Here is a 387990-nt window from a genome sequence, read left to right as displayed (position 1 = left end):
GTCATCGCACGCGGCACCTCCGACCAGCTCAAGGCCCAGACGGGCGGTGAGCGCGTCGAGGTCGTCGTGCACGAGCCGGCCGTGGCCGTACGGGGTGGCGGTGCGTTCAGGGGCTGACGGCGAGGAAGAGGTACGCCGCCAGCAGGACCATGTGCACGCCGCCCTGGAGCAGCGTGGCGCGGCCGGGGACGATGGTGAGGGCGCCGACGACCACGGTCAGTGCGAGCAGCACCATGTGGACCGGTTCGAGTCCGAGCACCAGGGGCCCCGAGAGCCAGACCGTGGCGAGCGCGATGGCCGGGATGGTCAGGCCGATGCTGGCGATGGCGGAGCCGTAGGCAAGGTTGAGGCTGGTCTGCACGCGGTCGCGGCGGGCCGCGCGGACGGCGGCCAGGGTTTCGGGGGCCAGGACGAGCAGGGCGATGATCACACCGACCACGGCGTAGGGCAGGCCGAGGTCGGCGACCCCGCGCTCGATGGTGGGGGAAACGGCCTTGGCGTTGCCCACGACCGCGACGAGCGCGACGAGCAGCAGCCCGAGGCTGATCAGGGCGGCGCGCGCGGTGGGCGGTTCGGCGTGCTCGTCCTCCTCGCCGGCCGCGGCCGCGGCGGCGGCCTGCGCGGCCTCCTTGCGGATCCGCTTCGTGTCGACGGGCAGGAAGTAGTCGCGGTGACGGACCGTCTGAACGGCGACGAACAGCCCGTAGAGGGCGAGCGAGGCGGTGGCGGCAAAGGCGAGCTGGGCCGTGGAGAACTCGGGGCCGGGCTTGGAGGTGGTGAAGGTGGGGAGCACCAGGCTGAGTACGGCGAGCGTGGCGACGGTGGCCAGGGCCGCGCCCGAGCCCTCGGCGTTGAATACGGCGACGCGGTTGCGCAGGGCGCCGACGAGCAGGGACAGGCCGACGATGCCGTTGCACGTGATCATGACGGCGGCGAAGACGGTGTCGCGGGCGAGGGAGGCCGTCTTGTCGCCGCCGTCGGCCAGCAGGGTGACGATGAGGGCCACTTCGATGACGGTGACCGCGACGGCGAGCACCAGCGAGCCGAAGGGTTCGCCGACCCGGTGCGCGACGACCTCGGCGTGGTGGACGGCCGCCAGCACGGCGCCGGCCAGGCAGAGGGCCACCAGCGCCACGGCGAGCGTGGGCAGGTCGCGTCCCCAGCTGAAGACGAGCGCGACTAGCGCCACCACGGGGACCACGACGGTCCAGTCGGTCAGGGGGGATCTGTGCGTTGCCGTACTCATATCAGCCAACTTGCCAGATGTGTGCCGCCTGTGCGGAGCAACAGCCGTCTTCAGGCCCCTGACGTGGCACTTCTCACGAAACTCCGGGCGTGGCGGACGGATGCCGGGGGGCCGGCGCCGCACGGCCGGCCCCCCGGCACGATCCCCCGGCGCCGCCCCCGGCACGACGCGCACCGGGGGCCGCCCGGCGCTCACATCGCGCGCTCGTGGCCCTCCCAGTACGGCTCGCGCAGCCGGCGCTTGTACAGCTTGCCGTTGGGGTCGCGCGGCATCGTCTCGATGAAGTCCACGGTCTTGGGCCGCTTGTACCCGGCCAGTTGCCGCTCGCAGTGGTTCAGGATCTCCGCGGCCAGGGCATCGCTCGCGGCGAAGCCCTCGGCCGGTTCGATGACCGCCTTGACCTCCTCGCCCCAGGAGGGGTGCGGGATGCCGAAGGCGGCGGCGTCCGCGACCGCCGGATGGGTGAGCAGCGCCGATTCGATCTCGGCCGGGTAGATGTTCACACCACCCGAGATGATCATGTCGATCTTCCGGTCGCGGAGGAAGAGGTAACCCTCCTCGTCCATCAGGCCGAGGTCTCCGACGGTGAAGAAGTCGCCGATGCGGTTCTTCTTCGTCTTGCCCTCGTCCTTGTGGTAACTGAAGCCGCCGGTGTTCATCTTGATGTAGACGGTGCCGAGTTCACCGGCGGGCAGCCGTTCGCCGTCGTCGTCGAAGATGGCGAGCTCGCTGATCGGCCAGGCCTTGCCGACGGTTCCCGGCTTCTTCAGCCAGTCCTCGGCCGTGGCGAAGGCGCCGCCGCCCTCGCTCGCCGCGTAGTACTCCTCCACGCACCGGCCCCACCAGTCGATCATCGCCCGCTTGACGTGGTCGGGGCAGGGCGCGGCGCCGTGGATGGCGTGCCGCATGGAGGAGACGTCGTACGCGTCCTTCGTCTCCTGCGGGAGCGCGAGGAGCCGGTGGAACTGGGTGGGGACCATGTGGGTGTGGGTGCAGGCGTGACCGTCGATCAGGCGCAGCATCTCCTCGGGGGTCCACTTGTCCATCAGGACGAGCGGGTGCCCGATGTGCAGGGCCGCGGCCGCGAACTGCAGGACGGCCGTGTGGTAGAGCGGCGAGCACACGAGGTGGACGTTGTCGTCGAAGGCGCGGATGCCGAAGATGCCGAGGAAGCCGCCGAGGTACGTCTCCTCCGGGAGCTTGCCGGGCAGCGGGCGGCGGATGCCGCGGGGCCGGCCGGTGGTGCCGGAGGTGTAGTTCATGACCCAGCCGAGCGTGCGGTCGGCGGGGGCTGTCTCCGGCTGCCCGTCGAGGAGTTCGCCGTACGAGCGGAAGCCCGCGACCGCTCCGACCGCGTACCGGTGGCTCGCGGGCAGGCCCGCCTCGTCCGCCGCGGCGGTGGCGGCGTCGCCGAAGCGTTCGTGGGCGACGAGGACCTTGGCTCCGGAGTCGGAGACGATCCAGGCGATCTCGGGGCCGACGAGGTGGTGGTTGACCGGGACGAGGTAGAACCCGGCCTGGGAGGCGGCCAGGTAGGCGGTGAGGAACTCGACGCTGTTGGGGAGGACGACGGCGAAGACGTCGCCGCGCTCCAGGCCGGCGGCGCGCAGGCCGTGCACGAGGCGGTTGACGTCGGCGTGCAGCCGTGCGGCGGACCAGGTCTCGCCCTCGGGGGTGACCAGGACGGTGCGCTCCGGGTCGGCGGTCGCCTGCGCCCAGAAGCCGTTGGGGGGTGTGTCGGTCATCTTGTCCACTCCTCGGAGCCTCAGGCCCGGCCGGCGATGCGGGTGATGCGGTCGATGGCGCGCTCGAAGCCGCCGGTGAGCTCGTCGAAGACGGCCTGGACGCTGCGTTCGCTGTTCATCCGGCCGACGATCTGCCCGACGGGGGTGCCCAGCAGCGGCTGGATCTCGTACTTCTGGATGCGGGACACGGCCTCGGCGACGAGGAGTCCCTGCAGGGGCATCGGCAGGGCTCCGGGGCCCTCCGGGTCGTCCCAGGCGTCGGTCCACTCGGTGCGCAGCTGCCGGGCGGGCTTGCCGGTCAGCGCGCGGGAGCGGACGGTGTCCCCGGAACCGGCGGCGAGCAGCTTCTCGGTGAGGGCGCGGGAGTGCATGTCGGCCTCGGTGGTGGTCAGCCAGAGGGAGCCGAGCCAGGCGCCCTGGGCGCCGAGGGCCAGTCCGGCGGCGATCTGCTCGCCGCTGCCGATGCCGCCGGCGGCGAGGACCGGGAGCGGGGCGACGGCCTCGACCACCTCGGGCACCAGGACCATGGTGGCGATGTCTCCGGTGTGTCCGCCGGCCTCGTAGCCCTGGGCGACGACGATGTCGATGCCGGCCTCGGCGTGCCGGCGGGCGTGCTTGGCGCTGCCGGCGAGGGCGGCGACGAGGACGCCGTGGTCGTGGGCGCGCGCGATGACGTCGGCGGGCGGGGAACCCAGCGCGTTCGCCAGGAGTTTGATGGGGTAGTCGAAGGCGACGTCGAGCTGGTTCCGGGCGACCTGCTCCATCCAGCCGGTGATGCGCCAGCCGGAGGCCTCTCCCTCGGGGAGTTCGGGTACGTGGTGTTTGGCGAGGGTGTCGCGGACGTAGTCGCGGTGCGCGGCCGGGATCATCGCCTCGATGTCGGCCTCGCTGACGCCGTCGACTGCCTTCTTCGCGGGCATGACCACGTCGAGCCCGTAGGGCTTGCCGTCGGTGTGCTCCTGCATCCAGTCGAGGTCGCGCTTCAGGTCGTCGGGGGCGGTGTAGCGGACCGCCCCGAGCACCCCGAAGCCGCCCGCGCGGGTGATGGCAGCGGCCACCGCCGGGAAGGGCGTGAAGCCGAAGATGGCGTGCTCGATTCCCAGTTTTCTGCTCAGCTCCGTCTCCATGGGCGGCAGGATGCCGCAGCCCGGCCGCCGAGGGAAGAGGTTTTCTGATGCAGCGTCAGATTCTTTGCCGGCCGGTCGCCGCGGGGCCCGCGTCGTGAGCGGGCAGATACTCGGGAGGGCACGACGGTGGACGGGAGGACCGGTCATGAAGACACGACGGGCAGCCGGGGACGACGGTGACGCGCAGAACCCCGGGACGGCCGGCCCGACGGCGCCGGAGGGAGGCGGCAGCGGGTCCGGCGGCTTCGGGTCCGGGGCGGACGGCGCCGGCTTCCGGTCCGGGGTGGATGGCGCCGGCTTCGGGTCCGGGGCGGATGGTGCCGGCGTCGGGGCCGGGCCCAGGGCGGACGGCGCCGGCGTCGGCGCCGGGCCCAGGGCGGATGGCGCCGACGCCGCGGCCCGGCCCGGGGTGGATGGCGCGGCCGGAAGCGGGTCCGGGCCGGACGGGGCCGCCGGAAGCGGGCGCGGGCTGTCCCGGCGGCGGCTCGGGGCGCGGCTGCTCGCGCTGGGCGGTGTGCTCGTGCTCCAGGCCGCGCTGCCCGGGTCCGCGGGGTCCGCGGGCGCCTCCGGGGGGCCGGCCGAGCGGCGCGCGCTCCAGGGACTGCGGCTGCGGTACGGGTCCGCCCGCCAGGCCGGGCTGCTCGAGAAGCACCTCGAAGGGGTGGCGGACGAGGCCCGGCGCTTCCTCGGCCCCTCCCCCGAACACCCTTACTACGCCGGGGCCGTGGTCCTCGCCGGCCGGGGCCGCACCGTGGCGCTGCACCGGGCGATGGGCGACGCCGTCCGGTACGCCGACTACGACGGCCGCACCGACCGGGTCCGGGAGTTCCCGGCCGCCCAGCGGATCGCGATGACCGAGGACACGGTCTTCGACCTGGCCTCCCTCTCGAAGCTGTTCACCTCCCTGCTGGCCGTGCAGCAGATGGAGCGCGGGCGCCTCGAACTGGAGGCGCCGGTCAGCCGGTACCTGCCCGAGTTCACGGGCGGGGGCAAGGAGTCGGTCACCGTGCGCCAGCTCCTGACGCACACCTCGGGGCTCCGCTCCTGGGCCCCCTTCTACCAGGAGCCCACCAAGGCGGGGCGATTGAGGCTGCTGTGGTCGGTGCGGCCCCAGGAGACCCCGGGGACGGTCTACCGCTACTCCGACCTCAACCTCATCGCCCTGCAACTGCTCCTGGAACGGATCACCGGTCACACCCTGGACCTCCTGCTCCAGGACGAGATCACCGCTCCGCTCGGGATGCACCGCACGCGGTACAACCCGCCGCTCTCCTGGCGCCGGGTCACGGCCGCCACCGAGGTGCAGCGCCCGCCCTGGTCCGGGCTGGACCGCGGGCTCGTCTGGGGCGAGGTCCACGACGAGAACGCGTACGCGCTGGGCGGAGTCGCCGGCCACGCCGGGGTCTTCGGCACCGCCTGGGACCTGGCGATCCTCGCCCGCACCCTCCTCGACGGCGGGGTCTACGCCGGCAGGCGCATCCTGCGCCCCGCCTCCGTCGAGCTCCTCTTCACCGACTACAACACCGCCTTCCCCGGCGACGACCACGGGCTGGGCTTCGAGCTCTACCAGCACTGGTACATGGGCGCCATGGCCACCCCGCACTCCGCCGGCCACACCGGTTTCACCGGTACCTCCCTGGTCCTGGACCCCTCCACGGACTCCTTCCTGATCCTGCTGGGCAACTCCGTGCACCCCGTGCGCACCTGGCGCGCCGGCAGCGCCCCCCGCGTCGCCACCGGCAACCGCTTCGCCCGTGCGGTCCCCGTCCGCACGAAGCACGGCGACCCGGCCTGGTACTCCGGCATGGAGACCGGCGGTTCGGGCACCCTGACCCTCCCGCCGCTCACCCCCACGACCGGCGCCGCCCGGCTGCGCTGCGCGCTGTGGTGGGACACCGTGCCCGGCGCCGGAGCGGTGCACCTGGAGGCCTCCGCCGACGGGCAGACCTGGGAGCCGCTCCCCTTCAGCACCGTACGCACCACCGGCGGCGGCGCCGAACAGTGGCCGCGGGGTTCCGTCTCGGGCTGGTCGGGCCGCATCTGGCACCGCCTCGAAGCCCCGCTCACCGCCTGGGCCGGCCGCGAGGTCCGCCTGCGTTTCCGCCACACCGCGCAGGGCCGATACGTGGGCCGCGGGGCCTACGTCGACGTCCTGCGCGTGTCGGAGCCGGCCCACCTCCTCTTCGCGGAGGACCGCCCGGCGGACGCGGCCCGCATCGAGGCGACGGGCTGGTCCCGCTCGGCGGACTGAAGGCGGCACGCACCACGGGGCCGGGCATGGCACGATGCCGGGCATCCACCGGGCGGCAAGGGTTCGGGCTTCCGGAACGGGGCACACGCCCTTGAGCGTCAGGGCCGTGCCCGTGTCTGTGCCCGTGCCCGTGCCCGTGCCCTGAGGCGTCGACAATCGTTGTTGTGGTTCGTTGACCGTTCAACACGAAGGCAGGCGAGTCCTTATGACCGACATCGACTGGGACAACCCGATCGACCCCAAGCCCGGCTGGACCCTGGATCACGTCAAGCTCTACGTCGGTTCGGGCGGGACCGAGGGGCAGTTCTGGAACAACACCCAGACCCTGCTGCTCACCACCATCGGCCGCAAGTCCGGGAAGCCGGTGCGGACCCCGCTCATCTACGGCGAGGACGACGGGCGCTACCTCATCGTCGCCTCCAAGGGCGGCGACCCCGCGGACCCGCTCTGGTACCGGAACCTCAGCGAGCACCCCGAGGTCCGGGTGCAGGTCGGCCCCAGGATCATGCAGGGCACCGCGCGGACGGCGACGTCCGAGGAACGTGCCGCGTTCTGGCCGCTGATGGTGAAGCACTGGCCCTCGTACGACGAGTACCAGACCAAGACCAGCCGGGAGATCCCGATCGTCGTCATCGATCCCGTTTCCTGAGCGCCCCGGCGCGTCAGTGCCCCAGCACCGCCATCGCCGCGTTGTGGCCCGGGACCCCGCTGACGCCGCCGCCGCGGACCGCCCCCGCGCCGCACAGCAGTACGTTGCGGTGGGCGGTCTCCACGCCCCAGCGGCCGCCGCCCTCCCCGGAGCCGGAGTACGGCCACGACAGGTCCCGGTGGAAGATGTGCCCGCCGGGCAGGCGCAGTTCGCGTTCCAGGTCGAGCGGGGTCTTGGCCTCGATGCACGGGCGGCCGTCGGCGTCGAAGGCCAGGCAGTCGGTGAGCGGTTCGGCCAGGTGGGCGTCGAGCTGGGCGAGGGTCGCCGCGAGGAGCACCTCGCGCGCCCCCTGGTTGTCCTTTTCGAACAGCCTCGCCGGGGTGTGCAGTCCGAAGAGGGTCAGGGTCTGATAGCCCTGCTCCGCCAGCTCGGGCCCGAGGATCGTCGGATCCGTCAGCGAGTGGCAGTAGATCTCCGAGGGCGGTACGGAGGGCAGTTCGCCGGCGGCGGCCTCCGCGTGGGCCCGCGCGAGCTGTTCGTACCCCTCCGCGATGTGGAAGGTGCCCCCGAAGGCCTCGCGCGGGTCCACGGAGGTGTCCCGCAGCCGGGGCAGGCGGCGCAGCAGCATGTTGACCTTGAGCTGGGCCCCTTCGGGGGCCGGCCGGGCCGGTTCCTCCCCCAGGAGTTCGGCCAGTGCCCGCGGCGAGGCGTTGACGAGCACCACCCGGCCGGCGACCCGGCCCTCCCCCGCCGCCGTACGGAAGGTCACCTCGGCCGGGGCGGTCGTGCCGTCCGTGTCGATGCGCAGCGCCTCGTGCCCGGTGGCGATCTCCGCCCCGGCCGCCAGGGCTGATGCGGCGAGGGCGTCGGTGAGCGCGCCCATGCCGCCGACCGGTACGTCCCAGTCGCCGGTGCCGCCGCCGATGACGTGGTAGAGGAAGCAGCGGTTCTGGGCCAGGCCCGGGTCGTGGGCGTCGGCGAAGGTGCCGATCAGCGCGTCGGTGAGGACGACCCCGCGCACCAGGTCGTCGGTGAACTCCCGCTCGACGGTCCGGCCGATCGGCTCCTCGAACAGCATCCGCCAGGCCGTCTCGTCGTCGAGCCGCGCCCGCAGCTCCGTACGCGTGGGCAGTGGCTCGGTCAGGGTCGGGAAGAGGCGTTCGGCGGCCCGCCCGGTGGTCCCGTAGAAGGCGCGCCAGTTCTCGTACTCCCGCTCCGAGCCGGTCAGCCGCGCGAAGGACTCCCGGGTGCGCGCCTCGCCGCCGCCGACGAGCAGTCCGCCGGGGCGGCCGGCGCGCTCGACGGGGGTGTACGAGGAGACGGAGCGCTTGCGGACCTCGAAGCTCAGCCCCAGCTCGCGCACGATCTTCGCCGGGAGCAGCGAGACGAGGTAGGAGTAGCGGGAGAGCCGGGCGTCGACGCCCGGGAAGGGCCGGGTGGACACGGCGGCCCCGCCGGTGCGGCCGAGCCGTTCCAGGACCAGGACCGAGCGGCCGGCCCGGGCCAGGTAGGCGGCGGCGACGAGGCCGTTGTGGCCCCCGCCCACGATCACCGCGTCGTACACGTCGTGCCCGAAGCCCCGCGAGGTCGTCATGGCTCTTGGTAACACACCTGGCCGAGCCGCTCCAGACAGTGTGCCTCGTCGGCGTGGGCGGCGACCGTGTCCGGGTGGCCGTCGCCCAGCGACCGTTCGCGGATGCCGGACAGGTCCCGGTAGACCGGCAGCGCCTGGTCCCAGCGGCCCAGCCGGCCCAGTCCCACGGCGAGTTCGCGGCGGCTGACCAGCGTGTCGGGGTGTTCGGGGCCGAGCGTGCGGGCCCGCGCGGCGGCCACCTCGCGGGCTTCCGCCACCGCTTCCTCCCAGCGCTCCAGGCGCCCGAGGTTGACGCCGAGGACGTGCCGGGCGCGCAGCGTCTCCGGGTCGGCCGCCCCGTAGGCGCGGGTGCGGTCGCGGACCAGGTCCCGGAACAGCTCCAGGGCCTCGGCCGAACGCCCGGTCCGGCCCAGTGCGATCCCGGCCTCGTACCGCGCGGCCAGCGTGTCGGGGTGGTCGCGGCCGAGCACCCGCTCCCGTACGGCCGCGATGTGCCGGAAGGCCTCCAGGGCCTCCTCCCAGCGGTCCAGGCGGCCCAGCGCGTACGCCACCTCGTACCGGGTCAGCAGCGTGTCCGCGTGCTCCGCGCCCAGGACGGCCGCCCGGTCGGCGGCCACCTCGGCGGCGGCCGCGTGGGCCTCGTTGAAGCGGCCGAGCGCGCCCAGCGCGCAGGCCAGGTTGTGCCGGCAGCGCAGGGTGTCGGGGTGGATCCGGCCCACGGTGCGCTCCCGGGCGGTCAGCACCGCGCGGTAGCCCTCGTACGCCTCCTGGTGGCGGCCGAGCAGGCCCGTCTCGTACGCCGCCTCCTGGCGCGCGGCCAGGGTGTCCGGGTGGTCGGGCCCGAGCACCCGGGCGCGGCCTTCGGCGACGGCCGCGTACCCGGCGAGGGCCTCCTCGGTGCGGCCGGCCCGGCTGAGGGCGAAGGCCCGCGTGTGGCCGGCGTCGAGCGCGGCCGGGCCCGTGAGGGCGGTGCCGGGGCCGTGCGGGAGTCCGTAGGCGGCGGTGAGCCGCGGGTCCTCGGCCGGGCGCGGGCGTACGACGGTGGGCGCGGGTCCGGGCCCGGCGCCGGCGCCCTTCACGGCCGGGGTGGCGGTGCCGGCGGAGGCAGAAGCAGGACCGGCACCGGAGTCCGCCCCGGCGGACGTCCGCTGCTCCCCGCTCCGGCGCGCGGCGGTCCAGGAGCCGGTGAGGACGGCCCACTCCCCGCTCGCGGGGCGGGCCTCGAGGCCCGCCCGGCGCCCGGCGGTCATCCCGTCGGCCCACGCCGGCAGCGGCGGGTGCGCCCCGGTCGCGGCGCCCGGGCCCAGCCGGGCCTCGACGAGCTGCCGGTGCAGGTGGCGGGCGTCGCCCGGCCGGTCCTCGGGGCATTTGGCGAGCAGGTCGAGGACGAGGCGCTCGAAGGAGGGCGGCAGCTCGGGCCGGTGCTCGCGCGGCGGCACGGGTGCGGTGTCGCGGTGGCCGACCAGCACGGACCAGGAGTCGCCGAGGTCGAAGGGCGGGGCTCCGGTGGCGATCTCGTACAGGACGCAGCCGAGGGAGTAGAGGTCGCTGCGGTGGTCCACCTCGCCGCCGGCGATCTGCTCGGGCGACATGTAGTGCGGGGTGCCCATGGCCATGCCGCCGCCCGTGAGCTTGGCGGTGAAGCCGATGTCGGCGGCGAGCCGGGCGATGCCGAAGTCGCAGATCTTCACCGTGCCGTCGGTGAGCCGCATGATGTTGGCGGGCTTCAGGTCGCGGTGGACGACGCCCTGCTCGTGGGTGTAGCCGAGGGCGGCCGCCATCTGCTCGGCGATGTCGACCACCACGTCCACGGGGAGCGGGCGCGCGTCGTTGTCCTCCAGGAGCTGGCTGAGATTGCGGCCTTCGAGGAGTTCCATGACGAGGTAGAGGGGGCCGCCGGCGGCGCTGTCGTCGCCGAAGTCGTGGACGACGGTGACGCCGCGGTGCTGGAGGGAGGCGGCGACGCGGGCCTCGCGGCGGAAGCGCTCGCGCAGCACCTGGGTGAAGTGGGTGTCCTGTTCGGGCCCGATGGGCTTGAGGCATTTGACGGCGACCTGCCGGCCCAGCGACTCGTCGCGGGCCCGCCACACCTCGCCCATGCCGCCGCGGCCGATCAGATCGAGCGACCGGTACCGGCCGTGGATCAGTCTGGACTCCGCCATGTCTTGAAGTCGCCCCCGTGTGTCGTGCTACGCCCTCCCCGGCCGGTCCAGTATGGCCGCTGATGTACGCAGTGTGTACGGCGCGGGGCGGCTCCCGGGGCCCATGCGGCGCATCGCTTTCAAGATGTGACCTGGAGGCAGCTGCCAGCGCAGACCTGCGGGAATGCTGCGCAGCAGGGTACCGGTGAGACGCAGGCGGCGGGTAACGCTGCGCGGGGCCGGTGCGGGGCGGCCGTACAGCTGGTGCGCCCAGCCGGGGAGGGAGCCGTAGGCGAGGGCGGCGAGCGGGCGCCACACAAGGTTTCGGCCAGGGACGAGGAGGGGGTGGATGGGAGGGGCGCACAGGAAGGCGTCGACGGCCCGCGCGTCGGGGCCGGCGGCGAGTTCGGGGCGGATCCGCTCGAAGTAGGCGGCGAGCGACGCGGTGTCCCCCGGTACCCCGGACGGGTCCAGGCCGACGAGCCGTGCGTTGACGCGGTTCTCGGCCACGTAGCGGTCCGCCTGCGCGGGGGTGAGCGGGACCCCGGAGCGGCGCAGGACGTGGAGGAAGCTGTCGATCTGGGCGCAGTGGATCCAGAGCAGCAGCTCGGGCTCGTCCACGCGGAAGCGTGTCCCGGTGGCCGGATCGGTCGCCGACAGCATGGTGTGGATCTTGCGGACGCGGGCGCCGGCCCGCTCGGCGGCCTCGGTGGTGCCGTAGGTGAGGGTCCCGACGAAGTCGGCGGTGCGCAGCAGGCGTCCCCAGGCGTCGCCCCCGCCGTGCTCCCCGCTGAAGGCGGAGCTGTTCTCCATGACTCCGCGGACCGCGCGCGGGTGCAGGGCCTGGAGGTACAGGGCGCGGACCCCGGCGATCCACATGACCGGGTCCCCGTGGCACTGCCAGGTCACGGAGCCGGGGCCGTAGAGCCCCGGATCGGGGCCCGCGCTCTCGTCCATGTCCGGTCCCTCCCCGGTCGGCTCTTGCGGCCCGGTCAGCTCTGCCGGCCCTGGCGGCCGGCCCTTCCAGCATTCCACCGAACGACCCCTCGCACGCCCGCGCCCGCCTCTAGGCTTTCCCCCGGCGGACCGCACCCGCCTCCCCTCGGGACGCGGAGGCACGGTCATGCGTACGGGACAGCTCCAAGGGCAGGTCGCGGTCGTCACGGGCGGTTCGGCCGGCATCGGTCTGGCGACGGCCCGCCGCTTCGTGGCGGAGGGTGCCCGGGTCTTCGTCACCGGCCGCCGGCCGGAGGAGCTCGCCGCGGCGGTCCGCGAGCTGGGCCCGGGCGCCGTGGCCGTCCGCGGTGACGCCTCCCGCGTCGCGGACCTGGACCGGCTCTACGAGGCGGTCGCCGCCGCGGGCTGCGGGGCGATCGACGTGCTGGTCGTGAACGCGGGCGGCGGCCCGCCCGGCGGCTTCGCCGAGTTCACCGAGGAGCAGTTCGACGCCACCTCGGACCTCAACTTCCGGGGTGCCTTCTTCACCGTCCAGCGGGCCCTGCCGCTGCTGCGCGACGGCGCCTCGGTGATCCTGCTGGGCTCGGCCGCCGGCTCCTCGGCGTCCGAGCGGTACGGGGTGTACGCCGCCACGAAGGCGGCCGTACGGTCCCTCGCGCGCAGCCTGGCCCTGGAGCTGGCGGGGCGCGCGATCCGGGTCAACACCCTCAGCCCGGGCCCGATCGACACCCCGGCGCTGGCCGGCGCCCCGGCGCACGTACGCGCACGGGCGACCGACGGAGTTCCGCTCGGCCGGGCCGGGCGTCCCGAGGAGGTGGCCTCGGCGGCCCTGTTCCTCGCCTCGCGGGAAAGCAGTTTCATCACCGGCATCGAACTCTTCGTGGACGGCGGGGCGGGCCAGGTCTGAGTCCCCGCGGCAGGCCCGCCCGGCGGCCCGGCGGCGGCCCGTCAGCCGGCCGCCGGGGTGAACTCCACGGCCAGGGATTTCGGCCCGCGGGTGAAGACGCCCTCGGCGGCCGGGTCGTATCCCGGGGCGGGCCGCAGGCCCGGCATCGCGTCGAGGAGCTGGTTGGAGGCGATCTCGACCTCGGCCCTGGCCAGCAGCGCCCCGACGCAGAAGTGACGTCCGAGCGCGAACGCCAGGTGGTCCGCGGCCGCGGAGAAGGCGGTGGTCGCCGTCAGGTCGCCGCGGAACAGGTCGAAGCTGTCGGGGTCCTTGTAGCGGGCGGGGTCGCGGTTGGCCGCGCCGATGAGGCAGGTGACGGTGGACCCGGCCGGGATGGTCCCGCCGCTCATGGTCACGTCGACGGCGGTCTGCCGCATGATCATGTGGACGGGCGGGGTGTGGCGCAGGGTTTCCGCGAAGGCCCGGTCGAGCAGTCCGCGGTCGCGGCGTACGGCGGCGAGCTGGCCGGGGTGGGCCAGGAGGTTCGCGAAGAGGCCGGCGATGGCCTTGTCCGTGGTTTCGGCGCCCGCCGTGAGGAGGAGGCTGCAGAAGGCCTTGATGTCCTCGTCGCTCATGCTCACGCCGTCGACCTCGGCGGTGCAGAGCGCGGACAGCAGGTCGTCTCCGAGGTGTTCGCGCCGGTTCCTGATGACCGGCAGCATGTACGCGGCGAACTCGGCCTGGGCGCGGGCCCCTTCGGCCGCCGTGTGCGGATCTCCGGAGAGGTTGCCGGTGAACGCGACGAAGGCCCGGTACCAGCCGCCGAGGGCTTCCTGGCCGGACCGGTCCAGTCCGAACATGTCGGCGATGACCGAGATCGGGAAGCGGGAGGCGAATCCGCTCACCAGGTCGACCGACCCCGAGTCGGCGAAGGCGGCGATCAGTTCACGGGCGTTGCGCTCGATGATCGGTACGACCTGGTCCCGGAGCGCGTTGCCGCGGAAGGCCGGGGCGACCAGGGCGCGGCGCGCGGCGTGTTCACGGCCGCTCAACTGGAGCAGGGTCTTGCCGTGCACGGGCTCGGCCTGCCACGCGTAGTTGTCCGTGGTGAAGAGCGACTCCTTGTCCTTGAAGGCCCGCGAGACGTCCTCGTAGCGCGAGACGAGCCAGCTCCGCGTCCCCTCGTGCCAGAAGAGCGGCGCCTGTTCCCGCAGGGTCCGGTAGACGGGGTAGGGATTCTCGGCGAACTCCGGCGAGAGGATGTCCGGGATGTGGTGCGCGGCGGTCATGGAGTTCCCCCATCGGCTCGGCCTGTCGGCTGTCCTGAGGTGCCCGGTCCCCGTCGGTGCGCGGACCGGTCGTGCTGCCACAACGCTCTGTGCGTACGCCTTCCAGCAAACCGCATGCCGTCCCCCGGCGCCAGGCCACCGAACGGCCGGGAGCCGGGGCGGTGTTGGCCGCCCCGGCTCCCGTTCGCACGGACCCCTCCGCCGTCCCCCGCCCCCCTACGGACGCGCGGCCGGCCGGGCCGGTCGCTCGAAGCGGCGTACGAAGCGGGCGCGGCAGCCGGGACACTCCTGCGTCACCACGTCCACCGTGCCGGCGCAGCAGTCCTGCGCGCGCACCCGGTCGGTGATCCACGGGCCCCGCGCCCCGCACCCGGAGCACACGGACGCGGCGAGGTCCGCCTCCCGGCTCACCGCCTCCCGCCCGCGCCCGCGCCCGCGCCGGCGCCCACGCCCGCGAGCCCCGCCAGGGCCGGCAGCACGAGCCACAGCTGCTCCTGCGCGACCGGGGAGGTCACCAGGACGACGCCCAGCACCAGAACGGCCAGGAAGGCCACGCTCAGGCGCCTCAGATCGATCTTCAGTTCCATCAGCACGGTCCGTCTCCTCTGTTCCGCGTCCGCCGACTCCACGGCCTGCTTGGAGTGTGCGAGCGGCTCCGCCCGCCGGGCAATGGCGGCGGGCCTTCACCGACAAACCGCACCAATGCCGCCGGCCGACTGGTGAACTTCCGTGACGACGACGGACAATGACGGTCCCTCAGTCACGTTGTGCGTCATTCCCGGGAGTTGACACCATGACCGACCGGCCGAAGCACCCGGAGCAGCTCGCCTTCGCCGCCGAACTGCGCGAGCTGCGCCGCGGCGCTCCCAGGAAGCCGACGGAGGAGGCGCTGGCCCGTGCGGTCGGGTGCGCCCGGAGCACGGTGTCCGCCTTCCTCAACGGTCACCGCTTCCCCTCGTGGGAGCACGCCTCGCGGCTGGTCACGGCGTGCGGCGGCACACCGGACGGCTGGCACGAACGCTGGCTGGAGGCCTCGCGCGCGATCGAGGAGCGCAGGAACGCCCCGGCCGCGGGGCCGGGCCGGGCGCCGGAGTCCTCGCTCCTGGCCCCGGACGCGGTGGGCGGCGCCGCCCTGCTGGCCGCGCACTGGTACCGGGACAACCGGGAGTTCTACGAGGCGGCGCGCGCCTGCGTGCTCAAGGCCCGGTCGGAGATCCGCGTGACGTACACGCGCCGCTATCCGCCCACCCAGTACACGACCCCGGCCTCGGCGGCGTACTTCCGGGCGGTCCTGGACTGGGCGGAGGCGAGCAGCGAGGACGAGCGGAGCGTGCGGCGGATCATCGGCATGCCGGAGCACGACGGGATCGCGGATCCGGACATGCTCGACTGGGCCCGCGGACATCACGAGGCCAGCCGGCACATCCTCAACTACGAGGCGAACGTACTGCGCTGGCCGGCCGCCGCCGACGGCCTGAACATGGCGCTCATCGACGACAGCGTCGTCTTCCTGGCCTTCTCGGGCGGCCCGCGCCAGCGCCTGAACGGTTTCCGGGTGGAGGATCCCGTCTTCATGAACTACTTCTCGGCCTACTTCGACCAGCTCTGGGCCGCCCTCCCCACGCTCTCCGCCTACCTCGCCCCCGGCCCGGGCTGACGCCGCGGCCCGCGCCCGCCGTCACAGCAGGGCGGTGGCCGACCAGGCCGCCACGGCGGCCGCGAGGAGGAGCACCGCGTTGAGGGCGATCCGCCGGTCCCCGCGGCGCAGGTGGACCGCGGTCGCGCCGATCTGCAGGACGACGAAGCCGGTCGCCGCGGCCAGGGCGAGCCAGGGGGCGGTACCGGTCAGCGGAGGCAGGACCAGCCCGATCGCTCCGAGGACCTCGATCGCCCCGATGGCCCGGACGGCCGGCATCGGAGTGCTGTCCACCCAGGCCATCATCGGCAGGAGCCGCTCACGGCTGCGGACCACTTTCACACCGCCCCCGTAGAGGTAGAACAGGGCGAGCAGGCCGGCCACGATCCAGTACGCGTTCTTCATGCGTCGAGTCCACCGCCCGGGACACCTGGCTGTCCAAGACCCTTTCGGCGGCCTCGATACCGTACGGGTATCGTGGGGGCATGGAGCTGCGCACGCTGCGCTATTTCGTGGCGGTCGCCGAGGACCTCCACTTCGGCCGGGCCGCCGCCCGGCTCCACATGACCCAGCCGCCCCTGAGCCGGGCGATCAAGCGGCTGGAGACCGAGCTCGGCGCCGTGCTGTTCGACCGGTCGTCCGCCGGCGTCTCCCTCACCCCCGCGGGGGCGGTGCTGCTCGACGAGGCCCGCGCCCTGCTCGGCCAGGCCGACCGGGTGCGCGTGCGCGTGGCCACGGCGGCCGGGGCCACGACCCTGACCGTCGGACTCCTCGGCGACAGCACGGACCCGGCCGCGGCCCGGCTGGCCGACGACTACCGCCGGCGCCACCCGCGGGTCGAGGTGCGCATCCGCGAGACCGGCCTCACCGACCCCACCTGCGGGCTGCGCCTCGGGCTGGTGGACGTGGCCCTGACCCGCGCGCCCTTCGACGGGACGGGCCTGTCCGTGCACACGGTGCGCGCCGACCCGGTCGGCGCGCTGCTGCGCTCCGACGACCCCCTGGCCCGCTGCGGCAGCCTTTCCCTGGCCGACCTGGCGGACCGCCGCTGGTTCCGGTTCCCGGAGGGCACCGACGCGGCCTGGCAGACCTACTGGAACGGCGGTGAGCCCCGCGGGGGTCCGGTGGTGCGTGCCGTCCAGGAGTGCCGGCAGGCGGTGCTCTGGAACGGCACGGTCGGCATGACGATCCTGGCCCACGAGCCCGGAGAAGGCCTCACCGTGGTACCGCTGACCGACATGCCGCCGAGCCGCGTGGTGGTCGCGTGGAACGAAGCCGACACCAATCCCCTGATCCGCTCCTTCGTCCGCACCGCGGCCACCGCCTACCGCGGCTGACCGGCTCGGCGCACCCGTCGTCTCAGCGGCGCACCCGCGGCATGCCGAGGCCGATCCACGAGATGATCTCGCGCTGGATCTCGTTGTTGCCGCCGCCGAAGGTGAAGATGACCGCGCTGCGGTAGCCGCGCTCCAGTTCGCCGTGCAGGACCGCGCCCGCGGAGCCGTCCTTGAGGGAGCCGGCCGCGCCGACGACCTCCATCAGCCAGGCGTACGCGTCCCGGCGGGCCTCGGAGCCGTAGACCTTGACGGCGGAGGCGTCCTGCGGGGTGAGGTTGCCGTCCTGGACGGCGTTGACCATCTGCCAGTTGAGCAGCTTCATCGCGTCGAGGCGGGCGTGGGTGCGGGCGAGCCGGCCGCGGACCCAGGAGAGGTCGATGACCCGGCGGCCGTCGGCCAGTTTGGTCTCGGCGGCCCAGCGCTGGACGTCGTGCAGGGCGCGGATGGCCATGGTGCCGTGGGCGGCGAGGGTGACGCGCTCGTGGTTGAGCTGGTTGGTGATCAGGCGCCAGCCCTTGTTCTCCTGGCCGACGCGGCGGTTCGCCGGGACGCGGATGTTCTCGTAGTAGCTGGCGGTGGTGTCGTGCGAGGCCAGGGTGTTGATCAGGGTGCAGGAGTACCCGGGGTCGGAGGTCGGCACCAGGAGCATCGTGATGCCCTTGTGGGCGGGGGCGTCCGGGTCGGTGCGGACGGCGAGCCAGACCCAGTCGGCGGTGTCGCCGTTGGTGGTCCAGATCTTCTGGCCGTCGACCACGTAGGTGCCGGTCTCCTCGTCGCCCTCGCGGACGGCCCTGCACGTGAGGGCGGCGAGGTCGGTGCCGGCGTCGGGCTCGCTGTAGCCGATGGCGAAGTCGATCTCGCCGGAGAGGATGCGCGGCAGGAAGTACGCCTTCTGCTCGTCGGTGCCGAACTGCATGATGGTCGGTCCGACGGTGTTGAGCGCCATCAGCGGCAGCGGTACGACGGCCTGCGCGGCCTCGTCGAAGAAGATGAACTGGTCCATGGGCGACATGCCGCGCCCGCCGTACTCCTTGGGCCAGCCGACCCCGAGCCAGCCGTCGGCGCCCAGCCGGCGGATGGTCTCCCGGTAGAAGCGCTTCTGCTCGGCGGGGTCCTCGTACCGGGCGTAGACGTCCGCGGGGATCAGCTCGGCGAAGTAGGCGCGCAGCTCGGTGCGCAACCGCTGCTGCTCAGGCGTGTATTCGAGGTGCACGGCCCCTCCGGGTCTCTCGTGGTCCAAGGTCGCGCGGACGGCCGCCGCCGCCGCGGGGGCAGACTAGAACCTGTTCCAAGAATGCGGAAGAGTCAGCGGGCGGTCGGCGCACGCGGTCAGCGGACCACCACCCCGTTTCCTTCCCGCCCGGGCCGGATCAGGACCTTGATGTGCTCCTGCGGCCTCCGCAGGGAGGCGAAGGCCGCGTCCAGTCCGCCGAAGCCCGCTTCCCCCGTGACCAGGGACCCGGGGTCGATGCGGCCGTCGGCGAGCCGGGCGAGGGTGGCACCGAACTCCTCGGGCGGGTAGGTCAGGCACATGCGGAGGGTGACGTCCTTGTAGATGCCGACCACCGGCCGGATCACGTCCTCGGTCATCACCCCGCCGATCTGCAGGATCTCGGTGCCGCGCGGGACGGTGTGCAGGAGCTGGTTCAGCATGCCGGGCACGCCCACGCAGTTCACGACCACGGTGGGGCGCGGGCGGGCTCCGGCGAGCTCCGCGCAGAGCCGTACGGGATCCTGCGCGGCCGGGTCCACCACCGCGTGCGCGCCGAGCCGGCGGGCGGCCGCCCGCCGCAGCGCCGACGGGTCCGAGGCCACCACGGGGCCGGCGCCGCGCTCCAGCAGCGCGGCGACGGCTCCGAGGCCGACCGGGCCGCAGCCGACGACCACGGCCGGGGTGTCCTTCCCCGCCGCGCTGCGCGCGATGTTGCCGAAGCCCACGGCCAGCGGCTCGGTGAGGGCGGCGAGCCCGAGGTCCAGGGACGGCGGGACGGGCAGCAGCGCCTGCGCCTGTACGACGATCCGTTCGCCGAATCCGCCGGGGAAGGCATTGCTGTAGCCCACGGTCCGCACGACCCCGCCCGGGTCGACCGCCCAGGGCAGGCCGACGACCCCGGTGCCCGGTTCGGGACCGGTCGCGCCGGGCCCGTAGCCGAGGACCCGGCCGGAGAACTCGTGGCCCATCACCAGCGGCCGGTCCGGGTCGAAGAGGAAGCTCGTGGTTCCGCTGTCCCGGGAGGCCCGGAGGAACTCCTCGGTGTGCGCGACGGCGCTCAGGTCGGAGCCGCAGATCCCGCAGGCTTCGGTCTCGACGAGTGCCTGCCCGGGACCGGGCACCGGATCCGGGTGCTGCCGTACGCGGAAGAGGCCGTCCTCGAGCACCGCGGCCCTCAACGGACCTCTCCCTTGCGGGCGATGGCGTCCATCGTGGCGCGGCGCATGGTTCCGATGAAGCGTTCGCTGTTGCGCCCGGCCCATTCCAGGCTGGCCCGGCGTGCTTCGGTGTGGCCGGTGAGCCGGGGGACGACCCGCTCGGCGAAGAGCTCCAGGCTGCGCAGGGCGGCCGCGGGTTCGGCGAGGTCGAGCCGGAGGATGAGGAAGGTCCCGAAGCCGCCGGTCTTCTCGGCGAGTTGCTCGATGCGCCGCACGGCGTCCTCGGGGGCGCCGATGACGGCCCGGCCGAAGGTGGGCAGCCCTTCGGTGGTCCACCGCTCGACGGCGCCGGCCGGGGTGGCGCAGCCGTCCGGGCGGCTGCCGCTCAGCCGCTCGATGTAGTCCACGATGTCCGGGGTGCCGTACTCGGCTTCGCGCAGGGCCTGTTCGCGGGTCTCGGCGAGGTGCACCGGGGTGACCAGCCGCCAGGTGGAGCGGTCGGCGGGCCGGCCGGCCTCGCCGCGGGCGCGCTCGTGGGCGGCCCAGTTGGCGTCGAGCGCCGCGTACCCGGCGGGGTCGGCGGCGGCGAGCGAGAGCATGCCGACCCCGTGGCGTCCCGCGAGCACCGCCCCGGTCGGCGACACGGCGGAGGCGACCGCGACCTCCAGTTCCCGGCCCCGGTAGGGGCCGAGCTGCAGCCGGGCCTCCTCCAGCGTGAACCAGTCGGTGGCGGCCGTGACCGTCTCCCCGCGCAGCAGCCGCACGATCGCGTCGAGCGAGTCGGCCATCATGGCGCGGGAGTCGAGCGGGTCGACGCCCATCATGAAGGCGTCGGAGGGAAGCTGCCCCGGCCCGACGCCGAGCATGGCGCGGCCGCGGGACTGCTGGTCGAGCTGACAGATCCGGTCGGCGAGGATCAACGGCTGGTGGTACGGCAGGGAGTTGACCCCGGTTCCGAGCATGATGCGGCCGGTGCGTTCGGCGGCCGCGGCGAGGAACACCTCGGGCGAGGCGATGATCTCGTACCCGGCGGAGTGGTGTTCGCCGGCCCACAGCTCCTCGTAACCGAGCCGGTCGAGGTCGGCGGCGAGGTCGAGGTCCCGGCGCAGCTGGAGCGCGGGGTCACCGTCGGGACGGTGGTAGGGGGCGAGGAACACACCGAAGCGGTGCGGCAGATACGGCTGAGGTAGATGCGGCTGCTGCGGATACGGCTGCGGCGGATACGGCTGCTCCTGCGGCATGTGCGGTGGCCTTCCCTCGGCGGCGCCTGCTCTGTTCCGGCGTCCGACGAAACACCGCCCGGGCGGCGGCTTCAATGCCGCCGCGGCCTTCCTCCCACTGAGTGGGAGGAATCCAGCGGGCCGCCGCTCAGCTGTAGACGAAGACGTAGTCGAAGTACACGAGGTCGCGGATGCCGTCGAAGCGGAAGGTGCCCGACGGGATCACGCCCAGGCCCTCCTCCAGGGCGACCTTGTCGTAGGTCACGCTCTGTTTCCAGGCCGCGCTGGAGGGGACGAAAGGTTTCAGCGGGGCGGGGAGCCCCGCCAGGGGCCCCTCCTCGAAGTGGTGGGCGGGATCGCGCATGATGCGGTTCGCCGTACCCTCCTTCAGACGGGCCACCCCGACCAGCCGCATCCGCGTGTCCGGGCTCGGGACGGACCGGCCGGTGCCGGACTCGTCGATGCCGTAGCCCAGCCAGTGCGCTGTGGACACGTCCCCCAGAGCGGTCCAGAACCGCCGGTTGAGCGGGGCCACATCGGTGCGGACCTTCTCGCCCTTCTCCTCCTCGGGCCACATCGTGTAGCCGAGCCCCGCCGCGCCGAGGAGCAGCGGGGCCCCCAGTCCCAGAAGAAGCCTCCGTCTGCTGCCGAGGCCCCGCTCTGCACCCATTCCAGTCCCCCCAGTACCCGTTCCGGTCAGTTCAGGGCGCTGATCATAGCGGCGGCCGTCGCCGTCATCGCCTCCCGTGCGGCGGTCAAATACGGGCGGGGATCCGCGGGGGTCAGATGGGTGCGGATCGCCTCGGTCATCGCCACGTTGAGGGCGGTGCCGATGTTGACCTTGCGGATGCCGCCGGCGACGGCCGCGGCGAGTTCCGCGTCCGGCAGACCGGAGGAACCGTGCAGGACCAGCGGGACGTCGACCGTCTTGGCGAGCCGGCCGAGCAGTACGTGGTCCAGGGCGGCGGTCCGGCTGGTCATGGCGTGGCTGCTGCCGATGGCGACGGCCAGCGCGTCCACTCCGGAGTCGGCGACGAAGCGGCGTGCCTCGTCCGGGTCGGTACGGGCGCCGGGTGCGTGCGGGTCCAGGGGCGCGGCGCCGTTCTTGCCGCCGACCTCGCCCAGTTCGGCTTCGATCCAGAGCCCGTTGACGTGCGCCCAGTCTGCGGCGGAGCGGGTGGCCTCCAGGTTCTCGGCGTAGGAGAGGTGCGCGGCGTCGTACATGACCGAGCTGAATCCGGCGTCCACGGCCTGCCGCAGCAGTTCGGAGCTCTTGACGTGGTCCAGGTGCAGTCCGACGGGGACCCCGGCGGCCTCGGCCACGGCGACGGCCGCCCGGCTGATCGGCAGCAGCGCCCCGCCCCGGAACTTGACGGCGTTCTCGCTGAGCTGGAGGACCACGGGCAGCCCGGCGGCTTCGGCGCCCGCGACGACCGCTTCGGCGTGCTCCAGCGTGATGATGTTGAAGGCGGCGACGGCGCGGCCGTGGGCGGCGGCCTCCAGGACGAGTCCGCCCGCGGGGACGAGGCTCATCGGACCGCCTCCTCGCCCGCCGTGAGGATCACGGACCGGGTCAGATGGCGCGGGGCGTCCGGGTCCAGCCCCTGGTGGGCGGCGACGGCGACGGCCAGGCGGTGCACGCGGACCAGCTCGGCGAGCGGGTCGAGGTGCCCGGCGACCCACTGGGCTCCGGTCCCCCGGACCTGTTCGGCGAGCCCTTCGGGCGCGTCCCCGAGCGACCAGGTGGCGGTGCCGGGCCCCGAGACGCTGATGGGGCCGTGCCGGTACTCCATGGCCGGGTAGGACTCGGACCAGGCCAGGGCGGCTTCGCGCATCTTCAGCGCGGCCTCGTTGGCGAGTCCGACGCTCCAGCCCCGCCCGAGGAAGGTGAACTGGCCCCGGGTCTCCAGCTCCGCCGGGAGCGGCTCGGCCAGTGCGGCGCGCGCGTCGGCGACGACGGACGGGCTGTGCAGGCCCACGTGGGCGCGCAGCAGGGTGAGGGCGGTGGTGGCGAAGCGGGTCTGCACGACGGACTGCTCGTCGGCGAAGTCCAGGACGACGAGCGCGTCGGCGAGGGTGATGACGGGGGTGGCGGGGTCCCCGATGATCGCGGTGGTGGGCACGCCGGCGTCCCGCAGCCCGGCGAGCAGGTCGAGGACCTCGGTGGTGGTCCCGGACCGGGTCAGCGCGACGACCCGGTCGTAGCGGCGGTGGCGGGGGAACTCCGAGGCGGGGAAGGCCTCGGTCTCGCCCTGCCCGGCCTCTTCGCGCAACACGGCGGCGGCCTGGGCCATGTAGTACGAGGTCCCGCAGCCGACGATCGCGGTACGCTCCCCCGGCCGTGGCAGCACCGCCCGGTGTTCCGGGGCCAGTTCGGCGGCCCGCTCCCAGCATGCGGGCTGCGTGCCCAGCTCGTACGCGACATGGCTCATGGCGGCTCCCTAGCGCAGTGCGTGCACTCGTGTGTGCGTGTTCCTGCAAGATACTGGGCCCTTTCGCGCAACTTCAAGCATCTCAGGGATGATCCCCTGCGTTAATCTCGACGTGTAGGCCAAGAGGGAGCGCCGAAGCGAACGCCGACGCGAGGATCGAAGACAAGAGCGGAAGGGCGGCCGATGACCCGCAAGGAACGCTGGCAGACACTGCTGGACCTGCTGGTGGAGCGGGGCGAGCTGGAAGTGGAACCCGCCGCCGAAGCCCTCGGCGTGTCCGCCGCCACCATCCGGCGCGACCTCGACCAGCTCGCCGAACAGCAGCTGCTGGTCCGCACGCGCGGCGGAGCGGTCCTGCACGGGGTCAGTTACGAACTCCCGCTGCGCTACCGCACCTCGCGCCGGGCCGCCGAGAAGGGCCGCATCAGCGAGACCGTCGCGGCGCTGATCGTCCCGGGCGAGGTGATCGGCCTGACCGGCGGGACCACGACCACCGAGGTGGCGCGCGCGCTGGCCGCCCGGCCCGACCTCGCCACCGGCTCACCCGCCCTGACCGTGGTCACCAACGCGCTGAACATCGCCGGAGAGCTGGTCATCAGACCGCAGTTCAAGATCGTGCTGACCGGCGGCGTGGCCCGGCCCCAGTCCTACGAGCTCACCGGCCCCCTCGCCATGGAAGTCCTCGGGCAGCTCTCGGTGGACACCGCCGTCGTCGGCGTGGACGCCTTCGATCCGGCCGACGGGGCCGCCACCCGCCACGAGGACGAGGCGGCCATGAACCGGCTGCTCTGCGAGCGCGCCCGCCGCGTGGTGATCGCGGCCGACTCCAGCAAGCTGGGCGTCCGCGCCTTCGCCCGGATCGTCGCGACCGACGCGGTGGACGTCCTGGTGACGGACACCGGCCTGTCCCCGTCGGTGGCCGAGGCCTTCGAGGCGGCGGGCGTGGAGGTCATCCGCGCCTAGTGTTGTGACCGGAAAGGTTCACCGGGTCACAGCACTAGGCCGTCTCTTTCGGATCTTGTCGGCTGAGCCCGCGGCGTCCGGTGCCGTGCCTGGGCCTGCTGCCGGGGCGTTCGCTTACCGGGCGTACGTGGCCGCCTCGGCAGTGCGGCCAGGCGCGGTGCCGGGCGTCGCGGGCCCGGCAAGATCAGTGCGCCGGGAGCCGGTCCGCCTCGCGGGCCAGGGCCGACAGGACCGGGGCGATCAGCGGGTGCGTCTCGGCGCCGCGCCGGGTGGCGGCGAAGACCCGGCGGGTCGCCGCCGGGCCGGACACCGGGCGGACCCGGACCTCCTTGAGCTCCATGCCGCGCAGCGCCGATCGGGGCACCAGCGCGACCCCGGCGCCCGCACCGACCAGTGCGACCACGGCGCGGAAGTCGTCGGAGGAGTGCACCAGCCGGGGCTGGAATCCGGCGAGTTCGCAGGCGAGCTGCATCACGTCGTGGCAGGGGTTCCCGGGGTACTGGCCCACCCAGTCGGCGTCCGAGAGGCCGGACAGCGGCACCTCGGGCAGATCGCCGAGGGGGTGGCCGGCGGGCAGTACCGCGTCGAAGGGTTCCGCGTACAGCGGGAGCACGGACAGCCGGCCGTCGTCGGCGCCGGGGGCGCCGCGGTACTCCACGGCCAGGGCCACGTCCGCCTCTCCGTCGAGCAGCAGCGGCAGGCTCTGGTCGCCCTCGGCGTCGCGCACGCGCAGCCGGATCCCCGGGTGGTCGACGGCGAGCCGGGCGATGGCCGGGGCCAGCACCTCGGCGATGCCGGTGGCGAAGGCCGCCACGGTGACGGCGCCCGCGGACCCTCCCGCGTAGGCGGCGAGTTCGGCCTCGGCCCGCTCCAGCTGCGCGAGCACCTCGTGGGCGTGCCCGAGCAGGATCTCGCCGGCCGGGGTGAGGCGTACGCCCCGGCCGCTGCGGGTCAGCAGGGCGTGCCCGGTCTCCTGCTCCAGCGCCGCGAGCTGCTGGGAGACGGCCGAGGGGGTGAGGTAGAGCGCTGCGGCCGCGGCGGTCACCGTACGGTGGTCCGCGACGGCCCGCAGGATGCGCAGCCTCCGGGGGTCGATCACGCTGCCATTCTCGCAGGCCGCGGAGGCCGGCCGGGCCGACCGATCGGGGCAGGCGCCGGCCCGTACCGGAGCCCGGACGCCGGAGGCCGCGGGCCCGGGCAGCGCCTCCTGCCCGCCCTTCCGCCGTTCCCCGGGTCTCCGCCCCTGACCCCGCTCCTCAAGCGCCGCAGGGGCTGGATTTCCCTGACCCCGGCCGTCAGGTGCCGTCGGGCGCCGGCCGAATCCAGCCCCGCGGCCCGGGCTCAGGACTCGGCGCCCGCCAGGGACGCCCGCGCGTCGATGAACGCCGCGATCGCGCGTTCCACGTCGGCCGTCGAGTGCGCAGCCGAGAGCTGGACGCGGATCCGCGCCGCGCCCATCGGCACCACCGGGTAGGAGAAGCCGATCACGTAGACCCCGCGCTCCAGCAGGAGTTCCGCCATCTTCGCCGCCTCCGCCGCGTCGCCGATCATCACGGGCGCGATGGCGTGGTCGCCGGGCAGGATCTCGAAGCCGGCCTCGGTCATCTTCGTGCGGAAGAGCGCGGTGTTGGCGGCGAGCCGCTCGCGCAGGTCGTCCGCCGACTCCAGCAGGTCGAGGACCTTGAGGGAGGCCGCCGCGATGACCGGGGCGAGGGAGTTGGAGAAGAGGTACGGGCGCGAGCGCTGGCGCAGCAGCTCGACGATCTCGGCGCGCGCCGCGACGTAGCCGCCGGAGGCTCCGCCCAGCGCCTTGCCGAGGGTGCCCGTGATGATGTCGACACGGTCCATGACCCCGTGCAGTTCGGGGGTGCCGCGGCCGCCGGGGCCGACGAAGCCGACGGCGTGCGAGTCGTCGACCATGACCATGGCGTCGTAGCGCTCCGCGAGGTCGCAGATCTCGGCGAGCGGGGCGACGTAGCCGTCCATCGAGAACACGCCGTCGGTGACGACGAGCCGGCGCCGGGCGTCCTGCGACTCCTTGAGGCGGGTCTCCAGCTCGGCGAGGTCGCGGTTGGCGTAGCGCAGGCGGCGGGCCTTGGAGAGGCGGATGCCGTCGATGATCGAGGCGTGGTTGAGGGCGTCGGAGATCACCGCGTCCTCGGGGCCGAGGAGGGTCTCGAAGACTCCGCCGTTGGCGTCGAAGCAGGAGGAGTAGAGGATCGTGTCCTCCTGGCCGAGGAAGGCGGAGAGCCGCGCCTCCAGCTCCTTGTGCACCTCCTGCGTACCGCAGATGAAGCGTACGGAGGCCATTCCGTAGCCCCAGCGGTCCAGGGCCTCCTTCGCCGCGGTGACCACCTCGGGGTGGTCCGCGAGACCGAGGTAGTTGTTGGCGCAGAAGTTGAGGACCTCGCCCGCGGCGCCGCCCGAGGTCACGGCGACGGCGGCGTTCTGCGGGGTGCCGATGACGCGCTCGGGCTTGTGCAGACCCGCGGCGCGGATCTCGTCGAGGGTGGTACGGAGGTCCGCGCGGACGGTCTCGAACATGTGCGGTGCTCTCTTTCTCCTGGTGCGGCGGAAGGAGGGGGGCCGGGCCCCGCGGAGGGGGGAGGGTGATGCGGGGCCCGGCCGGAGGGAAATGGTCTGTGGGGGCGCGTGGTCCTGCCCGGTGGGCTACGCCTGCGTCCAGTCCAGGATGATCTTGCCGCTGCGGGCGGTCGCCGCCTCGTCGAACGCGGCCTCGAAGTCCCCGTAGGCGTACCGGCCGGTGATGACGGGGCTGAGGTCGAGCCCGCCCTCAAGCAGCACGGTCATCGCGTACCAGGTCTCGAACATCTCGCGGCCGTAGATGCCCTTGATCGTGATCATCGAGGTGACGACCTTGGCCCAGTCGACGGCGAACTCCTGCGCCGGCAGGCCCAGCATGGCGATCTTGCCGCCGTGCGTCATGTTGTCGATCATGTCGCGCATGGCCTCGCCACGGCCGGACATCTCCAGGCCGACGTCGAAGCCCTCGCGCAGGCCGAGCCGGGCCTGCGCGTCGGCGATGGTCGCGTCCGAGACGTCGAGGGCGAGGGTGGCACCGGCCTTGCGGGCGATCTCCAGGCGCTCCGGGCTGACATCGGTGATGACCACGTTGCGCGCTCCCGCGTGCTTGGCCACGGCCGCCGCCATGATGCCGATCGGGCCCGCACCGGTGATCAGTACGTCCTCGCCGACCAGCGGGAAGGAGAGCGCCGTGTGCACGGCGTTGCCGAACGGGTCGAAGATCGCCGCGACGTCGAGGTCCACCTTGGTCCGGTGCACCCACACGTTCTGCGCGGGCAGCACCACGTACTCGGCGAAGGCGCCGTCGCGCCCGACGCCGAGCCCGATCGTGCTGCGGCACAGGTGGCGGCGGCCGGCCAGGCAGTTGCGGCACTTTCCGCACACCAGGTGGCCCTCGCCGCTGACCAGCGCGCCGACCTCGATGTCGGAGGACACGTCCGCGCCGAGCGCGGCGACCTCTCCGACGAACTCGTGACCGAGCACGAGCGGAGTCCTGACGGCGCCCTGGGCCCAGCCGTCCCAGGAGCGGATGTGCAGGTCGGTCCCGCAGATGCCGGTGCGCAGCACCTTGATCAGCACGTCGCCGGGGCCGTACTCGGGCTCGGGGACGTCCATGAGCCACAGTCCGGGTTCGGCCTTGTGCTTGACGAGTGCCTTCATGGGGTGGCTCCAGGCATGCGGAAGGAAGCGCTACGGGGCGTGCGGGCCGGGCAGCGTTCGGACGGCACCAATCTGCCGACCTGCGGGTGATCAGTCCATCGAGGATTTCTTAAGCGGGTCCACAGCGCAGCTTCACGCCTATGCTCCTGGGGTGACGGGCAGGGGCCGGGGAGTGGGCCGGGCCGGGTTTGGGGAGGTGAGGGGCGTGCCGAGTCTGCGCAGCAGGGCGCTTTCGGCCGCGCTGATCGCGGCGGGACGGCGAAGACGGTTCGCCAGCGCCGAGGCGGTTCGTACCCGGGTGGCGGAATCGATGCGGCGCCCGGCGTCGCACCTTCCCCCGCGTTCGCTGGGCCGGGTGGCGGAGGTCTCGCGGACCTTCGTCGGGGCCTGGCCGGTGTACGAGGTCTCGCCGCTCGGCGTGGAACCGGCCGCCCGGGTGCTGTACGTGCACGGCGGTGGGTACATCAACGAACTGGAGCGGGCGCACTGGTCGCTGATCCGGACCCTGGTCACGCAGGCGCAGGCCCGGGTGGTCGTACCGGCGTACATCCTGGCCCCGCGCGGAACCGCCGACCGGACCGTCCCGGTCGCCGCCGACCTGCTCAGCGGTCTGATCGCGAGCGGCGGCGCCGGCGGCACGGTGCTCCTCGGGGATTCGGCGGGCGGCGGGCTGGCGCTGGCCGCGGCGCAGCGGCTGCGCGACCGCAACGGGGCGCAGCCCTCGCGGATCGTGCTGGTCTCGCCCTGGCTGGACGTGTCCATGAGCCACCCCGACCAGGCGGCCCTCGAGGCGGGCGACCCGATGCTGGCCCGTCCCGGGCTTCGGGAGGCCGGGCGGCTGTACGCGGGCAACCTGGCGGCCGACGATCCCCGGGTGAGCCCGCTGCACGGGTCGTTCGCGGGGCTGGCCCCGCTGACGGTGTTCACGGGCACCCGCGACGTCCTGACAACCGACAGCCGCGAACTGGTGCACCGGGCGCGGGCGGCCGGCGCCGACGTGGAGTTCATCGAGGAGCCGGGGCTGCCGCACGCCTATCCGCTGATGCCGTTGCCCGAGGGCAGGGCGGCCCGCGACCGGATCGTCGAGCTGGTCCGCGCGGCGGCGGCGGAGTCCTGAGCCACCGGCGGGGGGCCGGTTCGGCCCCGGCATCGGCTCAGGCCACGCAGTTCATCAGGGAGCCGACGGGGGCCGTGCGGTAGCGGGCCCAGTAGCTCTCGTCGCGGGTCTCGCACGCGGGCGGGGTCCGGGTCGGCTGCCAGGTCACGGTGGCGAAGCCGGCGTCGGCGGCGGCCTCCGCGAAGTCCGCGTGCGCCCACTCCCGGCATTCGAACGGGACCGGCGGGTCGGTCTCCAGCCGGGCCCGCAGCAGCGGGGCGTCCCCGCCGGGAGAGCGTTCGACGACGCTGATCCCGTACGGCTCCCAGTCCGCGTAGGGAAAGGCGCCCGGGTTGGGCACGATGGCGAGCAGCCGCCCGCCGGGGCGCAGGTTGGCGCGGACGGCGCGGAACATGGCGTGCAGGGCCGTCCGGTCGTGGGCCTGGTTGAAGAGGTACACGGCGGTGGCCAGGTCGAACGGTCCCAGGGCCGGAAGGCCGGCCGCCGCGTCCGCGACGACGTACTCGACGGGGTGCGCGAGGTCCGCGCCGGTCTCCCGGGCCCGGCGGATGCGCTCGGGGCAGCTGTCGACGCCCACCGTGCGGCGGGCCCCGCCGGACGCCAGCAGCCGGGTGGTGGTGCCGTGCCCGCAGGCCATGTCGAGGGTGTCGAGGCCGCGGACGCCGCCGAGGGCGTCCAGGGCCGTGCTCAGGGTGAAGGCGTCGGCGACCGAGAAGGCCGGCGGGGGCGTTGACGTGTCGTACTGCTGTCGCATGCCCGCAAGCCTGCCCGGCCGCGGCCCCGTCCGACGGGCCCCCACCCCGGACCTCCCCCGGACGGGGGATGCGTTCGGATCAGTCCGTACGGCTTACGGGGCGCACGGGGCCAGGTCGTCTAGCGGCTGTCGTCCCCGGTGTTGGCGATCATCCTGCGCAGCACCTTGAGCGCGACCACGTACTCCTCGTCGCCGATGCCCTCGTGGACCGTGGCGCGCAACTCGGTCACCAGCGCGCGCAGCCGCACCCTGGCGGCCTCCCCGGCCTCCGTGAGGCTGAGGCGCTGCTCGCCGTCGGTCCGGAGCCAGCCGCGGTGGATCAGCTGGTCGACGACGCGGGCGATCTCGTGCGGACCGTCGGCGAGGGGCGTCAGCTGGACGGCCACCTCCTCGCGGCTCGGCGCCGCGGGGCCGCCGTTCACCCTGTTGAGCACCCAGTACTGCGGCTGCGTGACGTCGATCCGGGCCATGGCGTCACGCAGGTGCCGGGTGACCGCCTCGTGGGCGAGGCCGCTCCAGTAGCCGATGGGCTGGGTGGCCAGCATCTCGTCGGTGGCGGCGGGGTCGGCGGGCGCCTGGTCGGTGGTCTTGCCGGTGAGTGGTGTCATGATCACGACGCTAGCTCCCCCCGGCACCCTCGCGGCCGTCGGGCCGCACCCGCCCTCCGCGAGCGGGTGCCTCCGGGTGTCTCAGCGTGCGGGGGCCCCGGGAGGTGGCGGGCGTACGGGGGTCAGGGCGACCAGGACCGGCCGCCGGGCGACGGTGGAGCCGTCGGGGCAGGTCGTGCAGCCCCGGGAGGCGAAGAAGCAGCCCGAGCAGTCCGCGGCGCCGATCTCCTCGCGGCGCAGCCGGCCCTTGCGGACCCAGTACGCGGCGAGGTCGGCCGCCTCTGCGCGGTCGATGCCCAGCCGGTCGGCGATCTGCGCGAGCCCCTCGCCGGGGGCCGCCTCCTCGAAGGCGCGCAGGAGGCGGCGCAGCATGCCGGGCCCGGAGCCGCCGGTGGCCCCCGGCCCCGCCGCCGCCGCGCTCCTGCCGGTCCCATCGATCCCACCGGCCCCGCTCACCACATCGGCCCTGCTCACCACACCAGCCTCGCGATCTGGAAGACGCCGACGGCCAGCAGCCAGGCCGCCGCCAGTTGGATGCCGAAGCCGATGACGGTCAGCCGGGTGCCGATCTCGGCCCGCTGCGCGGCCAGGGTGGCGAAGCAGGGGGTGTAGGCGAGGATGAAGACCAGGAAGGCGAGCGCGGCCGCCCGCTGGTGGCCGCCGGAGGATTCCTCGAAGGTGGCGTGCAGGCTCGCGGTGAGCCGGGGATCGCCGTCCTCCTCGGCCGAGTAGGTCTGGGCGAGGGTGGAGATCACCCCTTCCTTGGCGATCAGGCCGGTGCCGAGCGCCGCCGTCGCGTGCCAGTCGCCGAAGCCGGCCGGGGCGACGAGGGGCGCCGTGGCGCGGGTGACCGCACCGAACACGCTCCGTTCGACGTCGACCTTGCCGAAGCCTCCGTGGCCGGCCGCGGCGGGGATCGCCATGAGGAGCCAGACGCCGGCCGCGGTCGCGACGATGATCCCGCCGGCGGTGCGCAGGAAGGCGGCGAGCTTCTGCCCGACCTGCGCGCCGGTGACGCGCAGGGTGGGCAGCCGGTACGGGGGCAGCTCCAGGACGAGCGGTTCCTCCTTCATGTCCCGGAACAGCAGGGGGCGCAGGATCAGGCCCATGCCGACGACCAGGAGCACGGAGGCGACGTAGAGGAAGAAGACGACGGTGCCGGAGTTCGAGCCGAAGAAGACGCCCGCGATCATCACGTAGACGGCGAGGCGGGCGGTGCAGCTCATGTACGGGATGAGCAGGCCGACGAGCAGCCGGTGCGAGCGGCGGTTGAGGATCCGGGTGCCGGCGAGGGCGGGGACGTTGCAGCCGAAGCCGACGACGAGCGGCAGGAAGGCGCGGCCGGGCAGCCTCAGCGTGCGCATGAGGCGGTCGGCGACGAACGCGGCGCGGGCGAAGTAGCCGGAGTCCTCCAGCAGGGCCAGCAGCAGGAACATGATGATCATCAGCGGGACGAAGGTGAGCAGCTGGCCCACACCGTTGATCAGGCCGTCGACCAGCAGTCCGGTCAGCCAGCCGGGTGCGTGGACGGCTTCCAGGAGCCGGTCGGCTCCGCCGCTGACGGGCCCGGAGACGAAGTCGCCGAGGCCGTCCTGGAGGGGTTTGGCCAGGACGGTGGTGGCCTCGAAGACGCCCCACATGACGGCGAGGAAGAACGGGATGCCGAAACCCCGGGACAGCAGCAGCCGGTCCACCCGGTCGGTGAGGGTGGGCCGGGCGGCGGCCGGGCGGGGCGCCGCGCGCTCGATGACGGCGTGCGCCCAGGCGTAGCGGGCCTCGGCGACGAGGAGTTCGGCGTCCGTGTCGGCTCCGGCTCCGGCTCCGGCTCCGGTCCCGGCGGAGCCCGCCCTCGCCGCCGCCGCGAGGCGGTCCGCCGCCGCCCCGGCCCGGGCGGCCAGCGCCGCCGGGACCGCGGGCGGCTCCTCGCCGCAGAGCAGGCCGGCGGCCAGCCAGCGCGGAGGGTGCGGGGTCAGCCCGCAGGCCGCCGCGGCCAGCTCCGCCAGCTCGGCCGCCACGGGCGAGCCGGCCGCCCAGGCGGAGGTCCGCCCGGGGAGCGCCGCTCCCGCGTCCAGGGCCTCCCACACCGCGTCCGCGAGCAGGTCCAGCCCGGTCCCGGAGCGTCCTTCCACCCGTACGACGGGCAGCGCGAGCTCGCGGGCCAGCGCATCCGGGCCGGGGGCCGCGCCGCGCCGGGCGGCGACGTCGGTCATGGTGAGGGCGACCACGACGGGGATGTCGGTGTCGAGGATCTGCGAGAGCAGGTACAGGTTGCGGGCCGGGTTGGCGGCGTCGAGGGCGAAGACGACCGCGTCGGGCCGCTCGCCCGCCGGCGCGGTCAGCACGTCGCGCACCAGTGCCTCGTCCGGGGAGTCGGGCAGCAGGCTGTAGGAGCCGGGCAGGTCGGCGACGCGCAGCGGGCGGCCGCCCGCGGTGCGCCAGTCGCCCTGGGCCACGGAGACGGTCTTGCCCGGCCAGTTGCCGACGCGCTGATGGGCGCCGGTGAGGGCGTTGAAGAGGGTGGACTTGCCGACGTTGGGATTGCCGACGAGGGCGACGAACGGCAGCCCGGTCCGCCGCTCCGCCGTGGCGGTGCCACCCGCCCCGGCCCCGGGGGCGTGACAGCTCATCCGGCGCACCTCAGCCGGCCGGCGGTACGGGTGTCCAGCGCGACCCGGGTGTCCCCGAGCCCGACGAGCAGGCCACCGGTGGCGCCCCGGGCGATCACGGTGACGTCCGCGCCCGGCACGAATCCGAACTCCAGGAGCCGGCGCCTGCTGCCCCGCGCCCGACCGGGATCGTCTGTCCGAGCGGGATCGATCCCCGTGATGCGTACGGTCGTCCCTGGACGGCTGTCATTGAGCGACGGCACCGGACCTCCTTGTTCGAATCCACTTAGGTAAACCTAAGCAGTTCGGGGAGCACCGGAACCCGGGCAAAGTCCCTGATCGGCAGGGACTTTCAGCCCACCGGTCCCGCCCGCCCTTCAGCCGATCGGCCGAGCGGCGAGAGTCCGTCCTCCGGCAAGGCCTCCGCGCTCGCCGGATTCAGGGCGACGGGTCCCCGCCGTGGGGGCCGGACTCAACGGACTTGATCCGCAAGCCCCGTTCGGTTCTGAGCGGCCGTGCCGTGGAGCTGGTCCCCACCAGTCCGGGCCGGGTCACGGAGCGGTGATTGCGCCGCACCCGATTCAGCAGGTCGTTCTTCCTCTGGTCATGTGCCACGAGAGCGATCACCAGCCGACGCTCACCCGGCAACGCCGATATCCGTCCGATCACCGGAGGCGAGGGCGGAAAGGGGCGTCCGCGGGGTGTGCGGAAGCAGCGGCCCGAGCGCATTCTGGAGGGGTGACGGCCAGACCGGACACTGGCGGCCCCGTCACCGACGCCACGGCCCAGGTGCTCGCGCGGGCCGCTCTCGATGCCGTGGGGGCCGCCGGCGGGTACGCGGGCGGCGTCTACCTGCGCTCCGGCACGGAGGGGCTCCTGCTGATGGCGGCCGTGACCGGGCTGCCGGGTCCGCTGTTCCGGCCCTGGTGGCGGATGCACGTGAACCGCCCCTACCCCGTCGCCGAGGCCTACCGGTCCGGCCAGTCCGTGCACCTGCCCGACGCTGAATCGGCGATGCGGCGCTTCCCCCAGCTGATGGCCGGGCTGCCGTTCCCCTTCGGCTCGCTGTACGAGCCCGTGACCCGCGGCCGCGAGCGCTACGGCGTCCTCTTCGTACTGCGCCCCGCGACCCCCGGGATCCCGGTCGGCCCCGGCGACCGGAAGCGGCTGCGCGCGGTGGCCACCCGGCTGGCCGGGGAGCTGGCCACGCTCGCCGCGGGCGGCGACACGGTGACCTGGGAGGGCGACCCGGTGTGCCTCCCCGGTCCGGGCCCGGCGGTCGTCCCGGCGGCCGACGCGGGGCGTAGCAGCGTGGTCGACGCGGGGCGCGGCAGGACGGGCGACACGGGGCGCGGCAGGGCGGGCCACCCGGCGGGCAGCACGACCGGCGACCCGACCGGCGACCCGGCGGGCGGCCCCGCGGGCGGCGCCGCCGGCGGTGCCCGAGCCGCCGTGGACCGGTTGGACCTGGCCGTCCTGTCCGTGGACCGGCAGGGCGTGATCGACTTCACCAACTCCCGCGCCCGCTCCACCGCCACGACCCTGCTCGGTTCCGACGGGGCGGAACTCTCCGGCCGGATGCTGTGGGAGGCACTGCCCTGGCTCGGACACCCCGCCTACGAGGACCACTTCCGGGCCGCGTTCCTCTCCCCCGCTCCGGTGCACTTCCAAGCCGCCCCGCGCGGAGCCGAATCCTCCCCGCACTGGCTGTCGGTGGGTCTGCATCCCTCGGTCGACGGGGTCACCGTCACCATCGCCCGGACCGAACCACCCACGTACGCACCGGAGTCGCTGATGCGGCCCGGCGCGGGGGTCGGTTCGCCGGGCCTGGGTTCGCCCGCCGACCGGGCTTCGGCCCTGTACCGGCCGGTGGCCCTGGCGATCGCGCTGACCGAGGCGGTGACGGCCCGCCAGGTGTCGATGGTGGTCACCGACGAGCTGCTCCCGGCCTTCGGCGGGCGGCAGTTGGCGATCTACCTGCTGGGCGAGGGGCATCTGCACCTGGCCTGGGAGACCGGCTTCCCCCAGGGCTTCCTCGACGGGTTCGACGGGGTCGCGCTGGACGTCCGCCTGCCCGGCGTCGAGACCCTCACCTCGGGCCGGCCGATGTTCTTCGAGTCGATGCAGCACCTGGCCGCCGCCTACCCGGGGATCGCGCTCGACTCCGATGTCGGCGCCCGGGCCTTCCTCCCCCTGATCGCCTCCGGCCGGCCCGTCGGCTCGTGCATCCTCGGCTTCGACGCCCCGCGCGGGTTCAGCCCGGAGGAGCGTACGGTCCTCACCGCGCTCGCCGGGCTGATCGCGCAGGCGCTGGAGCGGGCCCGGCGCTACGACAGCGAGGCCGCGCTGGCCCGCGGACTGCAGGCGGCCCTGCTCCCGCACCGGCTGCCGGTGCACGAGAACGTGGTCACGGTGGGGCGGTACCTGCCCGGCACCGCCGGGATGGACGTCGGCGGCGACTGGTACGACGTCATCGAGACGGGCGGCGGGAAGCTCGCCCTGGTCATCGGCGACGTCCAGGGCCACGGGGTGGCCGCCGCGGCCACGATGGGCCAACTGCGCAGCGCCGTACGGGCCTTCGCGCTCAGCGGCAACGAGCCGGAGCAGGTGGTGCGCGGCACGAACGAGCTGCTCATCGACCTCGATCCGGGCCAGTTCGCGAGCTGTTGCTACGTCCTGCTCGACCCGGCGTCCGGACTCGCCCTCGCCGTGCGGGCCGGGCACCCCCAGCCGCTGTTGCGGCATCCGGGCGGCCGGACGGAGGTACTGGACCTGCCGGGCGGGATGGTGCTCGGCATCGACGCCGAAGCGGTGTATCCGGTGACCCGGCTGCGGATCGAGCCGGGGGCGGTGCTCGCCCTCTACACCGACGGGCTGGTCGAGTCCCCCGGTGCGGACATCGACGTGGGGGTGGAGCGGCTGCGCGCCGCGCTGGCGGACGGCGGCCCCGCGCCGCTGACCGAGACGGCGGACCGGCTGGTCGCCGAGGCGGGGCACTCCGCGGACCGGCCGGACGACATCGCCCTGCTGCTGGCGTCGCGCACGTCCGCCCCGGAGGTGACCGCCCCGGACCGGGCGGACCCGTAGGGTGCGGGCGACCACTGCACCGCCCGCACCCGGCCTGCCGGCCTGTCTGCCTATCTGCCTGCCTATCTGTCTGTCTGCCTGTCTGCCTGTCTGCCTGCCGCCGCTACCGCTTGGCGTACGCGCGGGCGTAGGAATCGCCCGCGATCAGGGCGTCGGCGACCATCTCCGGGGTCACCGGGAACGGCATGTTGTGCGTGGTCTCGCCCTCCGCGGTGGCCGCACGCCCGATGGCGAGGAGTTCCTCGCGGTCCGGGTCGCCGAGGCCGATCTCCGCGAGGGTGGTCGGCAGGCCGACGGCGCGGCTGAAGCGCAGGTAGGTGTCGAGCTCGTCGGTCGGGGCGCCCTCCAGGACCAGCTGGGCGAGGGTGCCGATGTTGACCTTCTCGCCGTGCATCATGCCGTGCACCTTGTGCGAGACGGTCAGCCCGTTGTGGATGCCGTGCGCGGCGGCGAGCCCGCAGGATTCGAAACCGAGGCCGGAGAGCAGGGTGTTGGCCTCCGTGACCTTCTCCAGCGCCGGAGTGACCACGTGCGCCTCGGCGGCCAGCCGGGCCTGGGGGCCGTACTCCATCAGGGTCTCCCAGCACAGCCGGGCGAGCGCCAGGGAGGCCTCGGTGGCGAGACCGCCGGCCATGGCGACCCGGTTGGCGGCCACGCAGACCCGGGCTTCGTACCAGGTGGCGAGGGCGTCGCCCATGCCGGAGACGATGAAGCGGCTGGGCGCGCCCGCGACGAGCGCGGTGTCGACGAGCACCAGGTTGGGGTTGCGCTGGAAGAAGGAGTAGCGCTCGAAGGCACCGGACTCGGTGTAGATCACGGCGAGCGCGCTGGTCGGGGCGTCGGTGGAGGCCACCGTGGGCGCGGAGACGACGGCGATGTCGCCGAGCGCGTGTCCGACCGCCTTGGCCGTGTCGATGGCGGTGCCGCCGCCGATGCCGATGACGACGTCCGCGCCGGCGGCGCGGGCGGCCGCGGAGACGCGGTCGATCTCCTTCTGGGTGCAGAGCCCGCCGAAGACCTCCTTGGTCAGCCCGACCCCGGCGGCGGAGAGGGATTCCGTGACGGCCGTGTCCACGAAGCCCCAGACGCCCTTGTCCGCGAGGACCACGGCGTTCGTCCCGAGGCGTGCGGTGTGCTCGCCCAGGTCGTTCATCGCCCCGGCGCCCTGCACGTACTTCGGCGGGCTGATCATCATGCGCGTACCGACGGTCTTCACGTGAATCCTCCTCATTGCGAATTCAATTCCGCTTGCCCTTTCATCCCTATCATGGATTTCTGTGACACTCCGAGATATGCACGGTCCCCTTGCGGACGGGCCCTTTCGCGCCCGGATCCGGGACCAAGGACCCGAGCTGTTCCGCAGGTTTCCCAGGGTAAAGTTCCAGCCAAGTGCCCCGGAAGCGGCGGCGGATCGGCGGCGGCTGCGCAGGAATACCGTCCCGCATTTCCCCTTTCCGCTCCGGCCCCGTATGCCACGTTCCCGTTCCGCGTTCCCGTTCCGCGTTCCCCTTTCCAGGAAAGAGGCCCCCGTGAAGAAGCTCATCAATTCCCCCGAAAGCGTCGTCGCCGACGCACTGCGCGGAATGGCCGCCGCTCACCCGGGGCTCCGCGTCGAGGCGGAGAAGGGCATCGTCACGCGGGCCGCCGGAGCGGCCGGGGAGCCGGACGTAGAGCCGGAGGCGAAGCAGGCCGGAAAGCAGGCCGGGAAGGTCGCGCTGCTCTCGGGCGGCGGCAGCGGGCACGAGCCGCTGCACGCGGGGTTCGTGGGACGCGGCATGCTGGCGGCGGCCGTGGCCGGCCCGGTGTTCACCTCCCCGGTGCCGGACAACATCGCGGCCGCCACCTGCGCGGTCGACGCGGGTGCGGGCGTCCTGCACATCGTCAAGAACTACACGGGCGACATCCTCAACTTCACGATGGCGGCGGAGGACTGCGAGGACGAGGGCGTCAAGGTCGAGCAGGTCGTCGTGGACGACGACGTGGCCGTCGCCCGTACGGAGCACGGACCGGGCCGCCGCGGCACCGGCGCCACCCTGTTCGTGGAGAAGATCGCGGGCGCTCTGGCCGAGGAGGGCGCTCCGCTCGCCGAGGTGGCCGCGGTCGCCCGCAAGGTCAACGCGAACTCCCGCAGCTACGGCGTCGCCCTGACCTCCTGCACCACCCCGGCCAAGGGCAGCCCCAACTTCACGCTCGGCGAGGACGAGATCGAGCTGGGCATCGGCATCCACGGAGAGCCCGGCCGCGAACGCCGGAAGCTCATGACCGCCGCCGAGACCGCCGAGGCGATGCTCGACGCCGTCCTCGACGACCTCCCGGAGGCGGCCGGCGCCCCCGTCATCCTCCTCGTCAATGGCCTGGGCGCAACCCCGCCCGTGGAGCTGTACATCATGCGCGCCGAGGTCGAACGGGTGCTCGGCGCACGCGGGATCACCGTGGCCCGGTCCCTGGTCGGCAACTACGTCACCAGTCTGGACATGGCCGGCTGCACCCTCACCCTGTGCCGCGCCGACGAGGAGCTGCTGCGCCTGTGGGACGCGCCGGTGAACACCCCGTCCCTGCGCTGGGGCTGCTGACCCCACCCGCCGCACCCGCCCCTCCCGACCCCCTCCAGGAGCCCTTCCCCATGACCGCCACACCCGCCACCCCGACGCCCGCCACGACGCCCACCCCGAATCCCGCCGCGAATCCCGCCGCGGCCCCGGCCGCCGGGTCCCCCGCGCTGGACACCGCGTACTTCCGCCGCTGGATCGCCGAGACCAACCGGCTCGTACGGCGGGACAGCGCGCGCCTCACCGAACTCGACGCGGTCATCGGCGACGGGGACCACGGGGCCAATCTCGTACGGGGCTTCGGCGCCGTCGGCGCGGCCGTGGCCGAGCAGCGGCCCACCACGCCGGGCGCGCTGCTGACGCTGGCCGGGACCACCCTGACGAACACCGTCGGCGGCGCCTCCGGCCCGCTGTTCGGCACGGCGCTGCGCCGCACGGGCAAGGTGCTCGGCGACACCGCGGCGCCGACCGTGGCGGAGCTGGGGGCCGCGCTCGGCGCCGGGCTCACGTCGGTGCAGAAGCTGGGCGGCGCCGAGCCCGGCGACGCCACCCTGGTGGACGCGCTGGCTCCCGCGGTGACGGCGCTGGCCGAAGCCGGCGGGGCGGGGCGGCCGCTGCGCGAGGCCCTGGACGAGGCCGTACGGGCGGCCCGCGCGGGCGCCGACGCCACCGAACCGCTCGAAGCCCGCAAGGGCCGGGCCAGTTACCTCGGCGAGCGCAGCATCGGCCACCAGGACGCCGGGGCCAACTCCGTGGCCCTGCTGATGGAGGCACTGCGCACCGCGGTGGACGCACCCGAGGCCGAACTCGTCCCCGTGGAGCCGGCCGTGGCCGAGGCTCCGGAGCGGGAGCAGGCGCCGAAGACCCGTACCGGCCGCGTCGGCATCGTGCTCGTCTCGCACAGCAAGGCGGTCGCGGAGTCCGTGGCCGCGCTGTCGGGCGCCCTGCTGGGATCGGTCGAGCCGGCTCCGCTCGCGGTGGCGGGCGGCACCCCCGACGGCGGCATCGGCACCAGCGCGGAACTGATCACGGCCGCCGCCCGGTCGGTGGACGAGGGCGTGGGCGTCGCGGTGCTGTGCGACATGGGCAGCGCGGTGCTGACGGTGAACGCCCTGCTCGGCGAGGAGCCCTCGCCGCTGCCCGGGGGCGCGCGGATCGTGGACGCGCCGTTCCTGGAGGGCGCCGTGGCCATCACGCTGACCTCGGCGATCGGCGGCGACATCGATGCCGTCCTTGCCGCCGCGGAGGACGCGCGGGCCTACCGCAAGCGCTGACCCGGACGCTTCACCCCCGGTGCGCCCTGGCCGGCGCGGAGCGGGCGGAGGCCGGATGTCTCCGAGCCGGCGGCGGCCGCCGGGGGACGCTGCCGCCGGGGGACGCTGCCGCCAGGGGACGCTGCCGACGGGTGCTGTCGGTGGGGCTTGGTAGAACTGTCGTCGGACGACACGCACGGCACGGGCCACCGCCCACCACACCGTCAGGAGCAGCGCACATGACCATGGGGAACCACCTGAGCGAGCTGGGCGGCCTGCCGGTCTTCGACTTCCCGGAACCGAAGGACACCCGCGCGCTGCCCGGGGCCGGGTCCGTGGCCTGGCGGATCTCGGTGGACACCTACGACGCCGAGGAGGAATGGCCGCAGGCCTTCGCCCGGTTCACCGCGGCCGTGGACACCCGGCAGGTGCGCGCCCTGATCGTGGGCGGCTGGTCCGAGGCCTACGAGACCTCCAGCGCCGGGATCGTCGAGGCGCTCGCCGCGGCCGCCGGGGAATTCCCCGCGCTGCGGTCGCTGTTCATCGGCGACATCACGTCCGAGGAGTGCGAGATCTCCTGGATCACCCAGTCCGACGTCGGCCCGCTGCTGCATGCCTACCCGGCGCTGGAGGAGTTCGGCGTGCGCGGCGGATCGAGCCTGGTCTTCCCGCCCGTGAAGCACGACGCGCTGCGCGTGCTGCGCATCGAGACCGGCGGGCTGCCGCGCGAGGTGGTGCTGGGGGTCGCGGCCAGCGAACTGCCCGCCCTCACCGAGCTCGACCTGTGGCTGGGCACGGCCGACTACGGCGGTGACGCGGAGGTCGGCGACCTGGAGGCCTTCCTGAGCGGCGAGCGGCTGCCCGCCCTGCGCAGGCTCGCGCTGCGCAACAGCAGGCTCCAGAACGACATCGCGGCGGCGCTGGCCACCGCTCCGGTCGTGGAGCGGCTGGAGGTCCTCGACCTCTCCATGGGCGTCCTGGACGACGAGGGCGCCGAAGCCCTGCTGGCCGGCCGGCCGCTCACCCATCTCGGCAAGCTCGACCTGCACCACCACTACATCAGTGAGCCGCTCCGGGAACGGCTCCGTGCCGCCCTGGTCCCGCACGGCGTGGAGGTGGACCTCGGCCACGTCCAGACCCCGGACGTCCACGCGCACGGCGTGGACCTCTACATCGCGGTGGCGGAGTGACGCGTACGGCTCCCGCCGTCTCCTTCGCCGTCGTCGGCAATCCGGACAACCGCCGGACCGCCCTCTTCCAGCAGGCCGTGCGCGCCGCCGGGCTGCCCGCGGCCCGGGTGGTGCCGTGGCGGGAGGTGCTGGAGGGCCGGGCCGTCTTCCGGTCCGGGGAGAGCGTACGGATCGATTCGCCCGGCGAGGACCCTGAAGTGGAGCGGCTGTTGCGCGGGGTCGCCGACGCCACCCGGGTCGAGGGCACCGGGCGCTGGTACCGGCGGTTCACCGAGGCCGTGGGCGTGGTGCGCGAGGGGGTGCGGGCGGCCGGCGGCCGGCTGCTGAGCGATCCCGACGACCTGCCCGTGCTGTTCGACAAGCGGCTGTGCCACGGCCGGCTGGCGGCCGCGGGGGTTGCGGTACCGGCCTCCCCGACCTCGGGTCCGGACGCGGTCCGCACGCCGGTGCGCGGCTGGGAGGAGGTCCGGGCCGTGCTCGCGCGCCCGGGCTTCCGCAGGGCGTTCGTGAAGCTCGCCCACGGTTCCTCGGCCTCCGGGGTGCTCGCGGTGGAGACGGGCTCGGGCGGCCGGATCCGCGCCACCACCTCCGTGGAGCGGGCCCCTTCGGGGGCGCTGTACAACTCGCTGCGCCTGCGGCGGTACGAGGACGAGCGGGTGATCGGCGCGATCGTCGACGCCCTGGCCCCCGACGGCCTGCACATCGAGCGGTGGCTGCCGAAGGCCTCGCAGGACGGCCGCCCGGCCGATCTGCGGGTGGTGGTCATCGGCGGCCGGGCCACCCATGCCGTGGTCCGCACGGCGGCGGGTCCGCTCACGAACCTGCACCTCGGCGGTGCCCGCGGCGATCTCGAGGCGGCCGTGGCCGCCGTGACCGCGGCGGGCGGCCGCTGGGAGGCGGACGCGCTCGGAGTCTGCGAGCGGGCGGCGGCAGCCTTCCCGCGCACGCTGTGCGCCGGGGTCGATCTGCTGCCCGCCCTCGGCTGGCGGAGCTTCGCCGTGGCCGAGGTCAACGCCTTCGGGGACCTGCTGCCCCGGCTGACGGGACTTCCCGGCTCCCCGGCCGAGGGCCAGGACACCTATGCGGCCCAAGTGGCCGCCGTACGACAGGAACTGCATGCTCACGCCCCCGCCTGCCCCTGACCCCGGGCACGGACCCGTGCGGGACACCGCGCCCGAGCCCGACATGAACGAGGTCGTCGGCCGTGACGACCTGCTGCTCGTCACCCTCGACACGCTGCGCCACGACGTGGCCGCGCGGCTGGCCGCCGAGGGGCGGATCCCGAACCTGGCCGCGCACCTGCCCGGCGGGGCCTGGGAGCGGCGGCACGCGCCGGGGAGTTTCACCTACGCCTCCCACCAGGCCATGTTCGCCGGCTTCCTGCCCACCCCCGACGGGCCGGGCCCGCATCCGCGGCTGTTCGCCGCCCGTTTCCCGGGCAGTGAGTCCACCGCCGGGCGCACCTGGGTGTTCGACACCCCGGACCTGGTGTCGGGGCTGGCCGGGGCGGGCTACCGGACCGTGTGCGTGGGCGGCGTCGGCTTCTTCAACAAGGCGGCCGCGCTGGGCTCCGTACTGCCCGGGATGTTCCAGGAGTCGCACTGGGAACCGGAGTTCGGGGTGACGTCGCCGGTCTCGTTCGAGGCCCAGGTGTCGCGTGCCGAGCGGGTCGTGGCCGCACTGCCGTACGACCGGCGGCTGTTCCTCTTCCTGAACGTGTCGGCCATGCACCAGCCCAACTGGTTCCACTCCCCCGGGGCGACGGCGGCGGACGGGGACTCGTGGGAGACGCACGCGGCCGCGCTGGAGTACGTCGACCGGCACATCGGGCGGCTCTTCGACGCGATGCGTTCGCGGCGCCGCTGCTTCGCGATCGTCTGCTCCGACCACGGGACCACGTACGGGGACGACGGGTACACGGGTCACCGGCTCGCCCACGAGGCCGTCTGGACGGTCCCGTACGCACAGTTCCACCTGAACCACGAGGAGCCCGGCCCCCGATGAACTTCACGACCGCGTACGAGAGTTACGTGTACGCCTACCCGCACAAGACGGCGTACCGGCCTCTGCCCGAGCGGCCGGAGCTGCGCGGGCTGTGGGCGGAGCAGCCCAAGGACGCGCTCTCGCTCTACCTCCACGTTCCCTTCTGCGAGGTGCGCTGCGGATTCTGCAACCTCTTCACCCGCATCGGCGCCCCCGAGGGGCTGACCACGGCCTATCTCGACGCGCTGGAGCGGCAGGCGAGGGCGGTCCGGGGCGCGCTGGGCGACGAGGAGCCCGTACGGTTCGCGGCGGCCGCCTTCGGCGGCGGGACGCCGACCTTCCTGACGGCCTCCGAGCTGGAGCGGCTCTGCGACATCGCGGAGAAGGCCGCGGGCGCCGACCTGCGGGCGGTGCCGCTGTCGGTGGAGGCCTCGCCGGCCACGGCGACGGCGGACCGGCTCGCGGTCCTGGCCGACCGGGGCACGACCCGGCTCAGCCTGGGCGTGCAGAGCTTCGTGCCCGCCGAGGCGCGCTCCGCGGTGCGGCCGCAGAAGCGGGCGGACGTGGAGGCGGCCCTGGGGCGTGTCCGCGACGCGGCGATACCGGTGCTCAACATCGACCTGATCTACGGGATGGACGGGCAGACGGAGGAGAGCTGGCGGTACTCCCTGGACGCGGCCCTCGCCTGGCAGCCGGAGGAGCTGTACCTCTATCCGCTGTACGTGCGCCCCCTGACGGGCCTGGGGCGCCGCCCGGCCGAGTCCTCGTCCGCCGGGTGGGACGAGCAGCGGCTGCGGCTGTACCGGGCCGGGCGGGAGCATCTGCTGGCCGCCGGGTACGAGCAGGTGTCCATGCGGATGTTCCGCCGGGCGGACGCGCCCGCGGAGGGCGCCGGGACCGCCCGGACCACCCAGACCGCCCCGACCACCGAGACCGCCCGGACCGCCCCGACCGCCCGGACCGCCCGGACCGCCCGGACCGCCGAGGATTACGCCTGCCAGACCGACGGCATGATCGGCCTGGGCTGCGGAGCCCGCTCCTACACGGCGGACCTGCACTACTCCTTCGACTACGCGGTCGGCATGAGCGAGATCCGCGGCATCATCGACGACTACGTGAGCCGCTCCGAGGAGGACTTCGCGCGGGCCGGGCACGGCCGGTGGATCGACGCGGACGAGGCCCGGCGCCGGCACCTGCTGCAGTCCCTGCTCCAGGCGCGCGGGATGCCGGTGGGCGAGTACCGGGAGCGGTTCGGGAGCGGTCCGTGGGAGGACTTCCCGGCCGAGCTGGCGGCCTTCGCGGAGCGCGGCTGGCTCACGGACGACGCGGAGCTGCTGCGGCTGACACCGGAGGGGCTGGCGCACTCGGACGCGGCGGGCCCGGCCCTGTTCTCGGCGGACGTACGGGCCTCGATGGCCGCGTACGAGCGCAAGTGACGGGGGCGGAGCGGCCGGCGCAGGGGCCGCCGATGGACCTGACCGTGCTCTACCGGGGGCCGCTGTCCTCCTGCGACTACGACTGTCCCTACTGCCCGTTCGCCAAGCGCCGGGACAGCCGGGAGCTGCTGACCGCCGACCGGGCCGCACTGGAACGGTTCACCGGCTGGGCCGCCGGGAACACCGGCGACCGGCTGTCCGTCCTGTTCACCCCGTGGGGCGAGGGCCTGGTCCGCTCCTGGTACCGGCGCGCGCTGGTGGAGCTGTCGCACCTGCCGCACGTGCGCCGCGTCGCGATCCAGACCAACCTGAGCGGGCGCACCGGCTGGACCGCCGGGGCCGATCCCGACACGCTCGCGCTGTGGTGCACGTACCACCCGGGGCAGACCCCGTACGACCGCTTCCTGGGCAAGTGCCGGGAACTGGCCGCCGCCGGGGTGCGGTTCAGCGTGGGCGTGGTCGGGCTGCCCGAGCACCTCGCGGAGGCCCGCCGGCTGCGCGCCGCGCTGCCGTCCGAGGTGTACCTGTGGATCAACGCGGCGGAGGGGCACACCTACACCGATCCGGAGGCCGCCGAGTGGACCGGCCTGGACCCGCTCTTCCCGTTCAGCCGCCATCCGCACCGCTCGGCGGGCCTGCCGTGCCGCACGGGGGCCTCGGTGATCTCGGTGGACGGCGCGGGCACGGTCCGGCGCTGCCATTTCGTCAAGGCGGAGCTGGGCAACCTCTACGACGGCTCGTACCGGGCCGCGCTGCGCCCGCGCGCCTGCCCCCTGGCGGTCTGCGACTGCCACATCGGCTACGTCCACCTGGAGACGCTCCCGCTGTACGACGTCTTCGCGGGCGGAGTCCTGGAGCGGATCCCGGCGGCTGCCGGGGGTGCGACGGTGTGACACGGAAGCACGGCGGGTGGGCAAAGCGGAGGGAAATTTACCCGCGGTCACGTGCGGTTATCGCACACCGTGATCGCGCAGCGTTTACACGGCCTTAACGCCCCGCGCGGCGGCCGGCCCGCCCCCGGACGACGAAATCCGCAGGTGAACAGCTCTTGACCTGCGGATCTCGCGGAGATTCCATTCGGCCCGGGAGCCACCGAACCAGATCTGCCCACCACCGCCCCGGAGGCGATACCGCTCCCGCGCTCACTCACCGCATCTGCCGATCGGAACACCGCACCGATGTCTGACACGATCAGCGCCCCCCAGGCCCTCTCCCCCGCCACCGGTCCCGTGCCCCAGAAGCTCAAGCGTTCCATCGGCGTCGTCGGCGGAACCCTGCTCACCCTCTCGTGCGTGACGCCCGCCTCGACCCTCTTCGTCGTGGTCCCGGACCTCTTCTCCAGCCTCGGCACCTGGACCGCGCTCACCATCGCGATCGGCTCCCTGCTTTGCATCGGGGTCGCGTTCTGCTACTCGGAGCTGGGCACCCTCATCCCCAGCGCCGGCGGCGAGTACGCGATGGTGTCGACCCTGTCCGGCCGGCTCGCCGGCTGGCTGGTCTTCGTCCTGTCCCTGCTGGTCGTGATGATCGTGCCGCCCGTGATCGCCATGGGCACCGCCGACTACCTGGCCCCCCTCGTCGACATACCGGCCCCGGCCGCCGGCGCCGGCGTGATGCTGCTGGCCACCCTCGCCGGTCTCCTCGACCTGCGGGCCAACGCCTGGATCACCGGCATCTTCCTCGTCCTGGAGGTCGTGGCGGCCGGGCTCGTCGCGGTCCTCGGCTTCGCCCACAGCGAGCGGGGAGCCGGCGCCCTCGTGCACGGCACCGTGGCCGCGGAGGGCGGCGGCACGTCCACCGTCACCGCGATGATGGTCGTCTCCGGGCTCGCCATCGCGCTCTTCGTCACCCAGGGCTTCTCGACGGCCGTCTACCTCTCGGAGGAGCTGGAGAACCCGCGCCGCAACGTCCCGCGGACCGTGCTGGCCACCCTCGCCATCTCCGCCGCCGTCATCCTGGTCCCGGTCGTCGCCATCACCCTGGGCGCCCCCGACCTGGAGGCCCTGACCTCGGGCGACATCGGCACCATGGTGACCGCCTGGTCCAACTCGGCCGTCGGCACCTTCGTCAGCCTCTGCGTGGCCCTCGCCATCGTCAACGCCGGCATCGTCATGGTCATCCAGAACTCCCGGGTGCTGTTCGCCTCCGCCCGCGACAAGGCGTGGCCCGCCCCGGTCAACTCCGCCCTCTCGCGCCTCGGCCGGTTCGGCTCCCCGTGGGTGGCCACCCTGCTCGTCGGGCTCCCCGGCGCGGCGATGTGCTTCGTCAACCTGGACACCCTCTACGGGGTCACCGGCGTCTCGGTGACCGGCATGTACCTGCTGGTCGCCGTGGCCGCCCTGGCCAGCCGCCGCGGGGCGCACCGCGAGAGCGCCGCCTGGCGGATGCCGCTGTGGCCGGCCGTCCCGGTCGTGCTGATCCTGGTGTTCGTGTACATCCTCACCCAGCAGGAGATCAAGTACCTGCTGTGGACCGGCGGGATCACCGCCGTCGCCACCCTGTACTGGGCGCTCTACCTGCGTCCGCGCAAGGACACCCGCTGGCTGGTCAGCATCCCGGTGGACGAGGAGAACCCTGCCCCGGCCGCGGCCTCGGCCCCTGCTCCTGCCGCCACCGTGTAGCGGCCGTCCGGCAGAGGTGAGGTGAGGTGCGGGGCCACGGGTTCACTTCCCGTGGCCCCGCACCTCTTTCCTTCCGTACGGCTTCTGCCGGTCACGCCCCCACGCTGATCACGACCTTGCCGAAGGGCGCGTCCTCGGCGTAGCCGCGGTAGGCCTCGCGGGCGTCCTCGAAGGGGAGCACCCGGTCGATCACGGGGCGCAGCCCGTGGGTCGCGACGGCCCGGTTCATCGACTCGAACTGGGTCCGGCTGCCGACGAACACCCGCCGGATCGTCGCGAGGCTAGAGGCGTACGCGGCGTGCGAGATCCCTATCCCGGACTTCGTGGCACTGGCGGTGATCAGCAGGGCGATCTGCCCGTGGAGCGAACTGGCGCGCACCGACTGCTCGATGGTGTCCGGACCGCCCGTCTCCACGACCAGGTCGGCGCCGCCGTCGGTCAACTCCCGCACGGCGGATCCCCACTCGGGTGTGCTCACGTAGTTCACGACCGCGTCCGAGCCCAGCGCCTTGAGCCGGTCGGCCTTCGCCCCGCTCGACGTGGTCGAGACGACCCGGCAGCCGAGCAGTTTGGCGAACTGCACGGCGAAGAGGGCGACCGGGCCGGTGCCGAGGGTCAGCACGCTCCGCCCCGGCAGGGGCGCTCCGCCCTCCCCGCCGGTGAGCGCGTTCCAGGCGGTGACCGCGGCGCACGGCAGGGTCGCGGCTTCTTCCCAGGTCAGGTGGGACGGGACGCGGACCGCCCACTCCTCGTCGAGCAGGGCGTACTCCGCGAGCATCCCGTCGAGGGTGCAGCCGGGCTGGTCGACCAGGTCCGGGGTGATCCTGCCGTCCCGCCAGCGCGGGAAATAGGTGCACGAGACGCGGTCGCCGACCGCGAAGCGGGTCACCGCCGCCCCGACCGCGACCACCTCGCCCGCGCCGTCGCTCAGCGGGACCACCCCGGGTGCGGCGGGCAGCGGGTAGCGCTCGCGCAGGATCAGGAGGTCGCGCTTGTTGAGGGAGGCCGCCCGGACGCGGACCACGATCCCGGTCGGCCCGGGCGGCGCCGGGCGGGGGCCGCCGTGGTCCCGCAGGACAATGCCCTCGGTCGTGCCGAACGCTTCGAGGTGGTACGCGCGCATCTTCGCCTCCAGGGGGATCCGTGTCCGATGACGCCGATGCTCCGGCGCCGGGACACGCGCGGCAATTCCCTCCGGGGAATCGAGGGCTCCGCCCGGGCGGCGGCTAGAAAGGGGGGCATGGCCACCCGCACCGGCGACTCCGCCGCCCCGTCCACCGTGTCTCCGTTCGCCCGGGAGATGCGGCGGCGCCGGTCCCTGCGGCGGATGAGCCAGCTGGAGCTGGCCACCCTCGCCGGAACCACGCAGCGCCACCTGAGCTTCATCGAGAGCGGTCGGTCGGTGCCCGGACGGGCGATGGTGGTCCGGCTCGCGGAATCCCTGGGACTGACCCTGCGAGAGCGCAACTCCCTTCTGCTCAGCGCCGGTTACGCACCCCTGTACGCGGAGTCGGCGCGGGACGCCGAGACCATCGGGCCGGCCATGGAGGCTCTGCGGTCGATCCTGACCGGGCACCTCCCGTACCCGGCGGTGGTGGCCGGTCCCCGGGGCGAACTCGTCCTGGCCAACGCGGCGTTCGACGTACTGACGGAAGGCGCGGCCGCGCACCTGCTGGCTCCGCCCGTGAACGTGCTGAGGCTCGCCCTGCATCCGGAGGGCATGGGGCCGCGGGTGGTGAACCTGGCGGCCTGGGGCCGGCACATCACGGAGAGCCTGCGCGCCCGGGCCTCGGCGCACCCCGATCCGGACCTGGAGGCGCTGGCGGCGGAGCTGGACGGCTATCTGCCGGCCGCCGCCCCGGGCCCGGACCCGCGCTCCGGGGCGCGCTCGGCCGACGGCTCCGGCTCCGTCCCGGCCGAGCACCTCGGATTGGCCGTGCCGCTGCGGCTGCGGACCTCCGCGGGGGAGCTCCGGCTGCTGACCACGCTGACCTCGTTCTCGACCGCCGTCGACGTGACCCTGGCCGAGCTGCACCTGGAGGCCTTCCTGCCCGCCGACGCGGCCAGTGCCGCGCTGCTGCGACGCCGGGAGGACGCCAGGACGGGGACCGGCCCCCGGCACTGAGCGCGGCAGCGCCGTACCGGCGTACCGGGGTACCGGCGGCGCCGCCCTGCCGCCGCGCCACCGTGTCGCCCTGCCGCCGCGCCAACGTCTCGCCGTCCCGCCGTCCCGCCGTCCCGCATGGTGGAACGGGTGGCTCGCCCGCGCCGCCACTTCGTCTATGCTCCGCGCCATGGCCGTCACCCAGCGCCTCCTGTCGCGCTCCTGTTGTCCCCGCTGACGCCTGCCTGCCCCGGACCGCCCGCCCGCCGCATCCCGCCCCGGCCCCGACGTCCCCGTCGCTCCCGGCGCGCCCCGCGGCCCCACGGTCCCGCCGCATCCCCCGCGTCCCCCGCACCCTCCGCATGCCCCGCATGCCCCGCACCGCCGTGCATCCCTTTCGCCCTTCCCGAAGGAGCCCGCCCGCCATGAGCAGCAGCCCCGCCCTCCTCGATGTCAGCCAGGCCCACACCCGCCGCACCGAGTTCCGGATCGTCGATGTCCGCACCCCCGGCGAGTACGCCTCCGGCCACCTCCCCGGCGCGGTGAACATCCCCCTCGACCGGATCGGCCGCTCCCTGCCCGAGCTGCGCGAGGCCGCGCAGGAGCGGGAGCTGCTGCTGGTGTGCGCCTCGGGGACCCGCTCGCAGAACGCGGCGCGGACCCTGGCCGGGCACGGCATCGCGGCCACCAGCCTCACCGGCGGCACCGCCTCCTGGTCGGCCCACGGGCATCCGCTCGATTACCCCGCCGAGGGGCCCCGCCGGGTCTGGGCCATGGAGCGCCAGGTCCGGCTGACCGCGGGCGCGGTCGTCCTCCTCGGCCTGCTCCTCGGCCTGCTCGTGCACCCGGCCTTCGAGCTGCTCAGCGCCGGGATCGCCGCCGGGCTGGTCTTCTCCGCCCTCACCGACACGTGCGGCATGGCCGTGGTGCTCGGCCGGCTGCCCTTCAACCGCCGCCGGTAGCCTGCCCGATCCCCTCCGTGCCCGGAATCCGGGACGATTCCGTCCACGATCCGGACTCCGCTTGTCGATACCGCCCGTTCACCGACAGGATGCACCCCATGGCCCCCGTACTCACCTCGCGTCGTCACGTAGATCTGCTGCGTGTGTCGACCATGCTCTGTCGGGCTGCCACCTCCCGTACGCACGGCTGTTGATCTCACCGGTCCGCCGCATCTGACTCCGTACGGATGAGTCCGCGCCTCCCGGCGCACCCCTCAGCACGTCCTTCACCGCGCCGCTCGCGACAGCCGCTGCCCTGACCGCAGGGCGGATCCCGGCCGCGCCTCCGGTCGCGCGGACTCCCGCCTTCCTGCCCGCACGTCCCCGTACACGTGTCACCGCCGTCCCGCCGTCCGCTCCTCGCCCGGCGGTGCGCGTGTCACGCTGCTCCGACGAGGTTTCGCCATGCCCGAGAATCCGCTCCTGCTGCACTGGTTCCTGCCCACCGGCGGGGACGGCCGCGACCCCGGTGGGGTCACCGCCGTCCAGGGACGCAGCCGCACGGCCACCCGCCGGCCCGCGGACGTTCCGTACCTCGCCCAGGTCGCCCGCGCCGCCGAACAGGCCGGATTTCATTCGCTGCTGACCCCGGTCGGGCTCGGCTGCGTCGATCCGTGGATCCTGACGGCCGCGCTCGCGCAGCACACCACCCGGATCGGCTTCCTGGTGGCGTTCCGCGCGGGGTTCGCGAGCCCGACACTGATCGCCCAGCAGGCCGACGCCTTCCGCCGGTTCGCCGGCGGCCGGCTCGGGCTGAACGTGGTGACGGGCGGCGATCCCGCCGAACAGCGCGCCTACGGGGACGGTTTGGCGCACGACGACCGCTACGCCCGCACCGACGAGGTGATGGCCGTGCTGCGGGACCTGCTGGACGGGAAGTCCGTGGACCACGCGGGCGTCCATGTGACCATCGAGGGCGCCCGGCTCACCGATCCGGAACTGCGCCACCCCGTCCCGCTGTACTTCGGCGGGGCCTCGCCCGCCGCCGAGGAGGTGGCCGCCCGCCGGGCCGACGTACAACTGCTGTGGGGCGAGCCGCCGTCGGCCATAGCCGCGCGGATCGAGCGGCTGCGCGAGCGGGCCCGGGCCGCGGGCCGTACGGTCCGGTTCGGGCTGCGGCTGCACGTCATCAGCCGGGACTCCGCGGCCGAGGCCTGGGCGGAGGCCGACCGGATCCTCGCCGGCCTGGATCCGGCCGCGGTCCGGGCGAGCCAGGAGCGGTTCGCCGCCATGGACTCCACCGGGCAGGCCCGGATGGCGGCCCTGCACGGCGGGATCGCGGACGCGGAACGCCTGACGGTGGCGCCGAACCTGTGGGCGGGGATCGGGCTGGTCCGCGAGGGCGCGGGGACGGCCCTGGTCGGCTCGCACGACGAGGTCGCGGCGCGGCTGGCGGAGTACCGGGCCCTGGGCGTCGACGAGTTCATCCTGTCGGGCTATCCGCACCTCGAAGAGGCCTACCGGGTGGGCGAAGAGGTCGCCCCGCGCCTGCGCGCCCTGACCGGGGCGGCGGCCGCGTGAGCGCGCTCACCACCGAGGCCCCCGGCCGAACCGCCGCGCCCGAAGCTCCGTCGGACACCCCGCCCCGGCGGTCGCGCGCCCGGCTCCGGGAGGCGCTGCGCTGGACCGCGCTGCGCCTCCTCGCCCTGGCCGTGCTGCTCGCCGCCTGGCAGGCGGCGGTGGCGGCCGAGCTCTGGCCGCGGGTGCTCGTCCCCTCGCCCGGTGAGGTGTGGCGCCAGTTCCTGCTGGCGTCCACCACGCACGACGGGGTCCGCGGCTACGGCGGCCACCTGCTGATCGAACACCTCGGGGTGAGCCTGGGCCGCATCGGCACCGGTTCGGCGTACGCCGTGCTGGTGGGGGTGCCCCTGGGGCTGCTGATCGGTACCGTCCGGCCGCTGGCGGTGGTGCTGGAGCCGGCCGTGACCTTCCTGCGCACCCTGCCGCCGCTCGCGTACCTCTCGCTGCTCGTCATCTGGTTCGGCATCGACGAGGCGCCGAAGATCTGGCTGCTGGTGATCGCCGCCCTGCCGCCGATCGCCGCGGCCACGGCCGCTGCCGTACGCACCGTTCCCGAGGAACTCGTCGAAGCCGCACGGGCGTTGGGCTCCGGTCCGACGTCCCTGCTGCTGTCGGTGCGGCTGCCCGCCGCACTGCCGGAGATCCTGACCGGCATCCGGATCGCCGTCGGGGTCGCGTACACCTCCGTCGTGGCGGCGGAGACCATCAACGGCGTACCCGGCATCGGCGGCATGATCCGCGACGCCCAGCGCTACAACCTGACGGCCCTGGTGATCGCCGGCATCCTCGCCATCGGACTGTCCGGGATCGTGCTGGACGCCGCGCTGCGGGCAGTCGAGCGGTTCGCCGTCCCCTGGCGCGGCCGCGGCTGACGCCCGCCCCGCCCGCGCTGCCCACCCCTCCCACTCAACGCCTTCCCGCTCAACACCCCTCTTCACTCCTGGAGTTCCGTCATGCCCAGAAACGCCGTGTCCCGCCGCGCCCTGCTGCTGGCCGCCGCCGTCGCCCTGACCGCATCCACCAGCGTCGCCTGCGGGGCGGACGGGGGCGGTTCGGCGGCCAAGCCGGGGCGGACCACCGTACGGATCGCCTACCAGGCGATCCCCAACGCCGACCTGATCGTGAAGAACCAGCGGCTGCTGGAGAAGGCCCTGCCCGAAGCCGACGTGAAGTGGGTGAAGTTCGAGTCCGGCGGCGACGTCAACACGGCTGTGATCGCCGGATCGGTGGACCTGGGCCTGGCCGGTTCGAGCCCCGTCACCAAGGGTCTGTCGGCCCCGCTGAACATCCCGTACAAGGTGGTGTGGATCCACGACCTGATCGGCGACAACGAGGCGCTGGTCGCCAAGCCGGGCATCGGCTCCGTCAAGGAGCTGGCCGGGAAGAAGGTGGCCACGCCCTTCGGCTCCACCTCCCACTACTCGCTGCTCGCCGCGCTGAAGGCCGCGGGCGTCGACGCGTCGGCCGTGCAGACCATCGACCTCCAGCCGCAGGACGCCCTCGCCGCCTGGAAGCGCGGGGACATCGACGCGGCGTACGTGTGGACGCCGACCCTGAGCGAGCTGACCAAGGACGGGAAGGTGCTCATCACGAGCCGGCAGCTCGCCGAGCAGGGCAAGCCCACCGCCGACCTGGGCGTGGTGACGGACAAGTTCGCGGCCGCGCACCCGGAGGTGGTCACGGCCTGGATCAAGGCGCAGGACCAGGCCGTCGGGCAGGCCCGTACGGCCCCCGACCAGGCGGCGAAGTCCATCGGGGCGGAGCTCGGGCTGACGCCCGAGGAGGCCGGGCGCCAGCTCTCGGAGCTGGTGCTGCTGAGCGCGAAGGAGCAGACCGGCCCCGACTACCTCGGCGCGCCCGGCGCCCCCGGGAAGCTGGTGGCGACCCTGCACGACGCGGCGGTCTTCCTGAAGGAGCAGAAGAAGGTGGATGCCGTTCCGGACGAGGCCGCCTTCGGCAAGGCCCTCGCGGTGGAGGAGCTCGGCCGTGCCGCGCACTGAACCGGCGCCCGGCACCGCCGGGGCCGGAGCGGTGGACGGGGGTCTCGCCGTGGACCTCTCCGGGGTGTCGGTCCGCTACGGACCGGCGAAGCAGCCGGTGACGGTGCTCGACGCGGTGGACCTACGGGTCCGCGCAGGCGAGTTCGTCGTCCTCGTCGGCCCCTCCGGCTGCGGCAAGACCACCCTGCTGCGGGTCGTCGCCGGTTTCGCCCGCCCGGCCTCGGGGACCGCCCTGGTCCGGGGCTCCGCTCCGCGCCCCGGGCGGGGTGCGGGGGTGGTGTTCCAGCAGCCGAGGCTCTTCCCGTGGCGCACCGTCGGCGGGAACCTGGGCTTCGCGCTGGCCCGCCACGGGGTGCCGCGCTCCCAGCGGCCGGTCCGGATCGCGGAGTTGCTGGACCGGGTGGGTCTGCCCGGTATGGCGGGGCGGCGCACCTGGGAGCTGTCCGGCGGCCAGCAGCAGCGGGTGGCGCTGGCCCGCGCCCTGGCGGCGGAGCCCGAACTGCTGCTGATGGACGAGCCGTTCGCCGCTCTGGACGCGCTGACCCGGGAGCGGCTCCAGGAGGAGGTCCGCTCCCTGGCCGGACGGCTCGGCACGACGGTGCTGTTCGTGACGCATTCGGTGGAGGAGGCGGTGCTGCTGGGATCCCGCGTCCTGGTGATGGCCGCGGGGCCCGGCCGGGTGGTCGAGGACCTGGCGGTGCCGCTCCCCCGCGACCCGGCCACGGACGTCGCGGGCTTGCGGGCCTCCCCCGAGTTCGCCCGGCTGCGCGGCCGGCTGGCCCGGGCGCTGCGCCAGGACTGACCGGCGGCCCGCACCCGGGGGCCGTTCACAGCTGGCCGGCCGCCAGGCTGCTCCCGCCCAGGGTGAGCGCGGTGTTCACCAGGCCGACGTGGCTGAACGCCTGCGGGAAGTTGCCGAGTTGGCGTCCGGAGACGGGGTCGTACTCCTCGGCGAGGAGTCCGACGTCGTTGCGTACGGACAGCAGCCGCTCGAAGAGTTCCCGCGCCTCCTTCTCCCGCCCGGTCAGGTACAGGGCGTCGGCCAGCCAGAACGAGCAGGCGAGGAAGGCTCCTTCGTCGCCGGGCAGGCCGTCGACCGAGAGTCCCTCGGTGCTGTAGCGGCGGACCAGGCCGCTGCGGCCCAGCTCCTCGCGCACCGCGTCGACCGTGCCGATGACCCGGGGGTCGTCGGGCGGCAGGAAGCCGACGCGGGGGATGAGGAGGGTGGCCGCGTCCAGCTCGCGCGAGCCGTAGTACTGGGTGAAGGTGCCGCGCTCCGCGTCGTAGGCGTTCTCGCACACGTCCTGGTGCACCTCGTCCCTTATGGCGCGCCAGCGGTTCACGTCGCCGTGCAGCCTGGGGTTGAGTTCCAGGGTGCGCACGGCCCGGTCGGCGGCGACCCACGCCATGACCTTGGAGTGGGTGAAGTGGCGGCGCGGGCCGCGCACTTCCCACAGGCCCTCGTCGGGGCGGCGCCAGTTCTGCTCCAGGAAGTCGAGGAGCGCGAGCTGGATCTTCCAGGAGTGCCACTCGGCGGGCAGGCCGGAGGAGCGGGCCACGTAGAGGGAGTCGAGCACCTCTCCGTACACGTCGAGCTGGAGCTGGTCGACGGCCGCGTTGCCGACCCGGACGGGCGCGGAGCCCGCGTACCCCTTCAGCCAGGGCAGCTCGCTCTCCGGGATGCGGCGCTCGCCGCCGATCCCGTACATGATCTGCAGGTCGGCCGGGTCGCCCGCGACGGCCCGCAGCAGCCACTCCCGCCAGGCGCGGGCCTCGTCGAGGTAGCCGGTGGCCAGCAGGGAGCCGAGGGTGAGGGTGGAGTCGCGGAGCCAGCAGTAGCGGTAGTCCCAGTTGCGGACGCCGCCGAGCTCCTCCGGCAGGGAGGTGGTCGCGGCGGCGGCGATCCCGCCGGTCGGGGCGTAGGTGAGGGCCTTGAGGGTGATCAGGGAGCGGACCACGGCATCGCGGTAGGGGCCCTCGTACGTGCACTGGCCGCTCCATTCCCGCCAGTCGGCGAGGCTCTGCTCCAGGGCGGCGTACGGATCCAGGAGCTCGGGGCGCGGTTCGTGCGAGGGGTGCCAGGTGAGCACGAAGGCGACGCGTTCGCCGGCGGCGACGGTGAACTCGGAGCGGGTGGACATGTCCTCGCCCCACGTGTGCACGGGGGGTTCGCTGCGCAGCCACGCGGCGTCGGGCCCGGCGACGGCGACCCGGTCGCCCTCGCGGTTGCCGCCGCGCCGGACCCAGGGCACGACGTGCCCGTAGTCGAAGCGCAGGCGCAGGGTGCTGCTCACGGTCGATTCACCGGTGAGGCCTTCGACGATCCGCATCACGTCGGGCGCGGTGTCGCGCTGCGGCATGAAGTCGATGACCTTGAACGAGGCGCCGTCCTCGGTCTCCCAGAAGGATTCCAGGACGAGCGTGCCGTCGAGATAGGCGCGGCGGGCGCAGCGCGCGGAATCGGGGGCGGCGGCCGGGGCGATGCGCCAGTGGCCGTTCTCCTGGTCCCCGAGGAGGGCGGCGAAGCAGGCGGCCGAGTCGAAGCGCGGCAGGCACAGCCAGTCGATGGACCCGTCGCGGCCGACCAGCCCACTGGTCATCAGGTCGCCGATGAGTGCGTAGTCTTCGATGGGTTGTGTCATTTAGGGCACTTTCCCCCGACCGCCCGCACTCAATCGGCCCGTACGGGTCCCCGCGCGGCGCCGCCCCCGCGACGGATCAGTTCCGTACGAGGAGCAGCACGCCCGCGGTCACGACACCGAGGCCGACCGCGAGCGCGCCGTGGGCGAGGCGGTGGCCGCGCAGGACGGGCAGGAAGCGGTCGACGGCGTACCGGCCGGGGCCGGTGAGCGCGAGGGCGGCGGCGCCGGCGGTGAGCAGGAGCTCGTACTCGATGCCCTGCGGGGCGAAGAAGGAGCCGGTGCCCTTCACGGCGATCGCGTTGATCATGGTGCCGACCAGGGCGGCGCCCGCCAGCGGCGTGAGCAGCCCGAGGACGAGGCCGAGTCCGCCGAGCGTCTCGGTCAGGCCGGCGAGGGCGGCCATGGCGTCGCCCGCCGGGTATCCGCTGGCGGTGAAGAACTGGCCGGTGCCGCTGATGCCGCCGCCGCCGAACCAGCCGAAGAGCTTCTGGACGCCGTGGCCGGCCATGGTCAGACCGAGGACCACGCGCAGCAGGAGCAGGCCGGCGTCGTGGGCGGGGGTGGACAGCGCCGCGGCGGGACGGTCCGCGAGGGGCGCGGACGGTTCGCCGGCGCGCGGCTTCGGCGGGGTGGTGACGGAGGGGCTGCTCATGGGGGGTCCTTCCGGTCGGGCGGCACGAGAGGTGTTGTTCAAATTGGAACGACTCGCTCGACCCTAGCCGCATCCGGCGCTGATTCAAATTGGAACGTCACGTGTAGCCTGGTTCCATGGCTGAGACGAAATGGCTGGACGACCGCGAAATGCGTGCCTGGCAGGGGTTCCTGGCCGCTTCCGCCCTGGTCGGCCGCCGCCTCGATCAGCAGCTCAAGGACGACTCCGGACTCTCCCACCCGCAGTACGAGATCCTCGTGCGGCTCGCCAGGGCCCCGGAGGGCGAACTGCGCATGACGGAGCTGGCCAACGGGCTCGTCAACTCCAAGAGCGGCCTGACCTATCAGGTCACCCAGATGGAGAAGGCGGGCCTGGTCCGCCGCCGCACCTGCCCGTCCGACGTCCGGGGGGTCTACGCCGTCCTCACCGAGGCGGGCCGCGCCCGATTGTCGGAGGCCGCACCGGGGCATGTGACGACCGTGAGAGAAATCCTGGTGGACGTGCTCACCCCCGAACAGCTCGACGCCCTCGCGGAGGGGCTCGGCGAAGTCAGCCGCAGGCTCCGGGTCCAGGGCGCCTGATGGACTCGACGACCGTCTGGCTCGTCGTCGCGGCCGTAGTGGCGGCCGGCCTGGCGGTCACCGCGGCCGTGCTCCTCGTACGGGTCTTCGCGGCCCGCAGGCTCCTGCGCGACGCGGGCATCCCGCTGCGCGACAAGGCCCTGTTCTGGGTCGCCGTGGCGTACACGATCTCCCCCGTGGACCTGATCCCGGATCCGGTCTACCTGGACGACATCGGGGTCCTGCTCCTGGCCCTGCGCTCCCTCCACGCGGCGGCCTCGGCTGCCCGCCCGCCCAAGGAACTCGACGCGGCCTAGGCCGGGCGTCCGCTGGCCGCCGGTTCAGCTGACCCCGCGCGGGCGGAACTGGACGCTGATGCGGGGGCCGACCGGGCGGGCCGTCTTGGGGACGGCGTGTTCCATCGTGCGCTGGCATGAGCCGCCCATCACCACCAGGTCGCCGTGGCCGAGGGGAAGGCGCAGCAGGGTGGGGCCGCCGTCGCGGGGGCGCAGCACGAGGTCGCGGGGGTCGCCCACCGAGAGGATGGCGACCATCGTGTCCTCGGTGGCGGAGCGGCCGGTGCGGTCCCCGTGCCAGGCGACGCTGTCGCGGCCGTCGCGGTAGAGGCACAGGCCCGCCGTGACGAAGGGTTCGCCCAGCTCGGGGGCGTAGTGGCGGCTCAGCTCGGCCCGCGCCTCGGTGAGGGTGGGATGCGGGAGCCCGTCCCGCTCCCCGTAGTGGGCCAGCAGGCGCGGCACCGCCACCTCCCGGTCGTACATCTGCCGCCGCTCGGCATGCCACGGGACGTCCGCCGCGAGCCGTTCGAACAGGGCGTCGGCGCCCGTCAGCCAGCCCGGCAGGTGGTCCACCCAGGCGCCGGCGCCCAGCCGCGTGCGCCGGGCGCCCGCGAGCGGGCCGAGCCGGATCTCGTCGCCCTGGTCGAAGAGCGAGCCCTGGAGTGCGTGCATGGGTCCAGGATAACGCGGGATTCGAACAGATGCGCGAGTGATGCGCGCTCGCTCACTTCCGCTTACGAATCGGCCCGGGAGAGCGGGGCTCAGGCCCCAAAACAAGGGCCGTTCACCGCCCCCACAAGGCATTCGATGGTCGTTTCCTGGAAGAGGTCGGAGTGAGAGACCGGGCACCGACCCCCGTGGCACCGCAGCAACTGCGGACGAGAAGTCCATCACCGGTCGTGAGGAACACGCGATGAGCGCAATCGACGCATTCACCTCCCACACCACCGCCCACACCACCGCCCACACCGTTCCCGAGGTCCTCCACGAGTCCTACGCCTTCACCTGCCTCGACTGCGGTTTCGGCTGGGAGAAGCAGTACGACGTCCAGCACTACATCGACGGCACCGGCGTCCAGCGCACGCTCTGCACGGTGGACGGCGACCGCGTCCCCTCCCCGCTGACCCGCTCCGAGTGCGCCGGGTGCGGCAGCCACGTCATCCGCATCCTGCGGGCCGGCACGGTCTCGCACGCCCACATGGCGCTGACCAGCGGGGCCCGCCCGATGGAGATCCCCTCCTTCCTCTCCCTGCTGCACGGAGGCAAGTGACCGTCATGAGCACCGACACCGTCCCCACCGTCCCCGCAACACCCGCGGCCCTCACCGGGGCCGCCGGCGCGCCCGCCGGCGCGCCCGCCGGACCGGCCACCGGTGGCGCCACCGGATCCTCCACCGGGCCGGCCGAGCCCGGAGCCCCGGAGGAACCCGAGGATGTCGAGCCCCCGGCCTCATGGCCGGACGGGCTCACCACCGCCGAGGCACACCGCCTCCTGCAGGAGCACGGTCCGAACGAGATCGCCGAGGAGCACAAGAACCCCCTGCGGGAGTTCCTCGGCTACTTCTGGGCCCCCATCCCCTGGATGATCGAGACCGCGCTGATCCTCTCGATCGTCGTCCAGCACTGGGTCGACGTGGCCATCATCGGCGTCCTGCTCGTCGTCAACGGCGTCGTCGCCTTCATGGAGGAGCACGAGGCCGCCAACGCCATCGCCGCCCTCAAGCAGCGCCTCGCCACCGAGGCCCGCGTCCTGCGCGACGGGGTCTGGCGCACGGAGGCCGTCCGCGAACTGGTTCCGGGCGACATCGTCCGGGTCCGGCTCGGGGACGTCGTCCCGGCCGACGTACGGGCACTGGGCGCCGGCACCCTCGAAGTCGACCAGGCCGCCCTCACGGGCGAATCCCTGCCCGTCGAGCGCGGCCGCGGCGAGACCCTCTACTCCGGCTCGGTCATCGTCCGCGGTGAGACCGACGCCGTCGTCGAGGGCACCGGCGCGAACAGCTTCTTCGGAAGGACCACCGCCCTCGTCGGCGAGGCCGGCACGGTCAGCCACCTCCAGCAGGCCGTCCTGAAGATCGGCAACTACCTCATCCTGCTGGCCGTCGCCCTGGTCACGCTGACCATCTGCGTCTCGGTGGCCCGCGGCAACCCGGTGCTCTCCGTCCTGGAGTTCGCGCTCGTCGTCGTCATCGCCTCCGTACCCGTCGCCCTGCCCGCCGTCATGTCCGTGACGCTCGCCGTCGGCGCCCGCAACCTCGCCAAGCGCGGAGCGGTCGTCTCGAACCTGCCCGCCGTCGAGGAACTGGGCAGCATAGACATCCTGTGCTCCGACAAGACCGGCACCCTCACCGAGAACCGCCTCGCGATCCTTGACCCCTGGGTCCCGGAGGGCGTCGACCAGGACGATCTGCTCGGCTCCGCCGCGCTGGCCTCCCGCGCCGAGAACGGCGACCCCATCGACCGGATCGTCATCTCCACCGCCACCGACCGGCTGACCGACTCCGACACCGGCTGGGCGCACGGCCTGCCCGTCACCGACTTCGTCCCCTTCGACCCGGTCAGCAAGCGCACCGAGGCCACCGTCGGCTTCGGCCCCGGTCCCGGCCCGGCCCCGGGCTCGTACCACGTGAGCAAGGGCGCGCCCCAGGTCATCGCCCGCCTCTGCGACGGGGACCCGGCCGCCGCGCACGTCGCCGGGATCGCCGACTCCTTCGCCGCCCGCGGCTTCCGCTCCCTGGGCGTGGCCCGTACCGACGAGTCGGGCGCCTGGCGCCTGCTCGGCATCCTGCCGCTGGCCGACCCGCCGCGCGAGGACACCGCGGACACCGTGGCCGCCGCGAACGAGCTGGGCGTCTCGGTGAAGATGGTCACCGGCGACCAGGTCGCCATCAGCCGGGAGCTGGCCCGTCAGATCGGGATGGGCGACAACATCCTCAACACCCACGCCCTGGACGACAGCCGTCCGGAGGTGGAGCTCGCCGAACTCGTCGAGATGTCGGACGGCTTCGCGCAGGTCTTCCCCGAGCACAAGTACCGCATCGTCAAGATGCTCCAGGAGCGCGGCCACATCGTCGGCATGACCGGTGACGGGGTCAACGACGCCCCGGCCCTCAAGCAGGCCGACGCCGGGATCGCCGTGGCCGACGCCACGGACGCCGCCCGGGCCGCCGCCGACGTGGTGCTGCTGACCCCCGGCCTGTCGGTCATCTCCCACGCGATCGGCCAGGCCCGGGAGATCATCCAGCGGATGGTCAACTACGCCACCTACCGCATCACGGAGACCATCCGGGTGCTCGGCCTGATCACCCTGACGATCGTCGCCTACAACTTCTTCCCGGTCACCGCGATGATGATCGTCCTGCTCGCCCTGCTGAACGACGGCGCCATCCTGACGATCGCCTACGACAAGGTCCGCGGCTCGCACAAGCCCGTCACGTGGGACATGCGCAGCGTGCTGACCGTGGCCACCGTGCTGGGTGTGGTCGGCGTCGCCGAAACCTTCCTGCTCTTCGTCCTGGGCCGGGACGTCTTCCACCTGGGCGACGGCCTGATCCACTCCCTCGTCTACCTCAGCCTGTCGGTCTCCGGTCAGCTGACCATCTTCGTGACCCGTACCCGCGGCCGGTTCTGGACCTCCCCCGCCCCGGCCAAGCCCCTGGTCGTCGCGGTCGCCGTCGCCCAGACCATCGCCACCCTGGTCACCGTGTTCGGCGTCGGAATGACCCCGCTCGGCTGGGGCTGGGCGGCCGGCGTCTGGGCCTACGCGATTCTCTGCTTCCTCCTGGAGGACCAGCTCAAGCTCGCCGCCCACTGGTTCCTGGACCGCCGCCCCGGCGTCCGGTCCGCCGCCCACTGACACGGACTTCGCCCCGCGCGCGTCCCGCCCGGACCGGTTCCGGGCGGGACGCGCACCGTGTCGCACGCCGGGCCGGGCTCCCTGCCGATGGCAGGGTGCTCGTACACGATCCGACCGCGTATCAGCAGGTGAGGAGGGAGAGGGCCATGAAGTGGAGCGCACCCGCCCGGACGGCGCCACGCCGGCGGGACCCCGCTTCCTGGGCGGCTGCCTCCTGGGGGCCCGCCGGCCGGGGGCCCGCCGGCTGGGGGCCCGTCGCCTGGGACCGGGCCGCCGCCGTGACGTGCCTGCTGATCACCGTCCCCTTCGAGGTGTACGCCGAGGTCGCGCACCAGTCCTGGGCCAGCCACCCCCTGCTGCGCTGGCTGGGGATCCTCGTCTCCTGCGCCGCACTGCTGTGGCGCAGGACCCGCTTCCCGCTCGCCGCCCTCGTGGTCCTGGCCGCGACCGCCCTCAGCGCGAAGTTCATCGCCCTCTTCTTCCTCGCCTACGCCGCCGGCCGCCACCAGCGCACCGTCTGCGCGTACGCGTTCGGGGTGGCCGCCACCGCCGAGCTGATCATGCTCAGCGCACTGGGCTCCGGCCCGCCCCTGGTCGACGAGAACTCCCCCTCCAGTCTGGCCCTGCTGGCTTCCACCGTGGCCCTGACGAGCGTGGTGGGTCTGACCCGCAGCCGCCACCTGGCGGAGCGGGCCCACCTCCAGGAGGTGGCCCGGGAGCGGGCGGCCGAGGCGGTCAACGCCGAACGGCGCAGGCTCGTACGGGAGTTCCACGATCTCCTGGGCCATGACGTGGCCCTGCTGAACATCCTGGTCGAATCGCTACGGAGCTCCGTGGGCGGCCGGGACCCCGCGGCCGACGGGCTGCTCGACGCGGCGCAGCGGCAGTGCGGGGCCGCCTCGGACCATTTGCGCGGCATGACCGCCGTGCTCCGGCTGCGCGAGCTGGACACGAAGGCGCCGGACGGCGCCGCCGGACTCGACGCCCTGAGCCGCTCGCTCGACAGCGTCAGGGCGGCGGGGGTCGACGTACGGCTCTCGGACGGGTTCGCCGAGTACTTCGGGCGGCTGCCCGCGGCCCACCGGGAGGCCGCCCGCCGGGTGGTCACCGAGGGGCTGACCAACATCCTGCGGTACGCGCCCGGTTCGGCCGTGCGGCTGTCGCTGCGGGCGGACCCGGCGGGCTGGACCCTCGACGTCCGCAACGGGCCGCCGGGAGCGCCCGTACGGTCACTGGCGCCGGGCACCGGCCTCGGTCAGGCCGGGCTCCGCGGCCGGCTGGAGTCGCTGGGCGGCGGGCTCGAAGCGGGGCCTGCCGCCGGGCCCGCCGACCCGGATGCCGGAGCCGATTCCGGTGCCGGCGAGGCCCTCGGGGGCGGCGGATACCTGCTGCGCGCCCACGCCCCCTACCCCTCCGAAGGAGCAGAGCAGTGATCCGTATCGTGATCACCGATGACGAGGACGTCATCCGCGCGGGACTGCGCACCATCCTCGCCGTCCCTGACGAGATCGAGGTCGTGGGCGAGGCGAGCTCGGGCTCCGAGGCCCTGGAGGCCGTCGCGGCGCACTCCCCCGACGTGGTCCTCCTCGACCTGGCCATGCCGGACGGCCCGGACGGCGCCGAGACCGCCCGGCTGCTCCGCGAGGAGCACCCCGGCCTCGGCATCCTCATCCTGACGACCATCGCCGACGAGGAACAGGTGGCCCGGGTCTGGCGGGCGGGCGCCGACGGCTACCTGCTGAAGACCGCCTCGGGCGCGGACATGCGGGAGGCGGTGCACAGTGCGGCCGGACACCGCGCCGTGCTCAGCCCCGCCGTGATCTCCACCGTGATGAGCCGGTTCGCCACCCACCACCATCCGGCGCCGACGCCCGAGGTCCTGGCGCGCCTGCGCGATCTCTCAAGGGGCGAGCTGCGCTGTGTGATCGCCCTCGCCGACGGGCTCGGCAACCGGGAGATCGCCGAACGCCTCGGCCTCGCGGAGGGCACGGTCAAGACCCATCTCTCCCGTGCCCTGCACAAGTGCGGCCTCGCCAACCGCACACAGCTCGCCCTCCTCGCCAACGACCAGCGCGAGCTGCTGACCGGCCTCCTGCACTGACCGGCCGCCCGCCCGGCCCGTCCTCCTACTTCAGGTAGGGGCCGGAGGCGCCCACCTTGCCGGGGGCGGCGTTGCCGCCGCCCAGGTCGAGGACGTAGACCCGCAGGTTCCCCTTTCCGGGGGCCGGGACGGACAGGGTGCCGCCGGTGACGGTCCGCACGTCGCCGGTGACGGCGTCCTTGTACGTGCCGTTGGGTACGCCGGTGTACGTGGCGGCCCCGGTGACGGTCACCAGGGCGAAGCTGTCGACTCCGGTGGCGGTGTCGGTGTAGCGGCGCTTGAAGGCCATGCCGCCCGAGACTCCCTCGGTGGAGTACTGGCCCATCTGGAGCGCGGGCACGGCGCGGCGGATCTCGTTCAGCCGCTGGAGGTGCTTGACCAGCGGGGATTCCAGGGTGGCGGCGACGGGGCCGGTCGCGGTGGCGACCTTGGAGAAGCCGGAGGCGGTGACCGTACCCGCGATCTTGTCCCCGTAGTAGGCGCGGCCGGTGCCGGCGAGCGGGCAGGTCGGGCCGCAGTCGATCTGCTTGCCGGCCTGGAACTCGGTCTCGGAGCCGTAGTACAGGGTCGGGATGCCGCGGAAGGTCCACATCAGGGCCATGTTCTCGGCCCAGGCGTCGGTGCCGCCGGCGTAGCGGGTGGAGGACTTTCCGGGTCCGAAGTCGTGGCTGTCGACGTAGACGACGTTGTAGGTGGCGTCGTTGTAGCTGTCGTCGGAGTCCTTGCCGTTCTGGAAGGCGTTGTTCGCGTCACCGAAGTTCATGTGCATGCGCATGTCGATGACGTTCATGCCGGAGAACTTGCTGTGGTCGGGGGCGTGGTAGAGGTTGCCGCTCAAGAAGGCGTTGGTGCTGGTCGGCTGCTTCGCCGGGTCGTTGTCGGTCGTGTACTGCTGGACGGCGGCGGTGGCGTCGTCCGCGCTGTACGTCGCCGATTCCTTCCAGGTGTAGTACTGGGCGGACTGGTTGGCCGAGCCGCGGTTCCACTTGTCGTTGACGAAGGAGCCGACCTCGCCGAACACGTAGAAGTCCTGGGCCTTCCGGTCGCCGAACTGCTGGGCCACGCGCTGCTGGATGGCGGGCAGGAAGCGGCGGTTCCAGGTGACGCGGGGGATGTGCACGGCCGTGTCCACGCGGAAGCCGTCGACACCCATGTCGATGTACTTGTTGTACGCGCCGATGAGGTAGTTCTGGACGGTCGCGTTCTCGGTGTTGAAGTCGGCGAGGTCCTCGTGGATCCAGCAGGAACGGGCGTCCTCGCCCTCCCAGTTGCCGATCCAGCACTGGTGGAACAGGGCTTTGGGGAACATCCCGGACGTGGGGTTCGGCCATTGGCAGTTGTAGATGGTGTAGCCCTCGGCGCTCTTGTACTGCGTGGCCACGCCCCAGTTGACGCAGGTGTTCCCGGACGGCTCGGCGGTCGACCACAAGTCGCCGTTGTAGTACGACTTTCCGCTCTTGGGGTCCACGGTGAGGCCGTCGTACTCGAAGCCGGCCTGCTTCTCGTCGTAGTACCAGGACCACTGCGCGTCGCGCACGCCGTAGACGGTGGGGGTGAACAGGCCCTTGGCGCCCCAGCGGGAACTGTGGTTGTAGACCACGTCCTGGTAGATCTTGACGCCCTTGGCGTGGGCGGCGTTGATGAGGTCCTGGTAGGAGGCGCCCGCCGATTCCAGGCGGGGGTCGACCTTGTAGAAGTCGTAGCCGTGATAGCCGTGGTAGTCGTAGTCGGAGCGGTTCAGCACGACCGGGGTGATCCAGATCGCGGAGAAGCCGAGGGCTTTGACGTAGTCCAGTTTCTCGACCAGACCCTTGAAGTCCCCGCGGAACATGGGGTCGTTGTTGGCGGCGTTCCCGGACTTCACGTCCTGGCTGCCGCCCCGGTTGTTGGCGCTGTCACCGTCGTTGAAGCGGGCGGTGAGCACGAAGTAGATGGGGTCCTTGCGCGGGTCCCCGCCCAGCGGCGCGGATCCGGCCGGGGCCGGGGGCCGGGTGCCGGTGGTGGTGACGGCCGCGGCGGAGGCGGCGGAGAGGTTCCCCGCGGCGTCCACCGCCTTGACGGTGTAGGTGTAGGCGGTGCGCTCCTCCAGTCCGGATTCGGTGAGGACCGTGGAGGTGACGGACGTGAGGGACGTGCCCTTGGTGCCGCCCGAGCGAGTGACCTGGTATCCGGTCACTCCCCGGTCGTCCGTGGCGGCGTCCCAGGTCACGACGGTGGACACGTCGGTGGCGGCGGCCCGCAGTCCGCCCGGCGGCGTGGGCGCGGTGGTGTCGGGGACGGCGGCGGCGCACGGGTCGGCGGCGTTCGCGGTGACCTTGGTGTCCTTCACCGTGGACAGGCCCGTGCCGAGGGCGTAGTTCCTGCCGTTGTTGTTGTCCCAGGTGCCGTTGCCGTTGTTGAAGGTGGCGGCGAGACCGGCGGCCGAGCCGAGCGGCACCGTCTTCTTCACCCAGCCCGTGCAGGCCGGGTCCATGCCGGTGCCGGGGACGGTGGTCCAGGAGCCGCCGGTCGGGGCCCAGTGGAGGTTGACGGTGGGCCAGCCGACGGTCGTCGTCGCGTAGTAGACGGTGGCGCTGGCGCCGCTTCCCGTACCACCACCGCCGCCGGCACCGCCGCCCGGGTCCGTGGCACAGGGATCGCTGTGCGCCACGACCCCGTCCTTGACGGTGATGACCCCGGTGCCGAGGGCGTAGTTCTTGCCCCCGTTGTTGTCCCAGGTGCCCTGGCCGTTGTTGAAGGTCGCCTGGAGGCCGGCGGCCGCGCCGAGACTGACCGTCTTCTTCACCCAGTCGGTGCAGGCGGCTTCCATCCCGGTGCCCGGCACGCTCGTCCAGCTGCCGCCGTCGGGTGCCCAATGCAGGTTGTAGGCAGTCCAGTTGCGGGTCTTGGTGTAGTAGAAGACCGTCGCCGTACCGTCGCCCCCCGCCGCGGCGGCAGCGGGGGCCGCCCCGGCGAGCGAGCCCCCGGCGACCGGCAGCCCGGCAGCCAGCCCTCCCAGCAGGGCCAGGGCCAGGGTCGGCGCCAGGGCGGCGGCCCGCCCTCCGGGATGTGAGCGCATGCGTGATCTCAAGGTCTGCTCCTCGAAGCGGGGCCCAACAGCCCTGCGGCTCCGCGGCATTGAAAACTTGCCGCAAGGTTTTGCGGGGAGGTTATCCATCCGTCACCAGCACGTGAACCCCTTGTGAACCGGAAATCTGGCCACCGGACGGATCCGGGCATCCCACATGAACCCTTTACGGGGAGAACTGACGCAATGACTTGCAGAAATTTTCGCCAGCGAGGAGCGGACGAGAACCCGCACAGCGGCGATGATTCGACCGATAAGCCGACCTGAGCGGCGCGCGGATCCCCGCGGCAACGGAGCGACCACGGACGCAGCCGACCCGGCGGACAACAACCCCGCGCGCCGGCGGAACGGCGCCCTGTAGCCCGGCGGGACGGCCCCGGGCAGCCCGGCGGGCCAATGGGCCGGGCAGATCCATGGACCGGTGGGCCCGGCAGCCCGGTTGCCCTGGCAGGCCGGCGGGCCAATGGGCCCCGTGGGCCAGCGGGTCGGCAGGCCCGCGGGGCAATGAGGCCGGTAGGAGCGGCGGCTCGGTCGCCTCGGCTGGACGATCGGCAGGCTCGGCTGGAGCCTCCGGGAGCGACGGACCGGCCCGCGGCCTCCGGGGCTGGCGGAACCGTCGGACCAGCCGGGGCATCCGGGAGTCCGGGTCCCGGGCTGCGGGCTCCGGGGCGGCGTGGACCCCGGGGGCGGCGTGAACCCCCGGGGCGTCATCGGCGGCTGCGCGGCAGCGGTGCTAGCGGCCGCCTCGGAGGTTTTCGATTTCTCGGCGTTCGCGCTTCGTCGGGCGGCCCGCGCCGCGGTCGCGGATGCCTACCACCGCCGCCTCCACCGGGGTCGGCGGCGGGGGGCTGTTGTCGGTCAGGCATTCCGCGGCGGCCGGGGCGCCGACCCGCTTGGAGACGGGGCGACGCACCACCACGATGCGCTCCCGCCCCGCGTGGAAGAGGCGTACCTCGTCCCCGGCCCGTACCGGCTGCGCCGGCTTCGCGCGCTCCCCGTTGACCCGGACGTGCCCCGCCCGGCACGCCGTGGCGGCGATCGCGCGCGTCTTCGTCAGCCGGACCGACCAGATCCACACGTCGACCCGCGCCGACCCCGATTCCGTCCCCGCACCTGCGGTTCCCTGTTCAGCCATGCCCCGACTTTAGCGAGGCGATCCGGCCCTCCGGGCCCGCGGAAGCGGAACGAGGTTTGGCGGATCCGACAATTCCGATGGCATCTACCATGGACATCATCCCAATGGAATTGCAAATGCCGGACAAGTGCCCCTACCTTGTCGCACATGCAGTCCTACACCATCGGTCAGGCGGCCCGTCTTCTGGGCGTCAGCCCGGACACCGCACGCCGCTGGGCCGACGCCGGCCGTGTCGCGACCCATCGCGACGAGGGCGGGCGCCGGCTGATCGACGGCCGCGCCCTGGCCGCCTTCTCCATCGAGGTGGCACAGGGGGCCCACACCGAGGACGGCGAGACCTACACCTCGGCGCGCAACGCCTTCCCGGGCATCGTCACCGCCGTCAAGCTCGGCGACGTGGCCGCCCAGGTCGAGATCCAGGCCGGTCCCCACCGCCTGGTCTCCCTGCTGACCCGGGAGGCGGTCGACGAGCTCGGCCTGCAGGTCGGCATGCGGGCCACCGCCCGCGTGAAGTCGACCAGCGTGCACATCGACCGCGCCTGACCCCCGCCCAGTCCTCACCCGTAGTACCGCTCAGCACGACGCGTCCCCACCCGCTCCGCCCGTCACCGGCGCGGGTCACCACCGCGCGGATCCGGCACCAGGCCGCCCGCCGACCCGACCGAGGAGCACCAGCTCATGTCCACGTTCCTGCCCCTGAACCGCCGCACTGCCGCGCTCACCCTCTCCGCCGCCCTGCTCGTTCCGGCGCTCGCCGCCTGCGGCAGCAGCGACGACAAGAAGGACACGGCCGGCTCCTCCCCGAGCGCCTCCGCGTCCGCCGCGCCCAAGGCCGCGAACCTGACGGTCCTGGCCGCCGCCTCCCTCACCGACGTCTTCAAGACCGCCGGCGCGGCGTACGAGAAGGCGCACCCGGGCACCAAGGTCACCTTCTCCTTCGCCGGTTCGCAGGAGCTCGCCGCGCAGGTCAAGCAGGGTGCCCCGGCCGACGCCCTGGTCACCGCCGACACCAAGACCATGACGGGCCTGCTGGGCCAGACCAACGACCCGGCGATCATCGCCAAGAACCGTCTGGTCATCGCCACCGGCAAGGGCAACCCGTTCAAGGTCGCCGGCCTCAAGGACCTCGCCGACACCAAGCTCAAGGTCGTGCTGGCCGCGCCCGAGGTCCCGGTCGGCCGCTACAGCAAGCAGATCCTCGACGCGCAGAAGATCGAGGTGAAGCCGGTCTCCCAGGAGCCCAACGTCCGCGCCGTGCTGAGCAAGGTCGAGCTGGGCGAGGCCGACGCCGGTCTGGTCTACAAGACCGACACCCTCAAGTCCGGTGACAAGGTCGCCGTCGTGGAGATCCCGGACGCCGAGAACGCCGTGGCCTCGTACCCGGCCGCCTCGCTCAAGGGTTCCAAGAACCCCGAGGCCGCGGCCGCGTTCGTGGCCTGGCTGACCACCCCCGAGGCCCAGAAGATCCTCCAGGACGCGGGCTTCCAGAAGCCGTAACCGTCCGCCGGGTCCGGCGAACGGCAGGGGGACCGCCCGGTCCGGGGGGACGGGCGGTCCCTCTGCGTTTGCCGCTCCGGCACTACGCTTCACACGCGGCCCGGGCGTCCCACCTCCCCGGCGGCGTCCCGACACCCCCGGCCAGGAACCCACATGAGCAGACTCCGTAACCGCCGCGCCCGGCCCCCCGTGGCTCTGGCGCTCCCCGCGCTGCTCGCCGTGGCGTTCCTGCTGATGCCGCTCGTCGGCATCCTCAGCCGCACCCAGTGGCGCGAGCTCGGCACGCACCTCACCAGCCCCGGTGTGGTCGAGGCGCTCCGGCTGTCGCTGATCGTGTCCCTGTGGGCCCTCGGCCTGTCCCTGTTCTTCGGGGTGCCGCTGGCCTGGCTGCTGGCCCGCGTCGAGTTCAAGGGCAAGGCGCTGGTGCGCTCGCTGGTCCTGCTCCCCATGGTCCTGCCGCCCACCGTCGGCGGTGTGGCCCTGCTGCTCGGCTTCGGCCGGCGCGGGCTGCTCGGGCCCTGGCTGGAGGGCACCTTCGGCATCACGCTGCCCTTCCACACCTCCGGCGCGGTCATCGCGGCCACCTTCGTGGCGATGCCCTTCCTCGTGATCAGCCTGGAGGGCGCGCTCGGCGGGCTCAAGCCGAGCTACGAGGAGACCGCCGCCTCCCTGGGTTCCACACCGCTGCGCGTCTTCTTCACCGTGACGCTGCCGATGGTGGCCCCGGGGCTGATCGCCGGAGCCGCGCTGACCTGGGCCCGGGCGCTCGGCGAGTTCGGTGCCACCATCACCTTCGCGGGCAACCTCCCGGGCACCACCCAGACCCTGCCGCTCCAGGTCTACCTGCTCCTCCAGGACCAGCCCGAGGCCGCCACCTCCGTCTCCCTGCTCCTCCTCGCCATCGCGATGGCCGTACTCGTCGCCCTGCGCGGGAGGTGGACGGGAACCCCCGCCGCCCGCAAGGACCCCGGTCCGTCGCCGGTGGACTCCGAGGAGCCGGCCGGCCCCGCACCCGTGGTCCCCGTACCGCCCGGGGCGCCGGCCTCCCCCGGGACGCCGGCCGACGGCGGGGTCCCGGGGGAGGCCGGGACGCCGACCGACGGCGGGCACTGGCCGCTGCACGCCACCGTCACCGGTTTCAACGAGCTCACCCTCGACGCGGAACCCGGCACCACCATCGCCGTCGTCGGCGAGAACGGCGCCGGCAAGACCACCCTGCTGCGCGCCCTGCTCGGCCTGACCCCCCGCGCCCACGCCGAACTCCGCCTCGGCGACGCCGAGGTGACCGCCCTGCCCCCGCACCGCCGCCAGGTCGCCTGGGTCCCCCAGGACGGAGCGCTGTTCCCGCACTTGAGCGCGCTCGCGAACACCTCGTACGGGCTGCGCGCCCGCAAGGTGCCCCGGGCCGCCGCCCGGGCGGAGGCGCAGGCCTGGCTGGACCGGCTCGGCGTCGGCCACCTCGCCCACCGCAAGCCCGCCCAGCTCTCCGGCGGCCAGGCCCAGCGCGTCGCCCTGGCCCGCGCCCTCGCCGCCCGGCCCCGCCTGCTGCTCCTCGACGAGCCGCTCGCCGCCCTCGACCAGACCACCCGCGCCCACGTACGCCACACCCTGCGCCGCCACCTGGCCGGCTTCGGCGGAGTCTGCCTCATCGTCACCCACGACCCCGTCGAGGCGGTGTCCCTGGCCGACCGGGTCCTCGTGCTCTCCGACGGCCGGACCCTCCAGGACGCCCCGCCCTCCGAGGTCACCCGTCACCCCCGCTCCCCGTGGGTGGCCCGGATGCTCGGCCGCAACGCCTGGCCCGGCACGGCCTCGGCCGACGGACTGGAACTCGCCGCCGGGGGGCGCCTGGTGGTGGCCGAGGCGCTGCCCGAGGGGGCGCAGGCGCTCGCGATCATCGCCCCCGAGGCGGTGTCCGTGCACCGGGACCGCCCGGGCGGCAGCCCCCGTAACGTATGGCCCGGCACCGTACGGGAGATCACCTCGGTCGGCAGCCGGCTGCGCGTACTCGTCGGCTCGGACCAGGCACCCGACCTGGTCGCGGAGATCACCCCCGAGGCCGCCGCCGAACTGGGCATCGTCGACGGCGCCGCGGTGTGGACCAGCGTGAAGGCGACCGAGGTCACCCTCGTCCGGCTCTGAGGCTACGGGGCTCCGAAGTCTCCGGGGCTCCGGGGAGGGGCGCGGGGCCGCCGTACGCGCAGGCGCGCGGACTCCTGACGGCCCGGGCGGGCCGATCAGGCCGGCTGGTGTTCCGCGCAGTCCACGCGCAGGTCCGGGTCGCCGATCGGGGCGTCCAGCAGGGCGCAGTGGTGCGGGCGCCGGGAATCCTCGTGCGCGTCCCGCTCGAAGAAGCGGCACGTGGTGCAGGTCCGCGCGACGGACAGGATTCCGGTGTCGGCGAGGTGGCCGACCAGGTCGAGGACCAGGCGCAGCGCGCGGCCCTTGTCCTCGGTGGGCAAGGTCGCCAGGTGCGAGGTGACGGGGTCGGGCCAGTGGGCGAGGGTGGCGGCCGCCGCGAGGCCCGCCTCGGTCGGTGCCATCACATGGCCGCGCTTGTCGCCCGCGACGGGCTGCTTCTCGACGAGGCCCTTGCGGCGCAGGGCGGACAGCGCCTCGCTGACGGTGGCGGCGGACAGGTCGAACTCGGCGGCGAGCGTGCCGACCCGGCGGCGCTCGGGAGGCTCCACCCCCAGCCGCAGCAGGAGTTGGACCTGGATGGGGCTGAGCCCGTGGGCGGTGGCCTGGGTCCAGATCAGCGTGCGCAGTGCGTGGCCGGCGCGCTCGAGGGCCGAGGCGAGGCGCCGGTCCAGGCCGGACCCGTCCTCCGGGGCGTCGGGCAGTTCCCGCGCCGCGAGGTCGGCCGGCAGCGGCGCCGGGGAGGCGGCGCCGGCCGGCGCATCTGGATGCGTCGGCGCATCGGCGTGAGCCGGGGAAACGTGGGCCGGGGAGAGGGTGCGGGCCGGGGAGACGGCCGGACCGGTGGCTGGACCGGGAGCAGGGTCGGGGCTCGGCACGGGTGGTGACACCTCCTGGCAGTTCCTTCGGACTCCTGACGATACCTCTTGTGCGACCCATGGGGCACAGCTATGTTCAAGGAGTTCGTAGGAGTCCTAACGACCCTCGCAGACAACGGAACCGGAGACACCCATGCCTTCTCGTCTGACCACCGTCGATCCCGCCCACGCCGAGCCCGCGGCCAAGGGCCTGCTGGACAAGGTCGAGCGTGCGCTCGGCGTGACGCCGAACATGATGCGGGCGATGGCGGCCTCGCCGGCCGTCCTGGACGGCTACCTGTCCTTCGGCGGCGCGCTGTCCAAGGGCCTGCTGCCCGGCTCGCTCCGCGAGCAGATCGCCCTCGTGTCCGCGGCCGAGAACTCGTGCGAGTACTGCTACGCGGCCCACCACGTGCTCGGCGCCCGCGCCGGCGTCTCCGCCGAGGACCTCGCCGTGGGCGGCCACGCACACGCCTCGGACCCCAAGGCCGCGGCCGCTCTGCTCTTCGCCCGCACCGTCCTGCGCACCAGGGGCTTCGTCGACGACGCCGACATCGAGGCGGTGCGCGCCGCGGGCTACGGCGACGGGGAGATCGGCGAGATCATCGGCGCCGTCGCCCTGAACGTCTTCACGAACTACTTCAACTCCGTGGCCCGCACCGAGGTCGACTTCCCGGCCGTCGACCTCCCGGTCACCGTCTGAGCCGTGCCTGACTGACCGTACGGGCCGGGCGACCGGGCGACCGGGCGGACCGCCCGGTCCGTACGGACCGGGCGGGCTCGGCCGCCCGGTCCGTACGCGCTCAGCCGCCCACGTACGCCGCCAGGTGCTCGCCGGTGAGGGTGGCGCGGCCCTCGACCAGAGCGGCGGGGGTGCCCTCGAAGACGATGCGGCCGCCGTCGTGACCGGCGCCGGGACCGAGGTCGATGATCCAGTCGGCGTGCGCCATGACCGCCTGGTGGTGTTCGACCACGATCACCGACTTTCCGGAGTCGACGAGGCGGTCGAGCAGGCCGAGGAGCTGCTCGACGTCGGCGAGGTGCAGGCCCGCGGTCGGCTCGTCGAGTACGTACACCCCGCCCTTCTCCGCCATGTGCGTGGCCAGCTTGAGCCGCTGCCGCTCGCCTCCGGAGAGGGTGGTCAGCGGCTGCCCGAGGCTGAGGTAGCCGAGCCCGACGTCCGCCAGCCGCTCCAGGATCCTGTGCGCGGCCGGGGTGCGGGCCTCGCCCTCGCCGAAGAACTCCGCGGCCTCCGTGACCGGCATCGCGAGGACCTCGCTGATGTCGCGGCCGCCGAGGTGGTGTTCCAGGACCGAGGCGTGGAAGCGCTTGCCCTCGCACTCCTCGCAGACGGTGGAGACGCCGGCCATCATCGCCAGGTCGGTGTAGACGACCCCCGCGCCGTTGCAACCGGGGCAGGCGCCCTCGGAGTTGGCGCTGAACAGGGCCGGCTTGACCCCGTTGGCCTTGGCGAAGGCCTTGCGGATCGGGTCGAGCAGACCGGTGTACGTGGCCGGGTTGCTGCGCCGGGAACCGCGGATCGCGCCCTGGTCCACCGAGATGACGCCCTCGCTCGCCGGGATCGAGCCGTGCACGAGCGAGCTCTTGCCGGAGCCGGCGACGCCCGTGACGACGACGAGCACGCCGAGCGGCACGTCCACGTCGACGCCCCGCAGGTTGTGCGTCTTCGCGCCGCGGATCTCCAGCGTTCCGCTGGGCTCGCGCAGCGTCTCCTTGAGGCTCGCGCGGTCGCCGAAGTGCCGGCCCGTGATGGTGTCCCCCGCGCGCAGCCCCTCGACGGTGCCCTCGAAGCAGATGGTGCCGCCCCCTTGGCCCGCGCCGGGTCCGAGATCGACGACGTGGTCGGCGATCGCGATCGTCTCCGGCTTGTGCTCCACGACGAGCACCGTGTTGCCCTTGTCGCGCAGCCGCAGCAGGAGGCGGTTCATCTGCTGGATGTCGTGGGGGTGCAGGCCGACGGTGGGCTCGTCGAACACGTAGGTGACATCGGTGAGCGAGGAGCCGAGGTGGCGGATCATCTTGACGCGCTGGGCCTCGCCGCCCGACAGGGTGCCCGAGGGCCGGTCCAGGGACAGGTAGCCCAGCCCGATCTCCACGAAGGAGTCCAGGGTCTGGCGCAGTGTGGCCAGGAGCGGGGCCACCGAGGGCTCGTCGAGGTCGCGGACCCACTTGGCCAGGTCGCTGATCTGCATCGCGCAGGCGTCGGCGATGCTGATCTTCTTGATCTTCGAGGAGCGGGCCCCGGCGCTGAGCCGGGTGCCCTCGCAGTCGGGACAGACGGTGAAGGTCACCGCGCGCTTCACGAACGCCCGGATGTGCGGCTGCAGCGATTCGACGTCCTTGGAGAGCATCGACTTCTGGAGCTTGGGGATGATGCCCTCGTAGGTGAGGTTGATCCCCTCGACCTTGATCTTGGTCGGCTCCTTGTGGAGCAGGTCGCTCAGCTCGCGCTTGGTGTACTTGCGGATCGGCTTGTCCATGTCGAAGAAGCCGGAGCCGCTGAAGATGCGGCCGTACCAGCCCTCCATCGTGTAGCCCGGGATGGTGAGGGCGCCCTCGCCGAGGGACTTGGTGTCGTCGTACAGCGCGGTGAGGTCGATGTCGTTGACCGAGCCGCGGCCCTCGCAGCGCGGGCACATGCCGCCGGTGATGCTGAAGGTGCGCTTCTCCTTCACGGTCTGCCCGCCGCGCTCCATCGTGACCGCGCCGGCCCCGCTGATCGAGGCCACGTTGAAGGAGAAGGCCTTGGGCGAGCCGATGTGCGGCTTTCCGAGCCGGCTGAAGAGGATGCGCAGCATCGCGTTCGCGTCGGTGGCGGTGCCCACCGTCGAGCGGGGGTCGGATCCCATCCGCTGCTGGTCGACGGTGATCACGGTGGTCAGCCCGTCGAGCACGTCCACCTCGGGCCGGGCCAGGGTGGGCATGAAGCCCTGGACGAAGGCGCTGTAGGTCTCGTTGATCAGCCGCTGCGACTCGGCGGCGATGGTGTCGAACACCAGGGAGCTCTTGCCCGAGCCGGACACGCCGGTGAAGACCGTGAGCCGGCGCTTGGGGATCTCGACGCTGACGTCCTTGAGGTTGTTCACCCGCGCGCCGTGCACGCGGATCAGGTCGTGGACGTCGGCGGCGTGCGGCTCGGGTGACTGCGTGCCCGTCCTCGCTACCTTGCTCATCGTGTCTCCATACTCGTGGGCTGACGACTGTCGGGCTGACACCGCTCCGTCGGGCCGGCGCCGCCCGCCCGGTCGCGGCAACGCCCGCCCGTCTACCCGGTCCTGTCTACCCGATCGGCGGTGTCGTCCGGGGGCGGCGCCAGGTAAGACGTGCGGCGGATCTCAGCGCGTACGGGGCTGGTGGAACCGGAGCATGTTGCCGGCCGGGTCGCGGAAGGCGCAGTCCCGTACCCCGTAGGGCTGGTCGATGGGCTCCTGGAGCACCTCGCCGCCGGCGGCCCGGATGCGCTCGAACGTGGCGTCGCAGTCGTCGGTACGGAAGATGACGCCGCGCAGCAGGCCCTTGGCCAGCAGCTCCGCCATGGCCTCCCGGTCGGCGGAGGAGGCGTTCGGGCTCGCGACGGGCGGTTCGAGGACGATGTCCACATCGGGCTGCGCGGGCGACCCGAGGGTCACCCAGCGCATCCCGTCGAAGCCGACGTCGCCCCGGACCTCCAGCCCGAGGACGTCCCGGTAGAAGGGGAGCGCGGCGTCGTGGTCGTCGACGGCGATGAAGCACTGCGAAAGGTTGATGTCCATGTGTTTCACGCTACGGGCGGGTCCCGGCCGGATGCTTCTCCGTTCCTGACCACCTTCCCCGGCCGCCCGGTTCACCTCCGGCCGGCCGGCAGCACGGAGAGCCAGTCGCCCGCCGCGAAGGCGTCGGCACCGATCACGGTGCGGCCGGAGCGCGGGGCGGCGACGCTGAGCACGCCCTCCGCGCGGCCGGCCGCGAAACGCGGAGCGCCGACCGTGACGACCGCGGCCCGCTTGCCGGTGGCCCGGCGGAACTCCGCCAGCAGGCGCAGCCGCAGGGCCGCCTCCTTGCGGTCGACGGCCTGCGGCGCGTACGGCTCTACGACGGCCAGCGCGCCGGTACCCGGCTCCCGGGAGGCCGCCGCGAGGGCGGCACGCAGCGCCGTGATCCGCTCCAGCCCGCCCCCGGCGAGGGTGGGGCGCGTCGACCCGAGCGGCAGGAAGCGCACGCCCCGGTGCACGAAGGCCGGCCGCCCGGCCCCGGTCAGCACGAAGTCAACGCCCCGGCTCTGCCCGGCCGGGCGGCCACCGCCCGGATCGACCGCGAACCGCCAGGGCCGGGAGTCCACCCGGGCCGCCGTGGCGACGATCGCATCGGGAACGCCATCGGCACGCACCACCCCGACCGACGGCGCCCGCGCCACCAGAGTGTCCACCACCAGCCGCGGCACGGCGGCGCTCCCGACGCCCACCCGAGCCGCCCCACGGGCCGAAGCCTCGACCGATCCGGGAGCTTCGGCCCGGCCCGCGGCGGGGGCGGCGGCTGAGGCGGAGGCCGGGGCCGGGGCCAAGGCGGAGACCGGAGCCAGGACCGAGGCGGGGGCCGTGGCCGGGGCAGAGGCCGAGGCCAGGGCCGAGGCAGTGGCCAGGGCCGAGGCTGGTGCCAACGCAAAGGCGGAGGCCGGAGCCAAGGCGGAGGCCAGGGCCGGGGCCGAGGCGGAGGCCGAGGCCGGGGCCGAGGCGGAGACGGAGGCCGAGGCCGGGGCCGAGGCGGAGGCCGAGGCCGGGGCCGAGGCGGAGGCCGTGGCCGGGGCCGAGGCGGAGGCCGTGGCCGGGGCCGAGGCGGAGGCCGTGGCCGGGGCCGAGGCGGAGGCCGTGGCCGGGGCGGAGGCGGTGGCCGGGGCGGAGGCCGTGGCCGGGGCGGAGGCCGAGGCAGGGATCGGAGCCCGACCCGCGGCGGGAGCCGAGGCCGGGACGGAGGACGCGGCCGGGGCCAAGGCGGAGACCGGAGCCAGGACCGAGGCGGGGGCCGTGGCCGAGGCCCGGGCGGAGGCCGGAGCCCGAACCCCGGCGGGAGCCGGGGCGGAGGTCGAGGCCGGGGCCGGGGCCGGCGCCAGGGCGGTGGCCAGCGCCGAGGCCGAGGCCAAAGCAGGGACCGGTGCGAGGGTTGATGGCGAGATCGGGGCCAGGGCCGCGTCCGGCTTCGGGCCCTTGGCCGGGCTCTTGCCCGGGCCCTTGGCCCGAGCGGCGGCCTTGGAGCGGGCCTTGGCGCGGGTGGGGGCGGGGGTGGTGGCCGAGAGCCGGGTCACGGTGAAGGGGCGCTCCGCCATCGCCGGGAGCGGCAGGCTGATCTGGCGCCAGCCGGTCCAGTCCACCGCGGGCCCGCGCAGGACCGCGGCGGCCCCGTCGCCGTCGGTGAGTTCCACCGCGGGCCGGGCCCCGGAGCCGTCGCCGTTCACCCAGAGGGAGAGCGACCGGGCCAGTTCGGGGACCCGGAGGGGACGGGGCGGGGTCGCGGCGGCGCTCCCGCCTCCGGCGGGCGGTGCGAGGGCGATCCCCCGGCCGGGGTGTCCCTGCCCGGGCTCGGCGCCGGGTCCGGTCCAGCGGGCGGCATCCTCCAGATCCGCGAGCGGCACGTCCGACAGGCCGACCCCGAGGGCCACTTCGGCCGGGGCCAGGGCCGCGGGGGCACCGGAGGTACGCGAGGCGGGCGAGGCGGGTGCTGCATCTGCTGCGCCGGTTGAGTCCGGTGCACCCGATGAGCCCGCCGCAAGCCCTGCGTCGGCTGGGCCCGCCGCGCCTGCTGCGCGCATCGCGCCCACCGCTCCCACGGACCTCCCGGCCGGCCCGGCCCCCCGGACCGTGGCCCGCAGGCGGCCCGTCGCGTGCGGGACTCGGGCGGTCACCGTGAAGCCGCCGCGGCCGTCGTCGGTCACCCGCCACCGGGAGCGGTCGAAGTCGAGGTCCACGTCACGGGGTTCGATCACGGCGGCGGCGCCCTGTGCGTCGTAGCCGGTGAGGACGAAGCGGGCGGACTCGCCCTCCTCCGCGAGCCCGATGCGGTCGGGAACGGCCCGGATGCGGGTCGGGGTACCGAGGACGTCGAGGCGGAGCGAGCCGCTCGCGGTGCCGAGGCGGGCCCGCGCCTCCAGCGGGCCGGGGCCCGACGCGCGCAGGGCCCCGCCGGGGTCGATCCGGCCCCGGCCCTGCGGGAGGGTCCACCCCGGTGGCTTCCCCTGCGCGGGCACCGGGCCCAGGTGCGCGTCGTACGGCGTGGCCCTGAGGGTGCGGGTCAGGCCGGGGAAGGCGCGCGCGGCGCCGCCGACGGGTTCGATCCGGTAGCCGGTGGCGCGCCCGTCGCCGGCCGGGGCCGTCAGGGCCAGGCCGTTGGGGACCGGGCGCTCGCGGCCGTCGGACGGGGAGTTCTCCACGGTCAGGGCCGCCTGCCCGGTGAGCGCGGCGAGGAGCGTCGACGAGCCGCCGCCGTCCAGGTTGAGGGCCTCGTGGGCGCCGAGCCGGTGCATCAGCCGGCCGAGCGCCGTCAAGGTCATGCCTCCGCTGTAGCGCTGGCGGCCGTCGACGGTGACCAGGCGGGCCCGCCGGCCGTCGCGGGAGAAGCCGACGGCGGTGCGCGGCGCGGCCGCGTTGTTGGGTTCGCCGTCGTGGTTCTGCGGGACCCCGGCCACCACGAGCGCCTCCCGGCCGCCGACCGCGTTCGCCGGGAGCGGCCCGCCCCCGGCGGCCACCGGCCGGGCCGTCACGGCGACCGCGTCCCCGGGGCGCAGGGCGGCGAGTTCCGGCGCGGCCGCGCCCGCCGCGACCAGCACCGTGGTTCCGGGCACGGGACGCTCCCGGCGCGCGGGTCCCCGTACCGCCGCGCGCACGGCCGTGACCCGGCCGGCGCGCAGTTCCACCGCCGGTCCGGTCGCGGGGAGCGCGTCAGCCGGCCAGTCGGCGGTGTAGGCGGCGAAGCCGTCGGCGGGAGGGCGCGCGGTGTTGAAACCGGCGAGCGGGCGGACCGCCCCGCCGGGCAGGGTGACGCTCCCGTCGAGGGCCAGGCGCAGCACCCGGCCCGCCCCGTCGGCGCCGAAGCCGACGGCCGGGCCGGCGTCGGCCGAGGCCGCGTGCAGCAGCCGTCCGGCGCCGATGCCGGGGCCGAGCGGGGCGCCCGTACCCCGGATGTCGAAGAAGTCCCCGTTCACCGCGGCGACCACGCGGCGGCCCGGCCCGGCGGGGTGGCGGGCCGCGGAGTCGGAGACGGGGGCGAGGCCCCGGCCGCCGAGGTACTCCGCACGCACGCCGGAGCCCGTACCCGCCAGCTGCACGTCGAGTTCGTCGATGCGCAGCCACCGGTCGGCTTCGAGCCGGTCGTACGACTCCAGCCGTACTCCGGGGGCGATCTGCCGGGCGGTGCGGGCCGTCTCGATTCCCTCCGCCTCCGCTTCCTCCCCGTTCGCGTTCGCGTTCGCGTTCCCGGATGCGTGGGCCGGAGGGGGTGCCGGGGCCACGAGCAGCACGGTGAGGAGGGCCGGCAGGAGGACGGGCCACAGCGGGCGCAGGGGTCTCAGGGGACTCAGGGGACGCGGGTGATGCGGGTGGCGGAGGGGGGGACATCCAGGCAGGATCGGCCAGCACCGTGCATATGAGCAGATGAACACAGGGCGAGTCCGTGACTGTCAGCCATTCGCCCGCACCGGCCCGCCCCGGTCCCGGGAACCCGCCCGGGCGACGACCCAAGTCATTCAATGGTGCGGTCTGAAATCTTGGCCCCCGCCACGTCTTCGACCCGGGGGTACGAGTTCATGTCTGTCAGCGCGACCGGCTCACCGCAGCCCGTCGACGAGCCGTCGCCGGAGCCGACCCCGCGGGCCCCCGCCCTGCTGCGCCCGTCCGGAGGGCTCGCAACGGCCACGAGTGTCCTGCTCGCACTCTGCGGCCTGTACGCCGTGCTCCTGGCCGGGACCGGCGTGTACCTCGGCGCGGCCCTGCGCGCCGGGAGCTACCCGGATGCGGGCACCGCGGACGGCGGGACCCTGCCGGACACCGTGCTGGCTCTCACGGGCTTCATCGAGATTCCGCTGCTGGTCAGCACGGCGGCGATGTTCGTCACCTGGTTCCACCGGGTCCACCACAATGCCCTGATCCTCGACCGGGAGGCGGTCACCCGGTCCGCGGCCTGGGCCGTCGGCGGCTGGTTCGTACCCTTCGCCTTCCTGCGCATCCCGTACAAGACGGCGAAGGAGATCTGGGCCGCCAGCCGGCTGCGCGGGCCGGACGACGCCGTCCGGCCCGTCTCGACGGCGCCCGTCACCCGGTGGTGGCTGGTGTGGATCACCGCGCTGTTCGCCAACCGCGTCTTCGACACCCTCCACGGCCGCGCCGACGACGCGGACGGACTCGCCATCGCCGCGACGGCCGCCGCCGTGTACGGCGTGGTGCTGCTCGCCGCGTCCGTCCTCGCGATCCGCTTCGTGCGCACGCTGACGGCGATGCAGACCGCCAAGGGCACGCAGGGCGGTCCGTACGCCGCCGAGTAGCCCGCGAAACCTGTGCGGCCACTCCCCTCCCACCCCCACTCGGTGGTCCCGCGCCTACTCGGCGCCGGGCTCCCGGGGCGGGAGGAGGGGCTCCTGGGCGACGGGATCCTGGATGCCGAGATCCTGGGCGGCAGGGCCCTTGCCGGCGGCATCCTGGAGCGCGGGATCAGGCACCTCGGCGGGGGCATGGACGGCGAACTCGCACCACACGCACTTCCCGCCGCCCCGCGGCTCCACGCCCCAGGCGTCCGCGAGCCGGTCCACCAGCATCAGGCCGCGCCCCGACACCGCCCAGTCGTCGGCCTCCCGCGGCCGCGGCAGGGCGCTGCTGGTGTCCTCCACCTCGATCCGGATCCGGCCCTCCGGGGTCAGCCGCATGCTGACGCCGCCGACTCCGTCCGTGTGCACCAGCGCGTTGGTCATCAGCTCGTCCGCCGCCAGCTCGATCTCGTCGGCCTGGTCCCAGGCCCCCCAGGCCGCGGCGGCAGCCCGGATCAGGTGGCGGGCCATCGCCGGGGCGTCCGGGTCCCCCGGGGTGAGGCGGTGCCGCAGCGGGCCGCCGCCGCGCGGGAGCGGGGTGCCGCGCCGGCGCAGCAGGAGCAGGGCCATGTCGTCCCCGCCGCCGGAGTCCCCGACCAGGTCGCACAGCACGTCGGCGAGTTCCTCCACGTCCGCCGGCCCGTCCCGGACGGCCTCCATGAGCTCGCGCACACCCGTGTCGGGATCCGCGCCGGGCCGTTCGGTCAGGCCGTCCGTGCACAGCAGCAGGGTGTCGCCGGGGTGGAGTTCGAGACTGGTGACGGGATACCCCGTACCGGCGGCGGACCCCGTGCCGACGGCGACGGACACACCCGGATCACCGGAGCCGCCCGCACCCGCTTCGCCACCGGCAGCGGCTCTGCCACCGGCACCGGCTTTGCCAGGGGCGTCCGGCTCCCGCACCCGCAGCCCCAGCGGCAGCCCGCCCGCCACCTGCACCCGGTGGCAGCTGCCGTCGCCGCGCCGCACCACGGGGTCGAGGTGCCCGGCGCGGACCAGTTGGGCCATACCGCTGGTGAGGTCTATGTCGGCGTACGTGCAGGTGGCGAAGCGTTCCGTCTCCAGGTCCCGCAGGAAGGCCGAGGCCCGCGCCATGGCCGCGCCGGGGGTGTGGCCCTCGGCGATGTACGCGCGCAGCGCGATGCGCAGCTGGCCCATGACGGCGGCGGCGTCCGTGTCGTGGCCCTCCACGTCGCCGATCATCACGCCGACGCGGCCCTCGCCCAGCGGGACCACGTCGTACCAGTCGCCGCCGATGTCCCGCCCCATGCGGGCGGCCCGGTACCGCACGGCGATCACCGCGCCCGCCACGTCCGGGATGCGGCGCGGCAGCATGGCCTTCTGGAGGCCCTCGGCGAGGTCGTGCTCCTGCTCGAAGAGGATGGCCCGCTGGAGGCTCTGCGCGATGCCGCTGCCGAGCGCCATCAGCACGTTGCGCTCCTCGGCGTTGAAGTCGCCCTCCCGCGTGTAGAGGAGTCCGAGCGCGCCGACGGGCCGGCCCTGGGCGATCAGCGGCAGGTAGACCCCGCTGCGGACGGCCAGCGGCTCGATGTACGGCCACAGCTCCGGGTAGCGGTGCTGGAACTCCTCGCGGGAGGCGAGGTACACCGGCCGCAGCGTCCGTACCGCCTCGCTCAGGGGCAGGGGTGCGTCGATCCGCGTGTACTCGGTCTCCGGTACGTACGCCCCGAGCTGGCCTTCCGCGACCAGGTGGATCCGGCCGCCGTCGACCACGCCGAGCATGACGCTGACCGCGCCGAGGTGGCCGAGGGCCTCGGGGTCCTTGAGGACGTCGGTGACGTCGTTGACGGTGCGGGCGTGCGCGAGGATCGCCGTGGTGCGCTCGATGACCCCCGTCATGCGGCGCCGGCCCTCGTCGCGCTCACCGGCCGCGCCGGGCTCGCCGGGGTCGTGGACGGCGTCGCGGAGGATCCCGATGATCCGGTACGGACGTCCGCGCGGGTCCCGCAGGATGCGGCCCTGGACATGGGTCCAGCCCGGGGCCCCCAGCCGGTCGCGGCTGCGCACGTAGGCCCCGTAGTGACTGCGGCCGGCCTTCAGCGCCTGCGCGATGCGCGCGTCGAGCCGGGCCTCCTCGCCGGGGGCGAGGCGTGCCCGCAGGCCGGCGGGGGTGCCGGTGAACTCCTCGGGGCGCAGGTCGAGGACCTCGAGGGCGGTGGTGTCCAGGAACATCTGCCCGCTGTCGAGGTCCCAGTCGAAGGTGCCCATGTGGTTGAGCGCGAGGCTCGTGTCCGTCCGGGCAGGCCAGTCGACCTGGGGGGTCACTCCCCTTTCGGCCACACCTTCAGGGTCTCACTCCTGGACGGTCCGCGCCGGTCCGCGCCGGTCCGCGGGCACGGGGGCCGGGCGGCGCCTGACCGGGCGGTAGGGGGCGCCGGGCGGTAGGAGGCCGCGGGCAGATTGACCCGGCGGGCGGGCGGGCGGTACGGGGAGGCGCGCGGGTTCGCGGTGCGCGCAGGTCGGATCCGGCGTGTCGGCCCGACCCCGCGGCCCCTCATGCGCTAGCGGCCCCCGGAACGTCGAGAAAAGGGACGAAAAAGGACCAAAGACCCGGCCTGTCGCGACTTTCGCCTAATAGGCGACTTGTACGATTTCGCGAAGATCGATCCGTTCATGATCATCTTCATTGGCGTCAGCAACCCTTCAGCGCAGGGTCATTGACGCCCACGGCTGTGTGGGGTGTGGCTTGTCGCAAGCGCCGAAGAGGACCGGAGAACCGGCCGGCATACCGGAGGGAGGGGCGGAAGGAGCGGCGAACAGCACGCCGGAAGGGGCCCGGACCCCCGAACGGATATCCGCCCCGCTCACCGACTCCGCGCCCCTCGCCGCCGGCACCCCCGACGACAACAGCTCCGACCCCGAACCGCCCCCCGCCTCAGCCACGCCCTCGGGCTCCGAGTCGACCCCCGAGTCCAGCTCGGGCTCCGGCCCGGGCTCCGGGTCCGGCCTCAGCTCGGCCTCCGGGCCCGGCCCCCGGTTCGGCTCGGCCTTCGGCGCCGGCGCCAGCTCCAGCTCCAGCTCCAGCTCCAGGGACCGTGCCGGGCGCGGGAGTCTGGTCGTGCGTCCGTACCGGGATCCGCTCGTTCTCGGCCCCCTCTTCCGCGACGAGGAGCCGGCCGGCCCTGGCGGTCTCGGCGGATCGGGAGGTCTCGGCGTGCCTGACGGCCCTGGCGGTTCGAGGGGCCCGGGAGGGTTGGGGGTCCCTGACGGCCTTGGCGGAGCCGGCCGGTCAGGGGGCCATCGCGGCCAGGGCGAAGCCGGCGGACCGGGAGGACCGGGAGGACCGGGAGGACCGGGGGGACCGGCACTCCATGGCGGCCTTGGCCGATGCGGCGGGCCGGGAGACGCGGGCGGCCCGGGGAGGGCGGGGGTGCCGCGGCGGACCGAAGACGGGGCGGACGGGGTGGAGAGGCTTTCGCGGGGACTCGGCCGTGCGGCCATACCCCGGCCCGCTTCTCCGGTCAGCGCCGCAGCGCCGGCCCGTCCCCGGACCCTGCCCGCCGTTCTCGACCCCGAGCTCACCGAGCACCCCGCGCGGGCCTGTTCCGGCTGGTGGGCGCTGCTCGGCGCCGCGCTCGCCGCGGGTGGCGGCGCCGCCCTCGCCCGGTTCGGGGAGGTCCGGGCCGCATCCTCCCCCGCCGAGGCCTGGCCGCTGGCCGCCGTCGTGTGCTGCGCGCTCCTCGTGCTCGCCGCGCTCTGCGGGCTGCGCCGCGGCCGCGCCGGCCAGGCCTGGTCGCTGACCCTGTTCGGCCGCTACCGCGGCACGATCCGGCGTACCGGCCTCATCTGGTCCAGCCCCGTGCCCCGGCACACCCGCGTCGACGTGCGGCTGCGCCACTGGCGCAGCGAGCCGCTCAGCGTCGTCGACTCCGAGGGCACCGCGCTGCGGTGCGTGGTCCTCGTCGTCTGGCGGGTCAGGGACACCGCCCGCGCGCTCCTGGCCGTCGACGACCACACCGCGTACCTGAGCGGACAGGTGGAGTCCTCGACCGCCCGGGTGCTCTCCCGGTTGCCCGCCGACTCCTTCGGCCCGGAGCCGGACGGCCCGGACGCCCAGGGCGGACCGGGCACCCTGCGCGACACCGAGGCGGTCGGCGACGAACTGACCCGGCTCCTCGCCGCCGAGTGCAAGGCGGTCGGCGTCGAGGTCTTCTCCGCCCGGCCGCTGCACGTCGAGTACGCCCCCGAGGTCGCCGCGGCGATGCAACGCCGCCGGGTCGCCTCGATCGACGCCCGGCACCGGGACTCCGTCCTCACCTCCGTGCTCGACGCCGTCGACGACACCGTGCACCGGATGTCGGACCGCGGGCTCGTGAGCCTGGACGACTACGAACGCAAGGCCCTGGTCAAGGACTTGACCGTGGCCTTCTACACGGCGCGCGGCCCTGCCGCCGACGCCCGCTGAAAACACCCCCGATGGATAAGGAACCCTGCATGCGCACGCCCGAGTTCACCGAAGAGATACCCGACAGCTGTGACTGCACCGGCTGCGCGCGCGGCGCGACGGCCATGACGGCCGCCGCGGCCCGCCGCCGTCGCTGCACCCTGCGCGGCGCCGTGGTCGCGGCCGTCGGCGCCACGATGCTGATGGGCACCGGGGTGGGCACCGCGTCCGCCGAGCCCGCACCGTCCCACGCCGGCTGGGACGGCTCGAAGTACTGGTACAAGGACGCGACCGGCTGGTGGCGCTGGACCCAGCACTACAGCAAGTACCTGGCGAACAGCGGCCGTTCCTCCGCCGGCGCCTCGTCCTCGTCCTCTTCCTCGTCCTCTTCCTCGTCATCCTCCGTACGCACCACCGAGCCGACCTTCCGCGGCCGCGCGGGCTGGGACGCCACGGACCGCGTGTACTGGTACAAGGACGCCACCGGCTGGTGGCGCTGGACCCAGCACAAGGACAAGTACCTGCGCTTCGCCGGCGGCTCAGGATCCGGATCCGGATCCGGATCCGGATCCGGCTCTTCCTCGGGTTCGTCCGGCTCCTCGGGCTCCTCCGGCACCCCCGTCCGCCAGGGCACGGAAGGCGCCATCTCCTTCGCCGGCAGCCATCTCGGCGACCCGTACGTCTGGGGTGGCAACGGCCCCCGCGGCTGGGACTGCTCCGGCCTGGTCCAGGCCGCGTACCGCTCCGCGGGGATCACCCTCCCCCGCGTGGCCTCCGACCAGTACCGGGCCACCACCCCGATCTCCCGCTCCGACCTGCGCCGCGGAGACCTGGTCTTCTGGACCTCGAACGGCAGCATCTCGGGCATCCACCACGTCGCCGTCTACCTCGGCGGCGGCAAGTACATCGAGGCCCCCCGCCCGGGCAAGCAGGTACGCGTCTCCAGTTTCAGCGCGTACAACCCGAACATGTACGGGCGCGTCCGCTAGCAATCGCTTCCGTACGACGGCAGCACCAGACCTCCCCGAGGGCCGGCGGCCCTCGGGGAGGTCCTCGTGTGCGGGCGGGTCCTACTGGTTGCCGTTACCCCCGTCCTGGCCTGCGTCCGAACCCTGGTCGGTATCGGTTCCGGGCCCGATCGGTGACGGCGGCGGCGGGGGCGCGATCAGCGAGGTGGCCGGAGCGGGTTCCGGGGCCGGCGGGGGCGTCGGCGCAGGCGGCGGAGGCGGCGGAGGCGGGGGCGGCGGGGGCTCAACCGGCTGCGTCACCACCGGCGGGGGCGTCGGCTTGGGCGGCGGGGGCGGCTCGGGCCGCGCCGAGGTCACCGGGGGCGGCGGCGCCGAGGAGACCTTCGGCGGGGGCGTCGGCTTCGGTTCCGCCGAACTGCGCGAGGGCGACGGCGCCACCGCGCTCTTCGAGGGCGACGGGGAGGGCGACACGGACGGTGACTTCGACGGGGACGTCAAAGGGGATGCCGAAGGTGACGTCGAAGGGGACTTGGAGGGGGATTCCGACGCCGACTTCGACGGTGAGGCTGACTCCGAAGGCGTCACCGTCGGGGACGTGGACGGGGACGTGGACGGGGATGTGGACGGGGATGTGGACGGTGACGCGGACTCCGAAGCCGACTTGGAGGTCGACGCCGAGGCCGAATCCGACGGCGACACCGACGGGGAGACCGACGGGGACTCCGAAGCCGACTTGGACGCGGACTCGGACGGAGAGCCGGTCGGCGACACGGTCGGGGACGGCGAGGTCGACGTCGGCGACGGGGAAGTACCCGTCGGCGAAGGCGAGGTGGAGGTCGGCGACGGCGAAGTACCCGTCGGGGACGGAGAAGTGAGGGTCGGCGAAGGCGACGTGAACGTCGGGGACGGCGAAGTGAACGTCGGCGACGGCGGGTGGGTCGTGAAGATCGGGGTCGGGATCACCGGCGGCGGGATCGGCCGGTCGTGGCGGCCGTGGTGGTCGCCCCGGTCGCGCTCGAACCAGCGGCTGTCGTGGTAGTCGTAGATCACGAACTTGTTCACGACGGTCACGGACGGCGCGATGACCACGACCTGCGAGGGCTGGTACGAGGTCCAGGGCTGCCCGAACCGCTTCGGGTTGGCCTTCAGGGCCACCGGCGCCCCGAGCGGGTTCCCGCAGGCGCACCGCACCCGCGGCACCCCCCGGTCGTCCACGAGCACGGCGGTCCCGGCCTGGAGCACGGACTGGTAGGTGGTGGAGCGGCCGTCCACGTAGCCGTGGTTGGTGACCCGGGTGTCCACCCGGAGCTGGACCGGGGTCAGGGAGCGCAGGTACCCGGGCACGGCCGTCGGCGCGATGCCGAGCGACGAGGCGAAGGCGGCGTTCTTGGAGGGCTCCGCCGAGAGCACCCTGATCTGCTTCTCCACGTCACAGGCGGGCACCGACGGCGTGCCCCCGTACAGCTCGGGCGAGGCGCCGCTGACGCTGCGGGTGACCGTGGTCGGCGCGGCCGACGGAGGCTTCGACGCGGGCTTCGATTCGGGCGTGGTCCCCGGCTTCGTCTCCGGCTTCTTCTCCGGTGTCGACGGTCTCGACGGTGTCGAGGGCGGCGGGGGCTGCGGAGGCGGTGGGCTCTCGGGGGGCGGCGTCGCCTGCTTGGCGGCGGTGGACTCGGTGAAGGGGTCGGGTCCCGAGGCCGCCGCGGGCTGCAGGAAGACCTCGTTGCCCGCGGAGGTGGTGGTGCCCCCGTTGCCGCTGGGCCTGGTCAGGACGACGGCCAGGGTCACCGCGGCGGCGAGGGCGACGATCGTGGTGGCGAGCCGGGGAACGGAACGCCACCAGGGCTTGTGCGGGGGCTCGGGGGGCCCGGGGGGCACCCCGCTCCCGGATCCTCCGGGAGGGGCCGGCGGCGGCGGTGGCGGGGGCCCCTCCCGGCCCCCGGAGAGGGGCCCGGAGGGCGGGCCCGTGGGGCGCCCGGACGAAGACGACGGCGGCTGCGAGGGCGGCTGTGACGGCTGTGTCGGCCACGGCGGCTGCTGGCCGGAGGGTTGAGTGGTCACGGGCTCTTCTTCCCAGGCGGAGGGGGGTTCCGGTCCCCCTGTGGACGTTCCGCTGCGGACCCTTCCGGGGCCCTTCGTACGGACCCTTCCGAGGCCCCTTCACGGGGACCCTTCCGGGGCCCTTCGTGCGGACCCTTCCGGTCCCGTCGTGGGGACCTTTCTGATGTCCTTTCGTGGGGACCCCTCGGTCCCTTCGCGGGGACCCCACGGTCCCTTCGCGGGAACCCCACGGTCCCTTCGCGGGAACCCCACGGTCCCTTCGTGGGGACCCCTCGGCCCCTTCGCGGGGACCCCTCGGTCCCTTCCTACGGACCCTTCGTGCCCTTCGTGCGGTGCTCCGTGGACGTTCCGTTATGGAACTTCCGCGGGTCATCAGCGGAAATCTCCGGATTTCATGCACTCCTGGCGACCATTGTGTGCGCCGTCCGGGTGGTGCCCGCAAGCGGAGCTGCCTACGGTTGCAGGGTGAGCCCTACTGCGGCACCGGTCGCGCGAGCCTGGCGCGACGCCCTCGTAGCGGTCCTCGCGGGCTTCGCGGTGATGGCCGCCGTGGCCGTCGCGGGGCTCGCCCTCGCCGGCGCCGGTGATCTGCCCGGCGGCGCGTTCCCGCACGTGGTGGCCGCCGTCGTACTGATGGCCGCGGGCGGCTCCGTCGACGTGACGGGCGGGGCCGGGTTCCTGGCGGATGCCGACGCGACCCTGTCCCTGCTTCCCCTCTCCGTGAGCCTGGCCGGCGCGCTGACCGCTGGCTGGCTCTTCCTGCGCCCCCTGCACAACCGTGCGGTGGCCGGGGCCCGCGAACTCCTCGGCCGCGCCGTCCCCTTGGTGCTCCTGTGGCTGGTGGCGCTGACCGGTGTCGCCCTCCTCTCCCGCCAGAACTTCGCCATCTCCACCGGCGATTCGGTCCTCGGTGACATCGGCGACGCCCTCGACGCCGGCCCGACGGTGGGCTTCGAGGCCGCGATCCCCGCCAGTCTCGGCTTCGGACTGCTGTGGATCCTGGGCCTGTTGCTGGTCTCCCTGCTGGTGTCCCGGCGCGCGCCGCTCCCGGCGGGGCTGGTCCGCTTCCACGCGGCGGTGCGCCCGGCGGCGTTCGCCGTGGTCGCGCTGCTCCTCGCGTACGTCGTGATCGGGATCGGCGCCGGCCTGGTGGTGGCGGGCACCCGCGGGCACGCGGACCGCACCCTGGCGGTGATCCTGCTGGGCCTGCCCAATCTGGTCTGGCCCGCCCTGACCCTCGGCTTCGGAGGGGCCTGGGAGGGCAGGGCCGAGGGGCCGTTCGGGCTGCCCGTACCGAAGGTCCTGGACGAGGTGCTGCGCGCCACCGGCCAGGGCTCCGCCCCGGACCTCTCCACCATCGACGTGGCCTCGCTCGCGCAGCGGGACTCCCGGGCGTGGTGGCTCGTGGCGCTGGCCGTCGTCCTGCTGCTCGGCGCCGGCGCGCTGGCCGCCGCCCGCTCGCCGGCGCACGTCCGCCCGTGGCAGCACGCGCTCCACCTGGCCGTGGCCCTCGCCCTGGGCACCCTGGTGGTGTGCCTGCTGGCCCGGATCCAGGCCCAGTTCGGCCTCTCCCTGCTGGGCATCGGCGATGCGAGCGGCCTCGGTGGCGAGGTGGAGCTCCGCCCGCTGCTCTGGCGTACGGTCGGGCTCGCCTTCCTCGCCGGCGCGGTGGCGGGCTTCCTCGGCTCCCTGCTCCCCCGGCGCCGCCGGAACGAGCCCGCCGGCCGGGCCCCCGCCGCGGACCGCCGCGACCCCGCCACCCCCGCCCCTCCCGCCCCTCCCGCCGTTGCGCCGTTCGAGTGAACAGTCGCAAATCGGCTCATCGGGGGATCGTTTCCGCATGACACGCTCGTCTCCGTGAACATGACCAAAGGCCTGTTCCGGCCCCTTCACGCCGCCGGCCTGATCGCCCTCTCCGCGCTCGCCCTGACCCTCTCCACGGCCCTCCCCACCCAGGCCACCGGCCCCGGCGCCCGCCACCTCTCCGGCGACACCGGCCGCAAGGACGCCTCCGCCGAGGCGGTGTCCGTCAGCAGCGTGTTCTGTCCGCGCGGGACCTCCGTACAGTCCGGCGGGTACTCCACCACGCACTGGGACCACGGCCGCGACGGCACGCTCCGGCACAAGGTCCTGGCCTCCCACCCCGTCGTCGACGAGGACGGCCGCAGGGGCTGGTACGCCTCCGCCGCACACGCCGAGGTCACGGCCCACGTGGTGTGCGCGCCCTCCCCCACAGCCGACTGAACCGTCTCTTCCGGATCTTGTCGGCCGCGAGAGACTGCCTGGGCGGTCCGGCCGAGGAACGCCCACCTCGTCCCGCACGCCCGAGACGGCCTAGAACACCGGCAGCGCCCACCGCGGCGGTGGCGGTGGCGGTCCGTCGGGGGCCGACGGGGTGGTGGGCGGGCGGACGAAGACCGCCACGCCGGGGCCCCCGCCCTCCCCCGCACCCGCCCGGCGCAGGGCCCCCGTGAACTCCAGGCAGCTTCCCCACCGGTCCTCGGGCGCCTTCGAGAGGGCTCGGGCCAGCACCTCGTCCACCCCCGGCGGGAGGCCCGAACGCCGCGAGGAGACCGCCGGCGGCGGATCGTACTGGTGGGCCCAGAGCAGCGCCATGTCGTCGTCGCGCTCGAACGGCGGGCCGCCGGCCAGGGTTTCGTAGACCACGCACGCGAGGCTGTAGACGTCGCACCGGCCGTCGACCGGCTTCCCGGCGATCTGCTCGGGCGCCACGTAGTCCAGGGTCCCGACGAACTGCCCGACGCTCGTGAACCCGGTCAGCGACAGCGACTTCTTCGTCAGCCCGAAGTCCGTGAGGTAGACGTGCTCGGGATGGTCGCTGTCCGTACCGCCCGCGACCAGGATGTTGCCGGGCTTCACGTCCCGGTGCACCAGGTCGTGGGCGTGCGCCGCGTCCAGGGCGGAGGCGACCTGGCCGGCGATCCGGGCCGCCGCGTCCACCGGCAGCGGGCCCGTCCGGTCCAGCATGGCCCGCAGGTCCTGGCCGGCCACGTAGCGCATGGCGATGTACAGCAGCCCGTCGGTCTCCCCCGCCTCGAAGACGGGCACGATGTGCGGGTGGTCGATGGCCGCCGCCACCTTCGACTCGTGCGCGAACCGCTGCCGGAAGACGTCGTTGCGCGCCAGTTCCGGCGCGAGCAGTTTCAGCGCGACCGTGCGGTCCAGCCGTACGTCGTGCGCGCGGTAGACGACCGCCATCCCCCCGCGCCCGATCTCGGCCTCCACCACGTATCCGGCGATCCGGCGCCCCCGGAGGTCGGACTCCCGTCCCCGGAACGGCTCCGCGGCCGGACCGGAGCCCATCAGTGCGCCTCGGTCCCGGGCAGCTCCACGATCTTGGTGGGCTCGTGCGGAGCATCCGCACCGTGAGGAACGGGCGGAACGGGCGCGGCATCTCGTACGTCGCCGGCGCCCTCGGTGTCGGCTTCGTGCGGCGGCGTCTGCGGCGCGGGCGGGGCACCGGGTCCCGCGACGACCGCGTAGGTGGCCAGGCGGCTCCCGTCCCCGTACATCCACCGTCCCGCCGTCTCGTCGTAGAGCCACACGGACTCCCCGTCGACGACGACGCCGACGCGCAGTCCCCGCAGGGACCGCCGGAAGGATTCGGGGTCGAGCCGTCCGGCCGCGAGGTCGCCGACGGCCCGCCGGTAGCGTTCCAGTTCCTCGGCGCACCGGGTGAGCAGCGGCTGCGGGTCCTCGACGCGCGTCAGCGGCCGCCCGCCGGTCGGCGGGGGCTGCGGGACGGCGAGGAGCAGGCGTCCGTCCACCCAGGCGGACCATCCGTTGGCGCACAGGATCTCCCCCCATTCCCCGCGCCGGGACAGCAGCCGTACGGGGAGGAAGGCGTCGAGCGGGACCGTGGGGCGCGACAGGTCCGGGGTCTCCCATGCGGGGAGCCCGTCCTGCGGAACGATGTGGGTGGGCCGGAAGTCCGCGGCTTGGCCGGGGCTGGTCATCGCGGCTACTTCCGCATGATGGCCGGCTCGTGGCGGCGCAGCACCCGGCCCACCAGGACGGCGAACACCACGGACAGTGCGAGGAGCATCGCCACCTCCGTGAGCCACAGCCGGGGCTTGTGGTCGAACATCGGGTCCTGCGTGATCTTGCCGGGGACGATGGCGCCGAGGTCGATGGTGGCCGCCATCGCGCCCATGGCCCAGCGGGCCGGCACGAACCAGGCGAACTGTTCGATGACGGGGACCCCGGTGAGTTTCAGCAGGGAGCCGCAGAAGACGACCTGCACGATGGTGAGCAGGACCAGCAGTGGCATGGTGACCTCTTCCTTGGTCACCAGGGCGGAGATCAGCAGTCCGAGCACCATGGCGGTGACGGACAGCAGGGCGACGACGAGGGTGATCTCGACCAGTGGGGGCATGAAGAGGCCCTTGCCGCCGGGGGCGTTCATCTTGACCCCGGCGAGGCCGACGAGGGTGAGGACCACGGCCTGGCCGATGGTGATGGCGCCGAGGACCACCACCTTGGACATCAGGTAGGCCGACCGGGAGAGCCCCACGGCGCGTTCGCGCTGGTAGATGACGCGTTCCTTGACCAGTTCGCGCACCGCGTTGGCCGCTCCGGTCAGGACCCCGCCCACGCACAGGATGAACAGGGCGTTGAGGGCGGTCTCCGCGGTGAGTTCGCTGCCGGCCAGGGCCCGGGCCATGGCGCCCATGACGAACGGCAGGGCGACCATGATGATCAGGAAGGTGCGGTCGGCGCCGAGGACGGCGGAGTACCGGCGGATCAGGGTGGAGAGCTGGGAACCCCAGCTCTGCGCCTTGGGCGGTGGCTTCGGCGGGATGCCGACGGCCCATGCGCCGGCCCCCTCGGCCGGGACCCGGCCGGCGACGTCTACGTAGCGGCGGTACAGCGGTGAGGCCCGGTGCTGCCCGGCCCAGTCGCGCTCGCGCTCGTTCTCGAAGGCTTCGAAGGCCTCGGGCCACTGGTCGAAGCCGAAGAAGCCGAGTGCCTCGTCCGGCGGCCCGTAGTACGCGATGCGGCCGCCGGGGGCGAGGACCAGGAGGCGGTCGCAGACGCTGAGGTTGAGCACGCTGTGGGTGACGACGATGACGGTGCGGCCGTCGTCGGCGAGGCCGCGCAGCATGTTCATCACCGAGCGGTCCATGCCCGGGTCGAGCCCGGAGGTCGGTTCGTCCAGGAAGAGCAGGGAGGGTTTCGTCAGCAGTTCCAGGGCGACGGAGACGCGTTTGCGCTGGCCGCCGGAGAGGCTGTGGATGGGCTGGTCGGCGCGCTGTTCGAGGCCGAGTTCGCCGATCACCTCGTCGACGCGGGCCTCGCGTTCGGCTTTGGCGGTGTCCTGCGGGAAGCGCAGCTCGGCGGCGTAGACGAGGGCGCGGCGCACGGTGAGCTGGGCGTGCAGGATGTCGTCCTGCGGGACGAGGCCGATGCGGCTGCGCAGTTCGGCGTAGTCCCGGTAGAGGTCGCGTCCGTCGTAGAAGACGGTGCCGTGGTCGGCGGGGCGCAGACCGGTCAGCGCGCCGAGCAGGGTGGACTTGCCGGCGCCGCTGGGGCCCACCACCGCGAGCAGGGAGGTGGCGCCGACGGGGAAGGAGACGTGGTCGAGGAGGGTCTTGCGGCCGTTGTCGACGGCCACGCCGAGGTCCTGGACGTCCAGGGAGACCTCGCCGGTGTCCACGTACTCCTGCAGCTGGTCGCCGACCAGGCAGAAGGCGGAGTGGCCGATGCCGACGATGTCGCCCTCGGCGATGGCGGCGGCGCCGGTGAGGCGGGCCCCGTTGAGGTAGGTGCCGTTGTGGCTGCCGAGGTCCGCGATCTCGTACCCGCCACCGGGGCGGGCGCGCAGTTCGGCGTGGTGGCGGGAGACGACGAGATCGTCGATGACGAGGTCGCTGTCGGGGGCGCGGCCGATGCGGACGGCGGCCCGGTCGGCCAGCGCGCGGACCGAGGCCGGACGCCGGAAGGTGCTGGTCATGTCCGGGCGGGAGACCGAAGAGGGCCGGGAGGTGGCGGCGGGCTCGGCGAAGCGGACGCGCGGTCCGTCGGCGGCGCTGCCGAAGCGCAGCTCGCTGCCGACGCCGACCGCCCACTCGCGGACGCGGTGGCCGTCGACCCAGGTGCCGTTGGTGCTGTCCTCGTCCTCCAGGGTCCAGTGGTCGCCGTCGGGGCGCAGGATCGCGTGGTGCCAGGAGACGCGGGCGTCGTCGAGGCAGATTTCGCAGAGGGGGTCCCGGCCGACGTGGTACGTCCGGCGCGGGCTCATCGCGGTGGAGCCCCTGTCCGTTTCCAGGAGGAGCTCTGGCGCGGTCGGCACACCGGGGCGCTGGGCCATGGGGCGATTTTCCCACGATCCGGAGGACCCGGCATAACCGCAGGTCAGGCAGGCGTTATGGGTAATGACAACGGTCCCCGTTGCAGCCTTTGCCCATCGCCGCGAGGTGCGCTTGACTTCAGGCGAAGCGGAACGCGCCAGCGAATCGCCACGACTCACGGGGGACACCATGAGCGCGCACGATCACGCGCCGCACGACCACGGCACCGCCGGCCTCGCGGGTCACGAAGACGAAGACCCCGCGGGCCCCGGGGGCCACGGCCACGGTCCGGGTCAGGATCCCGGCCACGGCCACGGCCACGGCCACTCGGGTCACAGTCACGGGGTCGCCGCCGACGCGGACCGGCGCTGGCTCGGCATCGCCCTCGGACTGATCGCGGGCTTCATGGCCGTCGAGGTGGTCATCGGCGTCCTGGCGCACTCGCTGGCCCTGATCTCCGACGCGGCGCACATGCTGACGGACGCCGTCTCGATCGTCCTCGCGCTGATCGCGATGCGGCTGGCCGCCCGCCCGGCCCGCGGTGGTTTCACGTACGGCCTCAAGCGGGCGGAGATACTCTCCGCGCAGGCCAACGGCCTCACCCTGCTGCTGCTCGCGGTCTGGCTGGCGTACGAGGCCGTACGGCGGCTGCTCGATCCGCCGCCCGTGGAGGGCGGGCTGGTGCTGGTGACGGCGCTGGCGGGCATCGTCGTCAACATCGTGGCGGCCTGGTGCATCTCGAAGGCGAACCGCACCTCGCTGGCCGTGGAGGGCGCCTACCAGCACATCCTCAACGACCTGTTCGCCTTCATCGGCACCGCCGTCGCCGGTCTGATCGTGCTCACCACCGGTTTCCGGCAGGCCGACTCGATCGCCTCGCTCGTCGTGGTCGTCCTGATGGTCAAGGCGGGGTACGGGCTCGTCCGCGAGTCCGGCCGGATCCTGCTGGAGGCCGCTCCGGCCCATGTGGACCCGGACACGGTCGGCGACCGCCTGGTCGGGCAGCCTCCGGTCACCGAGGTCCACGACCTGCACATCTGGACCATCACCTCCGGGCAGGCCGCCCTGTCCGCGCACGTGCTGGTGGCCCCGGAGGGCGACTGCCACGCCGTGCGCCGGGACCTGGAGGCACTGCTGGCGAAGGAGTACGGGATCACGCACACCACCCTCCAGGTGGACCACGCCCAGGACTCCTTCCTCACCGTGGGCCGCCACGGCGAGGACCGGACGGACGGCACGCACTGCGCGGACGCCCACGGACCGGTCCACCGCCAGGGCCCGCACGACCACTGAGCCGCGGTCCGGGCCGCCGTCCGCGCGGCCGCCTGAGCCGCGCCCCGACGGGGTAGGGATGGGGCCATGACCGCGAAGCGCAGCGCCGGACTGCTCCTGTTCCGCCCCCGCCCCGGAGCCGGGGTGGAGATCCTGCTCGGCCACATGGGCGGCCCGCTCTGGGAGCGCCGCGACGCGGGCGCCTGGGCGATCCCGAAGGGCGAGTACGGCCCCGAGGAGGCCCCGCTGGACGCGGCCCGCCGGGAGTTCGAGGAGGAGATCGGGCTGCCGCCGCCGGAGGGTCCCTACCTTCCGCTGGGCGAGGTGCGGATGACCAGCGGGAAGCTGGTGACCATCTGGGCGGTACGGGCGGACCTGGATCCGGCCCTCGCGGTGCATGGCACCTTCACCATGGAGTGGCCGCCGAAATCGGGGCGGATCGAGGAGTTCCCCGAGCTGGACCGGGTGGAGTGGTTCGCTCCCCAGGTGGCCAGAAACAAGCTGGTGGTGTCTCAGATCCCGTTCCTGGAAAGGCTGTTGGGCCTCCTGGACAACCAGGGTTGACCTGACCTTTACTTGCCAACAAACCCCACCTGCATGGACATTGCACGTATGACGAACGTCGTGCTGGTGGGAACCCTGGACACCAAGGGTGTGGAGTACGGCTGGCTGCGCGAGAGGCTGCTGCGCGCCGGCGTCGAAGTGATCACGGTCGACACAGGAATCATGAACGAGCCCCGGGTGCCCGCCGACATACCGCGCGAAGCGGTGGCGCGGGCCGCGGGAACGGAACTGTCCGCGCTGCGCGCGGCCGCCGACCGGGGTGCGGCCGTGACCGCCATGGCCCGGGGAGCGGAAGCGACCCTCGTGCGCCTGCACGCCGAGGGCCGGCTGCACGGGGTGCTCGCGATCGGCGGCAGCGGCGGAACCTCCATCGCCGCGCGGGCGATGCGCGCCCTGCCGCTCGGCGTCCCGAAGGTGATGGTCTCCTCGATGGCGTCCGGGGACGTGGCCCCGTACGTCGGATCCGCGGACATCACCATGATGTACAGCGTCGTGGACATCGCGGGGATCAACAGCATCTCCGCGCCGGTCCTGGCCAACGCCGTCGCGGCCGTCGCCGGGATGGCCGGGGCCTACGAGCGCTCCGCCCTGGAACTGCGCCGGCCGGCCCGGCTGGGCTCCGGGCCCCGGCCGCTGATCGCGGCGAGCATGGCGGGCGTGACCACGACCGGCGTGGACGCGGCCCGGGAACGGCTGACCGAACTGGGCTACGAGGTCCTCGTCTTCCACGTCAGCGGCACCGGCGGCCGGACCCTGGAGACCCTGGCCGGCCAGGGGATCTTCGCGGGCGTCCTCGACCTCACGCTCAGCGAGCTCGCCGACGACCTGTGCGGCGGCATCCTGACCGCCGGGCCCGACCGGCTCAGCGCCGCCGGGCGGGCCGGGATCCCGCAGGTGGTGAGCCTGGGGGCGCTGGACATGGTGAAGTTCGGCCCGATGGAGAGCCTGCCCGAACGGGTCCGCTACCGCCGGGTCCGCGTCCACAACCCCTCGATCACGGTGATCCGTACGACCGAGGCCGAGTGCGCCGAACTCGGCCGCCGGGTCGCCGCCAAACTCCGTACGGCCACCGGGCCCACGGCCGTCTGCGTCCCCCTGCGCGGACTGTCCACGCTCGGCGCCCCCGGCGGGCCCTACCACGACCCCGGCGCCGACGGGGCGCTGTTCTCGGCACTGCGCGAGGGGCTGCGGGGCAGCGCCGCCCGGGTCTACGACTACGACACCCACATCAACGATCCGGACTTCGGACGGGCGGCGGCCGACCGGCTGCACTCCATGATCGGAGCGCGGGCCGCCGCGGCCTGACCTCCGCCGCGCGGGTGCCCCCGACGGGGAACCGGCCGTGGCGGAAATGTGTCCCAGGTGATGGCCGGTCCTCGGAACGACCGGCTCCGGGGCGCGGTCACGCCACGGCAAGGGGGAAGGCATGAACGGCGTGTGGTCGGTTCCCGGTTACTCGGAGGTCCGCGAGCTCGGTTCGGGCGCCAGCGGCCGCGTCGTCCTCGCGGTCCACGAGGGCACGGGCACGGCCGTCGCGGTGAAGTACCTGAACGACCGGATGCTCGAAAACCCCGTCTTCGTACGGGAGTTCCGGGCGGAGGCCCAGCTCCTCGGCGCCCTGCGCTCCCCCTACGTGGTCGGGCTGTACGAGTACGTGGAGGCGCCCGGCGGCGCCGCGATCGTGATGGAGCTCGTGGACGGCATCCCGCTGAACGCCCTCCTCAAGCAGTGCGGACGGACCGGACCGGAGGCGGCGCTGGTGCTGCTGAAGGGCTCCCTGCTGGGGCTGGCCGACGCGCACCGGTCCGGCGTGGTCCACCGGGACTACAAACCGGCCAACGTCCTGGTCGCGGCCAACGGGACCTCCAAGCTGGTGGACTTCGGGATCGCCACCCCCCTGGGCACGACGCCCGGGGCGGCGGGCACCCCCGCGTACATGGCGCCGGAGCAGTGGCAGGGCCGGCCCGCGTCGCCCGAGGCCGACGTGTACGCGGCCACGGCGACCTTCTTCGAATGCCTGACCGGCCGCAAGCCGTACGACGGGCAGAACTTCGCGGAGCTCGCGGTCCAGCACGTCGAGGCTCCGGTCCCGGAGACCGAGGCACCCGAGCCGGTGCGCCCGCTGATCCGGCGGGGGCTGGCGAAGGCTCCCGAACAACGGCCCGAGAACGCGGAGGCGTTCGTCGCGGAACTGGAGGCCGTGGCCCTGGCGGCGTACGGGCCCCAGTGGGAGCAGCGCGGACAGCGCAAGCTCGCCGCGCTGGCGGCCCTGCTGCCCCTGCTGTTCCCCTCCGCGGGCGCCCCGGCGCAGGGCACCACCGCCCTGGCCACCACGGTCCTGCCGGAGCCGCCCCCGCGCTGGGCCCCGGGCGGGCGCGGGCTGCTCGCGGCGGGAGCGGCGCTCGCGCTCGGGCTGGTGGCCGTACTGGGCTACCAGGCGGTGGGCTCGGAGCAGGGCGGCGTACGGGCCCTCAACGCGTTCGCGACCTCGCGCGCCTCCGCGCCCGGCCCGGGCGGCCCGACGCCGGGACCGAGCCCGTCCGTGACGCCGGCCCCGACGCCGTCCGCGTCGCCGACGACGTCCGCATCGCCGTCGGCGACCCCGACCCCGAGCTACACGATGCCGACGGCCACACCCACGCCGACACCGACACCGACCTGGACGGCGCCCAAGACCCCGACACCGACGCCGACCCCCACGCCGACCCCCACCCCTACCCCGACCGTCAAGATCTCCGCGGTCACCGTCACCTCCTTCCGGCAGACGGCGCCGGGCACCACCGCGGCCGCCTTCTCCGTCGACAGCGACGGTGCGGGCCCGTACACCCTGGTCGTCGAGTGGTTCACCGGCGACGACAAGGGCGCCCTGACCGTCGCCGACGGTCGCCAGAGCGTCGAGTTCGCCGCCGGGAGCCCCGGCACGACGACCCTCACGCACACCTTCGCGCAGGCCGCCGGCTGCTACTGGAGCGTCCGCGCCACCACCAAGCCGGCCGCCGCCAACCAGAGTTCCGTACAGAGCGTCTACATCCGGGGGTGCAAGCCGGCATGAGCGATCCCCACGCCCCGCAGGGCGACGACGACTACAGCGCCACCGTGCTCGGCAGCCACTGGATCACCGGACCGTACGCGGGCCCGGACCGGACGGCGCGGCCCGAAGACACCGCGCGGTGCGACGACACGGAGCGGCTCGACCGCACCGAACGGCTCCCCCACCCCGGTGCACCCGAACGGACCGGCCCCACCGCACGGTTCGAGGTACCGGCCGGGGCCGTGCCGGACCGGGTCGAGGGCTCGGTCCTGCGCTTCGGACCGGGCGTGACGGCCGCGCTGCCCGCACCGTTCCCCCTCCACCCCGCCCCGGCCCCCCGCCGGCGGAGCGAGTGGCGGCGCTACACCCTGGCCGCCGTGGTCCTGACCGGGGTCCTCGTCTACCTGGGCTGGCAGCGCTACGGCCCGGCCCTGGAGGTCGGGGACGTGGTGGTGTCCACCGCAGCCGCCGACGCCAAGGGTCCCGGCTGCGACGGGACCGCCGATGTGGTGGCCGTCGTACGGACCAACGGGCGCCCGGGGGTGCTCACGTACCGCTGGCTGCGCAGTGACGGCACGCACTCGGAGCAGCTCAGCGAGCGGGTGCCGAGCGGCCGGAAGGAGGCCCGGCTGCACCTGCTGTGGACCTTCCAGGGCGCGGGCACCTATCCCGCGAAGGCCGAACTCCAGCTCGTCTCCCCCGTACGGCGGACGGCCGCGGCGGAGTTCACGTACCGCTGCCGCCCCTAGGCCGGTGTCGTGCCGGGCCCCCGGTCCTCCTTTCGGCCAACGCCCCGGCCCCGCCGGCCCGTCCTTACGGCCGGGGGGATCGGGGCCGTGCGGCCGAGGCGCGGACACCCCCGTCGCTGGTTGACTCGAATGTGTTGGCGAGGGCATCAGGGATGCGGCCCTCACGGCACCCTTGCTGCCACGTTCCAGCCGGCGACACACCCCAACGGAACGTGGCCGTCCCGCACGGATGCCAAGTCCGCGCGGGAGGCCCGCAGCCGCTTTGGGGAGTGGCTGCGGGCCATTTCTGCCTTCCCGTCCGTGGCGGGCGGGCAGCTCGGGCGGCTCCCTTCCGGGCGCCTCCCCGTCAGAAGCGGGCGTGCGCGGTGATGTCCGCCGCGAACTCGCCCGTCATCGCCGGGGTCACCGTAGGCCGGCACTGCGCCACCGCCGCCAGGTAGTCCTCCGTGCTCGCGCCCAGCTGCGCGGCCGCCGCGCCGCGCGCGCCCACCGCCTCCAGGTCCCGCTCGAAGGACACCTGCGCCGCGATCCGTGCCGCGTGCTCGATGTCGGCCGGGGTGAACAGCTCGCTCGCCGCGACCAGCGCCGTCACGTCCACATCGGGACGGCCCGCCGTGTACCGGGCCCAGATCGCGGCGCGCGCCCCCGCGTCCGGGGTGCCGATCGGGATCAGGTAGTCGAAGCGGCCGGGGCGCAGGAAGGCCGGGTCGAGGGAGCGGATGGAGTTGGTCGCGCAGACCAGCAGCCGTTCGTCGCCCTCGCGGAAGCCGGGTATCAGTTTGAGCAGCTCGTTGGTCACCCCGTGGATCCCTCCGGGCTGCGCGGGCTCGGTGCGCACGGGCGCGATCTCCTCGACCTCGTCGATGAAGACGAGCACCCGTTCCAGCTCGGCGATGCGGGCGAACGCGTCGCGCAGCGCCGCCGCGAGGTTGCCCTCGCCGGCGAGGCGGGACGGCAGCAGTTCCACGAAGGGCCAGCCCAGCCGTGAGGCGATGGCCCGGGCGAAGGTGGTCTTTCCGGTGCCGGGCGGGCCGAAGAGGGTGATGGCGCGCGGCGGCCGCACCCCGTGCGCGGCGGCCCGTTCGGGCTCCGCGAGCGGCAGCACCACGCGCCGCTCGATCAGGTCCTTCTCCGTCTCCATGCCGGCGACCTTGGCCCACAGGTCGTTCGGCAGGAAGCGGCCGCCGAGGTCGTCGAGGAGGCCCGCGGCCGGGCCGTGCAGCGGCTCGGTCTTCTCGAAGTAGGCGACGGCGGGCTGGCGGGTGTAGCCGGCGTTGAGCAGGCCTTCGCCGAGCAGGTCCTCCTCGGGCAGGACGTACGCGATGCGCCCGACGCGGGCGGCGATGAGCCTGCGCTCCAGCTCCACGAGCAGGGCGCTGGCCAGGCCGCGGCCGCGCCAGCCGGCGGCGATGGCGATCCGCATGACCCAGGCGCGTTCGCCGGTGACGCAGGCGAGGGCGGCGCCGATGGGGACGCCCTGGTGGACGGCGACCACGCAGGGCTGCCGGTCGGTGAGGGCGCTGATGCACTCGGCGAGTGAGAAGACCGACTCCTGGCCGAGTTCGGCCGTGGTGTCGATCAGATGGACAACGGCCGCGAGATCGCTCTCGCGGTAGTCGTGGATCAGCCAGTTCACCGGGTACCGCCCCTCGTTCGTGCTCCTGCGTGCCTGCTGCGCACCGTGCCTGCGGCGAGGCTAGGGGCGGACGGGCCGCTTGATCACGCTCCGTCGTGCACAACACCCGGTCCGGGAACCCTCCGTATCGTCCATAGACTGGTGTTTTCCACCCGAACGGCTGCCCGAGGATCGTCGCGCTTTCATGAGTTCCCACATATCCACCGGCACCGGCGCCGGTGCCGGTGCCGGTGCCGGTGTCCGCCGACCGTCCCTCGTGTGGCTGGTTCCGGTCCTCTGGACCCTGGCGCTCGGAGGGTGGGGGCTCTCCCGGCAGCACAGCGTGTGGCGGGACGAGGCGGCGACCTGGCAGGTGGCGGAGCGCTCCCCCGGCGAGATCTGGCACCTCCTCGGGAACGTGGACGCGGTCCACGGCCTGTACTACCTGCTGATGCACGCGCTCTTCGCGGTGTTCGGGGCGAGCACGGCCACCCTGCGGCTGCCCTCGGTGCTGGCGGTGGCGGTCGCCGCCGGCTGTGTGGCGCTGATCGGGCGCCGGCTGGCGGGCCCGTGGGCGGGTCTGGCCGGCGGGCTGGCCCTCGGGCTGCTGCCGGCCGTGCAGTTCCAGCTCCAGGAGGGCCGGTCGTACGCGCTGATCGCGGGCGGCGCCGGACTGTCGACGCTGCTCCTGGTCTCGCGGGTCGCGGCCGCCGCCTCGGCCGGTCCCGCGCGCCGCACCTGGCCGCGCTGGACGGCGTACGGGGCCCTCGTGCTGGTCTGCGCCCTGCTGAACTGGTTCTCCCTGCTGATCCTGCCCGCCCACGCGGTGACCCTGTGGTGGGCCCGGGCCGGGCGGCGTGTCGTGGCGCCCTGGCTGCTCGCCTCGGCGGCGGCCGTGGCGGGGGCGCTGCCGCTGATCCTGTTCAGCCGGACCCAGTCCGGGCAGGTCTCCTGGATACCGCCGCTGACCTGGCACATGCTGATCGGGCCCGGCGTCCTGCTGGCGGTCGGCGCCCTGGCCGCGTGGGCCGACCTCCGGGGCGGGCCGCGCACCGGGCTCCCGTCCCGGCTGACGGCGGCCTCGGTCGGACTGCCGCTGCTGGCGGTCCCCCTGCTGGGGCTGGCCGCAGCCTCCCTGGTCCAGCCGCTGTTCCTGGACCGGTACGTGCTGTTCTCCATGCTGGGGCTGGCCCTGCTGATCGGTGCGGCGCTGGGCGCGGCCGTACGGGCCCTCGCGCCCCGGTACCCGAGGGCGTCGGGCCTGCTCGTGCCGACCGTGGTCGCGGTCTCGGCGGTGGCGCTGCTGCCCGTGGCGCTGGCCGACCGGTCCGCGGCGAGCCGGGTGGACGACGTGCTGGCGGTGGCCGGGGAGGTGTCCGCGCTGAAGCGCGACGGCGACGCGGTGCTCTTCGTCCCGGCGGCCCGGCGGGACACCGCGCTGGTCTCGCCCGGGGCGTTCGCCGGGCTGAAGGACGTCGCCCTGGTCCGGAGCCCCGCGGAGTCGGGGACCCTCAAGGGCGAGGAGGCCTCCCCGGCACGGATCTCGGCGGCCCTGCGGGAGCAGCGGCGGGTCCTCCTGGTGACGGACTCGGGGAAGAAGGCGAAGCCTTCCGGCTCCCCGGCGGACCGGGCGAAGGCGGCCGTCCTGCGGGCGGAGTTCACCGTGGTGGAGGACCGGCAGGTCCGCGGCCGCCGGGTGACGGTGTACGAGCGGCGCGGCTGAGGGGCTTGCTCACGCGCCCCGCCCCCGCCCCCGCCCCGCCCTCAGCCGTCCACCGGCTTGCGGTCCACCGGGGTGGGGACCTCGGGACCTCGACGGGGCCGCCGCCCCGGCGGCGGGGGCCGGACCACGGTGCGGGCACCGCGTCGATGCGGTGGGCCAGGGCGTGGGCGACCGCCTCGTAGTTGACGCGCCGGCCGCGGAAGTGCGGCCAGGCCCGCTCCGGGTCGTGGTCCATGGTCACCCCGCGCTCGCGGCCAACGGGCGGCGCCCATCCGGTCGGCGGCCGTGCCGGTGCGCGCCGGTGATGCGCGCCGGTGACTCGCAGCCGACGCGCGCGCCGCCGATTCACAGCGGATTCACATGGACTTCCCCGTTCTGATCACAGGTTGCCCGGCAAGGCTCGGATGCATGATCCAGCGCCTTCGCCCCCGACCGGACCGCCGCTCCCGCGCCCGTGCCCGTGGCGGGCGCGCCGCCCGGGTCCTGCTCGCCCTCACCGCCACGGCGGCCCTGCTCGGCGTCGACGTCCCCGGCGCGCCGGCCGATCCGCCGCTCGGCGTCACGGTCACGGCCCCGGCCGACGCCACGGCCGGGCGGGTCGGCGCGCTCTTCGCGGGCGGCCTCGGCGACGGCCACCACTGCACGGCCTCCGTGGTGCGCAGCCAGGACCGGGACGTGATCGTCACCGCCGCGCACTGTCTGGGCGCCGGCGCGGACGGCGTGGACGGCACCACCTTCGCCCCGGGCTACCGCGAGGGCAGGGCCCCGTACGGCCTGTGGAAGCTGACCGGCGTGTACCTGGGCCCGGGCTGGACGGACGGCCAGGACCCCGACGAGGACATCGCCTTCGCGACGGTGGCCCCGCTGGAGGGCCGGCGGATCGAGGACGTGGTCGGGGGCTTCCCGGTCGTGGCGCAGCAGCCGGCCGACGTCACGGTGTCCGTGGTGGGGTACCCGAGCAGTGACGAGTCCCCGCTGTACTGCTCCAACGCCACGACCCTGTTCTCCGGGACCCAGCGCCGCATCGAGTGCCCGGACCTCAGCGGCGGCACCAGTGGCAGCCCGTGGCTCGTCGGCGGGGCCCTTGCCGGGGTCCTCGGGGGCTACGAGGGCGGCGGGACCGTGCCGGAGGTCTCGTACAGCGCGGTCATGGGCGACCAGGCGGTGGAGCTCTACCGCGAGGCGTCCGACAACGGCTGAGCCGGGGCCGCGAACCAAGTCGGCTCGTCCCGCAGGGCCTGGCGGATCCGGTCCACGGCGAAGGACTCCAGCGGTTCCGGCAGCGCGTCCGGTGCGAACCAGGCCACCTCCAGCGACTCGTTGTCGTTGACCCGCGCCTGGCCGCCCGTGGCCCGGCAGCGGAAGGTGATGTCCTGGAACTGGCAGACGTCCCCGTTCGGATAGGTGATCGGCGGGAGCATCTGCACCAGCACCACCCGGTCCGGTACGCACCGCACGGCCGTCTCCTCGTACACCTCGCGCACCGCCGTGTCGGCCGGCTGCTCCCCCGGCTCCGCGATCCCGCCGACGACCGACCAGCGTCCGGTGTCGGCGCGCCGGCCCAGCAGGACCCGCCCCTCGTCGTCGACGACGACGGCGGTCACCCCGGGCAGCAGCAGCAACTGGTGACCGGCGGTGGCGCGCAGGGTGCGGATGAAGTCAGGTGTGGTCATCCCCCGACCTTACGAGGCCCTGCGGCTTCCGCGGCCCGGCGGCCCTACGAGGCCCTGCGCATCCGGCGTACGAGGGTCCAGCCGAGGCCGCCCGCGGCCACGGCCAGCAGGAGGTACTCGGCGAGCGGGCCGAAGCGGGTGGCCGGGGTCTGCGTGGAGCGCAGCGGGATCTTCGCGACCAGGGCGTCGGCGGTGAACATCTTCGTCTGCTGGACGATCTCGCCGTCGGGGCGGATCACGGCGCTGACCCCGCTGGTGACGGGCACCAGGACGGTCCGGCTGTGCTCCACGGCCCGCACCCGGTCCATGGCGAGCTGCTGGTAGGTCATCTCGGTGCGGCCGAAGGTGGCGTTGTTGCTGGGCACCGCGATGACCTGGGCTCCGGCCCGGACGGTGGAGCGGACGGCGTCGTCGAAGGCGGCCTCGTAGCAGGTGACCATGCCGACCCCGCTGCCCGCCATGTCGAAGACCCCGGGCTCCTTGCCGGGGCCGAAGTCGCGCCGCACCCGGTCCACGTCGGAGCTGAAGAGGCGGACGAAGGAGCGCATCGGGATGCGCTCGCCGAAGGGCTGGATCTTGCGCTTGTCGTAGGTGTCGACGGGGCCCTTGACCGGGTCCCACAGGATCATCGTGTTGCGCAGCGGCCCGGTCTCCGGGGCCAGTACGGAACCGATGGCGACGGGCACGCCGATGGTCTTGACCGCGTTGTCGATGACGGCGTAGGCGTCGGGCTCGGCGTACGGGTCGATGTCGGAGGAGTTCTCCGGCCAGACGACGAGGTCGGGCTTCGGGACCTTGCCGAGCTTGACGTCCTCGGCGAGCTGGATGGTGCGGTTGGCGTGGTTGTCCAGGACCTGGCGGCGCTGGGCGTTGAAGTCGAATCCGGCGCGGGGCACGTTGCCCTGGATGACGGCGGCCGTCACCGTGCCGTCCTCGGCGGTGTCGGAGACCAGCGGCCGGGCGGCCAGCGCCCCGGCGAGCGGGGCGGCCACGGCGGTGGCGGCGAGCAGCGCGGCGGTGGCCCGGCGGGTGCCGGCGCCGACGCGCACGACCTCGTACAGCCCGAATCCGCACAGGGCCACGGCGAAGGAGAGCAGCGGGGTGCCGCCGAGCGCGGCGAGCGGCAGGAAGACCCCGTCGGGCTGGCCGAAGGCGAGCTTGCCCCAGGAGAAGCCGCCGAAGGGGGCGCGGGCGCGCAGTGCCTCGCCGGCGATCCAGACGGCGGCGCCCCACAGCGGCCAGCCGGGGAGCCGGCTGACGAGGGCGACGGCGAGGGTGGTGAGGCCGATCAGCAGGGATTCGAGGGTGACCAGGGCCAGCCACGGCACCGGGCCGACGCCCTCGCCGGTCCAGACGAGCAGCGGCAGCAGGAATCCGAGCCCGTGCAGCACGCCGAGGCCGAACCCGGCCCGCGCGCGGCGCCCGTACAGGCATCCGCCGAGCAGGGCGAGGGCGAGGGGGGCGAGCCACCACAGGGGGCGGGGCGGGAAGCTGAGATAGAGGAGCACTCCGGAGAGGACGGCGAGCGCGGGCCGCGCGAACCGGCCGGCCAGGCGGCGCAGGGGGGAACCCTCCACGACGGCCTCCCGCGCCGGTACCGGCCCGGGCCCGGGCCCCTGGTCGTTCCCGGTCTCGTTCCCGGCTTCGTTCCCGGCCGCGCGGGTCGCACTGCTGCTCATCTGGCGGAGTGTACGTCCCCGGCCTGCGCCGGCGGCGGAGTCAGTGGGCCAGAGCACGCAGATGGGCGCGGATCACGAGGACCGCGTTCTGCGCGTCGTCGACCGTGACGGTGAAGAGTTTGCCGTCGCCGAGGCGCAGCTCCAGCCCCTCGCCGCGCCGGACGATGACGGCGGTGCCGCGCTCGGGGCGCCAGCGGTAGCCCCAGCCGCCCCACTGCTGCGGGGTGATCCGGGGCAGGTACTCGGCGGTCTCCACGTCCGTGAGCCGGATCCTGCGGCGGGGCAGCCCGATGTGTCCGCAGCGCACCTCGACGGCCTCGGCGTCGACGGTGACGGCGGCGTGCACGAAGGCGAGGGTTCCGAAGAGGACGAGCAGGCCCGCGGCGAGACAGCCGATCACCGCCATGAGCAGCGCGACGACACCGGCGTCCCAGGCGTAGTCGACGGCGAGCTCGATCCCGAGCGCGAGAAAGGCCGCACCGGCTGCGGCGAGCAGCCACTGCACACGGTTGGAGGCCCGGCCCGTCCAGAGCGGCCCCGGGGGGTGACCCGTCATGTGTAGCAGCGTACTCACGTTCCGCAGGGACGCCACTGTCCCTCACCCGGCAGGAGGCCGACGAGGGCGTCCCGCAGGGCCGGACGGCGGGTCGTCACGAACCGGTGCAGCGTCCGGGAGCCGAACGCCACGCGCTGGGCACTGCGCCGGCGTTCTCCCTCGTACGCGCGCAGGGCGGCGGGCACCGCACCGGGCCCGTGCGCGGCGACGGCCCGGGACAGGGCCTCGGCGTCGAGGAGCGCGGTGCAGGCGCCCTGGCCCAGGTTCGGGGTCATCGCGTGGGCGGCGTCCCCGACCAGCGCCACGGGGCAGATGGGGCCGGAGAGGCCGGTGGATGCGGCGAGGCCGGTGGATTCCGTGGGCCCGGTGGGGCCGTCCACGCGGGTGAAGGCGGGAAGGGCGGGATACAGGTGGCGCATCGGGTAGCGGATCCACGTCAGCGGGTCGGTCTCGGCCAGCACGCGCGGGATCGGCTCGTGCCAGTCGGCGAAGGCGGCCCGCAGCCCGTCGGCGGTGGTGGCTCCGGGGACGACGGCGTACCAGTTGGTGCGGCCCGGCTCGACCGGGGTCATGCCGAAGAACGTGCCGTCGCCCCAGGTCTCGCCGTAGAGCCCGGTCTCGAATCCGGCGATGCCGATCCAGGCCGCGGTGGGGAGCTCGCGCGGGCCGCTGCCCGTCCCGAAGCGGGCGGCGCGGACGACGCTGTTGATCCCGTCCGCACCGACGAGGAGGTCGGCGCCGGCGTACGGGTCGGCGCCGGGCGCGGCCGGAGCCGTGTAGGCCTGGCCGTAGGCGACGGGCGCGCCACCCAGCCGGCCGAGCTCGGCGAGCAGCGCGTCGATCAGGTGGGGGCGGGCGATGAGCAGTTCGGGGCGTCCCGTCCTGCGCTCGATCCGCTCCAGCGGGAGCGCGGCGAGGACCCGCCCGTCGGGACGCCGGATCCGCGCCTCGCGGTACGGGACGGCGCGCGCCCGCAGCGCCTCGCCGAGGCCGAGCCGGTCGAGGGCGGTCTGCGCGGTGGGATGGATCCCGAAGGCGGTCCCGTACCGCGCCGGCGCGGCGCGCCGCTCCAGGACGGTCACCTCCCAGCCGGCGCGGCGCAGTCCGACGGCGGTGGCGAGACCGCCGACCCCGGCACCGACGACCACGGCCCGCCCGGCCTGCCGCACCGCACGTTCCCCACGCACCCCACGCTCCCCTCCCGCAGCGTCCGATCCGCTCCTGACCACGACCCACCTCCACGTCGCACGCCCACTCACCAACACGCCACTTAACCACCACACCCGCGGTACCACACCCGTGGTACCACGGGTGTGGTTAAGCTGGCAAGGTGAACCATGAACGCAGGGACCTGCTGCGTGACGCCGCCGCGGCCGTGCTCGCGGACGCCGGCGGGCGCGGACTGACGCACCGGGCCGTGGACGCCGCGGCCGGCGTGCCCCTCGGCACGGCCAAGAACTACTTCCCCACCCGGGACGCGCTCCTGCAGGCGGTCGCGGAAGGCTGCGTGGAGCAGTACCGCGCGCTCGCCGCCCGCCTCGCGGGCGCGGGCCCCGGACCCGCCGACCCGGCGGGGCTCGCCGCCCTGCTCGCCGGACTGCTGCGCGACGTGGCCGGGGCGGGCCGCCCCCGCATGGCGGCGTACCTGGAACTCCAGAGCGAGGCCACCCGACGCCCGTGGCTCGCCGCGCTGCTCGACCCGATCGCGGCCTCGGACTTCGCGATGTACGGGCACCTGCTGCGGACGGCCGGGCTTCCGGCCGGTCCGGAGCACGCCCGCACCCTCACCCTTGCGCTGCACGGAGCCCTCCCGCCCCTCCTGTCCGGGACTCCCGGCACGCTGGCCGCCGCCGGACTGGACGACCTGGACTCCTTCGCCCGCGACCTGCTGGACTCCCTGGGCCCCGCACCTCAGGAGGGGACCCCGTGACCGCCCACACCGACCGTGCCGACCGTGCCGACCGTGCCGTCGGAGCCGTGGTCGGCTCCGCGGCGGGGGACGCGCTCGGCGCGCCCTACGAGTTCGGCCCCGCGGGGCAGTTGAGCGCCCGTGGCCAGGAGATGCGCGGGGGCGGCGGCTGGGACCCGGGCGAGGCCACCGACGACACGCAGATGGCCGTGCTGGTCGGCGAATCCCTGCTGGAGTGCGGCGGGCTCGAACTCCCGGACGTCTTCAGCCGGTTCAGGCGCTGGGCGGCGGGGGACCCCAAGGACATCGGACTGCAGACCGAGATCGTGCTGACGAGCGGCGACCCCTGGGAAGTGGCCGCCGCGCTGCACTTCCAGGTCAACGGGCGGGCGGCCGGGAACGGTTCCCTGATGCGCGCCTCGACCTCCGCGGTGTACTTCGCCCCCTCCGGACGGGACGCGACCATGTCCGCCGCCCGCCGGATCGCCGCGCTCACCCACGGGGACCGGGCCGCGTGGGAGGGCACGGCCGTCCTGCACGAGCTCGTACGCGTGGCCCTGGACGGCGGCGACCCGCTCGCCGCGCTCCCCGCCACGCTGGAGCGGGTGCATCCGGACCACCGCGAGCGGTACGCCCGGGTGCTGGCCCCCGACTGGCATCCGGACCTGGCCACCGAGTTCAACGGGGCGGTGTGGCCCTGCCTGGGCTCGGCGGTGTGGGCCCTGCGCACCACGACCGGCTTCGCGGAGGCCGTACGGGCCGCCGTGGACCTGGGCGGCGACACCGACACGGTGGCGGCGGTGACCGGCACCCTGGCGGGGGCCCGGTACGGCGCGGCGGCGGTCCCGGAGTCCTGGACGGCCCCCTTGCACGTACCCGTGCCGGGTTACGGCGGCCATCGGCTGGACGCCGCCGCTCTACGGGACCTGGCCCGTCGCCTGGACGCGGCCGGGGCGGCCTCCGCCGCCGGGGAGGCGTAGCCCCCGGGCGGCGGAGGGCGGCCCTCAGGCTCCCGTGGTGGAGCCCGGGCGGATGACCATCAGGACGGTCACGGTGGCCCACAGCAGGTTGAAGACCCCGGTGAACATGGCGAGGCGCGCGGCGGACCGGGCGGCGGGACCGGGTCCCTGCTCCGGTCCCTGCCCATGCCCCTGTCCATGACCCTGCTCCTGCTCCTGCTCCTGCTCCTGCCCCCGCTCCTGTAGTGCGCTGAGGGCGGCGTCCTGGCCCGGGAGGATCAGCAGGGCGAGGATCGCGGCCGCCGCGGTGGTCAGCACGATCGAGGCGATCAGCCATCCGCTGCCGAGGACTCCGAGGCTGCTCGCCGTGACGAACCCGAGGACGGGAACGGCGGTGCCGACGGCCGCGTAGACACGGCAGACGCGGTGCAGCATCCGCAGGTTCGGGAGGGCGTCACCCCCACCCGAAGCGCCACCGGCCGGGCCGGTGGCGCGGCGCAGCGCCGCGGGGAACATGCTCGCGGCGACGGTGACCGGCCCGATGGCCAGTACGGCGGCGAGGACGTGCAGGGAGAGGAAGAGCTTCGTCACGGGCGCGGCTCCGCGTCCGTCCGGACCCCGGCGGCACGGCGCCGGCCGGTGACCTTGGACGCCGGCAGGCGGCCGGCCTTCGAGGTACCGGCCAGGGAGTCGCCGGTCACCGTCACGGCGAAGGCCAGGTTCAGCCGCATCGGCCTGGTGACGGCCTGCTTCCAGGTGAGCCGGTCACCGTCGCCGTCGGCCTCGCTGTCGGCTCCGAGGGCGAGGACGAGGTCGGTGAGGGGGACCTCCTCCCCCGCCCCGTGGGCGATCCCGGTCAGGACGCCGTCCCGGCGCAGGAGTTCGACCACGGCGCCGATCCGGCCGATGGGGGTGGAGACGGTCAGGTCCCAGGTTCCTTCAACGGACATGGTGCGGTTCTTTCTTCGAGGTGCGGGGCGGGTACGGGGCAGCGGTCAGAGAGCGACCGGGGCCGGGCCCCGGTCGCGCCAGACGGTGCCGCGGCGTTCATGGGCGAACAGTTCCTCCACGGCCTGCGCGATCCTCGGGCCCACCTCGCGTTCCAGCAGGTACAGGCCCAGGTCGAGCCCGGAGGTGACACCGGCGCCGGTGACGAGGTCGCCGTCGTCGACGACGCGGGCCCGTACGGCGTGGACGCCGGTGGCGTCGAGCATGTCCAGGCCCAGGTGGTGGGTGGTGGCGTGGCGGCCCTCCAGCAGGCCGGCCATGGCCAGGACGAGCGAGCCTCCGCACACCGCGGCGACCGTCGTCCCCGGGTTGGCCATCGCCTCCCCCAGCAGCGCGGGCAGTTCGGTGGTCAGGGTGCGTCCGATCAGGACGGGGATGAACTCGTCCTGCCTCCACTCCCCCTGGCCGGCTTCGGCGTCCGGGACCTCGCCGGGTTCCCCGACACGGCCCGAGGCTCCGGGAACCAGGACCAGGCCCGCGCGGCCGGGATCCAGGGTGCCCGTGGCGCGCAGCACCAGGCCCCCGGTGCCGCTGACCACCTCGCGTGGTCCTTCGGCGGAGACGAGTTCCACGCTCACCGCGCCGCCGGATGCGGTGCCTCCGGCGTGGAGCACCTCGTAGGGGGCGATGACGTCGAGGGGATCGAAGCCGTCGAACAGGACGATCTGGGCGTGCATGAAGGGTTCCTCCGTGTGCGGCGGTCCGGTCCGTACCGGGCTCGCCCTCGACGCTAGGGGTCCGGCCGCTCCCGTCCCAGTGGCATTAATGACACCTTCCAACGGGATATCGCCGCCCTCCAGAACCCCTCCAGACCCCCTCCAGATGTCCTCCGACCTGCACGAGGAGGCAAACCAGGGAGCACACGCCCCTCCACCTGGTTCAGCGGGCAGGTATGTTCCTGCCATGCACACCGTCGCCGTCCTCGCCCTGGACCGGGTGATCCCCTTCGATCTGTCCACCCCGATCGAGGTCTTCACCCGTACCCGCCTGCCGGACGGCCGCCCGGGCTATCGGATCCGGGTGTGCGCGGAGCGGCCCGAGGTCGACGCGGGGTCCTTCGCCCTGCGCGCGCCGTGGGGGCTGGAGGGGCTCCGGGACGCTGACACGGTCATCGTGCCCGGTACCGACGTCCCCACGGCCCCGCTCGCTCCCGCCGTCCGGAACGCGCTGCTGGCGGCGGCCGCGCGGGGCACCCGTATCGCCTCCATCTGCTCGGGGACCTTTCCGCTGGCCGCGACCGGGCTCCTCAACGGCCTGCGGGCGACGACCCATTGGATGGCGGCCGACCTGCTCGCCGCCACGTATCCGGACATCGAGGTGGACCCGGACGTCCTGTACGTCGACAACGGCCGGATCCTCACCTCGGCCGGCGCCGCCGCGGGCCTGGACCTGTGCCTGCACATGATCCGCAGGGACTACGGCTCCGCGGTCGCCGCCGACGCGGCCCGCCTGTCCGTCATGCCCCTGGAACGGGAGGGCGGGCAGGCGCAGTTCATCGTGCACGGCCACGCGCCCACCCCCAGGGGTTCCGTGCTGGAACCCCTGCTCTCCTGGCTGCAGGAGAACCTGGCCCGTGACCTCACGCTCGCCGACATCGCCGCCCGCGCCGGGACCAGTACGCGCACCCTGATCCGCCGCTTCCGCGAACAGACCGGGACCACCCCGCTCCAGTGGCTGCACCGCGCCCGCATCCGTCAGGCGCAGCACCTCCTGGAGACCACGGAGCACTCCGTCGAACGCATCGGCGCCCAGGTCGGCTTCGGCTCGCCCACGGCCTTCCGCGACCGCTTCAAACGCACCACCGGGGTCAGCCCCCACGCGTACCGCCGCGCGTTCAGCTGACCTCTGCGAGCCCTCGGAGGTCAGCCCGTGACGGATCCGCCGACGGCTTCGCCGACACCCGCGCCCCGGCCGGCCAGCAGACGGCCTTCGGCGTACCCGAGGGCGGGGTCCGGCAGGGCGCCGGGGCGGCCGCTGAGCAGGACGCTCAGGCTGCCGGTGGCCGGCAGGCCGGGCTCGGGGCGGGCCCCGAGCCGGCGCAGGGCCTGGACGGCGACGGGCTCGGCGGAGCCGTGGAAGACGTACGCGCCGCCGCCGGTGCGGCGGTCGAGCGCGGCCCGGATGGGGGCCTCGACCAGCTCGTAGTGGGTGCACCCGAGCACGACGTCGGTGACGTCGGCCGGGGTCAGTGCGGCGGCCGCGGCGACGGCCCGTACGACGGCGGCCTCGTCGCCGGCCTCGACGGCGTCGGCCAGCCCCGGGCAGGGCACCTCGGTGACGCGCGCCCCGTCGGCGAAGTCGCGGATCAGGCCGCGCTGGTAGGGGCTGCCCGTGGTGGCGGGGGTGGCCCAGATGGCCACGCGCCCTCCGGCGGCCGCGGCGGGCTTGATCGCCGGTACGGTCCCGATGACCGGGATGGCGGGCTCCAGCGCGGCGCGCAGCGCGGGCAGGGCGTGCACGGAGGCGGTGTTGCAGGCGACGATCAGCGCGTCCGGCCGGTGCGCGGCGGCGGCCCGCGCGACGTCGAGGGCCCGGCCGGTGAGGTCCTGCGGGGTCCTCGGACCCCAGGGCATCCCGTCGGGGTCGCAGGACAGCACCAGATCCGCGTCCGGGCGCAGCCGCCGCATCGCGGCGGACGCCGCGAGCAGGCCGATACCGGAGTCCATGAGGGCGATCTTCACTTGGTCACCTTAATCGATCCTCCCACCCGCCCCGGGGCGACAGGACCGCCACCCCGGAGCCCGCTCGCGGCGCGGGCCGCCGAAACGGCGGTGTCCCGCACCCCGCGCGGCAGCGCTCGCGGCACACTGCCGGGATGGGTTACCTCCTCGTCGCCGCGTGCGCCTCGCTCGCCGTCTGGCTCTGGCTCACCCTCGGCCAAGGCATGTTCTGGCGGACCGATACGCGCCTGCCTCCCCGGCACGCCCCCGCCCGCTGGCCGTCCGTCGCGATCGTGGTCCCGGCCCGGGACGAGGCCGAGGTGCTGCCGTACAGCCTGCCCTCGCTCCTCGCGCAGGAGTATCCCGGCGAGGCCGAGGTCATCCTGGTCGACGACGGCAGTACGGACGGCACGGGCGAGCTCGCCCGGCGGCTGGCCGACGCGCACGCCGGGCTGCCCCTGACGGTCCTCTCCCCCGGCGAGCCCGGCGCCGGCTGGACCGGCAAGCTCTGGGCCCTCCGGCACGGCATCGCGCACGCACGCTCCGGCACCCGCCCGGGCAGGGATTCCGCACCCGGCGCGGATCCCGGCTCGGCCCCCAGCCCGGGTCCCGGCCCAGGCTCCAGCCCCGGTCCCGGCGCGGGTCCCGGCCCCGACTACCTGCTCCTCACCGACGCCGACATCGCCCATGCCCCCGACAGCCTGCGCGAGCTCGTCGCCGCCGCGACCTCGGCCGATCTCGACCTGGTCTCGCAGATGGCCCGGCTGCGGGCCGTCAGCGTCTGGGAGCGGCTGATCGTTCCGGCCTTCGTGTACTTCTTCGCCCAGCTCTACCCCTTCCGCTGGATCAACCGCCCCGGCGCCCGCACCGCGGCCGCCGCCGGAGGGTGCGTCCTGCTGCGCACCGAGGCGGCCGTGCGGGCCGGGATCCCGGAGTCGATCCGGCAGGCCGTCATCGACGACGTCTCGCTCGCCCGTGCGGTCCAGCGCAGCGGCGGGCGGATCTGGCTCGGCCTCGCGGAGCGGGTGGACAGCGTGCGCCCGTACACCTCCCTCACGGACCTGTGGCGGATGGTCTCGCGCAGCGCCTACGCCCAACTGCGCCACCAGCCCCTGCTCCTGGCCGGGACGGTGGCCGGGCTGGTCCTGGTCTACCTCGTGCCGCCGGCCGCGCTCCTCGCCGGTCTCGCCGCCGGCCGGCCCGCCGTGGCCTGGGCCGGCGGCCTGGCCTGGCTGCTGATGGCCGGAACGTACCTGCCGATGCTGCGCCACTACCGCCAGCCGGCGGCCCTCGCGCCGCTCCTCCCGGTCACCGCGCTGCTCTACCTCCTGATGACCGTCGACTCGGCCGTGCAGCACTACCGCGGACGCGGAGCGGCATGGAAGGGCCGAACCTATGCCCGCCCAGACGAGGCCTGAAACCGGACTCCCCCCTTCGACTTCACGTCCTCCGAGGTCACGGGGTTGTGACGCCACGTCAGCACGAGGCCGGCGGCACAGTCGTGCACAACCCAACCGGTGAGTACGAGTAGCAGCAAGACGGGGCGGAAGTGGCCAAATCGTGCACGTGAACAAGAAGTGAAAGCTGTGGCCCTGACCTGCGAATATGCAGGTCAGGGCGGTGTTGACGACACCTCGCTATGGACCCCGTGAAGTCGTGGGCTTAACTTAGGTCCATGACCTCCCCCCGCTCCACTTATGGCGGCGGTTACTACTCCGCGCCCTCCTTCCCGGACACCCCTATCTACGACTCCCTCGTCGCCGAACGCGGGACCCCGCAGATCGCCCCGATCCGCGTCCCCGCCGCCTACGACTCCCCGAGTGCCGGCTACTCGAGCGGTGGATACCTCCCGGCCCTCGCGTCCGCGCTCCCCGCCCTCCCGGCAGCGCTGCCGCCCGCCCGCCCGCAGCAACAGCAGCAGGCCCCGGCGTACGGGTACCCGTACCAGCAGCAGGCCGCGCCCCAGCAGATGCCGCACATGCAACAGATGCAGCAGATGCCCCCCATGCCGCAGCCCATGTCGATGCCGATGCCGCTCCAGCAGGCCCCGGTGCCGTACGTGCCGCAGCAGCCGCAGCCGTTCGCGGCCCGCACGGGTTACGTTCCGCAGCCCCAGCCGCAGCAGCCCCGGCCGGTCGCCACGGGCACCGGGTACGAGGCGATGCGCCCGGCCGCGCCGCGTCCGATGCAGGCTCAGCCCGCGCCCGTCCCGGCCGCCTCGTTCGAGGACCCGTACGGGCGTCCGTACCAGCCGCAGGGACGCGGTTACTGATCGCGCTGCCGGGCCGGCCTCCCGCGACGAGGTCGCCGCGGAGTCCGTGAGGTCGGCTGGCAGTATTCCCCCATGGTGAAACTGCGTGTCCAGGCGCTCCACGTCCATCCCGTCAAGTCGGTGGCGGGGACGGCACCCGACGAGGTGGCCGTGGAGCCCTGGGGTCTGTCCGGTGACCGCCGGTGGGCGGTGGTGGACGGGGAGGGCGCGGTCATCACCCAACGCCAGCAGCCGAGGCTGGCCTTGGCACGGGCCCGCCCGCTGGGGGGCGGCGGGTTCGAGGTCTCGGCACCGGGCATGGCGGATCTGGCGGTGGAGGTCCCGGGACGGGGTCCGCTGGAGCCGGTGATGCTCTTCGGCAAGAAGATCGAGACCGTGGTGGCCGCGCGGGCCGCCGCCGACTGGTTCACCGCGTACCTGGGCGTACCGGCCCGTCTGGTGCACCTGGACGACCCGGCCGTCCGCCGGCCGGTCGATCCCCAGTACGCACGGCCCGGCGAGACCGTGAGCCTCGCCGACGGCTATCCGCTGCTGATCACCACCCTCGCCTCGCTGGACGCCCTCAACGCGCTGATCGCCCGGGGGAACCATCCGGGCGAGGGTCCGCTCCCGATGAACCGGTTCCGCCCGAACGTGGTGGTGTCCGGGGCCGAGGCGTGGGCCGAGGACGGCTGGGAGCGCCTCGCGATCGGCGACGCCGTCTTCCGCGGGGCGCGCGAGTGCGGGCGGTGCATCGTGACGACCACCGACCAGACGACGGCGCTCCGCGGCAAGGAACCCCTCCAGACCCTGGCCAGGCACCGGCGGATCGGGAAGTCACTGGCCTTCGGGCGGCTGCTGGTGCCGGTGCGGCTGGGAACGCTGCGGGTCGGCGACGAGGTGCGCGTCCTGGCGTGAGGACGGCAGGGCGGGGGCGTGGCGGGGGGCGTGAGGGCCTGAGGGCGTCCGCAGCGGGGGCGGAGGGCCGGTGGGACCACCCGGACCGACACCTTCGAGGGGCTCTCGCGCCACCCTGGAACCAACCGCCACTGCCTGCCCGTTGGACCATGCGGGACGTGAGCACCGGATCGGGTGACACACGTCTCGCGCGTCCCGGAATGCGGGTGGCCAAGGGATGCGGGAGGCTGGGACGGCAGGCAGGCGCAGACTGGCACAAGTAGGGGGAGCCGGACCGTGCGGACAGCTATGGGAGTGTGGCGTTGGCGGCGCAATCCGCTGCGCCGCCAGACGGATCTATTCGAGGCCTGGGTGGCCTTCGCGGCGCTGGTGTGCGTCCTGTTGGTGGCTCCGGCCATCGGCTGCGCGGCGGGCCTGCGGGTGGACGGCACGCTGCAGCGGGCCGTGCGGGAGCAGCACGAGGCGCGCCATCTCGTACCGGCGGTGGTGGTCCGGCCGACGCCGGATCCGCTCCTCGGCGCGTCCACCGACCCGGCGGCGCAGCGCCAGACCCCGCAGCGTACGCAGATCGTCGCCTCGTGGACGGCGCCCGACGGCAGCAACCACCAGGGCACGGTGCCGGCCGCGGAGGAACCGCCGCATGCCGGCGACCGGTTCCGGATATGGACCGACGCCCACGGCCGGCTCGTCGGGCAGCCCCTGGACCCCTCCTCGGCCAGTTTCCACGCGGGTGTGGCCGGGCTCGCCGCGGCCCTGGGCATCGCCGCGCTCGTGGAGACGCTTCGCCGTCTGGTCGTACGTAGGCTCATGCATCGGCGGTACATCCGGCTGGACCGCGCGTGGGCCGCGGCGGGACCGGACTGGGGCCGGGCGGACGCGGGCAGCTGACCTGGCAACTCACCGGCCCCGCGCGCGCTACGGTGGAGCGCCGGAGCGGCTGCTCCGGCCAGCGGCCGGACACGACCAGCAGGCCGGACACACGGAACACGAGGGTGGGGGCACGACAGCACCATGGCTCAGGGCACGGTCCAGGTGACGCACGGCGGTTCCTCGCGGTGGCGTCGCCGCTCCGGTGATTATCCGACGCTGACCGCCGCGCTGGCCGTGGCGGGCGACGGCGACGTCCTGTCCATCGCGCCCGGCACCTACCGGGAGAATCTGGTGCTGCACCACGCCGTGACCCTGCGCGGGCCCGAGGGCTCGCCGGGTTCGGTGCGGATCGCGCCGCTCGACGGGGTCGCGCTGACCGTCCGCGCCTCGGCCGTCATCCAGGACCTCCACCTGGAGGGCCAGGACCCCACGGCGCCCGCGCTCCTCATCGAGGACGGCTCCCCCGAGCTGACCGACCTGCGGGTGAGCACCCGCTCCGCGGCCGGCATCGAGGTCCGCGGGAGCGGTGCGCGGCCGCTGGTGCGGCGCTGCACGGTGGAGAACTCCGCCGGAAGCGGCATCGCCGTCCTGGACGGCGGCGGCGGGGTGTTCGCGGACTGCGAGGTCGTGGCCGCCGGCCAGACCGGCGTCTCCGTGCGCGGCGGTGGCCGCCCCCGGCTGGAGCGCTGCCGGATCCACCACGCCACGGGCGCCGGCATCGCCGTGACCGGCGACGGTTCGGGCCTGGAGGCACTGGGCTGCGAGGTCTACGAGATCAAGGGCGCGGGCGTGCAGATCGCCGCCCGGGCCACGGCCGTGCTCACCGACTGCGCGGTCCACCGCACCACGGCCGACGGGGTCACCCTCGACACGGACGCCGTCCTCACGCTCGCCGGCTGCGACATCCACGACATCCCCGAGAACGCGGTGGACCTGCGCTCGCGCTCCGTCCTGACCCTCAGCCGCACCACCGTCCGCCGCTTCGGCCGCAACGGCCTGTCGGTGTGGGATCCGGGCACCCGCGTCGTCGCCGACTCCTGCGAGATCCACGACAGCACCGGCGACTACCCCGCCGTCTGGATCAGCGACGGGGCCGGGGTCTCGCTGGACTCCTGCCGGGTTCACGACGTACCGGACGCACTGTTCGTCCTGGACCGCGGTTCCCGGGTGGACGTCGTGGACAGCGACATCTCCCAGGTGCGCAACACCGCCGTCTCGGTGAGCGACGGGGCGACGGCCCAGCTGGACGACTGCCGGATCCGGGAGGCCGCCACGGGCGCCTGGTTCCGCGACCACGGCAGCGGCGGCACCCTCGCCAACTGCACCATCGACTCCGTCCAGACCGGGGTGATCGTCACCAAGGGCGCGGACCCGACCCTGGAGCGGTGCACGGTCAGCTCCCCCGCCGAAGCCGGCTTCTACGTGTCCGCGGGCGGGCGGGGCACCTTCACGGCGTGCCGGGTCACGGGCAGCGCCGGCTTCGGTTTCCACGTCATCGACGGCTGCCGCACCTCCCTGCACCGCTGCCACACCGAGCGCTGCGCGCGCGGGGGCTACGAGTTCGCCGAGGACGGCCCCGTCGCCGAGGACTGCACGAGCGACGAGTCCGGACCGCGCCTCGCGGCCCGGTCCGCCTCCGGCGCGGGCGCCGGGCCGGGTGCGGGTCCGGCGGCGGGAGCGGCATCGGCCGGGGAGCGTACGGGGATCCGTACGGTATCGGCCGCGCCGGGCCCCGTAGCGGCGGCCACGGCCGAGCGGGTACCGGCCCAGCGGCCGGCCGACGAGACGGACCCCGCCGCGGCCGGGCAGAGAGCGGCCCGCGGTTCGGTCGAGGTCCTGGGGCACCTGGACGCGCTCGTGGGTCTGGACAGCGTCAAGCGCGAGGTCCGCGCGCTCACCGACATGATCGAGGTGGGCCGGCGCCGCCAGCTGGCGGGGCTCAAGGCCGCCTCGGTCCGCCGCCACCTGGTCTTCACCGGCTCCCCCGGCACCGGCAAGACCACCGTGGCCCGGCTGTACGGGGAGATCCTGGCCTCCCTCGGCGTGCTGGAGCGCGGCCACCTGGTGGAGGTGTCCCGGGTCGACCTGGTCGGCGAGCACATCGGGTCCACCGCGATCCGCACCCAGGAGGCCTTCGACCGGGCGCGCGGCGGGGTGCTGTTCATCGACGAGGCGTACGCGCTGGCGCCCGAGGACTCGGGCCGCGACTTCGGACGCGAGGCGATCGACACGCTGGTGAAGCTGATGGAGGACCACCGGGACGCGGTGGTGGTGATCGTCGCCGGGTACACGGCGGAGATGGACCGCTTCCTGACGGTGAACCCGGGGGTGGCCTCCCGGTTCTCCAGGACCATCACCTTCGGGGACTACGGGCCCGGCGAGCTGTTGCGGATCGTGGAGCAGCAGGCCGAGGAGCACGAGTACCTGCTGGGGGAGAAGACCTCCGAGGCACTGCTGACGTACTTCACCGACCTGCCCAAGGGACCCGCCTTCGGCAACGGCCGTACGGCCCGCCAGACCTTCGAGTCCATGGTCGAGCGGCACGCGGGACGGGTGGCGCAGCTGTCGGAACCGAGCAAGGACGACCTCACCCTGCTCTACCCGGCGGACCTTCCGGAGCTCTGACCGGACGCCCGCGACTCCCACGGCCCCCGCGAGCGGACAACTGACGGACCGGCAGCTAGGGTGACAGCCCGCCGGATGCCACCGGTCGTCCGCCGAACCGAGGGAGTTCCCCATGGCCCGCCGACTGCGTCCCGTAGGGCTGGACTTCATAGAGGTGGCCCCCGCCCGCCTGGTCTTCGCCGGCCGGACCACCGCCGCCCCCGAGGACGTGTACCGGGCGCTGGCCGAGGAGCTGGAGGGCTGGCCGAGCTGGTTCCGGGCCGTCACCCTGGCCCGGCCCACCCACGGCGGCGCCGGGCGCGAGATCAGGTTGGCGGGCGGGCTCCGGTTCCAGGAGACGATCATGGCCGCGGATCCCGAGCGGCGCTACGCGTACCGGGTCGACGAGACCAACGCCCCCGGCCTGCGGGCCCTGCTGGAGGAGTGGCGCCTGGCACCCTCCGGCTCCGGCACCCACGTCCAGTGGACCTTCGCCGCGGACGGCCCGGCCGCCGTCCGCTTCGCGCTCACCGCGGCCCGGCCCGCACTCGGGCACTCGTTCCGCTCGGCGGTCCGCGCGCTGGACCTGCGGCTGGCGGAGCGGCGGCGCGGGGCGGGTCAGTAGGAGCGTTCCTGCCGGGAGGTGCCGTCGGGGCGGATGCCGTCACACCGAGGAGGATCAGGTCCGCCTCCTGCCCGGAGGGCTCGTCCCCACCCGGGTACGGATACTCCGGCCCGGGCTCCGCCGGTCACCGCCGGCGCCGGTCTGCTCGCGGACGTTGCGGTGCCCCTCCGGGAACACCGCCTGCACCGACCGCACTTCGTCGGAGGTTCCGCAGCGGTTCCCCCCGAGGCTGCGCCGTGGTCACGGTCCGCCCAGGGTAAGCAGTCCGCGCAGCCGTGCCTACGGGTTCACCGCCGGGCGGGTCACGGTTCAGACCGCGGGGTGCCGCACCGCCAGGTCGCCGTAGCCGCCCGCCGACCAGACCCGGGTGCGGAACTCCTGCAAGGTCATGGCCCGTTCGCCGGTGAAGTGGACCGTGCCGCAGCGGCCGCAGTACCAGCCCCCGGCCCAGAGCTGGTCCGCGGCTGCCCGGCCCGGTCCGGTCCGGCGGCGCCAGGCCCGTACGGCCCGCCCCGACAGTGCGAACAGGACGGGGGCCAGGAGCAGCGAGGCCGCCGAGATCCAGCCCAGGTACGTCGTGGGGTCCTCGACTCCGAAGGGGAGGTCGCCGTCGCCCCCGTAGAACCGTGGGGTCGGCTCGCCCTCGAACCAGTTGCCCGCCATCCCGCCCCAGACGAACGCGCCGATCGCCACCAGGACGAGCACCGCCCCGAGGCAGCCCATGGCCCTGTCGCCCGGCTCGTCCGGGGCGATCGCGAGGGCCTTGGCCAGGGCCGAGTTCTCCTCGCGGGTCGTGACGTTGTCGCCGTCGCCGCCCTTGCTCTCCACGCTCAGCTTGGCCTTGGCCCGCAGGTACGCGGCGGACACGCCGAGCACCTGGTCCTCCCGGCCGCACCGGGGGCAGGCCAACGAGCCGTCGCCGCGCCCGCCTTGGCCCCGTACGCCGGTACCCCCCGTACCGTCCGCGGCGCCCCTGCCGCCGTCCTCCGTACCGCCGCCCGTACCGCCGTCCGTGAACTCCGCCATGGCTCCCCACCCCGCGCCGCGCGCCGCCCCGCCCCAAGTCAGCACAGCGTAGCCAGCCGCCCCCGCACCGGCCAGGGCAAACGATTCAGCCGGTGGGCTCGGTCCACACGCCGGTCGCCAGCATGGTGTCGAGCGTCCGCGCGTACGGGGTGATGTCGAGGCCCTGCTGGGCCAGCCACGCGTCGGAGTAGTACTTGTCGAGGTAGCGCTCGCCCCCGTCGCAGAGCAGGGTCACGACGCTGCCCGTGCGGCCCTCGGCCACCATCTCCGAGATGATCTTCAGCGCGCTCCACACCCCGGTGCCGGTGGAGCCGCCCGCCTTGCGGCCGATCACCCGCTCCAGCGCCCGGCACGCCGCGACGCTCGCGGCGTCCGGGACCCGCATCATCCGGTCGATGGCCCCGGGGACGAAGCTCGGCTCCATCCGCGGCCGGCCGATGCCCTCGATGCGCGAGCCGCAATCGCTCGTCGCGTGCGGGTCGCCCTGCGTCCAGCCGTCGAAGAAACAGGAGTTCTCCGGGTCCGGGACGCAGATGCGGGTGTCGTGCTGCATGTAGTGCACGTAGCGGGCGATCGTCGCGGAGGTGCCGCCGGTGCCGGCCGTGGCCACGATCCAGGTGGGCTCGGGGTAACGCTCCAGCCGCAGCTGCTGGTACATCGATTCGGCGATGTTGTTGTTCCCGCGCCAGTCCGTGGCCCGCTCCGCGTACGTGAACTGGTCCATGTAGTGGCCGCCGGTACGGGCGGCGAGCTCCGCCGACTCCTCGTACATCTTCATCGAGTCGTCGACGAAGTGGCATGCGCCGCCGTGGAACTCGATGAGCCGGCACTTCTCGGGGCTCGTCGTCTTCGGCATGACGGCGATGAACGGAACCCCGATCAGCTTGGCGAAGTACGCCTCGGAGACCGCGGTGGACCCGGACGAGGCCTCGATGACGGGGCGGCCGGGGCGGATCCAGCCGTTGCAGAGGGCGTAGAGGAACAGGGAGCGGGCGAGGCGGTGCTTGAGGGAGCCCGTGGGGTGGGTGGACTCGTCCTTGAGGTACAGGTCGATGCCCCAGGCCTCGGGGAGCGGGAAGCGCAGCAGGTGGGTGTCGGCGGAGCGGTTCGCGTCCGCCTGCACCTTGCGGACGGCCTCCTTCAGCCACGCGCGGTAGTCCGCGTCGCTGTGGTCGACGTCCATGGTCGTGGCGGTCGTACCGGTGGTGGTGCTCATGCGCCGTGCTCCTTCGTACTTCCCGATGTCCCGAGTGTGCGCCGGGCGTTTGCGCGCACCGCCCGCTTTCGAAATGTACCCCGCCCACCTGCACAAACGGTCACTTTGGGTATCCATGCGCATCGCTTTTGCTCGCGTTCGGTTGCACAGCGGGCCACAGTGGGTGACCCTGGGGAGGCGTCACCGAGGGTGCAGCACCCGTAACACTGATGTCGGGGAGTCGCAGCCGTGATCAGTCATTCCCGCAGGCACTGCGTCGTCGAACTGCAGGCCCTGCCCTTGCGGATCGGCCAGATCCGCCGAATCGTTTCGGCGCAACTGCGCCACTGGCAGCTCGATCCGCTCATAGACCGGGCTGCGCTCGGCGTGACGGAGCTGCTCAGCAACGTCCACCGTCATGCGCAGCCGGACAAGACCTGCACGGTCGAGATCGAACTGCGCCTCGGCCGGCTGACCGTCTCCGTCTACGACAGCGACCCCCGCCTCCCGCAGCTCAGGGACTCCGCGGCCGCGGCCAACCGCCCCGCGGGCGGCCGGCCGGTCGACGCCCTGGAGACCTCCGGCCGCGGGCTCGCGCTCGTGGAGGCGCTCAGCGAGGCGTGGGGTGCCCGGCAGCAGGACGACTGCCCGGGCAAGGTGGTGTGGTTCTCCCTGCGCGCCGCCCCCGGCCCGGCCGCACCGGAACTCCAGCCGGTGCTCCTCGCCGAGAAGCCGGCGCACCGGCCCGGCAAGAACGCCGTACGGGAACCCGCGCCGGCCCCGCCCGTCGCCGCACCCCCCGAGCCGGTCTCCGCCGGCCTGTCGGTGTCCGCCTCGGCCGGTGCCCGGCCCGGGTAGCCTCCGGCCGCCGAAGCCGCCCGGGGCCGCCGCGGCAGCGCTCAGGCCGCCGCGCCCAGGGTCCCGAGCGGGTCGTCCAGCACCGGCTGCCACGCCAGCTCGGCGGCTCCGACCAGGCTGTTGTGGTCGAGGGTGCAGGGCAGGATCGGCACGCCGCCGCTGCGCCCCCACAGGCTGCGGTCGGCGACCACCGCGCGCAGCCGCTCGGGGTCGGCGTACAGCAGCTCGCGGTGGAGTCCGCCGAGGATGATCCGGTCCGGGTTCAAGATGTTGACCAGGCCTGCCAGGCCCAGGCCGAGCCTGTCGATGAGCTCCTCCGTGGCGGCCCGTACCCCCGGGTCCGCGGACTCCTCGCGCAGCAGGTCGCGGGCCTGCTGGAGCAGGGACACCTCCGGGCCCGGGGTGCGCCCGGCGGCGGTGAGGAAGGCCAGCGGGTCGGCCTCCACGTCGAGGCAGCCACGGCTGCCGCAGTGGCAGGCCCGCCCCTCGGGGTTCACCGTGAGGTGGCCGACCTCCAGGGCCAGGCCCGAACTCCCGCTGTGCAGACGGCCGTCCAGGACGAGCGCCCCGCCGACCCCGCGGTGTCCGGTGGCCACGCACAGCAGGTGCTGGGCGCTGCGGCCGGCGCCGTGGCGGTGCTCGGCGAGCGCGGCGAGGTTCACGTCGTTCCCGGTCAGCGCCGGGCCGTCGATCCCGGCCTGCTTCACGCAGTCGGCGAAGATCGCCCGGACGGGGGACCCGGCGGGCCAGGCCAGGTGCAGCGGGTTCAGCGCGGTGCCCTCCGGCTCCGCGACCGCCGAGGGCACCGCGAGGCCCGCGCCGATGCAGCGCCGGCCGGTCTGCGCGAGCAGCGCGGCCCCGGCTTCGACGACGGCTCCGAGCACCTGCGCGGGGTCGGCCGACACCGGGACCCGGCCGGGAGCCGTGGCGACGATCCGGCCGCCGAGGCCGACCAGGGCGGCCCGGAACCCGTCCGAGTGCACCTGTGCGGCCAGGGCCACCGGGCCGTTCTCGTCCACGGAGAGCCGGTGCGAGGGGCGGCCCTGGGTGCCGCCGGCGCCGCCGGGGCGGGAGTCCACGCGGATCAGCCCGAGCGCCTCCAGCTCGGCGGCGACGGCGCCGGCGGTGGCGCGGGTAACGCCGAGCTCGGCCGTCAGGACCGCGCGGGTCGGGGCCCGGCCAGTGTGGACGAGCTCCAGCGCCGGGCCGAGCGCGCCGCGGCCCCGCTCCAGCTTGGTCCGCGCGGAGCCGGCTGCGGCCGCTGCTGCTGTCGCTGTCGCTGTCGCCGCGGCCTTGGCGGCCGTGCCGGTGGTGGCGGCCGTACCGGTGGTGCCGGTCCCCGTAGTCCCATCCGTCCCCGTGGTCCCGTCCGTCTCTGCGGTCCCGTCCGTCTCTGCGGTCCCGTCCGTCCCAGCGGACACCGTGGTCACATCCCCCACCCGCCGCGGGGCCCCGTTGCCGTTCATGACAGCGATCCTCGCATGATCGGAGCGCCGAGGACGCCGCCCGCTACCCGAGCCCGCCGACCCGGAGCGTGATGTTCAGCCGCCCGGTCAGCCCGAGGTCCGGCGGAGCGGTGCCGGGCAGGACTTTCGGCACCCCGTGAAAGGCCCGTCGGACGGGTCCGCCGAAGACGAACAGATCCCCGCTGCGCAGCTCAACGTCCCGATACGGACGCCCGCGCGAGGCGGTGTTGCCGAAGCGGAAGAGGCAGGAATCACCCAGGCTCAGCGAGACCACCGGGGCTTCGGAGCGCTCCTCGGCGTCCCGGTGCATGCCCATGCGGGAGTCGCCCTCGTAGAAGTTCACCAGCGCGATGTCGTACGCGAGGCCCGGATCCGGAGCCTGCCCGTACGCGTCGGCCACGGCACTGCGGCCCAGCAGCGCGAGCCAGTCGGGCATCGCCTTGACCGGAGCGCCGTCACCGTCGACGGCGGTGGGCGCGTATCCGTACGGGTACCAGTGCAGCCCCAGGCACACCTGCCGGGCGCTCATCGTTCCCCCGCCCGGGGTGCGCACCGTACGCAGCCCGGCCGGCGGCCGGGCCCATCCCCGGCAGGCCTCCACCAACTCCCGCTGCCGCCCGGGCCCCAGCCAGTCGGGCACGTGCACGGCGCCGGGCACGATCTCCGTGCGCTCGCGCGGAAAGAGCTCGCCGTCCGGATGTTGTTCCATGGCCTCCATGACCTCCATCATCCTTCGTTGTGCGGGCCCGCGGGCTGCTGGGAGACTCCCGCCATGGAGATCATCAGCTATGTGAAGACCGTGGCCCGCGAGGGCGAGCAACTCTCGGACACCGCCGAACGGGCCGGTACGGACGCCCTGGTGCCCACCTGTCCGCAGTGGCGGGTCGCCGATCTGCTCCGCCACACCGGCTCGGTGCACCGCTGGGCCACCGGGTACGTGGCGCAGGGCCTGACCGAGCGCGCGCCGTTCCCGGAAGCGCCGGAGCTGGTGGGCGCGGAACTGCTGGCCTGGTTCCGCGAAGGCCACGCGACGCTGGTGCGGACCCTGACGGGGAGCTCCGCCGACGCGCACAGCTGGACCTTCCTGCCGACCGCGGCGCCCTCGCCGCTGGCCTTCTGGGCACGCCGCCAGGCGCACGAGACCACCGTGCACCGGATGGACGCGGAGGCCGCGCTGGGCGTGCCCTTCGGCGCGGTGGACCCCGCCTTCGCGGAGGACGGGGTGGACGAGCTGCTGACCGGGTTCCACGCGCGGCCGCAGAGCCGGGTACGGACGGCGGAGCCGCGGGTGATGCGGGTCCGGGCCTCCGATACGGGCGCGGTGTGGACCGTACACCTGTCCCAGGAGCCCGCGCGGACGGTACGCGGGGACGGCGACGGGGCGGAGGCCGACTGCACGCTGACGGGCGAGGCCTCCTGGCTGTACGCGGCGCTGTGGAACCGGCGGCCGCTCACCGGCCCGGGTGTGACGGGCGACGCGGAACTGGCCCGGCTCTGGATGGACACGGCCGGAATCTGACCCCCGGGCGGCGAAACCGCATGGCCGGCGCACCGGCTGCGCCGGCCCCCCTTGTGCCGGTGCGGCCCGCGCGGAGAGACTTGCGCGCATGGACCGACGCAGTCAGGCCGACCGGGACGCGGTCACCATCGAGATCGGGTACGCCTTCGTCACCGGTTGTTTCGCGGCCGGAGTCGTCTTCGCGGCGCTGTACGGCCCCGTCCTCGCCTTCGACCTGTCCCCGGCCACCGGGCGGATCCTGGCGACGGTGGGCGGTGTCCTGGCGGCGACGGTGTTCCTGCTCCGGATCACCCATGTCCTGTGGCGCTTCGCCCGGCGCCCGCAGAACGACGGAGCGGACCGGGGTGGACGTGCGCGGTAGTGAGCGAGAGGCCCAGGGCGAAGTGGCCGGTCCCCGGGCGGACGAACCGCGCCAGGACGGCGCCGTAGGAGCAGCCCGGCTTCGGGTCTCGCTCCTGGTGCTGTACACGCCGCGGTTGGAGGAATGCCGCCGGTTCTACGCGGACCTGGGCCTGGCCTTCACCGCGGAGCGGCACGGCCGCGGACCGGAGCACTACGCCGCCGTCCTCCCGGACGGCATGGTCCTGGAGCTCTGTCCCGCCCGCGAGGACCGTCTCACCGGCGCCCTGCGGCTGGGGCTGGCCGTGGACACCCGCGCCGTGCGCCCGCGGATGGCCCCGGGGCGCCATCTGCTCGTGGATCCCGACGGCCGCACCGTCGAGGTCACCGCCGTCGGGCGGGCGGAGTCCGGCTCAGCCGAGGGTTGAGGCGTACGAGGTCTGGGCGCGGTACTTCCAAGCGGGCTGGGCGTCCCAGGGGTTGGGCATCTGCGCGCTGGTGGCGTACGCGTAGCCCGCGCCGCGCTCGAAGGCCGTACGGAGCGTCGCGCGCATCGCGGGGGCATCCGGGACATCGTGCACGAGGTGCCAGAACGCGGTGCCGCTCGGGTCGAGTTCGGCGCCGGAGCGGTAGCCGGTGAGGGCGTTGAAGACGTTGCCGCCGAGCCAGCCGGCGCCCGTGTAGGCGGCGTAGGAGTCCTCGAAGGTGACGAAGACGTCGGCGGTGCGGCGGCCGGGCTCCAGGAAGCAGTCGGCGATGGCCGTCCCGGGGTTGTTGACGACCAGGTCCGGCGCGCCGGGGGCGACGGCCTCCATGGTGTCCTGCACGTAGCGGCGCAGCTCCGCGTAGTGGTCACGGGTGGCGTTGGCCGGGCCGCAGTCGCGGCTGACCACGTCGAAGAAGATGCCGTCCACGTGGAGGCGGCCGTCGGACGTCTTCAGGTAGTTGTCCACGGAGGCCTTCACGGCGGCGGTGTCGCGGTTGCCGTGGTCGGTGTGGACGTAGCCGAGCACCTTGGTCTTCTCGCCGGTGGCGGTGGTGCCGGTGCGCAGGACGTCGGCGCGGGCCCGCCAGGGGGCGTCGAACGGGGAGTCGCCGTTGCCCGGGTTGAGGACCACCACCGAGGCGGCCGGGCTGGTGGCGGTGAGATCGGCGAGCATCGGGTCGTTGGCCCAGACGTAGGCCGGGACGGCTGTTTCCAGGCCCCGTACGCCGGGCGCCCGGGGCGTCGGTCTCACCTCGGGGGCCGGAGCCGGGGCCAGGGCCGGGGTACGGTCGCGGGCTGGGGCGCGGCCGGGTTCCGAGCTCGCCGACGCGGTGACGGCCGGCGCCGGCGCGGCGAGTAAGAGGGTGGCCAGGACGGCGTACAAGGCCTTCGCGGCGCGGGTCATGACTGCTCCTCGGGGCGACGGCGGAGGCGGCGCCGGGGCGAAGGGCCGGGCGCCGGGGACGGCGACCGGGACAGGACCCCGGCCCGAGGAACACTAGACGGGCCGCGGGGCGCGGTTGGGCCGATTCCCCGGCTTCAGTACGAGGAACAGACAAGCGAACTTTCCCCGCCCCGCGCCCCGCCCCGGGCCTGGTACCCCGCCGGGTACGGCCCTTCGCGGCCCTCCGCAACCCCGTACCGGCCCTCCGCAACCCTGTTGGGCCCTGTACGGCGCCCCTATACGGCGGGCAGCCCGACCCCGTGCGCCAACTGCCCGGCGGCGTGCGCGAAGAAGGCGTCCCGGTCCTCGACGACCCGGTTGAACTGGCCGAACAGCTCGAAGGAGATCAGTCCGACGAGCTGCGCCCAGGCGGCGACCAGGGCCGCGGCGGCCTCGGGGGGCAGCCCTTCGGCGAAGTCCGCGGCCATGCGGGCGGCTTCGGGGCGCAGCTCGGCGGGGAGCGGCGGGAGGGCGATGCCGCGGCCCTCGTAGGCGGCGCGGACGATGCCGATGAGGGTGTTGCCCACGCGGGAGGCGGGGCCGACGGTGTCGAGCGGGGCGGTGTAGCCGGGGACGGGCGAGCCGTAGATGAGGGCGTACTCGTGCGGGTGCTCCAGCGCCCAGCCGCGGACGGACGCGCAGACGGCGGCCCAGCGGGCGCGGGGGGCGTCGCCGGCGGCGAGCGCGCGGGTGTCGGCGGCTTCGGCGGCGGAGCCGACGCTGTTGTAGGCGTCGACGATGAGGGCGGTGAGCAGCTCGTCGCGGCTGGGGAAGTAGCGGTAGAGGGCGGAGGAGACCATGCCCAGCTCGCGGGCGACGGCGCGCAGCGAGAGTTTGGCGGCGCCCTCCGCCGCGAGTGCGCGGCGCGCCTCGTCCTTGATGGCGGCGGTGACTTCGATGCGGGCTCGTTCCCTCGCCCCTCGCACGGTGCTCATGGGCCTCAGTGTGCCACGCGGCCAGAGCACCGCCCACCAACGAGAGCAGCGATTCATTTCGAGAGCACTGCTCTTGTTTCGGAGCGCCGATCCAGGCACACTGCTCTCAAGCGAGAGCAGTGCTCTCCCAACCGCCTCGGAGGCCCTCATGAACGCGCCCAAGCCGTACTACGTCGAGGCCGGCTCGCTCGGCACCCGCTTCAACGCCCTCGTCGGCAAGCTCGCCCGCTGGGGCATGAGCCTGGCCGGCACGGCGGAGCTTTCGGTGCGCGGCCGCACCTCGGGCCGGATGCAGCGGATCCCCGTGAACCCGTACCTCCAGGACGGCACCCGCTACCTGGTCTCCGCCCGCGGCCACTCCCAGTGGGTCCGCAACATGCGCGCCGCCGGCGGCGGCGAGCTGCGCCTGGGCCGCACCGTGCAGACCTTCACCGTCACCGAGCTCACCGACCCGGCCGAGCAGGCCGTGGTGCTGCGCGGCTACCTGAAGAAGTGGGGCTGGGAGGTCAACCGCTTCTTCGACGGAGTCACGGCCACATCCTCCGAGCCCGAACTCCGAGCGGCCGCCCCCGACCACCCGGTCTTCCGCATCACCCTCACCCCCTGACCCACCCGCCCACGGCACCCCTCACGGCACCGTTCCACGCCCCCACCCCACCCGGCTCCGACCGACCCGCGCGCCCAGCCCACCCGCCCCTCGCCCCTCGCCCCTCGCCCCTCGCCCCAGCCCCAGCCCCAGCCCCAGCCCCAGCCCCAGCCCCGAAAACGCGGCGGCGGCCTCGCCGGTACGCCCGGCAAGACCGCCACACTTCGCACCTCGGTGCCCGCGCCCGCTCCCCACCGGGAGCGGCGGCTCCAGTCCGGGGGACGTGCCCCGGGCCCGCCGCTGAGCTCAGCCCTTGGCCCCGCCCTTGGCTCCGTCCTGCTCCTGCTCCCCCGCCCCGGCGGCCGGCCCCGTACCGGAAGCGGCCCCGGTCCCGGCCTCGGTCCCGGCCCCGCCCCGGCTCCGTGCCTGTCGTGCGTCCAGCACGTGCAGGGCCTTGCGCGCCAGCGGGTACGTACGCACCATCTCCGCCAGCGTCAGCGACCCCCGCGCGATCCGCGCGAAGGCCATCCAGGCCGGCCGGAAGCCGGTGATCGCCGCGTGCAGCAGGCCCGGCTTGGCCTCGAAGAGTTCCAGCATCCGCTTGCCGACGCCCATCTCCACGCCCAGCCCCGCCTTCACCGCGAAGGCGTAGTTGAGGGCCTGGCGGCGCGCGTCCACCGCGTCCTGGGCCTCGGAGATCTTCACGGCCCACTCCCCGGCGAGCCGCCCCGAGCGCAGCGCGAAGGAGATGCCCTCCCGGGTCCACGGCTCCAGCAGCCCCGCCGCGTCGCCCGCGACCAGGACCCGACCGCGCGAAAGCGGCGATCCGGGCTTCCGGCAGCGGGTCAAGTGCCCGGAGGAGACCGCCGGTTCGAAGCCCGACAGGCCCAGCCGGGCGATGAAGTCGTCCAGGTACCGCTTGGTCGCGGCCCCCTCGCCCTTCGCCGAGATGACCCCGACGGTGAGGGTGTCGCCCTTGGGGAAGACCCAGCCGTAGCTGCCGGGCAGCGGACCCCAGTCGATGAGGACCCGGCCCTTCCAGTCCGCGGCGACCGTCTCCGGGACGGGGATCTCCGCTTCCAGGCCGAGGTCGACCTGGTCCATCTCGACGCCGACGTGCGCGCCGATCCGGCTCGCGCTGCCGTCCGCGCCGACCACGGCCCGCGCCAGCACCGTCTCGCCGTCACCGAGGACCACCGCGACGGTCCGCCGGTCCGGCACGGACGCCCCGTGCTGTTCCACCCGCACGACCGCCGTACCCGTACGGACCGTGGCGCCCGCCTTCTCCGCCTCGGCGACCAGCGCCGCGTCGAACTCGGGCCGGTTGATCAGCCCGAACAACATCTGCTTCGAGCGCCGGGTCCGGGCGAACTTCCCGTCCAGCGAGAAGGTGACCGCGTGGACGCGATCCTTGAAGGGCAGCACGAAACCCGGCGGGAGCGCATCGCGCGAGGGGCCGATGATGCCTCCGCCGCAGGTCTTGTACCGGGGCAGTTCCGCTTTCTCCAACAGCAGAACGCGCCGCCCCGCCGCGGCCGCCGCGTGCGCGGCCGAGGATCCGGCCGGCCCGGCCCCGACCACGACCACGTCCCACACCTCGCCGGTCTCCCCGGCCGTCTGCGCGTCCGCCTCCTGAGCGGTCTGTCCTGCCGCCGCGTCGCGTACGTCGCCGCTGTCGCTCTCGTCGCTGCTCACGATGTGCTGCTGCTCCTGATCCTGCGGTTCATGCCGTTGCTCCGATGCCGGTGAAATCCTACGGCGCGAGATCGACTGCCCCGTTGTGCGAGGATCGGAAGAGTCCTTTGCCGTAGCCCGCATACGCACATCCCGCGCATGCGGGACGCGTACACGTAACCCGTACACGTACACGTACACGTACACCAACGTCGCACCCAAGAGGAGCGTGCCCATGCCGTCTCAGTCGATCGCCGAGACCGTCGCCTCGCTGATGCCCCGCGCCAAGCAGGAGCTGTCCGAGCTGGTGGCCTTCCAGTCGGTGGCGGACTGGGCCCAGTTCCCGCAGAGCGAGAGCCAGGCGGCCGCGAACTGGGTGGCCGACGCCCTGCGCGCCGAGGGCTTCCAGGACGTGGCACTGCTCGACACCCCCGACGGCACCCAGTCGGTGTACGGGTTCCTGCCCGGCCCGGCGGACGCGCCGACCGTCCTGCTGTACGCGCACTACGACGTGCAGCCCCCGCTGGACGACGCGGCCTGGGTCTCCCCCGCCTTCGAGCTGACCGAGCGCAACGGCCGCTGGTACGGCCGCGGCACCGCCGACTGCAAGGGCGGGTTCATCCTGCACCTGCTCGCGCTGCGCGCCCTGAAGGCCAACGGCGGGGTCCCGGTGAACGTGAAGGTGATCGTCGAGGGCTCCGAGGAGCAGGGCACCGGCGGCCTCCAGCAGTACGCGACGGCGCACCCCGAACTGCTGGCCGCCGACGCCGTCGTGATCGGAGACGCGGGCAACTTCCGTACGGGCCTGCCCACGGTCACCGCGACCCTGCGCGGCATGTGCCTCCTCAAGGTCAAGATCGACACCCTGGGCGGCAACCTGCACTCCGGCATGTTCGGCGGGGCCGCCCCCGACGCGATGGCCGCGCTGATCCAGCTCCTGGCCTCGCTGCGCGCGCCCGACGGTTCGACCACGGTGGACGGGCTGGCCTCGGACGCGGTATGGGAGGGGCTCCAGTACCCGGAGGCGGACTTCCGCTCCGACGCGAAGGTGCTCGACGGGGTCGAGCTGATCGGCGAGGGCACGATCGCGGACCGCCTGTGGTCCCGGCCGGCCGTCACGGTGCTCGCCATCGACTCCCCGCCGCTGGTCGGCGCCACCCCCTCGGTGCACGCGAGCGCGGGCGCGCTGGTGAGCCTGCGGGTGCCGCCGGGCGTGGACACGGCCGAGGCGATCAAGCTGCTGGAGGCGCACCTGGTGGCGCACACCCCGTGGAAGGCCCACCTGGAGATCGAACTCGTCGGCCAGGGGCAGCCGTTCCAGGCGGACACGGACAGCCCCGCCTACGCCTCGATGGCGCAGGCCATGAAGGCGGCGTACCCGGGCCAGGAGATGCAGATCAGCGGCATGGGCGGCTCCATCCCCCTGTGCAACACCCTGACCGAGCTGTACCCGGACGCGGAGATGCTGCTCATCGGCCTCAGCGAGCCGGAGGCGCAGATCCACGCGGTGAACGAGAGCGTCTCCCCGGAGGAACTGGAGCGCCTGTCGGTCACCGAGGCGCTGTTCCTCCTCAACTACGCGGAGTCCAAGCGCGTCTGACGGCGGCTCGGAAGGCTCCCCGATCACTCAGCTACGGGCGAACCACGCCGGCGGCGCAACCTGCGCCGCAGGCGTGGTTCGTCCCCGTACGTTCGGCTGATGGAACTCGATCTCGTAGAAGTCGTCCCCGACCGCCTCCACATGCTCCGTTTCCCCATCGGCCAGGCCTATCTCTGGCGCGACGGTGAGGCCCTGACCCTGATCGACGCGGGCCACGCCGGTTCGGCGGACGCGATCGAAGGGGCGATACGTTCCCTCGGGCTGCTGCCGGAGCGGCTGGAGCGGATCGTCCTGACCCACTGCCACCGCGACCACGTCGGTGCGGCGGGTGAACTCGCCGCCCGCTGGGGCGCGGAGGTACTGGCGCACGGGCTCGACGCGCCGGTGATCCGCGGCGAGGCACCGGTCCCGGAGCCGGTGCTGCTGGACTGGGAACTCCCGCTGTACGCACACGGCCTGACGGTCCCGCAGGCCCCGCCGACCCGGGTGGACCGGGAGCTGGAGAACGGCGAGGTGCTCCCCTTCGGCGACGGCGCGGTCGTCGTCCACGCGCCGGGCCACACCCCGGGCAGCATCGGCGTCCATCTCCCGGCGCACGGGGTGCTGTTCACGGGCGACTGCGTCGCCGGTGTGGTCCAGGTGATGCTCGGCGTCTTCAACGTGGACCGCACCCGGGCCGTCGAGTCGATGCTCCGACTCGCCGCACTGGCCCCCTCGGTGGCCTGCTTCGGCCACGGCGACCCCCTGACCTCGGACACCGCCGCCACCCTCCACGCCGCGGCGGAGGCGGCGGCGAAGGCGGAGGAGGCCGAAGCGGCGGCGGCGGCGAAGGCGGAGGAGGCGGAAGCGGCGGCGGAGACCGGCGGCGCGGCCGACCCTTCGCCGGCCTCGACGGCCTGATCCCGGTGCCGGGGGCCGGGGCGACGCGCTCCGGCCCCCGGGCCCACATCCCCGGCCCCCTCAATGCCCGCCTACGGAACCGCCCGCCCCGCCTCCAGGTAGGCCGCCCGCCCCCGTTCGCGGGCCCGCAGGGCCCACCGGAGCCGCTCGTAGCGCACCTGCGGCAGCAGGTCCGCGGCTTCCTCCTCCGTCACGAACCGCCAGGCCCGCAGTTCCGGCCCGGGCAGCCGCAGCCGCCCGGCCTGCGCCGCCGTCAGCCGGCCCCCGTCGAACAGCAGCCGCAGGCCGCCGTAGCCCGCGGGGGGCCCGGGCGGCTCCCAGTCCACGACGAGGAGCTCCGGCAGGCGTTCCAGTACGAGCCCGAGTTCCTCCTCGACCTCCCGTACCCCCGCGCACGCCGGGGCCTCCCCGGCCTCGACGACCCCGCCGGGGAACTCCCAGCCCGGCTTGTACGTCGGATCCACCAGCAGCACCCGGTCCGCGTCGTCGAAGAGCAGGACCCCGGCCGCGACCGTCTCGCGCGTGGGCCGCGGGGTCTGCACGATGTCGCAGACCCGGGCCGCGTCGCTGCGTACGGCCTCGGCGATCCGCTCGGCCGTCTCCCGTACGGTCAGGGCCCCGTTGTCGATGACGTGCGCGTCGGCCGCGAGCCAGCCCAGCGCGTGCTGGTAGACCGGTATGTGGTCGTAGGCCCACTGCCGCACCCGCAGGTCCACGTCCGCGGCCTCACCGGGCTCCTCCCGGGTCGCGATCCGCTCGCGAAGGATCGTTTCCTCCGGGGCGAGCAGCACGTGCCGCACCGCGATCCTGCGGGCCGCGAGCCCGCCGAAGATCTCGTCCCGGTACTCCTGGCGCAGCAGCGTCATCGGGACCACCAGCACCCCGCCCAGCTCCGCCAGCATCGCCGCCGCGGTGTCCACGACGAGCTGCCGCCAGCTCGGCAGGTCCTGGTAGTCGGTCACCTCCGCGAGGCGTTTGCGCGGCAGCAGCACGCGCAGCGCGTCACCGATGAACTCCGGGTCGAACAAGGTGCTCTCCGGCAGGAGGCCGGTCAGCTCGCGCGCTGTGCTGCTCTTGCCGGCGCCGAACGTGCCGTTGATCCAGACAATCACGTCTACCCCTCTCCCGATGCCCCCAGTGGCTTGCCCGCACCACCCTGCCACGGAAACCCCGGCGCTCCGCCGAGTGCTTATCCTCAAGGTCAGGGCCTGTCCGCAGCGCCGGGCCCGCACCACCACAGCGCCCGCCCTTCCGGAGGTCCGACACCGTGCCGCAGACCCGCCGCCCGCCCGAGCCCCGCTACGGCAACCGGCCGACCATGAAGGACGTGGCGGCCCGGGCCGGCGTGGGCCTCAAAACGGTGTCGCGCGTGGTCAACGGGGAGCCGGGGGTCACCCCGGACACCGAGCAGCGGGTCCAGGAGGCCATCGACGCGCTCGGTTTCCGCCGCAACGACAGCGCGCGCGTGCTCCGCAAGGGCCGCACGGCGACCGTGGGCCTGGTCCTGGAGGACCTGTCCGACCCCTTCTACGGGCCGCTCAACCGGGCCGTGGAAGAGGTGGCCCGCGCGCACGGCGCCCTGCTGATCAACGGCTCCAGCGCCGAGGATCCGGACCGCGAGCGGGAATTGGCGCTCGCGCTGTGCGCCCGCCGGGTGGACGGCCTCATCGTGATCGCGGCCGGGGACGACCACCGCTACCTGGAGCCGGAGATCCGGGCCGGGGTGGCCACGGTCTTCGTCGACCGTCCGGCGGGCAGGATCGACGCGGACGTCGTCCTGTCCGACAGCTTCGGCGGTGCCCGCGAGGGCGTCAGCCACCTGATCGCGGGCGGCCACCGCCGGATCGGCTTCATCGGCGACCAGCCCCACATCCACACGGCGACCGAGCGGCTGCGCGGCTACCGCGCGGCCATGGCGGACGCGGGCCTGCCGGTCGAGGACTCCTGGATCTCCCTGGGCACGACGGCCCCGGAGCGGGTCGCGGCCGCCGCCCGGTCGATGCTGTCCGGCCCGGAGCCGGTCACGGCCCTGTTCGCCGGCAACAACCGCGTGACGGTCACGGCCGTACGCGTCCTCGTGTCCCTCCCCCACCCGGTGGCCCTGGTCGGCTTCGACGACTTCGAACTCGCCGACCTGCTGAACCCCGGCATCACGGTCATCGCCCAGGACGCCGCGGCCCTGGGCCGCGTGGCCACGGACCGCCTCTTCCAGCGCCTGGCGGGCGCCGACCTCCCCCCGGCCCGCATCGAACTCCCCACCCGCCTCATCCCCCGCGGTTCGGGCGAGCTCCCGCCGGCCGTCTGACGCCGACCCTCACGGCTCCGGGTCCCCGGCCGCCCTGACGTCCCCCTCCGCCCGGACGGCCCCCTCCGCCCTGACGTCCCCCTCCGCCCTGACGTCCCCGCCCGCCCGGACGTCCCCGGCCAGCCGGTCGCCGAGCGGGCTGCGCCGGTAGAGGACCTGCCGGCCGTCGCGCGCCCTGCTCAGCAGGCCCGCGGCGTGCAGCACCCGCAGGTGCTGGGAGACGGCGCTCGGGGTGACCCGAAAGCGGCGGGCGATCTCCACCGTGGCCAGCGGTTCGTCGAGCAGGGCGAGGAGCCGGGCGCGGGGAGCGCCGATGAGCGCCACGAGCGCGGGTTCGTCCGCGGTGGGCGGCGGGGTCCACAGGGTCGCCACCCCCCGGCTCGGGTAAGCGAGCGTGGGCGGTTCCTCGGGGCTGACGGGGGGCGCCGGCTTGTGGACGAAGACGGACGGGACGAGGAGCAGCCCCCGCCCGGACGCCACGACGCGGTGGCTGCTGATCATCGCGCCGATGTGCAGGACGCCGTCGTTCCAGCGCAGGTTCGGGTGCATGTCGGCGAACAGCCGGCGCGCGCCTCCCACCGCCAACTGCCGTGCGCGGTAGGTCATGTCGGCTTCCAGCAAGAGCCGCATGCGGGGCCACGCCGGCCGGACGGCGATCTCCCAGTAGCCGCGGAGCAGGTCGCAGATGGCGTCGCGGAGTACCGCGACCGCCGCGTCGTCGGCGCGATCCGCCGCGCTCAGCGGGCCGGGGAGCGGGTCCGGGGCGTGCGCGGCCAGCAGGTCGCGGCGGACCAGGCCGGGGGAGGTGGCCCGGACGGCGGCGAGTTCCGCCTCGAAGTCCGGGGCGAACCTCGCGGGCCGCGGGGTCAGGAAGTCGGGCAGCGTGCGGCGTTGGGCGACCAGGGACATCAGCAGGGCCGTGTCGAGCGCGCCGAGCCGGCCGAGCACGCTCCTGCGCCACGGGAGGTGCACCGCCGACAGGCCCGGCTCGCGCAGCACGCGCAGGCTGAGCACGGTCTCGCCGAGCGGGGAGAGGGCGAAGCGGGTGTCGGCGAGGTCCTCGACACCGAGTTCGAAGCTGATCATTAAGCAATACGCTACATCGGTTTGCGGCGCGCCCGGGGTGCCGTGGACTTCCGTCCATGACACGAACGGCGGGCCGGCAGGCCGAGATGAGCCGCAGGACGGTGCTGACCCTGGCATCGGTCTGTGCGGTGGCGGTGGGCACCCTCTACTTCCCGCAGGCGATCAGCCCGTTGATCGCCGCCGGGCTGGGCACCTCCCCCGATGCGGCGTCCCTGGTGGTGACCGCCACCCAGATCGGGTACACGGCCGGGCTCTTCCTGCTGGTGCCGCTCGGCGACCGGTTCCCCCACCGCCCGCTCCTGGTCACCCTGCTCGTCCTCACCGGGCTGGGTCTGCTCGCCGCGGGCTGCGCCCCCGGCCTCGGGTTCCTCGTCGCCGCCGGAATGTTCACCGGGATCACCACGGTGGCCGCGCAGATCATCGTCCCGCTGGCGGCCGGGCTGGTGGCCGCGGACCGCCGCGGGGCGGTGCTGGGCACCCTGCTGAGCGGGTCGATCGGCGGGATGCTGCTGGCCCGTACCTTCGGCGCGACGCTCGGCGAATGGCTGGGATGGAGGGCCCCGTATCTGGTGGCCGCCGTTCTCCTCCTGCTGCTCGCGGCCGTCCTGGCCGGGTCGGTACCGCGCACGCCGCGGCCCGCCCGCCGTCCGTACGGGGCGCTGCTCGCCGACTCCCTGCGCCTGCTGCGCGGCGAGTCGCGGCTGCGCCGCTCCTGCCTCTACCAGGGAGCCGTCTTCGGTGGGTTCTCGGCCGTCTGGACCTGCGCGGCGCTCCTCCTCACTGGTCCGGCGTACGGTCTGGGGCCGCAGGCCGTGGGGCTGCTCGCGCTGGTCGGCGGGGCCACCATGTTCTGCACTCCGCTCGCCGGGCGCCTGGTGGACCGGTGGGGCCCCGATCCGGTGAACCTGGTCTGTCTGCTCGCGGTCCTCGTGGCGGCGGCGGTCCTCGCGGCGGGAGTCCGGGGCGGCGCGCCGGGTCTGGTCGCCCTGACGGTCGGCACGCTGGTGCTGGACATCGCGATGCAGTCCGGCATGATCGCGAACCAGGCGCGGGTGCTCGCCGTACGGGCCGACGCGCGCAGCCGCCTCAACACCGCCTACATGACCTGCGCCTACCTGGGCGGGAGCGCCGGGTCCTGGCTCGGTGTGCGCGTCTACGGCCGGGCCGGCTGGCAGGGTGTGTGCGTGCTCGTGGCCGCTCTCGCCGCCGTGGCTCTGGCGCACCATCTGACGGCAGGACGCGGGGTGGCCCGGCCGGGGTCCGCCCGGCCGGGCCACGTCGTCACTGCCGGACGGCTCAGGCGGTGGCCGTCAGCGTCGCCGAGCGGCGCGGGATGGCGAAGGCGTCGAGTTCCGCGCGGGTCAGGCCGGTCAGGGCGGTGACCTCGTCGGCGCCGACGGCGCCGCAGTCCAGGCCGCGGACCAGGTAGCCGGCCAGGGCCTTCGCGGTGGCGGGCTCGTCCATGACGTCGCCCTCGATCTTGGCGACGTACGCCTTCAGACGCGCGGCGGCGGTCTCCAGGCCCTCGCGGTAGAAGACGAAGACGGCCGCGTAGCGGGTCGGGAGGTGCGCCGGGTGCATGTCCCAGCCCTGGTAGTAGGCACGGGCCAGGGCGCGGCGGGTGAGGCCGTAGTGGAGCTTCCAGGCCTCGTGGACGTGCTCGGTGGTGCCGATCGGCAGGACGTTGGTCGAGCCGTCGGAGACGCGTACCCCGGTGCCGGCGGCCGCGACCTGCATGATCGCCTTGGCGTGGTCGGCGGCGGGGTGGTCGCTCGACTGGTAGGCGGCGGAGACGCCGACGCAGGCGCTGTAGTCGAAGGTGCCGTAGTGCAGGCCGGTGGCGCGGCCCTTGGAGGCCTCGATCATGCGGGCGACCGCGGCGGTGCCGTCGGAGGCCAGGATGGACTGGCTGGTCTCGATCTGGATCTCGAAGCCGATCCGGCCCGGGCGCAGGCCGCGGGCGGTCTCGAAGGCCTCCAGCAGCTGCACGAAGGCCGTGACCTGCTCGGGGTACGTGACCTTGGGCAGGGTCAGGACGAGGCCCTCGGGCAGGCCGCCGTGGGCGAGCAGGCCCGAGAGGAAGATGTCGGTGGTCCGGATGCCGCGGTCGCGGACGTTGGACTCCATGCACTTCATCCGGATGCCCATGTACGGGGCGTTCGTGCCGTTGGAGAAGGCTTCGGCGACGAGGCGGGCGGCGCGGGCCGCGGCCTGGTCCTCCTCCTCGTCGGAGCGGACGCCGAAGCCGTCCTCGAAGTCGACGCGCAGGTCCTCGATGGGCTCGGAGGCGAGCTTGGCGCGGACGCGGTCGTAGACCGGTACGGCCAGCTCGTCGGAGATGCCGAGTACCTTGGCGAAGGTGGCGGCGTCGGGGGCGTGCTCGTCCAGGGCCGCGAGGGCCTGGTCGCCCCAGGAGCGGATGGTGCCCGCGTCGAAGACGTCACCGGGCACGTAGACCGTGTGGATGGGCTGGCGGGTGCCGGGGTCGCCCGGGTAGTGGCGCGCGAGTTCCGCGTCCACCGGCTTGAGGGAAGCGCTGATGCCCTCGCTGACCGCGCCTGCGAGGCTCGTCGCCACCTTCTCCTGCTGACCCATCGTGCACTCTCCTCTTTTCCGCTTCACGGAATCTTAGATCCGCATTACAGAATTTAGTCACGGGGTTCCGCTCAGTCAATGGTCCCTCCGCCGTCCTGGACAAACGACTCGGGGCCGTGCGGTGAGAAACACCACACGGCCCCGGAGACCACTTACCCGCAGGTCAGCGCCTGCAGCAGGATTTCAGCCCTCGTTCTAGCCCTTGCGGGCCTTGATCTCGTCGGTCAGCTGGGGGACGACCGCGAAGAGGTCGCCGACCACGCCGTAGTCGACGAGGTCGAAGATCGGGGCCTCGGCGTCCTTGTTGATCGCGACGATCGTCTTGGACGTCTGCATGCCGGCGCGGTGCTGGATCGCGCCCGAGATGCCGGAGGCGATGTACAGCTGCGGGGAGACCGACTTGCCGGTCTGGCCGACCTGGTTGGAGTGCGGGTACCAGCCGGCGTCCACGGCGGCGCGCGAGGCGCCGACGGCCGCACCGAGGGAGTCCGCGAGGGCCTCGATGATGTGGAAGTTCTCGGCGCCGTTGACGCCGCGGCCGCCGGAGACCACGATCGCGGCCTCGGTCAGCTCGGGGCGGCCGGTCGACTCGCGCGGGGTGCGCGAGGTGACCTTGGTGCCGGTGGCCAGGGCGCCGAAGGTGACGGCGAGCGCCTCGACGGTGCCGGCGGCCGGGGCGGCCTCGACCGGGGCCGAGTTCGGCTTCACGGTGATGACCGGGGTGCCCTTGGAGACGCGGGACTTGGTGCTGAAGGACGCGGCGAACGCGGCCTGCGTCGCGACCGGACCCTCGTCACCCGCCTCCAGGTCGGTGGCGTCGGTGATGATGCCGGAGCCGATGCGGACGGCCAGGCGGGCGCCGATCTCCTTGTTCTCCGCGGAGGAGGGGAGCAGCACGGCGGCCGGGGAAACGGCCTGGTACGCGGCCTGGAGCGCGTCCACCTTCGGAACGACGAGGTAGTCGGCGAACTCCGGGGCGTCGGCGGTGAGGACCTTGACGGCGCCGTGCTCGGCGAGCACGGCGGCGGTGGCCTCGGCACCGGCGCCGAGGGCGACGGCGACGGGCTCGCCGATGCGGCGGGCCAGGGTCAGCAGTTCAAGGGTGGGCTTGCGGACGGCGCCGTCGACGTGGTCGACGTAGACGAGGACTTCAGCCATGGGGATGCTCCTGCGAATGCGAAGTAGTCAGGGGGTGTCGAGAGGGGCCGGAGCTCTTAGATGAACTTCTGCCCGGCCAGGAACTCGGCCAGCGACTTGCCGCCCTCGCCCTCGTCCTTGACGATCGTGCCGGCGGTGCGGGCCGGACGCTGGGTCGCGGAGTCGACCGCGGTCCAGGAGCCCTCGAGGCCGACCTCGTCGGACTCGATCTCCAGCTCCTCCAGGTCCCAGGACTCCACCGGCTTCTTCTTGGCGGCCATGATGCCCTTGAAGGACGGGTAGCGGGCCTCGCCCGACTGGTCCGTCACCGAGACGAGCGCCGGGAGGGAGGCCTGCAGCTGCTCGCTCGCGGTGTCGCCGTCGCGGCGGCCGGTCACGACACCGTCCTCGACCTTGACCTCGGAGAGCAGGGTGACCTGCGGGACGCCCAGGCGCTCGGCCAGGATCGCCGGGAGGACACCCATGGTGCCGTCGGTCGACGCCATGCCGGTGATGACCAGGTCGTAACCGGCCTTCTCGATCGCCTTGGCGAGCACCAGCGAGGTGGCCATGACGTCGCTGCCGTGCAGGTCGTCGTCCTCGACGTGGACGGCCTTGTCGGCACCCATCGACAGCGCCTTGCGCAGCGCGTCCTTCGCGTCCTCGGGGCCCACCGTCAGGACGGTGATCTCCGCGTCGTCGGCCTCGTCGGCGATCTGCAGCGCCTGCTCGACGGCGTACTCGTCGAGCTCCGACAGCAGGCCGTCGACGTCGTCACGGTTGACGGTCAGGTCTTCGGTGAACTGCCGGTCGCCAGTGGCGTCGGGCACGTACTTCACACAGACAACGATCCTCAGGCTCACGCCGGCTCTCCTACCGCATCGACATTTCTGGTACCGCCTTGTTCAGGCAGCATAGGCGCCATCTCGGGCCGTTCCCGCCGGGGCGGCCCGCGCCCCGTTCGGGAATGTTACTCGTCAGTACACAGCGGGTGCCGCCAGGTTGCAAGGCCGGTGAACTGTGATCTGGCCAACGCCGGTGAACCTGCCCCAGCAGGGACGATTCAGTCCCTCAGCGCGTTGAAGCGCCCCTGGTGGTACAGCAGCGGACGGCCCTCTCCGGCGGGATCCCCCACCGGGTCGCCCGCCGGGTCCCCGGCGACCGCCTCCGCGATGATCACCCGGTGCTCGCCGGCCGGGACGCGCGCCACGATCCGGCACACCAGCCAGGCCAGGACGCCGCCCAGGACCGGAACCCCGTGCGGGCCGGACGCCCAGTCGGTGGCGGGTCCGAAGCGGTCGGCCCCGTTGCGGGCGAACAGGCCCGCCAGCTCCTCCTGGTGCTCGCCGAGTATGTGGACACCGAGGTACTCGGAGTCCCGTATCGCGGGCCAGCTGGAGGACCCGGTGCCGATCGTGAACGACAGGAGCGGGGGGTCGGCCGAGACCGAGTTGAGCGAGGTCGCGGTGAAACCCGCCGGCCGGCCACCGTTCTCGGCGGTGATCACGGCGACGCCCGCGGCGTGCCGCCGGAACACCGAGCGCAACAGCGCGGGCGAGCCGGGCAGGCCCGCGCCGGCCCGTGGGGACGGAGCCGTCGGAGCCGTCGGAGCCGTCATCAGGAGGTGCCCCGTCCGTAAAGCAGGAGTTCATACCGCATATCGCAAGCCTGGCGATCTCCCGTGTACACAGTCAAGCCTCAACGGGCAGATGTAGGGCGCGTCACGCTGCGTGCGGACGCGCGTACCGGCTCACCGGACGCCCCCGGCACGCGAACCGGCGCGTTGCGTGCCCGCGTCATACGGCGGCGCCCAGGGCGGCGATCACGTCCGCCTTGCGCGGCATCCCGGCGGCCCGGCGCACGATCCGGCCGGCCGCGTCCAGGACCAGTACGGTCGGGGTCTTCTCGATGCCCAGGGCCCGTACGAGGTCCAGGTTCTTCTCGGCGTCGATCTCGATGTGCCGGACACCCCCGACCATGGCCGCCACCTCGTCCAGGATCCGCCGGGTGGCCCGGCAGGGCTGGCAGAAGGCGCTGGAGAACTGCACGAGCGTGGCCCGCTCCCCCGGCTCGGCGCCCAGTTCGGCGAGGCCCAGCCGGCCCGCGCCGCCGCCCGCGCCGGCTTCCGCTCCGCCGTCCGCACCGGCCTGCGCACCGGCGTCCTCGCCCGCGTCTTGCTCACCTGCGCGCACCCGCGCTCCCGTCTCCGCCTTCACCCGGCCCGTACGGGCGCTCGTCCATCATCCCGGTACGGTCGTACGCTGATCGGAGCGCCCCGCGGACCCGCCGCATTCCCGGCGTGACGAGAATCTCGCCGGGCACGGGCGTCTGGGCTGGCCAGCGGCTCCCGTATGGGGCACCATCCCCATGGCCGCGTACCTACGCTGCCGTAACTTCCGGCCGGGAGCACCTCCAGGCAGAAAGCGGGGTCTCCCCACCATGGCTGAGCTCGTCTACCCCCCGGTTATCGGTGCCGCGCACACCCTCTTCCGTGCGCTCGACGTCCGCATCGACATGAAGGGCACCGAGAACATCCCGCGCAAGGGCGGCGCCGTTCTGGTGTCGAACCACATCGGCTACCTCGACTTCATCTTCGCCGGACTGACCGCGCGCCCCCAGAAGCGGCTCGTCCGCTTCATGGCGAAGGAATCGGTGTTCCGGCACAAGGTGTCCGGTCCGCTGATGCGCGCGATGAAGCACATCCCCGTGGACCGCGCCCAGGGCGAGACGGCCTACCAGCACGCGCTCGACTCGCTGCGCTCCGGCGAGATCATCGGCGTGTTCCCGGAGGCGACCATCTCGCAGTCCTTCACGCTGAAGAGCTTCAAGTCCGGTGCGGCGCGCATGGCCCAGGAGGCCGGTGTCCCGCTGATCCCGGTGGCCCTGTGGGGTACGCAGCGGATGTGGACCAAGGGCCGCCCCAAGGACCTCAAGCGCAGCCACATCCCGGTGACGATGCGCGTGGGCGAACCGCTGGAGGCTCCCACCGACCAGTACGCCGGCGCGATCACCCGCCGGCTGCGCGAGCGGGTGCAGGAACTGCTGGACGCCGCCCAGGCCGCCTACCCGGCCAAGCCCAGGGGCACCGAGGACTCCTGGTGGCTGCCGGCCCACCTCGGCGGCACCGCGCCCACCCCGGCGCAGGTCAAGGAAGCCGGCTGAGCCCTTCGTACGGATCGCGGCCCCACCCGGACGGGTGAGGCCGCGATGTCGCCGCGCGGTGCGTCAGTTCGGGTTCTCCGCGCGGGAGTTCGGGTTCTCCGCGCGGGTCAGCGCGTCGCGCCCTTGGATGCGCGAGGTCTCCGCCATGTGCAGGGCCGTCCTGGGCCCGTACGAAGTCCAGTGGGGCCCGGACAGCGGTGTCAGACAGAAAGCCTCCCTACTGACGGAAAACCGCGATCCTTTCGCCCTACACCCGTATGGCGTAGCCTCGCAGCCTCTGCCACGCCCTCAGCCGAAAGGGGCCGGAATGCCGGGGCTCGGACGGTACTTGGCCGCCGCGCTGGCGGCGCGCTTCGCCTCCGAGGGCATGGGCATGGCCGTCGTGCTGCTCGCTCTCCAGCGCACCGGGAGCGCCGCCCACGGCGCGTTCGTCCTGACGGCCTGGCTGGCCCCGCACGTGCTCGCGGCTCCGCTCGCGGGCGCCGCCGCGGCCAGGTCGCGCCGGCCCCGCCTCTTCCACGTGGGCGCCCTGGCGGGATTCACCACGGCCGTGGCGGCGCTGGCGCTGCTGCTCGGGCGGGCCCCGACGCCGGTGGTGCTCGCGGTGGCGGTGCTCGGCGGTTCCTGCGGGCCGATGGTGACGGGCGGGCTGTCGAGCCTGGTGGCGGGGCTGATCCCGCCCGGGCCCGCGCGGGACCGGGCGTACGGCTGGGACGCGTCGACCTACAACGGCGCGGCCGTGACCGCCCCGGCGGCCGTCAGCCTCGTCGCGGCCTTCGGTTCGGCCGGGCCCGCGATGGCACTCCTGGCCGCGTCCGGCGCGCTGGCGGCGGCACTGGCGGCGACCCTTCCGTACGGCGGCCCGCACGGCAGCCAGGGGCCGGGCCCCGGCGCGCCCCGGGTCGGGATGGGCGCCGGACTGGCCGCCCTGTGGCGGATCCCTCAGCTGCGGGCCATCACCTCGGCCACGACCCTGGCCTTCCTGGGTCTCGGGGCGCTCACCGTCACCTCGGTCCTCCTGGCCACCTCGCTCGGCAGCCCGGGCGGCGGCGGGGTGCTGATGACCGCCTTCGCCCTGGGCGCCCTGACCGGCTCCCTGACGCTGGGCCGGATCACGGCCGTCGCCCCGGGCCGGCTCGCCCGCTGGGCGATGGCGGCGACCGGGGTGGCGCTGACGGTGGCCGCGTTCACCCCGTCCGTCCCGCTCACGGCGGTGGCGTTCGCCGCGGCCGGGGTGTGCGACGGGCCGCTGCTGACGGCCACCCTGCGGATCCGCTCGGAGTACGCGCCCGACGGGACGCGGACCCAGGTGTTCACCCTCGGCGCCGGGCTGAAGGTGACGGCCGCCTCGACGGGCGCCGCCCTCGTGGGGCTCGCCGCCGATGTCCGGCCCGGGTTCCTGGTGCTCGCGATCGCCGCCCTGCAATTGGCCGCCGCCCTGGTGCACACCGTGGTGACGGCGCGCGGCCGCGTACGGGAGACGGCCGGGGACGCCTCCCCCGCGGCTACAGCGCCGTCGGCAGGTTCCGCCACAACTGCGGCCGGTCCGCGGCCTCCTGGAGCGCCTTGAGCGGGGCCGGGTGCGCGGCCGCGTACAGACCCGGGTAGTCGATCTCGCCGAGTTCCGGGCGTACGGGGAAGGCGAGTTGCTCGCGGTCGAGGGTGAACTGGGCGTCCACGCCCGGCTTGTTGCCCCGCGGGTCCACCCGGGACCAGTTCTCGCTGCCGGGCAGGCGCAGTGCCACGAGGCCGTGGAGGGCGAGGTGGGATCCGTCGTCGTCGCCCAGCAGCTGGTAGCAGAGGCCGGCCGGGATGCCCCGGGCGCGCAGCAGCGCGGTCAGGGCGTGGGCCTTGGCGTAGCAGATCCCGTTGCGCGTCTCCAGGACGTCGGAGGCGCGCCACGCGACGCGGTCGTCGCCGGAGTCGGCGGAGTGCGGGATGGTGTCACGGACGAACTCGAAGGCCGCTTTGGCGTATGAATATGCATCGCCGGTGGCGGTCCACAGGGCGTCGGCGGTCTCTTCGACCAGTGGATGGCCGTGATCGACCACGTCGTCGGCGGCCAGATAGGCGGCAAGGTCAGTATGCTCCTGGATCAATTCCATGATCCAGGAGCATACTCATGCAACACTCTGCATGCCTATAGATTTATGGGAGGGGATCGCGGCGCTAGCGCGCCAGCTCTTCCTTGAGGGCCTGGAGGAAGCCGTCCACGTCCTCCTCCCGGGTGTCGTAGCTGCACATCCACCGGACGTCGCCCGCGATCTCGTCCCAGAAGTAGAAGCGGTAGCGCTCCTGCAGCCGACGCGAGACCTCGTGCGGGAGCCGCGCGAACACGGCGTTCGCCTGCACCGGGTAGAGGATCTCCACGCCGTCGGTCTCGCGCACCCCGGCCGCCAGCCGCTGCGCCATCGCGTTGGCGTGGCGGGCGTTGCGCAGCCACAGGTCCTTCGCGAGGAGCGCTTCGAGCTGGACCGACACGAAACGCATCTTGGAGGCGAGCTGCATCGACATCTTGCGGATGTGCTTCATCTGCCGGACGGAGTCCGGGTTCAGCACGACGACGGCCTCTCCGGCCATCATCCCGTTCTTGGTGCCGCCGTAGGACAGCACGTCCACGCCGACCGCGTTGGTGAAGCTGCGCATCGGCACGTCGAGGGAGGCCGCGGCGTTGGCTATCCGGGCGCCGTCGAGGTGGACCTTCATGCCCTTGGCGTGCGCGTGCTCGCAGATGGCACGGATCTCGTCCACCGTGTACACCGTGCCGAGCTCGGTGTTCTGGGTGATCGAGACGACCTGCGGCATCGCCCGGTGCTCGTCCTCCCAGCCCCAGGCCTGCCGGTCGATGAGCTCGGGGGTGAGCTTGCCGTCCGGCGTGGGGACGGTGAGCAGCTTGAGGCCGGCCATCCGCTCGGGCGCACCGCCCTCGTCGACGTTGATGTGCGCCGACTCCGCGCAGATCACCGCGCCCCAGCGGTCGGTGAGCGCCTGGAGGGCGGTCACGTTGGCGCCGGTGCCGTTGAAGACCGGGTAGGCCTCGGCGTGCGCCCCGAAGTGGCCGCGGAAGATCTGCTGGAGGTTCTCGGTGTACTGGTCGTCGCCGTAGGAGACCTGGTGGCCGCCGTTGGCGAGCGCGATGGCCGCGAGGATCTCCGGGTGGATGCCGGCGTAGTTGTCGCTCGCGAAACCGCGCACCGCCGGGTCGTGGTGCCGGCGGGCGTCGGTCTGCGCGGCGGACTTGCGTATCGCGGTCTTCACGGCGCCGGCCTTCGCGGCACCGGTCTTCACGGTTGGGGGGTGAGCCACAGGCGCTGTCCGTTCACATCGGTGGCGGGCCGCTCCCAGACGCCGGCGATGGCCTCGGCCAGCTCCTTGACGTCGGTGAAGCCCGCGAACTTCGCAGTGGGTCGCTCGGCGCGCATCGCGTCGTGCACCAATGCCTTGATCACCAGGATCGCAGCAGCGGCGCCCGGACCGTCCTCGCCGCCCGCCTTGCGGAAGGAGTCCGCCATCGCGAGCGTCCAGGCCTCGGCCGCCGCCTTGCCCGCGTTGTACGCGGCGTTGTTGGCGACCGGCTTGTGCGCGCCGGACTGGCTGACCAGGACGTAGCGTCCGCGGTCGCTGCGCAGCAGCCCGTCGTGGAAGGCGAGGGAGGTGTGCTGGACCGTGCGGATGAGGAGCTTCTCCAGGAAGGCCCAGTCCGCGAGGTCGACGTCGGTGAAGGTCTTGCTGCCGCGCCAGCCGCCGACGAGGTGGACCAGGCCGTCGATCCGGCCGAACTCCTTCTCGGTCTGCTCGGCCCAGGTCTTGGTGGCGTCCAGGTCGAGCAGGTCGACGGTGTCACCGGTGATGGTGGCGCCGCCGTGGGCGTAGCGCGCGGCGTCCACCGCCTCGGCGAGCCGGGCCGCGTCGGCGTCGGAGGCGACGACCACGGCTCCCGCCTCGGCGAGGCGCATCAGGGTGGCGCGGCCCGCGGGCCCGCCGGCCCCCGCGACCGCCACTACCGCCCCGTGGAGCTTTCCGTTCCCGTTACCGGAGCCGTTCATCTGTGCAGCCTCCTGTGGGCGAGCGCTCACGCGGCGACCCGCGCGGCGGTCTCGCGGTCCGCGGCGTTCCCTGCCGTGATGCCCTTGGTCGAGGCGATCACGCCCTTGAGCTTCTTGGCCAGGGCCTCATAGAACATGCTCAGCGGAAACTCGTCCGGAAGCACGTCGTCCACGAGCTTGCGCGGCGGCTGCGTCAGGTCCAGGGCGTCGGGGCCCTTGGCCCACTTGGATCCCGGGTGGGGGGCGAGGTACTCGGCGACCAGGTCGTACGCCTTGAACCAGTGGACCAGCTTCGGGCGGTCGATGCCGGCCCGGTAGAGGTCCTCGATCTCGGCGCACAGCTGGTTGGTGACCTGCGGGGCGCGCATCCAGTCGATCTTCAGCTTGTTGTCCGTCCAGCGCACGACGTCGTGCTTGTGGAGGTACGCGAAGAGGAGCTGGCCGCCGAGGCCGTCGTAGTTGCGGTTGCGGTCGCCGGACACCGGGAAGCGGAACATCCGGTCGAAGAGGACGGCGTACTGCACGTCGCGGCCGTGCTCGTTGCCCTCGGACTCCAGTTTCACGGCCTCCTTGAAGGCGGTGAGGTCGCAGCGCAGCTCCTCCAGGCCGTACATCCAGAACGGCTGGCGCTGCTTGATCATGAAGGGGTCGAACGGCAGGTCGCCGTGGCTGTGGGTGCGGTCGTGGACCATGTCCCACAGGACGAAGGCCTTCTCGCAGCGCTCCTGGTCCTCGACCATCCGGGCGATGTCCTCGGGCAGCTCGATGCCCAGGATGTCCACGGCGGCCTCGGTGACCTTGCGGTAGCGGGCGGCCTCGCGGTCGCAGAAGATGCCGCCCCAGGTGAAGCGCTCGGGGGCCTCGCGCACCGCGATGGTCTCCGGGAAGAGCACGGCGGAGTGCGTGTCGTAGCCCGGGGTGAAGTCCTCGAAGGTGATGCCGAGGAAGAGAGGGTTGTCGTACCGGGTGCGCTCCAGCTCGGAGAGCCACTCGGGCCACACCATCTTCAGCACGACGGCCTCGAGGTTGCGGTCCGGGTTGCCGTTCTGCGTGTACATCGGGAAGACCACGAGGTGCTGGAGCCCGTCGGCGCGCTCGGCGGCCGGGGCGAAGGCCAGCAGGGAGTCGAGGAAGTCCGGCACGCCGAAGCCGCCGTCGGCCCACTTGCGCAGGTCGCCGATGAGCGCACGGTGGTACGGGGCCGCGTGCGGGAGCAGCGGCGACAGCGCCTCGACGCCCTCGATCACGCGCTCGACCGCGGTCTGGACGGTGCCGCGGGCGTGCTCGCCCTCGGCCTCGAAGTCGATGGAGCCGTCGGCCGACTGCCAGGGCCGGATCTCCTCCACGGCGGCCTTGAGCCCGGGCCACGCCGGGTGGTCGACCACCCGTACACCGGCGGTTATCACGGCACCGCCGGTACCCGGCACAAGAGTTTCCGTCATGTCACTTCCTCCACAGGAGAACCTCACGTCGGCACAGCGTAAGGGGGTGAGGCTCTTCCGCTCAAGAGGAGATCCGGGAAATTATCCTGCGTCACCCCCAGTTTCACCGGAAGTCTTCCCGTTCTTATGTGTGGAGCCGATGACTTCGCCCAGTCGCGCCAAGGCCTGACCGGCTTCGGGCAGTACGCCGGCCAGCGCGAGGAATCCGTGGAACATCCCCGGGTGGGAGTCAAGGGCCGAACGGACTCCGGCGCCGAGCAGCCGGTGGTGGTACGCCTCCCCCTCGTCCCGCAGCGGATCGCAGCCGGCGACCACCACGTACGCGGGCGGCAGCCCGCGCGGGTCCGCGGCGAGCGGTGAGGCCAGCGGATGGCGGCCGTCGCCGCCGGGGCCGAGGTACTGCTCCCAGAACCAGCGCAGGTGCGCGGCGGTCAGGAAATACCCCTCTGCGTTGCTCCGGTAGGACCCGGTGTCCCGGGCGGCGTCCAGGGACGGATAGATCAGCACCTGGAGCGCGACGGCCGGTCCCCCGCGGTCGCGCGCCAGCAGGCAGGAGGCGGCGGCGAGGTTCCCGCCCGCGCTGTCGCCGGCCACGACCAGGGCGTCCGGGTCCCCGCCGAGCTCGTCGAGGTGCGCGGCGGCCCAGCACAGGGCGGCGTACGCGTCGTGCACGGCGGCGGGGAAGCGGGCCTCGGGCGCCCGCCGGTAGTCCACGGAGACCAGGACGGCGCCGGAGGCCCGGCACAGCGCCCGCGCGGTGGCGTCGTAGAGGTCGAGGTCGCCCAGGACCCAGCCGCCGCCGTGGCAGAACACCACGGTCGGGCGGGGCCCCGGCCAGAGGGCCGGGTCCGGGTAGTAGACGCGTACCGGGACCGGCGGCGCTCCGGCCGGCCCGGGGACCTCCCGGTCCTCCACGGCCCCCACGACGGCCGGCCGGGCCGTCGCGGGCACGGCGGCGAGGATCCGGCGTGCCTCGCCGGCGTCGGTGACGCGCCCGCCGAGATCGGGAAAGAGCGAGGCGAGCGCGTCGGCGTAGGGGCGGGCGGCGGGATCGAGCCGGTCGGGGCCGGCGGGCCCGGCGGGGCCAGCGGGCCCGGCGGGGCCGGCAGTCGCATCCGTCACGGTGGCCCCCCCTACGCCCGCTGGTTCGCGAAGTGCGGAATGACCTTCTCGCCCCACTGCCGCAGGGTCTCCAGACAGGCCTCCTGCGGCACGGTGCCCATCTGGATCAGGCACATGATCTCGTCGGCCCCCGCCTCCCGCAGCCGCTCCACGTACGCGATCGCCTCGTCCGCGCCGCCGTAGGCGTGGTCCGCGTTGAAGGTGGCCGTCGCGGTCGGCCGTACCGGGATGTCCTGCTCGTGCAGCCGGGCCACCACCTGCTCGGCCGCCCTGCGCATCTCCGCCCCCTCGTCGGCGCCCGCGACCACCGCCTCGTCCGGCACCCCCGCGCCGCCGTACCAGTGGCCGATCGACTGCGCGAAGAACCGCTGCCCCCGGATCCCGATCCGCCGCGCCTCCTCGGGGTCGTCGAGCACGATGGTCGGGCAGAGCACCGAGAAGTGGTCGTTGACGGCCGTCGAGACGAACCGGCCGCCGTCCCGGCCGGCGATCGCGGCGTCGTAGACGGAGCGCATCCCGGCTATGGACTCCGGCCCGGCGAAGCCCATGACCAGCGCCCCCACGCCCAGCTCCGCGGCCTGCACCAGGGTCTCGGCCCGGCTGCACGCGAGGAACAGCGGCGGATGGGGCCGCTGGCTCGGCCGGGGCAGGATCGGGTGCGGATCGATGTCGATGAGCTCCCCGTGGTACTCCAGCTCCTCCTCCTGCCAGGCCTTCCCGATGATCCGCAGGGCCTCCTCCACCTCCGCGGTGGTGCGCTCCTTGTCCACCCCGCACAGCGAGGTCTCCTGCACGGTGCCGCCCCGCCCGGCCCCGAGGTCGACCCGGCCGCCGGACAGCAGGTCGAGCATCGCGGCGCGCTCGGCGACCCGGACGGGGTGGTTGAAGGCGAAGGGCATGCACACGACGCCGTGCCCGATGCGTATGGTGTTGGTCCGGGCCGCCACCCAGGTCAGGAAGATCTCGGGAGCGGACATATGGGCGTACCACTTCAGGGAGTGGTGCTCCACGGCCCAGATCCGGTCGAACCCCATCCGCTCGGCGAGCACGGCCTGCTCGACGCAGTCCCGGATGACCTGATGCTCCCGTTCCACGGTCGGGTCGGCGAGCTGAGCTTCGAAGATCACGGAGAATTTCACGGTGCCTCCAGGGTTGCGTCCCGTACCCGGTCTCACTTCTATTCGAAATATGACTAGTAGTCAGACGTCGAAGAAGCAAGAGCTTCCACCGACCGCGTGGGCGGTTCTCGGCCTGCTCTCCTTCCCCGGGGAGCGGACCGGCTACGAGCTGAAGAAGTGGGCGGACTCCTCACTGCGCTTCTTCTACTGGTCGCCGGCCATCAGCCAGATCTACGCCGAACTGCGCCGCCTGGAGGAGCTCGGCTACGCGGCCTCCGTGCGCTCGGGTCCCGAGGAGGCGCGGGCCAAGCGCCGCTACGGCATCACCCCCGCCGGGCGCGAGGCGCTGGCCGGCTGGGCCTCCGACGTCGCCGAGGCGGGCCCCCCGGTGCTCAAGCACGGGCTGCTGCTGCGGGTCTGGCTCGGGCACCTGGCCGAGCCGGAGCGGCTGCGCGCGATGGTGACGGAGCATCTGGAGCGCACCACCGAGGAGTTGGCCTCCGTACGGGAGGCCATGGCGCACGCGGCCACCGAGCCCGACTGGGCGTTCCCGGTCCTTGCCCTGCGCTGGAGCGAGCGCCAGCACCTGGCCGAACTGGAGCTGACGCGGGCCCTGCTGGCGGACCTGGAGGGCCTGGCGGACCCGCGCGCGCAGCAACGTCAAGCCGGCGGGGACGCGCCCACCCCCGGGTGACCGCGCGGGCCGCGCCGGGGGCTCTCCAGCCCTCGGCGGGCCCGTCGGGAAGCGGCCGGACGGCGTTGCGGAGGCCCCGCAAAGGCGGTTTCATCGCACGCGGGGCGCACTAGCATGCGCCTCACATCGCGCGCGGCCGGTCGGGACACCGCTGCCGCGCGGGGAGCCGCCGTCGACGGAAGGATGAGAACCTTGACTTTCCTCACCATCGGGCACCGCGGGGTCATGGGTGTCGAACCGGAGAACACGCTGCGCTCGTTCGTCCGCGCGGAACGTTCCGGCATGGACGTCGTCGCGCTGGACGTGCGGCTCAGCAAGGACGGCGCCCTCGTCGTCCTGCACGACGCCGAGGTCGACCGGACCACCGACGGTTCGGGAGCCGTGGCCGATCTGACGCTGGCCGAACTGCGCGGGCTGGACGCCGGGGAGGGCGAGCACGTCCCGGTCCTGGACGAGGTCCTCGACGCGGTCCGCGCCCCGCTCCGGGTCCAGGTCCACGACCTCGCCGCCGTCGCGGTCTTCGCGCAGCTGCTGCTGCGCCGCGATCTGACCGGGCGGGTGGAAGTGGCCTCCTTCCGCGACGAGGTGATCCTGGAGGCGGCCCGGCTGGTGCCGGGCGTACGGACCGTGCTCTACGCGAACCAGACCCCGGCGGACGCCGCGGAGGTCGTCGCCCGGGCCGCGCTGGCGGGCGCGGAGACGGTGGCGCTGAACATCGGCCACCTCACCCTGCACACCGTGGAGGCGGCGCACGAGGCCGGACTGCGCGTGACGGGCTGGACGGTCAACACGCTGGAGCGGCTGCGCCTCGCACGGGCCCTCGAACTCGACGGCGTGCTCACCGACTTCCCGGAGATCCGCTCCACGGGCCGCTTCACCGCCTGAGGACCGCACGGACCGCGCGGCGCGCGTGCGGCGGTCGGCGTACGGCGGTCGGCGGTCGGCGGTCGGCGGTCGGCGGTCGGCGGTCGGCGGTCGGCGGTCGGCCCACGGACGGCCCGTGGGCCCCGCCCCCGCGACTACAGCGTCTTGACCAGCAGTTCGAAGGCCAGGTCGTCGCGGAGCGGAACGCCGAACCGCTCGTCCCCGTAGGGGAAGGGGCTCATCTCGCCGGTGCGCTCGTAACCGCGGCGCACGTAGAAGGCGATGAGCTCCTCCCGTACGTTGATCACGGTCATCCGCATCTCCTTGGCCGCCCACTGCTCGCGGGCGCGGCGCTCGGCCTCCAGCATGACCGCCTTGCCCAGTCCGCCGCCCTGCTGCCCGGGGCGGACCGCGAACATGCCGAAGTAGACGTGGTCACCGCGGTGTTCGAGGTGGCAGCAGGCGACGATCCCGCCGTCGCGCTCCACCACGAGGAGCATGCCGTCGGGGTGCGCGACGATCCGTGCCACGTCCTCGGCGTCGGTCCGCTGCCCGTCCAGGAAGTCCGCCTCGGTGGTCCAGCCGCCACGGCTCGAATCGCCCCGGTACGCCGATTCCACGAGCGCCACGAGCGCCGGGACGTCCGCCTCCACGGCGCTGCGGTAGGTCAAGGCCTGGGGGGCGGCGCTCGGCATCGAGGGCTCCGTTCTGCGCGAGGTCACGCGAGGTCATGCGAGGTGCGTCTTCCGGTGGTCCCACAGAGCCTAACCGCGCCCGGCGTGATGGCCGTGTGAAGGGGGCATCTCTTCCGGTGAAGCCGACGAACCGGGAGGTTCCGCCGTGCACGGTCCCGCCACGTCCCTCTCCACCGCCGTCTGCGCCTGGCTCCTCGTCCTGCTCTGCGCGGCGAGCGGGGCGTACTGTCTGCGGCGCGCGGGCAGAGCCGGCGGCGGAGCGGCGGCCGGGGAGGCGGCGATGGGGTTCGGCATGGCCCTCATGGCGGTGCCGCTGCGGCTGGGCGGCGGCTGGCAGGCGCCCGTACTGGGCGCGGTCTTCTGCGGGGCGGCGCTGCACGCCCTGTGGCTGCTGCGCGGGGGCCCGCACCACGCGCACCATCTGGTGGGCTCGCTGACCATGGTCTACATGGTGCTGGCCGCCGGGACGGGCGCGGGCGCGGCACCGGGGTCCGCCGGCCACGCCCACGGGCAGGGCGCCGGACTGCCGCTGCTCACCGGCCTGCTGCTCCTCTACTACGCCGGCTACGTGGTGCTGGGCGGAGCCCGGCTGGTCACCGTCGGCGGCACGGGCACGGGCACGGGCACCGGCACGGCGCGTGCCGCGGACGGCACCGGGGCCCCCGCCGGGCCGGCCGAGGTGATCCGCGCCTGCCGACTGGCCATGGGGATGGGCATGTTGGCGATGCTGAGCACGATGTGAGGCCGGCGGGCGCGGAGGCCAAACGTGTCCTGCGTCACCCTTGGCCCGGACCATACCCGCAGGTAGTCGCACGCTCCTAGGCTGAGGCCCATGATGGTCCCCGCCGTTCTCCTGCTGCTCGGCGCCCTGACCGCGGTGCTCGCGCCCCGTCTGCTGGCCCGGGCCGAGTGGCCCGACCACGAGCCCGTCGTGGCCCTGTGGGCGTGGCAGTGCGTGGTGGGCGCCGTGCTCCTGTGCTTCGGCCTGTCGATGCTGCTGAGCGCGGCCGCCGCCTGGCAGGCCGTCCGGGGCCGGCTGTTCGCCGCGGCCCCGCACGGCGTGGTCGACGCCTACGCGCTCGACGCCGCGGGCGGGCTCTGGGCCGCGGGCACCGCCGTCGCCCTGGCGGTCGGCGGGCTGTGGACCGGGGCGATGCTGGCCCGGGAGATCCTGCGGGCCCGCGCCCGGCGGCGTGCGCAGGGCGCGGAACTGCTGCTGCGCGCTCCGCTGATGCCCGGGGAGGAGGCCGCCGGGGGGCGGCTCGTGGTCCTGGAGGGGCAGCGGCCCGACAGCTGGTGGCTGCCGGGTCCGGTCCCGCAGCTGGTGGTCACGACGGCGGCGCTGGGCCGGCTCAAGGGGAGCCAGCTGGACGCCGTACTGGCCCACGAGCAGGGGCACGCGGCGGCCCGGCACGACTGGCTCCTGCACTGCTCGCGGGCGCTGTCCGGCGGGTTCCCGCAGGTCCCGGTCTTCGCCGCGTTCGAGGCGCAGATGCACCGGCTGGTGGAGCTGGCGGCCGACGACGTGGCCTCGCGCCGGTACGGACGCCTGACCACGGCCCTGGCCCTGATCGGCCTGAACGAGGACCGCGGGGTCTTCGGCCCGTCCCCCGCCCCGCACGCACACGTCCCCCACCGGGTCCGCCGCCTGCTGGCGGCCGCCCCCCGCCTGTCGGCCGTGCGCCGGATGCGGCTGACGGCCCTGGCGACGCTGGCTCCGGCGGTTCCCCTGCTGGTGGCCTTCGGACCGGGACTCAGCACGCTGGCCTGAGCGCGTCCCGCACGGCCCCGCGGAGCGCACGCACCGCATGCGCCGCATGCGCCGCGCGGCGCGGCGGCCGGACCGCGGTCCGGTACGGGCACCCGTGCAAGGATCGCCGTATGCGGAACGATCACGCACCGTGGCGGAACCCGCTGGTGTGCACGCTGTGGGGCGCGGTTCTCGTCGCCTCGGTCGTCCTGACGGTGCTGGTGGCCGTCGGCTGGGGTCCGCTGATGTCCCTCGACGGCCGGATCGCGCGGGGTCTGCACTCCTACGCCGTCTCCCACCCCGGGGTCACCCGGCTGGTGCGGGTGCTCAGCGACTGGGTCTGGGACCCGTGGACCATGCGGGTCCTGGCGGGTGCGGCCTGCCTGTGGCTGTGGTGGCGGGGCAGGGGCCGGTGCGCGCTGCGGATCGCGCTGGCCACCCTCGCGGCCGCGGTGGTGAGTCAGGGACTGAAGCTCTTGGTGGGGCGGGAGCGGCCTGTTTGGCCGGATCCGGTCGTCACCGCGGACTACGCCGCCTATCCGTCGGGGCACGCCCTGACGGCGACGGTGGTCTGCGGTCTGCTCGTGTGGCTGGTCGTGCGCGGACCGGGGCGGCCGGCCGCGCAGCCGTCGCCGCGTCCGCGCGCGGTGCCCCGCCCGGCCGTGTCGCTGGTCGTCGCCCTGGCCGCGGTCTCGGTCCTCGGGGTCGGCTTCACCCGGATCTACCTCGGCGTCCACTGGTTCTCGGACGTTGTGGCGGGCTGGCTGCTGGGCGCGGTGCTCGTGGTGCTCGCCGTCTCGGACGGTGCCTGCTCTGGGCGATCCCCCGTGTCGCCCAGAGCCGGCGGTCCGGCGCGCTGAGTATACTGGCCGCGAGCCAGTCAACGCAGGAGCAAGCATGTCCCCGCGCAGCGCATCGGTCAATGAAGAATTGCGCAGGCGTTCCCGGGAGCGGCTGCTGCAGGCCACGGTCGAACTCGTCGCGGAACGCGGCTACGAAGCCACCACCCTCGGCGACATCGCCGACCGGGCGGGGGCCGCCCGCGGCCTGGTGTCGTACTACTTCCCGGGCAAGCGCCAGCTCCTGCAGTCCGCCGTGCACCGGCTGATGCACCTCACGCTGGAAGCGGCGCTGGAGCGCGAGCCGCGGCCGGCCGGACCCGGGGACGGCCCGGAGCGCCTCGCCCGGGCCATCGACGCGATCCTCGGGCTGGCCATGGACCGGCCCCGGCTGATGCGGACCCACATGGCGGGGATCCTGCAGGCGGAGGGTTTCGTCCAGTGCGCCGAACAGCAGCGGCTGGCGGAGCTGCTGCGGGACACCGTGGTGCGGTACGGGTCGGCGGACGTGGACATCGACTATCCGCTGCTGCGCGCCCTGTTGATGGGCGCGGTGGTGGCGGTGCTGCTGCCGGGGGCGCCGATGCCGGCGGCCCGGCTGCGGGCCGAGCTGTTCCAGCGGTACGGGCTCGACTGGGAGCTGGGTGTCCCGCCGGACGGTGGACCGCCCGGCGGAACCTTTCCCTCACCGCGTCAGCGGTAGTGGGGGTGCGTCAGCGGTGGTCGGCTCGCGTCAGTGGTACTCGGGCTGGGTCTGCACGTTGAGCCGGTCCAGCCGCACCCACTTGGCGCTGTCGGTGCGCCAGTCGTCGAGCCGCAGCACGTCGAGGCCCTTGACGATGTCGTTCGAGTAGATGTGACCGTTGTAGTAGTACGCGGACCAGGAACCGCCGAGACCGAGCTTGTCGGTGGTCAGCGGGCCGCGCTCGAAGTAGGCGATCTCCTTCGGGCGGGTGGAGTCGGTGAACTCCCAGACGGAGATGCCGCCCTGGTACCAGGCCTGGACCATGATGTCGCGGCCGCCGCCGACCGGCACGAGCGAGCCGTTGTGGGCCACGCAGTTCTCGGTGTCGGCCTGCGGGCGCGGGATCTTGAAGTAGCTCTTGAAGACGAGCTTGCGCTGGTCGCCGCGGCCCGTGATCTCGTAGATGCCGTCGGCTCCCCGGTTGGGGCCGGTGGCCTCGTTGCAGGTGGCGCCGCCACCGCCGCCCAGCTCGTCGGTGAACACCACCTTGTTCGCGCGCTCGTTGAAGGTGGCCGAGTGCCAGAAGGCGAAGTTCACGTTGTCCTGGACGCGGTCGATGACGCGCGGCGCCTCGGGCTTGCTGATGTCGAAGAGGATGCCGTCACCCATGCAGGCGCCCGCGGCGAGGTCCTTCGAGGGCAGCACGGTGATGTCGTGGCAGCCGGTGGTCTTGGAGACGCCCGGGTTGGTGGGCGCGCCCGGGTTGCCCCCGTCGGGGAAGAGGACCGGGAAGGCCACGACCGCGGCCTGGGTCGGCTGCTTCCTGGGGACCTTCACGATCGAGATGCCGTCGTGCGGCGGCTGGCAGTCGGGGAACGCCTCGCTCGGGTTGTACGAGGAGACGTAGAGGTAGTCGTCACGGCCGCCCGGCACCAGGGTGTGGGTGTGGGAACCGCAGGGGGTCTCGACGGACTTGATGTACTTCGGGTTCTTCTTGTCCTTGATGTCGAAGATCTTGATGCCCTCCCACGAGGACTTCTCCGTGGCGGGCTGCGAGACGCTGTTGCAGGAGTCGTCGCTGCGCGAGGAGTCGGTGGACAGGAAGAGCAGGTCCCCGTCGACCGAGATGTCGTTCTGCCCGCCGGGGCAGAGCACTTCGGTGACCTTCTTCGGCGCCCTGGGGTTGCCGATGTCATAGATCACGAAGCCGTTGTAGTTGCCCGCGTAGGCGTACTTGCCCTGGAACGTCATGTCGGAATTGATCTGGTTCACATCGGTGCTCGGGATGTTGGCCAGGGGTTTGATGTTGCGGCTGTGGACGATCTCGTCCTGGCCGGGTATCTCACCGGGTGCCAGTTCCCGTCCCGCGCCCGCCGCGGTGGCGGCGCTCTGCGGCGCACCCGCGCCCGGGATCAGGTCTCCCGGGTCCGGGGTGGCGGCCGCGGGTCCGGCCGCCAGTAACGAGGTGAGGAGTCCGGCCGCAGCCACGGCCACTCCCAGGGATGTGCGCCGCGCTCTGCTGGTGTGCATCGAGGTCACTGTGCCCTCCCAAAGGTCCGGTCGGTTCCGCCCGTGGTGGGAACGGAACGCGGACCCCGGCAGTATGGTCCTTTGCATGGACATGGCGAAAGTCTCACTCGGGCGAATCGTCGGAGCGGCCCTGACCCTCGGGCTCCTGCTCCCCCTCACCGGCTGCACCGACGGCGGCGCCCCGGACACCGCGGGCGGGGGCAAGCCGGCGGTGATCGCCCCGGGCAGACCCGGCGAGAAGGCCCGCACCCTCTCCCCCGAACAGGCGGCGAAGGAACTTCCCGACGACAGCCCCAACGCGGCGGACCGAGCGTACGTGCGGAACATGATCGAGCACCACGGGCAGGCGCTGACCATGAGCGCGCTGGCCCCCGACCGGGCCTCGGCCGACGGGGTCAAACGGCTCGCCGAGCGGATCGCGGCCGCGCAGAAGCCCGAGATCGGCGCGATGGAGGGATGGACGGCCCGCAACCCGGCGCCGAGCGCCGCCGCCGGGGGCCACGACCACGCGGCGATGCCCGGAATGGCCACCGAGCAGCAGCTGAAGGAGCTGGCCGGGGCCAGGGGGCCGGACTTCGACCGGCTCTTCCTCACCCTGATGACGGCCCACCACGAGGGCGCCCTGAAGATGACCGGCGAGGTCCTGGCCGCGGGCAACAACGCCGCCGTGGAGGAGATGGCCAACGAGGTGGCGGCCACCCAGAGCGCCGAGATCCACCGGATGCGCGCGATGGGCTGACGGCCCCGGCACCCGGTGTCATGCTGGGAGCACCTGCGGGAGGAGCTCCGCCGTGCTTCGTATCGCCGTCGTCGGATCGGGCCCCAGCGGGGTCTACGCCGCGCAGACACTCGTACAGCAGCGTGAGGTGCCGGGGATCCGCGTCGACGTGCTCGACCGGCTGCCGGCTCCGTACGGACTCGTGCGCTACGGGGTGGCCCCCGACCACGAGAAGATCAAGTCCCTCCAGGGCAGCCTGCGCACCGTGCTGGAGGACGAGCGGATCCGTTTCCTCGGGAACGTCGAGGTCGGCGGGGACGCCCTGCCCACCGCCCGGCTGCTGGAGCTGTACCACGCGGTGGTCTACTGCGTCGGCGCGGCACGGGACCGGATGCTCGGCATCCCCGGCGAGGACCTCGCCGGGGTGCATTCCGCCACGGCCTTCGTCTCCTGGTACAGCGGCCATCCGGACGCCGCGGCCGAGGCGTTCGGGCTGCCCGGGGTGGACGCGGCGATCGTGGTCGGCGCCGGGAACGTGGCGGTCGACGTGACGCGGATCCTGGCCCGGGGCGTTCCGGAGCTGGCCCCCACCGACATGCCGCAGCCGGCCCTGGGCGCGCTCGGCGCCAGCGGGGTGCGCACGGTCCACATGGTGGCCCGGCGCGGGCCCTCCCAGGGCAAGTTCACCACCAAGGAGCTGCGCGAGCTGGGCACGCTGCCGGGCGTGGACACCGTGGCCGACCGGGCGGAACTGGCCCTCGACCCGGCGTACGCGGACCCGGCCGCGGCCCTGCCCGCGGTCAACCGGCGCAACGTGGAGGTGCTGCGCGGCTGGGCGGCGGCTCCCGCGAGCGGCGGGGACCGGCGGATCGCGCTGCGGTTCTTCCTGCGCCCGGTGGAGGTGCTCGGCGGCCCGGACGGCCGGGTCACCGGGATGCGCTTCGAGCGGACGGCCCCCGACGGCCTGGGCGGGGTCACGGGCACGGGGGTCTACGAGGACGTCCCGGCGCAGCTGGTCCTGCGTTCGGTGGGGTACCAGGGCGTGCCGCTGGACGGGCTGCCCTTCGACGAGCGGCGCGGTACGGTCCCGCACGCGGCGGGCCGGGTGCTCCGCGAGGGCCGGGCCTCCGTCGGCGAGTACGTGGCGGGCTGGATCAAGCGCGGCCCGACCGGGGTCATCGGCACCAACCGGCCCTGCGCGAAGGAGACGGCCTCCTCCCTGCTCCAGGACGCGGGGGCGCTGGCCCGGCGCGACCGGGAGCGGGACCCGCTGGAGGCCCTGCGCGCGGCGGGGCTGCGGCCGGTCCGGTGGCCGGGGTGGCTGGCGATCGAGACGGCGGAGGCGGAACTGGGGCGCTCCCTGGGCCGGCGCTCCGTCAAGATCCCGGACTGGGCGGGACTGCTGGCGGCGGCGGGCGGCACGGACTGACCCGCCGGGGGGGCCGGGATCTAGGGGTCCGAGTCCGGAGCTCCGGGGCCCGGGAACCCACGTCAGCCGGCGTCGCGCGCCTGCTCGGCGGCGGCCGCCGCGAGGACCCCGTCCAGGAGCCCGGGGAACAGTTCCGCCAGCTCCGCGCGGCGCAGCCCGTTCATCTTGGCCGTGCCGCGGTAGCACTGGCGCACGACACCGCTCTCGCGCAGGACCCGGAAGTGGTGCGTGGTCGTGGACTTGGTGACCGGGAGCTCGAAGTACGAGCAGGCCAGCTCGGCTTCCGTGGCCGCGAGATCGCGGACGATGGAGAGCCGGACCGGGTCGGAGAGGGCGTGCAGGACCCCTTCGAGCCGGATCTCGGTGGCCTCGGGGTGGGCGAGGACACGGGCCGCGTCACGTTCCGTCATGTCCGTACTCCACTCGCTGGGTGATGCCTGGTCTGCGCCTCCATCGTACGAGAGTCATCGTAGGAGCGGAGCCGAACGGCGGGTGCGGTGCGGGACCCCCGTCCCCGCACCGCGCCGGTTCACCAGGAGCGGTGGTACTGCTCGGGCGTACGGATCCCCGCGCCGAGCTCGACGGCCGCGCGGCGGGCCCAGAACGGGTCGCGCAGCAGCTCCCGGCCCAGCAGGACGGCGTCCGCCTCGCCGTTGGCCAGGATCTTCTCGGCCTGCTCCGGCTCGGTGATCAGGCCCACGGCGGCGACCGGGAGGGTGGTCTCGGCCTTGACCCGGGCCGCGAAGGGCACCTGGTAGCCGGGGCCGACGGGGATCGTCACTCCGGGGGCGAGGCCGCCGGTGGAGACGTCGAGGAGGTCCACTCCGTGCTCCTGGAGCAGCCCGGCCAGCCGGACGGTCTCGTCGGCTGTCCAGCCGTCCTCCTCCAGCCAGTCGGTGGCGGAGATGCGGAAGAACAGCGGCAGCTCCTCGGGCCACACCGCCCGTACGGCGTCGGTGACTTCGAGGGCGAGACGGGCGCGGTTCTCGAAGGATCCGCCGTACTCATCGGTGCGCTTGTTGCTGTGCGGGGAGAGGAACTCGCCGATCAGGTAGCCGTGGGCGCCGTGGATCTCGACGACCTGGTAGCCGGCGTCGAGGGAGCGCCGGGCCGCGGCCGCGAACTGCCGCACCACGTCCTGGATCTCACTGACCGTCAGCTCGTGCGGGACCTGGTGGTCCGGGGAGAACGGCACGGGGCTCGGGGCGCTGGGCAGCCAGCCGTGCGCCTCGGGGCCGACGGGCCGACCGCCCTTCCAGGTGCGGTCGGTGGAGGCCTTGCGGCCGGCATGGGCGAGCTGGATGCCGGGGACCGCGCCCTGGCTCTTGACGAAGGAGACGATCCGGCGCAGCGCCTCGACCTGGGTGTCGTTCCAGATGCCGAGGTCGTACGGGGAGATCCGCCCCTCGGGGGAGACGGCCGTGGCCTCCTGGACGATCAGGCCGGTGCCGCCGGTGGCGCGGGCCGCGTAGTGCGCGAAGTGCCAGTCGTTGGCCGCGCCCGCGTCCGGGCCGGAGGGCTCGGCGCTGTACTGGCACATCGCGGCCATCCACACCCGGTTCGGGACGGTGACCGAGCGGATGGTCCACGGCTGGAACAGCGCGGTGAAGGATGCGGGGGCAGCACTCATGAAGGTCTCCAGAGACGACTGGAAGCGCACCGGTAATCGGCGCCGCTAAGTACGAGATTCACCGTACTACGAAATCTCTCGTAGTACGAGACTCTTCGTATGACCGGGGTGACAGAGACGGGCGTCGGTGACGGAGACGGGCGTCGGGGACGGGCGTCAGGGACAGCCCTCACGCGCGGCGCCCTGCCGCTGTCAGTGGCCGGGTGCAGACTGGCGGAAAGCTGCCGTGCAGGACAAAGACGTCCGGAGGTGTCGGCCATGACCGACGTGCTACTGCTCGCGGGAACCCGCAAGGGACTGTTCATCGGCCGCCGGGGCGCCGGCGGCACGTGGGAGTTCGGTGAGCCGCACTTCAACGCCCAGGCGGTCTCCGCCGTCGCCATCGACCGGCGCGGCGGCGCGCCCCGGCTCCTGGTCGCCGGGGACAGCACCCACTGGGGGCCGTCCGTCTTCACCTCCGACGACCTGGGCGCGACCTGGCAGGAGCCCGCCGCGGCCGCCGTGAAGTTCCCCGAGGACACCGGAGCCTCCCTGGAACGGGTCTGGCAGCTCCATCCGGCCGGCCCCGAGGCCCCCGGCGTGGTCTACGCGGGGACCGAACCGGCGGCGCTGTTCCGCTCGGCCGACCGCGGCGTGTCCTTCGAGCTGGTCCGCCCCCTGTGGGAGCATCCGACCCGGGACAGGTGGGTCCCGGGCGGCGGCGGCGAGGGCCTGCACACGGTGATCACCGATCCCGGCGACCCGGACCTGGTCACGGTCGCGGTCTCCACGGCCGGGGTGTTCCGGACCACGGACGGCGGGGCGAGCTGGGCCCCGTCCAACCACGGGGTCTCGGCGGTGTTCCTGCCCGATCCGGATCCCGAGTTCGGCCAATGCGTGCACAAGATCGCCCAGGACGCCGGGGACACCGACCGGCTGTACCTGCAGAACCACTGGGGCGTCTACCGCAGCGACGACGCCGGGGCCCGCTGGACGGACATCGGCTCCGGCCTGCCCTCCGACTTCGGCTTCGCGGTGGCCGCCCACCCGCACCGGCCGGGCACCGCCTACGTCTTCCCGCTCAACGCCGACATCGACCGCGTCCCGGCGGAGCACCGCTGCCGGGTCTTCCGGACCCGGGACGCCGGCGCGACCTGGGAACCCCTGACGAAGGGCCTGCCGGACGGGGAGCACTACGGCACGGTGCTGCGCGACGCCCTGTGCACGGACGACGCGGACCCGGCCGGGATCTACTTCGGCAACCGCAACGGCGAGCTGTACGCCAGCCACGACGACGGGGACAGCTGGCAGCTGCTGGCCGAGCACCTCCCCGACGTCCTGTGCGTACGGGCCGCCGTGCTGAACGGCTAGGCCGTCTCCGGAAGAGACGGCCAAGGCCGGCCGGCGGCCCGTACGCACCTCCGGCCTCAGCCGGTGAGCCCCCGGGCCTGCTGCACGGCCTGCGCCAGGTCCCGTACGGCCGGGTCCTCGGTGCTCCCGGCCAGCCGGTCCGCGTGCCCGGCCAGGCTCCCCAGCGGCAGGGCGCCCGGCACGCGCTCCCAGCCGCCGTCGCGCTCCCGCAGGGCGGAGGCGAAGTAGGCGGCCACCGCGGTGACCTGGAACCGCGGGGACGCCGCGCTCCACACGTCGCCGGACAGGGCCGCCGCCTCGATCGTGCCGGACTCCTCGTGCGGGGCGCGGGTGCGCGGGTCCAGCCAGCGCACCGTCGCCGTCGCCAGGTGTCCGCCGGCGCCGGGGCGCAGCCGGACCGCGTAGAGGGCGGTCACCGAGTGGCCGGAGCCGACCTCTCCCCCGTCGACCTTGTCGTTCCTGAAGTCGCCGTCGGCGACGCGGCGGTCGTCGTAGCCGATCAGCCGGAACTTCTCGACGGTCTGCGGATCGAAGGCGACCTGCGCCTTCGCGTCACGGGCCCGCAGCTGCACCTGTGCCGGGAGGTCCTCGCAGAACACCTTGCGGGCGCCCTCCGCGTCGGAGACGTAGGTGGTGTGCCCGTCGCCCCGGTCGGCGAGCTGTTCCATGAAGGCGTCGTTGTACTCGCTGCCCACGCCCACGCCGAACAGGGTGATCCCGTGCCGGGTCCGGGCTTCGCCGATCCGGTTCAGGATGGTGTCGGCGGAGGTGGCGCCGTTGTTGGCCAGGGCGTCGGAGAGCAGGACGACCCGGTTGGTGGCCCCGGGGCGCAGCGACTCGACGGCGACCTCGTACCCGCGGGTGACCCCGGCCTCCACGTTGGTCGAGTCGGCGGTGCGCAGTGCGGAGATCACCTCGTGGATGCGGTCGCGGTTGCCTTCGACGCGGGTCATCGGCAGCCGGGTCTCGGCCTTGCCGCTGAAGGTGACGACGGCGACGGAGTCGTCCTCGCGCAGCCGGTCGGTCATCAGGCCCATGGAGCTGCGGACGAGGTCGAGGCGGCCCGGCTCGGCCATGGATCCGGAGATGTCCACGACGAAGGTGAGCGCCGCGGGCGGCCGGGCCTCGGCGCCGTCCGCCCCGCCGCTGCCGACCCGGGTGGCGAGGCCGACGCGGACCAGTGACCAGTTCTGCTCGGTGGTGCGGGCTCCGTCCACGGTGACGGAGAAGCCGTCGCCGTCGGGCTGCGGATAGTCCTGCCGGAAGCTGTTGACGAACTCCTCGGGGCGCACGGTGGCGGGGTCGGGGAGCTTGCCGTCCGCGAGGGTGCGGCGGGCGTACCCGTAGCTGGCGGTGTCCACGTCGAGCGCGAAGGTGGAGAGGTAGTCGGCGGGCGGTCCGGTGGGGAGCCGCCCGTCGCTCTCCCCTTCGGTGGCGTCCGTACCGGGGCGGCTGGCGGACGGCCGCGGCCGGGCGTCGCCGCCCTTCCACTCCCCGTCGGCACTGCGGTTCGAGCCGCCGCTCCCGCATCCGGCCAGCAGGAGGCCGCCGGCGAGGACCGCGGCGGTCAGTCTGCCGGGGGTTCTCCACCGGGCCGGGCGGCCCCTGCGGGGTGCGCCGGAGGCGGCGGACGTGCGGGTCGTGCCGGGTGGGCGGTCCTCGTGGGTCTCCATACGGTCTCCCTCGAACGTCATCGGTGTTGAATGGGACGTCCGGGACGAGGAGTTGGAGCAATCGAACCTGTTGCGAACAGATATCGAAGCGACAACGGGCGCCGGGCCCTCCGGCCGCGTGGCGATCAGTTCCCGGCCGCGTCGCGATCAGTTCCCGGCCGCGTCGCGATCAGTTCCCGGCCGCGTGGGGATGAGTTCCCGGCCGCGTGGCGATGAGTTTTCGGGCGCCGGAAGGTCTATCCCTTGACGGACACATCCGACGGCAGCCGACTCACCGGGAGCACGCCATGGGCCTCATCCACATCGAGCTGTTCGCGACCCTCGACCTCGTCGGGCAGGCGCCCGGCGGACCCGACGAGGACCCGGTGGGGTTCCCGTTCGGCGGCTGGCAGGCACCCCTGCTGGACGAGGTCACCGGGGCGCAGATCGCGGCCGCGTACGAGGGCACGGACGCCCTGCTGCTCGGCCGGCGGACGTACGACATCTTCGCCGCCTACTGGCCCCACCAGAAGGGCGGCGAGGACGGCGACATCGCCACGCTCTTCAACGGCGTCCCGAAGTACGTGGCCTCCCGCGGCCGGCCCGACCTCTCGTGGGCCGGGTCCACCCTGCTCGGCCCGGACCTCGCCGGCGCGGTGCGCGAGATCCGTGACCGGCACGAGCACATCAAGGTCGTCGGGAGCCTGAACCTCGTCCAGACGCTCCTGCGCGAGAAGCTCTTCGACCGGCTCGACCTCTGGGTGCACCCCCTCGTGCTCGGCGTCGGCAAGAAGGTGTTCGACGACGGCTCCGTGCCCACCAGCCTCACGCTCCTCGCGCCCCCGGCCACCGGCACCAAGGGCACCGTGTTCCTGCGGTACGGGCTCGCCGGCGGCACTCCCGCGACGGGCGACATGAGCGCTCCCGGCCGCGGCGTCGCAGAGGACGCCTGAGGGTGGCACCGGGCGGCGGACTGGGCCAGTAGAGTGATCGACCGTGGCAGCACGACCGTTGAACGAGATCGTCGAGCCGGGCTGGGCCCGGGCTCTGGAGCCGGTGGCGGCGCAGATCGCCGCGATGGGCGACTTCCTGCGCGCGGAGATCGCGGCGGGCAGAACCTACGTACCGGCGGGGGCGAACGTGCTGCGCGCGTTCCAACAGCCCTTCGACCAGGTGAAGGTGCTGATCGTCGGGCAGGATCCGTACCCGACGCCGGGGCACGCGATCGGCCTCTCCTTCTCGGTGGCCCCCGAAGTCAGCCCGTGGCCGCCGAGCCTCGACAACATCTTCCGCGAACTGCACGCCGATCTCGGTACGGGCAAGCCGCGGAACGGGGATCTGACCCCGTGGACCCGGCAGGGCGTCCTGCTGCTGAACCGCTCGCTCACCACCGCCCCGCGCAAGCCCAACGCCCATCGCGGCAAGGGCTGGGAGGCGGTGACCGAGCAGGCCATCCGCGCGCTCGCGGCCCGCGGCACGCCCCTGGTGTCGGTGCTGTGGGGGCGCGAGGCGCGCAACCTGCGGCCGCTGCTGGGCGATCTGCCGGCCGTGGAGTCGGTGCACCCGTCCCCGATGTCAGCGGACAACGGGTTCTTCGGGTCGAGGCCGTTCAGCAAGGTCAATGACCTGCTGGTCCGCCAGGGAGCGCAGCCCGTGGACTGGCGGCTTCCCGCCACGGGCTGACGGGAACCGTCACCGGCCGGGTGACCGGAGAGGCGAACGGTATCTGACATTCCCCGGATAAATACGGACAGATGCCGCCGGAGAAGGCCCTGCCCGAACACCCGGTTTCGATAAACCAGTAGCATGCGGCGCCATGAGCTCCCCCACTGGGCCCGCAAATGGCCTGCCCGTACGAATGCCGCGACCCCGCCAGACCGGACGGCACCGCCGGCCCGAGCCCGCGGTGGCGCCCGAGGGCGCGCCCGCGCTGGTGCTCGCCGTGCCCGGTGCCCCCTCTGCCTCCTCGCGGGGGATCGCGGAAGAGATCATCAGCATCGGCCGCTCCGAGCTGCCCGGCCTGGACGCCCGGGTCGGTTTCCTCGACGGTGACGACGCCACCGAGTTCCCGTCCCTGTCGGGCGTGCTGGACACCGTCGCCCAGGACCGCGCCGCGCGCGCGGAGGCCGCCCGCGCCGCCGGGCAGGAGGTGCCCGCGCCGACCGGTCCGGACGCCGTGGTCGTGCCCCTGCTGGCCGGCCCCGACGGGGATCTGCTGCGCCGCATGCGCCAGGCCCTGATGGACTCCTCGGCCGCCGCCGAGCTCGCCGACCCGCTGGGTCCGCACCCGCTGCTCGCCGAGGGGCTGCACGTACGGCTGTCCGAGGCCGGGCTCGCCCGCGCCGACCGGGCCAGGCTCTTCAGCGTGACCACGGCCGCCGACGGCATCGTGCTGGCCACCACCGGCGGCGAGGAGGCCGTGCAGGCCGCGGGCATCACCGGCATGCTGCTGGCCGCCCGCCTCGCGGTGCCGGTGATGGCTGCCGCGCTGGACGAGGAGGGTTCGGTGGCCGCCATCGCCGACCAGCTCCGCCGCGAGGGTTCGACGCAGCTCGCGCTGGCCCCGTACCTGGTCGGCCCGGAGGCCGCCGAGGGACTCCTCGACACCGCCTGCAAGGAGGCCGGCTGCAGCGCCGCCGAGGTGCTCGGCGCGTACCCCGCGCTCGGCAAGCTGGCCGTCGCGCAGTACTCCGCCGCCCTCGGGATCCCCCAGGGCGCCGCCGCCCACTGACCTCCCCCGGCTCATGCCGTACGTACGAGGGCCCGCGCCCCGGACCGTTCCGAATCGAACGAGCCGGGGCGCGGGCCCTCGTACGTACGGCGCTCCGGCGCGGGCCGGTGACGTGTGCGGTCAGCCGAGGACCACGCACGTGGCGGCGGGCACGGCCACCGCGCCGGCCCGGCGCGGCTCGCCGGTCAGCTGGTCCACGTCGAACCAGGTGACGTCGCCGGAGCGCTCGTTGGCCGCGTACAGCCGGCGCCCCGAGGGGTCGGCGGCGAGGTCGCGCGGCCACCTGCCCCCGCACGGCACGGCGCCTGTGAGCAGCGGCTTCTCCGCCCCTCCGGCCAGGGAGAGGGTGACGATCGTGTCGGCTCCGCGGACGGCCGCCCAGACGAAACGGCCGTCGGCCGAGGCCACGATGGCCGAAGGGTAGGCCGCGGGGGCCCCTGGAGCGCCCGTTGAGGCGACCGGAACCTCGCCGACCGGTTCCAGTGCGCCCGACTCCCCGTTCCAGCGGCAGACGGTCAGCTGCGGCTCCAGCTCGTGCAGGACGTAGACCACCTCGCCGGAGGGGTGGAACGCGAGGTGCCGGGGGCCGGTGCCCGCGCGCAGCGCGGTCTCGGTGTGGAGGACCGGGGCGCCGGTGGCGGGGTCGAGCGCGCAGACCCGTACCGAGTCGGTGCCGAGGTCGACGCTGAGCACCCAGTGGCCGCCGGGGGCGGGCAGCACCTGGTGGGCGTGCGGGCCCCGCTGCCGGCCGGAGTCGGGGCCCGAGCCCTGGTGGGCCAGGACGGCGGCGGGGCCGCCGATCGAGCCGTCGGCGGCGAGCGGGAGGCTGCTGACGCTGCCGGAGGTGTAGTGGGCGGTCAGCAGCCGGCGCCCGGCCACGCTGAGATGGGTGGGGCCGGAGCCGCCGACGCGGACGGCCGGGCCGAGGGGGACGAGTCCCCCGGCGGTGGTCCGGAAGGCCGCCGCGGCACCCTCTTCGACCTCGCTCACGGTGTACAGCACGCCGGTGGCGCGGTCGTGGGCGAGGTACGAGGGGTCCGCGACGGCGTCCGTGGCCGAGAGCGGGGTCAGCGCTCCGGTGGCCGGATCCACGGCCGCGGTGGTGACACCGCGGCCGCCCCCCGAGGTGAACGAGCCGATCCAGGCCAGGTGTCCGCCGCTGCCGGCCGTACGGTCCGTACGTCCCGCACCACTGTCCGCGTCGCCCACGGGAGACCCCTCTCCGCCGTTCCGGATCCTCCCCCAGCCAACGCTGGGAGGTACCCCCTGGGAGCGACGGTAGCAGAAGGTCTAGACCAAATCCCGTCCCTGGGCCCGTTCCTGGGCGCCGGAGTGGTGGACGTAGGCGGTCGAGCTCGGCCGGTCCTCGTAGGTGCGGTGGAAGACCGGGGTCGCCGAGCCGGAGATGGGCGGCACGATCCAGGACCAGTCCGCGCCCACGTCACGGCCCTTGCGCTCCTCCTTCTCCAGGTGGGTCAGGAAGCGCCGGGACTCCGTGTGGTGGTCGGCGATGGTGACCTCGGCCCGGTCGAAGGAGTGCAGCACCGCCCGGTTGAGCTCGACGAGGGCGCGGTCCTTCCACAGGGAACGGTCGCTGGCGGTGTCGAGGCCCATGCGGCGGGCGACCGCGGGCAGCAGGTTGTAGCGGTCGGTGTCGGCGAGGTTGCGGGCGCCGATCTCCGTGCCCATGTACCAGCCGTTGAAGGGGGCCGCCGGGTAGTGGATGCCGCCGATCTCCAGGCACATGTTGGAGATCGCGGGTACGGCGTGCCAGCGCAGGCCCCAGTCCGACCAGCCGTCACCGCCGGCCGCTCCGTCGGGGTGCTCGATGGGCACCTCCAGGACGGCGTCCGGGGGGACGTCGAACCAGCGGGGTTTGTCGTCGACCCCCTGCACGACCAGCGGAAGGAGGTCGAAGGGGGTGCCGGGGCCGCGGGACCAGCCCAGGGCGAGCAGGGCGCTCGTGAGCTCGGCGTTGCGGGCGTCGCCGACGGTTATGGAGTGGTGGTCGCCGTAGCCGGCGTACCGGACCAGCTGCTCGCTCCAGATGACCGGTCCGGGGCGGTCCGGGGTGTCGGGCGCGAAGACCGTGATGGTGGGCCGGACCCGGCCGCGGTTGGTGGCCTCGCGCAGGTGCTCGAAGCATTCCTCGGCGATCCCGTCGGCGTCGGCGACCCCGCGGCGGTCGCGGACGCGCAGCGAGTTCCAGTAGAGCCTGCCTATGCAGCGGTTGCTGTTGCGCCACGCGACGCGGGCGCCGTGCTCCAGCTCCTCGGAAGTGTGCCGGTACGTGCCCGTCTCGGCGAGCTCGTCCCGTACGGCCGCGAGACGCTCGCGCGGATCGCCCCCGCCCGCACTGGCGGCGTGCTCCCTGTGGAACAGCCGGATGAACTCCTCGGCCGCTTCCCACACCTCGGCGGTGCTGGAACGCTGTTGAAGTATTTCCATTCCGGGCGGTTACCCCCTGTCCGATCCGACCAGGTCCACCCCGCGCGCCGTGAACGGGCGCCATGCCGGATGAATGCGCAATGAACCATCACCCGTTGTACACGCCGCAGGTCAGCGGCGTACGGAAGGCGCGCCCGGAACACTCCTCCGTGTGATCTTCATCGATCGGCCTGCGAACGGGACTTGGGGAGACGTACCATCCGCGGCAACGTCGCCCGCCGGCCGTCCCGTTGGCCGTCCGGTCGCGGCGAACCGCTCAGATGCGCGCCTCGTCGTGGATCACGCGGACCGCGGCGGTGGCGGCCACCACCGCGGAGCGGGCGGAGCCCAGCGCCTCGCGGGCCGCGTCCAGGCCGCCCTCACGGGAGAGCAGGGCCGCGGCGTCACCGGCGCAGTCGATCAAGTGCAGTGCCGCCCGGGCGAGTTGCCCGTCGGATCCGTAGGCCTCGTCCACGGCCTTGCGCGCCCGGGCCAGCAGGTCCAGGGCCTCGGTCAGGGCCGCCTGCGCGGTACCCCGCTCGGACTCACTGTCTCGTTCCACCGTCGCCACTCCCGCCACCGGTCATGTGGGCCATTGCGCGATCACCAGGCAGGAAGGATCCTGCCGTTCCCCTTCCCCGCGGCCAACGGGGCCGGGGCATCCTGATCTTGCATTGCCGGAACAGGAAGACGGAACGGGAGAGGGGTCCGGATGAACACCGACAGCGCACGGCCCGACGGGGAGGCCTGCACCTCGATCTGCGGTGACTGCGCGGACGGTTACCGCAGGGCATTACGGGAGGGCGGCCTCTCGGGGACCGTCCCGGACTGCCTGATCGCCTTCGGGCTGCTGCGCACACCGGAAGGCTCCGCCGACCACCTCCCGGTACCGCCCTCGGTCGCCGCGATCGCCCTCGCGCGGCCCATCAAGCGGGCCATCCAGGAGCAGCGGGCCGCGCTCGACACCCTGATCGCCTCCCTCTCCCCGATGGACGCCGTCTACCGGCACGAACGTCAGCGCCACAAGGCCCACGTGCAGCCGCTGATCGGCCGCGAGGTCATCGACACCGCCGTCCGGGGAGCCCTGGAGGCCTGCGCGCAGGAGCTGCTCAGCGCGCATCCCGAGGGCGGCCGCCCCTCCGGCGCCCTCGCCGGCGCGCTGCCGCGCGATCTGGCCCTGGCCGGCCGGGGAGTCCGCCAGCGCACGGTCTACGGGCACACGGTGCGCGCGCACGCTCCGACGCTCGCCCACATGGAGCGGATCACCCAGGAGGGCGCCGAGGTACTGACCTCGGGCGAGGGGTTCGAGCGGCTGATCGTGTGCGACCGGTCGGCCGCCTTCATCGCGGTGCTCGCCCGGAGCGGGCAGGAGGCGTACGCCCTGGAGATCCGCGAACCCGGCCTGATCCAGTACCTCGTGCAGACCTTCGAAGGCGTCTGGGAACGGGCGGTGCCCGTCGAGTTCGAGCCGACGGGACACCGCCCTCCCCGGCTCACCGACGACATCCAGCGGGCCATCCTCGAACTCATGGTGCGGGGCCACACGGACGAGGCCATTTCCCAGCGCCTCGGCCTGAGCACCCGCACCATCGGCGCACACATCAAACGCGCGGCGACCCGGTTCGCGAGCCGCAGCAGGGCCGAGCTCGGTTTCAGCCTCGCCAAGGCCGGGGTCCTCGACTCCGGCCGGGACGTGCCCGGTCCGCCGGGGTCAGGCACCCACCAGCGGGGCGCGTGACGCGGTGCGCAGGGGCCCGTCGAGCTGCGCGAGGAGCCGTTCCAGACCGTGCAGGTGCGCCAGCGCGGGCTCCGCGGCGGGCTTCGCCGGATTCGCCGCCTGCGCGGCCGGGCCGCGCCCCGCCTGCGGTGCGCGTTCCGCCTCCGGCGCCGCGTCCGGCGTCAGCAGCGCCTCCACGGCGGCCTCCACGCGCCAGCACGCCGCCGCGAGCCGGGCGTCGTGGCTCGCGTCCGGGTCCGCCGCCACCGCGACCAGCCCGCGGACCTCCACGGCGCACTCGTCGAGCAGCGCGAGCACCCGGCGGGCCCGGGCCTTGCGGCCGCGGTAGGGGCTCATCGGGTGCACGAGCGGAGCCAGCGAGAGCCGTACCCGGCCCAGGAACAGCTCCAGTTCCGCGGCGTGCGGCGCGGGGTCGGCGACCGGTGAGCCGGCGAGCCGGGCCGCGGCCTCGGCCGTGCAGGTGCGCACGCAGCGCAGGGCGCGCTGGATCCACATGTCGTTGGTCGCGTGGGTGGTCACCGGGAGCACCAGGATCACGGCGAGCCCGGCGCACACCGCGCCGACGGCCGTCTGCTCCAGGCGCAGCACGAGCAGACCGGGATCGAGCACGCCCAGCAGCCCGTAGAGCAGGCCGGCCATCACGGTGACGGCCAGCATCATCCAGCTGTAGGACACGGCGGCGGTGTAGAAGATCCCGAAGACGCAGAGCGCCACGAGGACGGCCGTGGGCGCCGGCGCCCCGTCCAGCGGGATCGCGATCAGCAGGCCCACGCCGATCCCGAACACCGTGCCGAGGACCCGGCGGAAGCCGCGCACCAGGGTCTCGCCGCGCGAGGCGGTGTTGACGAAGATCCACCAGGCGGTACCGACCGCCCAGTACCAGCGGTCCTGCGACAGGGTCTGGCCGATGCCCAGCGCGACCGCGCAGGCGGCGGTGGCCTGGAAGGCCTGGCGGGTGGTCGGCCGGGCCAGGCCGGTCCCCGGCGCCGCGGGCGGTACGGCGGCGGGCGGTACGCGGCGCTCGATCGGCCACAGCACGAACCGCACGGCGGCGGCCGACAGGAGGGCCAGTCCCACGGCCGCGAAGAGCTCGGGCAACTGGGCGGGCCGGGCGTGCAGGAACTGCGTGACGAAGAAGTTCATGAAGGCGAAGATCCCGAGGGCGTGGCCGCGCACCCCCCACCGGCGGGCGTAGACGCCGGCGAACACCACGGCGACGAAGGCAGCGTCGCGGGCGAGCGGTACGCCGTGCAGGGTGGTGGCCAGGGCCAGTACGGGGAAACCGGCGGCCGGCAGCAGGGCGGTGGTCACCCGCTGGGCGCGCACGGTGGCGTCCGTCACCGTGAAGAGGGCGAGCAGGGCCGCCAGTCCCCCGGTGATCGACGCGACGAGCGAGAGCCCGCAGAGCTCGGCCACGGCCACCGCGAGCGCGACGCCGATGACGGCCCGCGACGCGTTCCTGAGTCTTGCCCGCCCCGGATCCGGAGCCACGAACATCCTCTTCACGGCGGTGTGCCGCCCCCCTTGCGATGGAGCACGCCGGGCCCGCTGCCGCCCGGGGGTGGTGGGCGGTTCACGGGCACGGCGAAGGCGCCACGGTCCGGAGCGGCCTCGTTGCCGTCCGGCGCTGCGTGGCGCCGTAGATACATGGATAGGACACAGATAAGCATCCGCAGGGGCAATGGCTCAACTCGGACCGCGATGAATGGGCCATTGGTACGGGCCAGAGCGGCGATCTTCGGCCATGGACGGACCAACGGACCCGCGCGGCGGCTCAGTCCCCGTGGGCGTGCTCCGTCGGGACGCACAGGACCGGGACCGGGGAGAGGTGCAGGAGTTTGTGCGGGGTGGATCCGAGCAGGGCGCCGCGGATCGGGCTGTCGCCCCAGCTCCCCACGATGATCACCCGGGCGTGGTGCTGTTCGGCGGCGGCGAGCAGTGCCTGGGCCGGCTTCTCGTCGGCCACCACGACCGTGGACGGCACTCCCGCCTCGTCGGCGGCCTCCACGGCCCGCGAGAGCGCGCTGCGGCCTGCCTCCCGTACGGCCTCCCGGTGCGCGCGGTACTCCTCGCCGGTGGGGCCGGGGGCGGCGGCACCGTAGACGAGGACGAGCGGCTCGCCGAAGGCGGCGGCCACCTCCAGGGCCACGCGCAGGGCGCGCTCGGCGCCGGGCGACTCGTCGTACCCGAGGACGACGGACATCGGGGCTCCTCTCCTGCAGGGGTTCGGCCGATCAGGGATTCGGCCGATCAGGGATTCGGCCGTTCAGGGGCTCGGCAGATCGGCGCTTCGGCCGTTCAGCGCTTCCTGACCGCGTGCACGAGGGCCGGGTCGGCGACGCCGCGCCGCTCCTGCCAGAAGCGGCCGTCCCTGATCCGCCAGAAGCACATGACGAGCACGCCGGTGACGGCGATGCCGATCCCGATGACCAGCGGCGGGCCGAGGCCGAACCAGGAGACTCCGCTGGCGGAGTTCTCCGGGTTGGACATGTCGCCGACCGACTGCACGAGCAGCCAGGCCAGCAGGCCGGCGCCGACCACGGGGCCGAGGCCGATCAGCAGGAAGTTGTGCACGCTCTCCAGCAGGTGGCGCCGGTAGTAGACGGCGCAGGCCAGGCCCGTGAGCGCGTAGTAGAAGGAGATCAGCAGGGACAGGGCGGTCAGGGAGTCCAGGAGGGCGTTCTCGCTGATCTGGTTGACGGCGAGGTACCAGACGATGGCGATGCCGGCGACCCACCAGGTGCTCACGTCCGGGGTCCGGAACCGGGGGTGGATGTGCGCGAGGTGCGGCGGCAGGGCGTGCCGGCGGGCCATGGACAGGGCGGTGCGGGAGGCGGGGATGATCGTGGTCTGGGTGGAGGCGAGGGCGGAGGTGCAGACGGCGAGCAGGACCATCCAGTCCCAGCCGCCCATGACCTCGTGGGCGAGGACGGCGAAGACGGCCTCCTCCTCGCCGGCGTTCTCGGCGAGGAAGCTCGTCCCGGCGTAGCCGACGACCGCGAAGCCGACGGACAGGTACGTGACCAGCAGGACGACGGTGGACCAGATGCCGGCCTTGCCGGGTGCGGTGGCCGAGTTCTCGACCTCCTCGGTGAGGTTGACCGCCGACTCCCAGCCCCAGTAGATGAACACGCCGAGCAGCAGTCCGCCGGTGAGGGCGGCGCCGCCGGCGCCGAAGGGGTTGAGCCACTCGATCGCGGGTCTGGTGCCGTCGAGGCTGCTGGTGCCGGCGTAGACGCGGTACAGGGCGACCACGGCGAAGACCAGCAGGAAGAAGACCTGGGCGAGGATCAGGACGTCCTGGAGCCGGGCCGACATCTCGGTGCCGATGACGCAGACGGCGGTCATGGCCAGGATCACGACGACGGTCAGGGTCTGGCGCAGTGCCTCGTTCGCCGCCCAGCCGTCGAGTCCCGCGGCGAGCAGGCCGAAATGGACGGCCACGTCGGCGAGCGAGCCGATGACGAGGACTCCGGTCATCGCGATGGCCCAGCCGCCGAGCCAGCCCGCCCAGGGGCCCATGGCGCGCGTCACCCAGGAGAAGGTGGTCCCGCAGTCCTGGTCGACCTTGTTGAGGTAGTAGAAGGCGGCGGCGATCAGCAGCATCGGGACGAAGGAGGCCAGCATGACGCCGGGGGCGTAGATGCCGGCGAGCGCGACGATCGGCCCGATGACCGCGGCCAGGGAGTAGGCGGGCGAGGTCGAGTTCAGGCCGATGACCAGCGCGTCGAGGAAGCCGATCGCGTTGGCCTTGAGCCCGGGTTCCTCCTCGGCCGCCGCGGCGTCCGGGGCCGTGCTCGTCCCCGGTTCCCGGTCCGGTGCCGGTGCCGGGGGCTCAGGGGGATCGCCGTCCGAGCCATCGTGGGCCATGTACGCATCGTCACGCAGACGGCGGCCGCGCGCGAGGCGGGGCGGCGGGCGCCGGGGGCGGGGACTGCCGGCTACTGCGGCGGGCGTTCCGGTTCGGGGACGGCCGTTCCCGGCGTCGGTGCGCCCGGGGTGGGCGTTCCCGGGGGCCGCACGCCCCAGGGACGCGAGTTCCAGCTCGCGATGACCGGCAGGCCGTGCTCCGTGGACAGCGCGCTGAAGGTGCCCGTCCGGAGCATGAAGAGCCGTCCCGCCTCGGGGGGCAGGCCGAGGTAGCGCGCGGTCAGCACCCGCAGCAGGTGCCCGTGGGCGACCAGGACGACATTGCCCCGGTCCTCGCCCAGTACCCCGGCCACCCGGGCCAGTACCCGGTCCGCGCGGGCGCCGACCTGGGCGGCGTTCTCGCCGGGGTGCTCCGCGTCCCCGGGCGGCACCCCGTCGGTCCACAGGGACCAGGACGGGCGCTCGCGCTGGATCTCGGCGGTGGTGACGCCCTCGTAGCCCCCGTAGTCCCACTCGTACAGGTCGGGGTCCGTGACGCCCCCGCTCAGGCCGGCGAGCTCGGCCGTGGCGGCGGCCCGCCGGAGCGGGCTGGTCAGCACCAGGGCCGGATGCTTGTCCCGGAAGTACGGGAAGAGCGAGATGGCCTCCTCTACCCCGTGCGGGGTCAGCGGGACGTCGGTGCGCCCCGTGTGCCGTCCCGTCGCGCTCCAGGCGGTCTCGCCGTGCCTCACCAGCAGCAGATCGCTCACCCTTCGGACCCTAGTGCCTGCGGCATGTCAGCGCCGGACGAGCGGGCCCGATCTGTCAGTGTCGGGGCTCATGAGCCCCGGTTCCTCCCGTACGACGCGGCCTCCGCTGACCCTCCTGCTGCTGGTGCTGACCGCGGTGACCGGGCTGACCGAGGCGGTCAGCCTGCTGGCGCTCGGGCCCGTGTTCACGGCGATGCAGACGGGCAACGTGCTGTTCCTGGCCTTCGGCGCGGCCCACGCGGGCCCGGTGCCCTCGCTGGCGCCCGCCGTCTCGCTGTCCGCGTTCGCCCTGGGTGCGGTGTGCGGGGCCCGGCTGGAGGCCTTCGTGGAGGGGCGGGGCCGGCGCTGGTTCGTGACCGGGCTGTCGGCCGAGGCGGTGCTGGTCCTGGCAGCCGCTGCCGCCGGATGGGGGCTGGCGCCCCGCTTCGGGGCTCCCGGTGCCCGGCAGCTGCTGGTCTCGGCGGCCCTGTCGCTGGCGATGGGGATCCGGAACGTGACGAGCCTGCGGGTGAACCTGGCCGGGGTGCCGACCACCCTGGTGACCCGCTCGCTGGCCTCCTTCCTCGGTGGCTCGGTCATCGGGCAGGACCGGGCCTTCGGGTACGGGACCGTGGCCTGGGTGCGCCGGGCGTGGTCGGTCGGCGCGATGTTCGCGGGCGGACTGGCCGGGGCGCTGCTCGTACGGACCGGCTGGCCGGTGGGATGGCTGCTGCTGCCAGCCGCCGTACTGATCCTGGCGGTGGCGCTGGTCTACCTGACCCAGCCGCTGATGCACCCCGGCGGGGAGCCATCCGGCTAAGCCCTCCACTGCGGTACGAAACCGATGCGGAAACGGTGCAAGTTGGCCAGGAGTGTCGTCCCCGCGAGGCTCGGGGCATGGACGAGCAGGACGACACCCGGCTGGCGGCGGGTTTCACGGCGGGCGAAGAGGACAGCGTGGCGGCGGTGTACCGGCGCTGGCGGCCGCTGGTGCACGCCCTCGCGCGGCGCTCGCTCGGCGACGAGCGGGAGGCCGAGGACGTGACCCAGCAGGTCTTCCTCGCCGCGTGGCGGGGCCGCGGCGGGTACCGGCCCGGACCGGGCGGTCTCGGGGCCTGGCTGACCGGCATCACCCGGCACAAGGTGGCCGACGCCTTGGAGGCCCGCACCCGGCGGGCCCGGGTGGTGCAGGCCGCCGCACGCGTCTGCGCACAGGCCCGGCCGGAGCCCGAACCGGGACCCGAGCGGGCCGTGGAACGGATCGTGATGCTCGGCGAGCTGGCCCGGCTGCCCCGGGCGCAGCAGCGGGTGCTGCGGCTGGCCTTCTACGCGGACCTGACGCAGTCGCAGATCGCGGACCTCACCGGGCTCCCGCTGGGCACCGTCAAGAGCCACATGCGGCGGGCGCTGCACGTCCTGCGGCAGTCCCTGGAACGCTCCCTGGAGCATTCCCTGGAGCGCGGGGTGCCACAACCGATTCGATGACCGCCACCCCCGAGCGCAGTCCGAACAGCCGCTCGGAGCGGGCTGGTTGGGATCCCGATCCGGCGCCCCAGCCGGGTCCGGCGAGCAGTAGTGCCGAGTGGCCTCGGGCGCCGCGCGGTCCCCACTCGATGCCCGCCACCGCCCTGGCCAGCGCGGCGTCCGCGGTCGTACGGGACTGCGCCCACAGGACGACGGCCCGCGGACCCGTCCGCCGGACGGCCTCGCACAGGGCGTCGGCGGGCAGAGCCGCGCCGAACATCCGTACCGGAAGGCCGCGTTCGCCGAGGGCGGCGGCCAGCGCCTCCATCGGGAGGCTGTGCAGCTCCCCGGGGGTGCAGGCCAGCAGGACGGGCGGGGCCGGGAGCGGCTCCGGGGCGGGGCGGATCCGGTGCAGGGCCGCGGAGACGTACCAGGACAGCAGGTGCTCGACCTCGACGTAACGCTCCCCCGCCGAAGCCCACTTGCGGCCCACCGCGTGCAGGGTCGGCGCGATGACCTCCTCCCAGGCGGTGACCGGGCCCAGCTCCGCGAGCACGGACGCCAGCAGGTCCTCCACGGCCGGCGCGTCCAGTCGTACGGCCGCCCGCGCGAGCCCCCTGCACTCCGGGCGGACGTCCCCGAGGCGCAGCGCCCGCGGGCCGCCGGGCGTCGCGGCGGCGGGAGCCTCGGCGGGCACCTCGGCGGGCGCCTCCGCCGGAGGGGTGTCCCGGGCGGCGCCGCGGGCCACCCGGGCCGCCTCGGACGGGGGTGCGCCCTGGGCGGTGAGGCGGCACATCAGCTCCAGCCGGGCGATGTCCGCGGGGGTCCAGAGCCGGTGCCGGCCCGCTTCGCGGCGGTCCGGGCCGATGGCGTAGCGACGCTCCCAGGAGCGCAGCGTGGTCGGCGAGACCCCGAGGCGGCGGGCGACGGCCCCGGTGCCGAGGCCGACGGGCGGGGCCTGCGGCTGGGGCTGGTCCTGCTGCTGGCCCTGCTGCTGGCCCTGCTGCTGGCCCTCGGGCTGGCCCTCGGGCTGGCCCTCGGGCTGGCCCTCGGGCTGGTCCTGGGCCTGGGCCTGGTCCTGCGGCTGGTGCCGGTCCTGCGGTCGCGGGGGTTCGGGCTCCACCTCTCCACCGTACGGCGAGGCGGACCGCCGGGCGCTCACCCCGGCCCCGCGCGCCCCGCGGAGCGCGGCTCGGGCCCGTCCGCGGAATCCGGCCCCGCCTCGCGGCCCCTGCGGAAGCGGTCGAGCCCGTCGGCGAGGCCGACCACCGGGTCGGGATAGTCGTAGGCGGCCCGTTCCAGGCCGGTGAGCCGCCAGGGCTCGTGCACGCGGGGGGCGGGGAGTCCGGCCAGTTCGGGGACCCAGCGGTGGACGTAGCCGCCGTCCGGGTCGTAACGCAGGCCCTGGCGCACCGGGTTGAGGACCCGGTTGGGGCGGGTGTCGGTGCCCGTGCCCGCCGCCCACTGCCAGTTGAGCTGGTTGTTGGCGAGGTCCCCGTCGACGAGGAGCTCCATGAAGTGGCGGGCTCCCACGCGCCAGTCGACGTACAGGGTCTTGGTGAGGAAGCTCGCCACGAGCAGCCGGCCTCGGTTGTGCATCCAGCCCTCGTGGGCCAGTTGGCGCATCGCCGCGTCCACGACCGGGTAGCCGGTGCGGCCCTCCTTCCAGGCCCGGATCTCCTGCTCGGCGGCGGGCCCGGTGCGCCAGTGGTCGCCGCGGTCCCGGTAGTCCGCGGCGGCGGCCGCGGGCCGGGCGGCGAGCACCTGGTGGTGGAAGTCGCGCCAGCACAACTGCCGTACGAAGGCCTCCGCGCCGGGGCCGCCGGCCGCGTTGGACCGGTGGACGGCCTCGGTGGGCGAGAGCGTGCCGAAGTGCAGGTGGGGGGAGAGCCGGGAGGTGGCGTCGCCGGCCAGGTCGTCGTGGATCTCGGAGTAGCGGTCGATGCCCGAGCGCAGCCACTTGGCCAGCAGCCGGCGCGCCTCGGGCTCGCCGCCGGTGGCGAGCCCCGGGGAGGTGCCGGTGACGGCGGCGCGCTCGGGCAGCGGATCGGAGCGGATCGCGTCGGGCACCGCGACGGCGCGCGGCGCGGGCGCGGCGGCCCGCAGGGGGTGGTCCGCCCAGCGGCGGTGGTACGGGGTGAAGACGGCGAAGTGGTCGGAGCCGGCTCCGGTGGGGGTGACCGCCCCCGGGGCGACCGCGGTGATCACCGCGTCGTGGACGTGGAACCGCCGCCCCTCGGCCTCGAGGGCCTCGCGCAGCCGCTCCTCACGGGCATGGGCGTAGGCGCTGACCCCGGCCGCCATGTGCACCTCGTCGGCGTCGGCCTCCCGTACGACCTCCATCGTCGCGGCGACCGGATCGCCGGACCGTACGACGAGCCGGCCGCCGCGGGAGCGGAGCCCGGCGTCGAGGCCGGCGAGGCAGTCGGCGAGGAAGGCGAGCCGGTTGGGCGGGGCGGGGACCGCCGGGTCGCGCACGAAGAGCGGCACCACTTGGGCGGAGGAGGAGAGGGCGGCCCGCAGCGGCGGATGGTCGTGCAGCCGGAGGTCGGAGGTGTAGAGGACCACCGCGACGTTCATGGGGTTCGCTCCGCGTGGGGAAGGTGGGTACGGGCTGTCGTGAGGTACTTCCGCCCCGGCCCCCCTTCCGGATGCGGTGGGCACCGCGGCGCGCTCCTCAGCCCCCGGCCGGCCGGGGCGTGCGCAGGGAGGCGTCCAGGAGGGTCATGAGCCGCGCCGTACGGCTCTTGCCTGTCGGGGCCGTCGGATACCTGTTCAGGACGTCGATCAGGACGGGTGTGGCGCGCCCGCGCGCCTCCTCGATCAGCCGCAGCCCGACGGCGGGATCGTCGTCCGCGTCCAGTTCGCCGACGCGTGCCGCGCTCGCGGCGGCCCTCAGGATGTGTTCCACCTGGGTGGCTTTCGCGATCGGGTGGAGGTAGGCCGCCGCCGCGGCGTCTCCCGCGGCGCGCGCGGCGAGCCGTGCGGCCTCCGTGGGCGCTTCCTTCGCCGCCCGGTGGGCGTCCAGGGAGGTGACGCGCTGAAGGTTGCTCCTCCTGGCGCCGCTGACGAACTCCCCCGCGGCGTCGACGGCCGCACGGGGCCGGGGATCGCCGGGCACGGCTTCCTCGAACACGTGGAGAACCTCCTCGGCGCTCTCCAGGACGTAGCGCGCGACGACGCGCAGTTCGTCCATGGTCAGTTCGAAGTCCCCGGATCCGTTCGTCACGGCCGCGATTCTTCCATCGCACGGCCGCCCGTGGTCCGGGGACGGGACCGGCGGGCCGCCTGCACGGGGCTACGGCGTGTCCCCGTCGGCGGCGTCCGTACGCTCCGCCGCGCGGGCGATGTTGCGTGCCATGCCGCCGAAGACGACGGCGTGGAACGGCGACACGCTCCACCAGTACAGGTGCCCGAGCAGGCCGTGCGGATGGAACAGCGCCCGCTGGCGGTAGCAGGAGCCGACCCCGCCGGGGCCCGGCGGATCGGCGTGCAGTTCCAGCCAGGCCAGCCCCGGGAGCCGCATCTCGGCGCGCAGCCGCAGCAGCCGGCCCGGTTCGATCTCCTCCACCCGCCAGAAGTCCAGGGAGTCCCCCACCCGCAGCCGCGCCGCGTCCCGCCGGCCGCGGCGGATGCCGACTCCGCCGACGAGCCGGTCCAGCCAGCCCCGTACGGCCCAGGCCAGCGGGAAGGAGTACCAGCCGTTCTCCCCGCCGATGCCCTCCACCACCCGCCACAGCGCCCCGGGCGGGGCCTCGACGGCCAGCTCCCGGCTGTCGGTGTAGAGGCTGCCGCCGGCCCAGTCCGGGTCGGTGGGCAGCGGGTCGCTCGGCGCGCCCGGGAGGGAGGCGGAGGACCAGCGGGTGGTCACCCGGGCCTCGCGGATCCGCATCAGGGCGAGTTCGAGGGCCTCGTCGAAGCCGATGGGCGCGCCCGGCGGGTCCGGGACGTGGGCGGCGATGTCGTGCTCCGCGCACACCACCTCGTGCCGCAGGGATTCGGCGAGCGGCCGGGCCAGCGCCCTCGGCACGGGGGTGACCAGGCCGATCCAGTGGCTGGACAGCCTCGGGGTGAGCATCGGGACCCGCAGGATGAGGCGGGCGGGGAGCTGCGCGACGACGGCGTAGCGGCGCATCATCTCCTCGTACGTGAGCACGTCGGGCCCGCCGATGTCGAAGGCCCGGTTCACCTCGGGCGGCATGCCTGCGCTGCCGACCAGGTAGCGCAGCACGTCGCGGACGGCGATCGGCTGGCAGCGGGTGCCGACCCAGCTGGGGGTGACCATGACGGGCAGGCGTTCGGTCAGGTAGCGCAGCATCTCGAAGGACGCGGACCCGGATCCGATGACCACGGCGGCGCGCAGCACGGTGGCCGGGACGGCGCCGGCGAGGAAGATCTCCCCGACCTCGGCGCGCGAGCGCAGGTGCGGCGAGAGGGCGCGCTGCGGGATGTCCGAGGGGGTCAGGCCGCCGAGGTAGACGATCCGCCCGACCCCGGCGGCACGGGCCGCGTCCGCGAACGCCCGGGCGGCGTCCCGGTCGCGCTGTTCGAAGCCGGATCCGGTGCCGAGGGAGTGCACGAGGTAGTAGGCGACGTCGATGCCGGCCATCGCACCGTCGAGGGACGCGGGGTCCGTGACGTCTCCCCGGACGATCTCGGCGTCCCCGGCCCAGGGATGGTCGCGCAGCTTTTCCGGGGTGCGGGCCAGGCAGCGGACCCGGTGCCCGGCTTTCAGGAGTTCGGGTACCAGGCGTCCGCCGATGTATCCGGTCGCCCCGGTGACCAGGCAGTTCTTGCCCGTCATGGTTGTCTCCGCTCCTCGCGCGCTGTCCTTCGGTACCTCTGACCCCTGCCTCCGATTCCGCGCGGCACGCCGGATCGGATGCGGGATTCCCCCGTTCGGCACATCCAAGACCCCCCTCGGCTCCGAAGAGGGGGTGACGGGGCGCTCCGGCGACGGGGCGCTCCGGATGACGAGGTGCTCCGGATGTGGGGCGACGGGGTGACGAGGAGGAACACGATGACCGAGCGAGGGGCGCCACGCCCGCGTACAGCCGTGATCGGCGGGGGCGTGTCGGGGCTGACGGCGGCGTACGTCCTGGCGCGCTCGCACGAGGTGACCCTCTACGAGGCGGACGACCGGCTCGGCGGGCACGCGCACACCCACGAGGTCAAGGGGCCGGACGGGACGGTGCGGGCGGTGGATTCGGGGTTCATCGTCCACAACGACCGCACCTACCCGCACCTGCTGCGGCTCTTCGGGGAGCTGGGGGTGGCCACCCGGCCGACGACGATGAGCCTGTCGGTCCACTGCGAGGGCTGCGGGCTGGAGTACGCGGGTGCGCGCGGGCCGCGCGGGCTCTTCGCCCGGCCCCGGTCGGCCCTGAACCCTCAGTACCTGCGGATGCTGGCCCGGGTCCCGGAGTTCCACCGGCGGGCCAGGAGGCTGCTGGCCACCGGCACCGCCCCGGCCGCCGACGGCGGCGGCGGTACGGACCGGGGCGGCGACCGTACGGGCCGGGGCGGCGAGATCACGCTGGCCGAGTTCCTGCGGGAGGGCGGCTTCGGTGACTACTTCACCGCCCACTTCGCGATCCCGCTGGTCGCCTCGGTGTGGTCCTGCCCGCCGGACACGGCGCTCGGGTACCCGGCCCGGTACCTGTTCCGGTTCCTGGAGCACCACGGACTCCTCTCGGTGGGCGGCTCCCCGGCCTGGCGTACGGTCGAGGGCGGCTCGGCGCGCTACGTGGAGCTGCTCCGCGAGCAGTTGGACGCCGTGTACACGGCCACGCCCGTACGGTCCCTCGCCCGCACCCCGCAGGGCGTGGCGGTCACCACCGCCGGCGGGGCCACCGCGCTCTACGACGCGGTGGTCGTCGCCGTCCACGCCGACCAGGCGCTGCGCCTGCTGGCCGATCCGACGGACGCGGAACGCGCCGCGCTCGGCGCCTTCCGCTACTCCCGCAACCGGACCGTGCTGCACACCGACGCCTCGGTGCTGCCGCGCACGCCCGGCGCCCGGGGCTGCTGGAACTACCGGCTGTCGGGGTGCCGGCCCACCGACGCGCACGTGCGGGTCAGCTACGACATGAACCGGCTCCAGGGGCTGGACGGGCCGGAGCCGTACGTGGTCACGCTGAACGCGGGCGGGGCCGTACGGCCGGAGGCGGTTCTGGCCGAGATGGATTACGAACACCCCGTCTACACCACGGAGTCGGTGGCGGCCCAGCGGCTCCTGCCGGCCCTGTCGGGGCCGGTGACGGCCTTCGCCGGGGCCTACCACGGGTGGGGGTTCCACGAGGACGGCTGCCGCTCGGGCGTGGAGGCAGCCGCCGCCCTGGGGGTGTCGTGGTGACCCCCAGGCCGACGAAACTGCGCGCGGCGAAGGCCCGCCCCGGCGAGGTCCGTCCCGCGGACGCCCGCCCCGCCAGGGCCCGCCCCGCCGAGGCCCGCCCGGCCGAGCCCTGCCTCTACCGGGCCGACATCCGGCACGTCCGGTCGGGCGGGAGCCGCTACCGGCTGCGGCACCGTACGTACCTGTGGCTGGTGGACCTCGACCGGCTGCCGCGCCTCCCCCGGCCGCTGCGGCCGCTCGCCCGGTTCGAGGCGCGTGACCACTTCGGCGGCGGCGCCGCCTCGATCCGGGCCGGCCTGGACGCCTTCCTGGCGGCGCGCGGCGCCTCGCTCCCGCCGGGTTCGCGGGTGCTGATGCTCGCGCACGCCCGGGTGTTCGGCCACGTCTTCAACCCGCTGACCGTGTACTGGTGCCGCGGGCCGGACGGCTCCCTGCGCCACGTGGTGGCCGAGGTGCACAACACGTACGGCGAACGGCACTGCTACCTGCTCCCGCCGGAGACCGCCCGCGGCGCCCGCAGCGACCACGGCGACCGGGGCGACCTCGACGTGTCCCCGGTCCCCAAGGAGTTCTACGTCTCCCCCTTCCTCGCGGTGGAAGGGGCCTACCGCATGCAGCTGCCCGAACCGGGCGAACACCTGACCCTGACCGTCCGGCTGGCCGGCGGGACGGACGGGGCCCGGCTGACCGCCACCGTCCGCGGCGAACGCCGCCCCGCCGGCGCCCTCGGACTGCTGCGCGCCGCGCTGCGCCGGCCCTGGTCCACGGCCGCCGTCAGCGCCGGCATCCGTTTCCACGGCGTCCGGCTGTGGCTGCGCGGTCAGCCCGTCCGGCCGCGCCCCATACACGTACCCCAGGAGGGTCTGAAGTGAGCACGTCGACCACCAGCACCACCACCGCCGCCGCCCCGGCCGTGCCGCCCTGTTCCCGGGCCAGGGCCGCCGTCGGACGGCTGCTGATCCGCCGGGCCCTGGACCGGCTGCCGCTCCAGGTCCGGATGGGCCCCGACGGAACCCTCGGGCGGGGCGGCCCCGCGATGGCGGTGTACGACCCGGACGCCTTCGAGCGCCGGATCGCGGCCGAGGGACTGATCGGCTTCGGCGAGTCCTACCTTGCCGGGGAGTGGGACGCGCGCGACCCGGTCGCCGTCCTGACGGTGCTGGCCCGGCACGTGACGGGCCTGGTCCCGGCCCCCCTCCAGCGGCTGCGCGGCCTGTGGGCCTCCCGGCACCCGGCCTCGGACCGCAACACCCCGGACGGCTCGCGGACGAACATCCAGCGCCACTACGACCTGTCGAACGAGCTCTTCGCCGAGTTCCTCGATCAGACGATGACCTACTCCTCGGCGGTGTTCCGCACCCTGCCCGCCGGCCCGGAGGAGCTCACCGAGGCCCAGTACCGCAAGATCGACATGCTGCTGGACCTGGCGGGGACCGGTCCCGGCACCCGGCTGCTGGAGATCGGCACGGGCTGGGGCGAGCTGGCCGTACGGGCCGCCCGGCGCGGTGCGCACGTGGTCACCCTGACCCTGTCGCGGGAGCAGCGCGAGCTTGCGCTGCGCCGGATCGCGGCCGCCGGGCTGTCCGACCGCGTCGAGGTGCGGCTGTGCGACTACCGGGAGGCCGAGGGGAGCTACGACGCCATCGTGAGCGTCGAGATGATCGAGGCGGTCGGTGCCGAGTACTGGCCGGTGTACTTCGCCACGCTGGACCGGCTGCTGGCGCCCGGCGGGCGGGTCGCGCTCCAGGCGATCACCATGCCGCACAAGCGGATGCTCGCCACCCGGGACACGTACACCTGGATCCACAAGTACATCTTCCCCGGCGGCATGCTGCCGTCGGTGCGGGCGGTGGAGGAGGTGGCGCGCGCGCACTCCGGGCTGCGCGTGACCCGCTCCGAGGCCTACGGGGCGCACTACGCGCAGACGCTGAGGCTGTGGCGGGAACGGTTCGCCGAGCGGGCCGACCGGGTGGCGGAGCTGGGCTTCGACGCGACGTTCCGGCGGATGTGGACCTTCTACCTGGCCTACTGCGAGGCCGGTTTCGCCTCCGGCTACCTCGACGTGCACCAGTTCCTGCTGACCCGCACGGCCCCGGAGGGGCTCGCGGCGGGCGGGGGTCCGCGGTGAACTGGGGCGCCTTCGGGCTGGGCCTGGCCGTCTCGGCGGGGGCGGCCCTCGCCGTCATGCTGGCCGCCTTCGCCATCGGGGTCCGGCTGCGCAGGCACCGCGGGGTGGACGTGGCCTGGGGCCTGGGCTTCGTCGGCGTCGCGGTGGCCACGTACGCGACGTCGGGCGGCCGGCACCCGCTTCCGGCGCTCCTGGCAGTGCTGTGGGGCCTGCGGCTGGCGGGGCACATCGCGTGGCGGGGCCGGGGGCACGGCGAGGACCCGCGCTACGAGCGGATGCTCTCCCGGGCACCGGGCAACCCGACCTGGTACGCGCTGCGCACGGTCTACCTGCTCCAGGCGGGCCTGGTCTGGCTGGTCTCGCTGCCCGTGCAGGCGGCGGCGTACGCGACCGGGCGCCCCGGGGCCCTGGCCGTGGCGGGCACGGCGCTGTGGCTCTGCGGGCTGCTCTTCGAGGGGGTCGGCGACCACCAGCTGGCCCGTTTCAAGGCCGATCCCGCGAACCGGGGGCGGATCATGGACCGGGGCCTGTGGTCCTGGACCCGGCACCCGAACTACTTCGGCGACTTCTGCGTGTGGTGGGGGCTGTCGCTGACCGCCTGGACCTCGGGCGCGGCGGTGGCGGTGTCGGTGGTCTCCCCGCTGGTGATGTCGTACCTGCTGATCGGCGGCAGCGGCAAGCGGCTGCTGGAGCGGCACATGGCGGACCGCCCCGGGTACGCCGAGTACCGGGCCCGGACCAGCGGATTCCTGCCCCTGCCGCCGCACCGGCCGCGGCGCCACCGCAGGTCAGAGCGTGTTTGATCGCTTCTGATCCCGTACGTACCCATATCGGGCCGCGTTGGTACAGTCGCGGCATGGCGGTGGACGAGCTCGACACACGCATCCTGCGCCTGCTGATCGAGCAGCCGCGCACCAGCGTCCGGGAGTACGCCCGGATCCTCGGCGTCGCGCGCGGCACGCTCCAGGCCCGGCTCGACCGGCTGGAGCGCACCGGGGTGATCACCGGGACCGGGCCCGTGCTCTCCCCCGCCGCCCTCGGGCATCCCGTCCTGGCCTTCGTGCACATCGAGGTCACCCAGGGCCACCTGGATGAGGTCGGCGACGCGCTGGCCTCCGTACCGGAGATCATCGAGGCCTTCTCCATCACCGGCGGCGGGGACCTGCTGACCCGGGTGGCCGCGCGGGACAACGCGCATCTGGAGGACGTCATCCAGCGGCTGATCCGGCTGCCCGGCGTGGTGCGCACCCGTACCGAGGTGGCGCTGCGCGAGCGGGTGGCGCACCGGCTCCTCCCCCTGGTCGAGTCCGTGGGACGGGCAGCACGGAATCCCTAAAAATACTGACAAGATGGACGGGACAGGAGCAGGACAGACACCGGCACGACCGGCACCGGCAGGACGGGCACAGCGGATGATCTCCGTCATATTCGATCTCGACGGCACTCTCGTGGACAGCGAGCCGAACTACTACGAGTCCGGGCGGCTCACCCTGGAGCGCCACGGGGTCCCCGATTTCACCTGGGAGCAGCACTCCCGGTACATCGGCATCGGCACCCTGGAAACCCTGGAGATCCTCCGGGACGAGTACGGCATCACGACCCCGGTGGAGCAGTTGCTCGCCGAGCAGAACGCCGCCTACCTGGAGCTCGCGCGGACCCGCACCGAGGCCTACCCGGAGATGCGCGCGTTCGTGCGGCGGCTGCACTCCGAAGGCGTCCCGATGGCGGTGGCCTCGGGTTCCTCGCGCGAGGCGATCGACGCGGTGCTGGAGGGCACCGGGCTGGACGCCCTGCTGACCACGGTGGTCTCCGCCGAGGAGGTCGCGCAGGGCAAGCCCGCCCCGGACGTGTTCCTGGAGGCGGCGCGCCGGCTGGGCGCGGACCCCGCCGACTGCGTGGTCGTCGAGGACGCGGCGCCGGGCGCCCTGGCCGCGCACGCGGCGGGCATGCGGTGCGTGGCGATCCCCTACGTGGCGGCCACGGCCGACGACCCGGCCTTCGCGGCGGCCGGGCTGCTCTTCCCCTCCGGGCAGGCGGAGTTCAGCGCGGACAGCGCCTACAGCTGGCTCACCGCGGCTCAGGCGGCCTGAGCCGCGGGGGCGCGCTGAGCGCACAGGAACCACGGAACCCCGGATTCGCCGCATTCCTGCCGCGGCCCCGGGGTTCCGGGGTTCCGGCGCGCTCTGGCGTCCTGGGGGCGGCGCTGTCACCATGCCGGGGTGACCGCCACCCTGACGCCCGCGGGCTCCGAGCGCGGACCGCGCCGCTGGCCCCTGCTGGGGAACCTCCCCGCCTTCGCCCGCGATCCGCTGGCCTTCTTCGAGTCGCTGCGCGACGAGTACGGGGACTGGGTGCCCTGGGCTCTCGGCCCGCAGCGCAACGTCCTGGTCTCGCTGCCGGAGCACGCCGGTGAACTGCTCGGCGCCGTGGAGTCCACCTTCAGCCCGACCGAACTGGGCTGGGCCTTCCGGCAGTTGCTGGGCAACGGGGTGGTCGTGGCCACCGGCGAGGACTGGCGGCGCAAGCGGGCACTGGTGCAGCCCTCGGTGCGGCCGCGCCAAGTCCGCGCGTACGCCGGCACGATGGTGGAGTGCGCCGACGCGCTGGTCTCCGCCTGGAGCGACGGCGCGCGGATCGACGTGCACCGGGAGATGGCCGGACTCACCCAGCGCATCGCGGTGCGCACCCTGTTCGGGAGCGACGCGGCCGGCCGGGAGGCGCCGATCAGCGCGGCCATGGCCACCGCGCAGCGCGAACTCGGCGCCGAGTTCCGGGGCGTGACGATGTTCCTGCCACCCTGGGTGCGGACTCCGGGCCGGCGCAGGATGCGGGCGGCCGTGGACGTCCTCGACCGCGAGATCGAGCACGTCATACGGGAGCACGAGGCGGCCTCGGCGGCCGGCGAGGAGCGGGACGACCTCCTGAGCAGGCTGCTCTCCGCCCGCGACGAGAACGGCGGCCCCCTGTCGCGCACGGAGCTGCGGGACGAGTCGATCACCCTGTACATCGGCGGCCACGAGACCACCTCGACCACCCTGACCTGGGCCTGGCAACTGCTCTCCGGGGCACCGGAGGCCCGGGAGCGGCTGACGGAGGAGCTGGACCGGGTGCTCGGCGGCCGGCTGCCGACGTACGAGGACTACGCGCGGCTGCCCTGGACCCAGCAGGTGGTCAAGGAAGCGCTGCGGATCTATCCGCCGATCTGGCTGATCTCCGCGGTCGCCGGGGAAGGCGCCACGCTCGGCGGCCGTCCGGTCCCGGCCGGCCTGTCGGTGTGGATCAGCCCGTGGGCGATGCACCGGGACGAGCGCTGGTTCCCGGAGCCGGAGGCCTTCCGTCCCGAGCGCTGGTCCGCCGAAGGGACCGACGCCCACCGGATCCCGGAACACGCCTGGTTCCCCTTCGGCGGCGGCCCGCGCGCCTGCCTGGGCGCCCGCTTCGCCCTGGTCGAGGCCGCCCTGGTGCTGGCGGTCGTGGCCCAGCGCTTCCACCTGGACAGCGGCCCGACCCGGGCGAGGGTTCTCCCGGGCCTCACCCTCCAGCCCAGGGACCCGGTCCTGGCCACCCTGCGCGCACACCGCCCCTGACGCTTCACGGAACGACGCAGGGTCACCGCGTCCCGACGGGAGAGACCGGAATCCCAAGGGCCGAGACGCCATTGACCCGGGGCGGGCGAATGGCTAAGTTTCGCCGCATGTTGCGTCCCGTCATGCTCACCACGCGCGGTCACATCGACCTGCTGCGGGTGGCCTCCGCCGCGTGTTGCCGCGGCTGCTGACGCCCTTCTCCTGTGGCACGAGCGCGCTCCCCTTTCGCACACCCTGAGCCGCTGATCCACTGAGTCGCCGATCCCGCGATCCGCCGACCCGGTGATCCCGCGAACCGCCGATCCGCGGATCCCGCAGGCACCGGTCCGCCGCGGCCGGGCTCCAGCGGCTCCGGTTCCCCGCACCCCGCAGCCCCCGAACTCCGCCTCCGCACACGGCGGGTGGGGCCGACGGGCGTGGAGGCCGACGGGCGTGCGCTCCCTCCTGCCCCGCACCTGCCCCGCATCTCCCCCGCCTCCCTCTCCCCTTCCGTGGAGCACCCATGACTCTCACCAGCCATGCTCGACCGGACATATCCGTAAAGAGAGCATCCGTGCACTCGGTCGGCGCGGCCCCGGTACTCGTGCCCGTCGTACCCGCCTCCGCGAAACGGCGCTCCCCGCCCCGCTGGGCGCGGCGCACCATCGGACCGCTCCTGCTGCTCGCCGCATGGCAACTGGCCAGCAGTCTCGGCTGGTTGCCGGCCGAAACCCTCGCTCCGCCCTCGACCATCGCCCGCGCCGCGGCCGACCTGATCGGGGACGGCACCCTGCCCGCCGCGATGGGGGTGTCGCTCCAGCGCGTGGCGGTCGGACTCGTCCTGGGCGGGACCATCGGCACGGTACTGGCTCTGCTGTCCGGGCTCTCGCGGCTGGGCGAGGACCTGATCGACGCGAGCGTGCAGATGCTGCGCACGGTGCCCTGGGTGGGGCTCATCCCGCTGTTCATCATCTGGATGGGCATCGGGGAGGCGCCCAAGGTGGCGCTGATCGCCCTCGGTACCGCCTTCCACCTCTACCTGAACGTCTACGCCGGGATCCGCGGGGTGGACGAGCAACTGATCGAAGCGGGCGGGGCGCTGGGGCTCGGCCGCTGGGGTCTGGTCCGGCACGTGGTGCTGCCGGGCGCACTGCCCGGCTTCATGACCGGGCTGCGGTACTCCCTCGCCACCGGCTGGCTGGCCCTGGTGTTCGGGGAGTCCATCAACGCCGACGCCGGGATCGGGTTCCTGATGAACCAGGCCCGCGAGTTCTTCCGCACGGACGTCATCGTCGTCTGCCTCGTCGTCTACGCCTTCCTCGGCCTCACCGCCGACCTCATCGTCCGCGCTCTCGAAAGGCTGCTGCTGCAATGGCGACCGACCTTCACCGGCCAGTGACCGCTGCCGCCGCCACCACCGTCACGGCGGAGCCGGCGGACGTGACAGACCCGGCCGACCCGGGCGGCGCCGCCGTACGGGTCCGGGGGCTGACCCGGTCCTTCGACGGCCGGGCCGTCATCGACGGACTCGATCTGACCTTGCGGCCGGGGCAGTTCACCGTGCTCCTGGGCCGCAGCGGCTGCGGGAAGTCCACGCTGCTGCGGGTGCTCGCCGGTCTGGACCGGGAGATCGAGGGCGAGGTCCTGGTGCCCGAGCGCCGGGCGGTGGCCTTCCAGGCTCCCCGGCTGATGCCCTGGAAGCGGGTCTGGCGCAATGTACTGCTCGGCCTGCCCGGGCGTCCCGAACGGGGGCGCGCGGAACGGGCGCTGGCCGAGGTCGGGCTGGAACACCGCACCGACGCCTGGCCGAAGACCCTGTCCGGCGGCGAGGCGCAGCGCGCCTCACTGGCCCGCGCCCTGGTCCGCGAGCCCGATCTGCTGCTGCTGGACGAGCCGTTCGGCGCGCTCGACGCGCTGACCCGGATCAACGCCCAGCGGCTGGTCGCCGAGTTGTGGCAGCGGCGCGGCTGCGCGGTGCTGCTGGTCACGCACGACGTCGACGAGGCGGTGCTGCTGGCCGACCGCGTGCTCGTCATGGACGAGGGCCGCATCGCCCACGACACCGAAGTGCCGCTGGAGCGGCCGCGCTCGGTCGGCGACCCCGGCTTCGCCGTGCTGCGCGCCCGGCTACTGGCCGAGCTCGGCGTCGGCTGAACCCGGCGTCGGCCGAGCTCCGGCCGACCCCCCTTGCTCCCCTGCCCTGGTTCCCGTACGAGAGATCGAAGAGAAGCGACATGAGACGTCACACCCTGCCCCTGCTCGCCGCCCTGCTCCCGCTGTCGCTGGTCCTGACCGCCTGCGGCGGCGATTCGGCCGCCGACACCGGTTCCGGCGCGAAGGACGGCGCCAAGAGCGGCGCCAAGGTCACCCTCAACGTGGGTGACCAGAAGGGCGGTTACGAGTCGCTGCTGCGGGCCGCCGGTGAACTGGAGAAGATCGACTACGAGATCAAGTGGTCCACCTTCACCTCCGGTCCCCCGCTGCTGGAGGCCGTCAACGCCAAGGCCGTCGACATCGGCGGCGTCGGCAACACCCCGCCCGTCTTCGCCGCCGCGGCCAAGTCGAAGATCACGGTGGTGGGCGCCTCCCACGGCTCCTCCGCCGGCGAGGCGATCCTCGTCCCCAAGGGCTCCGCCCTCCGGACCCCCGCCGAGCTGCGCGGCAAGAAGATCGCGGTGGCGCAGGGCAGTTCGGCCCACTTCCAGCTGATCGCGAGCCTCCAGCAGGCCGGCCTGACCCCGTCCGACGTGCAGATCACCCTGCTCCAGCCCGCCGACGCGCTGGCCGCCTTCAACAGCGGCAAGGTCGACGCGTGGGCGGTGTGGGACCCGTACACCTCCCAGGTGCTGCGCACCGGCGCCCGCATCCTGACCAGCGGCGAGGGGGTCGTCAACGGGCTCTCCTTCCAGGTGGCGGCGCCCGGCGCGCTGGCGGACGAAGGCAAGGGGAAGGCCATCGGGGACTTCCTCCAGCGCCTCCAGCGGGCCCAGGACTGGGTGTTCAAGCACCCGGAGGAGTGGGCCAAGGTCTGGTCGAAGGAGACCGGGCTGCCGTACGAGGTGGCCTTCGACGCGGTGAAGCGGAGCAACGGCACCCGGGTACCGGTCGCCGTGGACGATGCGGCCGTGGCCTCCGAGCAGAAGATCGCCGACACCTTCACCGAGCTGAAGCTGATCCCCGGCAAGGTCGTCTTCAAGGATTTCGTGGACCCCCGCTTCAACGAGAACCTGCCGCCCTCCACCACCCCCGCGCGCACGTACGGGAAGGACTCCTGATGACGGTACGACTGCACTGGTTCCTGCCGACCGGCGGCGACGGCCGCACCCTGGTCGACCGGCACGCCTACGCCAACAACCACGCCGCCGCCGGGGTGCGCGAGCCCGACATCGAGTACCTCGCCCAGATCGCGAAGGCGGCCGAGCGGCTCGGCTTCGAGGCGGTGCTCACTCCGACCGGCACCTGGTGCGAGGACGCCTGGCTGACGACGGTGGCGCTCGCGCAGCACACCGAGCGGCTGAAGTTCCTCGTGGCCTTCCGGCCCGGGGTGATCTCGCCGACGCTGGCCGCGCAGATGGCGGCGACGTACCAGCGGATCACGCGCGGCCGGCTGCTGCTCAACGTGGTGACGGGCGGTGACTCGGCGGAGCAGCGGCGGTTCGGCGACCACCTCGGCCACGATCTGCGCTACGCGCGCACGGCCGAGTTCCTGTCGGTCGTACGCGGCGTCTGGGGCGGGCAGCCCTTCGACTTCCACGGCGAGCACTACCGGATCGACGGCGGGCTGACCGCGGTGCCGCCGGACCCGCTGCCGGAGATCTTCTTCGGCGGGTCCTCGGCCGCGGCGGGTCCGGTGGCCGCCGAGCACGCGGACGTGTACCTGACGTGGGGCGAGCGGCCGCAGGAGGTGAAGGAGAAGATCGACTGGATCCGTTCGCTGGCCGAGGAGCGGGGCCGGACGGTGAAGTTCGGCATCCGGCTGCACACCATCTCCCGGGACTCGGCGAAGGAGGCCTGGGCGGCGGCGGACCGGCTGCTCGGCGACCTGGACGACGCGTCCATCGCGGCGGCCCAGGAGGCGCTGGGCGCGAGCGAGTCGGTCGGTCAGCAGCGGATGCTCGCCCTGCACGGCGGCTCGCGCGACAAGCTGGAGATCTCCCCGAACCTGTGGGCCGGGGTCGGCCTGGTGCGCGGGGGCGCCGGTACGGCGCTGGTCGGGAGCCACGGGGACGTGGCGGACCGGATCGAGGAGTACCACGCGCTCGGGATCGAGAATTTCGTGCTGTCGGGCTATCCGCACCTGGAGGAGGCGTACTGGTTCGGCGAGGGGGTGACTCCGGAGCTCGCGGCGCGCGGTCTGCTCGCGCGCTGAGGCGGGGTCCGGGGTCCGGGGCCCGAGCCCGGGAAGATCTCGGCGCCGCCCCCAGTTGGTAGAACCGTGAACGAATTCGCGGTGCAGAACGTGGACGTGACGGACCTGGTGGACGTGGTGGTCGTGGGCGCGGGGCAGGCGGGCCTGTCCAGCGCCTACCACCTGGCGCGGGCCGGCATCGGCCACGTGGTCCTGGACCACGCACCGCGCCCGGGCGGCGCATGGCAGTTCCGCTGGCCCTCGCTCACCTACGGCAAGGTCCACGGCATGCACGCGCTGCCCGGGATGGAACTCACCGGCGCCGATCCCCTGCGGCCGTCTTCTGAGGTGATAGCGGAGTACTTCGCGGCCTACGAGGACCGCTTCGGCCTGCGCGTGCGCCGGCCGGTGGACGTGACCGCCGTACGCGACGGGGCGGACGGCCGGCTGCTGGTGGAATCCCGGGCCGGTACCTGGTCGGCGCGGGCACTGATCAATGCCACCGGGACCTGGGACCGGCCGTTCTGGCCGCGCTACCCGGGGCAGGAACTCTTCCGCGGCCGTCAGCTGCACACGGCGAACTACCCGGGCCCGTCGGAGTTCGCCGGAGCCCGGGTCGTCGTCGTGGGCGGCGGCACCTCGGCGGTGCAGCACCTGCTGGAGATCGCCGAGGTGGCGGCGGAGACCACCTGGGTCACCCGGCGGCCGCCGGTGTTCCGCGACGGAAGCTTCGGCGAGGCACAGGGCCGCGCGGCCGTGGCCCTGGTGGAGGACCGCGTACGGCAGGGCCTGCCGCCCCGCAGCGTGGTCAGCGTCACCGGGCTGCCGCTGAACGAGGCCGTCCGGGCCGGGCTGGACTCCGGCGTCCTGGACCGCCGCCCGATGTTCGACCACCTCACGAGGACGGGGGCCGCTTGGCAGGACGGCAGCCGGGTGGAGGCGGACGTGATCCTGTGGGCCACCGGCTTCCGCCCCGCCATCGACCACCTGGCCCCGCTGCGCCTGCGCGAGCCGGGCGGCGGCATCCGCCTCGACGGCACCCGCGCGGTCCGCGACGAGCGGATCCACCTGGTCGGCTACGGCCCCTCGGCCTCCACCATCGGCGCCAACCGCGCCGGCGGCGCCGCAGCCCGCGAAATCCGCCGCCTGCTCACCCGCACCGGCGCCCCGGTCCGCTGAGGCTGGCGGACTCAGGCCTGCGCCCCGGCCGCGTCAGGTCGTGTGTGAAGCCCCTCGGAGGCGGTTGAACTCGGCCACGTGGCGCTTGTGCTCCTCGTACGTCGACGAGAAGCGGGTGTCGCCCTGTTTCACGGTGACGAAGAAGAGCCAGTTCCCGGGGGTCGGGGCCACCGCGGCGGCCATGGCCTGCAGGCCGGGGCTGTCGATCGGGGTGGGCGGCAGGCCCTGGCGTTCGTACGTGTTGAAGGGGCTGTCGATCTTCGTCTCGCTCAGCTTGGTGTCCACCGTGGAGCGGTTCAGCGCGTAGTTGATGGTGGAGTCCATCTGGAGCGGCATCGACTTCGCCAGCCGGTTGTGCACCACCCGGGCCACCTTGCCCATGTCCCCGCGGGTCTCGGCCTCCGCCTCGATGATGCTTGCGAGGGTGGCCGTCTGGTACGGGGTCATTCCGTGGGCCTTGCCGCCGTCGGCGACGGCCTTGGTGGCGAGGCTCTTGTTGGCCGTCTCGACCATGTACGTGAGCAGCGAGGCCGGGGTGGACTGCGAGGTCACCGGGTACGTGGCCGGGAAGAGGTAGCCCTCCGGGTTGCCCTTCGCCTCGGCGGGCAGTGGCAGGGCGGTCGCGGCGACCGCGGCCTTGGTGGAGCCGGGCGGGAGCTTCAGTTCTCGGTCGATGGCGGCGTAGACCTGGGGGGCCCGCCAGCCCTCGGGGATCAGCAGCCGGCGTGGTTTCTCGGGCGCCTGCTCCCCGGGAATCAGGGGGATCAGGAGAGCTGCCCCGAGTCCCAGGACGGTTCCGAGGAAGAGCGCCAGCCTGCCCCGGCGGGTGAGCCGGGAACGGCGCGGTGACGGCGGCCGGTTCTCATGAGGCATGCGGGCACGCTAACCCGCGAACCATCAGATTCCCGACATCCGACCCGTGTGCCGGTCATACGATCACACGTTCACCGGGGTCGGTTCGGTGCCCCGCAGGGTGTCCGGCTTGAAGGTCCCGGGCTTGAGCAGGCCCGCCGTGCGGATCTCGGAACCGAGCGCCCCGGACAGGAGCCCTCCGGAGGACGGGCTCTGTGGCTTGAGCGCGGTCTCCCGGTCGCGGCGGACCAGGGCGGCGTACCGGCCGTCAGCCTCCAGCAGCTCCTCATGGGTGCCGCGCTCCGCTATCCGGCCCCCGTCGAGGACGACGATCTGGTCGGCGTCACGGACGGTGGAGAGGCGGTGGGCGATGGTGATGGTGGTGCGGCCCTGGGAGAGGTTGTCGATGGCCCGCTGCACGGCGTGCTCCGTACGGGTGTCCAGCGCGCTGGTGGCCTCGTCGAGGATCAGGACCGGCGGGTCGCGCAGGATGGTGCGCGCGATGGCCAGGCGCTGCTTCTCCCCGCCGGAGAACCGGTAGCCGCGCTCGCCGACCAGGGTGTCGTAGCCGTCGGGCAGGGACTCGATGTGCTCATGGATCTGGGCCGCGCGGGCCGCCTCCGCTATCTCCTCGTCGGTGGCGTCCGGCTTGGCGAAGCGCAGGTTGTCGGCGACGGAGGCGTGGAAGAGGTAGGTCTCCTGGGAGACCACGCCTATGGAGCGGGCCAGGGAGTCGAAGTCGAGGTCGCGCACGTCCACGCCGTCGAGGGCGACCCGGCCGCGGGTGACGTCGTAGAGCCGGGGCACGAGATAGCTCAGCGTGCTCTTGCCGGATCCGGTCGGTCCGACCACCGCGAGGGAACCGCCGGCCGGGACCGTGATGTCGATGCCCGTGAGGGTGGGGCCGCTCTTGGTGTCGTAGGCGAAGTGGACGTCCTCCAGGCGGACCTCGCCCTTGGCGCGGTCGAGGCGGACGGGTTCCTCGCGCTCGGTGATGTCCACCGGCAGGTCGAGGTACTCGAAGATGCGGGCGAAGAGCGCCAGGGAGGTCTGGATCTGGACGCCGGTCGACAGCAGGCTCACGGCGGGCCGGAACAGGCCCTGCTGGAGGGTGACGAAGGCGACGAGGGTGCCGACCGAGAGCGAGGGGGCTCCGGTCTGCAGGGCTATGCCGGCCGCCCAGTAGATGAGCGCGGGCATGGCGGCCATGACGATGCCGATGGTGGACATCCGCCAGCGCCCGGCCATGCTGGAGCGCACTTCCAGGTCGACGAGCTTCTCGGACTCCTCCGCGAAGGACGTGGTGAGCGAATCGGCGCGGCCCATGGTGCGGCCGAGCAGGATGCCGCTGACCGACAGGGACTCGGTGACCGTCGCGGCCATCGCGGCCATCTGCTTCTGGCGCTGCGCGGTGATCTTCTTGCGCTCGCCGCCGACGCGGCGGCTGATCCACACGAAGACGGGCAGCAGCGCGAGCGAGACGAGCGTGAGCCGCCAGTCGAGCGCGAGCATCGCCACGACGGAGGCGATGACTGCCGTGGCGTTCGAGACGAGGGAGGTCGCCGTGGAGGTGACCGTGGCCTGCATGCCGCCGATGTCATTGGCGATGCGGGACTGCACCTCGCCGGTGCGCGTGCGGGTGAAGAAGGCCAGCGGCATCCGCTGGAGCTGGGCGTAGACGGCGGTGCGCAGATCGTGCATGACGCGCTGGCCGACGGTGGTGGATATCAGGGTCTGGAGCACGCCGAAGATGCTGGTGACCACGGCCGTCGCGATCATGCCGAGGGCGAGCAGGCTCAGCAGCCCGGTCCGGCCCTGCGGGATCGCGACGTCGAGGACCTCCTTCAGCAGGAAGGGGGTGGCCACACCGACCAGCGAGGAGGCCGCGACCAGGACGCCGACGACGGCGAGGCGGGCGCGGTAGGGCCGGAAGAGGCCGAGGATGCGGCGCAGCTCGCGCGGCCGCTCGTCCGGGGCGGGACCGCTGGGGTCCAGGGATTCCTTCGAGGGTTCCCACTCGGGTTCTTTGGGGCGCATGGGCCTCCTTCATGACAGGTGACGAGACTCGAATGAGCATAGCTCATTGTTACCTATACTCACAATGAATCTGGTCCTGATATCGTTCCCATTATGAGGACCGCAGCATGAGCACCGCTTCCGAGACCGACAGCAGCCAGGGCGCCGGCACCGACGGCACCGACACCACCGACGGCGTGCTCGCCGAGCAGCTGCTCCGCCTGACCCGGCGGCTCCACCGCATCCAGAAGCGCCATCTGGAGCCGCTCGGCATCACCCCGGCCCAGTCCCGGCTGCTGCGGACCGTCGCCCACCTCTCCGCGGTGCGGCCGCCCCGGATGGCGGACCTCGCCGCCCGCCTGGAGGTGGTGCCCCGCGCCGTGACCACGCTGGTCGACGGCCTGGAGAGCGCCGACTGCGTCCGCCGCGTGCCCGACCCGGAGAACCGCCGTGTCATAAGGATCGAGCTCACCGACACCGGCCGCGCCACGCTGCGGCGCCTGCGCAACGCGCGAACCGGCGCCGCAGAAGAGATCCTGGCTCCATTGACCGCCGATCAGCGCGAGGTGCTCGGCGGTCTGCTGAACGCTCTGGCGGACGCTCCGGCGGAGCACGGCTGCTGACGGGCGACGGTCCGGCCGGGACCGGGCCGGGACTGCGCCGAACGAGTGAGAGCGACTGAGCGGGACCGACCGACACGGCGCGAGTTGAGGGGCTGCAGATGCCACTGCTGGAACCGAAGCCGGGGGCCCTGCGCCCGCGCACCATCAGCGGTCCCGCCCCCGACCGGGTGCCGGACCGCGGCGCGGCGGGCACTCCCGAGCCGCTGCGGAGCGAGCTGTGCGAACTGCTGGGCGCCGGCAAGGTGCTCTCGGGCGTCTCCGACCTGGTCCGCTACGCCTCGGACGCCTCCCCGTACCGGTTCCTGCCCCAGGTCGTCGTGATCGCCGAGGACATCGACGACGTCTCCGCCGTCCTGTCCTACGCCCACGGCAAACAGCGCGAGGTGGTCTTCCGCGCCGCCGGGACCTCGCTCAACGGCCAGGCCCAGGGCGAGGACATCCTCGTCGACGTCCGCCGCCACTGGGCCGGGGTCGAGGTGCTGGAGGAGGGCCTGCGGGCCCGGATCCAGCCCGGCACCACCGTCGTGCGCGCCAATGCCGCGCTCGCCCGGCACGGCCGCGTCCTCGGACCGGACCCGGCCAGTGCCATCGCCTGCACCCTCGGCGGAGTCGTCGCGAACAACGCCTCGGGCATGACGGCGGGCACCACGAGGAACTCGTACCGCACCCTGTCCTCCCTCACCTTCGTCCTGCCGAGCGGCACCGTCGTGGACACCGCCGATCCGCTTGCCGACGAGGAGCTGGCGCACGCCGAGCCCGCCCTGTGCCACGGCCTGATGGAGATCAAGAAGGAGATCGAGGCCGATCCGGAGCTCGTCGCCCGCATCCGGGCCAAGTACGAGATCAAGAACACCACCGGCTACCGCCTCGACGCCTACCTCGACGGCGCCACCCCGGTGGAGATCCTGCGCGGGCTGATGGTCGGCTCCGAGGGCACGCTCGGCTTCATCGCCGAGGTCGTCTTCGACACCCTGCCGCTGGACCGCGAGCTCACCAGCGCGCTGCTCTTCTTCCCCTCACTGCCCGCCGCGGCCGCCGCCGTACCGCTCTTCAACGAGGCGGGGGCACTGGCCGTCGAGCTGATGGACGGCAACACCCTGCGCGCCTCGGTGAGCGTCGCGGGCGTCCCCGCCGACTGGGCCGCCCTGCCCAAGGACACCACCGCGCTGCTGGTGGAGTTCCGGGCCCCCGACGAGGCCGGCCGCGCGGAGTACGAGCGGCGGGCGGCCGAGGTGCTGGCCGGGCTGGACCTGGTGGCCCCGGTGGCCTCGGTCACCAACGCCTTCACCCGCGACGCCGGGACCATCTCCGGCTACTGGAAGGCCCGCAAGGCCTTCGTCACCGCCGTCGGCGGTGCCCGCGCCTCCGGCACCACCCTGATCACCGAGGACTTCGCGGTCCCCCCGTCCCGGCTGGCCGAGGCCTGCGAGGCCCTCCTCGCCCTCCAGGCGGAGCACGGCTTCGACGCCGCCGTCGCAGGCCACGCCGCCCACGGCAACCTGCACTTCCTGCTCGCCTTCGACGCCGGCCGGCCCGCGGACGTGGAGCGGTACGCCGCCTTCATGGACGCCTTCTGCCGGCTCACCGTCGAGCGCTTCGACGGCTCCCTGAAGGCCGAGCACTCCACCGGCCGCAACATGGCCCCGTTCCTGGAACTGGAGTGGGGGCCCCGGGCCACCGAGATGATGTGGCGCACCAAGCGGGTCATCGACCCGGACCTGGTGCTCGCCCCGCGGATCCTCCTGGACCGCGACCCGAAGGCGCACCTGCGCGGCCTCAAGACGATCCCGCAGGTGGAGGCCGTAGCCGATCCCTGCATCGAGTGCGGGTTCTGCGAACCGACCTGCCCCAGCGAGGACCTGACGACCACCCCGCGCCAGCGGATCGTGCTGCGCCGGGAGATGATGCGCCAGCAGCCCGGCTCCCCCGTGCTCGACGGACTGCTCGACGCCTACGGGTACGACGCCGTGGACACCTGCGCCGGCGACTCCACCTGCAAGCTCGCCTGCCCCGTGGGCATCGACACCGGCGCCCTGATGAAGGACTTCCGACACCGCCGGCACAGCCCGCGCGAGGAACGCGCGGCCGAGCTCGCCGCCCTGCGGTTCGGCGCCGTCGAAGGGGCCGCCCGGCTGGCCGTGGCCGCCGCCGACAAGATCACCGGCGCCGTCGGGGACGGAGTCCTGCGGGCCGTGACGGGGGCCGCGCGCAGGGCCGTACGGCCCGACCTGGTTCCGCAGTGGCTTCCTCAGGTCCCGGGTCCGGCGGCCCGCACACTGCCCGCCACCCGGCGCCCGGGCGCCGCCGCGGTCTACTACCCGGCCTGCGTGAACCGGATCTTCGGCGGCCCCGACGGCGCGTCCGGGCCGTCCCTGCCCGAGGCCGTGGTGGCGGTGTCGGAACGGGCGGGCAAGCCGGTCTGGATCCCCGGCGACGTCAGGGGAACCTGCTGCGCGACGATCTGGCACTCCAAGGGGTACGACGCCGGCAATCGCGTGATGGCCAACCGGATCGTGGAGGCCGCCTGGGGATGGACGGCCGGCGGGCGGCTGCCGCTCGTGGTCGACGCGTCCTCCTGCACCCTGGGCATCGCCCACGAGGTGGTCCCGTACCTGACGGACGACAACCGCGCGCTCCACGCCGAGCTGCGGATCGTCGACTCCATCGTCTGGGCCGCCGAGGAGCTGCTCCCCCACCTGGAGATCCGGCGCACGGTGGGCTCGGCGGTGCTCCACCCCACCTGTTCGATGCGGCACCTGGACAACGAGGCACAGCTGCGGGCGGTCGCCGAGGCCTGCGCGGACGAGGTGGTCGTCCCGTACGACGCGGGATGCTGCGCCTTCGCGGGCGACCGCGGCATGCTGCACCCGGAGCTGACGGAGTCGGCGACGGCGCGGGAGGCCGCCGAGGTGACGGCGCGGGAGTTCGACGCGCACCTGTCGGCGAACCGGATGTGCGAGGTGGGCATGGACCGGGCCACGGGCCGCAGCTACTACTCGGCGCTGCTGGAACTGGAGCGCGCCACCCGGCCCTAGGTCGTCCCCTTCGGATCTTGCCGGATCAGACCACGGTCACCCGGTGCTGCACCACCGCGTCGAACAGGTAGCCCTGCGTGTTGTGGGCCGTGGTCGCCGGCTGGGTGCGGCCGGTGGCGTCGGTGGCCCGCGCGAGGAGCGCGGCCGGACCGGTGGCCCGCGGGGTCCACGGCAGTGACCAGCGCACCCAGCTGCCGCGGCGCGGAGCGTCGTGCAGCCGGGCCCGGTGCCAGCGGGCCCCGCCGTCGGTGCTGACCTCCACCCGGTGCACGGGCGCCGCGCCCGACCACGAGCGCCCGGTCAGCAGCCGCGTCCGGTGGACGGGCACGCTCGCGCCGTGTTCCAGCTCGAAGGCGCTCTTGAGGGTCTGGCGGGTCAGCGGGACACTGCCCTCCGGCGGCTGGCCGGGCCCGAACAGCCGGTACAGGTCGGTGTTCCACGGCGTGTAGAGCGGCTGTGCGCTCACCTCGATGTCCCCGACCCACTTGATCGAGGAGATCCCGATCCAGTCCGGTACGACGACGCGGACGGGACCGCCGTGGTCGGGCGGCAGCGGCTCGCCGTTCATCTCGTACGCGAGGATCACGTCGTCGAGGGCCTTGGAGACGGGGAGCGGGCGCCGCACCCGCCCCAGGTTCACCCCGTTGGTGACGACCTCGTCGTCCAGTCCGCGGGGCAGTACGTCCACGGCCCCGCGGGTCAGCCCCGCCCGCCTCAGGACGTCGGACAGCCGGGCGCCGCGCCAGTGGGCCACGCCGATCGCGCCGAGGGTCCACGCGGTCCCGGTCACCTGCTGCCCCTGCTGGGTGGTGTAGAAGCTGCGGCCGTTGCCCGCGCACTCGATGAACAGGGTCCGCTCGACCGCCGGCAGCGAGCGCAGCCGGTCGTAGGAGAACTCGACCGGGCCGCCGGTCAGGGCGTCGCCCCACACCGTGAGCCGCCAGTCCTGCGCGTCGAGGCGCGGGGTGACGGTGTGGTTGCGTACGAAGAACCGGTCGACGGGGGTCAGCGGGCCGGTGCCGCGCAGGGCGGCGAAGTTCGTCTCCGCGTTGGTGCCCCGGAGGGTGAACAGCTCGGGCGGCAGCGGCTTCACGGTTCCGGGCGCCGCGGCGGCGGTCGTCGTGGCGGCCGCGGTCGTCGCGCCACCGGTGGCGGCCGCGGCGGTCGTGGTGGCGCCCAGGCCCAGGGAGCCGGCCGCGGTCCCCGCGGCGAACAGCTTCAGCAGGTCGCGGCGGTCCACCCCGGAGGAGCGGGCGCGGCCGCGCGCCCACTGCCGCAGGCGCGCACGGTCGTACTGGCTCTCGTCCGACAGGTCGAGGGGCATGGCGGGACACTCCTTGGTCGTGATTCCCGACGGACCGTAGGAGCCCGGCCCCACCTGCGGGAACCTCCTCGCCCGGATGGCCACGAACCTGCAACACGGCTGCAATGGCATCCGGTTCACAGCGCCGGGCGCATCAGGAGCCACAGCCCTCACGGGCGACCGCCCCCGGGCCGCAGCACCGCCCGCGGAAAGCCGTGGCCAACGGAAAATCGATTGCCCCGGGCCGGTCCGGAACGCGAACCTTGCACGGTTTGGAACACTCGACCAGTCATGGGGCGTCATGCAGATCAGCGATCTTCCGTATCCGGACCCAGGGGTACCCGATGCTCGCTCCGGCCCCCGCTTCCTCTGGTGGCTGGGGCGGGGCCAACTCGGCGGACAGGCCAGAAGCCTGGGCTGGGGGCTGCTCCACTTCGGCGGCGTCGCGGGGCTGCCGTACACCGTGGGCCTGGGCATCGACGCCGTCGTGGACGGCGACGGCGGCCGGCTGCTGTGGGTCGGCGGTCTGATCGCGCTGCTCGGCGTCGCGATCTCGCTCGGCGACGCGATGCTGCACCGCACGGCCGTCACCAACTGGATCACGGCCGCCGCGCGGGTCCAGCAGCTGCTCGCCCGCAAGACCGCCGAGCTGGGCTCCGCCCTGACGCGGCGGGTCGCGGCGGGCGAGGTGGTGGCCGTGTCCACGGGTGACGTGGAGAAGATCGGCTGGTTCGTCGAGGCGGTCTCCCGCTTCCTGGCCGCCGCCCTGACCCTGGTCATCGGCTGCGTCGTCCTGCTCTTCTACGCGCCCACGATCGGCGTGGTCGTGGCCATCGGCATGCCGGTGCTCGCCCTGGCCGTCCTGCCGCTGCTGCCGCGCGCCACCCGGCGCGCCGACGTCCAGCGGGAGAAGGCGGGCAAGGCCACCGAGCTGGCCTCGGACACCGTGGCGGGGCTGCGGGTCCTGCGCGGCATCGGAGGCGAGGAGCTGTTCCTGGGCCGCTACCGCGAGGCCTCGCAGCAGGTCCGCGAGGCGGCCGTGCACAGTGCCCGGATGTGGGCGCTGATCTCCGCGATCCAGGTGCTCCTGCCGGGTGCGCTGCTGGTCACGGTGGTCTGGTACGGATCCTCGCTCGTCCTGGACGGCCGGCTGGACGTCGGCGAACTCGTCGCCGCCTTCAGCGCGGTGGCGACCATGCTCTACCCGCTGCGGCACTTCGAGGAGATCGCGATGGCGTACTCCTTCTCCCGCCCCTCCGCCAAGCGGGCCGCCCGGGTGCTCTCGCTGACCCGGACCGCCGCCATGGCCCAGGACGGCGGGGACGCGGAGGCCGGTCCGCAGCCGCCCGCGGTCACGGAGCCGGCCGCGGAGCGGGCTGCGGAGCCGGTCCTCGACGCCGAGGCCGTGCGGGCCCCGGCCTCCGGCGCCGACCTGTACGACCCGGAGACCGGGCTGCTGGTCCCGGCGGGCCGGCTCACCGCCGTGGTGTGCGGGGACCCCGACCTGGCGGGCCGGCTCGCCGAGCGCCTGGGCGGGCACCCGATGGACGCCGCGACCGGGCCCTCCGTCCTGCTGGGCGGGGTCGCGCTGGACGAGCTCCCTCTCGGCACCGCGCGCGAGCTGGTCCTGGTACAGGACAAGGATCCGGTCCTGCTGTCCGGGACGCTGCGCGAGCTGTTCGACGTACCGGCGTCCGGAGCGGTCGCACCGGCGGCGGCGCTCGCGGCGGCCCAGTGCGCGGACGTACTGGACGCCCTGCTGCAGTCCGCCCCGGACGGGGTGGACGACCCGATGGACGCCAGGATCACCGAGCGCGGCCGCTCGCTGTCCGGCGGGCAGCGCCAGCGGCTGGCGCTGGCGCGGTCCCTGGTGACGGACCCGGAGGTGCTGGTGCTGGACGAGCCGACCTCGGCGGTCGACTCGCACACCGAGGCGCGGATCGCGGACGGCGTCTCGGCGCTGCGCTCCGGCCGGACGACGGTGGTACTGGCGTCCTCGCCGCTGCTGCTGGACCGCGCCGACCGGGTCGTCCTGATCCACGAGGGCAAGGCGGCGGCGAGCGGCACGCACCGCGAGCTGCTGCACGGCGACCGCCGCTACCGGGCGGTCGTCACCCGCGAGACCGAGGAAGAACAGCGGGCCGAGGAAGACCCGCGGGCCGAGGGAGACCAGCGGGTCGAGGAAGACCAGCGGCTCCCGCGGCTGGAATCCGTACTGACAGAGATCGAGGAATCCGCATGATCGGCGTGGCGCCGCCGGACTATGATCCGGCCGCCCCGGAAACGGCCGCGACCCTGCCCGTGGGCAGCTCCGCGACGGTACGGGGCTACGTGCGCGGCCTGTTCAGCCGCCACCGGCGGGCCTTCCTGGTCCTGGTGGGGGTCAACACGGTCGCCGTGATCGCCTCCATGGTCGGCCCGTATCTGCTGGGCCAGGTCGTGGACCGGCTCTCGGAGGGGGCCCGCGAACTCCATCTGGGCCGGGTGGGGCTGCTGTTCGCCCTGGCTCTCGGCATCCAGACCGTGTTCGTGCGGCTCGTGCGGCTGCGCGGGGCGATGCTCGGCGAGGAGATGCTGGCCGATCTGCGCGAGGACTTCCTCGTGCGGTCGGTGGGACTGCCGCCGGGCGTGCTGGAGCGCGCGGGCACCGGTGACCTGCTGTCGCGGATCACCACGGACATCGACCGGCTGGCCAACGCGATGCGCGAGGCCGTGCCGCAGCTGGCCATCGGCGTGGTGTGGGCCGGGCTCCTCTACGGGGCGCTCGCGGTGACCGCGCCGCCGCTGGCGCTCGCCGCGCTGGTGGCGCTGCCGGTGCTGGTGATCGGCTGCCGCTGGTACTTCAAGCGGGCGCCGCGGGCCTACCGGTCCGAGGCGGCGGGGTACGCGGCGGTCGCGGCCGTGCTCACCGAGACGGTGGACGCGGGCCGCACCGTCGAGGCGCACCGCCTCGGCGGACGCCGGATCGAGCTGTCGGAGCGGCGGATCAAGGAGTGGACGGCGTGGGAGCGGTACACGCTGTTCCTGCGGACGGTCCTCTTCCCCGTCGTCAACGTCACCTACGTGACGATCCTCGGCTCGGTGCTGATGGTCGGCGGGTACTGCGTGATCCAGGGCTGGATGTCGGTGGGGCAGCTGACCACGGGGGCCCTGCTCGCGCAGATGATGGTGGATCCGATCGGCCTGATCCTGCGCTGGTACGACGAGCTGCAGATCGCGCAGGTCTCGCTGGCCCGGCTGGTGGGCGTGCGGGAGATCGAGCCCGACGCGGGCGATGCGGGCGTCTCCCCGGACGGCCGGGACGTCCGGGCGGACCGGGTGCACTTCGGGTACCGCGAGGGCGTCGACGTACTGCACCAGGTGTCGATGTCGGTGCCGCCGGGCACCCGGATGGCGCTGGTCGGTCCCTCGGGCGCGGGCAAGTCCACGCTGGGCCGGCTCCTGGCGGGCATCTACGCGCCGCGGACCGGTGAGATCACCCTCGGCGGGGCGCGGCTGGCGCAGATGCCGGCGGAGCGGGTGCGCGAGCACGTGGCCCTGGTCAACCAGGAGCACCACGTGTTCGTCGGCTCCCTGCGGGACAACCTGCGCCTGGCCCGTACGGAGGCGGGCGACGCCGAGCTGTGGGCGGCGCTCGGCGCGGTCGACGCGGAGGACTGGGCGCGGGCGCTGGACGCCGGTCTGGACACCGAGGTCGGCTCGGGCGCCTCGGCGCTGACCCCGGCTCAGGCGCAGCAGATCGCGCTGGCCCGGCTGGTGCTGGCCGATCCGCACACGCTGGTGCTGGACGAGGCCACCTCGCTGCTGGACCCGCGCGCGGCCCGGCATCTGGAGCGCTCGCTGGCCCGGGTGCTGGACGGCCGGACCGTGATCGCGATCGCGCACCGGCTGCACACCGCGCACGACGCGGACGTGATCGCGGTGGTCGAGGGCGGCCGCATCACCGAGCTCGGCTCGCACGACGCCCTGGTCGAGGCGGACGGCGCGTACGCCGCCCTGTGGCGCTCCTGGCACGGCTGACCGGGCCGACCGGACCCCGCCTGCCCTGGATCCTCGCCCACGAGGTCCAGGGCAGGCTCCTGTGCGGACCTATCCGACGCGGACCCCGTCTGGGATGCTGAAGGCCGGGCTGAACGGGGGGCGGACGGTGTTCACAGAACCCATGGCGCGAGCCGTTGTGGAACCAGCGGTGGCCGAGCTGGTGCGGAGGTACCCGCGCGGCAGGCCGTTCTCCACCACGGTCTCCCTCGGCGGGGACGACTTCAGCATGTGCGCCCACGTGCGGGCCCAGTGGGCGGCGCCCGGGCAGGTGAGGATCGCACTGGCCTGCTGGGTCGTCAATAAGGACACCGCGCGCTATCTGGGTGGCAGCCCGCCGGCCGTGGAGGAGATGCGTCTGCCGCCGGAAGGCACGGCGCAGTGGGACGAGGAACTGACCGGCCGGGTGATCGGCCACCTCGCAGCGCGGATGAAGGCCCTTTCCGCCGCCGTGCCGACCGGCGACGACCACCTCACCATCACGGTGCCCCTCGTCCTGACGTAGTCCGGGGAGCGGAGGGGAGCGGAGCGGGATCGGCCGACGGCCCGGCGAACAGGCCCGCCCGTCAGAAGAAGCCGAGGGCCGAGGCCGCGCCTGCTCCGCCGAGGAGCATGAAGACGGGCATCAGGACCTTGAGCTCCACCCAGCTGCCGGCGCGGAAGCGCATCATCTTCGGCGGGCCGATGGGGTACCAGCGCTTGCCCGCGATGGGCAGGGGCCACAGGATCGGGCAGCCGGAGACGGTCAGGGCGTCGCCGATGTCGTGGACCAGGGCGCCGAGCACGATGGGGATGCCGAGCCACAGGTATTCCTGGCCGGGAGCGGTGAAGAGCCAGTCGGATCCGTTGCCGGGCTGGTCGAGCACGCCGGCCAGTATCCAGGCGCTGGTCGCGCCGAGCAGCCAGACCAGGACGTCGCTGGACATGCGGGCGGCCCGCCACAGCAGGCCTTCGACGGCCAGGACCAGGTGGACGAAGAGGAGCGCGAGGACGCCCCACCGGTCCGTGGTGACGGCGAGCGCGGAGGAGCCCGCGCCGATCAGGACGGCCCAGACCCACGTGTGGGTCAGCGTGCGGTGGCCCCCGGTGCGGCGGGCGTCGCGCGGGGCCCGGGTGGCCTTGTAGACCCCGTAGGAGATCTTGTCGACCACCTCGCACAGGCCCCGGGAGAGCGGGCCGAAGGCGCGGGAGATCGTCGCCGACTTGTGGTCCAGGTCGGGGGCGAGGGCGGCTCCGGCACAGATGAGCGCGCCGACGACGAGGACGGGCCACGGCATCGGGTGCCCCCATGCGGCCGCCGCCGCGCCCACCCCCAGCCAGGCCGCTGCCCCGGACAGTGAGTGCGCCGGACCCATCATGGTCGTTCCCCGCCCCGGTGGTGTGCTGGTCGGGCCCTGGTGACGGTGTCGTTCGGGCCGCATCGACGGCACAGCGTACCGCCGATGATCTTCCTTCCGTCCTCCGGTTCCCTCATCCGGGGGTAAGCCAGGCAAGATGGGGGGTGTGACCCTCATTGATCAGCTCCCGCCGAACGCCGACCCCGACGCCCTCTTCGAGGCTTTCTCCTCGTGGGCGGAGGACCAGGGCATCACCCTGTACCCGGCTCAGGAGGAGGCGCTGATGGAGGTGGTCACCGGCGCGAACGTGATCCTTTCCACCCCGACCGGCTCCGGCAAGAGCCTGGTGGCGGCGGGCGCGCACTTCACGGCCCTGGCCCAGGACAAGGTCACCTTCTACACCGCGCCGATCAAGGCGCTGGTGTCGGAGAAGTTCTTCGACCTGTGCAAGCTGTTCGGCACCGAGAACGTCGGCATGCTGACCGGCGACGCCTCGGTGAACTCGGACGCCCCGGTGATCTGCTGCACCGCCGAGGTGCTGGCCTCGATCGCGCTGCGCGACGGCAAGTACGCCGACATCGGCCAGGTCGTGATGGACGAGTTCCACTTCTACGCGGAGCAGGACCGGGGCTGGGCCTGGCAGATCCCGATCCTGGAGCTGCCGCAGGCACAGTTCGTCCTGATGTCCGCGACGCTCGGCGACATGAAGCGGTTCGAGGAGGACCTGACCCGGCGCACCGGCCGGCCCACCTCGGTGGTCCGCTCCGCGACCCGGCCCGTCCCGCTGTCGTACGAGTACGTCACGACGCCGATCACCGACACCATCACCGAACTGCTGGAGACCCGGCAGGCGCCGGTCTACATCGTGCACTTCACGCAGGCCCAGGCGGTCGAGCGGGCGCAGTCGCTGATGAGCATCAACATGTGCACCCGCGAGGAGAAGGACAAGATCGCCGAGCTGATCGGCAACTTCCGCTTCACCACCAAGTTCGGCCAGAACCTCTCCCGTTACGTCCGCCACGGCATCGGCGTGCACCACGCGGGCATGCTGCCCAAGTACCGCCGCCTGGTGGAGAAGCTGGCCCAGGCCGGTCTGCTGAAGGTCATCTGCGGCACCGACACCCTCGGCGTCGGCGTCAACGTCCCGATCCGCACGGTGCTGTTCACCGCGCTGACCAAGTACGACGGCACCCGCGTCCGCACGCTGCGCGCCCGCGAGTTCCACCAGATCGCCGGCCGCGCCGGCCGGGCCGGCTTCGACACGGCCGGTTATGTGGTGGCCCAGGCCCCCGAGCACGTCATCGAGAACGAGAAGGCCCTCGCCAAGGCCGGCGACGACCCGAAGAAGCGCCGCAAGGTGGTCCGCAAGAAGGCCCCCGAGGGCTTCGTGGCCTGGTCGGACACCACCTTCGAGAAGCTCATCGGCGCCGATCCGGAGGCGCTGACCTCGCGCTTCAAGGTCACCAACATCATGCTCCTGTCGGTGATCGCCCGGCCCGGCGACGCCTTCAAGGCGATGCGCCACCTCCTGGAGGACAACCACGAGCCGCGCAAGGCCCAGCTCCGCCACATCCGCCGGGCCATCGCCATCTACCGCTCGCTGCTGGACGGCGGTGTCGTCGAGAAGCTCGACACCCCGGACGCGGAGGGCCGCACGATCCGGCTGACCGTCGACCTCCAGCAGGACTTCGCGCTGAACCAGCCGCTGTCCACCTTCGCGCTGGCCTCCTTCGACCTGCTGGACCCGGAGTCCCCGTCCTACGCGCTGGACATGGTCTCGGTGGTGGAGTCCACGCTGGACGACCCGCGCCAGATCCTCGCCGCCCAGCAGAACAAGGAACGCGGCATGGCCGTGGGCGCGATGAAGGCCGACGGGATCGAGTACGAGGAGCGGATGGAGCGGCTCCAGGAGATCACCTATCCGAAGCCCCTCGAGGAACTGCTCCTGCACGCCTACGACGTGTACAGCAAGAGCCACCCGTGGGTCCGCGACCACCCGGTCTCCCCGAAGTCGATCATCCGCGACATGTACGAGCGCGCGATGACCTTCACCGAGTTCACCTCGTACTACGAGCTGGCGCGCACCGAGGGCATCGTGCTGCGCTACCTGGCGAGCGCCTTCAAGGCCCTGGACCACACCATCCCCGACGACCTCAAGTCCGAGGACCTCCAGGACCTGATCGAGTGGCTCGGCGAGCTGGTCCGCCAGGTCGACTCCAGCCTCCTCGACGAGTGGGAGCAGCTGGCGAACCCCGAGGTGGAGACGGCGGAGCAGGCCCAGGAGAAGGCCGACCAGGTCAAGCCGGTCACCGCGAACGCCCGCGCCTTCCGCGTCCTGGTCCGCAACGCCATGTTCCGCCGGGTGGAGCTGGCCGCCCTGGATCACGTCAACGTGCTGGGCGAGCTCGACGGCGACTCCGGCTGGGACGCCGACGCCTGGGGCGAGGCCATGGACGGCTACTGGGACGAGTACGACGACCTGGGCACGGGCCCGGACGCGCGCGGCCCCAAGCTGCTCCAGATCGAGGAGGACGCGGCGCACGGCCTGTGGCGCGTCCGGCAGACCTTCGCCGACCCCAACGGGGACCATGGCTGGGGCATCAGTGCCGAGGTGGACCTCGCGGCCTCCGACGAGGAGGGCCGGGCGGTCCTGCGCGTCACCTCGGTCGGCGAACTCGGCCAGCTCTGACCCCCCTCCGGCACCGCACGGGCGGGCATCCGCCCCGCAACCGACCCCCGACCCGCAACCGACCGGCGCCCGCGCGGCGGCCGGCCCCGACCGTGGAGATCCTCTGATGACGAACCCCGCCGAGAGGCTGGTCGATCTGCTCGACCTGGAGCAGATCGAGGTCAACATCTTCCGGGGCGCCAGCCCCCAGGAGTCACTCCAGCGCGTCTTCGGCGGCCAGGTCGCCGGCCAGGCGCTGGTAGCGGCGGGCCGCACCACGGAGGGCGACCGGCCCGTCCACTCCCTCCACTCGTACTTCCTGCGCCCCGGGATCCCCGGAGTGCCGATCGTGTACCAGGTGGAGCGGGTGCGCGACGGGCGCTCCTTCACCACCCGCCGGGTCACCGCGGTCCAGCAGGGCAAGACCATCTTCAATCTGACCGCTTCCTTCCATCAGCCGGAGGAGGGCAGCATCGAGCACCAGCTGCCTCCCCGCCTCGACTTCCCGCATCCGGACGCGCTCCCGAAGGTCGTGGACGAGATCCGCGAGCACCTGGGCACGCTGCCGGAGGCGCTGGAGCGGATGGCCCGCCGCCAGCCCTTCGACATCCGCTACGTGGACCGGCTCCGCTGGACCCCCGAGGAGCTCAAGGACGCCGATCCGCGCAGCGCGGTGTGGATGCGCGCCGTCGGCCCGCTGGGCGACGACCCGCTCGTGCACACCTGCGCCCTCACCTACGCCAGTGACATGACCCTCCTCGACGCCGTGCGCATCCCCGTGGAGCCCCTGTGGGGCATGCGCGGTTTCGACATGGCCTCCCTGGACCACGCCATGTGGTTCCACCGGCCCTTCCGCGCGGACGAGTGGTTCCTGTACGACCAGGAGTCGCCCATCGCGCACGGCGGCCGGGGCCTGGCCCGCGGCCGCATCTACGACCTCGAAGGCAAGCTGCTGGTGTCGGTGGTCCAGGAGGGTCTCTTCCGTCCGTACGGCGCCAAGGCCTCCACGCCGGCCGTGTCCCCTCAGTAGTCCCTCACCTCCCCGAAGAACTGAGTGCTTCCATGCCCACCCCGGCTCCCGCTCCAGCCGTTCCCTGCCCCTGCGGGCTGCCCGCCGCCTACCCGGAGTGCTGCGGCCGCTTCCACTCCGGCGAGCGGCAGGCGCCCACGGCCGAGTTGCTGATGCGCTCCCGCTTCAGCGCCTTCGCCGTCGGCGACACCGCCTATCTCCTGCGCTCCTGGCACCCGTCGACCCGGCCGGGAGCGCTCGACCTGGATCCCGGACAGCGCTGGGAACGGCTGGAGATCCTGGCCACCGAGCGCGGCGGGATGTTCGAGACGGAGGGCTCGGTGGAGTTCCGGGCCCACTACCGCGAGGGCCGGCACACCGGCTCGCTGCACGAGCACAGTTCCTTCGCCCGGGAGAACGGGGCCTGGGTCTACGTCGGCCCCCTCTCCCCCGTCGACTTCGACTGACCCCTGGCTCCGGTCAGGGCGAAGTCGAGGCTGGTGCGGTACCACCCGATCTCCTCCGGCGGCCCGGCCCGCAGCAGCCGGGCCGCCACCTCGGCGGCCGCCGGAACCTGTGGATGCCCGTAGGGCGGTGGCGGGGCGAGCGCGCAGAGCAGGATGCGTTCCGCCGGGTCGGGCACGGTGGCGCGCACATCGTCCTCGGGAAGCACGGAGGCCAGGACGGCCGCCCGCTCCCAGGGGTCGGCGGTCCGTCTCAGCAACAGCCCGACGTGCCGTTCGCGCCACTTCCGGGGGCGCAGGTCGGCCCTGGCCGCCATCAGCTCCCGGTCCGCCGGCGGCGCGCTCCCCGTCAGCATCGCGGGCTCCCGGGCCGCGAAGTCCCGTAGCTCCACGGTCAGATACAGCCACACCACCGCCCGGTAGCGGTTGATCCGGTATCCCACCGGAACGAGGTGTCCGCAGCGGGCGAGCCGGGTGAACCGGCTCGGGCCGACCCCCAGCGCGGCGGCCGCGGCCTCCGTTCCCGCGACCGTCGCCACGCGCTCGCGCAGCGCCTCCGGGTACCCCGCGGCCGAGCGGACCCGGTCGAGCTCGGTCCGGGTGTACCGAGCGGCCCCGGAGACCCCCGGCGGGCCGGCCCGTACCAGACCCAGCTGCACGGCCCGGGCGAACTCGACCCGGCTCAGTCCCAGTTCCCCCGCGGCGCGTCCGCCGCCCAGCAGCCCGGCGACCTCGTCGCACCCCGCCGCCACCGCGGACTCCGCCGTCGCCGCCACCGCGGACTCCGCCGTCGCCGCCACCATCGCAGCCGTCGCCGCCGTCCGCGGCGCCTGGACCGTCTGTGTCATCGCGCTCTCCCCACCAGAGTGATTACTGTGTGTGAAGAACGTAACTCAGAGCAACGACACCTCGCAGGGCCTGTGGACAACCGCACAGGGCAGGCCCCGGACCCCCTCAGCCGCCGGTGATCCGCCGCTCCGCGACACCGAGGTGCTCGCCCACCCGGTTCACCAGCAGCGTCATCTCGTACGCCACGTGCCCGATGTCGGCCTCGGAGGCGCTCAGCACGCACAGGCAGCTACCGGCACCCGCCGCCATGACGAACAGGACCCCGTCGTCGTACTCGACCATCGTCTGGCGGACCTCGCCCGCCCGGAAGTGCCGCCCCGAGCCCTTCGCCAGGCTCTGCAGTCCCGCCGCGACGGCCGCCAGGTGCTCCGCGTCCTCCCGTGCCAGCCCCGCGCTCGCGCCCGTCACCAGGCCGTCGTTGGAGAGCACCACCGCGTGCCGCACCTGCTGCACCCGCCGCGTCAAGTCGTCCAGCAGCCAGTCCAGCTGCTTGTCCAGCGCCATATCCAGTCCCTCCCCGTCGACGCGGCCGGGCCGGCCGCGCCCCACCCCGCATGGTCGTGCCGCCAGCCTTCCCCACCAGCGGCTTTCCGGCAAGGAGGATGGGCCCATGGTGAAGAAGATGACTCAAGAGGAATGGCGGGAGTTCGTCTCCCACTCCACCCGCACCGGAAAACTGTCCACCGTCCGTGAGGACGGAAGCCCGCACATCGCTCCCATCTGGTTCGTTCTCGACGGCGACTCCTTCGTGTTCAACACCGGGAAGGACACCGTCAAGGGGCGCAATCTGGCCCGCGACGGGCGCGTCGCCCTCTGCGTGGACGACGACCGGCCGCCCTTCGCCTACGTCGTCCTCCAGGGCCGGGCGGAGATCAGCGAGGACCTGGACGCGATGCTGCCCTGGTCGACCAGGATCGGCGCCCGCTACATGGGTGCGGAGAACGGCGAGGCCTTCGGCCGCCGCAACGCCGTCGCCGGGGAGCTGCTCGTGCGCGTCCGCATCGACAAGGTGATCTCGGCCGCCGGCGTGGCCGACTGACGGCGTCCCCCACGGCGCCGTCCTCCCGCAGCGCCGCCGGGCCCCGCGCCACGCCCGCGACGCGCCCCCGCCGCGGGCCGGTTCACACCGAATCGGCCCGCGGTTCCACGGATTCCAGCAGGCGCGCCGTGTGCACCCGGCCCGCGTACTCCACCAGCCGGATCAGCACTTCCTTCCCCGAGTCCTTGTCGCGCGCGTCGCACAGCACCACCGGCGTCCCCTGGTCCAGGTCCAGCGCCCGCGCGACCTCGTTCGAGGCGTAACGCCGCGCGTTCGCGAAGCAGTTGACGGCCACCACGAACGGGATCCCGCGGTGCTCGAAGTAGTCCACCGCGGGGAAGCAGTCCTCCAGGCGCCGCGTGTCGGCGAGGACCACCGCGCCGAGCGCGCCCTGCGACAGCTCGTCCCACAGGAACCAGAACCGGTCCTGTCCCGGGGTCCCGAACAGGTAGAGCGACAGACCCGACCTGATCGTGATCCGCCCGAAGTCCATGGCCACGGTCGTGGTCGTCTTCTGGTCGACCCCTCCCGTGTCGTCGACCAGCTCGCCCGCCTCGCTGAGGAGTTCCTCGGTGCGCAGCGGCCGGATCTCGCTGACCGAACCGACCAGGGTCGTCTTGCCGACACCGAAGCCGCCCGCCACGAGTATCTTCAGCGCGAGGGCGGCCAGTTCCTCGCCGCCCTCGGCGGCCGGCGCCGGCCCTTTGTCCTGCAGTCCCATCACAGCGCTCGCAATCCCTCGATGACTTCACGCAGAATCCGCTCGTCCGGCAGCTGTGCGGGCGGCACCGGCCGGCTGACCTTGACGTGCCCGGCCTCCAGCAGGTCCCCGAGCAGTACGCGCACGACGCCCACGGGCAGGTCCGCGTCCGCCGCGAGTTCGGCCACGGACTGGGTCTCGTCCCGGCACAGGCCGAGCAGCGCCCGGTGCTCCGGTCCCAGCAGCGACTCCGCCGCCTCGTCCGTTCCGGCCGGGTCCACGACGACCAGCGCGATCAGGTCGAAGCGGACCCCGTGGGGTCCCGGCTTTGTCCGTCCACCCGTCATGGCGTACGGACGGACGAGCGGGCCCGCGTCGGCGTCGTACCACTGGCCGTTCGTGCTCAAGGCCGCCGCCCTCAACCGGCGGCCGGCGGGCGCGCCGCGAACCGGGCCGGGGTGTAGAGGTGCTCGCCGACCCGCTTGACCAGCCGGGCCATCTCGTAGGCGATCAGCCCCATGTCGGCTCCGGCCCCGCTGAGCACGGCCAGGCAGGAGCCGTCTCCGGCGGCCGCCACGAAGAGGAAGCCCTCGTCCATCTCGACCATCGTCTGGCGCACGCCCCCGGCGTGGAAGTGCCGGCCCGCGCCCTTGGCCAGGCTGTGGAAGCCGGATGCCACGGCCGCCAGGTGCTCGGCGTCCTCCCTGCTGAGTGCGCTGGAGGCGCCCACCGCCAGGCCGTCGTTGGACAGGACCACGGCGTGCCGGACCTCGTGCACCCGGACCACGAGGTCGTCCAGCAGCCAGTCGAGTTCGCCCGACCTGCGGGCGCCGTCGAGGTCGATCCTCTGATGTTCGATCATCATCGTGCTCCTTCGCCTTCGCCAGTACTGCCTGTGCCGCCCGTGGGCCCCGTCGGCCCGGCACCGCCCGGACCGGATGCCCCGGCCTCGCCGCTCGCCTGGGTGCCCCGCACCCAGCCGGCCCGGTACGCCGCCATCCGCTCGCGCGCCTGCTCGGGGCTCCGGCCGGGCGGCCCCTCCGCCCCCCGGACACCGGCCGGGGCCTTGGGGGAAGGGGCCTCGCGCAGCTGCGGGACGAGGCTCGCCTGCCGGACCCGGCGCGGCAGTTCGGTGACCGTGGCGGCCGGGCCCGAGGGGGCCGACCTCGACGGCGCCGATGAGCCCGGGGTGGCCGCCGTGACCGCCGGGGCGGGCGTACGGGGAGCCGCGCCCGCGGAGCCGCGCGGCCGCAGCGGGGCCACCGGGGAGGGCCGCGGTTCCTCCCGTACGGGGCTCCGGTCCGGGACCGGGACCCCGCGCGCGTCGTCCCGTACGACGCTGATGGCCTGGGAAGCCTCCCGGAACCGCTCCCGTACCGGTTCGGTGACCGGCTCCGGAATCGGGGTCGGCGCCGTGGCCGGGGCCGCGGTGTGCTCGGCCTCGGGCTGCGGGGCGGCGGCCGTCAGGGCGCCCTGGAGCAGGGAGTTGGGGAGGAGCACCACGGCCGTGGTGCCGCCGTACGGTGACATGCGCAGGTGCACCTTCACACCGTGGCGGGCCGAGAGGCGGCTGACCACGAAGAGCCCGAGCCGGTCGCTGTCGAAGAGGTCGAGGGCCTCGGACTGCTCGATGCGGCGGTTCGCCTCCTGGAGGGATTCCCGGCCCATGCCGAGCCCCCGGTCCTCGACCTCCAGGACGTAGCCCGCGCCGACGGGCTCCCCGCTGACCCGGACCTTCGTGTGGGGCGGGGAGAACTGGGTCGCGTTCTCGATGAGTTCGGCCAGCAGGTGGGTGAGGTCGGCGACGGCTCCGCCGACGACCGCGGCCTCGGCGAGCTGGCGGACCTCGACGCGCGGATAGTCCTCGATCTCGGAAACCGCGGCCCGTACGACATTCGTCAGCGGGATCGGCATCCGCCACGCGCGCCCGGGAGCGGCGCCCGACAGGATGATCAGGCTTTCCGCGTGCCGCCGCATCCGGGTCGTGAGGTGGTCGAGCCGGAAGAGGTCGCCGAGCTCGTTCGGGTCGTCGGCGCGCCGCTCCATCGAGTCGAGCAGGGTGAGCTGCTTGTGCACCAGGACCTGGCTGCGCCGGGCGAGGTTGACGAAGACCCCGCTCACGCCGCTGGCCAGTTCGGCGCGTTCGACGGCGGCGCTCAGCGCGGCCCGGTGGACCGTGTCCAGGGCCTCGCCGACCTGGGCGATCTCGTCGTCCGCGGCCGGACCCCGCGGGGTCTCGGCGGCCACGTCGATGTCCTGGCCGGCCCGCAACCGGTCCATGGCCCGCGGGAGTTTGCGGTGGGCGATCTCCAGCGCGGTGTTGCGCAGGGAGACCAGCTCGACGACGAGGGCCCGGCCGATGCGGACCGAGATGACGAGCGAGGCGGCGACGGCGGCCAGGCCCAGGAGGACGGCGGCTCCGGCGGGACTCAGCGCACCCGCGCCGAACGGGTCGGCGCGGTCCGCGGAGGCCGCGTGGGCGGCGTCCCCGATCTCCCGCATCGAACCGGCGACCGAGGTGTACGCGGCCTCCCAGCCGGCGGGCGGACCCGCGGCGCCCGCGCCGCCCGCGGCGGCCAGCGCCCGGTCCTCGGCCCCGGTGAGCTCGGCGTAGGCGGCGCTCTTCGCGACGGACTGCCAGGCGTCCTGCTGCGCGGCGGGAAGGTCCCGGGCGGCGGAGGCGGTCAGGGCCCGCCGGGTCTCGACCGCGCCGGTGAGCCGGCGAAGCGTTTCGGCGGTGCGCGGCCCCGGCGCCGTCAGCAGGGCGTCCTCCCGCGACAACTGCTCCCCGGCCCGCGCGAACTCCAGCAGGATCCTGGCGTCGACGCCCAGTTCGGCGTCCTCGCCTCCTCCGGAGAGGGCTCCGCCGACCTCCAGCGCCGTGTCGATCACCCGGCTGTACGTCTCGTACGCCGCTTCCGGGGTCGCCCGGTGGGCGGCGACGTCCTTGCGCACCGGGCCCAGTCCCTCGGCGGCGGCGACGAAGGCGCGCAGCCGGATGACGATGTCGGTGCGGTAGTCGCCGGAGTCGGCCACGGTGTTGCTGTCGCCGAGCCGCAGGGCCCGTACGGAGCCGTCGGTCCGGCGCGCCTGTTCGTCCAGGGCGGCGGCCTGCCCGGGGGCCTGGGCGGCGGCCGCCTGGCCGCTGGTGGGATCGGCCAGCAGCCGTGCCGCCGTGCGCCGTTCGGCCTGCAGCGCGGAGACGGCGGCGTCGACCGGGGCCCGCAGTTCCCGGTCGACGCGCTGGACACGGCTGAGGCGGGCGACGTCCTGGGCCGCGTCGACGGTCGCGAAGGCCCACAGGGCGAGGAGGGAGACCACCGGCACCATCAGCAGCGAGACGATCTTCGCCCGGACGGTGGCGGGACGCAGCCGCAGGCGCGGACCTCCGCCGCCGCCCCCGGCCGCGCCGGATATCGCCCCGGGCATCCCGGAGGCCGCGCGGCCCACCGGCTCCTCGGCGGGCGGTCCGGCGTGCGCCCGGCGGCCCGGACCCTTGGCGCGGCCGCCCGCCGGCGCGGGCGGCCGCGACGCCGCTGCTTCCGGTGTTCTGCGGGGTCTGCGCATGGGCTCCTCGTTCCGGGCGGTGCGTACGTACGTGACGGGCGCGGGGGCGGTGACGGTGGTCCGCGGGTGGGGGCGGTGGTGTGCCCGCGTCGGCGTGATGGCGGCATCGACGGGGCGGGGTGGCGGCCTCGCCGGGGGCCGTCACGCCTCAGCCGGTGGGCGCGGCGGCGGCCCGCTCTCCCAGGCGCAGGTCGGCGGAGGCCACCGCGGAGGCCTCCCGCTCGTCGGCGGTCGGCGAGAGGGCGACGAACGCGGAGGTGATGAAGAGGTAGGAGCCGAGGCCGACGGCGAGCGGGAAGATGAACTGCATCGCGGTGGCGCCCGGCAGGGCCGCGTCCGAGGGCGTGACCTCGACGGCGACCGCGAGCATGCCGGTGTAGTGCATGCTGCTGACGGCGGCGCCCATCACGAGCGAGGCGACGGCCACGGCCACCGGGGACTTGATGTTCAGGACGGCCCACAGGGCGGCCGTGGCCGCGACGACCGCGATGGCGACCGAGAGCCCGACGGTGAGCGGCGCGTAGGAGACCGAGCCGTGCAGGCGCAGGGCCGCCATGCCGAGGTAGTGCATGCTGGCGACGCCGAGGCCGGTGGTGAGGCCGCCGACGACCAGGGCCCGGCCGCGGTCCTTGCCGTAGCCGACGGCGAACACTCCGGCGCCGACGACGATCATCGCGACGAGGAGGCTGAGGATGGTCAGCGGCACGTTGTAGCGGATCTCGGTCCCCGTGACGTGGAAGCCGAGCATGGCGACGAAGTGCATCGTCCAGATCCCGGTGCCGATGGCCGAGGCCGCCGTGAGGAGCCAGTTGCGGCGGGAGGTTCCGGTCGTCGCGGCGAGCGCGCGAACGGTGCAGCGCAGGCCGAGGGCGGCGCCGATCGAAGCCATCACGTATGACAGCGCGGGGGTAAGCCAGCCATAGGCGGCGTGGTCCAGGTGTCCCATGGCCACGGAAGCTAGTCCGGGTGAGGGAGCGAACACGGGCCGCATTTCGAAAGCCACTGGAACTGCTGGAATATGACAGAGATACGTTCTTCTTCGATCACGCCGCGTACCACCTTGCACACGTTCCGCAGGCATGTGCCGGAGCGTGGGTGAGGGATCATGGGCACATGAGCGAAGACCGCACACAGGACCCCACCCGGAACGGGCCGCAGGACCGGGCTCAGGAACGCTCCCGGGAGCAGGTGCAGGAACGCTCCGGGGAGCAGGTTCAGGACCGGGCTCAGGAACGGCCCGGGGATCAGACCCGGGACCGCGGCCACGTCCAGGAGTTCTTCGGGGCGCGCGCGGCCGCCTGGGACCGCAAGTTCCCCGGGGACGGGCCCGCCTTCCTCACCGCCGTGGGCGAGTTCGGGCTGCGCCCCGGTGACCGGGTGCTCGACGCGGGCTGCGGCACCGGCCGTGCGCTCACCGCGCTCCGCGCGGCCGTCGGCCCGTCGGGCACGGTGCTCGGCGCCGATGTCACCCCGCAGATGCTGGCCGCCGCGCACGAGGCCGGCCGGGACGCGGAGGGCGCCCTGCTGCTGGCGGACGTGGCCCGGCTGCCGCTGCGCGACGGGGTGCTGGACGCCGTGTTCGCCGCCGGCCTCATCGCCCATCTGCCCGACCCCGGGGCCAACTTGCGCGAGCTCGCCCGCGTCGTCCGCCCGGGCGGACGGCTCGCCCTGTTCCACCCCATCGGCCGGGCGGCCCTCGCGGCGCGCCACGGCCGCGAGCTCACCCCGGACGACATGCGCGCCGAGCACAACCTCGGCCCGCTGCTCGCCGGTTCGGGCTGGCGGCTGACCTCGTACGCCGACGAGGACTCCCGCTTCCTCGCGCTGGCGGTCCGTTCTTCCTGAGCGTCGCGGCACGCCGTCGGCATCGCGCCGGACCGCGTCCGTGCCGGGCGGCCGGCCCTCCGTGCAGGTGGCGGGCCCGGAAATCGTCTCCCGCCACCTCTCGACGCGGTGGTTACTCGCTGGTTAGGGTGCGCCGACGAGAGAACGACCGGGAGGTCACGTGTCCGAAGAGGAGGACGGCGGTTCGCTGTACGTGCTGACCGCCGTGCTGCTGACCCCCGCGCAGTTCCCGAGCATCCTGGGTGACGACTATCCCGAGGCCTGCTCGCTGCTCGGCGTGCCGTCGGCAGCGGCCGGGTACGGCCTGGTGATGGGGCAGGACGAGGAGGGCGCGCGCTGGACGGTCGTGATCGACGACGTCTCGCTCGTGGCCACGGCCATCGCCTCGTGGGACTGCGGGATGGAGTACGACCTGTCCCCCGACGAACGGTCCATCGTGGTCTCGCTGGCCGGCTGGCCGCTGGACCTCACGGTGGCCACGGCCGGGATACCCGACCCGCACGATCCCGAGCAGGGCGCGGACGGCACGGGGCGGGTGCCGCTGTCCCCGCCGTCGGCCGAGGTCTGGGGTCCGGTGCAGCGGCGCATGGGAGCCGACCAGATCGCCCGGGAGTGGACCGACTGGAGCGAGCGCGTGGCGACGGACGGCGGGGCCGCGGCCGCCGCGCACCCGGGGCTGGCACGGGCCCTGGAGGAAGCCCTGGGGTACACGCAGAGCCCGCCGCCACCCGGCAGGGTCCGGTCGGCCTTCGCGGGGGAAGAGGCGCGGACACTGCGCGCCGACGGACCCGGGTGGTCGCTGGTGGCCCGGACGGACGGGGCCGCCTTCGTCCTGCTCGACGAGCAGCCGAGCGAGGTGCTGGCCGTACCGCACGAGGCCCACGGAAAGCTTCCGGAGCTGTCGGAGCTGCTGGCGGCCCTGGACCGGGTCGCCCTACGGCCCGCCTGAGCGTTGCCGGGGTGAGCGTTGCCCGGGTGAGCGTTGCCCGGGTGCGCGTTGCCCGGGTGAGCGTTGCCTGCGCGAGCGTTGCCGGGGTGAGCGTTGCCGGGGTGAGCGTTGCCCGGGTGAGCGTTGCCCGCGTGAGCGTTGCCTGCGCGAGCGTTGCCGGGGTGAGCGTTGCCGGGGTGAGCGTTGCCCGGGTGAGCGTTGCCCGGGTGAGCGTTGCCTGCGCGAGCGTTGCCGGGGTGAGCGTTGCCCGGGTGAGCGTTGCCGGGGTGAGCGTTGCCGGGGTGAGCGTTGCCCGGGTGAGCGTTGCCGGGGTGCACGAACCGGCCCGCCCCACTGCGTCGCGCGGGGTGGGAGCGGGGCGCCGAGTGTAGGCTCCGGGGTTCCGTCGGCAGGTGCGCGTGCGTGCGGCAGGCCGTGGCGCGAGGCTCGAGGCAGGGGTGCGGCATGACCGTGGTGAGCCGCTTGGTGACTTACACCGATCTGGACGCCGGCAACACGAACGCCCGGCAGCTGGCGGTGTCGGCCCGGCTGGAGGCCGTACTCGCCGACGGCCGCAGCGTGGTGCTGCTCGACGACCGCGGCTGGAGCAGTTCGGGCCCGTCGGGCCTGCCCGCGCGGACCTCCACGGAGGACATCCAGGAGACGGCCCGGACGGTCGTCGGGCCGGACGAGCCCTTCGACGGCATGACGCAGGAAGAGATGGCCGCCGGACACTGGGGCTACCTGTCCGGTGTCCTGGGGCAGCACGGGGTGGACGTGCCTGCGCACGAGCTGGAACGGCTGCCCCACGACGTGGTGCTCAGCGAGCGTCTTCGGGCCTGGCTCGGCTGATCTGAGGTCAGACCCGGTCGAGCGGGACGTGCGGCGTCGGCGGGAGGGTGACCTCGATGGTGTCGCCGGGGTGGATGGTGCCGCCCCGGTGGACCACGCCCATGATTCCGGCCTTGCGGATCAGGTTGCCCTCGTCGTCCCGGCCCACCACCTGCTTGAGCAGCCCGTGCTGGAAGTTGTCGATCTGCAGGCACGGATTGCGCAGCCCGGTCACCTCGACCACCGCGTCCGCGCCGAGGCGCAGCAGGGTGCCGGCCGGCAGGGCGAGCAGGTCGATGCCCTCGGTGGTGACGTTCTCCCCGAGCTGGCCCGGTTCGACGTGGTGACCGGCCCCGGCCACCTCCTCGAAGAGCTCCCGGTGGATCAGGTGCACCTGACGGAGATTCGGCTGCGTGGGGTCCTGGGCCACCCGGGAACGGTGCTTGACCGTGACCCCCGCGTGGACGTCCCCCTCGACCCCGAGCCCTTCGAGGAGCCTGATGCTCCCGCGCGTGGGCTTGGTGAACGAATAGACCCCGTTGCTGCTGACGGCCGCGACCTGCGCCGCGCCTGCCGTGCGTGCGGCGCCTGCCGTGTTTCCCGTGCTTCCCGTGCTTCCCGTGCTTCCCGTGCTTCCCGTGCCCATGGTTGACCCCCCTGCCGCCGTCAGCGGCCGATCTGCTTCCTGGATATACCCCGCAGCCTACGACGCTGGGAGGAGTCCAACAGCAGGTAGGCGGCCACGGGGACGCCGATCAGGACCAGCAGTCCGGCCCAGAAACCGACTGCCCAGAACAGCACGATGGCTGCCACCACACCGGCAACCGCGATCTTTCCGCTCGTGGACATCTGCGGCACCCTCTTTCTCCGACGGCTCGGCCACTACCCCGCACAACGCGCGCTCCCGCCCCCGCGTTCCCGCACCGCACTTCTTCTCTTCCCTTCTCTTCTCGCCCACCCCGAGGCGGACGTGACCCGGGTCACGGTGTCGTCGCGGGCCGGGGCGGCCGCGGGTGGGTTACCCTCGGCCACCTCGCCTCCAGTAGTCAAGTTTGAGGAATGCGTGCTCCCGACGATCTCCGGTCTCATCCCCTGCTCCGCCGTCTTCCTGCCCGCCGAACCCGCCCGTGAAAGCCGCATCGCCTTCTGGCGGCTGGACCCGGACGAAGGCCTCCACCTCGACGGCCGGGGCACCACCGAGCAGCTCACCGTCATCACGCCCGACCTGCGGCACACCACCGTGACGGCCCTCGTCCTGCCCCTCGCCGAAGCCCTGCCCCTGCTCACCCGGGTCCGGTCCGCCGCATCGGCCGGGGCCACGCCGTTCTGGGGCGCCGCCGCCCTGCTGGCCCTGCGCTTCGCCGCCCGCGGGCTGCTACTGCCCGGCCTGAGTCCCGCCGGGTACGACGCCTGGCGGCTCGGGCCGCTGGACGCGGCCGCCCTGGCGGAGGTACGGGAGCTCGCGGCGGCCATGCCGCCCGACGCGCACTGCGTACCGGTGGACCCCGGCGCCACGGCCACGGCCTCGGCAACCGCCACCGCCACCGCCAGCGCCAGCGCCACCGCCGCCGCACCGCCCAACGGCGGCCAGGGCGATCCCGCCGCACCGCCACGGCTGCCCGCCCCGGAGCCGCTGCTGCGCGCCTTCCTCGACGCCGTCGCCGACACCCTGCCCCGCTCCCCCGCCGCACCCGCCGCCGCCGGCGGGTCGGCCTACGCCGCCCGCCCGGCCCGGCTCCACCCCGAACTGCGCGACTGGGCCGCGGAGGTGGCGGCCGGGCACGACGCCGGGGTGCGCGTCTCGCTCCGCATCGAGGTGGACCCGGACGCCCGGCCCGCCGCCTTCCGTGCCGTCCTGCAGATGCACGGCCTCGCCGACGCCGCGCTCGTCGCGGACGCGGCCGACGTCTGGGCCGGCTCCGGACCCGCCGCGGCCGCCTTCCCGCCCCGTGCCCGCCTGGACGCGCTCCGGGCGCTGCGCCGCGCCGCCCGGCTGTGGCCGCCGCTCGCGCCCCTGCTCGGCGCCGCCGTCCCCGACGCCGTGGACCTCGCCGACGAGGAGGTCGTGGAGCTGCTCGGGGAGGCCGCCGGAGCCCTGGCGGCCGACGGGGTGCAGGTGCACTGGCCGCGCGGGCTCGCCCGTACGCTCACCATGCGGGCCGTCGTGGGCGGGCCCGCCGCCGGCTCCGGCCCGCCGGGCCCGGCCGGCCCGCTCTCCACCACCTCCGCGCACCCCGTCGGCTGGCGCTACGCCCTGGGCGGCCAGGGCGATCTGACCGCCGACGAGCTGGACCGGCTCGCCGAGGCGAAGCGGCCGCTGGTCCGGCTGCGCGACCAGTGGGTCCTGATCGATCCGGCCGAGGCCCGCCGGACCCGTGCCCTCGCCCGCCAGGTCCGCGAGGTGACGGCCGCCGACGCGCTGGCGGCCGTACTGACCGGCACGGCGGAGCTCGACGGCACGCGGTACGACGTGGAGGCCGCCGGTCCGCTGGAGCGGCTCCGCACCCTCCTCACCACCGACCCCGAGCGGGCGGAACCCCAGCAGGCGGAACCCGAGCGGGGTGCTCAGGGCGACGCGCCCGCCGACGCCGTACAGGCACCGGCAGCCCTCCGCGCCTCCCTGCGGGACTACCAGCTCCGCGGCCTGCGCTGGCTCGCCCGCCTGACCGGACTCGGCTTCGGCGCCTGCCTCGCCGACGACATGGGCCTCGGCAAGACCGTCACCCTGATCGCCCTGCACCTGCACCGCCAGGAGCACGGGCACGAGGGCCCGACGCTGGTGGTCTGCCCGGCCTCGCTGCTCGGCAACTGGCAGCGCGAGATCGAGCGGTTCGCCCCCGGCACTCCGGTGCGCCGCTTCCACGGCGCCGGCCGCGAGCTCGACGACCTGACCGGCCGGCCCGCCGGGGAGTTCGTCCTCACCACCTACGGAACCATGCGCCTGGACGCGCCCCGGCTCGCCGCCGTGCGCTGGGGCATGGTCGTCGCCGACGAGGCCCAGCACGTCAAGAACCCGCGCTCCTCTACCGCCAAGGCCCTGCGCACCATCCCCTCGGCCGCCCGCGTGGCCCTCACCGGTACCCCGGTGGAGAACAACCTGTCCGAGCTGTGGGCCGTCCTCGACTGGACCACGCCCGGTCTCCTCGGCCGCCTCGGCACCTTCCGCACGCGCTACGCCGAGCCGGTCGAGAGCGGCCGCGACCCGCGGGCGGCGGCCCGGCTCGGGGCGCTCGTCCGGCCGTTCCTTCTCCGCCGCAAGAAGTCGGACCCGGGGATCGCCCCCGAACTGCCGCCCAAGACCGAGACCGACCACGCGGTGTCCCTGACCCGCGAACAGGCCGCGCTGTACGAGGCGGTCGTGCGCGAGACCCTCGCCGCGATCGCCGCAGCGGACGGGATGGAGCGCCGCGGGCTCGTCGTCAAACTGCTGACCTCGCTCAAGCAGATCTGCAACCACCCCGCCCAGTACACGAAGGAGCCTTACACGAAGGAGCAGCACGGCACGAAGGAGTCCGCCGGTACGGCCTCCGGCAAGCTGGAGCTCCTCGACGAGCTGCTCGACACGATCCTGGCCGAGGGCGGCTCGGTGCTGGTCTTCACGCAGTACGTGACGATGGCCCGCATCATCGAACGCCATCTGACCGCGCGCGGCATCGCGTCCCAACTGCTGTACGGAGGGACGCCCGTTCCGCGCCGCGAGGAGCTCGTGGACCGCTTCCAGGCGGGTGAGGTGCCCGTGTTCCTGCTCTCCCTCAAGGCCGCCGGCACCGGCCTCAACCTCACCCGCGCCGGGCACGTCATCCACTACGACCGCTGGTGGAACCCGGCCGTCGAGGAACAGGCCACCGACCGCGCCTACCGCATCGGCCAGACCCAGCCCGTCCAGGTCCACCGCATCATCGCCGAAGGCACCGTCGAGGACCGCATCGCCGAACTCCTCGCACGCAAGCGGGCCCTGGCCGGCGCCGTGCTCACGGGCGGCGAGGCCGCGCTGACCGAACTGAGCGACGCGGAGCTGGCCGCACTCGTCGCCCTCCGCCCGACCGCCTCCGGGAAGTGACACGGATGACCCCGCAGGACCCGTATACGCAGGACCCGTACGCGCAGGACCCGTACGAGAAGACCTTCCCGCCGCTCCCGCCCGCCCCCGGCCGCGGCTTCGCCCGCACTTGGTGGGGCCATGCCTGGCTGCGCGCCCTGGAGGACAGCGCGCTCGACGGGCAACAGGTCAAGCAGGGCCGCCGGTACGCGCGTTCGGGTGCGGTCGGCGCCGTGTCCGTACGGCCGGGCGGGCTGACGGCCGTGGTGCGCGATCCGGACGGGACGGCGCACCGGACCGACGTGCTGGTGCAGGAGTTCACGGAAGCGGAATGGGACCGGCTGCTCGGGATGGCCGCCGCCGAGTCCGGCCACATCGCGGCGCTGCTCGACCGGGAGGTTCCGCCGGAGCTCGTGGAGGACGCGGCGGCCGCCGGGGTGGAACTGCTGCCCGGGATAGGGGAACTCGACCCGCGCTGCGACTGCGAGGAGTGGGACCACTGCCCGCACACGGCGGCGCTCTGCTACCAGGTGGCGCGGCTGCTGGACGAGGACCCGTTCGTGCTGCTGCTGCTCCGCGGGCGGGCGGAGACCGGTCTGGTGGCCGAGCTCGTGGAGCGCAGCTCGGCGGAAGCGGAGGCAGAGGCGGAGGCGGGATCTCCTGACGCCGCCGGCTCCGCACCCGGCGCCGGTGTCCTCGCGTCCGAGGTCTACGCGGCGGCTTCCGCCCTGCCCCCGCTGCCCCCGCCCGCGGCGCTGCCGGACGCGCCGGGCCAGCCTCCGACGCTGGACACGGAGACGGGGACGGAGCCGCCGGGCCTGGACGTGGACGGGGTGGAGTTCCTGGCGCAGGCGGCCGCGACGCAGGCGTACCGGCTGCTCGCGGAGGCGCTCGCTCCGGCCCACGCGGAGCGCGCCCCGCAGCCCGGGCCCACGCTCGCGCAGGACGCCGTACGGCTCACGGCGCAGGCCCACGACCTTCGGGTCCGCTCCCGCCTGTCGGCGGCTTCCGGCAGGAACCGGGCCGCCATGGACCGGGCCCTCCTCGCCTGGGGCTTCGGCGGGGCACAGGCCGTCGCGGTGCTGGAGGAGGACTGGACCCCCGACCGGGCGTCGCTCGCCCGGGCCAGGGCCGCGCTGGCGTCGGCCTGGGCCGTCGGGGCGGACGGGGCCGACGCCGAGGGGGCCGACGCCGGCTCCCCGGCCCCCGTGCTGCGCCGGGTCCGGTCCCGCTGGACGGAACAGGGCGGCAACCGCCAGCTCCGCCTGGGCCGCGAGGGCCGCTGGTGGCCGTACCGCCGCGCGGCGGACCACTGGCTCCCGGCCGGCCCGCCGTCCACGGACCCCGCGGCCGCGCTGGCCGCACTGGACCCGGAGGAGCCGGTCGAGCAGGGGACGGTCCAGGAGGAGCTGGAATAGGCCGGGGCGCCCTGCCGGCCGGGACCGGCCGGGCTTCGTCCCGCACTGGCCGACGCACGGCTTGCCGGGGCGGTGGGCCGGTACGACGATGGGGCGCTCCGGGTACCACGGCACCGCGAGAGGGCGACATGGACGATCCTTCGGTGGCTCTGCCGGGCGGGGCCGACCCCGCCGAGCGGACGCGGGAACTACGGGCGGCCCACGCCGCGTTCACCCAGGACGGGCGGGTCGAGCCCCCGGTGCGGGCGGTCATCGCGAGGTCCTGGCGCCGCTGCGCCCGGGCCCGGGTCAGCCCGGAGTGCGCGCCCCGGATGGAGCTGGCCGGGGCGGAACTGCGGTCGTACCGGGAGCAGCACCCGCTGGCCCGGGTACTGCCCCTGTTCCGGGACCTCGTGGGCGCCTTCGCCTCGGACGGCGCCCATCTGCTGGCGGTGTGCGACGCGCGGGGCAGCCTGCTCTGGGTGGAGGGCGAACCCGCCACGATGCGGCGTGCGGAGGGCCTCGGCTTCGTGCCGGGCGCCCGCTGGGCGGAGACGGCGATGGGCACCAACGCCCCCGGCACGGCGGTGGCGGTCGGGGAGCCGGTCCAGGTCTTCGGCGCCGAGCACTTCAGCCGCCGGGTGCACCCGTGGACCTGCGCGGCCGCGCAAGGCACCCTTCGCTGACAACCTAACCGCACCCTCGCCGAGCCGGGTAATCGGCGCTGCTTCGTCATCCGCTCAGCTCCTGATCTCCTCCACCAGCATCCGAAGCGTGAGGCTGTGCTTCTCCGGCGGTAGGGCAGACATCGCGGCCTCTGCGTAGGCCACACCCCCGGCACGGTCCCCGGACCGCGCCAGCATCAAACCCCGGTGCAACTCCAGGTGAGTTGCGAACCTCGGCAGCTCCTCCGGAAGCTCCGTACGGGCCTGCTCCTGGGCTTCGACGGCCCCCTTCTCGTCGCCGAGCCTGGCGAGGAGGAGCGAGCGGAAGACGTTCAGCCGCCAGTACGGCACGGCGTAGTCAGAGGTCTGCTCGTACGATCCGGCGGTGTCGAAGATCCGGCGGCCTTGGTCGTCCAGCCGGTGAGCGGTCGCAGTGTCGCCCCGTAGGGCGGCAGCGTGCGCCTTGCCGTAGATCGCGTTTAGCAGACCTAGCGAAGGCTTGTCAGAGCCGATGGCTAGAGCCTGGTCGGCAAGCACGTCCGCGACTCCGAGAGACGCACCCTCGTACCCGAGGGCGATGGCGGCACGGCCCCGAACCCACACCCGCGTATCGGCGTCGCCGGACTCGTCGGCAGCCTGCGCGGCCAGCCGATACCACTCGACGGCCTTCGTCCCGTCCGACCCCGGAAACGTCTTCGCGTACAACGTCATCAGCCTCGCAGCGACCGACCACAGTCGGGGTTGGTCGAGCTGCTGCTGTACAACGACAAGCTCACCCGACACCCGGCGCTGAATGTCGGCGGCACCCATCGACATGTACTCGGTGCCGTAGGTGGCTAGCTTGGCTTCCCAGGCGTCCGGGGAGGGCCCGCCAGCGAGGCGGGCGGCGAACCCTTGGGCTAGCAGGTCAGAGGCCACCACAGGGGCTATGGCGACCCCGGCCACATCGGTGAGGAAGGTACGTCGCTGCACGTCGTTCTCCAGGACAGCTAGGGGTACGTCCAGAACGGCCGAAAGGGCAGCAAGGTAGAAGCCGCCCGGCTTCACCTTGGAACACTCCCAGTTGCTCACGTACTCCCGCGTGAGCGTCGTCCCGTACGCCTCATTGACCGCTGACGCTAGCCGCCCTTGACTCCAGCCGCGAGCCTTGCGGAGATCCCTGATCAGCTCCCCGATTTCCATGCGCCCACCTTGCCACTACAGGTCGCACTAGACAGCGAAATCCCTGCTCCCTGAAGTCGGTTCACACTACGGATCACACTAGGCCGTGCAATTGCACGGGCCGATGGTTAGAGCACACTCCACAGGCTTGGCGGAAGGGTGCGTGATGGCGGCGACGGCTGAGCAGCTATGGCGGCAGGTGCCGCAGCGAGACCCGTTCGAGCGGCCGGACGCGGAGCCTTACCCCGGGTGCGATGTCTGCGCGGCCCTGGCAGGACAGCGGTCGGAGTTCCGGGCGGCGGGCAACGCCAGCGGGGTCACTGACTGCAACATCGAGATCCGGCAGCACCCCCACCCCTCAGGGTCGAGCGTGCTTAGGGCCCGGAAGCGGGCGGGTCAGTGATCCGCAGTGTCTACCGCTTCGAAGACCTCTCGATAGAGCACGTGCCCGAGGCCGGCGTCAGCTGGGAAGTCTTCTGTGCCGCCTACCAGTGCGGGCAGGGCTCCGGACCCCACGACGACCAGGAACCTGCCCAGCGGTGGGCCCTCCGCCACTCCGGGGCCACGGGTCACAACCTCTTCCGCCGAGTTGTCACCGACCACGCAGACGTGATGTACGCCGACGCCCCCGCAGCGGAGAAGGAACGTGACTCGCTACTACCTCGGTGACATGGTGATCGACCGTGAGAGGCAGTTACGGGGAGAGGTAGTCAAGCTCTACCCGTCGCCTGAGGTTCTTCGACTCATGGACGCGGGCGGGTTCCAGTGGATCGCCCGAAGCCGTGCCTGCCGCAACCTACGGAAGCGTGACCCACGTACCAAGCCAGGTGACCGCATCCGTATCCCGCCCGGTACAGCTCCCGTGGACTGCCCGCCCCACGAACTCAAAGTCGGTGATCACGTCCTAGCCGGGGGGCACCTGATCCCTATTGCTGACCTTCGGTACAGGGCCGGAGCCACCCGGACGATGATCCTGCGGAACGGCGCCGTGTGCGTCGCGGAAAGCACCATCCGGGTCTACCGCCGCTTCGTCTGAGAGACCGCCCCACCCGGTCGGCCGGGTGGGGCTCCGCTACATCGAGTTGAGAACGCCTCTCCCGGAACATGGCAGGTCAGTGCTCGTGCCGGCTCAACCGCGGAAGCGTCAACTCGCATCAGCGAGTGATGATCGTGTAGCTCGCGTACCCCGTGAACGGATCGCCGTCGTTCTCGTGCGGTAGGGGCGACGGCGCGGCCACCTCGGTCACCTTGCCCAAGCGGCCGTCCTTAGCCGCGAACTGGTCCCGCTCAGCCTCATACAGGCTGGTCCGTACGGCCTGGCCGAGCTCAGCAGCCTCGCGGAACGAGGGAGCGAACAGGTTGATGACGTACATGCCGTTGTCCACCTGGCCCGGGTTCCGGGCCACACCGCCGACGCGGTGAACGTAGACCGCCTGACCCTTGAGGGCTCCCTCAGGGGGCACGAGGGAGACCCGGACAGCCTTCGGGAGGTAGTGCTTCAGGGCCTCGCCAACGACGTACTCGCCGAGAGGCAGCACACGGGTACGCATTACGCGGCCTCCTTGACCTTGAACTCATCCGGGTACTTCTCGGTCATGAACTCTTCCTGCTCCTTAAGGAACTTCTGGCCGTCCTCGCTAAAACCCAGCCACCTAGCCGCCACGCCGTGCTTATCGTCGTCAGAGAATGCCTTCACCTCGTAGATCTGATCGGCTGTAAGCGTGCCCGCCGGAAGCATCTCCACGAGGACCCGCGTCGGGAAGCCGATGTTCTTCAGGTTCATCAGGCCCTGATAAAGGGACAGTGGATCGTGAGACCGATTGTCGTACCAAACGACGTTGGCGCTCATGCTGAACGCCTTCACATAACCGGCCGCGAAAGCTGCCAGACCCATCACCGTTGCCCAGGCTCGACCGTACGAGCGCTGCCGGTCGGCAACCTTCTGGTTCAGGTCCTTCTCGGCGAATTCGAGAGCGTCGCCGGAGACGTTGACCATGTCCGGAGACATGGCTCGCATAGGCAGAGACGACCTAGCGGCAAACTCCTTGAACGTGAGCTCAATGGCCTGCTTGTAGCCATCCATCTGTGTAGCCGGGAAGTCTCCGAACTTGCCCGGCGCATCGCTCGCGCCGTTCGTCTGTGCAGCCCACACAGCGCCCGGGTTCGCCTTGAGTGATCCCGGCTTAAGGTCCAGGTTGATTGCGTACTTCTGTCGGAACGCCGAGAACTTACCCGCAGTGGCCATGTCCAGGTGAAGGTTCGTAAGTCGTTCCTGGATAGGGAACAGCGGCTCGACCTCGCTTACCGGAGGCTGGGACTCGGAGAACGACTCCTGGTTAACGAATCGCACGACAGGGCACACACCCATACCGTGTGCGTACGCGGCCGTCTCCTTGTACTGATCCCCAGCCTCGTCAGGGTTTCCGAGGAACACGCGGACGTGCGTACGGTCGATAACCGTCCACTCTTCAAGCTCCGGCTCGCCGCCGTTGTAGACCTTTGTCTTGAAGCCGGCCAGCATCGGGAAGCGGTCCTGCGCCCGCTCGTAGATGGCCGTCATCTGCATGGGGGAGAAGCCCTTGATGGACGGGCCTTCCTCGCCGCGAGGAAGCACCAGAACGAAGCTGACGCCGTACGTAAGCGAGGCTCGGTGAACGAGGTCCTGGTGATCCTGCATTCCGTTCTTGACGAACAGGTCCCAGCCCTTGGCGTCATTGCCGGTGTTCGGGTCCCGGAAGCCCACCACGTTCAGGCGCTCCCCGATCGCCTCAACAACCTTAGGGAGCCAGTTCGTCTTGGACTGTTCCACGAGGGCCTTAAGGTGCCGCTTAAGCTCCTCAGGCACGTACGGGATCGGATGATAGCCGGCCATGCGAGAGTCGATAACCGACAGCCGGCCGTACTCCTTGCTGCGGAACTCCCGCAGCTTGTCAATGTCATGCTTCATGTCTTAGTCCTCAAACTCGTAGGTGTAAGCCGTGGGTACCTGCCTGTTCTTGACACCCTGCTCAATAACCTTCTGGCGCGCTTCCCAGGCCAGGCTTAGCGCGTGAACTCCGTCAACCTTGTCCGGCGACCTCTTATGGGCCTTAGCCGGGAAGATTCCTTCGCGGCGAACCTGTCGCATAGCGTTCTTGCAATGCCGGGCAAGACGCTTACCGCTAACCCGCACCATGCCTTTAGCGAAGGCATCCTGTAGTGACTCGGCGGATTCGATGAAGCGACGTTGGTTCTGGCCCATCGGGTAGGCGACGGCGCACGACCCGGAGGCGCGGACAGCTCGCTTGCCTCGCCGGTTCACTACCGGCGCCATCAGGTCCGCTGACCACTTCCGCACGTACGCGTCCCACAGGTAGGCGTCAGCGAAGAACGCCTGCACCTCGTAGTCCTCGAAGGTGTTGCGAACCGCAGCGTCGATCTCGGCGGACGGGTGGATGTAGTCCTTGCCCGCGTCCTCGGGCCGCTCCCACACCGCTACCTCGTGGCACCGGTCAGAGTCGATCTCACAGGCCACCAGGGCCACGGAGTCGTGCTTCAGGGCCCCGTCGAAGCCGAGGGCAACCCGAGTGCCGGGCTCAAGGCGCTCGGTCGTTACGGCCTTGTCCACGTCCACCGGCGACACCCACCGGTCGCCGTTGTCTACGACCTGCGAGAGGAAGAAGCGGCGGAAGTCCGAGACTGACTCCTTGCCCTCAATGAACCGCTGAGCGATACCGGCGATGTCCGCCCAACTTGCGTCGGAGTAAGCCTCCTTGAGGCCCTTGAGGAGCCCCGCGGCCGTCGTCAGATCCGTGTCGGCCGGCGCCTGCCGCGCCATGAACAGAGTGGACGTGGGCTTACCCTCTCGGAGGGCCCCGTCAACGTGGTCGTAGAGCCGCTCCATGACGGACCCGAGGCCCGGAACGTGGGCGTTGCTCGTCGCCATCGGACGGGTACCGACCTTGAGCGCGTTCCGACTCATGGTCCCGTAGACCTGTATGGCCTCGGACGTGTGCCAGTGGTGCACCTCGTCGAACAGGATGAACGACGGCACGTTGCCTTCCTGAGAAGCGCCCGACGCCGTCACGGCGTGGATCTTCCCCGGGATGGACTTGTCCCGGAAGGACACCTGCTTGGTGTCCACCTTGAGGCCGTAGCGCTGGATCGCACGCTTCGACAGCATCGAACGGATCTGGATCGTCGTGTTCGCCGACTGGTCCTGAGAGACAGCAGCGATCTGCACCAGGGCCTTGCGCGGGTCCACCGGCCGCGCCCTCGGGCGGCCGTCAGGAAGCCACCCTGCGAACCGCACCGGCCCCAGGAACTCAGCCAGGCACACAGCACCAGCGAACGGCGTCTTCCCGGCCCCCTTCGGGCCCGAGTAGACCGCCTCCTTCCACGTCCACCCTCCGGCCTCGTCAAGGCCGTAGTAGTGCCACAGGAACAACCGCTGCCCGGGAGTGAACTCCCAAGGTCGCCCATCGTGGATCAGGTACCGGCGACACCAGTCGTACACGTACGGGGCCAAGCTGTGCTGAGGGAGCGCGTCCGGCACGCTTCCCCAGATCACGGACCCTGCCAATCCGACTCCGGCGGGGCCGTCGTGTCCGCCTCGACTCCGGCGGTATCCCGCTCGTAGTCCCGCTGAAGCTTGTAGAAGCCACGAAGGTCCGTCTCCGCCCGCGACGCCTCAGCGAGGAGCGGGTGAGAGATCAGGGACTTGCCCGGACCTGACCGTGAGGCCAAGCCGCGCTGCTTAGGTGTCGCCTCCATGATGGCTTCCAGACGGGCCTTAACCCTTGCTATGTCTGCCTTGTAAGGCATGACGAGACCTCCAATCAGGTCGGTATCTGAGAAAAAACACCCCTCGAAGGCCGAGGCTCTATTACGTCTTGGTCAGGGGCCCTCTTGGGGCCGGGGAGTCATAGGGGGGTGCTATTGGTTAGGACTCTTTGAGATAGGCGGAACGATAGGGTTCGAGTAGCTCTCGAACCTCGACGTAATCTTGCGTTTCGCTTGCTCCGATAAGCCTTGCCTTGAGCCTCTTAAGCTCTAGTGCATCACTGTGCTTGTTCCTGCCTAGTGCTGCTCCACCACATCGAAGTACGTGAGAGGCTTTAGCCCACGTCTTACAGGCTTTGTGGTTACCTGCCCGCTTCTTGGGGTGTTGGCAGATTGCGCAGCACATCGTGTAGTCGAGTTGCTCTTCTGTCATTAGCGTGCCCTGGATACGAGGACAGACCAGTGACTAAGGTGTCCGGTGTCGGTTAGCCGGGCAATGGGCTTGCCGTCCATGTACCAGTAAGAAGGCCCTTCGACACCAGGGTCAGGCTTAAGCTCAAAGCGGGGCTTCTTAGCCCCCTTAGGCAGGTTAAGGAAGGCCGGGGGTTCAAGGATGAGCTTGCCGGTATCAAGGTCCCACCACTTGTCATCCGTGGTCTTAGGATTCGACAGCCGGCCCCTGATAGTCACGGCGTGAATCGGCTTGTCGTAGTCGGTCTTTTGGTCAAAGCCGTCATCGCTGATGGTTGGCCAAACAATGGCGACCTTACGGTTAAGCAGGAGTGCGCCCGTTAGATCCACGGATTCACCTCCGGATCTCGTAGCCGCTTAACCGGCTTGTACTTCAATGACCGGGCCTTAGCGCGCTCTGTCTTGGTCTTTGTCGAGTGGCACGGCTTGCAGACAGCAGCCAGGTTCGAGAGGTCATCCGTACCGCCCTCCCACAGGGGGCGGACGTGGTCTATCTCCGAGGCTTCGCCGTTGCAGCCGTAGCAGCGGAAGCCGTCCCGCTCCATGACCCGATGCCGCTTGCGTGCCCACCCTCGCCGGGCTCGGCCGGCACTCCAACCACTCATGCCATCCACACAGTTCGGAACTGCTGCCCGAAGATCCGGGCTAGCTCCTGCCGCTCAGCGGCCGTAAGCCGCATGCCCATGCCGTTGCCCGGGGAGACGCTGTAAGAGGCGTCGCCGGTGGACTGCTGAGTGATCTGGTTCGGGTTGGCTACGGAGCGGGCGATAAGCCGGTTCATCAAGTTGTGCATAGCGCCCCGATAGCCCACCTCGGGCTTAGCCATGGCGGACTGATAGCGCTCCCCGGCCCAGTAACCGAAGTCCACTACCGGCGCTTCGGCCTGTAGAACGCCCTGAGCTACCCGGTAAAGAGCCGTGTAGCGCTCCTTCTTCACTTGCTCTTCAAGGTGGGGGTATAGGGCTATGAAGTCCTCGTAGCCCTCACTAACAGGGTCGTAATCGTTAGACATGTTGCCTCCACAACAAAGAGGGCCCCGCACCGTTCCGCGGGGCCCTCACAAGTAGCGTTAGTTAGATTCGGCAGCAGCCTTAGTCGGAACCTTGACCGTGCGCAGCTTGGCGACCGAGGTAACCAGCCAAGAGGCGCGGAAAGTGCCACGGACGCCGGTAGCGTCGAACTCGGCGTAACGCTGGTCGAAGAGCTTCACGTCCATGGTCTTGCGGACGACGGCGGTAACAGCCTCACGGTCCGCGATAAGGGCCATGCCCTTCTTCATCGCCTTGTGCTCGATAACGGTCAGACCGTCAGCGATCTGGTCACCGGCAAGAAGGTAGAAGTTGCCTTCCGACTTGTCGGCCAGCTTCACCTTGATCTTGCGCATCTCGGCAGCGTCAAGCGGGTGGATGACGAACAGCGACGCGTTGCCCTCGGCGTCCGCAATAGCGGCCTTAGCGTCCATCACGGCGTCAAGGTTGTCCTTGACCTCACCGGCCGACTCAAGGCCGGTCACGTTGAGGATGCCGGTCGGGGCCGTCGCGTTCTTGTCGGTCTGAACCTTGGCGGTAAGGAAGTCCTCGTCGATGCCCTTGTAGATGGCGGAGGCGAGCTTCCGCGTGTTGCGCTCAAGGATGCCCGGGGTGGTGTCCGCGATTGCCTCGTTCGAGATCTTCCGCATCTGTGCGTACTTCACCGGCTCGGACTTGACCTCGGTCTGATCGGTGTCGGCGGTCGGGATCTCCTTGTTCTCACCGACGACACCGGCGCGGGTGACCTCGTTGCCGACGAGAAGGGTCACGTCCTTCTTGTCGGTGGTGACCTTGTCGAAGGCGGACAGGAACACGGAGCCAGAGACGACCTGGTCGTGCAGGATCTTCGCGATCCGGTCGGTCGGGGTGAGCTGCTCGTTACCAGTACGGAGCTGGGTGTTCGGGTTCTCGGCCATGTGGATGGCTCCTCTCATAAAAGAAGGCCCCTACGGCGGACGCCGGGGGCCTGAAAGTCGATGGGTGCCGCCTGATGCGGCGGGGGTCAGTCGCGGTTGAGCGCAGTCCGGAACAGGGCCGCCTGAGACTGCGGAGGAGTAGGCGCTTCGGTGCCGGAGGCCGCGCCCACAGGTCGGCCCTCACCGATGTGCACGGGCACCGACGGCGGGTTCGTCCGCAGCTCCTCGATCTGCTGCGACATGGCCGCAAGGGCGGCCTGCATCTCCCGGTACTCATCCATCGACGGCCCCGGCTCCGAGTGCTGCTGTGCGGAACCGGCGACGCTGCCGCCTGTGGGCTTCCCGGGCTGCTCTTGGACCTGGGGAGCCTCCGAGGGCTCCTCGGCCGGCTCAGGGGTCCCGGCGGCTTCCACGGCCTCGTTCTCGACCTCAGCGGCAGTCATAAGCGTTCTCCTTCTCGATCCGAGCAAGCTCGGGGAAAGCGGTCGTGTAAGCGATCAGAACGTGACGGCGCTGAGCGTCCGTCTCGCAGGACTTCAGGGCGTCGTTCACGTCTACGTCCAGCAGGTAGCAGGCAGCGCCCCAGGAGCCGTCAGAGACCTTGTTCCGGCCCGACTCCCAGTGCCCGACCGCAGCCGGGCTGACGGCGAGGCGCTCGGCAAGCTGCCTTTGCGTCCAACCGCGTCGCACCCGGTAAGCGTGGATGATCGTGGCTCGCGTGTTCATAGGTCACCCCTTCCGGGTGCTATTGCCTACTCGGTAGGCAGGCGGGGAAATGAAGAAGCCCCCGGCGCCTCACGGCGAGCGGGGGTGTATGCCCTCTACTAAAAGGAGTGCGTCACTCATGGCTGTGAAGCGACGCTAGGAACGCACCGGCCATGGGTCAGAACCGATGCGCTCTTAGCGCTGCTTCCACTAGGTATATAGATGTCGAGATCCGGAATCTCGACACTGTAACCGGGTGGCCTTCCTCACTAGGTACATAGATGAGTCATTTTCGGATCTGAGCCATGTGACTCAGTGACTCCTCTCACTATGTATGTAAGGTGAGGGGGCGAGCGAAATCGACCCTTCATGCGCCGTGAACTACGCCACTAGGGCTCCCGCTCTCACTAGGTTTATAGGTGACCAGATCCGAAACCTGGCAGGTGAGGTCCCTCACTAGGTTTATAGATGCGGCTATCGCGAATCGGGCATGTTGCGTGCATCACTGCTAGTTAACTCGTCAGTAGCGAAGGTGGGTATCGTCTGCCGCTTCGCTCTGAATAGGCCCAGTCTGTGACGCCCCTCTGCGGGCGTCATCCGGGTACAGCAACGGCCACCCCCGGAAGGGTGGCCGTAGGTCTGGAGTTACTAGTCTTTATTGTTAGTCACCATGACCAAAGAGCTTTAGTCGCTATGACCAAAGCTGAGGGTCGGTACTGCCGACGATCAGAGCCAGGCCGGCACGGTCGGCCGGTACTTCGCGGTGGGGCTCTTCCCGGCCTTGACGGCCTTGGTGTAGTTCGCCCGGCGAAGCCACTGCTGCTTGATGGCCACATCGACGGCCCGCTGTGCTGACGACGGGGAGCAACCGGCCATGTCAGCGATGCGCGAGTAGGACAGTTCCGTCACGCCACCCTTGGCGTGCGCCGACTTCGACACCACCATGATCACGGCCTTGGCGGTGGCGTTCAGGTCCTTGTTCCTCGGCGCGTTGATGAGCGCCCACAGGTGCTCATTCTCGTTCGCAGGCTTCCGGGGCTCTCGGTGGGCCTGTGTGGGCTTCTCCGCTGCTGGGGAAGGGGACGGAGCCTTGCGGGGCTCCGGGGTCCGTGTGGGGGCGGCCACGGCGACGCGCTCCACGCAGTGCTCAAATTCGCCCATGCCGTGCTGCGCGTGCCCGCAGAACGGGAAGTCCAGGCACACCTTGCGGTCCGCCGTGACCGGCTTCGTCTCAAACATGTTGGCCTCTCCTCCTCCCGGCCTCTCCGGGGATTGCTTTAGTCATGGTGACGTAAGGGTGTTGGGTGGATCTTCCGCGAAGGTCCCGGTGCGTAGGGCCGAAAGTCCCTATCTGCGGACACGAGAAAGGGCCCCGACTTCGGGGCCCTCGTCTCACGGCTGCTTGCGGAGTTCTTCTAGCTGGCGCTCCAAGCGCTCCAGCGTCATTCTCGCGGCCTTTCGCTGCGCGATGCCATCCACGGTAGGGGCGGCGCGTCGCAGGCGCCTCACGGTCGCCTCAAGGCGTTCTATCTCGGTTATCTGATCTGCCACTCGATTACGAGAACATGGAGTGCACTGTGTAGGCAAAGTGCTCAAGCCGCCTTACGGGGCTTGCCGAGAACTCTCCACCGGTCCCACTGCGACGGGGTTTCGAACCGCAGGCGTCCGGTTGCTGCCGGGCCGCCGTCGGCCAGCGTTCCCCGGGGCATACCGGCATCCACGTACAGCTTGGCGCCGATGCGTCGAAGTTCCTCGCCCTTGTCGAGCTCTGTGCAGCGCTTCCAGAAGTCCCGGTAACTCTCGCCGGTCGGCTTCCATACGTCCCTATCCGGGACTACAGGCTCTTTCTCCAGGTCCTTCAAGCGAGCCCGCAGGTCGGCCATACGCCGCTTGTAAGCGGCCCTGTCGTCGTCCCAGTCGCCGTCTTCGTCCTGGCGCCTCAGGCGGGCAACACGGGTCTTTACGTCCCGAATCTCAGGCCGGTTGTCCAGCCCTGGAATCACAACGTGTTCGTGTCGCTCGACGCCGGAAGACATGAGCGTCATCCAAGCTTCGATGAACTCCCACAGCTCAGCCGTCGCAATCGACTTCATCGGACAGTTAATCGTGTGGCACTGGGTACGCTCACGGATCTTGTGGAGTCGCTTGGTGCACAGGGCGCAGTACGCGACTCCTAGCAGGGGTGCGGCACCCTGGCGGGGCTTCTCCCTGACCGGCGCCTTGCGCCGCTCCGCTTCCTTCTGGACCGCCTGCCAGACCGGGACGGGCACGACGCCCTCACACCGGATGTTCCCCTTACTGTCCTCGCCGAGTAGGCGCCGAGAAGCCAGGATGCGTCTCACGGTCTGCCACGACCACTGACCCCGGCCCTTGGACGTGGGCACCTTCCGGCGGTCAAGGTCCTCTGCGATACCCATGTAGGTCCAGCCCTCAAGGAACCGCTCGATCATCCAGAAGATGACCTTCTGCTGCTCCTCGTCGATCGCATAGCGCCAGTCGCCCTTGGCGCCAACGATGCGGTATCCATACGGAACGTCCCCGCCGTGGTACCGGCCCTCAGCCCTGGCGCGCGAGACAGAGTCAGAGTTGCGCTCCTGGATCGCCTCCCACTCCCACGACCCGACCATGCCCATCAGTTCGGCATAGCGCTTGCCCGCATCCGTACGGGTGTCGATGCCGTCCTTGTGGGTGATGAGGAACTTGCCGTGGTCCTTCAGCCACTCAAGGAACAGGTACAGGTCGGAAGGCCGGCGGGTGATCCGGTCCATCTTCTGAGCGGCGATTCCGTCGAACTGGTTCGCCTGCTTGAGCCACGGCCCCAGGTCGGGCCGCTGGAACAGTCGGACTTCACGGCCGGACACGTCGCGGTCGTGGGTCACATGGACGAGGTGGGCTTCCTTGTAGTCCACCAGGCGAATGACATCGTCCTCCTGGCCCTCGAAGGAGTCCGACCACTCACGCAACTTTGACTCCCGCAGCGCACCCAAGATGCGCACGGGCTCTTTGACCGATACTCGCGCGTTCCGGCGGGGCGTACGGGTAGGGCTTGCAGCCATGAACTTAGATTCCGTTCCGGCCGCAGGTTGTGCATGTCCAGAGACCCCGTGCGGGGTGCGTCTGGCCCTGATCAGGGTCTGTCAGTGTGGGGTGACCTGTGCGGCGGCTCCGGTCCGCGATCCGCACACCGGAAGGCTGCTCGGCGCCGTCGACGTCACCGGGGGCGACTGGCTGGCCCATCCGCACTCCCTCGCCTTCGTGCGGGCGGTGGCGTACGCGGCGGAGGCCCGGCTGGCCCTGCTGGATCCGCTGCCCGGGGCAGCCGGGGACCGCCTCACCGCGCTCGGCCGCGACGAGGCGCTGCTGACCGGGGGCGGCCGCGAGCTCCGGCTCGGGCGGCGGCACAGCGAGATCATGGCGCTGCTCGCGCACCACCCCGAGGGGCTGTCGGGGGAGGAACTGTCGATCGCCCTGTACGAGGACGAGTCGGTGTCACCGGTCACCCTGCGCGCCGAAATGTCACGGCTGCGCGGCCTGTTGGGCCCCGGGGCCCCGCTCTCCCGCCCCTACCGCACGGCCGCGCCCCTGGAGGCCGACTTCACCGCCGTCACCCGACACCTGGCCTCCGGCGCCGTCTCGGCGGCCCTGGCCCGCTACCCGGGCCCGCTGCTGCCCGCCTCCACGGCGCCCGGCATCGTCCGGCTCCGGCGCCGCATCGAGGAGCAGGCCCGGGCCGCGGTGATCGCGCGGGCCGATCCGGGGCTGCTGACCGACTGGGTGTGCAGTCCGTGGGGCGCGGAGGACGCCGAGGTCTGGCGGGCCCTGGCGGCCGTCCTCCCGACTGCCGGCCGGACGGCCGCGCTGGCCCGCGTACGGGCCATCGACGCGGAACTAGGGGGTGTCCTGCCGACCACCGGGCCGACCGCTCAGCGTCGCCCCACCCCCCAGGGGGCCGCCGGACAGGGGTCCGTCCCGGCAGGGGCCGCCACCGCGCCACCGGCCGCGGCCCGTTCACCGCGCGGCCGTGCAACGTACCGGCAACCTGCCCGCCCCTAGCCTCACGGCGAGCACCGGCCGACGGCGGCCGGCGCCCGGCAAGGGAGGACCAGCCATGGCCCGTTACGCTGCGCCCGGTACCGAAGGCGCGCTGATGTCGTACGCGTCCCGCTACGGCCACCTCATAGGCGGCGAATACGTCGAGCCGGCCCTCGGGCGGTACTTCGCCAACCCCTCCCCCGTGACCGGCGAGACCTTCACCGAGGTCGCGCGCGGCACGGCCGAGGACGTCGAGCGCGCACTGGACGCGGCGCACGCCGCCGCGCCCGCGTGGGGACGTACCTCGATCACCGAGCGCTCGACCATCCTGCTGCGCATCGCGGACCGCATGGAGCAGAACCTGGAAGCGCTCGCGGTCGCGGAGAGCTGGGAGAACGGCAAGCCGATCCGCGAGACCCTGGCCGCCGACATCCCGCTCGCCGTGGACCAGTTCCGCTACTTCGCGGGCGCGCTGCGCGCCCAGGAGGGCGCGCTCAGCCAGATCGACGAGGACACGGTGGCCTACCACTTCCACGAGCCGCTGGGCGTGGTCGCCCAGATCATCCCGTGGAACTTCCCCGTCCTGATGGCGGTGTGGAAACTGGCGCCGGCCCTGGCCGCGGGCAACACGGTGGTGCTGAAGCCGGCCGAGCAGACCCCGGTGTCGGTGCACTACCTGATGAGCCTGATCGCCGACCTGCTGCCGCCGGGCGTGGTGAACATCGTCAACGGCTTCGGCGAGGAGGCGGGCAAGCCGCTCGCTTCCAGTCCGCGCGTGGCGAAGGTGGCCTTCACCGGGGAGACCTCCACCGGACGGCTGATCCTGCAGTACGCGGCGGAGCACCTCAAGCCGGTCACGCTGGAGTTGGGCGGAAAGAGCCCCAACCTCTTCTTCGACGACATCTGGACCACCGACGACGACCTGCGGGACAAGGCCCTGGAGGGCTTCACGATGTTCGCCCTCAACCAGGGCGAGGTGTGCACCAGTCCGTCGCGCGCCCTGATCGAGCGCGGCCGGTACGGCGACTTCCTCGACGCGGCCGTGGCCCGTACCGAACTGATCGTGCCGGGGCACCCTCTGGACACCGACACGATGATCGGAGCGCAGGCCTCCGCGGAACAGCTCAAGAAGGTCCTCTCCTACGTGGAGATCGGCCAGCAGGAGGGAGCGAAGATCCTGACCGGCGGCGGGCGCATCGACCACGGCGGTGAACTGGCCGGCGGTTTCTACGTCCAGCCGACCATCTTCGAGGGCGACAACCGCATGCGGATCTTCCAGGAGGAGATCTTCGGCCCGGTGGTGTCGGTGACCTCCTTCCAGGACTTCGACGACGCGGTGCGCATCGCGAACGACACGGCGTACGGCCTGGGCGCCGGCGTCTGGACCCGGGACATCAACACGGCCTACCGCGCGGGCCGCGCGATCCAGGCGGGCCGCGTCTGGACGAACTGCTACCACGCGTACCCCGCGCACGCGGCCTTCGGCGGCTACAAGCAGTCGGGCATAGGCCGCGAGACCCACAAGATGATGCTGGAGCACTACCAGCAGACGAAGAACTTGCTAGTCAGCTATTCCCCCAAGAAGCTCGGCTTCTTCTAAAAGTTGAGCACGGTGCCTGACCTGCACAAATGACCGGTCAGGCACCGCGCCCTGCTCTCCTGACAGCTACCGAAGCCGCGTTCCAGGGTTCATTTGCCTCCGGAATCCCACTTCCCGTGCGGAGCGAACCATGACGGAGGAGGGGACCGCGGTGGAAACGCGCGGAGCCCACGAGCGTTCCCACCGAGCCCACGGCCGACCCCAGTCCCGACATCCCGACGTGTGCACCGGCAGCACGAGCGGCGTCAGGGGTTGACCCATCCGAGCAGGACCCGACACCCGGACGGCGTATCTGCCGCCCGGGGTGCGGAGCCTTGGCACGCCCTGCTGCCACAGTGGCGGCACGGCCACCGACATTGCCCTCGCGGTTTCTCGGGGCCAGTCCTGCGACCGATCCGGAGGCCCTGTGCCCGCCCACATGGAACGCGCTCCGAACGGGTCGACGCGCTGCGCCGCCGTGCCCCGACGGCCGCGGACCCACTCATGAAGAGTGTGCCGCGATCGACGTGTCCCGAAGATCGAACTGCCACACACGCTGCGGTATGCGCAGAGGATTTGACATGCAGGCACCCATCGAAGGAGGAGCCATGGTGAAGGTAGGGCTGTTGGTCCGGGTACAGGCAAAACCAGGCAAGGAGGCAGAAGTTGCACAGTTCCTGACGGACGCGCAAGCGACCGTCGACCAGGAGCCCGACACCCGCGCCTGGTTCGCAATCCAGTTCGACACGTCCACGTTCGGCATCTTCGACGTGTTCCCCGACGACGCTGGACGACAGGCGCACCTGGCCGGAGGCGTGGGCACGGCGCTCGGAGAGCGGGCAGCGGAGCTGTTCACCGTGTCACCCGCGGTCGAGTACGTCGACGTACTCGCATCGAAGCTCCCGACATGACCAGGGGCGGATCGGCAGGACACAAGAGATGACGCAGCGAACAGACGGCCGGACTCGTCGCCGCGTACCTCGCGGGGCGCCGTGCCCTGCGCTCCGCGCGTGCGATGCGTTCTGGTGCGGCGAGCACCCGTGGCCGTCGGGGAAACCAGTCGCCACAGACGCCGATTCCTGGGCCGGCACACGCTTCGCCGACACGCGCTATACGCTCTGGGAAACCTCGAGGGCACTCCCGTTGCCATCGCGGGCATGCGAGCGCGGCGGTGCGGGATGACCAGTCCGGTGCCCGAATAGCCGCCATGGGAGATCGTGAGGTTCCTGCCGACGGCGGCTTTGGCGCCGGACTCCTCCCACGCCGTGCAGTCGTTGCGGTTGCCGGCGAGCGGCCGGCCGACCACGACGGTCAGGCGGGTGTCGGCGTCGATGACGACCTGGTGGTTGGTGGAGTACCGGTGGTTCTTCGACCGCTCGGCGATGGTGTGATCGCGGGTGGGCACCAGGGTGCCGTCCACGATGAGCACGCCGTCCTCGGCGAACACCCGCGGGGTTGGAGCACCAGCATCGACCCCAGACGGTCGATGATCCGGTCCGCTCCAGACTTCGAGACCCCGAACAACGGGGCGAGCTGCACGCGGACTCAGCCTGAAGGTCGGAACTCGACAGCTGTCCAGATCAACTCCACCCCGCACCCTTACCAGCCATCCCCCACCGCGGCCAGGGGCGAGGTCGGGCAGCTCAGAGGGCGGCAGCTCACAGGTCCAGGGCGGGCGGGAGGACAGGGAAGCAGGTCCGCAGGGCGGGCTACCTCCCTGTGTCCATGTGGAGGCGGATCGCGGTCCCCTGGTCGCGGGTGGAGCGGATCTCTACGAGGTCGCAGAGCTGGTGCGCGAGCCAGAGCCCGCGGCCGCCGATCTGTTCGGGGGGCGGGCCGGATGCGGCCTGCCATGACGTCCGCGATGTAGCCGGCGTCGCGGAACTCGCACAGGAACGTCGCGCCCTGGGTCCAGGTACGGCCACGCCGGTGGGAGATCAGGGAATCCGTGGCTCCCCGTCGCCGGCGCCGTCACCCACCCCGATGGGCGGGTCCTGATCCGGCAACTTCCTCCGCCGCGGCCGCCCGTACCCGTTGCTCCTCGCGGGCGGAGCCGACGTCCCGTTCGAGGGGTGTACGGCTCACTGCCGTCGCGAAGTCCTCCAAGGCCCGCTTCTGCATTGCCGCCCCGCGCCGCACCACCGGGCTCCCCTCTCCGGCGGCGGAGCCCTCCCACCCGTGGAGCGCTTCCTCCACCCGCGCCCAGTCCGGATTCCTGTGCTCGCGCACGTCGGCCGCCGCCTGCGCGGTGTCCGCCTCCAGGGCCTCGGCGAGCCGCTCCGCCTCGGGGACGGGACGGCTGTCGGCCCGCGGGACGTGGCTCTCCATGAGCATCGCCGCGCGGTCGAAGCCCTTGATCGCCTCCTGCGCCTCCTCCGCCTCGCGTGACGTCAGGCCCCTGGGGCGGACCGGTTCCTGCCTTGCCCGGTCGTACGCCTCCTGCCAGGCGGCGCGTGCCTGCCTGCTCGCCAGCAGTGCCCTGCGCAGGTCGGCGTGATGTTCCCGGGTCGGTTCGGCGTAGCTGCGGAGCACCGCGGCCGCGTAACGGCCCTCGGCGGCGAGCCAGTCCGCAAGCCGGCCCGGCAGTCGGGGTGTCTCCCATGCGGGGAACACCACGTACGCCAGCATCGCGAGGGCCCCGCCGAGCAGGGTGAGCACCACCCGCTCCGGGACCGTCTGCTCCCACGCCTGGCCGCCCATGCCGAGCAGGAAGACGACGTATGCGGCAGTGAAGCACTGGGAGTAGGCGTAGCCGGTACGGTTCAGCATGAACGACAGGCCCGCCGAGACCACCGCCAGCAGGCCGGACACCTGGGCGTCCGGGCCCAGGGCCCGCACCATCCCGGTGGCGAGCGCGACCCCCGCCAGGGTCCCGGCGAGACGGGCCACCGCCCGCGCGTACGTCTGGTGGAAGTCCGGCCGCATCACCATCACCGAGGTGATGGGCACCCAATAGCCGTGGCCCACCGGAAGCCGGGCGGCGATCAGGTAGCCGAGCGTGGCCACCGCCGCCAGGCGGACGGCGTGCCGGAACACGGGCGAGTCCCGGCGGAGCTCACGTCGGACCGCCCGGACCACGACCGGGACCAGCCGGAACATGGTCGGGCGCACCAGGACCTGGGCGTACTCGGGGACGGACGGCGCGGGCGTCCTCCCGGGCGTGCCGCACCGGGCGATCTCCAAGGCCTCGCCGAGCAGTTCCACGAGCCGCTCGGCGGCCTGCCGCGCGGGGCCCTCCAGCACCTCGTGATCCTCGCCGACGCACAGGGCGTCCGTGCTTCCGGGCGACACCTCGGCGGGAGTGCCGCGGCGGATCGAACGGGCGGCCGCATCCAGGACCTCCCCGGCGGCGTCGAGCAACTCCCTTGCCCGGTCCCGCCCGGGCCCCTCCGGCGGGGCGCCGACGCCCGGGTCGGCGAGTGCGGCGACGACGGGCCGCATGCGCTCGGCGAGTCCCCTGGGGCCGTGCAGGACGGAGGGACGGGTGCGGGCCTGCGACGGCGTCACGGCGGCCGCGTCCCGGGCCGTCATCAACGGTTCCGGGTCGAACGGGGCGGTCGGGTCGTGCCGCAGCCGGCGGGCGTAGTCCGCCACGGCGGCCAGGGCGTCGGCGAGCGCGTCACGATGCGCCCCCCAGCGGCGGATCGGGAACAGCAGGATCAGCAAAGCCTGCGCCACGCCCCCGAGCGCGATGATCCCGGCGTGCTCCAGGGCCCGCCCGATGCTCGTGGGCAGGGTGACGGTCACCAGCATGCTGCCGACCGTCGTCGCCGCGACGATCCCGGCGGTCGATCCGACGGCCCACGCCATCCCTGCGGCAAAGGCCCATACGGCCAGCAGTGGGAGGAACGTCTCGAGTCGCCCCGCGGCCAGATACCCGAGGAAGGTGCCGAGTGCCAGACCTGCGCCCGCGCCGAGCGCGATGACTTTGCGGGGACGCCAGGTGCGCTGGAGAGTGGACGCGCCCGCCGAGTAGGCACCGAGGGCGGCCGACGCAGCATACGCCGGGGAGGCCAGCCACAGCGCCGGCCCGATGACGATCGCCACCCCCACAGCAGTGCGCAGTGCGAGCAGGGGCTCCAGTCGCGTCTCCTCGATCGTGAGTCCGGATCGCACGACTTCCCGGAGGGCCCGCAGCCACGTCACTCAGGTCACCAGCTGTTCACCGTGGTCGCCTTGGAGCATGTGGCGACGTTCCTTTTCGCGCGTGGAGTAGGCGGCTGCACGGATCGCCTCGTCGCTCTCCAAGCCTGATCCCAGCGCGCCGGCCACCGTTGCGACCGAAGCGACGAACCAGGACAGCGTCACGTACTCCGTGACGTGCAGCGGGGTTCCGGTCATGGAGGCGAACACCCGGTCGTTGAGGATGAACAGCGCCCAGACCAAGTTGACGGCCATCAGACCCACGTAGCAGACGAGCGCCCCGATACCGATGGTGAGGACCGTCGAGGTGTTGTAGAGCCGCGCCTTCTGCCTCGCCTCCGGCGAGCCTTCTGTCGATCGATGCCACAGCTCCCCGTCCACGATCAGCCAGCCGATCATGAGCCCGACGGACCCCACCATGGCGATCACGAGGCGTGGCGTGCTCAGGGCCCCGGAGAGGCTCCAGGTGGTGGAGTCCAGGGTGGCGATGGCCCCCGTGGCCAGTGCGGCCGCCAGGGCTTTCGACAGGCCCGACACCAACCGCCAGGGCCGGTTGGCGCGGACCATACCGACGAGCACCCGCAGGTAGCCGCGCGGCCCGCTGACGACGTACCGCAGGTCGGCGGTCTCCTCCGCACCGACCCGGCCCGGACGGATGGGCGCGAGACGACCGGCGAAAGAGCCCAGAAGCGGCTGACTGACCGCAAGCCCCTCAGCGCCGTTGGCCCGCGGGCCCGCCAAGCCGAGCACAGCTTCTTCCACGGCCCGCCGAGCCCTCGTCTGCAGCCGCAAGCCCCCCAGGGAGGGAAGGGACAGCAACGCCAGACCGTGTTCGTGACTCAGATCGACGACGATCTTGCGCCCGTGCGAGTGCAGCGGAAGGTCGGTGAGGGCCACCACGATGTCCCAGTCCTCCGCACTCGCGCGGTTCATGATCCGGCGCATCAAGGTGGGCGGGTCCTCGGTCCCTGAGGTGAATGGCTCACTGACCACCTTGACGTCGAACCGACTGCCCTGACCCACCTTTTCGGCGAGCCGATCAGGAAGTATCCGGGCCATGCGCTGCGCGATGTCCGTGGGCGCGTCCGGATCCGCCAGGAGAGCCACGACCGTCACGCCCTGCGACGACACCCGCACGACTGGACCATCCTCCTCGGCTGCCCTCCGCGATTGCAAGGGTTCACAGAATGCCCCGGGGTAGGGGCGAAGCCGCGGTGACACGCTGTTCACACGGATCCGCCCGCTTCCGGCGGGCGTCCCTCGGGGCCGGCGGTGACCAGGTTTCCCCTCCGTTCCCGGTGCTCGTGCACGAGGCGGATCGCCATGGCGCCTTCACCGGTCGCCGAGGCCACCCGTTTCACCGAGCCGCTCCTGACGTCGCCGGCGGCGAAGACCCCGGGCAGGGTGGTCTCCAGCAGCATCGGATCGCGGCCCAGCGAGGCCCACCGGTTCGCGTCAGCCAGGACCTGGGCGTCGGCGCCGGTGAGGACGAAGCCCCTCTCGTCCAGGGCCAGCACGCCCTTGAGCCATTCCGTGCGGGGCCGGGCGCCGATGAACACGAACAGCGCCGCGGCCTGCAGCTCACGGCGCTCATGGCTTGCGTTGTCCTCCACCGTCAGCGACTCCAGCTTTTCCTTGCCGGCGACGCCCCGTACTTCGGTGTGGAGCAGCACCTCGATCTTGGGGTGCTGCTCTACCTGGTCCACCAGGTAGCGCGACATGTCCGCGTTGAGGTCGCTGCCCCGGACGAGGAGGTGGACCCCGGACGCGTGTCCGGCGAGGAACAGCGCCGCTTGCCCGGCTGAGTTCCCGCCGCCGACCACGGCGACCGGGTCCGCCCGGCAGAGGCCGGCCTCGTGGACCGTCGCCGCGTAGTAGACGCTGATGCCTTCCAGGCGGTCGATGCCGGGCACTTCGAGCCTGCGGTACCGCACGCCCGAGGCGAGCACCACGGCGCCGGCCCGGGCCCGGGAGCCGTCCGTGAACGTGACGATGTACTCATCGTCCTGCGGGGTGAGCGTGCTGACCTCCGCCGGCACCATGAGGCGGGCGCCGAACTTGTGGGCCTGGAGCACCGCACGTTCGATGAGTTCGCCCCCGGAGATGCCGGACGGGAAGCCGAGGTAGTTCTCGATGCGGGACGAGGTCGCGGCCTGGCCACCGGTGGCCACGGCGTCGACGGTGACCGTGGTGAGGCCGTCGGAGGCACCGTAGACGGCAGCGGCTAGTCCTGCGGGGCCCGCACCGACCACCAAGACGTCGCACCGTTCATTCTGGGGCGAGGGCGCGGGGGCGGGCAGCCCGATGAGCCGGGCCAGTTCGGCGTTGCTCGGATTGCGCAGGAGCCGCTCGCCCTGCCACAGGACCACCGGCGTCTCCTCGGGACCGATCTCGAACCGGCGCAGCAGCGCCTCGGCCTCTTTGTCCCTCTCCAGATCCACCCAGCGGTGGGGCAGCCGGTTGCGGGCGGCGAACTCGCGCAGCCGCAGCGTGTCCCGTGAATAGCACGACCCCAGGATCCGGAAGCCGGCGCCGAGGCCGATGAGCAGGTATCTGCGGCCCAGGTAGGCGCGGAGGATCAGATCGCCGAGGACGGGGTCGCTGCCGACCAGGGCGCGTTGCCGCTCCACCGGTACGGCCAGGATCTCGCCGGCCTCGCGCACCACTGCGGTGTTGAACGCTGCCTGGCCCTCCAGCAGCCCGAGTTCGCCCAGGAACCTGCCGGGTCCGTGGACCGCCACCGTCCGCGCGTCGGGGCCGCCCTGGTCGTGGAGGATCTCGACGGTCCCGCTGAGGATCACGAGGAACTCCCGGAAAGGCTCACCCTCCCGGTACAGCACCTCGCCCTCGGCCGTCATGCGGCGCTCGCCGTGCGCGCTCAGATCCTCGAGCTGCTCCGGCGTCAGGCGCGGGAACGCCCCGTACCGGTCAGGTGTCTCGCGGACCGCACCCTTCTCGTGCTCGGCCGTGCTCATCAGACCAGCGCCTCGTGGACGAAGCACCAGCGCCAGTCCTCTCCCGGCTCGAAGGACTGCACGACGGGGTGGGCGACGCTCCCCGCATGCCGCCTGGCGTGCTTGAGGGGGGAGGAGTCGCAGCAGCCGACGTGCCCACAGGTGAGACAGAGGCGCAGGTGCACCCACGGGGACCGCTCCCTGAGGCACTCCTCGCAGCCCTCTGGGGTACGCGGCGTCACTGGGCGCACCATCGCCAGGTGCGGGTCGACAATCGTGGCCATGAGATTCTTCCTTCCGTGAACGGGCCTGATCGGCCGCGGTCGGCGATGGTCTTCTTCAGCACCGTCGCCGTCACCCTCCCGCAGTGGTCTGCCGGCCCGCCAACGCCTGCTCGACCCACGAGCGCAGCACGTGCGCGGGCGCCGCGCCGGCCTGCCGGGCGAGCGTCTTGCCCCGGTCCAGGACGAGCAGGGTCGGCACCGCCTGCACCTCGAACCGCCGACTGAGCCGTGGGTTCTGGTCGACGTCGACCTTGACGAGCTTGATCTGTCCGGCGAGGTCCCGGGCGACCTGTTCGAGGGCTGGGCTGACCATGCGGCAGGGGCCGCACCAGGTGGCCCAGAGGTCGACGACGACGGGCACCGTGGCGTTGTCGGCGACCTCGGCGAAGTCGCCGTCGCCCGCGTCGACGACCCAGGGCAGGGGCTGCTTGCAGTGGCCGCATCGGGGCCGTCCCTCGGCGGCCACGGGTATCCGGTTGCCTCGACCGCAGTTCGGGCAGGTCACCGTGGTCGTCCGGGTGGTGTTCACGCCGCCCTCGCTTCTCGGTCGCCCTGTTGCTGGTCGTAGGTGACCACCAGTTCTCCGTGCTCGGCGTCGACGCGCACCGTCGCGCCGTCCTGGACGTCGCCGCGCAGCAGGGCCCGCCCGACCAGTGTCTCGACCTCGTGGGAGATGTAGCGCCGCAGCGGCCGGGCCCCGTACACCGGGTCGTAGCCCTGATGGGCGATCACCACCCGCGCAGCATCGGTGAGTTCGACGGTGATGCGGCGCTCGGCGAGCCGCCGCCGCAGCTCGTCGAACTGCAGCTCCACGATCCGCTCGATCTGCCGTTCACCGAGCGGCTTGAACAGCACGATGTCGTCGACGCGGTTGAGGAACTCCGGGCGGAAGTGCCCGCGCAGCTCGCCCATCACCAGGGCGCGGGCGTCGGGCTTGATCTCACCCTCGGCGGTGGCGCCGTCGAGGAGGTGCTCGGAGCCGATGTTGGACGTCATGATGATCACGGTGTTGCGGAAGTCGACGGTGCGGCCCTGGGCGTCGGTGATGCGACCGTCGTCGAGCATCTGCAGCAGCGTGTTGAAGACATCGGTGTGGGCCTTCTCGACCTCGTCGAACAGGACGACCGAGTACGGCTTGCGGCGCACGGCCTCGGTGAGCTGGCCGCCCTCCTCGTAGCCGACGTATCCGGGCGGTGCGCCCATGAGCCGGCTGACGGTGTGCCGCTCCTGGTACTCGCTCATGTCGAGGCGGACCATGTTGTCCTCGGAGTCGAACAGGGTCCGGGCGAGGGTCTTGGCCAGCTCGGTCTTCCCGACGCCGGTGGGGCCGAGGAAGATGAACGAGCCGATGGGGCGGCGCAGGTCGCGGATGCCGGAGCGGGCGCGGATGATGGCGTCGGTGACGAGCCTGACGGCCTCGTCCTGGCCGATGACGCGCTCGCGCAGGATGTCGTCGAGGCGCAGCAGCTTCTCGCGTTCGCCCTCCTGGAGGCGGGCGACGGGGACGCCGGTCCAGGCGGCGACGATCTCGGCGATCTCCTCCTCGGTGACGACCTCGCGCAGCAGCCGGTTCTGACCTTGTTTGGAAGCCAGTTGCTCCTCCTCTGCGGCGAGTCGGCGCTCCAGGTCCCGGAGGCGGCCGTAGCGCAGTTCGGCGGCGCGGTTGAGGTCGTAGGCGCGCTCGGCCTCCTCTGCCTCGTGGCGGACCTGTTCCAGTTCCTGGCGCAGTTCCTGCACGCGGCGGATCGCCTGCCGTTCGGCCTCCCACTGGGCGTGTTTGGCGTCGGCCTCGCCGCGCAGGTCGGCCAGTTCCCTGCGCAGCTCCTCCAGGCGTGTTTTGCTGGCGGGGTCGGTCTCCTTGGACAGGGCGGCATCCTCGATCTCCAGCCGCGTGACACGACGGGTGATCTCGTCGAGTTCGGCGGGCATCGAGTCGATCTCGGTACGCAGCCTGGCGCACGCCTCGTCGACGAGGTCGATGGCCTTGTCGGGCAGGAACCGATCGGTGATGTAACGGTGGCTGAGGGTGGCCGCGGAGACCATCGCGGTGTCCTGGATCTTGACGCCGTGGAAGACCTCGAGGCGTTCGCGCAGTCCGCGCAGGATGGAGATGGTGTCCTCCACGCTGGGCTCCTCGACCAGGACCTGCTGGAAGCGGCGTTCGAGGGCGGCGTCCTTCTCGATGTGCTTGCGGTACTCGTCGAGGGTGGTGGCGCCGATCATGTGGAGTTCGCCGCGGGCCAGCATCGGCTTGAGCATGTTGCCCGCGTCCATGGCTCCTTCGGCGGCGCCCGCGCCGACGACGGTGTGGAGTTCGTCGACGAAGAGCAGGATGCGCCCTTCGGCGGCCTTCACCTCGGACAGTACGGCCTTCAGGCGTTCCTCGAACTCGCCGCGGTACTTGGCGCCGGCGACCAGGGAGCCCATGTCCAGGGCGAACACCGTCCTGTCGCGCAGGCCCTCGGGGACGTCGCCGCGAACGATGCGCTGGGCCAGGCCCTCGACGATGGCGGTCTTGCCGACGCCGGGGTCGCCGATGAGGACGGGGTTGTTCTTGGTCTTGCGGCTGAGGATCTGGGTGACGCGGCGGATCTCCGCGTCACGGCCGATGACCGGGTCCAGCCGACCGGACCGAGCCTCGAGGACGAGGTCGCGTCCGTACTTCTCCAGGGCCTCGTAGGCCACTTCGGGGTTCGCGGAGGTGACGCGCTGGTTGCCGCGGACCTGGGTGAGCGCGCTCAGGAACGAGTCCCTGGTGATGCCGGCCTGTTTGAGCAGTCGCCCGGCGGCGGTCGAAGAGCTCTCCTCGGCCAGGGCGAGGAGGAGGTGTTCCACGGACACGTACTCGTCCTTGAGGCGTTTGGCCTCCCGCTCGGCGGCGTCGAGCAGGTGGGCGAGGCGCTGGGTGACGAAGACCTGGCCGGGTGCCGCGCCGGGGCCGGTGACCTTCGGGCGGCGGGAGAGTTCCTCGCGCACGGCCTCGCGCAGTCCCTTCGGCTCCTTGCCGGCCTGCTCCAGCAACCGCGGGATCAGACCGTCCTCCTGATCGAGGAGTGCGAACAGCAGGTGTTCCCCGTCGACCTCGGTGTGCCCCATGCGGCCGGCCGCGGTCTGGGCCTCCTGGAGGGCTTCCTGGGACTTCTGGGTGAGACGGTTCATGTCCATGGGGGTGTTTCACTCCTCGTGCCGCGGCCGCGCAGGGCGGCTTCGAGCAGGCTGATGCGGTCGAGCAGATCGAGCACCAGGCCGATGGATGCGTAGTTGAGGCAGAGACCGGTGCGCAGCCGCTGGATGCGGGCGAGCACCGCCGGGGCCGCGGGGTCGAACACCAGGTGTCCCCGGGCGTCGCGTTCGGCGTCGATCAGGCCGAGGGCGACGAACCGGCTGATCAGATCGGGGTGGAGGCCCGAGCGACGGGCGACGGCGTCGAGGGAGAGCCTGGGGGCGGCCACGAGCGCGTACCGGACGGCCGTCGAGGCGGTGAGGTCGGCGCCCGTTCGTACCGGGCGGTTGCCCACGCCGGCCCGGCCGGGACCTGCCGCTCCCGCGGGTGGTTCGTTCATCGCGTCCTCCTGGGGTCGTACGAGGAGGCGGCGGCGAGCTCCTCGAACAGTTCGCGCTCCCGGTCGCCGAGGGTGGGTGGCACCACGATGCGCAGTTCCGCGTACAGGTCTCCGTTCGCGCCGCGCGGGTTCGGCATGCCCTCGCCGCGCAGCCGCAGCCGCCGGCCGCTGGACGAGCCGGCGGGAACCGTGACCTTGGCCGTGCCGCCGCCGGGGGTGGGCACCGGCACGGTCGCGCCCAGGGCCGCCTCCCAGGGGGTCACCGGGACCTGGACGTGCACGTCGCGGCCGTCCAGCCGGAATCGGGGGTGGGGCTGGATCCGCACGCGCAGGTACAGGTCGCCCGCGGCGGCGTCACCACTGCCCCGGCCGCCCTCGCCCGCCAGCCGGATGCGCTGCCCGTCGGTGACGCCCGGCGGCACGTCGACCTCGTACCGCCGCGGCTGCCCGGTGGGACCGGCGAGCGTGACGGTGCGACGGCCGCCCCGGTACGCCTCCTCGACGGTGAGCGGCAGTTCGGCCTCCTGGTCCGCTCCGGGGACGCTCCCCCGGGCGGCGCCGGCTCCGAACATGGAGCCGAACAGGTCCTCGATGTCGATGCCCTCCGCTGCGAAGTCGTCTCCGAAGCCGGCGTACCGGACCCGCGGACCGCCGCCGCCCGCGGTCGTCCGACCGCGGAAGCCGCCGCCCGCTCCCGCCGCGGCCCGTTCGTCGAAGTCCTCCGGGATCTTGCGGAAGTCCTCGCCGAAGCGGTCGTAGCGGGCCCGGGTCTTGGGATCGGACAGGACGCTGTATGCGTCGTTGAGGTCCTTGAAGCGCTCTTCCGCCCCGGGGTCCTTGTTGACGTCGGGGTGGTGCCTGCGGGCGAGTTTGCGGTATGCCTGCTGGATCTCGTCCTGGCTCGCGGACCGCGACACCCCGAGCACCTCGTAGTAGTCCCGCGCCATGGCCGGTCACTCCCGCTTCGCGACGGTGACGGCGGCGGGCCTGAGCTGCCGCTCGCCGTCCCCGTAGCCGGGGCGCAGTACCTCGACGACCGTGCCCGGTGGGGCATCGGGGGCCTGGACGACGGCGACGACCTCGTGCCGGGCCGGGTCGAAGGGGACGCCGGTCTCCGCGTGCCGCGGGTAGCCGAGCAGTTCGAGGACGTTCACCGCTTGGTCGCGTACGGCCCGGATGCCCTCCACGATCGCGCCCGGATCGGCGCCCGCGTGGGTCAGGGCGAGTTCGAGGTTGTCGAGGACGGGCAGGAAGGCGGCCGCCGTGCGGGACCGCTCCACCGCCCGTTCGCGCTCGAGTTCCCTGGCGTGACGCTTGCGAAGGTTGTCGAGGTCGGCGAGTGCACGCCGCCAGCGGTCCTCCAGTTCCCGGATCGCGGTCGTGTACTCGTCCTCGGCGAGCGCGGGGCCGGCGGCATCGGGTCCCGGCTCGCCGTTCGCCGCTCCGGGCCGGGGCGGGCCCGGTTGGGGCAGATCCCCGCGAGGCGGGGGTCCGGCGCCTTCGGGGACCGGGTCGACCGGATCCGGCGCGGCCCGGACGGGTTCCTGGGGGTAGACGGGCATGGCGCGCCTCAACCCTTGTCGAACTCGGCGTCGATGACATCATCGTCACCGCCACCGCCACTCGTGGGACCGCCGGTGGCGGCGTCCTGGGCGGGACCTCCGCCCGTGGTGGCGGCGCCCTGGTGGGCCGCCAGCCCGGCGAGCACCTGCTGGAGTTCGGAGGTCAGGGGGCGCACGCGTTCCACGCCCGCCTCTTCCTTGACCGCCGCCCGGGCGTCCGACACGAGCATCTCGCCGCGTGCCTTCTCGTGCGCGGGCGCTGCGTCGCCCAGTTCGGCGAGACGCTTCTCGACCTGGTACGCGACGGCGTCGAGTTCGTTGCGGGCGTCGACGGCCTCGCGGAGTGCCTTGTCCTGGCCCTGGTTGCTTTCGGCCTCCTGGACCATCCGTTCGACCTCGCTGCGGTCCAGGTTGGAGCTCTCGCTGATGGTGATGCCCTGTTCCTTGCCGGTGTCCCGGTCACGGGCCTTGACCTCGAGGATGCCGTTGGCGTCGATGTCGAAGGTGACCTCGATCTGTGCTTCGCCCCGCGGCGCCGGCCGGATGTCGGTGAGCTGGAACCGGCCCAGCACCCGGTTGTCGGCGGCCCGCTCGCGCTCGCCCTGGAGGACCACCACGTCGACGGCCGGCTGGCTGTCCTCGGCGGTGGAGAAGGTCTCGCTGCGGCGCACCGGGATGGTGGTGTTCCGCTCGATGATCTTCGTCATCACTCCGCCGCGCGTCTCCACGCCCAGCGACAAGGGGGTCACGTCGAGCAGCAGGACGTCCTTGACCTCGCCCTTGAGCACCCCTGCCTGGATCGCGGCACCAAGGGCCACGACCTCATCGGGGTTGACGCTCATGTTGGGTTCCTTGCCGCCGGTCAGCCGGCGGACCAGGGTCTGGACAGCGGGGATGCGGGTGGATCCGCCGACGAGGATGACCTCGTCGATGTCGCTCTCGCCGACCTTGGCATCGGCGATGGCCTGCTGGACCGGTCCCAGGCAGCGCTCCACCAGGTCGCCGGTGATCTGCTCGAACGTGGACCGCATGATCGAGTCGGTGAGGTGCTTGGGCCCGGAGGCGTCGGCGGTGATGAACGGCAGGCTGACCTGCGTCTGCGTCACCGAACTCAGCTCGGTCTTGGCCTTCTCCGCCGCCTCGAACAAGCGTTGCAGCGCCTGCGCGTCCTGACGCAGGTCGATGCCGTTCTCCTTCTGGAAGTCGTCCGCGAGGTGATCCACCAGACGCCGGTCGAAGTCGTCGCCGCCCAGGTGGCTGTCGCCCGCGGTGGAGCGCACCTCCACCACGCCGTCGCCGACGTCGAGGATGCTCACGTCGAAGGTGCCACCGCCCAGGTCGAAGACGAGGACGGTCTCGTGCTCCTTCTTGTCCACGCCGTACGCGAGGGCGGCCGCCGTCGGCTCGTTGATGATCCGCAGCACCTCCAGTCCCGCGATCCGGCCTGCGTCCTTGGTGGCGGTGCGCTGGGCGTCGTTGAAGTAGGCGGGCACCGTGATGACCGCCTCCGTGACACGCTCCCCGAGCTGCTTGGAGGCGTCGTCGGTGAGTTTGCGCAGCACCTGTGCGCTGATCTCCTCGGGCGCGTACAGCTTGTCGCGCACCTTGAAGCGGGCCGCCCCGGCGTCACCCTCGACGACGTCGTACGCCACCGCCCTGGCCTCGTCGGAGATCTCGTCGAAATGCCGGCCTATGAACCGCTTGGCCGAGTAGATGGTGCCCTTGGGATTGAGGATCGCCTGGCGCCGGGCCAGCTGGCCCACCAGACGTTCCCCGGTATCGGTGAAGCCCACCACGGACGGTGTCGTGCGGTTGCCCTCGCTGTTCGGCACGACGGACGGCTCTCCGCTCTCCCACACGGCGATCACCGAGTTCGTGGTGCCCAGGTCGATGCCCACTGCCTTGGCCATGAGGAACTCCTCCCGGTACGGCGCCTGCGCCGACTGTCCGGATCACGTTCGTTCAGGTACGGGTGGGACCTCTGCCAGTGGTCTGCAGCCCGCCGATCAGCCCTGCGGCCTCGTCGGATACCTCCTCGACGAGGCAGGACACCGGGGCCCTCGCCACGGAAAACCCGTGGCCCTCACCAGGGTGGCGGGCCCCATGGCTCCACGCCTGCGCCTGGCGAGTCAGAAAGGCACGGGTCCGGTCGCCCCACGAGTACGAGAGGAAGAAGACGAACATCTCGTACGAGACGACCCGGCCAAGCACCACCCCTCGGCTGTAGGCTCGAAGGGAACGGAGTGATCCCATGGCCAGCAGCCGGCCGCACGACTTGTACCTCCGCCGCTGCGACCGGGAGAGCAGCCTTCCGCGGGGCAGCGGCGGGCGGCTCCTCATGGCCGCGCGGAGAGGGTCTCTCCCACCCCGCGGCAGCGGGTGGCGCCCCACGGCCTCGCGGCGAGGGCCCCGCCCACCCCCTCCGCCCCCGGCCGACCATGCTTCCCACGATCTGATGGTGCTCTCCAGGGCCCTGTTCGGTTCCCTGGACGAAGGCGAGATCCTGAGCCTGGCCATGGACCACATAGCCGCCGCAGGGCCGTACAGCGTCGAGGCCGGATACCTCGACGTGGACGGCGCCCTGGTCCCCAGCCAGAGGAACGGGCTGGTTCATGCCGTGGCCGTGGACCGGAGGGTGCGGGAGCTGGCCGGGGAGGACGGGATCGTGAGCGTGCCCGGTCGGCCCCGGGGCCGGGCCCTGGGGCTGCGCGGGCTCGAGAGGCTCCATGGCTACCTCGTGGTGACGTGCCTCTCCCGGCCCACCGAGGCCGATCGCTTCCTGCTCGCCACGCTGGTCCGGCACACCGCCGCCGCACTGTCGCTCGCCTTCGCACACCGCCGCCAGCGCGAGGACGCGCTGGAGCTGCACCGGCTGAGGGAAGAGCGGACAGCCCTCCAGGGACAGCTGATCTCCGTCGCGGCGGAGATGGGGTACCAGCGGTCCGTTCACGCGCTCATGGCCGACGTCGCCGCCTCGGGCGGCGGCGAGGAAGCCATCACCCGCGTCCTGTACGGGCTCACCGGACTCCCCGCGCTGGTCGAGGACCGCTTCGGTCGGCTGAGGTCCTGGACCGGTCCCGATCGCCCCGACCCCTATCCTGAACCGGACCCCGTGCGCCAGGACGAAATGCTGTACGCCGTCGGCCGTCAGGGCCGGCCGGTGCGGGTGAAGGACCGGCTGGTCACCCTGGTCCGGCCGCACGGCGAGATCCTGGGCGTGCTGGCCCTGGTCGACGTCCGGGGCGAGGCCGACGAGCACACCCTGCGCGCGCTGGAGGATGGCGCCGCGTCACTCGCCCCGGAGCTGGCGCACCTGCGCAATCTGGCCGAAGTGGAGTCGAAGCTGCACCGCGAGCTGGCCGACGACCTCCTGGCAGGAACGGACGAGGCGAGCGCCTACGCCCGGTCCGAGGCAGTCGGACACGACCTGCACCGCCGCCACTACGTCGTCGTGGTGCAATGGTCGAACCGGACCTCGGACGGTTCCTTCGCGCAGACCGTGGGCCGGGCGGCCTCTGCCGTGGGCATGCACGCGCTGCTGACCCGGCGCGGCGACCACGTGGTCCTGGTCGCCGACGACAGGCCGCACGCCCGCGCACTGTACGAGGCGCTCGTCCGGGAGACCGGGACACGGTCCGGGACCATCGGGGTGAGCGCCCCTTGCGACTCCCTGGACGACATCCCCCACCGCTACCAGGAGGCGCAGCGCGCCCTGGAAGTGCGCCGCCACTCCCGCGGCGAGCACTACGGCACGACGTTCTTCGACGAACTGGGCCTGTACCGCATCCTGGGACCCGGCAACGACTACCGGGAACTGGAGACGTTCGTCCACGAGTGGCTCGGACAGCTGATCGACTACGACGCCCGGCACCACACGGCCATGGTGGAGACGCTGTCCCAGTACTTCGACTGCGGAGGCAACTACGACGAGACCGCCGAATCCCTCGCGATTCACCGCAGCACGCTGCGCTACCGGCTCCAGCGCATCCGAAACATCAGCGGCAACGACCTCGCGAACGTCGAGGACCGGCTCAACCTCCAGGTGGCGACCCGAGTGTGGAAGATCGTGCTGGGCGAACAAGCAGGAGACCGGCGCCCTTGAGCGATGCGGCAGATTAATCACCCGCGCGCGAGCCGGGCCGCGAGGTAAGGCGCGGTGGCGCTGCGGCGGGCTTTCGCCACCTTGGCCGGCGGGCCTGCCGCGACCACCCGCCCGCCCACGTCGCCGCCGCCCGGCCCCAGGTCGATGACCCAGTCGGCGGTGGCGATCGTGTCCAGGTCGTGCTCGACGAGGACGACCGTATTGCCGGCGTCGACGAGCCGGTGCAACTGCCGCAGCAGCAGCGCGACGTCCGAGGGGTGCAGCCCCGCCGTCGGTTCGTCGAGCAGGTAGAGCGCGTGGCCGCGGCGGGCCCGCTGCAGTTCGGTGGCCAGTTTGATGCGTTGCGCCTCACCACCGCTGAGCTCCGTCGCGGGCTGCCCCAGCCGCAGGTACCCCAGTCCCACCTCGCGCAACGTCTCCAGACTGCGGGAGGCGGCCGGGACGGCGGACAGGAACTCGGCGGCTGCGTCGACGGACAACCCCAGCACGTCCGCGATGTTCTTGCCGCGGTAGGTGACTTCCAGCGTTTCGGCGTCGTACCGGGCGCCCAGGCAGGTCGGGCACGCTGCGTAGGTGCCGGGCAGGAAGAGGAGCTCCACCGTCACGAATCCTTCGCCCTGGCAGGTCTCGCACCGTCCTTCGGGCACGTTGAAGGAGAACCGCCCGGCCGAGTAACCGCGCGCCTTGGCCTCGTCCGTCGACGCGTACAGCTTGCGCACCGCGTCGAACATGCCCGTGTACGTGGCCAGGTTTGAACGGGGAGTGCGGCCGATGGGCCGCTGGTCGACCCGGACCAGCCGGTCGAACGACTCGACCCCCGACGCGTCCTGGACGTCAACCACCAGCTGCGCCTCATCGAGGTCCTCGGGTGCGAGTCCGAGGTGGCGGCGGACGACCTCGGCGAGCACCTGCGTCACCAGTGTCGACTTTCCGGAACCGGACACGCCCGTCACCGCCGTCAGTACGCACAGAGGTACGTCGACGGACACGTCGCGGAGATTATGGCGGGAGACGCCTTTCAGGTGCAGCCAGCCCTGGGGTGTGCGCGGGCGGTGATCGAGCGGTTCGGCGCGCCCGAACAGGTACTGGCTCGTGGCCGACTCCGCCACCCGCTCCAGACCGGCGACCGGACCGCTGTACAGCACGCGACCGCCGCCCTCGCCCGCGCCGGGGCCGATGTCGACCACCCAGTCCGCCCGCCGTACGACGTCCATGTCGTGCTCCACGACGAACAGCGAGTTGCCCGCCGCCTTGAGGCGCTCCAGCACGTCCAGCAACGGTTCCGCATCCGCCGGGTGCAGGCCCGCGGAGGGTTCGTCGAGGACGTAGACGACGCCGAACAGCCCCGAGCGCAGCTGGGTGGCGATCCGCAGGCGCTGCGCCTCGCCGGGCGACAGGGTCGTCGAGCGGCGCCCGAGGCTGAGATATCCGAGGCCCAGGTCGAGCAGCACGTCGACCCGCGCGACCAGATCGCCGCAGATCCGAACCGCGACCTCGGTCGTCTCCCCGGATCGGGCGGTCGACGTGGTGGCGTCGGCCTCGGACCGCCCCGCGACGGGCCGCAGCAGCCCCACGACCTCGGTCAGGGGCATCGCGTTGATCTCGGCGATGGACCGCCCGGCGAAGGTCACGGCGAGCGCCTCGGGCCGCAGTCCGCTGCCGTGGCACTCGGGGCAGGGCACACTCCTGACGAACCGGAGCGCCCGTTCCCGCATCTTCTCGCTCTTGGAGTCGGCAAGGACGTGCATGACGTGTTTGCGGGCGCTCCAGAACTTGCCCTGATAGCCGTAATCGACGCGGTCCTCCTCCGGCTCGACGTACACGGAAGGCTGCTCGTCCGTGTACAGCAGCCAGTTCCGGTCCTTCTTCTTGAGCCTGCGCCACGGTCGGTCGATGTCGATCCCCAGGCCGCTCACGACACTGCGCAGGTTGGCTCCCTGCCAAGCGCCCGGCCAGGCGGCGATCGCCCCCTCGCGGATGCTCAGCGAGGGGTCCGGGACGAGCAGGTCCTCGGCGACGTCGTGCACGACGCCCAGTCCGTGGCATTCGGGGCAGGCGCCGGCCGTGGTGTTGGGTGAGAACGACTCGGCTTCCAGCCGTGCGGCCCGGGGCGGATAGGTGCCGGCGCGGGAGTACAGCATGCGCAACAGATTGGACAGCGTGGTGAGGGTCCCGACCGTCGAGCGCGAGCTGGGCGACCCGCGCCGCTGCTGCAGGGCCACGGCAGGTGGCAGCCCGGTGATTTCCTCCACGTGCGGTGCACCGACCTGTTGCAGCAGTCTTCGGGCGTACGGTGCCACGGACTCGAAATAGCGCCGCTGGGCCTCCGCGTAGAGCGTGCCGAACGCGAGCGAGGACTTGCCCGAGCCGGAGACGCCGGTGAAGGCGACCATCGCGTCCCGCGGAACGTCGACGTCGATGTTCCGCAGGTTGTTCTCACTGGCGCCCCGGACATGCACGAAGGGGTCGGTCGCGTCCGTGTTCACCGTTCCTGATTACCCGATCGCGCCGGGAACCGCGCGACGGGCGCCGTCACGAGGCCCCGCTCATACGAGCGTCCGGGTCGTTGGGTCCATTCCAATGGACCCAACAGCCGCGTGCGGACCTGACCGGCCCCGCCACCGCGCCCGGCGGTGGGGCGGTTGTCGGCGCCAGACGAGTAGAAGGTCATGGCATCCCGGTGAATCCTGCGGGGGCTGCGCTCGCGGGCTGGCCTCCCCTCCTCGCCCTCGCACGCACGACCGGGGTCCCCCTCGGCCACAGGACCGCCGTCGGCAGCGACCTCTGCACCCGGCGTCCCGCCATCCCCCTTGATGGGGCGAGCACGAGTACCCGACGCGAGGCCGCCGACACGAACCCTCCGGGCGGGTCCGCCGACCGTAGGGCAGGGCAGGGCGGAGCGGGCGGGGCGCGCAGCGCGCACGAAGCTATCGGGCCACGCGCAGCGTCGGCCCGGCGACCTGATCGCAAGCGCCCGGTCCGCGGACCGGTCCGGGCGTACGCACCTCCGCCGGCGCATGCACGGCAACGGGAGCCTCGCAGCACAAGCGATACGAGAGAGCCTCGGCGTCCTGACCAGGAATGCCGGGGGAACGTCGCCTCTTACTGACGGGCAATCCGTCACGCATGGGTAGTCCTCACCGAAGGGCTGTGAGTAACCAATAGGGCAGTCGGTCAGCTCTCCTGGACCAGTCACGGACCAGAACCCGCACACGCGGGGCCTTCGCGTCCGGCTCGGCGGAGAACGGGCCGATGCCGGGCAGGTCTCGCGATGCCACCGGGCAGCGAACCCTCACCGTCGACTGGCCCCCCTCTCTGCCCTCCCGGTTCCGTTTCACCGTGAGGGCAGAGAGGAGCTGCGCACCACCAGTTCCGGCTGCAGCACGATGTGCCGGTGCTCGTGTGCGGCCCCGGCCTCCCCCGTCTCCTCGAGGAGCATCTCGGCCGCCAGCGTGCCCATCGTGACGGCCGGCTGCCGCACGGACGTCAGCGGGACCGCTGCCGCCGCGGCGAATTCGATGTCGTCGTAGCCGACGATGGCCACGTCGTCGGGGACCCGCACGCCGGCGGCGTACATGGTCTGGAGGAATCCGAGGGCCAGCAGGTCGTTGGCGCAGAAGACCGCGGTCGGCCGGTCGGACAGGCCCAGGAAGCGCGCTCCCGCGTCCCGGCCCGCGGCCACGTCGAGGGTTCCGGCCGGCAGCTCGAACAGCGCCGACCGCGCCAGGCCCGCTTCGGTCAGCGCGTTCCATGCCCCGGTGCGCCGGTCCCTGACCTGGCTGAGCTCCTCGGGCCCGGACACGTAGCCGATGGAACGATGCCCGGCATCGATGAGGTGACGCACGGCCAGGGCCCCGCCGACCACGTCGTCGACCGAGACCGAACACTGGTCGGAGCCCTCGGCGACCCGGTCGACGACGATGAAGGCAATGCCGTGCCGCCGGAACGCCTCGAGGTTGCGGCCGCTGGCGTCGGCGGGTGTGAGGAGCACGCCCCGCACCCGCTGCTCCGCGAAGAGCGCGAGGTACTCGGCCTCCTCGGCGGCGCTCTGCCCGCTGTTGCACACCATGACGCCCAGCCCCGCCCGGCGCGCGGCCCGTTCAGCACCCTTCGCGATGTCGACGAAGAAGGGGTTGGCCATGTCCAGGACGAGCAGCCCCAGGATGCGGCTGTGGCCGGCACGTAGCTGGCGTGCCGACTCGCTGCGTACGTAGCCGAGCCGGTCGATCGCGGATTGCACCCGGAGCCTGGTGGTCTCGGAGACCGAGTCGGGGCGGTTGATCACGTTCGAGACGGTTCCCACGGACACGCCGGCAGCACGGGCGACGTCTTTGATCCCCACCGATGGGGCCATGGGCCCAGACCTCCAGGCAGTACGGGCTGACAACGAACATCCAGGCTACTGGATGAATCGTTTTAAGTTCACCGCCCACATCGGCGGCACCTCGGCCGCCACTGTGCGAGAAGGACAGGCTTGACAGGCAGCTGGCCAAGCTCTTAGCTTCCGAGCAAGAAATTGAATCGTTTCATTTCATCTTCATGCCGCAGGAGCGCCCAGTGACCGACCGAGCCGCCGTGAAGGCTGCCCTGAAGACCCAGGCCATCGAGACGCCGTCGTGGGCGTACGGCAATTCCGGTACCCGCTTCAAGGTCTTCCCCCAGCCCGGGGTGCCCCGCACGCCGCAGGAGAAGCTCGACGACGCCGCCAAGGTCCACGAGCTCACCGGGGCCGCGCCGAGCGTCGCCCTGCACATCCCCTGGGATCGCGTGGACGACTACGGGGCTCTCGCCGCGGACGCGGCCCAGCGCGGACTGCGTCTGGGCGCGATCAACGCGAACGTCTTCCAGGACGACGACTACAGGCTGGGCAGCGTCTGCCACCCCGATCCGAAGGTCCGGAAGAAGGCGGTCGGTCACCTCCTGGAGTGCGTGGACATCCTGGACGCCACCGGGTCCAGGGACTTGAAGCTGTGGTTCGCGGACGGCACCAACTACCCCGGCCAGGACGACATCCGCGCACGCCAGGACCGTCTGGCCGAGGCCCTTGCCGAGGTCTACGGCCGGCTGGGCGAGGACCAGCGGATGCTTCTGGAGTACAAGTTCTTCGAGCCCGCCTTCTACGCCACGGACGTACCGGACTGGGGCACGGCCTACGCGCACTGCCTGAAGCTGGGCGAGCGGGCGCAGGTCGTCGTGGACACCGGGCACCACGCGCCTGGTACCAACATCGAGTTCATCGTCGCGACGCTGCTGCGCGAGGGGAAGCTCGGCGCGTTCGACTTCAACTCGCGGTTCTACGCCGACGACGACCTGATGGCGGGCGCCGCGGACCCCTTCCAGCTCTTCCGGATCATGTACGAGGTGATCCGCGGCGGCGGCTTCACGCCGGACGTGGCGTTCATGCTCGACCAGTGCCACAACATCGAGGCGAAGATCCCCGCGATCATCCGCTCGGTGATGAACGTGCAGGAGGCGACCGCGAAGGCCCTGCTCGTCGACCGGGACGCGCTGGCCGCGGTCCAGCGCTCCGGTGATGTCCTGGCCGCGAACGCGGTCCTCATGGACGCCTTCAACACCGATGTGCGGCCCCTGCTCGCCGAGGTCCGGGAAGAGCTGGGCCTGGACGCCGACCCCGTCGGCGCTTACCACCGCTCCGGCTGGGCGCAGAAGACCGCCGCCGAGCGAGTCGGCGGCGCGCAGGCGGGCTGGGGTGCTTGAGCCCCGCCACCGCCCATATCCCCACTCCACCCCCATCACGGACCTGAGGACACGTAGCGACATGACTCTGCACCCCGAAGCCGCCGCTCTGCTGGAGCGCTCCCACCAGCTCGGCGCGGACGCGCGCAACACCAACTACGCCGGCGGCAACACCTCCGCGAAGGGCACCTCCACCGACCCCGTCACCGGCGGCGACATCGAGCTGATGTGGGTCAAGGGCTCGGGGGGCGACCTCGGCACCCTCACGGAGGACGGTCTCGCCATCCTGCGCCTCGACCGGCTGCGCGCCCTCGTGGACGTCTACCCCCGTGTGGGGCGCGAGGACGAGATGGTGGCCGCCTTCGACTACTGCCTCCACGGCAAGGGCGGGGCCGCGCCGTCCATCGACACGGCCATGCACGGCCTGGTGGACGCCGCGCACGTCGACCACCTCCACCCGGATTCGGGCATCGCCCTGGCCTGCGCGGCGGACGGCGAGAAGCTGACCGCCGAGTGCTTCGGCGACACGGTGGTGTGGGTGCCCTGGCGGCGGCCCGGTTTCCAGCTCGGCCTGGACATCGCCGCCGTCAAGGAGGCGAACCCGCAGGCCATCGGCTGCGTTCTCGGCGGCCACGGCATATCCGCCTGGGGCGACTCCAGTGAGGAGTGCCGGCGCAACTCGCTGCACATCATCCGTACCGCCGAGCAGTTCCTCGGCGAGCGTGGCCGGCCGGAGCCGTTCGGGCCGGTCGTGAGCGGATACGAGCCGCTGCCGGAGGAGGACCGCCGGGCCCGGGCCGCCGCCCTGGCTCCGCACGTCCGGGCCATCGCGTCCCAGGACCGGGCGCAGGTCGGGCACTTCGACGACGGCGAGGCCGTACTCGACTTCGTCTCCCGTACCGAGCACCCGAGGCTGGCCGCGCTGGGCACCTCCTGCCCCGACCACTTCCTGCGCACCAAGGTGCGGCCCATGGTCCTCGACCTGCCGCCCACCGCACCCCTCGGCGAGGCCGTCGCCCGCCTGCGGGAACTGCACCTCGCCTACCGCGAGGAGTACACCGCCTACTACCGGCGCCACGCCACCACCGACTCCCCCGCCCTGCGCGGCGCGGATCCCGCGATCGTGCTGGTGCCAGGCGTCGGCATGTTCTCGTTCGGCAAGGACAAGCAGACCGCGCGCGTGGCGGGCGAGTTCTACGTCAACGCGATCAACGTGATGCGCGGCGCGGAGGCCGTGTCCAGCTACCTGCCGATCGACGAGGCCGAGAAGTTCCGGATCGAGTACTGGGAGCTGGAGGAGGCCAAGCTGCGGCGGATGCCCGCGCCCAAGCCGCTGGCCACTCGCGTCGCGCTCGTCACGGGCGCGGGCAGCGGCATCGGCAGGGCGATCGCCCACCGGCTGGCGGCGGAGGGGGCCTGCGTGGTGGTCGCCGACCTGAACGAGGACAACGCCGCGGCCGTCGCCGAAGAGCTCGGCGGCCCCGACCGGGCCGTGGCGGTCCGCGTCGACGTCACCTCGGAGGAGCAGATCACCGGCGCGTTCCGGGAAGCCGTGCTGGCCTTCGGCGGCGTCGACCTCGTCGTCAACAACGCGGGCATCTCCATCTCCAAGCCGCTCCTGGAGACCACCGCCAAGGACTGGGACCTCCAGCACGACATCATGGCCCGCGGCTCCTTCCTCGTCTCCCGCGAGGCCGCGCGGATCATGCGGGACCAGGGCCTGGGCGGCGACATCGTCTACATCGCGTCCAAGAACGCCGTCTTCGCCGGCCCGAACAACATCGCCTATTCCGCCACCAAGGCCGACCAGGCACACCAGGTCCGCCTGCTCGCCGCCGAGCTCGGAGAACACGGCATCCGCGTGAACGGGGTCAACCCCGACGGTGTCGTCCGGGGCTCGGGGATCTTCGCCGGCGGCTGGGGTGCCCAGCGGGCCGCCACGTACGGCATCGAGGAGGAGAAGCTCGGCGAGTTCTACGCCCAGCGCACCCTCCTCAAGCGCGAGGTGCTGCCCGAGCACGTCGCGAACGCGGTGCTCGTGCTCACCAGTGGCGACCTCAGCCACACCACCGGCCTGCACATCCCCGTCGACGCCGGCGTCGCCGCCGCGTTCCTGCGATGAGCACCGAGCCGCAGCCGTTCGCCGCGGTCGACCTCGGCGCGTCCAGCGGACGCGTCATGGTCGGCCGCGTCGGCCCCGGCACCCTGGAACTGGCCGAGGCCCACCGCTTCCCCAACCGGCCCGTGCGTGCCGGTGCCACGCTGCACTGGGACATCCTCAGCCTGTACGCGGGCGTCCTCGACGGACTGCGCGCGGCCGGAGCCACCACCGGCGGACGCCTCGCCTCGGTCGGGATCGATAGCTGGGCCGTGGACTACGGGCTGATCGACGACGACGGCGCCCTGCTCGGCAATCCCGTGCACTACCGGGACGCCCGCACCGAGCGAGCCCCCGAGAGGGTGTGGGCCGCTGCGTCGGCCGAGCGGCTGTACGCACAGACGGGCATTCAGCACGCGCCCTTCAACACGCTGTACCAACTGACGGCCGCCCGCGGCACGGCGCAGTTGGCCGCCGCCCGGCGACTCCTGCTGATCCCGGACCTGATCTCCTACTGGCTGACGGGCCAGGAGGGGACCGAGCTCACCAATGCCTCCACCACCCAGCTGCTCGACCCGCGCACGGGCAGCTGGTCGTACGCCGTCGCCGATGCCACGGACATCGACCTCAGCCTGTTCCCGCCCCTGCGGCGCCCCGGCGATCCCGCGGGCCTCCTGCTGCCCGAGGTCCTCGAAGCCGCGGGGCTGACCGGTCCTCTGCCGGTCACCACGGTCGCTTCGCACGACACCGCCTCGGCCGTCGTCGCCGTCCCCGCGGCGCGTGACGAGCGCTTCGCGTACATCTGCACCGGCACCTGGTCGTTGGTCGGTCTGGAGCTCGACTCTCCCGTCCTGACCGAGGCCGGACGCCGTGCGAACTTCACCAACGAACTGGGCATCGACGGGACCGTGCGCTACCTGCGCAACGTCATGGGGCTGTGGCTCCTGCAGGAGTGCATGCGGGAACGGGAATGGGAAGGCACCGGTCTCGTTCCGCTGCTGAAGGCCGCCGCGGAGGTTCCGGGCCTCGTGTCCGTGCTGGATGCCGCCGACCCCGCCTTCCTTGCCCCCGGCCGGATGCCGCAGCGCATTGCCGAGGCCTGCCGCAGGTCGGGCCAGCCGGTGCCGCGCACGCCCGCCGAGACGACCCGGTGCATCCTCGACTCCCTGGCGCTCGCCCACCGTGCGGCCGTCCAGGACGCGCAGCGCCTCGCCGATGTCGAGGTCGACGTCATCCACATCGTGGGCGGAGGAGCACGCAACGCCCTGCTGTGCCAGTTGACGGCTGACGCGTGCGGGCTGCCGGTGGTGGCCGGTCCGGCGGAGGCGGCGGCCCTCGGGAACGTGCTCGTACAAGCACGCGCCCAGGGTCTCGTCGGCGATCGCGCGGCCATGCGGGAGCTGTTGACGCGTTCCCAGCCTCTGACCCGCTACGAACCGGCCGGCGGTCGGGAGGCCTGGGCCGCCGCCGCCGAGCGGATCGCCTCTCCCTGACCGCCGCGGGCGGGCGCGGGTCGACGTGTCCCCCGCGCCCGCCCGCGGTCCAATCGTCGCTACGAAGGAGCACCATGCGCGTCGCCCTGTTCCTGACGTGTCTGAACGACATGTTGTACCCCGACACCGGCAAGGCGGTGGTGAAGCTCCTGACCCGGCTGGGCGTGGACGTCGACTTCCCCATGGCCCAGACCTGTTGCGGGCAGGCGCACTACAACACCGGCTACCGGCACGAGGCCGAACCGCTCACCGTGCGCTTCGCCCGCGTGTTCACCGGCTACGACGCGATCGTCACACCGTCCGGGTCGTGCGCCGCGATGGTGCGCGAGTTGTACCCGCGCATGGGCGAACGGGCGCGGGCCGAGGGCCGCGGGGAGACCCTGTCCGCCACCCTTGCCCCCGTGGTCCCCGCGACGTACGAGCTGACGGAGTTCCTCGTGGACGTGCTGGGGGTGACGGACGTCGGTGCGTACTACCCGCACACCGTTACCTACCACCCGACCTGTCACGGCCTGCGCAGCCTTGGCCTGGGAGAGCGTCCGTACCGGTTGCTGCGGGCCGTCAAGGGCCTGGAGCTGGTCGAGCTGCCGGGTGCGGACGAGTGCTGCGGCTTCGGCGGCACCTTCGCCGTGAAGAACGCCGACGTCTCGGCCGCGATGGGTGCCGACAAGATCCGCAACGCCGAGTCCACGGGCGCGGAAGCGCTCTGTGCGGCGGACAACTCGTGTCTGATGCATCTCGGCGGGACCATGTCCCGCCTGAAGGTGGACATGCGGTCGGTCCACATCGCGGAGATCCTCGCGAGCACGGAAGGGAGTTCCGCGCTGTGAGCGGGACCTTCGTAGGAATGCCGGCGTTCCCGAAAGCGGCCCGTGAGGCCGTCGGGGACGAGCGGCTGCGCGCCAACCTCCGGCACGCCACCCACACCATCCGCGACAAGCGGGCCCGCGCCGTCGGCGAACTGGAGGACTGGGCGGCCCTGCGGGAGGCGGGGAAGCAGATCAAGGACCACACGCTCCGTCACCTCGACCGCTACCTCGTCCAGTTGGAGGAAGCCCTCACGGCCGCCGGTTGCATCGTCCACTGGGCCGGCGACGCCACCGAGGCCAACCGGATCGTCGCCGACTTGGTGAAGGCCACCGGCGAGACCGAAGTCGTGAAGGTCAAGTCGATGGCCACCCAGGAGATCGGCCTCAACGAGGCTTTGGAGGCCGAGGGGATCCGGGCCTACGAGACCGACCTCGCCGAGCTCATCGTCCAGCTCGCCGACGACCGGCCCTCTCACATCCTGGTGCCGGCCATCCACCGCAACCGGGGCGAGATCCGCAACATCTTCCACGACACGATGGGGAAGTGGGGCCGTCCGGCACCGGAGGGCCTCACGGACGAACCGGCCGAGCTCGCGGAGGCGGCCAGACTGCACCTGCGGGAGAAGTTCCTGCGCGCGAAGGTCGCGATTTCGGGGGCGAACTTCATGGTCGCCGAGTCCGGCACCCTCGTCGTCGTCGAGTCGGAGGGCAACGGCCGGATGTGCCTGACGCTGCCCGAGACCCTCATCTCCGTCGTCGGCATCGAAAAGGTCGTGCCGACCTGGCGGGACCTGGAGGTCTTCCTCCAGACCCTGCCCCGCTCCTCGACCGCCGAGCGCATGAACCCGTACACGAGCACGTGGACCGGAACGGTCGACGGCGACGGGCCGACCGCCTTCCACCTGGTGCTGCTCGACAACGGCCGCACCGACACTCTCGCCGACGAGGTCGGCCGCCAGGCCCTGCGCTGCATCCGCTGCTCGGCCTGCCTCAACGTCTGCCCGGTGTACGAGCGCGCCGGCGGCCACGCCTACGGCTCCGTCTATCCCGGGCCCATCGGTGCGATCCTCAGCCCCCAACTGCGCGGCACCACATCCGAGATCGACGCCTCCCTGCCGTACGCTTCCTCGTTGTGCGGCGCCTGCTACGACGTGTGCCCGGTCGCCATCGACATCCCCGAGGTCCTGGTTCACTTGCGCGAGCGCGTCGCACAGGGTGGACCGACGGTAACCCGCGGCGAAAAGGTCGTTCTCAGGCCCGCCAAGGGACACATGGCGGAGCGAGCGGCGATGCGCGCGGCCCGCTGGGTGCTGGGCAGCCCGGGCGTCCTGCGCACCGGTCAGCGGTTCGCCGCCCGCACCCGGCGCCTCCATCCCCGTACGCTCCCGGGCCCAGGTCGGGCCTGGTCGGCGAGCCGGGACCTTCCCGCGATTCCCGCGGAACCCTTCCGCGACTGGTGGCAGCGTACGAACGGTGGAAAGGGAGAGGCGCAGTGAGCAGGAGAGAGATCGTTCTGGGCCGCATCCGGCGGGCGCTGGCCGATGTGCCCCCCGGCGACGACGCGTACGCGGATGCCGTCACCCGCGACTACCTGCGCGAGCACGGGACGCGCACCCTGGAGGAGAGCGCCGCGCTCCTCGCCGAGAACCTCAGCGAGTACCGGGCCGTGGTGCACCGCACCGATGCCGACGGTCTGCCGGCCCTGCTCGCCCGGCTGCTCACCGAGCGCGGTGCGACGAGCGTCCTGATTCCACCGGGGCTGCCGGCGCACTGGCTCCGGGCGAGCGAGGTCACCCGTGTCCATGATCGGGCTGCGAGCAGCGCCTACGAACTGGAGAAGGTCGACAGCGTCGTCACCGGATGCGCCGTAGCCATCGCTGAGACCGGCACCCTGGTCCTGGACGGCTCCCCCGACCAGGGGCGTCGTCGCATCACGCTGATGCCCGACCATCACATCTGCGTCGTCCGCGTCCCGGACCAGGTCGTCTCCTCCCTTCCCCAGGCCCTCGAACGGCTCGATCCGGACCGGCCGCTCACCTGGATCTCGGGTCCGTCCGCGACCAGCGACATCGAGCTGGACCGGGTCGAGGGGGTGCACGGGCCTCGCGTTCTGGAGGTGGTGCTGCTCGGCGGGAGCTGACACGCATAGTGCCTTCGTCAGGAACGGGTCTGGCAGCGGATGGCCGAGCAGATCGCCGCGGAGACGGCGGCGGCCGCATCGGCTGCGCAAGTCGCAGGCCACGCGGTCCTACTGGTCCCGCACCGTGGGGCCCGGCGTCGGAGGGGACGCGCTGCCGCCGGAATACCAGCGAATCATGGCCGTCGTGCGGGGTGCAGGCGGGCCGGTTTTGACCAAGCAGGTCGGCGAGGAGCTGGGGCTTCAGGCGGCGGTGCGGGCGCACTACCCCTCTCCTGCGCGCCCTGCTCGTCTGACCAGCCCTCGTAGTCAGTCGCTGACAGGCGATGAGGACCGCGGGCTGCCGCCCGCCACCAGCACGAGCGCGGCCACCGACCGCCACGCCGGCCCCGCCGACCAGCACGCTCGAAGATGGCCGATCGTCAAGGCAGTTACAGGTACTGGGCTGCAGTACTTCGCCGTCGCGCTGCTGCGCGCAGGCCGGTGGGACGGGTGGCGAGCTGGCGATGTGGCGCGTCCGGCGGCCCCGGCACGTCCGTGCCGGGGCCCCGGAGTGCCTGTTGGGTTCGGGGCTGTCTCAGATCAGGGGTTCCAGCCCCATACCTGGCTGCCGCCAGGGGCGGTGGGGCAGGACGTCATGCCCTGTGTGGTGGACAGGCGGCCCTTGGTCATCATGGTCGCGAACGAGGACCACATCATGTCGTGGCCCAGGCTGTAGTTGCAGACCAGGACACGCTTACGGAACTGGTCCCCAGCGTCCTTGAGCGGGCGGAAGTAGTTTTTCTGGATGCTCCTGTGGCTGTCGGTGGCGGTCAGGTTTCCGGACATGACGACCAGGCGGGCGTCAGGGTTCTGCCTCAACCACCACAGCAGGGTCTGGTCGGCCTGGACGCTGCCGCTGCTGGGGAGGTCGCAGCCACCAAAGTCCTTGTCCCAGCTGCCGGGGTCGAACAGGACGACATAGTCGATCTTCTTGGCCTGGGCGGTGTTGTTGGTGTTCTTGAGCTGGCGCAGGGCGTAGATCGGGCCGAGGCGGCCGAGGCTGTAGCCGGCGAGGCGGGTGATGTTCTTGCCCGCGAAGGCGGTGGCGTTGCCGTTGGGCACGCATTCGGTGCCGCTCGTCCACCGACCGTCGTAGGAGCCGTCCGCTGTCAGGACCCGGCCGAGGTTCAGCGTGCGGGCGGTGCCCGCACCCGCGCTGCCCAGCCCCGAGTAGTACGCGGTGTTCTGGGCGTAGTTGCCCGGCGTGGGCGTCGGGGTGGGAGGTGCGGCGTTGCAGGAGGGTACGCCGGGGGCAACCTGGTTGGCGCGCATCCCGTCGTCGACGTAGTGAGTGTTGAGCCAGCCGGAGTTGGGACGGCCGGCGGCGCTGGGACGGGTGACGTTGTCGGTCAGGTACCAGACCTGGTTCCCGTAGGAGCCAACCGCGTCGCCCATCAGGAAACACTTGGCCCGCACCTGCTCGCGCTGGTAGACGCCGAGGCCGGTGATGCGGGGCGTGTCGGAGGTGTGGGGGCTGTTGCGGAAGTAGACACCGTCGGGCAGGGACTCGCTGGTGTTCATCACGGTGAACACCGGACCGGCCGCGGCGCCGACGGGGGTGGCTCCGGTGATCAGTCCGCCGGCCAGCACGGATGCGGCGAAGGTGTAGGTGAGGGCTGTGCGCAGAGAAGGCAACAAGAGGTACCTCCGAGGGTGGAGAGGTGGATCCCCGTAGCTGCCCACCCTCTCCTACCTATTCGGCATTTAAACTGATTGATCATCACAAGCCCTGCTCTAGTGCAGAGTTGTGACATAGCATATGCCTGCGGGATGAGCCAGATTCATGCCTCGAAGGGGAACTCGTGTTACCGAGCGGCATCGGATGGTCAGCCCTTGCGGTTGGATGTGGCGTTGAAGGAGGGATGGCTGCATGCGGACGAACGTCGTCGACCAGTGCGGTGGCGCCGCCGTGAAGGCCCACGACGGATGCGGGGAACCAAAGCCGCCGTCGGAGCCGGGGCCGAAGACGGCGAAGGCACCACGTACTCGGGGACGTTCGTCAGCCCAGCTGGACTGCCTGCTCTCCCGTAAGGCTCCTCGAGGAGCTGCCCACCGCGAAGCTGTATGTGCCGGGGGTGAGGGACCAGGTCCCCGAATCCCACACGGTCAGGTCCTGGTCCGGGACGGTGGAGGTGAGGCGCGTGGACTCGCCCGCCTTCAAGGTGACCTTGCGGAAGGCCACGAGGCGGCGCGGCTCGGCTTGTGCGGCCTCGGGGAGGGTGGCGTACGTCTGGACGACCTCGGTGCCCTGCCGCGAGCCGGTGTTCGTGAGCGTGACCGAGACGGTGGTGCCCGTCCCGTGCTCGCCGCGAGCGACGGCCAGGGAGCCGTACGCGAAGGACGTGTACGAGAGGCCGTGGCCGAAGGGGAACAGCGGCTGCTGCCCCTCGGCGTCGTAGTGGCGATAGCCGACCGCGATTCCCTCGTCGTAGGAGACGGCGCCGTCGGTACCGGGGTAGGAGGCGGGCGCGGTGCCTGGCCCTTGTGAGGGAGCCGCCGGGAAGGTGACGGGCAGCCGGCCGGCGGGGTCGGTGTCGCCGAAGAGGACTTGGGCCAGTGCCGTGCCCATGCCCTGGCCGCCGTACCAGGTGTGCAGGACGGCCGCCACGTCGTCGAGCCACGGCATCGCCACGGGGCCGTCGGTGTTGAGGACAACGATGGTGCGCGGGTTCGCGGCGGCGACGGCGCTGATCAGCTGGTTCTGGTCACCGGGCAGGTCGAGCTGGTGGTGGTCCATGTCCTCGCCGGCGATCCGGTTGACGACGACCACGGCCGCGTCGGCGGCCCGCGCGGTCTCCACGGCGGCCGGGATGAGGGAGTCGGGGTGCCAGCCGAGGGTCAGGCCGCAGGTGTTGGTGTCCGCGGTGGCGTTGGTGTACTCCAGCTCCACGGTGACCGGGTGGCCCGCGGTCAGCTCGATGGCGCCCTGGAGGGGGTAGTCGTAGGTGCCGAGGAAGAAGCGGCGGCAGTGTCGGGTGCCCGAGACGACGGTGACGCCGTCGATCGTCAGCTTCGCGGTACCGGCGGGGAGCAGCGAGAAGCGGTGCAGGCCGTCGGTGGCGGGCATCAGCGTGCCGGTCCATGTCGCGGACCAGATCTCGGGAAGGCCCTCGTCCGGCGTGACGGCGAAGTCGACCGTCGCGTCGGTCCTTCTCAGCACGGGGGTGCCGGAGGCGTCGGGGCCGGCGTAGTAGGTGCCGTCCAGCCCGGCGGCGCCGTCAGCCGTCCGCAGGGAGGGCTGCGGGACGACGGCGAGCGGCAGGTCTCCGAGGGTGCCCTGGGCATGCGTGACGAGAACGTCCTCCTCGTCGGCGCGGGCGCGGATGGCCTGGAGGGGTGTGGTCCAGGCGCCGGGGTCGACGTAGGTGGATCCGCTGACGCCGGTGAAGGCGTCGGTGTCGGCCGGGCCGATGACGGCGAGGGAGGTCAGCGTGGTCGGCAGGGGCAGGGCCCCGCGGCGGTTGGTCAGCAGGACGGTGCTCGCGACCGCGGCCTCGACGGCGAGCGCTCGGTGCTGTGCGGTGCTGACGTCGGCGGCCGGTTCGGGCACGGGGTGGTCGAAGAGGCCGGTGGCGAAAAGGGTGATGAGGATACGGCGCGCGGCGTCGTGTAGACGGTTCGCGGGGATCGAGCCGTCCGTCAGGCCGCCGGCGGGAATCTTCACGCCGACCGGTCCGAGGCCCGCGAGGTCCATGCCCGACCGGACCGCGGCGATCTGGTCGTCGCCGGCCCAGAAGTCGGGCACGGTGTAACCGCGCAGCCCGAGGCCGTCCTTGAGGTCCGACAGCAGTGCGGGGCTCTGCGTCGCGAAGGTGCCGTTGACCTTCGGGTAGGCCAGCATGACCGACGTGTACGGGACCGCCGCCAGGACGTGGCGGAACGGAGCCTGGTAGATCTCGTACAGGGCGCGCTCGGGAACGTGGGTGTCGGTGGAGAGCCGTCCGGCCTCTTGCGTGTAGGCGGCGAAGTGCTTGACGGTCGCGGCCACGTGGCGGCTCTGCATCCCGGCCGTGAGGGCGGCTCCCAAACGCCCCGCGAGCAGCGGGTCTTCCCCGAGGGTCTCGGCCTGGCGTCCGAAGTGCCAGGTCCGGGCGAGGTCGACCGTGGGTCCCAGCAGGTTGTTGTAGCCCTTGGCGTGGCCCTCCTCACCGATGGCCTCCCCGAGCCGGCCTGCCAGTTCTTCGTCGAAGGTGGCGGCTTGGGCGACCGGCACGGGGAAGGCGGTCACGTTCTGCTCGCCCCGCAGGCCCGCGGATGCGTCGACCATGGTCAGGGCCGGGATGCCCAGCTCCTTCAGGGAGGTGAAGTCGGCGCGTACGAGCGACTCCTTCTGGTCGGTGGTCATGCGCGCGAGCAGGGCATCCGCGCGGTCCTCGGCGGAAGGACGCGAGGTGGTGGAGACCTCGGGAACGGGCTCGGCCGTGTGGGCGGTGTCTGGCGTGACCGCTGACGCGGCGTCGGGCGTGCGGCTGTTCATAGCGGGTCTCCGAACCGGATGTGCGGGCCGTCATGGACGGTGAAGAGGGGCCGGCCGTGTGTCAGGACACGGCCGGCCCCGGCCTGGGTGGGGCCTCTGGCCCCGGGGCGGGGGCGATCAGGAACGCGACGCCCTCATGCCGCCTTCGGACCGGCGACCGCAGTACTGAGCGTGTGCTCGCCGGGGCCCAGAGCATGCGGCGGGCGGCCGGGAAGTTCCACGGTTCCGGTGCAGCCCGCGGGCACGGTCACCTGCACGGACATCGTGTCGTCGGTCTGTTCCCAGAACAGTGCCGCGGTGCCGTAGGGGGTCTGATGGCGGGTGCGGGCCCAGGTGATGTCGCCCCCGGGACGCGGGCGGAAGACGAGTGCGCGGGAGCCGGGTGCGACGGGGACGATGCCGCCGACCACGCGGTGCAGCCAGTCGGCGACGGCTCCCAGGGCGTAGTGGTTGAAGGAGGTCATGCCGCCCGGATTGAGGCTGCCGTCGGGCCGCAGGCTGTCCCAGCGCTCCCATATCGTCGTGGCGCCCTGGGTCACGGGGTAGAGCCACGAAGGACACTCGGTCTGTCGCAGCAGCCGGTAGGCGACGTCGAGGTGGCCGGTGTCGGTGAGGGCGTCGCAGATCAGCGGCGTTCCCACGAAACCGGTGGCGATGCGGGCACCGCCGTCGGCGACGAGTCGGGCCAGCCGGTCACCGGCGGCCGGGCGCTGTTCGGGCGCGAGCAGGTCGAAGACGAGCCCGAGGGCGTAGGCGGTGGGAGTATCGCTGGTCATGCGGCCGGAGGACTGTACGTACGCGCGGCGGAAGGCGGATACGACGTCGTCGGCGAGCTTCGTGTACCTCTCGGCGTCGGTTGCGTTGCCGAGTTCCGCCGCGGACCGGGCCAAGTGGCGGGCGGAATGGGCGAAGTACGCGGTGGCGACCAGGTACCGGTCGGTGAGCCCGGCGGCGGGGTCTTCCGGTGGCGCCGCGGGATCGAGCCAGTCGCCGAGCTGGAAGCCGGTGTCCCACAGGCGGCTCGGGCCGGCCAGGCGCTCCTGCAGGTCGACCCATGCCTTGCCCATGGGGTAGTGGCGGCGCAGGAGTTGAAGGTCTGCGAAGCGCTGGTAGAGCACCCAGGGGGTGAGGGTGGCGACGTCGCCCCAGGCGGCGCCTGGCTGGATGGGCGTCCACATGGGTGCGCCGGGGATGACGGGTACGTACCAGGGGACCGTGCCGTCGGGCAGTTGTTCCAGGCGGACGTCGGTGAGCCAGGAGTCGAGCATGCCGGAGCAGTCGTACAGGAAGCTGGCGGTGGGGGCGAAGACCTGGATGTCGCCGGTCCAGCCGAGGCGTTCGTCGCGCTGGGGGCAGTCGGTGGGGATGTCGACGAAGTTGCCGCGCATGCTCCATACGACGTTCTCGTGCAGCCGGTTGACCAGCGGGTCGCTGCACTCGAACCAGCCGGTGCGCCGCATGTCGGTGTGGTAGACCCGGGCGGTCACGTCATCGGCATTCAATGCGCCGGGCCAGCCGGCGACTTCCGCGTAGCGGAATCCGTGCAGGGTGAAGCGGGGCTCCCAGGTGTAGGGCCCGTCGCCGGACAGGACGAGGGTGTCGACGGAGACGGCCTCGCGCAGGGGGCGCGTGGCCAGCTCCCCGTCCTGAAGCACTTCGGCGTGGCGCAGGGTGACGGTCGTGTCGGCCGGACCGTCGACGGTGATCCGGAGGCGGCCGACGAGGTTCTGACCGAAATCGAGAAGGTAACGGCCCTCGCCGGTCCGGGTGATGGTGACGGGGGCGATCTCCTGGGTCCGGCGTACCGGGGGACCCTCGGGTGCGACCAGGGTGCGAGGGTCTCGCAGTCCGACGCGTACCGGCTCCCAGGAGCCGGTGTCGGCCGCGGACGGCGTGGACCAGGCAGGGTCGTCGAGGCGCGCGTCGAACGCCTCCCCCTCGTAGAGGCCGCTGGTCAGGATCGGTCCTGGAGCGGCGCTCCAAGAGGCGTCCGTGGCGATGACGGTGGTGGTGCCGTCGTCGTGGGTGATTTCCAGCTGGGCGATGAGGGACTGGTCGGTGCCGTAGATGTTGCGGGTGCCGCCGTCGAAGCCGTACCGGCCCCGGTACCAGCCGTCGCCGAGCCAGGCGCCGATGGTGTTGCTGCCCTCGGCGAGGTGGTCGGTGACGTCGTAGGTGCGGTAGCGCAGCCGTTTCGGGTAGACGGTCCAGCCCGGGGCGAGTGCGTCGTCGCCGACGCGGCGGCCGTTGATCTCGGCCTCGTACAGTCCGTGCGCGGTGACGTAGAGGCGGGCCCGGCTGACCGCCCGCTCGACGCGGAAGTCCTTGCGGACGCGGGCCGGGCGCCGCTCGGCCTCGTGGTCCTCCGGCCAGGCGGCACCGACGGGGACGGCCCGCCAGTCGGCGGGATCGAGGAGGCCCGCCTCGACGACTGCGGGTTCGCTCCACGGTGACGGCCGGGCCGCGTCGCCGGTCCAGACCCGGACGCGGACGGCCACGCGCTCGCGTGAAACAAGGTCATCGCCGGGCCACGGCACGAGGACCGTCTCGGCGCCGTCGATACGGGCGGTGCGGTGGCGCTGGCCGCCGCGGTCGAGTTCGAGTTCGTACGCGTCCTGCCGTCCGGTGCCCGCCGGCAGCTCCCACGTCAGGCGGGGTGCGGCGGCGCCGATGCCGAGGCCGTCCGGCAGGTGCTCGAACGACACCGGGCCGGGCTGAGCCGACGACGCGGGAGGCCTTCCCGCGGGCGGGCGCGCGAGGTGGGCGGTGGTTTCTGCCGTCATCCCTTCACCGCTCCACCGGTCAGGCCCTTCATCACCTTCTGGTTGAGGAAGAGGTAGATCGCCAGGGTGCCGAAGACGTTGATGCAGATCGCCGCGAAGAGCGGACCGTACTGGGTCGCGCCGAAGTCGGCGGTGAAGTTGAGCAGGCCGACCTGGACGGTCCGCAGGTCCTGGCTGTTGGTGAAGGTGAGCGCGATCAGCAGGTCGTTCCAGATGAAGAAGAACTGGACGAGGGCGACGGTGAGGACCGCGTTGCGGACCACGGGCAGGCTGATGGTCCAGAAGGCGCGCAGGATGCCGGCTCCGTCGATGGTGGCGGCCTCGAACAGCTCCTTGGGCACGGTCTTGTAATAGGTGGCCATCATGAACACCGTGAGCGGCAGTCCGGTGCCCGTGTAGGTGAGGATCAGCGGCCACAGGGTGCCCGAGAGACCGGTCTGGAAGTAGATGGTGAACAGGGGCAGAAGGATCATCTGCGGGGGCACCATCATGCCCACCAGGAAGACCACCAGGGTGAGGCTCCGCCCCTTCCAGACCATGATCTGAAGGGCGAAGCCGGCAGCGGTCCCCAGGAGCAGGATGAGTGCCAGCGAGGGGATGACCGCCATCAGGCTGTTCTGGACGTAGAGGCCAATGTTGCCGGTGGTCCACGCCTCTGTGTAGTTCCCCCACTCCCACGTGGTCGGCAGGCTCCAGCTCGGGTTGTTCAGGTAGTCGGCGTTGGACTTGACCGAGGTGAGGAACATCCACACGAGGGGATACGTCTCGACGACCAGGAGCAGGGCGACGACGATGCGCATCACCCACGGTCGGGCTCTCCCGCGGCGGCGCGGCGGGCGGCCTGTGACCGGGAGGCTGCGGCGGTGCCCGCGCGGAGTGGACTTCTGGGGTGTGTCAACGGCCATGGGTCAGCCCTTCGTGAGGTCGCGCCGCGTGAGGCGGAAGACGACCAGCGACACCAGCAGGCTCACCACGGTCAGCAGGAGCGCGATGGTGCTGCCGTAGCCGTATTCGCCGTAAGTGAAGGACGTCTGGAACATGTACAGGGTCAGTGGGGTCGTGGAGCTGCCCGGGCCGCCGTTGGTGAGGGCGACGACGGCGTCGAAGATCTTCAGGGTGCCGTTGATGCTGAAGATCAGCGACGACATCAGGACCGGGAAGGACAGCGGCAGCACGATGTGGCGTACGAGTCGCAGGCCCGAAGCCCCGTCCAGGCGTGCGGACTCCAGCACCTCGTCGGGTATGTCCACGAGGCCCGCGAACAGCAGCACGGCGTAGAAGCCCATGGAACGCCAGATCTCCATCACGATCAGCACCCAGAAGGCGGTGCCGCCGCTCGCGAACCAGTCGACCGGTTCCAGGCCGAGGGCGCCCAGGAGGGAGTTGACCGGTCCGGGCTGCGGGGCGACCTGGAACAGGTTCTGGAAGAGCAGTCCCACGGCGACGGTGGGCAGCACCACGGGGAAGAAGACCAGGGTGCGCACGAGCGCCGACGCCCGCTTGAGGTAGAAGACGTACAGCAGGGCCAGCAGGTAGCCGGCGAGCACCTGACCGATCGTGACGACGAAGGCGAACTTGAGGGTGAACCACAAGGCCTCGTGGACGGCGGGGTCGGTCAGCAGGCGCTCGAAGTTGGCCAGTCCGTTGCCGGTGAAGCCGTCGATGGAGTTGCCCTTGGTGAAGGAGTACCCCAGTGACCACAGCATCGGGACCAGCATGATGAGGGAGTAGACGAGCAGGGCGGGGCCCAAGAGGATCAGGATGGCCCTGCGGTCACCGAGTACACGGTGCATAGGTGGTGTCCAGTTCGTCGAGGTGGTGGGGCGCGGGCGACGGGGCTCGGAAGCCCGGGCGATGGCGCCGCGGAGCTCCCGAGCCGGTCGGGGCCGCCCGCCGCCCGGCTTGCCGGCCTAGAGGCCTACTGGCTCTTCAGGGCGTCCTGGACGGTCTGCATGAACTGCTGGGGGCTCATGCTTCCGTTGACCAGCGACGCCGCGTTGGAGGTGCTCACGGTGGTGGCCTTGGTCCCGAACAGCGCCTCGAACCAGAGGACGTTCTGCTTCGATTCACCGATGGTCTTGCGGATCTGCGCGGTGACCGGGTTGGCGTCCTGGACGGGCGTGTTCGTCTTGAAGCCCGAGATCGTTCCCGCGTCCTTGAGCGCCGTGCTGCCGTAGTTCTTGGCGATGCAGGCCACCCAGTCCCCCGTCTTGTCGTCGAAGGACTTCGCGCCCAGGGTGATGCCCAGACCCACGTTGGACGGGTACTGGTCGGCTGAGCCCTTGCCGCCGGCGACCGTGGGGAACGGCATGAAGCCGATGTTCTCGACGCCGACCGTGTTGACCTTCGGGTCGGCGATGTTGGCCAGCGCCCAGCTGCCCATGTAGAACATGGCGGCCTTGCCGGAGAGGAACTGGTTCATGGCGACGTCGTAGCTGATGGAGGCGACGCCCTCGCCGAAGTACCCCTTCTTGCCGAGCTCGGCGACCTCTTGCGCGGCCTTGACGTACGCGGGGTCGGTGAGCTTGGCCTTTCCGCTCCGGATGTCCTGGAGCGCGTCCGGGCCCAGGCTGCGGTAGAGGTAGCCGCTCAGCACACGGGTCAGCGGCCACCCCTCCTTGCCCGCGGCGGAGAACGGCTGCACGCCCCCGGCCTTCAGCTTCTCCGCGCTCGCGGTGAGCTCGTCCCAGGTGGTGGGCACGGCGACGCCGCGGTCCTGGAAGAGCTTCTTGTTGTAGAAGATCCCCTCGATGTTGTACTCGTACGGCAGCACGCTGACCTTGCCGTCGTACAGCGCCTTGATCGTGGAGACGGCCGCCGGCTGGAGCTGGTCGTACACGCCGAGGAGCGACAGTTCTCCCTCCAGGTCCGCGATCTTGCCGGACTTGTCCAGCTGGCCGGTGAGGGCGGGAGAGTTGCCCGCGGCGAACTGGACCGGGAGCGCGTCCTGTCCGGCGAGCAGCTGCAGCTTCTGGTCGAGGCTGGCCTGCGGCACGTTCTCCACCTTGAGCGGACGCGCCTTGTTCTCCGCGGCGCACGCCTCCTTGGAGAGGGTGGTCAGCACGTTCTTGACGGTGGTGTTCTCCGTGGCGCTCAGGTAGCTGAACTCCTTGGGCGCGGCCGCGGTGCTGCCGCCGGAGCCTCCGCAGGCGGTGACGAGCAGGGCGACCGAGGCGGCGCCGGCCGTGAAGGCGGTCCGGCGCGCTCGGCGTGCACGGCGCGGGTTGTTGGACACAGAGGTCTCCCTGTCATCGGTACGGAGAGGTGGGTGGTGAGGAGAAGGGCCGTCGGCAGTGGCGACGGGCGGACCCTCGGCGAGAAAGTGTGTAGAACGTTCTCCACTCGGGTGGCTCAAAGATTGCGCCCCTTCCTCGCGAAGAGTCAAGACACGGATCTGTAACTCCTGCGAAATAAGCGCTTGGCGTTGACGTACTGTGCCGTTAGCGATGTAGACCGTTGCATTGCGAGGTGAGATCGGAGTGATGGCCCATGGACGCGACACCGAAGCCCAAGAAGCGGGTGACGATCACCGATGTCGCACGGCACGCAGGCGTGTCCACTGCCGCGGTCTCGAAGGTGCTGCGCAACGCGTACGGGTCGAGTCCGGCGATGCGGGAGAAGGTCCACGCGGCCATGGCCGAGCTGGACTACCGGCCCCACACCGCGGCGCGCGGCATGAGGGGCCGCACCTACACCGTCGGCGTCCTGCTGGACAACATCCGCAACGCGTTCTTCGCCGACATCCTCGACGGAATCCACGACGAGCTGCAGGACGGCGCGTACACCGTGATGATCGGCGCGGCGGGGTTCGGCGCCGAGGCCCAGACGCGGACCGTTCGCGCCATGGTGGACCGCCAGATGGACGGCCTCGTCCTCATCGCCCCGGGCTGCCCGCGACCGGAGGTCCTGGCCACGGCCGCGACGACACCGACCGTCGTCATCGGCCACCACGACACGGCGGACGCGCACGACTCGGTCGTGGACGCCGACGGCATCGGAGCGGGCCTGGTCGTGGACCACCTCACCGAGCTGGGCCACCGGGACATCGCGCTGGTCTCCGCGTCCGGAACCAAGGCCGGCGCCTGGCGGCGGACCCCGGAAGCCGTACTGACCAGCGGATACCTGGCTGCCATGGATCACCACGGCCTGGGGACACACGCCCGTGTTCAGCATGCCGCCTACTCCGACGAGGGCGGCTTCGAGGCGGGCATGGCCCTGTTGACGGCGCAGCGCCCGCCGACCGCCATCATGGCGGGCGCCGACGTCGCGGCGCTCGGCATCTACCGGGCCGCGCACGAGCTCGGCCTGCGCATCCCGCAGGACCTGTCGCTGGTCGGCTACAACAACACCGCCCTCGCCGCCCTGGCTCCCGTACAGCTCACCAGCGTCGACCAGGCGGGACACACCATGGGGGCCACCGCGGCACGGATGCTCATCGACCGCGTGGAGGGCCGGCGGGACCGGGCCATGCAGACCACCATGACGCCGCGCCTGGTGGTGCGCGCCAGCACGACAACGCCGCGAGCCCGTTAGGACACGGCCGGCACCTCCCCGTTGTCCCGCCGGCGGGGAAGGCAGCGGGACGCGCCGAGCAGTGTGTGGAGGCATGGCGGAAGTCCGGAACGCAGGGCCGAGGAAGCGGGAGGGCGAGGTCGGCCCTGGCGCCCGGGCGGCGGGAGTGTCATCGGCGCGTGCGCTCGATGTACACGACTATGGGCGGTCCGAGATGGTTTGCCCACCCTCTGCGTGATTCATGTTCCTGATACTGATCATCTGTTGCATGGATGGCTGGTCCTGGACCGGCCTCGGCAGGTCGGCCGGTGCGGCACCCCGCGCCTCACGCCCCGGGCGCGTCCCCCATCCGCCGTCCGACGCGCGCGGCCGTCTCGCGCAGCCAGATGTGGGCGGCGTCGTGGGTGTGCACGGGATGCCACCAGAGCGCCTGGCGCAGCGGCACCGCCTCGTAGGGCGGCTCCATGACGCGCACGGCCGTGAACGGCGCGAGGAGCTCGGCCAGACGGGCTTGGACCAGGGCGATCCTGCGGGTGCCGGCCACCAGGAGCGGGAGGAGCTGAAAGCTGTCGACGGAGACCTCGACCCGCGGCTCGATGCCGAGCATGCCCAGTTGCCGCACCGCGGGAGCGTCGTACGTCCGCCGGTAGGCGACCCACGGCAGACGGGCCAGGTCCTGGCGGGTGAGGTGCTCTTCGACGCTCGGATGATCGTCCGAGACGATGAAGACCCAGCGGTCGTCGTAGAGATCGGTGGCCGGGAAATCACTGATGACCCCGTGCGGCATCAGTACGCCGTCCGTGGCACTGAGCAGGCTGGCCGTGTCGTCGACGACGGTGATGGGCGTCTGCGTGAAGCGCAGCCGGATGCCCGGGGCTTCCTCGTGTACGACGCGGGCGAACTCGGCTCCGAAGACGGCGACGGCGTAGTCGGACGCCACCAGACTGAACTCCCGGCTCTCCTCGGCGGGGTCGAAGCTCGCCTGGCTGGAGAAGAGCCGCTCCAGCACGTCGTATGCCGTGGAGGTGCGGTCGAGGAGCACCTGCCCGAGGGCGGTGAGCTCGTAGTGGCCGCCGACCCGGGCGAGCAGGTCGTCGTCGAAGTGCCGGCGCAATCGCCCCAGGGCGGCGCTCATGGCCGGCTGGCTGAGCCCGACGCGCTGCCCGGCCCGCGTGACGTTGCGCTCCTCCAGCAGTGCGCGCAGAGCCACCACGAGGTTGAGGTCCAGACGGGCCAGATTCACGGCATTTCCCCTTGCTGTTCGGGCGCCCACCATGAGGTATCCATCAAGCAGATGACAACCATCTGAACAATCGATTTCCCTGATCAAGGTGGCAGGTCCAGATTAGTCCCATCGCAATCAGGAGGACATGTCCGTGAAACCTGGATCCCCGTCCGCGCCCTTTGCCGGACCCTTCGCCCTCGCGACGCTTTCGGTCCCGGAGGGGCCCGCCTTCCCCGCCCTGGTCACCCCGAACGGCCAGGTACTCGACCTGCGCATCGCCTTGGGCGATGCGCAGGCGACCGCCGTGAGTCTGCTGGAGAACTGGGCCGCCACGCTGCCGCGGCTGCGGGCCCTCGCCGAAGAGGATCGCACCGACCGCCGGCCCCTTTCGGAGCACCGGGTGCACGCGCCCGTCGAGCCTCGACAGGTGTTCCAGTCGGGCGCCAACTACCGGCAGCACGTGATCGACCTGCACGTGGCCCACCGCGCCCCGGATGACGACCGCTCCGAGGAGGAACGGCGCGCGGAGGCGGCAGAGATCATGGACCGCCGGGCGGCGGAGGACCTTCCCTACGTCTTCATCGGTCTGCCGAGCTCCATCACCGGCCCGTACGACGACGTCACCCTCCCCGCTTGGGCGGAAAAGCCCGACTGGGAGCTGGAACTGGCGGCGGTCATCGGCCGTCCCGCCTACCGGGTCTCCGTGGAGGAGGCGATGGAATGCGTCGCCGGCTACACGATCGCCAACGATCTGACCGACCGCGGGACCGTTTTCCGCCGCGACATGCCGCAGATCGGCACCGACTGGCTGCGCAGCAAGAACGCACCGGGCTTCACCCCTCTCGGGCCCTGGATCGTGCCCGTCGAGTCGATCGCGGACCCCGATGACCTGCGGCTGACGCTGAAGCTCAACGGCGACACCATGCAGGACGAGTCCACGAAGGACATGATCTTCAGCGTGGCCCGTGTGGTCTCCTACGTCTCGCAGACCGCCCGTCTCCTCCCCGGCGACCTGGTGCTCACCGGCTCCCCGGCGGGCAACGGCATGCACTGGGGCCGGCTGCTGCGCGACGGCGACGTCATGGACGGCGCCATCACGGGCCTCGGCGCACAGCGCACCCGCTGTATCGCGGAGGCGTGATGAGCCTGGACCCCCGTGACCCCGAAGGTTCGATCGCCCGCACCGCCAAGGCATGCTCCAACTGGGGCCGCTGGGGTGAGGACGACGTACTCGGCACACTGAACTTCCTCGACGAGGCCAAGCGCCGGGAGGGCGCCGCACTCGTCCGGCGCGGTGTGAGCTTCTCCCTCTCCCAGCGCTTCGACATCAACGGCCCGCAGAAGGGCTGGCGTCGGCGCACCAATCCGGTGCACACCATGCTGGACACCGGAACGGACGCGGCCCTCGGCAACCAGGGCCTCCCGCACGGCATAGGCGGCGCCGACGACGTGATCGCCATGCCGCTGCAGTGCTCCACCCAGTGGGACGGCCTCGGCCACATCTTCGACCACGGCAAGGCGTGGAACGGCCGCCCGGCCGAGAAGGTCGTCACCTCCGCGGGCGATCTGGTCACCGGCATCGAGCACATGGCGCACCAGATCGCCGGGCGAGGCGTGCTGCTGGACGTGGGCCGCGCCGTCGGCCAGGACGGCGAACTGCCCGACGGGTTCGCGATCACCGCGGACCACCTGACGGCCACCGCGGATGCCCAAGGCGTGGCCGTGGGGCGCGGGGACCTGGTCCTCGTACGCACCGGGCAGCTCGCCCGGGTACGCCGCGACGGCTGGGGCGAGTACGCGGGCGGCCCGGCCCCCGGCCTGTCCTTCACCAGTGCCGGCTGGCTCCAGGGCAGTGAGATCGCCGCGATCGCCACGGACACCTGGGGCTTCGAGGTGCGCCCCAACGAGTTCGATCACGCCTTCCAGCCCCTGCACCAGGTGGCCATCCCGCACATCGGTCTGCTGATCGGCGAGATGTGGGACCTCGATTCCCTGGCCGAGGACTGCGCGGCCGACGGCGTGTACGAGTTCTGGCTCACCGCCGCTCCCCTGCCCATCACCGGCGCGGTCGGGTCTCCGATCAATCCGATAGCCGTCAAGTAGTCCGGCAACTCATCCGAGGAACAAGGGAGTTCCCATGACCGAAACCCGCACGGTCCTCGTCGTCGGCGGCGGCGCGGCCGGCAACGCCGTGACGATCCTGCTGCGCCGCGCCGGCTTCTCCGTGGACCTGGTCGAGGCCAAGGACGACTGGAACGCCACCGCCGGATCCGGCATCACCCTCCAGGGAAACGCCCTGCGCGTACTGCGCGAACTGGGTGTCTGGGACCAGGTGAGAACATCAGGCTTCGGCTTCGGCTCCGTCGGCATCACCGCGCCCGACGGAACCGTCCTGCACGTCCACCGTGATCTGCGCACGGGCGGTGACGATCTGCCCGCCACGCTCGGTATGCAGCGCCCCGAGCTCCAGCAGATCCTGATCGACGCCGTCCGAGCGAGCGGAGCCCGGGTCCGCCTCGGCACCCGGGCCGAGATCCTCGACCAGGACGCGGAAGGCGTCTCCGTCCGTTTCACCGACGGCACGGAGGGGCGCTACGACCTGGTGATCGCGGCCGACGGCCTCGGTTCCGCCACCCGCGCGGCGATCGGCATCACCGCCAAGCCCGAACCCACCGGCATGGCCATCTGGCGCATCTCCGCGCCTCGTCCCGCCGAGGTGACGCGCACCGATCTCGCCTACGGCGGACCGGCGTACATCTCCGGCTACTGTCCCACCGGCGACACGACCCTGTACGCGTACGTCGTCGAGGCGAACCGGGATCGGGCATCGATACCACCGGAGTCGTACGCGGACGAGATGCGCCGGCTGGCCTCCGCCTACGGCGGCTTCTGGCCGCAGATCGCCGAGAGCATCACGGACCCTTCGAAGGTCAACTACACCTGGTTCGACCGGATGCTGGTCGAGGGCTCGTGGCACCGCGGCCGGGTCGTCCTCATCGGCGACGCCGCGCACTGCTGCCCACCCACCCTCGCGCAGGGTGCCGCGCTGTCCCTCGAAGACGCGTGGGTGCTCGCGCAGATGCTGGCCGGCGCCGACGACTGGGACGACGCACTGCTCCAGGCGTTCTACGAGCGGCGGATCGCCCGCGTCCGCCCCGTCGTGGAGGCGTCCGTACAGATCGGGCAGTGGCAGCTCGACGGGGTCCGCGACGCGGACGTACCCGGGCTGATGGGCCGCACCATGACGATGCTGCGGGAGCTGCCGTGAGCCGCGTGCCCAGGCCGGAGCCGCTGACCGCGCCCACGATCGACGTGCACGCCCATGTGCTGCTGCCGGAGGTCGAAGCCCTCGTGGCCGGCCTGCCGGGACTGGCGGAGGCAAAGACCCTCGATGCCCGGCGCAACGGCTCGGCGGCGCTCGCGGTCAGCGGGCCCATGGTCCGCGACCGCATCCCCCGGCTGACCGACCCCGCCGTACGCCTCGCCGCCATGGACACGCAGGGCGTGGACGTACAGCTGGTCAGCCCGTCCCCCTCCCACTACCACTACTGGGCGGACCAGGACACGGCCGAGAAGGTGTACCGGCTCGCCAACGAGGCGACCGCCACCCACTGCGCGGCCGCACCGGACCGGCTGCGCGGCCTCGGGCTCGTCCCCCTCCAGCACCCGGAACAGGCGGCGCGAGCCCTCGATCACGCCCTGGAACACGGACTGGCCGGGGTGGAGATCTCCAGCCACGCGCCGGGCCGCGACCTGTCCGACCCGGCGTACGAACCCTTCTGGGCGCGGGCGGAGGAGACGGACGCGATCGTCTTCCTGCACCCCTTCGGCTGCACGCTCGACGAGCGCCTGGACCGGTGGTACCTGTCCAACACCGTCGGCCAGCCCGCCGAGAACGCCGTCGCGCTCTCCCACCTCATCTTCTCCGGCGTACTGGACCGCCACCCGGGCCTGAAGCTGATCGCGGCCCACGGCGGCGGCTACCTGCCCACCCACATCGGCCGCTCCGACCACGCCTGGTCGGCCCGCTCCGACGCGAGCTCGGGCTGCCTGCACCCGCCGAGCAGCTACCTCAAGCGGATCTACTTCGACTCGCTGGTCCATGACCCCTACGTCCTGCGGGAGTTGGTCCGGGTCGTCGGGTCCGAGCGGGTCCTGCTCGGATCCGACTTCCCCTTCGACATGGGCACCGAAGATCCGGTGGCCGCCCTCAGGGCCGCGCGCCTGCCCGAGACCGCCTTCGACGCCGTCCGTGGCGGCAACGCGGCCGTCCTGCTGAACCTCGCCCTCGTCTGAGGAGGTACCCACCATGAACGCACGTCTGCTCACCCACCTGCGGCACGTCGACCTGGCCGTGCCGGACTACGAAAAGCAGCTCGACTTCTACGCCGGCGTCTGGGGCCTGACGAAGGTCGCCGAGGATTCGGGCGTCTCCTTCCTGGCCGCCGAGGGCTCCCCGGAGCAGTACGTGGTGCGGCTGCGCAAGGCCGAGGAGAAGCGGCTCGACCTCGTCTCCTACGGCGCCGCCGCACCCGCCGACGTGGACACCCTCGCCGAGCAGCTCCTGGCCGGAGGCGTCCAGCTGATCTCGCGGCCCGGGACCGTGGACACGCCCGGCGGCGGCTACGGCTTCCGCTTCTTCGACGTCGACGGGCGCACCATCGAGGTCTCCGCCGACGTCGAGGTGCGACAGCACCGCAAGATCGAGGAGAAGGAGGCCATCCCGGTCAAGCTCTCCCACGTCGTCCTGAACTCCCCCGACCTCGATCGCACCCGCGCGTGGTACGAGCGCCACCTCGGCTTCCGTCTCTCGGACACCCTCAGCTCGCCCCACATGGGCGAGGTCATGCACTTCATGCGGATCAGCAACCAGCACCATTCCATGGCGCTGGCCAAGGGCCCGCACACCTCCCTGCACCACATCTCCTTCGAGATGCGGGGCATCGACGAGTACATGCGCGGCTCCGGCCGCGTGATCAGGGCGGGTCACCGCAAGATCTGGGGCCCGGGCCGCCACATGGCCGGCGACAACACCTTCACGTACTTCCTCGACCCGCACGGCAACACGGTCGAGTACACGACGGAGCTGGAGCTGCTCGACGAGGACAGCTGGCATCCGCACGTCTACGACTTCTCCGACCCGGACGTCACCGACCAGTGGGGCACCGCCAACGCCATGAACGAGATCGTCGCCAAGGAGTCGTTCAACGACCCCGACCGCGGTGTCTTCGTGGCCCCGCCGGTCTGACCCTCCCACCGGACTCCGGGGACGCGGCGGCCCTGTCACCTGCCCTGACACACAGTTCCGCGTCCCCGGACCCCACCGCCGACACAGCCGTACCCCTGGCCGACCACTCCTACCGGGAGCCGCACATGCGCTTCGCCTCCTACGAGCACCACCATCACCGCCACGTCGGCGTCGTGGAAGCGGACGGCACGCTCTTCCCCCTGCCCGGCGTCTCCTCGCTCACCACCCTGCTGGAGCAGACCGGTGGTCTCCCCGGGCTCCTCGACGCCGGCGCGGCTGCATGCGACGTACCGCCCGGCCCGCACGTCTCCCAGGTGCGGCTGCTGCCTCCCGTGCAGCCCACGGCCGTACGGGACTTCGTCACCTTCGAGGAGCACGTCGAGGGGGTCCGGCGTTCGGTGGAGGGGAGGGCCGGGGTGCCCGAGCAGTGGTACGCCGCGCCGACCTTCTACTTCACCAACCCCCACGCGATCTACGGGCCGCTCGACGGGATACCCGTGCCGCCCGGCGCGGCCGTCCTCGACTTCGAACTCGAAGTGGCCGCCGTCATAGGCCGCGAGGGCCGCGACCTCACGCCGGCGCAGGCCCGCGACCACATCGTCGGCTACACCGTCTTCAACGACTGGTCGGCCCGGGACCTCCAGTCCGCCGAGATGAAGATCGGCCTCGGCCCGTGCAAGGGCAAGGACACCGCCACCACCCTGGGCCCCTACCTGGTCACCGCCGACGAGCTGGAGCAGCACCGGGACGCCGAGGGCCTCCTGCGGCTGGCGCTGAGAGCCGAGATCAACGGCGTGACCGTCGGCGAGGACCTGCTGTCCAACATGAGCTGGACCTTCGAGGAGATGACCGCCTACGCCTCGCGCGGCACGGTCGTGCGCCCCGGCGACGTCCTCGGCTCGGGCACCTGCGGCAACGGCGGCTGCCTCGCCGAACTCTGGGGCCTGCGCGGCGAGCAGACCCCGCCACCGCTGGTGCCCGGTGACACCGTCACCCTCACGGTCGAGGGCATCGGTTCGCTCACCAACACCGTCGTTCCCGGGACCCAGCCCGTGCCCCTGCCCCCGGGCCGCCGGCGCAATCGGGAGCGGCCGTGAGCACTGCGGCATCCCAGAGACTGCGGGGCAAGGTCGTGGTGGTCACGGGTGCCGCGCGCGGCCAGGGCGCGGCCGAGGCGGAAGCACTGACCCGCGAGGGCGCCCACGTCATCGTCACCGATGTGGTCACCGGCAGCGGCTGCCGACACCTCGACGTCAGCAGCGAGGAGGACTGGGCGGGCCTGGCCGCCGAACTGCGCGCGTCCTACGGCCAGGTGCACGGCCTGGTCAACAACGCCGGCATCACCTGGCGCGCCCGCCTCGGCGAGGTGCGCGCCGAGGACATGGCCCGCGTCCACGCGGTCAACGTCACCGGGCCGCTCCTCGGCATCCAGCACCTCGCGCCGCTCATGCCTCCCGGTTCCTCCATCGTCAACGTCGGCTCGTCGGCGGCCCTCACCGCGCACTACCCGGTGGCCTACACGACCAGCAAGTGGGCGCTGCGCGGCCTGTCGAAGACCGCCGCCCTCGAACTCGGCCCGCGTGGCATTCGCGTCAACACGATCCACCCCGGTTACATCGAGACCGAGATGACCGCGGACGCGGCCCCGGCCTTCCGCGAGGCCACCATCCGCGAGACCCCGTTGGGACGCACCGGCACCGTCGGTGAGATAGCGCCCCTGGTCGTCTTCCTGCTCTCCGACGACTCGTCGTTCATCAGCGGCGCCGAGATCCCGGTCGACGGCGGTCTCACCGCTCACGGTGGCGTCAAGTCCGTCTCGGACGCCCTGCGCCCGGAGGGCAGGACGTGATGCGCCTGGAAGGCAAGGTCGCCCTGGTCTCCGGTACAGCACACGGCCATGGCAGGGCGGTCGCCCTGAGATTCGCAGCCGAGGGCGCACTCGTCGTCGCGGGCGACCCGATCCACGAGGACGCCCTCGAAACCCAGCGCCTGATCGCCCGAGCGGGAGGCACGGCGCTCGCCCCCGGCCCCCTGGACGTCACCGACGAGGGATCCGTCCGTTCCTGGGCCGAAGAGGCCGTGGGGGCGTTCGGCGGCATCGACATCGTCTACGCGACCACGCGCACCGTCCGCTTCGGCGCGGTCGGCAGCCAGCCGTACGACAACGTCGCCTTCACGATGCGCGCGCAGCTGGACTCGGTGTGGCCCACGGTCCGAGCCACGTGGCCGCACTTGGTACGCAGCCGCGGCTGCGTACTGACGGTCGGCCCGACCGCCGATCTCACCACCCCTTTCCCCCCTCCACACGCCTCTCACTCGGCGTCCAGGGGTTCGCTCGTGGCGCTGACGCAGCAACTCGCGGCGGAGGGCGCTCCGTACGGAGTCCGTGCCAACTGCGTCACCCCCGGCCGGCCCGAAGAGGTCGCCAACACAGCGGTGTTCCTCGTCTCCGACGAGGCCGCCCACATCACCGGAACCAACGTCGTCGTGGACGACGCCCGGTCCTGCGTCCTGCCCGGTTTCACCCCATGAAAGGAGCACACACGATGGACAAAGTCATGGGCAGCGCCGCCGAGGCGGTGGCCGACATCCAGCCGGGCGCCTCACTGGCCGTGGGCGGTTTCGGTCTCAGCGGCGTACCCGAGGTCCTGATCCGCGCCCTTCTCGGCCAGGGCGCGGACGGCCTGCGGATCGTCTCCAACAACTGCGGGGTCGACGGGCGCGGGCTCGGAGTCCTGCTGTCCGTCGGACGTATCGCCCGCGTCACCGGCTCCTACGTCGGCGAGAACAAGGAATTCGCCCGGCAGTACCTCGCCGGCGAGCTGGAGGTGGAACTCGTCCCACAGGGAACGCTCGCCGAACGCCTGCGCGCCGGCGGCGCCGGCATCCCCGCCTTCTACACCCCGGCCGGCGTGGGCACCCAGGTCGCCTCCGGCGGACTGCCCTGGCGCTACGCTCCCGACGGCTCGGTGGCCGTGGCGTCGCCTGCCAAGGAGACCCGGGAGTTCGCCGGGCGCCGGCACGTGCTGGAGCACGGCATCACCACCGACTACGCCCTCGTACGGGCCTGGCGGGGAGACCGGCACGGGAACCTCGTCTTCCGCAAATCCGCGGCCAACTTCAACCCCCTCGCCGCCATGGCCGGCCGCATCACGATCGCCGAGGTCGAAGAACTCGTCGAACCGGGCGATCTGAACCCCGACGCGGTACACCTCCCCGGCATCTACGTCCGCAGGATCGTGGAACTCACCCCACCACAGGCGGCGGACAAGCCCATCGAGAAGAGGACGGTCCGTCCCTGATGTCCTGGACCCGCAACCAGATGGCCGCCAGGGCCGCGACCGAGCTCGCCGACGGCTCCTACGTCAACCTCGGCATCGGCCTGCCCACCCTCATCCCCGGCCTGCTCCCGCCCGGCGTCCACGTGGTCCTCCACTCCGAGAACGGCATCCTCGGCACGGGCCGCTACCCCGTTGCGGACGAGGTCGACCCCGACCTGATCAACGCGGGAAAGGAAACCGTCACCGTGCTGCCCGGGGCCTCGTTCTTCGACTCCGCCCTGTCCTTCGGCATGATCCGCGGCGGCCACATCGACACGGCGGTCCTGGGCGCGATGCAGGTGTCGCAGTACGGCGATCTCGCGAACTGGATGATCCCCGGCAAGATGGTCAAGGGCATGGGGGGCGCCATGGACCTCGTTCACGGCGCCGGCCGCGTCATCGTCCTCATGGAACACACCGCCAAGGACGGCAGCCCCAAGATCGTCGAAGACTGCTCCCTGCCCCTCACCGGCGAGCGGTGCGTCCACCGCATCATCACCGACCTCGGCGTCCTCGACGTCACCGAGGACGGCCTGGCTCTCGTGGAGACGGCTCCAGGCGTCACCATCGCCGACGTCATCGCCCGGACCGACGCACCGGTCCGCACGGACCGTCAGGCGTGACGCCGAGGTGACCTCACGCCGCGATGGTCCGTACACCCATGACGTGCGTACGACGTATCCGGTGTGACGGTTTCCGCCTCCCCTCTCCTGCGTTCCGCTCCGATCCCCAAGGAGGCCTCATGTCCGCACACCCCACCCCACTCCGCATCGCCGTCGTCGGCGGCGGCATCGGCGGACTGGCCGCCGCGCTGGCGACCGCCCGCGCCGGCCACCACGCAACGGTGCTCGAACGATCCGCCCGGTTCGGCGAGATCGGCGCAGGCTTGCAGCTCGCGCCCAACGCGTCCGCCGCACTGGAACAGCTCGGGGTGCTCCCGGCAGTCCAGCGCAACGCCGTCGCCCCGCCGCGCCTGGTGATGATGGATGCTCTGACCGGTGACGAGGTGACCTCCCTCGACCTGCGCAGCGCCGCGTACACCGCACGCTTCACGCACCCCTACCTGGTCACCCACCGCACCGACCTGCACACCGCGCTCCTGGACGCCTGCCGGGACCATCCCGCCGTCACACTCCGCACCGGTCACACCGTCACCCGTGCCGAGCAGGACGACACAGGGGTACACCTGCACTTCGCCGACACCTCTGCGCGGCTCACCGCCGACGCGGTCGTGGCCGCCGACGGCCTGCACTCGCGCCTGCGCCAAGCCCTGGTCGGCGACGGCGAACCGGTCTGCTCGCGCTACGTGGCGTACCGCGGGGCCCTGCCCGTCGACAGCATGACGGGCAGGATGTCGCAGTACGCCGCGTCGGAAGCGGTGATGGTCTGGGCAGGGCCCCGCATGCACCTGGTGCAGTACCCCGTCCGGCGCGGCGAGCTGTACAACCAGGTCGCCGTGTTCGAGAGCGACCGCTACACGCCGGACTCGGACGCCTGGGGCACCGAAGCCGAGCTCGAAGAACGCTTCGCCGGAGCCTGCCGGCCGGTCCGCGACGCACTGCCGCTGGTGGCACGCGACCGCCGCTGGCCCCTGTACGACCGCCTGCCCATCGACGACTGGGTACACGGCCGCATCGTGCTGCTCGGCGACGCCGCCCACCCCATGCTCCAGTACCTGGCCCAAGGCGCCTGCCAGGCACTTGAGGACGCGGTCGCCCTCGGGCAAGCGCTCGGCGGGTTCACCGACCCGGCCGACGCGTTCGCCGCGTACGCCCGGCAGCGCCGTCAACGGGCGGCGCTCGTCCAGACGAACGCCCGGCGCTTCGGCGAGATCTGCCACCTGGAGGGAATGGGGGCCACCCTCCGCAACGCCCTCTTCTCGTCCCGTTCGTCCGAGGACTTCGACGACATGTCCTGGGTGTGGACGCCGACCCCCGCCTCCGTTCCCGCCCCGTGATCCCGCCACCGCAGGAGGACACCATGAACGACGAACTCGTCTACGAGGCGCTGGAGGGTTCGGGAGCCGCGCCACTGTGGCGCTTCTACGGCAACCTGTTCCCCGCCGAGCCCAAGAGCCGCGCCGTTCCCCACCGTTGGAGCTGGCAGGAACTGCGTCCCCACCTGCTGCACTTCTCCCGGACCCTCTCTCTGGAGGAGGCCGAACGGCGCGTGCTCATGCTCGTGAACCCCGGCCTGAGTGATCCCCCGGCCACCGTCAACACCCTCTATGCCGGACTGCAGATCATCCTTCCCGGAGAGACCGCCCAGGCGCACCGGCACACGTCCAACGCGTTCCGCTTCATCCTGGAGGGCAGCGGCGCGTGGACCACCGTCAACGGCGAGCGCGTCTTCATGTCCCCGGGCGACCTGCTGCTCACCCCCGGGTGGCATTGGCACGACCACACCCATGAGGGCGACGCGCCGATGATCTGGCTCGACGCGCTCGACTACCCGCTCGTCAACGCCCTGGAAGCCGGCTTCTACGAGAAGTACCCCCAGCGGCTCCAGCCCGTCACCAGGCCCGACGACGCGGGCAGCAAGCAGTTCCTGCACGGCCGGCTGACCCCCGCCTGGCTCACCCCCGACGGCCCCCACTCCCCCGTCACCCGCTACACCTGGACAGAGACCCAACGGGCCCTGGACGCCGTCGCCGACACCGCCGAAGGCAGCGAGGTCGACGGCATCGTCCTCGAATACACCAACCCGTGGACCGGCGGTCCGGTCATGCCCACGATCGGCTGCCGCGTCCAGCGGCTGCGCCCGGGCTTCCGGGGCGCCGGGCGCCGGCACACCGCCTCCACCATCTTCAGCGTCGTACGCGGCGAAGGCGCCACGATCGTGGACGGGGAGCGGCTGGAGTGGTCGGAGAACGACACCTTCGCCGTCCCCGGTTGGGCGTCCTACCGGCACCTCAACAGCTCGTCCTCGAACGACGCCGTGCTGTTCTCCTACAGCGACGAGCCCGTCATGCGCTCGCTGGGTCTCTACCGCACGGAAGACGCCGACCCCGGCGCCTGATCCGCCCATCCGACACTTCACCAAGGAGGCCACGGTGCGCCTGGCCCTGTTCAACAAAGGACGTATCGGACTCCTCGACGGGGACGACCTCGTCGACGTGACCGAACTGCTTGCCGGATCCGGCCCTTTCGGCGCGGCCGGAGCACTCCACCACCACATCGAGATGGCCGACCGGCACGGCTCGATAGACCAGGACCTGGACGGCCACACCCGGATCCCGCTCGCCGAGGCCGTCTTGGAAGCCCCACTCCCCCGCCCCGGAAAGATCATCGGGGCACCGGTCAACTACCTCGACCACAAGGCTGAGATGGAGTACTCCACGTCGGTCGCCGACCTCGGAGTCTTCCTGAAGGCCAACTCATCGGTCATCGGCCCCGGCCAGGACATCCTCCTGCCCTACTCCGACAAGCGCACGGACCAGGAGGGCGAACTCGGCGTCGTCATCGGCCGCACCGCCGCACACGTCAGCCCGGAAGAGGCCCTGGACCACGTCTTCGGCTACACCTGCCTGCTGGACATCACCGTCCGCTCCGGCGAGGACCGCTCCACCCGCAAGTCGTTCGACACGTTCACCCCCATCGGCCCCTGGATCGTGACCGCGGACGAGATCCCGGACCCGGACTCCCTCGACCTCCGCTGCGACGTGGGCGGCGCCACCCGACAGCGAACCAACACGGCCCACCTGATCTACGGCGTCCGCGACCTGATCGCCTACACCTCCTCCGTCATGACCCTCCACCCGGGCGACGTGATCGCCACGGGCACCCCCGCCGGAGTCGGCCCGCTGGGCCACGGGGACCGCGTGGGCGTGGAGATCGAGCGGGTCGGCCGCCTGGAGGTCGGCGTCGACGGTTCCCGCGCCACCCCGTACGAGGAACGCCCCGGGCGCAGGGACCACTGACCGATCGGGGGCACACGCAAGGTGGTGCCGGCGCGGCGCCCATGGAGTCCAGCGCACACCGGCGTCCCGTCGGCCGACACCACCTGCTCCCAGCAGTTCGCCGTCCTCGACGACGAGACGTCCACCGGTCAGGCCTGGGAGTCAGCGTGGTGCGTAACGGCCGGGACGGTGATCCGCCCGACCTGACGAGCCAATGGATATGTTGACATACGTATCGAGGCATACTTATATTGCGTGTATGGCCACCCCCAGCGCGTCCGAGCAGGACATCCGGCAGATCGCGTCCGCGATGTCGGCAGTCCTGCCCGCGCTGAACCGGGCACTGGACCGGCGTCTCGCCCAGGACTTTCCGCACCCCAAGCCGCCCGAGAGCCAGCTCGCGCTCTTGAGACTCGTCGGCGAGCGTGACGGTGTCACGGTGCGCGAGGCCGCCGAGGTCCTGCTGATGAAGCCGAACAACGTGAGCGCCCTGGTCACACAGCTGGCGGGCCAGGGGCTGCTGGAGCGCAGGCAGGACTCCGCGGACAAGCGGGTCGCGCATCTGCACCTGACGGCCGAGGCCCGGCAGCGCCTCGACGAGGTCGGGAGCCTCCTGGACGGGTACCTCGTCGAGGCGCTGCACACCCTCACCGACGGGGATCTCGACGCCATCGGGTCCGTGCTCGGCGCGCTGCGGGGTTTGGCGCGGCACATTCACCCCGCCGCCCACTGACGGCTCTCGCGCACCCGCGTCCCGTCGACCTCCATCTGTACGAGGAAGCAAGGCACCTCCATGTCCTCCACTGCCGTGGACAGCTCTCCCCTGCCCGCACCCGTCCGCCCCGCCGCTCCGGTGGGCCGCCGCGCCAATCCCTGGCTGACGCTCGTCGCCGTCGCCTTCGGCCTGTTCATGGTCGGTCTGGACGGCTCCGTCGTCGCGATCGCCAACCCGGAGATCGGCCGGGACCTGAACGCGTCCACCGCCGACCTGCAATGGGTCACCAACTCCTACCTGTTGGCCCTTGCCGCCGCCCTGATCCTCGGCGGGAAGCTCGGTGACCGCTTCGGCCGGCGCACCTTCTACCTGGTCGGAGTCATCGGTTTCACGCTCGCGTCGGTCGCCATCGGCCTGGCCGGGTCGATCGAGGGCGTCATCGCCTTCCGCGCCGTACAGGGCTTCTTCGGCGCGCTGCTGATGCCCAACACGCTCGGGCTGCTGCGCGCGGTGTTCCCGCCGAAGAAGTTCGGCATGGCCGTGGGCATCTGGGCGATGGTGTCGTCGGTGTCCACCGCACTCGGCCCCATCGTCGGCGGGCTCCTCGTCGAGCACGTCAACTGGGAGTCCGTCTTCTACATCAACGCCCCGATCGGCGTCATCGCGCTCGCCTTCAGCGCACTCGTCCTGCCGCAGAGCAGGAACGCCTCCGGCGACCAGCGCTTCGACGTCCCCGGCGTCATCTTGCTCGCGCTCGGACTGCTCGTCGTCGTGTTCGGCGTGGTCAAGGGCGAGACCTGGGGCTGGAGTTCCGGCTCGACGCTGGGTGCGCTCGCCGCCGGCCTCGTGATCCTGCTGGTGTTCGGCTGGTACGAGACGCGGGCGGAGCACCCGCTGCTGCCCATGCGGTTGTTCCGCAACCGCGCGCTGACCATCGGCGCGATCATCACGGCGATCAACTTCTTCGTCCTGCTCGGCGTGATCTTCTTCGTCATGCTGTACCTCCAGAACGTACGCGGCTTCACCCCCGTCGAAGCGGGCGTGCGCACCCTGCCGCTGAGCCTGGCCTCCGTGATCGCCTCCCCGCTGGGCGCGAAGCTCACCGAGAAGTACGGCGCCGGGCTGTCCATGCCGCTCGGGATGGTGCTGCAGGGCGGCGCCGCCTTCGGCGTACTCGCATGGGGCGTGGACTCGCCGTACGTCGCGATGTGGCCGCCCTTCATCGCCCTGGGCCTCGGCGTGGGCATGGTCATGGCGGCCTCCTCCGACGCCATCGTCGGCAACTCCCCGGTCAAGGACGCCGGCGTCGCGGGCGGCCTCCAGGCCACCGCGCTCCAGATCGGCGGCGCGCTCGGAACCTCCGTACTCGTGTCCCTGATCAGCAGCCGAGTCAACTCGACCCTGACCGCCGAACTCACCACCGCCGGAGTGCCCGCACCCATGGCACAAGGCCTGCACGAGGCCAAGGACGCGGTCGCCATGGGCATTTCACCCGTCTCCGGAGACATGCCGGCGCAGCTGAAGGCCGCGGTGATCGAGGGCAGCGGCCAGGCATTCATCAACGGAGTCCACACCGCCGCCATCGTCACCGGCGCCCTGTGCGTCATCGGAGCCGCCCTCGCCGCAGTCGGCGTACGACGCAACCCGCAGAGCGCCCGCCACTGAGGCTGCAACGGGGCCGACGGCCCGGGCCGGGATCGCGAGTCCGCAGGAACGACGGCTCGCACCCGGCCGGGCCGATCCCGTGCACCCCTCGCCGAGCAGCACCGCCGGCCGCGACACCGCCCTTGCCGCTGCCCACAACGACCCGCGCCGGTCTCCGGAACAGACCGGCGGTGGACCTGGACCTCGGAAGGGCAACTCACCTGGAGCTGTGATTCCGGACCATTTCCGGACCAGCCCCCGCCAAGGAGCCGCACCAACTGGCCTTCCCCCTGGTCAGCATGGGTGCCGCTGCTGTACCACCAGCAGACGAAGAACCTTCTCGTGTCGTACTCCCCGAAGAAGCTCGGCTTCTTCTAGGAGTCGAGCACAGCTCCTGAACCGCACGCATGACGGTTCAGCAGCGCGCTCCGGTCCCGGGGCTGCTGCCGAAGCCGCGTGGTCTTGGCTGCGCCGTCCCGTAGCTGTGCCGCGGCCCGCGCTGTCTTCTCCACTAAAGCTGGAGGGCCTCCACTAAGGCTGGAGGGCCTCGACCGCGGCCTCGATGGTGGGATGGAAGGTGAAGAGCTGGTTGAGGCCGATGATGCGGAAGACGTGCATCAGGTCGGCATTCAGCCCGACGAGGGACAAGGGGGCGCGGGCCTTCTCCGCACGGTAGTAGGCGCCGATGAGTACGGTGATGCCCGTGGAGTCGCAGTAGGCGAGCTCGGAGAGGTCGATCAGTACGGGGACGCCGGCGTTGAAGGGGGTCTCCTCGATCACCCCGGTGAGCTCCGGTGCGGTGTGGTGGTCGAGCTCGCCGACCACTCCCAGTACGGTGGCGCCACTCGGGTGGGAGTGCCGACTGGTGGTCAGGGTCCGGTGGGTCACCTGTTCTCCTGGGCTGGTAGCGGGGTGGGGTGGTACGGGACGGACAGGGCGAGCAGGGCGGTGTCGTCGCTCACTCCCGCTCCCAGATCGGTGAAGAGCTCGTGCACCGACGCCAGCAGGACGTCCGCTCCGCGGGCGGGCCGGGCGACCAGATGACGGGCCAGCCCCTCCTCCCCGAGCATGCTGCCGTCCGCGGCACGGGCTTCGGTGAGCCCGTCGGTGTACAGCAGCAGGGCGTCGCCGGGCGCGAGGCGGGTGGTGGCCTGCGCGAAGTGCGGGTCGGGAAGGATCCCGATCAGCTGGCCGCCGGTGGTGGAGACCGGTTCGACGGCGCCGTTCGCGCGCACCGCCAGGGCCGGGGGGTGTCCGCCGCCGGCCAGAGTGACCGTGAACGACCCGTCGGAGGCGGCGTCGAGCACACCGAACACCGCAGTGCAGTATCGGGGGGCGTCGCCCTGGTACTCGCCCTTGAGGACCGTGTCCAGGTTGGACAGGACGGTGCGGGGGTCGGGGTCGTAGATGGCTGCGGCGCGCAGGGTGTAGCGGGTCAGCGAGGTCAGTGCGGCGGCGGCGGCGCCCTTGCCGCAGACGTCGCCGAGGAAGAACGCCCACCGGCCGTCGTCGAGGGGGAAGAGGTCGTAGAAGTCGCCGCCGACCTCGTCGGCGGAGGCCGTGTGGTAGGCGGCGGCCGCTTGCAGTCCGGGAACCGTGGGCAGGGCCGGCGGCAGCAGGGTGCGCTGGAGCGTGCGGGCCAGGCGTTCGGCGTCGGCCCGGCCCGCGCGTTCGGCGGCGACCATGTGCTGCGCGCTCGACCGCAGTTCGAGCTCCTCCATGACGAGTGCGGCCAACTCCTGGAGGGCGGCCAGCTGGTCGCCGGTGGGGTGGCGCGGACGGGTGTCGAGCACGTTGACGGTGCCCAGTCGGTGACCGTCGGACGTGGTGATCGCCGCGGCGGCGCAGAATCGCACTCCCGGCAGGCCCTGGACGGCGGGGCCCGCGGTGCCGCGCGGGTCGGTGAGGGTGTCCGTGACCACGTACGGCTCCTCCTGCGGGAGGGAGCAGAGCACGCTCCGGTCACGGGGGAACTCCCTGACGCCCCCGAGCCCGTGGGCGGCCTTGAGCCACACCCGGTCGCTGTCCACGATCGCCACGGTCGCCATGGGGACGCCGAAGATACGGGCCGCGAGGGTCGCGATCCTGTCGAAGGCCCCGTCCGCGGAGGTGTCCAGGGCCGCGTAGCGGCGTACCGCGGCGAGCCTGCCCCGTTCGTCCGCCCCCTCCTGCACCGCCCCGTGCTGGAGGGTGTACTCGGTTGCCGTCACATGGCCTCCCGGCCCGCCTGGTTGGCCGTACCTCGTGGTCCCGGGCTCGGCTGTCCTATCCTACGGATCACGTCAACGGTCTCCCTCCGGGTGGTCCGTCGCCGTTCGGGCCGCTGGGGGCCGCACAGCCCGCCACGGCACGCGGAGCGGCAGCACAATGGATGCCGGCCGTGTACCCGGACATCGGCTGTTCGAACAACGAGGGGTGAGCAGTGACGCGTTCCGAGGATGCCGCGCGCGAGACGACGGCGGCCGTCGGGGCCGGTGTGTTCGCCGCCGACGAGGCGGTCGGCCGGGATCTGGGCCGGGTGGACTGGCCGGCGGCCACCCCGCTCGGCGACCCCGAGAACTGGCCCCAGAGCCTGAAGACGACCGTGAGCATCCTGCTGTCCTCGAAGTTCTCCATGTGGATGGCCTGGGGACCGGAACTCACCTTCTTCTGCAATGCCGCCTACCGGCGCGACACCCTGGGCCGGAAGTACCCGTGGGCGCTGGGACGGCCGGCGAGCGAGGTCTGGGCGGAGATCTGGGACGACATCGGCCCCCGCATCGACACCGTGCTCACCACCGGCGAGGCAACCTGGGACCAGGCCCTGCTGCTGTTCGTCGAGCGCTCCGGTTACCCGGAGGAGAGCTACCACACGTTCTCCTACAGTCCGCTGCGCGACGACACGGGTGAGGTCGTCGGCATGCTCTGCGTGGTCAGCGAGGAGACCGAGCGCGTCATCGGCGAACGGCGGATGGCCACGCTGCGCGACCTCGGCTCCGACCCCAGCGTGGTGCGCACCGAGCAGGAGATGCTCGACTTCGCCCGGCTGCAGCTGAGTGGCAACCCGCACGATCTGCCCTTCACCCTCACCTACCTGTTCGAGGCCGACGGCAGCGCCGCGCTGGCCGCTGCCACGGGGATCGGGAACGATCACCCGGCCGCGGTGAAACTCCTCCCGCCGGGCTGCGAGACCCCGTGGCCGACGGCTGCCGCGGCCCGGGGAGAGTCCTCGGTCATGCCCCTGGACGGCGACGTGTTCGCGGACCTGCCGGCCGGCGAGTGGGCCGAGGCGCCCCTGCAGGCCCTGGTGGTGCCGCTGCGCCAGCAGGGCGGCGATCCGTACGGTTTCATGGTGGTCGGTCTGAACCGGTACCGGGCCCTGGACGACGGATACCGCGGCTTCGTGGAACTGGTCGCCGGGCACGTCGCCAGCGGAGTCGCCAGCGCCCGCAGTTACCAGGCGCAGCAGCGGCGCGCGGAGGAACTCGCGGAGCTGGACCTGGCGAAGACGGCGTTCTTCTCCAACATCAGCCATGAGTTCCGTACGCCGCTGACGCTGATCATGGGTCCTGTGGAGGAGCTGCGGGACCGGCTCGCGGCCGTGGACGCGGACGCGGGTGTGCACGAGGAGCTGGAGGTCATCCACCGCAACGGGCTCCGGCTGGGCAAACTGGTCAACACCCTGCTGGACTTCTCCCGCATCGAGGCCGGCCGCATGCAGGCGTCCTACGAGCCGGTGAACCTGGCGGAGCTCACCGGTGAGCTCGCCAGCGTGTTCCGCTCCGCGGTCGACAAGGCGGGCCTGGGCTTCCGGGTCGACTGCTCTCCCCTGCCCGAGCCGGTCTTCATCGACCGCACCATGTGGGAGAAGGTCGTGCTCAACCTGCTCAGCAATGCGCTGAAGTTCACCTTCGAGGGCTCGATCCGCGTCGCGGTGGACGCCGTGGACGGGGCGGCCGTGGTGACCGTCGACGACACCGGCATCGGTGTCGCGGCGGAGGAGATACCCCGGCTGTTCGAACGGTTCCACCGCATCGAGAACGCCCGCTCGCGCTCCAACGAGGGCAGCGGCATCGGCTTGGCCCTGGTCAAGGAACTGGTCGGGCTGCACGGCGGCGAGATCAGCGCCACGTCCGCGGAGGGCCGGGGCACCCGGTTCACCATCCGGCTGCCCTTCGGGTCCTCGCACCTGCCCGCCGACGCCGTCCTCTCGGAGCCGGGCTCCGGGACGGGCCCCACCGCGGCCGCCCCCTTCGTGCAGGAGGCCCTTCGCTGGCTGCCCCGCGGCCACGGCCAGGCATCGCCCGTCGCGGCCCGGATCCAGAACCTCGCGGATGCCGAAGCCGCCGGGACGGCCCCCGGTACGGCCGCGGCGTCACGTCTCCTGGTCGCCGACGACAACTCCGACATGCGCGAGTACCTCGTACGCCTCCTGCACGGTGCCGGTTACCAGGTCGACGCGGTCGCCGACGGCCGACAGGCTCTGGGGGCCATCCGCGCGAAGGCCTACGACCTGGTGGTCAGCGATGTCATGATGCCCCACCTGGACGGCCTCTCCCTGGTCACGGCGCTGCGGGCCGACCCCCGCACCGCCTCGGTCCCGGTGCTGCTGCTGTCCGCGCGGGCCGGACAGGAGGCGTCCATCGAAGGCCTGCAGGCCGGCGCGGACGACTACCTCGTCAAGCCCTTCGCAGCCGCGGAACTCCTCGCCCGCGTACGGGCGAACATCGAGCTGGCACGGCTGCGCGGCCACCACGTCCGCTGGCGAACCGCCCTGGTGGACTCCCTGCAGGAGGCCTTCTTCGTGTGCGACGAGGACGGCGCGGTCATCGAGATCAACACCTCGTTCAGCGACATCCTCGGCTACGGACCCGAAGGCCTGCCCTACCGGCCGGTCCACCCGTGGTGGCCCGACGCCACCACCGACGCGGTGGCGCACCAGCAGGTCGAGGAGGCCTTCGCCCTGCTGCTCGGCAGCACGAAGGGCTCGTACACCATTCCGATCACCCACCGCGACGGGCACAGGCTGTGGGTCACGGCCACCTTCAACCAGGTCGACGATCCCGACACCGGACGCCGCGTGACCGTCGGCACCTTCCGGGACGTCACCGCCGAGCACTACGCCATCCAGCGCGAGAGCGCCCTGGCCGCCCTGGGCACGTGCCTGTCCCGGGCCACGAGCGTGCCCGAGGCACTGGCCGGCGCACTGCGGGAACTGAAGAAGCTGTGGCGCGGCCGGTCGGTCGTGGCGGCGGTCTTCGAGCGGGGCGCCGAACCCGCGCTGACCTCCACCGACGCGCGGCTGACCTGGCCGCACCTGCCCGCCGGACGACGGGAGGCCCTCGAGGAGCTGCGCCGGGGGCCGGTCCTGACCCCGGTCGCCGACCGCACGGGGGCCGGCATCCTCCTGGAGTTCCCCGACGGGCCGCTCGCCCTGTGGATCGACCTGGGCGAGAACCGGCCGTTCACGGGCGAGGACGAACTGCTGCTGTCCCTCCTGGCCGGTCACCTCGCCCAAGGCCTCAACCGCGCCCACCAGATCGACCAGCAGCGCGAGACGGCCATCGCCCTGCAGCGCGCCATCCTCGGCCCCTCACAGCTGCCCGCCGGTTTCGCCGTCCGCTACGAGCCCGCCACCCAGCCGCTGGAGGTCGGCGGTGACTGGTACGACACGGTCGCACTGCCCGACGGCCGCATCGGCATCGTCGTCGGCGACTGCGTGGGACGCGGGCTCGAAGCCGCCAGCGTCATGGGTCAGCTGCGCAGCGCGTGCCGCGCCCTGCTGCTGCAGGACGCCAGTCCCGCCCGGACGCTGATGGCCCTGGACCAGTTCGCCGCCGGCGTGCCGGGCGCGGCCTGCACCACCGTCTTCTGCGGAGTCCTCGACGTCGACACCGGGCAACTGACGTACTCCAGCGCCGGCCACCCGCCCGGCATCCTCGTCCGGCCCGAGGGCACCACCCGGCTCCTGGAGGACGGCCGCTCGCTGCCCCTGGCCGTCCGGCCCGGAACCCGACGTCCCGAAGGCGCCTGCACCATCCCGGCCCGCTCCACGCTGCTGCTGTACACCGACGGGCTCGTCGAACGCCGCCGCCATCCGCTCAGCGCGGGCATCGACCAGGCCAGCAAGGCCCTCCAGGACGGCCGGGACACCGCGATCGACGACCTCGCCAGCGACGTCATGGCGCGGCTGGCTCCTGTCGACGGCTACGACGACGACGTCGCCTTGCTGCTCTACCGCCACCCGGCCCCCCTGGAGATGTCCTTCCCCGCCGAATCCTCCCAGCTCGCGCCCGTACGCAAAACGCTGCGCGGCTGGCTCGACCGGTGCGATCTGCCGTCCGCCACCGTGCAGGGCATCCTGGTCGCCGCGGGCGAGGCGTGCGCCAATGCCATCGAACACGGGCACCGTGACGCCGCCGGAGGCACCATTCAGTTCCGGGCCGAGGCGAACGTCAACGATCTGCACCTGACCATCGCCGACACCGGCCGCTGGAAGGCACCGGATCCGGAGCTCAACCCGCACCGCGGCCGCGGGATGGCCCTGATGCGTGCGCTGATGCAGCAGGTCACCATCACTCCCGGCCCGTCCGGAACCACCGTCGACATGCACACGAGGATCGCCTGATGACCACGCCCCTGACCCTCACCCTCGGACGGCGGCCCGACGGCGCCGCACTGCTCACCGCGGTCGGCGAGATCGACATGAGCAACACCCAGGAGCTGGCCGCCGCCCTGGCGGGCACGGTCGGCCCCCTGGTCCTCGACCTCACGGGTGTGGAGTACCTCGACAGCGCCGGCCTCAGCGTCCTCTTCCCCCATGCCGACCGCATCGAACTCCTCGCCAATCCGCTCCTGGAACCCGTCCTGACCATCTCGGGCCTCACCGACCTCACCACCGTCCACGGCATCTAGGCCGCGGCCGGTCAGGTGCCGGGCACCCCGGCCCGCGCTCGGTTCGCGTTGCCGGGGACGCATGGTCCGCGTTGACTGGGTAGGCGGGGGGAGACCTTCCGGCGCCCGCCGGAAAGTGATCAGCCACCTCTGGGGAGGACGCCCCGTGACGCAGGACGCGCAGCAGACCCCGTACACGACGAACAACGTCGGAATCCCGGTGGAGAGCGACGAGCACTCCCTCACCGTGGGATCGGACGGCCCGATCCTCCTCCAGGACCACTACCTGATCGAGAAGATGGCCCAGTTCAACCGCGAACGGGTACCCGAACGGGTGGTCCACGCGAAGGGCGCCGGGGCCTACGGCGTCTTCCAGGTGACGAACGACGTCAGCGCCTTCACCAAGGCCGACGTCTTCCAGCCCGGTCGCCGTACGGAGATGCTGGCCCGCTTTTCGACCGTCGCGGGGGAACAGGGCTCCCCGGACACCTGGCGGGACCCGCGCGGATTCGCACTGAAGTTCTACACCGAGCACGGGAATTACGATCTGGTCGGCAACAACACCCCGGTCTTCTTCGTACGCGACCCGAGCAAGTTCCAGGACTTCATCCGCTCGCAGAAGCGCCGCCCCGACAACGGACTGCGCGACCACGACATGCAGTGGGACTTCTGGACCCTGTCACCCGAGTCCGCGCACCAGGTCACCCTGCTGATGGGCGACCGCGGCATCCCCAAGAGCTACCGGCACATGAACGGCTACGGTTCCCACACCTACCTGTGGGTCAACGGCGCCGGCGAGAAGTCCTGGGTGAAATACCACTTCCACACGGACCAGGGCATCGACTTCCTCACCCAGGCCGACGCCGACCGGATCGCCGGCGAGGACCCCGACTACCACCGCCGCGACCTCACCGACGCGATCGCCGGCGGCGAGCCCCCGAGCTGGACGCTGTTCGTGCAGGTCATGCCCTTCGAGGACGCGCCCGGCTACCGGTTCAACCCGTTCGACCTGACCAAGGTGTGGCCGCACGCGGACTACCCGCTGATCGAGGTCGGGCGGATGACCCTCGACAAGAACCCGGACGACTACTTCGTCCACATCGAGCAGGCCGCCTTCGAGCCCTCGAACCTGGTGCCGGGCATCGGACCGTCACCGGACAAGATGCTCCTCGGACGGCTCTTCTCCTACCCGGACGCGCACCGCTACCGGGTCGGCGCGAACTACACCCAGCTGCCCCCCAACCGGGCGCGCTCGCTGGTGTCCTCGTACGCGAAGGACGGTGCGATGCGCTTCGAGGCATCGAACGCGGCCCGCCCGTACGCTCCCAACTCCTACGGCGGCCCGGCCGCCGACACCGCCCGCTTCGGCGAGCCCGCGGGCTGGGCCTCGGCGGGCGAGATGGTCCGGCAGGCCTACGCGCTGCGCAGCGAGGACGACGACTGGGGCCAGCCGGGCACGCTGGTGCGCGAGGTGATGGACGACGCGGCGCGCGAGCGGCTCGTGTCCAACGTCGCCGGACACCTGGCGGACGGCGTCAGCAAGCCCGTCCTGGAACGGGCGCTCCAGTACTGGCGCTCCATCGACCAGGGGGTCGGCGACAAGATTGCCGCACACTTCTGAGCCGCGTCCTCACGAGGAGCGGCCGCACGGCCGAGGGCCCGGACCCCAATGGGGTTCGGGCCCTCGGCCGTGCGGCGGTGTCCGCCGCGGTCAGCGGTCGACGACGGCCTTCCGCCGGCGACGGAGCCGGGTCCGCAGCCGGGTCCGGAGCCGGTCCAGCCGGGGGTGACGGGCGCGGCGTTCGTGGGCATGGCGGTCCAGTTCCTCGAGGAGGCGCTCGGAGCGCTTCTCGACGCTCAGTTCGTCCAGGACGCGGTCGGCCTCGGCGAGGAGCGCCCCGTAGAGCTGCCACTCGGCGGGATGGCGGTCGATCTGTCCGGGCAGCAGGGCGGCAAGCCGGGCGCGGCTGGTCCGGGCGGTTTCGAGCTCCTCGACGAGCCTGCCCTCGGCCTCCTCGGCATTGGAGGTCACCTGGGCCGTGATCAGTTGCGCGAAGGACTCGACGGCCGCGGCGGTGTGCCCGTACAGGTCCTGGAGGGCGCCGGCCACCGGCGGAGGGAAGGCCGGTTCGTCGCCGTGCGCCTTCGCGAGGTCGGTGAGCGTACGGCAGGACACGCGCAGCACCACCGCGCAGATCTCCAGGGTGTCGAGGCCGGTGCGCAGGACGAGGCGGAAGAGGACGCCGTCGCGCACGCGGGGGTTCAGGCGCAGGCTGTCCTCGGCCTGGCGCAGGGCGGCGTCGACTTCGGAGATGTCGTTGTCGAGCCGGCGGGCCTCGTGCAGCCGGGCCGCTGCCTTCTCCACCGTGGTGGCGTTCCCGGACTCGCTGCCGATGTGCACGAGCAGCGTCCCGATGCGGGCGGCGAGGTCGATGATCGCGTCACTGGCGGGCCGGATCCAGACGGGCGGCACGAACAGGACGTTGAAGCCGAGGCCCACCGCGGCGCCGATCAGGGTCTCCAGGACCCGGTCCCAGGCGGTGTCGGCGACCTGGGTCACCCCGAGGACGAGCATGGCGCTGATGGCGACCTCGGGGACGAACTCGCCGGCCCGCACGACGCGTCCCACGACGAGCGAGGCGAGGATGATCAGGCCCAGGCTCCACCAGGTCAGACCGACCAGGGCGCTGAACCCGATCGCTATCAGGACCCCGGCGACGACGGCGTTGACGCGCCGAACGCCGGTGGTGAGCGTGGAGTAGAGCGTCACCTGGACCACGAGCAGCGCCGTCAGCGGCGCGGTGAGGGGCGCCGGTTCGCTGCTGAGGCGCAGCGCGACGACGTAGGAGACGACGGCCGCCGCGGTCGAGCGGACGGCCTGGACGACGGCGGGCTCCCGGTGCCGTCGGACGAGTTTCAGAAAGGGGGCAAGTGCGTCTGACATGTACGGCCCCTGCCCCCGCATCCGGGAAACATCACCGCGGAACGGGCCGCCGTCGCCCGGTCTTCCGCCTGAGCCGGGACGCCCCCGTCGATCACGGCGGGCCCGCGACCGCCCCTACCGGTCACGGTCGTCGGGGTGTCGGTGGGCCCAGGGGTGCCGCAGCCGGATCCAGACGTCCCGGGCCTGGCGCCCGGCCACGGTGCGGCTGTGCGCCACGAGGCGCTCCGCCTCTCCCGAGGTCTCGACCATGGGGCCGGAGCCGCGCAGGGGTTTGCCCGCCGTCTCGTGCAGGAAGAGCGTGGAGACGAATCCGATCACCCCGGCGGCCATCAGGTAGTAGGCCGGGACCATGTCGTTGCCGGTGGCCTCGACGAGCGCAGAGGTGAACAGCGGGGTCGTGCCGCCGAACAGCGAGACGGAGATGTTGAACGCGATGGACAGGGCCCCGTACCGAAGGCGGGTGGGGAAGAGCGCCGGGAGGGTGGAGGCCGCCGTGCCGGCGAAGCAGACGAGCAGCAGGCCCAGGATGGCGCAGCCGATGGCGGGCAGCAGGATGCCGCCCTCGCGGATGAGCAGGAACGCCGGTACGGCGAGCACGACCAGGGCGACGCTGCCGGTGAGGAACACCGGTCTGCGGCCCCAGCGGTCCGAGGTGTGGCCCACGGCGGTGATGGTGAGCACCACGAGCAGCATGGTGGCCAGCACGAGGAGCTGGGCGGTCGTCTCGTTCTCGCCCAGGGTCACGGTCATGTAGGTCGGCAGGTACGAGGTCACCATGTAGTTGGTGACGTTGTAGAGGAGCACCAGTCCCATGCAGATGAGGACGGCCTGCCAGTGCTGGGTGAAGATCTCCTTGATGCGTCCCTTGCCGGACTCGCGGGCGGCCTCGGCGGGGTCCGCGTCGTCCCCGGCCTCCGCCGCCGCGTAGGCGGCCTCCTTCTTGAAGGCGGGGGTCTCCTCCAGCTTCAGGCGCATGTAGAGGCCGATCAGGCCGAGGGGGCCCGCCACGAAGAAGGGGATGCGCCAGCCCCAGTGCTCCAGGCCGTCCGTGCCGAGCGTCAGGGTCAGGATCGTGACCAGGCCCGAGCCGAGGGCGTAGCCCACGAAGGTGCCGAAGTCGAGCCAGCTGCCGAGGAAGCCGCGGCGCCGGTCCGGGGCGTACTCGGCGATGTACGTGGTGGCGCCCGCGTACTCGCCGCCGGTCGAGAAGCCCTGGACGAGGCGGCACAGGAGGAGGAGCAGCGGGGCGAGGAAGCCGACGGAGGCGTACGTGGGCAGGAAGCCGACCGCGAAGGTGCTCGCCGCCATCATGATCATGGTGGCGGCCAGCACCTTCTGCCGGCCGATGCGGTCGCCGAGGGGTCCGAAGACCAGACCGCCGAGCGGGCGGACGAGGAACGCCGCGGCGAACGTGGCGAACGTGGAGACGACCTGGGCACCCGGGGAGCTGGACGGGAAGAAGACCTTGCCCATCGTTCCCGCCAGGTAGGCGTAGACGCCGAAGTCGAACCACTCCATGGTGTTGCCCAGGGCGGCAGCCGTGACGGCGCGGCGGACCTGCGGCCGGTCGGCGACGGTCACGTCCTCGCTGCCGAGGGTCTTCTTCCGGCGCCGCAGGAGGGTGCGGAGCATCCGGTCGGTCGCCGGGTGACCGCTGCGGGGCGGCCTGTTCCCCGGTCCGCGGCCGGGCCCGGATCCGCTTGCCGGTCCTGCCATGCGCTGGCCTCCTGGCTGGTCGCCGTTCCCGCCTCGTCACGGTCTTCGATTCTGTGCCCCCCGCCGCGGGGACGCCCGTCGGGGGACCCGCCGGGGTGAAGGGCGCGCGCCTCCGTCAGGCCGGTGCCCGGTCGAGTCGGCAGCGGGGCCACGTCCGGACCAACCCTCGCCAGAATCCCGCCGGCTACCGTTTGGCCTGCTCAGCGTGGGTGCCGTTGTGTACCGCCGGCGAAGAACCTCCTGGTCGGCTACTCCCCCGAGAGGCTCGGCTTCTTCTGGACGCGTCCCGGGCCGCTGCCGGGCGGGTGCCGGGTCGAGCGGGCGTACTCGGTGGGGGTCTGGCCGTAGTGCTTCTTGAAGGCCCGGGTGAAGTGACTGCCGTCGGCGAACTGCCAGTGTGCGGCGAGTTCCGAGATGCTCAGGTGCCCTGACGGCGCGGCGAGGGCCAGCCGGGCCTCGTGCAGTCGCCGGTGGCGGATGTAGGCGGTCACCTGTTCGCCCACTGCGGCGAACGCCCGGTGCAACGTACGGACGGAGACGTTGAGTTCGCCTGCGAGCATGGCCGGAGAGAGTTCGGGGTCGGTGAGCCGGCGGTCCGCGAGGTCCTTGGCCGCCCGGGCGAGCGCGGGAGCCAGCCGGGGTTCCACGTCGTCGAAGCGCCCCTTCGCCACCGCCTTGGTCAGCTCGATCAGCGTGTTCTGGGCAGCCAGCAGACCGGCCGGGCCGAGGTCGGCCACGGTTGCGTGGATCATGTCGGTGAGGGCCGTCAGCAAGCGCATCTCGGCCGAGTCCGCCGGCCCGGTGACGAACCGGTTCCCGAGGAGGGGTTTGAGCTCTCCGGGAGGCAGGACGACGAACTTCGCCGTCAGGTGCGCCGTCGTGTCGAAGGCCGTCAGACGTCCGAGGTGCCGGACGAGGAACTGCCCGGCCGACACCGTCTGGTCGCCGTGACCGGGCGGGCCGCCCAGCGTCCACGAGCCGCTCCGCACGACGTACAGGGCGACCAGATCCTGATCGCCGCCCGGAACGTCCGCGGTCCGGGTGGCCGACGCGGCGTGGAGATCGGCGATCGCCGCGCCGTGCACCTTGGCCACGTTGCCCTTGACCCGGAAGTCACCGATCGTGTCCGGGTTGAAGTCCGGCAGCTGGAAGACGTCGTCGCCGACCTGCGTCTCCCACCCGCGCCGGAAGGCGTCGAGTCCCCGCGGTGCGGAGTCCGGGGCCGTCGAGTCCACTGCGAACACCCCGCGCGGGCCGGCGACTTGCGCCCCAGTACCGTGCATCCCTCTGCGATCCTCTCCTGCTTCATCACTTCAACGGCGTCCCGGGATGATCGTCTTCCGCAGGACGCCGCCACGATTCATGTGGTCACCACGCCAATCTTCCTATGAACGACTCGCCTTGCGGCGGTCGAGGGGGCTGAGCTGATGCTTCTGGTCCGGGCTCCGGTCGCCCGAGGCTTGCGCGGCCCGGCGGTCAGCGGGCGATCGAGATCGCGAAGGGGGTGAATCCGCTGGAGCGGATGACGTGCGGTACGAAGAGGATGGCGGCCTCCGTGGCGCGGGCGGTCCGGATTCCGCCGAGGTCGGTGATCCATTCCTTGTGCCAGCCGAGATCGATGAGCAGGTCACGGACCGTGTTCTTGGCGTGCGGGTCCTCGCCGGAGAGGAAGGCGGTCGGCGGCCGGGTGAGCGTGGCCGGCGCGGTCATCACCGGGAAGAGCATGGTGTTGAGCGTCTTGACGACGTGCGTCGCGGGGAGGGCCTCCTGGAGCTGTTCGGCGAGGCTGGAGCCGGGATAGACGAGGTCGGCGGGGAGTCCGTCCGGTCCGTCGACGGTGGCGTTGGAGACGTCGATGAGGATCTTGCCGCGCATCTCTTCGCGCAGGGCGGCGAGACGTTCCAGGGAGCCGGCGCCCGGGGTGGCGTTGATGACGATCTCGGCTGTCCGGGCGGCGTCGGCGGCGGCGCCTGGCGCGCGGTCCACCGCGGTCACCCGGTGGCCCGCCCGGGTGAGGGCCGTGGCCAGGTTGCCGCCGACGCGGCCGTTTCCGAGAACTGCGATCGTGGTCATGGTGAGGTGGTCCTTGCGTTGCTGGGGGCAGGGGTACGGGTCGTGGTGCGGGCCGCGCTCCGGGCGGTGGCGCCCGGTCAGCGGGAGAGCGTGGCGACGGCCTCGGCGTGGATGCCCGGCGCGGTGGCCAGGAAGCTGTCGCTCTGCGGGGTCCAGGGGCGGCCCTCGGCGTCGGAGATCCTTCCGCCGGCCTCGGTGACGAGCAGCGCCCCGGGCAGCAGGTCCGCCCGGGCGCCGGCGAACTGCCAGAAGGCGTCGACGCGGCCGGCGGCCACGTTCGCCAGGTGCAGGGTGGCGGGCACGGCGGTGCGGACGACGAGCGCGCCGAAGAGCATCGCGGTGATGGAGGAGCCGACGCGGCGCACGACCGTCTCGTCCTCGTCGGGCCGGGCCTGGCTGGTGGCCACGATGCTCAGGCCGAGGTCCGCGGTCGCCGAGACGCGCAGGGGCCGGCCGTCGAGGTGGGCGCCGCCGCCGGTGAGGGCGGTGTAGGTCTCGCCGGTCAGCGGCAGGTGGACCACGGTGAGCACCGGCCGGTTGTCGCGTACGAGGGTGGCGGTGACCGCCCAGTCCGGGAGGGCGTGCAGGTGGTTGACGTTGCCCTCGGCCGGATCCACGACCCACCACTCGCCGGCCGGCAGCGCGCCACCGTCCAGCTCGTCCTCCACCCAGCCGGCGTCGGGGCGCAGGCCGGTGAGGCGGGGGCGCAGGATGTCCAGGGCCGTGTCGTCGTTGACGGCCAGCGCACGCATCAACTCGTCGCGGGTCTCGTAGCGGACCACGTCGCCGAAGAGCTCGCGGAGCGCCGAGCCGGCCGCGCGCACCGCGAGGACGGTGCGGTCGAGCAGGTCGGCGTCGGAGGTGGCGAGGGCAGCAGTGGTCTGCAGCGTTTCGGACATGGCGGTGCTCCTGTCGGAGGAAGAGGAAGAGGAAGGTGATGAGCGGGGGCCCGCGCCGCATGCGGGGCGCGGCGGGGAAGGACGCGCCGGGGGCGCGGAAGAGGGCTCAGCCGAGCAGTTCGGCGGCCCGTTCGGCGATGGCGTAGACGGTCGCGTTGGTGTTGGCCGAGGGGATGGACGGCATCACCGAGGCATCGGCGACGCGCAGTCCGGCGATGCCGTGGACGCGGAGGTCCGCAGGGTCGACGACGGCATCGGCGTCGGTTCCCATGCGGCAGGTGCCGGTGAAGTGGAAGTAGGGGCCGGTGGCCTTGCGGATGAACTCGTCCACGGACTCGGCGTTCGTCCCGGAGCCCGGCACCGCTTCCCGCCCCCGCCAGTCGGCGAACGCGTCGGCCTCCCCGATGCGGCGTGCTATCGCCAGGCCCCTGCGCATGACCTCCAGGTCGCGGTCGTCGCTCAGGTAGCCGGGGTCGACGACGGGAGCGCCGGCCGGATCGGCGTCCGCCAGGCGCACGGTACCGCTGCTGTGCGGCGCCATCGCGGAGAAGGCGATGGAGTAGCCGTTGGCCGGGGCACCGCCCCACGCCGACGGGAGCGGTGCGGCGACGACGTAGACCTGGAGGTCCGGCCGGGCCGCGGCGGGACCGCTGTGCAGCAGGCCCATCATTTCGGCCGGCGGGTTGGCAGGCAGGAACGGCACCGGCCGGCAGGCCTCGTACACCACTCCCGCCAGCGGATGGTCCTGCAGATGGGATCCCACTCCCGGTACGTCGGCGACGACGTCGATGCCGTGATCGCGGAGGTGCCGTGCCGGGCCGATCCCCGACAGCATCAGGAGGTGCGCGGAGCCGATGGCCCCCGCGGTCAGTACGACCTCGGCGCTCCCGGCGGACAGGTGCGCGCCGCCCACGCTGTACTCGACGCCGGTGCAACGGCCGGCGCTGATGCGCAGCCGCCGCACGGTCGCGCCCGTGACGACGTCCAGGTTCGGCCGGTCGAGGAACGGCCGGACGTAGGCGTCGGCCGCGCTCTGGCGGACGCCGCCGGGCAGATTCATGTCGCTCCACCCGAACCCGGTCTCCAGCCCGCCGCCGATGTCACCGGCGCGCGTGAACCCGGCCTGCACGGCGGCTTCGACACCCGCCGCGGCCAGGGGATGGGGCTCCGGAACCGGGGCGACCAGGACCGGCCCGTCCGTGCCCCGTACGGAGCGATCACCGCCGCGCGTGCTCTCGCTGCGGCGGAAGGAGGGCAGCAGATCGTCGAAACCCCAGCCCGGAGCGCCGAGTCCGGGCCATTCGTCATAACCGGAGCGGTGTCCCCGCAGGTGGTAGAGGCCGTTGATGCTCGACGACCCGCCGAGCGCCTTGCCGCGCAGTACGTCAGCGACCCTGCCCGTACCGGCCTGCACGGTCGACACGCCCAGCCAGAGGGATGACGGGTCGAACCCCAGGAACCCCCAGGGGGATGCCATCGCCTCGGTCGCGTCCCGGGCTCCCGCTTCCAGCAGCAGCACCTTCACGTCGGGGCGTTCCGACAGCCGGGAGGCGATCACGCACCCCGCTGTCCCCGCTCCCACGACGACATGGTCATAAGAACTCCGGCCCATCGTGTCTCCGCCGAGCTTCTCTTGTGTCACGGTCTTCTCGTCCTCGGTGTGCGCCCGTCCAGGAACAGCCCGGGTTTTCCCCGCTGCCGTCGAATCCTAGGAAGACCGACGCGGCACGCACTTGAACCTCAGCGCCGTTCGTCCGGAACCTCAGCGCCACACGGGTGCGCGGCGGAAGGCCGGAGAACGCGCCCGCGTGATCGGCCGGCGGAACGCCCCGCGGGCGCCGGTGGCGTCAGGGGGTAGCGGGGGGCGCCAGGGGGTAGCGGGGGGCGCCAGGGGTGGCCGGGGGCGTCAGCGGTGGCCGGTGGGGCGCAGTTCGCGTACGAGGGCGGACAGGGCGAAATCGTGTGCGGACGCGTGCTGCCAGCGGGACCGTCCGAACATCACGTCCTCGGAGAGACCGCTCAGCATGGCCACGGCCCGCACGGTGAACTCGGGAAGGTCCACTTCGGCGAAGTCTCCCCGGTCCCGGCCCTCGCGGAGGATGGCTTCCAGGCGCTCGTCCCAGCCGTCCAGAAGGGCCGTGAGGACCTGCCGGCCGGCATCGTCGTGGCGCTGGGCCAGTACCTGCGTCCACAGGGCGTAGCGTTCGTCGCCCTGGTGGCGGGGCAGGTAGAAGCGGACGAACACGTCCAGCTTCTCGGCCGGGGACGCCGCCCGGTCGCAGGCCTGCTGGAAGCGGGTCCAGAGGTCGGCCTGGCTCCAGGCGAGGACCTCGAGCAGGAGCCTGTCCTTCTTGCCGAAGTGGTACAGGATGTGCCCCGTGCTCATGCCCGCCCGCGCGGCGATGTCCGACATCCGCAGGGCCGCGGTGCCCTTCTCGGCGATGACACTGATGGCGGCCCGCATCGCCCGCCCCCGCGCTTCGTCCCCGCTGGGCTGACGCTTCCTGTCTGGCGTCGACATCGACATGTGGGTCCTGTCCACCTTGGGTTCCAAGAGTTTAGACTCTTAGTCTAGACTGAAAATCTAGTCAGTTTCAGCGGGGAGTACGACGTGCGGCGGCCGGCCCGACGCACCGGCGCCATCTGCCCGACCCGGCCACCCAGGAGACACCCGTATGACGCGCGGATTCGATGTTGTGGAGACCTCTGTCGCCGACCTGCGCACGGCGCTGGAGAAGGGCGAGACCACCGCGGTCGGCCTGCTCGACGCCTACCTCGCGCGGATCGACGCGTACGACCGGCCCGGTACGGCCACCGCGCTCAACGCGATGGTCGTGATGAACCCGGACGCCCGCACCGACGCGGAGGCCTCCGACGCACGCCGTGCGCGGGGCGAGACGCTCGGCCCGCTGGACGGCATCCCGTACACCGCGAAGGACAGCTACCTCGCGAAGGGCCTGACCGCCGCGTCCGGCTCCCCCGCCTTCGAGCACCTCGTCGCCCAGCACGACGCCTTCGCCATCGAGCGCCTGCGCGCCGGCGGAGCCGTCCTCATCGGCCTGACCAACATGCCGCCGATGGCGAACGGCGGCATGCAGCGCGGCGTGTACGGCCGCGCGGAGAGCCCGTACAACGCCGACTGGCTCACCAGCGCCTACGGCTCCGGCTCCTCCAACGGCTCCGGCACCGCGACGGCGGCGTCGTTCGGCGCCTTCGGCCTCGGCGAGGAGACCTGGTCCTCGGGCCGCGCCCCCGCCTCGAACAACGCGCTGTGCGCCTACACGCCCAGCCGCGGTGTGATCTCGGTCCGCGGCAACTGGCCGCTCGTACCGACCATGGACGTCGTCGTCCCGCACACCCGCACCATGGCCGACCTGCTCGAACTGCTCGACGTCGTCGTCGCCGACGACCCGCAGACGCGCGGGGACCTGTGGCGCGCCCAGCCGTGGGTGACGCTGCCGTCCGCCTCGCAGGTGCGCCCCGCCTCCTACCCGGCCCTTGCGCCCTCTGACGCCGAGGGCGCCCGCGACGTGCTCGCCGGCCGGCGCGTCGGCGTGCCCAGGATGTACATCAACGCCGACCCCGAGGCCGGAACGAACCCCGACGGAGGCATCGGCGGCCAGACCGGGCAGCCCATCGACACCCGCCCCTCGGTCATCGCCCTGTGGGAGGCCGCGCGCCGCGACCTGGAGGCCGCCGGCGCCGAGGTGGTCGAGGTCGACTTCCCCGTCGTGTCGAACTACGAGTCGGACCGTCCGGGCGCGCCCTCGCTGTTCACCCGCGGACTGGTCAGCCGCGATTTCCTCACCTTCGAGATCGAGGACCTGTCCGCCTGGGCCTGGGACGACTTCCTGCGCGCCAACGGAGACCCGGAGCTCTCCACCCTGGCCGAGGTCGACGCCGACCGCATCTGGCCCAAGTCCCAGGGCGAGCTGCCCGACCGGTACGAGGGCTTCGACGACACGATCGGCGACTACCCGCGCTTCGTGCGCGAGCGCCCGTACGCCTCCGTCACCCACATGCCGCACCTGGAGCAGGGACTGCGCGGGCTGGAGGAGACGCGCCGGGTCGACCTGGAGCTGTGGATGGACGGGCTGGGCCTGGACGCGGTGGTCTTCCCCGCGGTGGCGGACGTCGGCCCCGCCGACATGGACGTGTCCGAGGCGTCCGCCGACCTCGGCTGGCGCAACGGCGTCTGGGTCGCGAACGGCAACCTGGTCCCCCGCCACCTCGGCATCCCGACCGTGACCGTGCCCATGGGCGCCATGGCGGACACCGGCATGCCCGTCGGCCTGACCTTCGCGGGCCGCGCCTACGACGACAACGCCCTGCTGACCCTCGCCGCGGCCTTCGAGCAGACCGGCAGCCGGCGCACGGTGCCGCCGCGCACGCCGCGCCTGTCGGCGCGGTGACCTGATGCGCCGGTGCGCCGGGGCGCCGCGGAGCCGGCGCCCCGGCGCACCGGCGCGTGCTGACACCGGCGGACAGGTGTCAGTACGCGCCGAAGGACCAGAAGACCCCGACCTCGTCGGCGGAGACGGCGATGAGGCCCAGCTCTTCGAACAGGTCGAGGCCGTTGAGGTACGCGCCCGTGATGAATCCGTGGACCCTCGTTCCCCTGAGGCCCGCCCGGACGAAGTCCCGGGCGGGGTCCGAGGCCGCGTCCCGGGCATTCGTCCAGAAGCGGGCGTCCGCGCCGTAGCGGTCCAGCAGGAACCGCGCGTCGGCCAGCAGTGCGTCGCGCTCGGGCCGGTCCCGGACGGGCCGGCCGTCGCCCCACTCCTCCGCCATGACGGCGAGCGCGGTGACGGCCCCCGCCCGCTCCAGCTCGTGCAGGCGGTCGCGGAACCCGGCGGCGGGCGGCGGTTCGAAGGGGTACGCCGGCACCTCGTGGCGGGCATCGTTGGTGCGGTCGGCGTCGATCCGCAGCCAGCCGCGCGGGTCCGGGACCTCGCGGCGCATCAGCGCGAGCACGTCCTTCGCCCAGTCCTCGTGCCGGCGCGGACCGGTGGCGAGGAATACGTACGGGTCCTCCAGCAGCCGCAGGGCCGCCGCGTTCCAGTCGGGGGCGGTGCGGTCGTCGTCAGCCGTGCACATGGGCCCACACTAATGCGCCCCTCCAAGGGCCCGGTGCGCTCCGGGCCGCGGCTTTGTCGGTAGCGTGGCCGGCTGCCGCATGGGGTGTCCATGCGGCGTACGGCCGGCCCGCCGGGGCCTGCGTTGGGGAGTGTGAGGCTGCGATGAGCGAGGAACCGACGAAGCCCGAGGTCGAGGTTCCGGAGGGTGCCCCTCCCGGCGAGCTGACCGTCCGGGACCTGGTCGTCGGGGACGGGGCCGAGGTCAAGCCGGGCATGGTGGTACGGGTCCACTACGTCGGGGTGACCTTCGAGACCGGGAAGGAGTTCGACGCCTCCTGGGACCGGGGTGAGCCGTTCAAGTTCGCCCTGGGCAGCGGCCGGGTCATCAAGGGCTGGGACCGGGGGGTGAAGGGGATGAGGGTCGGCGGCCGGCGCGAGATCGTCGTTCCCCCGCGTCTCGGCTACGGCAAGCAGTCGCCCTCACCGTTGATCCCGGCGGGCTCGACCCTGGTCTTCGTCGTGGACCTGCTGGACTCGTACTCCGCCACGGCCGGGTGGAGCAGGTCCTAGGCAGTGGCGGACAGGCTCGGCCCGGCCCGTACGGGGGCACGCATCAGCCAAAACCGCACCTGGGAGCCAACTGGTCGATTCAACAAGCATTTGCTAGTTGATTTACGAATGGGGGCTAGCGGATGCAAGATGTTGTCGTGAGGTTGCCGGGGTCGGAATGAGCTGAGGGAGCCGGGGATGACGACGGGCTCGGAGCAGGTGGACGGCGCGCGGCAGTGGCTGCGCGGCCTGGAGGTCTTCGCGGGACCGCTGCCGGAGTTCGATCCGGAGCTGGCTCCGGACGATCCGGTCCGGCTCTTCCTCTCCTGGCTGGTGGAGGCCGTGGCGGACGGCGTGCGCGATCCGCACGCGATGACGCTGTCCACCGTGGACGCCGCCGGCGACCCGGACGCGCGCGTGCTGATCCTCAAGGGGGTGGGCTCCGCGGGGTGGCAGTTCTCGGGTCACGCCTTCAGCCCCAAGGGCGGACAGCTCGCCTGCCACCCGCGGGCGGCGCTGACCTTCTACTGGCCCGAACACGGCCGCCAGGTCAGGATCCGCGGGCCCGTGACGCCCGGACCCGGCGCGGACAACGCCGCCGACTTCCTCGACCGCTCCCCCACGGCCCGGGCGGAGTCCCTGCTGGGGCGCCAGAGCCAGTACCTGATGGACCCCGCCGAGCGCGACCAGGCACTGGAGAAGGCGCTGGCCCTGATCGAGCGCGAGCCTTCGCTCGTCGACTCGGCCTGGACCCTCTACACCCTGGCCCCCGCCGAGGTCGAGTTCTGGCAGGCCGCGCAGGACCGCGTCCACACCCGGCTGCGCTACGAACGCACCGCTGACGGCTGGGAACGGTTCCGGCTCTGGTCGTAGCGCGGCCCATCCCCCTGTTCCTGCTCACGAGGCGAGGTAAGGACCCATGAATACGCGCACCCGCGACGGCGGCGCCGGAGACGTCGACCACGGCACCGGCGCGCCCGCCAGCACCATCGGGCTCGCTGGCACCGCCGGCACCGCCGGCACCGGACACGCCTCCTACCGCCGACCCGACACGCGCATCGCCCGGTTCATCGCCGAGGCCCTCGACGGTGCGGAGGCCGTGCTCAACGTCGGCGCCGGCGCCGGGTCCTACGAGAGCGCCGCCCGCGCCGTGACCGCAGTGGAACCCTCCGAGTCCATGCGCGCCCGGCGGCCCGCCCGCCTCGCCCGAGCGGTGGACGCCGTCGCGGAGGACCTGCCGTTCGCCGACGGGGAGTTCGACGCGGCGATGACGCTGTTCAGCGTGCACCAGTGGAGCGACGTCGCGGCCGGCCTGCGCGAGATGCGGCGCGTCACCCGCGGCCCGGTCATCGTCCTGACCTGCGACCCGAAGCTCGTGCGCGACTTCTGGCTGTACGAGTACGCGCCCGAGGTCCTCGACACCGAGGCCCGCCGCTTCCCGCCCATCGAGGACATGGCCGCGGCCCTCGGCGGCACCGGCACCATCCAGACGGTCCCGATCCCCCTCGACTGCACCGACGGCTTCAACGAGGCCTACTACGGCCGCCCGGACATGCTCCTCGACCCCGCCGTCCGCCAGGCCTGCTCGGCATGGAGCTTCATCGACGACGGCGTGCGCGAACGCTTCGACGAACGGCTCCGCCGCGATCTGGAGACCGGGGCCTGGGACGCACGCCACGGGCACCTGCGCACGCAGCCCACGTACGAGGGCTCGCTCGTCATCGTGCGCGCGAACCCGTGACAACGAACACCGACAGCAACACCGACGGCGACACCGACACGAACGGGAACAGCACCATGGGAGCACCCGACCGCATGGACGAGCAGCTGCGCGTGCTGGGCCTCGTCGAGGCGCAGCGCAAGGCCGAGCGTCTCTTCGCCGAGGTCGAGGCGCGGGGCCTGGTCGCGCCCGGGGCCGGTGAGCGGGAGGTCAGCGACCGGATCCGGGACCTCGCGAACGAGATGTTCGGCACGACGAAGCACTGGCACAAGCGGATCGTCCGCTCGGGACCGCACACGCTGTTCCCGTACCGGGAGAACCCGCCGGACCGGGTCATCGGCGAGGACGACATCGCCTTCGCCGACTTCGGTCCGGTCTTCGAGGAGTACGAGGCGGACTTCGGCCGTACCTTCGTCTTCGGCGGCGACCCGGCCAAGCACCGGCTCCGCGACGACCTGGCCACCGTGTTCGCGGCCGGGCGCAGCGCCTTCCGCGCGGACCCGGAGATCACCGGGCGGCAGCTGTACGCCGAGGTGGAGCAGCACGCGCTCAAGGCGGGCTGGTCCCTGGGCGGCTGGCACGCGGGCCACCTGGTCGGGGAGTTCCCCCACGAGAGCATCGACGGCTCGAAGGCCGAGTCGTACATCACCCCGGACAACGACCACCCGATCCGGCGCACCGACCGGGCGGGCTGGCGCTGCCACTGGATCCTGGAGGTCCACCTCATCGACGAGGCACACGGCTTCGGCGGGTTCTACGAGCAACTGCTGGACCTGGCGTAGCGGCTGCGGGCTGCGGGCTGCGGGCTGCGGGCTGCGGGCTGCGGGCTGCGGAGTGTGAAGAGCCTCCTTTTCGCCGCCAGTTCGGCCGCAGGGGTGGATCCCCGTCCTCGGAGGGCTCAGTGCCGCCCGTGCCTCGGGCGGGCGGCGTGCGGCCGGGACGAAGCTGCTGCCTGCTCGTTCGCGCCGGCGCGACTCGGAGGTCCGCACGCCCATGACCCGTTCCTGCTCCAGACCAGTTGAAGTGCACCGCCGACCGGGCAGGGCGGTGGCAGCCGCGGCGGCTGCCGCGCTGGCGCTGGTTCTCGCGCTGCCCGGCACCGCGCTGGCGGCTCCGGGGGATCTGGACCCCGCCTTCGCCGGCACCGGGAAGGTGCAGACGTACTTCCCCGACGACGGCGGTCCGTGGGACTACGCCGAGGGTCTGGACGTGGCCCGGCAGGGCGACGGGAAGCTGGTCGTGGCCGGCCGCGTCAGCGGGCCGGGCGTCCCGTTCGACATCGCACTGATCCGGTACAACGCCAACGGCAGTGTCGACACCGGGTTCGGCGGCGGCGACGGCCGGGTGACCAGCGACTTCGGGGGTGACGACCAGGCCGAGGCGGTGGCGGTACAGCCCTCCGACGGGAAGATCGTCGTCGCCGGCCGTACGGAGGTCCCGGACGAGGGCGGCGGGTGCTGCTTCTTCTCCGTCGCCCGCTACAACACCGACGGCTCGCTCGACCAGGGCTTCGGCTCGGCCGGTCTCGTGCGCGTCGACGCGTTCGGCAGCGCCTCGGGCGCCGCCGACCTGGCCGTCCAGCCGGACGGGAAGATCCTCGCGGTGGGCCTCAGCGGCGGGGCGGGCTTCGCGCTGGCCCGCCTCAACCCGAACGGCGGCCCCGACCCGTCCTTCGGCGGGGACGGCACGGTCGTGGCGGGCTTCGCCCCCGCCTTCCCCGGGGACGCGGGCGGCCAGGCCACGGGTCTGGCGCTCCAGCCGGACGGCAGGTTCGTCGCCGTCGGCCACGTCGGCAGCACCGCCTTCGACTTCGGCGTGGCCCGCTACCTGTCCAACGGCAGCCTCGACCCGTCCTTCAGCGGCGACGGCATGGCCACCGCGGACTTCGGCGGCACGGACTTCGGCCGGGCGGTGGCGGTCCGGTCCGACGGCGCGGTCGTCGCCGCCGGGTCGACCGGCACCGGTTTCGCGCTGGCCCGGTTCACCGCCGGCGGCAGCCCCGACCCCGCCTTCGGCACCGGGGGCAAGGTCACCACGGTCTGGCCCCTCAGCACGGCGGTGGCCTACGACATGGCGCTCCAGCAGGACGGGAGGATCCTCGTCGGCGGCACGGCCGACGACCCGGACAGCCAGGAGGCCTCGGACTTCGCCCTCGCCCGCTACCTGCCGAACGGCAGCCTGGACACCGGCTTCGGCGGTGGTGACGGCCGGGTGTACACCGGCATGCTGGGCGGGGAGGAGATCCGCGGGCTGCTCGTACAGCCCGACGGGAAGACCGTGGCCGCGGGCCTGGCCGGGCTCGGGGCCTTCGGCATCGCCCGCTACGAAGGCGGCGGTGGCACCCCGCCTCCGCCCCCGAGCGCCGACCTGTCGGTGACGAAGACCGGCACGACGACCGTGAGCATCGGCGACCAGGCGTCCTACACGGTGCGGGTCTCCAGCGCCGCGACGTCCACCGCGACCGCGACGGGCGTGACCCTCGCCGACGCCCTTTCCGGGGCGGGCGGCACCCTCCTGTCGGCCGTCCCCTCCCAGGGGACCTGCACGACCACGGCGACCGGCGCGAACTGTTCCCTCGGCAGCCTCGCTCCGGGTGCGAGCGCCACGGTCACGGTGACGGCCGAGCCGCGCGCCACGGGCACCCTGACGAACAGCGCCTCCGCCACCGCCTCGACGCAGGACCCGAACACGGCCGACAACGGCGCCGGCGCGTCGACCTCGGTGAACAACTCCCGCGGCTGCACGCTCATCGGCACCAGCGGTACGGACACCCTGACCGGCGGCTACTCCAACGACGTGATCTGCGCCCTCAGCGGCAACGACACCGTCCGCGCGGGCTACGGCAACGACACCGTCCACGCGGGCCCGGGCAACGACGACATCGAGGGGGGCTTCGGCGACGACACCCTGAACGGCGGCCCGGGCAACGACGTCCTCACGGGCTCCTACGGCAACGACCGCCTGACCACCACCGACGGCACCGCCGCGAACGACACCGCCAACGGCGGCATGGGCACCGACACCTGCACCACCGACCCCGGCGACACCCGCATCAGCTGCCCCTGACCCGACACGCGGGAGGGGCTGGGCGGGCGGCCGGTCCGTTCGTTCGCTCCCCCTCCCGCACCGGGGCGCCTTCCTGCGTGAACATCCCGGCCGCGCTGCGATGAGTTCGGGCTCCGCGCCCGGTCCACCCTCCAGACCCCAGACCCCAGACCCCGGGGGCTCCGGCCCCCGGCCCCAGGCCCTCAAGGAGCGCCAGATGACCGATACGAAGATGCTCGACCTCGGACCGCAGTGCGGTCGCCTAGCCCGGCTCGCGGCGGGCGTCCCGGACGCCCGGCTCGCCGGCCCGACGCCCTGCCCGAAGTACACCGTCCGCGAGCTGCTGGGCCATGTCACGGGCCTGGCCGCCGCCTTCCGCGACGCCGCCCGCAAGGACCTGGGCCCCACGACGGACACGGCCCCCGGCACGGCCGTACCCGTCCTCGCCGCCGGCTGGCGGGAGGAACTGCCCCGCGTCCTCGGCGAGCTGGCCGAGGCCTGGAGGGATCCGGACGCCTGGACCGGCATGACCCGTGCGGGAGGCGTGGACCTGCCGGGCGAGATCGCGGGACTGGTGGCCGTCAACGAACTGGTCGTCCACGGCTGGGACCTGGCGCGGGCCACCGGCCAGGAGTACGCACCCGACCCGGCCGCCCTGCACGCCTCGTACGCCTTCCTCCGGGCGACGGTGGAGGAAGAGGGAGGCGGCGGGGGCATCTTCGGCCCCGTCGTCCCCGTCCCGGACGACGCCCCGTTGCTGGACCGGGCCATCGGGCTGAGCGGGCGCGATCCGGGCCGGCCCACCGGTACGGAGTGACGCGGGATCCGGCCACGGGCCGCCCCGGCGGCGCCGGGCCCCGGCTCACTCCGCCCGCAGCGCCTGTACCGTCCGGGTCCGCGCCGCCCACCCGGCCGGCAGCAGTGCGCCCGCCACCGCGATCAGCACCCCGGCCAGCGCCAGCGCGCCCAGCAGCACGGGGCCGTACACGTCCACGTCCGCCGGCGGGATCGTGGTGCCCACGGCCCGGCCCATCTCCGGCATCACCCAGCCGTGCAGCGCCACCCCGAGCGGCACCCCGACCGCCCCCGCAGCGAGGCCGATCACTCCCACCGAGGTGAGGACCTGGGCCACCGTCTGCCGGGGCGTCATCCCCAGCGCCTTGAACACCCCGAGGTCGCGCACCCGGTCCCGGGTGTCCAGCACGACGGTGTTGAGCACCCCCAGGCAGGCCACGGCCACCAGCATCAGCGTGAGCATCGCGATCAGGGCCTGCATGGCGCGGATCACGCTCGACTTGCCCGGCCCGGCCACCTCCGCCTCGGCGCCGAGCGGCTTCAACGCCGTGTTCAGGTCGTCCGCGTAGTCCCCGGCGTCCGTCCCCGGGTCGAGCCGCACGCTGAAGTTGCCCGGCAGGTACCGGCTTCCCAGGTCCGCGACCGAATCCGTGCCCGTGCGCAGCGCCATCCCCCGGTCTCCGAGGTCGAACACCTCCCCGACGATCCGCAGCCGGACGGTGCGGCCCTGCTCCGACACGGCCACGGCGCCGCCCACCCGGACCCCGGCGGCCCGCAGGAAGCGGGTGGCCGCGACCGCCTCGCCCCGGGTGGTGAACCAGCGGCCGGACACCATCGTGTGGTCGGCTCCGGGCGCCTCGCCCTCGTACGCCACCAGGGGCGCGCCGCCCTTCAGGCCCGCCACCGACACCTGGGTCCGCGCGGTCCGGTACCAGGACGCGGTCCCGGGCCGGACCTCGATCACCCCGGCGACCGCCACGGGGTCGGCGGGTGGCGGGGGCTTGCTCGCGGGGCCCTCACCGGGTCTGGCCAGCGTACGGACCGTCACCTCGCCGCCCCGGTCCGGGTCCCCGTCCCGCTGGACCGCCACGAGCGTGCTGCCCAGGCCCACCGCGAAGGTCACCGCGAGCGCGCCGAAGGTGACGGCCGCCGCCATGGTCGCCGAGCGGGCCGGTCGGGCGAACGGGCCCGCCAGCCCGAGGCCGACCGCACGCGGCAGCGGCAGCCGCCCGAGGAGGTGGCGCACCCGCCGCCCCCGTCCGACCCCGGCGGCCCGGCCCATGCCGATGACCTGCGCGGTGTGCAGCCGGGCCGCCCGCAGCGCGGGCACCGAGGCGGCGGCCGCCACCAGCACCAGGGCGCCGGCCGGCACCGCGAGGTTCACCCAGACCGGAATCAGCACCGCGCCGGTCCCGTACGACTCGGCGACCTCGGCCATCAACGGCACGGCGAGGGCGTTACCCAGGACCACGCCCGGCACGGCGCCCGCCGCGGCCGGGATCAGCGCCTGGGCCACGTACGCCCGGCCCACCTGGAGCGGTGTGAAGCCGAGGGCCTTCAGGATGCCGATGCGCCGGGTCGCGGCGCCGACCGCCCCGCTCACCACGATGCCGATCACCAGCATCGACATGGCCAGGCCCAGCACCGCGAAGGCGGTCACGAAGGGGACGTAGGCGGCCGTGTTCTCCTGGGCTGCCTGGCGTACGTCGAGGCAGGACTGGGCGCCTGTGACGGCGCCGGGCGCGAGGGCCGCGGCGATGGAATCGCGGACGGCCTCGATATCGGCGGCGGTACGGGCTTCAGTGAGCCGGTACAGCATCTGATGGTCCGTCCGGTGCCCGGAGAGGCCGGGCAGTTGGGCGGGCACGACCCAGGCGTCGGCGCTCTCGCCGACCGACTCGGCGATGCCGACCACCGTGAGCGTCACGCCGCCGGGGACGCCCGGGCCCCCGGTTCCGGCGGTGCTCCCGGTCGCCCCGGCCCCGCCCGTCCCACTGGTCGCACCCGTCCCACTGGTCTCCAGGTGCGACCCGGTCCCCATCCCCGGCTGCCGCGAGCCGGCCTCCAGCACGATCTCGCCGGGCGCCTCGGCCCACCGGCCCTCCACCAGGGCCACGCGGTCCACCGCGCCCCCGGCCGACGGCCGTCCCGCCACGGTCAGCGGCGGCGGCTGGAAGCCGGGCGGCGTGTCACCAGCCGTCGGCCGCAAGCGTACGGAGGCCAGGCCGAACGGCCCCGTCGCGGCCTCGACCCCGGGAAGCCGGGCGGTGCCGGCCAGCTGCCCGGCGGTCACCGCGGAACCGTCGAACTGCACGGTGAGGTGCGCCCCTCGCTGCCGGGCGAAGGCGCGGTCGAAGGGGGCCTGCGAGGCCACCAGCAGGCCGAGCGCGAGGACCGAGGCGGCGACCGAGATGAGCGCGGTGAGGACCATCACGGCGGTCTGCGCACGCCGCCGCCCCACCCCGGCACGCACCACGCGCCCCAGGGCTCCTCCCCGCCGACGGCCGCCCCCGGCGGCCGTCCGCGCGCCCCGTTCCCGGGCTCCCGGCCCGCTCATCGCGCCGCCGTCGCGACATCGCGCGCGATGCGCCCGTCGACGAGTTCGATGGTGCGGGTCGCGCACGCCTCGGCCAGCGCCAGGTCGTGCGTGACCAGCACGATCGTCTGGCCGTCGGCGTTGAGCCCGCGCAGCAGGTCGCGGACGTCGGCGCCCGACGCACGGTCCAGCGCGCCCGTCGGCTCGTCGGCGAGCAGCAGCGGCGGACGGTTCATCAGTGCCCGGGCCACCGCCACGCGCTGCCGCTCGCCGCCCGACAGCCGGCCGGGGAAGGCCTCGGCGTGCCGCTCGATGCCCAGGTGCGCGAGGAGTTCGGCGGCGCGGTCGGCTGCCTTGCCGCGGGGCGTGCCGGCGAGCTGGGCGGGCAGCAGCACGTTGTCCAGGACGGTGAGGTCGTCCAGGAGGTTGAAGAACTGGAAGACCATGCCGATGCGGGAGCGCCGGTACTTCGCGGACGCGGTTTCGTTCAGCCCGTCCACGCGGACCCCGTCGACGCTCACGCTGCCCTCGGTCGGCCGGTCCAGACCCGCGATCAGGTTGAGCAGGGTGGACTTGCCGCTGCCGGAGGGGCCGAGCACGGCGAGCGCCTCCCCCGCCCGCACCTGCAGGGTGAGGCCGGCCAGTACGGCCGGGCCGGCCTCGTAGGTCTTGGTCACCCCTCGCACGTCGATGAGGTGGTTCTCGGTCATGGATCCTCCACGGTCGGTGCGTTCTCGGTGGCCTTCCGACGCTAGGAGCCGGGGTCCGGGGGCCGCGTCGGCCCCGTTACGGATCTTCGGTACCGCGGCGGGCCGATGGCCCGCGGCGTCATCCCCGCGAGGTAGGCGGGAGGCGGACGCCACCGGTCCTCGCGGCTGATCCGCCGCCGCCCGGGCCCGGGCACACTGGTCCGATGAGCACACGAGACGCCCTCGTCCGGTGCGCCCGCGGGCGGGGCCGCGCCGGGGCACCGCCGCGGCTGCCACGGCTGTCGCGGCTGCCCCGGCCTTCGGGGCTGTCGTACTCGTCGTGGGCCTTCGACGCGGCGATCGCCCTGGTGCTCGCCGTCTGGACGGTCGTCGGCGACCTCAACCGCTCGTACGTGGAGGTCCAGGCGGGGCCCGACGCCGCCGTTCCGCCCCCGGTGCGGATACCGCCGCCGCCCGCCGTACCGCATCCCGTAGCGGCCGTCGAGCACGTCCTGCCTCCCGCGGAGCCCTGGGAACTCCTGGCCGCCGTACTGACCGCCCTGCCGCTGCTGGTGCGCCGCCGGTACCCGCTGGCCGCCTACTGGGCCGTGATGGGCGCGACCCTGCTGCTGCACCGGGGAGCGGTCGCCGCGGACGCCACCACGGTCACCTTCGCCTCGGGCCTGATCGCGGCGTACAGCGCGGCCGTGTACAGCCCCCGCCGCAAGGCCACGGCGGGGTCGCTGATCGCGGGGGCCGTCCTGTACGCGCTCTTCCCCCTGGTCCCCGAAGTGGACGAGGGGCTGGTCCCCGTACTGGTCCTGCTTCCGGTCGGGCTCGCCGCGCACGGCCTGCACACCTGGCGGCAGCGGGCCCGGACCCTCCAGGAGGAGCAACGGGCCGCGCTGCGGCGGGCCGTGGACCAGGAGCGGGCGCGGATCGCCCGGGAGCTGCACGACGTGGTCACCCACAACGTGAGCATGATGACCATTCAGGCGGGGGCCGCGCGCAAGGTGCTGGACTCCTCCCCCGGCCAGGCCCGGGAGGCCATGCTGGCGGTGGAGACCGCCGGGCGGACCGCGATGTCGGAACTGCGCCACGTGATGGGCCTGCTGACCATGACCTCCGACGGCCCCGACCCGGCCACCGATGCCGATCTCGCGCCGCAGCCCGGTCTGGACCGGCTGCCGGAGCTGGCCGACCGGGTGCGCGACGGCGGCGTGCCGGTGGAGCTGACGGTGCGCGGAACTCCCGCCGGGCTTCCGGGCGGTGTGGACCTGGCCGCGTACCGGGTGGTGCAGGAGGCACTGACCAACACGGTCCGGCATGCGGCGGGCGCGAGCGTGTCGGTGCTGGTGGAGTACGCGCCCGGCGAGCTGCGGGTGGAGGTGACCGACAGCGGCGGCCTCGCGCGGCACCCGGGTCCGGACGGCGGCCGCGGGCTGGCCGGACTGCGCGAACGGCTCGCGCTCTACGGAGGTACCCTGCACGCGGGTCCCCGCCCCGGCGGCGGTTTCCGGGTCCGCGCCGTCATCCCGGTGGAGGGGCAGTGACCGAGGCACCGCGTGTGGTGATCGTCGACGACCAGGCCCTGGTCCGTACCGGCTTCCGGATGATCCTCGCCGCCGACGGCATCGAGGTGGCCGGCGAGGCCGCGGACGGCGAAGCGGCGGTCGCCGTGGTCCGGCGCACCCGGCCCGACGTCGTCCTGATGGACGTCCGGATGCCCGGAACCGACGGCCTGGAGGCCACGCGCCGCATCCTGCGGGACGAGGGCCCCGCGCCCCGGATCGTCATCCTCACCACCTATGACCTCGACCGGTACGTGTACGCCGCCCTCAAGGCCGGGGCCAGCGGGTTCCTGCTGAAGGACGTCACCCCCGAGCACCTGGCTGCCGCGGTCCGCCTCGTGCGCTCCGGCGACGCCCTGCTGGCCCCGGCCATCACCCGCCGGCTGGTCGAACGGTTCGCTTCCGCCGACGAGCGCGCCACTCCCCCGCACCGGGACCTGGCCGCGCTCACCCCGCGCGAACTGGAGTTCCTCGAAGCCCTGGCCCGCGGCCTCAGCAACGCCGAACTGGCCGGCCGCTTCCACGTCAGCGAGGCCACGGCGAAGACGCACGTCGCCCGGATCCTCGGCAAGCTCCGCCTGCGCGACCGCGCCCAGGCGGTGATCGCGGCCTACGAGACGGGGCTGGTCATCCCGGCCGCACCGGGGAGCCCGGAGTGGGGGGCGGGGCCGTCGGCCTGAGGCGGCCGGGGCGTCCCTTGCGGCCCGGCCCTCACCCCGGGGGCGCGACCAGGCCGATTTCGTAGGCGAGGATCACGAGCTGGACCCGGTCGCGCGCGTCGAGCTTGGTGAAGAGCCGCGCGAGGTGGGCCTTGGCGGTGGCCACGCTGATGGTGAGCTCCGCGGCGATCTCCGCATTGGACAGGCCGCGGCCGACCAGGGTGAGGACCTCGCGCTCCCGGTCGGTGATGGCCCCCGCGGCCACCCGGCGGGCTGCCGGGGATCCCCCCGCCCGGACACCGGGGGAAGGATCGGGCCGCGCCGCGAACTCCCCGATGAGGCGGCGCGTGATGCCCGGCGCGATGAGGGCGTCCCCGGCGGCGACGATCCGGACGCCGTCCAGGATGGACTCCAGGGGCATGTCCTTGACGAGGAAGCCGCTGGCGCCGGCGCGGAGCGCACCGTAGACGTACTCGTCGTCGTCGAAGGTGGTGAGGATCAGGACGCGGGTCGCCGCCGTCTGCGCTCCCTCCGCTCCCTTCGCCCCCTTCGCCTCCTTCGACGAGGACTGCGCGTCGATCCGGCGGGTGGCCTCGATCCCGTCCGTGCCGGGCATCCGGATGTCCATGATGGCGACGTCCGGCCGCAGCCGTGCCACCAGTTCCACGGCGTCGGCGCCGTTCCCGGCCTCGCCGACCACCTCCATGTCGGGGGTGTCGGCGATGAGGACGCGCAGGCCCGTACGGATCAGCGGCTGGTCGTCGATCAGTACCACCCGGATCATCGGGCCGCCTCCAGCGGTATCGGGAGCACGGCCACCACGCGGAAGCCGCCGTCCGGCAGCGGACCGGCGCTGAACTCCCCGTGCAGCAGTCCGACCCGCTCCCGCATGCCGACGAGGCCGTATCCGGTACCCCCGGGGGTGCCGCGGCCGTGTCCGTGTCCGTGGCCCCGGTCGGTCACCTCGACGGCCAGTTCGCCCGGGCGGTGGTCGACGGTCACCGTGCAGTCCCGGGTACCGGAGTGCCGTACGACGTTGGTGACCGCCTCCTGGACGATGCGGAAGGCCGCCAGGTCCACGTCCGGGGGCAGTTCGCGCCGCTCCCCACGCCAACGGACGTCGATCCGGACACCGGCCGCCGCGCTCCGCCCGGCCAGCTGGCCGAGGGCGCCGAGACCGGGGACCGGATCCAGCGGCGCCGTCTCCTCCTCGCCCTTGCGCAGCGCGCCGAGCATCCGCCGCAGCCCGGCGAGGGTCTCCCGGCCGGTGGCCTCGATGGCTTCGAGCGCCTTGCGCGTCTCGGCGGGCTGGGTGTCCATGACCCGGCTGCCCATGCCCGCCTGGATGGTGATGATGCCGATGCTGTGGGCCACCATGTCGTGCAGTTCCCGGGCGATGCGCAGCCGCTCGGCGGTGATCGCCTGGCGCGTGGCCTGGGCGCGCACCGTGTCCGCGTGGGCCCGGTCCTGGCGGATCGTGTGGCCGGTCAGCCAGGCGATGACGACGGTCAGTGCGAGCCCGGCCGGGGCCGCGGGGTTGAAGAAGGTGCCGCGGGCCAGGCACCAGAGCGCGTAGCCCGCCAGGGTGGCGACGCAGAGCGCGGCGGCGGGTACGGAGACCCGGCGCGAGCGGGTCGCGGCGGTGTAGCCCACGGCGGCGTCGGCCAGCAGGAACAGGACGAAGGTCGTCTCGCGCACGGCCATCCCGAGCGAGGCCACGGAGCCCGCGAGCGCGACGGCAACGGCGGCCAGCGGAGCCCGGGAGAGCAGCAGCGCGCCCAGGGTCGTGACGACGGCGGCGGCCAGCAGGGGCGCGTCCTCGAGGTTGCCGTGGTACTGGATCAATTGGCTGAACTCATCGGGCCGTTGGAGCCTGCGCACCAGAATGAGGGTCACCCAGAAGGCGCCCACCCACGCACCCGGTGGTACACGTTTGAGCAGGGGCGGACGAGGAGCTGCGGTCATCGGCCGATCGTAACCGCGCCCGCCCGCCGGGGCATTGGCCCGCGGACCTCATCCCCCGGGCTACCGCCGGGGCCCGCCGGCGTGAACCCGTGGGCCTGTTCTTCCTCACCGCCGGGACGGTCGTACGGCGCCGGGACGCCCGAAAACGCGCTCGCCGCTTCCGGGAGGACGGGCCTCCTGCGCCATCAGGACTGGCTGTTGATGTATCCGATGACGCAGGCGCCCCACCAGCCGGTCTGGCTGATGGTGGCGGCCACGCCCGACTGGACGAGGAAGCGCACGGGGACAGCGGTGTCCCGGTAGTGCTCCAGGCGCTGCCCGAGCCAGTGCGCGTAGAGACCGTTCAGGGTGATGGCCAGCACGAGGGCGATCTTGGTGAGGGTGAGCGTCGACTCCATGTTCGGGCTCAGGAAGAGACCCGTGACGAGGAGACCCGCGAGGCCGCCCCAGATCGGAACCTGCAGTGTGGTGGCGGTGTTCAGGATGTCGGCCAGCCGGCGGCGCCCGAGCAGCCACAGGATGGCGAACCAGTCGACGGCCAGGACGGCGCCGAGACCCACGACCATGGCGGCCAGGTGGAGGAAGCGGGCGGTGGCCTGGAGCGTCGGGTCCGCGTGGACGTGGCCCGACACCCAGCACGCACCGGTCAGGGCGGCGGTGGCGAAGAGCCCGAGCGCTCCGAGGATCCATACCGGGGTCGGCTGCCTGCCGGCTGGGGACCGGTCGGCCGGCGGGGCGGCGGTGGTGATCTGCGCGTCAACGGAGAGGGCCACGGTTCAGCTCGCCAGCTTGTGCACGACGGGGTGGCGGAGGCATCCGGGCGATCTTCGCATGGCTGATTTCTTCCGTAAGGCGAGACGGGGGCTTAGGTAAGGCGAACCTAAGTCATCACTCGGGGCTCCCGCCAGCCCGTCTCACCATCCGATCGACCGGCAAAGGCGGACATAAGAGGGTGCATCCGGAACGCGTGCGTCCGGAATCACACCCGGGCCGGGACCGCCCGGGGAGGAGCGGGCGATCCCGCCCCTCCCCGTCACTCAGTGAGCGTGGCCGTCGGTGTGCGGCGACGCCGGGGGCGCGGACTTCGCCGGCCCCGGCTTCGCGGGAGCGGGCTTCGCCGTGGGCGGGGCTCCGGGGGCGGGCGCCCCCGGACTCGCCGGGGTGGCGGCAGGAGCGTGGCCGTCCTCGGCGGGCTCTTCGGCCCCGCCGTGGCGGTGGCCGGCATCGGGCGCCGCCTCCATGGAGGCGGCGATCTCCCGCAGGCCGAGGAAGGCGAGCACCGCCGTGACGAGAACGGCCAGGCCGACGAGGCCGAAGACCCGGCGCGCCGGGGTGCCGGCGTCCTTGATCACGTAGGCGACGAAGGAGACGACCAGTCCGGCGGGAACGAGAACGGCCCCGCGGGCGGGGAAGTCGTCGAAGTGCTGGAGGCCGCCGCTGAGCATGCCGATGCCGAAGGACAGCAGCAGCGAGGCGCCCATCACCAGCAGCAGACGCGCGGGCCCCGGACGCTCCCTGGTGAGGACGAACTCGTTGAGGACGGTCGCGGCGAGGAAGACGAGGGCGCCGTACGCGGCGATGCGGGTGTAGCGGTCGGGGTCGAGGGGGTGGTGGACGACGGCGCCGCTGATGAGGCCGGCGCCGACGAAGTAGCCGACGTAGCCGAGGTACCGGGCGGCCAGGGACAGGGTACGCGCCGGGCCTGCGGCGTGGCGCTTGCGCCGGGCGGCACGTCCCGTGCCGGGAGAACCGGGTGAGGCGGGAGAGCCGGGTGAGGCGTCCGTGGTCCGGGTGCCGAGGAGTTGGGGCGAAGTCACGTACGAGTTCCTTTGGTGCTGCGTGCGCGGCTCATCGCCCGGCCGGCCACGAGAGGGCGGACCGGGTCTTCGATGAGAGTCGGGTCGGGTCGGGTCGGGTCGGGGAACCCGGACCTATACCCGGTGCACCACCGAGCCGAGGACACTGCGCAGCGGAGGAAGGCCGGACGGAACGGTCCGTTCCCACAAGGCCGTCCGCATCGCACCGGCGGCGCGGGACGGATCGCCGAGGGGATCCAGCGGCGGCGCGGGCAGCTCCGCACCCTGCTGCGGGTGACCGGAGGCGCACGCCTCGGCGGGATGCCCGTGCGCGCCGCCGCCGTGGTCGCCGTGCGCGCCGCCCTCGCCGTCGCCGTGCGCGCCGCCCTCGCCGTCGCCGTGCGCGCTGCCTTCGCCGTCGCCGTGCGCGCTGCCGCCTCCGGGCCCATGGAGCGCAGTGCCGTCGAGCCCGATGACGTCCAAGTGGGCCACCGGAACAGCGCCGCGGGCGACGTGCGCCGAGGCGCTGTCGGCTCCGGCGGCGTGCGTGTAGAGGAACGCGAACAGCAGCGCGGCCAGCCACAGCAGTCGCAGCGCGCCCGCCGGACGGCGGGCCCGCTGCGCGCCGGACGCGGCTCGGGCCGTGATCATGCCGGGACCTTATCCGGCGGCCGCCGGCCACCGCGCGGCGGCCCCGTCGGCGCCAGGTGTACGGCCGTGAGCCGAAATTGCCTGTATCCGGCATTTCGCCACCTTCTCCGGCGGCTCCCGTGGTTGCATCCTCCGCGGAGGGGTGCGTGCACCGGGACCTGGAGGAGGCTGGATGTCCGGCTCGGCCGACGACCCCGCACGGCTCAGCACCCGGGAACGCCGCAGCGGGCGGGGCGCGCTGCTGCGCCCGCCCCCGCGCGCGATGCGCGGTGATCTGGCCCAGCTCGTGTGCGCGCTCACCGGAGCGGCCCTGGGGGTGCTCCTCCCCCGGCTCTCGCTGGGACCCGAGGTGGATGCCGGGCCCGTGGTGACGCTCCTGTTCACCCTCGGATTCGGTGTCATCAGCCTGGTGAGCATCATCTATTCGATGCTGTTCCTGGTCGTCCAGTTCTCCGCCAGCACCTTCACTCCGCGCCTCGGCCTCTTCCGCGACGACCCCATCGTGTGGCGCACGTTCGCCTTCACCGTCGGCGTTTTCGTCTTCAGCATCACCTCGGGGCTCGCCATCGGCGCCCGCAGGACGGCCGTCTCGACCCTCGTGCCGGGTATCGCCATGGTGCTCACCCTGGTCGCGCTCACCCTCATGCGGACCCTGCAGACGAAGGCGTTCCTCTCGATCCAGCTCGGCCACTCCCTGACCGCGATCGCCACGCGCGCGCACCGGCTGTTCGACGACCTGTACCCACGGCCGTACGACCCGGAAACGGAGGCGCAAGCGGAAGCGGAAGCGCAAGCACGAGCGGCCACGCGTACGGCGACGGCAACAGCAGCCGCCGCCACCACGACCGCCGTCCGGTGGACCGGCCCGGCGGTGGTGGTGCAGCGGATCGACGTACGCGCCCTGGTCGCTCTGGCCGAGCGGCGCGGCTGCTCCCTCTCCTTCCTCGTCGCCCCGGGCGCGACCGTGTCGCGGGGCGTCACGCTCGCCGAGGTGACCGGCGGCGAGCTGCCCGAGGCGGTGCTGCGCGGCGCCCTGGAGACCGGAGTCGAGCGCACCTTCGATCAGGACCCCGACCTGCCCTTCCGGCTCCTCGCCGACATCGCGCTGCGCGCGCTCTCCCCGGCGGTCAACGACCCGGCCACGGCGGCGGACAGTCTGGACCGCCTCGAGGACCTGCTGACCCGGCTCTCCGGCCGTGACCTGGCCATCGGCCGGTTCACCGACGCCGGCGGCCGGTTGCGGGTGACGATCCCGGTGCCGGACTGGGAGCGGTACGTACGCACCGCCGTCGACGAGCTCCTCTTCGCCGCCGCGGGCTCCCCGATGGCACTGCGCAGGATGCACGACCTGCTGGGGAGGCTGGCGGAGCGGATCCCGGAGAGCCGGCGCGGGGTCGTACGGGAGCGGCTCCAGTGGGTCGACCGGGCGGGCCGGGAGAGGTACCCGCTGCTCTGGGCCCGTTCCGCGGCGCCGTGAGCAGCGGGAGTGCGCGGGGCTCCGGCGGGAGGGCCCTCAGCGGTAGGTGACGGCACCGCCCCCGGGAGCCCGCGAACCGCCGATCCCTTCGAAGGCGTTGACCTGGGCGGCGGGGACGTGGCTCTCGTTCGCCTCGCTGCCCCGCCCGAAGTGGTTCAGGAGCAGGTTGAGGAGGACGGCGACGAGGCATCCCGCCGTGATGCCCGACCCGAGCACCATGGAGACGGGCGCGGGGAGCCGTTCGTAGAAGTCGGCCGACGCGACGGGGAAGAGACCGAAGGCGAGGGCGACGGACACGATGATGCCGTTGTGCCCGGTGGCCAGGGAGGCCTTGGTCAGGGTCCGGATCCCGGCGACGGTGATCGAGCCGAAGAAGACGACCGCCGCCCCGCCGAGCACGGGCAGCGGCACGAGCGCGACGAGCGAGCCCAGCACCGGTACGAGCCCCATGAGGACCAGGATCGCTCCGCACAGGGTGACCGCGTACCGGCTGCGGATGCGGCTGATCGCCACCAGGCCCACGTTCTGCGCGTAGGCGGTGCTCACGAAGGCTCCCAGGACGCCGCCGAGTGCGGTGCCCAGCCCCTGGGCGCGCAGGCTGCCGGCGATGACGCGCGCGTCGACCGGCCGGTCGACGACCGATCCCACGGCGATCAGGGAGGCGGTGGATTCCGTCATGGAGACGAGCATGACGACGAGCATGGTGGCGATGACCGGCAGCTCGAACTGCGGTGCGCCGAAGGCGAAGGGTTCCGGGAAGGCGAACAGCGGCGCCTGGGACAGCGGTTGGAAATCGACCTTGCCCATCGGCACCGCGGCGGCCGTGCCGGCGACGAGGCCCAGCAGGATGGCCACGCGCTGCAGGAAGCGTCCGCTGAGGAGCCGGTGGAGCAGGAGCGTGACGGCGAGGGTCCCGGCGGCGAGCGCGAGGTTGGACGGTGAGCCGTAGCCGGCGGATCCGGGGTCGCCGCCCCGGGCCCATTCCCCGGCCACCGGCAGCAGCGAGAGGCCGACCAGGGTGATGACGGAGCCGCTGACGACGGGCGGGAAGTAGCGCAGGAGCCGGCAGAAGGCCGGCGCCAGGAGGAAGCAGACGGCTCCGGCGGCGAGGGTGGCGCCGAACACCAGGGGCAGGGTGTCCTGCCCCCGTGACACGGAGGCGGCCGCGAGCGGGGACACCACGGCGAAGGAGACGCCGTTGGTGACGGGCAGCCCGGCCCCCACGCCCCAGAAGCGGAGCGTCTGGGCGACGGTGGCCAGGCCCGCGACCACGAGGCTCGCGGCGAGCAGGGCGGTGAGCTGGCCCGCGGTCAGGCCGAGGGCGCCCCCGATGATCAGCGGAGGCGCCGCGAGGCCCGCGTACATGCTGGCCACGTGCTGCAGGGCGGCGGGGACCATCCGCCGCAGGGGCAGGACTTCGTCCGCGGGATGGACGGGGACGGGTGGGGTCCGCGGTGTCGACGGGGTGGAGCGTTCGTGCGGGTAGGGCGTACGGGAGCGCAAGGGGAGAGTCCCTCCGAGAGACCTCCCGGCCGGCGGGCGGCGGGGACGGTCGGGGGCGAAGCACGGCCGGAAGAGCCGGACAAGTGGACGGACTTGCCCGGAGGGAGACGGAATCGTGCCGGTTTCCGGGGTACGGAAGACGACCAGATTCCTCATTGCGGAATTCACTTTCCACTGTGGACGACAGCGACCCTACGAACCGGCCCCCCGGCCGTCAACTCCTCCAGGGACGCGAATCGATTCCTCCCATTCTTTGGATGTACGCACAAGCCCACCGGATCTTGGCCGCGGAGCCCTCTCGCCCTACGGTGTGCGGCTATGCCCTCCCAAGACGATCTCCGCAGCCCCTCCGCGGGCGACATGTCCCCCTATCCCCCACTGGAGCCGCGCCGCGCCGCCGGCGTGCGCGAGCGGCTCGGACTCACGCCCGGCCAGGTCGCCTGGGCCGTATCCGCCTTCCAGGGGCATCCGCTCCACCCCGGCATCCTGCTGGCCTGGGAGCAGGGCACGCAGATCCCGACTGACCATCAGGTCAAGGCGCTGGCAGCCGCGTTGTGGTGTTCGCCGGGCGAGCTGCTCGCCGAACCGGTCACGCTCCTGCAGTGCCGGACGCTCCTCGGGCTGACCGTGGAGCAGGCGGCCGTGGGGGTCGGCATGACGCGCGACCGTTACGCCGAAGCGGAACGGCGCAATCGCTGGCGCGGGTCGGGACGGCAGACCCGGGCGCTGTTCGAGGTGCTCCGGCCGCCGCCCGCCTGCTACGTCGGGGCGTGCGGGCGGACGGGACAGCTGCGCGTGCTGCTGCGCGAGGCGGTCACCGGGTGGTGGCCGAACTACGTACGCCCCGTCGGGAAGATCGTGCCCGTGGAACCGGCGGAGATCCACCAGGCCCTGGAGCAGCTCCACCTGGAGTACCAGCGGATCGACAACCACGGCCGGACCGGCTCCGCGGCCGAAACCGTCGAACGGGAGGCCCTGGCCTTCCTCGACCGGATCGACGAACACCTGTGGCGGCAGCTGCGGCCGCGGGGAGCCTGACCCCGCCCCACCCGGACACCACCCGGACACCACCCGGATCCCGCCCGCACCCCGCCCGCACCCCACCCACCTCCCGGATCCCGGGTCTTGACACGGCCCCCTCCGCGTGAGGCACTAGAGCCACCCAGCCATACGGAAACTGCTTTCCGCATCGTGGACGATCCGTTCAAGCAGTCTTCTGGCAGGGCCGTCGGGGCTCGCTCACCCCACGGCACCCCGGCTCGGGCAACTCGGTCAGCTCCCCCGTTCCCCGTCACTCCGGGCATCTCCATGCCCCCGGGCCCTTCTGCCGCCCGCTCGACTGCGTCGTCGCACCAGTCCACACGGCCCCCCGAGGCACCGGCCGCGCCTCAGCGCGCCCCGCCCCGGCGACCGCCGTGCCACAGCAGTCCTGGAGGTACCTTCCATGTCACCCACCGCCGCACCCGGCCCCGCCCCGGCACCCGCCCCGGACCCGAGCACGCCGTCCGACACGCCCCCCGCCGCGAAGCATCCCGTCGACCAGACCCTGCCCTTCGGGAAGCTCCTCGGCGCCGGCCTCCAGCACGTGGCGGCCATGTACGCCGGTGTCGTCGCCCCGCCCCTGGTCGTCGGCATCGGCGTGGGGCTGAGTCAGGGCGAGATCGCGTTCCTGATGAGCGCCAGCCTCTTCGCCGCGGGCATCGCCACCCTGCTGCAGACGCTCGGCTTCTGGAACATCGGCGCCCGCCTGCCATTCGTCAACGGCGTCTCCTTCGCCGGTGTGGCGCCGATGCTCGCCATCGCCAAGGCGGAGGGCCCCGACGACGCACTGCCCGTGATCTACGGGGCCGTGATCGTGGCCGGTGTGTTCGGCTTCCTGCTCGCCCCCTGGTTCTGCAAGCTCATCCGGTTCTTCCCGCCCGTGGTCACCGGCACCGTGATCACGCTGATCGGCCTGTCCCTGCTGCCCGTCGCCTTCAACTGGGCCCAGGGCGGGAATCCGAAGGCCGCGGACTACGGGGACGTCAAGTACATCGGCCTCGCCGCGGTGACCCTGCTGATCACCGTGGTGCTGCGCCGGGTGCTGCGCGGGTTCCTCAAGCAGATCTCCATCCTGCTCGGCCTCCTCGCCGGCACCCTGATCGCGCTGCCCCTGGGCCTCGCGGACTTCAGCGCCGTGGCCGACGCGGACGTGATCGGCTTCCCCACGCCCTTCCACTTCGGGGCACCGCAGTTCGCCGTCGCCGCGATCGTCTCCATGATGATCGTGATGATCGTCTCCATGACCGAGAGCACCGCCGACGTCATCGCCCTCGGCCAGATCGTCGACAAGCCGGCGGACGAGAAGACCCTCGCCGCGGCGCTGCGCGCGGACGGCCTGGGCACCGCGCTGAGCCCGCTCTTCAACGGCTTCGCCGCCAGCGCCTTCGCGCAGAACGTCGGTCTGGTCGCCATCACCAAGGTCCGCAGCCGCTACGTCGTGGCCGCGAGCGGCGGCATCCTCATCCTCCTGGGCCTGTGCCCGTTCCTCGCGTCGGTCGTCTCCCTGGTGCCGCAGCCCGTCCTCGGCGGCGTCGGCCTCGCCCTGTTCGGCACCGTGGCCGCCAGCGGCATCCAGACCCTCGCCCAGGCCGGGCTCGAACGCGGCGACAACGTCCTCATCGTGGCCATCAGCCTCGGAGTCGGCGTCATCCCCATGGCCAGCGACGGCTTCTACCACGGCTTCCCGGAGAGCATGCGCATCATCCTCGACTCTGGCATCAGCACCGGCTGCGTCGCCGCGGTACTGCTCAACCTCGCCTTCAACCACATCGGCCGCGCCGGTCAGGACGACATTCCGGAGAAGGAGCCCGCGTCCACCGCGTCCGTGCACTGACCCCGGGAAGGGCCCCGGCCGGCGCACCGGCCCACCGCGCCCACGCCACCGGCGTACAGGCGTACCGGCGGCCGGCACACGGATGCCCCGTGTGCCGGCCGTCCTTCCGCGCGGTCAGGCGCCCGGCGGGATCTCCGAGCGCACCCGGTGGGCCGCCTCGACGAGGTGCTCCAGTGAGGCCCGCGTCTCGGACCAGCCCCGGGTCTTCAGACCGCAGTCGGGGTTGACCCAGAGCCGTTCGGCGGGGATCGCCCCAAGTCCCTTGCGCAGCAGGGCCGCCGCTTCCCCGGCCGAGGGGATGCGCGGGGAGTGGATGTCCCAGACTCCGGGGCCGACCTCGCGGGGGTAGCCCGCGCCGGCGAGCTCGTCGGCGACCTGCATGTGCGAGCGGGCCGCCTCCAGGCTGATGACGTCGGCGTCGAGGTCCTCGATGGCCCCGACGATGTCCCCGAACTCCGCGTAGCACATGTGCGTGTGGATCTGGGTGTCCGGTCGGACGCCGCTGGTGGTGAGGCGGAAGGATTCGGTGGCCCATGCCAGGTAGCCGGCGTGGTCGGCGGCGCGCAGCGGCAGGGTTTCGCGCAGGGCCGGCTCGTCGACCTGGATGACGGACGTGCCGGCCGCTTCGAGGTCCTTCACCTCGTCGCGCAGGGCGAGTCCGACCTGGCGCGCGGTCTCGTCGAGGGGCTGGTCGTCGCGTACGAAGGACCAGGCGAGCATGGTCACGGGCCCGGTGAGCATGCCCTTGACCGGCTTGGCCGTCTGCTCCTGGGCGTACGCGGTCCAGCGGACGGTCATCGGATCGGGGCGGGAGACGTCCCCGGCGAGGACCGGCGGGCGGACGTAGCGGGTGCCGTACGACTGGACCCAGCCGTGCTGGGTCGCGAGGTAGCCGGTCAGCCGCTCGGCGAAGTACTGCACCATGTCGGCCCGTTCGGGCTCTCCGTGTACCAGCACGTCGAGGCCCGTCTTCTCCTGGAAGGAGACGACCTCGCGGATCTCGGCCCGGATGCGGTCCTCGTAGGCCGCCTCGGTGATGCGTCCGGCGCGCAGGTCGGCGCGGGCGGTGCGCAGTTCCGTGGTCTGCGGGAAGGAACCGATGGTGGTGGTGGGGAGCAGCGGCAGGCCCAGGTGGGTGCGCTGGGCGGCGGCCCGTTCGGCGTAGGGCTGGGCGCGGTGGCCGTCGGCGTCGGTGATCGCCGCGGTACGGGCGCGGACCGCCGGGTCGTGGGTGATCCGGGAGGCGGCGCGGGAGGCCAGGTCGGCCCGGTTCGCGGCGAGTTCGGCCGCGATGGCGTCGGTGCCCGCGGCGAGACCCCGGGCCAGCGTGGTGATCTCGGCGGTCTTCTGGCGGGCGAAGGCGAGCCAGCGGCGGATCTGCGGATCGATGTCCCGCTCGGCGTCGGCGTCGAGCGGGACGTGCAGCAGGGAGCAGGAGGCGGCCACGTCCACCCGGTCGGCGAGGCCGAGCAAGGTGCCGAGGGTGGTCAGCGACTTCCGGTGATCGTTGATCCAGATGTTGCGGCCGCCCACCACGCCCGCGACGAGCCGCTTGCCGGGGATGCCGCCGGCCGCGGCGAGGTCGTCGAGGTTGGCGGCGGCCCGGCCGGTGAAGTCGAGGGCGAGGCCCTCCACGGGCGCCTTCGCCAGGACGGGCAGGGCGTCGCCGAGCCGGTCGAAGTAGGAGGCGACGAGCAGCTTGGGGCGCTCGGTGAGCGCGCCGAGCTCGCGGTAGGCGCGGGCGGCCGCGTTCAGTTCGGCCGGGGTGCGGTCCTGGACCAGGGCGGGCTCGTCGAGCTGGACCCACGAGGCTCCCGCGGCGCGCAGGGCGGCGAGGACCTGGGCGTAGACGGGCAGCAGCCGGTCGAGGAGGGCGAGCGGATCGAAGCCGGCCGCCACGCCGGGCGCGGGCTTGGCGAGGAGGAGGTAGGTCACCGGGCCGACGAGGACCGGGCGGGCGGTGTGCCCGAGGGCCAGGGCCTCCTTCAGCTCCGCGACCTGCTTGGCCGGTTCGGCGGTGAAGACGGTGTCGGGTCCGAGTTCGGGGACCAGGTAGTGGTAGTTGGTGTCGAACCACTTGGTCATCTCCAGCGGGGTCACGTCCTGCGTCCCGCGGGCCATCGCGAAGTAGCCGTCCAGGGCGTCCGCTTCGACGGCGGACCGGTGGCGGCCGGGGATCGCGCCGACCATGACCGTGGTGTCCAGGACGTGGTCGTAGTACGAGAAGTCACCGGTCGGAACCTCGGTGATGCCGGCCTCGGCGAGCTGGGCCCAGTTGGCCCGGCGCAGGTCGCGGGCGGTCTCGCGGAGGGCTTCGGCGCTGACGCGGCCCTTCCAGTAGCCCTCGGTCGCCTTCTTCAGTTCCCGGTTGGGTCCCTGGCGGGGGTAGCCGTACACGGTGGCCCCTACGGGCGCGGCTGCGGACTCGGTGGTCACGGAACTCTCCTTCGCGAGCGTGTCTCCATGAACCCGGTGACGGGTCGCGGACGCGAAGGGTGCGGCAGCGGGCGGGCCGCGAGGTCGCGTACGACGGGGTACGCGACGGAGGGGTCCGTCCGAGGTGCACGCCGACCCGCCCACGAGGTCACCGGGAAACCGTGCGCGGTCGATCGCGCACGGGCAACGGGCAGGTCTTCGGACTCGCGGGCGCGCGGACCACAAGGGCCCCCACCTACTGGCCGTCGCTTCCCAGGACCGGTTCCGGTCCCAGTGCGTATGACGGCGGTCGTTCCCACTCACCGCTGCGGGGCAGTCCCGGATTCCCACCGGGTTCCCTCTTACGACGCCTCCCGCCTGGCGGACGGGGGCGAACCAGCTGCGGGGCCCACACTAGGCCGACCGCCCGGGGAATGAACACGACTTCCCGCATGCCGGACGGTGACGTGGGACACGGATGGGCGCGAGACCGGCGGGCCGGGCACCGCCGAACGGGCGAATCACACTGACGGCCCGACAGATAACAGAAAGTTAGCTTAATTCTAATTATGGTGAATTGTCGGATTCTGGGTTGTACTGGACGCCGGTAACACCGTCCATGAACTGGAGCGTTACGTGGCATCCACCACTCTCACCGTCTGGAAGTTCCCCACACCCGAGGGAGCGCAGCAGGCGGAGTCCGCCCTGCTCGCCCTGCAGAAGGAACAGCTGATACAGGTGCACGACGCGGCGGTCGTCACCTGGCGCGACGGGGCCGAGAAGCCGAAGACCCAGCAGCTGAACAGCCTCACGGGAGCGGGCGCGCTCTCCGGCACCTTCTGGGGAATGCTCTTCGGGCTCCTGTTCTTCGTGCCGCTGCTCGGCGCCGCCGTGGGCGCCGCGGCCGGGGCCATCGGCGGATCGCTCTCCGACGTCGGCATCGACGACCAGTTCATCGACACGGTGAAGTCCGAAGTGAAGCCCGGGACCTCGGCGCTGTTCCTGCTCTCCTCCGACGCCGTGGTCGAGCGGGTCCGCGGCGCCTTCCCCGGCGGGCAGGCCCAGCTGATCCGCTCCAACCTCTCCGGCACGCAGGAGCAGCAGCTCCGCGAGGTCTTCGCCGCCTGAGCTGGCGCCGCCGGGGGCCCTGACGACGCCGTGACGCCGTGACGCCGTGGCCCGGGACCGGGGACTCCTCCCCGGTCCCGGGCCGCGGCGGTGACCCCGCCCCGTTGCGGGATGTCCACCGACCCGAGGATCTGAGGAAGGGGCCCGAGCGGTGAGCGTTCCGCGGACAGCAGGACCGCACGACAAGGACGGGGCGGGCTCCTTCGCCCCCTGGCTGCGCCGCTACCGCGGCAGATGGCTGCGGGGCGACACGCTGGGCGCCCTCACCGCGTGGGCGCTGATCGTGCCCGAGTGCGTCGCCTACGCGCAGATCGCCGGGGTCCCGCCGCAGAACGCCTTCTACGCGGCCCCGGTCGCCCTCCTCGTGTACGCGCTGCTGGGCCGCTCCAACTTCCTGCTCATCGGGGCCACCTCGGCCGCCGCGGTCCTCTCGGCCGCCACCGTCTCGGCGGTCGGTCCCGCCCCGCAGGACGCCGTCGGGCTGTCGGCCGCCCTCGCGGTGATCGTCGGCGCGGTGCTGCTGGCGGCGGGGCTGGCCCGGCTCGGGTTCCTCACCAGCTTCCTCGCCGAACCGGCCCTGGTGGGCTTCCTGTTCGGCATGGCCCTGACGATCGTCGTCCGGCAGGCCGCGAAGCTCGTCGGGGTGCCGGGCGGTGACGGCACCTTCTTCGAGCGGCTGTGGACCGTCCTGTCGGGGGCCCCGCACTGGTCCCTGGCCACTCTGGCCGTCGGGGCGGGCGCGCTGGCCCTGCTGTTCGTGCTGGAACGCCTCGCGCCCCGCCTGCCCGCCTCCCTGATCGTCCTGGTGGCGGCCCTCCTGCTGTCGGCCGCCCTCGACCTCGAAGACCACGGCGTCGACACCGTCGGGCACATCCCCCCGGCCGTGCCGGTCCCCCACCTGCCGGGGATCCCGGCCGCCGACTGGATCGCCCTGTCCGGGGGCGCCCTGGGCGTGGCCCTCGTGGTCTTCGCCGAGGCCTTCAGCATCGCCAGCCGCTTCGCCCGGGAACACGGCCAGGAGGTGGACGCCAACCGGGAGATGGCGGCCATCGGCCTCAGCAACATCGCCGTCGGGCTGTTCCGCGGGTTCGTCGTCTCCGGCAGCGCCTCGCGCAGCGCGGCCGCGGCCGGAGCGGGCGGCCGGACCCCGATGGTCTCCCTGATCGCGGCCGGGCTGATCCTGCTGACCGGCGCCTTCCTCACCCCGCTGTTCACGGACCTGCCCGAGCCGGTCCTCGGCGCCATCGTCATCTTCGCCGTACGCGGCTTCCTGCGGGTCGACGAGCTGCGCCGCTACCTCCGCCTGGACCGGCGCAGCCTGTGGGTCGCGCTCACCTCGCTGTTCGGCGTGCTCCTCTTCGACCTGCTGCCCGGACTGCTGCTCGCCGTCGCCCTCTCCCTCGCCCTGTTCATCGGCGCCGCCGGCCGGCGCGACGTCGCCGTCCTCGGCCGGCTGCCCGGGACCCGGCTGTACGGCGACACCACCGGGCACGAGGACGCCGCCACCGACCCCGCCGTACTGGTCCTGCGCCCCGACGGCAGCCTGTTCTTCGGCAACGTCAACCGGGTACGGCTGGCCGTGCTGGAGCGTATGCGGACCGCCCCGGCGGCGCCCCGGGCCGTGGTCCTGGACCTGACCGCCTGCTTCCAGCTCGGAGTTCCCGTCCTGGACACCCTCGAGGAGCTCCGCGAGGAACTCGACGGGCAGGGCGTCGCCCTGCACCTGGCCCGGCTGCGCTCACCGGCCGCCGCCGAGCTGGCCCGCCATCCGCTCGGCGCCCGCCTGGGCGTGCGCGAGGTCCACCCCACCGTGGACGCGGCGGTGGCGGCCGCCGGGGCCGGGGTTCCGAGGTCCGAACTCCCCCCGGATGCAGCTCATTAGTTTGTGTGTCAGGTTTTATCCAGAAGTTCCGAAATGGGAAGGATTTCCATGAAGCGTCTCCCGATCGCCGCGGCCCTGGGTGCGGCCGCGGCCCTGTTCCTCACGTCCTGCTCCTCGGACGACCCGAGCCCCAAGGCGCAGGCGACCCAGGCCGCCTCGGAGCTCTGCACCGGTCTGTCCACCCTGAAGGCCGACCAGGCCAAGCTGGCCGCGCTGGACCCGGCCTCCGCGACGAAGGACCAGATCAAGGACGCCGTCGACGCGGTCCAGACGGACTGGGACAAGGTCAACTCCTCCCTCAAGGACCTGGATTCCGCGAAGAAGTCGGCGGTGGGCTCCGCCGTCGGCGACCTCAAGTCCGGCTTCGGGAACCTGCCGGGCGACACCACCGGATCCCAGGCCCTGACCCAGCTCAAGCCCCAGATCCAGAAGTTCGACGAGACCCTCGTCGCGGCCTCGGCCGGTGTCACGTGCCCGTGACCCCCGCACACCACCAGAAGGCCGTCCGCGGCGCCTGCGTCGCCCTGCTCGCGGCGGCGGTCCTCGCCACGACGGCCGGCTGCTCCGACTCGGACGGCGACGTGTCGGCCGGAGTGTCCAAGGCGGCCTCCGCCGCGGCCTCGGCCCAGTCGCAGGCCGCCGATGCCGTCGACTCGGCCACAGCGGCCGCGAAGAAGAAGCTGGCCGAGGTCAAGGACGGCGTCGACGCCCAGGACGCGGTGACGCTCGGCGCGGTCACCGCCGACGGCGACGGACGGTCGGCCGTCACCGTCACGGCCCGCAACACCGACGGATCGACGAAGTCCTTCGCCGTCCAGGTCGACTACAAGGACGCCTCCGGCAATGCGCTGGACACGGTGGTCGTCACCGTCTCCGACGTGCCCGCCGGGCAGTCCAAGGACGCGACGGCGCGCAGCACCCGCAAGCTCTCGGGCGAGGTGCGCGCCACCGTCGGCACCGCGCTCCGGTACTGACCCCGGCCGTCGGCCGCCCCGGCCCCGTACCGCACGGAGTTTCACCGTGCGGGGCGGGGCCCTTCGCCGTGCGGGGCGGCCGCACGGCCGGTGCCGTCCGGGACCTTCGGCCCTGCCGGTGGGACCAAGGGCCCGGATTGTGCCCGTGAGCTGCTGTTAGCGTTGAGGTGTCGCCGCCCGTGAGTGCACCGCGCTCGCCCATCCGATGGCCGATGGCCGCGACCGCGTATGACCTGCGCCCTGCCGAGAGGAGGCGATCGCCCCATGGATCACAGTCCGAGTCCACTGAACCAGCCGCGCCGCGTCGCCTCGTCCTCCGCCGCGCTCTGATCCGCGTCTTCGCGTAGCCAGAGCTCTCTCCCCCGGCGGTCCCCGGCGGTCCCAGGCGCTCCGTGCCCAGCCGTCACACCTTCTCCGGCCCGTTCCGGCAACCCCGTGCGCCCTGCCCTTCCGGCGGGCCCGTCCGTCATACCCCGGGCCCTGTGATCACCCTTTCCCGGGGCGCCCCCTGGCCGCTCCGCCCTGTCCGGGCACAGCCATGTCCGGTACCCCGTACCCCTTTCACATTTCACCTTTCAGCGAAGGAAGCACTGTCATGACCATCAACACCACGTTCACCCACGCCAACCCCACCGCCACGACCGCCGAGGAGCAGGACCGGGCCCTGGCCGTCCTGCACGAGATCCGCGACGAACTGCGCGACTTCAACAAGGACATGGACCGCCTGAACAAGCTGACGGAAGATCAGGTCAAGTCCACCGTCGAGAACCGCAAGCTGACGGCCCTGACCCTCATGTTCGTCATCCCGTCGACCTTCGCCGCGATCCCCGGCGCCAACTTCGAGCACCTCAACGAGTACGGCTTCGACAACTTCTTCGCGCTGCCGGTCCTGCTCGGCACCGTCCTGGCCGCCTCGCTGGGCACCTTCGTCTTCGTCAAGAAGAAGGGATGGCTCTAGAGCGCCCCGGCCGGCGAGGGCAGCGGCGGGAGGGCCGGCTCGAAGAGCCAGGCCCTGAACAGGTCCTCCAGCGGTTCGGCCGCGTAGCGCGCCGCGTGCGCGGTGAAGCCGGCCGTGGTGACCACGCCGTGGCGGTGCACGGTGCCCCACTCCCGCAGCATGCGGAAGAACGGGCCGTCCCCCAGCGCGCAGCGGATCGCGTGCACGGCCAGGCCGCCGCGCTGGTAGAGGCGGTCGTCGAACATCAGCTTGCGTCCCGGGTCGGCCAGCAGGAGGTCCTGCGGCTGTCCGGACAGCAAACGGTGTGCGGCGGCCGCCAGTTCGTGCGCGGTGCGACCGCCCGAGCGCTCGGACCAGAGCCATTCCGCGTACTTCGCGAAACCCTCGTTGAGCCAGATGTGCCGCCAGTCGGCGATGGTCACGCTGTTGCCGAACCACTGGTGCGCGAGCTCGTGGGCGACGAGCCGCTCGGAGCCGCGTACGCCGTCCACGTGGTTGGCGCCGAACAGGGACAGCCCCTGCGCCTCCACCGGCACGTCCAGCTCCTCGTCGGCGACGACCACCGCGTACTCGCCGAAGGGGTAGGGGCCGAACAGCTCCTCGAACAGCTGCATCATGGCGGGCTGCCGCGCGAAGTCGCGGGAGAAGCGGGGCAGCAGGTGCGCCGGTACGTGGGCGCTCTGCGGAACTCCGCCGAGCCCGGGATCGCCGAGCAGCACCGTCTGGTACATGCCGATGGACAGGCCGACCAGGTACGTGGAGGTGGGCGCGGGCTGCTCGTACACCCAGGTGGTCGTGGAGGCCCGGGTCGTGCGCGTGAGCAGCCTGCCGCCGGCCACGACGGTGTAGGCGGAGGGGGTGTTGACCGAGATCTGGTACGAGGCCTTGTCCGCGGGCCGGTCGTTGCAGGGATACCAGGAGGGCGCGCCGACGGGCTGGCTGGCCACCAGCGCCCCGTCGGTCAGTTCCTCCCAGCCGATCCCGCCCCAGGGGCTGCGCACCGGGGTGGGGTTGCCCGCCCAGTGCACCTCCACGGTGAAGGCGGCGCCGGCGGCCAGCGGCTTGGGCGGCCGGATCCGGAGTCTGCCGCCGCGGTGGCTGTAGTGCGGGGCGCGGCCGTTCACCAGGACGCGTCCTATTTTGAACTCGGCCAGGTTGAGGTGGAACTCGGTGAGCGACGCCCGCCCGGCGATCGCGCTGAGCCGGGCCGTCCCGGCGAGCCGGTTGGGGCCGGGACGGTACTCCAGAGCGAGTTCGTACCGGTGCACGCGGTAACGGGGGTCGCCGTTGGCCGGAAAGTACGGGTCCGATGCCGCTGTCTTCTGGCCGTTCACTGCCGCTTCCGCTCCCTGCGTTGTGCTCGTACGACGTGCTGGTGGTGCCGGGCCCGGAGGTCGGGTGCCGATCGCCCGGGCCCTGCGTTCAGGACCGCCAGGCCTCGATCGGGTTGCCGAGCCAGCGGGTGTCGGCGGGAACGGATTCCCCTGCCATCACGAGGGAGGCGGGACCCAGGGTACTGCGGGCCCCGACCGTGCTCCCGGGCAGGACGATTCCACCCGGGCCCAGGGTGGCGCCCTCGCGGAGGACCACAGTATCCGTCCTCAAGATCCGGTCGTGGAAGAGGTGCGTCTGCAACACGCAGCCCCGGTTCACGGTCACCGCGTCACCCAGGGTGACCAGGTCGGTTTCGGGCAGCCAGTAGCTCTCGCACCACACGCCCCGGCCGATCCGGGCGCCGAGCGCGCGCAGCCACAGGGACAGCACCGGAGTGCCGGGCACCGAGCCGATCAGCCACGGTACGGCCAGCACCTCGACGAAGGTGTCGGCCAGTTCGTTGCGCCACACGAAGCCGCTCCACAGCGGGTGCTCGCCCGTCCCGTGCCGGCCGACCAGCAGCCACTTCGCGGCCGCCGAGACCGCGCACGCGGCCGTACCGGCGGCGAGCAGGACCGCTCCGGACAGCAGCGCGGTCACCCACGGTCCGGGCCCGTCCGCCGCGGCCAGCGCGCAGAACGCGGCCACGGCCAGGACGGCCAGGGCCGCCGAGCAGAACACCGGGACGAGCCGGCACAGCTCGACCAGCCCGCGCGCCCACAGCAGCCGCGCGGGCGGATCGTAGGTGCGGCTCTGGTCGGAGTCCGCGGTGGACCTCGGCAGCCGGACCGGCGGCAGGCCCAGGTAGGAGCTGCCCTTCTTGGCCTTCTTCGGGGTGGCGGACAGGACGCCGACGAGCCCGTCGTCCGGTACGGAGCGGCCCGGCGCGGTCATCCCGGAGTTGCCGAGGAAGGCCCGGCGGCCGATCTCGGAGTGGCCGATCCGCAGCCAGCCGCCGCCCAGCTCGTAGGGGGCGGTCAGGGTGTCGTCGGCGAGGAAGGCACCCTCGCCGACGGTGGTCAGGCTCGGCAGCGCGAGCACGGTGGACACCTCGGCGCCCCGGCCGATCTTCATGCCGAGGAGCCGCAGCCACACCGGGGTGATCAGCCCGGCGTACAGGGGGAAGAGGGTTTCCCGGGAGAGGTCCATCAGCTGGGTGACCGTCCAGGCCTGCCAGCCGATCCTGCTGTGCGTCGGATGGACGCCCGTGCGCAGCCCGAGGCTGAGGAGGCGTACGGAGACCAGGATCAGGGCCGCGTACGCGAACCCGAAGGCGAGCGCCCCCGGCACCACGGCGAGCAGCGCTCCGGCCAGAGCCCGGCCCGCTCCGGCGTCGGCGGGCACGAACCGGGCCGCCACCAGGAGGGCGGGCAGGGCGGCGACCACGGGCAGGGAGGTGAGGCAGAAGCCGGCGGCTCCGTAGGCGGCGCGCCAGAACAGACCGCGCGGCGGGCGCTCCTTGGGCCAGTTCCGCTTGGCCTTGCCGAGTTTCCCGGCGGGGGCTCCGGCCCAGCGCTGGCCGGTCGGGATCTGGCCGACCACGGCGGAGCCGGGGGCCACCTCGGCCCGCTTGCCGACGCGGGCGCCGGGGAAGAGGATGCTGCGGGTGCCGACCACGGCGCCCGCGCCGACCTTCACGGTGCCGATCTCCAGCCGGTCCCCGTCCAGCCAGTGGCCGGAGAGGTCCACCTCGGACTCCACGGCGCAGCCGCGGCCGAGTTTGAGCATGCCCGTGACGGGCGGCAGCGAGTGCAGGTCGACCTCGGGGCCGATCTTGGCACCCAGGGCGCGGGCGTAGCGCTCCAGCCAGGAGCCGGTGAGGGAGGTCGCGCCGGAGTACTCGGCCAGCCGCTCGGCCGTCCACAGCCGCAGGTGAACGTTTCCGCCGCGCGGGTGGCGGCCCGCCTTCACCCCGCGCAGCAGCAGCCGCGCTCCGCCGGCCGCGATCGCCAGGCGCCCGGGCGGGCTGAAGAGCAGTGCGGCGCCGGCGGTGACGAGCCACCAGGAGGCGGCGGGCGCCCACGGGTAGGCCCCGAACCAGTGCAGGACGTTGCCCAGGGCGAGCACGGCCACCGTCCAGCGCAGGCCCACCAGGGTGAACAGCGGGAGCAGCAGCAGGGACTGGAACACCTTGGTCCGCAGCGGCACGGGGGCGATGGTCCGCACGGCCCCGTCGTCCTGCGCGGACTTCTCCAGGTGCCGGGCGAGCTTGCGCAGGGTGGGCTGCTGGTAGATGTCGAGGACGGCCGCGCTCGGGTAGCGGGTGCGCAGCCGGGTGGTGAGCTGGGCGGCGGCGAGGCTGCTGCCGCCGATGGCGAAGAAGTCGTCGGCGGCGCCGGTGACGGCCACGCCCAGGGTCTCGCTCCACTGCTCGGCGAGCCAGGCCTCGGTCCCGTAGAGCTGCTCGGTGGGTCCGCTGGTCTCCAGTTCGGGGAGCGGCCAGGGCAGTGCGTTCCGGTCGACCTTGCCGGAGGTGCGGGTGGGCAGCTCCTCGACCGGTGCGAGCAGCGGTACGAGGGCCGCGGGCAGCTCGGCGCGCAGCCGGGTCACGGCCGCCGCGTGGTCCCAGCCGTCCTGGGTGACCAGGTAGCCGACGAGGAGCTGGTTGCCGCTGCGCGCGGTGCGGACGGCGGCGGCGGCGCCGGCGACCCCGGGCAGGGCCTGGAGGGCGGCGTCCACCTCGCCCAGCTCGATGCGGCGGCCGCCGAGCTTGATCTGCTCGTCGCCGCGGCCCAGGAAGACCAGGCCGTCGGGTTCCGCGCGGACGAGGTCGCCGCTGCGGTAGGCGCGTTCCCAGCCGAGGGATTCCAGCGGGGCGTACTTCTCCGCGTCCTTCTCGGGGTCGAGGTAGCGGGCCAGGCCGACGCCGCCGATGACGAGCTGGCCGCTGCCGCCCATGGGCACCGGTTCGCCGGATTCGTCGACCACGGCCAGTTCCCAGCCGTTCAGCGGGAGGCCGATGCGGATCGGTTCCTCGCCGGTCAGCAGGGAGGCGCAGGCGACGACCGTGGCCTCGGTGGGGCCGTAGGTGTTCCACACCTCGCGGCCCTCGGTGACCAGGCGCTGGGTGAGCTCGGGCGGGCAGGCCTCGCCGCCGAAGATCAGCAGCCGGACCTCGTTGAGTGCCTCGGGCTCCCACAGGGCGGCCAGGGTGGGCACCGTGGAGACCACGGTGATCTCCTGCTCGGCCAGCCAGGGGCCGAGGTCGGCACCGCTGCGGACCTGCGAGCGGGGGACGGGGACCAGGCAGGCGCCGTAGCGCCAGGCCAGCCACATCTCCTCGCAGGAGGCGTCGAAGGCCACGGACAGCCCGGCCATGACCCGGTCGCCGGGGCCGATGGGCTCCTCGGTGAGGAAGAGGGCCGCCTCGGCGTCCACGAAGGCGGCGGCGCTGCGGTGGCTGACGGCCACGCCCTTGGGCTTGCCGGTGGAGCCGGAGGTGAAGATGATCCACGCGTCGTGCTCGGGGCCGGGGCGGGCCGCGGGAGCCCCTGCGGGGGCGGCTGCGGGGCCCTTGCCGGGCGCGGCGGCCTCGATGCGCTGGCCGGCGCCCAGTACGGCCCGTACTCCGGCCTCGCCGAAGACCAGGTCGGCCCGCTCGTCCGGGTCCTCGGCGTCCACGGGCACGTAGGCGGCGCCCGCCGCCAGGACGGCCAGGATGCCCGCGTACAGCTCGTTGGTGCCGGACGGCACCCGCACGCCGACCCGGTCCCCGAGCCCCACTCCGGCGTCCGCGAGGGCGCGCCGCCGTCGCTCCACCTCGGCGGCGAGCGCCCGGTAGGTCAGCCGGGTGGTTCCGTCGTCCAGGGCGAGCTCGTCGGGGTGGGCCCGTACGGAGGCCTCGAAGACGTCGACGAGGGTACGGGCCGGGGCGGCGGGTCCGGCCGTGAACAGGGCCGACTTGCCGGACTCGGCGGGCGTCTCCCCGGCGTCGGCGGCGTGCGCGTCCCCGGACCCGGTCCCGGGCCCGGCCAGGGGCTCTTCGCCGAGCCCGGTCGCGTCGTCGAGCAGAGTGACTTCACCGTGCTCTGGTGTGACTGCCATCGGCCCTCGCGTCGTGTTCCCGGAAGCCTCCGGGTCGCCGGGCGGAGCCCGGGTCTGCCCAGGTTGTTCCGGTCCAGCGCCAAACAACCCGCCAGTCTAGTGCGACATCAAGGATTTTCTGTCTCAAGGCTTGCGCGTGGCCGGGAAGGGGCGGTACAAGGCAGCGCGCCGCGGACCGGAAACCCGGTCCGCGGCGCGCCTGCTGGGCCTTGGCCCGGCCTCAGCGGCTCGCGAGGAGTTCGAGCGTGTCGATGACGCGGTTCGAGAAGCCCCACTCGTTGTCGTACCAGGCGACCACCTTGATGTGGCGGCCTTCGACGCGGGTGAGCTGCGAGTCGAAGATGGAGGAGGCGGGGTTGCCCGTGATGTCGGAGGACACGAGCGGGTCGTCCGAGTACTCCAGCACGCCGGCGAGCGGGCCCTCGGCCGCGGTGCGGTAGGCCTCCAGGACCTCCTCGCGGGTCACGTCGCGGGCGACGGTGGTGTTCAGCTCGACGATGGACCCCACCGGGACGGGCACGCGGATCGAGTCGCCGGAGAGCTTGCCGTCCAGGTTCGGCAGGACCAGGCCGATGGCCTTGGCGGCGCCCGTCGTGGTCGGCACGATGTTCACGGCGGCGGCGCGGGCGCGGCGGGGGTCGCGGTGCGGGCCGTCCTGGAGGTTCTGCTCCTGCGTGTAGGCGTGCACCGTGGTCATGAACCCGTGCTCGATTCCCGCGAGTTCGTCCAGTACGGCGGCCAGCGGCGCGAGGGCGTTGGTCGTGCAGGAGGCGTTGGAGACGATCGTGTGCAGCGCCGGGTCGTAGGAGTCGCTGTTCACGCCGAACGCGAGCGTGAGGTCGGCACCGTCCGCCGGTGCGCTGACGAGCACCTTCTTGGCACCGGCGTCGATGTGGGCGCTCGCGGCCTTGGCGGTGGCGAACCGGCCGGTGGCCTCCAGCACGATGTCCACGCCGAGCTCGGCCCAGGGCAGCTGCGACGGCTCGCGCTCGGCGAGCACCTTGATGCGGCGGCCGTCGACGACGAGGGCGTCCCCGTCGACGCTCACCGGCCGGCCGAGCCGGCCGGAGGTGGTGTCGTACGCGAGCAGCCGCGCGAGGGTGGCGGGTTCGGTGAGGTCGTTCACGGCGACGACGTCGAGCTTGCTGTCGCGCTCGAGCAGTGCGCGGAGCACGTTGCGTCCGATGCGGCCGAATCCGTTGATGGCGATGCGAGTCATGGTGTCTCCCTGTTCCCTGTCCCTTGGGTTCGTCACCAGGTTCGCCGGTCCGGGGCGCCCGCGACAGCGGCGCGATCGCCACGGTCCGCAAGGATCGCGCCACGGGGGCGGGCGGGCCGGACCGGCAGGACACCCCCGGGGACCTGGGCGCCTCCCGTGCCTCCCCTCACTCGCCCCGGGCGAACGTGCGGCGGTACTCGCTCGGTGTGGTCCGCAGGATGTGCTGGAAGTGCAGGCGCAGGTTCGCGCCGGTGCCCAGGCCCACGTCCGCGGCGATCTGCTCCACGCTGCGCTCGGAGCGCTCCAGCAGTTCGCGGGCCACGTCGATGCGGGCGCGCATCACCCACTGCATCGGCGTGTAGCCGGTGTCCTCGGCGAACCGCCGCGAGAACGTGCGCGGGGACACCGCCGCGTGCCGGGCGAGCAGCTCCAGGGTGAGGGGTTCGCCGAGCCGGTGCAGCGCCCACTCGCGGGTGGCGGCGAACCGCGGGCCGAGCGGCTCGGGGACGCTGCGCTGCACGTACTGGGCCTGCCCGCCGCTGCGGTAGGGGGCCGCGACCAGGCGGCGGGCGGTGTGGTTCGACGCGGCGACCCCCAGGTCGCTGCGCAGGACGTGCAGGCACAGGTCGATGCCCGAGGCGGCGCCGGCCGAGGTCAGTACGGAGCCCTCGTCGACGAACAGGACGTTCTCGTCGACCCGGACCAGCGGCCATTTCGCCGCGAGCGCCCGGGTGTAGTGCCAGTGCGTGGTGGCGCGCTTGCCGTCGAGCAGGCCGGTGGCGGCGAGGGCGAAGGCCCCGGTGGAGATGGCGGCGAGCCGCGCGCCCCGGTCGTGGGCGGCGATCAGCGCCTCGACGACGGCCCGCGGCGGGTCCTCGCGGTCGGGGAACCGGTAGCCGGGGACGAAGACGGTGTCGGCCCAGGCGAGGGCTTCGAGGCCGTGGGCGACGGAGTACGACAGGCCGTCACCTCCGGTCACCAGCCCCGGGGCGGCGCCGCACACGCGGACCTCGTAGGGCATGCTCGCGCGGGTCGTGAAGACCTGCGCGGGGATGCCGACGTCGAGGGGCTTCGCCCCTTCGAGGACGAGGACGGCGACGTGGTGGGGGCGGGAGGCTGGCACCGCGACATGCTTCCGAAGGGGCGGGAGGCTTGTCAAGCATCACGGTTAGTAAACCTTCCGATTGAGATAACCACCTATCAGTTGGTCCAGACCTGTTGACGGCGGTCCTTCCGGAGGATTAGGTTCCCGGCCACGGAGCGCACTCGAAGCGGACACGACGTCAACTCCCCCCGCCCGCCCGGCCGAAGGCCCCCCACCCACGGGGCCCGCCGCCCCGTCCCCACGCGTCCCCGGCGGGCCGCACGCCCACGCTTCGCGCCCCACGCCGTCCCCCCATTCCACTGGAGGCACTTCCTTGCGTACCCCTACCCGAACCCGTACACGGCTGGCCTGCGCCCTCGGCGCCTCCCTCCTCGGCGCGGCCGCGGTCCTGACCTCCCCCGGGGCGGCCTTCGGCGCCAACGTCCTCACGAACGGCGACTTCGAGTCCGGCACCACGGCCGGCTGGGCCTGTTCCGGCGGGCTGGGATCCGTGGTCGGCTCGCCCGTGCACGGCGGGAGCAAGGCACTGGCCGGCGCGGCCAGTGCGAGCGACAACGCCAAGTGCGTCCAGACCGTCGCCGTACAGCCGAACACCACCTACACGCTCTCGGCCTGGGTCAAGGGCAGCTACGTCTACCTCGGCGTCACCGGCGGTGCCTCCACCTGGACCCCCTCGGCCGCCTCCTACACCAAGCTGAGCGTCTCCTTCACCACCGGCGCCTCCCAGACCAGCGCCGAGGTCTACCTCAACGGCTGGTACGGACAGGGCACTTACAACGCCGACGACATCACCCTGGACGGCCCGGGCGGCACCGCCGACACCCAGGCGCCCACCGTGCCCGGCAGCCTCACCTCCACCGGCAAGACCTCCACCACGGCGTCCCTGAGCTGGTCCGCGTCCACCGACAACGTCGGCGTGAACGGCTACGACGTCTACCAGGGCGCCACCAAGGTCGCCACCTCGGGCACCACCAGCGCGACCGTCACCGGCCTGACCCCCAGCACCGCCTACGCGTTCACCGTGCGCGCCCGCGACGCCGCCGGGAACACCTCGGCCGCCTCGAACACCGTCAACGTCACCACCGACACCGGGACCACGCCGCCGGCCGGCTTCAAGCAGGCCGCGCCGTACCTCTACCTCGGCTGGGGCAACCCGCCGAGCCCGACCACCGTGATGAACGCGACCGGCACCAAGTGGTTCACCATGGCGTTCATCCTCTCCTCCGGCGGCTGCAACGCCTCCTGGGACGGTCAGCGCCCGCTGACCGGCGGCGTGGACCAGAGCACCATCGCCTCGATCCGCGCGGCGGGCGGCGACGTCGTGCCCTCCATCGGCGGCTGGCAGGGCAACAAGCTCGGCCCCAACTGCTCCAGCGCCGAGGCGCTGGCCGGCGCGTACCAGCAGGTCATCAGCGCGTACGGGCTCAAGGCCATCGACGTGGACATAGAGAACACCGACGAGTTCGAGAACGCCGTGGTCCAGGACCGCATCCTCGGCGCCCTCAAGATCGTCAAGGCGAACAACCCCGGCCTGAAGACCATCCTGACCTTCGGCACCGCCACCACCGGCCCGACCAGCTGGGGCAACCGGCTGATCGAGCAGTCCAAGGCGCTGAACGCCGGCATCGACGTCTTCACGATCATGCCGTTCGACTTCGGCAACGCCTCGACGGACATGTACGCCAGCACCGTCAGCGCGACCGAGGGCCTCAAGGCCAAGCTGAAGTCCGTCTACGGCTGGGACGACGCGACCGCGTACTCCCACATCGGCATCTCGGGGATGAACGGCATCAGCGACACCCAGGAGACCACCACCGTCCAGAACTGGACCGACATCCGCAACTGGGCCAACTCCCACCACATCGCGCGCCTCGCCTTCTGGTCGGTGAACCGCGACCGCGGCTGCCCCGGCGGCGGCCTGCAGGAGACCTGCTCGGGCATCGCGCAGAGCGACTGGCAGTTCACCTCCATCACGGCCGGCTTCACCGGCTGATCCACAGCCCCGCGGCAGCGGGGGCCGTCGCGGTGTTCCGCGGCGGCCCCCGCTCCGCGTTGCGGGGCGGGCCCGGGTCAGGAACCGGTCGGGGCCTGCCCTTCGGCGCCGGCCCGGACCCGGGCCCGTACGACCTCCGGGTACTTCTCGGTGAAGCGCAGGGCTCCGACGATGGTGAGGATCTGGATGATCCAGCCGGTCCACATGTTGTCCGGGTCGCGCAGCACGAGGTCGCCGTACGCCCCCACGATCGCGTTGATGAGGAAGGCCAGCCCCCAGACCCCGGTGATCAGGTAATTGGTCCGCTTGAAGACGGGCGAGTCCCAGAACTTCCGGTCGACCTGCTCCCGGGCGTACTGGAGGGTGAACGGCACCCCGGCCAGGATCGAACCCAGAGCGATGACGAAGAGGGCGATGTTCGAGATCTCGCCCGCGTACGTCTCCAGCCAGCGGCGCGTGCCGTCACTGGCGAAGGCCCCGACCACCGTCAGGATCGCGAAGAACACGACGTCGGCCATCTCCAGGATCTTCACGGAGGATCCGGGACGGAGCAGACGGCTGCCGACGACGAGGCAGACGGAGATGGCCAGGGCCAGCCCCACCGCCCATTCGAAGCGCCCGGGCCCCACCACGAAGGCGAAGACGATCCAGGGGGACAGCCCCACGAAGGGGCTCTCCAGGAACTGCGCCACCTTGTTCGTGCCGTGGGCACCAGCCGTGTCCGCCATCGGTCGGCCCTTCCTGCAGCGGGCGTTGTCCTCTCCCCCTCCCAACGTACGCCGCACCCCCGGACCGCACCTGCCGTGCGGGGTCACCACCGGCGGCCGCGCCTGTCAAGTGACGAATAGCCGGGTCTACGGCGTCGCGCCCGCTCCGGGCACGGTGGAGAGCGACCGTCCCGCGCACCGCGGGAGCGACGCCACCCGGACCGGAGGCAGACCGCCATGACTGACATCGCCATCATCGGACTCGCCCCCTTCGGCCCGGCCGGACCCGGCTTCGCCGTGGACGCCGCCTCCCTCGGCCCGCTCGTCGCCCTCGACCGGGCCGTGGCCCGGCTGCGCCGGGGCTCCTGCCGGATCGCCCTCGTCGGCGGTGTGCGCCTCGACCTCGCTCCCGGCCCCGGCGCCGACGGGTTCGTCCTCGGCGAGGGCACCGACGTCGTCGTCCTGCGGCCCCTCGCCGACGCCCTCGCCGCCGGCGACCGCGTCTACGCGGTGATCAAGGGCGGCGGCGCCCCGAGGCGGGCCGGCGTCGGCTCGTCCGGAGCCGGCCGCACCACCCTCCGCGCGGTGCCGCAGGAGCACCCCGGACCGGGTCCCGCCCGGTTTCCGGACCCAGCCCGGTTTCCGGACCCCGCCCGGTTTCCGGAGCGCGCCCGGTTTCCGGGCCGTGCCGGGGACTCCTGGAGGAGCGGGGACTCCGGGCAACCTCACCTCGTCCTCCTCTCGGCCGGCAGCCCCGAGCGCCTGGACCAGTACATCGGCGAGCTACTCGGCGTACTCGACGCGGCGGACCGTACGCCGCTGGCGGCCGTGGCCCACACCCTAGGCACGCGGGCGCCGCTGACGGCCCGGCTCGCCGTCGTGGCCACCGGCACCGCCGGGTTCCTTCTGCGGCTGCGCCACGCCCGTGAGCAGCTCCTCGCCGGAACCCGGGGCGACCTCGGCGACGGCGCCTTCGCCGCCGATGCCCCGCTGCCGGCCGCGCAGCGCCGTACCGTCTTCCTCTTCCCCGGTCAGGGCAGTCAGCGGCCGGACATGATGCGGGACCTGTACGCCCGGTTCCCCGCCTACCGCTCGGCCGTCTGCGTCCTGAGCGCCGTGTCCCGGGCCGGCCTCGGCTTCGACCTCGCCGACCTGCTGTACGGCGAGGCCTCCCGGTACCGGACCTCCCGGACGTCCGGGGTCTTCCAGCCGTTCCCCGTGGACAACGGGGAGCTCGGGCGCAGGCTCGCCGCCACCGAGGTGTGCCAGCCCCTGCTCGGCGCCGTCCAGATCGCCGCCACCCGGGTCCTCGCCGACTGCGGGATCACCCCCGACCTCGCCCTGGGCCACGGCTCGGGCGAGTTCGCGGCCGCCGCCGCGGCCGGGGCGCTGAACCAGGTGGACGCCGTCCGGCTGCTGGTGCACCTGGGCGCGGCCCTGCGGCGGGCCGGGACCGGGCTCCCGGGCGGGATGCTCGCCGTGCAGACCGACAAGGAGAGCTGCCGGCGGCTCGCCGACGGCATCGCCGGCGTGTGGCCCGCCTGCTTCAACCAGCCGCGGCAGGTCGTGGTCAGCGGCACCCCGGAAGGTCTCGCCGCCCTGCGGGAGGCCTGCGCCCGGGCCGGGGTCGTCACGGTGGCGCTCGACGTGTCGAACGCCTTCCACTCCCCGCGGCAGGCCCGGGCCGAGGAGGCCGTGCGCTCGGGCCTCGCCCTGCGCCGCATCGACGTCCCCGCCGTGCCGTTCGTCTCGTCCGTGAACGCGGAGGTCTGCGCCGACCCCGAACGGCTGCGCGCCCTGTGGGTCCGGCACGCGTCCTCGCCCGTCCGCTTCGACGATGCCGTCCGCACCGCCTACGCCCGGGGGGCCCGCGTCTTCCTCCAGGTGAGCGGCGGGGACTCGCTCCTGACCTCGGTCCGCCGCACCCTCTCCGGTCACGGCGACGTCCACGTCGTCCCCGTCGCCGGGGAGGCGCCGGACGACGGACGCAGCTTCGTCCTGGCGCTCGCCCGGCTCGCCGTCCTGGGCGCCCCGGTCGACTCGCGCGCGGTGGTTCCCGTACGGGAGCGGCTGCTCCTGGACCTGCCTGCGGCGGCGCCCGGCGCCCGGCCCTTTCCGGTCCCGGCCGGCCGCCGCCCGGGCGGGTGACCGCACTGCGTTGGTGCTCCTTGCCGCTCCGGATGATGCTTGTCAGTGGAGCCCCTGGCCAGCGAAGGCGAGATGAGCGGCGATGGAGCAACTTCCCACCCCTCCCGGTGAGCGGCCGGCCGGGACGGCGCACGCCTCCCCCGGTGCCCCCTACACGGCCACGGCCACCGTCAGCGACCAGGGGATCGTGACCGGGTGGAGCGAGGAGGCCCGCCGGCTGCTCGGCTACGCGCCCGCGGAGGTCGTGGGGCGGCCCGCCGCGGATCTGCTCGCGGACCGCTCCGACCGGTCCGGCGGGCCCGCCGGATCAGGCGGTACGGGCCCTGCGGCGCGGCCGGTCTCGCCCGGACAGGAGCGCTGGAGCGGCACCGTGCCCCTGCGCCACCGGGACGGCCGCCGACTGGACGCGGCCCTGCTCGCGCACCGCAGGACGGCCCTCGACGGGCCGGACGAGTGGTACGTGGTGTCCGCCGTGGCGGGGGCGCACGACGCTTCCTGGGAGGGACCGCTGGGTGAATGGGCCTTCGACCGGTCCCCCTGCGCCCTGGCGGTCTTCGACGAGGACCTGCGGCTGGTCCGGGCGAACGAGGGCATGCACCGCGCGCTCTGCCTCACGGAGGCCGAGATGCGCGGGCTGCGCCTGTCGGAGATCGCCCCCGACCCGGTGAGCGAGGAGACCGAACGGGGGATGCGCCGGGTGCTGGAGACGGGCGAGCCGCAGTCCGTGGACGGATTCGCCCGGTCGCCCGGCGCGGGCGCCGCGCACGGCTGGGCGACCTCGCTGGCCCCCGTACCGGGTCCGGACGGCCGGGTACGGGCCGTCTATCTGAGCGCGCAGGACAGGCCCACCGGTGACACCGCCCCGCGGCAGCCGCTCCCGCCGACCCTGGCGGGAGCCCGCGCCGGCACCGCTCCCGCGCCCGCTCCCCCGCCCGCACCCTTGCCCGTGCCCGCGCCGGACAGCGCCCGCACCGCGCAGGACCTGGCCGACGCGGCCGTCCCCCGGTTCGCCGACTTCGCGGTCGTCGACCTGCTGGAGCCCTCCGCGCGCGGCGAGGACCCGGCCCCGGCGCCCGGGACCGGTCCGCTCACGGTCTCCCGCAGCGCCGTACGGTCGGTCCTCGGCGGGAGCCAGGAGTCCCGGTTCGCGGTCGGGGACACGGCCGTCTACCCGGCGCTGTCGCCCCCAGTGGAGTGTCTGGCCGCGGGGCGGGGCGCGGTGTACGGGACCGCCGACCCGGCCGTCGCCCGGTGGGTGGCGCAGGATCCCGGGGCCGGCTGGATCGGTGAGAACGGGACCCATTCGATGATGCTGGTGCCGTTGCGCGACGGCCGGGCCACCCTCGGGCTGGCCCTCTTCAGCCGGCACCGGGGCCGGGAGCCCTTCGACCCGGAGGACCTGCGGCTGGCCGAGGAGCTGACGGCCCGGGCGGCCACCGCCATCCACCGGGCGCGCAGGACCGTCCGGGAGCACACCACCACGATGACGCTGCAGCGCAGTCTGCTCCCGCACACGCTGCCCGAGCAGTCGGCGCTGGAGATCGCCTCCCGCTACCTGCCCTCCGTCGGCGAGGCCGGTGTGGGCGGCGACTGGTTCGACGTGATCCCGCTGTCCGGAGCCCGGGTGGCCCTGGTCGTGGGCGATGTCGTCGGCCACGGCATGCGCGCCTCCGCCACCATGGGCCGGCTGCGCACCGCCGTACGGACGCTGGCGGACGTCGACCTGCCGCCCGACGAGCTGCTCACCCACCTCGACGACCTGATCATCCACCTGGCGGCGGACGAGACGGGCGGGGAGACGGCCGGGGGCATCGGCACCACCTGCCTGTACGTGGTCTACGACCCGGTGAACCGCCGGTGCACCGCCGCCCGGGCCGGTCACCCCCCGCCCGCCGTGGTGTCCCCCGAGGGCTCCGCGTACCTCCTGGACGTCCCGGCGGGGCCGCCGCTGGGCCTGGGGGGCCTGCCCTTCGAGACCATCGAGGTCGATCTGCCGGAGGGCAGCCTCCTCGCGCTGTACACCGACGGCCTGCTGCAGGCCCGCGAGCACGACATCGACGAGGCCCTGGACGGCATGCTGGCGGCCCTGGTCCGGCCCGCCTCCACGCTGGACACCGTCTGCGACCGGGTGCTGACGGCGATGCTGACCCACCGTCCCGATGACGACGTGGCCCTGCTCGTCGCCCGGACCCGGGCCCTGCACACCGACAAGGTGGCCGTCTGGGACCTGCCCTCCGATCCCTCCTTCGTCGCGCAGGCCCGGCGCGACGCCACCGACCAGCTGACGGCCTGGGGGCTGGAGGAGGCCGCCTTCGTCACCGAGCTCGTGGTCAGCGAACTGGTCACCAATGCCATCCGCTACGGCTCGCCGCCCGTACAGCTGCGCCTGATCCACGAGGGGTCCACGCTGATCAGCGAGGTGTCGGACGCGAGCGGTACCGCCCCGCACATGCGGCGGGCCCGGATCTTCGACGAGGGAGGGCGCGGGCTGCTGCTGGTCGCGCAGCTCACCCAGCGCTGGGGGACCCGCCACACCCTGGTCGGCAAGACCATCTGGGCCGAGCAGTCCCTCGTCGACTTCTAGGCCCCCGGTTTCCAGGGACCAAGGCCCCCCGGGTCCCGGGACCAAGTGCCCTTCCCTGTGACACGCCCGTGACAGATGACGGACAGGACGATGAACTCCCCCCGACATGCTCTTTAACACGGACATACACACACATCAGTGGATATGTCTCCTGCTTTCAATGGTGCGAGCAGCCGTGTAGACCGAGCCCGAAGTGCCGGAGGAAGTCCCATGAGCCTCACCCTGGTCGCGCCGCACACCGAAGCCACCGCAGCCGTTCTCGCCCCCCGCGAGCAGGAGGCGCTGCGCCACATCGCCGCCGGTTGCACCTACGTGCAGACGGCCCGCTCGATGGGACTCTCCAAGCACACGGTCGACGCCTACCTGCGCCGCATCCGGGCCAAGCTGAACATCAACACCACCGCGGAAATGACCCGCCTGGCCATCGCGATGGGGCTGTGAACACCGGCCGGGCCCAGTCCGGGGGCTCCCTGGGAGGCGCCTGGGCCACCGCTTCCGCGGGCGCCGGAGCGGCCCGCCGGACCGGCTCCGCGGGGAGGGCGGCGGTGGCCGCACGCAGCGCCGCCACGAATTCCAGGCAGGAGTCGTAGCGGTCCTCCGGGACCTTGGCCAGCGCCTTCGCCAGCACCCCGTCGGCCGCCGGCGCGATACCGGGCCGCTTCTCCGTCAGGGGAGGCGGTTTGTCGTACTGGTGCGCCCACAGTAGGGCGGGGGCGTCGTCGCGGACGAAGGGCGGGCCGCCGGCGAGGGACTCGTAGACCACACAGGCCAGGCTGTAGACATCGCACCGGCCGTCGACCGGGCGTCCTGAGATCTGTTCCGGTGCCACGTAGTCGATCGTGCCCACGAACTCGCCCGCCGTGGTGAATCCGGTGAGGGCCAGCGATTTCTTCGTCAGCCCGAAGTCCGTGAGGTAGACGTGCTCCGGGTGATCGCTGTCGGTGCCCTCGGCCACCAGGATGTTGGCGGGTTTGACGTCCCGGTGCACCAGGTCGTGCTCGTGGGCGGCGTCGAGGGCGGACGCCACCTGGGAGGCGATGCGCAGCGCGGTCGGGACGGGCAGCGGTCCCTCCCGGTCCAGCAGGGTCCTGAGGTCCGGTCCGACGACGTACCGCATGGCGATGTAGAGGACGCCGTCGGTCTCCCCGGCTTCGAAGACGGGCACGATGTGCGGGTGGTCGATCCTCGCGGCGACCCGGGATTCGTGGGCGAAGCGGCGGCGGAAGACCTCGTCGCGGACGCGCTCCGGGGCGATCAGCTTGAGTGCGACCGTACGGTCCAAGCGCAGATCCCTGGCCTGGTAGACGACGGCCATGCCGCCCCGGCCGATGATGCGCTCGATCCGGTAGCCGGCGATCTGCTGTCCGATCAGGCCGGAGGCCCGTCCCGTGTAAAGGCCCCGGTTCGCTGCCGTGCCCATCAGGCGCCTCCCGCCGCAAGTCTATCCAGTGATCCACACGCACGCCCGTGGGGCGAGCGGTGCCCGCCCCACGGGTGGGTGCCCCCGCCGGTCAGATGCCGCGGCGGCCGCGAAAGGCCACCACGGAGATCCAGAGCAGCGCCGTGACGGCTCCGACGGCCAGGGTCAGGGTGCCGGCCCGGCCGCCGGCCATCGCCCAGCCGTTGCCGATCAGGAGGGCGGTGCCGGCGACCCGGGAGGCGATGGCGTAGCGGCGGTCACCGGCCCGGCCGAAGTGCCGGCCCAGCACGTAGCAGGCGGCGATCAGCGAGGTGAAGGTGACCGACCCGGCGGCGAAGTGGGCGTAGCTGTGCCAGGTGAGCGTGGCGGTCTGCGCGGAGGGGGCTCCCAGGGGGAAGCCGTCGATCGGGTCCATGACGAAGGCTCCCGCGGCGATCATGCCGATGCCGGCGATCCGGACCAGCCGGGGCGCCCAAGTGCCTCCCGGGGTACCGCCGAGGACCCGGCGCAGGCCGGTCGCCCCGAGGACGAGGAGGGCTCCGGCGAGCAGGAAGTTGGTGATCTGGAGCCAGCCGAGGCTTCCGTTGCTGAGCGCGCTCAGCGGGTGGCGGGTGATGTCGAAGCCCTGGCGGGTCGCGGCCTGGGTCAGGGAGACGGCCGCCCAGAGCGGGGAGGCCACGACCGCGCAGGTGAGCAGGGCGCGGGTGGTGGCGGAGGAGGAGCGGGTGGAGGAGGAAACGGTGGCGGCGGGGGTGGCGGCGGGGGCCTGGGCGCTCATGGCGGGTACCTCTCGGGTTCGTCGTACGCGGCGCTCGTTCGGTGTTCGCTGATACGTCGAACGAAAAAGGTGACAGGGAATGGCCTCGTTCCCTGTCACATCGGCCGTTCGACGTGTAGGCAGGGTGCGGGCAGCAGCTCGGCACCACGAGACGAGGAGTCCCCATGCGCTACCTGATGACGACGAAGCCTTCCGACACCGCCCCCGACGAGCGGCTGTACGCGGAGATGGGCAGGTTCATCGAGGAGCTGACCGCGGCCGGCGTGCTGCTGGCCACGGGCGGCCTGGAACCGGGCGGCATCCTGGTGACCTCCTCCGGCGAGGAGATCACCGTGACGGACGGGCCGTTCGCCGAGGCCAAGGAGGCCGTGGCCGGTTTCGCCCTGATCGAGGTCCGGTCCAGGGAAGAGGCGATCGAGCTGGCCCGCCGCTTCCGCCGGATCGTCGGTGACGGCGAGAGCGTGGTCCAGCAGGTCTTCGGCCCCTGATCCGTGGCGGACATCTCACGGACGATCGACGCGGTCTGGAAGCTCGAATCGGCCAGGATCATCGCCACGCTGACGCGTCTGGTGCACGACGTGGGCCTGGCCGAGGAACTGGCCCAGGACGCGCTCGTCGCCGCGCTCGAACAGTGGCCGGACGCCGGGGTTCCGGACAACCCCGGCGCCTGGCTCACCACCACGGCCAAGCGCCGGGCGGTGGACCACATCCGGCGCTCCCGGATGCTGGCCGGCAAGCAGGAGCAGCTCGCCCACGAGCTGGAGGAGCGGGAGGAGCGGGAGGGACGGGAGGGGCCTCGGGAGGGGCAGGACCCCGAACAGGACGACGTCCTGCGGCTGATGTTCCTCTCCTGCCACCCGGTGCTGGCGGCCGAAGCCCGTGCGGCGCTCACGCTGCGGCTGCTGGGCGGGCTGACGGCCGAGGAGATCGCACGGGCCTTCCTCGTCACGGCGGCCGTCGTCACCCGGCGCATCGCCGCGGCCAAGCGCACGCTGGCCGAGCACCGCGTGCCCTTCGACCTGCCCGGGGAGTCGGACCTGCCCGAGCGGCTGTCCTCGGTGCTGGAGGTCATCTACCTGATCTTCAACGAGGGTTACTCGGCCACCTCGGGCGGCGATCTGATGCGCCCCGGGCTCTGCCTCGAAGCGCTCCGGCTGGGCCGGCTGCTGGCCGAACTGGCCCCCCGGGAGGCCGAGGTGCACGCCCTGGTCGCGCTGATGGAGATCCAGGCCTCCCGTTGCGCGGCCCGCACCGGGCCCTCGGGCGAGCCCGTCCCCCTGCACGAGCAGAACCGGGGCCGCTGGGACCAGTTGCTCGTGCGCCGCGGGTTCACCGCGATGCTGCGGGCGCGGGAGGCCGGCGGGGCCCCGGGCCCGTACATGCTGCAGGCGGCGATCGCCGTGTGCCATGCGCAGGCACGCACCGCCGCGGAGACCGACTGGGCGCAGATCGCGACCCTGTACGGGGCGCTGGCCCGGCTCCTGCCGACGGCGGTGGTCCAGCTCAACCGGGCGGTGGCGCTCGGCATGGCGTACGGGCCGCGGGCCGGCCTCGATCTGGTGGACTCCCTGGTCGCCGATCCCGTGCTCCGCGACTACCACCTCCTGCCCAGCGTCCGCGGCGACCTGCTGCTGCGCCTGGACCGCGGCCCGGAGGCGCGGCGGGAGTTCCTCCGGGCGGCGGCCCTCGCCAGGAACGCCGCCGAGCGCGCCTTCCTGCTCCGGCGTGCGGAAGGGGTCCCCGTTGCCGGCGGCCCGGCCGGGCCGCCGCCGGGTCGGAGCCTCGGCCGGGCCGCGGATGGCTTCCTGGGCCGGGCGGATCTGGACGCGGCGACGGTCCGCTCGTACGGGCAGACCCTGCGGCGCCTGCGCCTGGACCTCGGCGACGCCGCGCCGCTGTCCGGGCTGACGGCCGAGGAGGTGGCGCGGGTGTGCACGGCCGCCTGGGGCTCCGCGGCGGCCAGGACCTGGAACCGGCACCGCTCGGCCGTACGCTCCTTCGGCGCGTGGGCCGGTCTGGACGGGCTCGCGGCCGGCCTGGAGCGACGCGCCGAGACCCGCCCGCGGGCGTCCGCCGTGGACCCCGCGCAGTGGGACGCGCTGTGGAACGACCCCGGCATCCCGCTGCGGGAGAGGACGTTGTGGCGGCTCCTGCACGAATCGGGCGCGGGGGTGAAGACCGTCCTGTCCCTGAACGTGGAGGACCTGGACCTGGAGGACCGCCGGGCCCGCGCGGGCGGCACCTGGGTGGGCTGGCGCTCCGGGACGGCCCGCCTCCTGCCCCTGCTGCTGGCCGGCCGTACCCGGGGCCCGGTGTTCCTCTCCGACCGCCGCCCCGGCCCGGCCCGCACCCCCGCCCCGGCCGACCTCTGCCCGGACACGGGCCGGCGCCGGCTGTCCTACGAGCGGGCCGAGCACCTCTTCAAGGAGGCCACCAAACCGCTGGACCCGGCCCACGAGGGCTACACCCTGCGCCGCCTGAAGCCCGGTCCGCCGAACACCCCCTAGCCGAAGCGTCCCTGGACGTAGTCCGAGGTGCGCGGGTCGGACGGGGTGGAGAACATCGCCGCCGTGGGGCCGTGCTCCACGATCCGGCCGGGGGTGCCCTGTTCCGCGAGGAAGAAGGCGCACTGGTCGGAGACCCGGGCCGCCTGCTGCATGTTGTGGGTCACGATCACGATGGTGACCTCGTCGGCCAGTTCGCGGACGGTCTCCTCGATGCGGCGCGTGGAGGTGGGGTCCAGGGCCGAGCAGGGTTCGTCCATCAGCAGGATCCGCGGCCGGACCGCGAGGGAGCGGGCGATGCACAGGCGCTGCTGCTGGCCGCCGGAGAGCGCGCCGCCCGGCTGGCGGAGCCGGTCCTGGACCTCCTTCCACAGCCCGGCCTTGGTCAGGCACTCCTCCACCAGCTCGTCCTTCTCGGCCGAAGTGGCGCGGGTGCCCGTCAGTTTGAGGCCGGCGGTGACGTTGTCGTAGACCGACATCGCGGGGAAGGGGTTCGGCTTCTGGAAGACCATGCCGATCCGGCGGCGGGCGTCGGTGAGGCGGCGGCCGCGGGCGTAGACGTCCTCGCCGTCGAGCAGGACCTCGCCGGCCAGTTCGGCGCCGGGGATCAGCTCGTGCATCCGGTTCAGGATCCGCAGGAAGGTGGACTTGCCGCAGCCCGAGGGGCCGATCAGGGCCGTGACCTGGCCGCCGGGCATCGTCAGGGAGACCCGGCCCAGGACCTTGCGGCCCCCGAACCACGCCGAGATGTCCCGGGCGTCGAGGGTGGACGCGCCCGTTGCGGGGAGCGCGGGGAGGGTGATCGTCTGGGTGGTCATCACGGCCTCGTTCACAGGAGGTTGGGCAGGAGGAGGGCGGCCTGGTCGGCGACGGCCAGGCCGAGGGCGGCCAGCACGGGGAAGCCGACCAGCCAGGTGTGCGCGCGGCCCCAGCGGATCCGTGCCCAGGCCAGGGCCGCCGCGGCCAGCAGCAGCGCCTGGGCCCACAGGACCAGCGGGAACCAGGCCGAGGTCTGGCTGCCGAGGGGGGCCTCGTCGGCGGCCAGCCGGCCCGGGGTGCGGCCGCCGGACTGCTGGACGGGCGTGGTCAGTTCCGCGTCGACGTGCACCACCCCGTCCGGCATGTACGGGGTCCCGTCCGCGGTCATCAGGGTGAGCAGGGCCGCGCCTGCGGCCGGGCGGGCCGGCCGCGGGTCGCCGGCGCGCCGGACGCCCAGCACCTTGTACGTGTGCTCGCCCTGGCCGGTGACGACCCGGAAGGTCTCCCCGCGCTCGAGGTCCGCGATGTGGGCGAAGGGGCCGCCGTAGCCCGCCTGGCGGCCCATGAGGATGCTCGTGCCGGGCTGGCCGGGCAGGACCGTGTCCCGCCGGTGACCGGGCCCGGAGGCCAGCACCTCGGAGGTGGTCGCCTCGCGGACCACCTCGCGCAGCCCGATCTGCGGGATCTCCAGCAGGGCGACGGGGGTGCCGGGCTCGGTCGGCCCCAGCGGCGCGGTGGCGTTGGCGAGCCCTTCCCGCAGCTGCGCGTACCCCACCCGGCGGTCCCGCTCGTGGCGCAGGTGTCCGAGCGGGCCCACTTCCGCGACGAAGCCGAGGAGCAGGGCGCCCAGGATGGCCAGGGCCGCGCCGGTGGCCCACAGGCCGGGTGGGCCCGTACGCCCCGCCGGGGCCCCGGAGGGTCCGGCGGGGTCGGGGCGCACGTCCACCGGTGGGGTGGCAGTGGCTGTCATCGTGTCTTCTCCGAACGCGGGTGCGGGTGCGGTGCGAATGCGGGTGCAAGTGCGGGTGCGGTGCGGGGTACGCCCGCGGCCGTCAGTTGCCCGCGAAGGTCAGCAGGCCGCGGCGGCGGGCCCACCAGACGAGTCCGCCGCCGGTGAGGACGAGGGCCCCGGAGAGCAGGCCGATCGTGGTGGCGTCGGCCCCGGTGTTGGCCAGGCCGCCGCCGGGGCCGCCGGAGCCGCCCGCGGCTCCGCCCGTGACGTTGGTGGAGACGCCCACGCTGCCGCCGTTCGTGCCGGTCCCCGTGGAGCCGGTCGGGGACGGGGAGGCGGTGTCGCCCGGGGTGGGGGCGGGGGACGCCGAGTCCGAAGGGGTCGGGGTCGGGCCGTCGGTCGGGGTCGGCGTGGGCGTGGGCGACGCGGACGGGGTGGGGGTCGGCGTGGCCGGGGCGGTCGGGCTGGGTGTCGGCGTGGGGGTGGGCGTCGGGTTCCCCGTCCCCGGGTCGGTCGTCCGGTAGTCGGTGCCGGAGGTGAACCACAGGGAGGCCGCGAAGGTCCCGTAGATCTCCGTGCCGAAGGCCTTGCGGCACACGACGGTCAGGTCGTAGCGGCCTTCGAGGGTGGTGAAGCCGGCCTGGCTCGCGTAGTCCCGCATGGTCATCGTCAGCGGGACGGTGATGCCGCCCGACTCGGCCGGCGCGTACGTGCTGATGGGCGAGTTGCCGACCACGTTGAGGCCCTCGGCGGGGAAGCCCTTGCCCGCCACCGTGACCAGGATGTTCGTGGAGGGCTCCGGGCAGGCCGCCGAGGTGGTCACGTCGACGCTGCTGTCGTCCTTGCCGGTGGCGGGGTTGATCCTCGCCGAGCCGGCCGGGGCGGCGTGGGCCGCCGTCGGGACGGTCAGGGCCAGGCCCACGAGGGCGGCGGCCGCGGTGGCGGCACCTGCCGCGGATCGCCGGCTGAGGCGGATGAACTGCACGATGGGCTCCTTCTTGGCGTTCTGGCGTTCGTCGGTGTCGGAGGTGGCGCGGCGGCGGGCCGACGCGGCGGCCGCGGCGGCGGCGCGGGCCAGGCGCCTGCGGCGCCACACCCACAGCCCGCCCCCGGTGATCACGAGGACCAGCGCGAGCAGCGCCCACGGGACCGTCCACAGCGACACCGACCGGGTCAGGGACGGGAGTTTGGGGTCCACGCCGTCGCGGGCGGCGACCGGCTGGACGGAGACCACGGCGGAGGACCGCAGCACCTGGGCCACTCCGTCGGCCTTCGCGGTGATCGTCAGGGCGGTGCCGGGCAGCAGGTCGCCGAGGTCCTTCGCACCGGCCGCGGTGACGGAGGTGCCGAACAGGCCGTTGACGCGGACGGCCTGCCGGGCGCCGAGCCGTACGTTGCCGGTGTTGCGCAGGGTGTACGTGACGGTGGCCGAGCCCTCGGCGAAGGGGTTCGCGGACCCCTCGTACGAGGCGGCGACCTGCTGGACCTCCAGGCGCGGGGTCAGCGTCCCGGCGGCGCGGACGTACACACGGGCGCCGACCCGCTGGTCGAGCCTGACCTTGTTGCCCTGGCCGTCCTGGGCTCCGGCGGCGAGCGAGGCGACGATGCCGCCGGTGTGGTCCCCGGGGGGCACGTCGCGGGGGACGGTGACGGTGAAGGGGACGACGACGTTGCCCTTGGGCGGGACGGTCACCTTGTCCTTGTCCAGCTTGATCCAGCTGCCCGCGTCCTTCGGGGCCCGGCCGGCCGGGAGCAGGTCGAAGCCGCCGTCGAGGGTGTTGACCGCGTCGCTGGCGTAGACGGCGAGGGTGAGCGGCTCCTCGCCGTAGTTCCAGATGGCGATCCGGTCGCTGGTCGTGGCTCCGCCGGTGACCCCGTAGGAGAAGTGCGGCCGGGCGTCGGGCCCCTTCGGTCCGGCGGGCTGCACGCCGAAGGTGGACTTGCGGTCCTCCGCGGGCGCGGCCGGGGCGGAGGCCGCGGCCGTCGTCGTGGTCACGGCCCGCGCGGGTGCCGCGGCCCGCGCGGGCGCCACGTCCACCAGCGCGAGGAGCCCGGCCAGCGCGAGCAGGGTGAACAGCAGGGACCGCAGCGGGGCGGCCGCGGCCGACGGGCCGGGGCGGCGGCCGCACCGGGCGGCGGGGGCGGTGGGGTTCATGGCTCGGGCGTCCGATCCGGAGAAGGGGTGCGGTGGGTCCAGGCGTCAGGGGCGGGCCGGAGCGGACCGCGGGGAAGCGGCGGCCGCTCCGGCCCGGGGCTCATGCCTGGATCAGATGGCGGTGAGCGTGAGGGTGGCGGAGTACGTGCCGGCCACCGTGGAGGTCGGGACGTTCAGCGCCAGGTCGGCGGTGACGTGCGCGGTGCCGAGGCCGGTGCCGTTGGCGAGGGTGCGGGCGGTCTTGAGGCCCGCGGTGCCCGCGTCGCCGGCGGCCGCTCCGTGCGCGGCGGGAACGGCGGAACCGGCCGTCACCGTCTGCGCGGGCGCCTTGTCGACGAGCTTCGGGGTCCAGCCCAGGTTCTGGCCGTTGACGGCGTGGGTGGCTCCGTCGGAGAAGTCGGTGACCTGGCCGCTGACGGTCCAGCCGGGGTTGCCGGCGCGGGTGTCGGTGAGGGTGACCGGGTTGATGGAACCGGCGGTGGTCAGCAGGTCCCCGTCGGCGTTGAGCACCGGCGAGGGCAGGGTGACCTGCGGGTTGGCGACGCTGATGGCCAGCGCGCCCGAGGCGACGGTGGTGGTGATCGTCTCGGAGGCGGAGACACCGGCGAAGGCGCCGACCACGTACGGGATCGCGCCCGAGTCGGAGCCGGTGAAGGCGCCCGCGTTGGCCGGGACGAAGACGGCGGTGAAGGAGTGGTTGCCCACCGGGAGGCTGCTGGTGTTCAGGACCGCGGTGCCGTTGGCCACCGGGACGGTGCCCAGGGTGACGGTGGCGCCGCCGACGGTGTCGGTGAACTTCACCGCTCCCGCCGCGCCCGCGGGGGTGACCGTACCGGTCAGGGTCACCGGGCTGTACTGCGGCGCGGTGCCGGCCGGGGAGACGGCCAGTGCGGTGGTGGTGGTCGTGGCCGCGACGGGCGTGACCACGTAGGAGACGGCCGAGGAGGCCGAGCCGTTGTACGAGGCGCTCGCCGGCGTGAAGACGGCCGTCAGGCTGTGCGTACCGGCGGTCAGGTTGGACGTGGTGAGCGCCGCGGTGCCGTTGTTCACGGTGACCGGGGTGCCCAGGTCGGCCGAGCCGTCCTTGAACTGGACGGTGCCGCCGGCGCCGGCCGGGGTGACGCCCGCGGTGAGGGTGACCGGGGTGCCCGCCTGCGCGGGGCCGGCCGGGGAGAGCGCGAGGGAGGTGACGGTGTCGGTCTTCACCGCCGGGTCGGTGTTCTGGTAGGTGGTGTTCGAGGTGAACCAGATCGCGCCGGTGTAGTCACCGAGGCTGGTGCCGTTGAAGGCGGTCCGGCAGATCACCGTGAAGTCGTACTTCCCCTGGAGGGTGGTGAAGCCCGCCTGGCTGGCGTAGTCCCGCATGGTGGAGGTGAGCGGGATGACCATGCCGCCGTTGGCGGCGGTCGGGTAGGTCGCGATGGGCGAGTTGCCGACCACGTTGAGGCCCTCGGCCGGGAAGCCGGAACCGGCCACCGTCACCAGCACGTTGGTGGCGTTCGCCGGGCAGGCGGCCGAGGTGGTGAACGCGATGCCGGACGTGTCCGCACCGGTCGCCGGGTTGATCTCGATGGTGCCGATCGGGGCGGCGTACGCGGCGCTCGCCCCGGCCAGACCCGCCGCGAAGGCGGTGGTCACGGCGGCGACCCCCAGGGCCATGGTCCGCAAAACTCTGTTCTTCAGCACAACGTCTCCAGAATGTGAAGCTCGGGCGGCGATCAGGGTCAGGGGGTCTGCTTGGTGGTGTCGCCGCAGTTCGGGCTGGCGGCGAAGCCGTACGTGTTGATCAACGAGGTCTGCTTGCAGATCTCGGAGTTGGCGCCGACGAAGACGGTGCTCCACGGGGCCACGGCGACCTTGTTGGTCGGGATCACGTTGTAGACGTCGCGCTTCACGCCGAACCCGCTGTTCAGGACCGTGGGCGCCGTGCCGTCGACCGTGCCGAGGATGGCCCGGCCGCGCAGGTCCGCGATGGTCTGCGAGGACTGCGACTGGTACTGGGCGATGGAGAACGGCACGATCGACTTGTCGTCGAGGAGGCGGCCGTCGTGCTCCTGGACCGGGGTGGTGCCCTTCTTGTCCTTGATGCAGGGGTAAATGCCGGCGACGACGTCGGCGTCCGTGATCCCCATCTGGGACTCCCAGAAGCTGCGGGTGCCCGAGCCGGCCTGCGGCAGGTAGACCGTCATCGCGTAGTTCGGGCCCGAACCCACGTAGTTCGGGTCGCAGTGGTAGATCGCCTTCAGGTCGGTCAGCGACAGCTTGCGCGGGATCGCCGAACCGGGGGTGATGGCGTAGCTGACGCCGTCGACCGCGAAGGGCACGTAGGTCAGGCCCGGGGCCGCCGCCGCCAGGTTCAGCGAGGAGGAGCGGGCGAAGTCCAGACAGCCGTTGCCCGCCTGGAGCGAGGTGAGCAGCGCGGAGCGGCCGGCGCCCGAGCCGTTCGGGCGGGCCATGGTGCAGTTCGCGTTGACCGCCGGGTCCTTGGTGGTGATGTTCGCGGAGCCGGTGGAGTCGTAGGAGCCGATGACCTTCTGGCCGCCGACGGTGATGGCCGCGGCCATGCCGTTCATGACGTCCTGGGTCGTGTCCGAGCCGACGCCGGAGAGCTGGCGGTACGTCGGCGCGCCCGACGGGTCGGCGGCGGCGAGGCCGGCTCCGGCGATCGTCGCCGCGAGGGCGAAGGCCGAGACGCCGAAGGCGATTTTCTTCTTGTTCACTTGGGATGACCCCTCAGCTAGGCTGCGCCCCGGGTGGTGCCCGGCGCGCGTGGGATGAAGTTCCGTTGGCGCGGATTGGTCAGACGTTCGTCGCCGGGCATCACCTCCTCTCGTCGTGGGAGCCGCGGCTGTGCGTCCTACGGAGCCGCAGTTGTGCGTCCTACGGAGCCGCGGCGCGGCATTCAGTCCTGGTCCGGCGGGCTCCAGTCCCGCGGGCCGGGTTTCTTGTGGGTCGCCCAGTCGGCCGGCAGTCCCCCGGCCCCGCCGGACGGGACGGCCGCGCCGCCCGCCGCGCCGCGCAGCGACCGGAGCCACGCCAGGGCCCCGGGCAGATGGCGCGGGAGCAGCGGACCCGCGAAGGCCGCGAGCGCTCCGACCACGAGGCAGATCAGCAGGACGTTGCGGATGGCTCCGACGGCCCAGTCCGGTGTGGTCCCGGCCGCCTGCGCGGCCGCGGCGCCCGTGGTGCCGGTGGCGCCCGTGGTCCCCGCGCCGCCCGTGGTGGTCACGGCGGCGCTGGGTGACGCCGGAGCGGGCCCGGGCGCGCCGCCCGCGGCGGAGCCGGCGCCCGCCGCCGAGGCCCCGGAGCCGGAGGTCCCCGTACCGGCCGAACCGGAGCCGGAGGATCCCGCGCCGCCCGTACCGGACGGCGTACCGCCGGCGGCGCCCGGGGCCGGGCTGCTCGGCGCCGAGGGCTGCGGCGACGGCGTCGGCTTCTTCCCCGCCTCGGCGCTCACCCGCTGCGCCGCCGCCCGGGTCTGGGCGCGCAGGGCCTGCGGCAGCGGGGCGTAGCCGTGCGGCAGGCTGCCCGCGGCGACGCCCGGGGTCTGCCCCTGGTCCGCCGCGTAGGCCAGCATGGCGCCGTAGTCCTTGCCCTCCGCCTGCGTGAGGTCGGCGGGCACGGTGGCGGCGTAGGTGAGGACGGTCAGCGGGTACGCCGCCGGGTCCGCGGCCGCCGGGTCGGGTGAACTGACCCCGTCTGCACCCGGCTTGCGGGCGTTCGCGGCGGCGATCAGCGCGGCGGGCTCGGGCGCGACGAACGCGCCGCCCGCGTTGAGGAGTTCGGCGCGCACCAGGCCGTACCGGTCGGCGGTGGCGGTGTCGGTGACGGCGAGCACCGCGCGCGAGCCGGCCAGTTGCGGCGGGTCCTTCTTGTAGGTGGGCGGGGTGGCCGTGGCGTCCCAGGAGGTGCGGGCCAGGGTGTCCCCCCGGCTCGCGGCGCGCGCGGCGGCGTGCATGTCGGTGGCGTAGGGGTGCTTGTCCTGGATGCAGAGCGGGTTGTTGGGGTGCTCCTCCGGGAAGGGCTGGCAGTACGGGTCGCTCTTGGGGAAGGTGTCCACCGGCAGGGAGATCCCCCGGTAGTTGGGGTTCACGGCCATGCCCGCGTACGAGGCGTCCCCGTGCGCGCCGGTGTTGTCGGGCGTGCCGTCGAGGAACTCCCGGGCGGCCGGGTCCCGGGACACCCACTCCCACAGCTGCCGGGTGGTGTCGGCGAGCGGCTGCGGGACGAGGGCGTCGCCGAGCTTGCCCCCGAAGTCCAGTCCCGCGTAGTCGGGGTTGTGGTGCATGAACTCCGGGTCGTGGCCGAGGTTCACCGGGTTCTTCGCGGTGCTCTCGGCGAAGCGCGAGTTGCCGTCCTGGTAGGACTCGGTCAGCAGTTTCGCCACCAGTCTGGGGGTGAGCCGCAGGCTGCCGAGCCGGATTCCGTTGCGGGCCCTGACCTCGTCGGGTGCGCCGAATCCGGCCTGGCTCTCGATGAAGAAGCCGATGGTGATGCCGGAGAGGGCGACGGGAGCGTAGACGGGCTTGCGCACGGGGTCGGCCGGCGCGGGACGGCCGAGGAAGACCAGTCCGGGGGTGCCGGAGAGCAGTTTGACGCGGGCGGTCTCGTCGGGGACCTGGGCGTAGCCGTAGATGGCCTTGCCGCCGGTCTGGCAGAGGGCGGGCTGCCAGCGGGTGACGGCCTCGGCGGCCATCTCGCTGCCGAGGGTGCCGCGTTCCTCCGCGCCGATGGGGCAGTAGCTGCCGAGGGGTTCGAAGCCGAGCGGGACGACGAGGCGCTGCTTCCAGTTGGCCGGGCTGAGCGGGGAGGACTGGAGCTGGCCGCTGGACTGCGCGGTGTACGGGCTGCCGTCGACCTCCTTCTCTCCGCGCGGCACGATCACCAGCCAGCAGCCCCGTCCGGTGACGGGTCCCCCGGAACCGGTGACGGCGGTGCCGCAGCCGAGGCCGGGGGCTTCGATGGCGGTCTGGGTCTCGAACCAGACCTCGCCGGAGCCGCGGGCGTTGGTGCGGGCGTACGGGACCTCGTTGGTGCTGTTGACGTCGTAGAACTCGTTCCAGTTGCCCGGGCTGACCGGGTCCCCGCCGACCGTGCGGAAGGGGGCGTAGGAGATCCCGCTGGGGGTGGGCGGCGGCAGCGGCTCGTGCTCCGAGTCCTGGAGGTTGTCCCCGTAGTTGAGCTGGCGGGTGTTGGTGTAGGCGCCGGCCTGGTTGCCCGCGCCGGCGCCGAGGGCGGAGGAGCCGCCGAACTGGCACTGGTCGACCGTCGGGCCCGTGGACGCGTCGCCCCAGCACTGCATGATCTGCAGGTAGTTGGCGCTGTAGGCGGTGTCGGAGACCGTGGGCTTCCCGCCGGTCCAGGAGATCTTGACGACCTGGCCGACGAGGTTGCGGGTCTGGCCGACGGTCACCTTGAGGTCGGCGAAGTCGCCGGCCCCGGACACGGTGACCGCGGAGCCCGCGTCCACCCCGGCGGCGGCGTACGCGGCCTGCGGCCCGAGGCCGGCGGGCCCGGAGGTGGCGACCACGGGGAGCAGCACCAGGCAGAGCGAGCCGAAGAGCAGCCGGATCCGGCGCGTGCGCAGCGGCGCACGGAGCGGCTTGCGGAGCGGCCTACGGAGCGAGGGGCGGAGCGAGGTGCGGAACGGTGTGCGCATCAGGACCCGCCCCCCGTGCGGCCGCGCCGCGTCAGGCGCCGGGTGACCAGCGGAGGGGCGACGGTGACGGCCAGCAGGAGCAGGGCGCCGAGCACCATCAGGACGGTCTGCAGGGACCCGCCGATGCCGGTCGAGGTGGTGACGGGGATGCCGAACAGGTCGGCCGCGCCCGCCGCGAGGGGCTGTCCGGTCTGCGGGTCCACTCCCCCGCCGTCCGCGCCGCCGCCGGCCGGGCCGTCACCCGTACCACCGGTGGCGGCCGCGGCGCCGCTCCCGCCGACGGCTCCGCCCGTACCGCCCGTGGCCGCGCCCCCGGTGCCCCCCGTGGCTCCGCCGGAAGCGGCGCCGCCCGTACCGCCCGTGGCTCCGCCGGAGGCGGCCGCGCCGCCGGTGCCCGTGGCGCCGCCGGAGGCCGCCGCGCCGCCGCCACCGGAACTGCCGTTCTGCGTGGGGGTCTTGTTGCCCCCGGTGCCGGTCTCGCACTGGACGGGACCCTGCTTGTCGCAGGCGGCGGGCTTGGGGGCGGTCTCGGCCAGGATGTTCCTGCCGTCGGGCGAGAAGGTGGGGTTGCGGCAGTTCTTGATGTCGATGTTGGCCACGACCACGCCGGGGATGCGGCGCACCTGTTCCAGGCCCGCCTGGACGAGGTTGATGGGGAGCGGCGAGTAGCCGAGCCGGTCGACGGAGCGCTGTCCCTCGCAGAGGAAGTAGTAGGCGAAGGCGCCGAGGGCCTTGCCCTTCTGCGGGTTGAAGTTCGACTCCTGCGCCGTCGGGATGATCATGTAGCTGTAGCTGGAGAGCGGGTAGGTCCGTTCGTCGGCGCCGGTGTAGACGCCCTCCAGCTTCTGGGTGAGGTCGACGGGGTCGATCTGCGCGTTGCCGAGGGACACGGCGACGTTCTGGGCGGTGGGCTCGGTGTAGTAGCCCGACTTGTTGAGGACCTTGACGACCGGGAAGCCCGTCGTGGAGACCGCGTAGGAGTACTCCACGTACGTGATGGTGCCGATGTTGCCCTCTTGGGCCACGTAGCCGGAGACGCCGTTGGAGCCGGACTGGCCGACGAACCCGCGGCCCGCGATGGTGGGGAAGTTGGAGGTCTGCCCGCAGGGGGTGGAGCGGCCGGCCTTTGCGCAGTAGGAGTCCCACAGCGAACCGTGCTGCGTGCTCAGCCACTTGGTGAGCTGGGCCGTCGTGCCGGAGCCGTCGGAGCGGACGACGGGGACGATCCTGCGGGCGGGGAGGGCGGCGGCGAGGCCCGGATTGTCGGCCTTGATCGCCGGGTCGTTCCAGGTGGTGATCACGCCGGTGAAGATCTTGGCCACGTTCTCGCCGGAGAGGCGGAGGTTGGTGACCCGGCGGTTGCCGATCTTGAGGTTGTACATGAAGGCCGTACCGCCCGCGACGATCGGCATGTAGGCGAACTTCCGGGCGGGCGGCGGGTCGACGACCCCCGAGTCCTTGATCCCGTAGGGGATCTCGGAGACCGCGAAGTCGACGGTGCCGTTGCGGAACTGGTTGCGGCCGTCGGACGATCCCGTACCGCTGTAGTTGACCGTCATGCCGTACTGCTTGACGTTGGCCCGCCACTGGTCGAGGGCGTTCTGGCTCCAGGTGGAACCCGCTCCGGAGACCGGTACGTAGCTTTCGGCGGCGGCCGGCACCGCGCCGGGCAGCACGGCGGCCAGCGCCGCCAGGAGCAGTGCGAGTCCGCGGACGAGCAGGCGTCCGCGCCGGGCGGGTGCGCGGTCCCCCGAAGGGGCACGCACGGGGTATGCCGGGGGTCGTCCGGGCATGGGTAACTCTCCTGATCGGTCACGGATCGTACGAATGGACGCGGCGCGGTGCCGCGAGGAGCGGGCCGGCTACGCCCGGGGCGGAGGTACGGCCGGCCACCCCTGTGGCTCCGGCCCCCCGGCCTCCTCTTCGGCCGGGGCGAGGTCCCGCTCTTCGGCCCGGGCCCGCATGCGCTCCACGTCACGGGCGGAGGCGAGGACCCGGCGGTGCTGGGCCCCGCGGCTCAGCTGGCCCGGGGCCTTGCCGCCGATGACACGGGCGAGCACGAAGAGCAGCAGCACCAGCCCCATCAGCAGGGCGGCGCAGCCGAACCCGCGGGCGATCATGGACTTCTCCGGGGAGCCGACCAGGCTGAAGGTGGCGAGCGGCAGCGAGAGTTGCGGCCCCTCGAAGGGGTTGGCGTTGAGCCCGGTGGCGATGCCCGAGGTGAGCAGGACCGGGGAGGTCTCCCCGATGCCGCGGGCGGTGCCGAGGATGACGGCGGTGGTCAGTCCGGACCGGGACGTGGGCAGGACCACCGTCCACACGGTGCGCCACTGACCGGCCCCCAGGGCGTAGGAGGCCTCCTTCAGCGAGCCCGGAACCAGCCGGATCACCACGTCGGAGGCCCTGATGACGATCGGCAGCATCATCACGGACAGCGCGAGCGCGGCGGCGAAGCCGGACTTGTCGAAGTGGAGCAGCAGGATCCAGGTCGCGTAGACGAACAGGCCGGCCACGATGGAGGGCAGCGCGGTCATGGCTTCGACGATGGTGCGGACGAACCGCGCGTAGCGGCCCGGGACTTCGTTGAGGAACACCGCGCAGGCCAGCCCCAGCGGCACGGACACGGCCAGCGCGATGCCGATCTGCTCCAGGGTGCCGACGATCGCGTGCAGCGCCCCGCCCTGGGTCAGCGGCTCCAGCGGGCCGGTGGCGGCCATGTCCTCGGTGAAGAAGTTGAGGTGGGCCAGGGCGTCCCAGCCGCGCATCAGCACGTAGCCGACGACGAGGACCAGGGCCGTCATGAGCAGGGCGGCGATGCTGTGCACGAGGGCCTGCGCGAGGCGGGCCCGCACGGTGGCGGCGGGTTCGTCGAGGGACACCAGGACGGCGTAGAGGGCCATGAAGGCCAGGTAGAGGACGACGGCGAAGCCGAGGGGCGCGTTGAAGGGCAGGAGCCGGCCGAACAGTAGGGCGGTCACGGCGAGCGCGGCGACGGCCGCGCCCGCCATGGCCAGGACGTCGCGCAGGTGCAGCGTCGAGGTGGTGCGCCGGTGTTCGGGCGGGACCCCCGGGCCGTCGTGCACCACGGGAGGACGGACGGTGGCGGCGGAGGCTCCCGCGGCCCCGGGCGCGCCCGGGGCGCCGGCCGGACCCGGGCCGTGCGGGGTCTGCGGGGTGTGCGTGAGGGCGGTCATGCGTCGGCCCCCGCTCCGGAGCGGCTGCGGGCCACGACCGAGGAGGCGATGAAGTTGACCACCAGGGTCATCAGGAAGAGGGTCAGGCCGGCCGCCATCAGCGCGGATATCCCGAGGGGGCTGGCCGAGCCGTAGCGCAGGGCGATCAGGGCGGACACGGAGATGGCGCCGTTCTGGAGGATGTGCGGCTGGATCACGAAGACCGGGGAGATGATCAGGTAGACGGCGATGGTCTCGCCCAGCGCGCGGCCGAGCCCGAGCATGGTGCCGCCGATGATCCCGCCCCTGCCGAAGGGCAGGACGACGGAGCGGATGACGCCCCACGGGGTGGCGCCGAGCGCGAAGGCGCCCTCGCGCTCACCGGGCGGCGCCTGGGCGAAGGCCTCGCGCATCACCGAACAGGCGATCGGCGTCACCATCAGCGCGACCACCATGCCCGCGATGAAGGTGGACGAGGTGTAGTAGGTGTTCGGGCTGAGCGGGTCGCGCGGGTCGTCCCCGTCGACCGCGAAGGGCGGGAACCAGCCCAGGTACGTGGTCAGCCAGCGGGACAGCCCGACCACGTGCGGCTGGAACAGGAAGAGCCCCCACAGGCCGTAGACCACGCTGGGCACCGCGGCCATCAGGTCGACGAGGCTGATCAGGGTCTGCTTGATGCGGCGCGGCGCGTACTCGGTGATGTAGAGGGCGGTGCCCATCGCCAGCGGCAGTGCGAAGAAGATCGCGACTCCGCCGATCAGCAGAGTGCCGACCAGCACCGCCGCCACACCGAAGTTGTGGGAGTCGGGCTCCCAGGCGGAGGTCGTGAGGAAGGACCAGCCGGCGTCGCCCAGGGCCTTGAGCGCGCGGGCCCCGAGGAAGAGGCCGACCAGGGTCATGATCAGCAGGACGGCGGCGCCGGCGGTGCGGGCCGAGCCGCGGAAGATCCGGTCGGCCGGATCGCCGCTCCCGGCGAGGGCGCGCGGGGTGACGTGCTCGTCCCCGGGGGCGGCCGGGGGGATCACCGTGGTCGCGGTCACCGCAGGCCTCCCCCGCGCAGGGCCAGCCCCGGGGCGTCCCCGGCACCGGGCAGCCGCAGACCGCGCAGCCGCCGGGTGTGGGTGACGCCCGAGGCCACCTGCGCCTCGGCGGCGGCGGACAGGAACAGCTGGAGGCTGTGCCGGCATTCGCGCTGGCGGCGGAAGGTGCGGACGGCCACGGCCACGCACTGCTCGTCGAGGACGAGCTGCCAGGTCCAGGCACCGATGCCGGAGCCGGAGCCGCTGCCGGAACCGGACGCGGCACCGGAACCGATGCCGGAACCGAAGCCGGACAGCGTGCCCGACCCGGTCGCGGCACCCGCGCCGACTCCCGAGCCGGACAGTGCGCCGGAGCCGAACCCGGGCCCGGAGCCGAACCCGGACCCGGAGCCGGAGCCGGACCCGGACCCGGAGCCGGAGCCGGACCCGGACCCAGCCCCGGGGCCGCCCGGGACCGTGCCCCCCGTCCCGCGCGGCCCCGTACCCGCCGCCGCGCCCGTGGACATCGTCACGATCGGGACGGCCTCGCCGAGGCGCTCCCGGAGCCGGTCCACGGCCGCGCAGCAGGCCCCGAGGGCGCGGAACACGGAGGGACTGCGGCCGAGTTCGTGATTGTTGGAGCCGACCAGGCGCCAGGTCACGGCGTCGGGCCCGCCTCCCTGGCCGCCGTGGCCGCCGCCCGCGCACACTCCGTGCGGGCCCCCCGTCGTCGGCGCGGGCGCCTGACGTCTTTCCACGTCCACCCAGGACACGAACAGAAAACGTGGCCGAGACACCGGACCGCCCCCCTTCCCCACAAGCCGTGCGTGGCCGGAAAACGGCCACCCACCCATGGCCGCGGGCATGACAATCCACGGGGCGTAGGGCTCTGGGGCACACGGATCGGTGAAGCAGAAACGGAGAACACGTGAACGCGCGGCGGAGGCGCTTTTCGCGCGCGAGGGCCCGTTTGGCCCGCAGTGGCGGGGATCGGGCCACGACCGGGCCCCCGGTCATCTCCACAGGAACATCACGAAGGGACCGGGAGCGGGTGACGCCAGGCACCGCCCAGCCGGGCGCGGGACCCCCGCGCCGGACCCCCGGCCCCCTGCGGTCCACGCCGCCCGCGACCCCGTGCCGCCCACCGGATGGCCGAAACGGCATCCCGGTGACCGGTCGGCCCCGCGGCGGGCTCACCCGTGCATGCGGGCACCCTTGAGCACCTTGTCCACCGCGTTGCGCGCCCCGTACACGGCGATCCCGACCAGGTCGAGCCGCTCCCTGCCCACCGCCGCCACGGCCGCCCGGTTGGCCCGGTCGTGACCGGTACGGAACAGGTCCGAGGTGAACACCGCCGCCGCCATCCCGCGGCGCACCGCCCGCGCGTGGGCCGCCGTCACCGTCTCCTTCCCGCCCTCGAAGACCAGGACGGGCTGGCGGAGCATCGGCAGGTAGGGGGTCGCGTCGGCGTCCTCGTACGGCTCGCCGACCACCTCGGGGAACGCCGTACCCAGCCCGCTGACCAGGAACGCGGTGACGTTCAGCCGCTGCCAGGTCTCCAGGTCGTCGCGCAGCAGCACCGCGATCTTGGTGTCGAACCGCACGGGCCCGTCCGTACGCGTCTCGTCGCTCAGGCCCGGCTCGTCACTCGTGGTCATCTCGTCGCTCATGCCCTGAGACTGCCGAACGCCCCCGCGCACGGTCTTGTACGTTCTTTGCGTGCAGCCCCAGCAGGAGGTCTCGGCCTGGCGCCCGCGGGTCGCGGGTGTCGTCGAGGTGTTCCACGCCCGCTTCACCGCGCACGCCTACCCCATGCACGTCCACGACGCGTGGACCCTGCTGATCGTCGACGACGGCGCCGTCCGCTACGACCTGGACCGCCACCGCCGCGGCACCCCGGGCGACACCGTGAGCCTGCTGCCGCCGCAGATTCCGCACAACGGCTCCGCCGCGACCCCGGACGGGTTCCGCAAGCGCGTGGTCTACCTCGACACGAGCGTGCTGGACGAGCGGTTCATCGGCGCCGCCGTGGACGGTCCCGACCTCGCCGACCCCGTCCTGCGCCGCCGGGTCGGGCAGCTCCACCGGGTCCTGAGGGACCCCGGCGACACGTTCGAGGCGGAGAGCCGGCTCGCCCTGATCGGCGACCGGCTGCGCACGCTGCTCCGCCCCCGCCTCGAACTCCCGGACGCCCGGACCGCACGCCCCGGCCCGGGCCTCGCGCGGAGCCTGCGCGAGCTGCTCGACGAGCGGGCGGCCGGCGGCCTGTCCCTGGAGGAGGCGGCCGGCCTGCTCCAGGCCCACCCGGCCCACCTGGTGCGCGCGTTCAGCGGCGCCTTCGGCATCGCCCCGCACCAGTACCTCGTCTCGCGCCGGGTCGCCCTGGCCCGCCGGCTGCTCCTCGACGGCCGCCCGGCCGCCGAGGTGGCGGTCGCGGCCGGCTTCTACGACCAGCCGCACTTCACCCGGCACTTCAAGCGGGTCGTCGGCACCACCCCGGGGCGCTACGCCCGCTCCGCCGCGACCCGCTGACGGCAGCCCTCCGGGCGAGTAGGGTGACGATCCATCAGGTCATGTGACCCGGACCCTTGACTCTGTACCCGGCAGTAGCGATTCTCGACCCAATGCTTGCGCGGGACATGACAAACAGGTGCCAGGGCGGCCACGCCTCCGGTGGACCGTGTCCTCGACCGCGCCCTCCGCCGACCGAGGACGTGAGAGTGGCCATGACCCCAGATCCACGAAGGCAACGACCGCAGCCGCACCCCCGCCGCAGCCGGCGCAAGCCGCTCGCGGTCCTGTCCCTGCTCCTCGGCCTGCTCGCCATGGTGCTCGGCCCCGTGCCCGGGGCGGCGGCCGACAACGGCTGGTGGGAGCCGACCGCACGTCCGGCGCCCGACTCCCAGATCAACGTCACCGGCGAGCCCTTCAAGGGCACCGACGCCCAGGGCAACGTCCGGGGCTTCGTCGACGCGCACGACCACATCATGTCCAACGAGGGCTTCGGCGGCCGCCTGATCTGCGGAAAGCCGTTCTCCGACGCCGGGATCGCCGACGCGCTCAAGGACTGTCCCGAGCACTACCCGGACGGCACCCTGGCGATCTTCGACTTCATCACCAAGGGCGGCGACGGCAAGCACGACCCCGACGGCTGGCCCACCTTCAAGGACTGGCCCGCCCACGACTCGCTGACCCACCAGCAGAACTACTACGCCTGGATCGAGCGCGCCTGGCGCGGCGGCCAGCGTGTCCTCGTCAACGACCTCGTCACCAACGGGGTGATCTGCTCGGTCTACTTCTTCAAGGACCGCGGCTGCGACGAGATGACCGCCATCCGCCTGGAGGCGAAGAAGTCCTACGACATGCAGGCCTACGTCGACAAGATGTACGGCGGCCCCGGCAAGGGGTGGTTCCGCATCGTCACCGACTCCGCCCAGGCCCGCGAGGTGATCAAGCAGGGCAAGCTGGCCGTGGTCCTCGGCGTCGAAACCTCCGAGCCCTTCGGCTGCAAGCAGATCCTGGACATCGCCCAGTGCAGCAAGGCGGACATCGACAAGGGCCTCGACGAGCTGTACAACCTCGGCGTGCGCAGCATGTTCCTGTGCCACAAGTTCGACAACGCCCTGTGCGGGGTCCGCTTCGACGAGGGCGCGCTGGGAACGGCCATCAACGTCGGGCAGTTCCTCTCCACGGGCACCTTCTGGAAGACGGAGGAGTGCAAGGGCCCGCAGCACGACAACCCCATCGGCCTGGCCCCAGCGGCATCCGCCGAGAAGCAGCTGCCGGCCGGCGTGAGCGTGCCCTCGTACGCCTCGGGCGCCCAGTGCAACACCCGCGGCCTCACCGAGCTCGGTGACTACGCGGTGCGCGGCATGATGAAACGCAAGATGATGCTCGAACTCGACCACATGAGCGTGAAGGCGGCCGGCCAGGCCTTCGACATCATGGAGACCGAGAACTACCCGGGCGTGATCTCCTCGCACAGCTGGATGGA

At 72.9% G+C, this 387990-nt stretch carries 323 protein-coding genes, 7 pseudogenes and 1 riboswitch (1 of these 331 running past the window's edge); of the genes and pseudogenes, 162 read left to right on the top strand and 168 right to left on the bottom strand.

All coding sequences use genetic code 11. The features are described 5' to 3' along the window. Window positions 1–106: 106 nt before the first annotated feature. From ACWCP2_RS02185 to ACWCP2_RS02175, 3 genes are all read right to left on the bottom strand, one after another. A complete protein-coding gene (locus ACWCP2_RS02185) occupies window positions 107–1246 on the bottom strand; it encodes a calcium:proton antiporter (protein ID WP_450906665.1) in 1140 nt (379 codons plus the stop codon). Between the two features lie 191 nt (window positions 1247–1437). Next, the gene (locus ACWCP2_RS02180) at window positions 1438–2991 is read right to left on the bottom strand and encodes an acyl-CoA synthetase (RefSeq protein ID WP_450906664.1); all 1554 of its coding nucleotides are present in this window, start codon (window positions 2989–2991) and stop codon (window positions 1438–1440) included. 20 nt (window positions 2992–3011) lie between these two features. Continuing rightward, on the bottom strand, window positions 3012–4118 hold the full coding sequence (locus tag ACWCP2_RS02175) for a nitronate monooxygenase (protein ID WP_450906663.1): 1107 nt from the start codon (window positions 4116–4118) through the stop codon (window positions 3012–3014). A 145-nt stretch (window positions 4119–4263) separates the two neighbouring features. Between ACWCP2_RS02175 and ACWCP2_RS02170 the strand changes: the two genes are divergently transcribed. Together ACWCP2_RS02170 and ACWCP2_RS02165 are read left to right on the top strand one after the other, a co-directional pair. Further along, a complete protein-coding gene (locus ACWCP2_RS02170) occupies window positions 4264–6369 on the top strand; it encodes a serine hydrolase (RefSeq protein ID WP_450906662.1) in 2106 nt (701 codons plus the stop codon). A gap of 205 nt (window positions 6370–6574) precedes the next feature. Further along, window positions 6575–7018, top strand: coding sequence for a nitroreductase family deazaflavin-dependent oxidoreductase (locus ACWCP2_RS02165; RefSeq protein WP_450906661.1), 444 nt, complete (start codon window positions 6575–6577; stop codon window positions 7016–7018). Between the two features lie 13 nt (window positions 7019–7031). Here the strand turns inward: ACWCP2_RS02165 and ACWCP2_RS02160 are convergent, their stop codons facing one another. The 3 genes from ACWCP2_RS02160 to ACWCP2_RS02150 are packed head-to-tail and all read right to left on the bottom strand — an operon-like array spanning window position 7032 to window position 11710. Continuing rightward, window positions 7032–8612 (bottom strand): phytoene desaturase family protein, encoded by a 1581-nt coding sequence (locus tag ACWCP2_RS02160; RefSeq protein WP_450906660.1) that lies wholly within the window; start codon window positions 8610–8612, stop codon window positions 7032–7034. Then, window positions 8609–10774 (bottom strand): protein kinase domain-containing protein, encoded by a 2166-nt coding sequence (locus ACWCP2_RS02155; RefSeq protein WP_450906659.1) that lies wholly within the window; start codon window positions 10772–10774, stop codon window positions 8609–8611. Before ACWCP2_RS02155 ends, ACWCP2_RS02160 begins: the two co-directional genes overlap by 4 nt. A gap of 27 nt (window positions 10775–10801) precedes the next feature. Then, window positions 10802–11710 (bottom strand): oxygenase MpaB family protein, encoded by a 909-nt coding sequence (locus tag ACWCP2_RS02150; RefSeq protein ID WP_450906658.1) that lies wholly within the window; start codon window positions 11708–11710, stop codon window positions 10802–10804. Between the two features lie 166 nt (window positions 11711–11876). Between ACWCP2_RS02150 and ACWCP2_RS02145 the strand changes: the two genes are divergently transcribed. Beyond that, the gene (locus ACWCP2_RS02145) at window positions 11877–12617 is read left to right on the top strand and encodes an SDR family oxidoreductase (protein WP_450906657.1); all 741 of its coding nucleotides are present in this window, start codon (window positions 11877–11879) and stop codon (window positions 12615–12617) included. Window positions 12618–12658: 41 nt separating this feature from the next. Here the strand turns inward: ACWCP2_RS02145 and ACWCP2_RS02140 are convergent, their stop codons facing one another. The 3 genes from ACWCP2_RS02140 to ACWCP2_RS02130 form a co-directional block, all read right to left on the bottom strand. Continuing rightward, window positions 12659–13885, bottom strand: a complete 1227-nt coding sequence (locus ACWCP2_RS02140; RefSeq protein WP_450906656.1) for a cytochrome P450 — start codon at window positions 13883–13885, stop codon at window positions 12659–12661. 216 nt (window positions 13886–14101) lie between these two features. Next, a complete protein-coding gene (locus ACWCP2_RS02135; RefSeq protein WP_450906655.1) occupies window positions 14102–14296 on the bottom strand; it encodes a hypothetical protein in 195 nt (64 codons plus the stop codon). Beyond that, window positions 14293–14478: a hypothetical protein gene (locus tag ACWCP2_RS02130; RefSeq protein ID WP_450906654.1), complete on the bottom strand. Its 186-nt coding sequence runs from the start codon at window positions 14476–14478 to the stop codon at window positions 14293–14295. Before ACWCP2_RS02130 ends, ACWCP2_RS02135 begins: the two co-directional genes overlap by 4 nt. Window positions 14479–14678: 200 nt before the next feature. On the opposite strand from ACWCP2_RS02130, the gene ACWCP2_RS02125 reads away from it, so the two are divergent. Further along, entirely contained in the window at window positions 14679–15542 is an 864-nt protein-coding gene (locus ACWCP2_RS02125) for a helix-turn-helix domain-containing protein (protein ID WP_450906653.1), read from the top strand. 21 nt (window positions 15543–15563) lie between these two features. On the opposite strand, the gene ACWCP2_RS02120 is transcribed toward ACWCP2_RS02125, so the two are convergent. Then, window positions 15564–15926: a DoxX family protein gene (locus ACWCP2_RS02120; RefSeq protein ID WP_450906652.1), complete on the bottom strand. Its 363-nt coding sequence runs from the start codon at window positions 15924–15926 to the stop codon at window positions 15564–15566. An 80-nt stretch (window positions 15927–16006) separates the two neighbouring features. Here ACWCP2_RS02120 and ACWCP2_RS02115 point away from each other — a divergent pair, with 80 nt between their 5' ends. Next, window positions 16007–16858, top strand: coding sequence for a LysR family transcriptional regulator (locus ACWCP2_RS02115; protein WP_450906651.1), 852 nt, complete (start codon window positions 16007–16009; stop codon window positions 16856–16858). Window positions 16859–16880: 22 nt separating this feature from the next. On the opposite strand, the gene ACWCP2_RS02110 is transcribed toward ACWCP2_RS02115, so the two are convergent. The 6 genes from ACWCP2_RS02110 to ACWCP2_RS02085 form a co-directional block, all read right to left on the bottom strand. Then, window positions 16881–18071 carry an acyl-CoA dehydrogenase family protein gene (locus ACWCP2_RS02110; protein WP_450906650.1) on the bottom strand — a complete coding sequence of 397 codons (1191 nt, stop codon included), beginning with the start codon at window positions 18069–18071 and terminating at the stop codon, window positions 16881–16883. A gap of 116 nt (window positions 18072–18187) precedes the next feature. Further along, window positions 18188–19249, bottom strand: a complete 1062-nt coding sequence (locus tag ACWCP2_RS02105; protein WP_450906649.1) for a zinc-binding dehydrogenase — start codon at window positions 19247–19249, stop codon at window positions 18188–18190. Then, on the bottom strand, window positions 19246–20469 hold the full coding sequence (locus ACWCP2_RS02100) for an LLM class flavin-dependent oxidoreductase (RefSeq protein WP_450906648.1): 1224 nt from the start codon (window positions 20467–20469) through the stop codon (window positions 19246–19248). Before ACWCP2_RS02100 ends, ACWCP2_RS02105 begins: the two co-directional genes overlap by 4 nt. Before the next feature lie 127 nt (window positions 20470–20596). After that, a complete protein-coding gene (locus tag ACWCP2_RS02095; RefSeq protein ID WP_450906647.1) occupies window positions 20597–21118 on the bottom strand; it encodes a hypothetical protein in 522 nt (173 codons plus the stop codon). Between the two features lie 26 nt (window positions 21119–21144). Beyond that, window positions 21145–21981: a class II fructose-bisphosphate aldolase gene (locus tag ACWCP2_RS02090; RefSeq protein WP_450906646.1), complete on the bottom strand. Its 837-nt coding sequence runs from the start codon at window positions 21979–21981 to the stop codon at window positions 21145–21147. After that, window positions 21978–22880, bottom strand: coding sequence for an SIS domain-containing protein (locus ACWCP2_RS02085; RefSeq protein WP_450906645.1), 903 nt, complete (start codon window positions 22878–22880; stop codon window positions 21978–21980). The genes ACWCP2_RS02090 and ACWCP2_RS02085 overlap by 4 nt, the downstream gene beginning before the upstream one ends. A gap of 183 nt (window positions 22881–23063) precedes the next feature. On the opposite strand from ACWCP2_RS02085, the gene ACWCP2_RS02080 reads away from it, so the two are divergent. Continuing rightward, window positions 23064–23843 (top strand): DeoR/GlpR family DNA-binding transcription regulator, encoded by a 780-nt coding sequence (locus ACWCP2_RS02080; RefSeq protein ID WP_450906644.1) that lies wholly within the window; start codon window positions 23064–23066, stop codon window positions 23841–23843. 184 nt (window positions 23844–24027) lie between these two features. Here the strand turns inward: ACWCP2_RS02080 and ACWCP2_RS02075 are convergent, their stop codons facing one another. From ACWCP2_RS02075 to tdh, 3 genes are all read right to left on the bottom strand, one after another. After that, a complete protein-coding gene (locus ACWCP2_RS02075) occupies window positions 24028–24942 on the bottom strand; it encodes a LysR substrate-binding domain-containing protein (protein ID WP_450906643.1) in 915 nt (304 codons plus the stop codon). Window positions 24943–25184: 242 nt separating this feature from the next. Beyond that, the gene (locus ACWCP2_RS02070) at window positions 25185–26387 is read right to left on the bottom strand and encodes a glycine C-acetyltransferase (RefSeq protein WP_450906642.1); all 1203 of its coding nucleotides are present in this window, start codon (window positions 26385–26387) and stop codon (window positions 25185–25187) included. A 126-nt stretch (window positions 26388–26513) separates the two neighbouring features. Beyond that, complete coding sequence (tdh, locus tag ACWCP2_RS02065) at window positions 26514–27548, bottom strand: L-threonine 3-dehydrogenase (protein WP_450906641.1); 1035 nt, start codon at window positions 27546–27548, stop codon at window positions 26514–26516. 205 nt (window positions 27549–27753) lie between these two features. Between tdh and ACWCP2_RS02060 the strand changes: the two genes are divergently transcribed. Continuing rightward, a complete protein-coding gene (locus ACWCP2_RS02060) occupies window positions 27754–28665 on the top strand; it encodes an alpha/beta hydrolase fold domain-containing protein (protein ID WP_450906640.1) in 912 nt (303 codons plus the stop codon). A gap of 37 nt (window positions 28666–28702) precedes the next feature. Here the strand turns inward: ACWCP2_RS02060 and ACWCP2_RS02055 are convergent, their stop codons facing one another. The 5 genes from ACWCP2_RS02055 to ACWCP2_RS02035 form a co-directional block, all read right to left on the bottom strand. After that, window positions 28703–29419, bottom strand: coding sequence for a class I SAM-dependent methyltransferase (locus tag ACWCP2_RS02055; protein WP_450906639.1), 717 nt, complete (start codon window positions 29417–29419; stop codon window positions 28703–28705). 119 nt (window positions 29420–29538) lie between these two features. Continuing rightward, window positions 29539–30027, bottom strand: coding sequence for a MarR family winged helix-turn-helix transcriptional regulator (locus ACWCP2_RS02050; RefSeq protein WP_450906638.1), 489 nt, complete (start codon window positions 30025–30027; stop codon window positions 29539–29541). An 81-nt stretch (window positions 30028–30108) separates the two neighbouring features. Continuing rightward, the gene (locus ACWCP2_RS02045) at window positions 30109–30501 is read right to left on the bottom strand and encodes a helix-turn-helix domain-containing protein (RefSeq protein WP_450906637.1); all 393 of its coding nucleotides are present in this window, start codon (window positions 30499–30501) and stop codon (window positions 30109–30111) included. Continuing rightward, window positions 30498–32654 carry a ferrous iron transport protein B gene (feoB, locus tag ACWCP2_RS02040; RefSeq protein WP_450906636.1) on the bottom strand — a complete coding sequence of 719 codons (2157 nt, stop codon included), beginning with the start codon at window positions 32652–32654 and terminating at the stop codon, window positions 30498–30500. Before feoB ends, ACWCP2_RS02045 begins: the two co-directional genes overlap by 4 nt. Further along, on the bottom strand, window positions 32651–32896 hold the full coding sequence (locus ACWCP2_RS02035; protein ID WP_450906635.1) for a FeoA family protein: 246 nt from the start codon (window positions 32894–32896) through the stop codon (window positions 32651–32653). Before ACWCP2_RS02035 ends, feoB begins: the two co-directional genes overlap by 4 nt. Window positions 32897–33371: 475 nt before the next feature. Between ACWCP2_RS02035 and ACWCP2_RS02030 the strand changes: the two genes are divergently transcribed. After that, window positions 33372–35720: a SpoIIE family protein phosphatase gene (locus tag ACWCP2_RS02030; protein ID WP_450906634.1), complete on the top strand. Its 2349-nt coding sequence runs from the start codon at window positions 33372–33374 to the stop codon at window positions 35718–35720. 103 nt (window positions 35721–35823) lie between these two features. Here the strand turns inward: ACWCP2_RS02030 and ACWCP2_RS02025 are convergent, their stop codons facing one another. Further along, window positions 35824–36936 (bottom strand): glycerol dehydrogenase, encoded by a 1113-nt coding sequence (locus ACWCP2_RS02025; RefSeq protein ID WP_450906633.1) that lies wholly within the window; start codon window positions 36934–36936, stop codon window positions 35824–35826. A gap of 313 nt (window positions 36937–37249) precedes the next feature. Here ACWCP2_RS02025 and dhaK point away from each other — a divergent pair, with 313 nt between their 5' ends. The 9 genes and pseudogenes from dhaK (at window position 37250) to ACWCP2_RS01980 (ending at window position 46752) form a co-directional block, all read left to right on the top strand. After that, on the top strand, window positions 37250–38293 hold the full coding sequence (gene dhaK, locus ACWCP2_RS02020) for a dihydroxyacetone kinase subunit DhaK (RefSeq protein ID WP_450906632.1): 1044 nt from the start codon (window positions 37250–37252) through the stop codon (window positions 38291–38293). A 50-nt stretch (window positions 38294–38343) separates the two neighbouring features. Beyond that, window positions 38344–39063 (top strand): annotated as a pseudogene (dhaL, locus tag ACWCP2_RS02015) (dihydroxyacetone kinase subunit DhaL); the annotation flags it as partial. Next, entirely contained in the window at window positions 39055–39543 is a 489-nt protein-coding gene (locus ACWCP2_RS02010) for a PTS-dependent dihydroxyacetone kinase phosphotransferase subunit DhaM (protein WP_450906696.1), read from the top strand. The pseudogene dhaL and the gene ACWCP2_RS02010, both read left to right, overlap by 9 nt. A 218-nt stretch (window positions 39544–39761) precedes the next feature. After that, on the top strand, window positions 39762–40712 hold the full coding sequence (locus tag ACWCP2_RS02005; protein ID WP_450906631.1) for an STM4015 family protein: 951 nt from the start codon (window positions 39762–39764) through the stop codon (window positions 40710–40712). Beyond that, entirely contained in the window at window positions 40709–41854 is a 1146-nt protein-coding gene (locus tag ACWCP2_RS02000; RefSeq protein ID WP_450906630.1) for an STM4014 family protein, read from the top strand. Before ACWCP2_RS02005 ends, ACWCP2_RS02000 begins: the two co-directional genes overlap by 4 nt. Before the next feature lie 43 nt (window positions 41855–41897). Continuing rightward, window positions 41898–42716 carry an STM4013/SEN3800 family hydrolase gene (locus tag ACWCP2_RS01995; RefSeq protein WP_450906695.1) on the top strand — a complete coding sequence of 273 codons (819 nt, stop codon included), beginning with the start codon at window positions 41898–41900 and terminating at the stop codon, window positions 42714–42716. Further along, window positions 42713–44131 (top strand): STM4012 family radical SAM protein, encoded by a 1419-nt coding sequence (locus tag ACWCP2_RS01990; protein ID WP_450906629.1) that lies wholly within the window; start codon window positions 42713–42715, stop codon window positions 44129–44131. Before ACWCP2_RS01995 ends, ACWCP2_RS01990 begins: the two co-directional genes overlap by 4 nt. A 32-nt stretch (window positions 44132–44163) precedes the next feature. Further along, complete coding sequence (locus tag ACWCP2_RS01985; protein ID WP_450906628.1) at window positions 44164–45024, top strand: STM4011 family radical SAM protein; 861 nt, start codon at window positions 44164–44166, stop codon at window positions 45022–45024. 285 nt (window positions 45025–45309) lie between these two features. Further along, window positions 45310–46752, top strand: coding sequence for an APC family permease (locus tag ACWCP2_RS01980; protein WP_450906627.1), 1443 nt, complete (start codon window positions 45310–45312; stop codon window positions 46750–46752). A gap of 91 nt (window positions 46753–46843) precedes the next feature. Here the strand turns inward: ACWCP2_RS01980 and ACWCP2_RS01975 are convergent, their stop codons facing one another. Next, a complete protein-coding gene (locus ACWCP2_RS01975; RefSeq protein ID WP_450906626.1) occupies window positions 46844–47875 on the bottom strand; it encodes a zinc-dependent alcohol dehydrogenase family protein in 1032 nt (343 codons plus the stop codon). A gap of 117 nt (window positions 47876–47992) precedes the next feature. On the opposite strand from ACWCP2_RS01975, the gene ACWCP2_RS01970 reads away from it, so the two are divergent. The 6 genes from ACWCP2_RS01970 (at window position 47993) to ACWCP2_RS01945 (ending at window position 54180) form a co-directional block, all read left to right on the top strand. Continuing rightward, window positions 47993–48877 (top strand): helix-turn-helix domain-containing protein, encoded by an 885-nt coding sequence (locus ACWCP2_RS01970; RefSeq protein ID WP_450906625.1) that lies wholly within the window; start codon window positions 47993–47995, stop codon window positions 48875–48877. A 404-nt stretch (window positions 48878–49281) separates the two neighbouring features. Continuing rightward, on the top strand, window positions 49282–49818 hold the full coding sequence (locus ACWCP2_RS01965) for a rhodanese-like domain-containing protein (protein WP_450906624.1): 537 nt from the start codon (window positions 49282–49284) through the stop codon (window positions 49816–49818). A gap of 444 nt (window positions 49819–50262) precedes the next feature. After that, window positions 50263–51378, top strand: coding sequence for an LLM class flavin-dependent oxidoreductase (locus ACWCP2_RS01960; RefSeq protein ID WP_450906623.1), 1116 nt, complete (start codon window positions 50263–50265; stop codon window positions 51376–51378). Next, entirely contained in the window at window positions 51375–52250 is an 876-nt protein-coding gene (locus ACWCP2_RS01955) for an ABC transporter permease (protein ID WP_450906622.1), read from the top strand. The genes ACWCP2_RS01960 and ACWCP2_RS01955 overlap by 4 nt, the downstream gene beginning before the upstream one ends. Before the next feature lie 81 nt (window positions 52251–52331). Next, on the top strand, window positions 52332–53378 hold the full coding sequence (locus ACWCP2_RS01950; protein WP_450906621.1) for a taurine ABC transporter substrate-binding protein: 1047 nt from the start codon (window positions 52332–52334) through the stop codon (window positions 53376–53378). Continuing rightward, window positions 53365–54180: an ABC transporter ATP-binding protein gene (locus tag ACWCP2_RS01945; RefSeq protein ID WP_450906620.1), complete on the top strand. Its 816-nt coding sequence runs from the start codon at window positions 53365–53367 to the stop codon at window positions 54178–54180. Before ACWCP2_RS01950 ends, ACWCP2_RS01945 begins: the two co-directional genes overlap by 14 nt. 25 nt (window positions 54181–54205) lie before the next feature. On the opposite strand, the gene ACWCP2_RS01940 is transcribed toward ACWCP2_RS01945, so the two are convergent. Together ACWCP2_RS01940 and ACWCP2_RS01935 are read right to left on the bottom strand one after the other, a co-directional pair. After that, window positions 54206–56020, bottom strand: coding sequence for a glycoside hydrolase family 15 protein (locus ACWCP2_RS01940; protein WP_450906619.1), 1815 nt, complete (start codon window positions 56018–56020; stop codon window positions 54206–54208). Between the two features lie 76 nt (window positions 56021–56096). Further along, entirely contained in the window at window positions 56097–56672 is a 576-nt protein-coding gene (locus ACWCP2_RS01935) for a DoxX family protein (RefSeq protein WP_450906618.1), read from the bottom strand. A 116-nt stretch (window positions 56673–56788) separates the two neighbouring features. Between ACWCP2_RS01935 and ACWCP2_RS01930 the strand changes: the two genes are divergently transcribed. Both ACWCP2_RS01930 and ACWCP2_RS01925 read left to right on the top strand, forming a co-directional pair. Further along, window positions 56789–57253, top strand: a complete 465-nt coding sequence (locus ACWCP2_RS01930) for a MarR family winged helix-turn-helix transcriptional regulator (protein ID WP_450906617.1) — start codon at window positions 56789–56791, stop codon at window positions 57251–57253. Then, the gene (locus ACWCP2_RS01925; protein WP_450906616.1) at window positions 57253–57549 is read left to right on the top strand and encodes a YkvA family protein; all 297 of its coding nucleotides are present in this window, start codon (window positions 57253–57255) and stop codon (window positions 57547–57549) included. The genes ACWCP2_RS01930 and ACWCP2_RS01925 overlap by 1 nt, the downstream gene beginning before the upstream one ends. A gap of 24 nt (window positions 57550–57573) precedes the next feature. Here ACWCP2_RS01925 and ACWCP2_RS01920 read toward each other — a convergent pair whose 3' ends face one another. Further along, complete coding sequence (locus tag ACWCP2_RS01920; RefSeq protein ID WP_450906615.1) at window positions 57574–58200, bottom strand: alpha-ketoglutarate-dependent dioxygenase AlkB; 627 nt, start codon at window positions 58198–58200, stop codon at window positions 57574–57576. A gap of 241 nt (window positions 58201–58441) precedes the next feature. Between ACWCP2_RS01920 and ACWCP2_RS01915 the strand changes: the two genes are divergently transcribed. The 4 genes from ACWCP2_RS01915 (at window position 58442) to ACWCP2_RS01900 (ending at window position 63484) form a co-directional block, all read left to right on the top strand. Next, window positions 58442–58798 carry a hypothetical protein gene (locus ACWCP2_RS01915; RefSeq protein WP_450906614.1) on the top strand — a complete coding sequence of 119 codons (357 nt, stop codon included), beginning with the start codon at window positions 58442–58444 and terminating at the stop codon, window positions 58796–58798. A gap of 5 nt (window positions 58799–58803) precedes the next feature. After that, the gene (locus ACWCP2_RS01910; protein WP_450906613.1) at window positions 58804–61383 is read left to right on the top strand and encodes a plasma-membrane proton-efflux P-type ATPase; all 2580 of its coding nucleotides are present in this window, start codon (window positions 58804–58806) and stop codon (window positions 61381–61383) included. 146 nt (window positions 61384–61529) lie between these two features. Next, window positions 61530–62816 carry a sensor histidine kinase gene (locus ACWCP2_RS01905; protein WP_450906612.1) on the top strand — a complete coding sequence of 429 codons (1287 nt, stop codon included), beginning with the start codon at window positions 61530–61532 and terminating at the stop codon, window positions 62814–62816. Next, the gene (locus ACWCP2_RS01900; protein WP_450906611.1) at window positions 62813–63484 is read left to right on the top strand and encodes a response regulator; all 672 of its coding nucleotides are present in this window, start codon (window positions 62813–62815) and stop codon (window positions 63482–63484) included. The genes ACWCP2_RS01905 and ACWCP2_RS01900 overlap by 4 nt, the downstream gene beginning before the upstream one ends. A 25-nt stretch (window positions 63485–63509) precedes the next feature. Here the strand turns inward: ACWCP2_RS01900 and ACWCP2_RS01895 are convergent, their stop codons facing one another. Both ACWCP2_RS01895 and ACWCP2_RS01890 read right to left on the bottom strand, forming a co-directional pair. Then, window positions 63510–66542 carry a carbohydrate binding domain-containing protein gene (locus ACWCP2_RS01895; RefSeq protein WP_450906694.1) on the bottom strand — a complete coding sequence of 1011 codons (3033 nt, stop codon included), beginning with the start codon at window positions 66540–66542 and terminating at the stop codon, window positions 63510–63512. A gap of 742 nt (window positions 66543–67284) precedes the next feature. Next, the gene (locus ACWCP2_RS01890; RefSeq protein WP_450906610.1) at window positions 67285–67686 is read right to left on the bottom strand and encodes an RNA-binding S4 domain-containing protein; all 402 of its coding nucleotides are present in this window, start codon (window positions 67684–67686) and stop codon (window positions 67285–67287) included. Between the two features lie 147 nt (window positions 67687–67833). On the opposite strand from ACWCP2_RS01890, the gene ACWCP2_RS01885 reads away from it, so the two are divergent. From ACWCP2_RS01885 to ACWCP2_RS01875, 3 genes are all read left to right on the top strand, one after another. Further along, complete coding sequence (locus ACWCP2_RS01885) at window positions 67834–68229, top strand: TOBE domain-containing protein (protein WP_274547382.1); 396 nt, start codon at window positions 67834–67836, stop codon at window positions 68227–68229. A gap of 135 nt (window positions 68230–68364) precedes the next feature. Further along, window positions 68365–69183, top strand: coding sequence for a molybdate ABC transporter substrate-binding protein (gene modA, locus ACWCP2_RS01880; protein WP_450906609.1), 819 nt, complete (start codon window positions 68365–68367; stop codon window positions 69181–69183). Between the two features lie 153 nt (window positions 69184–69336). Further along, the gene (locus tag ACWCP2_RS01875) at window positions 69337–71325 is read left to right on the top strand and encodes an ABC transporter permease (RefSeq protein WP_450906608.1); all 1989 of its coding nucleotides are present in this window, start codon (window positions 69337–69339) and stop codon (window positions 71323–71325) included. Window positions 71326–71420: 95 nt separating this feature from the next. Here the strand turns inward: ACWCP2_RS01875 and ACWCP2_RS01870 are convergent, their stop codons facing one another. Further along, window positions 71421–72212: a MarR family winged helix-turn-helix transcriptional regulator gene (locus ACWCP2_RS01870; RefSeq protein WP_450906607.1), complete on the bottom strand. Its 792-nt coding sequence runs from the start codon at window positions 72210–72212 to the stop codon at window positions 71421–71423. Between the two features lie 121 nt (window positions 72213–72333). Between ACWCP2_RS01870 and ACWCP2_RS01865 the strand changes: the two genes are divergently transcribed. Beyond that, on the top strand, window positions 72334–72882 hold the full coding sequence (locus ACWCP2_RS01865; RefSeq protein WP_450906606.1) for a carboxymuconolactone decarboxylase family protein: 549 nt from the start codon (window positions 72334–72336) through the stop codon (window positions 72880–72882). Between the two features lie 100 nt (window positions 72883–72982). Here the strand turns inward: ACWCP2_RS01865 and ACWCP2_RS01860 are convergent, their stop codons facing one another. From ACWCP2_RS01860 to ACWCP2_RS01850, 3 genes are all read right to left on the bottom strand, one after another. Beyond that, complete coding sequence (locus ACWCP2_RS01860; RefSeq protein ID WP_450906605.1) at window positions 72983–75373, bottom strand: ATP-binding cassette domain-containing protein; 2391 nt, start codon at window positions 75371–75373, stop codon at window positions 72983–72985. A 162-nt stretch (window positions 75374–75535) separates the two neighbouring features. Then, complete coding sequence (locus ACWCP2_RS01855) at window positions 75536–75952, bottom strand: VOC family protein (RefSeq protein ID WP_450906604.1); 417 nt, start codon at window positions 75950–75952, stop codon at window positions 75536–75538. 71 nt (window positions 75953–76023) lie between these two features. Beyond that, window positions 76024–79677, bottom strand: coding sequence for a phosphodiester glycosidase family protein (locus ACWCP2_RS01850; RefSeq protein WP_450906603.1), 3654 nt, complete (start codon window positions 79675–79677; stop codon window positions 76024–76026). 294 nt (window positions 79678–79971) lie between these two features. Here ACWCP2_RS01850 and ACWCP2_RS01845 point away from each other — a divergent pair, with 294 nt between their 5' ends. After that, window positions 79972–80706 carry a DUF4328 domain-containing protein gene (locus tag ACWCP2_RS01845; RefSeq protein ID WP_450906602.1) on the top strand — a complete coding sequence of 245 codons (735 nt, stop codon included), beginning with the start codon at window positions 79972–79974 and terminating at the stop codon, window positions 80704–80706. 54 nt (window positions 80707–80760) lie between these two features. On the opposite strand, the gene ACWCP2_RS01840 is transcribed toward ACWCP2_RS01845, so the two are convergent. Continuing rightward, the gene (locus tag ACWCP2_RS01840) at window positions 80761–83046 is read right to left on the bottom strand and encodes a SpoIIE family protein phosphatase (protein WP_450906601.1); all 2286 of its coding nucleotides are present in this window, start codon (window positions 83044–83046) and stop codon (window positions 80761–80763) included. Between the two features lie 1123 nt (window positions 83047–84169). Here ACWCP2_RS01840 and ACWCP2_RS01835 point away from each other — a divergent pair. Together ACWCP2_RS01835 and ACWCP2_RS01830 are read left to right on the top strand one after the other, a co-directional pair. After that, window positions 84170–85171 carry an SPFH domain-containing protein gene (locus tag ACWCP2_RS01835; RefSeq protein WP_450906600.1) on the top strand — a complete coding sequence of 334 codons (1002 nt, stop codon included), beginning with the start codon at window positions 84170–84172 and terminating at the stop codon, window positions 85169–85171. Window positions 85172–85200: 29 nt separating this feature from the next. Beyond that, window positions 85201–86139 (top strand): C40 family peptidase, encoded by a 939-nt coding sequence (locus ACWCP2_RS01830; RefSeq protein WP_450906599.1) that lies wholly within the window; start codon window positions 85201–85203, stop codon window positions 86137–86139. A gap of 648 nt (window positions 86140–86787) precedes the next feature. Here ACWCP2_RS01830 and ACWCP2_RS01825 read toward each other — a convergent pair. After that, a pseudogene (locus ACWCP2_RS01825) lies at window positions 86788–87996 on the bottom strand (DUF6777 domain-containing protein); the annotation flags it as partial. A gap of 648 nt (window positions 87997–88644) precedes the next feature. On the opposite strand from ACWCP2_RS01825, the gene ACWCP2_RS01820 reads away from it, so the two are divergent. Next, complete coding sequence (locus ACWCP2_RS01820; protein WP_450906598.1) at window positions 88645–89982, top strand: streptophobe family protein; 1338 nt, start codon at window positions 88645–88647, stop codon at window positions 89980–89982. 54 nt (window positions 89983–90036) lie between these two features. Further along, window positions 90037–90423 (top strand): hypothetical protein, encoded by a 387-nt coding sequence (locus ACWCP2_RS01815; RefSeq protein ID WP_450906597.1) that lies wholly within the window; start codon window positions 90037–90039, stop codon window positions 90421–90423. A gap of 90 nt (window positions 90424–90513) precedes the next feature. Here the strand turns inward: ACWCP2_RS01815 and ACWCP2_RS01810 are convergent, their stop codons facing one another. From ACWCP2_RS01810 to ACWCP2_RS01800, 3 genes are read right to left on the bottom strand one after another with little or no spacing between them, the layout of a single operon-like run. Continuing rightward, window positions 90514–91503 carry a serine/threonine-protein kinase gene (locus tag ACWCP2_RS01810; RefSeq protein ID WP_450906596.1) on the bottom strand — a complete coding sequence of 330 codons (990 nt, stop codon included), beginning with the start codon at window positions 91501–91503 and terminating at the stop codon, window positions 90514–90516. Beyond that, a complete protein-coding gene (locus ACWCP2_RS01805) occupies window positions 91503–92156 on the bottom strand; it encodes a hypothetical protein (protein ID WP_450906595.1) in 654 nt (217 codons plus the stop codon). The genes ACWCP2_RS01810 and ACWCP2_RS01805 overlap by 1 nt, the downstream gene beginning before the upstream one ends. A gap of 5 nt (window positions 92157–92161) precedes the next feature. Continuing rightward, a complete protein-coding gene (locus ACWCP2_RS01800) occupies window positions 92162–94510 on the bottom strand; it encodes an FHA domain-containing protein (protein ID WP_450906594.1) in 2349 nt (782 codons plus the stop codon). Between the two features lie 169 nt (window positions 94511–94679). Between ACWCP2_RS01800 and ACWCP2_RS01795 the strand changes: the two genes are divergently transcribed. The 5 genes from ACWCP2_RS01795 (at window position 94680) to ACWCP2_RS01775 (ending at window position 100106) form a co-directional block, all read left to right on the top strand. Continuing rightward, window positions 94680–95783, top strand: a complete 1104-nt coding sequence (locus ACWCP2_RS01795; protein ID WP_450906593.1) for a cation diffusion facilitator family transporter — start codon at window positions 94680–94682, stop codon at window positions 95781–95783. Window positions 95784–95849: 66 nt separating this feature from the next. Further along, window positions 95850–96326, top strand: coding sequence for an NUDIX domain-containing protein (locus ACWCP2_RS01790; RefSeq protein ID WP_450906592.1), 477 nt, complete (start codon window positions 95850–95852; stop codon window positions 96324–96326). Between the two features lie 48 nt (window positions 96327–96374). After that, window positions 96375–97631: a Tm-1-like ATP-binding domain-containing protein gene (locus tag ACWCP2_RS01785; protein ID WP_450906591.1), complete on the top strand. Its 1257-nt coding sequence runs from the start codon at window positions 96375–96377 to the stop codon at window positions 97629–97631. 121 nt (window positions 97632–97752) lie between these two features. Continuing rightward, on the top strand, window positions 97753–99378 hold the full coding sequence (locus tag ACWCP2_RS01780; protein ID WP_450906590.1) for a serine/threonine-protein kinase: 1626 nt from the start codon (window positions 97753–97755) through the stop codon (window positions 99376–99378). Beyond that, window positions 99375–100106 (top strand): hypothetical protein, encoded by a 732-nt coding sequence (locus tag ACWCP2_RS01775; RefSeq protein ID WP_450906589.1) that lies wholly within the window; start codon window positions 99375–99377, stop codon window positions 100104–100106. Before ACWCP2_RS01780 ends, ACWCP2_RS01775 begins: the two co-directional genes overlap by 4 nt. A 346-nt stretch (window positions 100107–100452) precedes the next feature. Here the strand turns inward: ACWCP2_RS01775 and ACWCP2_RS01770 are convergent, their stop codons facing one another. Further along, window positions 100453–101742, bottom strand: a complete 1290-nt coding sequence (locus tag ACWCP2_RS01770; RefSeq protein ID WP_450906588.1) for an ATP-binding protein — start codon at window positions 101740–101742, stop codon at window positions 100453–100455. A gap of 184 nt (window positions 101743–101926) precedes the next feature. Here ACWCP2_RS01770 and ACWCP2_RS01765 point away from each other — a divergent pair, with 184 nt between their 5' ends. Together ACWCP2_RS01765 and ACWCP2_RS01760 are read left to right on the top strand one after the other, a co-directional pair. Further along, window positions 101927–103444: a glycosyltransferase family 39 protein gene (locus tag ACWCP2_RS01765; RefSeq protein ID WP_450906587.1), complete on the top strand. Its 1518-nt coding sequence runs from the start codon at window positions 101927–101929 to the stop codon at window positions 103442–103444. 408 nt (window positions 103445–103852) lie between these two features. Further along, window positions 103853–104644 (top strand): trypsin-like serine peptidase, encoded by a 792-nt coding sequence (locus ACWCP2_RS01760; RefSeq protein WP_450906586.1) that lies wholly within the window; start codon window positions 103853–103855, stop codon window positions 104642–104644. On the opposite strand, the gene ACWCP2_RS01755 is transcribed toward ACWCP2_RS01760, so the two are convergent. The 4 genes from ACWCP2_RS01755 to ACWCP2_RS01740 are packed head-to-tail and all read right to left on the bottom strand — an operon-like array spanning window position 104617 to window position 108539. Further along, window positions 104617–105117 carry an NUDIX hydrolase gene (locus ACWCP2_RS01755; RefSeq protein WP_450906585.1) on the bottom strand — a complete coding sequence of 167 codons (501 nt, stop codon included), beginning with the start codon at window positions 105115–105117 and terminating at the stop codon, window positions 104617–104619. The genes ACWCP2_RS01760 and ACWCP2_RS01755 overlap by 28 nt on opposite strands. Before the next feature lie 44 nt (window positions 105118–105161). Continuing rightward, window positions 105162–106796: an apolipoprotein N-acyltransferase gene (lnt, locus tag ACWCP2_RS01750; protein ID WP_450906584.1), complete on the bottom strand. Its 1635-nt coding sequence runs from the start codon at window positions 106794–106796 to the stop codon at window positions 105162–105164. A 40-nt stretch (window positions 106797–106836) separates the two neighbouring features. After that, complete coding sequence (locus ACWCP2_RS01745; protein WP_450906583.1) at window positions 106837–107352, bottom strand: hypothetical protein; 516 nt, start codon at window positions 107350–107352, stop codon at window positions 106837–106839. 14 nt (window positions 107353–107366) lie between these two features. Next, window positions 107367–108539 carry an FAD-dependent oxidoreductase gene (locus ACWCP2_RS01740; RefSeq protein WP_450906582.1) on the bottom strand — a complete coding sequence of 391 codons (1173 nt, stop codon included), beginning with the start codon at window positions 108537–108539 and terminating at the stop codon, window positions 107367–107369. A gap of 143 nt (window positions 108540–108682) precedes the next feature. Here ACWCP2_RS01740 and ACWCP2_RS01735 point away from each other — a divergent pair, with 143 nt between their 5' ends. After that, window positions 108683–109282 carry a TetR/AcrR family transcriptional regulator gene (locus ACWCP2_RS01735; RefSeq protein WP_450906581.1) on the top strand — a complete coding sequence of 200 codons (600 nt, stop codon included), beginning with the start codon at window positions 108683–108685 and terminating at the stop codon, window positions 109280–109282. Then, the gene (locus ACWCP2_RS01730) at window positions 109279–110241 is read left to right on the top strand and encodes an ADP-ribosylglycohydrolase family protein (RefSeq protein WP_450906580.1); all 963 of its coding nucleotides are present in this window, start codon (window positions 109279–109281) and stop codon (window positions 110239–110241) included. Before ACWCP2_RS01735 ends, ACWCP2_RS01730 begins: the two co-directional genes overlap by 4 nt. Before the next feature lie 24 nt (window positions 110242–110265). On the opposite strand, the gene ACWCP2_RS01725 is transcribed toward ACWCP2_RS01730, so the two are convergent. The 3 genes from ACWCP2_RS01725 to ACWCP2_RS01715 are packed head-to-tail and all read right to left on the bottom strand — an operon-like array spanning window position 110266 to window position 111905. Beyond that, complete coding sequence (locus ACWCP2_RS01725) at window positions 110266–110811, bottom strand: hypothetical protein (protein WP_450906579.1); 546 nt, start codon at window positions 110809–110811, stop codon at window positions 110266–110268. After that, complete coding sequence (locus tag ACWCP2_RS01720) at window positions 110808–111170, bottom strand: hypothetical protein (protein ID WP_450906578.1); 363 nt, start codon at window positions 111168–111170, stop codon at window positions 110808–110810. Before ACWCP2_RS01720 ends, ACWCP2_RS01725 begins: the two co-directional genes overlap by 4 nt. Before the next feature lie 45 nt (window positions 111171–111215). Continuing rightward, the gene (locus ACWCP2_RS01715) at window positions 111216–111905 is read right to left on the bottom strand and encodes a DJ-1/PfpI family protein (RefSeq protein ID WP_450906577.1); all 690 of its coding nucleotides are present in this window, start codon (window positions 111903–111905) and stop codon (window positions 111216–111218) included. Between the two features lie 226 nt (window positions 111906–112131). Between ACWCP2_RS01715 and ACWCP2_RS01710 the strand changes: the two genes are divergently transcribed. Next, entirely contained in the window at window positions 112132–113070 is a 939-nt protein-coding gene (locus ACWCP2_RS01710; protein WP_450906576.1) for a GlxA family transcriptional regulator, read from the top strand. Between the two features lie 20 nt (window positions 113071–113090). Here the strand turns inward: ACWCP2_RS01710 and ACWCP2_RS01705 are convergent, their stop codons facing one another. Continuing rightward, window positions 113091–113909 carry a glutamate racemase gene (locus tag ACWCP2_RS01705; RefSeq protein WP_450906575.1) on the bottom strand — a complete coding sequence of 273 codons (819 nt, stop codon included), beginning with the start codon at window positions 113907–113909 and terminating at the stop codon, window positions 113091–113093. 134 nt (window positions 113910–114043) lie between these two features. Here ACWCP2_RS01705 and ACWCP2_RS01700 point away from each other — a divergent pair, with 134 nt between their 5' ends. From ACWCP2_RS01700 to ACWCP2_RS01675, 6 genes are all read left to right on the top strand, one after another. Further along, entirely contained in the window at window positions 114044–115306 is a 1263-nt protein-coding gene (locus tag ACWCP2_RS01700; protein ID WP_450906574.1) for a glycosyltransferase, read from the top strand. A 257-nt stretch (window positions 115307–115563) separates the two neighbouring features. Then, a complete protein-coding gene (locus tag ACWCP2_RS01695; RefSeq protein WP_450906573.1) occupies window positions 115564–116160 on the top strand; it encodes a DUF6643 family protein in 597 nt (198 codons plus the stop codon). A 72-nt stretch (window positions 116161–116232) separates the two neighbouring features. Continuing rightward, complete coding sequence (locus ACWCP2_RS01690) at window positions 116233–117057, top strand: MOSC domain-containing protein (RefSeq protein WP_450906572.1); 825 nt, start codon at window positions 116233–116235, stop codon at window positions 117055–117057. Between the two features lie 276 nt (window positions 117058–117333). Continuing rightward, window positions 117334–117945 carry an Rv1733c family protein gene (locus ACWCP2_RS01685; RefSeq protein WP_450906571.1) on the top strand — a complete coding sequence of 204 codons (612 nt, stop codon included), beginning with the start codon at window positions 117334–117336 and terminating at the stop codon, window positions 117943–117945. Window positions 117946–118068: 123 nt separating this feature from the next. Beyond that, window positions 118069–120552, top strand: coding sequence for a right-handed parallel beta-helix repeat-containing protein (locus tag ACWCP2_RS01680; protein ID WP_450906570.1), 2484 nt, complete (start codon window positions 118069–118071; stop codon window positions 120550–120552). Window positions 120553–120664: 112 nt separating this feature from the next. Beyond that, the gene (locus ACWCP2_RS01675; RefSeq protein ID WP_450906569.1) at window positions 120665–121156 is read left to right on the top strand and encodes an SRPBCC family protein; all 492 of its coding nucleotides are present in this window, start codon (window positions 120665–120667) and stop codon (window positions 121154–121156) included. Window positions 121157–121465: 309 nt separating this feature from the next. On the opposite strand, the gene ACWCP2_RS01670 is transcribed toward ACWCP2_RS01675, so the two are convergent. Beyond that, the gene (locus ACWCP2_RS01670) at window positions 121466–122182 is read right to left on the bottom strand and encodes a hypothetical protein (protein WP_450906568.1); all 717 of its coding nucleotides are present in this window, start codon (window positions 122180–122182) and stop codon (window positions 121466–121468) included. An 85-nt stretch (window positions 122183–122267) separates the two neighbouring features. Then, complete coding sequence (locus tag ACWCP2_RS01665; RefSeq protein ID WP_450906567.1) at window positions 122268–123398, bottom strand: PLP-dependent cysteine synthase family protein; 1131 nt, start codon at window positions 123396–123398, stop codon at window positions 122268–122270. A gap of 228 nt (window positions 123399–123626) precedes the next feature. On the opposite strand from ACWCP2_RS01665, the gene ACWCP2_RS01660 reads away from it, so the two are divergent. After that, a complete protein-coding gene (locus ACWCP2_RS01660; protein WP_450906566.1) occupies window positions 123627–124235 on the top strand; it encodes an ATP-binding protein in 609 nt (202 codons plus the stop codon). Between the two features lie 41 nt (window positions 124236–124276). Here ACWCP2_RS01660 and ACWCP2_RS01655 read toward each other — a convergent pair whose 3' ends face one another. Both ACWCP2_RS01655 and ACWCP2_RS01650 read right to left on the bottom strand, forming a co-directional pair. Continuing rightward, the gene (locus tag ACWCP2_RS01655; RefSeq protein WP_450906565.1) at window positions 124277–125701 is read right to left on the bottom strand and encodes an ROK family protein; all 1425 of its coding nucleotides are present in this window, start codon (window positions 125699–125701) and stop codon (window positions 124277–124279) included. A gap of 43 nt (window positions 125702–125744) precedes the next feature. Next, window positions 125745–126410 (bottom strand): alpha-ketoglutarate-dependent dioxygenase AlkB family protein, encoded by a 666-nt coding sequence (locus tag ACWCP2_RS01650; RefSeq protein ID WP_450906564.1) that lies wholly within the window; start codon window positions 126408–126410, stop codon window positions 125745–125747. Between the two features lie 63 nt (window positions 126411–126473). Between ACWCP2_RS01650 and ACWCP2_RS01645 the strand changes: the two genes are divergently transcribed. The 3 genes from ACWCP2_RS01645 to ACWCP2_RS01635 all read left to right on the top strand — a co-directional run bounded on the left by ACWCP2_RS01645 (window position 126474) and on the right by ACWCP2_RS01635 (window position 127987). Continuing rightward, a complete protein-coding gene (locus ACWCP2_RS01645) occupies window positions 126474–127220 on the top strand; it encodes a maleylpyruvate isomerase family mycothiol-dependent enzyme (protein ID WP_450906563.1) in 747 nt (248 codons plus the stop codon). An 88-nt stretch (window positions 127221–127308) separates the two neighbouring features. Continuing rightward, window positions 127309–127581, top strand: coding sequence for a DUF6332 family protein (locus tag ACWCP2_RS01640; protein ID WP_450906562.1), 273 nt, complete (start codon window positions 127309–127311; stop codon window positions 127579–127581). Next, window positions 127571–127987, top strand: a complete 417-nt coding sequence (locus ACWCP2_RS01635) for a glyoxalase/bleomycin resistance/dioxygenase family protein (protein ID WP_450906561.1) — start codon at window positions 127571–127573, stop codon at window positions 127985–127987. Before ACWCP2_RS01640 ends, ACWCP2_RS01635 begins: the two co-directional genes overlap by 11 nt. Here ACWCP2_RS01635 and ACWCP2_RS01630 read toward each other — a convergent pair. Both ACWCP2_RS01630 and ACWCP2_RS01625 read right to left on the bottom strand, forming a co-directional pair. Then, a complete protein-coding gene (locus ACWCP2_RS01630; RefSeq protein WP_450906560.1) occupies window positions 127973–128950 on the bottom strand; it encodes a spherulation-specific family 4 protein in 978 nt (325 codons plus the stop codon). The genes ACWCP2_RS01635 and ACWCP2_RS01630 overlap by 15 nt on opposite strands. Window positions 128951–129225: 275 nt before the next feature. Next, window positions 129226–129924: a TetR/AcrR family transcriptional regulator gene (locus ACWCP2_RS01625; RefSeq protein WP_450906559.1), complete on the bottom strand. Its 699-nt coding sequence runs from the start codon at window positions 129922–129924 to the stop codon at window positions 129226–129228. A gap of 148 nt (window positions 129925–130072) precedes the next feature. Here ACWCP2_RS01625 and ACWCP2_RS01620 point away from each other — a divergent pair, with 148 nt between their 5' ends. Beyond that, window positions 130073–130531 (top strand): nitroreductase/quinone reductase family protein, encoded by a 459-nt coding sequence (locus ACWCP2_RS01620; RefSeq protein WP_450906558.1) that lies wholly within the window; start codon window positions 130073–130075, stop codon window positions 130529–130531. Between the two features lie 285 nt (window positions 130532–130816). On the opposite strand, the gene ACWCP2_RS01615 is transcribed toward ACWCP2_RS01620, so the two are convergent. Continuing rightward, entirely contained in the window at window positions 130817–132205 is a 1389-nt protein-coding gene (locus tag ACWCP2_RS01615; protein WP_450906557.1) for a geranylgeranyl reductase family protein, read from the bottom strand. A 214-nt stretch (window positions 132206–132419) separates the two neighbouring features. On the opposite strand from ACWCP2_RS01615, the gene ACWCP2_RS01610 reads away from it, so the two are divergent. Together ACWCP2_RS01610 and ACWCP2_RS01605 are read left to right on the top strand one after the other, a co-directional pair. Next, window positions 132420–133784, top strand: coding sequence for a M20/M25/M40 family metallo-hydrolase (locus tag ACWCP2_RS01610; RefSeq protein WP_450906556.1), 1365 nt, complete (start codon window positions 132420–132422; stop codon window positions 133782–133784). Window positions 133785–133883: 99 nt separating this feature from the next. Next, complete coding sequence (locus tag ACWCP2_RS01605; protein ID WP_450906555.1) at window positions 133884–134684, top strand: MBL fold metallo-hydrolase; 801 nt, start codon at window positions 133884–133886, stop codon at window positions 134682–134684. 71 nt (window positions 134685–134755) lie between these two features. Here the strand turns inward: ACWCP2_RS01605 and ACWCP2_RS01600 are convergent, their stop codons facing one another. Continuing rightward, window positions 134756–135796, bottom strand: coding sequence for an NUDIX domain-containing protein (locus ACWCP2_RS01600; protein WP_450906554.1), 1041 nt, complete (start codon window positions 135794–135796; stop codon window positions 134756–134758). A 206-nt stretch (window positions 135797–136002) separates the two neighbouring features. Between ACWCP2_RS01600 and ACWCP2_RS01595 the strand changes: the two genes are divergently transcribed. Beyond that, window positions 136003–136989: a LacI family DNA-binding transcriptional regulator gene (locus tag ACWCP2_RS01595; RefSeq protein ID WP_450906693.1), complete on the top strand. Its 987-nt coding sequence runs from the start codon at window positions 136003–136005 to the stop codon at window positions 136987–136989. Between the two features lie 9 nt (window positions 136990–136998). Here ACWCP2_RS01595 and ACWCP2_RS01590 read toward each other — a convergent pair whose 3' ends face one another. Further along, window positions 136999–138075, bottom strand: a complete 1077-nt coding sequence (locus ACWCP2_RS01590) for an ArsR/SmtB family transcription factor (protein WP_450906553.1) — start codon at window positions 138073–138075, stop codon at window positions 136999–137001. A gap of 86 nt (window positions 138076–138161) precedes the next feature. On the opposite strand from ACWCP2_RS01590, the gene ACWCP2_RS01585 reads away from it, so the two are divergent. Beyond that, window positions 138162–139457 carry an MFS transporter gene (locus ACWCP2_RS01585; RefSeq protein ID WP_450906692.1) on the top strand — a complete coding sequence of 432 codons (1296 nt, stop codon included), beginning with the start codon at window positions 138162–138164 and terminating at the stop codon, window positions 139455–139457. Here the strand turns inward: ACWCP2_RS01585 and ACWCP2_RS01580 are convergent. From ACWCP2_RS01580 to ACWCP2_RS01560, 5 genes are all read right to left on the bottom strand, one after another. Continuing rightward, window positions 139372–140670: a DUF6986 family protein gene (locus ACWCP2_RS01580; protein ID WP_351373541.1), complete on the bottom strand. Its 1299-nt coding sequence runs from the start codon at window positions 140668–140670 to the stop codon at window positions 139372–139374. The genes ACWCP2_RS01585 and ACWCP2_RS01580 overlap by 86 nt on opposite strands. A 195-nt stretch (window positions 140671–140865) precedes the next feature. Next, window positions 140866–141828 (bottom strand): electron transfer flavoprotein subunit alpha/FixB family protein, encoded by a 963-nt coding sequence (locus tag ACWCP2_RS01575; protein ID WP_450906552.1) that lies wholly within the window; start codon window positions 141826–141828, stop codon window positions 140866–140868. A gap of 56 nt (window positions 141829–141884) precedes the next feature. Next, window positions 141885–142670, bottom strand: a complete 786-nt coding sequence (locus ACWCP2_RS01570; protein ID WP_450906551.1) for an electron transfer flavoprotein subunit beta/FixA family protein — start codon at window positions 142668–142670, stop codon at window positions 141885–141887. Window positions 142671–142870: 200 nt separating this feature from the next. Continuing rightward, window positions 142871–143425 carry a flavin reductase family protein gene (locus ACWCP2_RS01565; RefSeq protein WP_450906550.1) on the bottom strand — a complete coding sequence of 185 codons (555 nt, stop codon included), beginning with the start codon at window positions 143423–143425 and terminating at the stop codon, window positions 142871–142873. A gap of 178 nt (window positions 143426–143603) precedes the next feature. Continuing rightward, a complete protein-coding gene (locus ACWCP2_RS01560) occupies window positions 143604–143903 on the bottom strand; it encodes a TlpA family protein disulfide reductase (RefSeq protein ID WP_450906691.1) in 300 nt (99 codons plus the stop codon). Between the two features lie 343 nt (window positions 143904–144246). Here ACWCP2_RS01560 and ACWCP2_RS01555 point away from each other — a divergent pair, with 343 nt between their 5' ends. Both ACWCP2_RS01555 and ACWCP2_RS01550 read left to right on the top strand, forming a co-directional pair. Next, the gene (locus ACWCP2_RS01555) at window positions 144247–144969 is read left to right on the top strand and encodes a lysophospholipid acyltransferase family protein (protein ID WP_450906549.1); all 723 of its coding nucleotides are present in this window, start codon (window positions 144247–144249) and stop codon (window positions 144967–144969) included. Window positions 144970–145276: 307 nt separating this feature from the next. Beyond that, on the top strand, window positions 145277–146539 hold the full coding sequence (locus ACWCP2_RS01550) for an MFS transporter (RefSeq protein WP_450906548.1): 1263 nt from the start codon (window positions 145277–145279) through the stop codon (window positions 146537–146539). Here ACWCP2_RS01550 and ACWCP2_RS01545 read toward each other — a convergent pair. The 6 genes from ACWCP2_RS01545 to ACWCP2_RS01520 form a co-directional block, all read right to left on the bottom strand. After that, window positions 146475–147074 carry a transglutaminase-like domain-containing protein gene (locus ACWCP2_RS01545; RefSeq protein WP_450906547.1) on the bottom strand — a complete coding sequence of 200 codons (600 nt, stop codon included), beginning with the start codon at window positions 147072–147074 and terminating at the stop codon, window positions 146475–146477. The genes ACWCP2_RS01550 and ACWCP2_RS01545 overlap by 65 nt on opposite strands. Window positions 147075–147138: 64 nt before the next feature. Then, window positions 147139–148215: a threonine aldolase family protein gene (locus ACWCP2_RS01540; protein WP_450906690.1), complete on the bottom strand. Its 1077-nt coding sequence runs from the start codon at window positions 148213–148215 to the stop codon at window positions 147139–147141. Between the two features lie 38 nt (window positions 148216–148253). Further along, window positions 148254–149015, bottom strand: coding sequence for an SDR family NAD(P)-dependent oxidoreductase (locus tag ACWCP2_RS01535; protein ID WP_450906546.1), 762 nt, complete (start codon window positions 149013–149015; stop codon window positions 148254–148256). 26 nt (window positions 149016–149041) lie between these two features. Beyond that, window positions 149042–150457, bottom strand: a complete 1416-nt coding sequence (locus ACWCP2_RS01530; RefSeq protein WP_450906545.1) for a DUF6421 family protein — start codon at window positions 150455–150457, stop codon at window positions 149042–149044. An 81-nt stretch (window positions 150458–150538) separates the two neighbouring features. Continuing rightward, on the bottom strand, window positions 150539–151579 hold the full coding sequence (locus ACWCP2_RS01525; RefSeq protein ID WP_450906544.1) for an alpha/beta hydrolase: 1041 nt from the start codon (window positions 151577–151579) through the stop codon (window positions 150539–150541). 11 nt (window positions 151580–151590) lie between these two features. Continuing rightward, the gene (locus tag ACWCP2_RS01520; RefSeq protein ID WP_450906543.1) at window positions 151591–152718 is read right to left on the bottom strand and encodes an LLM class flavin-dependent oxidoreductase; all 1128 of its coding nucleotides are present in this window, start codon (window positions 152716–152718) and stop codon (window positions 151591–151593) included. Between the two features lie 49 nt (window positions 152719–152767). Between ACWCP2_RS01520 and ACWCP2_RS01515 the strand changes: the two genes are divergently transcribed. Both ACWCP2_RS01515 and ACWCP2_RS01510 read left to right on the top strand, forming a co-directional pair. Beyond that, window positions 152768–153391 carry a helix-turn-helix transcriptional regulator gene (locus tag ACWCP2_RS01515; protein WP_450906542.1) on the top strand — a complete coding sequence of 208 codons (624 nt, stop codon included), beginning with the start codon at window positions 152768–152770 and terminating at the stop codon, window positions 153389–153391. Between the two features lie 192 nt (window positions 153392–153583). Beyond that, window positions 153584–154276, top strand: a complete 693-nt coding sequence (locus ACWCP2_RS01510; protein WP_450906541.1) for a glycerophosphodiester phosphodiesterase — start codon at window positions 153584–153586, stop codon at window positions 154274–154276. A 134-nt stretch (window positions 154277–154410) separates the two neighbouring features. On the opposite strand, the gene ACWCP2_RS01505 is transcribed toward ACWCP2_RS01510, so the two are convergent. After that, window positions 154411–154950 (bottom strand): GNAT family N-acetyltransferase, encoded by a 540-nt coding sequence (locus ACWCP2_RS01505; RefSeq protein WP_450906689.1) that lies wholly within the window; start codon window positions 154948–154950, stop codon window positions 154411–154413. A 145-nt stretch (window positions 154951–155095) separates the two neighbouring features. On the opposite strand from ACWCP2_RS01505, the gene ACWCP2_RS01500 reads away from it, so the two are divergent. The 4 genes from ACWCP2_RS01500 (at window position 155096) to ACWCP2_RS01485 (ending at window position 158242) form a co-directional block, all read left to right on the top strand. Further along, window positions 155096–155692 (top strand): DUF5134 domain-containing protein, encoded by a 597-nt coding sequence (locus ACWCP2_RS01500; RefSeq protein WP_450906540.1) that lies wholly within the window; start codon window positions 155096–155098, stop codon window positions 155690–155692. Window positions 155693–155782: 90 nt separating this feature from the next. Then, window positions 155783–156721, top strand: coding sequence for a M56 family metallopeptidase (locus ACWCP2_RS01495; protein ID WP_450906539.1), 939 nt, complete (start codon window positions 155783–155785; stop codon window positions 156719–156721). Window positions 156722–156831: 110 nt separating this feature from the next. Next, the gene (locus tag ACWCP2_RS01490) at window positions 156832–157560 is read left to right on the top strand and encodes a phosphatase PAP2 family protein (RefSeq protein WP_450906538.1); all 729 of its coding nucleotides are present in this window, start codon (window positions 156832–156834) and stop codon (window positions 157558–157560) included. Between the two features lie 37 nt (window positions 157561–157597). Next, window positions 157598–158242, top strand: coding sequence for a TetR/AcrR family transcriptional regulator (locus ACWCP2_RS01485; protein ID WP_450906537.1), 645 nt, complete (start codon window positions 157598–157600; stop codon window positions 158240–158242). Window positions 158243–158272: 30 nt separating this feature from the next. On the opposite strand, the gene ACWCP2_RS01480 is transcribed toward ACWCP2_RS01485, so the two are convergent. Next, window positions 158273–159754, bottom strand: a complete 1482-nt coding sequence (locus ACWCP2_RS01480) for an LVIVD repeat-containing protein (RefSeq protein WP_450906536.1) — start codon at window positions 159752–159754, stop codon at window positions 158273–158275. Between the two features lie 85 nt (window positions 159755–159839). Between ACWCP2_RS01480 and ACWCP2_RS01475 the strand changes: the two genes are divergently transcribed. Continuing rightward, entirely contained in the window at window positions 159840–160493 is a 654-nt protein-coding gene (locus ACWCP2_RS01475; RefSeq protein ID WP_450906535.1) for a DUF305 domain-containing protein, read from the top strand. A 52-nt stretch (window positions 160494–160545) separates the two neighbouring features. Beyond that, entirely contained in the window at window positions 160546–161901 is a 1356-nt protein-coding gene (locus ACWCP2_RS01470; protein ID WP_450906534.1) for an FAD-dependent oxidoreductase, read from the top strand. Window positions 161902–161963: 62 nt separating this feature from the next. Here ACWCP2_RS01470 and ACWCP2_RS01465 read toward each other — a convergent pair whose 3' ends face one another. Then, window positions 161964–162311 carry an ArsR/SmtB family transcription factor gene (locus ACWCP2_RS01465; protein WP_450906533.1) on the bottom strand — a complete coding sequence of 116 codons (348 nt, stop codon included), beginning with the start codon at window positions 162309–162311 and terminating at the stop codon, window positions 161964–161966. Between the two features lie 119 nt (window positions 162312–162430). Beyond that, window positions 162431–163531 (bottom strand): NADH:flavin oxidoreductase/NADH oxidase, encoded by a 1101-nt coding sequence (locus ACWCP2_RS01460; protein WP_450906532.1) that lies wholly within the window; start codon window positions 163529–163531, stop codon window positions 162431–162433. Window positions 163532–163789: 258 nt separating this feature from the next. Between ACWCP2_RS01460 and ACWCP2_RS01455 the strand changes: the two genes are divergently transcribed. Continuing rightward, complete coding sequence (locus ACWCP2_RS01455) at window positions 163790–164881, top strand: WD40/YVTN/BNR-like repeat-containing protein (RefSeq protein ID WP_450906531.1); 1092 nt, start codon at window positions 163790–163792, stop codon at window positions 164879–164881. A gap of 56 nt (window positions 164882–164937) precedes the next feature. Here the strand turns inward: ACWCP2_RS01455 and ACWCP2_RS01450 are convergent, their stop codons facing one another. Then, entirely contained in the window at window positions 164938–166554 is a 1617-nt protein-coding gene (locus ACWCP2_RS01450; RefSeq protein ID WP_450906530.1) for a YfbK domain-containing protein, read from the bottom strand. 287 nt (window positions 166555–166841) lie between these two features. Here ACWCP2_RS01450 and ACWCP2_RS01445 point away from each other — a divergent pair, with 287 nt between their 5' ends. The 3 genes from ACWCP2_RS01445 (at window position 166842) to ACWCP2_RS01435 (ending at window position 169264) form a co-directional block, all read left to right on the top strand. Beyond that, a complete protein-coding gene (locus ACWCP2_RS01445) occupies window positions 166842–167486 on the top strand; it encodes a dihydrofolate reductase family protein (protein WP_450906529.1) in 645 nt (214 codons plus the stop codon). 43 nt (window positions 167487–167529) lie between these two features. Then, window positions 167530–168216: a uracil-DNA glycosylase gene (locus tag ACWCP2_RS01440; protein ID WP_450906528.1), complete on the top strand. Its 687-nt coding sequence runs from the start codon at window positions 167530–167532 to the stop codon at window positions 168214–168216. Between the two features lie 133 nt (window positions 168217–168349). Further along, a complete protein-coding gene (locus tag ACWCP2_RS01435; RefSeq protein ID WP_450906527.1) occupies window positions 168350–169264 on the top strand; it encodes a sirohydrochlorin chelatase in 915 nt (304 codons plus the stop codon). Between the two features lie 120 nt (window positions 169265–169384). Here ACWCP2_RS01435 and ACWCP2_RS01430 read toward each other — a convergent pair whose 3' ends face one another. The 3 genes from ACWCP2_RS01430 to ACWCP2_RS01420 form a co-directional block, all read right to left on the bottom strand. After that, window positions 169385–170473, bottom strand: coding sequence for a lactonase family protein (locus ACWCP2_RS01430; protein ID WP_450906526.1), 1089 nt, complete (start codon window positions 170471–170473; stop codon window positions 169385–169387). An 81-nt stretch (window positions 170474–170554) separates the two neighbouring features. After that, complete coding sequence (locus tag ACWCP2_RS01425) at window positions 170555–171712, bottom strand: nitric oxide synthase oxygenase (protein ID WP_450906525.1); 1158 nt, start codon at window positions 171710–171712, stop codon at window positions 170555–170557. Window positions 171713–171968: 256 nt separating this feature from the next. Beyond that, window positions 171969–172253, bottom strand: a complete 285-nt coding sequence (locus ACWCP2_RS01420; RefSeq protein ID WP_450906524.1) for a hypothetical protein — start codon at window positions 172251–172253, stop codon at window positions 171969–171971. 150 nt (window positions 172254–172403) lie between these two features. On the opposite strand from ACWCP2_RS01420, the gene ACWCP2_RS01415 reads away from it, so the two are divergent. Next, complete coding sequence (locus tag ACWCP2_RS01415; RefSeq protein WP_450906523.1) at window positions 172404–173429, top strand: helix-turn-helix transcriptional regulator; 1026 nt, start codon at window positions 172404–172406, stop codon at window positions 173427–173429. On the opposite strand, the gene ACWCP2_RS01410 is transcribed toward ACWCP2_RS01415, so the two are convergent. The 4 genes from ACWCP2_RS01410 to ACWCP2_RS01395 form a co-directional block, all read right to left on the bottom strand. Further along, the gene (locus ACWCP2_RS01410; protein ID WP_450906688.1) at window positions 173403–174926 is read right to left on the bottom strand and encodes an FUSC family protein; all 1524 of its coding nucleotides are present in this window, start codon (window positions 174924–174926) and stop codon (window positions 173403–173405) included. The genes ACWCP2_RS01415 and ACWCP2_RS01410 overlap by 27 nt on opposite strands. Before the next feature lie 277 nt (window positions 174927–175203). Beyond that, window positions 175204–175632, bottom strand: a complete 429-nt coding sequence (locus ACWCP2_RS01405; protein WP_450906522.1) for a universal stress protein — start codon at window positions 175630–175632, stop codon at window positions 175204–175206. A 95-nt stretch (window positions 175633–175727) separates the two neighbouring features. Beyond that, window positions 175728–177299 (bottom strand): APC family permease, encoded by a 1572-nt coding sequence (locus tag ACWCP2_RS01400; protein WP_450906521.1) that lies wholly within the window; start codon window positions 177297–177299, stop codon window positions 175728–175730. Between the two features lie 71 nt (window positions 177300–177370). Next, complete coding sequence (locus ACWCP2_RS01395) at window positions 177371–178048, bottom strand: histidine phosphatase family protein (protein WP_450906520.1); 678 nt, start codon at window positions 178046–178048, stop codon at window positions 177371–177373. Between the two features lie 70 nt (window positions 178049–178118). Between ACWCP2_RS01395 and ACWCP2_RS01390 the strand changes: the two genes are divergently transcribed. Together ACWCP2_RS01390 and ACWCP2_RS01385 are read left to right on the top strand one after the other, a co-directional pair. Further along, complete coding sequence (locus ACWCP2_RS01390; RefSeq protein WP_450906519.1) at window positions 178119–178847, top strand: YoaK family protein; 729 nt, start codon at window positions 178119–178121, stop codon at window positions 178845–178847. 77 nt (window positions 178848–178924) lie between these two features. Continuing rightward, window positions 178925–179512 (top strand): RNA polymerase sigma factor, encoded by a 588-nt coding sequence (locus ACWCP2_RS01385; RefSeq protein WP_450906518.1) that lies wholly within the window; start codon window positions 178925–178927, stop codon window positions 179510–179512. On the opposite strand, the gene ACWCP2_RS01380 is transcribed toward ACWCP2_RS01385, so the two are convergent. The 4 genes from ACWCP2_RS01380 to ACWCP2_RS01365 all read right to left on the bottom strand — a co-directional run bounded on the left by ACWCP2_RS01380 (window position 179412) and on the right by ACWCP2_RS01365 (window position 184295). Beyond that, complete coding sequence (locus tag ACWCP2_RS01380) at window positions 179412–180614, bottom strand: MerR family transcriptional regulator (protein ID WP_450906517.1); 1203 nt, start codon at window positions 180612–180614, stop codon at window positions 179412–179414. The genes ACWCP2_RS01385 and ACWCP2_RS01380 overlap by 101 nt on opposite strands. Window positions 180615–180649: 35 nt before the next feature. Further along, a complete protein-coding gene (locus tag ACWCP2_RS01375; protein WP_450906516.1) occupies window positions 180650–182071 on the bottom strand; it encodes a cryptochrome/photolyase family protein in 1422 nt (473 codons plus the stop codon). 97 nt (window positions 182072–182168) lie between these two features. Further along, window positions 182169–182720 (bottom strand): putative immunity protein, encoded by a 552-nt coding sequence (locus ACWCP2_RS01370; RefSeq protein WP_450906515.1) that lies wholly within the window; start codon window positions 182718–182720, stop codon window positions 182169–182171. 69 nt (window positions 182721–182789) lie between these two features. Then, window positions 182790–184295, bottom strand: a complete 1506-nt coding sequence (locus tag ACWCP2_RS01365; protein ID WP_450906514.1) for an SDR family oxidoreductase — start codon at window positions 184293–184295, stop codon at window positions 182790–182792. Between the two features lie 216 nt (window positions 184296–184511). On the opposite strand from ACWCP2_RS01365, the gene ACWCP2_RS01360 reads away from it, so the two are divergent. From ACWCP2_RS01360 to ACWCP2_RS01305, 12 genes are all read left to right on the top strand, one after another. Then, entirely contained in the window at window positions 184512–185846 is a 1335-nt protein-coding gene (locus ACWCP2_RS01360) for an NAD(P)/FAD-dependent oxidoreductase (protein WP_450906513.1), read from the top strand. A gap of 128 nt (window positions 185847–185974) precedes the next feature. After that, window positions 185975–186718 carry a DUF1365 domain-containing protein gene (locus ACWCP2_RS01355; protein WP_450906687.1) on the top strand — a complete coding sequence of 248 codons (744 nt, stop codon included), beginning with the start codon at window positions 185975–185977 and terminating at the stop codon, window positions 186716–186718. Further along, complete coding sequence (locus ACWCP2_RS01350) at window positions 186715–187974, top strand: class I SAM-dependent methyltransferase (RefSeq protein ID WP_450906512.1); 1260 nt, start codon at window positions 186715–186717, stop codon at window positions 187972–187974. The genes ACWCP2_RS01355 and ACWCP2_RS01350 overlap by 4 nt, the downstream gene beginning before the upstream one ends. A gap of 56 nt (window positions 187975–188030) precedes the next feature. Beyond that, entirely contained in the window at window positions 188031–188777 is a 747-nt protein-coding gene (locus ACWCP2_RS01345; protein WP_450906686.1) for a DUF1295 domain-containing protein, read from the top strand. 53 nt (window positions 188778–188830) lie between these two features. After that, the gene (locus tag ACWCP2_RS01340) at window positions 188831–189310 is read left to right on the top strand and encodes an Lrp/AsnC family transcriptional regulator (protein WP_450906511.1); all 480 of its coding nucleotides are present in this window, start codon (window positions 188831–188833) and stop codon (window positions 189308–189310) included. A gap of 76 nt (window positions 189311–189386) precedes the next feature. Beyond that, window positions 189387–190064: an HAD family hydrolase gene (locus ACWCP2_RS01335; RefSeq protein WP_450906510.1), complete on the top strand. Its 678-nt coding sequence runs from the start codon at window positions 189387–189389 to the stop codon at window positions 190062–190064. A gap of 129 nt (window positions 190065–190193) precedes the next feature. After that, on the top strand, window positions 190194–191561 hold the full coding sequence (locus ACWCP2_RS01330) for a cytochrome P450 (RefSeq protein WP_450906509.1): 1368 nt from the start codon (window positions 190194–190196) through the stop codon (window positions 191559–191561). A 502-nt stretch (window positions 191562–192063) separates the two neighbouring features. Beyond that, complete coding sequence (locus ACWCP2_RS01325; RefSeq protein WP_450906508.1) at window positions 192064–192939, top strand: ABC transporter permease; 876 nt, start codon at window positions 192064–192066, stop codon at window positions 192937–192939. After that, the gene (locus ACWCP2_RS01320) at window positions 192912–193694 is read left to right on the top strand and encodes an ABC transporter ATP-binding protein (protein ID WP_450906507.1); all 783 of its coding nucleotides are present in this window, start codon (window positions 192912–192914) and stop codon (window positions 193692–193694) included. The genes ACWCP2_RS01325 and ACWCP2_RS01320 overlap by 28 nt, the downstream gene beginning before the upstream one ends. An 80-nt stretch (window positions 193695–193774) precedes the next feature. Beyond that, window positions 193775–194815 carry an ABC transporter substrate-binding protein gene (locus ACWCP2_RS01315; RefSeq protein WP_450906506.1) on the top strand — a complete coding sequence of 347 codons (1041 nt, stop codon included), beginning with the start codon at window positions 193775–193777 and terminating at the stop codon, window positions 194813–194815. Then, a complete protein-coding gene (locus ACWCP2_RS01310) occupies window positions 194815–195909 on the top strand; it encodes an LLM class flavin-dependent oxidoreductase (protein ID WP_450906505.1) in 1095 nt (364 codons plus the stop codon). Before ACWCP2_RS01315 ends, ACWCP2_RS01310 begins: the two co-directional genes overlap by 1 nt. Window positions 195910–195975: 66 nt before the next feature. Next, entirely contained in the window at window positions 195976–197067 is a 1092-nt protein-coding gene (locus tag ACWCP2_RS01305) for an FAD-dependent oxidoreductase (RefSeq protein ID WP_450906504.1), read from the top strand. A 33-nt stretch (window positions 197068–197100) separates the two neighbouring features. Here ACWCP2_RS01305 and mltG read toward each other — a convergent pair whose 3' ends face one another. Together mltG and ACWCP2_RS01295 are read right to left on the bottom strand one after the other, a co-directional pair. Further along, entirely contained in the window at window positions 197101–197940 is an 840-nt protein-coding gene (gene mltG / locus ACWCP2_RS01300) for an endolytic transglycosylase MltG (RefSeq protein ID WP_450906503.1), read from the bottom strand. Window positions 197941–198003: 63 nt separating this feature from the next. Further along, window positions 198004–199956, bottom strand: coding sequence for an ABC transporter ATP-binding protein (locus ACWCP2_RS01295; RefSeq protein ID WP_450906502.1), 1953 nt, complete (start codon window positions 199954–199956; stop codon window positions 198004–198006). Between the two features lie 107 nt (window positions 199957–200063). Here ACWCP2_RS01295 and ACWCP2_RS01290 point away from each other — a divergent pair, with 107 nt between their 5' ends. Beyond that, window positions 200064–200558 (top strand): MarR family winged helix-turn-helix transcriptional regulator, encoded by a 495-nt coding sequence (locus ACWCP2_RS01290; RefSeq protein ID WP_450906501.1) that lies wholly within the window; start codon window positions 200064–200066, stop codon window positions 200556–200558. Window positions 200559–200656: 98 nt separating this feature from the next. Continuing rightward, window positions 200657–203593 (top strand): FAD-binding and (Fe-S)-binding domain-containing protein, encoded by a 2937-nt coding sequence (locus tag ACWCP2_RS01285; protein WP_450906500.1) that lies wholly within the window; start codon window positions 200657–200659, stop codon window positions 203591–203593. Window positions 203594–203618: 25 nt separating this feature from the next. Here the strand turns inward: ACWCP2_RS01285 and ACWCP2_RS01280 are convergent, their stop codons facing one another. After that, window positions 203619–204917 (bottom strand): sulfite oxidase, encoded by a 1299-nt coding sequence (locus tag ACWCP2_RS01280; protein ID WP_450906499.1) that lies wholly within the window; start codon window positions 204915–204917, stop codon window positions 203619–203621. Window positions 204918–205197: 280 nt separating this feature from the next. On the opposite strand from ACWCP2_RS01280, the gene ACWCP2_RS01275 reads away from it, so the two are divergent. From ACWCP2_RS01275 to ACWCP2_RS01265, 3 genes are all read left to right on the top strand, one after another. Then, window positions 205198–207138 (top strand): ABC transporter transmembrane domain-containing protein, encoded by a 1941-nt coding sequence (locus tag ACWCP2_RS01275; protein WP_450906498.1) that lies wholly within the window; start codon window positions 205198–205200, stop codon window positions 207136–207138. Next, window positions 207135–208916 carry an ABC transporter ATP-binding protein gene (locus ACWCP2_RS01270; protein ID WP_450906497.1) on the top strand — a complete coding sequence of 594 codons (1782 nt, stop codon included), beginning with the start codon at window positions 207135–207137 and terminating at the stop codon, window positions 208914–208916. The genes ACWCP2_RS01275 and ACWCP2_RS01270 overlap by 4 nt, the downstream gene beginning before the upstream one ends. A gap of 142 nt (window positions 208917–209058) precedes the next feature. Beyond that, entirely contained in the window at window positions 209059–209439 is a 381-nt protein-coding gene (locus ACWCP2_RS01265; protein WP_450906496.1) for a hypothetical protein, read from the top strand. A 61-nt stretch (window positions 209440–209500) separates the two neighbouring features. Here the strand turns inward: ACWCP2_RS01265 and ACWCP2_RS01260 are convergent, their stop codons facing one another. Continuing rightward, window positions 209501–210292, bottom strand: coding sequence for a metal-dependent hydrolase (locus ACWCP2_RS01260; RefSeq protein ID WP_450906495.1), 792 nt, complete (start codon window positions 210290–210292; stop codon window positions 209501–209503). Between the two features lie 145 nt (window positions 210293–210437). On the opposite strand from ACWCP2_RS01260, the gene ACWCP2_RS01255 reads away from it, so the two are divergent. The 3 genes from ACWCP2_RS01255 (at window position 210438) to ACWCP2_RS01245 (ending at window position 214415) form a co-directional block, all read left to right on the top strand. Further along, on the top strand, window positions 210438–212960 hold the full coding sequence (locus ACWCP2_RS01255; protein ID WP_450906494.1) for a DEAD/DEAH box helicase: 2523 nt from the start codon (window positions 210438–210440) through the stop codon (window positions 212958–212960). A gap of 106 nt (window positions 212961–213066) precedes the next feature. After that, window positions 213067–213969 carry an acyl-CoA thioesterase gene (locus ACWCP2_RS01250; RefSeq protein WP_450906493.1) on the top strand — a complete coding sequence of 301 codons (903 nt, stop codon included), beginning with the start codon at window positions 213067–213069 and terminating at the stop codon, window positions 213967–213969. Window positions 213970–214001: 32 nt separating this feature from the next. Then, window positions 214002–214415, top strand: a complete 414-nt coding sequence (locus ACWCP2_RS01245) for a YchJ family protein (protein WP_450906492.1) — start codon at window positions 214002–214004, stop codon at window positions 214413–214415. Here the strand turns inward: ACWCP2_RS01245 and ACWCP2_RS01240 are convergent. Beyond that, window positions 214379–215260, bottom strand: coding sequence for a DUF6397 family protein (locus tag ACWCP2_RS01240; RefSeq protein ID WP_450906491.1), 882 nt, complete (start codon window positions 215258–215260; stop codon window positions 214379–214381). The two genes, ACWCP2_RS01245 and ACWCP2_RS01240, sit on opposite strands and share 37 nt — an antisense overlap. A 106-nt stretch (window positions 215261–215366) precedes the next feature. After that, on the bottom strand, window positions 215367–215765 hold the full coding sequence (locus ACWCP2_RS01235; protein ID WP_243340556.1) for a roadblock/LC7 domain-containing protein: 399 nt from the start codon (window positions 215763–215765) through the stop codon (window positions 215367–215369). Between the two features lie 106 nt (window positions 215766–215871). On the opposite strand from ACWCP2_RS01235, the gene ACWCP2_RS01230 reads away from it, so the two are divergent. Beyond that, window positions 215872–216300, top strand: coding sequence for a PPOX class F420-dependent oxidoreductase (locus ACWCP2_RS01230; RefSeq protein WP_450906490.1), 429 nt, complete (start codon window positions 215872–215874; stop codon window positions 216298–216300). A gap of 82 nt (window positions 216301–216382) precedes the next feature. Here the strand turns inward: ACWCP2_RS01230 and ACWCP2_RS01225 are convergent, their stop codons facing one another. The 5 genes from ACWCP2_RS01225 to ACWCP2_RS01205 all read right to left on the bottom strand — a co-directional run bounded on the left by ACWCP2_RS01225 (window position 216383) and on the right by ACWCP2_RS01205 (window position 221513). Then, window positions 216383–217021, bottom strand: a complete 639-nt coding sequence (locus ACWCP2_RS01225; RefSeq protein WP_450906685.1) for a GTP-binding protein — start codon at window positions 217019–217021, stop codon at window positions 216383–216385. After that, a complete protein-coding gene (locus ACWCP2_RS01220; protein ID WP_254381858.1) occupies window positions 217021–217347 on the bottom strand; it encodes a DUF742 domain-containing protein in 327 nt (108 codons plus the stop codon). Before ACWCP2_RS01220 ends, ACWCP2_RS01225 begins: the two co-directional genes overlap by 1 nt. Window positions 217348–217418: 71 nt before the next feature. After that, window positions 217419–217862, bottom strand: a complete 444-nt coding sequence (locus tag ACWCP2_RS01215; RefSeq protein ID WP_450906684.1) for a roadblock/LC7 domain-containing protein — start codon at window positions 217860–217862, stop codon at window positions 217419–217421. Further along, complete coding sequence (locus ACWCP2_RS01210) at window positions 217862–220567, bottom strand: sensor histidine kinase (RefSeq protein WP_450906489.1); 2706 nt, start codon at window positions 220565–220567, stop codon at window positions 217862–217864. The genes ACWCP2_RS01215 and ACWCP2_RS01210 overlap by 1 nt, the downstream gene beginning before the upstream one ends. Before the next feature lie 148 nt (window positions 220568–220715). Further along, window positions 220716–221513, bottom strand: coding sequence for an MHYT domain-containing protein (locus tag ACWCP2_RS01205; RefSeq protein WP_450906488.1), 798 nt, complete (start codon window positions 221511–221513; stop codon window positions 220716–220718). 167 nt (window positions 221514–221680) lie between these two features. On the opposite strand from ACWCP2_RS01205, the gene ACWCP2_RS01200 reads away from it, so the two are divergent. Beyond that, a complete protein-coding gene (locus ACWCP2_RS01200) occupies window positions 221681–222412 on the top strand; it encodes a class I SAM-dependent methyltransferase (RefSeq protein ID WP_450906487.1) in 732 nt (243 codons plus the stop codon). A 160-nt stretch (window positions 222413–222572) separates the two neighbouring features. Further along, window positions 222573–223361 (top strand): hypothetical protein, encoded by a 789-nt coding sequence (locus ACWCP2_RS01195; RefSeq protein ID WP_450906486.1) that lies wholly within the window; start codon window positions 222573–222575, stop codon window positions 223359–223361. 175 nt (window positions 223362–223536) lie between these two features. Here the strand turns inward: ACWCP2_RS01195 and ACWCP2_RS01190 are convergent. Continuing rightward, window positions 223537–223695: pseudogene (locus tag ACWCP2_RS01190) on the bottom strand (pentapeptide repeat-containing protein); the annotation flags it as partial. 110 nt (window positions 223696–223805) lie between these two features. On the opposite strand from ACWCP2_RS01190, the gene ACWCP2_RS01185 reads away from it, so the two are divergent. Then, window positions 223806–224192, top strand: a complete 387-nt coding sequence (locus tag ACWCP2_RS01185) for a hypothetical protein (protein ID WP_450906485.1) — start codon at window positions 223806–223808, stop codon at window positions 224190–224192. Window positions 224193–224199: 7 nt separating this feature from the next. Here ACWCP2_RS01185 and ACWCP2_RS01180 read toward each other — a convergent pair whose 3' ends face one another. Together ACWCP2_RS01180 and ACWCP2_RS01175 are read right to left on the bottom strand one after the other, a co-directional pair. Continuing rightward, the gene (locus ACWCP2_RS01180) at window positions 224200–224817 is read right to left on the bottom strand and encodes an MOSC domain-containing protein (protein WP_450906484.1); all 618 of its coding nucleotides are present in this window, start codon (window positions 224815–224817) and stop codon (window positions 224200–224202) included. A 20-nt stretch (window positions 224818–224837) separates the two neighbouring features. After that, window positions 224838–225020, bottom strand: a complete 183-nt coding sequence (locus ACWCP2_RS01175) for a hypothetical protein (protein WP_266875995.1) — start codon at window positions 225018–225020, stop codon at window positions 224838–224840. A 238-nt stretch (window positions 225021–225258) separates the two neighbouring features. On the opposite strand from ACWCP2_RS01175, the gene ACWCP2_RS01170 reads away from it, so the two are divergent. The 3 genes and pseudogenes from ACWCP2_RS01170 to ACWCP2_RS01160 form a co-directional block, all read left to right on the top strand. After that, entirely contained in the window at window positions 225259–228231 is a 2973-nt protein-coding gene (locus tag ACWCP2_RS01170; protein ID WP_450906683.1) for a DEAD/DEAH box helicase, read from the top strand. Between the two features lie 5 nt (window positions 228232–228236). Then, window positions 228237–229628 carry an SWIM zinc finger family protein gene (locus tag ACWCP2_RS01165; RefSeq protein ID WP_450906483.1) on the top strand — a complete coding sequence of 464 codons (1392 nt, stop codon included), beginning with the start codon at window positions 228237–228239 and terminating at the stop codon, window positions 229626–229628. Between the two features lie 128 nt (window positions 229629–229756). Next, a pseudogene (locus ACWCP2_RS01160) lies at window positions 229757–230275 on the top strand (transcriptional regulator); the annotation flags it as partial. Between the two features lie 72 nt (window positions 230276–230347). Here the strand turns inward: ACWCP2_RS01160 and ACWCP2_RS01155 are convergent. Next, entirely contained in the window at window positions 230348–231454 is a 1107-nt protein-coding gene (locus ACWCP2_RS01155) for a helix-turn-helix domain-containing protein (RefSeq protein ID WP_450906482.1), read from the bottom strand. A 378-nt stretch (window positions 231455–231832) separates the two neighbouring features. Between ACWCP2_RS01155 and ACWCP2_RS01150 the strand changes: the two genes are divergently transcribed. Next, complete coding sequence (locus tag ACWCP2_RS01150) at window positions 231833–232102, top strand: DUF7848 domain-containing protein (protein ID WP_450906481.1); 270 nt, start codon at window positions 231833–231835, stop codon at window positions 232100–232102. Between the two features lie 485 nt (window positions 232103–232587). On the opposite strand, the gene ACWCP2_RS01145 is transcribed toward ACWCP2_RS01150, so the two are convergent. The 10 genes from ACWCP2_RS01145 to ACWCP2_RS01100 all read right to left on the bottom strand — a co-directional run bounded on the left by ACWCP2_RS01145 (window position 232588) and on the right by ACWCP2_RS01100 (window position 242371). Further along, window positions 232588–232983 (bottom strand): hypothetical protein, encoded by a 396-nt coding sequence (locus ACWCP2_RS01145; RefSeq protein WP_450906480.1) that lies wholly within the window; start codon window positions 232981–232983, stop codon window positions 232588–232590. Continuing rightward, window positions 232983–234380, bottom strand: coding sequence for a phage portal protein (locus tag ACWCP2_RS01140; RefSeq protein WP_450906479.1), 1398 nt, complete (start codon window positions 234378–234380; stop codon window positions 232983–232985). The genes ACWCP2_RS01145 and ACWCP2_RS01140 overlap by 1 nt, the downstream gene beginning before the upstream one ends. A 3-nt stretch (window positions 234381–234383) precedes the next feature. Then, the gene (locus ACWCP2_RS01135) at window positions 234384–235967 is read right to left on the bottom strand and encodes a hypothetical protein (protein ID WP_450906478.1); all 1584 of its coding nucleotides are present in this window, start codon (window positions 235965–235967) and stop codon (window positions 234384–234386) included. Window positions 235968–236985: 1018 nt separating this feature from the next. Then, window positions 236986–237210 carry an HNH endonuclease gene (locus ACWCP2_RS01130; protein WP_450906477.1) on the bottom strand — a complete coding sequence of 75 codons (225 nt, stop codon included), beginning with the start codon at window positions 237208–237210 and terminating at the stop codon, window positions 236986–236988. A 56-nt stretch (window positions 237211–237266) separates the two neighbouring features. Next, a complete protein-coding gene (locus ACWCP2_RS01125; protein WP_450906476.1) occupies window positions 237267–237677 on the bottom strand; it encodes a hypothetical protein in 411 nt (136 codons plus the stop codon). 57 nt (window positions 237678–237734) lie between these two features. Next, window positions 237735–238610 carry a phage major capsid family protein gene (locus ACWCP2_RS01120; protein ID WP_450906475.1) on the bottom strand — a complete coding sequence of 292 codons (876 nt, stop codon included), beginning with the start codon at window positions 238608–238610 and terminating at the stop codon, window positions 237735–237737. A gap of 86 nt (window positions 238611–238696) precedes the next feature. Further along, window positions 238697–239053: a hypothetical protein gene (locus ACWCP2_RS01115; RefSeq protein ID WP_450906474.1), complete on the bottom strand. Its 357-nt coding sequence runs from the start codon at window positions 239051–239053 to the stop codon at window positions 238697–238699. Beyond that, window positions 239040–239336, bottom strand: coding sequence for a helix-turn-helix transcriptional regulator (locus ACWCP2_RS01110; RefSeq protein ID WP_450906473.1), 297 nt, complete (start codon window positions 239334–239336; stop codon window positions 239040–239042). The genes ACWCP2_RS01115 and ACWCP2_RS01110 overlap by 14 nt, the downstream gene beginning before the upstream one ends. A gap of 705 nt (window positions 239337–240041) precedes the next feature. Continuing rightward, window positions 240042–240554 (bottom strand): hypothetical protein, encoded by a 513-nt coding sequence (locus ACWCP2_RS01105; RefSeq protein ID WP_450906472.1) that lies wholly within the window; start codon window positions 240552–240554, stop codon window positions 240042–240044. Window positions 240555–240907: 353 nt separating this feature from the next. After that, a complete protein-coding gene (locus tag ACWCP2_RS01100) occupies window positions 240908–242371 on the bottom strand; it encodes a recombinase family protein (protein WP_450906471.1) in 1464 nt (487 codons plus the stop codon). Window positions 242372–242465: 94 nt separating this feature from the next. On the opposite strand from ACWCP2_RS01100, the pseudogene ACWCP2_RS01095 reads away from it, so the two are divergent. The 3 genes and pseudogenes from ACWCP2_RS01095 to ACWCP2_RS01085 all read left to right on the top strand — a co-directional run. After that, a pseudogene (locus ACWCP2_RS01095) lies at window positions 242466–243368 on the top strand (transcriptional regulator); the annotation flags it as partial. A 55-nt stretch (window positions 243369–243423) separates the two neighbouring features. Beyond that, window positions 243424–244947 (top strand): acetaldehyde dehydrogenase ExaC, encoded by a 1524-nt coding sequence (gene exaC, locus ACWCP2_RS01090; RefSeq protein ID WP_450906470.1) that lies wholly within the window; start codon window positions 243424–243426, stop codon window positions 244945–244947. A 560-nt stretch (window positions 244948–245507) separates the two neighbouring features. Further along, the gene (locus ACWCP2_RS01085) at window positions 245508–245837 is read left to right on the top strand and encodes a putative quinol monooxygenase (protein WP_450906469.1); all 330 of its coding nucleotides are present in this window, start codon (window positions 245508–245510) and stop codon (window positions 245835–245837) included. A 176-nt stretch (window positions 245838–246013) separates the two neighbouring features. Here ACWCP2_RS01085 and ACWCP2_RS01080 read toward each other — a convergent pair. The 12 genes and pseudogenes from ACWCP2_RS01080 to dnaK form a co-directional block, all read right to left on the bottom strand. Further along, window positions 246014–246462, bottom strand: a pseudogene (locus ACWCP2_RS01080) (transposase); the annotation flags it as partial. Between the two features lie 173 nt (window positions 246463–246635). Then, window positions 246636–246849: pseudogene (locus tag ACWCP2_RS01075) on the bottom strand (sensor histidine kinase); the annotation flags it as partial. Window positions 246850–246897: 48 nt separating this feature from the next. Continuing rightward, window positions 246898–249072 (bottom strand): FUSC family protein, encoded by a 2175-nt coding sequence (locus tag ACWCP2_RS01070; protein ID WP_450906468.1) that lies wholly within the window; start codon window positions 249070–249072, stop codon window positions 246898–246900. Then, entirely contained in the window at window positions 249073–250206 is a 1134-nt protein-coding gene (locus ACWCP2_RS01065; RefSeq protein WP_450906467.1) for a hypothetical protein, read from the bottom strand. Window positions 250207–250295: 89 nt separating this feature from the next. Next, window positions 250296–252044 (bottom strand): FAD-dependent oxidoreductase, encoded by a 1749-nt coding sequence (locus tag ACWCP2_RS01060; RefSeq protein ID WP_450906466.1) that lies wholly within the window; start codon window positions 252042–252044, stop codon window positions 250296–250298. Further along, window positions 252044–252307 (bottom strand): UBP-type zinc finger domain-containing protein, encoded by a 264-nt coding sequence (locus ACWCP2_RS01055; protein WP_450906465.1) that lies wholly within the window; start codon window positions 252305–252307, stop codon window positions 252044–252046. Before ACWCP2_RS01055 ends, ACWCP2_RS01060 begins: the two co-directional genes overlap by 1 nt. Window positions 252308–252377: 70 nt before the next feature. Then, the gene (gene trxA / locus ACWCP2_RS01050; protein ID WP_450906464.1) at window positions 252378–252836 is read right to left on the bottom strand and encodes a thioredoxin; all 459 of its coding nucleotides are present in this window, start codon (window positions 252834–252836) and stop codon (window positions 252378–252380) included. After that, the gene (clpB, locus tag ACWCP2_RS01045) at window positions 252833–255472 is read right to left on the bottom strand and encodes an ATP-dependent chaperone ClpB (RefSeq protein ID WP_450906463.1); all 2640 of its coding nucleotides are present in this window, start codon (window positions 255470–255472) and stop codon (window positions 252833–252835) included. Before clpB ends, trxA begins: the two co-directional genes overlap by 4 nt. Further along, window positions 255463–255870, bottom strand: coding sequence for a chaperone modulator CbpM (locus tag ACWCP2_RS01040; RefSeq protein WP_450906462.1), 408 nt, complete (start codon window positions 255868–255870; stop codon window positions 255463–255465). Before ACWCP2_RS01040 ends, clpB begins: the two co-directional genes overlap by 10 nt. Beyond that, window positions 255867–256817, bottom strand: coding sequence for a DnaJ C-terminal domain-containing protein (locus ACWCP2_RS01035; protein ID WP_450906461.1), 951 nt, complete (start codon window positions 256815–256817; stop codon window positions 255867–255869). Before ACWCP2_RS01035 ends, ACWCP2_RS01040 begins: the two co-directional genes overlap by 4 nt. A 6-nt stretch (window positions 256818–256823) precedes the next feature. Next, the gene (locus ACWCP2_RS01030; protein WP_450906460.1) at window positions 256824–257432 is read right to left on the bottom strand and encodes a nucleotide exchange factor GrpE; all 609 of its coding nucleotides are present in this window, start codon (window positions 257430–257432) and stop codon (window positions 256824–256826) included. Window positions 257433–257440: 8 nt separating this feature from the next. Further along, complete coding sequence (gene dnaK, locus ACWCP2_RS01025; protein WP_450906459.1) at window positions 257441–259342, bottom strand: molecular chaperone DnaK; 1902 nt, start codon at window positions 259340–259342, stop codon at window positions 257441–257443. Between the two features lie 545 nt (window positions 259343–259887). On the opposite strand from dnaK, the gene ACWCP2_RS01020 reads away from it, so the two are divergent. Then, complete coding sequence (locus ACWCP2_RS01020; protein ID WP_450906458.1) at window positions 259888–261534, top strand: PucR family transcriptional regulator; 1647 nt, start codon at window positions 259888–259890, stop codon at window positions 261532–261534. A gap of 17 nt (window positions 261535–261551) precedes the next feature. Here ACWCP2_RS01020 and uvrA read toward each other — a convergent pair whose 3' ends face one another. Both uvrA and ACWCP2_RS01010 read right to left on the bottom strand, forming a co-directional pair. Next, complete coding sequence (gene uvrA / locus ACWCP2_RS01015; RefSeq protein ID WP_450906457.1) at window positions 261552–264020, bottom strand: excinuclease ABC subunit UvrA; 2469 nt, start codon at window positions 264018–264020, stop codon at window positions 261552–261554. Window positions 264021–264868: 848 nt separating this feature from the next. Then, window positions 264869–265888, bottom strand: coding sequence for a LacI family DNA-binding transcriptional regulator (locus ACWCP2_RS01010; RefSeq protein WP_450906456.1), 1020 nt, complete (start codon window positions 265886–265888; stop codon window positions 264869–264871). A 203-nt stretch (window positions 265889–266091) separates the two neighbouring features. Between ACWCP2_RS01010 and rhaI the strand changes: the two genes are divergently transcribed. From rhaI to ACWCP2_RS00980, 6 genes are all read left to right on the top strand, one after another. Then, on the top strand, window positions 266092–267252 hold the full coding sequence (gene rhaI / locus ACWCP2_RS01005) for an L-rhamnose isomerase (protein WP_450906455.1): 1161 nt from the start codon (window positions 266092–266094) through the stop codon (window positions 267250–267252). A gap of 61 nt (window positions 267253–267313) precedes the next feature. Next, a complete protein-coding gene (locus ACWCP2_RS01000) occupies window positions 267314–269353 on the top strand; it encodes a bifunctional aldolase/short-chain dehydrogenase (protein ID WP_450906454.1) in 2040 nt (679 codons plus the stop codon). Beyond that, window positions 269350–270822: a rhamnulokinase gene (locus ACWCP2_RS00995; protein WP_450906453.1), complete on the top strand. Its 1473-nt coding sequence runs from the start codon at window positions 269350–269352 to the stop codon at window positions 270820–270822. The genes ACWCP2_RS01000 and ACWCP2_RS00995 overlap by 4 nt, the downstream gene beginning before the upstream one ends. Window positions 270823–270896: 74 nt before the next feature. Next, complete coding sequence (locus tag ACWCP2_RS00990) at window positions 270897–271652, top strand: (Fe-S)-binding protein (RefSeq protein ID WP_450906452.1); 756 nt, start codon at window positions 270897–270899, stop codon at window positions 271650–271652. Continuing rightward, window positions 271649–273127, top strand: coding sequence for a lactate utilization protein B (locus tag ACWCP2_RS00985; protein WP_450906451.1), 1479 nt, complete (start codon window positions 271649–271651; stop codon window positions 273125–273127). The genes ACWCP2_RS00990 and ACWCP2_RS00985 overlap by 4 nt, the downstream gene beginning before the upstream one ends. After that, complete coding sequence (locus ACWCP2_RS00980) at window positions 273124–273771, top strand: LutC/YkgG family protein (RefSeq protein WP_450906450.1); 648 nt, start codon at window positions 273124–273126, stop codon at window positions 273769–273771. The genes ACWCP2_RS00985 and ACWCP2_RS00980 overlap by 4 nt, the downstream gene beginning before the upstream one ends. A 579-nt stretch (window positions 273772–274350) precedes the next feature. Here the strand turns inward: ACWCP2_RS00980 and ACWCP2_RS00975 are convergent. From ACWCP2_RS00975 to ACWCP2_RS00950, 6 genes are all read right to left on the bottom strand, one after another. Next, window positions 274351–275445: a hypothetical protein gene (locus ACWCP2_RS00975; protein ID WP_450906449.1), complete on the bottom strand. Its 1095-nt coding sequence runs from the start codon at window positions 275443–275445 to the stop codon at window positions 274351–274353. Between the two features lie 364 nt (window positions 275446–275809). Next, the gene (locus ACWCP2_RS00970) at window positions 275810–278287 is read right to left on the bottom strand and encodes a beta-glucosidase H (RefSeq protein ID WP_450906448.1); all 2478 of its coding nucleotides are present in this window, start codon (window positions 278285–278287) and stop codon (window positions 275810–275812) included. 134 nt (window positions 278288–278421) lie between these two features. Next, the gene (locus ACWCP2_RS00965; protein WP_450906447.1) at window positions 278422–281070 is read right to left on the bottom strand and encodes a family 78 glycoside hydrolase catalytic domain; all 2649 of its coding nucleotides are present in this window, start codon (window positions 281068–281070) and stop codon (window positions 278422–278424) included. Then, complete coding sequence (locus tag ACWCP2_RS00960) at window positions 281067–281870, bottom strand: carbohydrate ABC transporter permease (RefSeq protein WP_450906446.1); 804 nt, start codon at window positions 281868–281870, stop codon at window positions 281067–281069. The genes ACWCP2_RS00965 and ACWCP2_RS00960 overlap by 4 nt, the downstream gene beginning before the upstream one ends. A 108-nt stretch (window positions 281871–281978) precedes the next feature. After that, on the bottom strand, window positions 281979–282863 hold the full coding sequence (locus ACWCP2_RS00955; RefSeq protein WP_450906445.1) for a carbohydrate ABC transporter permease: 885 nt from the start codon (window positions 282861–282863) through the stop codon (window positions 281979–281981). A 125-nt stretch (window positions 282864–282988) separates the two neighbouring features. Further along, entirely contained in the window at window positions 282989–284305 is a 1317-nt protein-coding gene (locus ACWCP2_RS00950) for an ABC transporter substrate-binding protein (RefSeq protein ID WP_450906444.1), read from the bottom strand. 254 nt (window positions 284306–284559) lie between these two features. Between ACWCP2_RS00950 and ACWCP2_RS00945 the strand changes: the two genes are divergently transcribed. Next, a complete protein-coding gene (locus ACWCP2_RS00945) occupies window positions 284560–285603 on the top strand; it encodes a LacI family DNA-binding transcriptional regulator (RefSeq protein ID WP_450906443.1) in 1044 nt (347 codons plus the stop codon). 304 nt (window positions 285604–285907) lie between these two features. Here the strand turns inward: ACWCP2_RS00945 and ACWCP2_RS00940 are convergent, their stop codons facing one another. Next, entirely contained in the window at window positions 285908–286825 is a 918-nt protein-coding gene (locus ACWCP2_RS00940; RefSeq protein WP_450906442.1) for a LysR family transcriptional regulator, read from the bottom strand. A 127-nt stretch (window positions 286826–286952) separates the two neighbouring features. On the opposite strand from ACWCP2_RS00940, the gene ACWCP2_RS00935 reads away from it, so the two are divergent. The 15 genes from ACWCP2_RS00935 to ACWCP2_RS00865 all read left to right on the top strand — a co-directional run bounded on the left by ACWCP2_RS00935 (window position 286953) and on the right by ACWCP2_RS00865 (window position 301653). Then, a complete protein-coding gene (locus ACWCP2_RS00935) occupies window positions 286953–287948 on the top strand; it encodes a fumarylacetoacetate hydrolase family protein (protein WP_450906441.1) in 996 nt (331 codons plus the stop codon). Beyond that, window positions 287948–288910, top strand: a complete 963-nt coding sequence (locus ACWCP2_RS00930) for a cyclase family protein (RefSeq protein WP_450906440.1) — start codon at window positions 287948–287950, stop codon at window positions 288908–288910. The genes ACWCP2_RS00935 and ACWCP2_RS00930 overlap by 1 nt, the downstream gene beginning before the upstream one ends. 34 nt (window positions 288911–288944) lie before the next feature. Further along, complete coding sequence (locus tag ACWCP2_RS00925; protein ID WP_450906439.1) at window positions 288945–290075, top strand: FAD-dependent oxidoreductase; 1131 nt, start codon at window positions 288945–288947, stop codon at window positions 290073–290075. A 23-nt stretch (window positions 290076–290098) separates the two neighbouring features. Beyond that, complete coding sequence (locus ACWCP2_RS00920; protein WP_450906682.1) at window positions 290099–291103, top strand: amidohydrolase family protein; 1005 nt, start codon at window positions 290099–290101, stop codon at window positions 291101–291103. 13 nt (window positions 291104–291116) lie between these two features. Next, complete coding sequence (locus tag ACWCP2_RS00915; protein ID WP_450906438.1) at window positions 291117–292055, top strand: VOC family protein; 939 nt, start codon at window positions 291117–291119, stop codon at window positions 292053–292055. Between the two features lie 125 nt (window positions 292056–292180). After that, on the top strand, window positions 292181–293152 hold the full coding sequence (locus ACWCP2_RS00910) for a fumarylacetoacetate hydrolase family protein (protein ID WP_450906437.1): 972 nt from the start codon (window positions 292181–292183) through the stop codon (window positions 293150–293152). Next, window positions 293149–293904, top strand: coding sequence for an SDR family NAD(P)-dependent oxidoreductase (locus ACWCP2_RS00905; protein WP_450906436.1), 756 nt, complete (start codon window positions 293149–293151; stop codon window positions 293902–293904). Before ACWCP2_RS00910 ends, ACWCP2_RS00905 begins: the two co-directional genes overlap by 4 nt. Then, window positions 293904–294587 carry an SDR family NAD(P)-dependent oxidoreductase gene (locus ACWCP2_RS00900; protein WP_450906681.1) on the top strand — a complete coding sequence of 228 codons (684 nt, stop codon included), beginning with the start codon at window positions 293904–293906 and terminating at the stop codon, window positions 294585–294587. The genes ACWCP2_RS00905 and ACWCP2_RS00900 overlap by 1 nt, the downstream gene beginning before the upstream one ends. Window positions 294588–294601: 14 nt before the next feature. Beyond that, window positions 294602–295357, top strand: a complete 756-nt coding sequence (locus tag ACWCP2_RS00895; protein ID WP_450906435.1) for a CoA transferase subunit A — start codon at window positions 294602–294604, stop codon at window positions 295355–295357. Beyond that, on the top strand, window positions 295357–295998 hold the full coding sequence (locus ACWCP2_RS00890; protein ID WP_450906434.1) for a CoA transferase subunit B: 642 nt from the start codon (window positions 295357–295359) through the stop codon (window positions 295996–295998). The genes ACWCP2_RS00895 and ACWCP2_RS00890 overlap by 1 nt, the downstream gene beginning before the upstream one ends. 119 nt (window positions 295999–296117) lie before the next feature. Further along, window positions 296118–297332 (top strand): FAD-dependent monooxygenase, encoded by a 1215-nt coding sequence (locus ACWCP2_RS00885; protein ID WP_450906433.1) that lies wholly within the window; start codon window positions 296118–296120, stop codon window positions 297330–297332. A 23-nt stretch (window positions 297333–297355) separates the two neighbouring features. Then, a complete protein-coding gene (locus ACWCP2_RS00880; protein ID WP_450906432.1) occupies window positions 297356–298393 on the top strand; it encodes a cupin domain-containing protein in 1038 nt (345 codons plus the stop codon). Between the two features lie 34 nt (window positions 298394–298427). Continuing rightward, window positions 298428–299294 (top strand): fumarylacetoacetate hydrolase family protein, encoded by an 867-nt coding sequence (locus tag ACWCP2_RS00875; RefSeq protein WP_450906431.1) that lies wholly within the window; start codon window positions 298428–298430, stop codon window positions 299292–299294. Between the two features lie 238 nt (window positions 299295–299532). After that, window positions 299533–300006: a MarR family winged helix-turn-helix transcriptional regulator gene (locus tag ACWCP2_RS00870; RefSeq protein WP_450906430.1), complete on the top strand. Its 474-nt coding sequence runs from the start codon at window positions 299533–299535 to the stop codon at window positions 300004–300006. Between the two features lie 60 nt (window positions 300007–300066). After that, on the top strand, window positions 300067–301653 hold the full coding sequence (locus ACWCP2_RS00865; protein WP_450906429.1) for an MFS transporter: 1587 nt from the start codon (window positions 300067–300069) through the stop codon (window positions 301651–301653). A gap of 510 nt (window positions 301654–302163) precedes the next feature. On the opposite strand, the gene ACWCP2_RS00860 is transcribed toward ACWCP2_RS00865, so the two are convergent. Together ACWCP2_RS00860 and ACWCP2_RS00855 are read right to left on the bottom strand one after the other, a co-directional pair. After that, entirely contained in the window at window positions 302164–302520 is a 357-nt protein-coding gene (locus ACWCP2_RS00860; protein ID WP_450906428.1) for an STAS domain-containing protein, read from the bottom strand. After that, window positions 302517–303842: a PP2C family protein-serine/threonine phosphatase gene (locus ACWCP2_RS00855; RefSeq protein ID WP_450906427.1), complete on the bottom strand. Its 1326-nt coding sequence runs from the start codon at window positions 303840–303842 to the stop codon at window positions 302517–302519. The genes ACWCP2_RS00860 and ACWCP2_RS00855 overlap by 4 nt, the downstream gene beginning before the upstream one ends. Window positions 303843–304054: 212 nt before the next feature. Between ACWCP2_RS00855 and ACWCP2_RS00850 the strand changes: the two genes are divergently transcribed. From ACWCP2_RS00850 to ACWCP2_RS00840, 3 genes are all read left to right on the top strand, one after another. Further along, window positions 304055–308239: a SpoIIE family protein phosphatase gene (locus ACWCP2_RS00850; protein ID WP_450906426.1), complete on the top strand. Its 4185-nt coding sequence runs from the start codon at window positions 304055–304057 to the stop codon at window positions 308237–308239. Further along, window positions 308239–308526 carry an STAS domain-containing protein gene (locus ACWCP2_RS00845; protein ID WP_450906425.1) on the top strand — a complete coding sequence of 96 codons (288 nt, stop codon included), beginning with the start codon at window positions 308239–308241 and terminating at the stop codon, window positions 308524–308526. Before ACWCP2_RS00850 ends, ACWCP2_RS00845 begins: the two co-directional genes overlap by 1 nt. A gap of 145 nt (window positions 308527–308671) precedes the next feature. Further along, entirely contained in the window at window positions 308672–310126 is a 1455-nt protein-coding gene (locus ACWCP2_RS00840; protein WP_450906424.1) for a catalase, read from the top strand. A 90-nt stretch (window positions 310127–310216) separates the two neighbouring features. Here the strand turns inward: ACWCP2_RS00840 and ACWCP2_RS00835 are convergent, their stop codons facing one another. The 7 genes from ACWCP2_RS00835 to ACWCP2_RS00805 all read right to left on the bottom strand — a co-directional run bounded on the left by ACWCP2_RS00835 (window position 310217) and on the right by ACWCP2_RS00805 (window position 318658). Beyond that, window positions 310217–311449 (bottom strand): FUSC family protein, encoded by a 1233-nt coding sequence (locus tag ACWCP2_RS00835; RefSeq protein ID WP_450906423.1) that lies wholly within the window; start codon window positions 311447–311449, stop codon window positions 310217–310219. A gap of 114 nt (window positions 311450–311563) precedes the next feature. Beyond that, entirely contained in the window at window positions 311564–313081 is a 1518-nt protein-coding gene (gene proP / locus ACWCP2_RS00830; RefSeq protein WP_450906680.1) for a glycine betaine/L-proline transporter ProP, read from the bottom strand. A 332-nt stretch (window positions 313082–313413) separates the two neighbouring features. Beyond that, window positions 313414–314448, bottom strand: coding sequence for a helix-turn-helix domain-containing protein (locus ACWCP2_RS00825; protein ID WP_450906422.1), 1035 nt, complete (start codon window positions 314446–314448; stop codon window positions 313414–313416). A 193-nt stretch (window positions 314449–314641) separates the two neighbouring features. Then, window positions 314642–315238 (bottom strand): NADPH-dependent F420 reductase, encoded by a 597-nt coding sequence (locus ACWCP2_RS00820; RefSeq protein WP_450906421.1) that lies wholly within the window; start codon window positions 315236–315238, stop codon window positions 314642–314644. A gap of 77 nt (window positions 315239–315315) precedes the next feature. Continuing rightward, window positions 315316–316137, bottom strand: coding sequence for an inositol monophosphatase family protein (locus ACWCP2_RS00815; protein ID WP_450906420.1), 822 nt, complete (start codon window positions 316135–316137; stop codon window positions 315316–315318). A gap of 106 nt (window positions 316138–316243) precedes the next feature. Further along, window positions 316244–317749, bottom strand: a complete 1506-nt coding sequence (locus ACWCP2_RS00810) for a GMC family oxidoreductase (protein WP_450906679.1) — start codon at window positions 317747–317749, stop codon at window positions 316244–316246. 294 nt (window positions 317750–318043) lie between these two features. Beyond that, on the bottom strand, window positions 318044–318658 hold the full coding sequence (locus ACWCP2_RS00805) for a TetR/AcrR family transcriptional regulator (RefSeq protein ID WP_450906419.1): 615 nt from the start codon (window positions 318656–318658) through the stop codon (window positions 318044–318046). A gap of 154 nt (window positions 318659–318812) precedes the next feature. On the opposite strand from ACWCP2_RS00805, the gene ACWCP2_RS00800 reads away from it, so the two are divergent. After that, a complete protein-coding gene (locus ACWCP2_RS00800; RefSeq protein WP_450906418.1) occupies window positions 318813–320549 on the top strand; it encodes an amidase in 1737 nt (578 codons plus the stop codon). 79 nt (window positions 320550–320628) lie between these two features. On the opposite strand, the gene ACWCP2_RS00795 is transcribed toward ACWCP2_RS00800, so the two are convergent. Then, a complete protein-coding gene (locus ACWCP2_RS00795; RefSeq protein WP_450906417.1) occupies window positions 320629–321234 on the bottom strand; it encodes a hypothetical protein in 606 nt (201 codons plus the stop codon). A 143-nt stretch (window positions 321235–321377) separates the two neighbouring features. Here ACWCP2_RS00795 and ACWCP2_RS00790 point away from each other — a divergent pair, with 143 nt between their 5' ends. From ACWCP2_RS00790 to ACWCP2_RS00765, 6 genes are all read left to right on the top strand, one after another. Beyond that, a complete protein-coding gene (locus ACWCP2_RS00790) occupies window positions 321378–321785 on the top strand; it encodes an FKBP-type peptidyl-prolyl cis-trans isomerase (protein ID WP_450906416.1) in 408 nt (135 codons plus the stop codon). A 177-nt stretch (window positions 321786–321962) separates the two neighbouring features. After that, window positions 321963–322637 (top strand): pyridoxine/pyridoxamine 5'-phosphate oxidase, encoded by a 675-nt coding sequence (locus tag ACWCP2_RS00785; protein ID WP_450906415.1) that lies wholly within the window; start codon window positions 321963–321965, stop codon window positions 322635–322637. Between the two features lie 46 nt (window positions 322638–322683). After that, a complete protein-coding gene (locus ACWCP2_RS00780; RefSeq protein ID WP_450906414.1) occupies window positions 322684–323505 on the top strand; it encodes a class I SAM-dependent methyltransferase in 822 nt (273 codons plus the stop codon). Between the two features lie 74 nt (window positions 323506–323579). After that, window positions 323580–324266, top strand: coding sequence for a M24 family metallopeptidase (locus ACWCP2_RS00775; RefSeq protein WP_450906678.1), 687 nt, complete (start codon window positions 323580–323582; stop codon window positions 324264–324266). 241 nt (window positions 324267–324507) lie between these two features. Beyond that, complete coding sequence (locus tag ACWCP2_RS00770) at window positions 324508–326550, top strand: calcium-binding protein (RefSeq protein ID WP_450906413.1); 2043 nt, start codon at window positions 324508–324510, stop codon at window positions 326548–326550. Window positions 326551–326746: 196 nt separating this feature from the next. After that, a complete protein-coding gene (locus ACWCP2_RS00765; protein ID WP_450906412.1) occupies window positions 326747–327346 on the top strand; it encodes a TIGR03086 family metal-binding protein in 600 nt (199 codons plus the stop codon). Between the two features lie 45 nt (window positions 327347–327391). On the opposite strand, the gene ACWCP2_RS00760 is transcribed toward ACWCP2_RS00765, so the two are convergent. Together ACWCP2_RS00760 and ACWCP2_RS00755 are read right to left on the bottom strand one after the other, a co-directional pair. Beyond that, entirely contained in the window at window positions 327392–329800 is a 2409-nt protein-coding gene (locus tag ACWCP2_RS00760; protein ID WP_450906411.1) for an FtsX-like permease family protein, read from the bottom strand. A gap of 77 nt (window positions 329801–329877) precedes the next feature. Beyond that, window positions 329878–330570, bottom strand: a complete 693-nt coding sequence (locus tag ACWCP2_RS00755; RefSeq protein WP_450906410.1) for an ABC transporter ATP-binding protein — start codon at window positions 330568–330570, stop codon at window positions 329878–329880. A gap of 203 nt (window positions 330571–330773) precedes the next feature. Here ACWCP2_RS00755 and ACWCP2_RS00750 point away from each other — a divergent pair, with 203 nt between their 5' ends. Both ACWCP2_RS00750 and ACWCP2_RS00745 read left to right on the top strand, forming a co-directional pair. Beyond that, window positions 330774–332102 carry a sensor histidine kinase gene (locus tag ACWCP2_RS00750; RefSeq protein ID WP_450906409.1) on the top strand — a complete coding sequence of 443 codons (1329 nt, stop codon included), beginning with the start codon at window positions 330774–330776 and terminating at the stop codon, window positions 332100–332102. Then, a complete protein-coding gene (locus ACWCP2_RS00745; RefSeq protein ID WP_450906408.1) occupies window positions 332099–332800 on the top strand; it encodes a response regulator in 702 nt (233 codons plus the stop codon). The genes ACWCP2_RS00750 and ACWCP2_RS00745 overlap by 4 nt, the downstream gene beginning before the upstream one ends. Window positions 332801–332831: 31 nt before the next feature. Here the strand turns inward: ACWCP2_RS00745 and ACWCP2_RS00740 are convergent, their stop codons facing one another. The 5 genes from ACWCP2_RS00740 to ACWCP2_RS00720 form a co-directional block, all read right to left on the bottom strand. Further along, entirely contained in the window at window positions 332832–333563 is a 732-nt protein-coding gene (locus ACWCP2_RS00740; RefSeq protein WP_450906407.1) for a response regulator, read from the bottom strand. Further along, window positions 333560–334744: a sensor histidine kinase gene (locus tag ACWCP2_RS00735; protein ID WP_450906406.1), complete on the bottom strand. Its 1185-nt coding sequence runs from the start codon at window positions 334742–334744 to the stop codon at window positions 333560–333562. Before ACWCP2_RS00735 ends, ACWCP2_RS00740 begins: the two co-directional genes overlap by 4 nt. Before the next feature lie 185 nt (window positions 334745–334929). Continuing rightward, entirely contained in the window at window positions 334930–335517 is a 588-nt protein-coding gene (locus tag ACWCP2_RS00730) for a hypothetical protein (protein WP_450906405.1), read from the bottom strand. Between the two features lie 264 nt (window positions 335518–335781). After that, the gene (locus ACWCP2_RS00725; protein WP_450906404.1) at window positions 335782–336561 is read right to left on the bottom strand and encodes a hypothetical protein; all 780 of its coding nucleotides are present in this window, start codon (window positions 336559–336561) and stop codon (window positions 335782–335784) included. 114 nt (window positions 336562–336675) lie between these two features. Beyond that, window positions 336676–337191, bottom strand: a complete 516-nt coding sequence (locus tag ACWCP2_RS00720; RefSeq protein WP_450906403.1) for a hypothetical protein — start codon at window positions 337189–337191, stop codon at window positions 336676–336678. Between the two features lie 172 nt (window positions 337192–337363). On the opposite strand from ACWCP2_RS00720, the gene ACWCP2_RS00715 reads away from it, so the two are divergent. Next, the gene (locus ACWCP2_RS00715) at window positions 337364–338668 is read left to right on the top strand and encodes a DUF2254 family protein (RefSeq protein ID WP_450906402.1); all 1305 of its coding nucleotides are present in this window, start codon (window positions 337364–337366) and stop codon (window positions 338666–338668) included. Window positions 338669–338704: 36 nt separating this feature from the next. On the opposite strand, the gene ACWCP2_RS00710 is transcribed toward ACWCP2_RS00715, so the two are convergent. Beyond that, window positions 338705–340171 carry a nucleobase:cation symporter-2 family protein gene (locus ACWCP2_RS00710; protein ID WP_450906401.1) on the bottom strand — a complete coding sequence of 489 codons (1467 nt, stop codon included), beginning with the start codon at window positions 340169–340171 and terminating at the stop codon, window positions 338705–338707. A gap of 318 nt (window positions 340172–340489) precedes the next feature. Between ACWCP2_RS00710 and ACWCP2_RS00705 the strand changes: the two genes are divergently transcribed. Continuing rightward, complete coding sequence (locus ACWCP2_RS00705) at window positions 340490–341209, top strand: helix-turn-helix domain-containing protein (protein WP_450906400.1); 720 nt, start codon at window positions 340490–340492, stop codon at window positions 341207–341209. Between the two features lie 406 nt (window positions 341210–341615). Then, entirely contained in the window at window positions 341616–343046 is a 1431-nt protein-coding gene (locus ACWCP2_RS00700; protein WP_450906399.1) for a nucleobase:cation symporter-2 family protein, read from the top strand. Window positions 343047–343160: 114 nt separating this feature from the next. On the opposite strand, the gene metE is transcribed toward ACWCP2_RS00700, so the two are convergent. Continuing rightward, window positions 343161–345482, bottom strand: coding sequence for a 5-methyltetrahydropteroyltriglutamate--homocysteine S-methyltransferase (metE, locus tag ACWCP2_RS00695; protein WP_450906398.1), 2322 nt, complete (start codon window positions 345480–345482; stop codon window positions 343161–343163). 172 nt (window positions 345483–345654) lie between these two features. Further along, a riboswitch (cobalamin riboswitch) is annotated at window positions 345655–345877 on the bottom strand. A gap of 220 nt (window positions 345878–346097) precedes the next feature. Here metE and ACWCP2_RS00690 point away from each other — a divergent pair. The 5 genes from ACWCP2_RS00690 (at window position 346098) to ACWCP2_RS00670 (ending at window position 350403) form a co-directional block, all read left to right on the top strand. After that, entirely contained in the window at window positions 346098–346589 is a 492-nt protein-coding gene (locus ACWCP2_RS00690; RefSeq protein ID WP_450906397.1) for a DUF1269 domain-containing protein, read from the top strand. 151 nt (window positions 346590–346740) lie between these two features. Further along, the gene (locus ACWCP2_RS00685) at window positions 346741–348471 is read left to right on the top strand and encodes a SulP family inorganic anion transporter (RefSeq protein WP_450906396.1); all 1731 of its coding nucleotides are present in this window, start codon (window positions 346741–346743) and stop codon (window positions 348469–348471) included. Between the two features lie 48 nt (window positions 348472–348519). Further along, window positions 348520–348951: a hypothetical protein gene (locus tag ACWCP2_RS00680; RefSeq protein WP_450906395.1), complete on the top strand. Its 432-nt coding sequence runs from the start codon at window positions 348520–348522 to the stop codon at window positions 348949–348951. After that, on the top strand, window positions 348948–349445 hold the full coding sequence (locus tag ACWCP2_RS00675) for an FxLYD domain-containing protein (RefSeq protein ID WP_450906394.1): 498 nt from the start codon (window positions 348948–348950) through the stop codon (window positions 349443–349445). Before ACWCP2_RS00680 ends, ACWCP2_RS00675 begins: the two co-directional genes overlap by 4 nt. 595 nt (window positions 349446–350040) lie before the next feature. Then, window positions 350041–350403: a hypothetical protein gene (locus tag ACWCP2_RS00670; protein ID WP_450906393.1), complete on the top strand. Its 363-nt coding sequence runs from the start codon at window positions 350041–350043 to the stop codon at window positions 350401–350403. Here ACWCP2_RS00670 and ACWCP2_RS00665 read toward each other — a convergent pair. The 4 genes from ACWCP2_RS00665 to ACWCP2_RS00650 form a co-directional block, all read right to left on the bottom strand. Next, window positions 350400–351737 (bottom strand): M1 family metallopeptidase, encoded by a 1338-nt coding sequence (locus ACWCP2_RS00665; RefSeq protein ID WP_450906392.1) that lies wholly within the window; start codon window positions 351735–351737, stop codon window positions 350400–350402. The two genes, ACWCP2_RS00670 and ACWCP2_RS00665, sit on opposite strands and share 4 nt — an antisense overlap. Before the next feature lie 88 nt (window positions 351738–351825). Then, entirely contained in the window at window positions 351826–355821 is a 3996-nt protein-coding gene (locus ACWCP2_RS00660; RefSeq protein ID WP_450906391.1) for a Pls/PosA family non-ribosomal peptide synthetase, read from the bottom strand. 220 nt (window positions 355822–356041) lie between these two features. Then, complete coding sequence (gap, locus tag ACWCP2_RS00655; RefSeq protein WP_450906390.1) at window positions 356042–357040, bottom strand: type I glyceraldehyde-3-phosphate dehydrogenase; 999 nt, start codon at window positions 357038–357040, stop codon at window positions 356042–356044. A gap of 166 nt (window positions 357041–357206) precedes the next feature. Continuing rightward, window positions 357207–358163, bottom strand: a complete 957-nt coding sequence (locus tag ACWCP2_RS00650; RefSeq protein WP_450906389.1) for a GlxA family transcriptional regulator — start codon at window positions 358161–358163, stop codon at window positions 357207–357209. A gap of 295 nt (window positions 358164–358458) precedes the next feature. Between ACWCP2_RS00650 and ACWCP2_RS00645 the strand changes: the two genes are divergently transcribed. Further along, entirely contained in the window at window positions 358459–360138 is a 1680-nt protein-coding gene (locus ACWCP2_RS00645; RefSeq protein WP_450906388.1) for a carbohydrate binding domain-containing protein, read from the top strand. Window positions 360139–360215: 77 nt separating this feature from the next. On the opposite strand, the gene ACWCP2_RS00640 is transcribed toward ACWCP2_RS00645, so the two are convergent. Further along, entirely contained in the window at window positions 360216–360866 is a 651-nt protein-coding gene (locus ACWCP2_RS00640) for a hypothetical protein (protein WP_450906387.1), read from the bottom strand. A gap of 216 nt (window positions 360867–361082) precedes the next feature. Between ACWCP2_RS00640 and ACWCP2_RS00635 the strand changes: the two genes are divergently transcribed. The 3 genes from ACWCP2_RS00635 (at window position 361083) to ACWCP2_RS00625 (ending at window position 366018) form a co-directional block, all read left to right on the top strand. Next, a complete protein-coding gene (locus ACWCP2_RS00635) occupies window positions 361083–362993 on the top strand; it encodes an acyltransferase domain-containing protein (protein ID WP_450906386.1) in 1911 nt (636 codons plus the stop codon). 82 nt (window positions 362994–363075) lie between these two features. Then, window positions 363076–365577, top strand: a complete 2502-nt coding sequence (locus ACWCP2_RS00630) for a SpoIIE family protein phosphatase (RefSeq protein ID WP_450906385.1) — start codon at window positions 363076–363078, stop codon at window positions 365575–365577. 210 nt (window positions 365578–365787) lie between these two features. Beyond that, complete coding sequence (locus tag ACWCP2_RS00625; protein ID WP_450906384.1) at window positions 365788–366018, top strand: response regulator transcription factor; 231 nt, start codon at window positions 365788–365790, stop codon at window positions 366016–366018. Here the strand turns inward: ACWCP2_RS00625 and ACWCP2_RS00620 are convergent. Both ACWCP2_RS00620 and ACWCP2_RS00615 read right to left on the bottom strand, forming a co-directional pair. Further along, window positions 365969–366997 carry a serine/threonine-protein kinase gene (locus ACWCP2_RS00620; RefSeq protein ID WP_450906383.1) on the bottom strand — a complete coding sequence of 343 codons (1029 nt, stop codon included), beginning with the start codon at window positions 366995–366997 and terminating at the stop codon, window positions 365969–365971. The genes ACWCP2_RS00625 and ACWCP2_RS00620 overlap by 50 nt on opposite strands. A 91-nt stretch (window positions 366998–367088) precedes the next feature. After that, window positions 367089–367775: a DUF998 domain-containing protein gene (locus ACWCP2_RS00615; protein WP_450906382.1), complete on the bottom strand. Its 687-nt coding sequence runs from the start codon at window positions 367773–367775 to the stop codon at window positions 367089–367091. 164 nt (window positions 367776–367939) lie between these two features. Here ACWCP2_RS00615 and ACWCP2_RS00610 point away from each other — a divergent pair, with 164 nt between their 5' ends. Further along, on the top strand, window positions 367940–368263 hold the full coding sequence (locus ACWCP2_RS00610) for a YciI family protein (RefSeq protein WP_450906381.1): 324 nt from the start codon (window positions 367940–367942) through the stop codon (window positions 368261–368263). Between the two features lie 3 nt (window positions 368264–368266). Next, the gene (locus ACWCP2_RS00605; RefSeq protein ID WP_450906380.1) at window positions 368267–370282 is read left to right on the top strand and encodes a sigma-70 family RNA polymerase sigma factor; all 2016 of its coding nucleotides are present in this window, start codon (window positions 368267–368269) and stop codon (window positions 370280–370282) included. Here the strand turns inward: ACWCP2_RS00605 and ACWCP2_RS00600 are convergent. The 11 genes from ACWCP2_RS00600 to ACWCP2_RS00550 all read right to left on the bottom strand — a co-directional run bounded on the left by ACWCP2_RS00600 (window position 370279) and on the right by ACWCP2_RS00550 (window position 385654). Beyond that, window positions 370279–371097, bottom strand: a complete 819-nt coding sequence (locus ACWCP2_RS00600; protein ID WP_450906379.1) for a phosphate ABC transporter ATP-binding protein — start codon at window positions 371095–371097, stop codon at window positions 370279–370281. The genes ACWCP2_RS00605 and ACWCP2_RS00600 overlap by 4 nt on opposite strands. Before the next feature lie 11 nt (window positions 371098–371108). Next, window positions 371109–372008, bottom strand: a complete 900-nt coding sequence (locus ACWCP2_RS00595; RefSeq protein ID WP_450906378.1) for a sortase — start codon at window positions 372006–372008, stop codon at window positions 371109–371111. Window positions 372009–372090: 82 nt separating this feature from the next. Then, window positions 372091–374145 carry a WxL protein peptidoglycan domain-containing protein gene (locus ACWCP2_RS00590; RefSeq protein WP_450906377.1) on the bottom strand — a complete coding sequence of 685 codons (2055 nt, stop codon included), beginning with the start codon at window positions 374143–374145 and terminating at the stop codon, window positions 372091–372093. Between the two features lie 111 nt (window positions 374146–374256). Further along, a complete protein-coding gene (locus tag ACWCP2_RS00585; RefSeq protein WP_450906376.1) occupies window positions 374257–375831 on the bottom strand; it encodes an Ig-like domain repeat protein in 1575 nt (524 codons plus the stop codon). 38 nt (window positions 375832–375869) lie between these two features. Beyond that, the gene (locus ACWCP2_RS00580; RefSeq protein WP_450906375.1) at window positions 375870–376865 is read right to left on the bottom strand and encodes a hypothetical protein; all 996 of its coding nucleotides are present in this window, start codon (window positions 376863–376865) and stop codon (window positions 375870–375872) included. A gap of 182 nt (window positions 376866–377047) precedes the next feature. Beyond that, complete coding sequence (locus ACWCP2_RS00575) at window positions 377048–379804, bottom strand: hypothetical protein (protein WP_450906374.1); 2757 nt, start codon at window positions 379802–379804, stop codon at window positions 377048–377050. Then, window positions 379804–381597 carry a phosphate ABC transporter substrate-binding protein PstS gene (gene pstS / locus ACWCP2_RS00570; RefSeq protein WP_450906373.1) on the bottom strand — a complete coding sequence of 598 codons (1794 nt, stop codon included), beginning with the start codon at window positions 381595–381597 and terminating at the stop codon, window positions 379804–379806. Before pstS ends, ACWCP2_RS00575 begins: the two co-directional genes overlap by 1 nt. Before the next feature lie 69 nt (window positions 381598–381666). Next, entirely contained in the window at window positions 381667–382998 is a 1332-nt protein-coding gene (gene pstA / locus ACWCP2_RS00565; protein ID WP_450906372.1) for a phosphate ABC transporter permease PstA, read from the bottom strand. Beyond that, window positions 382995–384017 (bottom strand): phosphate ABC transporter permease subunit PstC, encoded by a 1023-nt coding sequence (gene pstC / locus ACWCP2_RS00560; protein ID WP_450906371.1) that lies wholly within the window; start codon window positions 384015–384017, stop codon window positions 382995–382997. Before pstC ends, pstA begins: the two co-directional genes overlap by 4 nt. Continuing rightward, window positions 384014–384658 carry a hypothetical protein gene (locus ACWCP2_RS00555; RefSeq protein WP_450906370.1) on the bottom strand — a complete coding sequence of 215 codons (645 nt, stop codon included), beginning with the start codon at window positions 384656–384658 and terminating at the stop codon, window positions 384014–384016. The genes pstC and ACWCP2_RS00555 overlap by 4 nt, the downstream gene beginning before the upstream one ends. A gap of 531 nt (window positions 384659–385189) precedes the next feature. Further along, complete coding sequence (locus ACWCP2_RS00550) at window positions 385190–385654, bottom strand: DUF2000 family protein (RefSeq protein WP_450906677.1); 465 nt, start codon at window positions 385652–385654, stop codon at window positions 385190–385192. 61 nt (window positions 385655–385715) lie between these two features. On the opposite strand from ACWCP2_RS00550, the gene ACWCP2_RS00545 reads away from it, so the two are divergent. Both ACWCP2_RS00545 and ACWCP2_RS00540 read left to right on the top strand, forming a co-directional pair. Then, window positions 385716–386528, top strand: a complete 813-nt coding sequence (locus ACWCP2_RS00545; protein WP_450906369.1) for a helix-turn-helix domain-containing protein — start codon at window positions 385716–385718, stop codon at window positions 386526–386528. 293 nt (window positions 386529–386821) lie between these two features. Next, on the top strand, window positions 386822–387990 hold the 5' portion of the coding sequence (locus ACWCP2_RS00540) for a galactose-binding domain-containing protein (protein WP_450906676.1). Its footprint extends 823 nt past the window's final position; 1169 of the gene's 1992 nt are visible here — the first part of the coding sequence; the start codon lies at window positions 386822–386824; the stop codon falls past the right edge of the window.

The organism is Streptomyces sp. NPDC002104, from assembly GCF_053593795.1.
The sequence above is the reverse complement of the archived record's forward strand: the minus strand, read 5'-3'. Positions and strand labels throughout refer to the sequence as shown.

Excerpts from the sequence above, each read along its gene's own strand:
- ACWCP2_RS02185 (WP_450906665.1), bottom strand. The coding sequence starts at position 1,246 with ATGAGTACGGCAACGCACAGATCCCCCCTGACCGACTGGACCGTCGTG.
- ACWCP2_RS02180 (WP_450906664.1), bottom strand. The coding sequence starts at position 2,991 with ATGACCGACACACCCCCCAACGGCTTCTGGGCGCAGGCGACCGCCGAC.
- ACWCP2_RS02175 (WP_450906663.1), bottom strand. The coding sequence starts at position 4,118 with ATGGAGACGGAGCTGAGCAGAAAACTGGGAATCGAGCACGCCATCTTC.
- ACWCP2_RS02170 (WP_450906662.1), top strand. The coding sequence starts at position 4,264 with ATGAAGACACGACGGGCAGCCGGGGACGACGGTGACGCGCAGAACCCC.
- ACWCP2_RS02165 (WP_450906661.1), top strand. The coding sequence starts at position 6,575 with ATGACCGACATCGACTGGGACAACCCGATCGACCCCAAGCCCGGCTGG.
- ACWCP2_RS02160 (WP_450906660.1), bottom strand. The coding sequence starts at position 8,612 with ATGACGACCTCGCGGGGCTTCGGGCACGACGTGTACGACGCGGTGATC.
- ACWCP2_RS02155 (WP_450906659.1), bottom strand. The coding sequence starts at position 10,774 with ATGGCGGAGTCCAGACTGATCCACGGCCGGTACCGGTCGCTCGATCTG.
- ACWCP2_RS02150 (WP_450906658.1), bottom strand. The coding sequence starts at position 11,710 with ATGGACGAGAGCGCGGGCCCCGATCCGGGGCTCTACGGCCCCGGCTCC.
- ACWCP2_RS02145 (WP_450906657.1), top strand. The coding sequence starts at position 11,877 with ATGCGTACGGGACAGCTCCAAGGGCAGGTCGCGGTCGTCACGGGCGGT.
- ACWCP2_RS02140 (WP_450906656.1), bottom strand. The coding sequence starts at position 13,885 with ATGACCGCCGCGCACCACATCCCGGACATCCTCTCGCCGGAGTTCGCC.
- ACWCP2_RS02125 (WP_450906653.1), top strand. The coding sequence starts at position 14,679 with ATGACCGACCGGCCGAAGCACCCGGAGCAGCTCGCCTTCGCCGCCGAA.
- ACWCP2_RS02120 (WP_450906652.1), bottom strand. The coding sequence starts at position 15,926 with ATGAAGAACGCGTACTGGATCGTGGCCGGCCTGCTCGCCCTGTTCTAC.
- ACWCP2_RS02115 (WP_450906651.1), top strand. The coding sequence starts at position 16,007 with ATGGAGCTGCGCACGCTGCGCTATTTCGTGGCGGTCGCCGAGGACCTC.
- ACWCP2_RS02100 (WP_450906648.1), bottom strand. The coding sequence starts at position 20,469 with ATGCCGCAGGAGCAGCCGTATCCGCCGCAGCCGTATCCGCAGCAGCCG.
- ACWCP2_RS02095 (WP_450906647.1), bottom strand. The coding sequence starts at position 21,118 with ATGGGTGCAGAGCGGGGCCTCGGCAGCAGACGGAGGCTTCTTCTGGGA.
- ACWCP2_RS02090 (WP_450906646.1), bottom strand. The coding sequence starts at position 21,981 with ATGAGCCTCGTCCCCGCGGGCGGACTCGTCCTGGAGGCCGCCGCCCAC.
- ACWCP2_RS02085 (WP_450906645.1), bottom strand. The coding sequence starts at position 22,880 with ATGAGCCATGTCGCGTACGAGCTGGGCACGCAGCCCGCATGCTGGGAG.
- ACWCP2_RS02080 (WP_450906644.1), top strand. The coding sequence starts at position 23,064 with ATGACCCGCAAGGAACGCTGGCAGACACTGCTGGACCTGCTGGTGGAG.
- ACWCP2_RS02070 (WP_450906642.1), bottom strand. The coding sequence starts at position 26,387 with ATGTTCGAGACCGTCCGCGCGGACCTCCGTACCACCCTCGACGAGATC.
- tdh (WP_450906641.1), bottom strand. The coding sequence starts at position 27,548 with ATGAAGGCACTCGTCAAGCACAAGGCCGAACCCGGACTGTGGCTCATG.
- ACWCP2_RS02055 (WP_450906639.1), bottom strand. The coding sequence starts at position 29,419 with ATGCGACAGCAGTACGACACGTCAACGCCCCCGCCGGCCTTCTCGGTC.
- ACWCP2_RS02050 (WP_450906638.1), bottom strand. The coding sequence starts at position 30,027 with ATGACACCACTCACCGGCAAGACCACCGACCAGGCGCCCGCCGACCCC.
- feoB (WP_450906636.1), bottom strand. The coding sequence starts at position 32,654 with ATGAGCTGTCACGCCCCCGGGGCCGGGGCGGGTGGCACCGCCACGGCG.
- ACWCP2_RS02005 (WP_450906631.1), top strand. The coding sequence starts at position 39,762 with ATGACCATGGGGAACCACCTGAGCGAGCTGGGCGGCCTGCCGGTCTTC.
- ACWCP2_RS01995 (WP_450906695.1), top strand. The coding sequence starts at position 41,898 with ATGAACGAGGTCGTCGGCCGTGACGACCTGCTGCTCGTCACCCTCGAC.
- ACWCP2_RS01990 (WP_450906629.1), top strand. The coding sequence starts at position 42,713 with ATGAACTTCACGACCGCGTACGAGAGTTACGTGTACGCCTACCCGCAC.
- ACWCP2_RS01985 (WP_450906628.1), top strand. The coding sequence starts at position 44,164 with ATGGACCTGACCGTGCTCTACCGGGGGCCGCTGTCCTCCTGCGACTAC.
- ACWCP2_RS01980 (WP_450906627.1), top strand. The coding sequence starts at position 45,310 with ATGTCTGACACGATCAGCGCCCCCCAGGCCCTCTCCCCCGCCACCGGT.
- ACWCP2_RS01975 (WP_450906626.1), bottom strand. The coding sequence starts at position 47,875 with ATGCGCGCGTACCACCTCGAAGCGTTCGGCACGACCGAGGGCATTGTC.
- ACWCP2_RS01970 (WP_450906625.1), top strand. The coding sequence starts at position 47,993 with ATGGCCACCCGCACCGGCGACTCCGCCGCCCCGTCCACCGTGTCTCCG.
- ACWCP2_RS01965 (WP_450906624.1), top strand. The coding sequence starts at position 49,282 with ATGAGCAGCAGCCCCGCCCTCCTCGATGTCAGCCAGGCCCACACCCGC.
- ACWCP2_RS01960 (WP_450906623.1), top strand. The coding sequence starts at position 50,263 with ATGCCCGAGAATCCGCTCCTGCTGCACTGGTTCCTGCCCACCGGCGGG.
- ACWCP2_RS01950 (WP_450906621.1), top strand. The coding sequence starts at position 52,332 with ATGCCCAGAAACGCCGTGTCCCGCCGCGCCCTGCTGCTGGCCGCCGCC.
- ACWCP2_RS01940 (WP_450906619.1), bottom strand. The coding sequence starts at position 56,020 with ATGACACAACCCATCGAAGACTACGCACTCATCGGCGACCTGATGACC.
- ACWCP2_RS01935 (WP_450906618.1), bottom strand. The coding sequence starts at position 56,672 with ATGAGCAGCCCCTCCGTCACCACCCCGCCGAAGCCGCGCGCCGGCGAA.
- ACWCP2_RS01930 (WP_450906617.1), top strand. The coding sequence starts at position 56,789 with ATGGCTGAGACGAAATGGCTGGACGACCGCGAAATGCGTGCCTGGCAG.
- ACWCP2_RS01925 (WP_450906616.1), top strand. The coding sequence starts at position 57,253 with ATGGACTCGACGACCGTCTGGCTCGTCGTCGCGGCCGTAGTGGCGGCC.
- ACWCP2_RS01920 (WP_450906615.1), bottom strand. The coding sequence starts at position 58,200 with ATGCACGCACTCCAGGGCTCGCTCTTCGACCAGGGCGACGAGATCCGG.
- ACWCP2_RS01915 (WP_450906614.1), top strand. The coding sequence starts at position 58,442 with ATGAGCGCAATCGACGCATTCACCTCCCACACCACCGCCCACACCACC.
- ACWCP2_RS01910 (WP_450906613.1), top strand. The coding sequence starts at position 58,804 with ATGAGCACCGACACCGTCCCCACCGTCCCCGCAACACCCGCGGCCCTC.
- ACWCP2_RS01905 (WP_450906612.1), top strand. The coding sequence starts at position 61,530 with ATGAAGTGGAGCGCACCCGCCCGGACGGCGCCACGCCGGCGGGACCCC.
- ACWCP2_RS01895 (WP_450906694.1), bottom strand. The coding sequence starts at position 66,542 with ATGCGCTCACATCCCGGAGGGCGGGCCGCCGCCCTGGCGCCGACCCTG.
- ACWCP2_RS01890 (WP_450906610.1), bottom strand. The coding sequence starts at position 67,686 with ATGGCTGAACAGGGAACCGCAGGTGCGGGGACGGAATCGGGGTCGGCG.
- ACWCP2_RS01885 (WP_274547382.1), top strand. The coding sequence starts at position 67,834 with ATGCAGTCCTACACCATCGGTCAGGCGGCCCGTCTTCTGGGCGTCAGC.
- modA (WP_450906609.1), top strand. The coding sequence starts at position 68,365 with ATGTCCACGTTCCTGCCCCTGAACCGCCGCACTGCCGCGCTCACCCTC.
- ACWCP2_RS01875 (WP_450906608.1), top strand. The coding sequence starts at position 69,337 with ATGAGCAGACTCCGTAACCGCCGCGCCCGGCCCCCCGTGGCTCTGGCG.
- ACWCP2_RS01865 (WP_450906606.1), top strand. The coding sequence starts at position 72,334 with ATGCCTTCTCGTCTGACCACCGTCGATCCCGCCCACGCCGAGCCCGCG.
- ACWCP2_RS01860 (WP_450906605.1), bottom strand. The coding sequence starts at position 75,373 with ATGAGCAAGGTAGCGAGGACGGGCACGCAGTCACCCGAGCCGCACGCC.
- ACWCP2_RS01855 (WP_450906604.1), bottom strand. The coding sequence starts at position 75,952 with ATGGACATCAACCTTTCGCAGTGCTTCATCGCCGTCGACGACCACGAC.
- ACWCP2_RS01845 (WP_450906602.1), top strand. The coding sequence starts at position 79,972 with ATGTCTGTCAGCGCGACCGGCTCACCGCAGCCCGTCGACGAGCCGTCG.
- ACWCP2_RS01830 (WP_450906599.1), top strand. The coding sequence starts at position 85,201 with ATGCGCACGCCCGAGTTCACCGAAGAGATACCCGACAGCTGTGACTGC.
- ACWCP2_RS01810 (WP_450906596.1), bottom strand. The coding sequence starts at position 91,503 with ATGGGCTCCGGTCCGGCCGCGGAGCCGTTCCGGGGACGGGAGTCCGAC.
- ACWCP2_RS01805 (WP_450906595.1), bottom strand. The coding sequence starts at position 92,156 with ATGACCAGCCCCGGCCAAGCCGCGGACTTCCGGCCCACCCACATCGTT.
- ACWCP2_RS01800 (WP_450906594.1), bottom strand. The coding sequence starts at position 94,510 with ATGGCCCAGCGCCCCGGTGTGCCGACCGCGCCAGAGCTCCTCCTGGAA.
- ACWCP2_RS01795 (WP_450906593.1), top strand. The coding sequence starts at position 94,680 with ATGAGCGCGCACGATCACGCGCCGCACGACCACGGCACCGCCGGCCTC.
- ACWCP2_RS01790 (WP_450906592.1), top strand. The coding sequence starts at position 95,850 with ATGACCGCGAAGCGCAGCGCCGGACTGCTCCTGTTCCGCCCCCGCCCC.
- ACWCP2_RS01785 (WP_450906591.1), top strand. The coding sequence starts at position 96,375 with ATGACGAACGTCGTGCTGGTGGGAACCCTGGACACCAAGGGTGTGGAG.
- ACWCP2_RS01780 (WP_450906590.1), top strand. The coding sequence starts at position 97,753 with ATGAACGGCGTGTGGTCGGTTCCCGGTTACTCGGAGGTCCGCGAGCTC.
- ACWCP2_RS01775 (WP_450906589.1), top strand. The coding sequence starts at position 99,375 with ATGAGCGATCCCCACGCCCCGCAGGGCGACGACGACTACAGCGCCACC.
- ACWCP2_RS01765 (WP_450906587.1), top strand. The coding sequence starts at position 101,927 with ATGAGTTCCCACATATCCACCGGCACCGGCGCCGGTGCCGGTGCCGGT.
- ACWCP2_RS01760 (WP_450906586.1), top strand. The coding sequence starts at position 103,853 with ATGATCCAGCGCCTTCGCCCCCGACCGGACCGCCGCTCCCGCGCCCGT.
- ACWCP2_RS01755 (WP_450906585.1), bottom strand. The coding sequence starts at position 105,117 with ATGACCACACCTGACTTCATCCGCACCCTGCGCGCCACCGCCGGTCAC.
- lnt (WP_450906584.1), bottom strand. The coding sequence starts at position 106,796 with ATGAGCAGCAGTGCGACCCGCGCGGCCGGGAACGAAGCCGGGAACGAG.
- ACWCP2_RS01745 (WP_450906583.1), bottom strand. The coding sequence starts at position 107,352 with ATGACGGGTCACCCCCCGGGGCCGCTCTGGACGGGCCGGGCCTCCAAC.
- ACWCP2_RS01720 (WP_450906578.1), bottom strand. The coding sequence starts at position 111,170 with ATGTCCGTTGAAGGAACCTGGGACCTGACCGTCTCCACCCCCATCGGC.
- ACWCP2_RS01715 (WP_450906577.1), bottom strand. The coding sequence starts at position 111,905 with ATGCACGCCCAGATCGTCCTGTTCGACGGCTTCGATCCCCTCGACGTC.
- ACWCP2_RS01710 (WP_450906576.1), top strand. The coding sequence starts at position 112,132 with ATGCACACCGTCGCCGTCCTCGCCCTGGACCGGGTGATCCCCTTCGAT.
- ACWCP2_RS01700 (WP_450906574.1), top strand. The coding sequence starts at position 114,044 with ATGGGTTACCTCCTCGTCGCCGCGTGCGCCTCGCTCGCCGTCTGGCTC.
- ACWCP2_RS01695 (WP_450906573.1), top strand. The coding sequence starts at position 115,564 with ATGACCTCCCCCCGCTCCACTTATGGCGGCGGTTACTACTCCGCGCCC.
- ACWCP2_RS01690 (WP_450906572.1), top strand. The coding sequence starts at position 116,233 with ATGGTGAAACTGCGTGTCCAGGCGCTCCACGTCCATCCCGTCAAGTCG.
- ACWCP2_RS01680 (WP_450906570.1), top strand. The coding sequence starts at position 118,069 with ATGGCTCAGGGCACGGTCCAGGTGACGCACGGCGGTTCCTCGCGGTGG.
- ACWCP2_RS01675 (WP_450906569.1), top strand. The coding sequence starts at position 120,665 with ATGGCCCGCCGACTGCGTCCCGTAGGGCTGGACTTCATAGAGGTGGCC.
- ACWCP2_RS01670 (WP_450906568.1), bottom strand. The coding sequence starts at position 122,182 with ATGGCGGAGTTCACGGACGGCGGTACGGGCGGCGGTACGGAGGACGGC.
- ACWCP2_RS01665 (WP_450906567.1), bottom strand. The coding sequence starts at position 123,398 with ATGAGCACCACCACCGGTACGACCGCCACGACCATGGACGTCGACCAC.
- ACWCP2_RS01655 (WP_450906565.1), bottom strand. The coding sequence starts at position 125,701 with ATGAACGGCAACGGGGCCCCGCGGCGGGTGGGGGATGTGACCACGGTG.
- ACWCP2_RS01650 (WP_450906564.1), bottom strand. The coding sequence starts at position 126,410 with ATGGAACAACATCCGGACGGCGAGCTCTTTCCGCGCGAGCGCACGGAG.
- ACWCP2_RS01645 (WP_450906563.1), top strand. The coding sequence starts at position 126,474 with ATGGAGATCATCAGCTATGTGAAGACCGTGGCCCGCGAGGGCGAGCAA.
- ACWCP2_RS01640 (WP_450906562.1), top strand. The coding sequence starts at position 127,309 with ATGGACCGACGCAGTCAGGCCGACCGGGACGCGGTCACCATCGAGATC.
- ACWCP2_RS01630 (WP_450906560.1), bottom strand. The coding sequence starts at position 128,950 with ATGACCCGCGCCGCGAAGGCCTTGTACGCCGTCCTGGCCACCCTCTTA.
- ACWCP2_RS01625 (WP_450906559.1), bottom strand. The coding sequence starts at position 129,924 with ATGAGCACCGTGCGAGGGGCGAGGGAACGAGCCCGCATCGAAGTCACC.
- ACWCP2_RS01620 (WP_450906558.1), top strand. The coding sequence starts at position 130,073 with ATGAACGCGCCCAAGCCGTACTACGTCGAGGCCGGCTCGCTCGGCACC.
- ACWCP2_RS01610 (WP_450906556.1), top strand. The coding sequence starts at position 132,420 with ATGCCGTCTCAGTCGATCGCCGAGACCGTCGCCTCGCTGATGCCCCGC.
- ACWCP2_RS01605 (WP_450906555.1), top strand. The coding sequence starts at position 133,884 with ATGGAACTCGATCTCGTAGAAGTCGTCCCCGACCGCCTCCACATGCTC.
- ACWCP2_RS01595 (WP_450906693.1), top strand. The coding sequence starts at position 136,003 with ATGAAGGACGTGGCGGCCCGGGCCGGCGTGGGCCTCAAAACGGTGTCG.
- ACWCP2_RS01590 (WP_450906553.1), bottom strand. The coding sequence starts at position 138,075 with ATGATCAGCTTCGAACTCGGTGTCGAGGACCTCGCCGACACCCGCTTC.
- ACWCP2_RS01585 (WP_450906692.1), top strand. The coding sequence starts at position 138,162 with ATGAGCCGCAGGACGGTGCTGACCCTGGCATCGGTCTGTGCGGTGGCG.
- ACWCP2_RS01580 (WP_351373541.1), bottom strand. The coding sequence starts at position 140,670 with ATGGGTCAGCAGGAGAAGGTGGCGACGAGCCTCGCAGGCGCGGTCAGC.
- ACWCP2_RS01575 (WP_450906552.1), bottom strand. The coding sequence starts at position 141,828 with ATGGCTGAAGTCCTCGTCTACGTCGACCACGTCGACGGCGCCGTCCGC.
- ACWCP2_RS01565 (WP_450906550.1), bottom strand. The coding sequence starts at position 143,425 with ATGACGGCTCCGACGGCTCCGACGGCTCCGTCCCCACGGGCCGGCGCG.
- ACWCP2_RS01555 (WP_450906549.1), top strand. The coding sequence starts at position 144,247 with ATGGCTGAGCTCGTCTACCCCCCGGTTATCGGTGCCGCGCACACCCTC.
- ACWCP2_RS01550 (WP_450906548.1), top strand. The coding sequence starts at position 145,277 with ATGCCGGGGCTCGGACGGTACTTGGCCGCCGCGCTGGCGGCGCGCTTC.
- ACWCP2_RS01545 (WP_450906547.1), bottom strand. The coding sequence starts at position 147,074 with ATGGAATTGATCCAGGAGCATACTGACCTTGCCGCCTATCTGGCCGCC.
- ACWCP2_RS01535 (WP_450906546.1), bottom strand. The coding sequence starts at position 149,015 with ATGAACGGCTCCGGTAACGGGAACGGAAAGCTCCACGGGGCGGTAGTG.
- ACWCP2_RS01530 (WP_450906545.1), bottom strand. The coding sequence starts at position 150,457 with ATGACGGAAACTCTTGTGCCGGGTACCGGCGGTGCCGTGATAACCGCC.
- ACWCP2_RS01515 (WP_450906542.1), top strand. The coding sequence starts at position 152,768 with ATGACTAGTAGTCAGACGTCGAAGAAGCAAGAGCTTCCACCGACCGCG.
- ACWCP2_RS01505 (WP_450906689.1), bottom strand. The coding sequence starts at position 154,950 with ATGCCGAGCGCCGCCCCCCAGGCCTTGACCTACCGCAGCGCCGTGGAG.
- ACWCP2_RS01495 (WP_450906539.1), top strand. The coding sequence starts at position 155,783 with ATGATGGTCCCCGCCGTTCTCCTGCTGCTCGGCGCCCTGACCGCGGTG.
- ACWCP2_RS01490 (WP_450906538.1), top strand. The coding sequence starts at position 156,832 with ATGCGGAACGATCACGCACCGTGGCGGAACCCGCTGGTGTGCACGCTG.
- ACWCP2_RS01485 (WP_450906537.1), top strand. The coding sequence starts at position 157,598 with ATGTCCCCGCGCAGCGCATCGGTCAATGAAGAATTGCGCAGGCGTTCC.
- ACWCP2_RS01480 (WP_450906536.1), bottom strand. The coding sequence starts at position 159,754 with ATGCACACCAGCAGAGCGCGGCGCACATCCCTGGGAGTGGCCGTGGCT.
- ACWCP2_RS01475 (WP_450906535.1), top strand. The coding sequence starts at position 159,840 with ATGGACATGGCGAAAGTCTCACTCGGGCGAATCGTCGGAGCGGCCCTG.
- ACWCP2_RS01465 (WP_450906533.1), bottom strand. The coding sequence starts at position 162,311 with ATGACGGAACGTGACGCGGCCCGTGTCCTCGCCCACCCCGAGGCCACC.
- ACWCP2_RS01460 (WP_450906532.1), bottom strand. The coding sequence starts at position 163,531 with ATGAGTGCTGCCCCCGCATCCTTCACCGCGCTGTTCCAGCCGTGGACC.
- ACWCP2_RS01455 (WP_450906531.1), top strand. The coding sequence starts at position 163,790 with ATGACCGACGTGCTACTGCTCGCGGGAACCCGCAAGGGACTGTTCATC.
- ACWCP2_RS01450 (WP_450906530.1), bottom strand. The coding sequence starts at position 166,554 with ATGGAGACCCACGAGGACCGCCCACCCGGCACGACCCGCACGTCCGCC.
- ACWCP2_RS01445 (WP_450906529.1), top strand. The coding sequence starts at position 166,842 with ATGGGCCTCATCCACATCGAGCTGTTCGCGACCCTCGACCTCGTCGGG.
- ACWCP2_RS01435 (WP_450906527.1), top strand. The coding sequence starts at position 168,350 with ATGAGCTCCCCCACTGGGCCCGCAAATGGCCTGCCCGTACGAATGCCG.
- ACWCP2_RS01425 (WP_450906525.1), bottom strand. The coding sequence starts at position 171,712 with ATGGAAATACTTCAACAGCGTTCCAGCACCGCCGAGGTGTGGGAAGCG.
- ACWCP2_RS01415 (WP_450906523.1), top strand. The coding sequence starts at position 172,404 with ATGAACACCGACAGCGCACGGCCCGACGGGGAGGCCTGCACCTCGATC.
- ACWCP2_RS01410 (WP_450906688.1), bottom strand. The coding sequence starts at position 174,926 with ATGTTCGTGGCTCCGGATCCGGGGCGGGCAAGACTCAGGAACGCGTCG.
- ACWCP2_RS01405 (WP_450906522.1), bottom strand. The coding sequence starts at position 175,632 with ATGTCCGTCGTCCTCGGGTACGACGAGTCGCCCGGCGCCGAGCGCGCC.
- ACWCP2_RS01400 (WP_450906521.1), bottom strand. The coding sequence starts at position 177,299 with ATGGCCCACGATGGCTCGGACGGCGATCCCCCTGAGCCCCCGGCACCG.
- ACWCP2_RS01390 (WP_450906519.1), top strand. The coding sequence starts at position 178,119 with ATGAGCCCCGGTTCCTCCCGTACGACGCGGCCTCCGCTGACCCTCCTG.
- ACWCP2_RS01385 (WP_450906518.1), top strand. The coding sequence starts at position 178,925 with ATGGACGAGCAGGACGACACCCGGCTGGCGGCGGGTTTCACGGCGGGC.
- ACWCP2_RS01375 (WP_450906516.1), bottom strand. The coding sequence starts at position 182,071 with ATGAACGTCGCGGTGGTCCTCTACACCTCCGACCTCCGGCTGCACGAC.
- ACWCP2_RS01365 (WP_450906514.1), bottom strand. The coding sequence starts at position 184,295 with ATGACGGGCAAGAACTGCCTGGTCACCGGGGCGACCGGATACATCGGC.
- ACWCP2_RS01360 (WP_450906513.1), top strand. The coding sequence starts at position 184,512 with ATGACCGAGCGAGGGGCGCCACGCCCGCGTACAGCCGTGATCGGCGGG.
- ACWCP2_RS01345 (WP_450906686.1), top strand. The coding sequence starts at position 188,031 with ATGCTGGCCGCCTTCGCCATCGGGGTCCGGCTGCGCAGGCACCGCGGG.
- ACWCP2_RS01340 (WP_450906511.1), top strand. The coding sequence starts at position 188,831 with ATGGCGGTGGACGAGCTCGACACACGCATCCTGCGCCTGCTGATCGAG.
- ACWCP2_RS01335 (WP_450906510.1), top strand. The coding sequence starts at position 189,387 with ATGATCTCCGTCATATTCGATCTCGACGGCACTCTCGTGGACAGCGAG.
- ACWCP2_RS01325 (WP_450906508.1), top strand. The coding sequence starts at position 192,064 with ATGACTCTCACCAGCCATGCTCGACCGGACATATCCGTAAAGAGAGCA.
- ACWCP2_RS01320 (WP_450906507.1), top strand. The coding sequence starts at position 192,912 with ATGGCGACCGACCTTCACCGGCCAGTGACCGCTGCCGCCGCCACCACC.
- ACWCP2_RS01315 (WP_450906506.1), top strand. The coding sequence starts at position 193,775 with ATGAGACGTCACACCCTGCCCCTGCTCGCCGCCCTGCTCCCGCTGTCG.
- ACWCP2_RS01310 (WP_450906505.1), top strand. The coding sequence starts at position 194,815 with ATGACGGTACGACTGCACTGGTTCCTGCCGACCGGCGGCGACGGCCGC.
- mltG (WP_450906503.1), bottom strand. The coding sequence starts at position 197,940 with ATGCCTCATGAGAACCGGCCGCCGTCACCGCGCCGTTCCCGGCTCACC.
- ACWCP2_RS01295 (WP_450906502.1), bottom strand. The coding sequence starts at position 199,956 with ATGCGCCCCAAAGAACCCGAGTGGGAACCCTCGAAGGAATCCCTGGAC.
- ACWCP2_RS01290 (WP_450906501.1), top strand. The coding sequence starts at position 200,064 with ATGAGCACCGCTTCCGAGACCGACAGCAGCCAGGGCGCCGGCACCGAC.
- ACWCP2_RS01285 (WP_450906500.1), top strand. The coding sequence starts at position 200,657 with ATGCCACTGCTGGAACCGAAGCCGGGGGCCCTGCGCCCGCGCACCATC.
- ACWCP2_RS01280 (WP_450906499.1), bottom strand. The coding sequence starts at position 204,917 with ATGCCCCTCGACCTGTCGGACGAGAGCCAGTACGACCGTGCGCGCCTG.
- ACWCP2_RS01275 (WP_450906498.1), top strand. The coding sequence starts at position 205,198 with ATGCAGATCAGCGATCTTCCGTATCCGGACCCAGGGGTACCCGATGCT.
- ACWCP2_RS01270 (WP_450906497.1), top strand. The coding sequence starts at position 207,135 with ATGATCGGCGTGGCGCCGCCGGACTATGATCCGGCCGCCCCGGAAACG.
- ACWCP2_RS01265 (WP_450906496.1), top strand. The coding sequence starts at position 209,059 with ATGGCGCGAGCCGTTGTGGAACCAGCGGTGGCCGAGCTGGTGCGGAGG.
- ACWCP2_RS01260 (WP_450906495.1), bottom strand. The coding sequence starts at position 210,292 with ATGATGGGTCCGGCGCACTCACTGTCCGGGGCAGCGGCCTGGCTGGGG.
- ACWCP2_RS01250 (WP_450906493.1), top strand. The coding sequence starts at position 213,067 with ATGACGAACCCCGCCGAGAGGCTGGTCGATCTGCTCGACCTGGAGCAG.
- ACWCP2_RS01245 (WP_450906492.1), top strand. The coding sequence starts at position 214,002 with ATGCCCACCCCGGCTCCCGCTCCAGCCGTTCCCTGCCCCTGCGGGCTG.
- ACWCP2_RS01240 (WP_450906491.1), bottom strand. The coding sequence starts at position 215,260 with ATGACACAGACGGTCCAGGCGCCGCGGACGGCGGCGACGGCTGCGATG.
- ACWCP2_RS01235 (WP_243340556.1), bottom strand. The coding sequence starts at position 215,765 with ATGGCGCTGGACAAGCAGCTGGACTGGCTGCTGGACGACTTGACGCGG.
- ACWCP2_RS01230 (WP_450906490.1), top strand. The coding sequence starts at position 215,872 with ATGGTGAAGAAGATGACTCAAGAGGAATGGCGGGAGTTCGTCTCCCAC.
- ACWCP2_RS01225 (WP_450906685.1), bottom strand. The coding sequence starts at position 217,021 with ATGGGACTGCAGGACAAAGGGCCGGCGCCGGCCGCCGAGGGCGGCGAG.
- ACWCP2_RS01220 (WP_254381858.1), bottom strand. The coding sequence starts at position 217,347 with ATGACGGGTGGACGGACAAAGCCGGGACCCCACGGGGTCCGCTTCGAC.
- ACWCP2_RS01215 (WP_450906684.1), bottom strand. The coding sequence starts at position 217,862 with ATGATCGAACATCAGAGGATCGACCTCGACGGCGCCCGCAGGTCGGGC.
- ACWCP2_RS01210 (WP_450906489.1), bottom strand. The coding sequence starts at position 220,567 with ATGCGCAGACCCCGCAGAACACCGGAAGCAGCGGCGTCGCGGCCGCCC.
- ACWCP2_RS01205 (WP_450906488.1), bottom strand. The coding sequence starts at position 221,513 with ATGGGACACCTGGACCACGCCGCCTATGGCTGGCTTACCCCCGCGCTG.
- ACWCP2_RS01200 (WP_450906487.1), top strand. The coding sequence starts at position 221,681 with ATGAGCGAAGACCGCACACAGGACCCCACCCGGAACGGGCCGCAGGAC.
- ACWCP2_RS01185 (WP_450906485.1), top strand. The coding sequence starts at position 223,806 with ATGACCGTGGTGAGCCGCTTGGTGACTTACACCGATCTGGACGCCGGC.
- ACWCP2_RS01180 (WP_450906484.1), bottom strand. The coding sequence starts at position 224,817 with ATGGGCACGGGAAGCACGGGAAGCACGGGAAGCACGGGAAGCACGGGA.
- ACWCP2_RS01175 (WP_266875995.1), bottom strand. The coding sequence starts at position 225,020 with ATGTCCACGAGCGGAAAGATCGCGGTTGCCGGTGTGGTGGCAGCCATC.
- ACWCP2_RS01165 (WP_450906483.1), top strand. The coding sequence starts at position 228,237 with ATGACCCCGCAGGACCCGTATACGCAGGACCCGTACGCGCAGGACCCG.
- ACWCP2_RS01155 (WP_450906482.1), bottom strand. The coding sequence starts at position 231,454 with ATGGAAATCGGGGAGCTGATCAGGGATCTCCGCAAGGCTCGCGGCTGG.
- ACWCP2_RS01145 (WP_450906480.1), bottom strand. The coding sequence starts at position 232,983 with ATGCGTACCCGTGTGCTGCCTCTCGGCGAGTACGTCGTTGGCGAGGCC.
- ACWCP2_RS01140 (WP_450906479.1), bottom strand. The coding sequence starts at position 234,380 with ATGAAGCATGACATTGACAAGCTGCGGGAGTTCCGCAGCAAGGAGTAC.
- ACWCP2_RS01130 (WP_450906477.1), bottom strand. The coding sequence starts at position 237,210 with ATGGAGCGGGACGGCTTCCGCTGCTACGGCTGCAACGGCGAAGCCTCG.
- ACWCP2_RS01125 (WP_450906476.1), bottom strand. The coding sequence starts at position 237,677 with ATGTCTAACGATTACGACCCTGTTAGTGAGGGCTACGAGGACTTCATA.
- ACWCP2_RS01120 (WP_450906475.1), bottom strand. The coding sequence starts at position 238,610 with ATGGCCGAGAACCCGAACACCCAGCTCCGTACTGGTAACGAGCAGCTC.
- ACWCP2_RS01115 (WP_450906474.1), bottom strand. The coding sequence starts at position 239,053 with ATGACTGCCGCTGAGGTCGAGAACGAGGCCGTGGAAGCCGCCGGGACC.
- ACWCP2_RS01110 (WP_450906473.1), bottom strand. The coding sequence starts at position 239,336 with ATGAACACGCGAGCCACGATCATCCACGCTTACCGGGTGCGACGCGGT.
- ACWCP2_RS01105 (WP_450906472.1), bottom strand. The coding sequence starts at position 240,554 with ATGTTTGAGACGAAGCCGGTCACGGCGGACCGCAAGGTGTGCCTGGAC.
- ACWCP2_RS01100 (WP_450906471.1), bottom strand. The coding sequence starts at position 242,371 with ATGGCTGCAAGCCCTACCCGTACGCCCCGCCGGAACGCGCGAGTATCG.
- exaC (WP_450906470.1), top strand. The coding sequence starts at position 243,424 with ATGGCCCGTTACGCTGCGCCCGGTACCGAAGGCGCGCTGATGTCGTAC.
- ACWCP2_RS01085 (WP_450906469.1), top strand. The coding sequence starts at position 245,508 with ATGCAGGCACCCATCGAAGGAGGAGCCATGGTGAAGGTAGGGCTGTTG.
- ACWCP2_RS01060 (WP_450906466.1), bottom strand. The coding sequence starts at position 252,044 with ATGAGCACGGCCGAGCACGAGAAGGGTGCGGTCCGCGAGACACCTGAC.
- ACWCP2_RS01055 (WP_450906465.1), bottom strand. The coding sequence starts at position 252,307 with ATGGCCACGATTGTCGACCCGCACCTGGCGATGGTGCGCCCAGTGACG.
- clpB (WP_450906463.1), bottom strand. The coding sequence starts at position 255,472 with ATGGACATGAACCGTCTCACCCAGAAGTCCCAGGAAGCCCTCCAGGAG.
- ACWCP2_RS01040 (WP_450906462.1), bottom strand. The coding sequence starts at position 255,870 with ATGAACGAACCACCCGCGGGAGCGGCAGGTCCCGGCCGGGCCGGCGTG.
- ACWCP2_RS01035 (WP_450906461.1), bottom strand. The coding sequence starts at position 256,817 with ATGGCGCGGGACTACTACGAGGTGCTCGGGGTGTCGCGGTCCGCGAGC.
- ACWCP2_RS01030 (WP_450906460.1), bottom strand. The coding sequence starts at position 257,432 with ATGCCCGTCTACCCCCAGGAACCCGTCCGGGCCGCGCCGGATCCGGTC.
- dnaK (WP_450906459.1), bottom strand. The coding sequence starts at position 259,342 with ATGGCCAAGGCAGTGGGCATCGACCTGGGCACCACGAACTCGGTGATC.
- ACWCP2_RS01020 (WP_450906458.1), top strand. The coding sequence starts at position 259,888 with ATGGTGCTCTCCAGGGCCCTGTTCGGTTCCCTGGACGAAGGCGAGATC.
- ACWCP2_RS01010 (WP_450906456.1), bottom strand. The coding sequence starts at position 265,888 with ATGGCCCCATCGGTGGGGATCAAAGACGTCGCCCGTGCTGCCGGCGTG.
- ACWCP2_RS01000 (WP_450906454.1), top strand. The coding sequence starts at position 267,314 with ATGACTCTGCACCCCGAAGCCGCCGCTCTGCTGGAGCGCTCCCACCAG.
- ACWCP2_RS00995 (WP_450906453.1), top strand. The coding sequence starts at position 269,350 with ATGAGCACCGAGCCGCAGCCGTTCGCCGCGGTCGACCTCGGCGCGTCC.
- ACWCP2_RS00990 (WP_450906452.1), top strand. The coding sequence starts at position 270,897 with ATGCGCGTCGCCCTGTTCCTGACGTGTCTGAACGACATGTTGTACCCC.
- ACWCP2_RS00970 (WP_450906448.1), bottom strand. The coding sequence starts at position 278,287 with ATGAACAGCCGCACGCCCGACGCCGCGTCAGCGGTCACGCCAGACACC.
- ACWCP2_RS00965 (WP_450906447.1), bottom strand. The coding sequence starts at position 281,070 with ATGACGGCAGAAACCACCGCCCACCTCGCGCGCCCGCCCGCGGGAAGG.
- ACWCP2_RS00960 (WP_450906446.1), bottom strand. The coding sequence starts at position 281,870 with ATGCGCATCGTCGTCGCCCTGCTCCTGGTCGTCGAGACGTATCCCCTC.
- ACWCP2_RS00955 (WP_450906445.1), bottom strand. The coding sequence starts at position 282,863 with ATGCACCGTGTACTCGGTGACCGCAGGGCCATCCTGATCCTCTTGGGC.
- ACWCP2_RS00945 (WP_450906443.1), top strand. The coding sequence starts at position 284,560 with ATGGACGCGACACCGAAGCCCAAGAAGCGGGTGACGATCACCGATGTC.
- ACWCP2_RS00935 (WP_450906441.1), top strand. The coding sequence starts at position 286,953 with ATGTCCGTGAAACCTGGATCCCCGTCCGCGCCCTTTGCCGGACCCTTC.
- ACWCP2_RS00930 (WP_450906440.1), top strand. The coding sequence starts at position 287,948 with ATGAGCCTGGACCCCCGTGACCCCGAAGGTTCGATCGCCCGCACCGCC.
- ACWCP2_RS00925 (WP_450906439.1), top strand. The coding sequence starts at position 288,945 with ATGACCGAAACCCGCACGGTCCTCGTCGTCGGCGGCGGCGCGGCCGGC.
- ACWCP2_RS00915 (WP_450906438.1), top strand. The coding sequence starts at position 291,117 with ATGAACGCACGTCTGCTCACCCACCTGCGGCACGTCGACCTGGCCGTG.
- ACWCP2_RS00910 (WP_450906437.1), top strand. The coding sequence starts at position 292,181 with ATGCGCTTCGCCTCCTACGAGCACCACCATCACCGCCACGTCGGCGTC.
- ACWCP2_RS00900 (WP_450906681.1), top strand. The coding sequence starts at position 293,904 with ATGCGCCTGGAAGGCAAGGTCGCCCTGGTCTCCGGTACAGCACACGGC.
- ACWCP2_RS00895 (WP_450906435.1), top strand. The coding sequence starts at position 294,602 with ATGGACAAAGTCATGGGCAGCGCCGCCGAGGCGGTGGCCGACATCCAG.
- ACWCP2_RS00890 (WP_450906434.1), top strand. The coding sequence starts at position 295,357 with ATGTCCTGGACCCGCAACCAGATGGCCGCCAGGGCCGCGACCGAGCTC.
- ACWCP2_RS00885 (WP_450906433.1), top strand. The coding sequence starts at position 296,118 with ATGTCCGCACACCCCACCCCACTCCGCATCGCCGTCGTCGGCGGCGGC.
- ACWCP2_RS00880 (WP_450906432.1), top strand. The coding sequence starts at position 297,356 with ATGAACGACGAACTCGTCTACGAGGCGCTGGAGGGTTCGGGAGCCGCG.
- ACWCP2_RS00870 (WP_450906430.1), top strand. The coding sequence starts at position 299,533 with ATGGCCACCCCCAGCGCGTCCGAGCAGGACATCCGGCAGATCGCGTCC.
- ACWCP2_RS00865 (WP_450906429.1), top strand. The coding sequence starts at position 300,067 with ATGTCCTCCACTGCCGTGGACAGCTCTCCCCTGCCCGCACCCGTCCGC.
- ACWCP2_RS00845 (WP_450906425.1), top strand. The coding sequence starts at position 308,239 with ATGACCACGCCCCTGACCCTCACCCTCGGACGGCGGCCCGACGGCGCC.
- ACWCP2_RS00835 (WP_450906423.1), bottom strand. The coding sequence starts at position 311,449 with ATGTCAGACGCACTTGCCCCCTTTCTGAAACTCGTCCGACGGCACCGG.
- proP (WP_450906680.1), bottom strand. The coding sequence starts at position 313,081 with ATGCTCCGCACCCTCCTGCGGCGCCGGAAGAAGACCCTCGGCAGCGAG.
- ACWCP2_RS00825 (WP_450906422.1), bottom strand. The coding sequence starts at position 314,448 with ATGCACGGTACTGGGGCGCAAGTCGCCGGCCCGCGCGGGGTGTTCGCA.
- ACWCP2_RS00820 (WP_450906421.1), bottom strand. The coding sequence starts at position 315,238 with ATGACCACGATCGCAGTTCTCGGAAACGGCCGCGTCGGCGGCAACCTG.
- ACWCP2_RS00815 (WP_450906420.1), bottom strand. The coding sequence starts at position 316,137 with ATGTCCGAAACGCTGCAGACCACTGCTGCCCTCGCCACCTCCGACGCC.
- ACWCP2_RS00810 (WP_450906679.1), bottom strand. The coding sequence starts at position 317,749 with ATGGGCCGGAGTTCTTATGACCATGTCGTCGTGGGAGCGGGGACAGCG.
- ACWCP2_RS00805 (WP_450906419.1), bottom strand. The coding sequence starts at position 318,658 with ATGTCGACGCCAGACAGGAAGCGTCAGCCCAGCGGGGACGAAGCGCGG.
- ACWCP2_RS00800 (WP_450906418.1), top strand. The coding sequence starts at position 318,813 with ATGACGCGCGGATTCGATGTTGTGGAGACCTCTGTCGCCGACCTGCGC.
- ACWCP2_RS00795 (WP_450906417.1), bottom strand. The coding sequence starts at position 321,234 with ATGTGCACGGCTGACGACGACCGCACCGCCCCCGACTGGAACGCGGCG.
- ACWCP2_RS00790 (WP_450906416.1), top strand. The coding sequence starts at position 321,378 with ATGAGCGAGGAACCGACGAAGCCCGAGGTCGAGGTTCCGGAGGGTGCC.
- ACWCP2_RS00785 (WP_450906415.1), top strand. The coding sequence starts at position 321,963 with ATGACGACGGGCTCGGAGCAGGTGGACGGCGCGCGGCAGTGGCTGCGC.
- ACWCP2_RS00780 (WP_450906414.1), top strand. The coding sequence starts at position 322,684 with ATGAATACGCGCACCCGCGACGGCGGCGCCGGAGACGTCGACCACGGC.
- ACWCP2_RS00775 (WP_450906678.1), top strand. The coding sequence starts at position 323,580 with ATGGACGAGCAGCTGCGCGTGCTGGGCCTCGTCGAGGCGCAGCGCAAG.
- ACWCP2_RS00765 (WP_450906412.1), top strand. The coding sequence starts at position 326,747 with ATGACCGATACGAAGATGCTCGACCTCGGACCGCAGTGCGGTCGCCTA.
- ACWCP2_RS00755 (WP_450906410.1), bottom strand. The coding sequence starts at position 330,570 with ATGACCGAGAACCACCTCATCGACGTGCGAGGGGTGACCAAGACCTAC.
- ACWCP2_RS00750 (WP_450906409.1), top strand. The coding sequence starts at position 330,774 with ATGAGCACACGAGACGCCCTCGTCCGGTGCGCCCGCGGGCGGGGCCGC.
- ACWCP2_RS00740 (WP_450906407.1), bottom strand. The coding sequence starts at position 333,563 with ATGATCCGGGTGGTACTGATCGACGACCAGCCGCTGATCCGTACGGGC.
- ACWCP2_RS00735 (WP_450906406.1), bottom strand. The coding sequence starts at position 334,744 with ATGACCGCAGCTCCTCGTCCGCCCCTGCTCAAACGTGTACCACCGGGT.
- ACWCP2_RS00720 (WP_450906403.1), bottom strand. The coding sequence starts at position 337,191 with ATGATCACGGCCCGAGCCGCGTCCGGCGCGCAGCGGGCCCGCCGTCCG.
- ACWCP2_RS00715 (WP_450906402.1), top strand. The coding sequence starts at position 337,364 with ATGTCCGGCTCGGCCGACGACCCCGCACGGCTCAGCACCCGGGAACGC.
- ACWCP2_RS00705 (WP_450906400.1), top strand. The coding sequence starts at position 340,490 with ATGCCCTCCCAAGACGATCTCCGCAGCCCCTCCGCGGGCGACATGTCC.
- ACWCP2_RS00700 (WP_450906399.1), top strand. The coding sequence starts at position 341,616 with ATGTCACCCACCGCCGCACCCGGCCCCGCCCCGGCACCCGCCCCGGAC.
- ACWCP2_RS00680 (WP_450906395.1), top strand. The coding sequence starts at position 348,520 with ATGAAGCGTCTCCCGATCGCCGCGGCCCTGGGTGCGGCCGCGGCCCTG.
- ACWCP2_RS00670 (WP_450906393.1), top strand. The coding sequence starts at position 350,041 with ATGACCATCAACACCACGTTCACCCACGCCAACCCCACCGCCACGACC.
- ACWCP2_RS00660 (WP_450906391.1), bottom strand. The coding sequence starts at position 355,821 with ATGGCAGTCACACCAGAGCACGGTGAAGTCACTCTGCTCGACGACGCG.
- gap (WP_450906390.1), bottom strand. The coding sequence starts at position 357,040 with ATGACTCGCATCGCCATCAACGGATTCGGCCGCATCGGACGCAACGTG.
- ACWCP2_RS00640 (WP_450906387.1), bottom strand. The coding sequence starts at position 360,866 with ATGGCGGACACGGCTGGTGCCCACGGCACGAACAAGGTGGCGCAGTTC.
- ACWCP2_RS00635 (WP_450906386.1), top strand. The coding sequence starts at position 361,083 with ATGACTGACATCGCCATCATCGGACTCGCCCCCTTCGGCCCGGCCGGA.
- ACWCP2_RS00630 (WP_450906385.1), top strand. The coding sequence starts at position 363,076 with ATGGAGCAACTTCCCACCCCTCCCGGTGAGCGGCCGGCCGGGACGGCG.
- ACWCP2_RS00625 (WP_450906384.1), top strand. The coding sequence starts at position 365,788 with ATGAGCCTCACCCTGGTCGCGCCGCACACCGAAGCCACCGCAGCCGTT.
- ACWCP2_RS00620 (WP_450906383.1), bottom strand. The coding sequence starts at position 366,997 with ATGGGCACGGCAGCGAACCGGGGCCTTTACACGGGACGGGCCTCCGGC.
- ACWCP2_RS00615 (WP_450906382.1), bottom strand. The coding sequence starts at position 367,775 with ATGAGCGCCCAGGCCCCCGCCGCCACCCCCGCCGCCACCGTTTCCTCC.
- ACWCP2_RS00610 (WP_450906381.1), top strand. The coding sequence starts at position 367,940 with ATGCGCTACCTGATGACGACGAAGCCTTCCGACACCGCCCCCGACGAG.
- ACWCP2_RS00600 (WP_450906379.1), bottom strand. The coding sequence starts at position 371,097 with ATGACCACCCAGACGATCACCCTCCCCGCGCTCCCCGCAACGGGCGCG.
- ACWCP2_RS00595 (WP_450906378.1), bottom strand. The coding sequence starts at position 372,008 with ATGACAGCCACTGCCACCCCACCGGTGGACGTGCGCCCCGACCCCGCC.
- ACWCP2_RS00590 (WP_450906377.1), bottom strand. The coding sequence starts at position 374,145 with ATGAACCCCACCGCCCCCGCCGCCCGGTGCGGCCGCCGCCCCGGCCCG.
- ACWCP2_RS00575 (WP_450906374.1), bottom strand. The coding sequence starts at position 379,804 with ATGCGCACACCGTTCCGCACCTCGCTCCGCCCCTCGCTCCGTAGGCCG.
- pstS (WP_450906373.1), bottom strand. The coding sequence starts at position 381,597 with ATGCCCGGACGACCCCCGGCATACCCCGTGCGTGCCCCTTCGGGGGAC.
- pstA (WP_450906372.1), bottom strand. The coding sequence starts at position 382,998 with ATGACCGCCCTCACGCACACCCCGCAGACCCCGCACGGCCCGGGTCCG.
- ACWCP2_RS00550 (WP_450906677.1), bottom strand. The coding sequence starts at position 385,654 with ATGACCACGAGTGACGAGCCGGGCCTGAGCGACGAGACGCGTACGGAC.